Source organism: Vibrio sp. FE10, assembly GCF_030297155.1.
Classification (GTDB): domain Bacteria; phylum Pseudomonadota; class Gammaproteobacteria; order Enterobacterales; family Vibrionaceae; genus Vibrio; species Vibrio apostichopi.
On sequence record NZ_AP028068.1, the window covers coordinates 403,700 to 865,072 of the forward strand.

At 45.1% G+C, this 461,373-nt stretch carries 375 protein-coding genes and 5 pseudogenes (2 of these 380 only partly in view); 193 read left to right on the forward strand and 187 right to left on the reverse strand.

The annotated features are described in order from the left end of the window. Both QUF19_RS18965 and QUF19_RS18970 read right to left on the reverse strand, forming a co-directional pair. Nucleotides 1-606 carry the 5' portion of a sodium:solute symporter family protein gene (locus QUF19_RS18965; RefSeq protein ID WP_286302161.1) on the reverse strand. The gene continues 1,173 nt to the left of window position 1, outside the view, so the window shows 606 of its 1,779 coding nt (coding positions 1-606); the start codon lies at nucleotides 604-606; its stop codon lies beyond the left edge, outside the window. Between the two features lie 573 nt (nucleotides 607-1,179). After that, on the reverse strand, nucleotides 1,180-2,019 hold the full coding sequence (locus QUF19_RS18970) for a helix-turn-helix transcriptional regulator (protein ID WP_102436693.1): 840 nt from the start codon (nucleotides 2,017-2,019) through the stop codon (nucleotides 1,180-1,182). Nucleotides 2,020-2,397: 378 nt separating this feature from the next. Here QUF19_RS18970 and QUF19_RS18975 point away from each other — a divergent pair, with 378 nt between their 5' ends. The 4 genes from QUF19_RS18975 (at nucleotide 2,398) to QUF19_RS18990 (ending at nucleotide 7,784) form a co-directional block, all read left to right on the forward strand. Next, a complete protein-coding gene (locus QUF19_RS18975; RefSeq protein ID WP_286302164.1) occupies nucleotides 2,398-4,302 on the forward strand; it encodes a PTS fructose transporter subunit IIABC in 1,905 nt (634 codons plus the stop codon). Between the two features lie 108 nt (nucleotides 4,303-4,410). Beyond that, a complete protein-coding gene (gene manA / locus QUF19_RS18980; protein ID WP_286302166.1) occupies nucleotides 4,411-5,628 on the forward strand; it encodes a mannose-6-phosphate isomerase, class I in 1,218 nt (405 codons plus the stop codon). A 286-nt stretch (nucleotides 5,629-5,914) separates the two neighbouring features. Further along, entirely contained in the window at nucleotides 5,915-6,355 is a 441-nt protein-coding gene (locus tag QUF19_RS18985) for a PTS sugar transporter subunit IIA (RefSeq protein ID WP_286302168.1), read from the forward strand. Nucleotides 6,356-6,368: 13 nt separating this feature from the next. After that, nucleotides 6,369-7,784, forward strand: a complete 1,416-nt coding sequence (locus QUF19_RS18990; RefSeq protein ID WP_286302170.1) for a PTS fructose transporter subunit IIBC — start codon at nucleotides 6,369-6,371, stop codon at nucleotides 7,782-7,784. Nucleotides 7,785-7,917: 133 nt separating this feature from the next. On the opposite strand, the gene QUF19_RS18995 is transcribed toward QUF19_RS18990, so the two are convergent. The 8 genes from QUF19_RS18995 to QUF19_RS19030 all read right to left on the reverse strand — a co-directional run bounded on the left by QUF19_RS18995 (nucleotide 7,918) and on the right by QUF19_RS19030 (nucleotide 17,441). Next, complete coding sequence (locus QUF19_RS18995; RefSeq protein WP_286302172.1) at nucleotides 7,918-9,054, reverse strand: ABC transporter ATP-binding protein; 1,137 nt, start codon at nucleotides 9,052-9,054, stop codon at nucleotides 7,918-7,920. 57 nt (nucleotides 9,055-9,111) lie between these two features. After that, on the reverse strand, nucleotides 9,112-9,846 hold the full coding sequence (locus tag QUF19_RS19000) for an HAD family hydrolase (RefSeq protein ID WP_286303270.1): 735 nt from the start codon (nucleotides 9,844-9,846) through the stop codon (nucleotides 9,112-9,114). Continuing rightward, complete coding sequence (locus QUF19_RS19005) at nucleotides 9,836-11,344, reverse strand: CehA/McbA family metallohydrolase (RefSeq protein WP_286302174.1); 1,509 nt, start codon at nucleotides 11,342-11,344, stop codon at nucleotides 9,836-9,838. The genes QUF19_RS19000 and QUF19_RS19005 overlap by 11 nt, the downstream gene beginning before the upstream one ends. Nucleotides 11,345-11,514: 170 nt before the next feature. Beyond that, on the reverse strand, nucleotides 11,515-12,795 hold the full coding sequence (locus QUF19_RS19010; protein ID WP_286302176.1) for an extracellular solute-binding protein: 1,281 nt from the start codon (nucleotides 12,793-12,795) through the stop codon (nucleotides 11,515-11,517). Nucleotides 12,796-12,801: 6 nt separating this feature from the next. Then, the gene (locus tag QUF19_RS19015; RefSeq protein ID WP_286302178.1) at nucleotides 12,802-13,749 is read right to left on the reverse strand and encodes a carbohydrate ABC transporter permease; all 948 of its coding nucleotides are present in this window, start codon (nucleotides 13,747-13,749) and stop codon (nucleotides 12,802-12,804) included. A gap of 24 nt (nucleotides 13,750-13,773) precedes the next feature. Next, entirely contained in the window at nucleotides 13,774-14,658 is an 885-nt protein-coding gene (locus tag QUF19_RS19020; protein ID WP_286302179.1) for a carbohydrate ABC transporter permease, read from the reverse strand. A gap of 102 nt (nucleotides 14,659-14,760) precedes the next feature. After that, nucleotides 14,761-15,645 (reverse strand): LysR substrate-binding domain-containing protein, encoded by an 885-nt coding sequence (locus tag QUF19_RS19025; protein WP_286302182.1) that lies wholly within the window; start codon nucleotides 15,643-15,645, stop codon nucleotides 14,761-14,763. Between the two features lie 170 nt (nucleotides 15,646-15,815). Next, nucleotides 15,816-17,441 (reverse strand): ABC transporter substrate-binding protein, encoded by a 1,626-nt coding sequence (locus QUF19_RS19030; RefSeq protein WP_286302185.1) that lies wholly within the window; start codon nucleotides 17,439-17,441, stop codon nucleotides 15,816-15,818. A gap of 313 nt (nucleotides 17,442-17,754) precedes the next feature. Here QUF19_RS19030 and mpaA point away from each other — a divergent pair, with 313 nt between their 5' ends. Further along, nucleotides 17,755-18,462: a murein tripeptide amidase MpaA gene (gene mpaA, locus QUF19_RS19035; protein WP_286302188.1), complete on the forward strand. Its 708-nt coding sequence runs from the start codon at nucleotides 17,755-17,757 to the stop codon at nucleotides 18,460-18,462. 376 nt (nucleotides 18,463-18,838) lie between these two features. Beyond that, nucleotides 18,839-19,384, forward strand: coding sequence for a hypothetical protein (locus QUF19_RS19040; protein WP_286302189.1), 546 nt, complete (start codon nucleotides 18,839-18,841; stop codon nucleotides 19,382-19,384). A gap of 143 nt (nucleotides 19,385-19,527) precedes the next feature. On the opposite strand, the gene QUF19_RS19045 is transcribed toward QUF19_RS19040, so the two are convergent. Beyond that, complete coding sequence (locus tag QUF19_RS19045) at nucleotides 19,528-19,872, reverse strand: DMT family transporter (protein ID WP_017095108.1); 345 nt, start codon at nucleotides 19,870-19,872, stop codon at nucleotides 19,528-19,530. Between the two features lie 391 nt (nucleotides 19,873-20,263). On the opposite strand from QUF19_RS19045, the gene QUF19_RS19050 reads away from it, so the two are divergent. From QUF19_RS19050 to QUF19_RS19070, 5 genes are all read left to right on the forward strand, one after another. Continuing rightward, complete coding sequence (locus QUF19_RS19050) at nucleotides 20,264-21,412, forward strand: S-(hydroxymethyl)glutathione dehydrogenase/class III alcohol dehydrogenase (protein ID WP_286302192.1); 1,149 nt, start codon at nucleotides 20,264-20,266, stop codon at nucleotides 21,410-21,412. A gap of 155 nt (nucleotides 21,413-21,567) precedes the next feature. Beyond that, entirely contained in the window at nucleotides 21,568-22,407 is an 840-nt protein-coding gene (gene fghA, locus QUF19_RS19055; RefSeq protein WP_286302194.1) for an S-formylglutathione hydrolase, read from the forward strand. Between the two features lie 160 nt (nucleotides 22,408-22,567). Further along, on the forward strand, nucleotides 22,568-22,900 hold the full coding sequence (locus QUF19_RS19060; RefSeq protein ID WP_012601126.1) for a DMT family transporter: 333 nt from the start codon (nucleotides 22,568-22,570) through the stop codon (nucleotides 22,898-22,900). 145 nt (nucleotides 22,901-23,045) lie between these two features. Beyond that, nucleotides 23,046-23,447 carry a hypothetical protein gene (locus tag QUF19_RS19065; RefSeq protein ID WP_286302203.1) on the forward strand — a complete coding sequence of 134 codons (402 nt, stop codon included), beginning with the start codon at nucleotides 23,046-23,048 and terminating at the stop codon, nucleotides 23,445-23,447. A gap of 236 nt (nucleotides 23,448-23,683) precedes the next feature. Continuing rightward, nucleotides 23,684-24,421: an NUDIX hydrolase gene (locus QUF19_RS19070; protein ID WP_286302206.1), complete on the forward strand. Its 738-nt coding sequence runs from the start codon at nucleotides 23,684-23,686 to the stop codon at nucleotides 24,419-24,421. A 160-nt stretch (nucleotides 24,422-24,581) separates the two neighbouring features. Here the strand turns inward: QUF19_RS19070 and exaC are convergent, their stop codons facing one another. Continuing rightward, the gene (gene exaC, locus QUF19_RS19075) at nucleotides 24,582-26,102 is read right to left on the reverse strand and encodes an acetaldehyde dehydrogenase ExaC (RefSeq protein ID WP_286302208.1); all 1,521 of its coding nucleotides are present in this window, start codon (nucleotides 26,100-26,102) and stop codon (nucleotides 24,582-24,584) included. Between the two features lie 327 nt (nucleotides 26,103-26,429). On the opposite strand from exaC, the gene QUF19_RS19080 reads away from it, so the two are divergent. Then, nucleotides 26,430-28,217, forward strand: coding sequence for a sigma-54-dependent Fis family transcriptional regulator (locus QUF19_RS19080; protein WP_286302209.1), 1,788 nt, complete (start codon nucleotides 26,430-26,432; stop codon nucleotides 28,215-28,217). A gap of 407 nt (nucleotides 28,218-28,624) precedes the next feature. Then, nucleotides 28,625-30,739: a methyl-accepting chemotaxis protein gene (locus tag QUF19_RS19085; protein ID WP_286302210.1), complete on the forward strand. Its 2,115-nt coding sequence runs from the start codon at nucleotides 28,625-28,627 to the stop codon at nucleotides 30,737-30,739. A 128-nt stretch (nucleotides 30,740-30,867) separates the two neighbouring features. On the opposite strand, the gene QUF19_RS19090 is transcribed toward QUF19_RS19085, so the two are convergent. After that, on the reverse strand, nucleotides 30,868-31,701 hold the full coding sequence (locus QUF19_RS19090; protein WP_286302211.1) for a LysR family transcriptional regulator: 834 nt from the start codon (nucleotides 31,699-31,701) through the stop codon (nucleotides 30,868-30,870). Nucleotides 31,702-31,817: 116 nt separating this feature from the next. Here QUF19_RS19090 and QUF19_RS19095 point away from each other — a divergent pair, with 116 nt between their 5' ends. Further along, on the forward strand, nucleotides 31,818-32,465 hold the full coding sequence (locus QUF19_RS19095) for a glutathione S-transferase family protein (RefSeq protein ID WP_286302212.1): 648 nt from the start codon (nucleotides 31,818-31,820) through the stop codon (nucleotides 32,463-32,465). Nucleotides 32,466-32,541: 76 nt separating this feature from the next. On the opposite strand, the gene QUF19_RS19100 is transcribed toward QUF19_RS19095, so the two are convergent. Next, nucleotides 32,542-32,775 carry a helix-turn-helix domain-containing protein gene (locus tag QUF19_RS19100; protein ID WP_017054877.1) on the reverse strand — a complete coding sequence of 78 codons (234 nt, stop codon included), beginning with the start codon at nucleotides 32,773-32,775 and terminating at the stop codon, nucleotides 32,542-32,544. Nucleotides 32,776-32,785: 10 nt separating this feature from the next. Then, the gene (locus QUF19_RS19105) at nucleotides 32,786-33,334 is read right to left on the reverse strand and encodes a DUF2975 domain-containing protein (protein ID WP_286302219.1); all 549 of its coding nucleotides are present in this window, start codon (nucleotides 33,332-33,334) and stop codon (nucleotides 32,786-32,788) included. A gap of 307 nt (nucleotides 33,335-33,641) precedes the next feature. Here QUF19_RS19105 and QUF19_RS19110 point away from each other — a divergent pair, with 307 nt between their 5' ends. Then, nucleotides 33,642-35,084, forward strand: coding sequence for an AGE family epimerase/isomerase (locus tag QUF19_RS19110; RefSeq protein WP_286302220.1), 1,443 nt, complete (start codon nucleotides 33,642-33,644; stop codon nucleotides 35,082-35,084). 213 nt (nucleotides 35,085-35,297) lie between these two features. Here the strand turns inward: QUF19_RS19110 and QUF19_RS19115 are convergent, their stop codons facing one another. After that, nucleotides 35,298-35,705 (reverse strand): hypothetical protein, encoded by a 408-nt coding sequence (locus QUF19_RS19115; protein ID WP_029223609.1) that lies wholly within the window; start codon nucleotides 35,703-35,705, stop codon nucleotides 35,298-35,300. A 193-nt stretch (nucleotides 35,706-35,898) separates the two neighbouring features. Beyond that, the gene (locus tag QUF19_RS19120) at nucleotides 35,899-37,230 is read right to left on the reverse strand and encodes a ferredoxin reductase family protein (RefSeq protein WP_286302225.1); all 1,332 of its coding nucleotides are present in this window, start codon (nucleotides 37,228-37,230) and stop codon (nucleotides 35,899-35,901) included. Between the two features lie 179 nt (nucleotides 37,231-37,409). Between QUF19_RS19120 and QUF19_RS19125 the strand changes: the two genes are divergently transcribed. The 3 genes from QUF19_RS19125 (at nucleotide 37,410) to QUF19_RS19135 (ending at nucleotide 39,487) form a co-directional block, all read left to right on the forward strand. Then, a complete protein-coding gene (locus QUF19_RS19125) occupies nucleotides 37,410-38,099 on the forward strand; it encodes a flavin reductase family protein (protein WP_286302227.1) in 690 nt (229 codons plus the stop codon). A 163-nt stretch (nucleotides 38,100-38,262) separates the two neighbouring features. Continuing rightward, nucleotides 38,263-39,054 (forward strand): CLCA_X family protein, encoded by a 792-nt coding sequence (locus tag QUF19_RS19130; protein WP_286302229.1) that lies wholly within the window; start codon nucleotides 38,263-38,265, stop codon nucleotides 39,052-39,054. Nucleotides 39,055-39,163: 109 nt separating this feature from the next. Then, nucleotides 39,164-39,487: a DUF4144 domain-containing protein gene (locus QUF19_RS19135; RefSeq protein ID WP_286302231.1), complete on the forward strand. Its 324-nt coding sequence runs from the start codon at nucleotides 39,164-39,166 to the stop codon at nucleotides 39,485-39,487. A gap of 134 nt (nucleotides 39,488-39,621) precedes the next feature. Here QUF19_RS19135 and QUF19_RS19140 read toward each other — a convergent pair whose 3' ends face one another. Beyond that, on the reverse strand, nucleotides 39,622-40,950 hold the full coding sequence (locus QUF19_RS19140; RefSeq protein WP_286302233.1) for an anaerobic C4-dicarboxylate transporter: 1,329 nt from the start codon (nucleotides 40,948-40,950) through the stop codon (nucleotides 39,622-39,624). Between the two features lie 411 nt (nucleotides 40,951-41,361). Here QUF19_RS19140 and QUF19_RS19145 point away from each other — a divergent pair, with 411 nt between their 5' ends. The 10 genes from QUF19_RS19145 (at nucleotide 41,362) to QUF19_RS19190 (ending at nucleotide 52,880) form a co-directional block, all read left to right on the forward strand. Beyond that, nucleotides 41,362-42,021 (forward strand): HAD family hydrolase, encoded by a 660-nt coding sequence (locus QUF19_RS19145; protein ID WP_286302234.1) that lies wholly within the window; start codon nucleotides 41,362-41,364, stop codon nucleotides 42,019-42,021. A 211-nt stretch (nucleotides 42,022-42,232) separates the two neighbouring features. Beyond that, the gene (locus tag QUF19_RS19150; RefSeq protein ID WP_286302236.1) at nucleotides 42,233-42,859 is read left to right on the forward strand and encodes an HD domain-containing protein; all 627 of its coding nucleotides are present in this window, start codon (nucleotides 42,233-42,235) and stop codon (nucleotides 42,857-42,859) included. A 42-nt stretch (nucleotides 42,860-42,901) separates the two neighbouring features. Next, nucleotides 42,902-43,399: a GNAT family N-acetyltransferase gene (locus QUF19_RS19155; protein ID WP_286302238.1), complete on the forward strand. Its 498-nt coding sequence runs from the start codon at nucleotides 42,902-42,904 to the stop codon at nucleotides 43,397-43,399. Between the two features lie 107 nt (nucleotides 43,400-43,506). Further along, complete coding sequence (locus QUF19_RS19160; protein WP_286302240.1) at nucleotides 43,507-44,193, forward strand: DNA-3-methyladenine glycosylase I; 687 nt, start codon at nucleotides 43,507-43,509, stop codon at nucleotides 44,191-44,193. 194 nt (nucleotides 44,194-44,387) lie between these two features. Beyond that, nucleotides 44,388-45,122 carry a GntR family transcriptional regulator gene (locus QUF19_RS19165; RefSeq protein WP_102436766.1) on the forward strand — a complete coding sequence of 245 codons (735 nt, stop codon included), beginning with the start codon at nucleotides 44,388-44,390 and terminating at the stop codon, nucleotides 45,120-45,122. 438 nt (nucleotides 45,123-45,560) lie between these two features. Next, complete coding sequence (xdhA, locus tag QUF19_RS19170; protein ID WP_286302246.1) at nucleotides 45,561-47,006, forward strand: xanthine dehydrogenase small subunit; 1,446 nt, start codon at nucleotides 45,561-45,563, stop codon at nucleotides 47,004-47,006. Continuing rightward, entirely contained in the window at nucleotides 46,999-49,389 is a 2,391-nt protein-coding gene (gene xdhB / locus QUF19_RS19175; RefSeq protein WP_286302248.1) for a xanthine dehydrogenase molybdopterin binding subunit, read from the forward strand. The genes xdhA and xdhB overlap by 8 nt, the downstream gene beginning before the upstream one ends. 47 nt (nucleotides 49,390-49,436) lie before the next feature. Next, nucleotides 49,437-50,318, forward strand: a complete 882-nt coding sequence (xdhC, locus tag QUF19_RS19180) for a xanthine dehydrogenase accessory protein XdhC (protein WP_286302250.1) — start codon at nucleotides 49,437-49,439, stop codon at nucleotides 50,316-50,318. Between the two features lie 59 nt (nucleotides 50,319-50,377). After that, nucleotides 50,378-51,712 (forward strand): guanine deaminase, encoded by a 1,335-nt coding sequence (guaD, locus tag QUF19_RS19185; protein ID WP_286302252.1) that lies wholly within the window; start codon nucleotides 50,378-50,380, stop codon nucleotides 51,710-51,712. A 286-nt stretch (nucleotides 51,713-51,998) separates the two neighbouring features. Further along, on the forward strand, nucleotides 51,999-52,880 hold the full coding sequence (locus QUF19_RS19190) for an AEC family transporter (protein ID WP_286302253.1): 882 nt from the start codon (nucleotides 51,999-52,001) through the stop codon (nucleotides 52,878-52,880). Nucleotides 52,881-52,991: 111 nt separating this feature from the next. On the opposite strand, the gene QUF19_RS19195 is transcribed toward QUF19_RS19190, so the two are convergent. From QUF19_RS19195 to QUF19_RS19225, 7 genes are all read right to left on the reverse strand, one after another. Beyond that, entirely contained in the window at nucleotides 52,992-53,372 is a 381-nt protein-coding gene (locus QUF19_RS19195; RefSeq protein ID WP_286302255.1) for a carboxymuconolactone decarboxylase family protein, read from the reverse strand. A gap of 60 nt (nucleotides 53,373-53,432) precedes the next feature. Continuing rightward, a complete protein-coding gene (locus QUF19_RS19200; RefSeq protein ID WP_286302257.1) occupies nucleotides 53,433-53,789 on the reverse strand; it encodes a MerR family transcriptional regulator in 357 nt (118 codons plus the stop codon). Nucleotides 53,790-53,839: 50 nt separating this feature from the next. After that, on the reverse strand, nucleotides 53,840-54,358 hold the full coding sequence (locus tag QUF19_RS19205; RefSeq protein ID WP_123297018.1) for a hypothetical protein: 519 nt from the start codon (nucleotides 54,356-54,358) through the stop codon (nucleotides 53,840-53,842). Between the two features lie 286 nt (nucleotides 54,359-54,644). Then, nucleotides 54,645-55,148 carry an RDD family protein gene (locus QUF19_RS19210; protein WP_286302262.1) on the reverse strand — a complete coding sequence of 168 codons (504 nt, stop codon included), beginning with the start codon at nucleotides 55,146-55,148 and terminating at the stop codon, nucleotides 54,645-54,647. Between the two features lie 85 nt (nucleotides 55,149-55,233). Next, nucleotides 55,234-55,698: a DUF2846 domain-containing protein gene (locus tag QUF19_RS19215; RefSeq protein ID WP_017105042.1), complete on the reverse strand. Its 465-nt coding sequence runs from the start codon at nucleotides 55,696-55,698 to the stop codon at nucleotides 55,234-55,236. A 333-nt stretch (nucleotides 55,699-56,031) separates the two neighbouring features. Beyond that, the gene (locus QUF19_RS19220; RefSeq protein WP_286302267.1) at nucleotides 56,032-56,505 is read right to left on the reverse strand and encodes a GrpB family protein; all 474 of its coding nucleotides are present in this window, start codon (nucleotides 56,503-56,505) and stop codon (nucleotides 56,032-56,034) included. Between the two features lie 31 nt (nucleotides 56,506-56,536). Next, the gene (locus QUF19_RS19225; protein ID WP_286302269.1) at nucleotides 56,537-56,776 is read right to left on the reverse strand and encodes a hypothetical protein; all 240 of its coding nucleotides are present in this window, start codon (nucleotides 56,774-56,776) and stop codon (nucleotides 56,537-56,539) included. A gap of 1,272 nt (nucleotides 56,777-58,048) precedes the next feature. Between QUF19_RS19225 and QUF19_RS19230 the strand changes: the two genes are divergently transcribed. Beyond that, entirely contained in the window at nucleotides 58,049-58,789 is a 741-nt protein-coding gene (locus QUF19_RS19230) for a MipA/OmpV family protein (protein ID WP_286302271.1), read from the forward strand. A gap of 88 nt (nucleotides 58,790-58,877) precedes the next feature. On the opposite strand, the gene QUF19_RS19235 is transcribed toward QUF19_RS19230, so the two are convergent. Further along, nucleotides 58,878-59,096: a hypothetical protein gene (locus QUF19_RS19235; RefSeq protein WP_132970713.1), complete on the reverse strand. Its 219-nt coding sequence runs from the start codon at nucleotides 59,094-59,096 to the stop codon at nucleotides 58,878-58,880. 219 nt (nucleotides 59,097-59,315) lie between these two features. Here QUF19_RS19235 and QUF19_RS19240 point away from each other — a divergent pair, with 219 nt between their 5' ends. Further along, entirely contained in the window at nucleotides 59,316-59,762 is a 447-nt protein-coding gene (locus tag QUF19_RS19240) for a TetR/AcrR family transcriptional regulator (protein WP_048658945.1), read from the forward strand. 231 nt (nucleotides 59,763-59,993) lie between these two features. Here QUF19_RS19240 and QUF19_RS19245 read toward each other — a convergent pair whose 3' ends face one another. The 5 genes from QUF19_RS19245 to puuE form a co-directional block, all read right to left on the reverse strand. After that, the gene (locus QUF19_RS19245) at nucleotides 59,994-61,304 is read right to left on the reverse strand and encodes a urate hydroxylase PuuD (RefSeq protein ID WP_286302276.1); all 1,311 of its coding nucleotides are present in this window, start codon (nucleotides 61,302-61,304) and stop codon (nucleotides 59,994-59,996) included. 14 nt (nucleotides 61,305-61,318) lie between these two features. Continuing rightward, the gene (locus QUF19_RS19250) at nucleotides 61,319-61,879 is read right to left on the reverse strand and encodes an ureidoglycolate lyase (protein WP_286302278.1); all 561 of its coding nucleotides are present in this window, start codon (nucleotides 61,877-61,879) and stop codon (nucleotides 61,319-61,321) included. 15 nt (nucleotides 61,880-61,894) lie between these two features. Continuing rightward, the gene (alc, locus tag QUF19_RS19255; protein ID WP_136974059.1) at nucleotides 61,895-62,881 is read right to left on the reverse strand and encodes an allantoicase; all 987 of its coding nucleotides are present in this window, start codon (nucleotides 62,879-62,881) and stop codon (nucleotides 61,895-61,897) included. Nucleotides 62,882-63,064: 183 nt separating this feature from the next. Then, the gene (gene uraD, locus QUF19_RS19260; RefSeq protein WP_286302285.1) at nucleotides 63,065-63,580 is read right to left on the reverse strand and encodes a 2-oxo-4-hydroxy-4-carboxy-5-ureidoimidazoline decarboxylase; all 516 of its coding nucleotides are present in this window, start codon (nucleotides 63,578-63,580) and stop codon (nucleotides 63,065-63,067) included. Nucleotides 63,581-63,602: 22 nt separating this feature from the next. Further along, nucleotides 63,603-64,541 (reverse strand): allantoinase PuuE, encoded by a 939-nt coding sequence (puuE, locus tag QUF19_RS19265; RefSeq protein WP_061021342.1) that lies wholly within the window; start codon nucleotides 64,539-64,541, stop codon nucleotides 63,603-63,605. Nucleotides 64,542-64,939: 398 nt separating this feature from the next. On the opposite strand from puuE, the gene uraH reads away from it, so the two are divergent. From uraH to QUF19_RS19285, 4 genes are all read left to right on the forward strand, one after another. Further along, nucleotides 64,940-65,293 (forward strand): hydroxyisourate hydrolase, encoded by a 354-nt coding sequence (uraH, locus tag QUF19_RS19270; RefSeq protein ID WP_099165869.1) that lies wholly within the window; start codon nucleotides 64,940-64,942, stop codon nucleotides 65,291-65,293. A gap of 246 nt (nucleotides 65,294-65,539) precedes the next feature. Further along, nucleotides 65,540-66,883: an NCS2 family permease gene (locus tag QUF19_RS19275; protein ID WP_286302297.1), complete on the forward strand. Its 1,344-nt coding sequence runs from the start codon at nucleotides 65,540-65,542 to the stop codon at nucleotides 66,881-66,883. A gap of 225 nt (nucleotides 66,884-67,108) precedes the next feature. After that, entirely contained in the window at nucleotides 67,109-68,560 is a 1,452-nt protein-coding gene (locus QUF19_RS19280; RefSeq protein ID WP_076675051.1) for a nucleobase:cation symporter-2 family protein, read from the forward strand. Nucleotides 68,561-68,719: 159 nt separating this feature from the next. After that, a complete protein-coding gene (locus tag QUF19_RS19285; RefSeq protein WP_286302306.1) occupies nucleotides 68,720-70,084 on the forward strand; it encodes an 8-oxoguanine deaminase in 1,365 nt (454 codons plus the stop codon). Nucleotides 70,085-70,471: 387 nt separating this feature from the next. Here the strand turns inward: QUF19_RS19285 and QUF19_RS19290 are convergent, their stop codons facing one another. After that, nucleotides 70,472-71,503: an IS630 family transposase gene (locus QUF19_RS19290; RefSeq protein WP_270000015.1), complete on the reverse strand. Its 1,032-nt coding sequence runs from the start codon at nucleotides 71,501-71,503 to the stop codon at nucleotides 70,472-70,474. Between the two features lie 424 nt (nucleotides 71,504-71,927). On the opposite strand from QUF19_RS19290, the gene QUF19_RS19295 reads away from it, so the two are divergent. Next, nucleotides 71,928-73,166, forward strand: a complete 1,239-nt coding sequence (locus QUF19_RS19295) for an alpha-xenorhabdolysin family binary toxin subunit A (protein ID WP_102363767.1) — start codon at nucleotides 71,928-71,930, stop codon at nucleotides 73,164-73,166. A 200-nt stretch (nucleotides 73,167-73,366) separates the two neighbouring features. Then, on the forward strand, nucleotides 73,367-75,763 hold the full coding sequence (locus QUF19_RS19300) for a hypothetical protein (protein WP_286302314.1): 2,397 nt from the start codon (nucleotides 73,367-73,369) through the stop codon (nucleotides 75,761-75,763). 128 nt (nucleotides 75,764-75,891) lie between these two features. Here the strand turns inward: QUF19_RS19300 and QUF19_RS19305 are convergent, their stop codons facing one another. From QUF19_RS19305 to QUF19_RS19315, 3 genes are all read right to left on the reverse strand, one after another. Beyond that, entirely contained in the window at nucleotides 75,892-77,328 is a 1,437-nt protein-coding gene (locus tag QUF19_RS19305; RefSeq protein WP_286302316.1) for an amidohydrolase, read from the reverse strand. A 194-nt stretch (nucleotides 77,329-77,522) separates the two neighbouring features. Continuing rightward, nucleotides 77,523-80,591, reverse strand: coding sequence for an efflux RND transporter permease subunit (locus tag QUF19_RS19310; RefSeq protein WP_286302318.1), 3,069 nt, complete (start codon nucleotides 80,589-80,591; stop codon nucleotides 77,523-77,525). 2 nt (nucleotides 80,592-80,593) lie between these two features. Further along, nucleotides 80,594-81,427, reverse strand: a complete 834-nt coding sequence (locus tag QUF19_RS19315; protein WP_286302320.1) for an efflux RND transporter periplasmic adaptor subunit — start codon at nucleotides 81,425-81,427, stop codon at nucleotides 80,594-80,596. A 231-nt stretch (nucleotides 81,428-81,658) separates the two neighbouring features. On the opposite strand from QUF19_RS19315, the gene QUF19_RS19320 reads away from it, so the two are divergent. Both QUF19_RS19320 and QUF19_RS19325 read left to right on the forward strand, forming a co-directional pair. After that, nucleotides 81,659-82,357, forward strand: a complete 699-nt coding sequence (locus QUF19_RS19320; protein WP_286302322.1) for a response regulator transcription factor — start codon at nucleotides 81,659-81,661, stop codon at nucleotides 82,355-82,357. Between the two features lie 2 nt (nucleotides 82,358-82,359). Further along, nucleotides 82,360-83,664: a sensor histidine kinase gene (locus QUF19_RS19325; protein ID WP_286302325.1), complete on the forward strand. Its 1,305-nt coding sequence runs from the start codon at nucleotides 82,360-82,362 to the stop codon at nucleotides 83,662-83,664. Between the two features lie 85 nt (nucleotides 83,665-83,749). Here QUF19_RS19325 and QUF19_RS19330 read toward each other — a convergent pair whose 3' ends face one another. The 5 genes from QUF19_RS19330 to gcl all read right to left on the reverse strand — a co-directional run bounded on the left by QUF19_RS19330 (nucleotide 83,750) and on the right by gcl (nucleotide 89,721). Further along, a complete protein-coding gene (locus QUF19_RS19330) occupies nucleotides 83,750-84,376 on the reverse strand; it encodes a TetR/AcrR family transcriptional regulator (RefSeq protein ID WP_286302327.1) in 627 nt (208 codons plus the stop codon). Nucleotides 84,377-84,568: 192 nt separating this feature from the next. After that, a complete protein-coding gene (locus QUF19_RS19335) occupies nucleotides 84,569-85,879 on the reverse strand; it encodes a glycerate kinase type-2 family protein (protein WP_286302329.1) in 1,311 nt (436 codons plus the stop codon). Between the two features lie 242 nt (nucleotides 85,880-86,121). Continuing rightward, nucleotides 86,122-87,018, reverse strand: coding sequence for a 2-hydroxy-3-oxopropionate reductase (locus QUF19_RS19340; RefSeq protein ID WP_286302331.1), 897 nt, complete (start codon nucleotides 87,016-87,018; stop codon nucleotides 86,122-86,124). 37 nt (nucleotides 87,019-87,055) lie between these two features. After that, nucleotides 87,056-87,832, reverse strand: coding sequence for a hydroxypyruvate isomerase (hyi, locus tag QUF19_RS19345; RefSeq protein WP_286302333.1), 777 nt, complete (start codon nucleotides 87,830-87,832; stop codon nucleotides 87,056-87,058). A gap of 116 nt (nucleotides 87,833-87,948) precedes the next feature. Continuing rightward, nucleotides 87,949-89,721, reverse strand: coding sequence for a glyoxylate carboligase (gcl, locus tag QUF19_RS19350; protein WP_286302335.1), 1,773 nt, complete (start codon nucleotides 89,719-89,721; stop codon nucleotides 87,949-87,951). 314 nt (nucleotides 89,722-90,035) lie between these two features. Here gcl and aceB point away from each other — a divergent pair, with 314 nt between their 5' ends. Together aceB and QUF19_RS19360 are read left to right on the forward strand one after the other, a co-directional pair. Further along, nucleotides 90,036-91,661 (forward strand): malate synthase A, encoded by a 1,626-nt coding sequence (gene aceB, locus QUF19_RS19355; protein WP_286302337.1) that lies wholly within the window; start codon nucleotides 90,036-90,038, stop codon nucleotides 91,659-91,661. A 103-nt stretch (nucleotides 91,662-91,764) separates the two neighbouring features. Next, complete coding sequence (locus QUF19_RS19360) at nucleotides 91,765-92,205, forward strand: GlcG/HbpS family heme-binding protein (protein WP_008220964.1); 441 nt, start codon at nucleotides 91,765-91,767, stop codon at nucleotides 92,203-92,205. Between the two features lie 85 nt (nucleotides 92,206-92,290). Here QUF19_RS19360 and QUF19_RS19365 read toward each other — a convergent pair whose 3' ends face one another. Continuing rightward, nucleotides 92,291-92,773: a MarR family winged helix-turn-helix transcriptional regulator gene (locus QUF19_RS19365; protein ID WP_017054932.1), complete on the reverse strand. Its 483-nt coding sequence runs from the start codon at nucleotides 92,771-92,773 to the stop codon at nucleotides 92,291-92,293. Between the two features lie 124 nt (nucleotides 92,774-92,897). Between QUF19_RS19365 and QUF19_RS19370 the strand changes: the two genes are divergently transcribed. Continuing rightward, on the forward strand, nucleotides 92,898-93,791 hold the full coding sequence (locus QUF19_RS19370; protein WP_286302375.1) for a DMT family transporter: 894 nt from the start codon (nucleotides 92,898-92,900) through the stop codon (nucleotides 93,789-93,791). A gap of 218 nt (nucleotides 93,792-94,009) precedes the next feature. Next, complete coding sequence (locus tag QUF19_RS19375; RefSeq protein WP_286302377.1) at nucleotides 94,010-95,530, forward strand: DUF1254 domain-containing protein; 1,521 nt, start codon at nucleotides 94,010-94,012, stop codon at nucleotides 95,528-95,530. A gap of 86 nt (nucleotides 95,531-95,616) precedes the next feature. Here the strand turns inward: QUF19_RS19375 and QUF19_RS19380 are convergent, their stop codons facing one another. Then, nucleotides 95,617-96,525 (reverse strand): LysR family transcriptional regulator, encoded by a 909-nt coding sequence (locus QUF19_RS19380; RefSeq protein ID WP_286302378.1) that lies wholly within the window; start codon nucleotides 96,523-96,525, stop codon nucleotides 95,617-95,619. Between the two features lie 141 nt (nucleotides 96,526-96,666). Next, nucleotides 96,667-97,932, reverse strand: coding sequence for an MFS transporter (locus QUF19_RS19385; RefSeq protein ID WP_286302380.1), 1,266 nt, complete (start codon nucleotides 97,930-97,932; stop codon nucleotides 96,667-96,669). 91 nt (nucleotides 97,933-98,023) lie between these two features. Between QUF19_RS19385 and QUF19_RS19390 the strand changes: the two genes are divergently transcribed. Next, nucleotides 98,024-99,760 carry an ABC transporter substrate-binding protein gene (locus tag QUF19_RS19390; protein ID WP_286302384.1) on the forward strand — a complete coding sequence of 579 codons (1,737 nt, stop codon included), beginning with the start codon at nucleotides 98,024-98,026 and terminating at the stop codon, nucleotides 99,758-99,760. Nucleotides 99,761-99,865: 105 nt separating this feature from the next. On the opposite strand, the gene QUF19_RS19395 is transcribed toward QUF19_RS19390, so the two are convergent. Together QUF19_RS19395 and QUF19_RS19400 are read right to left on the reverse strand one after the other, a co-directional pair. Beyond that, the gene (locus QUF19_RS19395; RefSeq protein ID WP_102436848.1) at nucleotides 99,866-100,261 is read right to left on the reverse strand and encodes a RidA family protein; all 396 of its coding nucleotides are present in this window, start codon (nucleotides 100,259-100,261) and stop codon (nucleotides 99,866-99,868) included. Further along, the gene (locus tag QUF19_RS19400) at nucleotides 100,261-100,569 is read right to left on the reverse strand and encodes a putative quinol monooxygenase (RefSeq protein ID WP_286302390.1); all 309 of its coding nucleotides are present in this window, start codon (nucleotides 100,567-100,569) and stop codon (nucleotides 100,261-100,263) included. Before QUF19_RS19400 ends, QUF19_RS19395 begins: the two co-directional genes overlap by 1 nt. 114 nt (nucleotides 100,570-100,683) lie before the next feature. On the opposite strand from QUF19_RS19400, the gene QUF19_RS19405 reads away from it, so the two are divergent. From QUF19_RS19405 to QUF19_RS19420, 4 genes are all read left to right on the forward strand, one after another. After that, entirely contained in the window at nucleotides 100,684-101,586 is a 903-nt protein-coding gene (locus QUF19_RS19405; protein WP_286302392.1) for a LysR family transcriptional regulator, read from the forward strand. Between the two features lie 252 nt (nucleotides 101,587-101,838). Then, entirely contained in the window at nucleotides 101,839-102,756 is a 918-nt protein-coding gene (locus QUF19_RS19410) for a DMT family transporter (RefSeq protein WP_286302394.1), read from the forward strand. Nucleotides 102,757-102,994: 238 nt separating this feature from the next. Next, nucleotides 102,995-103,837 (forward strand): helix-turn-helix domain-containing protein, encoded by an 843-nt coding sequence (locus QUF19_RS19415; RefSeq protein ID WP_286302397.1) that lies wholly within the window; start codon nucleotides 102,995-102,997, stop codon nucleotides 103,835-103,837. Between the two features lie 86 nt (nucleotides 103,838-103,923). After that, the gene (locus QUF19_RS19420; protein ID WP_286302399.1) at nucleotides 103,924-105,270 is read left to right on the forward strand and encodes an MATE family efflux transporter; all 1,347 of its coding nucleotides are present in this window, start codon (nucleotides 103,924-103,926) and stop codon (nucleotides 105,268-105,270) included. 151 nt (nucleotides 105,271-105,421) lie between these two features. On the opposite strand, the gene rtxA is transcribed toward QUF19_RS19420, so the two are convergent. The 3 genes from rtxA to rtxH are packed head-to-tail and all read right to left on the reverse strand — an operon-like array spanning nucleotide 105,422 to nucleotide 121,590. Beyond that, nucleotides 105,422-120,736 carry an MARTX multifunctional-autoprocessing repeats-in-toxin holotoxin RtxA gene (gene rtxA, locus QUF19_RS19425; RefSeq protein ID WP_286302400.1) on the reverse strand — a complete coding sequence of 5,105 codons (15,315 nt, stop codon included), beginning with the start codon at nucleotides 120,734-120,736 and terminating at the stop codon, nucleotides 105,422-105,424. A 21-nt stretch (nucleotides 120,737-120,757) separates the two neighbouring features. Then, on the reverse strand, nucleotides 120,758-121,219 hold the full coding sequence (rtxC, locus tag QUF19_RS19430; protein ID WP_102436863.1) for an RTX toxin-activating lysine-acyltransferase RtxC: 462 nt from the start codon (nucleotides 121,217-121,219) through the stop codon (nucleotides 120,758-120,760). A gap of 26 nt (nucleotides 121,220-121,245) precedes the next feature. Next, entirely contained in the window at nucleotides 121,246-121,590 is a 345-nt protein-coding gene (gene rtxH, locus QUF19_RS19435) for a protein RtxH (RefSeq protein WP_004732223.1), read from the reverse strand. A gap of 354 nt (nucleotides 121,591-121,944) precedes the next feature. On the opposite strand from rtxH, the gene QUF19_RS19440 reads away from it, so the two are divergent. The 3 genes and pseudogenes from QUF19_RS19440 to QUF19_RS19450 all read left to right on the forward strand — a co-directional run. Further along, nucleotides 121,945-124,050, forward strand: a complete 2,106-nt coding sequence (locus QUF19_RS19440) for a peptidase domain-containing ABC transporter (protein ID WP_286302405.1) — start codon at nucleotides 121,945-121,947, stop codon at nucleotides 124,048-124,050. Continuing rightward, a complete protein-coding gene (locus tag QUF19_RS19445; protein ID WP_286302407.1) occupies nucleotides 124,047-125,408 on the forward strand; it encodes an HlyD family type I secretion periplasmic adaptor subunit in 1,362 nt (453 codons plus the stop codon). Before QUF19_RS19440 ends, QUF19_RS19445 begins: the two co-directional genes overlap by 4 nt. A 50-nt stretch (nucleotides 125,409-125,458) precedes the next feature. Beyond that, nucleotides 125,459-127,555, forward strand: a pseudogene (locus QUF19_RS19450) (type I secretion system permease/ATPase); the annotation flags it as partial. A gap of 229 nt (nucleotides 127,556-127,784) precedes the next feature. On the opposite strand, the gene QUF19_RS19455 reads toward QUF19_RS19450, so the two are convergent. Both QUF19_RS19455 and QUF19_RS19460 read right to left on the reverse strand, forming a co-directional pair. Then, nucleotides 127,785-128,966 (reverse strand): MFS transporter, encoded by a 1,182-nt coding sequence (locus tag QUF19_RS19455; protein WP_286302411.1) that lies wholly within the window; start codon nucleotides 128,964-128,966, stop codon nucleotides 127,785-127,787. A gap of 215 nt (nucleotides 128,967-129,181) precedes the next feature. Then, nucleotides 129,182-131,182, reverse strand: coding sequence for a hypothetical protein (locus QUF19_RS19460; protein WP_286303271.1), 2,001 nt, complete (start codon nucleotides 131,180-131,182; stop codon nucleotides 129,182-129,184). 242 nt (nucleotides 131,183-131,424) lie between these two features. Between QUF19_RS19460 and QUF19_RS19465 the strand changes: the two genes are divergently transcribed. The 18 genes from QUF19_RS19465 to dsbD all read left to right on the forward strand — a co-directional run bounded on the left by QUF19_RS19465 (nucleotide 131,425) and on the right by dsbD (nucleotide 151,724). Continuing rightward, nucleotides 131,425-136,269, forward strand: a complete 4,845-nt coding sequence (locus QUF19_RS19465) for an Lcl C-terminal domain-containing protein (protein WP_286303272.1) — start codon at nucleotides 131,425-131,427, stop codon at nucleotides 136,267-136,269. A 64-nt stretch (nucleotides 136,270-136,333) separates the two neighbouring features. Next, complete coding sequence (locus QUF19_RS19470; RefSeq protein ID WP_017075276.1) at nucleotides 136,334-136,513, forward strand: Flp family type IVb pilin; 180 nt, start codon at nucleotides 136,334-136,336, stop codon at nucleotides 136,511-136,513. A gap of 30 nt (nucleotides 136,514-136,543) precedes the next feature. Further along, entirely contained in the window at nucleotides 136,544-137,425 is an 882-nt protein-coding gene (gene cpaB, locus QUF19_RS19475; RefSeq protein WP_286302416.1) for a Flp pilus assembly protein CpaB, read from the forward strand. After that, the gene (locus QUF19_RS19480; protein ID WP_286302418.1) at nucleotides 137,418-138,803 is read left to right on the forward strand and encodes a type II and III secretion system protein family protein; all 1,386 of its coding nucleotides are present in this window, start codon (nucleotides 137,418-137,420) and stop codon (nucleotides 138,801-138,803) included. The genes cpaB and QUF19_RS19480 overlap by 8 nt, the downstream gene beginning before the upstream one ends. 7 nt (nucleotides 138,804-138,810) lie before the next feature. Next, nucleotides 138,811-139,434 carry a CpaD family pilus assembly lipoprotein gene (locus tag QUF19_RS19485; RefSeq protein WP_286302420.1) on the forward strand — a complete coding sequence of 208 codons (624 nt, stop codon included), beginning with the start codon at nucleotides 138,811-138,813 and terminating at the stop codon, nucleotides 139,432-139,434. Beyond that, a complete protein-coding gene (locus QUF19_RS19490; RefSeq protein WP_286302422.1) occupies nucleotides 139,431-140,591 on the forward strand; it encodes a CpaE/TadZ family protein in 1,161 nt (386 codons plus the stop codon). Before QUF19_RS19485 ends, QUF19_RS19490 begins: the two co-directional genes overlap by 4 nt. Continuing rightward, on the forward strand, nucleotides 140,591-141,934 hold the full coding sequence (locus QUF19_RS19495; RefSeq protein WP_286302425.1) for a TadA family conjugal transfer-associated ATPase: 1,344 nt from the start codon (nucleotides 140,591-140,593) through the stop codon (nucleotides 141,932-141,934). Before QUF19_RS19490 ends, QUF19_RS19495 begins: the two co-directional genes overlap by 1 nt. Beyond that, complete coding sequence (locus tag QUF19_RS19500) at nucleotides 141,934-142,848, forward strand: type II secretion system F family protein (RefSeq protein ID WP_286302428.1); 915 nt, start codon at nucleotides 141,934-141,936, stop codon at nucleotides 142,846-142,848. The genes QUF19_RS19495 and QUF19_RS19500 overlap by 1 nt, the downstream gene beginning before the upstream one ends. After that, nucleotides 142,845-143,696 carry a type II secretion system F family protein gene (locus QUF19_RS19505; protein ID WP_286302429.1) on the forward strand — a complete coding sequence of 284 codons (852 nt, stop codon included), beginning with the start codon at nucleotides 142,845-142,847 and terminating at the stop codon, nucleotides 143,694-143,696. Before QUF19_RS19500 ends, QUF19_RS19505 begins: the two co-directional genes overlap by 4 nt. Beyond that, nucleotides 143,693-144,433 (forward strand): tetratricopeptide repeat protein, encoded by a 741-nt coding sequence (locus tag QUF19_RS19510; protein ID WP_286302431.1) that lies wholly within the window; start codon nucleotides 143,693-143,695, stop codon nucleotides 144,431-144,433. Before QUF19_RS19505 ends, QUF19_RS19510 begins: the two co-directional genes overlap by 4 nt. Then, nucleotides 144,433-144,882: a TadE/TadG family type IV pilus assembly protein gene (locus QUF19_RS19515; RefSeq protein ID WP_286302433.1), complete on the forward strand. Its 450-nt coding sequence runs from the start codon at nucleotides 144,433-144,435 to the stop codon at nucleotides 144,880-144,882. Before QUF19_RS19510 ends, QUF19_RS19515 begins: the two co-directional genes overlap by 1 nt. Then, nucleotides 144,869-145,432 (forward strand): tight adherence pilus pseudopilin TadF, encoded by a 564-nt coding sequence (gene tadF / locus QUF19_RS19520; RefSeq protein ID WP_286302435.1) that lies wholly within the window; start codon nucleotides 144,869-144,871, stop codon nucleotides 145,430-145,432. The genes QUF19_RS19515 and tadF overlap by 14 nt, the downstream gene beginning before the upstream one ends. Next, nucleotides 145,425-146,639 (forward strand): vWA domain-containing protein, encoded by a 1,215-nt coding sequence (locus QUF19_RS19525; protein ID WP_286302437.1) that lies wholly within the window; start codon nucleotides 145,425-145,427, stop codon nucleotides 146,637-146,639. The genes tadF and QUF19_RS19525 overlap by 8 nt, the downstream gene beginning before the upstream one ends. A gap of 84 nt (nucleotides 146,640-146,723) precedes the next feature. Then, a complete protein-coding gene (locus tag QUF19_RS19530) occupies nucleotides 146,724-147,188 on the forward strand; it encodes a TlpA family protein disulfide reductase (RefSeq protein WP_108161115.1) in 465 nt (154 codons plus the stop codon). Further along, complete coding sequence (locus QUF19_RS19535; protein WP_286302444.1) at nucleotides 147,188-147,688, forward strand: DUF4266 domain-containing protein; 501 nt, start codon at nucleotides 147,188-147,190, stop codon at nucleotides 147,686-147,688. The genes QUF19_RS19530 and QUF19_RS19535 overlap by 1 nt, the downstream gene beginning before the upstream one ends. Before the next feature lie 49 nt (nucleotides 147,689-147,737). After that, on the forward strand, nucleotides 147,738-148,964 hold the full coding sequence (locus QUF19_RS19540) for a DUF3570 domain-containing protein (RefSeq protein WP_286302447.1): 1,227 nt from the start codon (nucleotides 147,738-147,740) through the stop codon (nucleotides 148,962-148,964). Then, nucleotides 148,954-149,931 (forward strand): FAD:protein FMN transferase, encoded by a 978-nt coding sequence (locus QUF19_RS19545; RefSeq protein WP_286302449.1) that lies wholly within the window; start codon nucleotides 148,954-148,956, stop codon nucleotides 149,929-149,931. The genes QUF19_RS19540 and QUF19_RS19545 overlap by 11 nt, the downstream gene beginning before the upstream one ends. Then, the gene (dsbD, locus tag QUF19_RS19550; RefSeq protein WP_286302451.1) at nucleotides 149,928-151,724 is read left to right on the forward strand and encodes a protein-disulfide reductase DsbD; all 1,797 of its coding nucleotides are present in this window, start codon (nucleotides 149,928-149,930) and stop codon (nucleotides 151,722-151,724) included. Before QUF19_RS19545 ends, dsbD begins: the two co-directional genes overlap by 4 nt. A gap of 81 nt (nucleotides 151,725-151,805) precedes the next feature. Here the strand turns inward: dsbD and QUF19_RS19555 are convergent, their stop codons facing one another. Both QUF19_RS19555 and QUF19_RS19560 read right to left on the reverse strand, forming a co-directional pair. After that, nucleotides 151,806-152,981 carry an aminoglycoside phosphotransferase family protein gene (locus QUF19_RS19555; protein WP_286302453.1) on the reverse strand — a complete coding sequence of 392 codons (1,176 nt, stop codon included), beginning with the start codon at nucleotides 152,979-152,981 and terminating at the stop codon, nucleotides 151,806-151,808. Between the two features lie 8 nt (nucleotides 152,982-152,989). Beyond that, complete coding sequence (locus tag QUF19_RS19560; protein WP_286302456.1) at nucleotides 152,990-153,277, reverse strand: GNAT family N-acetyltransferase; 288 nt, start codon at nucleotides 153,275-153,277, stop codon at nucleotides 152,990-152,992. A 273-nt stretch (nucleotides 153,278-153,550) separates the two neighbouring features. Here QUF19_RS19560 and QUF19_RS19565 point away from each other — a divergent pair, with 273 nt between their 5' ends. Beyond that, nucleotides 153,551-154,297: a flagellar brake protein gene (locus QUF19_RS19565; RefSeq protein ID WP_017111391.1), complete on the forward strand. Its 747-nt coding sequence runs from the start codon at nucleotides 153,551-153,553 to the stop codon at nucleotides 154,295-154,297. A 105-nt stretch (nucleotides 154,298-154,402) separates the two neighbouring features. On the opposite strand, the gene QUF19_RS19570 is transcribed toward QUF19_RS19565, so the two are convergent. After that, entirely contained in the window at nucleotides 154,403-156,763 is a 2,361-nt protein-coding gene (locus tag QUF19_RS19570) for a Lon protease family protein (protein ID WP_017111390.1), read from the reverse strand. 241 nt (nucleotides 156,764-157,004) lie between these two features. Here QUF19_RS19570 and QUF19_RS19575 point away from each other — a divergent pair, with 241 nt between their 5' ends. After that, nucleotides 157,005-157,499: a hypothetical protein gene (locus QUF19_RS19575; protein ID WP_286302464.1), complete on the forward strand. Its 495-nt coding sequence runs from the start codon at nucleotides 157,005-157,007 to the stop codon at nucleotides 157,497-157,499. 12 nt (nucleotides 157,500-157,511) lie between these two features. Further along, the gene (locus tag QUF19_RS19580) at nucleotides 157,512-159,140 is read left to right on the forward strand and encodes an ABC transporter ATP-binding protein (protein ID WP_286302466.1); all 1,629 of its coding nucleotides are present in this window, start codon (nucleotides 157,512-157,514) and stop codon (nucleotides 159,138-159,140) included. Between the two features lie 440 nt (nucleotides 159,141-159,580). Here the strand turns inward: QUF19_RS19580 and QUF19_RS19585 are convergent, their stop codons facing one another. Further along, entirely contained in the window at nucleotides 159,581-161,197 is a 1,617-nt protein-coding gene (locus tag QUF19_RS19585) for an endonuclease (protein ID WP_286302468.1), read from the reverse strand. A gap of 815 nt (nucleotides 161,198-162,012) precedes the next feature. Here QUF19_RS19585 and QUF19_RS19590 point away from each other — a divergent pair. After that, on the forward strand, nucleotides 162,013-163,686 hold the full coding sequence (locus tag QUF19_RS19590) for a DUF262 domain-containing protein (protein WP_286302471.1): 1,674 nt from the start codon (nucleotides 162,013-162,015) through the stop codon (nucleotides 163,684-163,686). A gap of 308 nt (nucleotides 163,687-163,994) precedes the next feature. Here QUF19_RS19590 and QUF19_RS19595 read toward each other — a convergent pair whose 3' ends face one another. The 3 genes from QUF19_RS19595 to QUF19_RS19605 form a co-directional block, all read right to left on the reverse strand. Beyond that, the gene (locus QUF19_RS19595) at nucleotides 163,995-165,074 is read right to left on the reverse strand and encodes a cytotoxin (protein ID WP_286302473.1); all 1,080 of its coding nucleotides are present in this window, start codon (nucleotides 165,072-165,074) and stop codon (nucleotides 163,995-163,997) included. 389 nt (nucleotides 165,075-165,463) lie between these two features. Continuing rightward, nucleotides 165,464-166,477 carry a LacI family DNA-binding transcriptional regulator gene (locus tag QUF19_RS19600; protein WP_102436223.1) on the reverse strand — a complete coding sequence of 338 codons (1,014 nt, stop codon included), beginning with the start codon at nucleotides 166,475-166,477 and terminating at the stop codon, nucleotides 165,464-165,466. Nucleotides 166,478-166,573: 96 nt separating this feature from the next. Next, the gene (locus QUF19_RS19605; protein WP_286302477.1) at nucleotides 166,574-169,672 is read right to left on the reverse strand and encodes a GH116 family glycosyl hydrolase; all 3,099 of its coding nucleotides are present in this window, start codon (nucleotides 169,670-169,672) and stop codon (nucleotides 166,574-166,576) included. Between the two features lie 65 nt (nucleotides 169,673-169,737). On the opposite strand from QUF19_RS19605, the gene QUF19_RS19610 reads away from it, so the two are divergent. Next, nucleotides 169,738-170,685 carry an aldose 1-epimerase gene (locus tag QUF19_RS19610; protein ID WP_286302479.1) on the forward strand — a complete coding sequence of 316 codons (948 nt, stop codon included), beginning with the start codon at nucleotides 169,738-169,740 and terminating at the stop codon, nucleotides 170,683-170,685. Nucleotides 170,686-170,819: 134 nt separating this feature from the next. Here the strand turns inward: QUF19_RS19610 and QUF19_RS19615 are convergent, their stop codons facing one another. The 11 genes from QUF19_RS19615 to QUF19_RS19665 form a co-directional block, all read right to left on the reverse strand. Continuing rightward, entirely contained in the window at nucleotides 170,820-173,234 is a 2,415-nt protein-coding gene (locus QUF19_RS19615; RefSeq protein ID WP_286302481.1) for a glycoside hydrolase family 94 protein, read from the reverse strand. Between the two features lie 93 nt (nucleotides 173,235-173,327). Next, nucleotides 173,328-174,419: an ABC transporter ATP-binding protein gene (locus QUF19_RS19620; protein ID WP_009846155.1), complete on the reverse strand. Its 1,092-nt coding sequence runs from the start codon at nucleotides 174,417-174,419 to the stop codon at nucleotides 173,328-173,330. After that, a complete protein-coding gene (locus QUF19_RS19625) occupies nucleotides 174,419-175,768 on the reverse strand; it encodes a GH1 family beta-glucosidase (RefSeq protein WP_286302488.1) in 1,350 nt (449 codons plus the stop codon). The genes QUF19_RS19620 and QUF19_RS19625 overlap by 1 nt, the downstream gene beginning before the upstream one ends. Nucleotides 175,769-175,785: 17 nt before the next feature. Then, a complete protein-coding gene (locus tag QUF19_RS19630; protein WP_017077012.1) occupies nucleotides 175,786-176,634 on the reverse strand; it encodes a carbohydrate ABC transporter permease in 849 nt (282 codons plus the stop codon). Between the two features lie 46 nt (nucleotides 176,635-176,680). Beyond that, a complete protein-coding gene (locus QUF19_RS19635; RefSeq protein ID WP_102436213.1) occupies nucleotides 176,681-177,667 on the reverse strand; it encodes a carbohydrate ABC transporter permease in 987 nt (328 codons plus the stop codon). 68 nt (nucleotides 177,668-177,735) lie between these two features. Beyond that, nucleotides 177,736-178,983, reverse strand: coding sequence for an ABC transporter substrate-binding protein (locus QUF19_RS19640; RefSeq protein ID WP_286302490.1), 1,248 nt, complete (start codon nucleotides 178,981-178,983; stop codon nucleotides 177,736-177,738). An 18-nt stretch (nucleotides 178,984-179,001) separates the two neighbouring features. Then, nucleotides 179,002-180,009 (reverse strand): LacI family DNA-binding transcriptional regulator, encoded by a 1,008-nt coding sequence (locus QUF19_RS19645; RefSeq protein ID WP_102436209.1) that lies wholly within the window; start codon nucleotides 180,007-180,009, stop codon nucleotides 179,002-179,004. 451 nt (nucleotides 180,010-180,460) lie between these two features. Beyond that, complete coding sequence (locus QUF19_RS19650; protein WP_286302493.1) at nucleotides 180,461-182,479, reverse strand: methyl-accepting chemotaxis protein; 2,019 nt, start codon at nucleotides 182,477-182,479, stop codon at nucleotides 180,461-180,463. Between the two features lie 226 nt (nucleotides 182,480-182,705). Continuing rightward, on the reverse strand, nucleotides 182,706-183,995 hold the full coding sequence (locus QUF19_RS19655; protein WP_102436205.1) for a carbohydrate porin: 1,290 nt from the start codon (nucleotides 183,993-183,995) through the stop codon (nucleotides 182,706-182,708). Nucleotides 183,996-184,369: 374 nt separating this feature from the next. After that, a complete protein-coding gene (locus QUF19_RS19660) occupies nucleotides 184,370-186,430 on the reverse strand; it encodes a prolyl oligopeptidase family serine peptidase (protein WP_286302496.1) in 2,061 nt (686 codons plus the stop codon). Between the two features lie 11 nt (nucleotides 186,431-186,441). Continuing rightward, nucleotides 186,442-187,359: a LysR family transcriptional regulator gene (locus tag QUF19_RS19665; RefSeq protein WP_192891465.1), complete on the reverse strand. Its 918-nt coding sequence runs from the start codon at nucleotides 187,357-187,359 to the stop codon at nucleotides 186,442-186,444. 234 nt (nucleotides 187,360-187,593) lie between these two features. On the opposite strand from QUF19_RS19665, the gene QUF19_RS19670 reads away from it, so the two are divergent. From QUF19_RS19670 to QUF19_RS19680, 3 genes are all read left to right on the forward strand, one after another. Continuing rightward, the gene (locus tag QUF19_RS19670; RefSeq protein WP_171307385.1) at nucleotides 187,594-189,288 is read left to right on the forward strand and encodes an L-lactate permease; all 1,695 of its coding nucleotides are present in this window, start codon (nucleotides 187,594-187,596) and stop codon (nucleotides 189,286-189,288) included. Between the two features lie 282 nt (nucleotides 189,289-189,570). Then, nucleotides 189,571-190,710, forward strand: coding sequence for an FMN-dependent L-lactate dehydrogenase LldD (gene lldD, locus QUF19_RS19675; RefSeq protein ID WP_010432610.1), 1,140 nt, complete (start codon nucleotides 189,571-189,573; stop codon nucleotides 190,708-190,710). 441 nt (nucleotides 190,711-191,151) lie between these two features. Next, on the forward strand, nucleotides 191,152-194,007 hold the full coding sequence (locus QUF19_RS19680) for an FAD-binding and (Fe-S)-binding domain-containing protein (protein ID WP_286302506.1): 2,856 nt from the start codon (nucleotides 191,152-191,154) through the stop codon (nucleotides 194,005-194,007). Nucleotides 194,008-194,135: 128 nt separating this feature from the next. Here QUF19_RS19680 and QUF19_RS19685 read toward each other — a convergent pair whose 3' ends face one another. From QUF19_RS19685 to QUF19_RS19715, 7 genes are all read right to left on the reverse strand, one after another. Continuing rightward, on the reverse strand, nucleotides 194,136-194,378 hold the full coding sequence (locus tag QUF19_RS19685) for a hypothetical protein (protein WP_286302508.1): 243 nt from the start codon (nucleotides 194,376-194,378) through the stop codon (nucleotides 194,136-194,138). 152 nt (nucleotides 194,379-194,530) lie between these two features. Then, nucleotides 194,531-196,267, reverse strand: coding sequence for an ABC transporter permease subunit (locus tag QUF19_RS19690; RefSeq protein ID WP_286302510.1), 1,737 nt, complete (start codon nucleotides 196,265-196,267; stop codon nucleotides 194,531-194,533). 4 nt (nucleotides 196,268-196,271) lie between these two features. After that, nucleotides 196,272-197,783 carry an ABC transporter substrate-binding protein gene (locus QUF19_RS19695; RefSeq protein ID WP_286302512.1) on the reverse strand — a complete coding sequence of 504 codons (1,512 nt, stop codon included), beginning with the start codon at nucleotides 197,781-197,783 and terminating at the stop codon, nucleotides 196,272-196,274. A gap of 47 nt (nucleotides 197,784-197,830) precedes the next feature. Next, nucleotides 197,831-198,682, reverse strand: a complete 852-nt coding sequence (locus QUF19_RS19700; RefSeq protein ID WP_286302514.1) for an ABC transporter ATP-binding protein — start codon at nucleotides 198,680-198,682, stop codon at nucleotides 197,831-197,833. Continuing rightward, nucleotides 198,679-199,437, reverse strand: coding sequence for an ATP-binding cassette domain-containing protein (locus QUF19_RS19705; RefSeq protein WP_286302516.1), 759 nt, complete (start codon nucleotides 199,435-199,437; stop codon nucleotides 198,679-198,681). Before QUF19_RS19705 ends, QUF19_RS19700 begins: the two co-directional genes overlap by 4 nt. A 201-nt stretch (nucleotides 199,438-199,638) precedes the next feature. Next, entirely contained in the window at nucleotides 199,639-200,973 is a 1,335-nt protein-coding gene (locus QUF19_RS19710) for an MATE family efflux transporter (RefSeq protein ID WP_286302518.1), read from the reverse strand. Nucleotides 200,974-201,181: 208 nt separating this feature from the next. Continuing rightward, the gene (locus tag QUF19_RS19715) at nucleotides 201,182-202,051 is read right to left on the reverse strand and encodes an AraC family transcriptional regulator (protein WP_286302520.1); all 870 of its coding nucleotides are present in this window, start codon (nucleotides 202,049-202,051) and stop codon (nucleotides 201,182-201,184) included. A gap of 114 nt (nucleotides 202,052-202,165) precedes the next feature. On the opposite strand from QUF19_RS19715, the gene QUF19_RS19720 reads away from it, so the two are divergent. Both QUF19_RS19720 and QUF19_RS19725 read left to right on the forward strand, forming a co-directional pair. Further along, nucleotides 202,166-203,314: an aminotransferase-like domain-containing protein gene (locus tag QUF19_RS19720; RefSeq protein WP_286302523.1), complete on the forward strand. Its 1,149-nt coding sequence runs from the start codon at nucleotides 202,166-202,168 to the stop codon at nucleotides 203,312-203,314. Between the two features lie 223 nt (nucleotides 203,315-203,537). Next, nucleotides 203,538-204,053 (forward strand): hypothetical protein, encoded by a 516-nt coding sequence (locus QUF19_RS19725; protein WP_286302525.1) that lies wholly within the window; start codon nucleotides 203,538-203,540, stop codon nucleotides 204,051-204,053. 44 nt (nucleotides 204,054-204,097) lie between these two features. On the opposite strand, the gene QUF19_RS19730 is transcribed toward QUF19_RS19725, so the two are convergent. After that, nucleotides 204,098-205,021, reverse strand: coding sequence for a LysR family transcriptional regulator (locus tag QUF19_RS19730; protein ID WP_286302526.1), 924 nt, complete (start codon nucleotides 205,019-205,021; stop codon nucleotides 204,098-204,100). A gap of 90 nt (nucleotides 205,022-205,111) precedes the next feature. Here QUF19_RS19730 and QUF19_RS19735 point away from each other — a divergent pair, with 90 nt between their 5' ends. The 4 genes from QUF19_RS19735 to QUF19_RS19750 all read left to right on the forward strand — a co-directional run bounded on the left by QUF19_RS19735 (nucleotide 205,112) and on the right by QUF19_RS19750 (nucleotide 208,124). Continuing rightward, on the forward strand, nucleotides 205,112-205,354 hold the full coding sequence (locus tag QUF19_RS19735; protein WP_286302528.1) for a DUF2798 domain-containing protein: 243 nt from the start codon (nucleotides 205,112-205,114) through the stop codon (nucleotides 205,352-205,354). A gap of 93 nt (nucleotides 205,355-205,447) precedes the next feature. Beyond that, a complete protein-coding gene (locus QUF19_RS19740) occupies nucleotides 205,448-206,362 on the forward strand; it encodes a GNAT family N-acetyltransferase (RefSeq protein ID WP_286302530.1) in 915 nt (304 codons plus the stop codon). A 312-nt stretch (nucleotides 206,363-206,674) separates the two neighbouring features. Next, on the forward strand, nucleotides 206,675-207,664 hold the full coding sequence (gene trhO, locus QUF19_RS19745) for an oxygen-dependent tRNA uridine(34) hydroxylase TrhO (RefSeq protein ID WP_286302533.1): 990 nt from the start codon (nucleotides 206,675-206,677) through the stop codon (nucleotides 207,662-207,664). Between the two features lie 202 nt (nucleotides 207,665-207,866). After that, entirely contained in the window at nucleotides 207,867-208,124 is a 258-nt protein-coding gene (locus tag QUF19_RS19750; protein ID WP_102436173.1) for an HP1242/YdcH family protein, read from the forward strand. Nucleotides 208,125-208,159: 35 nt separating this feature from the next. Here QUF19_RS19750 and QUF19_RS19755 read toward each other — a convergent pair whose 3' ends face one another. Both QUF19_RS19755 and QUF19_RS19760 read right to left on the reverse strand, forming a co-directional pair. Further along, the gene (locus tag QUF19_RS19755) at nucleotides 208,160-209,431 is read right to left on the reverse strand and encodes a sensor histidine kinase (RefSeq protein WP_286302537.1); all 1,272 of its coding nucleotides are present in this window, start codon (nucleotides 209,429-209,431) and stop codon (nucleotides 208,160-208,162) included. Further along, nucleotides 209,403-210,071 carry a response regulator transcription factor gene (locus QUF19_RS19760; protein WP_286302540.1) on the reverse strand — a complete coding sequence of 223 codons (669 nt, stop codon included), beginning with the start codon at nucleotides 210,069-210,071 and terminating at the stop codon, nucleotides 209,403-209,405. The genes QUF19_RS19755 and QUF19_RS19760 overlap by 29 nt, the downstream gene beginning before the upstream one ends. Nucleotides 210,072-210,155: 84 nt before the next feature. Here QUF19_RS19760 and QUF19_RS19765 point away from each other — a divergent pair, with 84 nt between their 5' ends. Then, nucleotides 210,156-211,328 carry a DUF5666 domain-containing protein gene (locus QUF19_RS19765; RefSeq protein ID WP_286302541.1) on the forward strand — a complete coding sequence of 391 codons (1,173 nt, stop codon included), beginning with the start codon at nucleotides 210,156-210,158 and terminating at the stop codon, nucleotides 211,326-211,328. A 145-nt stretch (nucleotides 211,329-211,473) separates the two neighbouring features. After that, entirely contained in the window at nucleotides 211,474-211,956 is a 483-nt protein-coding gene (locus QUF19_RS19770) for a GNAT family N-acetyltransferase (protein WP_434784929.1), read from the forward strand. 16 nt (nucleotides 211,957-211,972) lie between these two features. Here the strand turns inward: QUF19_RS19770 and QUF19_RS19775 are convergent, their stop codons facing one another. Then, a complete protein-coding gene (locus QUF19_RS19775) occupies nucleotides 211,973-214,888 on the reverse strand; it encodes an alkaline phosphatase family protein (protein WP_286302543.1) in 2,916 nt (971 codons plus the stop codon). A 241-nt stretch (nucleotides 214,889-215,129) separates the two neighbouring features. On the opposite strand from QUF19_RS19775, the gene QUF19_RS19780 reads away from it, so the two are divergent. Further along, complete coding sequence (locus QUF19_RS19780) at nucleotides 215,130-215,909, forward strand: YMGG-like glycine zipper-containing protein (RefSeq protein WP_286302545.1); 780 nt, start codon at nucleotides 215,130-215,132, stop codon at nucleotides 215,907-215,909. A gap of 199 nt (nucleotides 215,910-216,108) precedes the next feature. On the opposite strand, the gene QUF19_RS19785 is transcribed toward QUF19_RS19780, so the two are convergent. Continuing rightward, complete coding sequence (locus QUF19_RS19785) at nucleotides 216,109-216,447, reverse strand: DUF1840 domain-containing protein (RefSeq protein WP_286302546.1); 339 nt, start codon at nucleotides 216,445-216,447, stop codon at nucleotides 216,109-216,111. 333 nt (nucleotides 216,448-216,780) lie between these two features. Between QUF19_RS19785 and QUF19_RS19790 the strand changes: the two genes are divergently transcribed. Next, on the forward strand, nucleotides 216,781-217,971 hold the full coding sequence (locus QUF19_RS19790; RefSeq protein ID WP_286303274.1) for a GGDEF domain-containing protein: 1,191 nt from the start codon (nucleotides 216,781-216,783) through the stop codon (nucleotides 217,969-217,971). Nucleotides 217,972-218,019: 48 nt separating this feature from the next. On the opposite strand, the gene QUF19_RS19795 is transcribed toward QUF19_RS19790, so the two are convergent. Beyond that, the gene (locus QUF19_RS19795) at nucleotides 218,020-218,301 is read right to left on the reverse strand and encodes a hypothetical protein (RefSeq protein ID WP_029225699.1); all 282 of its coding nucleotides are present in this window, start codon (nucleotides 218,299-218,301) and stop codon (nucleotides 218,020-218,022) included. 158 nt (nucleotides 218,302-218,459) lie between these two features. On the opposite strand from QUF19_RS19795, the gene QUF19_RS19800 reads away from it, so the two are divergent. After that, on the forward strand, nucleotides 218,460-219,326 hold the full coding sequence (locus QUF19_RS19800; protein WP_286302552.1) for a pirin family protein: 867 nt from the start codon (nucleotides 218,460-218,462) through the stop codon (nucleotides 219,324-219,326). A 225-nt stretch (nucleotides 219,327-219,551) separates the two neighbouring features. Here QUF19_RS19800 and ppnP read toward each other — a convergent pair whose 3' ends face one another. Beyond that, entirely contained in the window at nucleotides 219,552-219,833 is a 282-nt protein-coding gene (gene ppnP / locus QUF19_RS19805) for a pyrimidine/purine nucleoside phosphorylase (RefSeq protein ID WP_017111355.1), read from the reverse strand. Between the two features lie 309 nt (nucleotides 219,834-220,142). Between ppnP and QUF19_RS19810 the strand changes: the two genes are divergently transcribed. After that, nucleotides 220,143-220,607, forward strand: a complete 465-nt coding sequence (locus QUF19_RS19810; protein WP_102437361.1) for a DUF2850 domain-containing protein — start codon at nucleotides 220,143-220,145, stop codon at nucleotides 220,605-220,607. A gap of 386 nt (nucleotides 220,608-220,993) precedes the next feature. Continuing rightward, the gene (locus QUF19_RS19815; protein WP_286302556.1) at nucleotides 220,994-223,528 is read left to right on the forward strand and encodes a glycosyl hydrolase family 18 protein; all 2,535 of its coding nucleotides are present in this window, start codon (nucleotides 220,994-220,996) and stop codon (nucleotides 223,526-223,528) included. A gap of 162 nt (nucleotides 223,529-223,690) precedes the next feature. Here QUF19_RS19815 and QUF19_RS19820 read toward each other — a convergent pair whose 3' ends face one another. Together QUF19_RS19820 and QUF19_RS19825 are read right to left on the reverse strand one after the other, a co-directional pair. Continuing rightward, nucleotides 223,691-224,539 carry an alpha/beta hydrolase gene (locus QUF19_RS19820; RefSeq protein ID WP_286302558.1) on the reverse strand — a complete coding sequence of 283 codons (849 nt, stop codon included), beginning with the start codon at nucleotides 224,537-224,539 and terminating at the stop codon, nucleotides 223,691-223,693. 213 nt (nucleotides 224,540-224,752) lie between these two features. Continuing rightward, nucleotides 224,753-225,346 (reverse strand): TetR/AcrR family transcriptional regulator, encoded by a 594-nt coding sequence (locus tag QUF19_RS19825; protein ID WP_286302560.1) that lies wholly within the window; start codon nucleotides 225,344-225,346, stop codon nucleotides 224,753-224,755. A gap of 175 nt (nucleotides 225,347-225,521) precedes the next feature. Between QUF19_RS19825 and QUF19_RS19830 the strand changes: the two genes are divergently transcribed. Next, entirely contained in the window at nucleotides 225,522-226,478 is a 957-nt protein-coding gene (locus QUF19_RS19830) for an AEC family transporter (protein ID WP_286302562.1), read from the forward strand. Between the two features lie 122 nt (nucleotides 226,479-226,600). Then, on the forward strand, nucleotides 226,601-227,641 hold the full coding sequence (locus QUF19_RS19835) for an acyltransferase (protein ID WP_286302565.1): 1,041 nt from the start codon (nucleotides 226,601-226,603) through the stop codon (nucleotides 227,639-227,641). 124 nt (nucleotides 227,642-227,765) lie between these two features. Here QUF19_RS19835 and QUF19_RS19840 read toward each other — a convergent pair whose 3' ends face one another. Further along, nucleotides 227,766-228,644, reverse strand: a complete 879-nt coding sequence (locus tag QUF19_RS19840; protein ID WP_286302567.1) for a 6-pyruvoyl trahydropterin synthase family protein — start codon at nucleotides 228,642-228,644, stop codon at nucleotides 227,766-227,768. 230 nt (nucleotides 228,645-228,874) lie between these two features. Then, nucleotides 228,875-229,699, reverse strand: coding sequence for an AraC family transcriptional regulator (locus QUF19_RS19845; RefSeq protein ID WP_286302568.1), 825 nt, complete (start codon nucleotides 229,697-229,699; stop codon nucleotides 228,875-228,877). A gap of 110 nt (nucleotides 229,700-229,809) precedes the next feature. Here QUF19_RS19845 and QUF19_RS19850 point away from each other — a divergent pair, with 110 nt between their 5' ends. Further along, nucleotides 229,810-230,286 (forward strand): YHS domain-containing (seleno)protein, encoded by a 477-nt coding sequence (locus tag QUF19_RS19850; RefSeq protein ID WP_286302571.1) that lies wholly within the window; start codon nucleotides 229,810-229,812, stop codon nucleotides 230,284-230,286. A gap of 235 nt (nucleotides 230,287-230,521) precedes the next feature. Beyond that, entirely contained in the window at nucleotides 230,522-231,157 is a 636-nt protein-coding gene (locus QUF19_RS19855) for an START domain-containing protein (protein ID WP_286302573.1), read from the forward strand. Between the two features lie 60 nt (nucleotides 231,158-231,217). Here QUF19_RS19855 and QUF19_RS19860 read toward each other — a convergent pair whose 3' ends face one another. The 4 genes from QUF19_RS19860 to QUF19_RS19875 form a co-directional block, all read right to left on the reverse strand. Continuing rightward, a complete protein-coding gene (locus QUF19_RS19860; protein WP_286302575.1) occupies nucleotides 231,218-231,748 on the reverse strand; it encodes a DNA mismatch repair protein in 531 nt (176 codons plus the stop codon). Between the two features lie 8 nt (nucleotides 231,749-231,756). After that, nucleotides 231,757-232,143 (reverse strand): MAPEG family protein, encoded by a 387-nt coding sequence (locus QUF19_RS19865; RefSeq protein WP_176679000.1) that lies wholly within the window; start codon nucleotides 232,141-232,143, stop codon nucleotides 231,757-231,759. Between the two features lie 616 nt (nucleotides 232,144-232,759). Then, complete coding sequence (locus QUF19_RS19870; RefSeq protein ID WP_004732741.1) at nucleotides 232,760-233,227, reverse strand: YjiG family protein; 468 nt, start codon at nucleotides 233,225-233,227, stop codon at nucleotides 232,760-232,762. Continuing rightward, the gene (locus tag QUF19_RS19875) at nucleotides 233,227-233,964 is read right to left on the reverse strand and encodes a nucleoside recognition domain-containing protein (protein WP_102434586.1); all 738 of its coding nucleotides are present in this window, start codon (nucleotides 233,962-233,964) and stop codon (nucleotides 233,227-233,229) included. The genes QUF19_RS19870 and QUF19_RS19875 overlap by 1 nt, the downstream gene beginning before the upstream one ends. A 533-nt stretch (nucleotides 233,965-234,497) precedes the next feature. On the opposite strand from QUF19_RS19875, the gene QUF19_RS19880 reads away from it, so the two are divergent. Then, entirely contained in the window at nucleotides 234,498-234,668 is a 171-nt protein-coding gene (locus tag QUF19_RS19880; RefSeq protein ID WP_198595829.1) for a hypothetical protein, read from the forward strand. Nucleotides 234,669-234,936: 268 nt separating this feature from the next. Further along, nucleotides 234,937-236,376 (forward strand): sodium:proton antiporter NhaD, encoded by a 1,440-nt coding sequence (nhaD, locus tag QUF19_RS19885; RefSeq protein ID WP_286302580.1) that lies wholly within the window; start codon nucleotides 234,937-234,939, stop codon nucleotides 236,374-236,376. A gap of 56 nt (nucleotides 236,377-236,432) precedes the next feature. Here the strand turns inward: nhaD and QUF19_RS19890 are convergent, their stop codons facing one another. From QUF19_RS19890 to QUF19_RS19900, 3 genes are all read right to left on the reverse strand, one after another. Then, complete coding sequence (locus QUF19_RS19890) at nucleotides 236,433-236,819, reverse strand: hypothetical protein (protein ID WP_286302582.1); 387 nt, start codon at nucleotides 236,817-236,819, stop codon at nucleotides 236,433-236,435. A 159-nt stretch (nucleotides 236,820-236,978) separates the two neighbouring features. Then, nucleotides 236,979-237,461 (reverse strand): methylated-DNA--[protein]-cysteine S-methyltransferase, encoded by a 483-nt coding sequence (locus tag QUF19_RS19895; protein ID WP_286302584.1) that lies wholly within the window; start codon nucleotides 237,459-237,461, stop codon nucleotides 236,979-236,981. A gap of 25 nt (nucleotides 237,462-237,486) precedes the next feature. Continuing rightward, nucleotides 237,487-238,863, reverse strand: coding sequence for an AlkA N-terminal domain-containing protein (locus QUF19_RS19900; RefSeq protein WP_286302586.1), 1,377 nt, complete (start codon nucleotides 238,861-238,863; stop codon nucleotides 237,487-237,489). 234 nt (nucleotides 238,864-239,097) lie between these two features. On the opposite strand from QUF19_RS19900, the gene QUF19_RS19905 reads away from it, so the two are divergent. Beyond that, nucleotides 239,098-239,301: a hypothetical protein gene (locus tag QUF19_RS19905; protein WP_286302588.1), complete on the forward strand. Its 204-nt coding sequence runs from the start codon at nucleotides 239,098-239,100 to the stop codon at nucleotides 239,299-239,301. Nucleotides 239,302-239,453: 152 nt separating this feature from the next. Here the strand turns inward: QUF19_RS19905 and QUF19_RS19910 are convergent, their stop codons facing one another. Beyond that, nucleotides 239,454-240,344, reverse strand: a complete 891-nt coding sequence (locus QUF19_RS19910; protein ID WP_004732733.1) for a LysR family transcriptional regulator — start codon at nucleotides 240,342-240,344, stop codon at nucleotides 239,454-239,456. A 154-nt stretch (nucleotides 240,345-240,498) separates the two neighbouring features. On the opposite strand from QUF19_RS19910, the gene QUF19_RS19915 reads away from it, so the two are divergent. Beyond that, nucleotides 240,499-240,852 (forward strand): MaoP family protein, encoded by a 354-nt coding sequence (locus QUF19_RS19915; RefSeq protein WP_017107062.1) that lies wholly within the window; start codon nucleotides 240,499-240,501, stop codon nucleotides 240,850-240,852. A gap of 601 nt (nucleotides 240,853-241,453) precedes the next feature. Further along, nucleotides 241,454-242,254: a glucosamine-6-phosphate deaminase gene (gene nagB, locus QUF19_RS19920; protein ID WP_017111336.1), complete on the forward strand. Its 801-nt coding sequence runs from the start codon at nucleotides 241,454-241,456 to the stop codon at nucleotides 242,252-242,254. A 361-nt stretch (nucleotides 242,255-242,615) separates the two neighbouring features. On the opposite strand, the gene QUF19_RS19925 is transcribed toward nagB, so the two are convergent. The 3 genes from QUF19_RS19925 to QUF19_RS19935 form a co-directional block, all read right to left on the reverse strand. Next, nucleotides 242,616-243,152 carry an MltR family transcriptional regulator gene (locus QUF19_RS19925; protein ID WP_198595828.1) on the reverse strand — a complete coding sequence of 179 codons (537 nt, stop codon included), beginning with the start codon at nucleotides 243,150-243,152 and terminating at the stop codon, nucleotides 242,616-242,618. A 50-nt stretch (nucleotides 243,153-243,202) separates the two neighbouring features. Continuing rightward, a complete protein-coding gene (locus tag QUF19_RS19930; protein WP_102434578.1) occupies nucleotides 243,203-244,351 on the reverse strand; it encodes a mannitol-1-phosphate 5-dehydrogenase in 1,149 nt (382 codons plus the stop codon). A 183-nt stretch (nucleotides 244,352-244,534) separates the two neighbouring features. Next, a complete protein-coding gene (locus QUF19_RS19935) occupies nucleotides 244,535-246,433 on the reverse strand; it encodes a PTS mannitol transporter subunit IICBA (protein WP_286302593.1) in 1,899 nt (632 codons plus the stop codon). Nucleotides 246,434-247,002: 569 nt separating this feature from the next. Here QUF19_RS19935 and QUF19_RS19940 point away from each other — a divergent pair. The 4 genes from QUF19_RS19940 (at nucleotide 247,003) to norW (ending at nucleotide 251,824) form a co-directional block, all read left to right on the forward strand. Continuing rightward, nucleotides 247,003-247,869, forward strand: coding sequence for a glycerol kinase (locus tag QUF19_RS19940; RefSeq protein ID WP_286302594.1), 867 nt, complete (start codon nucleotides 247,003-247,005; stop codon nucleotides 247,867-247,869). A gap of 319 nt (nucleotides 247,870-248,188) precedes the next feature. Further along, nucleotides 248,189-248,845 (forward strand): NAD(P)H-dependent oxidoreductase, encoded by a 657-nt coding sequence (locus QUF19_RS19945; RefSeq protein ID WP_286302595.1) that lies wholly within the window; start codon nucleotides 248,189-248,191, stop codon nucleotides 248,843-248,845. Nucleotides 248,846-249,147: 302 nt separating this feature from the next. Further along, on the forward strand, nucleotides 249,148-250,653 hold the full coding sequence (gene norV, locus QUF19_RS19950) for an anaerobic nitric oxide reductase flavorubredoxin (RefSeq protein ID WP_286302596.1): 1,506 nt from the start codon (nucleotides 249,148-249,150) through the stop codon (nucleotides 250,651-250,653). A gap of 1 nt (nucleotide 250,654) precedes the next feature. Beyond that, complete coding sequence (norW, locus tag QUF19_RS19955; RefSeq protein WP_286302597.1) at nucleotides 250,655-251,824, forward strand: NADH:flavorubredoxin reductase NorW; 1,170 nt, start codon at nucleotides 250,655-250,657, stop codon at nucleotides 251,822-251,824. 99 nt (nucleotides 251,825-251,923) lie between these two features. On the opposite strand, the gene gltS is transcribed toward norW, so the two are convergent. Together gltS and QUF19_RS19965 are read right to left on the reverse strand one after the other, a co-directional pair. Continuing rightward, nucleotides 251,924-253,150: a sodium/glutamate symporter gene (gene gltS / locus QUF19_RS19960; protein ID WP_286302598.1), complete on the reverse strand. Its 1,227-nt coding sequence runs from the start codon at nucleotides 253,148-253,150 to the stop codon at nucleotides 251,924-251,926. Nucleotides 253,151-253,467: 317 nt separating this feature from the next. Then, a complete protein-coding gene (locus QUF19_RS19965) occupies nucleotides 253,468-253,824 on the reverse strand; it encodes a YibL family ribosome-associated protein (protein ID WP_010432454.1) in 357 nt (118 codons plus the stop codon). Between the two features lie 210 nt (nucleotides 253,825-254,034). Between QUF19_RS19965 and QUF19_RS19970 the strand changes: the two genes are divergently transcribed. After that, a complete protein-coding gene (locus QUF19_RS19970) occupies nucleotides 254,035-254,850 on the forward strand; it encodes a DUF4344 domain-containing metallopeptidase (protein WP_286302602.1) in 816 nt (271 codons plus the stop codon). 178 nt (nucleotides 254,851-255,028) lie between these two features. Here the strand turns inward: QUF19_RS19970 and QUF19_RS19975 are convergent, their stop codons facing one another. Further along, nucleotides 255,029-255,415, reverse strand: a complete 387-nt coding sequence (locus QUF19_RS19975; RefSeq protein WP_017070218.1) for a tautomerase family protein — start codon at nucleotides 255,413-255,415, stop codon at nucleotides 255,029-255,031. Between the two features lie 311 nt (nucleotides 255,416-255,726). On the opposite strand from QUF19_RS19975, the gene QUF19_RS19980 reads away from it, so the two are divergent. From QUF19_RS19980 to QUF19_RS20055, 16 genes are all read left to right on the forward strand, one after another. Further along, the gene (locus tag QUF19_RS19980) at nucleotides 255,727-256,347 is read left to right on the forward strand and encodes an LON peptidase substrate-binding domain-containing protein (RefSeq protein ID WP_286302622.1); all 621 of its coding nucleotides are present in this window, start codon (nucleotides 255,727-255,729) and stop codon (nucleotides 256,345-256,347) included. 110 nt (nucleotides 256,348-256,457) lie between these two features. Continuing rightward, nucleotides 256,458-257,105: a sigma-70 family RNA polymerase sigma factor gene (locus QUF19_RS19985; RefSeq protein WP_102434571.1), complete on the forward strand. Its 648-nt coding sequence runs from the start codon at nucleotides 256,458-256,460 to the stop codon at nucleotides 257,103-257,105. Beyond that, nucleotides 257,098-257,787 (forward strand): ChrR family anti-sigma-E factor, encoded by a 690-nt coding sequence (locus QUF19_RS19990; protein WP_286302625.1) that lies wholly within the window; start codon nucleotides 257,098-257,100, stop codon nucleotides 257,785-257,787. Before QUF19_RS19985 ends, QUF19_RS19990 begins: the two co-directional genes overlap by 8 nt. A gap of 175 nt (nucleotides 257,788-257,962) precedes the next feature. Then, entirely contained in the window at nucleotides 257,963-258,910 is a 948-nt protein-coding gene (locus QUF19_RS19995) for a YbgA family protein (protein ID WP_286302627.1), read from the forward strand. Then, nucleotides 258,907-260,367, forward strand: coding sequence for a deoxyribodipyrimidine photo-lyase (gene phrB / locus QUF19_RS20000; protein WP_286302629.1), 1,461 nt, complete (start codon nucleotides 258,907-258,909; stop codon nucleotides 260,365-260,367). The genes QUF19_RS19995 and phrB overlap by 4 nt, the downstream gene beginning before the upstream one ends. Before the next feature lie 14 nt (nucleotides 260,368-260,381). Beyond that, nucleotides 260,382-260,813, forward strand: coding sequence for a nuclear transport factor 2 family protein (locus tag QUF19_RS20005; RefSeq protein WP_102270966.1), 432 nt, complete (start codon nucleotides 260,382-260,384; stop codon nucleotides 260,811-260,813). Then, on the forward strand, nucleotides 260,813-261,544 hold the full coding sequence (locus tag QUF19_RS20010; protein WP_286302634.1) for an SDR family NAD(P)-dependent oxidoreductase: 732 nt from the start codon (nucleotides 260,813-260,815) through the stop codon (nucleotides 261,542-261,544). The genes QUF19_RS20005 and QUF19_RS20010 overlap by 1 nt, the downstream gene beginning before the upstream one ends. Nucleotides 261,545-261,546: 2 nt before the next feature. Further along, the gene (locus QUF19_RS20015) at nucleotides 261,547-262,818 is read left to right on the forward strand and encodes an NAD(P)/FAD-dependent oxidoreductase (RefSeq protein ID WP_286302636.1); all 1,272 of its coding nucleotides are present in this window, start codon (nucleotides 261,547-261,549) and stop codon (nucleotides 262,816-262,818) included. Next, entirely contained in the window at nucleotides 262,815-263,630 is an 816-nt protein-coding gene (locus QUF19_RS20020) for a DUF1365 domain-containing protein (RefSeq protein ID WP_286302639.1), read from the forward strand. The genes QUF19_RS20015 and QUF19_RS20020 overlap by 4 nt, the downstream gene beginning before the upstream one ends. A gap of 100 nt (nucleotides 263,631-263,730) precedes the next feature. Next, entirely contained in the window at nucleotides 263,731-265,011 is a 1,281-nt protein-coding gene (locus QUF19_RS20025) for an SAM-dependent methyltransferase (RefSeq protein WP_286302641.1), read from the forward strand. After that, a complete protein-coding gene (locus QUF19_RS20030) occupies nucleotides 264,989-265,510 on the forward strand; it encodes a DUF2878 domain-containing protein (protein WP_286302643.1) in 522 nt (173 codons plus the stop codon). Before QUF19_RS20025 ends, QUF19_RS20030 begins: the two co-directional genes overlap by 23 nt. A 3-nt stretch (nucleotides 265,511-265,513) precedes the next feature. Next, a complete protein-coding gene (locus QUF19_RS20035) occupies nucleotides 265,514-266,137 on the forward strand; it encodes a chalcone isomerase family protein (protein ID WP_286302645.1) in 624 nt (207 codons plus the stop codon). Then, nucleotides 266,134-266,676: a DUF3833 domain-containing protein gene (locus tag QUF19_RS20040; protein ID WP_286302647.1), complete on the forward strand. Its 543-nt coding sequence runs from the start codon at nucleotides 266,134-266,136 to the stop codon at nucleotides 266,674-266,676. Before QUF19_RS20035 ends, QUF19_RS20040 begins: the two co-directional genes overlap by 4 nt. Nucleotides 266,677-266,986: 310 nt before the next feature. Further along, nucleotides 266,987-267,250, forward strand: coding sequence for a hypothetical protein (locus QUF19_RS20045; protein WP_017098840.1), 264 nt, complete (start codon nucleotides 266,987-266,989; stop codon nucleotides 267,248-267,250). A 200-nt stretch (nucleotides 267,251-267,450) separates the two neighbouring features. Then, complete coding sequence (locus QUF19_RS20050) at nucleotides 267,451-268,125, forward strand: SDR family NAD(P)-dependent oxidoreductase (protein ID WP_286302653.1); 675 nt, start codon at nucleotides 267,451-267,453, stop codon at nucleotides 268,123-268,125. Between the two features lie 107 nt (nucleotides 268,126-268,232). Continuing rightward, nucleotides 268,233-268,472, forward strand: coding sequence for an RNA recognition motif domain-containing protein (locus tag QUF19_RS20055; protein ID WP_009846076.1), 240 nt, complete (start codon nucleotides 268,233-268,235; stop codon nucleotides 268,470-268,472). A gap of 265 nt (nucleotides 268,473-268,737) precedes the next feature. Here QUF19_RS20055 and QUF19_RS20060 read toward each other — a convergent pair whose 3' ends face one another. The 5 genes from QUF19_RS20060 to QUF19_RS20080 form a co-directional block, all read right to left on the reverse strand. Continuing rightward, complete coding sequence (locus QUF19_RS20060; RefSeq protein ID WP_286302657.1) at nucleotides 268,738-269,082, reverse strand: ribosome recycling factor family protein; 345 nt, start codon at nucleotides 269,080-269,082, stop codon at nucleotides 268,738-268,740. A gap of 195 nt (nucleotides 269,083-269,277) precedes the next feature. Further along, nucleotides 269,278-270,510: a MalY/PatB family protein gene (locus tag QUF19_RS20065; RefSeq protein ID WP_286302659.1), complete on the reverse strand. Its 1,233-nt coding sequence runs from the start codon at nucleotides 270,508-270,510 to the stop codon at nucleotides 269,278-269,280. A gap of 120 nt (nucleotides 270,511-270,630) precedes the next feature. Next, nucleotides 270,631-271,098, reverse strand: a complete 468-nt coding sequence (locus QUF19_RS20070; protein WP_286302662.1) for an OsmC family protein — start codon at nucleotides 271,096-271,098, stop codon at nucleotides 270,631-270,633. Nucleotides 271,099-271,127: 29 nt separating this feature from the next. Continuing rightward, nucleotides 271,128-271,520: a GFA family protein gene (locus QUF19_RS20075; protein WP_286302664.1), complete on the reverse strand. Its 393-nt coding sequence runs from the start codon at nucleotides 271,518-271,520 to the stop codon at nucleotides 271,128-271,130. A 108-nt stretch (nucleotides 271,521-271,628) separates the two neighbouring features. Then, complete coding sequence (locus tag QUF19_RS20080; protein WP_286302665.1) at nucleotides 271,629-272,564, reverse strand: LysR family transcriptional regulator; 936 nt, start codon at nucleotides 272,562-272,564, stop codon at nucleotides 271,629-271,631. A gap of 125 nt (nucleotides 272,565-272,689) precedes the next feature. Between QUF19_RS20080 and QUF19_RS20085 the strand changes: the two genes are divergently transcribed. The 4 genes from QUF19_RS20085 to QUF19_RS20100 all read left to right on the forward strand — a co-directional run bounded on the left by QUF19_RS20085 (nucleotide 272,690) and on the right by QUF19_RS20100 (nucleotide 276,845). Further along, entirely contained in the window at nucleotides 272,690-273,373 is a 684-nt protein-coding gene (locus tag QUF19_RS20085; protein WP_286302667.1) for an SDR family oxidoreductase, read from the forward strand. Nucleotides 273,374-273,458: 85 nt separating this feature from the next. After that, nucleotides 273,459-274,667 carry an MFS transporter gene (locus QUF19_RS20090; RefSeq protein ID WP_286302669.1) on the forward strand — a complete coding sequence of 403 codons (1,209 nt, stop codon included), beginning with the start codon at nucleotides 273,459-273,461 and terminating at the stop codon, nucleotides 274,665-274,667. A gap of 58 nt (nucleotides 274,668-274,725) precedes the next feature. Beyond that, nucleotides 274,726-275,814: an alkene reductase gene (locus QUF19_RS20095; protein WP_286302670.1), complete on the forward strand. Its 1,089-nt coding sequence runs from the start codon at nucleotides 274,726-274,728 to the stop codon at nucleotides 275,812-275,814. A 209-nt stretch (nucleotides 275,815-276,023) separates the two neighbouring features. Beyond that, nucleotides 276,024-276,845 carry an HNH endonuclease gene (locus QUF19_RS20100; protein WP_286302672.1) on the forward strand — a complete coding sequence of 274 codons (822 nt, stop codon included), beginning with the start codon at nucleotides 276,024-276,026 and terminating at the stop codon, nucleotides 276,843-276,845. A 270-nt stretch (nucleotides 276,846-277,115) separates the two neighbouring features. Here QUF19_RS20100 and rlmJ read toward each other — a convergent pair whose 3' ends face one another. The 18 genes from rlmJ to QUF19_RS20190 all read right to left on the reverse strand — a co-directional run bounded on the left by rlmJ (nucleotide 277,116) and on the right by QUF19_RS20190 (nucleotide 298,310). Continuing rightward, the gene (rlmJ, locus tag QUF19_RS20105) at nucleotides 277,116-277,982 is read right to left on the reverse strand and encodes a 23S rRNA (adenine(2030)-N(6))-methyltransferase RlmJ (protein WP_286302674.1); all 867 of its coding nucleotides are present in this window, start codon (nucleotides 277,980-277,982) and stop codon (nucleotides 277,116-277,118) included. Nucleotides 277,983-278,183: 201 nt separating this feature from the next. Further along, a complete protein-coding gene (gene secF / locus QUF19_RS20110) occupies nucleotides 278,184-279,137 on the reverse strand; it encodes a protein translocase subunit SecF (protein WP_286302676.1) in 954 nt (317 codons plus the stop codon). Between the two features lie 2 nt (nucleotides 279,138-279,139). Further along, nucleotides 279,140-280,939 (reverse strand): protein translocase subunit SecD, encoded by a 1,800-nt coding sequence (gene secD / locus QUF19_RS20115; protein WP_132761623.1) that lies wholly within the window; start codon nucleotides 280,937-280,939, stop codon nucleotides 279,140-279,142. Nucleotides 280,940-281,211: 272 nt separating this feature from the next. Continuing rightward, nucleotides 281,212-281,676 carry a hypothetical protein gene (locus QUF19_RS20120; protein WP_102434545.1) on the reverse strand — a complete coding sequence of 155 codons (465 nt, stop codon included), beginning with the start codon at nucleotides 281,674-281,676 and terminating at the stop codon, nucleotides 281,212-281,214. Nucleotides 281,677-281,944: 268 nt separating this feature from the next. Then, nucleotides 281,945-284,713: a M16 family metallopeptidase gene (locus QUF19_RS20125; protein ID WP_286302682.1), complete on the reverse strand. Its 2,769-nt coding sequence runs from the start codon at nucleotides 284,711-284,713 to the stop codon at nucleotides 281,945-281,947. Between the two features lie 239 nt (nucleotides 284,714-284,952). Further along, entirely contained in the window at nucleotides 284,953-285,783 is an 831-nt protein-coding gene (locus tag QUF19_RS20130; protein ID WP_286302684.1) for a LytR/AlgR family response regulator transcription factor, read from the reverse strand. 72 nt (nucleotides 285,784-285,855) lie between these two features. After that, nucleotides 285,856-286,890: a sensor histidine kinase gene (locus tag QUF19_RS20135; RefSeq protein WP_286302686.1), complete on the reverse strand. Its 1,035-nt coding sequence runs from the start codon at nucleotides 286,888-286,890 to the stop codon at nucleotides 285,856-285,858. Beyond that, on the reverse strand, nucleotides 286,890-288,182 hold the full coding sequence (locus tag QUF19_RS20140) for a hypothetical protein (RefSeq protein ID WP_286302688.1): 1,293 nt from the start codon (nucleotides 288,180-288,182) through the stop codon (nucleotides 286,890-286,892). The genes QUF19_RS20135 and QUF19_RS20140 overlap by 1 nt, the downstream gene beginning before the upstream one ends. A gap of 8 nt (nucleotides 288,183-288,190) precedes the next feature. Continuing rightward, nucleotides 288,191-288,985 (reverse strand): outer membrane lipoprotein-sorting protein, encoded by a 795-nt coding sequence (locus tag QUF19_RS20145; protein ID WP_286302690.1) that lies wholly within the window; start codon nucleotides 288,983-288,985, stop codon nucleotides 288,191-288,193. Then, nucleotides 288,978-290,267, reverse strand: a complete 1,290-nt coding sequence (locus QUF19_RS20150; protein WP_286302692.1) for an ABC transporter permease — start codon at nucleotides 290,265-290,267, stop codon at nucleotides 288,978-288,980. Before QUF19_RS20150 ends, QUF19_RS20145 begins: the two co-directional genes overlap by 8 nt. Next, nucleotides 290,255-290,953 (reverse strand): ABC transporter ATP-binding protein, encoded by a 699-nt coding sequence (locus QUF19_RS20155; protein ID WP_286302694.1) that lies wholly within the window; start codon nucleotides 290,951-290,953, stop codon nucleotides 290,255-290,257. Before QUF19_RS20155 ends, QUF19_RS20150 begins: the two co-directional genes overlap by 13 nt. An 86-nt stretch (nucleotides 290,954-291,039) precedes the next feature. Further along, on the reverse strand, nucleotides 291,040-291,720 hold the full coding sequence (locus tag QUF19_RS20160; protein WP_286302696.1) for a hypothetical protein: 681 nt from the start codon (nucleotides 291,718-291,720) through the stop codon (nucleotides 291,040-291,042). Nucleotides 291,721-292,030: 310 nt separating this feature from the next. Then, nucleotides 292,031-293,194, reverse strand: coding sequence for a hypothetical protein (locus QUF19_RS20165; RefSeq protein ID WP_286302698.1), 1,164 nt, complete (start codon nucleotides 293,192-293,194; stop codon nucleotides 292,031-292,033). Nucleotides 293,195-293,558: 364 nt separating this feature from the next. Then, a complete protein-coding gene (gene sodC / locus QUF19_RS20170; protein WP_286302699.1) occupies nucleotides 293,559-294,071 on the reverse strand; it encodes a superoxide dismutase [Cu-Zn] SodC in 513 nt (170 codons plus the stop codon). A 41-nt stretch (nucleotides 294,072-294,112) separates the two neighbouring features. Next, the gene (locus QUF19_RS20175) at nucleotides 294,113-294,574 is read right to left on the reverse strand and encodes an ankyrin repeat domain-containing protein (RefSeq protein ID WP_107898582.1); all 462 of its coding nucleotides are present in this window, start codon (nucleotides 294,572-294,574) and stop codon (nucleotides 294,113-294,115) included. A gap of 113 nt (nucleotides 294,575-294,687) precedes the next feature. Next, nucleotides 294,688-296,208, reverse strand: a complete 1,521-nt coding sequence (gene katE1, locus QUF19_RS20180; RefSeq protein WP_286302706.1) for a catalase KatE1 — start codon at nucleotides 296,206-296,208, stop codon at nucleotides 294,688-294,690. Nucleotides 296,209-296,517: 309 nt separating this feature from the next. Continuing rightward, nucleotides 296,518-297,393, reverse strand: a complete 876-nt coding sequence (locus QUF19_RS20185) for an NAD(P)-dependent oxidoreductase (RefSeq protein WP_286302708.1) — start codon at nucleotides 297,391-297,393, stop codon at nucleotides 296,518-296,520. A gap of 17 nt (nucleotides 297,394-297,410) precedes the next feature. Beyond that, the gene (locus tag QUF19_RS20190; RefSeq protein ID WP_286302710.1) at nucleotides 297,411-298,310 is read right to left on the reverse strand and encodes a LysR family transcriptional regulator; all 900 of its coding nucleotides are present in this window, start codon (nucleotides 298,308-298,310) and stop codon (nucleotides 297,411-297,413) included. 83 nt (nucleotides 298,311-298,393) lie between these two features. Between QUF19_RS20190 and QUF19_RS20195 the strand changes: the two genes are divergently transcribed. After that, a complete protein-coding gene (locus QUF19_RS20195; RefSeq protein WP_286302711.1) occupies nucleotides 298,394-298,651 on the forward strand; it encodes a DUF2798 domain-containing protein in 258 nt (85 codons plus the stop codon). 126 nt (nucleotides 298,652-298,777) lie between these two features. On the opposite strand, the gene QUF19_RS20200 is transcribed toward QUF19_RS20195, so the two are convergent. The 4 genes from QUF19_RS20200 to phhA all read right to left on the reverse strand — a co-directional run bounded on the left by QUF19_RS20200 (nucleotide 298,778) and on the right by phhA (nucleotide 301,171). After that, on the reverse strand, nucleotides 298,778-299,494 hold the full coding sequence (locus QUF19_RS20200) for a YebC/PmpR family DNA-binding transcriptional regulator (protein ID WP_004732617.1): 717 nt from the start codon (nucleotides 299,492-299,494) through the stop codon (nucleotides 298,778-298,780). A 96-nt stretch (nucleotides 299,495-299,590) separates the two neighbouring features. Further along, complete coding sequence (locus QUF19_RS20205) at nucleotides 299,591-299,800, reverse strand: DUF3283 family protein (RefSeq protein ID WP_004732615.1); 210 nt, start codon at nucleotides 299,798-299,800, stop codon at nucleotides 299,591-299,593. Nucleotides 299,801-300,048: 248 nt separating this feature from the next. Next, on the reverse strand, nucleotides 300,049-300,387 hold the full coding sequence (locus tag QUF19_RS20210) for a 4a-hydroxytetrahydrobiopterin dehydratase (RefSeq protein ID WP_286302721.1): 339 nt from the start codon (nucleotides 300,385-300,387) through the stop codon (nucleotides 300,049-300,051). Then, on the reverse strand, nucleotides 300,377-301,171 hold the full coding sequence (phhA, locus tag QUF19_RS20215) for a phenylalanine 4-monooxygenase (RefSeq protein ID WP_286302723.1): 795 nt from the start codon (nucleotides 301,169-301,171) through the stop codon (nucleotides 300,377-300,379). The genes QUF19_RS20210 and phhA overlap by 11 nt, the downstream gene beginning before the upstream one ends. 199 nt (nucleotides 301,172-301,370) lie before the next feature. Here phhA and QUF19_RS20220 point away from each other — a divergent pair, with 199 nt between their 5' ends. The 3 genes from QUF19_RS20220 (at nucleotide 301,371) to QUF19_RS20230 (ending at nucleotide 308,164) form a co-directional block, all read left to right on the forward strand. Then, the gene (locus tag QUF19_RS20220; RefSeq protein WP_286302725.1) at nucleotides 301,371-303,422 is read left to right on the forward strand and encodes an acetoacetate--CoA ligase; all 2,052 of its coding nucleotides are present in this window, start codon (nucleotides 301,371-301,373) and stop codon (nucleotides 303,420-303,422) included. Between the two features lie 302 nt (nucleotides 303,423-303,724). Continuing rightward, nucleotides 303,725-307,204 carry a T6SS effector BTH_I2691 family protein gene (locus tag QUF19_RS20225; RefSeq protein WP_286302727.1) on the forward strand — a complete coding sequence of 1,160 codons (3,480 nt, stop codon included), beginning with the start codon at nucleotides 303,725-303,727 and terminating at the stop codon, nucleotides 307,202-307,204. 3 nt (nucleotides 307,205-307,207) lie between these two features. Further along, nucleotides 307,208-308,164 carry an immunity protein TsiV2 protein gene (locus QUF19_RS20230; protein WP_286302729.1) on the forward strand — a complete coding sequence of 319 codons (957 nt, stop codon included), beginning with the start codon at nucleotides 307,208-307,210 and terminating at the stop codon, nucleotides 308,162-308,164. Between the two features lie 231 nt (nucleotides 308,165-308,395). On the opposite strand, the gene maiA is transcribed toward QUF19_RS20230, so the two are convergent. The 10 genes from maiA to QUF19_RS20280 all read right to left on the reverse strand — a co-directional run bounded on the left by maiA (nucleotide 308,396) and on the right by QUF19_RS20280 (nucleotide 318,157). Continuing rightward, nucleotides 308,396-309,100 (reverse strand): maleylacetoacetate isomerase, encoded by a 705-nt coding sequence (maiA, locus tag QUF19_RS20235; protein ID WP_286302732.1) that lies wholly within the window; start codon nucleotides 309,098-309,100, stop codon nucleotides 308,396-308,398. A 21-nt stretch (nucleotides 309,101-309,121) separates the two neighbouring features. After that, the gene (locus tag QUF19_RS20240) at nucleotides 309,122-310,159 is read right to left on the reverse strand and encodes a fumarylacetoacetate hydrolase family protein (RefSeq protein ID WP_286302734.1); all 1,038 of its coding nucleotides are present in this window, start codon (nucleotides 310,157-310,159) and stop codon (nucleotides 309,122-309,124) included. 12 nt (nucleotides 310,160-310,171) lie between these two features. Further along, on the reverse strand, nucleotides 310,172-311,302 hold the full coding sequence (locus QUF19_RS20245) for a homogentisate 1,2-dioxygenase (RefSeq protein WP_286302736.1): 1,131 nt from the start codon (nucleotides 311,300-311,302) through the stop codon (nucleotides 310,172-310,174). Beyond that, a complete protein-coding gene (gene hppD / locus QUF19_RS20250; RefSeq protein WP_017100488.1) occupies nucleotides 311,295-312,368 on the reverse strand; it encodes a 4-hydroxyphenylpyruvate dioxygenase in 1,074 nt (357 codons plus the stop codon). Before hppD ends, QUF19_RS20245 begins: the two co-directional genes overlap by 8 nt. Before the next feature lie 402 nt (nucleotides 312,369-312,770). Continuing rightward, complete coding sequence (locus QUF19_RS20255; protein ID WP_286302742.1) at nucleotides 312,771-313,430, reverse strand: HAD family hydrolase; 660 nt, start codon at nucleotides 313,428-313,430, stop codon at nucleotides 312,771-312,773. A 1-nt stretch (nucleotide 313,431) separates the two neighbouring features. Then, a complete protein-coding gene (locus QUF19_RS20260; RefSeq protein ID WP_286302745.1) occupies nucleotides 313,432-314,451 on the reverse strand; it encodes an ABC transporter ATP-binding protein in 1,020 nt (339 codons plus the stop codon). After that, nucleotides 314,451-315,236 (reverse strand): ABC transporter permease, encoded by a 786-nt coding sequence (locus QUF19_RS20265; protein ID WP_004732591.1) that lies wholly within the window; start codon nucleotides 315,234-315,236, stop codon nucleotides 314,451-314,453. Before QUF19_RS20265 ends, QUF19_RS20260 begins: the two co-directional genes overlap by 1 nt. Then, nucleotides 315,236-316,129, reverse strand: coding sequence for an ABC transporter permease (locus QUF19_RS20270; RefSeq protein ID WP_286302753.1), 894 nt, complete (start codon nucleotides 316,127-316,129; stop codon nucleotides 315,236-315,238). The genes QUF19_RS20265 and QUF19_RS20270 overlap by 1 nt, the downstream gene beginning before the upstream one ends. Further along, complete coding sequence (locus QUF19_RS20275) at nucleotides 316,126-317,013, reverse strand: alkaline phosphatase family protein (RefSeq protein WP_286302755.1); 888 nt, start codon at nucleotides 317,011-317,013, stop codon at nucleotides 316,126-316,128. Before QUF19_RS20275 ends, QUF19_RS20270 begins: the two co-directional genes overlap by 4 nt. A 61-nt stretch (nucleotides 317,014-317,074) precedes the next feature. Next, the gene (locus tag QUF19_RS20280; RefSeq protein ID WP_286302757.1) at nucleotides 317,075-318,157 is read right to left on the reverse strand and encodes an ABC transporter substrate-binding protein; all 1,083 of its coding nucleotides are present in this window, start codon (nucleotides 318,155-318,157) and stop codon (nucleotides 317,075-317,077) included. Nucleotides 318,158-318,368: 211 nt separating this feature from the next. Between QUF19_RS20280 and QUF19_RS20285 the strand changes: the two genes are divergently transcribed. Further along, nucleotides 318,369-319,097 (forward strand): UTRA domain-containing protein, encoded by a 729-nt coding sequence (locus tag QUF19_RS20285; RefSeq protein ID WP_286302759.1) that lies wholly within the window; start codon nucleotides 318,369-318,371, stop codon nucleotides 319,095-319,097. Nucleotides 319,098-319,220: 123 nt separating this feature from the next. On the opposite strand, the gene QUF19_RS20290 is transcribed toward QUF19_RS20285, so the two are convergent. The 4 genes from QUF19_RS20290 to QUF19_RS20305 form a co-directional block, all read right to left on the reverse strand. Further along, nucleotides 319,221-320,024 carry an amino acid ABC transporter ATP-binding protein gene (locus QUF19_RS20290; protein WP_353505933.1) on the reverse strand — a complete coding sequence of 268 codons (804 nt, stop codon included), beginning with the start codon at nucleotides 320,022-320,024 and terminating at the stop codon, nucleotides 319,221-319,223. A 43-nt stretch (nucleotides 320,025-320,067) separates the two neighbouring features. Beyond that, the gene (locus QUF19_RS20295; RefSeq protein WP_135454075.1) at nucleotides 320,068-320,733 is read right to left on the reverse strand and encodes an amino acid ABC transporter permease; all 666 of its coding nucleotides are present in this window, start codon (nucleotides 320,731-320,733) and stop codon (nucleotides 320,068-320,070) included. A 119-nt stretch (nucleotides 320,734-320,852) separates the two neighbouring features. After that, nucleotides 320,853-321,494: an amino acid ABC transporter permease gene (locus tag QUF19_RS20300; RefSeq protein WP_286302765.1), complete on the reverse strand. Its 642-nt coding sequence runs from the start codon at nucleotides 321,492-321,494 to the stop codon at nucleotides 320,853-320,855. A gap of 132 nt (nucleotides 321,495-321,626) precedes the next feature. Beyond that, the gene (locus QUF19_RS20305; RefSeq protein WP_286302767.1) at nucleotides 321,627-322,493 is read right to left on the reverse strand and encodes a transporter substrate-binding domain-containing protein; all 867 of its coding nucleotides are present in this window, start codon (nucleotides 322,491-322,493) and stop codon (nucleotides 321,627-321,629) included. Nucleotides 322,494-322,733: 240 nt separating this feature from the next. Between QUF19_RS20305 and pdxR the strand changes: the two genes are divergently transcribed. Beyond that, nucleotides 322,734-324,248 (forward strand): MocR-like pyridoxine biosynthesis transcription factor PdxR, encoded by a 1,515-nt coding sequence (gene pdxR, locus QUF19_RS20310; protein ID WP_286302768.1) that lies wholly within the window; start codon nucleotides 322,734-322,736, stop codon nucleotides 324,246-324,248. A gap of 187 nt (nucleotides 324,249-324,435) precedes the next feature. Here pdxR and QUF19_RS20315 read toward each other — a convergent pair whose 3' ends face one another. After that, entirely contained in the window at nucleotides 324,436-325,752 is a 1,317-nt protein-coding gene (locus QUF19_RS20315) for an aspartate aminotransferase family protein (RefSeq protein WP_286302770.1), read from the reverse strand. Between the two features lie 359 nt (nucleotides 325,753-326,111). On the opposite strand from QUF19_RS20315, the gene QUF19_RS20320 reads away from it, so the two are divergent. Next, a complete protein-coding gene (locus QUF19_RS20320) occupies nucleotides 326,112-326,807 on the forward strand; it encodes a sulfite exporter TauE/SafE family protein (RefSeq protein ID WP_286303275.1) in 696 nt (231 codons plus the stop codon). Nucleotides 326,808-326,819: 12 nt separating this feature from the next. Further along, nucleotides 326,820-327,572, forward strand: coding sequence for an SDR family NAD(P)-dependent oxidoreductase (locus QUF19_RS20325; RefSeq protein WP_286302772.1), 753 nt, complete (start codon nucleotides 326,820-326,822; stop codon nucleotides 327,570-327,572). A 91-nt stretch (nucleotides 327,573-327,663) separates the two neighbouring features. Here the strand turns inward: QUF19_RS20325 and QUF19_RS20330 are convergent, their stop codons facing one another. Next, nucleotides 327,664-330,072, reverse strand: coding sequence for a response regulator (locus QUF19_RS20330; protein WP_286302775.1), 2,409 nt, complete (start codon nucleotides 330,070-330,072; stop codon nucleotides 327,664-327,666). Between the two features lie 88 nt (nucleotides 330,073-330,160). Between QUF19_RS20330 and QUF19_RS20335 the strand changes: the two genes are divergently transcribed. After that, nucleotides 330,161-330,919 carry a substrate-binding periplasmic protein gene (locus QUF19_RS20335; protein WP_286302777.1) on the forward strand — a complete coding sequence of 253 codons (759 nt, stop codon included), beginning with the start codon at nucleotides 330,161-330,163 and terminating at the stop codon, nucleotides 330,917-330,919. Nucleotides 330,920-331,093: 174 nt separating this feature from the next. Here the strand turns inward: QUF19_RS20335 and ybiA are convergent, their stop codons facing one another. Both ybiA and QUF19_RS20345 read right to left on the reverse strand, forming a co-directional pair. Continuing rightward, entirely contained in the window at nucleotides 331,094-331,654 is a 561-nt protein-coding gene (gene ybiA, locus QUF19_RS20340; protein ID WP_286302779.1) for a riboflavin biosynthesis intermediates N-glycosidase, read from the reverse strand. Between the two features lie 189 nt (nucleotides 331,655-331,843). Then, nucleotides 331,844-332,038: a hypothetical protein gene (locus tag QUF19_RS20345; protein WP_017111270.1), complete on the reverse strand. Its 195-nt coding sequence runs from the start codon at nucleotides 332,036-332,038 to the stop codon at nucleotides 331,844-331,846. Nucleotides 332,039-332,400: 362 nt separating this feature from the next. On the opposite strand from QUF19_RS20345, the gene QUF19_RS20350 reads away from it, so the two are divergent. The 3 genes from QUF19_RS20350 to QUF19_RS20360 are packed head-to-tail and all read left to right on the forward strand — an operon-like array spanning nucleotide 332,401 to nucleotide 334,645. Beyond that, the gene (locus QUF19_RS20350; RefSeq protein WP_286302783.1) at nucleotides 332,401-333,222 is read left to right on the forward strand and encodes an ABC transporter ATP-binding protein; all 822 of its coding nucleotides are present in this window, start codon (nucleotides 332,401-332,403) and stop codon (nucleotides 333,220-333,222) included. 11 nt (nucleotides 333,223-333,233) lie between these two features. Beyond that, complete coding sequence (locus QUF19_RS20355) at nucleotides 333,234-334,166, forward strand: ATP-binding cassette domain-containing protein (RefSeq protein WP_286302785.1); 933 nt, start codon at nucleotides 333,234-333,236, stop codon at nucleotides 334,164-334,166. Further along, complete coding sequence (locus tag QUF19_RS20360) at nucleotides 334,163-334,645, forward strand: transcriptional regulator (protein WP_286302787.1); 483 nt, start codon at nucleotides 334,163-334,165, stop codon at nucleotides 334,643-334,645. The genes QUF19_RS20355 and QUF19_RS20360 overlap by 4 nt, the downstream gene beginning before the upstream one ends. Nucleotides 334,646-335,021: 376 nt before the next feature. On the opposite strand, the gene QUF19_RS20365 is transcribed toward QUF19_RS20360, so the two are convergent. Further along, nucleotides 335,022-337,001, reverse strand: a complete 1,980-nt coding sequence (locus QUF19_RS20365) for a replication initiator protein RctB domain-containing protein (protein WP_017111265.1) — start codon at nucleotides 336,999-337,001, stop codon at nucleotides 335,022-335,024. Nucleotides 337,002-338,250: 1,249 nt separating this feature from the next. Here QUF19_RS20365 and QUF19_RS20370 point away from each other — a divergent pair. The 5 genes and pseudogenes from QUF19_RS20370 (at nucleotide 338,251) to QUF19_RS20385 (ending at nucleotide 345,008) form a co-directional block, all read left to right on the forward strand. Continuing rightward, entirely contained in the window at nucleotides 338,251-339,468 is a 1,218-nt protein-coding gene (locus QUF19_RS20370) for a ParA family protein (protein ID WP_286302791.1), read from the forward strand. Between the two features lie 5 nt (nucleotides 339,469-339,473). Next, on the forward strand, nucleotides 339,474-340,448 hold the full coding sequence (locus QUF19_RS20375; RefSeq protein WP_286302794.1) for a ParB/RepB/Spo0J family partition protein: 975 nt from the start codon (nucleotides 339,474-339,476) through the stop codon (nucleotides 340,446-340,448). Between the two features lie 110 nt (nucleotides 340,449-340,558). Further along, nucleotides 340,559-340,828, forward strand: a pseudogene (locus QUF19_RS26500) (tRNA(Met) cytidine acetyltransferase TmcA domain-containing protein); the annotation flags it as partial. Between the two features lie 225 nt (nucleotides 340,829-341,053). Next, nucleotides 341,054-342,730: pseudogene (locus tag QUF19_RS20380) on the forward strand (GNAT family N-acetyltransferase); the annotation flags it as partial. Nucleotides 342,731-343,337: 607 nt separating this feature from the next. Then, nucleotides 343,338-345,008 (forward strand): flagellar assembly protein A, encoded by a 1,671-nt coding sequence (locus tag QUF19_RS20385; RefSeq protein ID WP_286302797.1) that lies wholly within the window; start codon nucleotides 343,338-343,340, stop codon nucleotides 345,006-345,008. Between the two features lie 210 nt (nucleotides 345,009-345,218). Here QUF19_RS20385 and QUF19_RS20390 read toward each other — a convergent pair whose 3' ends face one another. The 8 genes and pseudogenes from QUF19_RS20390 to QUF19_RS20425 all read right to left on the reverse strand — a co-directional run. Continuing rightward, complete coding sequence (locus QUF19_RS20390; RefSeq protein WP_102434504.1) at nucleotides 345,219-347,333, reverse strand: type I secretion system permease/ATPase; 2,115 nt, start codon at nucleotides 347,331-347,333, stop codon at nucleotides 345,219-345,221. Nucleotides 347,334-347,350: 17 nt separating this feature from the next. Beyond that, the gene (locus QUF19_RS20395; protein WP_286302800.1) at nucleotides 347,351-349,261 is read right to left on the reverse strand and encodes a bifunctional diguanylate cyclase/phosphodiesterase; all 1,911 of its coding nucleotides are present in this window, start codon (nucleotides 349,259-349,261) and stop codon (nucleotides 347,351-347,353) included. Between the two features lie 5 nt (nucleotides 349,262-349,266). Next, the gene (locus QUF19_RS20400) at nucleotides 349,267-349,935 is read right to left on the reverse strand and encodes a transglutaminase-like cysteine peptidase (RefSeq protein WP_029223589.1); all 669 of its coding nucleotides are present in this window, start codon (nucleotides 349,933-349,935) and stop codon (nucleotides 349,267-349,269) included. A gap of 59 nt (nucleotides 349,936-349,994) precedes the next feature. After that, the gene (locus QUF19_RS20405) at nucleotides 349,995-351,386 is read right to left on the reverse strand and encodes an HlyD family type I secretion periplasmic adaptor subunit (RefSeq protein WP_229633459.1); all 1,392 of its coding nucleotides are present in this window, start codon (nucleotides 351,384-351,386) and stop codon (nucleotides 349,995-349,997) included. Between the two features lie 112 nt (nucleotides 351,387-351,498). Beyond that, entirely contained in the window at nucleotides 351,499-352,794 is a 1,296-nt protein-coding gene (locus QUF19_RS20410) for a sigma-54-dependent transcriptional regulator (RefSeq protein WP_286303276.1), read from the reverse strand. Between the two features lie 66 nt (nucleotides 352,795-352,860). Continuing rightward, nucleotides 352,861-354,447 (reverse strand): annotated as a pseudogene (locus QUF19_RS20415) (ATP-binding protein); the annotation flags it as partial. An 8-nt stretch (nucleotides 354,448-354,455) separates the two neighbouring features. Beyond that, a complete protein-coding gene (locus QUF19_RS20420; RefSeq protein WP_270000015.1) occupies nucleotides 354,456-355,487 on the reverse strand; it encodes an IS630 family transposase in 1,032 nt (343 codons plus the stop codon). A gap of 59 nt (nucleotides 355,488-355,546) precedes the next feature. Continuing rightward, nucleotides 355,547-355,825, reverse strand: a pseudogene (locus QUF19_RS20425) (sensor histidine kinase); the annotation flags it as partial. Between the two features lie 166 nt (nucleotides 355,826-355,991). Here QUF19_RS20425 and pdxH point away from each other — a divergent pair. Further along, entirely contained in the window at nucleotides 355,992-356,627 is a 636-nt protein-coding gene (gene pdxH / locus QUF19_RS20430; RefSeq protein ID WP_004732548.1) for a pyridoxamine 5'-phosphate oxidase, read from the forward strand. 82 nt (nucleotides 356,628-356,709) lie between these two features. On the opposite strand, the gene QUF19_RS20435 is transcribed toward pdxH, so the two are convergent. The 3 genes from QUF19_RS20435 to QUF19_RS20445 all read right to left on the reverse strand — a co-directional run bounded on the left by QUF19_RS20435 (nucleotide 356,710) and on the right by QUF19_RS20445 (nucleotide 361,001). Further along, on the reverse strand, nucleotides 356,710-357,492 hold the full coding sequence (locus QUF19_RS20435; RefSeq protein WP_434784931.1) for a helix-turn-helix transcriptional regulator: 783 nt from the start codon (nucleotides 357,490-357,492) through the stop codon (nucleotides 356,710-356,712). A 376-nt stretch (nucleotides 357,493-357,868) separates the two neighbouring features. Then, nucleotides 357,869-359,698: an SUMF1/EgtB/PvdO family nonheme iron enzyme gene (locus tag QUF19_RS20440; RefSeq protein ID WP_286302806.1), complete on the reverse strand. Its 1,830-nt coding sequence runs from the start codon at nucleotides 359,696-359,698 to the stop codon at nucleotides 357,869-357,871. A gap of 199 nt (nucleotides 359,699-359,897) precedes the next feature. Beyond that, entirely contained in the window at nucleotides 359,898-361,001 is a 1,104-nt protein-coding gene (locus tag QUF19_RS20445) for a PEGA domain-containing protein (protein ID WP_286302808.1), read from the reverse strand. 494 nt (nucleotides 361,002-361,495) lie between these two features. Here QUF19_RS20445 and QUF19_RS20450 point away from each other — a divergent pair, with 494 nt between their 5' ends. The 4 genes from QUF19_RS20450 to putP all read left to right on the forward strand — a co-directional run bounded on the left by QUF19_RS20450 (nucleotide 361,496) and on the right by putP (nucleotide 368,015). Beyond that, nucleotides 361,496-362,320: a helix-turn-helix domain-containing protein gene (locus QUF19_RS20450; protein WP_102434497.1), complete on the forward strand. Its 825-nt coding sequence runs from the start codon at nucleotides 361,496-361,498 to the stop codon at nucleotides 362,318-362,320. 181 nt (nucleotides 362,321-362,501) lie between these two features. Next, entirely contained in the window at nucleotides 362,502-365,639 is a 3,138-nt protein-coding gene (putA, locus tag QUF19_RS20455) for a bifunctional proline dehydrogenase/L-glutamate gamma-semialdehyde dehydrogenase PutA (RefSeq protein ID WP_286302810.1), read from the forward strand. An 11-nt stretch (nucleotides 365,640-365,650) separates the two neighbouring features. Then, on the forward strand, nucleotides 365,651-366,355 hold the full coding sequence (locus QUF19_RS20460; protein ID WP_286302813.1) for a 1-pyrroline-5-carboxylate dehydrogenase: 705 nt from the start codon (nucleotides 365,651-365,653) through the stop codon (nucleotides 366,353-366,355). 169 nt (nucleotides 366,356-366,524) lie between these two features. Continuing rightward, nucleotides 366,525-368,015, forward strand: a complete 1,491-nt coding sequence (gene putP / locus QUF19_RS20465; protein ID WP_286303277.1) for a sodium/proline symporter PutP — start codon at nucleotides 366,525-366,527, stop codon at nucleotides 368,013-368,015. Between the two features lie 119 nt (nucleotides 368,016-368,134). Here putP and QUF19_RS20470 read toward each other — a convergent pair whose 3' ends face one another. Further along, nucleotides 368,135-368,656 (reverse strand): MerR family transcriptional regulator, encoded by a 522-nt coding sequence (locus QUF19_RS20470; protein ID WP_102434494.1) that lies wholly within the window; start codon nucleotides 368,654-368,656, stop codon nucleotides 368,135-368,137. 224 nt (nucleotides 368,657-368,880) lie between these two features. On the opposite strand from QUF19_RS20470, the gene QUF19_RS20475 reads away from it, so the two are divergent. Further along, nucleotides 368,881-369,771, forward strand: a complete 891-nt coding sequence (locus QUF19_RS20475; RefSeq protein WP_286302818.1) for a helix-turn-helix domain-containing protein — start codon at nucleotides 368,881-368,883, stop codon at nucleotides 369,769-369,771. A 121-nt stretch (nucleotides 369,772-369,892) separates the two neighbouring features. Continuing rightward, complete coding sequence (locus QUF19_RS20480) at nucleotides 369,893-370,747, forward strand: nuclear transport factor 2 family protein (RefSeq protein WP_286302820.1); 855 nt, start codon at nucleotides 369,893-369,895, stop codon at nucleotides 370,745-370,747. Between the two features lie 614 nt (nucleotides 370,748-371,361). Here QUF19_RS20480 and QUF19_RS20490 read toward each other — a convergent pair. Then, complete coding sequence (locus tag QUF19_RS20490) at nucleotides 371,362-371,532, reverse strand: hypothetical protein (RefSeq protein WP_017106072.1); 171 nt, start codon at nucleotides 371,530-371,532, stop codon at nucleotides 371,362-371,364. 279 nt (nucleotides 371,533-371,811) lie between these two features. Between QUF19_RS20490 and QUF19_RS20495 the strand changes: the two genes are divergently transcribed. Continuing rightward, nucleotides 371,812-372,300 (forward strand): Lrp/AsnC family transcriptional regulator, encoded by a 489-nt coding sequence (locus QUF19_RS20495; protein WP_102434491.1) that lies wholly within the window; start codon nucleotides 371,812-371,814, stop codon nucleotides 372,298-372,300. A gap of 144 nt (nucleotides 372,301-372,444) precedes the next feature. On the opposite strand, the gene QUF19_RS20500 is transcribed toward QUF19_RS20495, so the two are convergent. Together QUF19_RS20500 and QUF19_RS20505 are read right to left on the reverse strand one after the other, a co-directional pair. Beyond that, nucleotides 372,445-373,149 (reverse strand): DUF445 family protein, encoded by a 705-nt coding sequence (locus tag QUF19_RS20500; protein ID WP_017100472.1) that lies wholly within the window; start codon nucleotides 373,147-373,149, stop codon nucleotides 372,445-372,447. Between the two features lie 287 nt (nucleotides 373,150-373,436). Further along, nucleotides 373,437-375,287 carry an ABC transporter ATP-binding protein gene (locus tag QUF19_RS20505; RefSeq protein ID WP_286302829.1) on the reverse strand — a complete coding sequence of 617 codons (1,851 nt, stop codon included), beginning with the start codon at nucleotides 375,285-375,287 and terminating at the stop codon, nucleotides 373,437-373,439. A 567-nt stretch (nucleotides 375,288-375,854) separates the two neighbouring features. Here QUF19_RS20505 and QUF19_RS20510 point away from each other — a divergent pair. Then, nucleotides 375,855-376,829 (forward strand): arginine deiminase-related protein, encoded by a 975-nt coding sequence (locus QUF19_RS20510; protein WP_286302830.1) that lies wholly within the window; start codon nucleotides 375,855-375,857, stop codon nucleotides 376,827-376,829. 171 nt (nucleotides 376,830-377,000) lie between these two features. Here QUF19_RS20510 and QUF19_RS20515 read toward each other — a convergent pair whose 3' ends face one another. The 6 genes from QUF19_RS20515 to QUF19_RS20540 form a co-directional block, all read right to left on the reverse strand. Continuing rightward, entirely contained in the window at nucleotides 377,001-377,633 is a 633-nt protein-coding gene (locus QUF19_RS20515) for an esterase/lipase family protein (protein ID WP_286302833.1), read from the reverse strand. A 97-nt stretch (nucleotides 377,634-377,730) separates the two neighbouring features. Next, the gene (locus QUF19_RS20520; protein WP_286302835.1) at nucleotides 377,731-378,570 is read right to left on the reverse strand and encodes a helix-turn-helix domain-containing protein; all 840 of its coding nucleotides are present in this window, start codon (nucleotides 378,568-378,570) and stop codon (nucleotides 377,731-377,733) included. A gap of 196 nt (nucleotides 378,571-378,766) precedes the next feature. Further along, complete coding sequence (locus tag QUF19_RS20525) at nucleotides 378,767-379,594, reverse strand: GNAT family N-acetyltransferase (RefSeq protein ID WP_286302836.1); 828 nt, start codon at nucleotides 379,592-379,594, stop codon at nucleotides 378,767-378,769. 220 nt (nucleotides 379,595-379,814) lie between these two features. Continuing rightward, a complete protein-coding gene (locus QUF19_RS20530) occupies nucleotides 379,815-381,437 on the reverse strand; it encodes a phosphoethanolamine transferase (RefSeq protein WP_286302840.1) in 1,623 nt (540 codons plus the stop codon). 233 nt (nucleotides 381,438-381,670) lie between these two features. Next, complete coding sequence (locus QUF19_RS20535; RefSeq protein WP_102439115.1) at nucleotides 381,671-382,240, reverse strand: porin family protein; 570 nt, start codon at nucleotides 382,238-382,240, stop codon at nucleotides 381,671-381,673. Between the two features lie 227 nt (nucleotides 382,241-382,467). Continuing rightward, on the reverse strand, nucleotides 382,468-383,043 hold the full coding sequence (locus tag QUF19_RS20540) for a porin family protein (RefSeq protein ID WP_372166717.1): 576 nt from the start codon (nucleotides 383,041-383,043) through the stop codon (nucleotides 382,468-382,470). Between the two features lie 351 nt (nucleotides 383,044-383,394). Here QUF19_RS20540 and QUF19_RS20545 point away from each other — a divergent pair, with 351 nt between their 5' ends. Next, nucleotides 383,395-383,934: a hydrolase gene (locus QUF19_RS20545; RefSeq protein WP_286302843.1), complete on the forward strand. Its 540-nt coding sequence runs from the start codon at nucleotides 383,395-383,397 to the stop codon at nucleotides 383,932-383,934. Nucleotides 383,935-383,987: 53 nt separating this feature from the next. Then, the gene (locus tag QUF19_RS20550; protein WP_286302845.1) at nucleotides 383,988-384,530 is read left to right on the forward strand and encodes an AAA family ATPase; all 543 of its coding nucleotides are present in this window, start codon (nucleotides 383,988-383,990) and stop codon (nucleotides 384,528-384,530) included. A gap of 109 nt (nucleotides 384,531-384,639) precedes the next feature. Here the strand turns inward: QUF19_RS20550 and QUF19_RS20555 are convergent, their stop codons facing one another. Both QUF19_RS20555 and QUF19_RS20560 read right to left on the reverse strand, forming a co-directional pair. Next, nucleotides 384,640-385,503: a MurR/RpiR family transcriptional regulator gene (locus QUF19_RS20555; protein WP_065206557.1), complete on the reverse strand. Its 864-nt coding sequence runs from the start codon at nucleotides 385,501-385,503 to the stop codon at nucleotides 384,640-384,642. A 130-nt stretch (nucleotides 385,504-385,633) separates the two neighbouring features. Further along, nucleotides 385,634-386,908, reverse strand: coding sequence for an amino acid deaminase (locus QUF19_RS20560; protein WP_286302849.1), 1,275 nt, complete (start codon nucleotides 386,906-386,908; stop codon nucleotides 385,634-385,636). A 176-nt stretch (nucleotides 386,909-387,084) separates the two neighbouring features. Between QUF19_RS20560 and QUF19_RS20565 the strand changes: the two genes are divergently transcribed. The 7 genes from QUF19_RS20565 to QUF19_RS20595 all read left to right on the forward strand — a co-directional run bounded on the left by QUF19_RS20565 (nucleotide 387,085) and on the right by QUF19_RS20595 (nucleotide 395,898). After that, nucleotides 387,085-388,518, forward strand: a complete 1,434-nt coding sequence (locus QUF19_RS20565; RefSeq protein WP_286302851.1) for an N-acyl-D-amino-acid deacylase family protein — start codon at nucleotides 387,085-387,087, stop codon at nucleotides 388,516-388,518. A 121-nt stretch (nucleotides 388,519-388,639) separates the two neighbouring features. Next, entirely contained in the window at nucleotides 388,640-389,032 is a 393-nt protein-coding gene (locus QUF19_RS20570; RefSeq protein WP_004732497.1) for a RidA family protein, read from the forward strand. A 205-nt stretch (nucleotides 389,033-389,237) separates the two neighbouring features. Beyond that, nucleotides 389,238-390,752 carry a sodium:solute symporter family protein gene (locus QUF19_RS20575; protein WP_065206560.1) on the forward strand — a complete coding sequence of 505 codons (1,515 nt, stop codon included), beginning with the start codon at nucleotides 389,238-389,240 and terminating at the stop codon, nucleotides 390,750-390,752. A gap of 130 nt (nucleotides 390,753-390,882) precedes the next feature. Then, entirely contained in the window at nucleotides 390,883-391,851 is a 969-nt protein-coding gene (locus QUF19_RS20580) for a sugar kinase (protein WP_286302858.1), read from the forward strand. Between the two features lie 19 nt (nucleotides 391,852-391,870). Continuing rightward, entirely contained in the window at nucleotides 391,871-392,500 is a 630-nt protein-coding gene (locus tag QUF19_RS20585; RefSeq protein ID WP_017111230.1) for a bifunctional 4-hydroxy-2-oxoglutarate aldolase/2-dehydro-3-deoxy-phosphogluconate aldolase, read from the forward strand. A 174-nt stretch (nucleotides 392,501-392,674) separates the two neighbouring features. Next, nucleotides 392,675-393,370, forward strand: coding sequence for an oligogalacturonate-specific porin KdgM family protein (locus QUF19_RS20590; RefSeq protein WP_102439099.1), 696 nt, complete (start codon nucleotides 392,675-392,677; stop codon nucleotides 393,368-393,370). Between the two features lie 77 nt (nucleotides 393,371-393,447). Continuing rightward, the gene (locus tag QUF19_RS20595) at nucleotides 393,448-395,898 is read left to right on the forward strand and encodes a family 20 glycosylhydrolase (RefSeq protein ID WP_286302863.1); all 2,451 of its coding nucleotides are present in this window, start codon (nucleotides 393,448-393,450) and stop codon (nucleotides 395,896-395,898) included. 120 nt (nucleotides 395,899-396,018) lie between these two features. On the opposite strand, the gene QUF19_RS20600 is transcribed toward QUF19_RS20595, so the two are convergent. Continuing rightward, on the reverse strand, nucleotides 396,019-398,082 hold the full coding sequence (locus QUF19_RS20600; RefSeq protein WP_286302865.1) for an ATP-binding protein: 2,064 nt from the start codon (nucleotides 398,080-398,082) through the stop codon (nucleotides 396,019-396,021). Between the two features lie 208 nt (nucleotides 398,083-398,290). Between QUF19_RS20600 and QUF19_RS20605 the strand changes: the two genes are divergently transcribed. The 4 genes from QUF19_RS20605 to lhgO all read left to right on the forward strand — a co-directional run bounded on the left by QUF19_RS20605 (nucleotide 398,291) and on the right by lhgO (nucleotide 404,552). Continuing rightward, entirely contained in the window at nucleotides 398,291-399,631 is a 1,341-nt protein-coding gene (locus QUF19_RS20605) for a sigma-54-dependent transcriptional regulator (protein ID WP_286302867.1), read from the forward strand. Nucleotides 399,632-399,952: 321 nt separating this feature from the next. Beyond that, nucleotides 399,953-400,966 carry a TAXI family TRAP transporter solute-binding subunit gene (locus QUF19_RS20610; RefSeq protein ID WP_048610053.1) on the forward strand — a complete coding sequence of 338 codons (1,014 nt, stop codon included), beginning with the start codon at nucleotides 399,953-399,955 and terminating at the stop codon, nucleotides 400,964-400,966. A 169-nt stretch (nucleotides 400,967-401,135) separates the two neighbouring features. Beyond that, a complete protein-coding gene (locus QUF19_RS20615) occupies nucleotides 401,136-403,313 on the forward strand; it encodes a TRAP transporter permease (RefSeq protein WP_286302874.1) in 2,178 nt (725 codons plus the stop codon). Nucleotides 403,314-403,337: 24 nt separating this feature from the next. Beyond that, a complete protein-coding gene (lhgO, locus tag QUF19_RS20620) occupies nucleotides 403,338-404,552 on the forward strand; it encodes an L-2-hydroxyglutarate oxidase (RefSeq protein ID WP_260811156.1) in 1,215 nt (404 codons plus the stop codon). Between the two features lie 139 nt (nucleotides 404,553-404,691). On the opposite strand, the gene QUF19_RS20625 is transcribed toward lhgO, so the two are convergent. The 5 genes from QUF19_RS20625 to QUF19_RS20645 all read right to left on the reverse strand — a co-directional run bounded on the left by QUF19_RS20625 (nucleotide 404,692) and on the right by QUF19_RS20645 (nucleotide 411,842). After that, nucleotides 404,692-406,248: a M28 family metallopeptidase gene (locus tag QUF19_RS20625; RefSeq protein WP_286302880.1), complete on the reverse strand. Its 1,557-nt coding sequence runs from the start codon at nucleotides 406,246-406,248 to the stop codon at nucleotides 404,692-404,694. 143 nt (nucleotides 406,249-406,391) lie between these two features. Continuing rightward, the gene (locus tag QUF19_RS20630; protein ID WP_286302882.1) at nucleotides 406,392-408,776 is read right to left on the reverse strand and encodes a M4 family metallopeptidase; all 2,385 of its coding nucleotides are present in this window, start codon (nucleotides 408,774-408,776) and stop codon (nucleotides 406,392-406,394) included. Nucleotides 408,777-409,370: 594 nt separating this feature from the next. Beyond that, complete coding sequence (locus QUF19_RS20635; protein ID WP_017632032.1) at nucleotides 409,371-409,646, reverse strand: hypothetical protein; 276 nt, start codon at nucleotides 409,644-409,646, stop codon at nucleotides 409,371-409,373. A gap of 135 nt (nucleotides 409,647-409,781) precedes the next feature. Beyond that, the gene (locus QUF19_RS20640; RefSeq protein WP_286302888.1) at nucleotides 409,782-411,101 is read right to left on the reverse strand and encodes a sensor histidine kinase; all 1,320 of its coding nucleotides are present in this window, start codon (nucleotides 411,099-411,101) and stop codon (nucleotides 409,782-409,784) included. A gap of 36 nt (nucleotides 411,102-411,137) precedes the next feature. Next, the gene (locus QUF19_RS20645; protein WP_017088801.1) at nucleotides 411,138-411,842 is read right to left on the reverse strand and encodes a response regulator; all 705 of its coding nucleotides are present in this window, start codon (nucleotides 411,840-411,842) and stop codon (nucleotides 411,138-411,140) included. Nucleotides 411,843-412,121: 279 nt separating this feature from the next. Here QUF19_RS20645 and QUF19_RS20650 point away from each other — a divergent pair, with 279 nt between their 5' ends. Beyond that, nucleotides 412,122-413,234, forward strand: a complete 1,113-nt coding sequence (locus QUF19_RS20650) for an alpha/beta hydrolase (protein WP_286302892.1) — start codon at nucleotides 412,122-412,124, stop codon at nucleotides 413,232-413,234. A gap of 338 nt (nucleotides 413,235-413,572) precedes the next feature. Further along, a complete protein-coding gene (locus tag QUF19_RS20655; RefSeq protein ID WP_286302894.1) occupies nucleotides 413,573-414,772 on the forward strand; it encodes a diaminopropionate ammonia-lyase in 1,200 nt (399 codons plus the stop codon). A gap of 146 nt (nucleotides 414,773-414,918) precedes the next feature. Here QUF19_RS20655 and QUF19_RS20660 read toward each other — a convergent pair whose 3' ends face one another. Next, on the reverse strand, nucleotides 414,919-415,410 hold the full coding sequence (locus QUF19_RS20660) for an Lrp/AsnC family transcriptional regulator (protein WP_065206767.1): 492 nt from the start codon (nucleotides 415,408-415,410) through the stop codon (nucleotides 414,919-414,921). Nucleotides 415,411-415,719: 309 nt separating this feature from the next. On the opposite strand from QUF19_RS20660, the gene QUF19_RS20665 reads away from it, so the two are divergent. The 21 genes from QUF19_RS20665 (at nucleotide 415,720) to QUF19_RS20765 (ending at nucleotide 440,616) form a co-directional block, all read left to right on the forward strand. After that, nucleotides 415,720-416,514, forward strand: a complete 795-nt coding sequence (locus QUF19_RS20665) for a maleate cis-trans isomerase family protein (RefSeq protein ID WP_286302900.1) — start codon at nucleotides 415,720-415,722, stop codon at nucleotides 416,512-416,514. 98 nt (nucleotides 416,515-416,612) lie between these two features. Further along, entirely contained in the window at nucleotides 416,613-417,824 is a 1,212-nt protein-coding gene (locus QUF19_RS20670; RefSeq protein WP_286302901.1) for a M20 aminoacylase family protein, read from the forward strand. A gap of 186 nt (nucleotides 417,825-418,010) precedes the next feature. Continuing rightward, nucleotides 418,011-419,054: a TRAP transporter substrate-binding protein gene (locus tag QUF19_RS20675; protein ID WP_286302903.1), complete on the forward strand. Its 1,044-nt coding sequence runs from the start codon at nucleotides 418,011-418,013 to the stop codon at nucleotides 419,052-419,054. 120 nt (nucleotides 419,055-419,174) lie between these two features. Further along, nucleotides 419,175-419,717 carry a TRAP transporter small permease gene (locus tag QUF19_RS20680; protein ID WP_017111213.1) on the forward strand — a complete coding sequence of 181 codons (543 nt, stop codon included), beginning with the start codon at nucleotides 419,175-419,177 and terminating at the stop codon, nucleotides 419,715-419,717. Beyond that, complete coding sequence (locus tag QUF19_RS20685) at nucleotides 419,714-421,057, forward strand: TRAP transporter large permease (protein WP_286302909.1); 1,344 nt, start codon at nucleotides 419,714-419,716, stop codon at nucleotides 421,055-421,057. Before QUF19_RS20680 ends, QUF19_RS20685 begins: the two co-directional genes overlap by 4 nt. A gap of 37 nt (nucleotides 421,058-421,094) precedes the next feature. Beyond that, nucleotides 421,095-422,279, forward strand: a complete 1,185-nt coding sequence (locus tag QUF19_RS20690; RefSeq protein ID WP_286302911.1) for a M24 family metallopeptidase — start codon at nucleotides 421,095-421,097, stop codon at nucleotides 422,277-422,279. A 206-nt stretch (nucleotides 422,280-422,485) separates the two neighbouring features. After that, the gene (locus tag QUF19_RS20695; RefSeq protein WP_434784930.1) at nucleotides 422,486-424,168 is read left to right on the forward strand and encodes an LruC domain-containing protein; all 1,683 of its coding nucleotides are present in this window, start codon (nucleotides 422,486-422,488) and stop codon (nucleotides 424,166-424,168) included. Nucleotides 424,169-424,177: 9 nt separating this feature from the next. Next, complete coding sequence (locus QUF19_RS20700) at nucleotides 424,178-424,687, forward strand: hypothetical protein (protein ID WP_286302913.1); 510 nt, start codon at nucleotides 424,178-424,180, stop codon at nucleotides 424,685-424,687. 427 nt (nucleotides 424,688-425,114) lie between these two features. Beyond that, a complete protein-coding gene (gene betI / locus QUF19_RS20705; protein ID WP_012600068.1) occupies nucleotides 425,115-425,717 on the forward strand; it encodes a transcriptional regulator BetI in 603 nt (200 codons plus the stop codon). A 116-nt stretch (nucleotides 425,718-425,833) separates the two neighbouring features. Further along, entirely contained in the window at nucleotides 425,834-427,294 is a 1,461-nt protein-coding gene (gene betB, locus QUF19_RS20710; protein WP_065105897.1) for a betaine-aldehyde dehydrogenase, read from the forward strand. Between the two features lie 72 nt (nucleotides 427,295-427,366). Then, on the forward strand, nucleotides 427,367-429,079 hold the full coding sequence (gene betA, locus QUF19_RS20715) for a choline dehydrogenase (RefSeq protein ID WP_286302917.1): 1,713 nt from the start codon (nucleotides 427,367-427,369) through the stop codon (nucleotides 429,077-429,079). A gap of 157 nt (nucleotides 429,080-429,236) precedes the next feature. Continuing rightward, nucleotides 429,237-430,208: a choline ABC transporter substrate-binding protein gene (locus QUF19_RS20720; RefSeq protein ID WP_286302919.1), complete on the forward strand. Its 972-nt coding sequence runs from the start codon at nucleotides 429,237-429,239 to the stop codon at nucleotides 430,206-430,208. A 108-nt stretch (nucleotides 430,209-430,316) separates the two neighbouring features. After that, nucleotides 430,317-431,159 (forward strand): choline ABC transporter permease subunit, encoded by an 843-nt coding sequence (gene choW, locus QUF19_RS20725; protein WP_102383921.1) that lies wholly within the window; start codon nucleotides 430,317-430,319, stop codon nucleotides 431,157-431,159. A gap of 2 nt (nucleotides 431,160-431,161) precedes the next feature. Continuing rightward, the gene (gene choV / locus QUF19_RS20730) at nucleotides 431,162-432,376 is read left to right on the forward strand and encodes a choline ABC transporter ATP-binding protein (protein WP_286302926.1); all 1,215 of its coding nucleotides are present in this window, start codon (nucleotides 431,162-431,164) and stop codon (nucleotides 432,374-432,376) included. Nucleotides 432,377-432,739: 363 nt separating this feature from the next. Further along, nucleotides 432,740-433,222, forward strand: a complete 483-nt coding sequence (locus QUF19_RS20735) for a MarR family winged helix-turn-helix transcriptional regulator (RefSeq protein WP_017111207.1) — start codon at nucleotides 432,740-432,742, stop codon at nucleotides 433,220-433,222. A gap of 287 nt (nucleotides 433,223-433,509) precedes the next feature. Next, nucleotides 433,510-434,925 (forward strand): coniferyl aldehyde dehydrogenase, encoded by a 1,416-nt coding sequence (locus QUF19_RS20740; protein WP_286302929.1) that lies wholly within the window; start codon nucleotides 433,510-433,512, stop codon nucleotides 434,923-434,925. Nucleotides 434,926-434,981: 56 nt separating this feature from the next. Beyond that, nucleotides 434,982-435,425 (forward strand): hypothetical protein, encoded by a 444-nt coding sequence (locus QUF19_RS20745; RefSeq protein ID WP_048660463.1) that lies wholly within the window; start codon nucleotides 434,982-434,984, stop codon nucleotides 435,423-435,425. 177 nt (nucleotides 435,426-435,602) lie between these two features. Next, a complete protein-coding gene (locus QUF19_RS20750; protein WP_286302934.1) occupies nucleotides 435,603-436,820 on the forward strand; it encodes an iron-containing alcohol dehydrogenase in 1,218 nt (405 codons plus the stop codon). Nucleotides 436,821-436,980: 160 nt separating this feature from the next. Then, on the forward strand, nucleotides 436,981-437,397 hold the full coding sequence (locus tag QUF19_RS20755) for a tetratricopeptide repeat protein (protein WP_286302936.1): 417 nt from the start codon (nucleotides 436,981-436,983) through the stop codon (nucleotides 437,395-437,397). Nucleotides 437,398-437,503: 106 nt separating this feature from the next. Continuing rightward, nucleotides 437,504-439,249, forward strand: coding sequence for an arylsulfatase (locus tag QUF19_RS20760; RefSeq protein WP_286302938.1), 1,746 nt, complete (start codon nucleotides 437,504-437,506; stop codon nucleotides 439,247-439,249). A 119-nt stretch (nucleotides 439,250-439,368) separates the two neighbouring features. Next, nucleotides 439,369-440,616: an anaerobic sulfatase maturase gene (locus QUF19_RS20765; protein WP_286302940.1), complete on the forward strand. Its 1,248-nt coding sequence runs from the start codon at nucleotides 439,369-439,371 to the stop codon at nucleotides 440,614-440,616. Between the two features lie 124 nt (nucleotides 440,617-440,740). Here the strand turns inward: QUF19_RS20765 and QUF19_RS20770 are convergent, their stop codons facing one another. Beyond that, complete coding sequence (locus QUF19_RS20770; protein WP_286302942.1) at nucleotides 440,741-441,319, reverse strand: TetR/AcrR family transcriptional regulator; 579 nt, start codon at nucleotides 441,317-441,319, stop codon at nucleotides 440,741-440,743. Between the two features lie 320 nt (nucleotides 441,320-441,639). On the opposite strand from QUF19_RS20770, the gene QUF19_RS20775 reads away from it, so the two are divergent. Both QUF19_RS20775 and QUF19_RS20780 read left to right on the forward strand, forming a co-directional pair. Then, complete coding sequence (locus tag QUF19_RS20775) at nucleotides 441,640-442,296, forward strand: QnrS family quinolone resistance pentapeptide repeat protein (protein ID WP_286302945.1); 657 nt, start codon at nucleotides 441,640-441,642, stop codon at nucleotides 442,294-442,296. A gap of 119 nt (nucleotides 442,297-442,415) precedes the next feature. Then, nucleotides 442,416-442,847, forward strand: a complete 432-nt coding sequence (locus tag QUF19_RS20780; protein WP_286302947.1) for a GNAT family N-acetyltransferase — start codon at nucleotides 442,416-442,418, stop codon at nucleotides 442,845-442,847. A 147-nt stretch (nucleotides 442,848-442,994) separates the two neighbouring features. Here QUF19_RS20780 and QUF19_RS20785 read toward each other — a convergent pair whose 3' ends face one another. Next, a complete protein-coding gene (locus tag QUF19_RS20785) occupies nucleotides 442,995-443,210 on the reverse strand; it encodes a hypothetical protein (protein WP_286302949.1) in 216 nt (71 codons plus the stop codon). 448 nt (nucleotides 443,211-443,658) lie between these two features. On the opposite strand from QUF19_RS20785, the gene QUF19_RS20790 reads away from it, so the two are divergent. Next, the gene (locus QUF19_RS20790) at nucleotides 443,659-443,919 is read left to right on the forward strand and encodes a DUF5062 family protein (RefSeq protein WP_054542576.1); all 261 of its coding nucleotides are present in this window, start codon (nucleotides 443,659-443,661) and stop codon (nucleotides 443,917-443,919) included. A gap of 103 nt (nucleotides 443,920-444,022) precedes the next feature. On the opposite strand, the gene QUF19_RS20795 is transcribed toward QUF19_RS20790, so the two are convergent. The 3 genes from QUF19_RS20795 to QUF19_RS20805 form a co-directional block, all read right to left on the reverse strand. Beyond that, nucleotides 444,023-446,233 carry an SGBP N-terminal domain-containing protein gene (locus QUF19_RS20795; RefSeq protein ID WP_286302972.1) on the reverse strand — a complete coding sequence of 737 codons (2,211 nt, stop codon included), beginning with the start codon at nucleotides 446,231-446,233 and terminating at the stop codon, nucleotides 444,023-444,025. Nucleotides 446,234-446,334: 101 nt separating this feature from the next. Beyond that, nucleotides 446,335-447,762, reverse strand: coding sequence for a melibiose:sodium transporter MelB (melB, locus tag QUF19_RS20800; protein WP_286302973.1), 1,428 nt, complete (start codon nucleotides 447,760-447,762; stop codon nucleotides 446,335-446,337). Nucleotides 447,763-447,860: 98 nt separating this feature from the next. After that, nucleotides 447,861-449,213, reverse strand: a complete 1,353-nt coding sequence (locus tag QUF19_RS20805; RefSeq protein WP_286302975.1) for an alpha-glucosidase/alpha-galactosidase — start codon at nucleotides 449,211-449,213, stop codon at nucleotides 447,861-447,863. Between the two features lie 322 nt (nucleotides 449,214-449,535). On the opposite strand from QUF19_RS20805, the gene melR reads away from it, so the two are divergent. After that, nucleotides 449,536-450,546: a transcriptional regulator MelR gene (melR, locus tag QUF19_RS20810; RefSeq protein ID WP_286302977.1), complete on the forward strand. Its 1,011-nt coding sequence runs from the start codon at nucleotides 449,536-449,538 to the stop codon at nucleotides 450,544-450,546. Nucleotides 450,547-450,672: 126 nt separating this feature from the next. On the opposite strand, the gene QUF19_RS20815 is transcribed toward melR, so the two are convergent. Further along, a complete protein-coding gene (locus tag QUF19_RS20815) occupies nucleotides 450,673-452,976 on the reverse strand; it encodes a hypothetical protein (RefSeq protein ID WP_286302979.1) in 2,304 nt (767 codons plus the stop codon). Nucleotides 452,977-453,299: 323 nt separating this feature from the next. Between QUF19_RS20815 and QUF19_RS20820 the strand changes: the two genes are divergently transcribed. Both QUF19_RS20820 and QUF19_RS20825 read left to right on the forward strand, forming a co-directional pair. Then, nucleotides 453,300-453,455: a DUF5993 family protein gene (locus QUF19_RS20820; protein ID WP_017075701.1), complete on the forward strand. Its 156-nt coding sequence runs from the start codon at nucleotides 453,300-453,302 to the stop codon at nucleotides 453,453-453,455. 9 nt (nucleotides 453,456-453,464) lie between these two features. After that, on the forward strand, nucleotides 453,465-454,019 hold the full coding sequence (locus QUF19_RS20825; protein ID WP_286302982.1) for a disulfide bond formation protein B: 555 nt from the start codon (nucleotides 453,465-453,467) through the stop codon (nucleotides 454,017-454,019). 100 nt (nucleotides 454,020-454,119) lie between these two features. Here the strand turns inward: QUF19_RS20825 and QUF19_RS20830 are convergent, their stop codons facing one another. From QUF19_RS20830 to QUF19_RS20840, 3 genes are all read right to left on the reverse strand, one after another. Continuing rightward, nucleotides 454,120-454,749 carry a bifunctional 4-hydroxy-2-oxoglutarate aldolase/2-dehydro-3-deoxy-phosphogluconate aldolase gene (locus QUF19_RS20830; RefSeq protein ID WP_286302985.1) on the reverse strand — a complete coding sequence of 210 codons (630 nt, stop codon included), beginning with the start codon at nucleotides 454,747-454,749 and terminating at the stop codon, nucleotides 454,120-454,122. Between the two features lie 3 nt (nucleotides 454,750-454,752). Then, entirely contained in the window at nucleotides 454,753-455,721 is a 969-nt protein-coding gene (locus QUF19_RS20835) for a sugar kinase (RefSeq protein WP_286302987.1), read from the reverse strand. Between the two features lie 106 nt (nucleotides 455,722-455,827). Beyond that, the gene (locus QUF19_RS20840; RefSeq protein WP_286302989.1) at nucleotides 455,828-457,261 is read right to left on the reverse strand and encodes a PTS transporter subunit EIIC; all 1,434 of its coding nucleotides are present in this window, start codon (nucleotides 457,259-457,261) and stop codon (nucleotides 455,828-455,830) included. Nucleotides 457,262-457,521: 260 nt separating this feature from the next. Between QUF19_RS20840 and QUF19_RS20845 the strand changes: the two genes are divergently transcribed. Beyond that, complete coding sequence (locus QUF19_RS20845; protein WP_286302991.1) at nucleotides 457,522-458,721, forward strand: enolase C-terminal domain-like protein; 1,200 nt, start codon at nucleotides 457,522-457,524, stop codon at nucleotides 458,719-458,721. A 29-nt stretch (nucleotides 458,722-458,750) separates the two neighbouring features. Here the strand turns inward: QUF19_RS20845 and QUF19_RS20850 are convergent, their stop codons facing one another. Further along, complete coding sequence (locus QUF19_RS20850) at nucleotides 458,751-459,464, reverse strand: GntR family transcriptional regulator (protein WP_286302993.1); 714 nt, start codon at nucleotides 459,462-459,464, stop codon at nucleotides 458,751-458,753. Between the two features lie 227 nt (nucleotides 459,465-459,691). Beyond that, a complete protein-coding gene (locus QUF19_RS20855) occupies nucleotides 459,692-460,936 on the reverse strand; it encodes a dipeptidase (RefSeq protein ID WP_286302994.1) in 1,245 nt (414 codons plus the stop codon). A 240-nt stretch (nucleotides 460,937-461,176) separates the two neighbouring features. On the opposite strand from QUF19_RS20855, the gene QUF19_RS20860 reads away from it, so the two are divergent. After that, a protein-coding gene (locus tag QUF19_RS20860) for a helix-turn-helix domain-containing protein (RefSeq protein ID WP_286302996.1) crosses the window boundary here: on the forward strand, nucleotides 461,177-461,373 show its 5' portion. It continues 772 nt past the right edge of the window; 197 of the gene's 969 nt are visible here — the first part of the coding sequence; its start codon is at nucleotides 461,177-461,179; the stop codon falls past the right edge of the window.

Below are 461,373 nucleotides of genomic sequence, written 5' to 3' on the forward strand. Positions count from 1 at the left end.
AGTAACACCGCCACCTTGCACAATAGCGACCGCAGCACACGTTACTGTTACCGCCATGATGATGACCATCTGCATGAAGTCAGATGCGATAACCGCCCATGAACCACCAGTCACCGACATAACAAGTACAACAAGACCGGTTAGAACGATGGTTGTCGTCATATCGAAGCCAAAGATGCCCGATGCGATAATCGCCAAACCGTTCAGCCAGATACCCGCAGAAACAATACTGTTCGGCATGCCAGACCAAGTAAACACTTGCTCGTTGAAGCTACCAAAACGCATACGAATCGCGTCAATTGGCGTGACTACACGCAGCTGACGGAATTTCGGAGCGAAGTACAGGTAGTTCATCAGGTAACCAAAGGCGTTCGCTAAGAAGATAACCGCGACAGCCATACCATCGGCATACGCTTTACCTGCTGCGCCAGTGAAGGTCCAAGCACTGAACTGAGTCATAAACGCAGTCGCGCCAACCATCCACCAAAGCATGTTACCGCCCCCGCGGAAATAATCACTGGTTGTACTGGTGAACGTTCTAAACATCCAACCTATTGCGATAAGGAAAAGGAAATAAATTCCTACGATCAGAGTATTGAGTTCCATGTATAAGTCTTCTTTATTATTAATATCTGAAGAGCATATTATCCGTAGAAATTTTAATTTGTAGTATTATAAGTCAAGATTGTGATAAGCCGTATAAACCTGAATATTTAATTTTTAGACCTGAATTACATGTTAGTTAACAAAGAATATAATGCTATAAACTAAACATTAAAAATCAATAGATTACAGACATTTCAATCAGTAAGTCAACCAACAACAACGGGCTTTTATCGTCTCGATAAATGAATTTGAATTTACTTTAAAACCATTTAATGCACCCATTTTATATCTAAGCCCTTAGACGTTTAATCCCATTAATAGAGAGCGAAAAATAATAAGCAACTCGCAAAACCAAACCTTGTTGTTATTAATTGGAGCTATATAGAGAGTCGCAATAAATACACAAATATCAAAGAAAGGTTTGATAATAGATAAGGAAAACAGTCGAGAAGAGAAAGCTTAAAAGAAAACAGGGAACATATTGATCACCACCACACAGAGTCAGTTGTGATGACCAAGTCATACAAAATTCGCTCGTCTAAAATCAGATCGAGAAGATAATTTGAAACAGTATCAGATAGATCCACGATATTCGGTTGGGGTTTTTCCTGTTCGGTTTTTAAATACTCGGCAGAAGTAGTTCACATCTTTGAAGCCACAACGGACTGACACTTCATTGAGCTTGAAGTTGTACTTTTTGAGCATGAACTTAGCACGATCGACCCGCACGCGGGTGATGTATTCTGCCAGCGTCATGTGGCCTTGTTGACGGAACATTCGCGACAAGTGATTGGCTGAAATACTAAAGCGCGAGGCGATACTGTCTCGGGTGATATGACGGTGGAAATTCTCTTGAATGTAGATACAAATACCCTGATAGACATCCTGCACTCGGCTGTGGGATTTCTCGACTGGCGCATCCAACATCGTCTTACTGTATTGCAGTAGCGCTTGCAGTAATAACTCGTCCATTGGCTGCTTGTTACTCTCTCTCGCGAGTGAGCTGAGCGCCTCTAGAATGTTATCAATCGCAAAACCAGAGCGAGTCTGAATACTGTGCTTTTGAATATCATAGAAGCTCTCCTCGCCTTTGCGTTTGCTCACCAAACTTAAACCCAGCTGGCGACGCCCAAATAGCATGCTCAGCACCGAGCAGTCAGTGTCCCAATTGGGTTTATTCCAACAGTTGGGTGGGATGAAAATCGCGTCTCCGGCTTTGGCAATCACGTTGGTGATCTTCCGATCATGACTCTCCATTTCATTAATATACTCTCCGTTCAGCACTAGCTCTAAACGTGGAAAGTTCACCTGATAACTGCATGCTGAAGGCGTATGAAAATCTCCAGCAAACCAGATGTTGTGAAACGGTTCTCGCTCGTTTAACACCGACGAGATTAGGTCATGAAATATCATTCTTCGAACTCTTATGGGCAGCAATAAGGCTACGGGAATAGATATACTCCTTAGTGAAACATAGTGCTATTGAGCAAAATCACAATTTGAGATCTAGGTTACAAAAATCCAGTCGTGGAAATAAATCTCCAGTCACAAATCTGGTATGGCACGTAATTTCTCTAATAACCCAACACGCTACAGCCCTTATAAATAAAAGCTTCATCACCTCAGAATCGCTGTCAACAGTGACCAAAAAACGCACCACTAACCGATCAAAATCACACTCTATTTAGAACGCATCAATCATCCAGTAAATGCATTTTTTCTTCACTACAGAAGGTAAGCCGTAGATTCCAGAATACCCCTAACAAAATAAAAACAGAGTAGGGGTTCATTATGATCACGACATTGATCAATCAAGATTTGATTAAGCTTTCGCTTAGCGCTAATTCAAAAGAAGACGTATTTAAAGAGCTGATAGACGTGCTGTACGCACAAGGTCGAATTTCAGACAAAGCACAGTTTCTTACCGACATTAAGGCGCGTGAAGAACAGGGCAATACAGGGTTTGAAGAAGGCATCGCGCTACCACACGCAAAAAGCAGCGCGGTGATCAAACCCGCGGTTGTTATCGGCATCCATAAACAGGGCATCGAGTACGGCGCCGATGACGGTCAGCCATCAAAACTATTCTTTATGATTGCCTCTCCTGATGGCGGCGATAATCACCATATCGAAGTACTAGCAGAGCTTTCTTCAAAACTGATTGAAGAAGGCTTTATCGAAAGCTTCATGAATGCTCAATCTGAACAAGCCGCATTGGAACTACTGCTTACCAAACCTGAACCTTCAGCAACCGAAACCAACATTGAGAAGCAAGGTTTCATCATTGGCGTGACTGGCTGTCCTGCTGGCGTTGCACACACTTATTTGGCAGCAGAAGCACTAGAGAAAGGCGCTGCAGCACTTGGCTACGACATCAAGGTCGAAACCAACGGTTCTATTGGTGTTAAGAACAGCCCTACTCAAGAAGAGATTGAACGCGCAGACGCGATTGTCGTGGCTTGTGACAAGCAGGTCGACATGGCTCGCTTTGCTGGAAAACGTGTCATCTGCACCAACGTAAAAGCGCCAATCAAAGACGCGCAAGGCTTAATTAAACAAGCACTCAACGCACCTAGCTACCAAGCTGAACAAACACCAACCAATCAATCTGTTGTAGAAAAAGCCTCACAAGCGCGTTCAGACCTTTATCGTTACTTGATGAATGGCGTATCTCACATGATCCCATTTGTGGTGACAGGCGGTCTTTTGATTGCCCTAGCACTAGCCATTGGCGGCGAACCAAGTGAATCCGGTATGGCAATTCCTGCTGGCAGCATGTGGAACCAAATATTAGAAGTGGGCGTGGTTGCCTTCACCCTGATGATCCCAATATTGGCTGGCTACATTGCTTACGCGATCGCTGACCGTCCTGCCCTAACTCCAGGTTTAATTGGCGGTTGGATTGCGAACAACGGCTCTTTCTACGGTGCTGACGCCGGTACAGGCTTCATTGGCGCAATCATCGCCGGTCTATTAGTGGGTTACTTCGTTAAATGGATCACCTCGTTTAACTACCACAAATTCGTTCAACCACTTGTGCCTATCATGATCGCTCCGATCACTGGTTCTCTATTCATCGCGGGTCTGTTCATCTTTGTTATTGGCGCACCTATCGCTGGGTTGATGGATGCTCTTACTGCACTACTAACGAGCATGAGCACAGGTAACGTGGTTCTGCTTGGCATCGTATTGGGTGGCATGGCCGGTTTCGATATGGGTGGCCCATTCAACAAGGTGGCGTTCCTATTCTCGGTCGGCATGATTGCCAGCGGTCAAACTCAGTTCATGGGTGCAATGGCGTGTGCAATTCCTGTCGCTCCACTGGGTATGGCTATTGCAACCAGACTTGGCCGTAAGTTCGACTTGTTTGAATCTTCTGAAATTGAAGCGGGCAAAGCAGCAGGTGCGATGGGCTTGGTGGGTATCTCTGAAGGTGCGATTCCTTTCGCAGCTCAAGACCCGATGTCAGTTATCCCTGCCAACGTGCTTGGCTCAATGACGGCCGCGGTAATGGCGTTCTCATTTGGTATCACCAACAGCGTTGCTCACGGTGGTCCGGTTGTCGCTCTACTAGGCGCAATGAACTACCCAATGCTGGCACTTCTGTGCATGGCATCTGGTGCGGGCGTGACGGCGGTTACTTGTATCGCGCTTAAAAATCTACGCAAAGCCAAGCTAACGACAGCAGCGGCTTAAGTCATTTCAACTCCAATGGCCTGAGCCCTTCTACTCTACTGTTTTAGTAGCTAATAGTTTTTACTAACGAGTAGAGCTCAAGCCATGTTTCCCTTCATGGTGATTTCGATGTCTGATTTTTCTTTAGCGAACGACTCGTTCGTACAACGCTTTTTCTACCCTATGACCAACGTGATTCAAAACTACGCATGGGGTAGCCCTTCTTCGTTTAGCCAACTGTTTGGTATTGATAACCAATCTGGTGAGCCGCAAGCGGAGATCTGGATGGGCGCTCATCCTAATGGTTGCTCAATGGTGACTGATAACGGGCAACAAACCACTCTATCGAACCTGATTTCTAAGAACCTAAACTTGTTTTTAAGCGAGAAAGTGGCGAGTCGCTTTGGTGAGCTGCCGTATCTGTTCAAGGTATTGGCGGCTGAGAAAGCGCTCTCTGTTCAGGTACATCCAAACAAACAGCAAGCCGAATCTGGCTATGCTCTTGAAGAGCAGCAAGGCATTCCGATGACAGCTGGCAATCGTAACTACAAGGATGCCAACCACAAGCCAGAACTGGTGTATGCCCTAACCGACTACACCGCGATGAATGGTTTTAGATCAATCAACGAGATCCTTGAGCACTTCCACTACCTCGATATTCCAGAGCTGCATTCGATGGTCAATGACCTAGCGGGCGATCAAACCCCTAATGGATTAGCGTGCTTTTTTGAGAGCTTACTGTCTTTAGAAGGCGAACAAAAAGGAATGGCGCTTACCATGTTGATCATGAAGGCCAAGCTTTCTGATAAGCGTGTATTCCAATTGATTTCAGAACTGGAAGATCAATACCCAGGTGATGTCGGCCTGTTCGCTCCGCTACTATTGAATGTGATTACCCTAAAGCCTGGGCAAGCGATGTATTTAGATGCGGAGACACCCCACGCTTACATCAAAGGGACGGGCTTAGAAATCATGGCGAACTCAGACAACGTGTTGCGTGCCGGGTTAACGCCTAAGTACATGGACGTGAATGAGCTGGTATCTTGTACTCGGTTTAATGAAAAGCCTGCGGATAGATTACTGCTCAGCCCGATTGAGCAAGGTGATGTAATGGAATACCAAATTCCAGTTGAGGACTTTAAGTTCTCTATCGTGCAAAACTCACAGAAACGACAGATCACAACCGAAGGCGCCGAGATCCTATTGCCGCTCGACGAATCTATGGTGCTCACTCACCAATGTGGTGAAACCTGCGTAATTGAGAAAGGCCAATCCGTATTCATTCCGGCTTATGCTGAGAGTTACAAACTGGATTGCGTTGGACGCGTAGCGCGCGCTTACAGCTAGCTCCCTCAGAACTCAGTACTCAGTACTCAGTACTCAGTACTCAGTACACACCGTACATGCCCTGCTTTTGCGGGGCATTTTTGTTTTTGACGGAGGCTATTAGCGTGTCAAAAGCATAATCAAGACGCCATCAAACATGACCCAAATCACACCGCATTAATGATGCAAATCACACTTAATTTTGCTGGATACAAATGTACAGTGAAGGGCTTTTATTTGCTATTTCGCGAATCGGGTTAATCCATTAATTTTAATTCAAGAACTTCAATAGTGAATGAGTTAATAAATGATCACACAGCTAACCAACGTCAACTTAATTAATAACAACCTTCAAGCGAATAATAAAAAAGAACTGTTTGAAGAATTGGCAGGCATGTTATTTGAGAACAACCGAATCAGTAATAAAGAAGCCTTCTTGGCAGACATTGAAATTCGTGAATCTCAAAGCATCACCTCAATGGATGGCATCGCTTACCCGCACTCAAAAAGCAAGGCTGTAACTGAGCCGGCAATTGCGGTCGGTGTTAAGCGTGAAGGCATTGAGTATGGCGATGAAGACGGCATTAACCCAACCGTATTTTTTATGATTGCCTCTCCGGATAACGGTGCTGACCATCATATTTATGTACTACAAGAACTATTTGGAAAATTCAGCGATGAATTTATTCAATATATCCATAACGCAAAAGACGAACAACAGATCCTTAATATTTTAATTAATTCATAAGGCGTAGAAAATTATGAGCACCCTAACAACTCAAGCTACGAATACCAATAATAAAAATAGTAGTAGCGACTTTAAAAAAATCCTTAGTACCATGAAAGGCCACCTGCTTTTCGGAACCTCACACATGCTGCCTTTCATCGTAGCCGGTGGTGTTCTACTGGCTTTAGCGGTCATGGCATCTGGCAAAGGTGCAGTACCAGCAGACGGTTTGCTGGCAGACATCTCTAATATCGGTATCAAAGGCCTTGTTCTTTTCCCAATCATTCTTGGCGGCTTTATTGGTTACTCAATTGCAGATAAACCAGCGCTAGCGCCAGCGATGATCTCTTCTGGCATCATGGCTGACATGGGCGGCGGCTTCCTTGGTTGTATCGTGGCAGGCTTTATCGCCGGTGGCGTGGTGTTCCAACTTAAGAAGATCCCGCTTTCTGCGAACATGACGGCGCTGGGTGCTTACTTCATCTACCCGCTTCTAGGCACGTTAATCTCTGCAGGTATCGTTCTTTGGGGCATCGGTGAGCCAATCAAACTGTTCATGTCTTCTATGAACGAGTTCTTAGCTTCAATGGCTGGCGCATCTAAGATGGTTCTGGGCACAATCCTTGGCGGTATGACTGCGTTTGATATGGGCGGCCCTATCAACAAAGTAGCGACCCTATTTGCTCAAACTCAAGTAGACACACAACCATGGCTAATGGGTGGCGTAGGCATCGCGATTTGTACACCTCCTCTAGGTATGGCTCTGGCGACTTTCCTATTCAAAAACAAGTTCTCGAAACAAGAGCAAGAGGCAGGTAAAGCGGCAGCAATCATGGGTTCTATTGGTATCTCTGAAGGTGCTATTCCGTTCGCAGCGAACGACCCAATGCGCGTACTTCCTTCAATCGTTGCCGGAGGTATCGTGGGTTGTGTGTTTGGCTTCATGACAGACGTTCTACTACACGCACCTTGGGGCGGCCTAATCACTGCGCCAGTATCAAGCAACATTCCAATGTACGTCGTCGGTATTGCGCTTGGCTCACTAACTACAGCGGTTATCGTTGGCTTCTGGAAACCAGTCGCGGTTGAAACAGAAGAAGACATGCTTGAAGCAGCGCCAGTACAAGCTCAATCGGCTCCTGAAGCAGGTGAAGGCGAGTACGACATCGTAGCAGTAACATGTTGCCCATCTGGCGTTGCACACACCTTCATGGCAGCGAAAGCACTAGAGAAAGCAGGCTTGGCAGCAGGCCTTAAGATTAAGGTAGAAACACAAGGTCAAAACGGTATTCAGAACCGCATCACCGACCTAGATGTGGCGAACGCAAGACTGGTTATCTTGGCTCACGATATTCAAGTGAAAGACGCACACCGCTTTGCTAATGCGAACGTGATTGAGTGTTCAACTAAGGAAGCAATGAAGAAAGCTGCGACTATGGTGGCTATCTAAAACCTGAAACAAGTTAGAAGATAAAATTACTACCCCCTAGTAACTAAAATCCCCATTCGTTTTGTCAGCGAATGGGGATTTGTTTATCTAGTACGAATTGGTCACAAACTTTAGCTCTGTAACGTCAGTTTGATCAGCCTTGAGGAACAAGGGTCTCTTCGGTTCCCAAATCAAACAAGTGACACTGTAGCGTATTAAAGTGAAGTGCTGTCTCTTCTCCGCTGTTTGCAATTCGGTCTGCATCGAAAGGGACACGTGCCACCAGCTTGTCTGCTCCGAGTTTGAAATAGAGATACAGTTCATTACCCATAGACTCGACAACATCTAGCCTGTGCGTTTGAGTATTCACTTCCGACAGCGGCGCATCGTGATTAGCGAGTTGAATATGTTCAGGGCGAACACCAAACCACAACCACTCTCCTACTTTTTCACGGGCGATAGCCTGCTTGTCTTGTGGCAGCGTCCAGCGTGCTCCACTTTCTGATACCACGTTCATCACACCGTCAATCTCATCCACCCTAACCTTGATAAGATTCATGGCTGGCGAACCAATAAAGCCTGCGACAAACTTATTGGCTGGGTACTGATAAAGATTCATCGGCGTATCAACTTGCATGATCTCACCTTGATTCAATACACAGATACGATCGCCAAGAGTCATCGCTTCCACCTGATCGTGTGTCACGTAGATCATGGTGGCGTTTTGCCCTTCTTGCTTCAGATTGTTGTGCAGCTGCGCAATACTGACACGAGTCGAAACACGCAGCTTTGCATCCAAGTTAGACAAAGGCTCATCAAACAAAAACACATCTGGCTTACGCACCATGGCACGACCTAGAGCCACACGCTGCCTTTGACCCCCAGACATTTCACCCGGCTTGTTATTTAGCAGATGCTCGATATCCAACGTCTTGGCTGCGTCTTCAATACGTTCATTGATTTCATGCTTTGGCAGCTTTTGTTGCTTAAGGCCAAAAGCCATATTTTCATACACCGACATGTGCGGATAAAGCGCGTAGTTCTGAAACACCATCGAGATGCCGCGATCTTTAGGTGGCAGCTCGTTCACACGCTTATCGCCAATGTAGACATCGCCTTCTGAGATATCTTCAAGGCCAGCGATCATTCGAAGCGTGGTGGATTTTGCGCAGCCAGACGGCCCAACAAACACCATAAACTCACCTTCGCGAATATTAAGATCGACACCGTGCACGGCCTTAAAACCATTTGGGTAGGTTTTTTCTACCCCTCTCAGTGTGACTTCAGCCATAACCTGTCCTTAAATCAATTCGTTAAATACTATCTTTGGAATCTGTCGTTAAACGTTTTAACCACGTTCTTGCAGTTGATTGAACTCAAAATGCGCGACCGATGCGATAACCAGATCCGCCACAGGTTCTAACTCGCTGTGTTGCGCAGTGCCAGTCAGCACGCCAACATTGCTTGCGCCTGCGTTACGGCCAAATTCCATATCTGAAACCGTGTCACCAAACATGATCACTTCGTGTGGCTCAATGCCGCACTTTTCACAGAATGCATTGAGCAGTGCGGGCGCTGGTTTAGGTTCGATATCGCCATCGGAGTAACCGACATAATCGAACATCTCGCTCAACCCCGATTGCTCTAGCGTGTAGATGGTTGAGTCTTTGGTATCAGCAGTCGCGATGCCTAAAATCATGCCTTGTTGCTTGAACAGACCGAGCTTTTCGGGCACACCCGGTAGGGCTTCAATCCAACTTGGATTCTCTTCCACTTCGTCATTGAAAGCCGCTTTGGTCACCTTAGTAAACTCAGCGAGCGAGACATCAGGTTGCAGCATGTTGAACCACGCTGTCGCGGTATCTTCCACTGGGTTTGAGGCTAATAGTCCATAGTTATCAACCACATCACCTTCCACGCCAATGGCTAAGAGTAACTCAACAGGTGTGACAGTTTGATTACCTTGATGTTGGTCAGTGAAGGATTTCACACGCTCACAAGCACCACGAGAAACGTTGAGCCACATCTTGTGGAACTCTAACAATGTGCCGTCTTTATCAAATAACATCGCCTTAAACTTCATCACGGCTCACTCGCTCCATTAGTTCTCCCCAAGTACGCACTAGGGGTTGGTTAAATTCTGGTTGTTTACCGTCGAATACGGCATTGATGCAGCCTTCAAACTCACGTTCGTCAGATGCAGGTTGAGTGCTGTTGATTAATGCTAAAGAAAGCTCTCCACGACGAATATCGACACGACACCAACGGTAGCCCTCATCAACATGGATACTTTGCAGCTCATCACTCAGAGCGATTCGTTCAACAATCTCACCATCCACCACGCACTCAGCGTAGTAAGGGTTTTCTGAATCAGAGACTGCGATTCGGTATGTTAGTGGCTGACCTTGAGAATCGTTGCCCGGTAGCAAGTCGCCTAAGTTGATGTCAAACTTCAGGCCACAGCGGCGCTCTAGGTAAACTTGCCCATTACGCAAACCAGACAAGATGCCTTCGCCGCTCAAGCCATGGCTGTAAACGAAAGTTGATGGGTCACCGTAGATAGAGGGCTCATTCGCTTTTGGATTTCGTTCATGGGGCTCAAGGTGTGAATCGCTGCCGCCAATCGCGGTAATTCTCTGGCCGCAACTCCACATTTCATTGAGAACCAATAGCGCTTCTTCGGTCGCTTTTGGCGAGGTCGACCAAGTTGGGTCACAACACACTTCGAACGTAGACACTTGGCTGAGATCCACTTGATCGTAATGCCAATGCCACGGCTTCATCATCGGGTGATTAATGCCAAGGGAACTGTGTCCGCCATTGTGTCCACTTCTAGCTAAGCTCAATCCCGCTTCCATGGTCGCTTGGCTGCTGTGTTCAACGTCTCTAAGGTCCAAAGACTTAACCGGGCCATGCACGTTGAAGTGCCCGAGATCTGTCGTGACTTCTAACGCGGGTAAGAACAAGCACTGGTTTGATACGGGCAATTTAGGTTGGCAGATGTTGTGCTCAGTGAAGAAGAAGAAATCGAGTCCTTGTGATTCCACAATGTCTTTAGCCGCTGCCAAGGTATTGTGACCATCAGAAAGCTGAGTGTGAGCGTGTAAATCGCCACGATACCAGCGGGAATCAGAACTCAGCATGTGGCTGTAATCAAACTCGATATCGTGATCAACTGTTACCGTTGGGTTCAGTTCTAGCTCACTCTCAATTCCGTCAGTGCCTAGCTCATTAGAATGATTAACTAACTCATCAGAGCAAAGCATATCGACTTGATACTGCATCGCGCGCTCGGTGCGAAACTCACCTTCAAGGTTATAAAGTTCTAAGAACCACTCGCCCGATGGAATCGCGCCATCAATCGCGCCTAGGCCAGAATTTTGCGGTTGGATAGTGAGTGACTTGTGCGCCTTTTCAAACAACACTTTGCCACGAAATGCTTGGTTGGCATCATACGCCGCCGCGTATAAGAATCCTTTTTTCACCGTTGTGCCGGTAATCGTTACGCAGTGAGAACCGGCTGGCACATCAAAGGGGATACGTACTCTGCCAAACGGCAGCTCACCTTGAAATTGGGTCATTGTCTTCACCAAATTCGTCCTAATTGAAGGACTGGGTCAAAAAGAGGCCCACCCGAATAGATGGGCCTTTGTTAGTTCATCGCTCGTTATTAATCGCTGCTGGCTATTAACAACTATTCATTGCTAATCGCTCTTCGTTACTAATAGCCAAGCGCTAATCACTTTACAGATTAAGAACGATTCGCTCGGTCTAGTGCACGTTGCGCTTTCTTCGCCGCTTGCTTCAGCGCTTTGTCAGCTGGCACGTTCTGGATTTGAATCTGATCCGCTGCCACTTTTAGAGCATCCATGATCTTACCGTTGGTAGGGTCTAGGAAATCTTTGGTTGCCGTGTTCGCTTGCTTCAACGGAATCAGAGCTTGAGGGTTATCTTTAGTGAACGCTTGATACTCTGGTACTTCAGAAACACTGTTACGCACTGGGATGTAACCTGTGAACATTGACCATGCTGCCGTGTTCTTCGCATTGGTGTAAAACTCAACAAACTCGAATGCACCTTTGGCTGCTGCTTCGTCTGTGCCTTTTGGCATCACGTAAACCAACGCACCCGCTTGTGGCGCAGAAGGGTTTGAACCCCAACCAGGCTGTGTAGTTGCTGAAAGCTTAGTGAAGTCCAAATCACCTTGGTCGCCCGATGAACCGGTGTAACCAAGTGCGTTGTCTTTCATCACGTCATCAATGGTTTTGTACCAGTATTCCCAACCTTGACCGCCGTAGTGAATGCGCATGATTTGATCATCGTGGATCCACTTACGGAAGCTGTCCCACACCTCAACCCATTCAGCCGAGTCGATGAGCACTGTTTTGCCGTCATCACTGATGATCTGCGCGCCGTTAGAGAAAGCCGCGTCAATCATGTTGTCTTGACCCCACATCGGCTCCCAGCCATAAAACGTCACTTTGCCTTTCTCATCACGCTGTGTGACTTTTTCAGCGACCTTAGCCACACCTTGCCATGTGTTTAGGTCTTGCTCGGTAAAACCGTTGTCTGCCAATACCTGCTTGTTGTAGTAGAACACTTGAGTTGTACCGTAAGCAGGTAAGCCGATGATGGTGCCATCGTCCGCAGTCACTTGGTCTTTAAACGCACCAATAAAGTCAGAGAAGTTAAACTCTTCATCCATGAAAGCCGTTAAGTCACGGCTCAAACCACGACCATGCATCGCTTCCGCACGGCCTGAATCTAGCAGCACAAGTTCAGGTGCAGTTCTAGACGCTAAACCAGCTTGTAGCTTCTGATAGGTTTCTGTGTAGTTACCTTGTAATGCAGGCTTCACCACATACTCATCTTGGCTCGCATTGAACTCTTCGATGAGCTTAGTCATCATTTGCTGTGGCTTAGTACCACCGGAATACCAAAAGTTAACTTCGGTTGCGGCAAGAACACTGCTAGAGAACATAGACGCGCTTGCTGCGCCAGCACACACTAGTGCGAGAGTTTTTAGTTTCATTTCCGTTTACTCTTTTACGCCGTTATCGGCGATACCTGAAAGAATCGTCTTTTGACAAATGACGAATAGAATTAACAAAGGCAATACTGCAATGGTGCTCGCCGCCATAATTTGCGACCAGTTCAATCCATAGTTACCTTCGGCAATAAAGTAGTGACGAATCCCGGTCGCAATCAGGTTAAGATCCTGAGTGGTGATAACCAGACTCGGCCACATGTAGCTGTTGTAATTGGTAATAAAAGTGATGAGGAACAGTGTTGCGACTGCTGCTCGGCATTGCGGTAAGATGATTGCCCATAAGATTTTGAGCTCACCTGCACCATCAATTCGTGCCGCTTCAATCAGCGACGGATGCACCTTGATAAACACTTGGCGTAGATAGAACACACCGAACACCGACGCCGCGTTCGACGCCACCAAGCCCATGTGTGAATCCAACAAACCCAGTTTTGCCAAGGTGATGTAAGACGGAATGTAAGTCACTGCGCCCGGCAGCATGTAACAGCCCATCACGACGAAATAGAGCACTGTCTTCGAGCGAAACTTCAGCTGAGTCAGCGCGTATGCAAACATCGCTGAATTCACAATCACCAACAGCGTAGTGAACAAAGCCACGCTAAAACTGTTGAAGATGTACAAGCCAAACGGCGCGCTGTGAAAGGTTTCGACAAAGGTTTCCCAGCGAAACTGCTCTGGAATCAAGTTAAGCGGACTGGCAAAAATCTCATCATTGCTTTTCAGCGAGCCAGACAGCATCCATAAGAACGGGAACACCATAATGGTTCCGCAGGTTGCCAAGAACAGGTGCTTAGCCAATGCAATAAACGAACGGCGATCCACTGAGGCTTTCTTTGACGCAACCTCTAATTTGCTCGCTTTCGTTCGTGTTGTGATTTTGGCTTTCGCGGTGCTCTGGTTTAATACTTGATTGGCATCCAATACTTGCGTGGTCATAATTCTGCCCTTTCAAAAAATCGACTAGTAGTACACCCAGCGCTTGCCGATGTAGGTATTAATAAGTGCCAGCAACCCAGTAATCAGGAATATCACTAACGATGTCGCGGCCGCAAGTCCCATTTCGTAACGCTCAAACGCTTGTTGGTAGAACAAGTACAACAAGGTACGAGTCTCACCACCCGGCCCGCCTTGCGTTAGGATCTGGAACTGATCGAACGCCTGCATTGCCGTGATAATGTTGACCACCACTAGGAAGAATGTGGTGGGTGAAATCAGTGGCAGCGTTATCTTCAAAAAGCGCGTTAAACTGCTGCAACCATCAATCAAAGAAGCCTCATACAGTGACTCTGGAATCTTGTTGAGTGCACTGATGTAGAACAGCATCGTCCAACCAATCGCCTGCCAAACCGTCACGATAATCACAGCAATCAAGGCTGTGTTCCCGTTCTCTAACCATGGAATCGCGCTAAACCCTGCCGACTCTAATAAGTGATTTGCCAAGCCCGATTTAGTTTCAAAAACCCAAGACCAAACAATCGACACCGCAACGGTTGGCGTAATCCAAGGGGAGAAGATCACTGCACGATAAAACTGGCTACCCTTGAAGTTTTTGTGTAACAACATGGCAAACACAAGACCAAGAATGATGGTTGGAATCACCACACCGACCGAGAACCAAAACGTGTTGAGCACTGCTTGAATGAACTCGTAGTCCTCAACCATGTACTCGTAATTTTCTAAACCGATAAACGAATAATCTGGCGAGATGTAATCCCAATCGGTGAAGCTGATATAAATCGAATAACCAAATGGTACGAGCCAAAAAGTAAACAGTGGCACCAACAACGGTGCGGTAAATAACAGTACCTTTAAGCGGTTTTTCATTGGTTGTGAGAAAGCACTCATGGTGACCTCGTCCTTATTTGTATGCGGTTAAACTAAGTGTTTTTTATGACAGGTTAGTAAGAGCGTCCTTCATTTTTTTTATGGCTACCCATAAGAAAATCTTTACTCCAGTTCACCGTCTTCCATCTGGTGATAGAGCCAATCGCAGAAGAAATTCACCTTGGCACTGCGACTGTGTTTGGTAATCAGGTAGTGGGCTGATTCGGCAGGCATCGACGAATCACTCGCCAGTACCAGATCGTTTTTCTTTAGCAACTCAGACACTGCGAGGGAGCGCACTAACAACATCCCAATCCCATGCTTAACCGCTTCTAAGGCGTGCAAAGAGTTACTCACTTCGAGCAGAACTTTCGGTAAAGTCATCTCGAATTGGTTATGACTGAGCCATTGCAGCCAGTTCTCTCGGTAGCCTTTTACCTGAACCGTTGGCAGCGCAGCGAAGTCGGGCTTACTAAGTAGTTCTTGATGGTCGGCTTTGAATTGAGGGCTGCACACCAACTGCCAATGTTCTTGAAACAATCGCTCACAATGGGTGTCTTCGCTTTCGACCTTGCCGTTGGTCAATTCGATATCAACATTCTGACAAGGGTTGGTTGATGGCCAGTCCACCAGCTGAATATCGAGCCTGATAAAAGGGTATTTTTGATAAAAAGATGGCAGGCGAGGTAACAGCCAGTTATGGCAAAAGGTGTGATTAACGCGCAGGCTCAACACGTCGGTTTCTTTTTCCCCGAAGAGGATTTGAGTCTGTAGTTTCAGGTGAGCGAGCGAACCCGCAACAATCGGTTGATAATGTTGGGCAGCCGACGTCAGCTTTACGCCTTTGGAGCTGCGTTCAAACAGTGTGGTATCGAGAAAGGTTTCTAAACTTTTAAGCTGCTGACTCACCGCAGCTTGCGTAACACAAAGCTCTCGCGCAGCAGCACCAATAGAACCGAGGCGGGCAACAGCTTCGAACGCAACAAGGGCACGTAGAGGGGGTAACATGGCTTCACCTGATTGAAATAAAAGTGAAAAATACTTCAATCAGGTTTCAGTTTTTTGCGCTTACCGTTACAGATTAATGACGAAGGGACGTTGATCAGATATTTATGATCAACGTCCCTTTTCTCTATTTCATATTTTTAGCGGTGTGTCGCCGCGTGAACCAAACGCAATTACTCTTTGATGTAGAGATCCTTAGAGTAGATACGTCCTTCTACATTGTTCTTCGCAAAACCACCGACACTTGGTCGTACTAGTCGAGCCTGCATATAGTAGTAAATTGGCGCGATCGGCATGTCTTCTGCCAGTAACTGTTCAGCTTGGTCATAGAAACCTTGGCGATCTTGTTCGCTGGTTGCGGCTAAGGCGCTGTCCATTGCTGCGTCATACTTGTCATTGCTGTAACGAGCAAAGTTACCCGAAGAACCAGAACGTAACAGGCTCAAGAAGGTTGATGCTTCGTTGTAATCCCCACACCAAGAGGCGCGCATTACATCAAAATCACCTTGGCGACGTGACACCAAGTAAGACTTCCATTCTTGGTTTTCAAGCTCGACTTGTGCGCCCAAGTTGCCCTTCAACATTGACGCAATCGCCACTGCAATCGACTTGTTCGACTCACTGGTGTTGTAAAGAAGTTTGAAATCCAATGGGTTAGACGCATCGTAGCCCGCTTCTTTCAACAGCTCTTTCGCCTTTTGGTCTCGCTCCTTTTGAGTCCATGTGCTGTATTCAGGCTGAGTCGCATCAAAGCCTGCCGTGTACTCATGGGCAAAGGTATAAGCCGGTAGGTTACCCACCTGAGTGACACCATTGGTGATCACATCACGCATCATGGAGTACGACACCGCTTTACGCACTCGCGCGTCATCAAACGGAGGACGCGTGGTATTGAACGCGTAGTAGTAAGTACACAGCAAAGGTACCGCGGTAAACGCATCTTGGTATTTGGTTTTAAGTTGTTGCGCCATGTGTGTCGGCACATCAGAAGTGATATCGACCTCGCCCACCGCATAACGGTTGATCGAGGCATTCTGGTTCTCGAACGGAATGTAAGTCACTTCAGTTAAGTGCGTATCTGCGTTGTCCCAATATTTCGGGTTCTTCTTCAGTTCAATGCGCTCGTTAACCACCCACTCGTCCAATACAAATGCACCATTGCCAACAAATTGCTTAGGGTCGCTCCACGGCTTGTCGCTGTTTTCTAGCGTTGCCTTGTGAACTGGCATCATTGAGGTGTGGCCTGTCATCGCCACAAAGTAAGGTACTTTGCTATCGAGTTCGAACTTCACCGTGTGCTTATCAACGGCAGAGATACCTAACTCTTCAACGGGCTTCTTGCCTTCGGCTACGTCTGCAATATTGCTGATTTGAGTAAGTTTGAGATACCAAACATTCGGCGAAGCGAGTTTCGGGTCGACCGCTCGTCTTATCGCATACACGAAATCATCGGCCGTCACTGGATCGCCATTCGACCATTGAGCATCTTTACGTAGGTGAAATACAAACGTCTGGTTGTCTTCGGTTTCCCAAGATTCCGCAACACCTGGGGTAATATTGCCATCGCGGTCTTGAATCACTAAACCTTCAAATAGGTCACGCAGAATGTGCATTTCAGGCAAGCCTTCTGCCTTCGCCGGATCGAGTGTCGCAGCTTCCGCATCATTAGCACGTACCAAATGTTGCTCTTTCGCCAGAGAAGTTCCGGCAGGCAATGTTTCAGCAACGGCAGTCACTGAGATAAAAGGGGTCAATAAAGATGAAATGATTAAAGCCGTTGAATGTTTCTTAAAATCCATGTTTTTTTGCTCTCCTAGCCTATCTTTGAAGCAAAGTAATAAAATTAACAATGCGACGGTTGACGAGTTTTGACGCTATGGTTTATTTAATAGAGGTCATCTAAATAGTAGTTATACCAATCACAGTAAGTAAGTGTTCAAAAATAGCGCAGGAAAAAAGCTTGAGAACAAGGCGGATTTTTTCGATAAGTAGTTATTCTACAATCAAAAAATCTAAAGACGTTATCGAGATTTTTAACAAGCTAGGGTGAACAGTTATTTACTACGATTGGTATTACTTATTTGATAGTACTTGATCAATCAGGAGATTAAGGTGAGTTTAATTCCAAGAACGGAAAGAGCTGCGTTTTCGATAAAACCGCTGTCATATGGAAAATCGGTGTTGGGTGCACCCTTACTTTATTTCCCCGCGCAAATAGAAAGTGAGTCTCGCGGGCTGATTTTAGCGGGCACACACGGCGATGAGACCGCATCTATCGCGGGTTTGTCTTGCGCCCTAAGAAGCTTGCCTGCCGCCAACTTACGACACGATGTGATTCTGTCGATGAACCCAGATGGCAATCAACTCGGCACTCGCGCTAACGCTAACCAAGTCGATTTAAACCGCGCCTTTCCGACTCAAAACTGGACAGAAAACGGCACCGTTTATCGCTGGAGTTCTCACACTCCGGTCAGAGATGTAAAAGTAAAAACGGGGCAAGCCGACCAGCTTGAACCTGAAGTGCAGTCGCTCATCAACCTCATTGAGCAGCGCCAACCTAAATTCGTCATCTCTTTCCACGAACCACTCGCCATGGTCGACGACCCAACCCAATCAGAACTTGCCACTTGGCTAGGCAAACAGTTCAACCTACCACTAGTCGAAGACGTCGATTACGAAACCCCAGGTTCATTCGGAACATGGTGCCAAGAAAGAAACTTACCGTGTATTACCGTAGAACTGCCACCAGTGTCTGCGGATTTGACTATCGAGAAATATTTGGATGCGTTTGTGGCGGTGTTGGAGTGTGAGGGGAGTTAGACAAACTCATTTTTGGACAGAAGTACGTTACGAAAATCGTACATTAGCAATTAATGAATAACTTTTTATAAAGCAAATATTACCAGTCAAAAGCCTTTGTACAGTACGCTTTTTGCCTCCTGATGTTTAATGGTATTTACATAGCTGACAATATGAGACCTATGGCGCACTTACACCTTTCATCCTAACGAAAAAGCTTTACAGTGTATGAAAGTCTCTAATGAACCCACGAGCATAATTATATTTAGTTGAGGAAGAGACTCATCTCAAAACTGGCTGAGAAAAAATGCAGTGAAAAATTAGCACAAGCTGATAATTAGTAATAAGAATAATGCTTAGGAGTTGCAATATCCTACGCTAATAATGGAGGCCGAACGTGGCAGCTAGTTATACATTAGATGAGATCAAATCAAAAATGCTATGGTCTCCTTTTAAACTAAACCGAATAAGAAATGAGTGCCTTGATAGCTATGTTTTGTTCATCGGCTTAAGTTTGTTTGAAAAGTTCAACCTTGTCTCCATTGAAGAAGATAAGCGTGAGAAAGCCTTAAAAGCTATCGCTACCGCATATGAAATAATCTCGAAGTACTTCAAACCTAAAAAGATTACAGATGAAGCTATTGTCAACCTATTCTGCAAATTCGTACTCAAAACCGAAATTCCTTTTAAGCATGGAATAGAACATCAAGACTCTAAAATGAAAAGTGAGATAAAAACAGCGTTAGATCATCTCATAACTTCTGAAGGCTTTAGTGAATATGACTTGAATAGCTTAGTCCAAGGTTCGTGGGCTAATTACATACAAGTCTCATTAAATGGTAACCAGTGTTTTGAAATTACTGAATGGGAAGTGATAATTTCATTCAGTGATCGTTGCACTTATGAAACTCTGACAAAAACAGATCAAGAATCAATTTGGTAACTTTGGAGAGGTAAAGTTAACGATCGGCTGAGAGTTATGTCGAATTCCTCCCCTCTCTCTTTGGCGCAACTTAAGGAGTTAAAACGAACTTCATCAGAAGAATGGATAGATAACTTTTAGTAGGGCAAAACAAGTTAGAGATCCTAATGACTCACCGACGTTGAAAACAGGTTGATAATCACCACACCAGCCAAAATCAAAGCGATGCCGATGATCGCGAAGATATCGAGCTTTTGCCCGTAGACCAACCAAGACAAAGCTGCGACTAGCACTATCCCAGCCCCACACCAAATCGCATACGCCACACCTAAAGACATGGTTTGCACTGTGAGAGACAACAGATAAAAAGCACAGCCGTAGCTAGCCAATACTGCGACAGTGGCCGGTAAAGAAGTAAACTGTTGCGTTTTAGGTAATAGAGAAGTCGCGACAACTTCAAGTACGATGGCGAGTGACAGCATCACTGGGGGTGGGAGAGATAAAAGCATGTTCGAGTCCACAACAATAAAATACGGCGCTCAGAATATTGTAGTTTTATTTCCAATTCATGCGATTTTCAGTAAGCAATTATTATGACGTACCCTAAAATGTCTTAATTAGAAACCTCTATGAATAGGTCTTTAATCATTCATCTCCGTACGAAATAACAGAGCCCGTTTGCTCATGGTTAATGGTCATTATTCAAATACTCCCCAATACCAATTATTACACATATGTAATAATCATTTTCCATTTAAGGGGATTATCAAAACTCAGACTCACACCTATACTAGCTCCAACAAAACGAGAGAGCGGAAACAATTAAGCTCAACTACTCTTAACGGGTTGAAGCTAATTGCACAGTTATCCGCTGTACTGACATATATAGGAAGCATCCAAATGACAATCGAAATTAAACCTGGTCAAACTCATATCAAATCAAAAGCAATGGTTGCTTGGGCAGCTGGCGAGCCACTAAAAATGGAAGAAGTTGATGTACAACTTCCTAAAGCTGGTGAGGTTCTAGTTCGCATCGTTGCTACTGGTGTTTGTCACACTGACGCATTCACATTATCAGGTGACGATCCAGAAGGTATCTTCCCTTCAATCCTTGGTCACGAAGGTGGCGGTATCGTTGAGATGATCGGCGAAGGCGTTACAAGTGTTGAGATTGGCGACCACGTTATCCCACTTTACACAGCTGAATGTGGCGAATGTAAGTTCTGTAAATCTGGTAAAACTAACCTATGCCAAGCGGTTCGTGAAACGCAAGGTAAAGGCCTAATGCCAGACGGTACAAGCCGCTTCTCTATCAATGGCGAAACAATTTTCCATTACATGGGTTGCTCTACTTTCTCTGAGTACACGGTACTTCCAGAAATCTCTCTAGCGAAAGTAAGCAAAGAAGCACCGCTTGAAGAAGTTTGTCTTCTAGGTTGTGGTGTAACTACGGGTATGGGCGCTGTACTGAACACAGCTAAAGTTGAAAAAGGCGACAACGTTGCTGTATTCGGCCTAGGCGGTATCGGTCTTTCTGCAATCATTGGTGCTCGCATGGCTGGTGCTGACCGCATCATCGGTGTAGATATCAACGAGAGCAAATTCGAGCTAGCAAAACAGCTTGGCGCGACTGACTGCATCAACCCAACTAAATTCGACAAGCCGATCCAAGAAGTTATCGTTGAGATGACAGACGGCGGTGTTGAGTACTCTTTCGAGTGTATCGGAAACGTAAACGTAATGCGTCAAGCACTTGAGTGTTGCCACAAAGGTTGGGGCGAATCGGTAATCATTGGTGTTGCTGGTGCAGGCCAAGAGATCGCAACTCGTCCATTCCAACTAGTAACTGGTCGTGTATGGCGTGGTTCTGCTTTCGGTGGTGTTAAAGGCCGCTCTGAGCTTCCAGAAATCGTAAACCGTTACATGGCGGGTGAGTTTGGTCTTCAAGAGTTCATCACTCACACTATGGGTCTGCAAGATGTAAACGAAGCATTCGACCTAATGCACAAAGGTGAATCTATCCGTACTGTTCTACACATGGATAAATAATTCTCCTTGGCCTCGATTCTTTCGAGCATCGAGGCCAAAGCTATAAATGAAAAGCAACAAACTGTCTTCACCACCTCCTGCCCGGTGGGTGGTGAAACTTTAAATGACATAGACAAGTTACTCCCCAAAACCATCAACCTAACGGAGCACAATAGATGACAATCGAAAACATTAGCCAAGCAAAGGTTGCTGGTGGTTGGCATAAACAATACACCCACTTTTCTGCAACGCTTGACTGCAACATGCGTTTTGCGATTTTCTTGCCGCCTAACGCAAGCAAAGAAAACCCAGTTCCTGTTTTGTATTGGTTATCAGGCTTAACCTGTACCGATGAAAACTTCATGCAAAAAGCCGGCGCGTTCAAAGCTGCGGCTGAGCAAGGCATCGCTATTGTTGCCCCAGATACAAGCCCGCGCGGCGAAGGCGTTGCCGACAATGAAAGCTACGATCTCGGCCAAGGTGCAGGCTTCTATGTGAATGCCACTCAAGCACCATGGGACAGCCATTACCACATGTACGATTACGTGGTAACAGAGCTCCCAGCTTTGATTGAATCTTTCTTCCCAGTAACGTCTGTGAAATCGATTTCAGGTCACAGCATGGGCGGACACGGTGCCCTAACGATTGGTATCAAAAACGAAGATAGCTACCGTTCTATCTCGGCATTCAGCCCAATCACCAACCCAATGCAATGCCCTTGGGGACAAAAAGCATTCAACCAATATCTAGGCTTAGATATTGAAGAGTGGAAACACTACGATGCCTCTGAGCTTCTAAAAACCAAAGGCACTAAGCTGCCAATGTTGGTTGACCAAGGCGAAGCCGATAACTTCCTGATTGAACAGCTTAAGCCTGAGCAATTAGTCGAAGCGGCTAAGGTAGCCAATGCCAATTTAGAGCTACGTATGCAGCCAGGTTACGACCATAGCTACTTCTTCATCTCTAGCTTTATTGATGAGCATATTGAGTTCCACGCTGCTTACCTAAACAAGTAGTCACACCGATTTAGCCCACACCTTGCAAAAGCGTGAGGTGTGGGCTTTTTTGCGCCTGCTATTTGGGCAAATACGCTGTTACTAAAGAGCAGCAACAACGATTCACTCTTTCAAACACCCCGCTATACCAACAAAAACAATACAACGAAAAGGTACGACTATGAGCTGGTTTTTCTTAATGATGGGCGTGATGGCGGAAGCACTTTCTCACGTAGCACTTAAAGCAACCGACGGTTTCAGCTTGTCTAAACCCATCCCTGCTCTATTGGTGATTTCAGGACACTTGGCGGCATTTCTATTTTTGAGCCAAGCAATGAAAGGGATGCCTGTAGGTGTAGTTCACTCTTTATGGGCGGGCTTGGCTATCGTAACCGTGAGCTTGATTTCTACATTTGTTTACCGCCAGCACCTCGATACTATGGTGTGGGTTGGTATGTTATTTGTGGCGGCAGGCGTTGTGATGATCAACCTATCTCAAGGTCACTCGCACTAGTGTAGTTAGTGACTTATTAACAGTGTGTCAATTCATTCAAACTTCCTAACAGACAGGTGTCGCCTTCACTTATTCATACTCTTACAATCAGCAAATCAAACCTGTTACCATAGCGCCTTCAACATCACCTATTTTGAAGGTTGCTATGAAAGCAATTAAGACTCTTTTCTTCCTGATGGTTTTACTGAGCGGTCTGTTTACCGCTTGGCTGTTTATCCCAATTCCAGCGACCATGGACAAGCAAACGCTCGACGTTCCATTAACGGAACCATTCAAGCTTGTGGCGTACCGCAGCAACCCGAATGATGCCAGTAAGCCGCTGACTTACCACTACTATGTGATTTCTGATGTGGTTGGCGTGGACGACATGGACCCGTTTCTGATTACGACAGACCAATTTGTAAAGCTTGGCGAATTCGACGAGAACACGTTCAGCCTAACGGTTAACGGCAAGATCGAGAGCTACACCAACGATTTGTGGATCAAAAAGGCCGACGGCAAACTGCAGCACTGGTACGTAAGTGTTGATGCAAACTATATTCGTTAGAGTCGAATCCAAATAGACCCGATTTAAAACTGCGCTTTGGCTTCCAAGCGCAGTTTTTTGTTTCTAGCGTAATTTTTGTTTCAAGCCGCCCGCTTTAAACTCTCCCTCACTTTTTACTCACCACTGCCGTGCTCTTAAAAATGCTACAAGCAGAGCAGGTGTCATAAGCTCTACAGATGTTATAAGCTCCACCTACACTCGACTCCCTATAAATCAAAAAAAATAAAGGATCACCCGTGGAATTTACGCTCGACAAATTTAACGGCATCATCATTGACCCAGCAACAGCCCCTCACGATGCTGCCTCATTCAATACCGAACTTAGCCAGATCACCGAATTTTCAAAGCAAAATAACAAAGGCATCATTTGGATTAGTTTGCCTATTTCACTCTCGCACCTTATTCCGGTAGCGACTGAGCTTGGCTTCGTGTTTCACAACTGCTTAGAAGACGAGATTACGCTGATTCATAAATCCGAGATGGTAGAATTTGTGCCTTTCATTCCGACCCACACCTTGGGCGCTGGCGCGTTGATCACTAACGAACACAACCAAGTGCTGATGATCAAAGAGCACGGTATGACTGGCTACAAATTACCGGGCGGCCATATTGAGTTGGGTGAAGGTATTGAGGAATCGGTTGTCCGTGAAACCTTGGAAGAAACAGGTATCGAAGCCACGTTCGTTTCGGTGGTTGGCATGGCAACAAGACACCCGTATCAGTTTGGCAAATCGAATCTCTACTTTATTTGCCACCTTATCGCTCAAACCCAAGAGATTGCAATTCAAGACACCGATGAAATTGCAGAAGCTAAATGGATTGATGTTGAAGAGTATATTAACAACCCCGAAAGCTACCCGTTTAACCGCCAATTGGTCGGTTCTCTGATAGGAAAGCAAGGATTAGAGCTTACCCAACTAGAAGGCAACTATGGCCCTGTCCACAAGCCAGAGATCTTCTTTTCGCAAAGCTAGAGTGCTTCAGATATAAAAACGCCCAACTCAAATGAATTGGGCGTTTTGGTTTTGCTTTCACTTTTTATTTTTGTTGATTAAGCCGACTGCGTTGTTAGTTACTCTTCACTCCCTCAACGATCTAACACTTAAAGCCAATCCGTCTTAGAACATATCTGTTTTAGAAAAAACCTAGTGGGTTGGTATCGTAGCTGATCAGCAGGTTCTTGGTGTTTTGGTAGTGATCGAGCATCATCTTGTGTGTCTCACGACCGATGCCTGATTTCTTGTAGCCACCAAATGCTGCGTGTGCCGGGTAAGCGTGGTAACAGTTCACCCAAATACGGCCGGCTTCGATGTTACGACCCATGCGATACGCTAGGTTTGCATCACGCGTCCACACGCCAGCACCCAAGCCATATTCGGTATCGTTGGCAATCTCTAACGCTTCTGCTTCGTCTTTAAACGTCGTTACTGCGATAACTGGGCCGAAGATCTCTTCTTGGAACACACGCATCTTATTGTGCCCTTCCAGCATGGTTGGTTGAATATAATAACCATTGCCGAGCTCATCTGGTTGCTGCGCGATTTCACCACCTGTCAGCACTTTCGCACCTTCTTGACGACCGATTTCGAGGTAGCTCAAGATCTTATCGAACTGCTCTTTAGAAGCTTGTGCGCCAACCTGCGTATCAGTATCTAACGGGTTACCTTGTTTAATGGTTTGAGCACGCTCGACCACCTTGGCGATGAACTTGTCGTACACCGATTCATGGATCAGCACACGTGATGGACAAGTACACACTTCACCTTGGTTGAAGAACGCAAGCAGCATGCCTTCGACACACTTATCTAAGTATTCATCTTCATGGTTAAAGATGTCTGGGAAGTAAATGTTTGGAGACTTACCGCCAAGCTCAACCGTTGATGGGATCAAGCTTTCAGCTGCACATTTCAGAATATGGTGGCCGACCTCTGTTGAGCCTGTGAATGCCAACTTAGCCAAACGATCGCTAGTTGCTAATGCTTGGCCTGCTTCGCTACCAAAACCATTCACGATATTAACAACGCCTGCAGGCAGAAGATCAGCGATCTTCTCCATCATCACTAAGATCGATGTCGGTGTTTGCTCGGCTGGCTTCATCACCACACAACAGCCTGCTGCCAGTGCTGGTGCCAGTTTCCAAGCCGCCATTAAAATCGGGAAGTTCCAAGGAATGATCTGCCCTACTACACCGATTGGTTCAGGGAAGTGGTAGCTCGCGGTGTTTGAATCTAGCTCGGCTGCGCTGCCTTCTTGCGCTCGAATACAGCCCGCAAAGTAACGGAAGTGATCGACAACCAAAGGAATATCTGCCGCCAGAGTTTCACGTACAGGTTTGCCGTTTTCCCATGTCTCGGCGACTGCGAGTTCTTCTAGGTTCGCTTCAATGCGGTCGGCAATTTTAAGTAGGATGTTCGAACGTTCAGTAACGCTCGTCGCAGCCCAACTTGCACGAGCTGCATGCGCGGCATCGAGTGCCAAGCTAATGTCCGCCTCGGTTGAGCGTGCCACTTGGCAATACACCTGACCATTCACTGGAGATGTGTTATCAAAATACTCGCCGCTAACAGGTTTCACCCACTCGCCACCGATAAAATTGTCGTATTGGGCTTTAAAGTTCACTACTGCGTTGTCACTACCCGGCTGTGCGTAAATCATAGTTAGATCCTTCTTTGATTTGTTCTTCGTTATTGAGTGAGAGCTGTCTTATTTTTATGGCGACTTCTCTTGAGAAAAGAACTCATGACAAGACGCCCATGTTTATGCTTTCTGTTTAAAACACTGATACTTCGTGTTTTCTTCACAACAGTAACAACGCAAATCACACGCCAGAACTTCAAAACTTGTTGTTAATAAATTGTAAAACTATGATTACCAAACGTTTACAACCCAAAGTGAGTTGGCATTGAACGGACGTATGGAAACCACTCCAGTGTTCAACTGTTCCAAATTGGTACACCCTCACTGTTACGACATGGAACAGTCATGCACCTTCAACAAGCAAACACCTCAGATTGGCTTTCGTCTTCTTGGCACCGCAGCACAGAAGCGGGTCTAAAACAGAGACGACTTCCCGAAGACATTCGCCTGCCACAATCGATCCTGAAACAGCGACGTCATCAATCGTCTGACTTGATCCACATCGTCGAACGCAATGCTCTACCTCTGTTTAATCAGATGTTTGCACGCACTGACAGTCGTTTGATTCTGACGGATATCGAGGGCGTCATTCTGGCAAGTTGGGGGCAGGAGCGGTTTAAGGAGAAACTGACGTCAATTGCACTCAGCTCAGGAGCGTGTTGGCAGGAACAACTTAAAGGCACCAATGCGATAGGCACCGCCATTGTTGAAGCCAAGCCAGTATCCATCATTGGCGAACAGCACTTCATCCACCAGCATCGATTTATCAGTTGCTCAGCCAGCCCGGTGTTCGATCATCAAGCTCAAATGGTCGGCGTATTAGACATTACTAGCGAGCAGCAACAACACGACAGTTCAGTGCAGCTACTCGTTCAAAACATGGTTCAGCTTATTGAAAATCAGCTACTGAGTCATATCCCGCAAGGCACCACTCGCATTGACCTCGCTTGTGAAAAATCGTTATTGCACAGTGGTTGGCAAGGGATAGTGATAGCCAACGAAGCTGGCGAAGTAGTGGCGCACAATCAGGTCGCCTCTCAACTGTTGGATCAAACCTCAATCGTTGGCGAATGCATCGACACTCTCTTCAATCGATCCTCATTAGACGCGCCCTTTGTGTTTGAAAAACAGCACCTCAAACGAACGACTACCAAACGTACGCGTTCACTCTCAGCATCGTGCGATTTACATCACGGTGAACAACAAATTGAACACGCTTGGCAGCAAGCCAACAAGGTAATAGACAAAGGGATCAGTTTGTTGATCTTAGGAGAAACAGGTGTAGGCAAAGGCGAGTTTGTTAAGGCGTTACACAAGCAAAGCCAACGTAAATCGTCGCCCTTAGTGGCGGTGAATTGCGGTGCGCTACCGAAAGATCTTATTGAATCTGAACTGTTTGGCTACGCGCCGGGGGCTTTTACTGGCGCAAGCCACAAAGGTTTCCAAGGCAAGATTCGCCAAGCTGATAAGGGAATTCTGTTTCTAGATGAAATCGCCGACATGCCATTGGAGGCTCAATGTCGATTGCTGCATGTTCTGCAAGACAAATCCGTAGTGCCTGTTGGCTCAAATCAGAGCTACCAAGTCGATTGTCAGATCATCGCTGCCACACATAAAAACTTAGAAAAATTGGTCGCAACTGGAGAATTTCGACAAGATCTCTTTTATCGCCTGAATGGCTTGGCGTTTACTCTGCCAAGCTTGCAACACCGACAAGATAAACATGCCTTAATCGAGCACATTCATCGTAAATACGCCGAAGATGAGCAGACAATCTGCCCGCACTTAATGAGTTTGCTGTACGCCTATTCATGGCCCGGTAATATCCGCGAATTAGACAACTTACTTAAAGTTGCTGCTCTATTGGCCAGTGATGAACCACAACTCACGCTAGAACATGTACCTAGCCATCTCGCTCAACACCTCACGTCATTAGCGCAAGATGATCATCATAAGTTCATCACAACCAATGCTATCGAAGGTAGGCCAAAGTCCGATTTAAAAAGTACCGTTGAAGATACGTTGCTGCAAACCTATCAAGCCAACCAAGGCAATATAAGCAAGACATCGCGAATACTAGGTATCAGCCGCAATACCATTTATCGAAAGCTGAAAAGCTTGGGGATTCTGTAATAAATAACATTAACAATGACTTGGTTACTCAGATTGAGCATACAAAGTATAAACACGCACTTTTCAAGTGGACACTCTGCGCTTCGGACCAAATTAAAATGTGATTAATGTCATATAATGAGTAATCCATATTCAGAGCGATCTCAAACTACAACCTCTTGATTTACCGAAAAATAAATATCATTGATAAACTTAAAAGATCAATGAATACAAATAGCTAATGAAATACTAACGCCCATTTCCTTCCGCTATATAACTCGCTGGCAAGATATAAATCTGAGCATTATGCAATCCTATTTATAATTTTGATCTCCCTATTCTTTTTGTGTTCATTATTTTGAATTTTCCATTCACTTATCTTGTTTAAAATCTCTGCAAAACTACCACTATTTGGTTACAGGGGTCTTATGTTTAACAGTATACGCACGCGAATTGCGGTGAGTGCGGGTGGGGCGATGGCTTTCACTCTATTGATCGCAATGGGGATGACGACCAACGCATTTACCGATGTGAACAAAAAAGTCACTGAAAAAGTAAAAATACAGCTAACGGATGCCACGACAACGGACCTACAAAACACGGCTCTTCAACAGGGTTTAAATATCGCTAACCAACTTGATCCTGTGCTAGCAAACCTAAAGCAAGCACGATCAATCATCGAGCTAAGTTCAGAAACCAACGCAAGCGCAGACCTTATCGTTAAACAGTTTACTGCCGCCTTGGAAGCACAAAACAAAGCTGTATTTGCAGGTTACATGGTTTGGGAAAACAAGACATGGCCTCAACAAACTGAGTTGGACAGCAAGCTCGGCTTTAACACAGAATTAGGTTTTAACAGTCAGGGCTACCTTGCGCCTTTCTTCTCTCCAAATGACCAAAATAGCTTTGATGCCGTTGCAATGGAAAGCTTTAGCAATACAAAACTAAATAGTAACGGAGAGCGCAAAGACGACTGGCACTTAATGCCTTACCAAACCGGTAAGACATTTGTTATGGAACCGTACTTCTATCCGGTTCGAGGTAAACAAGAGCTCATCACCACTATCAGCCAACCAATCAAACAAGACGGAGAAATCATTGGCTCAATTGGCTTTGATTTGTCTTTGTTCGAACTGCAAAGCCAGAGTGAATTGTTTGCACGTAACCTATTTGATGGCAAGGGTAAGATCCTTATCACTTCATGGAAAGGCATTACATTGGCCAACAGTCGTGCTGGAAATATGGTAGGTAAAAGAGTCTCTTCTGAGTTGGAATCTGAATGGTCGAAGATTCAATCTATCGCTAAACGCGAAGGCGCTGGCCTTGTTACTTTCGGCGGAGATGAGTATGCAATTACTGCAATTGATACCAGTGATGCACCTTGGGTAGTCATGGTGTCCGTTCCCAGTAGTCACCTTACAAAAAGCGTCGACGAGTACACACAATGGAGTGATGCTCAGAATTCGAAAGCGCTTGAAAAAGGTGTGTGGGCGGGGATCATCGCAGCTATTCTAGGTATTGCCTCAATGGCATTCATTGCCAACTCTCTGGGCAAGGTTCTGAACAACTTAGTAGAGCGTTTTAAAGATGCAGCACAAGGTGAAGGCGACTTAACTTATCGCATAGAGGTGAAAGGAAAAGATGAAACCGCGCAGCTTGCACACTGGTTCAACACCTTCCTATCTCGTATGCAAGAAATGCTACTTACCGTCATGGTAACGGCCGATCAAGTCGATAAAAATGCCACTGAAGGCCAGGCACGTGCAGAGGTTTCTCGTGATCAACTGAACTCTCAAGTTAACGAGGTAAACTCACTTGCCACTGCTATTAATGAAATGAGTGCGACTGCGCAAGAAGTAGCAAGTTCAGCCGTTCAAGCAGCCGCGGCAGCAAGCCAAGTACAAAGCAACAGTCTCAATGGCATGACGCGTATGGACAATGCCGCGAGTGCTGTAGACAGCTTAGCTGTTCAGGTTAATGATGCGCAGCAACAAACACAAAACCTAGTCGATTCGAGCACCGCTATTCAAGGTATCTTGAGCGAAATTGGTGGCATTGCAGAACAAACCAACTTACTTGCGCTTAATGCCGCTATTGAGGCAGCACGTGCGGGTGAAGCTGGACGAGGCTTTGCTGTGGTTGCTGATGAAGTACGTAACCTAGCAAATCGTACTCAAGGTTCGACAGAAGAGATTCGCTCGATGTTGGCTCGCCTAGAGCAAGAGACTCAATCTATCGTGATATTGATGGAGCAAAGCCAGAAGCAAGCGAATGACACCAAAGGTGAAACTCAAGCAGCACATCTCGCCTTGTCGGAAATCAACCAAGCGATTGAAGTGATTAACGACATGAACAATCAGATTGCTTCGGCTGCTGAAGAGCAAAGCTCAGTGTCAGAAGAGATTAACCGCAATGTAGTGATCATCAATGACACCGCAGTGGAAGTGATGGGTACTATGACATCGTCGGTAGAAATCAGTAACGAGTTGACGGTAAAAGCCGGAGATTTACACGGTGAGTTAAGCAAGTTCAAGCTTTCTTAATTACCAGTACCGTCTCATAATAACTAGGCCGAGAAACGTAATATTCTCGGCCTATCAATTTCCTCATATCCTCTCATCTTACAGCTCATCTATCGAAATTCACCGAACAAAGATCTCCCAACAGAAAGCTAATCAGAGTCCAACTCGACAAGTTGATTGAGCACTTCTTTGTCTAATACAGGATGATGCTTACTCGCTAAGATCAGCACAATATCGACCGAAGGTAACGGCGGCATATCTTCAAGAACGTTTAAATCCGGCGTCACGCTGAGCTTACCCATCGCACCAATCGCTAACCCTGCTTTTACTATCGCGCGCTGCGCTGAAGCGGTATTGCTGCACGCCAATAACTGATAGGGCGTTCCCTGTTTAGCTAAGCCATTGACCGCGGCTGCGTGATATTTACAATCGGTCTGAAACAGAGCCAATGGAATCGGTTTTGAATCGTCGAGCATAAAATCAGGGCTGCTTATCCAAACTCCGGTATCACTGGTGAGCCAATGCCCCTCTTCGCTGTCAGGCGCTCTGGTGACAATCGCCGCATCTAAACGGCCATCATCCAACCACTCTCTCAGCGTAATGCTTGGCAGGCTAAATATTTGGATTGAGCACGTAGGTTCTGCTTGCTGTAACAGGCGAATCACTTTAGGCAAAATGGTGTCGTTATAATCTTCAGGACAACCTAATCGCAGTGGCTGTTTGTCCTCATAACGCTTTACTTGTTTCAGCGCGGTATTGTGAAGGGCGACCAGCTGCTCTGCATGAGAACGCAGCGCCAGTCCCGCCTCAGTAAGCACTAAGTTACGACCTTCTTTCTGAAAAAGAGTGACATTAAGTTCCTCTTCTAATTTACGCATCTGCGCACTAAACGCGGATTGGGTGCGATTGATCTGTTTCGCAGCACGCGTGAAGCTACTGGTTTCCACGAACGCGAGAAAGCCTCGCAGAGCATCAATATCCATGCTGAATTAACCACCCATCGTTTTTATTAATGTAATACATCAAAATTATCCGTTAGTTCGCCGCAATACAATCCCTTAAGCTCAAAAGCATATTCACCAAACACAGGGAAGCATCTATGCAGCTTTATATTGGAAACCAAAACTACTCTACTTGGTCACTGCGCGCTTGGCTAATCTTCGATAATTACAACCTGAATGCCGAAGTCATCAAACTCAAGCTTTTCACCTCTGATTTCTACGACACTCTGGCGAAAGTGACACCAACGGCTAAGGTTCCAACTCTGGTCGATGGTGATGTCGCAGTGTGGGATTCGTTGGCGATTCTTGAATACATTAACGAAACCTATTTAGACGGTGCTGCATGGCCTGAATCACGCGAAGAACGTGCTCTAGCCAGAGCAATTGCTGCAGAAATGCATTCGGGTTTTTCTGATGTAAGAAATGAAATGCCGATGAATTGCCGAGCAAGAAGAACACTCTCACTCAGTGAAGGCGCTCTTAAAGATATCGCTCGTATCGACCAAATATGGTCCACGCAAATGGAAAAATACCCAGAGGGTTGGTTGTTTGGTGAATGGTCAATTGCAGACGCGATGTTTGCCCCTGTCGCCATCCGAGTACAAACTTATGGCATTGAGCTTTCTGAAAAAGCGGCGCTATACCAACAACGCGTGCTCAACAGCGTATCAATACAAAAATGGCAAGCAGAAGCGAGTTTAGAAACCGATGTAGTTGAAGAGGATGAGGCGGGCAAGCCTGTTTAGATAAATCAATATGAGTCTCGAAAGGGCATCGAGACTCGTTCATTATTAGATGATTAGAAAGTAATGTCCTTACAGGCTATTCTTCAGCAACGCTGTCTTGATGATCATTCGGTTCAAACTCCAAAATATCACCAGGTTGGCACTCTAAAACTTCACACAGCTTGTCGAGTGTCGATAGCCTTACCGCTTTAGCTTTACCATTTTTTAATACTGATAAGTTGGCTTCAGTAATCCCAACTTCTTTTGCCAATGTCTTCAATCGCATTTTTCGTTTGGCCATCATAATGTCTAAATTAATGCGGATAGTCATGACAAGTCCTTTAAATGGTTTGGCTATGTTCGTCAGCCAGAATATAACCTTCTTTCATCACCCATGAGATGATCAAAATAATTATACCCAATATCAGTGTTAAAAAGTCCATACCAACAAAACTAATCTCAAAGATACGTTCACCTGGTGGATTATTGAACGACAGAATCACTGACATCAATGAACCGTAGATAACTGAACCTAGTACCCAATAAAACAGGCTATATCCGAGCTTCTGGTAGGACATTGCGTTTTCTAAAGAGAAGATTTCACCTCGCTCATAGTTACGGAATAAACGTATCAGAACCATCAGTGCGTACATAAGGATGCTCGACATCAATAAGCTTGTGAACGCAGCAACGATTCTTGTTGTCATAGTAAGCGGTAACATCGTGAAATACCCGATGTCGTAAGTAAGATAAAAAATGCCCGTCGCACTAATAAAGTCATAGGGAGTCTCAATTGTTAGCCAGAAGTAACACACCATTATAGGAGTAAGTACAAAAAGGGATTGTAATAGCACACGTACACGTCGGCTTTGTTTTTGAATATTGGACATACTTAGATTCCTGTTGAATTGACGGAGAGGATATTAAGATTAAAATAAATGATGATCAACAAAAAATTATCGATAAACGATAATTTTATATCGATTTAAGTTTAATGGAATAAGGCTGATCTAGTATTTGCTCTATCAATAACATGGGATAGACAACCTCCGGGTTCTAAAAACTTCAACCCAATAATCCATTTTCATCAGACTTCCATTTACTTCCTAATAATTTGATCGATTGTGATCGCCGAATCACAATGTGCAGACCTGATTGTTTATATTCAACGAAACTCAAATCATTAAGATAAACATCATGTTACGAGCAACCATCGCATTACTCAGCGCGACCAGTTTCGCTGTATCTGCCAATGTCACCCTTCCCTCTGGAGAAGACTGGGTCAATCATGCTTCTGAAGGGCTGGCACCTTATTGGCTAATACCTAGCGCGCAGGGAGAACCAATAGGCAACTTCCCGACTTTCCGCTGTGATGATGGAACACTCCTCGATGTTTCTAACGTTTGTCCTGAGTTAGACAAAGGATGGATCACGCCGCACTTTGGCAAAGAGTTCACGCGTATGAAATCGCGTCAAACCTATGCCTATGGCGTGCTTTATCATCTTACAGGCGATAAGCAGGCATTAGAGCTAGCCAAGCAAGGGGCTTACTACCTTATAGATCAGCTAGAAGATAAGAAAAATGGCGGCTTCATAAGCTTCACCAAAGACGGCAAAGCGGGACTTGAGTGGCAACAGCGTACCTCTCAAGATCAAGCGTATGCGCTGGTCGGCCTCGCCATGTATTACTACCTGACCCAAGACAAAAAGATAGAAGAAGCGCTCATCGCCCAACAAGCTTTTATCTTTGATAAGTATCGACTTAACGACAACAGCGGCCTAGCGTGGGTACTTGCTGACGGTGAAGATGGCAAAGCCACACGACGTGAATTGGTCGCACAACTTGATCAGATTAACGGCTACATGCTGTTAGTCGCTCCCCTGTTAAAAGAGCCCACCAAGACAAAATGGCTTGATGATCTAAGTTGGTTAACCCAAACCATGGTCGACCACTATCATTCAGAAGATGAGCAGCGTTTCTACGGTGCCATTCACAGCAAAGCAGCGATGATGCCCAATGCCAATCACAATGATTTTGGACACACCATCAAGGCGTATTGGATGACTTACCTGACAGGCCAAACATTGAAGAATTCTGAATGGTCGCAGTTTGGCATCAAAGGGATGAAACACACCTTAGCCCAAGCTCAATATCAAAAAGAGTTCGTGAGCGTATCCCAATATTTTGGCGAGGAGCTTCAGAAGGCATGGAAAGGACAAGAAATTACCGGTTGGCAAAGCAGACCCAACACAAATTGGGCTTCATCATGGGAGTGGGCAGAGCTAGACCAAGCTGCGATGACGGTATCGCTGGTCGATGGTTCAATGAAAGAAGTTCTGCAATACACACTACCGACGTTTCATGATGTGTGGGTCGACCATCAATATGGCGGCGTAGGGCTTGAACCTAAACGTACCAAAGCTTTCCATTGGGGCAATGGTTATCATCAATTTGAACATGCTTTGATTGGCTATTTATATGCCCAACAGGTCGACGACAAACCTGCTGTACTTCACTATGCAAGGCCGACCAACAGCAAGATGCCAATGGAGCCTTACTACTATCAAGGCGATGTGGTGGAGCTAGAAAATAAAGACGATGGGACACAGAAGGTCAGCTTTAATAACATCCGACCTTAGCGTCTGGCACTCGCGCGTCGATACTTTTAGCAGAGGTTAACCGTTAAGACGGAACAGAGAAGTCACTAGTCGTTAGCAAAGCCTGAGAAGAAAAGACGCTTTTCAGGCTTTTTAAATACTGTTGAACGGCATTATTGGTAGGGTTTAAAACTGGTATTTGAGCGATGAAGCCTTATCACTTATCAGCTCAAAAAGCATAAGGTATTGCGAAAATCACTTCTTCTTATTCTGCTCAACCAGCTTTTCATTCCACGCTACGTTGCCGTCTCGCTTGCTGACATCATACTCAGAACAAAACTGCGATATGGTCATGTTGTTGTCGCCAGTTGCTAGCTTTAGCGCTAACTGCACTTGCTGGAGCTTGCTTTGAAGGCGAAGGTTTTGACCTGCCTTTGGGCTTTTTTCTTTGGCGAACTTTAAGGCGGCATGTTTACGCTCGGCAGCCCCCGCTCGACGATCGGCTTCTGATAATAGATATTTTAGCTGCGCGACACTTTTCCCTTTTTTGAAAGCAGGCTCAAGCAGTTCGACACACTCATCAAATGATGGATTTATAACATACGGATCAATTTTGTGCGCTTGTTGGCGCATCCACTCTAGCGCGAGCTTTTCATCTGACATTTTGCGATCTTTACCAATAAAACAGCCGTACATGGTATCGCTCAATAGCAAACCGCTGCAATAAAAAGTTGACCAAGTTTTGCCTTTTTAACGAGTACTTGTAGTCAGGTATCAATAACAACAAATCGAACTGCTGATCCAGCCTCGCAACAAAGAGCCAAACTTAACGCTATTAATAGCTCTTTCGGCCTTTTTAGCGCATCACGAACAGCTCTTCGTGATAGTTCTGATCAACGTTGAACTTGCACGCATCGAGTTCTTTTTTAAGCGATGTTGAGAACCGATCTGGCCCGCAAAAATACAGCTCATAATCGTTTAAATCACCACACTGGTTAGCAATGCGTTCAGCGTTTAATCGAGGTGAATGCAAGGTGTCTATCACGTTCAAATTCACTCCAACTTGATGTGCAAGGTGCCATAACTCATCCACTAAATGCTCATCGACACCACGAGTACAATAGAATAGCTCGATGCGAGAGTGAGTCTTCTCTGTTTTGAGCGCTTCAAGCGTTGCAAAAAACGACGCTATCCCGACACCACCCGCAATCCAAATTTGTGGCTTACTTAAGTCAAACTCAAGTCGACCATAAGGCCCTTCCACCGTAACCGTATCGCCCGCATTAACTCGTTCATAAAGACCATTCGTAAAGTCACCCAACTCTTTAATCAAGAAACGCAGTTCTGAATCTTCGCTGCCCGAAACAATGGTAAACGGGTGCGGGTCTTCATTGCCGAAGCGCAGGTACGCAAACTGCCCTGCTTTGTGGCCTCGCCAAGATGTTCCGGGCTTTAGCACCAACTCCATCACTTCGGCTTGTGGAAAGTAACGAGTGGAAGAAACAGCAGCAGAGTGACGATTACGACGCCCTACAAAACCCAACAAACTGTACATCGCCGCGATAGACCCAACCAAAGCAAAGGCCACCGTTAGGTAATAAATAGGCTGGCCCCAATAGGCATGTTTGAGCAGTAATACCGAGTGAAACGCGATCAACAGATACGCGACAGACATCAAGCGATGTGACAATTTAAACGGTTTGTATTTTACTGCTGCCCACAACGACGCCACCAGTAAAACAAGCAATAGATAGAAACCCCATTCGCCAATATTTTCAGCGAAACCGTGTAGTCCATTGACCCACGCTTCCCAACCAGACAAAGCTCTTGCAGGGCCAGAGCCGTCATGACGAACAGGTTTAGCCAACACTCCTGACGTCACTAGCCACTTAGGGATCTGGTACCACAACCAGTGTGTCACACCCAGAGCTACGCCACCGATACCTAACCATTTGTGGACGCGATACGCCTTATCCATACCGTTGAGCCAATTCTCAACCATAGGCAAACGCATCGCCAAGATCATGGTGATGGACATTAACATCAGAGACAACATACCCGAGTACTGAATCATGGCAGAGCGCCATTCAAATACATTGTTTGAAGCGAAAAGTTGCGGTTCCATCGCAAACCAAAAGGCTGACATTATGGCAATCATTGCCCAGAGGATATTGCGGACTGTTTTCATTTTTTAACACTCATAAAGACGACATCATTACTTTAGCTTGCGTGATGTAAAGCAACGTCAACATACGTAAATCTATGCAAAGGCACACGCTCACCTGATCGTTAGAGGGGGCTTTCGCGTAAATATGATTTGGTTAGTGAACAAGTCGTCGAAAACAAAAAATGAGAAGAAGAGAAGATATGAAAGACATGACCCTTTCAAGAAAAGATATCCAAACGATGGATCAGCGAGAGCGCGCTCGCTTAATTAACTCTTTATCGGGGTTCAAAAGCGCCAACTTGATTGGTACCTGTGATAAACAAGGGCTGGAAAATCTTGCGGTGGTAAGTTCTGTGGTTCATCTAGGGTCGAACCCACCTTTGTTTGGCTTCATAGTTCGGCCAGCAGAGAGTCGTCGTCACACATTAGAGAATATCCTAGAAACTCAACACTTCACCATCAACAGCATCGGCGCTGATTTTGTTCAAAAAGCGCATCAAACTTCAGCTCGTTATCCAAAGTCGGCATCCGAATTCAAAGCCGTCGGGCTCACCCCTTATTATGACGACATGTTTCCCGCGCCGTTTGTATTAGAAAGTGCACTCAAGATAGGGCTGGTTTTGAAAGAGCAGATTTCAATAGAGAGTAATCAAACCCAGATGTTGATTGGAGAGGTTATTACGATTCAAGCACCCAAGCGTGCAGTGATGCCGGATGGCTACCTTGATTTAGAAGCGCTAGATTTAGTCACGATTTCAGGACTCGATAGCTACCACGTCACGCAAAGGCTTCACCGATTGAGTTACGCCAAGCCAGACAAGTCTCTGTTTCCTCTGACTCGTGAAGGAAGCCCAACGTCATGGGAAGCACGTGAACTCAACTTAGGTTAATTTGTCCGGAAAGTTGCGGTCAAAAATGCTAACTTTCTCTCGTTGCTAAAATACAATTCACACAAGTACTGCTCATTAAGTACGATTCAAATAGATGCGCTTGAAAGAGATGCGTCCGAAATCAGTTCATCACTCAACCTAACGTCTGTTTCCAAGGAACACCTTGAAGTTAACTCACTTTAAATACAAGACTCGCAAAGGCCCAGACTATCGCCATGGTGATCAGGTGTCTTTCATGGACATCAAGCAGACCTTTGGTATGGGCAGCATTCGCGTGGGCGCTTGGGTGACGAAAGAAGAGAAGGATCTGGCTGCGAATCTGATATTCGACTCGCTAGCAGACCTAGCTTACATCTTGGCTCTGCCGCCAGAAGCCATTGGCCTGCGTGGCACATTAGGCTTAGCCTTTGGCAGTGGCGGCAGAAAAGGCGTACAAGCACATTACGCCCCGAACCAAAGAGAATTAGCGCTCGCTAAGAACGCCGGCGCAGGTGCACTCGCCCACGAGTTTTGGCATGCGTTTGACCACTACATAGCTGAAAAGGCTTTTGAAATTGGTGACACCTCAGGCCCTCGAAGACACATCTTGTTCGCCAGTGACTGTTGGTTACACAATAGAAAGGTAAGGCCTCATCCATTAAACGAGAGTTTGATGTCTCTGTTCGATGCCACATTGCTCAGCGACAACAACCTGGATAAGCACGACTACGTTGCACGCAGTGTTATTGCCGACAAGGCAACGTCTGCCCGTTACTTCTCACTACCTACAGAAATGATGGCTCGCGCCTTTGAGTCTGCAATTGAATCCTGCTCAGAGATCGAAAATTCTTACTTAGTCGATGGCACGACCAAACCGGATATGTACCCTTTGTATCCCGACCTTGAGCACAGAGAAGAAATCTACAATGCGATGCAAGGCTATTTTGCACCGTTAGGCCGCTCTTTGAGCAAGTAGCTCTTTAAGTAAGTAGCGTTTTGAGTCAGATAGGACAATAGGTGACCCAATCTTCAAAACTGTTTATAGTCGAGGCTCAAACTTCAACATCCATGATTTAGAGGCAGTAATGATCAGTTGGCCATCTTTAGTAAAACTCGACGGTGATGATGAACTTATTTACGTCGCATCCGAGAACGATTTTCAAGCAGAATGCTCAGACATGATCTTAGGCGAAGATGATTATCTAATTGATTCTGAAGGTGACAGCTACGCACTTCAATCGAGCTCAAATCAACTGTCGCTAGCGAAGCGAGCAAACCAGTATTCGGTTGAAAGCGTGACTAAACTTATTCGAAATCACGAGTTCCAGAAGGCAGAAGTGTGCCTGATGAAGATTCACTTCTTAACGATTGAAGAAGCGATTCAATCCTTGGCTTTTGAGCCACGTTAATATTGGTTATTAATCCGAAACCTAGTTTCGAATCACGCTCTCCAAACACTACAAACAAAAACAGCGCCTCAATAGGCGCTGTTTTCGTTTTTTATCTCGCTATCGTTAGTTTGATTAAGCGACCGAAAGCTAGGTTAAGCGATAAAAATCTGAGCCAGTGCGTAACCTAAACAACATGCGCCGACTACACCGATTAAACCGACCGACATGAATGAGTGGTTGAAGTACCATTTACCAATCTTAGTGGTGCCTGACACATCGAAGTTAACCGTTGCAATATCTGATGGGTAGTTCGGGATGAAGAAGTAGCCGTAAACTGCTGGCATTAAGCCGATCAACAAGGCTGGGTCTAGTCCTAAGCCAAGACCAACAGGTAGCATCATACGTGCAGTCGCAGCCTGAGAGTTCACCACAACCGATACGATGAATAGCGCTAGTGCAAACGTCCATGGGTAGTTGGTTACCATTTCCACGATGCCAGATTTGAACTGAGGCATTGCGTATTGGAAGTAAGTATCTGACATCCATGCGATACCGAAAATAGCAATCGCCGCCACCATACCGGATTTAAATACCACGCCATTTGGTACATCACGTGGGTCAGTTTTGGTTGCCAACAAGATGATACCGCCGAAACAGAGCATCATCATTTGGATGATCACCGACATCTTGATTGGTTTGCCGCCGTCTACGATAGTTCTGATCTCTGGCACCATCGCCACGATAACGATCACCACAATTGACAATAGGAAAATCAATACCGCATTACGAGCCGAAGTTGGCAGTACTTCATCCAAAGAGGTTGCCGTTGTGCTTTCAATGCGCTTTTTCCACTCAGGATCTTTTAGACGCGCTTGGTAATCAGGATCGTCGTTCAGTTCTTTACCACGTTTCAAGCTATACAGAGAAAGCAAAAGTGTGCCGAACAACGTTGCAGGAACCGTCACCATCAGAATAGAAAGCAGAGTAATAGAGTGTTGAATATCTGAAAGCTGCGCGAGGTAGTACACCACTGCTGCCGAGATTGGCGATGCAGTAATCGCCAATTGAGACGCCACCGATGCTGCCGCCATTGGGCGCTCAGGACGAATACCGTTCTTCAATGCCACATCACCGATGATAGGCATAATTGAGTAAACCGCATGGCCAGTACCCAATAGGAAAGTCATCGAATAAGTCACGAACGGTGCTATCAAGGTGACGCGTTTCGGGTTCTTTCTCAACACCCTTTCCGCGACTTGAAGCATGTATTTCAAGCCACCAGCCGCTTCGAGGATCGAAGCACAGGTAACAACAGCGAGGATGATCAGCATTACGGTGACAGGTGGAGACGTTGGTGGCATCTTGAAGACAAACACCTCGATAACCAAACCAATCCCAGAAACAACACCTAAGCCGATACCGCCATACCGAGACCCGATATAAAGCACGACCAATAAAAATAGAAACTCAAAATACAACATAAGCAACCTTGCTAAAAATGTGGACTAGGGATATTTTGTCTGTATGTTCAATACTTTACTTATTGGTAGGTCACACAATTATTGAGCGTTTTAATGGATTGCTTTTTATAAGATTAGGGTCACGATAACAGCCGAATAAGTATCGAAAATGTAATTTTTCACTCAAACGAAGCTCAAGGGTTGTTATGCATTCTGATGTTCATTGTTTCTTTTAGAACCCCTGAATATATAAAATTTACATATCATAACTAAACGCTATCACCCATTCAGGCGCCCATAACGGATTGCACCTGTTCCCTTAAAGTTTTGTAATACAATTATCGTTGTTTTACTGAACTCTGACTCGCCTATCTCCAGGCACTATGTCAAAATACTCGCCCTCACGAAGACAACACAGAAAGAACCACGTATATGAATTTTCAAGCTGCTATTTTTGATATGGATGGACTGCTGCTCGACACCGAGCGACTTTGTATGCAGGTTTTTGAAGAAGCATGTCACGCACAAGGTGTTCCGTTTTTGCAGGATGTTTACCTAGGCATTATTGGCTGTAACGCAAAAACCATCGAACAGATCTTTAGAAATGGCTACGGTGAAAACCTAGACTACCCAGCACTGAACAATGAATGGCGCACCCGCTACAGTGCGATAGTTAAGCACCAAGCTATCCCAGTTAAAGATGGCGTGATTGAGCTTCTTGAATGGCTAAAATCAAACGACATTCCAATCGCGGTAGCGACCTCAACTCAGCTTGATATCGCGAAGAAGAAACTTGAGCTCGCAGGCCTAGATTCTTACTTCACCTCATTAAGCACAGGCTGCGAAGTGACTCACGGCAAACCTCACCCAGAGATCTACTTACTAGCGGCAGAACGCCTAGGTGTTGCGCCTGAAACTTGTCTCGCGTTTGAAGATTCAAACAACGGTATTCGCGCATCTATGGCTGCGAATATGATCAGCTTCCAGATCCCTGATTTAGTAGAGCCATGCGAAGAAGTGAAAGCGCTTGGACACACCATCAGCCCTTCTCTGCATCATGTGTTAGCACAACTTCAACAAGCTGCAGCTTAAACTCTAACTGCCGTTGATAATGCTTTTATCTGTCTCGTCCTAAAATACGTAGACAAGCCTCTCTATCAAGCCGACTCACAGAGTCGGTTTTTTTGTTGGTATTCCTTTTATAAAAGATAAAAACTCGCGCTTGAAACTGTTAAAGTCGAGGTGAAATATATGCTAATTAATAAGCAAGATTGCTAACGTCTAAATATGGAGAAAGAGACGCGTGAAGGAAAAGTTTGAAGACCAACTGCTTGATTTTGCAAAACAAGAAATGACACAAGATGCTGCGCACGACATCAGCCACATCAAGCGTGTAGTCAAAACCGCCAAGACTTTGTGTGCTCAAGAACAGGCTAAGCTTGAAGTCGTTTTACCTGCCGCTTACCTTCATGATTGTTTCACCTTTCCTAAGAACCATCCAGACAGAGCCCAAAGCTCGCAAATGGCAGCAGACAAGGCGATCTCTTTCCTCAAATCTGTCGACTATCCCGCGTCCTATCTTGATGAGATCCATCATGCCATTGTCACGCACAGCTACAGCGCTAACATCACTCCTGAAACCTTAGAAGCGCAGGTTGTGCAAGATGCGGATCGACTAGATTCTCTCGGTGCGATTGGTATTGCTCGCTGCCTGTACGTAGGTCAGAGCTTTAACGCTGAACTCTATAACCACGAAGATCCATTCGCTGAACATCGTGACTTGGATGACAAGCATTACAGCGTCGACCACTTCTACGTGAAGCTGTTTAAACTCGCTGAAACCATGAATACAGAATCCGCCAAGTTTGAAGCCAACAAGCGCACCGACTACATGCGTGGTTTTCTTGAGCAGTTGGGCTCGGAAGTTTAGCGGCTTAGAAAAAGAAGCAGGCAATAAGGAAGAGAGAAGGATATGGAAATAAACCGCTTTAAAGCATCCGACGCCGAAGAGATAGTCACTTGGTTTACATCCCTAGAAGACTACGTACTGTGGGGCGGGCGAACATTTGGTTGGCCGTTAGAAGCAGCCTCCATCATCGAGAGATCTCAAGAGCCACATGTCGAGCTTTACACATTCTCCACGCCTTGCACTAATTCAAATGCCAATGACTTGCTCGGTTTTATGGAGTTTCAACATATGTCAGACAACGAACTTCGTTTCTGCCGAGTCGCGATTCACCCAAACCAACGAGGCAAAGGGCTTGGGCAATCCATGATAGAGAGTGCATTAGAAGCAGCGAAACAAATACCAGATGTCACCACCATCAGCTTGGCGGTCTTTCAACAGAATATCGGCGCAAAACGTTGCTACGACAAAGCGGGCTTTGAGGTGGTAGACAAAGAGCCGAGCGTCAAAGAATTCAATGGCAAAACCTGGCCCTTGTATCAGATGGAATTAAAGCTCGGTTAGTATGTTTTACTCGGCTCGATCGTTTTAATTAACAGAATGATTTTAATTGCCAGATTTGACCCCATATCATTAAACATTGGCTACACAGATGTAATTTGGAACCTTCAATGACCCAAGAAAAATTCGACACCATTTATCAACGTGCCGCTCACCGTAAAGGCGGCGCAGCAGAGCTCGAAAAGATTGTTCGTGCGCCTCTTTCACAAGCTGAGCTATCACAAATCACAGACGACCGTTGGTTAGCAGCCTTTACTGAAAAGGTATTCCAATGTGGTATTTCGTGGAATGTGGTGAGAAAGAAGTGGCCGCAATTTGAAGAAGTGTTCTTTGAATTCAATATCGAAAAAATGCTGATGCTGCCGAATGAAATGTGGGAACAGAAAGCACAAGACCCGCGTATTATTCGCCACCTCACCAAAGTGATGACCATCCCTGCCAATGCCACCATGATTCATAATGCTAAGCGTGAGGCGGATTCATTCTCGCAAATGATTGCCGAGTGGCCATCAGAGCGCATTACAGAACTTTGGGATTACCTGAAGAAACACGGTAAGCGACTAGGCGGTAATACTGGCGCTTACACCTTACGCCAAATGGGCAAAGACACCTTTATCCTATCTTCTGACGTTGAAGCGCATTTGCGCAGTACCGATGTAGTCGATAGCGGTCGTAACACCAAGCGAGCACAACTGGCAGCGGGTAAAGCCTTCAACGAATGGCAACAACAATCAGGCCGTAGCTTGAGCGAAATAAGCCAGATTGTTGCGTACAGTTGCGGTGATAATCGCGTCTAGTTTTGAGAAGAATGACTGAAAGCTCTAGATTGCACACAGTTCACTGCAAACTAAATGTTATAAGTCATTAACAAATAAGCGTGCATCGCACTTTCATCCGGTGGCATTGTATAGATAAATGTATACAATATAGAGTAACTCTCATGAATTATTCTCGACTTACCCAACTCGACTAAACAAGGGCCCTTATCTCTATGACAGCTCTCAAAAATTCTGTCTCCAAAGGTGTAAAAACGAAAGTAACAGGCCAGACTCAAGACGATGTTGTTTACTGCCATATCTTCGACGCGATATTAGAACAAAGGCTGCCACCAGCCACCAAATTAAGCGAAGAAGCGCTAGCAGAAATATTTAGCGTTAGCCGCACCATCATCCGTCGTGCCTTGCTGCGTCTTTCTTTAGAACAAGTTGTGGTGATCCGTCCAAACCGAGGCGCAATGATTGCAGCCCCGACAGTGGATGAAGCTAAGCAAATATTTAAAGCACGTGAAGTGATGGAAATTGCTATCACTGAGCTAGCCGTTAAAAACGCAACTAAAGCTCAAATCGAAGAGTGCAGAAAATTAGTCGCGAAAGAGAACTGCGCTTTTGACCAAGGTGATTACGGCTCTGGCCTACGTTTGTCTGGTGAGTTCCACATCAAACTGGCTGAAATGGCAGAGAACGCACCACTGCTCGCTTTCCAACGCAGTTTAGTATCGCAAACCTCACTGCTGATCGCTCAATACGAAACCGGTAACCACTCGAACTGTTCTTTAGACGAGCACTCAGGCTTACTTGATGCGATTGAGTCTGGCAACGAACAACAAGCGGTAGAATTGATGCACGAGCACCTAAGCCACATTCGCTCTAAGCTCAACCTAGACAGCAGCACTGCATCGAGCGACCTGCATGTCGTTTTCTCTGATCTGCTTAAGAGCAAGTCATAGAAGATTTAACAACTTTTTGTTAACAAATCAAGAGAGGTAAGCCTTCGCGTTTACTTCTCTTTTTTATGTCCTTACTTACCCTCTCTTGCTTAGAAAACCGACACCAACATTACTGAAACCCTTACCAAACCGAGGTTGAGCGTTAATACTTGTCGGGACAACCCAGCCTCACCTCTTGCCATAAAGCACTTCATAGCATCTCGTTATTTTGTATACATAGAACCAAAATCATTCACACCATCAAACTTAACCCACTCCAAGTAACCCTATATAAAACAAACAACTAAAATAAAATATAGATTGTATACAATGCCAACCAAAGACTCTTTGTTGCATTTTTGTAAATAAATAGTTGACCACAGGGTCAGGATGGATAATTATTGACCTAGAAGTCAAAAAGAATACACATGGAAATATGTCGATTTACAAGGAGGTCTCTTGATTACTTTTTTGCTCAATCAGGAAATAAGACGTGAAGATAATCTGTCGCCAAATATGACAGTGCTCAACTACCTTCGTACCAAGGTTAACAAGACAGGTACAAAAGAAGGTTGTGGGTCGGGTGACTGTGGTGCATGTACGGTAGTTCTCGGTGAAGTGGTTGATGGACAGCTACAATATCGCTCGGTGAACTCTTGCCTGACTTTCGTTTCAGCGCTGCATGGCAAGCAACTGATCACAGTAGAAGATCTACAAAACCGAGATCGCTCTTTGCACCCCGTGCAGAAAGCGGTGGTGGATTTTCACGGTTCACAGTGTGGTTATTGCACGCCGGGCTTCATCATGTCGATGTTTGCCCTAGGCAAGAACAAACCCGATGCGAGCAAAGAAGACGTCATGGAATCACTGGCAGGTAACCTATGTCGCTGTACTGGCTACCGACCAATTGTTGATGCTGCGATGTCACTTTCAACAGACCAACCTTTGATCGACCAATTCGCTGAGCTTGAACGCAACACCATCAAGAAGCTAGAAGGTATTCAAGACACCGAAGCCAATTTACGCCTTGGTCACCTCACCGCTTTTTCCCCGAAAAGCACTGATGAGCTGGCCAAGCTTTTTCAAGCACATCCGAACGCTAAGCTGGTTGCTGGCGGCACGGATTTAGCACTGGAAGTGACGCAATTCCATCGCGAGATTGAAACACTGATCAGCGTAAACCTTGTTGAAGATATGAAGGTATGCCAAGAGACCGACACCGACTTAATCATTGGTGCCAACCTACCTATCAGCGATTCTTACGCACTACTGAAAAAACACTACCCAGATTTTGGTGAGCTGCTACACCGCTTTGCGTCACTGCAAGTGCGTAACCAAGGCACCATTGGCGGTAATGTGGCAAATGCCTCGCCTATCGGTGATACCCCTCCTCTGCTGATTGCTCTCGACGCGAAGATCAAACTTCGCTGCGGAGACGAGTCTCGCACTATGCCGATTGAAGATTACTTCATCAGCTACAAAGTGACGGCGCAGAAAGAGAGTGAATTCATCGAACAGATCATCATTCCTAAGCCAACCAATGACAGCTTCCGAGCTTACAAAGTGTCGAAACGTTTAGACGACGACATCTCTGCGGTGTGTGGTGCGTTTGATATTCAAATTGAAGATGGCAAGGTTTCTTACGCTCGTATCGCTTTCGGCGGTATGGCAGCAACGCCTAAGCGTGCAACTCGTTGTGAAAATACGTTATTAGGCAAACCGTGGACAGACGCTAATATTAAGTTAGCGATGCAGGAACTGTATAACGACTTTGAGCCGCTATCTGATTTCCGTGCAAGCCAAGAATACCGTTCATTGTCGGCGGCCAACATGCTGCGTCGCTACTTCATTGAACGACAGAACAAAAACAACCAAATCGAAACAAGGGTAACGTCTTATGTCTAAATCACACGAGCATGCGATGACCCACGAAGAGATGGTTACCATTGCAAAACAAGACCTAAAAACTGGCGTAGGTAAAAGCGTTAAACACGACAGTGCAGCCAAGCAAGTAACGGGCGAAGCGGTATACATTGACGACCGCCTTGAGTTCCCAAATCAGCTGCATGTATACGCACGCCTGAGCACGCAAGCACACGCCAACATCACCAAGATAGATTTATCACCATGTTACGAATTCGAAGGCGTGGCGATTGCCATTCAAGCGAAAGATGTACCAGGTGAGCTAGATATCGGCGCCATCCTACCGGGTGACCCACTGCTTGCAGACGGCAAAGTAGAATACTACGGCCAACCTGTGATTGCCGTGGCAGCCAACGATTTAGAAACTGCACGCAAAGCCGCACATGCAGCCATTATTGAATACGAAGAGCTACCCGCCATTCTTGATGTAAAAGAAGCGCTAGAGAAAGAGCACTTCGTAACAGAAAGTCACACTCAACAACGTGGCGACTCGAAAGCTGCACTGGCAAAAGCAAAACACGTGATCTCTGGTGACCTAGAGATCGGCGGACAAGAGCACTTCTACCTAGAAACTCAAATCAGTAGCGTGATGCCCACTGAAGATGGCGGCATGATCGTGTACACCTCGACACAAAACCCGACCGAAGTTCAAAAACTGGTTGCGGAAGTGATTGGCGTACCGATGCACAAAGTCGTGATTGATATGCGTCGTATGGGTGGTGGTTTCGGTGGTAAAGAGACTCAAGCGGCCTCTCCAGCATGTATGGCTGCGGTTATTGCCCACCTTACAGGCCGACCGACCAAAATGCGTCTGCTGCGTAACGAAGACATGCAGCAAACCGGTAAACGCCACCCGTTCTACAATCAATATACGATCGGCTTTGACGACAATGGTGTGATTCAAGGTGCCGACATTACCGTTGCAGGTAACTGTGGTTACTCACCAGACTTATCAAGCTCAATCGTAGACCGCGCGATGTTCCACTCAGACAACGCTTATTACCTAGGCGATGCAACAGTGGTCGGTCACCGATGCAAAACCAACACAGCATCGAACACCGCATATCGTGGCTTTGGTGGCCCGCAAGGCATGATGACAATCGAGCACATCATGGACGAGATTGCGCGTTACCTGAAAAAAGATCCTTTGGAAGTACGTAAGGCGAACTACTACGGCGAAGAAGGCCGTAACGTAACCCATTACTACCAAACCGTTGAAGACAACTTTTTACCTGAGATAACCGAACAGCTTGAACGCAGCAGTGACTATCACGCACGTCGTAAAGACATCGCTGAGTTCAACAAGCAAAGCCCTATCTTGAAGAAAGGCCTTGCTATCACGCCAGTGAAATTCGGTATCTCGTTTACTGCGACTTTCTTGAACCAAGCAGGTGCGCTCATCCATATCTACACCGATGGCAGTATTCATTTGAATCACGGTGGTACGGAAATGGGGCAAGGCTTGAACATCAAAGTGGCACAAATCGTTGCACAGGAGTTCCAAGTCGATGTCGAACGTATCCAGATCACCGCTACAAACACAGACAAAGTTCCGAACACATCACCAACCGCAGCCTCATCGGGCGCCGACCTCAACGGTAAGGCCGCGCAAAACGCCGCAATAACCATTAAGCAGCGCCTGATCGACTTCGCTTCTTCGCACTTCAAAGTGTGGCCTGAAGAAGTGGTGTTTAAGAACGGCATAGTGCAGATTCGCGACGAGATCATGACCTTCAACTCATTTGTTGAGCTGGCATGGTTTAACCAAGTTTCGCTATCGAGCACCGGCTTCTACCGTACTCCAAAGATCTATTACGATCACGAGAAAGCACGCGGTCGCCCGTTCTACTACTACGCGTATGGCGCTTCTTGTTCAGAGGTCATCATCGATACCCTAACTGGCGAAAACAAGATTCTTCGAGTCGATATTCTGCATGACGTGGGCGCTTCATTGAACCCAGCAATTGATATCGGCCAAGTCGAAGGTGGTTTTGTGCAAGGTGTCGGTTGGTTAACAACGGAGGAGTTGGTTTGGAACCAACAAGGCCGCTTAATGACCAATGGCCCGGCGAGTTACAAGATCCCTGCGATTGCTGATATGCCGATTGATTTCAGAACGCACCTTTTGGAAAACCGCAGCAACCCAGAGGACACAGTATTCAACTCGAAAGCCGTGGGTGAACCCCCTTTCATGTTGGGTATGTCGGTATGGAGCGCACTGAAAGATGCGATTAGCTATGTCGCTGTCGATGGTGCGATTCCTAAGCTCAACACACCTGCAACGCCAGAACGCATTCTGATGGCGATACAGGAAGTCACTGAAACGGCTCCGACTTCGGTCGATGCACAATCAGAAACGGCTTAGGGCGTAATGAACAGCTAGGGAAGCATAAAAGGGATTTAGGAGGACATATGTTTAAGGATAATTGGATTCACGAACTGGCAAAACTGGAAGAGAACTACGAGCCATGTGTGATGGTGACAGTGCTTGAAGACAAAGGCTCAGTGCCGCGTGATGCGGGCACCAAAATGCTTGTCACTCGTGACCGAATCATCGCTACGATTGGTGGTGGTCACCTTGAACATGTGGCCACTAAAATGGCTCGCGAGATGCTGATTGCCAGCGAGAAATCACTCAAAGTGGAACGCTTCAACCTCGGTGCTCGCTTAGGCCAATGTTGTGGCGGAATGGCAACATTAAGCTTTGAACCGATTGGCACTCAACAGAACCACCTTGTGCTGTTTGGCGCAGGCCACGTTGCCAAAGCGCTGCTGCACATTGTGGCGACTCTGCCCTTCCGCGTGACCTGGATTGATGAACGTGAAGAAGTATTCCCTGAAGCGCTACCACACGGTGTGAAAAAGCTTGTCTCAGACGATCCGGTCGGCGAAGTAAAACACATGCCGCCGAACAGTTATTACCTAGTGATGACGCACAACCACCAGCTCGATTTTGACCTAACTAAAGCCATTATCGACCGTGAAGACAGCCGTTACTTTGGCATGATTGGATCACTCACTAAGCGCAAGAAGTTCGACTTCCGCTTAGAGCAACGCGGCTATAGCCAAGAACAAATTGAAACCATGCTTTGCCCGATTGGTATAAGCGCGGTGAATGGTAAACATCCTGCAGAAATTGCGGTGTCGGTTGCGGGTGAACTGATCGCACACTATCAAGGCCAAGCGCTTGAACAAAAGCGCCCAACCAAACAATATCGAAATCAGGATTTGACCGATCAACACAGTCAACCAAGCGACGTAGGCGAACCACCATTGGAAGAGAAGATCGCCTAACAAAAGTCGCAAAGCTTCAGTGGCCATCAAGTCGCTGAAGTCATTAAAAGGAAGTAAACATGACAACGCAACGCAAAGCTTATCGCGCCAGTATTTTACACAGCGTAGCCGACCCAAAAGACGTCGGTATCGATGAGTCTTACGACTATTTTGAAGACGGTGTTTTAGTGGTTGAGAACGGCCATGTCGTCGACCTAGGGCATGCCGACGAGGTATTAGCTCGCCAACCTAAAACACTCGAAGTAAAAGAATACAAAGACAAGCTGATCACCTCTGGCTTTATTGATACGCACATCCACTACCCTCAAACAGGGATGATCGCGTCTTACGGTGAGCAGCTTCTTGATTGGTTAGAAAACTACACCTTCCCAGAAGAAAAACGCTTCAAAAACCCAGTCTACGCACACAAAGTGGCGAAGCTATTCCTAGATGAATTAGCAAGCAACGGCACCACCACGGCACTGGTATTCGGTACCGTACACAAAGAGTCCGTCAACGTATTCTTTGAAGAAGCTGAGAAGCGTAACCTACGCATGATCGCGGGTAAGGTACTGATGGATCGCAATGCGCCAGACTACCTGACTGACACACCAGAATCGGGCTATGCCGACTCAAAAGAGCTGATCGAAAAGTGGCACAAACGTGGTCGTCTGCACTATGCCGTAACACCTCGCTTCGCGCCAACCAGCACACCAGAACAACTCGAAACAGTAGGTAAGCTGCTAGAAGAATATCCAGATGTGTACATGCACACGCACCTTTCTGAAAACAAGAAAGAGATCGACTGGGTATTAGAACTGTTCCCAGAACGCGACAGCTATTTGGATGTATATGACCACTACGGTCTGTTGCACAAACGTTCGGTATTCGCTCACGGTATCCACTTATCAGATTGCGAATGTAAACGCCTCGCGGATACCGATTCTGCAATTGCCTTCTGCCCAACTTCGAATCTGTTCTTAGGCTCTGGCCTGTTCAAACTACCAAAAATGGAAGAACACGGCATTCGTGTCGGTATGGGAACTGATGTGGGCGCAGGCACCAGCTTTTCAATTCTGCAAACCATGAGCGAAGCCTACAAAATCATGCAGCTTCAACAAGAGAAACTGCACCCAGTTAAATCGCTATTCTTAGCAACATTAGGTGGTGCTCGCTCGCTGCATCTAGAAGACAAGATCGGTAACTTGGAAGTAGGTAAAGAAGCAGATTTCGTGGTGCTAGATCTGCACGCCACACAACTGATGCGCTTTAGAATGGAACAAGCCACCAAGCTTGAAGAGAAGCTATTTGTATTAATGAGCTTAGGTGACGACAGAACCGTCAGCGAGACTTACATCTACGGCGAAAAAGCCTACGATGTGAACTTCAAAGATTACAAGAAGCTCGTTAGCTAGGCTTAAAACCGAGTAACAATCGCTAGACAGCGACAGCCGTCGTTAATTAAAAATCCGTCCAGATTTATCTAGCCTTTAAAGACCAGTTGCTGATGCCACTGGTCTTTTTTGTGCTTCATTCAAAGAAATATAAATTAACCGCTCACAGACAACGATCTTCGGTGACGCCAAGTCATTATATTGATAGGTTAATGTTTATACATATCGACTTCATACTTCGTTTGGCGTATCTCTAAAACATTCGTTTCGTAGCTAAATGGAAGCACTCAATCTAGAAAGGAATTCTATGTTCGAACAGGTCGTCAGCATTCTGTTTCCCGTTTTTGCTTTAGCCAGTGCTGGCTTTGCGGTCGGTCGTTGGCTCAAGCCCGATTTCAAACCGATCAATCGCATCAACATGGATGTTTGTATTCCTGCGTTGGTGTTTGCATCGCTGACCACCATGCCCCTCGACACTGAACAACTGCCACTTATCTCTGCGTCTTTGGTCGCGGTGTTGGTGCCAGCACTGTTGATGATTCCGATCTGTAAGATTTTTAAGCTCAATTTCAAAGCCTGGGCGCCGCCACACATGTTTCGCAACAGTGGCAACCTCGCGATTCCCCTATTCACCTATACCTTTGGCGAGAGCGCATTAGCCCCTGCGGTATTACTGTTTGTGGTGTCGGCGTGTGTCCATATCAGTGTCGGTTTGGCGCTACTAAGCGAAGGTAATCCGATCAAACAGATCCTCAAAATGCCGATATTCTTAGCCGCCGCATTAGCGATGACGCTCAACTTATCTGGCATTGCAGTGTGGAATCCAATCTACGAAGCCACATCGCTGCTTGGCCAAGCCGCCGTGCCTATCATGCTGTTGTCGCTGGGTTCGCAAATGGTCAACTTGAGGCTGAGCGGATTAAAGGTCGGTTTGTTGTGCACGGCTCAATCGCTGTTTACTGGCGCCATCGCCTTTACCATCATCTACTTCTTTATCCCACTGCCTACGCTGCACCTACAAATGATGGTGTTGTTCACCATGCTGCCACCCGCAGTAATGAACTACCTGTTCGCAGAAAGGTTCAATGTAGAGCCACCTAAGGTCGCGTCTATGGTGTTGTTCGGCAACTTTCTGAGCGTAGTTACCTTGCCTATTTTGCTGTCGTTCGCGCTGTCTTTGTCACCTTAAAGAATCGCGAACCCTCAGGTTTAGGGCCTTGAAAACTTAGCCAATAAATAAAAAGGGAGCGCAACTTAGCAAAGTTGACGCTCCCTTTTCAGACTATATTTTCTATTTATCTTAAGCTGTGTTTCTCTCAGCAAGCACCTCTTTAAATGCGAACATGCCATTCAGTGCCGAAGGGAATCCCGCATACACCGACATCTGCAGTATCACTTCTTTAATCTCTTCCTCGCTGCAGCCGACATTAAGCGCTGCATTCAAATGCACCTTAAGCTGAGGCGTACAATTGCCGAGCGCAGTGAGAGCTGCCACGGTCGCAATCTCTCGTGATTTCAAATCCAAACCGGGGCGCGAGTAGATGTCACCGAAGGGATATTCGATAATATATTTGGCAAGATCAGGGCAGATATCTTGCAGGCTGTCGATAACCTTTTGCCCTGTTTCTCCGTCGATGTAATTAAGTCTTTCTAAGCCAGTTTCAAAACGTGATTGATTCATGGAAATGTTCCTGTTTTTTGGGATTACAGGAACACCTTACAAGTTAGAGTAGACTCTAAGTCAACGGACTTTTCCATCTCGATACAAACTAATTTTTGCCTCTAGCGCAGCCAGATGCTTTTGTTGTTCTTCAATATGGGAACGCAAATTCTGTTGATGTTGTTCAAGCAACACTTGGCGCTGAGAAGTCGATTCTGGCCCTAACTCCCTTAGCTTTGCGTATTCCAGAATTTCATCCAGTGGCATCGCAGTGTCTTTCAACCGCTTCACAAACTCAATCCAGGTAACGTCCTTCGATGTATAGACTCGATGACCGCTACTATTCCGCTGAACATTTTTCAACAAGCCGATTTTTTCATAGTAGCGAAGCGTATGGGCAGACAAACCCACCAACCGAGAAAACTCACTCACATTCATTACTTCACCTTTTCTGTTTGGATATACGTACTAAGAACTAAGAACTCAAGTTACGCGCATTTATCTAATTTGAGCTCTGCGGTGACTTTCGTCAAACGCAACGCAATCGCAAAACACACTAAGTAAGGACTCACATACCAGAAGATGCTTTCTAGTGGCTGCTTCACCTGCGCTTCTCTGGTTTTTATATATTGGTTTTTCTGCTTCTCATACTGACTCAGCATGCCACTCACCCACACGGCATCACTTTCCACCAGCGATACGCTAGGCGCAGGAACCGTAAAATCAGCGGCGTTCGGTAGCAAGGTGAAATCAACATCTTTGAATGTGATAGCTGTATCCAAATACCACAAACACGCCTCATGGTGCTGGCCATGAGTGTCTAAAGACGGCTGACCTGTGCAGATGTCGCTTCTTAATTTATCCAAAGAGAACTGCTGAATCGACTCTAAAATAGTGACTGCTCTGGTTTGTTCCGTCTCGACCCAATCACCGGCCACCGACGCGCGAATTTCAGACACCGCACCCAGCATGCCGATACCCGCCAACAGCGGCCATAAATAATCCATAAGCTTCCATTTGCGTCGGCTCAAGTTGAACCCACACCAAATTGGAATATGTAAGATGAGCGTTAGCCCTAGTGATAGCAAAACGAAATTCAAGGAGCTAGAGAGCATGAGTTCGCTATCGAAGAAGTTCTTCATAATGAGAGACTTGCCTGTATAACAAAGAGAAATTTGATACTAGGTTCGATATTAGAAAAGAGTGTAAGGGGAAAGTAAAAACAGCACCAACAATTTGCGTTAGCGCTGTTTATTTGAGCACATAGCAACCGAGACAAAGCTTACTTTGGAATTATTCGATAGTACTGAAATCTAGATTTCTAGGGACAGCAACACTAACAACCTGAGTTCCTGCGATTAAATCATGTAGGCAACGCTTGTCTTTGCGCAAAACAAACAGACAATCTAGCGTCGTTATAAAATGACCAATTACAGGTATGTACGTAGCGATTGTCATCGGCATCATTCGTTTGCCTACTATATTTAATAACCCTATTTGTTTACCTTCCATATCAACAATCGCAATTTCCATTACATTTTTACCGATCGTTTGTCCCTTCTTATGCAGCAAATATCCGTGTAACAAAAAGAACACCAACCAACCGTAAGCTGAGACTACAAGTAGTTCTGTCATATCAATTTCCCCTGTATCGAATATTTTTTGAAAATAATCGGTATAGAGAAAGATTGGCGTCATCATAGCTATACCAATCAGGCCATCAATCAAACTTGCCCCTACTCGAGACCATCGAGACGCGAGTACAATTGTAGGGGTGTTTTCTATTACTTCAGACATGTCCTTTCCTAACGTCAAAGTACCTATAAATTAAAAAACGTCAGAAACTCGAAGCTCTGACGTCATCTTGAATTAGATTGAATCACTATATAGAAGGGCAGTTACCGCTTTCAGCCATTGCGACTTTACGTACTTCAGCTTTCCCTACTTCTTCATCGACTAACTCAACACCTGCACCACCGACAAAAACGCCCATTTTGATGTATTGGTTAACGAAGTAATTCCGACCTTCAGCAGTAAAAAGGGAGACGTGATTTTCAGAAAATTCAGATTCCGTACTGACGACATGCTCTTCGTTTCCTTTGACCTCGTGATAAAAGAACACACCAGGAGCCGTTTCACCTACGCATTCTCCATCAACATATACGTACTTTTTGAGCGCGCCACCGACAAAAGTATCTTCACGATAGATATAGATGCCTGTATTACCTTCTTTAGGAGCAGGGAACGTTTTCGCTTGATCAGAAACTGAAGAATCGACTGTTGGCACAGAAGCACACCCAGATAATGCGAGAAGAAGAGCAGAGCAAAGAAATACCTTATTTTTCATGTAATAACCTAGACTTTATAAAAATGCGAGAAACATAACATATGCAAATGATTTAATTTTAAATACCCATGCATATATGTGAGCCACATTGCATAATGAGTAGTTAAAATTCAGAAAAGTAGATGAATCGAACTAAACCATTGTTCTGTATAAACTTAATCACTCACGTGCAATTTTAATCAAATGGTTAGAGGATCTATTTTATGCAATCACTTCTAATGAACAGGAGATGTTCCGAGGTAAAAGCCTTTAGATAGTGAGAACTAGAAAACGTACGTCTAGTGGTTTAACTAGGTTTTATAGATTGGAGACAAAGGGGGTAAGGAATGCTGACTATTTCAGCCCCAACACATGCTCGATAAAAGTCGACTTCTTTTCGCGGTATTCATCTTGTAGCCAACCTTCACAAGACATTTTGAGGGCATTGTATTGCTCCACTAATGCCGGATTCGTACTTAGCTTGTCACGAAACGTTAGAAAGCATTCAAACTCAGAACCGTTGGCCACCACTTGCAACGCCACTTCGTCCCCAGATGTAGACTCCAACATACACAGCTCGGGCGTTCTTAAGGTATCGAGTTTCTCTTTAAAGCCGAGTGTTGTGAGTCTCTCTATAACATCCTCAAATTCGCCAAGCTCAACACCTACGAAGATATCCAAGTCGCCTTTAGATACTGCAGATGGAATCGAAGATGCGCCTACATGCTCAACTCTCGCATTAGGGATTAGCTTTTTGATGTCACGTTCGTATCGGATAAACAGCTCATTGCAAGCCACTTGGTATTGTTCAGCAGGGTAGAATTTCATACTTACTCACTTCTATGGCTAGCTCTGAGCATTAAAAACTATTGAACACACCGATAGCTATCAGAAATAGCGCGAGACTAATCGCACCGATATAAGAGATTCTGGTTCGCTCTTTTTCAGTTGGAGTCAATGAAGGGAAGCGTCCTGATGTGAATACTTTACAGACTATCCAGCCAGCTCCGTAACCAATGAACTCAATCAATATCGACTGAAACAGATACCTAAAGAATGAGCTCAATGCCCTAAAATACGCGACTATCAAGTCTTCCATTTTTTGTCCTAATTAAAGTCAATTTGGAACAGAAAATGCCACGGGTAGAGATTCATATCAAGTAAGTTATACAGGGTAGTATGCTTAAAACATTTCCCGAACCTTTAAGGTAAAATAATTGAAGATCATTTTTCAGTGAGGAATAACACTCGTTAAGAGCACCTCCTACAGACATTCCAGCTCACCTTGATAGGTTTTAACTATCAAAGTTCAAGCTTCAATAGACTTATCTTAAAGTTAAATGGTATTATTGATTAATAATGATAGGTAAAACCTATCAACATTGACTTGTATATTCTTAGTAAAGGTAAACATGGAATTGAGTAGCATTGTTCACATAAGTTCGATTAGTTGTGCTTGCACAGCTTGTACTCGCCTACTTTGGCTTAATGACTTCTCATTTAAAGGGTTAGAACTAGATACTCTTATTGTGCATGCTCAATCCGCAGCGATGCTACCAATGGCATTGGTACTATTAGTCGCGAGCGTAAAGCCTCAAATAACACAAGAAATACAAGGCTTGAATGCTCATTACTTAATATCTGCAATTTCATTAACTTATGTTTCGGTCAGTTCACTTCAAATTTAATCAAGGAGTTGGGCAGCGACAGATACCTGAAGTTAACCATTTACTCCAAGAAACAACTTCCCTAAACAAAAAATCCCCGGCAATAGGGGCCGGGGGGAAGATGGGAAAATGAGTCTGACGTATGCCTGCGATCAAACTCCCCCGAAACCTCATCTAAAGCTGATGTCCTAGTTGAGGGATTGGCAAATGGTTGTTGAAATGTCGTGTCTTACTTTGCTAACGATTCAGTCTGAGAAAGCCATCATCCATCCTCTATATTCCGCTTGATCATGCGATAAACCAGAAATGCAGCGACAATGCATAGAACAGTCATCACGATGCTGCTAATACCAAGAAAAACGTAAATTGGTTCCACTTCTTCTCCCATCACTCTCTCCAGAAATAAGCCTCGATGACTCTGACATCATCAGTAGCACACTAATATTTAATGACAATTTAAAGGTTAACACCCTTTATTTGGCCGTGATTTTTGTTTTATCGCTAATTATTAATTAGCCAAAGCCAACGAACTGTTGTTATACTCGCCCAAAATAAAGGGTGTCACCCTTTATTTTTTTGAAGTCTACGTTTAGTCAGACTTATCGTCAAGCTACTTCGTAACCAAAAGTCAGAATAACCGCTCAACTCTATTGGCGTTGGGTTCCTAAATTTGAACATAGGGTCACCCCTTACAAGAGCAAAACATGAAAAAAGCAGCACTCACTACCCTCATTTTAGCCATGTCTTTATCGGCACCAATTAACGCTGAAATTGGCGTAGGCCTAACCGCCAGTTACTCGCCAAATGTTTACAAGGGAGGCGATACCGAAGTTACGCCGTTCCCTCTCATTAGTTACGATAATGGCCATTTTTTCATTGAAGGTGTCCAAGCTGGCTATCGCTTGGCTCCAAAAGGCAGCGTGAACAATCTCGTTATCTTTGCGGCCTACGATCCTCGCACCTTAGACGCGAAGGAGTCCGATGATCCCGATATCAAGAAGCTGAATGATCGCGATCCTTCATTCATGGGTGGGGTCGCTTATGTATTGACGACGAATGTTGGAGAGCTCAGAGCAGGTGTGGGTACCGATATTGGTTCAGTTCACAATGGCCTTTATGCAGAAACTCGGTACAGCTACCACATCAATACGGGGCCATTTGGTTTGATCCCAGCGATAGGATATTCACTCAATAGCGATAAATTGAATGAGCATTTGTATGGTGTTTCGGCGTCTGAAGCAGCCAATACTCGCTTTGAAGAATTTAACCCAAACTGGAGTGGACGTTACTTTGTCGGTTTGACCGGGTACATGCACTTATCAAAGCAATTACGTTTAACGGGAGGGGTTAGATATGAAAACCTCGACTCTGAAATCGAGAAAAGCCCGATACTTGAAAGTACAACATCGGTTATTGGGAATGTTGGAGTAAGTTACACTTTCTAATGGCTTGAGCGCATTTAACGCGACTGAATATCAATGAAACTGGTTTAGAAAAAGGACTTTCTACAACCTTGAACGCTAGTTGAAACCGCTATACGTACAGATCTATTTTATTCATCTTCTTAACCACATCTTCACCTTGAATCCTTTTTAATACCGTTCCATTCGACGATGAGATAACAATTTGCTTGTGGCTATCTAGCTTGGCTGACAGGTCGGCCTTGTTCGCTGAAAACGTCGTGTTGATGTAATCAGTGGCGCTATTCAGTTTGTGACTGCTCAATGGGGAATGTATCAGGTTGGTCATCATTTCGAGCCTTTCAAAAAATAAAGGTTAACAACCTCTATTCTATATGCTAAATGTATAATTTCAATAGTATGAACTCGATGAGGCCTGTTTGAGCCCATTAATGTTCAGTTACTCAACGATCGATTGTATCGCAAGCTTTGTGCCTTTATTCTACGGCCTGTTACTGCTTATTATCGATGGCAATAAAATACAACCATCATCCAACGTTCGGAGGCAAGAGTGGGAAGAGCAAGCGCTGCACAAGCGATTATTACACGACAAAAGATCATCGATGCTGCATTTGATATCGCATTAAATGAAGGCTTCGACAAGGCAACCTTTGCTTATATTGCTAAAAAAGCCGGTGTGTCTAAGTCAGGGATTAATGCTCACTTCGACAGAAAAGCCGATATTGCCAAAGAGCTTGAGCCTCTGTTTGCAAAGATCATCAATGAGCACTTAAATTACGAGTCGACCGCGGCGTTTTCGAAGACGTGGCAGAAAGCCATTGATAGTGAACCGAATTTTGTGGCAGCTATTATTGCATTTGGTCCTATTATGCCAACGGAGAAAGGCATCAAAGGGCTACAATCTAAGATCCAAGGCGAAGAGCAAGAAGTGCTCGACTGTATCTATCACTGCATCGGCTATGCGGTTTGTAATATTCAATCTCGCCAATCCGCTTAATTCGCCTATCTTCATTCTGCAAATTTAACGAATAAAGCGACCTATATTCAGCTTCACATTTCCTGTTTCCTATTGCCGATTGTCCAAAAACAAAAAGCCCCGGTTATAGGAACCGGGGAAACAGGGTGGGATGAGTTTGGCGCGTGCCCGTAAACCAAACTCTCCCCAAGCCTCACCTAAGACTCATGCTCTTAGGTAAAGGATGCTGAGTAATGTTATTGCAAAGTACGGTTATTGAAGCGTAGCGCCTTGCTCTACCCAAGTGCCGATGAGTGCGCGTTCTTCATCAGTCATTTGAGTCATGTTACCGAGCGGCATCACCTTGGTTGTTACGGTTTGAGCAACAATCCTTGGGACGTTGGCTTTAATCTCTTCTGGGGTATCAAACATCACACCACCTGGCGCAGCAGCAAAAGCCGCGTGGCTCGGGGTTGATGAGTGACACACAGAACAGCGCTCTTGAATGACTTTGTTGATAGTTTCAAAGCTGACGCCTGCGCTAGCGGTTTGCGCTGCATGACCAGCTGGAACAACAGCCGTAGTTGAAGCAGTACCGTTTGCAGCAAGTTCTTCTGTCGCTGATTCGGTCGCGCTTACTTGCACTTCTTGAACCACTGGTGCTTGCACAACCGGAGTCATCTGCTTTTTCGCGTAAGGTGAGGTAACAAACGCAAGCGTGATCATACCCAATGCCGCTACTGGTATTGTCCATGCGAACTTCTGGCTACCATGACGGGTGTTGAAGTAGTGACGCACTAAGATACTGAAGATCGCTAGGCCAGCAAGGATCAACCAGTTGTATTCCGAGCCATAAGTGCTTGGGAAGTGGTTACTGATCATGATGAACAACACTGGCAGTGTCATGTAGTTGTTGTGACGAGAACGCAGTAGACCTTTCGCTGGCAGTGCCGGATCCGGTTCGCGCTTCTCTTCTATCGCTTTCACCAAGTTACGCTGCGCTGGCATGATAACGCGGAATACGTTACCCACCATGATGGTACCAATGATGGCACCCACGTGGATGTAAGCACCACGGCCACTGAACACTTGAGTTAGGCCGTACGTCGCAGCGACGAGCAATACAAACAGCACAACGCCAAGCAGTACGGGGGTTTTACCTAATGGTGAATCACACAGTAAGTCGTAGATAAACCAACCAGCAACGAATGAACCAATACCAATCGCGATTGCGGTTGTTGAATCAAGACCAGAGCCCGGTGCAATCAGGTAAATCTCAGCGTTGAGGTAGTAAACCACACCCAGTAGACACACACCGGTGATCCACGTGAAGTAAGCTTCCCATTTGAACCAGTGCAGGTGCTCTGGCATCTCTGATGGCGCAAGTTTGTACTTCTCTAGGTGATAAATACCACCACCGTGAATCGCCCATAAGTCGCCCGAAAGGCCCGTTTTTGGGTTTACTCGGTTAAGATTATTCTCTAACCAAACAAAGTAAAATGATGCGCCTATCCACGCAACACCAACAATCATGTGAGCCCAGCGTATTGCTAAGTTCAACCACTCTGTAATATGCGGATCCATAATAAACTCCTGTATCACAACGCTTTAGCTAAGCGTTGCTCTTCCTTATTGTCGTCCGTTGGCAGATCGTCCAAATGCAATGCCACTCGGTCGCTGTCGAAATAAACTTCGTCACAGTTGTGCCCTTCGCCGCCTCTATCGACGATCAAGAACTGGTCTTGATCAGTAAGCGCAAGAACTGGGTGATGCCACACCCCTTTGTGATAGTTCACTCCTTGACGGCCGTTGCTCAAGAAAGCTCGGCTATTGGCTAATGTTGGATCGTCGCCTTTTGGCGCAACAACAATTAAATAGGGTTGACCAAGTAATGGAATGAATGCCTGAGAGCCAAGTGGATGACGCTCTAACATTTTGATGGTCAGTGGGTAGCTCAACGGTGTGGCTTGGAAGATGCTGATGATCGCTTCTCCGTCTTGGTCTTGCACATCCGTTGTCGCTAGCTTGTGGTAGCGACGTGTTGATCCACTGTTGATCATGAAGAAATCACTATTATCGGACTCGATAACATCGCCAAACTCTGCAAAATCCTGCTTGGTTAACGGTTCGATGGATAAACGACGTATTCCATTACTCATATCTGATTTCCTTACCTATTTCGCCTTCGTACCAAACAGACGCAAACGGCTGATACCGCCATCTGGGAATATGTTTGCACGTACGTGGGTAATCGCACCAAGGTCGTTTACCTCAGAAATGAATTCGTGAATCTCGTGTGCTTGTAGCTTTTGTGCTGGCAACAGTTCACGCCAGAATAGGCTTTGTGTTTCTACTTGGTCGTCGGTACCACCTTTCACGTAAGCGGCTTGAATTGAGCAGCTATCTGGGTAGTTACCTTTGAAGTGAGCCGTGTCCACTACGATACGTTCAATGTTACCTGGGTGGCCTAGTGCCACGATAACCCAGTCATTACCCGGTGTACGACGACGTGCTGTTTCCCAGCCATCACCCATGTTTTCACCGCGGCCAGGGCCTAAGATGTTGGCTTTGTTGCCGTAGTGCTCATCGCTACATGCCAGTGCTCGGCCACCGTGTTCAACCGATGCTAGGTCGACTTGTTGCTGAGAATCTATTGCTTCCCAATCCACACTTGGTCGGCCATAAACACGTAAGCGTGCGACACCGCCATCTGGGTAGATGTTCAAACGTAGGTGCGTAAATACTTGGTCACTTTCGATTGCTTCAAGATGATGATGATCACCTTGCAATGCCATTGAAGGCAGAATTTCTTGCCACTCTGTTGAATCAGTTGGCTCACCTTGTGGTGAATAACACGCGTCAATTGATGCCGAAGGTGGGAAGTTACCTGTGAAGAATGAGGTATCAATATCAACGCCAGCAATGGTGCCAGCTAGGCCAAGGCGAACGACACAATAATCGTAACCTTCGCCGCGTTTACGTCTGCTTTCCCAACCGTCCATCCACTTGCCGTTGTCGTCGTATAAGTCGTCTTTCCACTCTGGTGCTGCGTGGCTGAGTAGACGGCTTTTATCCGCGAAAAAATCGTCTGTTGCGAAGATAGCTTCTGCGCCGAGTTTTTCGTCTGCAAGGTTTATGTACTGTTCAAATTTATGGGTCATGTCCGTGTAATCCTATGAAATTAATCAAGTAATAATAAAATGAGAACTTAGTGGCTTATGCTTTATTCAATAAGGCTTTGATAAACAAGCCTTCGATAAATCAAGCTCTAATAAACAGCGCTCTGATAAACAAAGCTCTTGGCTCACTAAGACTGGGCTGAGATAGCTGTTAACTCCGTTAACTTACATATCCCACAGACGAAACATCGCGATCTTGTTGATCTCTTGAATCGCCGTAGCAAACTCAGTTTCACTATCATTTCCTAATCGCATCTCGAACGACTCAAGAATTTGGTAACGATTGGCTCCCTTCACCGCCATGATAAAAGGGAAATTGAAGCGACTTTTGTAGCTGTTGTTGTAAGAAGTGAATTTTTCAAATTCTTCGGCGTTGCACTGGTCGATGCCCGCCCCCGCTTGTTCTTTGGTCGACGACTCAGTGAGTTCGCCGTTTACTGCTGCTCGACCGGCTAAATCCGGGTGAGCGTTGATCAAAGCCAACTGTTTGCCTTGGTCTGCACTTAACAAGGTCGATGCCATTTTCAGATGAAGATTCTCGATATGGTCGTCTTCGGTATTCAAACCTTGGTCATACACCGCTTCTGCAACCCACGGGCTGTGTTCGTAGACATCAGCAAAGTGAGCGACAAAGGTATCGCGGTCCATGGTTGTTGGTTGGCATGATCGAAATTCAGTCACGTTAAGCCTCCTTGCTTCACTGCTACTTTTGCTGTTGATGAATAGCGTTATTTGGTTGATATGGATGATGTTGGTGCCAGTGGTTGGCGATATCGATTCGACGACATAACCACACGCTGTCGTGCTGTTTTACGTAGTCTAAGAAACGTCTTAATGCAGCAATACGACCGGGGCGACCAATCAGACGACAATGCAGCCCAACCGACATCATTTTCGGTGCGGTTTCACCTTCCATATAAAGGGTGTCAAACGTGTCTTTTAGGTATTGGAAAAACTGCTCACCCGAGTTGAAGCCTTGCGCGGTTGAAAAGCGCATGTCGTTCACATCGAGTGTGTATGGGATCACCAATTGCGGATGACCAGTCTCGGTGTGCCAATAAGGCAGGTCATCGTCATAAGCATCAGAGTCGTAAAGAAAACCGCCCTCTTCTGCAACCAAGCGACGCGTATTTGGACCCGTTCTACCTGTGTACCAACCTTGTGGACGTTGACCCGTCACTTGTTGGATGATCTCAATCGCTTTGGTCATGTGGTCACGCTCTTCAGACTCATCAATGTATTGATAGTCTATCCAACGATAACCGTGGCTACAGATTTCATGCCCCGCTTCGACCATAGCTTTGGCAACGTCTGGATGACGCTCAATCGCCATTGCAACAGCAAATACGGTCAGTGGGATTTCATATTCATCGAACAAGCGAAGAACACGCCACACACCTACACGGCTACCATATTCATAGATGGATTCCATGCTGATGTGACGTTCGCCTTTGATCGGTTGTGCTGACGGGATCTCTGAGAGAAAGGCTTCAGACTCGTCGTCTCCATGTAACAAACAACGCTCACCGCCCTCTTCATAGTTCAATACAAAAGAAACCGCGACGCGCGCATTACCTGGCCATTGAGGGTTTGGAGGGTTAGCTCCGTAACCGATCAAATTTCTTGAATAATCCTTATTCATCCAAGTACTCCTAACATAAGTGGTTGGCTTAGCCGCTCTTTAACTGAGTCACCAAATGGATCCTCGATAAACAAAGCAACCTTACCCCTGTACATTTATTGTATACAATTATTTATCTCAATGTAAAGATTTTGTTATTCAAGTTAAATTTACGCACCATACTCATTTAAAAACAATTAGTTAATGAAACACAAGCTCACCAAAAAACGATAATCAAGATCTATAAAGTCAGAAAAAACGACACAGTGGTTAACATTTTCACAACAATTTGCTTTACTAATTGTGTACAGTTCGTACATAGTTAGTGATAACAAAGTGACCAGTTGCATTCTTTGCAAGGTCGAAGCAGACAGATAAACCACGGAACAGAGGAGCGCCAAAAGCGCTATTAAAGGACTATGGGAAGACTAACAACACACGTATTAGACACGACTCACGGCTTACCGGGTGCAGAGATCAAGGTAGAGCTTTATAAGGTCAATGAAGGCTCAACAGAAAAGCTGGCGACGGTAATCACGAACTCCGATGGCCGAACCGATGCGCCGATTCTGGCAGGGAATGAGTTCCGACCGGGGAAATATCAATTGGTGTTCTACGTTGCGGATTACTACAAAAGCAAAGGTGTGGAATTGGATGGTGTGCCTTTCTTAGACGATGTGGTTATTCGTTTCGGCTTAGATGATCCAGAAGCGCATTATCACGTTCCTCTTCTCGTCTCGCCTTACAGTTTCTCAACCTATCGGGGCAGTTAGTCCCGTGTCCTAGAACTTCGAACTAGGCTCAACCATCGAATAATAAACAGATTCGTGCGTGCATCTAAAATGATGCGCGCTCATTAAGCACGCTCATATAAAAATATTAACAACGTTAATAGTTAGAGAGTTGATAACTAAACAACAGATAACTAAAGAAATAGCGGCTAGGAAAAACCTTAAAACTTAATATTGAAATCTCGCTGTATTCAATAAATGGATCACAACATAAAAGGACTTGCTGACATGAGTGAGAGTAAAACAGAAATACTCAACCAAGATGCGAATAACGGATTTTTAGAGAAACTCTTTAAAATTAAGGCCCACGGAAGCAGCATAAAAAATGAGTTAGTCGGTGGTGTCACCACCTTCGCTACCATGGCTTACATTATCTTCGTTAACCCACAAATAATGGCTGCTTCTGGCATGGATGCAGGCGCGGTATTCGTCGCAACCTGTATTGGTGCTGCGATCGGTTGTTTGTTAATGGGACTATTTGCGAACTGGCCTGTCGGCCTTGCACCGGGCATGGGCTTGAACGCCTTCTTCTCGTTCACGGTAGTAAGCGAGATGGGTTACAGCTGGGAAGTCGCACTGGGTGCGGTGTTTATCTCAGGTATCTTGTTCGTCGGGATGAGCTTCTACAAAGTCCGCCAATGGATCATTGAAAGTATCCCAGTGAGTCTACGTTACTCCATGACAGCGGGTGTTGGTTTGTTCTTAGGTCTAATTGGCCTTAAAACAGCAGGCATCGTCGTCGAAAACCCAGCAACACTGGTATCACTAGGTGACTTCACTAAACCTGAAGCGCTACTGGCCGCTATCGCTTTCCTTATCATTGCTGTTCTGAGTGAGCGTAAAGTCTTTGGTGCGGTGTTGATCGGCATTTTGAGTGTGACTCTGGTCGGTATGATGCTTGGTTTAGTGCATTACAACGGCTTCTTCGCGGCTCCACCAAGCTTAGCGCCTACGTTCCTAAAAATGGACATTATGGGCGCGCTTGATGTTTCAATGATCAGCGTTATCTTGGCTTTCCTTTTTGTAAACATGTTCGATACCGCGGGTACTTTGATGGGCGTGGCTGAGCGTGCAAACCTAACCAACCCAGAAACGGGCAAGATCGAAGGCCTGAGCAAAGCGCTTAAAGCCGACAGTATCTCAAGTGTGGCAGGTGCGTGTGTGGGTTGTCCGCCAGTAACCAGTTATGTAGAAAGTGCAGCGGGTGTTGCAGCCGGCGCACGAACTGGCCTATCGGCAATTGTGGTTGGTGTGTTGTTCTTAGCGGCGATTTTCCTATCTCCACTTGCAGGCATGATCCCCGCTTACGCTACTTCTGGCGCGTTGATTTATGTCGCTTTCGTAATGATGAGCAGCATGCAACACGTGGACTGGAAAGACTTCACCAACGGCGCACCCGCAGCTATTACGGCGTTAATGATGCCCCTGACATTCTCTATCGCGAATGGTATCGCACTGGGTTTCATTACCTACACCGTGTTGAAACTGGCGACAGGTAAAACAAAAGACGTCTCTATTTCGATGTACTTCTTAGCCGCGATTTTTGTCGCGAAGCTCGTGTTCATCGGTTAACCCTATAGCTCCTGAGCAGTCATTTCTTGATTGCTCACAACGTTGCTTGGCTCGTTCGCAAGCCAAGCAACAACATGATTTTTAAGAAAGCTAATTGCATTGATGACGAGAGAGCAGAATCCCTATCGATTCAGTGCACCTTTTTTATGACCCTACGCAGTTTGTAGAAGTCATTATTTGACCGCCAATCGTCTGTAAACGGAAACGCAGGCAGAGGAATATCAAATGAAACTTCTGTACACCCTAAATGAAAGACCGCCTCACGGCTTAACCCTTCTACTCGCATTGCAACACATGCTCGCCTCGATTGGTGGCATCGTTGCTGTCCCCCTTATTGTTGGAGCCTCAATTGGCCTACCTAACACAGAGATCGTCTCGCTGATCAATGCGGCGCTATTGGCGTCAGGTATTGTGACTGTCGCTCAATGTCTTGGCTTTGGTCCTATTGGTATTCGACTGCCCGTTGTGATGGGGTCGAGCTTTGCCTTTTTGGGCGTCGCCATTTCAATCGGCAATGAAGGCGGTGTCGCCGCGATCATGGGCTCAGCGCTGATCGGCTCATTTGTAGTAATTGGTGCCAGCTTCTATATGGACAAGGTTCGGAAGCTGTTCCCAACCGTGGTAAGTGGTGTAGTGGTTACCCTAATAGGATTAACCATTTTACCGGTTGCCATGAATTGGGTCGGAGACTCCCCTGCCAACACGGAACAATTCGCCACACTACCAAAGCTGTTTCTAGCACTGATCTCTTTGGGGATTGTGGTTGGCGTATCGGTTTATTGTAAAGGCGCTGTTGCCGCTTCAGCCATCGTGATTGGTTTAGCGGGCGGCTACATTGTGGCGCTATCACTCGGCATGGTCGACCTTGAGCAAATCAGCTCTGCAGCTTGGATCGGTGGACCTGAGCCCTTCAAATATGGCTTTACCTTTTCTGCGAGTGCCATCATCAGTATGAGCTTGGTGTACATCGTAGTTATCGCTGAAGCAACAGGTGACTTCATGGCACTAGGCAACAACTGCCAAACCCAAGTCAGCGGTAAAGACTTAAAACGTGGTCTATTGGGCGATGGACTTGGTAGTACCTTATCTTCGATTTTAACGGCAATGCCATTAGCGTCGTTCAGCCAAAACGTCGGCATTGTAGGTATCACAGGTGTAGCAAGTCGCTATGTAGTAGCTGCAACCGGTGGCTTGTTAATTTTAGGCGGTTTATTCCCGAAATTAGCCGCTATTGCCGTCACGATTCCGAAACCTGTTCTAGGTGGTGTGGGCTTCGTGATGTTCGGTATGATTGCTTACGCGGGTATCCGCATGTTGATCAAAGCCGCAGACACCAAGCGAAATGCCTTGGTAATCTGTGTTGGTTTAGCGTCTGGCTTAGCCGTCACTTTCGAACCAAGATTACTGCAACACTTGCCGCATGACCTAGCGAACTTTCTTCACTCAGGTATCACTACCGGTACGATCATGACGGTTCTTCTAAACCTTGTGTTGCCGAAATCTTCACGAGCAGAAGAGCAAGAAGCGTTAGCCGAGAGCCAAGCGCAAGTTGAGCTAGAAATGAAAGAACAGGCTGAAGAAGAACGACACTCAGACGAGCAATTAGAGATTCAACAAGCAAGCACAGAAGCAGACGTTCAAGCGGCTTCAGAAAACCCTGAGCCCAAAGCGAACTAATTGGTTCACTGACTAACGTAAAACCGATTTTCACTGAATCAGGGAATGATTAGAACATTGAACGTTTTAACGCCCCTGATTCGAATTTGTCTATCAACAACAAATATCAACAAAGACCCTCTTCCCTGAAAAGGCTGAGATGGCTAAGGACTACTATGAATGGAAACCATCTGGATTAAGAATCCTCTCGCAATCTACACTGGCTCGCTGGCTGATGCAGAAGGCGGTATTGTCATTAAAGGTAATAAAATCATTGAGCTGGTTGGCAAACACAAAGAGCCAACTTTACCCGTAGATTACAGCGTCGACGCCTCTCGTCATGTTGTGACCCCGGGGCTTATCAATGCGCACCACCACTTCTATCAAACCCTAACGCGTGCCTACCCCGGCGCACTGAATAAAGAGCTCTTCCATTGGCTACAAAGCCTCTACCCTGTTTGGGCCAACCTCGACTCTGAGATGATGAGCCTTGCTACAGAGTTAGCTCTGGTCGAGTTAATGATGTCGGGCTGTACCACCGCTTCCGATCACCATTACTTGCTGCCAAACGGACTAGAACACGCCATCGATTTACAAGTCGAGGCCGCAGAAAAACTAGGCGTGAGAGCGATATTTACTCGCGGTTCCATGAGCCTTGGGGAAGATGAAGGTGGACTACCTCCACGACACACCATTCAAACCGAACAGACCATCATTGATGACAGCCAACGCTTGATTCGTGACTACCACCAGCGTGATGAAGGGGCGATGATCCAAATCGCACTCGCGCCTTGTTCGCCATTCTCGGTCACTACCGACCTAATGAGGGAAACCGCCAAGATCAGCGAACGTGAAAACGTAATGATGCACACGCACTTATGTGAAACGCTCGATGAGGAGGACTTCTGTATCGAGAAGTTTGGCCTGCGCCCTGTTGATTATCTGGAAGATGTGGGCTGGCTCAACGAACGCACTTGGCTCGCTCATGGTATTCACTTCAACCCAGAAGAGATCAAGCGTTTGGGTAAAGCGGGCATTGGTATCAGCCACTGCCCGACGTCCAACATGATGCTGGCTTCCGGTATTTGTAAGAACAACGACCTCGAAGCCGCTGGCGTTAAGGTCGGTCTTGGCGTAGATGGTTCCGCCTCCAATGACGGCTCAAATATGATTGCCGAAGTGCGCATGGCGATGTATCTACAACGTCTGCAATATGGCTCTGCCAATGTTTCACACTTCGACGCACTGCGCTGGGCAACGTCAGGCTCTGCACGAGCGATGGGCAGAACCGACATTGGAACACTAGAGGTCGGTAAACAAGCCGACATCGCGATGTTCAAGCTCGATGACATTCGTTTCTCTGGTAGCCACGACCCGCTTGCTGCACTGCTACTTTGTGGTGCTCAACAAGCGGATAAGGTGATGGTAGCCGGAAAATGGCGAGTTAATGATGGTGCCGTCATTGGCGTAGACATGGAACAGTTGATGCACCGCCACCATGCTGCCGCCATGAAACTCGGTAAGCTGGCGATGAATAACAACTAACTAAGATATTTGCCCGTCAAACACTGCAAGCCAAAGCGCGTGGCTTTGATGGGCAAACATCTCTAAGTATCCGAAACATTCGAAAACACGCGCAAACATGATTGCCTCTCAGTCTATGTATCAATCTATTTCCTAAAATAGTTCCAGCCTTAATAAACCAACAACATAATCCGCCAATAATTAAAGATAAACTAATTTAACGCCATCTAATATAAAGTTACCTAATAAAACATTCGCTAATAAAACCTTCAATTAATATAAATTCGCCCATACATTATTTGGCACAGATCAAATTTAAAACGTTCGTTCTATTTATATATTCATCAAATTAATCAACAGATTTAGTAATAATAGAAATAATGACAGTAATTATACTTCTATACCGAATCAACTTGAAGATGCAGGCTTGAGAATCTGAAAATTATCATTAATTCGAGATGTCAAAGAGCCTGCGATCTCTGGAAGAGTCACTGCAAAAAATTGGTCTATTGCCTCCTTGAAGTCCCGTTTTCTTTTGAAGTAAACGTTGTTCCTCGACTTCTCATTCATTACTTTCCATAGCCGCTCTATTGGGTTGAGGTTTGGGCTGTAAGGTGGAAGATAATGCAGTTCAATATTCAGGACAAACGCCGCATCTTTGACTAAGTCACTGCGGTGATACCCCGCACCATCTAAGATGATATGAAGCTTATGGGTTAACGGATAACTCTCTCTTAACTTACAGAAAAAGCGAACAATCGTTTCACTGTTAATGTTCTCATAGTCGTGAACAATGGTTGCACCGATATCCGATAGGTTCAGTGCGCCAATAATGTTCAATCGGCTACGATTACCCGTTGTTTCAATCACTTTATCCTGACCAGTTCGTATCCAGCCACGAGATATTTTTGTTGATAGTGTTGGGTGAACTGCATCAATAAAGACTATCGATTCATCCTCGCCACAGCTTGCCTTTAGCGCTTCATAAGCCTCGATGAAAGCTTGTTGTTTTGCTTCATCAAATTTGTGTGGAACGCCTTTCGGCTGCTTGTAGCTAAAACCATTGTGGTGAAGCCATTTGTTCATACCAGAAACCGTGTAATCAAGTCCAAATGTCTCTTTAACGTAGGCGACAATTTGATGCGTGTGAGAATAGGTTTTCTCAGTCAAATGCTCGATTAGGTGCATGGTTTGAGTTGCAGAAAGCTTGCTTTGGCTTCCGCCATTTTCAGGCTTAAGTTTTTCAGAGAAAACATAATCACTGAGATGACGAGCAACAGTCGATTCGTGAATACGAAGAGCTTGTGAAATCATAGTCTGACTCCAGCCTTCAGAAGCCAGCAAAACAGCCTTAATACGGTCGCAGACCCGACTATCACGTTCAATGTCGTGCATTTGTTCGAGTTGTAGTTTCTGCTGAGGAGTCAGTGTAATTTTCATGGTTCGTAGCATGATCCTGATTTTAAAGAAAATCAAGCACCTTCAATGATCACGGGTATATCACTTATCACCTTTATGAATAGAATAAAAACCTCTCGAGACCTTTTCGTGTCTAGCCTGACAAAAGAAACAAAACTAATGATTCAAATGTCATTAGATTCAATAGATCAACAAACGATCAATATGAATCCAAATATGTGATCTAAATAGAACTTTTCATTATAAATCTGCTATAGATTGGCCAAATCTTATAAAAACAAAAAACACATTAAAGGAGTCAATTTTAAAAACCATAAGATAACTACAAGAATAACAATATAAAACTATTCAATAACCCTTCATAAATATTTAAAAATACCATCTAAATGGTAGGGGGATTATTGTCTTTGCAAAAAGCTAATAACAAATCTAACAGGGCTAAACAATGAAAAAAATAACTAAAACACTCGTATTATCTACGATCTCAATTGGGCTACTTTCCTCTTTCACTTTCACTTCTCAAGCAGCGCCAGTTCAAACTAACCAAGCATCAGCTGAACAAAACATACCTCAAGTCACCTACGACACGATCATAGGTGAGAATGGTGTCTTCATTGACCTAGATACGGACAACTTTATTCTCAAGCAACAAGAGTGGTATCAGATCCAAGCTTATGTAGAAGGAGCCTTGGCTCTGCCCGTGACAGAAGCCAGTATGAAGTCGACTTTAAGTATTCCTAACGACATTCCTTTCTCTAATTTCCAAGCACTGGTCGAGCAATACTCAAATATTCACGATACTGCCTTTTATTGGAAAAAAGACCTTTACCCGAGCATTGTTGGCCTTTCATTGAGCTTGGCCAATTACGCACAAATCAAAGACTACATGCTCAACCCTTTGAGTGACGCCTTAAATGAAATGTTGGCCAAAGCATTCTCGCCCCTACCGGAAGATATTGAAGCGGTAGAACGCAACAGAAAAATGGCGATTGCTTACCTAAAAAGCCTGCAGAACTTTTCCATGAGATACCAACAAGAAGTGTCTGACGTTGGCGGCAATCTATTGGAATTCTCAGCCACACTGGACACGCAAAAATTACAGCTAGATGTGTTGGAAGGTACACATAACGGTTATCTAAGCGATGATGGCAGTGCACTTCAGCAACGAGTGAACGACATTAATGCGCGTATTACTCAACTCAACAAAGATTACACTCACTACGTTACGGTCGCCTCTACTGCAGTGACTTATGCATGGTTCCCTCTGGTTGCAGGGCCAATCATGGGCGTCTACGGCGACAAAGCTGAAAAAGCACGTAAACTTCGTAACGAATTACAAAGCGAAGTAAAAGAGCTTCAAGAGCAGTTAACTTACACGCAAAAGATATATAACTCTTATCATCGATCTTCAGAGAGTATCGAGATAATTTCTCAGCAAATTGAAAATGCGATTCCACATATTAATAAGCTGAAACTGAATTGGCAGAAAATGAATGCCGACTTCACTTCGTTACTCGTTGCACTAGAACAAGCTCAGGATAATGCCGACATCATGAAAGACGATGCCATGCTTGGTGCGATAGGCGCTCTTGCGAATACAACAGTTGCGGAAAGTAACTGGAGCAATATTAGTGAGAAAGCAAAAGCGTTCGCAAACAATGCATATATTCAAAAAATGGATTAGTCCCTATATCTCTCGAAAAATAGCGCGACAGATAAATACGACGCTATATACAGTAACTCTATACGCAGTAAAGAAACTGCTAAAAATATAACAAGATAGCCAAATTACATTCCGAATAAGAAGCCGCACCTTAAGCAAATTAAGGTGGCGGCTTCTGCTACCCAAAATTTGGCGAATACTAATTTCGACAGGACATAAACATGAGACTTCTACCTATTATTATTTCTCTTTCATTTTCTCAACAGGTTTTTTCTAGCGACTGGCTTGAACTGAACAATTTACCCAATTCAACCGAATACCCAACTTGGGTTCAATCAGCCTATTCCGACATTGATGTGTTATCGCGTTCAACATCCGATTTACACATCAACCTCAGTGATTGGGTTGCTGAGCAGAACCTTTATGTTACTAAGCCTTCAAAAATCGTCGTTTTTGCAGATACGATTGAGGTTCCAGAAAACTTCAACTTGCTCGTAAACAACCAAAACATCCTGATTTTTGCACGTAAAATCGTAGGCCAAGGTACGCCGACGTTTGTGCTCGGACAGCAAGGTTCCGCTGCCTCTATTTCTGTGATTGCGGGGGAGATAGAGACACCCATTAATGTGCTCGCTTTCCAAAGTGATGGCAGCATTACGCGAGATGCTCTGACAGGAAAAGCTGGCGATGGTGAGTCTGTAGTATTAGCAGGAGAGCACTACCGAAGAACCACCATCGACTCGAACATCACCGGGCAAATGAAACTGGCTACCGAACCTTTTACCGACATAATTAATCGCTCTTTTGATATGGCAGCCAGCTTGTTCGACACTAACCCAGAGCTTAGCCTCGACCTTATCAACTGGATTGAGCAGAGCCTACGTTACTCAGGGTCTGTGGTGGAAGACGACCCAATTCTTTCAGACCTGTACTTGCAAACGGTCGCGTTCAAGCAATTCATTAGCTTCAGCACCAAAGAGAGCCACTACGTTCCTTATCTCGACAAAGTACTTTACCAAGACAAGTACGAAGCGTACCTGAATGCGATGGTCGCGTATCAAGCTCAATGGAACATTATTCAAGACAGAAGCACCGTCATTGAAGACAAAATAGAAGCCGCTAAGTTAGCGCTCGCTAACATTGAAGACGTTCTTCGCGCTCAAAGCTCGATCATCACACAAACCCAATCCAACATAGACAAGATAGGCGATAGCCTGACCGAGGTAGATAGCCAATACAAAGCTCAGGAGTTAGTGACTCTCGATGCAAGAACGACTTATTTAGTTGGCGTCGAGAATTGGAAAACCCAGCAACAACTCAACGCAGCTTTGGCGATTTTCAAAGCTATCGCTGAGATTGGTAGCGCAGTGAGTGGCGTGTTCACAGGTAACCTTTCTGGGGTGAATGACCTAACCGAGCAGTTAGCTAAAACGCCTGAAGCATTAGAAAAAGCCAAAAACCTCGTGACCAATATCAAGTCTGTCACGGGCATTATTGATAGCGTCACCAAAACGATTTCTGGTATCTCTCAGCTCACCGCAGATATTAAATCAACCATCAAGTTCCAGAAGATTTCGGAAGCGATGGATGGCTTTAATTTCAACATCCCAACCATCAATGAAAGTAATCTAGCGTGGGATCTGATGATCACCGAGATCCGCAGTAACTTAAGATATGCTGATAGTTTGGGAATTAAAGGGACAAGGCAGTACTTGCTTGAGCTAGAAAAACAGGTACTACTCGGCAAGGCGATTAACATTACTCAGCTTAATTTCGCTCAGGAGCAAGCAAAGCTGGTCGACTTACTGCTAACCAATAACGTAACCATCAATCAACAGCAAAGACTGAATGATGCTATTGGAGGTTATCAAGTAGATACCGACAGCTTCGATTCGATTGAACGTGAACTATCAAGAGTGTTGATGCACTTCAAACGCCCGATGTTCGTTGCGTTGTCTAACTATGTTCAGGCATACGAATACTGGGCATTGAAGCCAAGCGAGATCACGCCATCTCTGAACAAAAGTTACTTGGACTACCAGTTTGACTTGGCATCCATCGAAAGTGAGTATGTGAATGCTCTGTCTTCTTTCCAACCCGCGCCACAAGATTTCACCATCGATAACTACACTATTTCTAGCCCTGAACAACTAGAGAACTTTGCAACAACCGGACAGCTGAATTTCTCTATTCCATTAGAGCAAGTCCAATTGTGTTCATTTGACCGCGTTAGGCTTTCCACGGTACGAGTGTTCTTAGAAGGTGAAAACTTACCTTATGGCAAACAACTGAATCTACGAGTCTCCAGTTCAGGCAACTATGCCGACCGATATGAAAACCAAGATTATCAGTTCAGCTCAAACCCCGTGTCACGTGCGTTCTACTACCGTCTAGATGATCCAACCACCAACGATGTCAGCATCATCACCGACGGTGCCGTAGCGAATAAGTTCGAATACGCGTATTTCCAACCTACTCCATTCACCTCATGGAATGTCACACTCAACAATTTCGATGAGACAGACCAAGCCAACAACCAATATCTAAAAGATGTCGAACAGATTCGCGTCGAATTCTTAGGCAGCGGTATCCCGAATGGCAATAGCTGCTCTAATTAGCTAAGTGCTACTTTAGCTAACCGAAGCGTTGCGTTAATCCAAAGGACCGAGGTTAAGGGGATCAACCAGCAATAAAAAAGGCCGACATGATGTCGGCCTTGTTCATTTTTCAGAAACAGGTTTACGTCCTAATCCATCAAGCTCTTAGACTTAATCGCCTTCTTAGAAAGCTCTTTGGCAAACGCTTTGATATCGGCTTCAAATTCATCGACGCTTTGGCGGATTTCATCCAACTGAACGGTTTGCATCACTCGGTTTTCCATTACGATTTGACCGTTTACGATGGTGGTGTCGATGTTGCTTGGGTTCGCTTGGTAAACCAGAGTCGCGTATGGGTCGTAATTTGGCATCATGTTCGCCGATTGTGTCTCTACAATCACGATGTCTGCTTTTTTGCCCGCTTCAAGGGAGCCGATTTGATCTTCCATGTGTAGGGCTTTTGCGCCGCCTAGAGTAGCCATCTCAATGACTTGTTCAGGAATCATAATGGTGCGATCAGAATGTTTTAGGCGTTGCATGTTTGCTGCGTAACTTAGGGTGCGCATGATATCGACTTGGTTTGAACTCATCGGGCCATCTGTGCCTAAGCCAATGCGCATGTCGGCACGATACATCTCCCAAGCAGGCGCAATGCCTGTCGCCCCTTTGGCGTTCGCCATTGGGTTGTATGAGATACCCGCGTCAGCTTGCTTGAGTAGCTTTTGATCGTTCTCTGACAGGTGGATACCGTGAGCAATCACGACACGCTCATCAAGCACACCGATTTCATCCATGTATTCAACTGGCGATGTCGCTTTGGTTTCGTCTTTGATGCGCTTTTCTTCATTCGGGAATTCAGCAACGTGAATCAACACGGGTACATCGTGTTGAGCCGACAGTTTATTGATTTCTTGCAGCTTATCTTTGCTCACGGTGTACACCGCGTGTGGTGCATAAGCAGGTGTGATTAACTCATCGTTTTTGTACTGCTCAATAAAGCCTTTGGCATACTCGATGCCGCCGTAAGGTTCTTTGGCATCAACCACTGGGAATTTAATCACGGTTTCACCCAGCACGGCGCGCAGGCCGACTTCTTTGGTCGCCTTAGCCATTTCGTCCATGTGGTAATACATGTCAGCGTAAGTCGTGACACCACTTTGTGCCAACTCGATAGAACCAAGTTTGGTTGCGTTGTAAATCAATTCACGGCTTAGCTTTTCTGCTTCAAGTGGGAAGAAGTAAGCAAACAGACGATTCGAGATGCCCTCTTCCCCCAAGCCACGAAACGCTATCATAGGCAAATGGTTGTGAGCATTGACCATGCCCGGCATAACGATTCCATCTTGAGCGTCAATCACCTTTTCAGCGCGATATTGAGTAATCAAATCCTCATTACCGACTGCGATGATCTGGTCATCTTTCACCACAACCACACCGTCTTCAATCACATCCATCTCTGAATTGATGGTGAGAACTTGCCCGTTAGTGATGATCAGATCGGCGTTGTATGTTTGAGTCGCGACCGTCGAACCACAGCCTGCCAGTAAAACTGCGCTAATGGTGCATGCCAAGCTTTTGAGCGTCATTGCTAAACCTATATGTTGTGCGTGTAATATTGTTGGAAGGTCCACTTTGGTGTTCTGAGATATTCACTTCTAAGAACAGTGAGTGTCGCTAATTTTTGCGACACTATAACCTGTTATTTAAATGAAATGGCGTACCTAATCTAACCAAATTAAAGATAAATGAGTTATTGTACAACGGGTCACAAAACCGCGCTTCATGACTCGCGGATGTTGGCGTTTAACGTGCTCTCTACGTGCAAACTGTCCTTAACTCTCGAAACCGAGCCTTTAGAAAAGAACAACGCATACATGGCAGGAATCACCAACAGTACAACGGGTAATGAGAACAACAGACCATAGCCCAGCGTGAGCGACATTGGCCCCATAAACACATCCGTTCCTCCTAACCCGTAGGCGAGAGGCAGCAAGCCAGCCACCGTGGTCAGTGATGTCATCACAATTGGACGCAGACGACTCACCGCAGCTTGAGTTACCGCGTCTATTACGTTCAAACCTTCGATTCTTAACTCGTTTATTCGATTAATCAGCACCAAGGAGTTATTAACCACAACACCCGTCATCCCAAGTACACCAATTAATCCAAACAGAGACATCGGCTGCATGTGAACCACAAGCGCCATTAGTGAAGCCATAATCGCAAACGGGATAACCGCCATAATGAGCAGTGGTTGTAACAATGAGTTAAACATTACCGCCAATACAAAGTAGATCGCTACCATAGCGGCAGGGAACACCACCATAAAGCCACTCATGGTTTCGTTGGTACTTTCCGCTTCACCTCCTACATTAATGGTCACGCTCGATGGGTATTGACCTGTAAGCTCTGTGATTAGCTCATCGGCTAATGCGACTGGGCTAATGCTTTCATCAGACAAGGCAGCGGATACCGTCACTTCACGTTCACCATTGTAGTGCTTAATAAGGCGCGGGATTTCTATCTGCTCAACCATAGCCAAGCGACTCAGCGGCACTTGCTGCCCGTCGGCCGTGTAGATTTTGGTGGTTTTCAGCTTTTCGAGGTCACGAAATTGCTCGTCCAATACCACGCGAATATCGACTTCTTGATCGCCAAGCCACGTCGATGTCACGCTGTTACCATCAAATCCAACACGCAGCGCATTCGATAGATCGCTCACCGTGAGGTTGTATTTCGCCAACCAGTGATATTGAGGAACAATGTTCAGCTGAGGATCTTTCAGTGCCTCACTGTGATTGATACTGGTCACGCCTTGGTAGTCTTCTAGCCAAGCCATCACCAAATCAACGGTTTGATTGCGTTCACTCTCCGTTCCACCCAGCACACGGACTTCGACTGGGTCACCTGGAGGCGGACCACCAGCATCAATCGAGAACTTAATGAACATGTCATTAGACAGCGCTGCCAACTCTTCATTGAGCGCCGTGATAATCTGTTCGGCTGAACGGGTGCGTTGGTCAAAGTTCGTTAGGTTGATGATGCCCTGCGATACCGGTGACGAGTAAATCAACTCATAACTAACCAGCTCCGTTTCTGATAACGATTCTATCGCTTGTTCGATAGACTGATGAGCGTTTCGCACTTTAGATAAAGGAGTACCGGCCTTCACTTCGGTGTAAACCTCAATGTATTTACCCGCTTCTGTTGGGAAGATATCCACTTTCAATGAAGACACTAAATAGCCAGATACCGCGAACCCAACGATGGCTAATGCAATCACTGATTTCTTGTAGTTCAGAGCCATATTCAGCAGAGAGTGATAGCGGTTCGAAACCCATTCAAATCGGTCTTTTTCTTGGGCTTTGTTATTGCTCTCTTTCGCAGAAGCCAAGTGCGCAGGTAGCGTGAGCGTACATTCAATGAATGAGAACACGAGCGCTGCGATAACGGTAATCGGGATCACCGAGACTGCTTTACCCATGGTGCCCGGAATGAACATCATCGGGATAAACACCAAGGCCGTTGTTACTAGGCTCGCCATCAATGGCTTGATTACTTTTAAAGTCCCCGACACCGCAGCGTCAACACCTTTTTTACCCGCTTCCTTCTCTTGGAAAATACTTTCAGCAATGATCACTGAATCGTCGACGATAATACCAATCACCAAAAGCAATGCTGCCAATGTAATGCTGTCTAAATTCAGCCCCATGATTGGCAGAACCATCATCACACCGAACACACAAAACGGGATAGAAACCGAAACCCAGAAGGCTACTCGACGTTGCAAGATCATGCTCAAAATCAGCAGAACCAACACCAAACCTATCGCACCATTGGTTGCCACGATAGAGAACTTCTCACCCATGTCTTTGCCAAGATCGAGGCTGGTCTGAAAAATAAACTGGTCGCCAATACGCTCGCTTTCTCTGTCTAACAAAGCTTTAATACTGTCGATGGTGGTAATGACATCCGCGCTACCACTATTGGTGATAAAGAAAATCACCGCTGGTTTCCCGCTCAGAACGGGGTCTTCGGTTGCTCGTGCAAAGGTATCAATTACCGTTGCTACATCTGACACGCGAACGACTTGACCAGAATCCAGCGCCTTAATCACGATGTTAGACACATCACCGGTCGACGCCACTTTGGTCATGGTGACAATCTTTTGCTCTTGACTCCATGATTCGACAAATCCGCCCGACTGTGACAGGTTATGCTGCTCGATCGCGGTACTGACATCTTCGAAAGTCACTTGATAACGGCGTGCTTTTTCGGGGTCAACTTCAACCCAAAACTCTCGCTCATTAAAGCCAGAAAGCTTGATAGAACCGACGCCACCAAGACTGTTGATTTTCTTTTCTAGCTGATACGCATAATGCTGTAACGATGCTGAATCTGTATTGCTCTCCGCGAGGCTCACACCAAAATGATACACATCCAAAGAAGAGGTTTTTTGCTGAGTCACAACCGGCGGCGAATCAATGTCTTTCGGCAGATTACCGACTCGGTCGACCGCTTGCTGTATATCTCTCAAGATCACAGCCGCGTCTTCACCGGGCAAATATTCAACTTCGATACGAGATCGCCCTTCTGAAGATTCAGACGAAAAATAGGCAATACCATCGACGGAACGAAGCTCTTTCTCTATCGGATTGGTGATGTTCAGTTCAATGTCTTGAGCCGTTGCACCCGGATAGCTGGTTTCAATTTCCGCCGTGTCCATCGCAACATCTGGGTACTCTTGTAAATTGAGCTGCATTAGCGACATAGCACCCGTTAGCAACACCATTACCGTGATGATACGGGCCAAAAACTGACGATTCGCGAAGTATGCTAAGAAGTTCATCGTTACTGCCCTTTACCTTCGTTTGATGCTGTTTGGTCCAATGCGACTTGAGCGGTTATCACCTTTTGAATCGAGAGATCTGTCGAGGCATAAACCGACATACCCGGTTTAAATTGATGACCTTGATTGGTGATCTCGACCAATACTGGGTAGGTCAAATTCTGCATCTCGACACCAATACGCTGCACGTTAGCTTCCATTTTTATCTCTGGGTTGGTTTCAGACCACACCACCACTTCTTGACCAACAGTGAAGTGCTTTAAGTCATACTCACTCGCCATAAACGACAGAGTCACTTTGTCGATGTTGACCACTTCATAGAGCAAATCACCCTCGCTCACCCAAGCCCCCGATTGCGTTGGTTTGTTGGAAATGTAACCCGAAATTAGGGACTCAATCTGAGTATTTTCAAGGTCTACTTGAGATTGTTGGTAGTCAATTTGAGCGACAGACACCGACGCTTTCGCGCTTAAAAACTCAGCACGAGCTGTGTCTAACTCACCGATTGAGAGGCTGTTCTTTTCGATAAGGGCTTGATAGCGGTTATAGGTCGCCTTTCGTAAGGCAAGATTCGCTTCGGCAAGGGCTAGATTCGCTTTAGCCTTATTAACGCTAAACTTAAAATCGTTGGCTTTAATTTGAGCAAGCACTTGTTGTTGGTTTACGGCGTCGCCCACTTCAAGGTTATTCATCTCCACGACACCGGGCACTTCTGCCACGACACTGTGTTTATTTAAGCCTTGAACATGACCGATCAGCTCCGTAGCTTGAGCTAGTGATATTTGAGTCGTTGAGACACCGAGAAGTGCTGCCAGCGCGATAATTTTAGTTTTCATAATTAAGCCCTCACCTATTGATGTGAACTATTGTTGAACTGGCTTTGTCGAATTAAAGTCGAAGTCGATTCGACATTGAAAAATAATCTTATGACGTTGAATTTTTTGATTAACGCTATCCATTAGACATAAATTCGACATAATTTTGGATAGGCTACTTTTTTGTTCAGAATGGATGCTTGCTGGGAGTAGATGTTTTGATGAGAGCAGATATTTTAATGGAGCAGATCGATGCTTGAGCGCAGTCGTATTTTAGTAGTTGAAGACAACATCGAACTACAAGGCATTATCGCTGACTTCTTAGAGGTCAAAGAAGCTATCGCGGATTTTGCTTCAGATGGCGAACAAGGCTTCAATTTAGCAATGCAAAACGACTTCGATGCGATTGTCTTAGATGTCATGCTGCCTAAACTTGATGGAATGCAGGTGGCGTCTAAGCTGCGTCAAAATGGTATAACGACACCAATTTTGATGCTAACTGCGTTGAATGGCCAAGAAGATTTGTTAAGTAGTTTTGACTCTGGTGCCGATGACTTTGTTACCAAGCCGTTCAAGTTTCCTGAATTAGAAGCTCGCTTGTCAGCACTGATAAAACGCAATAAAGGCTTAGTCGCGAAAAAGACACTGAGCTTTGGTGAAGTGACCATTGATGAAAAGACGCATACCGCTTCAAGAGAGGGACAAACGCTCACTCTGACCCCTATCTTGTTCCAAATTCTGAGAGAGTTAGTCAAAGCTCAAGGTGGGGTTGTGTCTCGTGAAAGCCTAACCTACATGCTTTGGGGCGATGACATCCCAGACAAAGATGTACTCCGCAGCCATATATATCTACTGCGAAACGTACTCGATAAACCATTCGACTTTCCTATGTTGAAGACGATTCCTAAGCACGGGTTTCAGTTGATTTTCTCTGCTAGCGAGTCTCAATAAGTATGAAAATTCGAACCAAATTAGGCAACTCAATTGAAGATGTCAGAATTCGCACTTTACGTACCTTTTCTGTCATCGCTCTGGTCTCTTCATGCGTGGTATTTTTTGTGTTCTCGCTTCGTCTAGTTTGGCAGGAAGAAGCTCAAATAGAGAATCACCTAAAATCATTCAAAGGGGTGGCAGAGCAATTCTACAAACGTCTTTCTCCCGATGGCAGCCTAAAGCTATCGGAGAACGTAACGGTTTATTATGGTGAAGAGGACTTTTCCGACCAACTCAAAAAGATCCCGCCCATGGCATTGGATACGGTGGATCGCCAACGCTTTGAACTAAGACTGTCTGAAGAACACATTCTTATACCCGGTGTGGTCGTCTATCATTTTGCCTTCGAAGACCAGGGCAAAACTATCCCTGCTTACATCGCCATCAGCTCTTTTGATATGGATTTGTGGGACGACAGTTGGGGCGTATTGATGGCAATCTCAACTCTGCTAATGCTCGGGTTGATCATCGTATTGCGGATTACCCTCAAGCGGGTGTTTGACCAGCTTATGGCACCCATTGGAGAACTCAGTACACAGCTCAGCAAGCATAAGTCTGATAACTTCCATGTTCCCACTCACACGGTTGATGAGTTGCAGATGCTTACTTCACACCTAAACAGCTACTCAAAAATGAAAGACCGACTAGCCAAGCAAGAAATGATGTTTGCGAAGTACGCGAGTCATGAATTGAAAACACCGATCGCGATTGTGATTGGCGCAGCCGAACTGCAAGCCATGAAGCCTGATGATCCTACATTCCAAACTAAGCAACGCGAGCGTATTTTAGGCGCAGCCAATGGGATGAGTAACACGGTCGAGGTACTGCTCAATATTGTAAAACAAGAGAACTCTTCAACAGAGAAAACGCTCACGACATTCAACGCTACTTCCATCGACCTATCTAAGTACCAAGGGATGTTATCCACTGGCGTTGAACTGGTCTTAAAGGTTGAACCAGACACCACGCTCAACATGCCCTTGCCACTGGTGAATATGGTATTGAAGAACTACATAGAAAACGCAATCCGATTTACCACGCAAGGTGAAATCACGGTGACCATCAACTCAAACACGATTTCAGTTTCGGATACTGGCACAGGCTTAAGTGATAATGCAAAAACAGAGCACGGCCTTGGTCTTATCATCGTTAAACGTATTGGAGACAGTTACGGCTGGAGATCCACGCTGATCGATAACGCGCATTCAGATTCGACAACAAACACTTATGGCTGCACTGCGACCTTTGCTCGAAGTGATGCATAAAAGCTGTATCTAAGCGACTCTTATAAGAAACAGCGTATACAAAAAAGGACATCGAGTGATGTCCTTTTTTAATGAATCTGATGAATCAACTATTCCGCCTTTCCTTTCCTTTCACCCCACACCCTTTAATCACTAGCTGGGTGATGAATTCAGCGGCATCTTCATAGTCTTTATCATCGAGCTGATCTTTCTGCATTACACTGCAAATCTGCCAGCCAAAATCGGCGTAGGTTTGGGTGGCAGCCCAGATGGTAAACATCAGGTGGTGTGCAGGAACATCATCCATTAAGCCTTGTGCTGACCACGTTGAGAACTTATCGAGGATCATCTGGGATTGCTTATACAGCTCATCGCCAATCTCTTTCGGCAGCACTTTCGCGCCCGACATCACTTCATTGGCAAACACTTTAGAGGCATGTGGATGGTCACGAGAAATAATCAGTTTGGTTTGAATATATTGAGATAAAGCTTCAACAGGATCGCTGAGCTCTTCAATTGGACGAGATGCTTCCAGTAATGGCTGAGTGACGGTTTCTAGAACGGCATTGTAGAGCTTATCTTTCGAGCTGAAGTAATAGAATACGTTGGGTTTTGGAATGTCGGCCGCTTTCGCGATATCGGCCATTTTTGTTGCGGCATAACCATGAGTTGCGAATTGTTCACACGCGACCTCAATGATTAAATCTTGATTCTTTTGTCTGATCCTAGACATATTGCATCCTTTACAGCTCATTACTTAAGCCATAGTAATCAACGTGCTTCATTAGTCCAGAAGATAATCTCAGAACTCGAGGTCTCCGCATTGATAGCAATAAAATGGTCGCTCTTATGTGCAGAAGAGCGACCATTCAATGCTGCTAGCTTCCCAACGTTAAGATTTTTCGGGCTATTCGCACTGTTCAGATTAAAGAATCAATATGGCGCGGAAGTCATTCACGTTGGTTAGCGTCGGCCCCGTCGTCAGTAACACACCGACTTGCTTGAAGAAGTCGTAGCTGTTGTTGGCATCTAGGTAGTCATCAGCTTTAAGCGATAAACGTGTACCGTCTTGCCAAGTTTGTGGTGTTATCCATGCGCCAGCGTTGTCTTCTACACCATCAATGCCATCAGTGTCAGCTGCTAAAGCGAATATGTTTTCCTGTCCTTTTAGCTCGTTATACAAGCTTAAAAGGAACTCACAATTACGCCCACCGCGGCCATTACCTTTCACGGTTACCGTGGTTTCGCCGCCAGACAGTATTACGCAAGGTGTCTCAAATGGGTGATTGTTATTAGCCACTTGTTTCGCCAATGCAGCATGTACCTTCGCTACTTCTCGCGCTTCACCCTCAATACAATCACTCAACACATAAGCGGGAATACCCAAACCTTCGGCCTCTGCAGCGGCAGCTTCTAACGCCGACATTGGGGTCGCGATAATATGATGCTCCGCGTTCTTCCAACAGGCGTCATCAGGCTTAACGGTCTCTGACTCTAGATTGTTTAGCCATTCAAATGCCGAGCGTGGTGTTTCTATTTGGTAACGTTCTAAAATTGCCATCGCATCAAAACGCGTAGTGGTGTCGGGCACAGTTGGGCCAGAGGCAATCACACTGATGTCATCACCCGGCACATCAGAAATCGCCAATGACACAACCCTTGCAGGATACGCCGCTTTGGCGAGTCGACCGCCTTTTATCGAAGATAGATGTTTGCGAACACAGTTCATCTCATCAATGGCGGCACCCGACTTGAGCAACGCCTTATTGATTTGTTGCTTCTCTGCCAAGCTGATGTCGCCACCGGGCAGACTTAACAAAGCAGAGCCGCCGCCAGACAGTAGGCAAATAACCGTGTCGTCACCACTCAGACCACTCACTAGTTCCAGCATACGTTGACTCACTTCTAAGCCCATCGCATCTGGGACTGGGTGCGCCGCTTCAATCACCTCAATGTGTTCGCAAGGTGCGGTGTGTTCGTAGCGGGTCACGACTAAACCTTCAAGGTCACGCAGTGCGAGATCTTGCTGTTGCTTAACTTGCCAGACGGCTTCGAGCTCAGCGGCCATCGACGCGGCTGCTTTCCCTGCTCCTATAACGACAGTTCGCCCAGCTTGGTTAGCAGAGCGATAAAAAATGTCTTGAGGAAGAAAGGGGGCGATGTGATTTTTAGGTAGCGCCTGATTAACAGCACTTGAGAAAAGGGTTTGCAGAAACTGCTTAGCATCAATGTCCATCAGCCACTCCTTAGTTGACGGAGAAAAAAAGAACCCCGATACAAGGCCAAAGGGTGCCTGCTAAGATCAAGTTGGAAAGGAACAACTTCAACCTCTGCCTCGTATCAGGAACGCGTATAAAAGGAGACGAAACTACGCGATTTATAAACAAACTGTTGGGCTACGAATCGATAGCAGCCCTAATTAATTAACGGATAATCGGTTGATTGACTAACCACTAAACGGACAAACCGTTAACTAGATTAACGAATCGAGTGGTCAGAACGTTTCTCAATCGCTTGGATAAGCGCAGAGTGGTCCCAACCTTCACCGCCCATCTCGGCACACTCACCAAACAACTCTTGAGCGTTGGCCGTATTCGGTAGTGCGACACCTAATTCTTGCGCCCCCGTTAGCGCTAAGTTGAGGTCTTTTTGGTGAAGTGAGATTCTAAAGCCAGGGTCGAATGTGCCTTCAACCATGCGCTCGCCGTGCACTTCCAAGATCTTAGAGTTAGCAAAGCCACCTAATAGCGCCTGACGTACGCGTGCTGGATCAGCACCTGCTTTCGAAGCAAAGACTAACGCCTCAGACACGGCTTCGATATTCAGCGCTACAATGATTTGGTTTGCGACCTTACAGGTTTGACCTGCGCCATTGTCACCTACTAGCGTGATGTTCTTACCCATGATTTCGAACAAAGGTCGTGCTTTATCAAAGGCGTCTTGCTCACCGCCCACCATGATAGTCAGAGCCGCGTTTATCGCGCCAACTTCACCACCTGAAACCGGAGCATCAAGGTATGAAGCACCACCTTCGTTGATTCGAGCGGCAATGGCTTTGGTTGCGATTGGCGAGATTGAACTCATATCGATAACCAGTTTCCCAGTTGCTCCGCCCGCCGTGAGGCCTTTCTCAACTCCATTGTCACCAAACAGGACATCTTCAACTTGAGGAGTGTTAGGCACCATTAAGATAATGATATCCGCTGCTTCAGTCGCTTCTGCTGGTGAGTGGCAGACCGTTGCGCCCGCTGCCACAAGATCGGCAGGTGCTGCATTAAAGTGATCCGACAGAATCAAATCGTGACCTGCTTTTTGAAGGTTACTCGCCATAGGTTTACCCATGATGCCAGTTCCGATAAATGCAATTTTAGACATGTTGTTCTCCTTAACGTTTGAGGGTTACCAGACGGAATTAACGGTACTGGTGCAGCCAACCAAGGCCTTCTGTCGTTGTCGTTTTAGGTTTGTATTCGCAGCCCACCCAGCCTTGATAACCAAGCTCATCAAGATAGTTGAGCACGAATGGGTAATTGATTTCGCCGGTACCCGGTTCGTGTCGGCCTGGATTATCCGCCAGTTGCACGTGTGCGATTTGACCAATGTTCTGTTGCATGGTCGGCGTAAGGTCGCCTTCCATAATTTGCATGTGATAAATATCGTATTGGATAGAAAGGTTATCGCTCCCTACCTCTTTAATGATCGCTTTGGCTTGCTCTGTGGTATTCAAGAAGAAGCCCGGAATATCGCGGGTATTGATCGCTTCTATCACTAAGCTGATGCCTTCTGCTGCTAGCGCGTTCGCCGCGTAATGCAGGTTAATCACAAACGCCGATTGCGCGTCATGTTGGGTCACACCTTGCGGAACAATCCCGGCCAAGCAATTCACTTGAGTACAGCCGAGTACTTTTGCGTAAGCGATGGCTTTAGGTACGCCCGCTTGAAACTCTTCAACTCGTGCAGGGTCGACCGCGATACCGCGGTCGCCGGCGTCCCAATCCCCTGCCGGCAAGTTAAATAGCACTTGCTCAAGGTTATTAGCATCAAGCTTTTGTTTAATCTCATCCGCATCAAAGGCATATGGGAAAAGATATTCCACACCTTGAAAGCCTGCTTCTGCGGCAGCTTCAAAGCGGTTCATAAAATCAACTTCCGTGAATAACATTGACAAGTTTGCTGCAAATTTTGCCATGACTCTGTCCTTATTCTTTATCTGTGAAAATCTGGTTATTTGTAATCAAGCCTCGCTCTATTGGAGACTTTCCGTAGAGCTAAACCTCAGCTCTACGGATACACATGACTTAATGATTACTTGTACGCTAGCGCCGTTGGGGCATCGCCGCGGTTTTCGGCAAGTGGTTCAAATTCGTTGATAGCGTTGATCTCTACACCCATCGCAATGTTGGTTACTCGCTCAAGAATCAGCTCAACGACCACTGGCACCTTGTGCTTGTTCATCAGCTCTTTGGCTTGCTCAAACGCCGCGGCAATTTGCTCTGGTTCACGAACTCGAATTGCCTTACAACCTAGGCCTTCAACAACGGCTACATGGTCAACCCCGTAGCCTTCAAGTTCTGGCGCATTTTGGTTATCGAACGCCAGTTGTACACAATAGTCGATATCAAATTGGCGCTGTGCTTGACGAATCAAGCCTAGGTAGGAGTTGTTCACCAACACATGAATGTATGGCAAGTTGAACTGCGCACCTACCGCCAGTTCTTCAATCATGAATTGGAAATCATAATCACCAGAGATAGCGACAATATCGCGATTTGGATCGGCTGCCCGTACACCTAATGCGGCTGGTGTTGTCCAACCCAATGGGCCAGCCTGACCACAGTTGATCCAGTTACGCGGCTTATAAACATGTAGGAATTGAGCGGCAGCAATTTGCGACAAACCAATGGTGCTCACATAACAAGTGTCACGACCAAATGCCTTGTTCATCTCTTCATAAACACGCATCGGTTTCATTGGCGCTTCATCAAAATTGGTTTTACGCAGCATGGTCGACTTACGTTCCTGACACTCACTTGCCCAAGCATTTCGGTTCGGCAGCTTGCCAGCATCACGCCACTCTTGCGCCACTTCAACCATTAGCTCTAGTGCAGCTTTCGCATCAGAGACAATGCCTAAATCAGGACAAAACACACGGCCGATTTGGGTTGGTTCAATGTCTACATGTACGAACTTTCGGCCTTCGGTGTAAACATCCACAGAGCCGGTATGACGGTTAGCCCAGCGGTTACCAACACCAAACACAAAATCAGAACTCAGCATGGTTTCGTTACCGTAACGGTGAGAAGTTTGTAGCCCCACCATACCCGCCATTAACTCATGATCATCCGGGATCGATCCCCAGCCCATTAAGGTTGGGATCACAGGAACACCAGTGATCTCGGCAAACTGTTGCAACAATTCAGATGCGCCAGCGTTAATCACGCCACCACCCGATACAATCAGCGGTTTTTCCGATTGAGACATCATGGTTAATGCTTTCTCAACCTGCGCGCGAGTTGCTTGCGGTTTGTAAGGTTCTAATGGTTCATAGGTATCGATATCAAACTCAATCTCAGCCAGCTGAACATCAATCGGTAGATCAATCAGGATGGGACCCGGACGACCCGAACGCATTAAATGAAAGGCTTTTTGGAATGCGCGTGGCACTTGTGCAGGTTCCAACACCGTGGTTGCCCATTTAGTCACTGGTTTAGCGATAGATTCAATATCAACCGCTTGGAAGTCTTCTTTATGAAGGCGAGCACGCGGAGCCTGACCTGTAATACATAGGATTGGGATTGAATCTGCAGACGCCGAATAAAGCCCCGTGATCATGTCCGTTCCCGCAGGGCCAGATGTACCAATACACACACCGATATTGTCTTGATTGGTACGTGTGTACCCTTCAGCCATATGCGATGCGCCCTCTACGTGGCGAGCTAAGACGTGGTCGATTCCTCCGAGCTTTTTCATAGCCGCATACATAGGGTTTATTGCTGCGCCGGGAACACCAAATGCGATGTATACACCTTCACGTTTAAGCACTTCTACCGCTGCTTCAATCGCTTTCATAATTGCCATTCGAACCTCCAGCTCAGATTGTATACAATTAAACTAACTTTTGTGTACTATGAATCATCCTCAGCATTTATCAAGCCCAAAATGAAACATTTTCATTACATCAGCCCATCACATTAAGTCCGCACTTACCCTGAAAAGCTTACAATTCATTACTTTACATAAAATATCTTTACGTAAAAATAAATTACAAAAAGATCAAATGATAAATAAATGTTAAATACCGTTTGCTTGTTTACAATTTCTACCATATAAATATCATTAAAAAGAGCATTTTGTATACAAAATGACATCGTATTGTGTAAAGGAGACAAGCAATGATGAATGACGTGAAAGAGAGAGAAGATGTGCTGTGTATGCAGGTACTTGGGAAGATGGACAACTCCGAGTACAAAGAGATCTTGTCTAAAGATGCATTAAAGTTCTTAGAAGCCCTTGTTAATAAGTTTGGAGATCGCCGTCATACCCTGCTAAATGACCGTGACATAAAACAAGCTCAATATGACAACGGTGAGTTACCCAATTTCAGAAAGGACACCATTTCCATTCGTCAGAATAAAGAATGGAAAGTGGCGACACCGCCGCCAGAGTTACTGGATCGACGCGTAGAGATCACCGGACCTATCGAAAGAAAGATGGTGATCAACGCGCTAAACTCAGGCGCGAAAGTCTTCATGTGTTGCTTTGAGGATGCCTCTTCCCCGACTTGGGCCAATATGGTCGAAGGGCAAATCAACCTAAGAGATGCCAATCTTGGCACCATTAGTTATTTCGATGAGAAGAAGCAGAAGCGTTACCAATTAAACGACGATCCTGCACTGCTGATCGCACGCCCACGAGGGATCCACCTTCCTGAGCAATCCATTCAATTCAATAATCAGCCTATCGGCGGTTGCTTGATGGACTTCGCTTTGTACTTTTTCCACAACTATCAATCACGAGCACAACAAGATTTAGGGGTTTACTACTACATTCCCAAGCTTGAGAGCATGGAAGAAGCACAGTGGTGGGACGATATTTTCAGCTTCACCGAAAACTATTTCCACGTACCCAAAGGCACAATTCGTGCGACGGTTTTGGTTGAGACACTTCCAGCCGTCTTCCAAATGGAAGAGATCTTGTACGCAATGCGTGATCATATCGTAGCGATGAACTGTGGCCGTTGGGATTACATCTTCAGCTACATCAAAACGCTGAAAAATCATAAAGACCGCATCCTGCCTGACCGCCACGGGATCGGCATGGATCAAGAATTCCTAAATGCCTATAGCCAACTACTGGTGCGCACTTGTCATGCTCGCGGTGCACTGGCGATGGGTGGTATGTCGGCCTTTATTCCAGCAAAAGATCCGCAAGAAATGGCGCGTGTAACCGCCAAGGTTATCGAAGATAAGCAAAGAGAATCTCAGAACGGACACGATGGCACATGGGTCGCGCACCCTGCACTGGTTGATTTGGCAATGTCGATCTTTGATAAGCACTTAGATGGCAAAGTAAACCAAATGGATTTCCAAAGCCCAGAGCATGTGATCAATGCAGACTCGTTGCTAAAACCTTGTGAGGGCAGCCGTGACGAAGCAGGAGTACGTAAAAATATACGCATTGCGCTGTATTACATCGAAGCTTGGATTCAAGGCTACGGCTGTGTACCTATCTACGGCCTTATGGAAGATGCCGCCACCGCAGAGATCTCAAGAGCCAATATTTGGCAATGGATCCACCACGGCGTCACGCTTGATGACGGCCAAACCTTTACCAAACAACTGTTCCACTCTTGGCTTTACCAGGAGTTAGACACGATAAAACATGAAGTCGGTGACTCGCGCTACGCAGCAGGTCGATTTGAAGAGACAGCTGATCTTTTCTATCAACTTTCTACAGCCGAAGAGTTCGCTGCCTTCCTAACTTTACCCAGCTATGGGCTATTACAAGAGTCCAGTTAGGACTCTTGTACCGAGCTGAATCAGTCAATGATATTCACAAACAAGAGTAATGATTGGCTGGCTGAGCTTGGTACGTATGCCCCTTGAAAAACTAGGAGATAACATGGGAAGTTTGACTCTACAACAAGCGTTAACCATCATCGATGGAACCTTAAAAGCAGGAAACAAGATCCACACAGAACCTTTGACGGTCGCCGTCTTAGACAGTGGTGGCAAACTGATTTCTCTGCAACGTCAAGATGGCTCTAGCATGATGCGACCAGATATCGCGATTGCTAAAGCGTGGGGGGCACTCGCACTGGGTTGTTCCTCTAGAAAACTCGCCCAAGATGCTGACAACCGACCAGCATTCATCTCCGCCGTAAACGTGCTCGCACACGGAAACATGGTGCCAGTTCCAGGGGGGCTACTGATTCGAGACAAGGATAAAACGGTATTGGGTGCTATCGGCGTGAGCGGTGACATTTCAGACATCGACGAAAGCTGCGCCATTAATGGCATTGGCTGCGCAGAACTGTTTAGTGACGAGATGCTCCAAGCATAATCCAGTCATTAACGGGACTTACAAAAGAAAAAACCGAAGCCTTGAGCTTCGGTTTTTTAATGAATCTAAAAAGAGAGCCGCGAAACTACTCGTATGCACTCAACCATGTTTTTAGCAATTGGTTGGTGTTCTTCTTCTGGCTCGCAGACAGAGATTTAACCAGCTTTTTCTGCATTTCAACATGCTCAGTCATCATTTGGTCAATCAGAATCAAACCATCTTTGGTTAGCTGAACACTCACACTGCGTCTGTCTTCTTTACTGTGCTCACGACTGATCAACCCTTTGGCTTCCAGTTTATCAAGGCGATTGGTCATCGCACCTGATGTCAGCATCATCGAACCTATCAGTTCTGAGGGAGTGAGTCGGTAAGGCTTTCCAGAACGTCGCAAGGTGGCTAGCACATCAAACTCACCGAGTTTCATGTCGTATTTTTTATGAAGCTCGGCAACCTGAGTCTCCATATACTTGGCAATACGCATAATCCGGCCCATCATTGCCATAGGCTCAGTTTCTAGCTCAGGCTTTTCCTTTGCCCATTGCTCTACTACGCGGTCGATAGCATCCATTTGCAATCTCGCTCCGTTATTAGTCTTGATTACTTCAAACTAGTTTAACATAAAGATACTTTACAACCACTAGCTCTCAGTATACAGTTCACACAATAGTTATCTTAACGTAAAGATATTTTAAATGAACATATTATTAGCAATGATCCCCGCGTTCTTTTGGGGAACAACCTATGCAGTGACGCAATTTACGCTACAGGAGTGGCCACCATTATTACTGGGTGCTTTGCGTGCGTTACCTGCTGGTTTGTTATTGCTAGCAGTAAAGCCGACACTGCCTAAAAAAGGTGAGTGGCAGATCATTTTCACATTAGGCCTTATCAATATTGCGACCTTCTTTGGCTTGATCTTCGTGATGGCACTAACGCTGCCTTCAGCGATTTCTGGCGTGGGTATGATCTCTGTGCCTGTGTTCGCGATGATCTTCCATTGGGTAGTGAAAAAGCAACGCCCGCATTTGATTCAAGCCCTTTCTGGCATTGGCTTGATCACCTTAGCTTGGATTCTGTTCAACCCAAGCCAAATCGCACTGAACCCTATCGGCTTGGGTGCCATGTTCGCCGCGATCATGTGTATTGTCATCGGCAGCAGCATTACCAAGTCACTGGGTAACCGCATGCATTGGTGGAAGGTATTAACATGGCAGCTGATTTTAGGCGGTACGATTTTATCTGTCGCGTCTGGCGTTCATGCCTTCATCGACCCACAACCTTATGTTAATGCTGTCACTCATTTCGATACTCGCAACGCTATGGGTCTATTGTGGGTGATTGGACTGAACACAGCACTAGGTTACGGCATGTATGTGTGGTTGCTGCAACGTATGTCTGTGGTTGATTTCACCTTCGGTGGCATCGCTAACCCGGTTGCTGGCATCGTAACAGGCATGGTGTTGATGGGTGAATCCTTCACTGCGGTACAGTACTCGTTAATGACAGGCATGATCGTGATGTCACTACTGCCGCAGCTCATCCTTGCAGTAAGGCAAACCAAAACGGTCAAACCCGTCACGCAGTAAAAAGATTTAGAGTGTTACTAATAAACCCGCCAAGTGCGGGTTTTGTTTTATCTACAATACTAACAATTACAGTACAGACACCGTATTTTGCGAGCGTCTTCTTACCCCCACCTTTTAAACCGATCTTTGAGACTCATTTTTGAGCCTGCCGCGTATCAGATATGTTTTTTCGACTAGCATAAAGTAAGTACATCGAAACGAAACTGAAAGGTGACATCATGATTACGTCGAAGCTAAAAGCAATTGTGTTAGCGAGCAGTATTTTTATCTCACACCAAGTACTGGCGACTGAAAACTACAATACTGATATTCCGTCAAGCATCATGACGCCAGATACAGTGCAAACCAGCATCGGCGAATTGAATTTTAAAGATGGTGCGCCAACGGCTGAAACCGCGCAAAAGCTTTATGACAATCTAGATACGCTTCGCTCAACAGAGGTGTTCCTCAATGCGATTCCAATGGCTTCACTTGAAGCTCTGCGTGTTGGTCATGAAGGGATCGGTTCAACATCATCAAACCAAGTGGTGGTGTTCGATAATCTGATGGATTCAAACCCTCTATTTTTAACAGGTAACACCGACACCGTTTATGCTTCAGTTTTCCTAGACCTTGAGAAAGATGGTCCAACCGTCATTGAGGTACCAGAGGGCATGGGACCAACCACGGTGAACGATGCGTTCTTTCGTTTTGTTACTGACTTAGGCATCGTAGGGCCTGATAAAGGCAAAGGCGGTAAGTACTTGATTCTACCACCAGGTTACGAAGGCGAAGTGCCTGAAGGCTATTTTGTTTCACAATCCACCAGCTACACCAACTGGTTCATTGCGCGCGGATTCCTGAAAGATGGTAAGACCGACGCAGCAGTAAAAGCTTATAAAGAGAAGCTGAAGATCTACCCATTAGCGAAGAAAGATGATCAACCAAAAATGGAGTTCATCTCTGGTAGCGGCAAATCATTCAATACCATTCATGCAAACGATGAGCACTTCTACACCGAGATTAAAACGGTGCTAGATAAAGAGCCGATTTCCTTCATCGACCCAGAGCTTCGTGGATTAATGTCGAGCATTGGTATTCAGAAGAACAAACCTTTTGCACCCGATGAGCGCATGCAAAAACTGATGAAAGATGGCGTCGCGATTGGTAATGCAACAGCGAGATCTCTGTACTTCCAACCAAGAGACAAGAAGGCTTACATCTATGAAGATCGCCTATGGAAAACGGCGTTTATCGGCAAAGATTACCAATGGTTAGTCGACCAAGGTGCAGGCGGACGCAACCTAGATGCTCGTTCTTACTTCTTCTACATCGCGACAGTGAATACACCAGCGATGGCTCTGAAGCTTATCGAAAAGGGCTCTCAATACGCATTGATTGACCAAGCAAAAGACGGTGAATACTTTGATGGTGGCAAGCACTATAGATTGAATATTCCAGCGAATGTGCCAGCTAAGAACTTCTGGTCTATCGTGGCTTACGACACGCAAACACGTTCAGAGCTACAAACCAACCAACCGCTGCCAAGTAAGAATAATCAGCGTGATGACTTCATTGAAAACAAAGATGGTTCGGTTGATTTGTACTTTGGCCCTACCGCTCCAAAAGGCAAAGAATCGAACTGGATTGAGACGGTTCCGAGCAAAGGTTGGTTTACGGTGCTGAGACTCTATGGTCCACAAGAAGCTTGGTATGACAAAACGTGGAAACCAAGCGATATTGAAGAGGTAAAGCTGTAACACCAAGCCTGAGCTGAGCCTTTAATCAAGCTGTAAACCTTAAACAAAAACGCGCCTAAATCGGCGCGTTTTCTGTTATTTCATCGTTAATGATTTTCCAAGCTTTCACTTAAAATCTGTTCGATGCGTTTCACTATGGGGTGTTGATAACAAGCACGGTGGTACTGAATACCAACATCAAAAGTCACCGTTTCTCCATTGAACAATACAGGTCGCTGACTAAGCCCGCTTGGTATGGCGGCTGAATCCATATCAAATCCAACAAATACATATTGGCTCACCTGAACACATTCCAGAGCTGAGGAGACCGACGCGACCGTCAGCTTTTGCTGTAACACTAGCCCTGTGCGTTTTTTCAGACGTTCGTAATAAGAGTTGGCATCCAATGAGCCCATCGAAACACGCACCGTATCAAAGCTTTCTAACTGAGTAAGGTCGATGGTTTCATTTTTGGCTAAAGGATGTGCATCAGCCACATAAGCGAACAAGTCTAGCGAACCGACTTTACGTTCTACAATACGATCATTCAGTTCGTTGGGGTAACCTGACACACCAATCGCTAAGGTGCCTGCTTTCGGAAACTCAACCCCATCTAGCGACCAATCCATCATTGATATTTTGGGCTTTGATTCTTCACTTGTTAACCCTTTCAATAAGGGAACGGTAAACAATGTGCTCAACGGGTTAGCAGCATGAAAAACATATTCAATATTCGAATCGGCTCCGACAAACGACTGCGATATTTGCTGTGCTTGCTCTAGCTTTTCTAGCGGATCTTTCACCACCAACATCAATTGAGTGGTGAACAAGGTCGGAGCGTAAACACCTTTGGTCGCGATGAATAATTCATTAGCAAACAGATCTCGGCAATCGGCCAAATGACGATTAAACGTCGCTCGGCTGATATCCAAAATATGACACACCTTCGCCTGAGACTGTTGCTCATAAAGCAGATCCAAAAATCGATACAAATTTAAGTCGATTGTGTTTTTCAAATGCCTTACCTCATTTCAATGTAATGCCGTTCCTTTGTTCAGTATGAACGTGAACAAAATAAACCTTCAACACTCTATGCTATAACTTTGCTGCCAGTAGCGTTTTTCATGCAAACTTGCTAAAAGAAAAACGTCAACGTACTAGGGAATACGTCGGACATTGGTCATCATGAGCCCAAGAGCCGCGAAAACTTGAGCGACAAAACAGGCAGCAAAGAGTGTCGGTATACCAAATATCGCCACCAGATAACCTGAAGCAGCCAAACCAAATGGCATCAACAGTTTAAATAACGATCCGGTAATACCTGCCACGCGGCCAAGGTGCTTTTCCTCGAAGGCTTCTTGGCGATAACTCCAGATACAGATGCTGCTGTAAACACCAATAGCACTCACCCACAAGAACGACGCCATTAATAAGCCTTTTTCAATCACAACTATGTATTCTCCGGAGACACCTTGTAGTAAATAACTTTGGCTCAATAACGCTGGAAATAAGAATCCAAACGCCTCTAATGCAACGGACAAAATTAGAAGCACGCCGAGTCCGATACGTTTTCTAACTTTATCTGCGGTAAAAGAACCTAATAAGCCGCCCACGCCTGAAGCCGCGATCAAGTACCCCACTTCCATGTGATTGAGTGCCAACTCCGCTTTGGCAAAGTAGATGGCTTGAATCCAGAAAATAGATCCAGTGGTGTTAATCACCATCACTACCAAGGTGATGTGCCACATGTTCTTGTTCGCATACAAAATAGACCAGCCTTCTTTTAGTGCGCTAAACACCGACTGATGGACAACGGGCGTAGACGATTTGAGGTCCAACTTATTGAGCTGCCAAAAAGCAAGCACGTACATAACTGCAATAAGTAGAAACACGTTATGTAACGCTGATAAGAGAAGCAATCCCCCAGACAACACCGGACCAACCGTTTCTAACAAACTGTACAAGGAACTCATTCTGGCAGTAGCTGTATTTTGTATTTGTTGAGGTAAGACATTTTTCATCATCCCGATACGTGCATTGTGATAGCCATAGTTAAACGCCATCATTAGGAATGCACACGGGAACAGCACATATAAAGGATTCGACAACCATCGCACAGCGATATACGAGATAACCAACACAACGACTTGCCCAAGCAACATGCATTGCGACCACTGCTTCTTATTAAACTTATCAACCCATACACCGATGAACAGCGCTAGAAGCAGATTTGGCAAAAACTCAACGGCTCTCATCCAGCCCATCATCTCTGAGGACTGTGTTAACTCGTACACCAACAAGGGAAGAGCAAGGTCATAAATCTTAGTTCCAAAGGCGACAAAAAACGCCGTCGAAAACAAAACAATAAAGCTCGAGTTTTTCCAAATTGAGTTGGTCGCCTTTGAAGCTTTTACACCTTCCATTTTTCATTCCTTTTAAAAACAATCGAATAACTTTATTATCGAGATTAAAAGATGAAGAAAAATAGAAAGATTGAACAAGGATTTCACCTTTATGCATTACTGGAAGGCACTGGCATTTTTACGTTCTCGGGTACTCATTAACCAACCGACTCAACTTTCGTTGACAGAAATTACTGAAGCTCTGGGGGGTACCAAACGTAACGCACAGCTAATTATAAAAAAGCTAGTAAACGAGGGCTTGATTGATTGGAAGTCAGGTATTGGCAGAGGCAACCTACCCACACTCACTCTACTCAAAAACGTGAACCATAAATTAGAACTGAGGATTGATGAATTACTATCGGAAAACAAAGTTGACCAAGCATTAGAGCTCATTGATGATTCACAACGCGATCAGTTTCTACTTGGTTATATCAGCCGTTATCAGAGCTTACCGACCACACTCGATATTCTGCAAATTCCCTTTTATCGAGGCACACATAACCTAGACCCGATTGAAGTAACACGACGCACTGAAGCGCATATCACTCGTTACCTGTGCAGTAATTTACTGTGTTTCAACACACTAACTCACTCGTTTGAGGGAGACCTTGCAATTGACTGGTACCAAGATGAAAGTCGTTGGTATTTCACTTTGCGAAAAGGTTTAGTGTTTCATGACGGCTCGCCGATTCTAGCGCAAGACATCAAAAACCATTTCCGACGCTTGCTCAATAGCTCTCACCACAATAGTCAGCAGTTTCACTGCATCTCAAATATCACGGTTGTAGACCCACTTCATCTCTATTTTGATACCAAGGCCAACGCAGGATATTTACCGTCACTGCTATCCAGTTCAGCCGCGGGTATTACGAAAAAGGTAGGAGATACGCTCCTTGGTAGTGGCAGCTTTAAATTGGTCGAACAGTCTGAATGGCTTACCAGACTGGAAGCATTCAAACACTATCATGGTCACCGCCCTTGGGTAGATGGCATAGAGATATGGAATGTCGGTGATAAAGCCAAAGACTATGAGATGCACTGCGATATTGTTCATTCGCACCCGCATTACCAACATTCCTCAATATCGTTGGAGCTTGAAGAGATGGAACAGTGGGAAAAAGGTTGCGAATACGCCTTGATTAACCCACATCGTCACCCTTGGTTTGAAAAACCAGAGCGCTGCCAATCAATAAGTGAATTACTTCGCATACTTGGTGTAGCTAAAGATATCCCTAGACAGAGCATCGGTTATGCCAATGGAATGCTTGCCACTTTTAGCCAGTCATCAAGCCCTAAACTTATTAACGCCAATGATCAAGACGTATTGAAAGCCGTTCATCATTTAGCTGACTCATTAACCAAACCTACCCAACCACTAAAGATCCTGACCTACCAGCTGTTTGACCACATCAAAATGGCTCGTCATTATTGTCATCGATTGAATGAGCTCGGTTTTGCTTGCGAATATCAAGTGCTCGAGTTTCCAGATTTTTGCCAACCGGATAACCTAAAAGATGCTGACATATTAATTAGCGGTGAAGTGTTTTCAGATAACCTCGACAGCAGCTGGATGGGGTGGTTACAAAGTTCTATCGCATTAGAAGTGTGCCTCACTGATGAGCAAAAACAGTGGCGAGATGAAAACCTTGAGCAACTTTGGACACTCAATGATTACCAACAACGACAATCAGCCTTTCTAGAACTCGAGGCACAGCTAATAAAGCTCGGTGTTTATAGGCCGATTTTCCGCGTTAAACAGCAACTCAATTATGCCAAAACAGTCAATCCCGTTGAACAGTTAGCTAATGGTTGGATTGATTTCAACCAAATCACTATACGTCGCTGAGCAGGAGTTTCTCGATTAGAAATAGCCCCTTTATCAACGATTAGATAAAGGGGCTTTTGGCTTCACATAATGATCTTTTTGCCCATTAAAAATCCAATAATCGACTTAAATCAGTTTCGCCGCTTCGGCCTCAATTTCAACTTTCCATCGCTCATCAAAGAGCCCTTGAACAAACAATAATGTCGTTGGAAGCCCACCAACATCAAAGGGCAATCGTTGCTTTGCGGCTTGGTAATCAGACATATCATTCCGATCAACTAAGTACAGTCTTACACTGATTAAATCTTCCATATCCATTTGATTTGCCTGAAGCACTCCTCTCAGATTTGTCCAAGCCAGTACAATCTGTTCTTCCGCACTTTCAGCAACCACACCTTCGCTATCAATCCCAAGTTGCCCAGCAATATGTAACCGCGTTGAACCGGCGGGGATTAACGCACATTGATGATAGTTAGCGGCCGGAGCTGGTACTGAAGAGGGACTCCATATCTTATTCATCATTACACCTCAGATGATGTGACGATTTTAGACAGGACTGTAATGGTAGGCATATCCGTAAGCATCGCACCTAAACGGTCAAAATCGCCAATATCTTTGCGCCAAGCAATGTATTCATTGAAGTGATCCGTACTTTCCCATTCTTCACATAAAACCAAGGCATTTTCAGACAAATCTTTTTGATAAAGCTCCGCAGAAAGGTTGCCGTTAAAAGTACGAGTATCTGGCAAGATTTCGTTAAAAAACTCAACGACCTCTGCCGTTTTATCTTCAGTATGGCTCAAGGTAAATTGCACTAAAATAGTCATCATTCTCTCCGTTTTCTTATCTTGTTAAGGTACGAGGAGAATCTTACTTGTTTGTAAAAATAGATAAATACAGTAAAATTTCAAACATAGTTCGATTTAATGAGACAATAAATCACCATGAAAAACGAATTGCATCGCATGCAAGTGTTCGCTCAAATTGTAGAATCGGGCTCCATAACGAAAGCGGCTGATAAGCTAGATCTATCAAAATCTGTCGTTAGCCATCACTTACAAGGGCTTGAGCAACACCTTGGTGCGAAATTACTCACTAGAACAACACGTCGCCAATCCTTAACCGACGCTGGACAACGTTTTTATCAAAGATGCTTAGAAATGCGAAAACTAATGTCGCTTGCGGAAGAAGAAGTGCGCGAGTCCTGTTCTGATTTTGCAGGCACAATCACCATCACATCTCCACACACATTGATGACACATCTTATTGGACCTGCAATGTGTGAGTTTATGAAAAGCCACCCTCGTATAGAGCCTCAACTATTGGCCAACGATATGCGCGTAGATCTTATTGATAAATACATAGACCTGTCGGTCACCGTTGGAGAACTTCCTGATTCCACATCTCGAGCTATAAGGCTAGGAGACCTTCAACAAGTACTGTGCTGTCATCCTGATTATCTTACAAAGGTACAAATTCAGCTTCCAATCACATCAAATGACCTCTCAAAATATGACTACATTGCCAATCAATGGGAAGGTATCAACAGTCAAAGAAGCTTTGCTATCAATAAAGGGAAAATAAGTACCTATCAATTCAGAGCAAACAGAGTTGGAGATAGTGTGCCAACCATACGAATGATGGCTTTATCTGGGTTAGGAATTGCGTGTCTTCCTAAACAAGCAATTGAAGTAGACCTCCAAAATGGTACATTAATTAATATACTGCCAGATGAAATAGAGCTTAAGGCTCCTTTCTATATCGTACACAATTTTGGATTGCAAATGCCGGCCAGAATTCGGGCCTTCATTGACGATCTAAAACGATATGCCGAGTCTTACTCATAAAAGTTACATCATCAGAAAACATCCATAAACAAACTCACAAATTAGACCTTACAAAGAATAATGCCTTTAACTTAATCTACTTTTATAGAAATAATTTATACAAATCAATTATATTAGAGATTTATTTTCCACAAATCATTTCAATTAGAGACAAAAAGACAAAATTTTTCTCCGACTACCTACTTATACTGTGCCACGTCATTAAGGCGCTACAAGCCTATGATTTAAAATAATTATTAATGAGTAGTCACCATGAATTCGAAGTCGCTAACTATCTTGCTTTTTGTCTCTGTTTGCTTAATTTGGGGAACCACTTGGTTCGCTATGGAAGTGGCATTGCATTCTATCCCACCTATTTTTGCCACTGCATTGCGCTTTTTATTGGCTGCACCGTTGCTCGCGGTATTGGCGAAAGTGTTCAACCAACCTTTGCTTTTCCCAAAGGGTAAACGTCAATGGCTGCTTATTGTGGCACTGATGTATTTTGCTATTCCGTTCACTTTGATGATCTATGGAGAGCAATACATCTCTTCTGGTTTGGCGTCGATCATCTTCGCCAACATGCCGGTCGCTGTGATGCTGATGTCGGGTTTATTCTTAGGTCTGCGCTTAGCGAAGCATCAAATCTTCGGCTTGATCACTGCTGTTGTGAGCCTATGTTTAATCCTTGGCAACGAAATGCAAATGGGTGGCGATGACTACCTGATTGGCACGATTTGTTTAGGCCTTGCTGTGGCGATTCATGCGGTTATGTATGTGTTGGTTCAAAAGCACTGCAAAGGAATCGAAGTACTGACTTACAACGCCGTACCGAGCTTAATTGCTTCTATATTCTTGTTCGCAGTTTCAGCGATGGGTGAAAGCGTTAACGTTGAATCCTTCACTTGGGATTCAATCTCAGCCGTGGTTTACCTTGGCTTTGTCGCGAGTGTTGGCGGCATTGTGGCTTACTTCAAATTAGGACAAGTTTCGACCCCTTTCCAAGCGTCTATCTGCTTCTTAATTTTCCCGGTAGTAGCACTGCTGATCTCTTGCTACATCAATGGTGAAGTGCTTTCTGAACAGTCATTGCTTATGATGATTCCTCTGCTTTGTGGCATCTTGCTGACCAAGGCACCAAAAGGGATCTTTAAGCTGCGTTCTTCGTTAAAAACAGCGAGCAGCAACTAAACTCTATGAATCACCCTAGAAGCTCGGAATGTGCTTCTAGGGTTCTATTTAGCTATTCAAATCAACCTTCCACCTAACTCCTCTTTGCATACTCCTGTCTGTTTCACCGCATCCATTCTTTCACTCATTGATAATGGCAAGCGAATGACTTAAAAGTCGCAATCGGCTACATTACAAATACCAATCATTGTCGGCTTTGGTCATAGCCTTCAGCGCCCTTCTCCAACAAAGGAATGCCATGAGTACTCCCATCAAACACATGCGCCTAATCAAAGGTCAGCCCTGCCGTGTGACGGAGTTGTCTAACAGCGACGATGCGTTCTTAGAACCACACAGACATGAGTATTGGGAGTTGGTGTGGTGTGTGGATGATCTCGGTAGTCAGAGTATTGATTTCGTCGACTACGACAACAAAGTCGGGCGTATTTTTACCATTGCTCCCGGTCAAGTACATCGCTCAGAATTGGTGGGAGAAAATGCTCGTTTACTGGTATTTACTCCAGGGTTTGTCAAAACCAATCATCGCAACACACAACTGGTCGACACCGTTTTTGCCATGCATCAAAGTCGCCCTCCCTATTTGGATTGCAGTGAGGAAGGCAACCGTTACCTGCTACCTATTTTCACCATGATCAAAGAAGAGTGTGAGCGAGTGGATAGCGACTGGGATTTGGTAGAATCACTAATGAATAGTTTTCTGCGCTACATATTACGTTTCGCCACCCAATCCTCATTGAAAGGTGAAGTGCGCGACAGCCGAGTCAACAAGGTTGTTGATTTGATTGAGCAACATTACGCCACGCACAAACAATGCGAATTTTATGCGCAAGCGCTGTCGATCACGAACAAGCGCATCAACGAGATTGTCAAAGCGGAACGGGGTAAAACCGTTACTCAGTTAATCCATGATCGAACCATCTTAGAAGCGAACCGTGAATTGATCTTTTCTACCAAGACAATTAAAACCATCGCTTTTGAACTCGGCTTCGAAGACCCTGCCTATTTCAGTCGTTTTTATCGTGGCCAAATGAAAGAGTCACCCGCAGAGTTTCGAACTCGATGTGCAGATCGTGCAACATAATGCGCAGATAATCCCTTTTTAGAATCCACTTAAGTTCGGATAATGCTCCCTCTTTATTTCATCCAATTTGTTGGGAGCTTTCTGGAATGGGCATTAATCTCAAAACTGATCCGATCTCAAAATCCTTTTATCAATACCTTTGGCCCGCACTAACCGGCATGGTGATCAAGTCTCTTTTTATCATGGGAGATGCTTGGTTCGTCGGACGCGGTGTTGGCCCTGATGGGCTTGGTGCTATCGCTTTAACCATCCCTGCTTTTTCAATATTCACCGCCATTGCCATGATGGTGGGCATTGGTGGCGCAGCACTTATGTCCATCGAAGTCGGTAAAGGAAATACAACGTCGGGTCAAACTCTCTTTAGCCAATCAATGCTCAGTACCGCTGTGCTTAGCACCATTTCAGTCAGCATTGCCCTGTATTTTTTAGACGACATGATTGCGTTAATGGGCGCTTCTGGTTACATGGCTGAACTGACTCACGATTACCTGTCTGTGATGCTGCCATTCTTTGTGTTGTACTCGTTAGCTTGGGTCATGTCATGCTTTGTTCGTAACGATACCAACCCAAAACTGGCGACTTACGCGATGTCGATAGGTGCTGTGGTTAACCTAGTTTTGGACTACTTCTTCGTCTTAGAATTTGGCTGGGGTATGAAAGGCGCGGCCTACGGTACAGCAATTGCTCAAGGTGTTATCGCTTGTATTCTATTAAGCCACTTTGTACGTAGACAAGGCACCTTGGAAATGAGCTTAAAAGGGATTGGTTTGGGAAAACTGCCAAGCATCCTAAAAATAGGTACGCCGACATTCTTCATTGAAGTAACTGCAGCGATGACCATCTTATTGTTCAACTACGTGTTGCTGCATCAGTTTGGTGAGAATCATATTATCGCCTATGGCTTAACGGCAAACATCGGGGTATTCGCCCTGTTTGTGATGGTCGGAATCGCTCAAGCCTGCCAACCAATCATCAGCTTTAATCATGGAGCCAACCAACCAAACCGAATCGAAGCGATTTTCCGCTTAGGTTTAAAAAGTGCAATTGGTAGCGGCTTGGTGTTTATGGTTCTGGTGTACCTGTTTGCTCCACAAATCGCAGCCCTCTATTTGGGTGATTCAAGCGATTTAATTGGACTGTCATCAACCGCATTGACGTTCTTCTTCTTTGCTGTGCCGCTGATGGGCATAAACTTAGTGATCGCCAACCTGTTTCAGGCAACGGCCAAACCTAAACAAGCAACACTGATATCTCTTGGACGCGGCTTTGTGTTCGTCGCCTTGGGCATCATGATTTTGCCAAAGCTATTCCCAGAACAAGGCATTTGGGCGAGCATCCTGTTCGCGGAAACCGTAACAGCCATATTCAGCCTGAGTATGTTACGCAGCTACAAGAAGCGCTTTTCTGACTCATTAGAAAAACAGGCTGCATAGGAAGTCATCCGTTTAGAACGCCACGCCTTTGACTACCAAATAGCACATACAAAAAAGCTCCAATATCACTATTGGAGCTTTTTGTTTACCTCATCTTCCGCAGTTAACAAGAAGACGGCCTACATCATTATCAAATAATATAGTTTATTAGCTAAGCAAATGCTTTTTTTCCGTGAGAAGTATCAGACCATGCCATTGTAATTGCAGCACGAGATTTACTATTAAGGTTATCAATGAAACCATTATCACCCGCTTGAGGCGAAAATCCACTCATGGCTTGAACCAGCGCATCAATCGAGGTATCAGATAACGTGGTGTACTCTCGTTCGCCTCCTGAATCCTTATCCCCCATACCAACAACGACTTCTGCACGGTTACCATTGAAGTAATCATTGAAAGTTACAGAACCAATGTGTTCAAACTTGGCTTGGTCACTTTCACTTTCACTTTCACTTTCACTTTCACTTTCAGGATCGCGCAGTATCGACAATTTAAGATCATAGCCACTGCGTTCTAACCACAATTTCTGCCAATCAATCCCATTGAAAACAATGTTGTCTTCGCTGCGAATGTCTTCAACGAGGTTGTCAATGACGTCACCACTTACAACAAAGCTATCTACGCCAGTGCCGCCCTTGAAGGTATTTTGGAATCCACCAAGTACCATCACGTCACTTCCTTCGCCACCATTGAACTGGCTGAACTTAGAAAGCGCAGCAGCAATTAGGTGATCATCACCTTCGCCACCGTTGAGCACCGCGTTATAACCCATTAACTTAACAACATCATTGCCGCCACTAGCATTGATACGGTTGTAATTGCCAAAGACATTGGCGAAGTCATTACCAGCCCCCAGCTCAACTTGGTTATTATTACCAATCGTAACTGAGTAGTCTTGATCGCCGCCTGTATCAACACGGTTATAGTTACCAGATGTGACGACATAATCACGGCCAGTTCCAGTGTCAATCTCGCCACCTTCACCAAAGACAAACGACTCATCATCACCTGCACCCAAGAACACGTGATTGATTCGTCCAGCAACGACGGCAGTATCATTGCCTTCGCCACCGAACATCATATTTTCACGTCCCATTAGCACACCCATATCATTGCCTTCACCGCCGGTAAAAATATTAGATGTTCCTGTTGCATAGTAGACATCATCACCTCGACCACCCCAGAAGTTATTGTTATCTCCTAGATACGCGCCGAGGTCTTTACCATCACCACCCCAATTGAAGTTGTAATTACCTAAAGAAACGTTGATGTCTCCATCGCCTTGCAAATGACCGCTATTACGAAGGAAATCAAATGTTTTCTCCTTCATATTCAGTAGATCAGCCGTCAGGTTTTCTTTTAAGTTTTCCACCAGTGACTTCATTTCTGTTTGCTTATTTTCACTGAAAATAGTCGCAAACAAATTAGGTAGATTTAGCGAATTAAAACCAAATGCACGATCTTCTTTAGCGGAGCTATCTGCCGTTATTGCATCGCCGTTATCCTGAGCTCCAGCGACGTTAGTGCCATTAACAGAAACGGATGAATCATCTTCTTCCTCTTTCGGTGCTTTTTCTTTCAAGCCGTGTGTTTCTGCGAACGTCTTAATGCCGTCAGCACCCATATTGACGCCCGACTCTAGGTTGTCTAACAACTTAGCTGGGTCAACGAAGGCTTGTAATTGATCGCCACTAAACTCACCAACAACTTCCAGCATTTCTTTTAGGATTGCGACACCATCTACTGATTCGCCAGTACGAGACACAATATGCCCTGCTGCTGTGTAATCCACACCGAAGATATCACCTAACGTCGTCTCTGCGCCTACACCGGCGAGTTGGCCTAGAAGCTTGTTTTTTAACTGGCGGGGAAGATCTTCGGGGCTGTAAGTAAACGTTGTTTTAGCTTGCCCCGTTGTGGAAAATTGTTGAGTCATAAGACCAAACAACGAACCCAAATTGGTATCAAGAATCGACTGGATATTATCACCGAACATAAAGTTCCAGTTACCCGTCGTCACTTGAATATCAGCACCTTGGCCACCAACAGCAAAGTTAAACGCTAGCTTCTCATTCGCTTGACGGAACTTATCTGCACGACTCATTTTACTTGAGTCAGAGTTATCATTTCCGCCTAACCACTGGTTGTATTGCTTGTTTAACGTCGCTTCAGCGTCATTTTTCAAGCCGCGGCTACTGCGTTCATTTTGAGAATCCAAGTCAACCAAGCTTGTGTAATCAACACTGCTACTCTGATCTAAGCCAGACATATCTTTAACGAACTTTTTAGCCCCAGATAATGTCCACTGCTGCTCTTGAGCGGCTAACCAATCTTGACCTTCACCTGAACTCGCTATGCTTTTTAACACACCAGAGATTCGAGAGGCGCCGTCAAACGGATTAACCAGAGGAGGCGTAGGAATTGATTTATCCATCATCACAATAAGATCGTTGCTTTGCCCTAAATTGAAGCTCACATTACGATTACCGATGAACATCTGTGCGCCTTCTAGAGCTTGATATCCACCAATATCAAAGCTGTGTTTACTTTCCCCATCACCAACATGAACCATCACATTGTTGTCACCAAAAGCTAGAGATTTAAAGCCACCAGTACCTACTTTAATACCTACGTTCGAAGTGCCCCAGTTAACTGCAGTAAACTCACCATCACCGACATTAACTTGGATATTGCCAGAATAGCTGAGCTTGCTCTTACTGCTACCAGATGATGAGGACTCTGTATCATTCTTGCGTTTTTCTGGTGCATTGAACACATCACTGTTTTCAGCAATTGCGCCGCGAGCTAGATCATCAACGTCGCTAGTGCCCACTCGAGAAAGATCGATGTCTCCTTCTGCGATACCATTTCTGATACGCTCATGTTTTTCTGTCACTTTGCCTTGTTCATCCCAGCTAAGTGTCACTTTGTTGCTTTTCTCTTTTTGTACCCAATGACCATTTTCGTCACGGGTATGTTTACGACCATTCGAGTCAACAGCAACTTCTGAGCTACGGACAGAAACATTGCTGCGGATATCGTTGTCACCCATCGATTGAATAAGAAGTCTTCCGAAGCCATTTTGTTTGTCATCACTGATTAACGAACAACCGACGACACTAATATGATCAGGGTTAGCCTTCACATTTTCAGCTTCACTAAACGCTTGATTGAACGCTGCTAGTTTCACGGCTAACTCATCTGCGCTGTAACCGCTTAGATGAGTATTATTGTTTTCAGATTCATCACGACCATGACCAACTAATTGCCAACGTAATTGTCCAGTTGACTTGTCTTTAGGTAACTTAGACGGGTCACCGTAAACCACACGATAATTACCGTCTGAGTCTAGCTGAACAACCACGGTACTATCTGGATGTTTGCCTGCTAAATTTTCAGCCGCTTTGGAAACCGAAGAATCATTCTCCATTTGAATAATGATTTGACCGTCAAAGCGCGTTTCACCACCGTCAGATTGAGGGGATACTATGAGGCGTTCCCAACTGTTAACGTCTTTGTTTTTAACCGTGTCATCCGAGCCATTTAAGCTTGCTCGGAAATCAATCTTAGGTTTGTTCGCCACATCATCGTAGACAGTGCGTAAAGTCTTATCATCTTGTTCGATGACAAACTGATCCGAGGCACTCACTTTAAGTGCAGGCAACCCTAAACGATGGGTAATACCTGGAACAAAGCTTTCGATGCCTTTATGTGACTGCAAGTGCGCTTTCCCGTAGATAGCGACAAACTTTTCGCCATCAGGAAGAGCTTGCAATGCATCGACGGCAACGTTGTTCGCAGCACCAGCACGGTACATCAAGCCATGCTCTGTACCTTGAACTGTAGGTCGCGCTGTACTATTTGCATCTAGAGCAAGAATACGCATCCCGTTAGTACGGGCGTTTTCAAACAACGTAATATCTAAATGCTTAGTTTTGATCATTGCACTCAACTCACTAGACATAATGCCTGTGGACAAATAGTTGTCGATCAGTGGTTGGGCAAGGTCGGAACGAAGATGCTCTAAGCCGATGACTGTCACACCTTGCTTTTTGAGCGCGTCCATTTGTTCATTAACAAAGCGCAGACCATTCACATCGCTTCCATGAACTTCCCCAATTAGGAGGCCTTTGCGCTCGTTAAGAAGTACTGACAATTGTTCTTCAACACCGCCGTTCGCACCCGCAAGCTTGTCGCTTAACTCATCATAACCAGCACCAGAATAACGGCGATCCCAGTTGTCGACGTCGGTCTCATGACTGCTGCGATATATACCCTCAATTTGGTCCATACGATCTGTCTCAAGCTGAGATATATAGCTTTGATCAGCGAATTTTTTCAGCAATATCATTTCAGCGGAGTCACTGGTCATTGGGTCAGACTTTTTAGCAGCTTCTTTCAAGAAGTAGAAAGCCATTTGTACCGACTCAACCCCCGTCAGATCCTGAAGCTCCTGATAGCTATAGCCAAGGTGAACGGTTTTTGTTGCCTCATCCAAAACAGCTTTACTAAGCAAGTCAGTGGACTGCGATTTTTCTAACCATTGTTTAAAGTCAGAATACTGTTCCCCAAGCTCGATGTGATACTTCGCGTCAAAGCCCAAGTTACTCGGAGTTTCTCCTGCATAACCTTGTTTTGGCGATAAGTATGGGTCTTCATTAGCCCAGCGCACCATCATGTCCGTTAGGCCAACATGCTCGCCATTTGCTTCTTCCATAGCAACAACATAAATACGAGCGGCCAAGTCGGTTCGCGTCTGCGCGATAGCATCAATGTTCTCTTGGGTTACTTTCATCTTGCCACTGAACAGCGCCGTGTTTACTTGCTCTTTCAATGTCGTCAACGCAAGGTTACGTCCAGAGGTTGGATGTTCGGCCAAATAATTATTGATCTGCTTGTTCAGTTCAAAACTCGCCCCCACCTGATCTCGACCAATAGAACTATGCACTAATTCAACTTGATCCAAGATGGCTTGATAAGAAGCACCAATCGGTTTAGCAAAGACTTTACCGCCATCTTTCAACTCTTGCTTCGTCATAATGGTAGACAAATCAACGACTAATTTTTTCTTGTTTCCTAACGATTCAAGGTCCGTTACTTTTACTTCTGTTGACTTCTTAATTGGTGTTGCGTCAAAGACAGGTAAATCAAGAATTCCCTGCAATGTCGTCTTGTCACCTAATGTAGGCTTGTAAGTAGCTAACGTATTGCCGTCCATCACCACAACACGGTTGAAAATAGCTTCTCCAACATCATTTTTTGTCAGTCTGTAACGTTGAGCCATATTTAAATCAGACTTACCAAAGAAGCGAGTCAAATAAGTGCTAAACTTGTCTTTTGATGAAAACTCTACAACACCTGCATTCGGATCATAGAAACCGTAAACACGATTTTCTCCATCACCTTTTGCCCAAGCAGCCATTGCATGACCAGGAGCATCTAGCTCTAATAAGACAGGCTTGTTGTCAACTGAAACGTCTGTGATCTTTTCAATTACACCCGTAACCGTTAGAGCTTTCTTACCCTCAAGCTTCTCTTGCCATACTTTCATAGAAGTATCATGCATTGGGTTTTTAGTATGGATCGCTGCAAGGCTATCCATTAGCTTACTGGCGTTTGCCCTCTCCGTTTCCGAATAAAGCGTAGGGTTACTTAAGACTGCAGCTGTTGAATACATCTTTTCTAACAGCTTTTTCGCCACGCCAACCTGACCATCGCTTTCTAGCTGTTTAGCGACAAGTATCAGCTTAGATAGCGGGTCACAACGGCCACCAAATCCATCGTTTGATAAATTCAATAACAACAATTGAGGAGCAAGTTGTTCACTGGCTTTAACGTCAGTGACTCCTGAAGACGCCACGTCACGGAATAAGCGATTATGCTTCTCCGATTTAGCTTGGAATGTTGCCTTCAAACCTCGGCTTTCGACTTCCCAAGCAAGCGCACCTTTCTGTTCTGCACTCCAATTACCTTTGACCAATAGGTCCACTAACTGCTTGATATTCATATCAGGTCTAAAACCTTCCACAATATCTTTCGCATGGTCAGTTTTGTAGCCATTCAAGAAATCTTTGGTAGTGCGAATGTCTTTTGATTTACCTGGCACCGTTGTGTCTGGTTTTAGTGCTTCACCGTAGCGAGAAAGGTCGTTTTTGATGCCTTTTAGTACTTCACTTGCATCGGCTGATACGCGGTCTGCGTCAAACAAACCAGATACGATTTGCTCAGCGTATTGGCTCATCAAGCGATTACTCGCCTCGTGGCCATAGAAGGTTTGCTCACCGGTCACATTAAAGCCAGATACCGCTAGCTTGGCACGAAGCTTCTCACCTTCGCCGCCTAAACCTTCATTATCAGTTAACAGCATGATCGGCGTATCTTTCGGTAAACCTTTCAAGTTTTTCTCTACGGAAAATTGGCCATTGACCGCTTTAGACAGAGCTCCAACAATTCCTGCCGGATTCGCCACTTCATGCGCAGTGATCGCTTTGGTCATGCTTGGCATTGGTCTATCCAATAACAAGCCAGAGACAGCTTGACCATTTTGAGCAGCGAAACGCGCGAGATCAGCCGCAATCGGACCGCCCATAGAGTACCCGTGAATAATAATGTTACTTGGGTCTATACCCTTATCATTCACGAGATACTTGAACATAGTACGGGCATCTTGATAGAGACCTTTTTCACTCGGCCCACCGTCGCTTTCGCCATAACCACGCATGTTAACAGCCAACATATCAATATTTTGCTTGTGATAATGACTGCGAATTGCGCTCGCTTGTTCTTCTGAGGATGAACCAGAACCGTGTAGGAACAGCACTACTTTACCGTTCCCTACACTCTCTTCGCCTTCAGATGCTTTAGCCCCCTTATGGAAGTATCCTGACAAACGACCAGCTTCACCTTTCAGAGTCACTTTTTGAGACTCGCCTTTTTCGACAGCAAGCCCTAGCAATGTTTGAGTGATATCACCAACCTTACGACGAGCATCTTTAGTTCCGAACAACTCATTGTTTAGGAAACGAGTTAACGGACTAATAGACTCTTTGTCGCGCGGTGGCGTACCCTCATTTTCAATCGCTATATTTTCTTTGTGCTTCTCATTGCCTGATAAGACATCACTAACTTCCGGTTTACTGATTGGCGTTGCATCAAACACAGGCAAATCAAGGATTCCCTGCATAGTCGTCTTATCACCAATTGTCGGCTTATAACTCGCTAACGTGTCGCCATCCATCACCACCACACGGTTGAAGATCGCTTCACCCGCGTCGTTTTTACCCAGCTTGTAGCTTTGAGCCATGTTCAGATCGGACTTACCGAAGAAACGCTTTAGGTAAGCACCAAATTTCTCTGCTGAAGAGAACTCAACAATGCCAGCATTTGGATCATAGAAGCCGTAAACACGGTCGTCACCTGAGCCTTTTGCCCAAGCCGCCATCGCATGCCCCGGAGCATCAAGTTCCAACAACACAGGTTTACCGTTAGCCGATACATCGGTGATCTTTTCAACCACACCGTTTACAGTAAGCGCTTGCTTCCCTTCCAGCTTTTCCTGCCATACTTTAATCGACGTATCATGCATTGGATTCTTCGCATGAATAGCTGCCAAGCTGCTGAGCAACTTGCTTGCATTGGCTTTTTCACTGTCTGAGTAAAGCGTTGGATTGCTAAGCACCGCGGCCGCAGAATACATCTTCTCCAGCAGTTGTCTTGCAACGCCGGCTTGACCATCGTTTTCTAGCTGTTTGGCGACCAGAACAAGTTTAGAAAGTGGATCACAGCGTCCACCAAAACCGTCGTTCGATAGGTTCATCAGCATTAACTGTGGTGCAAGTTGCTCGGTGGCTTTCGCATCCACCACTCCAGCAGAGGCAATCTCACGGAACAGTCGGTTGTACTTCTCAGACTTGTTCTGAAACGTCACTTTTAGCGCACGACTTTCGATTTCCCAAGCAAGCGCACCTTTTTGCTCTGCACTCCAGCTACCCTTAACAAACAGATCCACCAGTTGCTTGATGCTCATGTCTGAGTGGAAGCCGTCAACGATATCCTTCGCATGGTCGTTTTTGTAACCATTTAGGAAATCTTTGGTAGTACGAATGTCTTTCGATTTTCCTGGCACGCTAGTATCCGGTTTCAGCGCGTCGCCATAGCGTTTAAAGTCTTCCTGTAGTCCTTTAAGCACTTCGCCCGTATCAACCTTCGCTTGTGTTGACGTGCTCGTCTCATTGCTTTCGATATAAGGCGCGGTGATTTTTGTCCATTTATCAGCATGCTGCGTCATTAACCATTCGGCTTTGTGATTCGCAGAAGCACTGGATTTAGGCTTTTTAACTGGTGGTTGGCCTTTGCTTGCGCGATACTCCTGATACCAAGTATCGAAATCATCACTACCACTAACCAAAGCGTTCACTTCAGCAATAATGGCTTTACGGCTTGCAGAATCAAAATGATCGAGTGCCTTCACATCAACTTTTGCCGTGGATTCTGTTTTAGGCACAAATTCACTTAACACGTTCGGCACGCTTCGGAACTCAAACAAGATAGCGGGTTCTGGCTGCTGCACATTTCCTGTCGTAGCGTTGTTGATGCCATGTCCTGCCACTTCGCCACCATACTGGAAGTATTCAAATACACTCTTAGCAAGGCTTTCTGAATATGAACCTTTCAGCTTACCAATGATTTGTTGTCTCACGTATCGTGAATCATCTGCACTAAGAAGTTCCAGCATTTTGACCGGCTTAGTTCTTGGCAATATCTCCCAAGCATTTTTTACTTTCGGATCGGTTAACCCTTGAGCGTTTGGAGAGAAACCCTCCGATACAGGATCCCAATCATTGATGTAGATACCGTACTCTTTGGCCAGATCTGCAGTTTTTGAATAGATCGATGTAAGATAGGCAAACACGTTTTGCGCAGCCGTCGGATCATCTAGTTTGTGCTCATTAGAGTTGACTAAAAACTCATCTCTAAGTCCCGACTGGTACCAAGGTGCCGACTCTAGAAGTCTTACTTCCAATGACGAGCTTGAACCAAATTCTTTCGCACTAATGCCCATCGTGGCTTGTTGTCCACTAGGGGTCATCCCTATTGTCTGCCCTTGAGCTTCAATTGCGGTGCCGTTACCAGCCGCGATGAGATGCTTCGAATTCGAGATAACCAGCGTAAAGTGTCCATCATCACTCACCAATTGAGGTAAGCTTTGGTGGTTTGACTGGTTGATATGGCCTGTAAACTCTTTCGCTAACCAAAGCATTGCTTCTTTACGACTTTCAACCGCCGTCGTATCACTGGTTTCACTAGGATACGTAACCAATTCAATTGTGTGCGTCTGCCAGTTGTTCACCCCATTGATATCCGCAATACGAGCTGGGTTGCTATAACCGCCTTGATTCATATCTTTGGTTAACATGAACAATGGGTTACCTTGTGAATCATGCACATACCCAAACGTCTGTGCTGAATTCTTAGGTAAAACAACAACTAGACCAGATAGTTCGTTTTCTATACCAATTGATGTCGAGGAAAAATGACCCTGAAACCCAGGAACACTTTTTGAACTATGTTGACCCGTTGCTTGATTTCCTTGTCCACCACTTAACTCTTCTAAGTCCACGCCTGAAATACGGATCTCTTTTCGAGCCACATCCTGAGAGTGCGTAGTTGGCAGCACAATGCTATCTGCATTGCTCTCAGTGAACAGAGAAGTGACTGAGCTTCCGGTATTTTTAGTACGAATGCCTGCATTGATTTGTAGTCGATTTACGGCTTGTACCGCACCGTCTAACGCCTCTTGTTCTTGATCGGTTAATCCTTCACTGAATCGACCGTCGGCACTCTGTAGATTTACCGTATCGACATCGCTACTGGTTGTCTTTTCACTCGGAATAGAGTGACTTTCATTAGATAAGCCGCTGCCAGAGGCACCTTGACGATCAGGGCGGTCATTTTCGTTTTGCTTAGAACCTTTCGCGTCCGCTTGTGCTTGATTCGCTTTATTTTCAGCATTTCTGGCATCACTATTACCACGTTCTTCAGCGTCTCTAGCTGAATTATTGGCATTCGATTCAGCTTGTTTAGCTTCATTGGTTTTCGTGGCCGCTTCTGCTTTACGTGCATCAGCATCGGCTTTAGCGTCCGCAATATCTTGCTCTGCACTAGAACGATTATCTTCGCCTTTCGCAACGCCTGCTTCTGATTTAGCCACCGAATCGTTGACGTTCTTTTGGTTGTCTTTATGAGCCTGTTTCGCATCGGCGATCTGCTCGCCAGAAACATCTTTGGCATTGTCTAATTGGGTTTGTACATCCTTTAGAAGACCACCAGCAAAACGATCGCGCCAATGATCACCAGACACTCCCGTATACTCAGCTTTGTTGTCAAGTACATCAAGGCCTTGAGCCATAGCCGTTAGATCTTTAGTTACCGCTTCAGACTCTTCGTTCACAGCGTCGCGCTGCGCTTGACCATTACTCTCTAATGCTTCTTGATCGGTTGATTCTAATTGAGCCTGAGAACCTGATACAGCTTCAAGTTGTTTCTGCTTTTCTTGCTCTAAACGCTGGCGATCGGCTTCCGCTCGTTCTTTGTCAGACATTGCATTATTTGCAGCTTGATTTTGTTCCGCATTATCGGCAACAGCATTAGCTTGGTGTGACGTTTCAGATTTCGCCACCACATTATCTAAAACATAGCCCAACCCATCATTATGGCCTGTGCCTTTGAATTCTATTCGGTTGCTGCCAGAATTTGCAGTCAACTTAAGTGTTTTTTGTTGCCAAGCTGCTTCATCGCCAGAGGTTGAGAATACAACATCACCGTTCCAGAGAACCTCTATGCCTTCATTGCTTGAAATGCCTGCACGCTTTGCAAAATCAAAGCTAACCGCAATGACTTCACCTTCCGCTAAATCCGTTAAATCTTGAGAAAGACTTGTATTAGTATAAGTATCTAGCTCTGTTACACGTGAGCCATGGCCTTCGCCACTTACGCCATAAGCGCTACTTGAATATGATGCTTCTACGCCATGAGTAGATTCCCAACCGTCGCCACCTTGTTCAAAATCGCCATTAACGATCAGGTTAGGTGCTTGCGCTTGATCTGAAGACTCTTCGATGTTGAGTTCATTTTCCATGCTGCTGAGATCAGGCGTTTCAACGTTAGTCACGCTTCCACTTAGCCCATCTCCTAGATCGGAACCTACTTCTTCGATTTCATCCAGAGCGAAACCATCAAGTTTCGTGATTTCAGGCGTTGAAATAGCACCTCGCCCTTTCTGAATTCCTGATGACGAAGCTTCATCACCTTGAACTAGGTAATTAATCGCTTGGCTGCCACCCACTCCAAGAAGAGTTTGTTTAATATTATCAAACAGTGCGGAAAGCTTATTGCTGCTAGTGTTACTTGACGCGACGGCTAGGCTATAGAAATCACCGTTACCCACTTTGATAGCAACGTTATTTCTAGCATAAGAAGCGTTAATCCCTAAGCCATCACCTACGTGAATATTCACGTTTGCTTTGCCTTTCATCACCGCAACATTGAGACCGTCACCCACTTTGGTGTTGACGTTATATTTGCCCCATGCAACGTTAACTGAAATACCGTCACCAATTTTGGTGTTGATATTCGCATCACCATAGGCCGCCGTTACACTCAGGCCATTACCCACGGTTGTCGTAATGTTAGCTTTACCTTTCGCCGCCGTGACCTGCATACCATCACCGACTTTAGTGACAATATTGCCTTTGCTCCAAAGTGCGTTGAAGCTATCTCCGTCACCCACTTGAGTAATGATGTTCGCTTCACCTTTCGCTAAAACAACATTACGGCCATCACCCACTTTCGTAATGATATTCGCTTTGCCCCAAGCTCCCGTGTAATCATCGCCATTACCGACGTGAGTAATGACATTCGCCTTACCTTGAACCACAGAAACTTCTTGACCATCACCTACTTTGGTAATGATGTTCGCTTCACCTTTGGCGAAGTTGTATCGATCACCGTCACCGACGTGAGTGAAGATATTTGCTTGTCCCCAGGCCACGTTAACGCCTAATCCATCGCCCACTTTTGTGATGATGTTAGCTTTGCCTTTCGCCAAACCAATAGTCGTACCATCACCCACATGGGTCATGACATTGCCCACTTTTGATATCAGTAAACCAACGGCGGTTCCTTCGCCAACTTTGGTTAAGATATTACCTTTACCCGCCAACACAGCTGCGGTTGTTGCATCACCAACATGGGTCACTACGTTTGCTTTCGCAGCGGCGACAACACCCATGAAGTCATCACCGACTTTCGTTATGATATTCGCTTCACCAAGGGCTAGTACGCCAGTAAGACCATCTCCTACGTGAGTCATAATGTTTGCTTTACCAAACATCGCGGCTAAGGTTGTTCCATTACCCACTTTCGTCATCACGTTTAGTTCGCCAGCAAATAAACCTAAGCTTGTGCCATCACCAACGTGAGTATAGATATTCGCTTTACCGATCATTAATGCAGCAGTTAGGTCATTACCCACTTTAGTCATGATATTGGCTTGGCCAAGCATTGCAGCAAACGTGCTGCCATTACCCACCTGAGTGAATATATTTGCGTTACCTACCATCGCGGCTATCGAAGTACCATTGCCCACTTTGGTTGCGATATTACCTTTCGCCACCATTAATGCGACTGTTGTACCATCACCAATATGCGTAAAGACATTGGCTTCCGCGACCATAAGCGCTAATGCATCACCATGACCAACCTTGGTAAATACATTGCCTAGGCCACCCATTAGCGCCCACGCGTTGCCTTCACCAACGTGAGTGAAGATATTGCCTACGCCGATCATAGCTGCTATTGAAGTGCCGTCGCCTACTTTGGTGAAGATATTACCCGCAGCACCCATTACGCCAATTGTTTGGCCATCGCCGACATGAGTCAGTACGTTACCAATACCCAACATAATGCCAGTGGTATCACCATCGCCCACCTTGGTTAGAATGTTCGCCCCACCAACCATGACGCCAGTTGTCGTGCCATCACCAACATGTGTAAGTACGTTAGCGCCTCCTCCCATAACGGCAAGCGCATTGCCATTGCCTTTTTTGGTTAGGATGTTTGCACCACCAAGTGCGACTGCGGTCGTATTTGAGGCCGTATCATCACCGCTAATATGAGTAATGATATTGGCACCACCAAGCATACCTGCCGTGAGGTCACCGTCACCCACTTTAGTCATGACATTCGCGCCACCGACAAGTACAGAAGCGATGTCACCCTTACCAACCTGTGTCATGACATTAAAGCCACCGACCGCTAACCACAACCCGTTGCCAGAACCAATTTGGGTATGCGTGTTGTAGCCGCCTAGCATAGTCAAACGACTATTGCCGTTACCTTTCTGAACTGAAATATTGCCATAAGCAAGTAAGTGAGCTAAGTATTCGCCATCACCAATACGAACCAATACATTGACCGCACCGCCTGCATAGACATCCATTTTGCCTTGCTTGCTCTGATGGACTAATACGTTAGCCAAGCCAGCACCACGGAAAGTGAGATCGCCTTCATCGCCACTTTTAACAATAACGTTAGCCGCGCCACCACCAATAAATTCAGTATCACCAAACTTAGAGCTGTGAAGGATAACGTTGGCAATCCCTCCACCATTAAAATGAACATCACCGCGGGTAACATTGGACTTGATGACGTTACCACCACCAACACCATTAAAACGCACATCTCCTGAGCTTTCACCGGTATCTGTAGCAGGTTTAATCAATGCTTGTTCATTGTACTCGTCAATATCTGCGACCGTTTCGCTAGTACTTCTTACCGCATTTACACTGTACTGAAGATCACTCAGCGAATACCCACCTCGACCCATTGAGTGATAACCATTTGCTGACGAAATATCCTCATTGGCCAAATTTCCGGTGTAATTACCTTCTTTGTACCAAGAGCGGGCCTGGTACTTTAACTCGCCAGTTTCTGAATCATTTGCTAATTCAACCACCACAATTTTTGTATAAGGGCCAAGCACTTTCGCATATACATACGTGTTTGATTTACGATTTGACTTAACACCTTTAACATCAACTGTTGTGCCATTTGTAGAAATAGCATGGCCACCCATTTTTGCATCGGCCAAAACAACATCTTCAGCATCGATTAAGGCACCGTTTGCGTATGTAACCCATTCATATTCAGTCAGGTCTTTCTCAACAGCATGAACTGTTACTGACTGTTGATGTTCCACCGTGAGATCAGATAGTGTATACGCGCCATTAATGTTGACAGCATTGAATCCTCCCTGAGAAGAGATATCTAGATCTGATAGGTTATCAAGGTGATTACCCGCTTTATACCAAGCGGTAGAGTAGTACTCTAACAAGCCAGTTTGAGGATCGTTACGAAGCTGAACTTTGTTAATTTTTGTATAAGTATCGTCTGCGAATGCAAACAGGTAAGTATTAGGTTCACGAGATGAGCCGATGCCCGTCACTTGATGATTTTGACCAACCCAAGAGCCGCTCATGACAGCCTTAGTAAGCACGATTTCATCGGCATTGGCATTGGCTAACCCTTCGCCTTTGAAATCGTTACCAGACCCTTTACGGGTAATCTTGTTGTAAGCCCCGCCTCCAGAGAAATTAATATCGCCGTGTGCCACATCAGAATAGATACTGTTGTATCCACCAACGCCTTCAAAGCGAATGTTGCCACGTGTTTCCACATAGACATCATCCGATTGTCGCGTACGTTCAATACGGTTTGATGCGCCCGCACCCTGCAATGTTATATCACCGACTTTACCTTTTCGAACGAGATGGTTATCGGCACCAGCACCACGGAAAGTGATATTACCCGTTTCTACTCGTGAGCTAATACTGTTGGCAGCACCAACACCATCAAACGTCACGTTACCGCTAGAGCCCTGGTATTTATTGAACCAAGTTCGGTCAAGTTTGTTTCCGGCTCCAGCTCCAGTAAAGGATAAATTACCTTGATTTGTTTCATGCCAAAGGCTGTTATAGCCACCAGCACCACCAAACGTCACATTACCACTTAGGCCTTTACGGGTTATCCCATTATATGCAGCAACACCGCCATAATTTACGTCACCGCGATTACCTAGATGATCAATAGAAACTCCGCCAGCAGCGCCAGCGAATGAAACGTTCCCATCGCCACTTTTGTTAATGTCCGCATACCCGGCAGCACCTTTTACATTTAGGTTGCCAACAGAGTCTTCTACTCTTAGATATGCCGCACCACCTACTACCGTATCATTTCCGCTACCCGTATAAACCGTCGCCCCAATTGAACCGACAGTGACGTGATCATCACCTCCACGAGCATGTATTTCGCCGCCAAAACCGATAGCAACAATGTTGTTGTTACCTTCATCGGCGGAATAGTTCCCTGTAAAGAAGTATTCAACACTTCTCCAAAATGGTTTTCCCATAAAAAAAACTCTAAATTTGGGTTAAATAGAAAACCACTGTACTTTTCTGATACAGCGATCATTTTGAACATCGACCTTGCCGCGGACAGTGCAAACTTTCTGCCCCTTCCACGGAAGGAATACACGGCGTCGAAGGTCATTTACGACCTCTCGACCATGCCCGAATGGCGCTATCATCTCTGGAATATAAATATGCTGACCGGACCGCCAGTCAGATAAAGAGATTTCTCGATCCCCTGATAGCAGTGCATCTCGACTCTGCTCAGACAAAAACGCCCAATTACAAAATGCAATTGGGCGACCTTGTTCATCTTCGTAATAGCAAAACTGGTTTAGCTCAAACGCCGGCATAATGCGCTGCTGCCATTCAGCAACAACGTATCTGCTGTGGAGAGGAGAATGCTGACTTAACAACATCACCCCACCAATTAAATTTTTAATTTGAGCTAAGGTAAGATTTGCTGATTGATGTGTAATAGACATAGGCTCTATATCACCGAATACAGCTATTATTTAGCTTTAGAAGCTCTCTTCTTTGGCGCAGGTTTTTCTTCTGTCTGCACTTCTTCAGTCTGCTCAACATTAGGCTCGTCTGAAGGTAAAAAACCTGCTGCAACTAGCTTGTCAAATTCTGCCGACATACGAGGATCTTCGAGCATATTTTTAACCATTGAGACCATATACATAAAACCAGAAGCTGGCATATGAACGACTTGTTTAAGTTCGAGGTCACCATCATTTTCAGCCATTACGCCGCTAGCCATATTGTTTTGATCTTGACCTACGAAATAAAGAGAGAAAACACCTTTATTGTAATTAACACTAGATACTGTTTGAACAAACTTTTCTGTCATAAATTAAACCTGATTAATTATACACAACGGCTCGATTAGCCTTAAAACAACTATTATTAAAATAGACAAAAACACCAAGTAATTATTAATGATATTTTATAAATTAATTTTACACTCCAAAAAAACTTGAATCAACTTACTTTTATTTTTGTTTTAGAGTATATATTCTATTAATTTAACAACTAAAACCGCCCGTTATCACAATGAAAAAAAATAAACAATGCACTTTCTTTGAGGAATATTGCATGTTTTTTGTTGTGGTTATTAGAAATATAAATTTGAAGAGTTACGTACGTGCTGATACTATGCCGCCCTTTTTTAAACACCATAAAAATCAGCAACGAAGCTTGAATAATGACACAAAATGAAGTTCTAACCCTGAAGTGTATAAACCTCTACTTAAGTATTTTAGGCGTAAAAGAAGACATAACGAATATAAAAAACACAACTAAAGAATCAAACAACTTCAACGATGAATTAAAGAAAATACAAACAAACAACAAAGTTAATGTTGTAATTAAACGTTCAAAAACAAAAAATATTAACAATATAACAACACCTGTTATTCTATTTGATGCTCAAGGCTTACCATTTATTTTAGCTAAAGCTAATAAAGAATCTTGTTTAATACAAAACCCTAATAAAGAATCTCCTGAAGTTATTCCCTATGATAAAATAAACTCGATATGGAACAAAAGTTGGCTTGAAATAAAACAACCTCAATCACGTTTTGATATCACCTGGTTCATTCCTGAGTTTTTGCAACACAAAAGAATACTCGGGGAAATTTTTTTGTTTTCTTTTGTATTGCAAATACTCGCCTTAATCTCACCGCTATTTTTTCAGGTTGTGATGGATAAAGTGCTTGTACATCAAGCTTGGTCAACCCTTGACGTGCTTGTGATAGGGCTTGTGATCACTGGTATTGTAGAGGTTATACTTCGTGGCTTGCGCGAATATCAATATGCACACACAGCCAATAGGATTGACATTCAATTAGGGCTTAAGTTGGTAAAACACTTGTTTGGCCTTCCTCTAATGTTCTTCAAAACACGCCAAGTAGGAGCTATCGTAACTCGCGTGCGTGAGCTTGATACAGTACGAGAATTCTTAACAGGCTCGATGTTTACTTTAACGGTCGAGTTCTTGTTCATGTTTGTCTTTCTCTACGTAATGAGTTTACTTTCACCTCCCCTCACATGGCTATTTATTGCAACCATCCCTCTTTATGTATTTCTCGCTTGGTGGCTAACACCTCGAATGCAAGCTGCGGTAGAAGAGCAATTTACGCACGCCGCTACAAATACCTCTTTTCTCACAGAGACAGTGGCTGGCAGCGAAACTCTAAAAAGCTTAGCCGTAGAGCCTCGTTTTGTTCGCCGTTGGGACGATCAAACGGAAAAAATGGTCTCTACTGGGTACGTGGTTCAGCAACTCAACAACCGATCCAACCATGTCGTTCAACTCATCCAAAAAGTAACAAGTGTAGGAGTTCTGTGGTTAGGGGCAACAGAAGTACTGTCATTGGAAATGACTATCGGCCAACTGATCGCTTTTAATATGATGACAAACCATATAGCCCAACCTTTATCACGCATGGTTGAGTTATGGGGGCAATTTATTCAAACGCGCGTGGCACTAGAAAAATTGGGAGACATGCTCAATTTACCTGTGGAGCAACACACAGGGAACGATACGATTGCATTACAAGGCGCGATTTCATTCAAAAACATCCTATTTCGTTACCAACCAGATATCCCACCGACCCTTAAAAACTTGTCCCTAGATATCCAAGCAGGTGAAACATTAGGCGTTGTGGGAACATCAGGTTCAGGGAAAAGTACTCTAGCTCGATTACTGCTACGACTCTACAGCCCTGAAAAAGGGTTAATAACGGTTGATAACACACCACTGAATCAAATTAGCATCCAGCAACTGCGCCAACAAATCGGCATAGTTCTGCAAGAAAACTACCTATTTAACAACAGTGTTTGTGAAAATATTGCCCAATCGAAACCTGAAGCTAGCTTAGAAGAGGTTATCGAAGCGGCGAAACTTTCTGGAGCTCACGAATTTATCATGAAGCTCCCAATCGGCTATGACACGATCTTAGCCGAAGGTGGGCAGTCCCTTTCTGGCGGGCAGAGACAACGCCTGGCGATTGCGCGAACTCTACTTTCAGACCCCAAAATTATGATCCTGGATGAAGCCACGAGCGCACTAGATGACGAATCACAAGCGTTGATTCAATCCAATATGGCAAATATCGCGAAGGGTCGTACGGTCATCACTATCGCTCACCGGTTATCCACCGTACGAGATTGCGACCGAATTATCGTTCTACACCAAGGTAATATCGTCGAGCAAGGTAGCCACCAGCAGTTAATCACATTGGGCAAACAGTACAAACAATTGTGGCAACTTCAGCAAGAGCTCAAACAAGAGGATTCAAACGCATGAAAAGTGTCATCAAGCGATTCTTGGCCAAATTTCAAATAAACCAAGCGACTGAGAAGCATTACGAGTTTTTGCCTGCGCACCTCGCCCTATCACAACGCCCTCCTTCACCATTTGCTCGAATAACGGCCATCACTCTCAGCTTGGGAGTCATTGCTGTATTAATTTGGGCGTATTGGGGGAAATTAGATATACAAGCGACAGCTACCGGGCGTTTCGTTGTATCTGGCCGATCACAAGTGATTCAATCTTATGAACAAAGCCGAGTTCTCTCTATTCACGTCAAAGATGGGCAGCGAGTGACAGAAGGTGCGCCGCTTCTTACTCTTGATACCTTAGGCATCAATCAAGACATTACCCGTTTAATCACTCAGTCTGAATTTCAGACTAACGACCTAATTCGATACCAATCTTTAAATAGTGGCCTACCACTATCTAAGAACCTATTATTTTCAGCCTTACCACTCGAACAACAAGCGTTGATCAATGAAAACTTCTTGAGTGAGAAACGTGAATATGAGTCGACCCTTGCAAGTATCAAAGCAGAAATGCAGGTCAACAAAACATCACAAGCGGCTCGTCAAAGTGACATCAACGCATTAATCCAGTTAACCGAAAATATTAGTCAGAGACTTGCGGCACGAAAAACGTTGAATCAAATAAAAGTCATTGGACACGTAGAGTATCTAGAGCAAGAAAAAGAGCTGCTGGAAGTTAAGCGCCAAGTGTCGCAACAACGAGCTGAATTAGAGGTTCTAAAGTCGCAATATCATAGTCTTGAAGAAAGGCTGACGGGGTTCAAAGCACAAAAACACAGAGAATGGCTCGAAAAAAGAAAACAAGCGAAATTGCAACTAGGGGGTTTAGCTCAGGAGTTGTCTAAAGTTCGTGAGCGTGAACAGTTAGAAATCATCCGTTCCCCTGTCGATGGTACGGTTCAGCAACTCAGTATTTACACGCTAGGAGCAGTACTTCAACCAGCACAAAATTTGATGATTATTGTCCCTGAAAATGCAGTACAGCAGGCGGAAATACAAATTCTCAACAAAGACGTAGGTTTTGTTTACCCTGGACAGTCAGTGACAGTAAAAGTAGATGCATTTCCATACACTCGTTACGGTACTATCGAAGCAGAGCTATTGAGCATTTCTCGTGATTCTACTACAGACGAACGCTTGGGACTCGTTTTCCCAGCCCAAGTTAAGTTAATGAATAACAACATCTTAATCAACGGTAAAAGCATTGAATTGACACCGGGCATGTCTGTAGTTGCGGAAATAAAAACAGATAAACGTCGTGTTATCGACTATCTACTGAGCCCAATACGCGAATACCAAGCAGAATCGCTAAGAGAGAGATAAGTATGGATATGACCTTATCAACAACGGGAAATAGCGTTTCTATCACACAAGATAATTGCGGAATCGACGCCGTCGTTTATGCGGGTAACTATTTCCACAAAAAGTCGACCAAGACACAGCTCAAGCATGCTTTAGGCGTCAGTCATTCCAATTTAAATGACTTGGAAATAAGGGAAGCTGCAGATTATATTGGCCTAAAAAGTCAAGTGACGAGAGTAAAATCGAACGAGCTAAATACCCTCCCGCTGCCCGTTTTAATTGAAATCGACAATAGTTGGAAAGTGCTAACTAAATCAGCTGATGGCCCCTTTGTTTTATATGACCCAGCCACTCAATTGGAGCAGCAGAGTGAGCTTAGTCCGAATAGTCACTCATCAACGTACAAGGTAATGTTGGTCGCGGATGAAAGACTAAGTAGCAAAGAAGTGAAATTTGGTCTTAGCTGGTTTGCCCCCTCTATTTGGCGTCAAAAGAGCCAAATGCGAGATGTGTTTTTTTATGCCATTGCCCTTCAAATATTCGCACTTGTCAGCCCGATGTTGTTTGAAAATGTCATCGATAAAGTGCTAGTCGGCCGCAGCTTATCCAGTTTACATGTGCTCGCCATAGCGATGCTTGCTCTTGCCATTGCAGAGCCAGCATACAGTTACTTGCGTAATACCGTATTTGGCCACCTCGCAAGTCAAGTAAATGCAGAGCTATCAGGACGCCTTTATCGCCATTTAGTTGGCCTCCCCCTCAATTACTTCAAGCAGCGTCAGACGGGACAAATCATTGCTCGAGTTCGTGAAATGGCTCAAATTCGCCAGTTTTTGACCGGTTCGACGTTGATGTTATTGCTCGACCTCATTTTTGTTACCGTCTTTCTTGCTGTTATGTTCCATTATGCCAAGACTCTAACTTGGCTAGTAATCGGTTCACTTTTTATCTATTTCTTACTTTGGCTTATTGCTGGCCCAATAATAAGAAAAAAAGTGGAATCAGAATACGAATCGGATGCCGATGCCACGACCTTTCTAACGGAAGCGGTAACAGGCATTGAAACCATTAAAACCACAGCTACTGAACATAGATTTTTACATCAATGGCAACATATTCTCAGCCAACAACTAAACCGTAGCTTTGATGCTCAAAAATCAGGACTTATTGCAGGGCAAGGCATAGGGCTAATACAAAAACTGACTGCGGCACTGCTCCTGTGGTGGGGAGTCAGCGAAGTACTTAACGGTGAGCTCACTCCCGGACAATTGGTGGCCTTCAATATGTTAGCCGGCCACGTGACTCAGCCGGTACTTCGACTTGCGCAAATCTGGCAAGACTTCCAACATACTCTTATTGCACTAAAGCGAGTGGGCGATATTCTTGATGAACCAAAAGAAAATGGAAAACAAGGGTTAGCTTCTGTTCCTGAACTCAATGGAGGTATCGAATTTAGTAACATTCGCTTTCGTTATCACGAAGACTCTCCCGAAGTGTTGGCCAACTTATCGTTAGAAATAAAACCGGGCCAGTTTATCGGCATCACCGGGCCGTCAGGCTCAGGAAAAAGTACCATCACTCGGCTATTGCAACGTTTGTATGTCCCTCAACATGGTCAAGTATTGGTAGACGGTATGGATCTCGCGATAGCCGACCCAATTTCGCTACGTCGCAACATGAGTGTGGTATTGCAAGAAAGTATTCTCTTTTCTGGGAGCGTTGCTGAGAATATCCGCCTAAGTCAGCCTCAAGCTACTGATGAGGAAATGCGCAATGCTGCGCAGCTTGCTGGTGCTTTGGAATTCATTGAAGGACTTCCCCACGGGTTTAATCAGCCCGTTGGGGAAAAAGGGGGGTCTTTATCTGGCGGCCAGCGTCAACGCATTGCGTTAGCAAGAGCCCTACTCGTGAACCCTAGGATTTTACTTCTTGATGAAGCAACATCAGCACTCGACTATAACTCGGAAGCGGCCATCATGAGTAATATGGAGGAGATCTGCCAAGGACGAACCGTAATTAGCATCGCACACCGCCTTAACACCATTCGTCATGCGGATAACATTCTTGTTCTCGACAAGGGCCAGGTCTGTGAAAGTGGAACTCACAATGAATTGGTGGAGAAAGAAGGGTTGTATGCAAAACTATGGAAGCAACAAGTAGGCACATAGTCTAATACTTAGATTCTTTCCTTAAAAACAAAAAGTTACATGTGAAAGGCGAGAATTTACCAAATAAATACCATTAATGAGCTGTAGCCACTCATTGAATCATGAAATTATCAGGTAACGCTTTGCATTAAATTATCAGATAACCATTTAATGCAAAGGTTTGACTGGAATAACTTAAGCCCCTGAAAACGAGCTTCGCGGCCATTTGGTTATATCAACCATAAAAACTTTAGCGCCAGCTAAACATTCGAACTTCATTGCCCTCTTCAGGCTTCTTGGGGATGTTTAAAGACAGCGCCAAAGAAACCGCCGCCATCACTGCACCAATGTAGAAAACCGTTGCGGGAGACGATAACCAAATCACACCAAACGCGACTGGAATAACAACCGCGGCAATATGGTTAATGGTGAAAGAGACACCAGCGGTTGATGCCATGTCAGCAGGATCTGCAATTTTCTGGAAGTAGGTTTTGATCGCCAATGCCAACGCAAAGAACAGATGATCGACAACATACAGCGCGGCTGCCCACTCCGCCGTTTGTACTAAAGCATACCCAACGAACACACCAATCAAACCCACATATTCGAAGATAAGCGCCTTACGCTCACCCACGATACCAATAAATTTACCAATGCGTTTTGCGAACAAGAAGTTAAACAGGTAGTTGATCAAGAACAGCAGCGTGATGTCAGCAGCCGAGTAACCGAACTTCTCTACCATCAAGAAGCCAGCAAACACCGTGAAGATTTGTCTTCTTGCACCACTCATAAACGTTAGCGCGTAGTAGAGCCAGTAACGCTTTCTCAACACCAGTTTTTTATTTTGCTGAGTCTTGGTTTGAAATTCAGGGAAACCAAAAGTCATCACTAATACTAAAATAAAACCGATGCCTCCGGTAATGCCATACACCCATGCAAAATCAAGCTTGAGCTGTTCTAACATCACCCAAATTGATCCATAAGTGATTAATGAGGCTAACGCGCCAACGGAGATCATTTTACCTAGCATCTCGGGCGCTTCTTCTTTACTCAACCATTGCAGTGACAAAGACTGCTTCAGCGTTTCAAAATAGTGAAAACCCGTCGACATCAAAACCGTAGTCAGCAACAAGCCTGTGAGTGTAGGAAATAAACCGGTAATTGCCGTGCCCACGGTTAACATCGCCAGCGATATCAACATAAAGCGTTGCTCTCGAATGAAGGCTAAAACAAACACCACGGTAAACGCTAAGAAGCCTGGGATCTCACGAACACTTTGTAGCAAGCCTATATCGGCACCGTCAAAGTTCGCTTTCTCAATCACGAAGTTGTTAAGCAGAGCCATCCAGCTCGAAAACGCGATAGGGACAACAATTGAAATCAGTAATAAGAAGTTTTGCGGCGTTTTCCAGCTCGCTGTTGATGCACTCATGACAGCCAAATCCTAAATAGTAATCCAGTATCATACTCCGGTTTTATGGCGATTAACAAATGATTAACTTTTGTTTCCTAGTGTTCATACAGAGCATAAATACATGCATCAAAAAGAGATAAACAAGAGAAATAGGTCGTTGTGAAAAAGAGAGGGGAAATAAGAAAACAGGAATAAGAAGGGAGCAAACCTCCCTTCTTTAGCGCAAAAAACCGTTAAAGACCTTTATAGAAAGTTAGCCATTCACCTCGTTCTAAGCCGCTAACGTGCACCCCAGATATGCCACTTGATGTTGTCGCATTGGTCGGAGAAAACGAGAGGTTTACGTTTTTAAATTTATCGGAGATTTCACTTTCTGTCCCTGTTTGAGAAAGAACGTAACCCAAGTTGGTTGAATTCCAACTTGAATTGCCGCTGTCTTCCCACTTTTTGAAGAGTTCTTTGGTCACCAGTTGGCTGCCAACTTTGAGAGCCGGACCGCTGATATTTCGGAACTGATAATAGTCCGCACCCGAAGAAGTTAACGCAATCACCTTATCTTCTAACACATACAAAGACTTGATGGCATTGTTACTCAAAGACTCTGTTACAAGTAGGCTTCTCGTCATGTTATCAACGATATAAAGAGAACTTGTTGTGGTAATAGCACTGGTTTTTCCGTCTCGCGATGTCGCTATTTTGCTAATAGCAGAATCAACGGGCAGATCCCCAAGTACGGTTTGTTGTATCGAGTTAGACACCCACTCAACCTTATTGCTATCCAACCCCAACAATATCTGCTGATTCACGACAATATTGGCTGTTTTAAGGTTTAACTTATCAATCGTCATCTTAGTGGATAGGTTAGCCGTATCGATAACTTCTGTCGCTAAATTACTGTTTGAAAAGTAATTCTTATAAACAATTAATGCTTCACTTTCGTCATAAGATGACATGACTTGCGGTGAGGAAGCTTTCAATGCGTGACTCCAGCTTTTCATATCAAGCTTATTAGCACTTAGCAATTTGAGTTCTTGCTGTGAGTATATCGAGCTTCCGGTATTTTTAATCGCCAGTAACGAGCCACTTTGTAACAGAGGAACCACTGCTGCAAAATTATCATTGATGCACGACTCACTCGATTTAGGCGGAACGGCTGGATTAGGTTTGGGAATGGGTGGAAGCGTACCTCCACTACGACTGCTGTATGTATCAATCGCAAAAGCCTTCACACCAACATTGTTGTTATTCGAACCATTGAGGCTCGTGAGGAAAACACCATTAGCGCCTTGGCTATTACAAATATCACTCGACGTGGGTGAAACGTAAGCAGTCGGTTTGTAAACCTTATAGGCCTGAACACCATTTAACGCAGGAACTAACTGAATGATTTCACTCGAGTCGACCGGTATTTCTCCGCCTCCAGTACCACCTCCGTGATCGTAATCATCGTCGTCATCGTCATCATGGTCGTCGTGATCGTCATCGTCGTCGTGTGAACGGATACTAACCAGACCAGAAACCGCTTGAGATGCTGGATCACTATCGATTGTCACCGGCTTATTGCGTGAAGAGCTATCAATTTGCATAACCACATCATTCGCCGTTAAAAACACAATCTGGCTGCTCGCTGGATTCAGAGCTATCGACTTCGCACCAGACAATTGCGGTACCGATTGTGAACCGCGAACAACCAAAGAGTCTTCAATTTGGAGATGCCGAGAAACCGTACCAGCAACGTCAATATTAGATAAGTCTAAAGTCTTATGCTCTATCATCAAATCAAGAGCATGAGCAATATTGGTATAAGAAGACTGCTTACCGTCACTTTGCGCCTTTTTCAGCGATTTTAACAACAGATTTGATAGATCTTTAGACCCATGAGTTGAGTCTAGAACACCAAAATTAATGCCAACATGATCGCCTAACTTACTTTGAAGCGATGCTTTTGCTTGTTCTACATCGTTACTTACCGTTGGGTTAAACATCATCTCGCTATGAATCAAAGTAGTGAAAGGCGTCACCACTTTCATACCAGGAGAAGCAGTCAAAATTGCACCATCATATTGTCTCTGCTGTGCGTACCCTGAAACATCGGCGATCTGTTTCTCTTGATCACTGCATACGCCATTCAGATCTGCATCAGCACAGACTAATGAATCTAGAAACGCATAGCCTGAAGCCGTAGACCCAACTGGGTTTTCGCTATCAGAACTGCCTCCACATCCTGAGACTATCAAGGCACTAGAGATTGCTAGTGACAATTTGCATATTAATAATTTATTGTGCATTTTTTCGACCGATTCACCTAGTTTATTATTGGGTTAATAGTATTTAATCTGGCTATTAAATCACTTAACGAAATAAAAGATCAAATGATATTGATAATTACTATCATTTAAATTAATATCCTCCGCCTTTCTTATGGGTAATTTATAAATTATTTGGAGTTCAGGTGGTAAGAAATCCATACAAACTAATGAGTGTTTCACTCGTTTCCACAATGCTCATGGCTTGTGGTGGAGCAGAGTCAGATCCGAAGCTCAAGCAGTCACAGACTCAACCAAATTCTCAGAATATTTCGGGCATAGCTTTGGATGGTTATTTACACAATGCGAAGGTTTGTTTAGACAAAAATAGCAATGCCATGTGTGACTCTGCTGATGGGGAAATTGCCACTACGGACGCCGAAGGACGATTCCAACTAAACATCGACAATGATGTCGCCCAATACCCAATATTGGTTGAAGCGGTTGCAGGTGTAACCATCGATATGGATTCACCAAATCAACCTATTGAATCCGGATTTACGCTAGAAGTACCGAGTAGCAATTCGGACGTGATCAGCCCCATGACATCTCTTATTGCCAGTGTGTCGAGAACAAGTGGAATCAGTTTTGATGAAGCAACTCAGCTTGTGGCCAGCGACTTAGGCATAGATCAACAACTGGCTGTTGGTGATTATTCCGCATCAAACTCAACGATAAGCCGTGAAGTACACATGTTTGCGCGCGGTGTTACTCGTGCACTTCAGGAAGCACAAATGGCCTCTGTTGATGCAGGTGTCGACCAAGTCAATGCTCGAAAAGGCTCTATGTACAAGCTGGCAGAGCTTGATTTAGCAGAATTTAAAGCCAAGACCGATTTGCTGTCTCATGGCGCATCAGGAACCGATAGCGCATTGAAGCAACTTGGTAAGGAATACCGAGATCAACTCAAAGTTTCCCAAGAAGACATCGATGGCAATGAAATCATCACTAGGCCACCTGCGCCTAAGCATGGTCAAGTCAATGATGCCTCAGACACTTTCGATTGGCAGTTTGTGCGTGGCTTCAACCAGAATACAGATTACGAATACTCATTGGATTCAGGGAAAGCTTGGACAACGGTCATTCGTAAGCCGATTGTTGTAGGGAAACTGGCGTTCGACAAAGGAGTCGTTCAAGTTCGAGTTTCCGCGTCTAACGTTCGTAACACCCCTGCCGGAAAGCCCATGCTTTCAGACAAAGCGTTTACGCTAACAACAGTGCCTGCAGCTCCAGCTTGGATTACTGTGAATAACGCGATCAATCAATTTGATTGGGCATTTGTCGACTCGTTTAATGAACTGGGTTTGTATGAATATTCATTAGATAACGGCTCAAGCTGGACGCAAGCGACTGAAAAGCCTCAAGACATTCCAGATCTAGATATTCCAGTTGGACATCTAAAAGTTCGTGTAGCCAAAGATGACTCGCTAGGTCAGCCAACGGGATTAAGTTCAGCGTCAGAACAATCGATGACGGTAACCCCAATCCAGCCCGCGCAACCAGTACTAGATTTTGCTAACGACAGCACCAATCAAATAAATTGGCTTTGGGTTAACGAATACAACGATCCGTCTTACTACGAGATTAATCTAGGTAATGGCTGGCAGGACGTAACCGAACTGCCGTATCTTGTGGGCAATGTTTCACTTCCTGCAAACACGATTTCGGTTCGCGTTAAGTCAAATGCACTGGATGCTCGCCCCGCGGGAGTTCCGTTGGTTATCAGCTCTGCGTTCACTCGCTCAGAAAATCAACCTGTAGCACCAACCTCACCGATTGTTGACGATGCAGAAAACACATTCGCATGGAAGAACGTTGAAGGGTTCACGGGGAGTGACTCCTACGAATACTCTCTCGATAGAGGCATTACTTTTACCCCTGTAACTAGCAACCCACAAGCTATCCCTGATGAGATATTTTCCAAGGGGCAAGTCTGTGTGCGCGTAAAAGCAGAATCGGATCCTCTACATGATCCTGGCGAAGCGCTGTGCTCAGACAAGGGCTACTCTGTTACTCCCAATATGCCTACCGCACCGACATCACCAATCTCTCAGGATGGGTTAGACACATTTGATTGGACATTCGTTACCGGGTTTTCAGAGGTAACGGATTACGAGATCAATACGCTTAACACCGGTTGGACAGTCGTTACCACAAAGCCTTATCAGCTAAACGACCAAGCTTACGCTATCGATTCAATCCAAGTACGCGTTAAACGAGATCCAATTACGGGTCGTCCTAGCGGTTCAGAGTTAACCAACGATGTCGCGTTTACTGTTCGTCCGTCAGCACCAATTGCCCCGACAGGTCTGGTGGTTAACGACACCGACAACACGCTCGATTGGGCATACTTCGGCGATTTCACTCAGCCCGAGCACTTCGAAGTCACGCTCGACTCCGGTTTAACTTGGACAAAAGTAACCGCGAAGCCTGTTGTTATTGGTAATGTCGACAAGAACATCGCTGAAGTGCAATTACGAATAGGTGCGAACCCTACCAATGGCATGCCTCATGGCGTTGCAACTCCAACTGCACAAGCCTTTACCAAAGTGTTTGAAATCCCGGCGCCAACCTCGCCTGAAATCGTAAATACATTCACTGGTAGTAACCCAATCAATACCAATGGATTTCAATGGGATTACTTAACCGCCAACGTTGAGGGTCAATCGGTTCGTTTTGACCAAGCCGAATACTATGAGTTCACCAATGACCAAGGTGTCACTTGGCATCCTGTTGTTTCAAAACCTCAATTTATTGGCCCAGAAGCGTACGACAAGGCTAGTGTCGGAGTTCGACTAAAGAAACAAGCAAAAGAAGGCGTTTCCAATTCAGTCAGTGACACCCTTTGGGCTACAGATGCTAGTAGTCGCTTCACTGCATTAAAATTCGTACCGATGAAAACCCGCTCGCAGGCCGCTGATTTTAGTTACGGTGGCTCATGGAATTCCTACTCCCTAAATTGTATTGCTGAATACGATGACAAAGGACAAGGGGAACCGACGTTTTGGGCGGAACGATTCTCTTCAGAAATCGATACTGTATTCGATAAAGTCGCACAAGTAGATGATTGTGGTATCGCAGGTTGGAATCTTCCAGAGAGCGGTGAAGTGATCACGCTATCAACGCGAGACCCTGCAACACTGCCATCAAACTTAAGAAGTTACTTAGTATCGAACAATTCTTCAAATACGTTAGCGGATAAAAATGGCGTCGCTGTCACTATAAACAAAGGGCAAGAATATGTTGAGCAGTATTACAGTAAATACGCATACGCTAAATGGCAATTACCGTCTGGGCCGCAGCTAGTCAGTCACATTGATGCTTCAACAACTGCTGTTGAAACCCTACTCAATACACAAAGTTCAATAGTAAAGGCGGCTGAGGCTTACCTAACAACATGGCTAGCGAACAATCAGAAAAAAGCGCAAAGCTACGCGACTTTAGAAGCCCAAGCACAAGCTAAAGTTGTTGAACTGGCGGCCTTTACGAAACCATGGCTTGACGAATTGAGTGCAGTGACCACGAAGATCACTATTTACGACTTTCAGGTGTCGGTTGCTCAAAGCCGTACTGATGCGGAGAGCCTTGAGTTCATTACCAAAGTACAAGCTTACAAAGAAAAAGCAGCGAAACTACAGCAAAACTCGAACGGGTTAAATGCACTAGTTGAAGGTGCTAAGTTTGCTCAAAAAATGGCATTCATCCAGAAAAACTCAGTGATGCTAACCGATGCCACAAGTGCAATAGGCTCAGCTTCATTGGCTTCAGAGCTGCATCAAGCAAGTTTGGATCTCTACAATGCCATTTCAGTATTAGAGAGCCAATATGCGCAAGTCGCTGACTTCATTACTCAACTGAATAGCGCAACCAACGGAATTGGCTCTGAGTTTGATTCGCTCATCGCTCTATATCAAACACTCATCAAAGAGATGAGCACAACAGCCACACTCCACGATCTCGCTCAATCCAAAGTGTTAGCAAAAGATGGACTAAAACAAGCGGCAGACAATGGGTTTAGTGTTTCTCAAGCCAACGCAATGGTAAGTAATCGCTTCGCCAAGTTGGATGAGCTAGGAAACTACCTACCAAGTGACACAACCTATCAACAAGGTTGGCGCTGTGTTGAAGACACGAAAATTTCAGGAAAACGTCGAGTGTGGGCACTGCTCAAAGATGGACTACCGCATGGTGCTGACGATCTTGCCTATGATGCTTCAGCGACCGGATACGCCAGCATACTAGGCAGCAACGAACTACTCGCTAGCACGAATAACAACAAGCTGTGTGGTTTTAGTGACTGGGAAGTTCCACACTTAGCGCAGTTGCTGTCGATTAACACCAAAGCTGTCGAAGGTTCAAATTCGAAAATGACCTTGGATACAGACGTATTTCCAAATTACTTGGGACTAAAGCCAAAATACGACAAATCTTATTTCGATAATGGAACCACGTTTTATTACTGGTCTAGTTCAGCTAGCGGTGATCAACAATACATCACAAGTTACGACACTAAAGAAAGTAGCCAAACCTTAGATAAAGCTCGTACCGATGGTTCTGAAGACAAAGTCGTCTTAGCTCGATTATTCAGAGAAAAGTCTGCTAATTATCAGTATCTAAATGCGCAAGGAACGGTAGTAACCAATCGACAAAATGCAGTGTGTGCTCAAGACACAGACAGCAACTTGGTTTGGCAACTCTTCTCTCGAGGTGATAGTAGCCGTTTCAAGAAATACGTAGATATTGCCCCTCTTATCACAGCACAAAATACCAAGAGTATTTGTGGCAAAGCGAATTGGCGTTACCCGACAAAAGCTGAACTGTATAGCCTATTGCCACTTAACAACGAAGTGTTTGAGTTCAACGAAGCAACTGGTGGTAGCTATGACTATTACATCACCAGCGACCCAGCACCTTATGGCCGCTTCAAAGGGTTAAATATGACGACGATAGCGGAGACTGATGTGTCTACCGCGAGCTATTCATCAGCTTATCTATATCGATTAGTTGCAGACTAACGACACCTTTACTAATTACCACAGCAGCCTCAACTGAGGCTGCTTCTATCTAGGAAATAACAACATGTTTAACAAGAAAAAGCAGCGCGGTGCGGCCGCTATCGAATACGCAATCCTCGCAGCAGCAATGTCTGTGGTCTTGCTTAATTTTGTAGGCGGCGAGAATGGTGATCTAACCGAAGCCATTACTGACGCTTACGAAACTGTCGTCAAGCAGCTCAAAGACGCTCAAAAATCAGAATAAGCCCGTTTACCGTAAATTAAAGGAATAGTTATGACTGCCAAGCGACTCATGTTGCTGTCGTTATTTTGCTCGGTGCTCGGATTGTCCGTTTTACTGTTGAGCCAAACCAATAGCGAGTCTGTGACCACCTCTTCTAAACAAGCCGCTAAGCAAACGGTCAAAGTGCTGGTTCCAACTCGTACGATTGAGATAGGCCAAACCTACACGCCAAACTCGTTTCGATGGAAAGAAGTTCCACAGCAAGAGTTAGAGAACTACATCGACCACGTGGCACCGGAAGATATTTCTGCCGACCACACGATGTCAGGGCTAGCACGCACCAAACTCGTCAAAGACTCAATATTGTCGAAAGCGGACATTACCGAGCCGAAAGGTGGCTACTCGCTCTCATTGAAGTTGCAACCAGGCTATCGCGCGATTTCAGTCCCTGTCGATCAAGTCACGTCTAATTCAGGCTTCATTGAGCCGGGCGACCGAGTAGATATTCTCCTACTCGGTTCACAAGATGGTGAGCTACTTCGTTATGGCAATTCATCTCAAGGACTGTACGTTACAACGATAGTTCATGATGCAAGAGTCTTGGCATTTAATAATAAGCAAACGGCAGAATCTTATCAAAAGGCTCGGGAATCGAATGGTTTCGAAAATGGTATCCCTGACGACAGCAGTGTCTCTTTAGAAGTGACACCCGAGCAAGCAAACCAAGTGGTCCTTGCGAAACAATTAGGAAAGTTAACGCTTGTATTGCGTGGGCAAAACGAGGCTCAAGATCAACCTCAACACGCAAATGCAGTGACGCTGAAAGTCATTTCTCCAGACACAACTCAGGTATTACCTGACGTAGGATTGGTGGAATTTAGAGCCGACAATAAAACGGTTAAAACTAATACTGGAGCTGATAACAATGGCTAATATCTGTCGTTGGTGGGGTGTTCTCCTGCTCTCAAGCCTATGTGTCTCTTTTGCATCTGCAGCATCAACATTTGATGTGACGATCAATGAGGCAAGAATGATTCACTTACCAGAAAAAGCTAAATCCATTTTCATCTCGAGCACCCATATCGCTGATTACCAAACCTTGACCAATACCAAGGTGATGATATTCGGTAAGCGAGCGGGCAGCGCTACGATCACCGTTTTGAATGAACAAGAACGCGTGATTTATACCAATAAAATTCGCGTGACACACAACAGCCGCGAGTTCAATGAACTGGTTAAAAACAAGTTCCCAGAAGCGTCAGTCAACGCGGAATCTCTGGGCGGAAAACTCTGGCTTAAAGGACGCGTTCCCTCTCCGATGATGGCACACAATATCGTGTCGCTCGCGAAAGGCTACTTATCCCCGATTGTCGGTTCTACCGAACAACAAGAGAGCTCGAATTCAAAAGGAAACAGTAATTCAACCAATCAAAATCAGCAAACTCAATCCAATGATGATGAGCTAATCAATCAATTGGTTGTCACCATGCCAAATCAGGTCAACATTCGTGTAAAAATCGCTGAAGTCTCAAGAAATGTATCCAATAAGTTGGGCATCAAATGGGGTTCAATCGCTGGCGGTGTAGGGCAATTTTCGTTTTCAAAGCTGCCTAATGTCAGTAGTTGGGGCAAGCCGAGCATTACCGCTCTGATTGATGCTCTAGCAACCAACGGCATGATGTCTGTGCTTGCTGAACCTAACTTGACCGCGATGTCAGGCGAAGATGCGGAGTTTTTGGTTGGTGGACAAGTACCGCTACCACTGATTACGGCTGACACCACTCAAATCGAGTACAAGGATTTCGGTGTGAAACTGAACTTCACCCCAACCGTGCTCAGCCAAAACCGTATCAGCTTAAAAGTGAATCCCGAGGTCAGTAACGTCTCAATCGAGAGCCAACAAGTGATACACGGAACTAACTTCCCTTCTTTTACCACTCGTAGCGCCTCCACCACCATTGAATTGGCGAGTGGGCAGAGCTTCGCTTTAGGCGGGTTATTGAAATCGGAAGACATTGAACAGCTACAAAAAGTACCGCTTATCGGTGAAATACCGGTTCTCGGTAGCCTGTTCCGATCGACTGAATTCACTCGTAGAGAAACAGAGCTGGTCATCATTGTAACGGCTTACCTAGTTCAGCCAACTCGTTCGGACTCAATGCCACTCCCAACCGATGGCTTAATCCCGTTGAGCGATGTTGAACGTTTACTGGCATGGCCAAGAATTCAACAAAAAACATCAAATAATAAAGCGACTTACACCGACAACCAGAAGCCTCGCTTACTGGGTGACAACGGGTTCTACTACTGAGGACATCATGAACAAATTATCCTTATTACTGCCCGCTCTCTTTGCGCTTGCGGGTTGCGCGCCAACGCCTACAACCCAACAACCTTCTGTGGATGTGGTGTCCGTGACAAACAAGCTGACTTTAACACTGTCGGGTAAAACGTTATCGGCTCAAGAGAAAGATGACATCTCTGATTTTATTGCTCGCCGAGGCACGCTATCCAACTTAATGGTCAAGATTGAAAATACGACTCAGAAAGGAGAAAGCCAAAGTGAAAAAATTAGGCTTCGTCTGATCGAGTCAGGCCTCTACCCTTCGCAAATTTCAGTGTCAGACACTGCGGCGCAAGGTAAAGGCGACATCACGATTTTTCTTGAATCTTATCGAGCCAAAGTAACGGCATGTGACGCAGGGAAAACGCCAAGAACCACACTCAACGCTTATCGTACTCAGCGCAATTTTGGCTGTGCGAATGCCAATGCACTGGCGCAAATGGTCGCAAACCCAAAAGACCTGATTGTTGGTCAGCCCATCGACAGTGCACAAGGACAAAAAGCTGTGTCCAGCATCGATAACTACTTTGCGCCACCAGCACAAACCCAACAGATAAACTCTGGTTCTTCGAATACCACGCTAGGAGGTTCGCAATGAATCAAGTACATAATTTAACGGTACTCATCGCGGCATCGGAGCAACTCGATACATTAGCGCTCACATACACACTGAATGATTTCGGTATCAACAACATCAAGACCTCTTCGAATCAAGAAGATGACGTGGTGAGACAGGTACTGAAGAACGACGTTAAAACCATCTTCCTCGATGTACTGAATAGCGAATTGCCAGAGTCGAAACAAGTTGTGCAGCGCTTAATACAACGTACTGGCTGCCAAGTTATCGCGATTGGTCATTCAGCCGAAATTTTTGCTTACCGTGGAATGCTCGCATCCGGTGCCAGTGACTATTTAGTCAACCCTGTGACACCACAAGATCTTGAACACGTCTCCTTTGCTGCTTTGCAACTCAACAACGAAAAACGAAATGAAAAAATCGTTTCCATTGTCAGTTCAAAAGGTGGCTCAGGAAGCAGCACCATTATAGCGACGTTATCGCAGCAGCTTGCCGAACTCGGGAAACGAGTAACTTGTATGGACCTCGATTTTTCGATGGGTGATTTGGATTTGCTACTCAATGTAGAAGGCAACACGGCGTTGGTAGAGCTTTTACAATACCCAGAAAGATTAGAACCTCTCGTATTTGAGCGCAGTGGGATCAGTGTGTCACCCGAGCACACGCTCTTTACCGGTTATCTACCTTTAGACACCACACCATTTTGGCCACAAAAGATTGCATTCGATCAGTTTACAAAGTTCTGCCTGCAAAGTTCAGACTACTTATTGATCGACATCCCGACCTATTCATTGCGTGACCAGGTTGGCTTTGAAGCGCTTAAAAGTGCCGATATTCGAATCATTGTGGTTGAACCTACACTCAGCTCCATTCGCAATGCTGGTCAGATAATCAAACGACTTCAAAACCAAGCGACTTCACAAACCATTGTGGTGTTGAACCATTGTAAGTCCGATTCCGCATCCCTTATTTCGGTCAATGATGTGAAGAAATCACTCGGAACATCCGTAGACGTCGTGATTCCGTTTTTGCCTAACCATTTCCTGAGCAAGTCATCGCTTGGTCAGCCTGCCCATAAAGGCAATAGGAAAGTGAAGCTCGCGTTTAACTCTCTACTTGAACTAGTCACTGGTGAGCCGCAACAAGGCAGCCGCCGTTTTTGGAAGCGAGGCGCATAATGTTTGGTCAGAACACACAAGCCTTAGATTCGATTGAAGCGAATAGAGCTCGAACACATGAATCCCTAACATCAACACCTTCGGTTCGTGAGCATTATCACGTGATTCATGAAGAGGTCATCAAGGCGATCGACCCATCGGTTGTAGTGAGCTTAAGTGCACCCGATCTTGAAGCTAGAATTGCCGAAATGGTGTCAGATATCGTGGTCTCTAAGCAGTTACCGCTTGGTCACAAAGATGTCGCTCATTCGGTGGAACAATTGCTCAATGAGTTTCTAGGATTAGGTCCACTGCAGCCCTTAATCGAAGACCAAGGCATTACCGACATCATGGTCAATGGATACCGTGAAGTCTACGTAGAACGCTCAGGGAAATTGCAAAAAACGGCCGTTCAATTTCGCAATGAAGAACAACTTCTCAACCTAGCGCGACGCATCGTCAGCAAGGTTGGACGAAGAATCGATGAATCGAATCCATTAGTCGATGCTCGGTTGGATGATGGTAGCCGTGTCAATGTGATGATCCCACCGCTAGCGCTTGATGGAACCTACATTTCCATCCGGAAATTCAATGAGAATAAGCTAACACTCAGCCAATTGGCTCAGTTTGGCGCAATGTCGAAATCGATGGTTAAGCTTATCGATATTATTGTTCGCTCACGCCTTAATGTGCTTGTTGCGGGAGGCACTGGTGCAGGTAAAACCACCCTGCTCAATGCGATGTCTTTTAGCATTTCACCTCAAGAACGCATCATTACCATTGAAGACACCGCAGAACTGCGTCTACAACAGCCTCATGTTGTGCGCGCTGAAACTCGCCCAGCCAATGCCGAAGGCTTAACGCCAATTACCCAGCGAGAGTTGGTGCGAAATGCTCTACGTATGCGACCAGATCGCATCATTTTAGGCGAAGTTCGTGGCGATGAAGCCTTTGAAATGATGCAGGCAATGAACACCGGCCATGATGGTTCACTGTGTACATTGCATGCAAACTCGGCGACTGACGCACTCGTTCGCATGGAAAACATGTTGATGATGAGCCAAGCGACTCTGCCTCTGTTCTCATTGCGCCGCCAAATCGCAGACACCATCGATGTCGTTATACAAGTCGAAAGAATGCGTGATGGCAAACGACGCATTGTTTCGATAACCGAGGTGCAAGGGTTAGAAGGAGAACAATACATCACTCAAGACTTGTTCAAATTCAAGCCTTTATCGGAGGATCAACAAGGCAACCTAATTGGCGAATACAAGAGTGCTAAGTGCGTACCAAGCTTCAATGAAAAAGCCAAATACCACCAACTCGATGCTCAACTCAGAGTAGCGATGGAGCTTGAAGCCTGATGATCCTAGTTCTCACTGTTTTTGTTTTGTTTGTCGCGATTGGGTTAATCAGATTGAGCTCTAAGCAAGCCATCGTCAATAAACGGCTGTTATTAGTATGCGGCAGTCAACGCTCGCTTTCAGCTGACGTTTCAATCAAAAAAACCAACCACCAGCGTAGCAACAAACTGCATGCTTTCTTTTTACGAATGAATGCATTGCTACCAGTTTGGGATAAGTACTTTATTGCCTTGTCAGCTATCGGCTTCCCTGCATCTGGCCACATGTTATTTCCCCAACTGGCAATGCATCATCAACTTTTCGCCGCTGTTGGACTTTGGTTTGTATGCACATGTGCCTTGGTGATGTACCGCCGAAAAATGCAGGTAGAAGAGTTCGAACAAGGCATCATCAATGTACTTGGCTTAATTTCTAGAGCGGTGGCTGCAGGGCTCTCAGTCCCACAAGCAATTGAACAAGTGTCAGAAACCCAACCTGGACTGCTAGGACGTGAGTTCTCGTATATTCGCGATAATTTAACACTCGGTTTAAGCCTTCGCCAAAGCCTCGATGATGCATGCGTTCGCCTTCCTTACAGCAGTTTCCGCTACTTCTCGGTCGCGTTGATCCTCAATCAATCGAATGGTGGCCAACTGCGCGACATTCTTCAAAGCTTGAGCAGAACCATGCATGATAATCGAGCGATGAGAAAAAAGGTCAAAAGCTTAACCTCGGAGCCTCGTATGACAGCCCTCTTTCTCTCTATCTTACCCTTGGGGTTATTGGGTGGTATCTATTTGATGGAACCCACCATGATCGTCCAATTGTTCAACACAGAATCGGGACAGCGGGTACTAACCTACGCCGTCATTAGCATCAGCTCAGGTACACTCATTTTGAACGCTCTGACTCGTAACAAAAGGTTCTCATCATGATGTATGTTGCCTTGCTTCTGTTGGGATGTGCATTACTACTGACAGTTGTCGCACACTTGTCTTCTTTCAAACGAGATGTTGTCGCTGAGCGACTGACTCGCGTATCGAGCTACTCCTCTAAGTACACCACCGCTTCAAGTAAATGGCGCTTCCAAGGTGCAAAACCGCGACGCCAGAAGTTAACCCTCATTGGCTGGTTGAGTCCTAATGCAGAGACCTATTTTCTTGGCTTAAGACTACTGACGATGGCGACTGGATCTATTGCTTGGTATGTCACTCGAATCCAAGTGCTTAACATGAACTCTGTGGCCGAATGTATCGCAATCGCCATTGTGGTCGGCATCCTGTTCGACCGCATTCTAGATTGGCGCGTGAACCAAATCCGAATGCAAATTAGCCGCGTTATTCCTGATGCAGTCGATCTGATGGTGGTATGTGTCGCATCAGGTCTAACACTCGAAGCGGTATTTCGCTGTGTCGGTGAAGAGATGCGTGCGATCTCTCCAGCATTGTCACGCGAATGGCTCCTCACTGCGACTGAGATATCGGTTCTTGATTCACCACAAACGGCACTTTCAAACCTAGACAAACGAGTCCAGCTTCCTGACATCAACAATATTGTGACCACCATGAATCAAGCACTTCAATACGGCACGCCTCTCGCTGAAGCATTAAAGCTGATTGCCTCTGATAGCCGCCAATATCACTTCTTAGAGCTTGAAGAGTGGGTAGGAAAAATACCCGCTAAGATGTCGTTCCCTTTAGTGGTCTTCATCATGCTACCTGTCGTGGGCATTATTGTCGTGCCAATCATGTTATCCCTTAAACAAACTCTGGGGGGCTTATGAACAAGATCATTCTCTTGGGTTTAGCGCTGATTTTAGTCGGCTGCCAATCAACGAATAACATTGAAAAAGAGACCTCTGAAGACATGAAAGTTGCAGAGGTTGCACTGATGAATGGCAAACCAGAAAGTGCCATGGAACTGTATCGAAAGATGCTGATATCGAAGCCTGATGACCCGCAGCTACTCTTGCTAATGGGGTCCGCTGCGAATCAAGCGAGTCGTTATGATGAGGCGTTGCATTACCTAAAACGTGGTATCGAGCTTAATCAATCGAGCGCGATTTACAGAGAACTTGGCCGTGCGTGGTTGGCGCTCGGTGAGCTTGAACAAGCAACAATAGCTCTCGAGGAATCTGTCAGGTTAGTAACAACTGATGACGTTGCCCAAAACAGTTTAGGCGTGAGTTACTCGCTCAATAAGCAGTATTCAAAAGCGCGTGAATCTTACTCTCATGCCCTCAGCTTGATGCCATCCAGTAATGAGTATCGCAACAACTTAGCCATGGCTTGGATACTCGATGGAAAACCAGAGCAAGGGATCCGAATTCTGCACCCGATCTTTGTCCGAGGAGAAGCGAGCGTAAAGCTGCAACTTAATCTAGCACTGGCTTATGCGCTTTCTGGAGACAGTGCGTCCGCGAAAAGTATCGCTCGTGCACATCTATCTCAACCTGAGTTCGCCAACAATAGTCTTTATTACCAAGAGCTTGCTGCTAAAAATGAGCAGGGAGAACTGTGATGCTCTCTCGTCAAAAAGGGGCGCAGACCGTCGAGTTTGCAATGTTGGTGGTACCGTTCCTGATACTGATCATCGGTTTCTTTGAGATCTGCCGCCTGCTGTTGGTCAACATCATCCTTGATGTAGCCGTTAATGCGGGTGTTCGTGAGGCCAAGACACGGCCGATTAGTCCTATTTCAGACCAAGCTTTTGCCGAGACTATCGCAAAGTTCCCACTGATAGATAAGAGCAAGCTCGTCTTGGATCCATCGCCGCTATACGCCGAAAACTTCTCAGATTTAGTTAATGAGAAACCGGTATCCAAAAGCAGAGCAGTGTTAGGCGAGTACAAGGTGTCTTACTCATTTTCATTTGCCTTATTGCCTAATCTATCAACTCAGTTTTCTGAGTCTATCGGCGACATGACAACCTTGAAAAGAAAGGTACTGGTTAGTTATGACAACAAATAAAACACCTCGAAAAAAACAAGCGGGTTCAGCAGCGATTGAATTCCCCTTCGTTGTACTCGCACTCATGATCATTTTGTGGGGGCTTGTTGCTACCTACCGCTTATTCAACCTACAGACTCAGCTCGACAACGTGACATATAACCTAGTCAACGCCGTTTCACTAACGCACCTGAAACCAGAGCAAGGCCCAAACGGATGGCCTAATACGTTAAAGGATCAGCTTCTCGATCTCGCCGAACGTTATCTTCCGCAAAACATTAAGCGCAGCAATATTGGGCTGGTACTTGAAAGCCGTGTATTTGATACCACCGCTTCGAACTGGGAATACAAGCCCATCATCCATGCCGGAATCACCTGTCAAAAGTACACACCCATCGATCAACTAGAGACACTTATCGTTGAGGGAAGCGGCGACCCTGCGTTAGTTGGAAGACAATCCACCTTGGTTCAACTCACTTTATGTGTGAATACACCGTTTGACTACAAGCGGCTCGATCTTCCTAAAACACTCTCAAGTTCATCAGTTGTGATAGGAAAGCATTATGGTTAAACCAATATTCGGCAGCATTGCGCTTAAAAAACAGCAAGGCTCCATGACCATTTCATTCTTGGCGTTACTGTTTCCAGCGCTTTTCATCGCTGTTGGCACCCTGATGATCTCCGCACAAGTGATGGTTTCAAACCGAGCAGCGCAAGCCGCCGATTCGGCCGCATTAGCGTGTGCTTTTGCTGATACAGCCACACACCCAATGATGTTGGCTTACCAAGATTACTATAAGCCAACCCTAAAAGGCGTGAGTGGCTTAAAACCAGAAATCATAGGCTCTGAATGCCGTATTAGCCTAGGCTATTCATTATCACCCTTACTGCCCAACTTCAAATATGAGAGCTATGCAAACAAGGTAACGGCGACAGGTGGTGGTTATAAAGGTGTGGTTGAAAGCAAGCACTCTTCGATTCCAACGGAGCTAGTACTGGTACTTGATGTGTCTGGATCGATGGGTTCAAACATCCAGTCATTGAAATCCATTTTATCCAATGCTTTGAATACGATTCAATCTCAGAGTAAGAACGCTAACGATTTAGATTCAATTAGAATTTCAATCGTTCCTTTCGACTCTGGCGTTGCAGCGCAGCGCCCACCTTGGTTATCCAAAGAAGCAGCCGGAATCTACTGTATCGATGGGCTTAGCTATCGTAGTGGCAATTTCTCTGCGGCACTGACCGTCGATAACCTAGCGACGCTTCACTCAGAGCGACCGGTGAAATTTACACCGCCAAGTCAATGGTTAAGCGACTGTAATCAAGATTCACCAATGCTGCCATTGACCAACGTATTTTCCCGCGTCCAAAACTCGATAAACAGCCTAACAGCAAATGGCGGTACTCGCTCTTATCACGGTTTGGTATGGGGAGTGAGGCAGCTTATCCCACGCTGGCAACAAGCATGGGGATTGAACGCCAGCACAGTACCCGAAACCAGAAGAAAATTGGTGCTTTTTACCGACGGAGATGACAGTGGAGACGCGTTCACCCAACTGGTTAACGCCGGGTTCTGTACTACCGCAATCAATCAATATGGCATCGAAATGAATTTCATCGGCTATGGCGTCAACCCTTCTCGAATCGCTCAATTCGAGAACTGTGCAGGGGATACACAACGCGTGTTTAGCGCCACGAATACCACCCAACTCAACGAGTATTTTTCCGACATTTTAGCCGTTGAATACTCGGCAACCATCAAACTCACTCGCTAATCAAAACAAAGCGTTTGATTCGAAACACCTGAATTTAAGCATTGAATTAAAAACAAACAAGTTAAAAACAATATGGAGAAAAACATGTTTACACGAGCCTTAGCGCTATTGGCGCTGTGCCTTTCTTTGCCAACATTGGCTTATCAAGAAGGGGATTCGCTGTCGCCAGACGTCATCGAAAAACTTCAACTCAACAAGGATGAACTGACCATTGTCGACTTCTTTGCAGAGTGGTGCGTCTCTTGCCGCGAAGAGCTACCAGAAGTTAATCAACTCTACACCGAACTCAAAGGCACAGGCGTCACGTTTAAAGGCGTTGATGTGGATGAAGATGTCGAGGTTGGCTTGGCGTTTCAAAAGCAGCTCGGATTGGAGTTCCCTGTTGTTAACGACCCTGAACAAGCGTTGATCGCAGAGTTTAAACCTATCGGTATGCCTGCGCTTTACTACATCTATCAGGGCAAGGTTATCAAGATTCGTTTTGGTGCCATTAACCACATTAGTGACGTGATAACTGACGACCTCACCCAAATGGGAGTGCAACTGTAATGCTAATCAAAGCCACCCTTGTTGGGCTATTAGCTATTCCAATGACTGTTAATGCGGCTCTTGAACTCGATCTTAGTGGTTTAGGAAAGAAGCCCGCAGAACAGCAAACAAGTAATAGCAGCACAAATAGCGATGGTCCTATCGTTGAAGAAGAGATCATCTCCAGCACCGTTTATTCAAGTGGCGGTGATTATTCAAACCCAGAAGCGAAACGTGCAACCAGACGAAACATTGAGATGGTTAAACCCAAGGCAAAGCAACTGGTTATCGAACAGAAAGCACCTGAAGTGAGCAACAAACCTTCTGCTCTGGCTTTTGTTGATGAGTTTCTTGGTATTGAACCCGTAAAGCCTTGGGAAAAAGGCACATTGGCTCAAAAAGAGATGAAGCCCGGCGGCACAGTACCTGAATTCGACGTCTTTTCTGAAAAGGTATTCGCTTACAAACAAGGTTCCGTCGGCGGCAGTGGCGTTGGTGGCGGAGGCTGTGGTTGTAACTAACCGCTCCTTCAACGAATAAATCAGTACTTCAAAACAAAATAAGAAAAAAATGAAAAAACTACCAATTACGCTGCTTAGTGCAGCGGCAGTGGCTAACGTTGCATTAGCTGAAGATCATATCTCTGTTCATTACCTTAGCTATGAGGAATACGATGACAGAGTATCAGCCAATGACACTATGGTTTCGATTGAGAAAAGTATCGGCTTAGATTGGACATTAAACGCAGAGATAAGCTACGACAGTATTTCTGGCGCCTCACCAGCGTGGGGACCAACGACACCTCTTGCTTCGAATGCCGATCAGATAAGTCGCGCCCTAAAAACTCAACAAGCACAGAATAAAACCGACGAGGTTATTCGTGCAGGCTACGACCCTCATCGCAGTGGCTATGAAATCCAAAAAGTAGGCCTTGAAGACACCAGAAAATCCATCAGTTTAAGCGCGACCTATCGCGACACCTTACGTAATGAATGGACCTTAGGTGGCAACGCATCTCAAGAAGAAGATTATGAAAGCCTTGGCATTAACGCCAAAGGTTTGGTCTATGCCGATAGCACTAAAAACCGCTCTTACAGTCTAGGGGGCTCTGCCCTTTTCGATCAGACTCAAGCATTCGGCAAATACTCGCTGGCTTCATCAAACAGCCAGAGCTGGGAAGACATTTTCACGGGCAGTTTAGAAGCCGGATTATCACAAACCTTCACGCCGAATCTATACAGCATTTTTACCGCTTACACGGGTTACCGCAGTGGCTATTTGAGCAATCACTATTTAACGGTTCTGCGTGAAGTTGATATCAATGACGACGGTAAAATCGATGACGATGAAGTGTTCTTGGGGCAAGATTCTCGACCGGATACGCGACTCTCTGGCGGTATTAATATCCAAGCCTTTTACTCATTGTCCGACAGTTTAAAAATCCGACCAAGATACAAATGGTTTATGGATGATTGGGGTGTAATGTCTCACCAGTTAGGCGGTAAATTATCTTGGCGAGTGAGTGAATGGTTAACGTTAGCACCGGGTTATTTCTGGTACACGCAAGATGCGGCCGATTTCTATCGCGACCCAAGTAGTGCCGATCCTTCATTTGCTTCATCAGGCTACGCAACTTCAGATCTGCGCTTGGGTAACTTCACCGCCAATGCCTATGAGCTAGGTGCGAGTATCAAGGTGCATAAGAAATTACGCTTAAATGCGCTTGCTGCATATTACGAACAGAGCAACGGTTTTGAAGCGCAATGGTGGGCGGTTGGAGCAACCTATGAGTTCTAATCTACCCTTTGTGCACCGCTTTCATGCGATGACAGTGCCGTGTGAAGTGCAAATTTTGTCGATTGATTTGGCTACCTTTCCAGAGACAAGTGCAACAGCAATCGCGACTGAGATAGAGCAAAACACACGCCGATTAGAAGACAAATATAACTTCTACTGCGACGACTCGTGGCTAACACAATGCATTAATCAACGATCATCATGTGATGTCGAACTCGATTCTGAATCTGCCGAGGTTTTCCAACACCTCGACCGATTAAGTCAACTGACCTTCGATACCTTTGATACTACGGTCGGCAGCATCAAACATCTTTTAAAACAGAAACCGAAGATGCTCCACAGTCATGCTTTCCAAGCCTTGTCTTCTGCTTTGGGTAAGCAAGCTTGGGAATTGAAAGGGACAATGGATCAAAAAGGGGCTGTCGATCTACAAGGGGCTGTCGATCTACAAAGGGCTGTCGATCTGCAAAGGACAAGGCTACACGTCCCTGACTCACGCACTCGTTTCGATTTTGGTGGCGTCATCAAAGAGTACGCCGTTGACCAAGCCGTAGAGATCGGCAAACAACTCGGCGCGACGTCAATGTTAGTGAACTTTGGCGGTGACATCTATGCGTTAGGCACCAAACCGGATGGCTCGACATTTAACATTGCTGTCTTAGACCCAAGAGACAATAAGACTCCATTTTTCGCAGTGCCCCTAACCAATGCAGCTCTGACGACTTCGGCTCACAGTGAACGCCAAATACAATTTGGTGACAAGACCACTTCTCATATCTTGTCGAAGCAGGATGTTGAGCAGAAGATCCTTTCTGTTACCGCTATCTCGTCATCCACATTGGAAGCCGGCGTGCTCAGCACTTCTCTGACACTAAACCCCAATATTTCGGTGCCGGAAGACAGCGCTGTTATCTACATCGACGATCAATTACACATTCACCAAAACACGGAGTTCCTTCATCCATGAAGTGCTACCTACTTACGTTAATTCTATTGTTTAGCAGCTTTTTGCATGCTCAAGAAAACGAGTTTCTTCCGGTTGAAGAGGCCTTCCCCGTTTCATGGGAAGCCACAGACCAAGGCGCGGTCATCAGCTTTGATACACACAAAGGCTACTACCTGTATCAATCTCGATTTTCGTTCAAAGGGGAGTCTTCATTATCAACGTTAGAACCGATCTATTCGCTACCAGGTGAAGAGAAAGAGGACCCTAACTTTGGCAACGTCGTCGTGTTTCACGAGCCCGTTACCGTTACTGTTCCTTATTCGGGAAGTGGCAAACTCACCGTGCGTTATCAAGGCTGCGCAGACAAAGGACTTTGCTACCTGCCGCAAAAGCTAGTGCTCGATTTGCCGATGCTCGAAACCGTATCTAAAGCGCTGGTTGAGGAGCCATCAAACTCTCTGGTTCAAACCTTAGGTGAGATCCGTGAGGACACGAATGGCTTGTCTTCGTTCCTATCCCAAGCCGGTAAGTTACAAGCACTGCTTGTGTTCTTCTTGCTTGGCCTAGGCTTGTCCCTAACGCCATGTGTACTGCCGATGATTCCGATTTTGGCTAGCATCATCGGTGGCGAAAAAGCGATGACAGGCAAGAAAGGCGCGGCACTCTCTAGTTCCTATGTTCTGGGTATGGCGACCAGCTATGCAATGACGGGGATCTTAGTCACTACATTAGCAAAAGGGGTCAACCTGCAAGCCGCGATGCAACAGCCTTGGTTGTTAACTAGCTTTGCGGCGGTTTTTGTTCTGCTTGCATTGGCGATGTTCGGATTCTATGAACTCCAATTGCCTGTTGCCCTACAGCAAAAACTCAACAGCGGTTCAGACAAGCTTGGCGGCGGTAAGATCGCCAGTGTCTTTGCCATGGGCGCAATATCAGCCTTGGTCGTGTCACCTTGTGTCAGTGCTCCATTGGCTGGCGCGTTGCTTTACGTCTCAACCACTCAAGATTGGATGTTTGGCGGAGCGACTCTGTTCGTTATGGCTCTCGGTATGGGCGTACCGCTTATCGCTATCGGAGCTAGTGGTGGACGTCTATTATTAAGAAGTGGCGCATGGATGGTATACGTTAAGCAGGTATTTGGCGTGCTGCTATTGGCAGTTGCTATCGTGCTATTAAGCCGCTTTGTCGCTCCATCGATCATTATGATCTTATGGGCGCTGCTTGCTATCGGTACTGGTGTACATTTTGGGGCTTTAGAAGCTGCACAACCGGGTTGGGCGCGTACTCGTAAGCTCTCTGCTTTGCTACCACTGAGCTACGGTTTAATCTTGTTTGTCGGATTTTTCTTAGGTAATACCGATCCTCTAAACCCACTTGCAAACAGGGAGTCAGTCCAATCCGTTGCGAGCACTCCCTTTGAAAAAACAGACTCAATTGATCAGCTAGAACAACAGTTACAAGCCGCTGCCAATGCCGATAAAAAGGTGCTGGTCGATCTTTATGCGGATTGGTGTGTCTCTTGTAAAGTGATTGAGACCAACGTGTTCAATGACCAACAAGTGAGCCAACAGCTTAAAGAGTGGAAGACGATAAAACTTGATGTGACAGAAAGCTCTCCCGAGCAAATGGCGTGGCTCAATGATAAGAATGTATTTGGCCCACCAGCGATTTTCTTTTACTCACCCGCCAGCGGTGAAATAGAGCCTGCGCGAGTGATGGGAGATATTGATAAAGAGGGGTTCAATAAAAAACTCAAACTTGCCAATAAGCTCGCTTACACACGAACAACAGAAGCTGATAGCCAAACGAACTAAGGCCTACGCTAGATAAAATCAAAATCGCCCAATCATAAATTGGGCGATTTTTTCTTATTTGGTTAGCAGATTCGAGGTAACTTATTCTGGGCTTTCTAGCTGCTCAATAACCCTTTGAGTCAGTTGCTCAGTATACGGGTTGATCTTCCAGTGCTCTGGGCTCCAACCTTTTACGAAACGTTGGAAATCAGCCCACGCCACGTAAAACATGGGGCGCCATGCTTGTTCAACATCACCAAACGAAAGCTGTGGTTGATAATATGCTAATGCCTCTTTCAAGTGTTGGAAATAAGCCTCCAATACCTGTGACTCAAGCTCTGCACAATCTTGCGGCCTAACCGCGCTACTCATAAACAAAGCGACGTCTTTCATCGCACAACCATGACCCACATATTGGAAATCGACCGCAGCAGCGTTTTGGCTTTCTGAATCAAAACAGAAATTAGCGAGCTTGGCGTCGCCATGCACCAAGGTTTGATACGGACACTCTTTGAGCAAACGATCGATGTGTTGCGCTTGATTCTTCAATGGTAAATCAGCCAACGCATTTAACTCGTCAGGGCGTGTGTCTAAATGCCAGTAAGTACCTATTTTCCACAATGATGCAGACTGTTCTTGGTCGATATGAATGTACTTCGCATGAAAATTAGCGAGCCACTTTAGGCAGGAATCACGTTGTTTTTGTTCTTCTACAGTGTAACCAAACGCCAGTTCAGACTGAGTGTCTTTGGTTGCCAGATCTTCAGAAACAGCAAGCACATCAAATTGAGAGATTAACGGAAAACCGATATCCACTAAGTCTTGCATCACAATCAGCCATTCGTTCTCTTGCAACTCACATTGCAGCCCAACAGGCACAGGACAACGATCATCCCATCGCTGAGTGAACGACTGATACCATGCGGTCTCAACTTGGTAAGAGTGCACCTTTCGCTGATGAGATAATTTGGTGTTCCAGCCTTTGGGGTGTTCGGCTTTATCTGGCAATGCGACATGTTTGACGATGACGCTATCCATCGAGGTATCATTCATCGAAATATTGTTCATCAAAGCACTATTTTCGCGAGCAAAAACCAAGCGTACTAACTCGCCGTATCCGCCCCATAAGCGTTGAATTACTTGAACACCGAACCCTTCATGGCAACCCAACGAGGTCGCTATTTTTTGATAAAGCTCATTTTGATAAAGCTCAGGTTGGTTTTGACTCTTACTCACTTGTGATTGAGCAAAATTATTTGACGATATTGATTGAGACATATAACTCGTTACTGTGCTTTATCGGATAGAAGATGCGACCATTGCTTTTGTCTATTCATGTAATGCACTACGTAACTGCATACCGGAACAATTTTAAACCCCGCCTGTTCAATTTCAGGTAATACTGATTCCATCATCACCTTGCCAAAGCCTTTGCCTTGCAGTTCATCAGGGATACGAGTCGAAGTAATATGTAGCACGTCTCCATCCTTTTGATACTTAACAACAGCGAACTGATTTGGCTCTAGCTCAACCGTGATCTGGTTATCTTTTTGATCCCATTTTATGGCCTTCATTCTCAACTCCTGCAAATAATTGGTACGCCAAACAATAAAAGTTTGAAGTATCAGTTCCTTGTAATAGACTAACGCAAGTGCATATAAATAAAACTAAGTACTTACAAACACAGAAAATAATTTAGAGTTAACTGCTTCATATAAAAACAGCAAATAAAAACACCACTCTATAAATTAATATAAAGTACTCCTGTTAAACCTAGCACGTAATAACACCTTGTTAGCAAGTTACCAAATAACTAACAGACGCATGTTGGCGCATGGAGAAACATAATGAACGCACCACTGAAGAAGCCTTTGGAGCATAATCAGGCTCTTCAAGATCCTCGAAATCGCACTATTTCCACGATTAATAGTACCGATGCCCTGGCCATGATTGAGCACGGCAGTGAACTGACGTTAAACGTCTCGACTCCGGTTGGCACTAAATTTTTGGCAACCACGAAGTTTATCGGCACACACAGTGAGAACTGTATCTTGGTTGAAGTCCCTGAGGTTTCAAGCGATGACCTACGCTTTTTCTTCCAAGAAGGATTTTGGATGACAGCGAGAGCTTACTCCTTAAGAGGAGAAGGCGCGCTGATCCACTTCAGATGTCAGATTCATCATAACATTGGCGAACCGTTCCCAATCTTGGTGTTATCGACGCCAAGTACGATGCAGGTGACTCAACTTCGTAAAGAAACGCGTTATGAAGTGAATTTAGACTCCAGAATCATCTTTAATGATCAGCGAATGAATTGTGAGATACGAGATCTTTCGAAAAGTGGTTGTCGCTTTGTCACATCACCTACATCACGACCGATTCAAATCGCCGATAGAGTGTCTATCGAGATCACGCCTGGAAACTACAACGGTCCGTTTATTCCTCCGCTACGAGGCATAGTGTGTAATTTGCAAAAATCGACACACTACGCACGCTACGGCGTCGAATTTGATGATATTGGCCGTGCCAATGCGAAGAATTTACTGGGTAAACTCAAATTCGATGGTACCAAGCTTCGTTTACGGAATGCTTAAACACTAGAAATTGTAAGAATCAAAAAAAAACAGCCATCGATAATATCGATGGCTGTTTCGTTTTACGGTTAACTGTTATTTAGCTAATTGACGTAAAGCGTTAAGCTATTTACGCAGAGCATTGAGCTTAGCTTGAGCGATACCAAAGATAGTATCGATAGGATAGCTCCCTTCATCGCTCGCTTCACCTGCTGCTTTGCCCGTGAACAGCTCAATCGCTTCTGTCACATGGTCAATCGCCCAGATGTTGAACTCGCCCTTTTCAACCGCTTTAACGATGTCACTGCGCAGCATCAGATTGTGAACGTTAGAGCGCGGAATAATCACCCCTTGCTCATTTGAACGTCCTTTGATTTCACACACATCAAAGAAACCTTCAATTTTCTCGTTCACACCACCAATTGGTTGAGATTCACCAAATTGGTTCATCGAGCCAGTAATTGCGATGTCTTGACGGTTCGGCTGCTTAGAAAAAGCAGACACTACCGCACAGAACTCGGCCATACTCGCACTGTCCCCGTCCACGCCACCATACGATTGCTCGAAGGTGATATTAGTCGTAAGTGGTACTTTCGCTGTCTTACCAAATACCGAAGAAAGATAAGCCGATAAGATCATCACCCCTTTAGAGTGAATGCTGCCACCTAGGTCTACGTTTCTTTCGATATCAATCACTTCACCATCACCGTAAGCTGTAGTGGCAGTAATTCGGTTCGGTGCACCAAACATATGATCGGTTGTGCTGAGTACCGACAGAGCATTCACTTGCCCAACCGCCTGACCATCAACATGGATTAGCGTTGTTCCGTTAGTGAAGGTTTCCATTACGCTGTCTTGCAGTCGTCCGACACGCATCTGTTGATTAGACAATGCTTGGTCAACGTGAGTAGAACGAATCAGATTCGATTTCGCCCCTCTCGCGACGTAGTTAGACTCACGAAGCAGGTTCGCAATGTGTGCCGAATGCAACGATAGCTTGCCTTGGTCACCGGCCTGACGTGAGCTGTGCTCAATGATGCGAGCAATCGCTTTGCGATCACAATGCAGCATATTGTTGTCGTGCACGATACTCGAAATGAAGCGTGCGTAATGCATTTCAGAATCCGCAGTACGCTTCATCTCATCTTCAAAATCGGCCGTCACACGGAACAGTTCACCAAACTCCGCATCGTAATGCTGCAGCAATTGGTAAGTGCGGTAATCACCAAACAGAATGATTTTCACATCCAATGGAATCGGTTCTGGATCAAGCGATACTGCGCCCGTTAGGGTCACCTCTTTTTCCAATGAAGCAAAGCTCAATTGACGTGAACGTAGCGCACGTTTAAGCCCTTCCCATACATACGGTTGTTCTAACACTTTCACCGCATCCATCAGCAATACGCCGCCATTAGCTCTGTGTAAGCTGCCTGCACGAATCAAAGAAAAATCGGTAAATACCGTGCCTTTGAATGTCGCCGTTTCGACATAACCAAACAGCGAGTGATAGTTCGGATTCTCTTCGACAACAATCGGCAGAGACTGCTCTTTTTGGCTAACAATCACGTTCACTTTGTAACGACGTGGCATTTTCTTATCCAGAGAAGCCGTCGCGATTTCAGCTTGCTCAGTGCTCTCTTCTAAGAAGATATCAGCGTTTTCGACAATATCCTTACGCAATGCCGTGAGGTATTTTTTGATCTCTGGATATTGGCTGTAATCTTGCTTCAACTGCTTAACAAAGTGGGTAATCACATCCCTTGCCGTATCATCATTCAGCTTTTGAATTTTCTCTGTGTACGTCTCTTCAAGCTCGGTCAGTTCACGAGAAATGGTTCGTAACCCCACTTCCAATCCATCGATGGTTTTGTCGAATTGATCTTGTTCTTCCGGCGAAAGCAAATCAAAGCTCTCTTCGGTATGAAGCTCCTCGCCGTTCATTGCAACAAACTGGTAATCGCCCTGAGTGGTAATCGTTAAGTTAATACCCTTTTCTTTCGCTTCTTGGCTAATGCTTTCTAGCGCTGCTTGCTGTTTGGCTGCCAGCTGGTTTTTAAGCCTATCAGCACGGCTAAAGTACATCTCGTTATCAAACGCAAGAGGCATACCTTTAAGCAATTTACGCATCAATTTTTCGATATCTTGCTTTAAATTGCTGCCAACGCCGCTCGGTAACTTGAGCACTTTAGGTGTACGAATGTCTTCAAAATTCGCGATGTAACACCAATCAAAAAGCTCCTCGACTTCTTGAGGGTGACGGTTGAGATAACGCAAGATCATAGTGCGTTTACCTAAACCATTGCGTCCTATCGCGTAAATGTTGTAACCCTTTTCCTTAATTGACATCGCGAACTCAACGGCTTTTTGCGCCCGTTCTTGCCCGACGATCTCGTCAATTGGAGCCAGTTCTTTGGTCGACTTGCAGGGTAGCTTCTCTAGCTCTGCTACCTGATACAGCTGTTCTGTATTGAGTCTTTGAATCGCCATGGCCGCCTCCTTAGTCCTTTATTACTTGGGTGTAGATAAAATCAGTGTAGATGTAATTTCCTATAAATTTAGTGACTTACGCAACATCGCTGTTCAACTGAACAAATAACACACAATTTGAGCCGATTATTAAGAATAAAGGGTTATTTTATTTACCAACCTAACATGTAAATGATTTTAATTTGCAATTGATAATAAATATCATTAACATTTCCTGATATTATAAATTGAGGATGTGGATATGGAAATTGAACGATGCTGGATGCACTACCTAAAAGCTGAACAGTTAATGGAACAAGGTCACTGGCCTGAAGCACAACGCCTTTATGGTGATGTTCTCAATTCTCTTCCTCACCACATCCAAGACGCGGCGTACCAAAGCGACATCAAACCCTGTCAGTTTGCTTGTCTATTGGCAGGGCTTAGGGACGCAAGCGTAGCTCAATCCGAAATTCTTAACCGTCAGGGGCTACAACAACAAGCCTTCGACACATTGAATCAGTCATACGCGCTGATGCAGTTTATCTCTTTAGAAAATACTGAACTGATTCAACGGACTTATTCACTACTGGAAAAGCAAAGTGAAGACCTACTCAATCACTTGATCGCTTTTTGCAGTGCTCAGCGCAGCTCACATTGGATGCTCGAGCTAGAACAAATTCAGCGTGCTCATCACCATTTTGGGCAGCTTAAAACAACGTCAGAAGTTCAATCTTCACCTAATGTCTTAAATTGATAAGGATATATCATGTCGGACCGGGCCATTCTCAAAGTCAATAACCTCTCCGTTAGCTTCACAACCAATGATGGAATCATTGATGCGGTAAAAAAGGTTAACTTTACCCTTAACTCCAGCGAAACCTTGGCCATTGTTGGTGAATCGGGTTCAGGTAAATCAGTCTCTTCCAACGCACTGATGCGTTTGCTTCCTGATAACGCCATTATTGACCCTCAATCTCAAATAGAGTTTGAAGGACAATCGATACTCGAAAAAACAGAACGCCAAATGCAGTCAATTCGGGGCGATAGAATCGGCATGATCTTTCAAGAGCCGATGACCTCTTTGAACCCATATCTGCGTGTAGGTATTCAAGTAGCTGAGGCCATCATGTGCCACCGTAAGGTATCGAAGTCAAAGGCCAAACAGCGCGTACTTGAGCTGTTTGAGCTTGTTCATCTGCCAATGCCAGAGCAAGCCTACACTAAGTATCCTCACGAGTTTTCTGGTGGTCAGCTGCAACGCATCATGATCGCAATGGCCTTGATTAATGAGCCCGATATTTTGATTGCCGACGAACCGACTACGGCATTAGATGTGACGGTTCAGGCGGAAGTGCTCTCTTTGATCAAAGAGATTCAAAGCAAGATGGGCATGGCGATTTTGTTTATCACCCATGACCTTGGCGTAGTAAAACACTTTGCAGACCGTGTTCTGGTGATGTGTAAAGGTGAACTGGTTGAAGAAGGGGTAACTCAAGCCTTATTCGAAAACCCAAGACACGACTACACCCGCATGCTGATCAACTCGATTCCGAAAGGTGCTAAGGCTCCTGTTGAGGCATCAGCTCCAGAACTATTATGTGCTGACGACATCCGAGTTCAATTCTTGGTTAAATCACACTTCATCAAGAGCAAAAACCAGTACTTCGAAGCCGTAAAAGGCATTTCGTTGAACCTTAAACAGGGCGAAACCTTGGGTATTGTTGGTGAATCTGGATCAGGAAAATCAACACTGGGACGAGCGTTAATCGGCTTGCTGCCAAGTACCGGACGTATTGTTTATAAAGGCCAAGATGTCAGTTTATTAACCGACAAAGAACGCCATAAACTCAAGAAAGATGTACAAATGGTATTCCAAGACCCTTATGGCTCTTTGTCACCACGTATGACAGTTGGGGAGATCATCACCGAAGGCTTAACGGTGCATCAACCTCAACTCTCTAAGAAAGAACGATTGGAACGAGCACGCAAAGCGCTGATTGAAGTACGTCTAGAACCGAATTCAATTAACCGTTATCCGCATGAATTTTCTGGCGGACAAAGACAACGTATCGCGATTGCTCGCGCGCTGATTCTTGAACCTTCTTTTATCTTGCTGGATGAACCAACCTCAGCGCTCGATCGCTCAGTGCAACTGACCGTGATTGACCTGTTGAAAGACATTCAAACCAAGCACAACATCGGTTTCCTTTTCATCAGCCATGACCTCTCGGTAGTGAAAGCACTTTCGGATCGTGTTTTAGTGATGCAGAAAGGAGAAGTGATGGAAGAAGGCTCTGCGGAAGATATTTTCAACAACCCGAAAAATGACTACACCAAGAAATTGATTGAGGCGTCATTCGACTTAGAAAATAAATCGAAAAAAAATGCCGCTTAAATTGAACTAATTAACATTAACAGCGTCTTATAAGTACATTCTGAATAATCTCCTAATGGATTGAAATCTAGAATGGATATAGCAAAACTGGTTTGGCCGCCAAAAGAGAAATGTCGCATGGATGCGACATTTTTCGTTTCTGGCGTATATGAAAAATCAACTCAGTGATTCGAACCAATGATTATGAAGGTTTGCTAAAATTGACTGGCTTTAAACAGGGTTAGCTGGTCGTCGGATCATAGTCGCAGAACGGCTTCGTTAAACTCGTTATTGGACAGGAAGGTGTCAACGATTCCCCTAAATTAGCAATTCATAGATAACTATGCTTTTTCAAATATTGAAAATCATGCTCTCTAATGCCTTTCAATAAAAAAGCCCAAACAAAGGCTTGGGCTCAATTCAATAATCATGAAGCCATTGTAATGTTGGTTATATTCCGTTTAATTTCCCCAGATCTGGCTGACAAACTCTGGATGGTCAATAAACGGGTTACGATTTCCTTGGAAATCATGTACCGCTTGGTTTCGGTTGATTTCTTTTTGGTTTACTGGGTCTTCAGAATGCCAGCGTTTGAGCATAGTCAGTAGCCAAGGTTCAAACACGGTTGTGTTGGTTCCATCCAGAACGGCATCAGAGCTTGTAGAGTTACCTTCCCAGCTCGCGATTTCATTTTCATAGCGTGTTGCCATGTAAAAATATGCTCTTGCGAAATCACCTTTAAACTCATCAATTGGCTCAAATACCGTACCCACATAACCAAGAGAGCTCGCTGCACTGCCTAGTTTAGAGCCATTGCTTGATGTGTATGTTGCACTGCTCACTTCACCAAATGGCCAGTTACTGCGTTTCGAGTTAACGTAGCCGTCAGTGGCAAATAAATGGTGACCGTCAGAGTTCATTGGCTCAACTTTCCCACCAAACCAGCTTTTCGGGAAAGAGTGCTCACGGTTGTAACAATCACCTTCTTTGCTGTACTGACCGCATTGATCAGTCACCTTAGTGAATTGGATTGAATCTGAGCCAGAAGGCTTCTCTGAATACATATCGAGAATCGATCCATCTGTCTCATAGTATGCGTCTAGATCAGCCTCAGATACCAATGTCCAAATAGCGGTGTAACCCTGACTACTATGGTTATCAATAATTTGATACAAGGCCGTTTTTAACGTAAAGCCCGTTTTTCCTTCTGCGTCTTTGTAATAATCGCCTAACACTGGTGGTTCAGTTGGTGGTGTAGTTGAGCCACCAATCGTAAATTCTGTACTCTGACTTGCTTGGAAATCACCACCAGATGCCACAACGGTTCCGTTTACCGACAAACTGTATGAACCATTCCCCACACTGCAGCACATTCCATCTCCATAAGAATCTGAGACTTCTAGGATGTAGCTACCATCCGCTAAACACATTTCCACTTCATTGATGGTGTTATTTTGATAGTCTGAACCAGAATAAAGAGTTTGAGAAACTGAGTTTTTGAGAGACCAACTGGTTTCAGAACCATAGTTATCCGTCACTAGCGTGAGTGCGGCACTTGTGTTATTGCAGCTTTGTGTTGGTGGAGTCTCCGTAGGCTGAAAGTTATCTAAATACACCACTTCCGAACCATCAAAACCTGCATCATCATAAAATCGTACGCCCACAACGATATCTTTAGTGCTAGTAGCGCTGTACGAGTGAGTCAATGCTTGCCACTGATTCGTTAGACCATTATTCGAGTAGCCTAAATAGCCATCAACAAAAAGGCGAGCTTTCACGTTGCCTTCCGTGTGGTAAACATCGACAGAGAAATCGTAAATTTTCCCTTGTTCAACACTTATCGTTTGCAGAAAATCGGTATTACTTTGAGTGCCTGTATTCACTGTTACTTGCGCAGAGAAACTGCCGTTATTAACAGGAACGTTAGAGGGTGAAACTGCAATGCCGGAGTCAATCACACTCCATCCAGATGGTACGTTTCCTTCCCAGTTTTCGAAACTTCCATTTTGCATTTGCGCATGCGCACTCGCTGAACAAAGTAATACAACACCACTTAGTGTTATTATTCTATTTATCATATAACCTTCTGTTTAATTAGATAAAAAATCAACTAAGCTTAGAAAGTAATCAAAAGATGAGTGGAGACATACATCACATTTAAAAATGTAAGTGTCATCATTTTTATTAATATATGTGATGTAAAATGATGTTGCATCGACCTGTTAAATACTTTCACACGCTAGATTATTGAAAAAAGGCTCATCTCGGCTTTGAGGGGAAAGCCACGATGAACCAAAAATCAGCACTTATCCACAAGCCTTGCCTATAGTAAATGTAACCTCAACTAAAGTTCGATCTCGCCCTTACCTAGCCAACTGAAAATTATGCATATAATTCAGTTTGGTTCTAATTTCTAGTTGAAAACCGTGCAAGCACATATTGCTTCCGTCCCAAGGCTCGTCATCAATCAAAAATTCCTTTTATTTCTATTTTATTCAATGAATTAGAAGTGGTTGAACAACATATTCGTGCGTAAGTGTGATTAAAGGTTAGTCTGTTGTGGATTAAAATATCTAGCTACATTGTTGGAATTCTAGACATGAGGAAAAATAAGGCAAGTTGCAGGGTTTGAAACTGAGTTCAATCCATCTCTGGCTCACTTTGGGGCAATTATGAGTTACGAATGCCATTAGTGTCTGCCTTGTTCGCATAAATAAAAATATGGGAAAACTCTATATCAGTGGCCAGTTTTAGTGAACCACTACAAGCCCAAATATGGGTTCTAATGTAATGAATCAAAAATACTGCATTATTCACTGTTTCCTTTTACTGCATCTGCTATGATTAACCTATTGATATTAAACACTTTGTGATGTTTAGTGATGGGAGTAAAATGAACTTTAATCAAACCACAGTATTGGCTTTCTTTGAGCCCTCCAAGGTTAGTTACGAGATCCCTGTATACCAGCGGGCTTATGCTTGGGGAGAGAACAACTGGCATGAATTCTTGTCAGATCTTTATGAGCAAGTAGATGGGGAAAACAACTATTTTTTCGGGAATATTCTTCTTGAATGCGTTGAAAAGAACAAGTTATACGAAATCATTGACGGCCAGCAAAGGGTCACGACCATTACTATATTTGTTCGCTCTCTACTCAATGTATTAAAGACACGAAATGACCTGTCAGAGCATGATTTTGACATTGATGACACTGAAGAAGCTTTCATCAGAGATAAAAATATTAAACTCCGCCCAGTTGAATATGATCGAAGTTGTTATGACTGCCTAATTGTTGAAAATCACGATCAGTTTGATGCCTATTCTCCATCACAAAAGAAACTACTTGAAGCGAAAGCATACTTCACTAAACAACTCTCTAAGCTTGATACCGCACGCCTTGTCAGTATCCAAGAGAAGCTTGAAAACACCGACCTTACCATCATCGAGTTGGAGGGTAAGAAGGATGCGGCTTTGATGTTTGAACTGGAAAATAATCGAGGCAAAGAATTGACCAATATGGAAAAGGTCAAATCGTATTTCATGTATCAGATGTATGTAAATAGCCCTGCTGACGATGTTGATAACAATATCGAATTTGTATCGAACATATTTAAACGCATTTATCAGGTAATCAACAACATAGAGCGGATCAATGAAGATAGTGTGCTGATTTACCACAACAATGCGTATATCAAGGGGTACGCCTACCGCACTTTGGATGACTTGAAGGAAGCTTTCCGTAACAAAGATGACAAAGTTACCTGGATAAAAGAGTACGTTCGAAGTTTAAACGATTCATTCGTGGCCATAGATAAGTTACAACATGAAGAGAGTCTGTATGCGAAAAGGCTGTTTAAACTTGGGATCCCCGCATACATTTACCCATTCATTATTAAGGGCTACCGTTATAACTCTTCAGATCTCCCAACTCTTTTCCGCATTCTTGAAGTGATAACCTTTAGGGCTAAGCTCATCAATAGTCGGGCAAATATCCAAGAGCGTCTCAATGAAATTCTGCTCTCCTACGATGGTAACAATGTTGTCTTATCAGAAAAAATAACAAGTAAGCTCAACGATACATGGTATTGGAGTGATACAAATACGAAGAACTATCTACATGGCGGGATGTACGGAAATAATGTACTAAGCTACCTGCTTTGGAGCTACGAGAGTTATCTTCAGAGAGCGGGATATTCAGTCGAAGGGTTCAAGATTACTAACCAACAAATTGAACATATAGCACCACGTACGCCTACTGATGGAAGTCCTCTCGAAACAGGATATGAACTCAATGAGCAGGGTGAATATTCCGAAGATTTTAGCTCTGAATACCTCAATTGTCTTGGTAACCTAATGCTCATATCAGGGTCGCACAATGCGTCCATCGGAAACAAACCATTTGCCGATAAGTTAATGTCTTACAGAAAGAACCCCATTCTCAACCAACAGGCTGAGATTGCTTCTTTCGTTAAAGATAGCGAGAACCCAGTGTGGGATTGTGAAGCAATAGATAAACGGCATAACAAAATCATGGACTTTGCGATCACTGAGTGGTCATTTCGGTAAAGGGTAACCAGCCACTATCCAGAATCTATTGAGACTGGATAGTGGCAACAGACGGTTCATATATGTCACAAAGTTATGAAGAAATACAAGCGAACTGATTTTCAGATATTCACTCTGTGATTTTGTACCCAATGATTTGCAAAAATCGATAGCAGATTAAACCCCATAGAAATGTAGTGGCACACTGAGTTTGGTCACGCAGTTAGATTAGAAAAAATAAGTCAAATGAGGCTTTGGTGATATCTGTGTGTTAAATCGGTCGAAACAAGGAATGGGGCAACAACCACTTATGTTCTATTACTTCAGCCTCAGCGTTTTATTGCGATGGTTCCAGTTTCAATCACGCAAGATTCCTTCGAAACCATGACTTTTACAGAATGTTTTTCTGAAGAGAATAGTGTTTTAGCCGAAGTAGTTGGTCGCCCAAGTGCAGGTGCATGCTCTTGCTTTTGATAATGAATTTCCCAATGACGAGCTTGAATGTTGTAGCGCATAAACGCAAAGCCATTCACACTCTTGATGGTGGTGTTCCCTTTTTGGTAGAAGCCGTAGTCGCGAAAACTCATGTAATTGATTAATCCGTTGCGATGGTCTTTCACGTCATTGTATTGCTTATCTTCTTTGCTGCCTTCCACGTGATACACCCTGATTAGATCATCACTCCAATCATCAACAACGAAAGAGCAACCGCTGAAGTTTGGTGTGAAAACATACAAATGATCGCGATGAGGGTCAGGGTGTTTAGGTATATCGAGATATTTGCCTTGCGCGACCCAGTAGGCCATCTGTGATGTTTTTTTATCGGGTTGTTGACCCGCGAATGTATCAATGACTTCAATAGTGCCTACTGTTCCATGAGCGTGTTTGTATTGCATGCCACTGAAAACAAGCTCACCACTTTCTTCTACTTCTCTCTTAGTCGCAGGGCTGAGAGATATCATCTGATGAGCAACGAGCTCTGCGCTGACACATTGGTTATTAAAGCTAGAACCTAGCAGGTCTGACGGCAACATACGTGTTCCGGTCGCCTCGATCAGCTCCTTTCTTGATGCAGGCATCGGTGAAAGAATTGCATCAGGAAACTCACGTTCTTCGCCCACGTGAATATGGTTTCTCTGTTCTGTCGTGGCTTCCGTGGCATTGGTTTCCTGTTTTTCTCGGCTACGACCATCAATAGTTTTATTTTTGTTCCAATCATCTGTTAGGTCATAAGCTTGTTGGGCAGCCTTGCGTTCAGCAAGAACACGCTCTCTATTTTCAGCCCATCGTTTCTCATCGCTCGCGGTAGATCTCAGCTCTTCCTGACGTTCTCGGTGCTGACGTACTGCACGTTCTGTTGTGGTTTCTTGTCTTTCTTCTGGAGCTACAGGAGCGGATTCATATCTCATGGGAGTCGACTTCACTGATAAATAAAAAGGATATTAACAATATTTTCAGTGGTTTATTATCCTCAACAAGAGGATCTTATGATTTAACCAGTTAAATAGGCAACCTGACATGTCAAATAATCATAATGAAGGCCAAATCGCGTTGAGTTGCATTATATTGGATAACTTTTTGTAGAGTAAAATGAACGACACAGATCTTGTAGAGTATTTGGTCTAGCTGATTCTGGGGCAGAAATGTTTTAGCTTACCTGCCCCATATTGAACAATGTGAACGCGCAAATATAAGCAGTTAGATCGATAGCTTTACTCAGCGGCATTCCAGCACCATGGTTCGCATTGACATCAATACGAATCATCATGGGCGCACCACCTTGATGCTTGTCTTGAAATTAACGGTACAGGGACTTGGTTGACTCTCTCACTATCAAGTCAATCGGAGGCAACCTTGCTTCATGCCTTTCACCCGTTAAAAGGTTCAAGATAGACTGAGCACACACCTCACCAATCTCTTCAATCGGCTGTCTTAAGGTCGTTAATGCTGGCGTAAAATACTTAGACGTTGGCAAGTCATCAAAGCCAATCACCGACACGTCTTCTGGTACTTTATAACCATGGTCATGCAACGCCTTAATCGCGCCGTAAGCGGTTTGGTCATTAGCAGCAAACAAAGCAGAGAAGTGAACCTTAGATTCAATCAACTCGACCGTTTTCTCGTAACCAGATTCACTACTGAAATCACCCTGCTTGACGAGTTTTGGCATCACTTTAATACCCGCCTCTTGAAGTGCTTTCTTGTAGCCCTCAAAGCGATTACCCGCATCAGGTTGGCTTGATAGCCCTTTAATATGAGCAATGTTCACATGTCCTTGTTGCAGTAAATGTAGGGTTGCCATGTAACCACCCAACACGTTATCAATATTGATGGCGCGGACGTTATTCTCAACAAAATCGTAGCCAACCATCACGATAGGAATGTCTTGTGCATACTTTGCAATCTCTTCCTGAGTAATGCTTCCTGTCACGATGATCATGCCATCCACGTTACTTTTTGCTAGATACTCCAACGCGTGCATTTCTAACTTTTTCTGCCAATGCCCTGTCGCGATCACTAACGAATAGCCTTGCGCGATCAGAGTTTTCTCCATGTCGTTGAGAATACGACTGGTGTAAGGGCTGTCAGGGTGTTGCACCAAGACACCAATAGTTAGCGAGCGTCGGTTGGTGTTTTCTTGCATTTGGAAGTTAGGTTTGTAGCCCGTGTCTTTAATAGCTTGCTCAATGTTTTGGCTTTTATCGTCCGACACATAAGTGGTTCGATTAAGGAAGCGAGACACGGTACTGGGAGAAACACCAGCCAATCTTGCTACATCGTATACTGTTGTTTTTTTTGTTTTAGTGCGCATCTCGATACCCTAATCAAGTGACATTCGGGGAGCTTTAAGCTCCCCGTCAATTTCAACCTGCATACCACTGCTTTCGTTGAAAATCGTGTCATTAAGTTAATACAAGTAGGCGAAGATCATCCCCGGTCTAAAGTAGCGGCCAGCCGTATATTTCAAGCCAGTACTCAATAGCCATTTGTGTAAGCCTGCCAGCTTTTCTAGCGGAATTTCACCGCCCATCATTTTAACAAAATTGTCAGTATCTTTCGTTAATGTTGGGTTGATACGACCGTCAGACAGCACACACTTTTGACATTTAAGTACACTTAGCCAGTTTTTCGCATCATTTTGCGACACTTTAAATACTTCTATAAGATCTTTCTCATTGACAGACACAGAGCAATTGAACCCCTCTGGTGCTGCAAATGGAATTTTCGAATAGTCATAGAGCGCGGTATACACGGTATCCATCAATGTTTCTGCTTGTTGCGATTTCCCCGCTAAGTTCAACGCCGTCGCCACACTAAACTGAACACCAATCCACACATCTTGAGCCTGGAATGCTTCATGTGGTGAACCGTCGGCTAGCGTCATATTCGCAACACCCAACTTGGGACTATTAATTTCAAAGTTGTGCTTATAAACATAGTCCAGTGCGCGCTGGATGTTCTGTTGTGGGAAGATACCATCCAAGCCGATAAGCTTTAAGTAGCTGTCGGCCAGCAAGGCATCACCAAAACTGTTATCGGAATCAGGCACTAAGTCTAAGTATTCTTGTGTAAAGGCTTGAGGCGCAGTCTCACTCAGCAAGCGTTTCTTAGAGACTCTTTGAGATGCCTTACTGATGTTGATAGAGGTATCCGTTTCATTTAAATAGGCATTGAGCGTGTTCTTGTCAGCAATCGCATCACCCGTCAAAGTCAGGCCTAAGGTTTCCAGTGCTTGGTAGCCCGCACCGGTTAGATGCTTGGCTTGAACTGGCGTCACGAAGAAGTGGTAGTAACCCTCTTTGTCATCCCACAAACTTTGTTCAACCGTTGCCAACGCCTTTTTAGAACGCGTTAAGTAACCGGTAGCTCGCTCGCTTTCACCCATCAATTGTGCAAGTTCACTCGCCGCTTGCAGGCCAGCAACCCAAAGGCTCGCACAGTAAATTGAGATGCCATGAGAAGCGAGGTTATCAAAGGTATCGTCTGTACCTCGGGTTAGTGGTAAATCGTCACCTTCAGCGATCAAATTCGATAAGAAATCGATGCTTTCAGTTACTGCTTGCCAGCACTCTTTAACCACAGAGATATCTTGGGTGTTTTGGTAGTGGCGGTACACCATCAGAATGTATTTCGGCGCTAAGTCCTTCCACTCTTTCACGTTGTGCCAGCTATAAGCATCGGGCTGGATGTCGAATGGGCTGCCTAAGTCGTGGATTACCGCACCTCGAATGGCACGCACACCTTGGTACTTGTCATCAATCAATTCGGCATTAGGCGTCGCTTCGTATTCCCAGTATCGGCGCTCGGTAAAGTCTTCCGCCAAAATGGCTTTCGAGAATTCTTTCATCACGCAGCCATCAAGCTCAGGCAGCAAATAAAGCAGCGAGAATGAGCCGTAGAAGTACACATCAAGAGAGTTAAAGAATGGGTAGTCGACACACTCTTTCACCAAAAACTTATCTTCCTTATCCCATACCGTTGATTCGGCTAAGAACGACAATGAATTCATCGCCATCGTCGCATAGCGCAGTGCAGAATCAGGCTGGGATATCTTGCTTTGAGCTTGCTCTAGGAAAGCCGTTTGTTGCTTCACGATCTGATGCTCAATCGCTTCTAGCTGTGGCAATACCTCTTCTAACATCGGCAAAGCCGGTTTCGTTTGCGGGTAGAATTGCGTGTACGCTTTATCTGAATGCCAGCCATTAAGCATGACTTTGCTGTGCGCCATCACCTGTGCAAAACGCAGATCAACAGACTCACCCGCTTCCAATTCAACCTGAACCACCACCAATGCGCTCAGTGCTTCACGTCCTGTATAGATACCGGTTTGGAACTCAGTGTTAGTACGGCCTGTTTTGAGTGCGAATTCTGTTTGCTGAGCTGTCTTAGATGTATAAAGCGTTGGCTTGACAGAAATCGAGACCTTACCAGATTCAGTCAAATGGTTATCCGCTTGAACACCAAATGCCACTTCGCCTTCAATGTCGCTTTGATAAGGCGACTGGCTAGAGAGCTGAACACCCGTAAAACTGTGACTTTCACCTTTTAAGTTGACCACTTCATGCTGCTGAGCGATTGGATTTTGAGACAAGGTACAAGCCGAATCTTGAATGCCATCGCGACCTTTTTGGTAGGTTGAGCCAATTAAGTTTTGTAGAGGCTGAGCAAGCGTAATCACGCGTGTGTGCGATGAATTATTGGTTAATTCGAAGTGATTCCAGTGCATCGGTAAAGAACAAAGACGTTTGTTCTCTTTAACGATCGGAGAGACGACCTTACGCTTTATATTAATATCTTCGAAGCTACTATATTTATATTCAGCCAATGGATACAAAGCTTGATATTCTATATCACTGCCATTAACACTATCTATATCACGGCCATTGATATTATCCATATCATTATTATCACCCGCAGTAAGTGATAATAATCTCGTTGTGTCATTTATTAATAAACCATTAAAGAAATCTAAGGCTACATATAATTGACAAATAGTTGAACCTGAATCTTCTTCAATCAATAATTGAGTCTTATTTGAAAATTCAACGTTCCATTTTGTAAAGTTAGATTTATTTTCTTGGTAGAAGCGACCATTTGTTAACGCAGCTCGAATCAGGTTGATCGCATTCGATACGTTTTTGCTTTCAATCTTGTTGCCATCAAACAAAGCAGGATAAAAATTCAGGTGAACACTCAACTCTTCTTCGCTAAGAACTTGCAGCGTATCGATAGTTGGCACATTCATCACAGATGCATAAAAATCATTAAAATTAATAACTTGCTCTGAACAATCGACGAATATTCCCGGAATAAAGCTGAAGTTTGGTGTATTGCCGTTTGGCGTCAGTGTAAATGTGTTGCCAATTCCGCCCACCGCCATACCGGTATTTTCTGGTGTGGTAGAAATTGGCGTGTACCAAGGTTGAATAAATTCAACTGCATCACCTTTTTTACACAGATGTTCTGAATTTCCTGAGTAACTCGTATATGGAATTTTATTATTCATTTTAAAACCGCCATTGAATATTTTTTTCTTCTTGTTAATATCTTTTTTAAAATGGAGACATCAACATGTTTAAAATTATAAATGAAAAATTTGGAAATATTGACTCTGTCACATTAATAAACCACCAACATGGTATAGAACTTCAAATAATCAATGGATTTGGTGCTGTTATTAATAAATATACCGTAAATAACAGTCCATTCTCTTTTATTTGTGGCTATCAGAATTATGATGAACTGATCAACCAACATCCGTTCTTTTCCCGCAGTGCTAAATTATTCCCTTTTCCAAACCGTTTAAACTTAGGTCGTTACAGTTTCGAAAACCAAAACCATCAACTCCCAGCTAATTTTCCTTGGTCTGATCACGCCGTACATGGCCTGCTCTACAACCAACCTTTTTCAATCACAAACAGCGTAGCCACTGAAGAATCCGCCAATGTGACGTTGCAGTATCAAACGTCGTCTTTGCATCCTGCTTTCCCGTTTGCGTTCAACCTTGAAGTGACCTTCACTATCGATATCACGGGTAGACTCACTTCCTCTACGACCGTCTCTAACCTGGGTGATTCAGCCTTCCCCTTCGGTGATGCTTGGCACCCTTATTTTTCACTCGGTACTGAGCTAGCACAATGTGGACTCGCTATGTCGCCTTGCTCTGAGGTCATACACGAAAACGACCTACCCAATGGTGAAAAGCACGCTTTTGACCGTTTGTCTTTGGACGATTCACTCACCAATCAAAGCTTAAATCATTGCTTTGAATTTGATTCCAAGACAACCAATCAACTTACGTTTACGCGCTCAGATTCGTCTGCCGCTATTCGCTATCAACAAGATGAAAGCTACCCATTCGTTCAGCTGTACACGCCGACTAGCGAGCAAAGTATTGCAATAGAACCAATGACTTGCCCAGCTGATGCATTCAATAACCAGATTGGCTTATTGACGCTTAGTCCGAACCAATCTCAAACCTTTACTTGGCAATGCCAAGCCACCTATCAACCAAAATAACTAAACCAAATCAAGGCAAGGCAACTGCTGAATGCGAAATCAGCCCCCCAGAGAACGCATTGCTAACGAAACAACTACAACGAAAGAATCAAACTAAAGAAGCAATAAAGGGCGCATAAAGCGCCCTTCTCTTGTTAACCTAAAATCACCTCGATGGTGTGCTCACCCGATGTAAATACCGGTGCTTTGTTGCCTGAAATTAGGTCACCATTCACCTTCATTTCAACCACACCTTTACACACGTTATTCGGGTTAGTGACATGAATATGATAAGTCGCACCACGGAACTGACGACGTACTTTGAACTCAGGCCATTCAGCCGGAATGCATGGGTCCACCAGCAAGCCATCCACTTCAGGGCGAACACCTAGAATCCATTGCGTACCCGCCACATATGTCCAAGATGATGTACCAGAAAGCCACGCATTACGTCCTAAACCGAACTGTTTGTGCTCGTCACCCAGAATGTTTTGTGGGTAGCAGTAAGGTTCAGATTCAAAGGTATCAATGTCATCGTTCTTAGAAGCCGGGTTGATTTGACGGTAGTACTCGTAAGCACGCTCGCCGTTGCCCATTTTAGCTTCTGCGATCATCACCCATGGGTTTGAATGCAAGAAGATGCCGCCGTTCTCTTTCGCACCTGGTGGGTACGTCGATACGCCACCTAACTGAGGATCAAAGCCGTTATAACCCGGAGTTGAAAGCTTGATGCCATTGGTGGTGTTCAGTTTGTTGTAAACCGAATCTAGTGCTTGCGTTGCACGTTCTTGAGTCGCGAAACCAGAAATTACAGGCCAACTTTGACCGTTGGTGTAGATCTGCCCTTGCTCGTTCTTGTGAGAACCAATCGGCAAGCCCTGCTCATCAAAGTAACGAACAAACCATTCGCCATCCCAGCCGCATTCATTGACGGTGCTCTGCATCTGTTGGTACTGATCTTTAAACTTAGCCGTCAGTTGCGCTTCACCACGCAGCTCACACAAGTCCAACATGTCGAGCAATGCTTTGCCGTACATGTTCGCCACCATCATCGATTCAGCACCCGTTGGCAGGTTCACCGTGTCATTCCAGTCAGCGAAACCCAATAACGGTAGACCGTGCTCACCAGTATTGGTGTAAGTAAACTCAATCGCGCGGCACAGGTGGTTCCAAACCGTTCCAGTTTCAACTGGGTTACCAGCTTTATCTTTTTGATAGAACGGGATCTCTTTATTCAAGAAGTCTGCATTGCCCGTTTCTTTCACATATTGAGTCACCGCATAGATGATCCACAGGTGATCATCGCCGTAGTAATCAGGGCGATCTTCTTCTTCACGCGAGTCACCCGCGTTCGCTTCCATTGTTGATGGGAAGAACTGATGCATCGCAGAACCGTTAGTGTTCTGAACAGACAACAGACGCTCAATGAACTCGCGCGCTTCTTCTGGCATGTGAGTAATCACGCCTAAAGTATCTTGCGAAGAATCACGGAAACCGATGCCACGAGCGCCATAGCCAAGCTGATACAGAGACAAGTAACGAGACCAGTTTTTGGTTGTGTGACACTGACGTGGGTTATGTACGTTAAGCATCGAGTTCATTGCTGGATCTGGCGTTTCAACCTGAACCGCTTGTAGGTAACCATCCCAATGTTCAGCCAGTTCAGCGAAAGCCGAATCGACCACTTGATGGTCACGATATTTAGCCAATAGAGGCAATGCTGCTTCTAGGCTCTCTTCCTGTGCGATTTGTACAATCGTACGTTCGGTCTGCTCTGGAGATAACCAACCTAGGCGTAGGTTAAGCGCACCAATATTGTCGCCACGCAAACACTCGGTGTTGCCTAGCTCATCATTATTTAGTGCTTCTGGCGCTGCCCATGTACCGTAGCCCAAATTACCTAAGAACGATTGGCGGTCACCATCAAAAGACGTCGCAGGGCGATCCGCTGTCATCAGGTTCACCGCATAATCGCGCTTCATAAAGGCGTACTGCTCAAGCACGGTATGACCCGACTCTTGCTGATGCGCTTTAAGCGTCATGGTTTGTGGCACCCAGTCCGCATTCAGTAGCTGTTTGAGCGCATCGAAGTGCGTGAATTCGTAAACAGGCACCACATCAACGTGCAGTGCTTTGTCTGAAATGTTGGTGACTTTGATGTCTTGTAGCAGTACTTGGTCAGCTTTTGGCACGAAGAAAGTCGCTTCACAACGCACACCAAAGGCTTCTGCAATGATGGTGGTGTAAGACAAACCTGTGTGGTTTTCAAACTTATCCAACGGCTTCAAGGTTGGGGTGTAGAAAGGTGAGAATATTTCTACGTTGCCCGCTTCATCACGTACCTTGAGGTACATGGTCGAGCCTTTGAAGTCTGAATTTGGCAGTTGAGCAATGTACTTGGTAATGCGGTTGAGTGCCGGATCGCCTTTACACAACAACACGCCGCCGTTGCTATCTACAATGCCACCGAAATCTAATGTGCCCACGTAGTTACACCATTTGATCGGTGTGCACGGCGTGGTTGCTACGTATTCTTTGTTTTTATCGTCAAAATATCCGAATTTCATCATCACTATCCCTAGCCCCTCCCAAATCAGGAGGAGCCAAAACAATTTGTCGTAAGTTGGTTGGTGTCAGCTCAATGGCAGATTTGCATTGACTGACTAGCTCGCTAGCGAGTTCTCACTCAGTGCATCGAACAAGTGGAAAGCATCCAAATCCAAGTAAAGCGTCAGATCTTTTACATCCACTTCAGCCGCTTGGGTTTCAACCATCAGCGGTTGACCGCCAATTTCTGTTTTCAGAAGAATGCTTGCGCCAAGCAGTTCCTTGTCTTTGATTTTCACAGGAAATGGCAGTACGCGGTCATGGTCAACTTGCTCGGCACGTAGGTGAATGTCTGTTGGACGAACACCAAAATGCAGCGCTAGGTTCTTAGACGCCAGAGACTTAAAACGCTCAGGCAGTGGGATATGAACATCGCCGATTTCAACGAAGTACTCGCCTTCTTTTTCAATCAGTTTTGCTTCCAACATGTTCATTGATGGGTTACCAATGAATTGCGCGACAAACTTGTTTGCAGGACGTTGGAACACCTCGGTTGGCGTGCCGACTTGAGCAACATATCCGTCTTTCAAGATCACAATACGATCCGCTAATGTCATCGCTTCGATCTGATCGTGGGTTACGTAGATCGTGGTGGTTTTTAGTTCGCGATGTAGATGTTTGATCTCTTCACGCATCACGCCACGAAGTTTTGCATCTAGGTTAGATAACGGCTCATCAAACAAGAAAACCTTAGGCGTACGAACCATCGCACGGCCCATTGCCACACGCTGACGCTGACCACCAGAAAGCTCTTTCGGCTTACGGTTCAGTAAAGGATCAAGCTCTAGCATTTTCGCCGCTTTTAACACTTCTACGTCGATTTCTGCTTTTGGCATGCCCTTCAGTTTTAGCGCAAAGGCGATGTTCTCGTACACCGTCATGTGCGGGTACAGTGCGTAGCTTTGGAATACCATCGCCAAGTCACGATCTTTAGCATCGACTTTATTCATCAGCTTGCCGCCAACCACGATGTCACCAGAGCTGATGCTTTCAAGGCCAGCAAGCATACGTAGCGTTGTCGATTTACCACAGCCAGATGGGCCAAGGAAAACCACGAACTCACCGTCTTCAACCGTAAAATCAAACTCTTTGACGACTTCAACATCACCGAATGATTTTTTGATGTTCTTAAATTCTACTTTAGCCATTATCTGTTCTCCTCAGCGCGCTCTTGAAGCATGTTTCGGTACGCAATTGCGCTCTGTTTCAATGTTCTTTCTTGGGTGGTGTAGTCAACATGGACAATGCCGAAACGCTGGCAGTAACCGAATGCCCACTCAAAGTTATCCATCAGGCTCCAAGCGAAGTAACCGTCGACTTTCACACCCGCTTCAACCGCGTTGTGAACCGCTTCGATATGACCTTGGAAATAGCGAACTCGTTGCTCGTCCATCACCTGTCCGTTAACACGCTCGTCGTTACCTGCAGCACCGTTCTCTGTGATGTAGATAGGTGGCATATTTTCGTAACGAGCATCCAGTCTTACTAATAAATCGGTTAAACCTTGCGGGTTGATCTCCCAGCCGATGTAAGTGTGTTCAGCGTCAGTTTGTTTCACCGATTCAATATCGCCGTTCTCATTAAAGCGAGCGACATTGCGTGTGTAGTAGTTGATACCGATGTAGTCGACTGGAGCACTGATGATGTCTAAGTCACCTTCAAGGATCATCGGCATGTTCATCGCTTGGCGTTCCACCACTAACTGTGGGTACTCGCCTTTTAATACTGGGTCAATGAACCAGTGGTAGTTCTCGGCTTCGCAGTAGTCTGCTGCCGCTTGGTCTTGTGGCGTCAGCGGGTAAGCTGGCGTCGCGTTGAATACCACACCATGCTTAGCATGAGGCGCATTGTTACGAAGAATCGGCATTGCCAAACCGTGTGCCAACATTAGGTGGTGAGACGCTAGGTAGCCCTCTTTTTCACCCTTGATACCTGGTGCATGTTCGCCCCAGCGGTAGCCTAGGAATGCAGACACAAATGGTTCATTGAGCGTGGTGTACACGTCGATGTTGTCACCAAAGTATTTGCTCACCACTTCTGCGTATTCTGCGAATTTGTAAGACGTTTCACGGTTTAGCCAGCCGCCTTTATCTTCAAGGTATTGCGGTAGATCCCAGTGATACAGCGTCACATACACCTTCATGCCACGAGCATGACACTCATCGATGATCTGACCGTAAAACTCTAGGCCTTGCTGATTCACTACACCGTCTTGCGGCAGGATACGTGGCCATGCAATAGAGAGACGGTAAGCATCAACGCCTAAGCCTTGAATCATCTCGATATCTTGTTGCCATAAATGGTAGTGATCACACGCCACATCACCATTGTCGCCGTTATCGACCTTGCCCGGCTTCTTACAGAAAGTGTCCCAGATAGACGGTGTACGACCGCCCTCTTCAACGCCGCCTTCAATTTGGTATGAAGATGTCGCGACACCGAATACAAATTCCTTACTGCGTAACTTTGAATCACTTGGAAGTTGATATTTATTCATTGTTATAACCCTTAAACCTAACCTTTAACTGCGCCGGACGTTAAACCACTGATCATCTGTTTCGATGCGAACAAGTAAGTAATCACGAGCGGTAAAATAGAAATTGTGGTGCCTAGCATTACCGCGCCCCATGGCGTATTCGGAATGCCTTGAACACTTCGTAGTGCTTGTGTAATCACATAGTTATCTGGATTGTTTAGCACCACGAGAGGCTGCATAAACATGTTCCAGAAGAAAACGAACTGAACGATAGCCAGTGTTGCGAGTGCAGGCTTCATAAGTGGCAGTACCACACTCCAGTACGTTCTGAACTCACCCGCACCATCCAATTTCGCTGCTTCAAGTAGCTCTTTTGGAATCGATGCAATCACGTGCTGACGCATCAAAAAGATACCAAACGGTGTGGTGGTGAATGGTAGCCATACCGCCATGTGGTTATCCAGCAAGCCTAGGAATTTCACGATCATGAAGTAAGGGATCAAGCTAAGCACAGGCGGAATCGCCATTGAACCAACCAGCATGCCGAACAACACGTTCTTACCGCGGAACTTAAACACAGCAAACGCGTAACCACCCATGCTACAAAACAGCAGCGAGATGGTGGTGCCTAAGAAAGCCACGTAAATCGAGTTAAACATCGCTTTCCAAAACGGCATGATTTCAAGCAGTTTTGCGTAGTTAATCGCCAAGCTATCGCCAATTGCGAAGCTAATGCCCGTACCGAAAATTTCAGAACGGTCACGAGTTGATAGCAGTGCCGACCATACAAATGGAAAGACTGTAATTAGCGCTGAAACAACCAGTAAGATACCTAGCATGACCATCAAGATCTTAGTCAGAATGTACATGCTGCGTTCGCTTGGCATCAGTCCACTTAGTGGTGAGGTATTTGTCTTAATTGATGTCGACATCTTAATGTTCCCCTAAGCCTTTCTTACCGAAGAGTAAAAATTGAACCAATGTACAAGTCGCGATGAGTGCAAACAGTAACCATGAGATAGCTGACGCTGTGCCCATTTCTAGCCATTCCCAACCCACTTTGTAGAGGTACATCGAGATAGTTAAACCAGACTGGCCAGTACCACCAGTACCGCGCGTGAGTACAAACGGTTCTTCAAACATCTGCAGGTTACCGATGATGGTCATCGTGATAGCAAAGAAGATGAATGGACGAATCATTGGTAGTGAAATGTTCCAGAAGCGGCGGAAGGCATTCGCACCATCCATACGTGCAGCTTCTAAAATGTCTTTAGGAATCGTCATTAAACCTGTGGTGTAAAGAACGATGTTAAAGCCGGTGTATTTCCAGAAAACCATGATTGCGATAGACGGCTTCACCATAGTGGCATCGTCTAACCAACGGATTGGTTGAAAATCATTTACCCAAGCGAATGCCCAACCAAACAACGTGCTATCAGCCAGTGCCATCAACGTTTGGTTAATAATTCCTGAGTTAGGAGAATACATATTGAAGAAAATCAGTGACGCTGCGACCGTTGAAGTAATAAACGGTAAGAAGTAAGCCGATGTTAGCCAGTGACGCATACGGTCACCCATTGATACCAACATGTAAGCCACTGGAATAGCGACTAGGTGTTGAGCCACACCCGATGTAACAGCTAGCCAAAGCGTGTTCTTCAACGAACGCCATAGCCATGGGTCAGTCAAGGCAATGTGATAGTTCTCAAAACCAACGAACTGCATTGCATCCATGCCCTTTACCGGGTTCCACTCATGGAACGACAGGTAAACAGAGAACAACAGCGGGAAGACCCCAAATACAGAGAAAATGATCAGAAACGGTAGAAGAAATCCATACGGTGTAAGCGCTTTCAAATTTAGACGAGAAAAAAGGCTTGGTTCCGAAGGTTCTATCGTTGTGCTCGCTGCATGATTCATAGTAACGACCTCTTAGAAAAAGGAAGCGCGGTCTCCACGCTTCCTCACTTACTTAAAGTAATAACAAATTAAAGATTACGCGTACGACGCTTGATTAGACGCTCTGCCTCTTCAAGCGCAATCTTGATGTCTTTGCCTTCATCAAGTACTTCCATCAATGCGTTCTCTAGAATAATAGAACGTGCAACGTGGTCGCCTTGAGCCGGAGAGACTGGCTTGATGTTTTGCGCAACTTCAGCAAATAGAAGACGGGCTTTCTGTCCACCTAGGAACTCCATCTCTTCTTGGAACAACTCATCGTCATACGTGGTTACGTTCGCAGGGAAAGCGGCAATCGTTTCGAAGTGCTTAAGCTGTACGTCACGGTCAGTCGTCATGTATTCGATAAGAGCCCAAGCTTCATCTGGGTTGTCTGATTGAGTTGGGATAGATAGGAATGAACCGCCCCAGCTGCCGTAGATACCATCAGGTAGGTTTTCTACTGCCCACTTACCTTTGGTTTCAGGAGCAATCCAGTTGTTTAGGTGACCAAGTAGCCAAGCGCCAGAAAGTTGAGTTGCAAATGTGCCGTTGCGGAAGCCTTCGTACCATTCGTTAGACCAAGCCAGAATACGACCGTCTAAGCCTTTGTCGCGGATCTCTTTTGCTACTTCAAAAGCGTGAACAAAACGCTCTGATGTCACAACTGGGTTGCCATCATTATCGAAGTAAAGACCTTCACCTTCAGGAACAGTGGTGAAGATAATCGCTTGTGCAACGTCAGCTGCTGAAGCGATAAGTTGGACGTTTTGCTCTTTCAGTTTTTCACCAGCGGCGATGTATGAATCCCAATCTTTGATTGCTTCTTCTACATCAATGCCCGCTTTTTCAAATACATCAGTGCGGTAGTACATAACACCAGGACCTAGATCCACAGGAATACCGTACATGTTGCCATCAGCGCCTTTGCCTTGTGCCCACGCGTAAGGTGCAAATCGTTCTTCGTACTTATCTGCACCGTAGTTTTCAGACAGGTTAACTAGGCCGCCAGAACCCACGAATGGACCAATTTTCTCGACATCCACAACAATCACATCACCCGCACCAGAGCCCGTTGCAAGGTTCGTCGTCAGTTTCGTGTGGTGGTCACCATGGTTGTTCATTAGGTAGTCAACTTTGATACCCGTTTCCTTTTCGAAATCAGGCAGTAATACCTTCAGGCTGCTATCGAAATCAGGGAAACCGTCGAAACGAATTTCTTTGTCGGCTGCGTTCGCAGCTGTTGTACCTAATCCTAAAGCAACCGCGCATGAAAGCGCTAAGGTCTTAAATTTCATGTTCTATCCTTAATATTTTTATAGGGTAACTGGTAAATCCGATACCGAGTTTCTAGTGACCAACGTCGGCAGCAATTTAAAGTTCACGTCATGTTTTATTTTTTTTAGCTTTTGTAGAGTGAGCTGCACTGCTTCAATGCTCATCTCTTCAATTGGGAAATTAATGGTGGTCAAACTAGGGGTCAGATAACGCGCGAAGATGGTGTTATCGAAGCCCACCAACGAAACGTCTCTCGGTACAGAGAGTCCTTCTTCGTGTAACACTTCGAAAGCGCCAAATGCCATGTGATCGTTCGAAGCAAACACCGCCGTAAATCGACACTTACGGTTAATGAGCTTTTTCATGGCACTCACTCCAGTCTCTTCAGTAAACCCTGCTTCTGAGACCAAAGCTTCATCGTACGGCACACCCGCTTCTTCCAACGCCTTTCGATAACCTTGCAAACGCCCCCTCGCATCTGCTTTATCTAATGGCCCGGTAATGCACGCGATATCTGTATGTCCCTTTTGCAATAGATATTGAGTAGCGAGTAGCCCCCCGACTTCGTTATCAATATCAATGCAACTCATCGCCATTTCTGGGATGAAGCGGTTAATCAAAACCACAGGGGTCCCCTGTTCTTCCAATTCAATTAAGTAATCATCACTGAGCAGTTGGGTATGAAGAATTAAGGCATCGACTCGACGACCTAATAAAAACTCCACGGACTCGCGCTGCCCTTGTTCCGTATTTGAACCTGCTGTTACCACTGCGTGATAACCAAAGCGGCGTAGGTTCTCTTCTAGACAATGAAGGATGCCGGAGTAAAACGAGCCACCCAATTCCGGTACAACAATCCCAATGCTGCCAGTTCGACTCGAAGCCAAGGCCTGAGCAATCGAATTCGGGCGATACCCCAACTCCTTGATCGCTTTTTCTACTTTTAGCTTCTTGTCATGACTGACTCGGCTAGTGCCATTAATGACCCTAGACACCGTCGCCTGAGATACACCTGCGTGTTCTGATACGTGTTTAATTGTTGCCACTCAAACCTCGATACTTCATTAGCTTGTAACCGCTTACAAAACGATTATTAAAGAAAGGCGTCTTGGTTGGAGTGAGTGTCATCACACTAAACTTGGAGGCAAAAATGCTGAATATGGAAATCTTGAAAGCGCTTACAGATTCGCTTCACGCCATGAAACTATTTCATGAGATTATTGTGTCTGTTATCAAGATGGCGCTCGGTTACTTGCACGTCAGATCAAACAAGCCTGTCTAAATTCATTTTTTGAAAGCATCATTTGATGATGAACCCGTAGCTGACGGCAATATACACGGGGAAAGTGACCTTGTTATTTCAATGGCCTTTCTAAATTGTATGAGAACATTTCATCTCATGCTCACTCGCATTTGTCATTTGTGCACAGTTAACCCGATACAAAAACGCCCAGCAAAAAGCTGGGCGTGAAATTATTTGAAAACTCAAATAGATGTCTAATTCTTATTTTCAGATGAGTTCGGTAACTTAAACTCCTGAGTGAGTGAGAATTGCTGTTGCGACATGATTTCTAATTGCTGACCATGAGAAAAGAGTACCTGTGAACGCTGGGAGTTTTCTTCCGCCAGTTCATGTATCTGGCTGATGCTTTGCGTCACTTGGGATGCAACAACTTGATGCTCAGTGGTCGCCGTTGCGATCTGATGGCTTCTTTGCTCGACTTCATTGAGCAGGCCGTACACGGTCGATATGGACTGATTAACCTCGCCCGTTTGCTCAACGCACTGCGCCATATCAGTAACGCACTGATTGATTTGTTCAACGGCCAATTTAGAGCTGTTTTGCAGCCGTTCAATTTTATGGTGAATCTCTTGCGTGGATGCATTGGTTTTCGCGGCTAACACTCGAACTTCGTCAGCAACCACAGAGAACCCTCGGCCTTGCTCACCAGCGCGAGCAGCTTCAATAGCCGCGTTCAATGCCAACAGGTTAGTTTGTTCTGAGATACCGGAGATCACATCAAGAATCGACCCAATACTGGCACTCTCTTTCTCGAGTTTATCGATTGTGGTGGTTGATTCTGCCAACTTACTTTCCAAAACGCCCATTAGGTCCACATTCTTGCCCATGGTTTGTTGTCCGGCGCTTGAACTGGTGACAGCCGATGTCACTAGAGTCAGTGTTTGGTTGGCGGCTTGAGTTATTTCAGTCACGGAACATTCGATCTGTTCCATCGCCGTTGCTACCATCACGGTTTGATTGGTTTGGTCCAACATCGCCTCACGTAACGAGCCACTGATGCTTTGGTTCTCTAGAGACGCTTCCTTCAAATGCAGCGATGATTGACGCATATTTTCAATCATGAGGGTGAGATGACTGATCATCAAATTGACCTTAGCACTGACTGAACCAAACTCATTATTGGCTTGATATTGAACCGTCGAACTCAGGTCTTTATTGGCCACTTGGTCTAGCGTACTTTGCACAAGTTGACTTGGCTTGCGGATGCCTTTTGCGATGTTAACGCCAATCAAAAGCGCAATCAGAACCGATGCAGCAGAAATGATAGCTTGCATTACAAGGGACTGATTCGATGATTCGATCGACTCTTGATACAGAGCTGTTGCGGTATTTTCGGCGTACATAGAAAGTTGGTCGAAGTACCCCAACTGCACATCAATCGCCTGTTCAATCTCAGCTCTCTGTTCAGCTATCGACTCATGCAACTTAACGGTTTTCATGTGCGTAGACACTGAGCCTTGCGCTGAAAAGGCATGGGCCGCGAGTAGCGACAGAGATTGCTTGCTGCGTCTCACCAAAGCCGGAGCCTGTGCCTCCAAATTGGTAATGGCGTCTTCAAATCGCTCGTGACGACTTTGCAGACGTCGCTCTACCCCGCGAACTTCCGATGATGTCTGCAGCGAGAAAGCTTCATTCGCTTCTGCAGCAATCAAACTCAATTGAACCAATAATGCTTCTACCGCTTTTTGCGTTGCATCTGAGCTCGCACTCGCCAATTGATTCACCAAGGTATTATTGAGTTGACCCACTACCGATTGAAATTGTGCCTGCTCCATCGAACCGAGATCTTTCGTATCCAAATAAGAAACGTATAAGTTTAAGGTCTGGTCAATCTTATCGATGGTGGCAACGCCCGTTTCATCAATATTCTGGAGTATGGATTCAAGTGGAGAACCTGCCGTCCCTTTGCCTTCAAACCAATTCAATTGTTGCTGATAATGCTCGATGTTATTCACAACGACTTGTTTTAGTGGTTCTAGCTCATCAACATAATCCGCTGATAAATAAGGAATTGAACTTCGATTGATATCCAAAAAACGAATGGTAAGCGTGGAAGATTGGAGCATTAAAGGAGCTGCTTGTTGAGTTATGGTTTCGATGTGTGAGGTTATGTTCTTGTTGCTGCTAATACTCAACCATGCGCTACCCAGCATAATCACAATCAGCGTAAAGAAACCTAAATAAACTCGAGACACGATGGAAGAAAGTCTCATAGTTATTCCTTGATCTAGTGGCGAAAAAAAGGGCACATAAAATGTGCCCAAGAATGGAGTTATTTAACGTGCCCTAATCAATCTGCCTTTAGGGCTAAAATGGACAGTATTTACTAACTATTTGAACGTACGACTATCTCAACATGTGTTCTTTGGAAATATACCAGTTTCAACATGTGCTCTTTGAAATAGCCGATTTCAAAGCGTTGCTCTTGCTATCTTGTGATTACCACCAAGCTTCAAACATTGCGCCGAACGACAATGTATCAACGTTGGTTGTCTTCACTGTGTTGCCTTTGGTTTCTACATCACCCACTGTTGTGTAGAAGCGAAGCATTGGACGGCTCCAAGGTAAACCACCTAGAGAAACGTTTTGAGAAAGCGTTACTTTCCATGCGTTCTCTTCACCGTCATCATCGTAATCAACCATGCCGTAGCCCGCTTCTAACCAAGTAGAATGAACATCATCCCATTGGTATTGTGGACGAACGATACCCGCGTATTCCGTGTTCTCGCGGTCTAGATCTGAGCCTGAGTTATCTTTGTACGACACTAAGTAATCGATGATGAAGTTGTCTGTCGCTGCATAGCTACCTTCAACACTTGCGTACAAAGTTTGGTAGTCACCCTTAAGGTCGTATACTGATGAATCCGCACCGTCACCGTATTTAACAACCAACTTGTTAGAGTCGCCTAGCCCAAGGGTCGCACCCACAAGGTATGCCGTTTCATCACTGACTTTTGGATCACCCGCTACGTCTGAGTCTGCTTCATCTGAAGCAAAACCATAGTTCGCATATAGGTCTAGTTGACCGATACCCGCGTTAATTGAATGAAGCTTAGAAGTAATTGCGTATCGACCGTTGTCATTTACGAGGCCGCCTTTCACTTGGCCTACAAAGCCCATATCTAGCTTCGCGCCGCCGAAATCTAAGTTGTTAAAGCCCGCGCCTTGACCATCGTGTGTCATCCAAAAGTAATCGTTCAAACCTTGTTGCGGACGTTGATGGAAGTCGCGACCAGCCCACATGTAAAGTTCTGGTTGGCTTTCAAATACATTAGTTACACCTGCGTACATTTTCTTCATGCTCAGGCCGCCGTCGTCAGCCCAAGCGTCAGCTTCCCAGTGGTCAGCCATGAATACGATGTCCCAGATAGCGCCATTGTCAGCTTCGAAAAGCTTCGCTAGCTGAACCTCACCACCGTTAGCTTCGTTACCTAAACGACCGACAGAACGACCTGTTGTACCAATGTCTACGTAACGTTCATCACCACTTTTGTAGTGAGCGCCGTAACGAGCGTAACCAGAGAAGACAATGCCATCTGGCACATTTGTTTCTGCAGTTAGAACCGCCTGTTGTTGGTCATCAACATACTTGATGTCACCAACTTGAGATTCTAACTCTAAGATTCGTTGCTCTAGAGCGGCAAGATCCGTTTCTGCAGCAAAAGAAGAGAGTGAAGCAAGCGAAGCCGCCACTGCGACCGTTATTGGCAAAAGCTTAAATTTTTGCATTGTAATTCCCTATTATTTTTTTGAGTTTTCATCGAACAGGGAAATATTAAGCAATGAAAGACTTGAAAAGTTAGTTGCTGTTCACACTGATAAATCAGCCTCAAAGCCATGAAACTTTTAGAGTTATCACCAGATATGGTTATTTATTTATAATCAGATAGATAGACGTGAAAATTCGTAATAATACGGCTTGAAATCGCTTTCATTTCATCAGTAATGGCGGGGTCTATCACGGAAAAGAGTGTGGTGGAGCGAGGTAAATATGGTGCAATTTTGATTGGTTTTCATAAATATGAAAAACCTCAAAATCTAAGGGCGATTTTGAGGTTAGTTATTCAGCTTCAAGTATCAATTTTATGGAATCAATCCATTATTTAAAATGAATCTAGAGAGACTATCCCCATATTGAACAGGGTAAACGCATAGATATCGGCAGTGAGATCGATCGCTTTACTCAATGGCATTCCAGCACCATGCCCTGCATTTACGTCAATACGAATCATCACAGGCGCGCCACCTTCATGCTTGTCTTGCAGCTCTGCAATGAACTTATAAGAGTGCGCAGGCACCACACGGTCGTCGTGATCAGCTGTCGTAACCAATGTTGCTGGGTAATCGACGCCTCGCACCACATTATGAACCGGAGAATAACCAAGCAGGTATTCAAACATCTCTTTGTTTTGCGCTGATGTACCGTAGTCGTATGCCCAGCCTTCGCCAGACGTGAATGTGTGGTAACGCAACATGTCCAACACTCCAACCGCAGGTAAAGCCACTTGGAACAGCTCAGGCCTTTGTGTCATGCAAGCGCCAACCAACAAACCGCCATTAGAACCGCCGCGGATCGCTAACTTATCGCTGTTGGTGTAGTTTTCTTCGATTAAGAACTCGGCTGCGGCAATGAAGTCATCAAATACGTTTTGTTTCTGTTGTTGTGTACCCGCTTTGTGCCACGCTTTGCCATATTCGCCACCACCACGCAGGTTCGGCACTGCATATACGCCTCCCAGCTCTAGCCAGCTGCCAACCGTGCCCGAGAAAGAAGGCGTTAGGCTGACATTGAAACCACCATAGGCGTACAACATGGTTGGATTATTACCATCTAACACTAATCCCTTCTTATAAGAGATAAGCATCGGAACCTGAGTGCCATCCTTCGAGGTATAGAAGACTTGTTTAGACTCAAATTGCTCCGATTCAAACGGCGCTTCAGAGCGTTGGTAGATTTCAGAATTGCCTGATTCGACATCGAAATAGAAAATCGTTGGTGGCGTAACATAGTTGGTAAAGGTGTAATAAAGCTCGGCTTGCTCATTTTTTCCACCTAAGCCACTGGCCGTTCCGAGACCAGGTAAGTGGATTTCACGAACGAGGTTACCTTGGTAATCCAACTGCTCAATCTTAGACACCACATCCACCATATAGTGGGCAAACAAGTAACCGCCACCAGTGCTGATGTCCAAAGGCTGTGGCTTTTCGGGAATGATATCGAGCCACTGTTGATTGCGAGTATCAAAGCTCACCACCTTGCCGTTTAGCGCATCGAGATTGGTGTATAAGATGAAGACTTCGTCTTGGTTATCGATGAGATACGTATCGCTATCCACATGATCAATCAGCGTATTGAGCTGTTGTTCTGCTGAGTTTAAATCGATATAGAACAGTCTGTTACCCGATGTCGACTCTTGGCCTAAGATGATCAAGTAACGGTCGTCTTCGGTGGTGTAACCCGATACATAGCGGTGCTGCTCGGCGTTGTTTTCACCAAAGATCACCTTGTCGCTGGCTTGTTCTGTTCCCAACTGATGGAAGTACAGCTTGTGTTGTTCAGTACGAGCCGAAAGCTGACTGCCGTCTGGCTTATCGTAGCTGGAGTAATAGAAACCGCGATTGCCTAACCAAGAGATGCCGGTAAATTTAGCGTCAGTGATTTCGGCTTCGAGCTGTTGTTTGGTCTCGGTATCGATAACAAAAATCTTGCGCCAATCACTACCACCCTCAGAAATGCTGTACGCCACCAAGCTGTAATCTTTCGAAAACGACACCGAACCTAGTGATGTCGTGCCATCTTCCGAGAAGGTATTCGGGTCTAAGAATACTTCAACCTGCGAGCCTTCTTTCTGACGATAGAGAATACTGTGATTCTGCAGTCCATCATTCTTATAGAAATAGGTGTAATCACCTCGCACAAACGGCTGCGAGCTCTTTTTGTAGTCTTGCGCTTTCGCCAATCGCTCTCGCAGTTCTGCGCGATACGGGATTTGAGCAAGGTAATCAAACGTCACTTCATTCTGGCTCGCCACCCATTGCGCGGTTTCGTCGCTTCTGTCGTCTTCTAACCAGCGATATGGGTCTTCGATTATTTGACCAAAATAGTCATCGCTGACGATCTGTTTGTTGGTGATTGGATATTGATACTCTTTTAAATAGCTCATCGTGATCCTTATTAAAAATAATGTGAAATCGTCAGGTAACGCGTTCTGATGTGTTCAATCAATAACTTAATCTTGTTTGGCGGCTGGCGAGTAAAGGGGTACACCGCATAAATACCGAGCTTTTTACCCACCAAATCTGGAAAGATGTCCACCAGCTGGCCGTTACGGATATCGTGATACACCAGACAACGTGGTACGTACGCGACCCCATGACCGCCCAGCGCCGCTTTTCTTAATGCCGTCGCGTTGTCGGTAGAAAATGAACCCGAGACACGCACGATGTATTTATCGTTGTCGGTACAGCCGTCTTTACTGTGCAGGAACTGCCACTCGCTGGCACCCGTTGTTTGATAGGCGTATTGCAAGCAGTTGTGCTTCACCAAGTCTTTAGGCAGCATCGGCTTACCATTCTTGGCGATATAAGACGGCGAGGCACACACTACCCATTGTGAATCCAATATATGACGAGCAATAAGGCTTGAGTCTTCCAAGTAACCGGTACGAATTACCAAGTCCAACCCATCCTCAACCAAATCAACAAAACGATTGTTCAAAGACATATCGACCGTTAAACCTGGGTGCATATTACAAAACTCGGCAACGGCGTCTGCCAGAATCAAATCTCCGGAGATAGTAGGCACTGACATTTTGATATGACCACTAACATTTTCCCCAAAGCCTGAAACTGCGTCCATAGCCTCTTGGGCCGCCTGCTTCACATTTTTGGCTCCGTGTAACATTGCCTTGCCCGCCTCGGTCAGGGTCAATTTACGCGTAGTTCGATATAATAATTGCACGCCTATTTCTTCCTCTAATCGCGCAATTCTTTTACTAACTACCGAATTTGTAAGGTTATTTTGCTCTGCCACCTTACTAAAACTGCCCAACTCTACTACCTGTGAAAACAGGATCAAATCGTCTGCTCGCATTTGATTATGCCAATTTTGGAATTAATTATTTTCATTATTTCCCTATATCAATAAAAAATAAAGGGGTAAATTCACGCCAAATTAACAAAACAATTACAAAAACAGTCATTCCAATTACAAGAGTCGCCCAAATAAGGTATCCGTTTAGAGGCCAGAGCGATTCAAATGACGACAAACCATAACGTGATCTTTACTTCAAACATGAACGTTTGAAAACAGTACGAGGAAGTACCCATGAGTGAAACTCTACTAGCTTTATTGGCCTTTTCGCCAATAGTTGTTGCAGCGATTCTGCTGGTTGGCCTTAACTGGCCAGCGAAAAAAGCGATGCCAGTGGCATTTGCATTAACCGTTGCTATTGCCCTATTTGCTTGGGATATGTCTGGCACTCGCGTGTTAGCTTCTGTATTCCAAGGCTTCGGCATTACCGTATCGGTTCTCTGGATTGTGTTTGGCGCCATCTTCTTATTAAACACTTTGAAACACACCGGAGCTATCACCACAATCCGTAACGGCTTCACTGACATCTCAGCAGACCGTCGTGTACAAGCGATCATCATCGCTTGGTGTTTTGGTTCATTCATTGAAGGTGCATCTGGCTTCGGCACACCCGCTGCAATCGCCGCTCCATTGTTGGTTGCCATAGGCTTCCCTGCATTAGCTGCGGTACTGATGGGCATGATGATTCAATCTACGCCGGTATCGTTCGGCGCAGTTGGTACGCCTATCATTGTTGGCGTAAACAAAGGTTTGGATACGCACAACATTGGTGAAAGCCTGATTGCCAATGGTTCAACATGGGATGCTTACCTACAACAGATCACATCAAGTGTTGCGATCATCCACGCCTGCGTTGGTGTGATGATTCCTGTATTGATGGCGATGATGCTGACTCGCTTCTTCGGTAAGAACAAAAGCTGGACTGAAGGTCTTGATATCCTGCCATTCGCACTGTTCGCAGGTGCTGCTTTCACTATTCCTTACGCGCTAACGGGTGTTTTCCTAGGTGCTGAGTTCCCATCACTGATTGGTGGTTTGGTTGGCCTTGCGATTGTTGTAACAGCAGCAAAACGCGGCTTCCTAGTACCTAAATCAAAATGGGACTTTGAAAGCGAAGACAAGTGGCCAGCAGAATGGCTAGGTTCTTTGAAGATCGATCTTGATGACACTAAGCAAGGTCATAAGAAAATGAGCATGGCGATGGCATGGGCACCTTACGTGCTGCTCGCTGTCACTCTAGTTGCTAGCCGTGTGAGCCCTGAGTTCAAAGGCCTACTTAAGAGCGTTAGCCTTTCTTTCAGCAACATCCTTGGCGAGACCGGCGTAAGCACAGCAATTCAACCTCTGTATCTACCTGGTGGTATCTTGGTATTCGTCGCACTGGTTGCGGTTCTAATGCAATCACGCAGCGCAGCTCCACTATCTAAAGCGTTTGGGGAATCGAGCAAGACTCTGATTGGCGCAGGCTTTGTACTGGTGTTCACCATCCCAATGGTTCGTATCTTCATTAACTCTGGTGTTAACGGGGCTGATTTAGCAAGTATGCCAGTAACCACTGCAAACTTTGCAGCTGACCTAGTCGGCGGCGCATTCCCAGCGTTAAGTGCAACAGTTGGTGCGTTAGGTGCCTTCATTGCAGGCTCTAACACCGTTTCAAACATGATGTTCAGCCAATTCCAATTCGAAGTAGCACAAACACTGTCTATCTCTAGTGCTGTGGTTGTTGCTCTGCAAGCCGTTGGTGCTGCAGCAGGTAACATGATTGCGATTCACAATGTGGTAGCCGCATCGGCGACCGTAGGCTTGTTAGGACGCGAAGGCGCAACACTGCGTAAGACAATCATCCCAACGTTCTACTACTTGGTGATGACAGGAATCATCGGCCTAGTAGTTATCTACGGCTTCAAAATGACAGACGCACTTATGTAAACCATAAGTCGTTACAAAAGCACTTGGCGTTAATACTCAATTCCCCGACTGCAACACCGTCTAATAAGACAGTTGATGAGTTTCGGAATGGATACTAAAACACATCAACACCCTCGGGTATTAACGCCATTTTATTGCTTATCTGTTTCACTGTTTATTTGCTTCATAGATTAGTTGCTTCACCGTTTAAGAAAGAACAAACGCTTACTTTTTCAAGAATTAAAGCAGCCCAAGCCAAGCTCTCATAGAAGGGCAACATCCCAAGAATTTAGGACTGAAATTATGATCATATCCGCATCGACTGATTACCGCGCCGCAGCAAAAGCAAAATTGCCACCGTTTCTTTTTCACTACATTGACGGCGGTTCTTACGGAGAACATACCCTACGCCGCAACACGGCCGATCTTGCAGAGATCGCACTCAAGCAGCGTGTACTTAATGACATGTCGGACCTAAATTTGGAAACCGAATTGTTTGGCGAAAAGCTGGCGATGCCGATTGCCTTAGCGCCAGTTGGCCTAACAGGCATGTACGCACGACGTGGCGAAGTACAAGCGGCTAAAGCCGCAGACAACAAAGGCATCCCTTTTACGATGTCGACGGTGTCAGTTTGCCCAATTGAAGAAGTCGCACCTAAGATTGAGCGCCCAATGTGGTTCCAACTTTACGTGCTAAAAGATCGTGGCTTCATGAAGAACGTATTGGAACGTGCAAAAGCGGCTGGCGTCACAACACTGGTCTTTACGGTAGACATGCCTGTACCCGGCGCTCGTTACCGTGACATGCACTCAGGAATGAGCGGTCCAAATGCAGCAATACGTCGTGTATTTCAATCTATGCGTCATCCTAGCTGGGCAGTTGATGTTGGCTTATTAGGCAAACCACACGATCTTGGCAATATCTCTACTTACCGCGGCTCGCCAACCAAACTGGAAGACTACATCGGTTGGTTGGGTGACAACTTCGACCCGTCGATTTCATGGAAAGACCTAGAGTGGATCCGTGACTTCTGGGATGGCCCAATGGTCATCAAAGGCATTCTTGATGAAGAAGATGCAAAAGACGCAGTGAGATTTGGTGCAGACGGTATCGTAGTTTCAAACCACGGTGGTCGTCAGCTAGATGGTGTTTTATCAAGTGCAAAAGCACTGCCTGCAATTGCAGATGCAGTAAAAGGCGACACTAAGATTCTGGTCGACTCTGGTATTCGTACTGGCTTAGATGTAGTACGCATGATGGCAATGGGCGCAGACTGCACCTTGCTTGGCCGCTCATTCGTCTACGCGTTAGCGGCGCAAGGACAAGCAGGCGTTGAGAATCTACTCGACCTGTATGACAAAGAGATGCGCGTTGCGATGACTCTAACTGGCGCTAAGACAATCAAAGACTTAACTCGTGAATCTCTGGTAGGGCTAGATTAATCGCTACGACTCAGGTTCAGATTCGGACTAACGCTTTGGTCTACTTAGACTGAAGTTCAATCGGTGTCACAGCAATTCCACTGCCGTTGTGACACCGTTTAAGCACTGGAAAATAAAATAAAAAGCTAGGGCGTGTTGATCTTTCGAGCTGATTTTTGCAGCGAGTTGCTGGGTATTTATACAAGGCAGAGGCGTCGATGTGTAGCTAGCCTACATAAGAAGCCGATAACGTAGTAGAAATGGCCAGCAAACGCTGCCCGAAGGGTTCAGCTAAAAGCGTTTTACTCTTTGTTGAGGGGGATTTGCTTAGAGTGACTAGGCTACTTCCCCCTCGCCGCGATTAAAACGCTTTTGACTAGGCGCCCCCATTCGAACAAAATTTAATCACGAAAGGTCAACACGCCCTGAACAGTGCCAAATAAGAAGCACAAGGAAGCAAAGATGGAGACAAACACATCCCATGAGCGAGTAATAGACGCACAAGCTTATCAGCAGCTTGAAGCGATACTGGCTCAAAAAATAGAAACGGAACGCATTGTCACTCAAGAGGCAAAGCGCTTGGCTTACGGCACCGATGCGAGTTTTTATCGCTTGGTGCCGAAAATGGTTCTAAGGCTTAAGAACTTAGACGAAGTCATATTCACCATTCAAAGCTGTCGCGAACTGGGCATTCATTTTACCTTTCGCGCCGCTGGCACTAGCCTTTCAGGGCAAGCCGTTTCAGACTCGGTACTCATCACTCTAACCGACGACTGGCGTGGACACGAGATCGTCGATAACGGCAATCAAATCATCCTGCAACCCGGTGTGATTGGTGCCGATGCCAACAAATACCTCGCCCCTTTCCAACGTAAAATCGGCCCAGATCCGGCCTCAATCAATACTTGTAAGATCGGTGGTATCGCGGCGAATAACGCCAGCGGCATGTGTTGTGGTACTGCACAAAACTCTTATCGCACCGTCGAGAGCATGAAAATCGTATTGAGTGATGGTTCCCTACTTGATACAGCAGATAACGCCAGCGTTGAGGCTTTCAAGCAATCACACAAAGCGCTGTTTGAAGGTATTGTTGATTTACACAGACAGACTAGCTCGAATCAAGAGCTGGCAGACAGAATCCGCCATAAGTACCGCCTCAAAAATACCACTGGCTACGCGCTTAATGCATTGGTCGATTACCACGACCCAATTGAGATCATCAAACACCTGATGATTGGCTCTGAAGGTACACTAGGCTTCATCGCAGAGATCACCTACAACACGGTGATCGAACACCCAAACAAAGCTTCGGCGCTGTTGGTGTTTGCCGACATCGAACAAGCAAGCAAAGCCGTGACTACGCTATCAAAAACACCGGTTGCTGCGGTTGAATTGATGGATGGCAGAGCACTGCGTTCAGTGGCTGATAAACCGGGTATGCCTGCATTTATGCCAAGCTTGGATTTAGAAGCTGCGGCTATTTTGGTTGAATCACACGCCAGCTCCCAGCAGGACTTAGATTTACAATGTAAATCAATTTTGGACGCATTAACTGAATACACGATTGTTGAATCGGTTCCTTTCACTTCCGATCCAAAGACAGTCGCGACCCTATGGGGCATCCGAAAAGGCATGTTCCCTGCCGTTGGAGCCGTTCGTGAAGTCGGTACGACCGTTATCATTGAAGACGTGGCGTTCCCTGTCGAAAACCTAGCTAATGGTATTCGAGAGCTGCAAGAGTTGTTCGATAAATACGAATACAGTGAAGCGATCATTTTTGGTCACGCCCTCGAAGGCAACCTGCACTTTGTATTTACTCAAGGCTTCGACAGCCAAACAGAAATCGATCGCTACGGCGGTTTCATGGACGACGTTGCCGAACTGGTTGCGGTGAAATACCAAGGTTCTCTGAAAGCAGAGCATGGTACTGGCCGCAACATGGCGCCTTATGTGGAGTTGGAATGGGGAAAAGATGGCTACGCCTTGATGCAACAGATCAAAGCGCTGTTTGACCCAGAAAGACTGCTCAACCCCGGCGTTATTATTAACGACAATCCGAATTCACACATAACAAACCTGAAGCCAATGCCTGCTGCCGATGACCTTGTCGACCGCTGCATTGAGTGTGGCTTCTGTGAGCCTGTTTGTCCGTCTCGCACTTTAACCCTATCGCCACGTCAACGCATTGTTCTCTACCGAGAACTGCAACGCCGCCGAGCTGCGGGTGAAGAAATAGAAGCAAGCGAACTAGAGAAAACCTTCGAATACCAAGGCATAGATACCTGCGCTGCAACTGGCCTGTGTGCCGAGCGTTGCCCTGTGGGTATCAACACTGGTGACTTGATTAAGAAGCTTCGTATTGCCAAGTACGAGAAATTTACGCCAATCGCAAAGTGGACAGCGGATCATTTCTCGACCACTACAAAACTCACCAAGGCTGGCCTCAAAACCAATCAAGTGGCGAGCAAAGTATTAGGCGCAAACACAGTCGGCAAGCTAACCAACGGCCTGCGCTCGATGACGAAAGGCGCGACACCCGTTTGGATGCCAGAAATGCCACAGTCCAACAGTCACTCACTAACAGCTTCACCAGTGACGGCAGAAAACTCAAGTAATCATAAGAAGGTGGTTTACCTGCCTTCGTGTGCGAGTCGAACTATGGGACAACAAAGCGATGCGGGCGATCAACGCCCTCTGACTGAAGTGACCATGTCTTTACTCAACAAGGCAGGATTCGAGGTTATTCTTCCGAAGAAATTAGATGACCAATGTTGTGGTATGCCTTACGACAGTAAAGGCATGACCGACTTAGCTCAATCGAAAGCACAACAGCTCGAAGAAGTGTTGTGGCAAGCGAGTCGTCAGGGTGAATACCCAGTTTTGATGGACACAAGCCCATGTGCTAAACGCAGTATTGAACAATTCACCAAACCGTTAGAGGTATTAGAGCCGACAGGGTTTGTGAATCAATATTTGCTTGAACATCTGACGCTTGAGCCGCTACAAGAAACCGTGATGCTGCATGTCACTTGTAGCTCTCGTCGAATGGGCTTAGAAGGTGCAATGTTAAACCTTGCTAAAGCCTGTACCGAAGAGGTCATCGTTCCTGAACATATTCAGTGTTGTGGTTGGGCGGGTGATAAAGGTTTTACTACGCCAGAGCTAAACGAGGCTGCGGTACACCCACTAAAAGAGCAAGTACCAAGCAACTGCACTCGTGGATTTAGCAACAGCCGAACCTGTGAGATCGGTTTATCACACCACAGCGGCATTCCGTATCAGTCAATCTTGTACTTGGTTGACGAAGTGGCGCAATAGCCCCAATTTCACTACTTAAGGTGTCGAGCAAATAGCTTAAACCTAAAACGAAAAATGGCAGCCCAATCAGGCTGCCATTTCTTTATTCGATTTAAACGTTACTTAGCTAGTTGTTACTGAGCTGACAGTTATAGAGATAAGCTCATCAACTCTTCTGGTGAGTAGTGTTCTGCTTCTGCACCTTTGGCGATTAAGTCGATCACTTTGAATTCGCTCATGTCACCAAACTCTTTAGTTAAGTAGTCACGAAACGCTTTCTCGTTCGGCCATTTACCTCGCACGATATAGCCCTCTTCTTTGTCAAAATCTTCTGTTTCAAAGAATGAAAAATCGGTCATACCAATATTGTGGCAATACAAAACAAGATACATGTTGAATCCTTAACACTTAACTAGGGTCGGTTTAGCTTTTGAGCCGATCAAAAAATTTCTCTACAAAGCAGGGCTAAGGTTACAACATAAATGCTAAATCGAGTACCCAATCGAATAGCACGTCGAAAACTTAAGCTGCCTGTTCTTTTTCGTTAGTCATCAAACATCATGTTAATGGCCGCGCCTAACAGAATCAGCCCAATGATTGGCCCCATTACTGCCAATGGTGCGCGCTCGATGTAAGGCAGATTCTCTGCAATCATCAAACCCCACTCAGGTTCAGGTGGCTTAGCCCCTAAACCGATGAAGCTCAGTGAGGTCAGGCTCAATGTAATCACCGGCAGCCTCAACATCGCGTGTCTTAGTAGCGGTGGCAATACGTAAGGCAGCAGATAGAAACGGAAGATTCTAAGCTTGCTCGTTCCCCACAACGGTGCGAGATGAGTATAAGGCTGAGCCTTCGCTTCCACTATCAAGCTTGAGCAATGCGCCGCTAATGGCGCCCAAGATACCAATACAATCGCGATTAATGCGCTGTTCGGGTTCATGCCCGTTAAGCCAGCAACCAACAGGCCTGCAATGATGTAAGGGATACCCTTAGTTATCTCGATAAGGCCTTGGCTAAAACGAGTGTTGAAGCCCATGATAATGCCTGTCACCAAGCTCAAGAACGTTGCCAGAATACCAGCTTGGAAGGTCGAAACCATACCTGAACCGATTCTCGCTAACAGATCTCGGCCAATACCATCCGCACCCAATGGCGCTTGCCAACTTGGATCGGCTAAACGAGCAAATTGACTGGTGTATGGGTCTCGAAATGCCGCCCAAACCACAATCGCAAACAGGAATGAGAATATTGAGAAGGCAACAGCACGCTTGGTGCGGCTTTGCGTAAAGCGAAACGAAGAGTGACTACTAATCAGCTTACCGCTTTTCAGGCTGTGACCAAGAATCAGCTGCTGAACAAACAAGCTCATGCTGCTCACGGCAATTGAAAACAGCAGCAATACCAACAGGCCGCCTTGCAGCATCGGCAAGTCTTGCGCCTTCGCAGCACCAAGTATCATGCGCCCGATACCCGGAATCGAGAAGATAAGCTCAACCGCAACCGCGCCACCGGTTAAACCAATCACGATCATCGCAATTTGCGGGATCAGACTGCTCAGCGCTCTTTTCAGCGCAAAGCGAATAATTTGATTGGAGTGAACGTTGGCACTGAGCCAAGTGATCACCCAAGGTTCATTAAGAACGCGTTGTAAACTGTCTCTGAGTAGACGACTAAACAGACCGCTAGCAGGCAGTGCGAGCGCCAAACTCGGTAGCCAAATATCTTGCCAGCCTTGCCAACCATACGGTGGTAGCCAACCTAACCAGATTGAGAATACCAGTATTAATACCGAGGCCACCACGTACTCTGGCAACGATATTAATACGGTGCTTAAACTGCTGTAACTCTGCCCTAATTTGCCCTTCTTCCAACTGCGTAAAGTAGCAAGTAAGCCTGCACCGCACAGTACGAAAGTCATCACAAGCGCGCTAGACATCAAAAACAGAGATGTAGACGCTGTTTTTTGAATGCCTAATGCAACCGAAGAGCCGTCAATCCAGGATTTACCTAGGTCTCCCGAAAAGGCACTTCCTACCCAGTCGATCAGGCGCTCGCTTGCCGAACGGTCAAGCTGAAGATCAGCACCTACCGCCGCTAAAGCTTCAGGCGTAAGCAGGTGTTGTTGCCCCGCTCTCGCACGCAGGATGGATTGGCTTGGGTCGATGCCTGCAATGTCAGGCATCAAGCCAACAAGAATCACCACCACGATCAGTGAGGCGATTCTTGATAGCCAAGGCGTCAAGATAAATAAGGTTCGACGCAGAGTCTCAGCAGATAGCATTTATTTAGTTAACCTGTGTTGCCGCGTTAACTTGTGTCGTTTGATCAACCAAGCGACGTTCACTTGGGTCACGAACTACATTGCTTACACGCTCGCTCTCACCTTGAATCACACGTTCGTGAAGCAGTGGAATAGCAGCGAAGTCGTTCAGGATTTTTTGCTCAGCTTCGATGATCGCTTGCTGACGCAGTGCACCTAATGGTTGCAGATCAGCGTGAGTCAGTGCTTGGTCTACTTCTTGAGAACAGAATTGACCAAGGTTGAATGAACCCTTACAGCCAAAGTCACTCATCATGTAAGCCACTGGGTCACCCGAATCTAGAACGGTTGCACGAGAAAGAATGAACGCATCAAACTTACCTGATAGCGCATCGTTTTCGATCTGAGCGTATTCACGGATATCCAGCTCAACTTTGAAACCAGCCGCTTCAAGTTGCTGTTTAAGTAGTGCTGCCACTTCTGGAAGCTCAGCACGGTCGGTAAAGGTACCGATAACAATGCTTTCACCGTTTGCTTTTAGCGTTTTGTCGATTGCTTGACCTTCAGGTCGAATCGGCTCAGCCCAAGCAAGTGCTGGACCTAGTAGGCCTTGCGCGATGTCCGCGTGGTTTTCATAAACGGTATTCACGATTTGCTCACGGTCTACTGCAGCCGCCGCTACTTTACGTAGTTCAATATCGCTAAATACGCCTGACTTATTGTTCAGGTAAAGCGTGTTGGTACGAGGCATTGCTACTTCGTAAAGCAGGTTCGAATCAATGGTCGCGATTTGTGAAACTGGCACAGCTTCAACAATGTCAGCCGTACCTGTTCTTAGAGCTGCAGCACGAGCAAAGCCATTAGGAACGTATTCTGCAATTACAGATTCAACTTGCGCTTTTTCACCCCAGTAACCATCAAAACGTTTTAGTTTCGCGCTGGTTGTACCGTTAATTTCAGTCAATTCAAACGGACCAGTACCTGCGCCAATTGGGCTAACACGGCCATCTTCTTGGTACGCGCTTGCTGCTAGGATCGCTAATTGAGGGCTTGATAAACGGCTTGGTAGAAGAGGGTCATCAAAGCTGGTTTTGATCTCTACACGGTAGTTGTCCATTGCTCTCACTTCTAGCTCTACGCCATCTAGGATGCGTGGCTTAGGTGCCGCTTCCAGCGCTTTCTGTAGTGAGTTAACAACAGACTCTGCTGTTAATGTCGAGCCATCGTGGAATTTAACACCTTGGCGAACCGTGAATTGCCAAGTCAGTGGATCAACGTGTTTCCAATCCGTTGCCAGCATTGGCTCAGCTTCTGAAGTTGGGCTTAGGTTAACTAGCGTTTCAGCCGTGCTCCAACGCGATAGTTTGAACGCGTCATCAGAAAGTGGCGATAGGCCCGTTCTTGGTGGCTGCATCATCGCAACACGAATTTCAGATTTGACCGAAGCTTCGCTCGACTCTGGTTGAGAGTCAAAACAGCCCGTCAAAGGCAGAGCCAGCGCTAGAGCGCAAGCCAGTTTGATTGAATTAAAACGCATAGTTATTGTTCTCTGTAAGCTGTATTTCGTAATTAATAAGGTTGTGTTTAACAAGTAGATTTCGAAAGAGGCTGAGATTCGATCAGCATCTGAGTCGCTGGATGAGCAGGTTCGCTCATCACTTGAAGTGTCGGTCCATGCTCCACCATCTCGCCATGGTCAAGAACCAGAATTTCTTCACAAAGTGCTTTTGCTGCGCCGAGATCGTGTGTCACCAAAACGATGCGCATGTCGCGCTTTTTTTTCAGTGAATTGAGTAAATCTAACAGCCTTTGACGATTCACAGGGTCAAGACTGGCAGTCGGTTCATCGGCCACCAACACTGCGGGTCTAACGACAAGCGCCCGAGCAATAGCCACACGTTGAGCTTGGCCTGTAGAAAGCTGATTGGGTTTTAGTGATAGCAAAGTGGCAGGTAAGCCAACGTCCAACAGCGTCTCTTCAATGATGCTTTCATGACTACCAGAAACATCTAGGTTACTTAGCGGCTCGGCTAAGATCTGTCGAACGGTGTAGTAAGGGTTAAGACTCGTGTGTGGTTCTTGTGGCACCAATTGGATCAAACGACACACAGCTGCTTGCGCTTTGCTATTGCGAATAGGCAGCGAATGACCAAACAAGCTGATGCTACCGAGAGTTGGCGCTTTCAAACCAAACAGCAGTTCAATCAGCGTAGATTTACCGGCACCAGAACGTCCAACAATAGCCAGGCTTTTGTCTTCAACATTGAGGTCGATGTTCTGTAGCGCTTTGAACGCCTTACCACCCAACCAACTCGGCACTGAGTAATAATGAACCCCGACATTCTCAAACTTAATCTCAATCGGTGTTTGTGTTTCTGAATCAATCACAGGCATTGACGGTGAGACTTCTGAATTTAGTGATAAGGTCGAGCTCATTCGATTAGGTCTCTCAATGAACAGCAGAAAGCGTGAGAGCTCGATTCAAGCGCGTGTTTCGGTGCACCATAAGCCACCACACCGCCATCATCGATCACCAATAACTTGTCACACGCTAAGGCACTGTGCAGGTCATGGGTAATAAGCAAACCACCAATTTGGCGTTGCTTAACATTGTCGCGAATCAGCTTAAGTATCTCTTGCTCTGTTACCGGATCTAACGCACTGGTTGGTTCATCTGCAATGATGATATCGGCGTTACTCAACAAGCCAATCGCAATACACACTCGTTGACGTTGTCCTCCGGAGATTTGGCTCGGATACAACGGCAAGATGGTTTCTGGATTTGGGAAACCGAGTTGTACTAGCAATTCGGTGAGCTTGAGTTTGTCTTGCGATTTAAGCTTAGTGCGAGTGCCCGTGAATGCCAGACTGAGTTGGCCTTCAATGGAAACGAGAGGGTTCAATGCTTGAAGGGCGTCTTGGAAGATAACCGCCGGTCGTTGTGCTGCGGTTCTTTGCAACATAGGCAAACCACACACCGCTTCACCAGACAGGGAAATATAACCTTCAACCTCCACTGTTTCTGGCATAAAGCCCGCAATCGCACGTGAAAGCATCGACTTACCAATGCCTGAAGGGCCCATGATCGCCAACAGCTCACCTCGATACACATCGAAGTGGATATCTTGGAAAAGTGTTCTCGAAGAGGTTTTGATCGTTAATCGGTCAACAGACAAAAGTGGGGCGTTCACGCAGGTACTCATAGATGGATGTTATAACATAACAACTCTATCATTTAGCCGACATGATGAAAAGAGAACATTGAACCGTATCGCATTTTATTTGCTATTTAATTGACCGATTATCATTAGTCATTAGATACAAAAAAGCGCCCTCTAAATTTATCGTATAACGATAGTCAGGCGCTTTCATAATGAATCAATACGAATTCGCTAGTGATTAGGCACCGATGCACCTTCTATTGGAAGGCACTTCTGTTTAATCTGAGAAATGAACGGATATAGGAATGCAATACGCCCAAGATAGAACAAGGTAAACGCCAACCACAGACCATGATTGCCCCAAATATCGATGGTGAACGCCTGTACCGCTAAGAATACCAACAAAGTCGCGATGCTAGAATCTCGAACCGGACGTGTGGTTCCTGTTCCAGTAAAGATACCGTAAACCGTCAAGCCAAAGCCTGCCACCAGCGGGAACACAATCAGCCACGGAGCCATATCTTGGTATAGAGCAACAAGCGTTGGAATATCGGTAAACAAGAAAACAATGCTGTCTTTAAATACCAAGGTCAATAGCGTTAGCGCAGCAATAAAACCGGCCGTCCACTGGAAGTTGAGCCTTACCACACGGTCAAGCATTGAAGGATTTTTCTGGCCGACAGCTTTGCCAGCAAACACACTTGATGCGTTAGCAATGCCATCAAACATGTAACTAACAATAAAAGTCACTTGCATCAAGATTGCGTTAGCAGCCAGAACATCAGTCCCCAGCTTTGAGCCTGTACGCGCCATCATGTTGAAGAACACTAAGATACATATCGTGCGTAACAGCAGGTCAGTATTCGATGAGATGATTGTCGAAAGGTCTTTCTTGGTCATCTTCGAGCCTTGCAGGAACTCAGAGATCGAGATGTTGCTGGTCTTCATCACCAGCGTCATACCAATCGCAAAGGTGGTGATTTGTGCAATCAAACTTGCGTAAGCAACACCAGCCACACCCAAGTCGAAATAGAGCACGAATACCGCATCTAAAACAATGTTCAACACATTACCAAACACTTGTGTGTAAAGGACTTCTTTGGCTTTCGCCTGTCCCATTAACCAACCAATAATGGTGTAGTTGAGCAGAACAAAAGGTGCGCCATAAATCAAAACACTAAAATAGATGTGCGCGTGCTCGGCCACGTTCGCTTCAGGCTCTATCACCCACATTGCACCTTGCCAGATGAGCGGTTGTATCAAGATAAAGATCAAACCCACCAAGCCAGACAACACAAATGGACGCATCAAACTGCCCGCTAACTCAGAGCGTTGACCTCTACCCAATGCCATCGCACTTTGCCCTGTCGTACTGACACGGAAAAAGCCAAACAACCAATACATGGTGTTCATAATGATGGTGCCGATCGCTACGCCACCGATCAGTTCAGCGATGCCAAGCTGACCAATCACGGCGGTATCCACGGCGCCAAGCAGAGGCTGAGTCACCGTTGAGATGATGAAAGGGAAAGCGATTTTCAGATAATCTTTGTGGGTAATGGTCATATTCTAACGAGTGATATTAAGAACTATTTGCAATTAGAAAGGGATGCTATCGTTTAATCCGTACGTTGTCATCATCTACTGGGGTAAATTATCAACAAAGCGCTTTTCTCTTAATTCATCTACATAGAAATGCCTGTTGTCATTGGCAGTGCTAATTCGTCTCAACAAAAGAGCAATGTCTGGTTCAACAAAACAGCACAACCATCAATTAGTAAAAACTCACGGGAAGGTAGAAATCGAGTTCGAACACTTCATCGATGTTGAGAAAGTGATTCTGATGATAATGCACATAAGCGGGTGTTGAACGCTGCTTGAAACCCGAAGTAGGTAACCACTTTTCTAAAACCATACTGATCTGTGGTAGCAACTCACCATAGCGACCATTGAGTCGAAACACAGCATGTAAACCGCCCGGAATCACCATCTGGTTCACGACACTGCGGTACTTAATCGGCTCATCAATCGCGATACACGCCACATAGCGGCACTGGTCCATTTCTACCCAAGCAGGGTTTGAGTGATGCAAACCAAACTGACTCGAAAAGTCGCGCTGTTCTGAGTTCGCCCACGCTTTCAATATCAGCCACGCGTTACGAATGGAGCGGTTATAACCCGTATGTCGGACATAAGCCGCCATGCGCTCAGGTGTTTCAACGATCTTAGGTTCGGGTAACACTCGTTGCGCCACGTTCAAATAGCCCGCCGCGACTTCGGGATCTTTCAAGTAGGGTTTTTCTGCTATTTGTAAATCATGTTTACGCCATTCGCCCGGCGACATGCTAAAGGTCGCTTTGAATGCTCGGCTGAAAGATGACACCGAACTAAAACCACACTTACTGGCAATTTCCACCACTGATGACGTGGTATCGAACATCAATTGGTTGGCCGCATACTCCATTCGAGTGCGTCGAATGTACTGATGTAACGACTCCCCAACCACGCTTTTAAAGGTGCGATGGAAGTGTTGCTCTGAATAAGCCGCGATCTCGGAGAGCGCTTTTGCCGACAAAGGCTGGCTGATGTCTTGGTGAATATGGAACAGAACATCATTGATTCGGGATATGTGTTGTCGTGACATTTTTCAAATAGCATAAATGGACATGTTTATGAGCATAAACGGACACGCTTGTTTTTACAATTGCCGTGTAATATCAAGCGATAGAATAAAAACGAAAACGACGAGACACAACACATGGAAATCGCACAGTCATTACAACAGATTCAATCTTCATACATTCGAGAGATCCTCGCAGCCGCAAGCGATCCAAATGTCATCTCATTGGCCGGTGGTTTACCGGACGAGAAAACATTCCCTATCGATTTAATGAAGCCAACGCTAGAAAACCTAGCGAACATGCCTGAAGTTTTCCAATACGGTTCGACTGCGGGTTACGGCCCGTTGCTTGAGCACCTTACGCAAAGCTACCAATTGCCAGAGACTCACACAGCAATGATCTGTACTGGTTCTCAGCAAGGTTTGGATTTGATTGCACGTGCGTATGTTGATCCGAATGATGTGGTTGTGATGGAAGCGCCAAGCTACCTAGGTGCGATGCAGGTGTTTGGTTTGGTTCAAGCGAACATTGTGACTGTGTCTCAAACAGAATTTGGCCCGAACCTAGATGAACTAGAAACGTGCTTTGCACAGCAATCGCCAAAAATGTTCTATGCCGTGCCAGATTTTCACAACCCAACGGGCGTGTGCTGGACAGCAGAAACTCGTCAAAAAGTGGCTGAGCTTTGTATCAAATACAACGTGGCATTCATTGAAGATGCGCCTTACCGCGAGCTGCGCTTTACCGGCACTGAACTGCCAATGGTTTCTTCGTTCTGCCCTGACAACTCTATCGTTCTTCGTTCATTCTCTAAGATTGCATCGCCAGGTTTACGCATTGGCGCAGTAACCGGCAAACGCAGCTACCTTGAGCCACTGATTAAAGTGAAGCAAGGGGCAGATTTACACTCAAGCGTACCCATGCAAGCATTGCTGGTTGGCCTTCTGAAGCATGAAGATTTCAATCTGCACATGGAAAACATTCGCACCCTGTACAAGTCTCGTTATGAAGTGCTGTTTTCAGAACTAGAAAAACAATTGCCTGCTGACTGTATATTAAAATCCGTAGATGGCGGAATGTTCATTTGGGTTGAAATTCCAGAGTGTGACACCTTTGAACTAGCTAAAACTCTACTCTCTAATGGTGTGGCGGTTGTACCAAGCCCAGTATTCTATCCAAAGGCTGATGAAGCAAAAGCTGCACTGCGCTTAAACTTCACTAACGCCAACCCAGAAGAATTAACGGAAGCGGTGAAACGCTTAGCGGAAGTACTTAACCAAGCGTAATCGCTGATTAAGTCAGACAGATTAATACCAAGGCCCTGCTGTATTTTTACAGCAGGGCCTTTTTGTTTGGCACTTTCACAGCTTAATCTTTCAATCTTTCAATCTTTCAATCTTTCAAATATGCACTCATCACGTTCAACATTGTCTATTTTTGAATGCTAACTTCCTGCATAAGATAAGCACATCAAACGACGACACCACTTATCACTGAAAGGTTATGACTATGAGTACACAACAGTTAATTCTTGAGCTTACGTTAATCGGATCGATGTTTTTAATTACCGGCTTTTTCCTATTTCGCTCGTACAACTCAAGTGATGCGCTGTCTCTGAAAGCACAAAAAATTCTGACGGGCTTGCTAGGCGCATTCCTTTTGATGGCAGGCACAGTAAAATTCTTTGACCCGTTCACCACCATGTTTGCAAAGCAGATTGCGTTGAGCGAACTGCCCTTCCCAACACTTTCTCGTTGGGCAGGTCAGTTAGGTGAAATGACGGCAGGTGTGTTGCTGTTGGTGGTTATGATTGGCGGACGCAAACTGAACACCGAATTACGTAACAAGGCGATGCTCGCTTCAACACTGCTGACTACCTCTATCATGGTGGTTGCGGTATACGTTCACCTTTTACCAAGCGTGCCTGCAGAGGTGTTGCCACTGCAATCTAAACCACCGGTAATGACGCTGATCATCCTTGGTTTAGCTTGGCTTAATGCTTATCTGTACCACAAGAACAAATAGAGCTCTCAGAATAGTTCAAACCTCAATGCCAGCTTAGTCTGGCGTTATTCGTTTCTATCTTCATTAATCGAAGCCAAAAATTCAGCAGAATTCTCAAACCTCTCAAAGATCATATCCCTAAACGCCACTACTCGGCTTGCTATCAGCTTTCTATCCGCCCACAGCATAAAGGCTTTGCCTGTTGGGCATCCTACGTCTGGCAACACCTGAACCAATTTGTCTTGCGCCGCAAAGCGCTCAAATGACGATTTCGGCATCAAGCATATACCAGCCCCCAACAAGGTCGCCTCAATATTGAGCCTTAAACTACTGATCGAGTACTTAGGTTGGTAAGGCACGCGAATGGTTTTGCCTTGCTGCTTCAAATCCCAGTAAGGCATGTTATTTCCAGACAATAAGCGATGTGAAATCAGCTCTTCAGCACAGCTCGGCATACCATGCTTTTCGATATAACTAGGAGAAGCCGCTATCACTAGTGGCGATTCAAACAGCTGACGTTGTATAAGGTGTGTGGCATGCGGAGGACTGGTCACCAAGGCTAAGTCGATCTGCTCATCAAAAAATCGCTCTGTCCCAGCACTGAAATGAATCGAGATATTCACCTCTGGGTGTATCTCCATAAACTCAATCGCGAGCTTCTGTAGAAAATAATCCGCGAACGGTTCTGGGCAAGACACACGAATCTCACCGGTTAATACTGGCTGGCTATTGGATAGCTGAGTCCACTCATGATCTAGCTGAGAGAAAAGCGAAGCAAAGCGTTGATAATACTCATCACCCGCCGTCGTCAGTTGGAATTGCTTAGCATTACGATGCACCAGCTTTTCACCCAGTTTATCTTCAAGATGAGCCACAGCCCTTGATAAGGTTGGTGCAGACACATGGGTTTGCAGGCTTGCCGCGGCAAAACCACCACACTCAACAGACTGACAAAACAGGTATAGATTGGAGATGTCTTTAGCTTTCATATATGCACGATTCAGATTCAAAACTGTCTATTTTTGATTGTTACTACCGAGATTAGAATAGTGCCATCAATGAGTCAATCGGAGCACATCATGAAAAAACTTCCACGTAAATTCCAATACCCACTAATGGTTTCTATGGTACTGCCAACCATGTTACTGAGTATGCCTGCCATTATGGTCGCAAAGAGCCTGCCACAAGGCGGTGTGTTTTTTGATGCTTGGGTAACGGCTGTCGGCCAAATGCTTCCATCAGCATTATTATTGTTAGCTGTGGTTGCTCCAACGGTGCGACTGTTCGTGACTAAGGTGTTGTTGGAGCCGGTGAGCAAGTAGCCAACACATTCATTGATAGTATCAACATTATTGACATTGAATGGTCCTATGATTATTGTTGATACTATCAACGTATATTTCTATGGAGTGAGTATGTCATCGGTTATGCAGATCAGAAGCGAGTTACGTTATCTCGTTCGCGAGCTTGGGCTATTGGATAAGAACTGCCTCAATTCAGGCTTATCACTGACACAGGTCCACCTTCTTACCTACCTGCGTAAGAATGGAGTCACGCCCTTTTCTGAGCTCAGCGTACAGCTCAGCGTCGAGAAAGCCTCCCTTAGCCGAACCCTCAACTCTCTGGTTGAAAAACAATATATCGAACCATCTTTGAGTGAAGCGGATAAACGTCAGAAGTACTTTTCACTCAAAGCTGAAGGATTGAAAAGGTTAGAAGAAGCCGATGAGTCGGCCAACAATGAACTGTCTCAATTGCTGAACCTAATGAGCCCAGAAGATACCCAGAATGTGATTGATGGGTTAAGAACATTGCGACTCAGCGCTTTTCAGAAAAACGCCACGCACAACAAAGCCAGAATTCAGCTCGAAGCCTGCACCTCGGTATACCGCACTGAGATCGACAGTTTGATCAGAGATACCTTTTCGGGTGAACAAAGTATCCCACAACATCTCATTCCATTATCTCCTGACATTCCTCAGAAATGGTGGTTAGCACGTTCAGGAGAATATGTTTTAGGCGCCGTAGCGGCATGGGAGAGCGATGGAGAATGGCACTGGGGGCGATTTGTTGTCGACAACCGATTCCGCGGCCTTGGCATAGGAAAAGCATTGGCTCGTTACTCATTGGTTCAGGCGTCGAAAGACATCAACGAAATCCATATCGAAGCGCGTGACACAACCGTCAATATCGTAAAAGGACTCGGTGGAGAGGTTTTAGGTGACAAGTTCGACTTCTATGGGATGCCCGTAACGCCGATGCGATTAACGAGAGATCGACTCAATGAAGCCACTGAAACTCAAGAGTTTACGCTACCTACTCACCTGTAATTGAGCCGCAAAAGATTAAGTGACTCACTACATTACTCGCCTGCCAATCACACAGCTTTGGCAGGCCTACATGTAAAATTCTCTTACCTATTTATCCCACTCCATGAGCATGGATCTTTGCAAGCCTAAAACCACACAAACCAAAGTGATAAATAGCCCTACTTTTGGTTGGTTTTTGTCCTACATTGGCTTGGTTATACTGCGGCGGATTTTAATAAGCCAATATGGGCAAACCTGAGTGAATCAAACTCAGTCTGTACCATAAAAGGCAACGCTCTGGATTTACGTTCCAGCTCGCAGAAAGGAAAAACCATGTCTCAATATGTTGTATGTGCTCTGTATAAATTCGTAGCACTTGATGATTACCAAGAAATTCGCCAGCCACTAACTGACGTTTTAGAAACTAACCAAATCCGCGGTACTTTGCTACTTGCGAGCGAAGGCATCAACGGCACTGTTGCAGGTAAGCGCGAATCTATCGACGCTCTTCTTCAATGGTTCAAGCAAGACCCACGCCTGGCTGATGTTGTTTACAAAGAGTCGTTCAACGAAGAACAGCCATTCAACCGCACCAAGGTGAAACTCAAGAAAGAGATCGTAACCATGGGCGTTGAAGGTATCGACCCTCGCCACGTTGTTGGTACTTACGTTAAACCAAACGAATGGAACGACCTCATCTCTGATCCAGATGTGATTTTGGTTGATACTCGTAACGACTACGAAGTCGATATCGGCACGTTCAAAAACGCAGTAAACCCGAACACAGAAACCTTCCGTGAATTCCCTCAATACGTGGCAGATAACCTCGACCCTAAGAAACACAAAAAAGTCGCGATGTTCTGTACGGGTGGTATTCGCTGTGAAAAATCAACAGCCTACATGAAAGAGCAAGGCTTTGATGAGGTATACCACCTTGAAGGCGGCATTCTTAAGTACTTAGAAGAAGTACCAGAAGAAGAGAGCATGTGGGAAGGCGACTGCTACGTATTTGATGGCCGTGTTGCGGTAAACCACCAGCTAGAAAAGAGCGATTACGATGTATGTAATGCTTGTCGCTTGCCAATTACTGACGAAGACAAAGCCTCTGAGCACTTCGAAAAAGGCGTAAGCTGCCCTAAGTGTATTGATAAGCACAGCGACGAGCAAAAATCCCGTTTCCGTGAACGTGAAAAGCAAGTTCAACTGTCGAATGCTCGTGGCGAAACTCACGTAGGCGGCGATGCAGCTCACCTTATCGATCAACGTAAGAAAGAAAAGCTAGCGCACAAAGAGCAGCAACGCTCTGGTAAGAAAGCGAAGTAAGCTTTCTGCTTTCAACACGTATAGTTCTAAACATATAACGATAAATAGTTAAGCTATATACATACAAAAGGGCGCAAGTTCGAGGATTATCCCACGAGTTTGCGCCCTTTTTTGATCGCTTTACGGCTTTGTGTTTTGAACCACATTTCTTTCGAAAAATTGCTTCTATACTGTTAATAATTCGACTAGAGAGGAAGTGCCAATGCTCAATGAAAACCATGCCTTTATCTTAGATTTCCCAGATCTTAAATTAGACATTGTTCAGCTCAACCACGACGACGAAAAATTCAAAGCAGACATGCAGAAATACCACCAACTTGACTACGACATCCGTCAGCTAGAAATCTCTGGCAGCCCTATCGATGACGACAGCATGCACAATCTCAAAGTAGAGCGAATGGCGCTAAAAGACTCGCTACACAAACAACTCACTCGCCATCATGCGCTTAAATTGGTTTAAGCTATCATTATGCTAGTGTGGCTAACTTAGCCACACTACCCCACTTGTTTATTCGTCGAGAAATCTAAGTAAGTACTGAATTGAAGCCCATCATCTTGAGCTTCAAAACTCCAACCCATTCGCTCACAAATTCGTTGCACAATCACTAGACCACAACCATAGCCAGCATTGTAAGTCTCATTACCATCATGACGGTTAGTTATCACTAATTGATAACCTGTCACCTCAATTCCAACATCGCCAATACTGTAGCTAAACGCATTTTTAATTAAGTTATTCAATACAATAGTAATAAAACTCTCTGGTGCGTAGACAGTGACAGTCTCCTTGACGTCCAGATCATAACTAGCATCCTGCTTGGCAAACAAAGGCGCCATTTCAAGTAGCTGATTCTGAACTTCGATCTCCAAGTCATAGTGACCGAAATAATGCTCATCGATATTCTCTTTACCAAGCAGCAAAAACATTTCAGTCAGCACTCGCATCTGTTCGCTCGCTTCTTGCAGACGATTAATTGCTTTTAGCGCAATAGGAGGTTGATTGGGTACTTTAGTCAGCAAATCTGCCGACCCTTTGATCACCATAATAGGGGTTCGTAGCTCGTGAGATGCAAATCGGTTGAACTCCTCTTCCCGCTGAAAAAATCCTGAAATATGATTCTTTGAATCCAAAAGAGTTTGCTCAATATGTCGTGTTTCAGCGTAGGATGTTTCGACTTCAAAACTTGGCTGTTCAGGGTGCATTTGCCCAATTTTCTTTTCTATCTGATTGAGCGGCCTTGACAGCGAACGCACAACATAAATCCCATACAGAACCATAAAAATGGAAGTGAACCCACCAAGGATCATTGTGTAATGATGAAGGCTCCATTCATATTCATCGAGATAGTCATCAGCATCATCTTGGAACACGATATACATCAATCCTTTACCTGAAGGGTGTTCGAACAAATAAAAGTGCTTATCTTCCGTACCTAGCAAATGCTCATAGAATCCGGGCTTCTTATATCGAGTCAACCAATTAGGAAGTTCACCCTCACTCCAATAGGTTGAAAACTCATTTTCATTTGGCAACAATGCTGCTTCACCAAGTAGCTCATATTCAGATGTATAACGATTAGCTTCAGTATCTAACCAGTGGTGAAGGCTAATCACTTCCATCTGATTTTCAGCGACATAAATGGCCGTCCAAAAAAGACTGAACATCACCAAGGTCATCACACCAAAACTACGGCGGATTTTACGGTAGATGCTCGGATAATCGCCGTGGCTTGAGTTGTTATGCTTTGAGTCGATAACCTTGTCCATGAATAGTCTCTAATCGTGAATGTTCAAACCCTTTGTCTAGCGCGTTACGCAGGCCATATATATGACTTCGAAGCGCATCACTACTTGGTGCTTCATCACCCCAAACGGAATCAATCACTTCAGTTCTTGAAACAATTGCTGGCGCTTGTCTCATAAGGGCTTTTAATATTTTGAGCTGAATCCGACTTAACTTAATAAGCCTCCCTGCCCGGTATACCTCGTCGGTCTGCGAGTTGAGAGTAATATCGGCATAACTCTGCTTTCCAATATCTTGGCGTGGCCCTCGACTCGCCAAAGCGTTGAGCCTTAAACTGAGCTCTTGCATAGCGAAAGGCTTAACCAAGTAATCATCTCCACCCGCTTGAAAGGCAGCGATTTTGTCGTCCAACCTATCTTTAGCGGTTAAAAAAAGAATTGGCGTAGGACATTGCACCTCTTCTCTTAACTTTCTAACTGCGGAGATACCGTCTAATTTAGGCATCATAATGTCCATGATAATCACGTCATAATGATTCTCAGACGCTAACCTCAACGCCGCTTCACCATGATAAGCACAATCTATAACCATCCCTTCTAACTCTAGGTAATCGGCAATGGTTTCCGCAACATTGTGGCTATCGTCAACGATCAAAACTTTCATCGATTTATTTCACCTTTCTTCACGAGTTCTTCACGTTTGAGTTTATAAGATACACCCTCAATAAACCAAATAAAGAGTATATAGATGAAAAAGTTAGCGCTGATTTCGGTTGTCGGTTTAATTCTAACTGGCTGTGGTGGTAGTGACAGCAATAGCAATGGAAGCAACGATAACAACACGCAAGCTCCATCAGCAGTTCAAGGTACCATTGACTCTGTTTCTGGCAACACTATTGTTGTGAATGGCTATAGCTATCAAGTAGACAGTGCGAACTATGCAGGCGAAGACGTGGCAATTGCAGACCTAGAAAAAAACATGATGGTCTCTATTTCATCTATTGCTCGCAGCGCTTCAACTCACACTGGCGGGACTCAAGTTGGTCTTGAGCCGACCATCGTTGGTCTTATTTCAGACACCAACCACAATAATGGCACATTTAAAGTCAATGGCATCGAATTGACCTTTACAGATCTGTCACGTGAAATTGAAAATGGCGATTGGGTTATGGTTTCTTCTTTACCGACAGCGAATGCAGGTTACAAAGTACTTTCTGTTGTTAAGTTTGAGCACTCTAACTTAACTGAATCCGTTGAAGTTGAAGGGCTAATAAGCGATTTAAATGAATCGACTTTCAAACTTGGTGCTAATCTAAGTGTTGATTATTCAATTGCCCACATCGACAACGATGAAAGCAGCAAAGGGTTATCCAACGGTCTTTGGGTCGAAGTGACAGGCTCAATGGCAGGCTCTGTATTGAACGCAGATGAAGTGGAAGTCGAAGGTTTTGATGAGATCGATAATGATACAGAAATTGAAGGCATTATTACTTGGGTAGCTAACGACAAATCATCATTTGATTTAAGCTACAAAGGTCGCTTTCTTGTCAATGACAATACTCGTTACGAAGACGGCAACAAGTCAAATTTAACTGTAGGTACAGAAATTGAAGTAACAACGAAACAAGCTAACGGCGAAAATGTTGCTACCGAAATCGAATTTGAACACGACGATGATTCACAAGATTGGAATGACAGTGACATCGATTTTGAAGGTGTGGTTCAAAGTATCGACGAGCAAGCATTGAGCTTTGTTATTCAGACAACTTCTGGTAATCAAACCGTCTACGTTAACCAAAACACTCGCTATGAAGATGGCCTAAGTTTCGATACTTTATATGGTCAACGTATTGAGACTGAAGCCTACAAAGTTAATAACCAGTACATCGCGAGCGAAATCGAAGCAGAAGACAACGACTAACGCATAGAACACCCTTGCTATTAAGTTCAGAAGCCACGCACATCGCGTGGCTTTTTCGTTTAATATAATCAAGCACATAGATAAACGACTTCACCAAATATGTTACTGTTTGCTTAATCGAATAGATTGATAAGGAGCGAGCACCGTGATAACTAAAGACGGAAACATACAATTCAAACTCGTTCCAAGCTCTGAATTTGAAGCTCTATTTAATTGCGTTAAACAGGGCATTTTCACACATGTTGATAAGATTTTCGGCTGGGACGATGACTTTCAACGTCAACGCCTAATCAATGATTATCATCCCTCTTGGTTTCATTGGATATACCATAAAAACGAAAGAGTAGGACTCGTCTGCTTCAAGCCTTACGACAACGCATACCATGTGCACCTTCTGATCATTTCCCCTCAATACCAAGATCAGTCTCTTGGTAAAAAAGTCATGTCACTCATCCAAGAAAAAGCCCATCAAGAGCAACGAAACCAAGTCACTCTGTCGAGCTTTAGAAGTAACACTCGCGCCATCAGTTTTTATCAATCGCTTGGCTATCAAATTATTGATGACAGCGATGAGGATTTTGTAGGGATGACTCTCAATCTAAATGACCACGCATACACAGATAATTAGGTAGAGAGCTAAATCACTAACGCTCGGCTGACACATCCAACTTATTCAGCAACGACGGAAAACCCCAACCATTCTCACCTGCGACCACAGGTTCTCCGGTCAAATATTCAAACAGCGTAGGCGCTAACGAACCGTTGGCTTCGATTTTCAGTGGTTGAGAGTTTTCGCCAATTGGCGATCCCCAGAACCCTAGAAATGCATCTTTCTCTAAATAGTCTTCACCAGCATGACGGCCCGGTACCTTGGTGTTGTAACCAATTCCGGCTTTCGGGAACAAGTTAATCGTGCCTGCTCTATCTTCAAGGTAGATATTGGCCAATTGATTAACGGAGTCTGGTCGTGGAGTTAGTTGGGTTAACGTTGTCCACTCCACACTGCTACACCAGGTTGTGACATCTTCCTTGATCGCACGGTTGATGCACTTTTCCACCAATCGAGAGTAGATTGAAAAATCAGCTTTGCTTGGTGATGCCAAATACGGATTGAGCGTTTGTGTATTGAGCAAAATTGGAGGTCGATTGGCATCCAAAGACTCATAGAAAAGCTTGTCGCCCTTGCGTGTGATCAATTCATCGACTCGCTTTAAATCACGATTACCAATTACGCGAACCGCACAATTTTGTTGGTCACAAGCACTCTCTCTTACCACCATATAATCAAGGCTTTCCGGTAAGCGTTGCACGATTTGAGCAATCGCATCAATGCTCTCACCTTCAGGCGAAGCAAGTGGTGTCCATTGTTTGAGTTCTTGATAGATGGGTTGCACCTGCCAACCTTGGCTTGAGTTAAAGAAATCCATCATAAAGTTGCCACCAGCAGTCGAGGCAACAACCACATCAATCTCCTTCGAGCTTGGGTAGCTTAGGGCATTGGTGATTTTAGGCCCCTCACCTTCGTCTGATGATATTTTCTTAACGACTATTGGGTAGTCTAGTTCTGTTTGTAAGCCTTCAAATACTTGCTTCTCAGGGTTAAGCGCGTAGAACACTGGTGTTAACCCGTGATCGCCTGCCATACCCCACAGGGTTTTATCGTAGACACCTGCACTGCGGTAAGTGGCTTCAATTTGACGAATCCAGTAATCCAATCGGTTTAGCTCTCCGGTTGGCATTAAAATCTCGTCACTAAAAGGTCCAGTGAAATGCGCAAAGTGATCCGGCCATGGGTTGTAAACCAAGGTGTAGTCCGGCATCCCTTTTCCATCGAGTTCAGCGAACTGAGTGATTGCCTGCTTCACCTGAACCTTCTTGGAATACTTGGTGAAGAAATCAAAACCAGAAATAGTCTGATACGCCTCAATATCTTCAATCAAGGCTGCACGCTTATCTCGCAGTGTCACCTCGACTTCAGCACGTTCTTGAAGCTCTTTAACGCAGCGTTTCTCACCATAATCACGTAATGACTCTCCCAAACCTAGGTTCACGAGGCCGTCGTAAGTCGTGTGTGCATTCCAGTCATATTGAGCGTTGCAGTTCAGCGTTTTAAGATAATCAAGGCGATCAAACATGGTTTGTACCTTGTTGTCTGCCATCAACACATCCAACTGCAGCGCATCATTACCAAAGAAGTAATACGCACGATCGATCTCTCGATCAACAAAGTGAAAATTAGGAATGCCAGTACCACCTTGACCCGACACTTTTGCGCCAGTCTTAATTATTGGTAGGTTACGAACGCTGATTGTCGGAGTTGAAGAGATGCCAACTCGGCTAATATTGTCTCGATGATCTTGATAGAGATTTTTGAAGAAAGGCAAATAATGCGGATCGCGGTAAGTTTGTTCAGATAGAACTTCCATGAACCGCACCTGTTGTTGATGCTCAGGTTCAATCACCTCTTCAGCTTGAGGTTTGTATTGCGCTCGATTTTTATGATTTTGGTAAGCCACCGAAATGAAAGGTGCATTCTCATCGACTAAACCTTCAATTAAGCCTTGCTGTAAACCATCGACCGTCACTTGAACCGCAAAGCGCTTGTGCTGTTGGGATTCTAAGAACTGAATGAGTGCATCAGGCTGGTCACTGAACGCTTGTTGCATCCACTCATCGAGCGCTTCTACTCGTTCTTCTTTAAACACAAATTGGCGGTAGGCTTTAAGCAAGTTTAAGCGTACAAAATCGATGAGCGTAATGGTAAGGGCTTGCGCTTTATTGTTCGGCTTGTCGGCGTTTTCTGGCTTGCCATCTTCAGCGATCGCAAGCATTGCTGACTTCATATCACCGTCATCCATCCCAGAGGCTGCTTTATCGATTAACTCGACAATGATCGGTTGAATCTGAGCGATGATTGCCAAATCTTCAGGGCTGTTCGTTAAATAGGTGTAGTTATCAGGGAGGGTGTCCATATCTTGCCAAACACCGATTTCAAACAGCGCATCGTAAATAACGACCATGTTGGCAATGAAATGTTCATCAATGCGAATCCCTTCATGGTGGCCTGTCGCTTCAGTCGATGTATCTGGCTCTTTGTGCTCTGAAACCGGCTCATCACCGACATAATAGAGGCTATGTTCAAAGCCTTTTAACGCCTCATCATCATAAACAGTCGACAAGTACCCTTTGAATACATCTTCACTCCCCAAACCTGAGTAACGGTCGTAGTAACTATAGAGAAAGTAACCCAAAGGAATTGAATAAGTCGGGTTGGATAGCTGAGCGATCACTCGCGCTTTCGTCTTAGCATCTAAAGGCAGCGCGAGAATGTACGCATCTAATGTTACGCCGCCAATCGTGAAAAGTGCCGCGTCGCGAGTAAGCGTGGCCGAGTAACTTAAACTTGAAAGCACCTGTTTTTTCAGAACTTCACTAGAACTGAATACACCACCAATGACAGGCGTTGCCGAAATATCGGCAATGCTCGGCGCTGAAATAACCGCCAACGAAAGAGAGCTAACTAGACTCGTGTAGCTACGAGCTCGGAAATATAGGCTCATCAAATACCCTTTAGTTCGATGTATTTTTATAAATATAACTTATTGTTCCAGTTTACTTTAATTATCAAAAATATGTGTATTTGTGCTTATAAAAACATTGAGTATTTCATCGCACGGTATGATTCTTCTCGTAACATTTGAAACACCTCGCAACAAATAAAACACTGTTCATAATTATCTCCTGACATTGTATTGATAAAGTCTTCTGCTCTTTATTTGTACACATTTTAAGGCCAAACTTATGAACTCGTTTACTAAAGCTTCGCTGACCGCAGCTATCAGTCTTCCATTACTTGCAGGGTGTGTGACACCTGGTGAGGACGATCCCAACGCAAGTACTAAGCAAGGCGCTGTGGGTGGTGCGTTACTTGGTTTAACGCTTGGCGCACTGACTGGTGAAGCGGATTTAGCGGTTCAAGGAGCGATGGTTGGCGGGTTAGCAGGAGGCGTAGCAGGTGCGAGTAATGACCTTCAGAACAACCGTGAAAACATCCGTCATGACAGCCGCAACGATGCGATTGCACAAACCGGTGACACGCAAGTGGTGAGCCCTGCTAATACAGAAACAACACAGCAAAACTGGCAAGAGCTTAATAACTTCATTGGCGAATGGAACGTGACCATTCGTAACCATGTTGATACCAACAGCAATATTGATAGCCTTCAAGCAACGGGCAATCTGGCGAGTATCAGCCAAGCCAACATCAATATTGAAAACCAGCAAGGCGTTGAGCTCTCTGCACAGTTCTCTTATACCGTGGAACAAGGTTACCAACTGGATGTGATGAATGATGCAACAGACGTGACGGTTAACTTCGCAGGTGAACATCAGCCACAAGCGAATCGTTACAACTTCTACCCAACCAACATTCAAGACATCATTTACCAAGACGTGAACAGTGCTGATGTTCGCCTAGAATTGGCGATGGTGAGTGATAAGTTATGGATTATCGACAGCTACGCGTACATCGATGGTTCTGAGAAGAAACTACAATCTATACGCTTCAATAAAGCCAGCTAGAAGATAGAAACAACAAAGCCAGTCTCGAACCATTGCTATCACATTTGATCAGCATGACCGGTACTGGCTTTAACAAACAGGCTCCATCAAACAGAGCCCGAACAGTTCATCTTGAATAATGGAGCTTAGGTAATTCGTCTTAGATAATTGAACTAAGAAAATGGAGCTTAAGTAACGAAACTTAAGCCATTAAATCAGCCTACAAACGCTTGCCGCTGCCATCTTCCCACATCACTTCGCACTCATCTTTGATGGCTGCTTTCAATAGTTCAACCAACGGGAAAGCTCGGCTGCCTATATTGACAGGCGCTTCAACGACCTCTTCATCATTATCGTCATCCGTATTCTCCTGCTCTACGGGTTTGCTCTGCTCTGAAGCGATCGCAGTACGTAAATTATCCAGAGCTTGAGGAACGTCAGGGGCGTCAATTGCTCCTGGGATCGTGCCACTATGTCCAAGCATCTTAATAAACTGAAGACCGACCTCACCAAACATCGTGACGCTAGCATGAGCCTTGCAACTAAAAGTAATTAACATAATGAGCCTCTATCGAATTTAGGTATCTACAAACATTTAGCTATCTACAAACTATGTTGAGTAAATCATTGGAAAGCAAGTACATAATAATCAAATCGCCTCTACCCACCTGATCTTTGAATACCATGCTCTAGAGACACCCTGCACCGTCGGTGATGTACATCACTATTTATAATGATTTGATTATTCTTTCATATGAAACATTGATTACAGTCACACTAAATAGTTATCTAAGTCTCTGCGTAGCTTATTATTTAATCTACTATTAATACCATTATCAAAATCTTTGGCACAAATCACATGAAAAGGCTCGTCGGCAGACACCTAGAAGAAATGGCGGACATACGATCCACCCGCAAGCAAAAAATTGTTCACTCCTTTTCACTGACTGCCGCGGCGCTATTCATTTTTTACACTTGGGCTTATTTCCAAGGCCAACATTACACGCTGTCGGTTTTCGAACTGTGTTTTGCACTTATCGCTATCTCTAATGCATTTTATGTAAGGAAAGTCGTTAACCCTGAGTATTCAGAATTAATCCTGAGTGGTGTGCTGTTGGTTCAAGGGGTCATCCTATTTTTGTACAGTCACGCCATTCCCGACCGAATCCTTTGGCTCTACCCTATTCTGGCAGCGGTGATTTTTATCAACGACTTCAGAATTGGAATCATCTTTAGCACCTCATTTTGTTTGTTTATCAGCACCCTGATTACGGCAATGCCCAATAACTTTTCTTTGCCATTTAACAGTACACACCGATTTATTCTTAGTCTGTTTACCATGAGTTTGGTGTGTCACACATCGGCCTATTACTACACAAAAGCCGTTAGCTATATCCAACGCCTCTATAAAGAAGGCATTGAAGATCTGGCCTATCGAGACCAACTCACCGGCTTGGCCAATCGTTGGAGCTTTGAGCGCTGGGCGGTCGAGAAGTTAGCAACAGTGGATAGCAAACGATCCCTCACCGCCTTGGTGTTTCTGGATATCGATGATTTTAAAAGTATCAACGACAGCTATGGGCACGATGTGGGCGACAGCGTCTTGCAACATTTTGCCAATCGCTTGAGCAACAATATTCGAACACGAGATCGAAAGAATCACGAATACGATTATTCCATCGCACGCTTTGCTGGGGATGAGTTCGTTCTGATGCTCTATGACATTCCAACTCGAAAAGACCTCGACGGTATTCTCGATAGAATATGTGGTTTGTTTGAGAGCGGCTGCCAGACTAACGAAAGAATCAAAGAACTGACACTCAGTGTTGGGGTTTCTTTGTATCCGCAAGATGCGACGGAATTACATGAGTTAACAAGATGCGCCGATAAAGCGATGTATGTGGCGAAACACTCAGGGAAAAACCGATACGCTTATTATCACGACAACCCAGTATCAACCTTGATAGAAGAATTACCAACGAACCTCACCTGCTCAGAGTCTGATGCATCTGAACTTGAAGGCTGTCTTGAAGCGAAGGTGGAAGGAAACAATGTTACGCTGCTAAAAACGCGTCAACGCTAGCTAGCCATTAATATCGCTTACACCTAATATCGCTTACAATTAAGCGTACTAACCAGCCATATACATAAGCCAAAGGCTCACTAACCCGATCACAATGATCCATACGACTTGTCGTGTTCGGTTTGGGTTATTGCCTCTAGGTCTCACTACCGTTTTAAAAGCGGCTTGCTTAGCCGACTGGAGAAACGGGGCTTCAATCTCACGTTTTTTCACGCGACGTTTAACAGCGCTATTCGCAACCTCGGTAAAACGTTGGCTTTGCTCCGTTGTAAAGTCGTTATCAAAGCCCATCCGACCGTGCCTTTCGCCATGTTTTTGCTGAACTGCCATAGCGGCCTCCTTGGCGGTCTATTCTATATTCAAGTATAGACATAATTTCATTTTCTTACCTGTTCAAGATTTTCGAATAAGTCACTCAACACTATGCCATCTTCTTTTGAAATCAAATTACATAAACTACAGCTATTCAAGTTTATGAGGGTTTCAAAATGACGAATGTAAGAGCAGTAGATCATGTGATTGCAGCACATGCCACCTCCGATGGTGATGGCGTCAAAATCCAGAGACTCGCTGGTTTCAATAACACGCGTTTCTCTCCATTTTTGATGGTCGACGAACTTAAATCGGATGAAAGCAAAGACTACGTTGGTGGCTTTCCTCCTCACCCTCACCGTGGGATAGAAACGCTCACTTACATGCTTAAAGGTCACTTCCAACACAAGGACCACATGGGTAATGTCGGTGAACTTCGTAGCGGTGGCGCACAGTGGATGGCCGCGGGTCGTGGTGTGATTCACAGTGAAATGCCGATGATGGAAGAAGGCGCATTGCACGGTTTTCAGATTTGGATAAACCAGCCTGCAACACACAAAATGCAGCCAGAGCAATACCATGACTTCCAAAGTGAAAGCATTGCAGAACATCAAAACGAACAAATCGGTTTACTGAGAGTGATTTCCGGTGGGCTTGAACTGCATAGCCAAGCTGACGCAGACGCTATACAAGCACAAGGTCCATTACAAACGACAGGTGTGCCATTAAGTGTTGCGGATTGGCGAGCAAGTTCAGGGCAAAAAGTGACGTTAGGGACTGATGTTAACCATAATGCTATGGCTTATGTTTACCGAGGCACGATTCAGATCGGCGACAAAGTCATCAACCAAGGTCAACTGGCCCTACTAACAAAAGCTGAATTATTGTCTTTGGAAAGCCTAGAAGATTCAGGTGTGCTGATTTTTTCTGGTCAACCGATTAATGAACCGGTTGTGCACTATGGTCCGTTTGTCATGAACTCGATGGAAGAGATTGAACAGACTATACAGGATTACAACAACGGTGTTTTTGAGACTTACTGATTTACGATGTCTCGATTTTGAGCTTTGAGCTTTGAGCTTTGAGCTTTGAGCTTTGAGCTTTGAGCAAGATATTGAAGAGATTTTGCAACGAACAACGAATTTTGGTCGTCCATTTGATGACTGTAAAACAAGTGACACTATCCACTGCCGGGTTACCTATCACTTATTTAACCACGCTCCTAGAGCGTGGTTTTTTCTTATTAATCGAAACTAAAATCCAGTTTCTTATAAGTACTCACACAAGTAAGCCGTTGCTTCTTTTACTTGTAGGTCGAAAGAAGAATCGCCCGCAACGTCAAAAGACTCACCAGATTGGTATGTTGTCCAATCATCATCGCCAACACGCTTTACAATCAGAGCGCCTTTTACAACGGTCATCTTTTCCGGAGCTGCGGTACCGAATGTGTATTCGCCAGCAGCCATCACACCAACACTCACATCTGCACCAGACTGGTTAAACGCTAACGACTTAACGCCACCATCAAAGTATGTATTCTCTTTAATCATTGTACTTCCTTGTTATCTTCAAATTGCAATTATTGGGCTTCAATGAATCAGCCTATGCGTAAATTCACGTGATAATTGTTTTAACCAATTCACGACATTCCTACAAGAAATAAATACGCATAGCTTAAGTCTTTTCTACAATAGAGATGCATTGACTGAACGAATGCCATCAGAAAAACTTAAAATTAGCCAAAGCAACCCATTTATCTAGAACATTCGATCCTGCTTCTAACTCTCGCAACTACCTTTGCAAACTAAGGTTTTAATTTATAGTATTTAAGGCAGTATGAGTGAGGAAATGACGAGAACATGGCGAAAAAGAGCACTAAAATAGCAGATCTATTTGCCAACTCGTTACGTTACCTTTTTCTATTGGTTGCCGCTATCATTGCTCTCACTGCAGGGTATTTAGCCTATCAAACTCACCAACAATCCGTCAGCCCAAGTAATGTCCACGGCACATGGATAGAGATTGGCGCTCCACCTTACAAAACTGACATCCTGACTCTTTCCGACAATGGCGTGATGATGAACCATCGCTTCATCAGTACTTCGTTTGATTTTGATGGCAAAGTTGTCACGATCAATACAGGATCTGGGGCAACGGTTTATACGATAAGCGGCACCTACGACTCCCCTCGTTTAAAACGACTCGTTCCAAGCGTCCCTTCACAACAGTTCATTAAAGAGGGCTATGAAGACACCGCCGCGGGTGATACCCACAGTGTTATGCAGCAACGACGCGCTTCATTAGCGGAACAATTCAAACGATAAACCCCTTCATTTTTAGAACAAGCACTGTCTTTCACGTAAAACCTATTCCAGTTCGATACATCCAACTCTGTGACTCTCCTTCAAATGACGATATTTTCTTATCGTTTGTCGCATCTTTTCATAACTTCATGTCGCGTAATTTCACTTATGAGATTTTCATTCTGAAGACGGTTTTATTTTATAAAACATGGACTCAGCCTCTCATTCATTAAGCAACAGAATTGTAACAAGATACAATTTTTTAGCTGTCCATCGAAAACGGATTTATTTTCAGTTATGAAATTAAAACTCTCTCGAATACTGACAGGGAAGCTCCTTCAAAACTGATTGGAGCCGTTTATGGGGCCATTTGGTTCTCGTAACCTTCAAGGAATGAGAGAAATAGTATGATTCGTATTAATACCTGTGCGGCAAGCATTGCTCTAGCGCTATCAGGTACAGCATTAGCTGCACCAACAGCACCTAGCATCGACATGTACGGTTCCAACAACCTGCAGTTTTCTAAAATTGAACTCGCGATGGAAACCACCTCTGGCTACAACCAGATGGTTAAATATCACGACAAAGCAAAGGTCGACGTTAAATTCAACCAATGGAGCGGAACGTCAGGAAACACTTACAACATCTACTTTGATGGCGTTAAAGTGGCCACAGGCCCAATCACTGGCAGCCAAACCACGGCTTCATTCGAATACGGTCAAGGCGGCTTGTTCGAAATGAAAATCGAAGCGTGTGATGAAACAGGCTGTAGCATAAGTGCACCCGCTCAGATCACCATCGCCGATACCGATGGCTCACACTTAGCACCACTTGCGATGAACGTGGATCCAAACAACAAGTCATACAACACAGACCCAAACACGGTAGTAGGTACTTACTTTGTTGAGTGGGGTATTTACGGTCGTGATTACACAGTTGATAACCTACCCGCTGACAACTTGACCCATATCCTTTATGGCTTCATCCCAATTTGTGGTCCTAATGAATCAGTAAAATCAGTAGGCGGCAACAGCTACAACGCACTCATGACAGCTTGTCAGGGTGTTAACGATTACGAAGTAGTGATTCATGACCCTTGGGCAGCTTTCCAGAAGAGTTTCCCTCAAGCTGGTCACGAATACAGCTCACCTATCAAGGGTAATTATGCAATGATGATGGCGCTAAAACAGCGCAATCCAGACCTAAAAATCATCCCATCGATTGGTGGTTGGACACTGTCTGACCCGTTCTTCGATTTCACTACAAAAGCGAACCGCGACACGTTCGTTGCATCGGTTAAGAAATTCCTCAACACATGGAAATTCTACGACGGTGTGGATATCGATTGGGAATTCCCTGGTGGAGGCGGTGCTGCTCCCGATCTTGGTGACCCTGTGAACGATGGCCCTGCTTACATTGCATTGATGGCAGAACTACGCGTGATGCTAGATGAGCTAGAAGCTGAGAACGGCCGTACTTACGAGCTAACATCAGCGATCGGTGTTGGTCACGATAAGATTGAAGACGTGAACTACGGCGATGCTATCCAATACATGGATTACATCTTCGCAATGACTTACGACTTCTACGGCGGTTGGAACAACGTGTTAGGTCACCAAACAGCACTAAACTGCGGTAACTTCATGCGCCCTGGTCAATGTGATGGCACAGGCCTTGATGAAAATGGCGAACAGTACACTGGCCCTGCTTACACCACAGACAACGGCATCCAATTGCTGCTTGAGCAAGGTGTTCCAGCGAACAAACTTGTTGTTGGTACAGCGATGTATGGTCGTGGTTGGGAAGGCGTATTACCATCATCACTTTCAGATCCAAGCGATCCAATGACAGGCGTGGGTAATGGCAAACTGACCGGTAGCTCTGCACAAGGTGTATGGGAAGATGGCGTTATCGATTACAAAGGCATTAAGGCGAACATGCTTGGTGCAAACAACCAAGGTATCAACGGCTTTGAATATGGCTACGACGAAATGGCAGAAGCGCCTTACGTTTGGAACCGCACTTCAGGCAAGTTGATTACATTTGATGATGACCGCTCAGTAAAAGCAAAAGGCGCATACGTTCGTAGCCTTGGCCTTGCGGGTCTATTCTCTTGGGAAATTGATGCAGATAACGGCGATATCCTGAATGCAATGCATGAAGGTCTAGCAGGTGGTACGACCGATCCTGTAAACCGTAAACCAACGGCAGCTGCGGGTGCCGACCAATCGGTTGAAGGCCCAGCTTCTGTTTCTCTAGACGGCAGCGCTTCAAAAGACAGCGACGGCACCATTGCTAGCTACGCTTGGTCACAAGTAAGCGGAACAGCAGTAACGCTGGCCAACGCGAATGCGGCTGTTGCGAGTTTCGATGTTGTTGAAGTGGCACAGCAAGAGACACTGACCTTTAGCCTAACCGTGACTGACAACGAAGGCGCTACATCCGCTGACACCGTTGTGGTAACGGTAAACCCTAAAGACACAGGTCCAGTTAATACCGCTCCAGTAGCAGTAGTTACCGCGCCTTCTGAAGTGAATGCGGGTGATGTAGTAGTGGTTGACGCTTCGGCTTCTAGTGATGCAGACCAAGACACACTCACCTTCACATGGGATGTACCAGCAGGTATTAACGCAACAGTACAAGGCGCTTCAGTAAGCTTTGTCGCGGCGGAATACACGCAAGACACGGTACTGAACTTCTCAGTAACAGTGAGTGATGGTACAGATACATCAGTCGCTGCTGCATCAGTGAAAGTTCTTAAGAAAACCACAGGCGGCGGTACATGTACTAACGCTTGGGATTCAAGTACGGTCTACACTGGCGGCGACCAAGTGACTCAAGGCGGTAAGGTTTGGGAAGCGAAATGGTGGACAACAGGTGAAGATCCAACAACGACAGGCCAATGGGGTGTGTGGAAAGAGATCGGTCCTGCAAGCTGCTAACAAAAATAGTGCTTAGTTAAATACTGACTAAGCATCAACTAATTCCCTAAAACAAAGGCCAACCAGAGAATGTCTGGTTGGCCTTTTTATTTACGCTTTCTGGTCTGTTAACTTACGACCTTTTTACTGGCGATCTTTTTAAGTCCGCTCGTTGGGTTGGGTTTAGCCAATTAAGTTATCAAAGCTCTCGAATACTTGTGGGCACTTCATCACTCGCCCGTGGCCTTGGCCTTGAGTCGCAATCAAGGTAACTCGACCCATTTCATTAGCTGCACGCTGAGACACATCAAACTTAGTAAACTTGTCTTGCTCATCATGAACAATGATCGTTTGAGCCTCACGAAGCGCTAGCTTTCCATAAGGATCGACAGACTGAATTGGGTAGTTGAACTGCTCTTCCACTTCACCAACCACAGCCTCAAACAACTTCATGGAGTAACCAGAACGAGCAACGCTACCGAACAAGTTTTCTAAATAATCCAACACAGGTGCAATCAGCAACAAAGGTTTGTTTTCTAATTTAACGTGCTTACATTCCAACGCAGAAGCGGTACCCATGCTGTGACCCACCAAGCCTGCCACTTCACCAACTGAATCTAGAATCGCTTCCAAGCCGTTCACAAATGCAGGGATATGACCATGCACGCCATCACTGCCACCATGAGCTGGGTGATCATAAGCCATTGCAGTAAAGCCTTTAGCGGCAATATGTTCCATTAAAGGAAAGAACTGACTCGCGGTGCCTGACCAACCGTGGGTAAGCACCCAAACTGGACCTGTACCCAAAGAATACGTTTTTATAACGCCATCACGACCTTCGATTTCACTCTTGATCAGCCCTTGTGGGTCGGCGTTTTTTTGCTCGGTGCGCATAGGAGTGAGCAGCAGTTTACGTGCCGTTTTCTTTGCATGGCTCGGTGCTAGGATGTAATGCAAATTCGTCGTCGCGCCAATTAGGCTGCGCTTGAAGCTAAACTTGTTCGATGTATTAAAATAGATTTTGTCACTCATGACCGTTCCTTGTATCGCCATCTTTATTGGCGGATCGAGCTCGGCCCTAAAAATCGAACGACCGTGCTATTTGTTGATATAAAAAATGGCGCTACTGCTTATAAAAGTTTATCGCAACCTACCGCCACTTCTCTAAAATTTGTATCAGCCTGCCTAAAGCAAAGTTCACATACTTTACAAATACAATGCCTTGCGAACTAATTGGTTTACGAGTTAAACCACTTTCCAGCTAGCGACCAAGCGCTCAACACCACTCCAAAAATGAGTGTGGCTCGCTTGCTGCCCTCGCAATGAGTAAAACAAGTTCGCACTTAAATACAGACCATATAACTCAAAAGTGGCCTGTTTAGGGTCTAAATCGGCCCTGAACTGTTTGCTCTCAACCGCTTTTGCTACTTGAATCGTCAAGTAATCAATCCATACTGAAATGGTTTTCTGCAGTGCCTTCTGAATCACAGACGTTTCGCTGCCTGCATCTTTCCAAGCATCAATAAACATGCAGCTGCCTTGGAATGAATGATTCCAGCCCAGCCAATTATCAAGCAGCTGTTTCAATTTCGCTTCAATATCACCATCACCCAACTCTCTCGCAGGAATGATGACTCTTTCAGTGAATATGGCGTTGGAATACTCGAGTACTGAGAGTTGCAGGTTCTCTTTAGAGTTGAAGTGCGCGAACAAACCACTCTTAGACATGCCACACTGCTTGGCTAATTCGCCAATCGTTAAACTCTCAAGACCATTCTCACTCGCAAGTGCAAATGCATGGCTCAAAATATACTCTTTGGTTATCTTTCCTTTGCTCATTATTCACCAATAATAAATCTGATGCTTTATTTTTAGCACGTTCGTACTTTTTTTCAAGTTTTTTACTTAACCCTTGGTATTCATTTTGTATTATCAAAGAATTGTGGAAAAATGCGACAGTATTCAAAGGAATTTGAGTTAACCGATTATTGAGTTTAATAACTAGGGAAAGAGAATGAACACACTTTGGGAACAGTTTGCGTTTTCGGCTTCGGTGACAGGTCCCATCTGTTTAATGCTGTTTCTTGGTGTCATGCTCAAGCGAATCGGCTTAATCAATGACAACTTCATTGATGTCGCATCCAAGGTCGTGTTTCAAGTCACCCTGCCTGCAATGCTGTTTTTGAGCATTGTTCAGTCTAACCACGACTTTGCCGCAAGTGGAAAGCTCGTCATTTTTGGTTTAGTCGCCAACCTTGCCTTCTTCGTATTCACCACAGCAAGCACCAAAATAGCCTTTAAAAAGCCTCAAGACCAAGGCGTAATCGTACAAGGTGGCTTTCGTGCCAACACTGCTATTATCGGGCTTGCTTATGTTGCCAATATATACGGCAACGATGGTGTCGCGCTCGCTGCTCTTTATGTCGCATCGCTGACTGTTCTCTATAACATTCAGGCAGTTATCGCGCTCACCCCAAAAGGTCAAGAGTCGGGTGAAAAAGCCATTCAAGTGATTGTTAAAACGCTCACCAAAAACCCTCTTATTATCTCGATCGCTATGGGTGTCTTGTTCTACTTACTATCGATTCCAGTACCGAAAATGGTGACAGATGCAGGGCAGTATTTTGCCAATATGACGTTACCATTAGCCCTGCTATGTACTGGAGGGTCGCTTGATATACGCTCTCTGAAAAAAGATAAAGGCCCAACTTGGTTCTCTACGGGATACAAACTGGTTTTGGCTCCGCTACTGATCACTCTGGCTGCCCTGTTCTTCGGTTTTAGAGGCTTAGATCTTGGTCTTATTTTCTTGATGAGCGCAGCGCCAACCGCAGCTGCAAGCTATGTTATGGCGCGTGCGATGGGTGGGAACTCCACATTGGCCGCCAATATTATCGCGCTAACCACTGTCGTTTCGCTTATCACTTGTACGCTTGGCATATTTGCATTAACTGCAATGGATTTAATATAGCTGCGACAGGCTTCAAAAAATCAATATAAGCCTTAAATCAAAGGCCTCCAGCTTTGATTTAGGACTAACTGATTCCACATAAAGACTGTTAGATTTTACGAAATTTTTCTTAGAGATCTGATATGTCTTCCGTTCAACATACGCCTTCACAGCGCATCGCCAGTATCGAGTTAGGTCGAGTGGTTGCTATCTTGGCGATCATTGGCTTACACGGCCAGATGGCACTTACTTATTGGCAAATCGATGAAGTGCCATGGATTGGTTATGTGCTTAACCAAGCCGCTCGCTTCGCTGTGCCTCTGTTCTTCCTTATTTCCGGCTATCTGATCCAACCTAAGCTCACAGCGTCGCCTTGGACAACCTTCATCAACTACTCCAAACCACTACTCAAAGTTTGGTTGGTATGGAGCGTCATCTGCCTAGTCATGCCATTTAATCTCGCTAAGGTTGAAGAATTGGGTTACTTAGGCGAACGCCAAGGCTACTGGGGCTTTTTAATGAACACCCCGCTCAACTCTTTCTTAGAGGGTGGGCTGGTTCACTTATGGTTTATTCCTGCCCTTGTGTGTGCAGTTTTGATCATCGCCTTAATGGTTGAGATGAAACTCGACAAACTGCTATTGCCAACGGCTATTCTGCTTTACGTGTATGGTGTGTTGGCGGGCAGCTATGCGAGCTTAACCGACCTCAGCGCGCCATTCTTCACCCGTAACGGCCCGTTCTTTAGTACGTTAATGGTGACCTTGGGCTTCCTGATTCGTCAGCATCAATGGAAAGTATCATCAGCCAAGGCATTGGGATTATTAGCACTAGGCATGTTCATTCACTTTGCTGAGGCAGCATGGCTAACCACGTTTGACATCGCATTCAACATGAATGATTTCTTGTTCGGTACTGCTCTATGGGGAATGGGCGTGTTTATGTGGCTTCTGGCTAATCCAAACATCGGTGATTACGCGTGGGTTCGTTCTATCTCGAATCGCATGCTAGGTATCTACGTTTGCCATCTGCTGATCATTATCGTGCTGTTCAATGTTTGCGGAGTCTTGGGTATCACGGAGCTCGGTAAAGATATCACCGTCTTCTTCGGCACCTTTATCCTGAGCTTTATGTTGGTCACTGGTATCGAAAAAACGCCACTACGACACGCGCTGCTTCGTTAGTGTTTGTGCCTAACATCATCAGCTAAATCAATTTTAACCAGCCACAAAAAAGAAAGGCAAGATAACTTAATATCTTGCCTTTCTTTCATCATATTGGAACCGAGATTATCTCACTCGTGAGGTGCTATAGGAACGCCATCGCGCCTTTACCTACCCCTTCATAAGCGACGATCTGTAGTGACTGGTTTTCTGCCAAGCTTGGGGCAACTTGATCCGCAATATAGCCTGCCAGTAATTCAACCGTGGTATCTGTTGGTAAGATTTCCGTTTCACTCTTAGCAATCGCTAGCTCAAATTCGCCTTGTGGCGCCGTGTAGCAGAAACCATAGTGACTTTCATCATTAACACTGTTCGCGTGTTCACTCAGGTTCAATGAAGAGACCGAAACTTGGTCTTCTTTAGAACCTAAATAAATATCTTCCCAACGCTGAGCAAACGCCTGCTCGCGTTGTTCGTCACGTTGACCATCAACCAAGATTTCGACTGGAGAACGATGGCCATGTGCGATGCGCTGACAGTTACCATCGTGCTTTTTCAAGCCGTGAGTATAGTGGTAGAACGCACCATTAATGTTTTCATGGCGAAGGGTAATCTCTAACCCTGTGACGTTACTTGGAAGGTTGTCGCGAAGAATATTATAAACGTGTGCGGTCACACTCTCGATGGTGATCGCCTCAGCATCAATCAGGCAGTATGCTTCATCAGGGCAATGCAGGTGCAAGCTCTTGTTACCACGCAGCACATCTACCTTAGAGTAACCGGCTTTGCTTGCTTGATGCACGATTGCAGCGTTTTTCATTGGCAGCAGTAAGCGGTGATCAACATGTTGATCAACCAGCTGTTTGATCTGCTTTTTGACTCTGCTAAAGTCCAGAACCATGCTCATTTCGTTCAGTTCACCAGACATGGTGACATCTAAAATCCAACTATCTCCTACGACCCCTCTGTGTTCACAGATATATGAAGAATCGATAACGGTAAGGTCTCTTACAAATAGGTTCAAGTTAAACTCCTTAGTGCTTTAATGAGATACGGGAGGCTGAATAATGTTCAGCAGGCACTTCGTCTCATTGATGTCTGATAAAATAGGACGGGCAGAATGTTACAACGAGCTTATAAAGTCCACCTTTTTACACCGTCATTCGAGAAATGAACAAACTACGCTCAATTTCCGCTAAAACATAGACTCGCCGCATGCTAATAGCCACATTTCAACTAGGGTTGCCAAGCGATTCACGACAGGTTTTGCTTTAGCCACAAACGCGGCGACATTCCCGCAACGTGCTGAAAAGCTCGAGCGAAGCCAGAATAGCTGTTGTACCCCACTTCGTCCGCCACCCAATTGATGGGCTTGTTCTGTAACAGCAACGACTGAGCCACAGACACCCGCCACTTTTGTACATAGTCACCTGGGGTTTCACCGACTTCACGCTTGAACGCTTCTATAAACTGAGTTCGCGACATCGCTGCCAATGAAGCCATTTGCTCGATCGAAAAGTGGCGAGCAGGCATTAGATGAATCGCAGTAACGACCGGAGCAAGCCGCGGATGAGCAAGCGCAGAAAATACACCTTGATCGATCTGCTGTTGTTCAATGAGATGGCGGAAAATCAAAGCCATTAACGCATCACTCAACTTATCCATTAAGTATTGCTGCCCTGATGACTCTTGGCTCGATTCTCGAAATAACACCTCTATCACAGGCATTAAGTTAGGTGCGTCCTCAAACGGAATCACGATCACATCAGGAAGCGCAGACAACAATGGATTCATCTGCCCTGCTCGATATTCCACACTCGCACACACGATTTCCGCGCCACCTCCGAAACCTTCAATTGCGTGTGGTGTGCTATTGGGTAAATAGACGATACAAGGTTGGGAGAGCTTCCTGTGTTCCGTATTAGCACTCGACAGAGTCAACTCACCGGCACTCAATACGTGAAGATGCCCCTCTTTGCCTTGTTGCGCGTTAAACGACGACACTCCACACAGGTTCCCAGAATAGAAAACGCCAGTGCGTATCGAGAAGTGTTCCATTAGTTGTGACAGCAGATCCATGCATCCTCCGAACGATTCGCTTACTTTTTAGTTCTTTTGTCCCTTTATAGACCGGACGAGTGGGCTAAATTACTTCAAACAAGATAACTAACACTGACAAGGAACTTGATATGTCACACATGAAATCGACCAGTCAAAAAATCACGCTATTGGCCGCGCTACTTGGAACCAGCTTTTCTTTAATGGCCGCAGATCTTGATATGAGCGTCGACAACAATGACCTCGCCATTAAAGGTTATGACCCTGTCGCTTACTTTGCCAATGAAGGGCCAGTTAAAGGCACATCTGAGTTCACAGCGACTTATAAGAATGCGATTTATAACTTTGTGAGCAGTGAAAACCGAGATGAATTCCGAGCTAACCCACAAGCTTATGCACCTCAATATGGCGGCTATTGTGCCTTTGGTGTGGCAATGGGTAAGAAATTTGAAACAGACCCACTAGCTTGGAAAGTAGAAGATGGGAAGCTGTACTTGAACTTAGATAAGTCAGTTCAAAAACGTTGGTTGGAGAACACACAAGAATTCATCCAAGACGCCAACAGCAATTGGACCACTATAAAAACCGTCGAAGCCTATAAGCTTTAAGTTCTAGCATTCAACGTTTATCCATTGCCCAGTAACAAAAACGGAAGCGACCGAACGCTTCCGTTTTCATTTTGACCGTCCAAAAATATAGGAAAACCGCCAACCATTGTTAACACCACAATAAACAACGATATGTCGCTCAAGCTTATGAAAAATCAATAAACCCTCAGTACGAATCAAATCCATTTTTATTCTATACTCCTAAAAGATAAGCTTTTCTTTTCATGGAAGAATAATGATATTACCTAGGATTTTGGTACTCGGGCTCTGTGCCTTCTCAACACTCACCTGCGCCACCCCATGGCAGTTCGTAAAAAGTGAAGATGGCATCATCATTGATAAGAGACCTCATAGCGAAGGCTTGGTAGAAATACGAGCACAAATGCAAACGCCCACCACCTATTCTGGTTTTTTACTGTTATTAGAAGACAGCGAAAACGTACCAAACTGGATAGATAATGTGTCGAAAAGTCGTGTCTTGATGCAGATATCTAAGTCTGAAAACATCGTCTATACCCAATTCAAAGCGCCATGGCCTGCCAGAGATAGAGATATGGTGACCTACTCAAAATACAGCATTGAAGATGGGCAGTTTGTCTTGTCGATTAAGGATGCGTCTAACTATTTAGCGAAAGAGTCAGGGTACATTCGAATTTATGATGTGGATGCGCTTTGGACATTGCAACCGCTCACCAATGGCAACAGTTACATCACCTATACCGCTTATGCGAACGCAGGTGGCATACTGCCAAATTGGCTAATGAACAAGTTATCGATTGGCAGTGCGCTGAGCACGTTTAAAGGATTGAAAGAACAGCTACCAAAGTACCAAGGCCAACAGCACCCTAATCTGCCAAGCGAGTCTCGCTAGCGATACATGTACAAGTTGTGGGAAGCTCACCTCTAAGGTTTTCTTGTTAGGGTCTTCTCGTTAAGGTCTTCTTGCTAGGTCTCGAGCTAAAATAAGTGCCAAACCAAATACCTGAAGAAACAAGGCGATGTTCTTATAGAAAGCCATTTTCTCGTCGAGTCTTTGGATTAATTCAACCAAAGTCAGGTTATCCAAATAGTAGTTATCGATTCGAGTTCGCTGCGATTCTTGGGCACTGTTTATCAGCATCATAAGCTTAGATAAATTAGCCAACGAGATGGTGGGAACTTCATCATCAACCCAGCGCCTTAACTGACCTCGCAACGCTTCGTCTAAAGCGGTAGCGGGTTGAGCCCTTTCTGCTGATGATTTATCTAGGTGAATCAGAATCGCTTCACGCTTGCGCTCTAAGGTTTCGATCGTGTTCCAGGCCAGTTGTATTGAGTACACATTGCCGTATTTACGATCGTTGTATTCTGCTTTCTCCGCTTCAATTTTGTCTAACACTAAACTCGACATGACAATCGCCATGACGTTAAGTATAAGACCTGCGAGGACAATCGCCCAAGCAGGAGGAAGGCGCAATGCCATAGTCGTCCCTAGAACATTTTATCAAAAGGTAGATAAACTAAGTTTAGGACAATCAAAGAGATCATGCAGATAAGCGTTAACACCATACCCACTTTTCGACCTTTGAAGTTCTTCGCTAAAATGCCTTTTGCATGAATAACTCGTCCCAGAATAAACGCTACGCCAAGTACGTGAATAAGCCAAACATCAGCACCATTCATCTCTAACAATCCCATCAAGATAACCGTGATTGGGATGTAATCCATTGCGTTACTTTGTGCCGATCGAGCTATCTGCAACGACTCAACACCGCCATCGGCATGAGCAACAAGATTGATTCGCCTCTGCTTAATAACTTCAATCGCTAACCAAATCATTACGACCGTCAGCAAGGCTGCGTAAAGTGCTGTTACCATCATATTTCCCTATTACTTGGAGTTTGTTGGGGGTGTTTCACCTGCCTATTAACGGATGAGGTCAACATAGAAGGATATTCGCGCCCGAACATTTGTAAGAGATCTCTCACATCGAACGTAAGAGATCACAATCAAGCTTCGCAGAAAATTCCTAAAATACAAACCCAACCCCTTGTTTTGTATGAATCCACGCATATTTATTTTAATGAGCGAGGATATTTATTTCCCAAGGTCAATTGCGAGCAAAGCCTCCACAGTGTTTAATACACATGTCGACAGGGAGTTGGCAGGAACAGGAAAAAGCCTAATGGATTAGGTATCTTCAGGATGAAGATTTGATGGCTTAGGATGAGTTATCAGCAAGGAAGTTATGCTCTAGGATAGAGTCACTTGTCAGGATGATGAGTTAGCAAGGACACCGCTAGGAAGGCGATGAATTGGATAGGTTAAAGGATTTAGCCAGATCAAGGAACGATGCAGGAAGCATACGTTACCTTATTTAAAAGAATAAGTAACAACGTCGGTAGCAGGATGGCTACAAAAAGAATAGACCCCGTTTGGTGAAAGCCAAACGGGGTTTCCTTTTTTGTGACGTTTGAAATCAAGCTGATTAACGTTACAAAATAATGTTCATCAGGAACATCGCACCAAAGGCATTCAATACCGAAATCGCGATCATCACTGGAATGTAGCGACCTTCTGTACCGATTGGCCCCATGATACGACCCATGTATTGCACCTGAGAGCCCATCAAGTAGATAGCTGGCGCCAAGATAGCAATATGAGTTCCGTTCAAGATACCTTGGTCAAACAGCGTAATAACCACACCAACCGCACCACCCATCGACATCCACGCGCCAATCAATACTGCTGCCGCTTCGCCCGGTAAACCAAATACCGCCATGATAGGTGCAAACACACTGCCCATCAGGTCAAGCGCACCTGTGATTTGTAATGCTTTGATGATGACGAATGCCATTAGAACATTAGGTACTGTAGAGGTTGTCGCAATGACCCAGCCTTTCTTAGCACCTTCAACGAAAATATCAGTAACCATTGGTTTCTTTGCTTTAACTTCGCTCATTATGCTACTTCCTCTTCCAGTTTTTGTTCTTTATCTGCTTTTGGTTTGTCTTCTTTGCCTTCAGTAATATTGAGGTAGATACGGAATAGGTTCGCACCAACAAATTTGAAAACAAACATCACAGCAACCGCTAAACCAATAGACGAAGTCACAGCAAGCGAACCATCCATCGCCGTCAGCGTGAACAACACCGCACCAGAAGAGAAGAAGTTAACGATAGCTGCACCCGCGGTGAACTGGAACATAGTGAAGACATCGGTTTCACGCTTAGTCAGGTGCCCTTCATCTTTGAGCTGCCTTGTCATCGCCGCGCCCGCATCGGTACTTTGCAGAGAAGCGATCAGTGCCAAGCCTGAGTTACCCGGAATGCCCATCAAAGGACGAAGTAAAGGGGTAAGCAGTTTACGAGCTGCATCTAGCGCGCCGTAATGCTCAAGAACGTTGATCATGCCTAGTGCAAACATCACGGTCGGAATAAGTGTCAAAGCAAAAATGAAACCGTCACGAGCACCACTACCACCTTTACCACGTAAAGAAGTAGTTGCTGCTTGAACACCATCGGCTGTCTCACTGACATCGTAAGCGACTTGGCCAAACGAACCGTTGAGCGTCGTAAAATCTAATACGCCATACCATTCGTTGGACTGCATTAAGCCTGAAAAAAACACAATCGCGAAAGCGAGTGCGATGTAACTGCCGATCGTGACTTTACGATCGGTTTTGGTTGGATTAGTCATAAGGACCTCTATACATCTCGTTTATGTGGAACAGAACACGTATAGATAGTGCAAACTAATGAGCAAAAGGTTACTGACCAAAATCAAATAGCGTATCGGTTTGAATAAAAGAACAACAGCAACATATAAAACTGTGATTTGGATTGAAAACTAGAAGCTATTGCTAGAAAGTTTAGAATATTTCACATACAAAACTAATCCAAATTCGCCTCAACAACGCAACCGAAAACATACAGAATCGCCACACAAATCAAGCATCAAGAAAGAATCACTCACGCAAGCCGATCTCTGATAATCACGTGAGAGATATCTCACAAGGGTTTATGCGCTCCATTTTAATTCGATTATAATACAAATACTTAAAAGGTGATTTCGCTTCCAAAGTGCAACCGTTTGCTTCTCGTTGATTAAGTTTTAAGCCGAGCGGAAACGATGAGCCATTTTATAAAGGATTTGAGCTTAATTCGAAATTCCAGCAAATGGAGGTGCTATAGACTTCGCGCTGCCAATATTGAAGGAGAGCAGTGGTTAATATGGAAATGAAAACACTTAAGTATCAAGTAATGGGTAAAGGTATGTGGATCACAGCAACGGTTTCTCGCGCAGTTGCGGACCAACTTGCGATGGAATACCAATCCTACGGCTGGCCTGTTGAGGTATGTGCTGTAGAGCAAACAATGACGTTCGCTCAAAATGCAGCATAGTGTTGGCGATTTAGAGGGAGCTCTATCGACATAGTGTTCGATAGGGCTTTTTCACTTCATCTCTATTTTCCAATGATTTACGCTTGTCACCATAATCTACGCGTTTCACTTTAGTTTACGGCTTTCGCCCTTATCTAAGCTTTCCATCATAGTTTCTGGTATTCAACATAATCTATTGAATTATTAAGATATCTATCACGCTCCACATGGTTATTTAGGTCTACGCTTTTACCCGTGTTAATGACTTATTAACTTCGGAGCGTAATCCATGCTAGGTATCCAGCTTTCAGTTGTTCTCTCTTTCTTGTTTTTTTCTACTGTGGCGGGCGCTGCTACTGCTCAGTTGGGAGAACCTCTCAAGCTCACCAATTCATTTGTTGGATATCTATCCCTCACCATTTTCGTTGTCGCCTACATCGTCGTGATGATGGAAGAATACCTAAAGCTCCGAAAATCCAAGCCGGTTTTACTTGCTGCTGGTCTCATTTGGATCATCATCGGCTTCACCTACCAAGAATACAACCTCACTGAGGTAGCGAAACAAGCACTCGAACACAACCTACTCGAATACGCTGAATTACTGCTTTTCCTATTGGTCGCGATGACGTACATCAGCGCTATGGAAGAAAGAAGACTATTTGATGCGCTTCAAGCTTGGATGGTAGGTAAAGGCTTTAACTTCCGATCTCTTTTTTGGTTAACCGGTATTCTGGCCTTCTTTATCTCGCCGATCGCCGACAACCTCACCACCGCTTTATTAATGTGTGCCGTGGTTCTCAAGGTAGCAGGCTCCAATCCAAAATTCGTAAACCTTGCCTGTGTGAATATAGTGATTGCGGCCAATGCTGGCGGCGCATTCAGTCCATTCGGGGACATCACAACGCTGATGGTATGGCAGGCAGGCTACGTCAGTTTTAGCGAGTTTCTTCCCCTATTTATCCCCTCAGTCATGAACTACGTTGTTCCAGCCTTGATCATGTCTTACTTTGTTCCGACATCTCAACCCGATACGGTTCACCAACATATCGAGCTAAAACGTGGGGCGAGAAGGATCGTATTTTTGTTCATCATGACGATTGCCACAGCGGTTGCTTTCCACGCCGTGATTCACTTCCCTCCGGTGATGGGCATGATGATGGGGCTCGCCTATCTGCAGTTCTTTGGATACTACTTACGTAAGACCTTGCCCAATTCACTCGCTAAGAAAAAAGCGGTGGCGATTGCTAATAACGACGAGGGGGCACTTAAGCGATTAGGCTCGGTGGTGCCATTTGATGTATTTCGAAGAGTGTCGCATGCCGAATGGGACACGTTATTGTTCTTCTACGGGGTTGTAATGTGTGTGGGTGGTTTAAGTCTGCTTGGGTATTTGGAACTCGCTTCTGGGGTGATGTACAGCCAATGGGATCCAATTTGGGCCAACATCATGGTGGGGATCTTGTCTGCGATTGTCGATAACATTCCTGTTATGTTTGCGGTGTTATCAATGGAGCCTCAAATGTCGATAGGTAACTGGTTGTTAATTACCTTAACGGCAGGTGTGGGCGGTAGCTTATTGTCGATTGGTAGCGCAGCGGGCGTGGCATTAATGGGGGCGGCACACGGCAAATACACCTTCTTTGGTCACCTAAAATGGATGCCAGTGATCATGATTGGTTACGTTGTGAGTATTGCGGCACACCTTTGGTTGAACGGTGATCTTTTTTAAGAAAAGTCTGTTTAAGGAGAGTTTGTTTAAAGAAAGTAACTAGTTAAGGTAAGTATCTAGAAGGCCGTATCATCCCGCGGCTTCTCAACTCGTGTCCAGATATTGCTTAACTGCATGGCTGGAAACTGATTGCACGTGAGCATCGCACCTTCTTGATGGATTCGCATGACTAACCCTGGCCCCTTACGACTATTGCCTGAATTAAGCTCAATGCTGATCAAGTCATCTTCGACATGATAACTGCGGGTAACACTGTTGTTTACCGATTGATAAATGACTTGTCCCGACTCAAATTCGAGATAACTGTCATTGTCCGCGTTCTCGTACATGCCACTGAATAAAACAAGCCGTGGGACTTCGAAGGGACGTGTGGTATCGGTTAAGCAACCCGTCAACAATAGTGCGCTGCTGCAACCGATTATCAGAGAATGATGGCGATTCATTTGGGCATCCTTGCCTAGAGAGCATGGTTAAAGGATATGCAACCAAATAAGTATTTTCCAGAAAGCGGCCGTTTTATTGCAAAGTCACACTTTAAGAACCGTTAACGTTGACCAGCCATTAATACGTAATCATCAACAAACATTCCGACAAAAGACTCTTTAATCTTCTTCTCTTCCCTCAATAACCAACAAGCGTTGTTTGCGTTCTACGCCGCCCGCATATCCAGTCAATTTGCCATTTTTACCAATAACTCGATGGCACGGCACAATCACTGATACCGGATTTTTACCATTGGCTAAACCAACGGCACGAACGGCCTTTGGATTACCAATCGCGTCCGCCAATTGCGCATAGCTCCATGTTTCTCCATAAGGAATCGTCATGAGCGCTTGCCAAACCGAGTGCTGAAATGGCGTGCCCTTTGCGGCGATCGGCACAGAAAATTGGATAGCCTCACCAGAAAAATAGCGATTGAGCTGGTCGGCAACCAATTCAAAGATCGGAAAGCTATCATCTCGAACACCTAATTCATCAGGCTTGGTGGTATATATTTCAAACCAAAGACCTAGCAACCCTTCATCGTTCGCCTGTAAAGTCACCGTGCCCAATGGGCTCTCATAATAAGTAAAACGGTTAGCCATGATATCTCCTAGCTTAGTATTCCGATTAAGATTGATTCCAACAATGGAACGTTGCGTAGCTTCCCCAAGGTGAAACGCTCTCCGCATTAATGGCAGGGCGATGCTCAATGAACTTCTTCACCACCAAATCACCAACCAATAAGTGGTTAGGCTCGCTTAACCCTCGAAGCAGCGCATATTGAATCGTCCAAGGTCCAATGCCCTTTAGGTCAATCCACTTAGAAGGATGCTCTGATTCGTTATCGACCATGTACTCAGCAAAACGCTTCAAGGTTTCCTTTCGGCTTCCCGGCATTCTTAAAAAACTCACATCAGCATCGGCTATTTGCTTGGGTGTCGGAAAGTAAGTTTTCTCATCTGAACCAGAAAGCTCTCTTACCAACAAGTTAAGCTGGCCAATCGCCGCCGTTACAGAGACTTGCTGCCCGAGAATCGCTCTGACTCCAGCCTCCCAAGCACTCCACACACCCGGAATGCGAATGCCGCTTTTAGCGACCAAGTTAGGGTCAATGGTGGTAAAGAAAGCTTCAACCTTGCTGATGTCGACATCAAGGTCGAACATCCGTCGAATATTAGCGATCAAGCTTCTTAATTGGCTCATATCATCTAACTCAAACTCAATATCTAGGCAGTTTTCTTTGACTAAAGTGGCCTTGAACCAGCCTTTTGAACCGTTCACGTTCACTGTGCGCTGGTAATAGTCTTCACCCACCTCTTCTAAGCCTTCAATCATTCGTCGTCGATAAAAACCCAACAAATGACTCCAATCCAACGGGCCATGAAAACTTAACTGGATATGATTACTTAGGTTGTTATTTGGCTTAGCTCTTCGGATTTGGCTTGGCGAAAGCTGCAATTCTTTTTGGAAAGCATCATTGAAGCGGCGCGTGCTGTTAAACCCACTCGCAAAACCCACATCGGTAATACTCATGCTGCTGGTATGCAGTAACTGCTTGGCAAACATCAATTGGCTATAAAGACTATATTGCTTCGGTGACACCCCGATGTAATTGTCGAATAGGGTTCGTAGATAACGATCTGAAATGCCTAATCGAGTAGCAAGGTCGACAATCGATCCTGAATTCAGTGCGCCATTATCGATTAACTGCAAAGCTCGCAGAAAGGTAGTCTCAACCCCTTTCCATGCTGGAGAGAAAGGTGCGCTGTCTGGGCGACAACGTAAGCAAGGACGATAACCCGCTTTCAAAGCCTGAGCTTGATGAGAAAAATATTCGACATTTTCTTCTTTGGGTGGGCTTGCTGGGCAAATAGGTCGACAAAAAATGCCCGTGGTTTTCACCGCAGTAAAAAACATCCCATCAAAACGAGCGTCTCGTGCATAACGAGCTAGATGGCACTGTTCACTCGTTAATGTACTGTTGTGATGAATGTTTTTCGACATGTTGTGCTCTTCCCTTTGCTCATAACCTTCACTCTGATAACTAAAAGTTTACCGTGAACTTCCATTGTCGCTAGCCATTTTCGGAAGCGAAGGTCAGATAAATCACAAAAAAGGTTTTAATTTTATTCAATTCGACTAAATTTAACCTAGAGAAGGTACTCTTCTCACAACGTCAACGATAGGTACTTAGCACGCCAAGATGCAGAGACCTATTGAATAATAAGGAAAAAGGCTATGGTTTTACACACGTGTCGTATTGTTTTATCAAATCAACAAGTTCTCACCAGTCAATCGGTCGAACAATCTCTCAGCTTTCTTGAAGATAAAGCGAGCAACGGGATTTCTAAGATTGAAATAGACGCAACCGATGGACATCAGATCCATTCCTATCTATATCACTCTCTTGAAGAGTCCATTGAGAACTTAATGAACCTATAGCTTGTTGAAAGCATAACGCTTTAAAATAGCTTACGGATAACAGGCTTAAACTGGTTTAAAAACAAAAATGGCTCCCGACTATATAGATAGTTGGGAGCCATTTTTTATCGAATCAACTTTTTATTTCATCAACATACTGACAACGAATACCGCTACTCAGGTGCCTGTTCAGCGGCTTGTTGTAACGTGTAAGCGGTAGATGGGTCAATCTCATTAACCAACTTCTCAACCTGCATGATAGCGTCAACTGAGGTGCTGCTTTTACGGTAGCTTAAGTAGATAGGACGATACCAATCCTCGACCCCTTTCACCTTGTGCAGCTGACCAGAGTCGATAAAAGGCTCAACCATCGAAACAGGTAAATAAGCACTGCCCCCTTTCTCTAAGATAAAGTCTAAAGCGATACGAGCTGTTGAGGTACGTAGATACGGCGCAGGCACTTTCGGGTGGCGCTCGGCGTGTTCAGAACCAAAACGTGTTCCCCAGTCGACATAAACGTATTTATGTTGGAATACAGATTCCAAGTCATCTTGCTGGGTTGATACCAACACCAAAACCAAGTCAGCGACTTTTTTACAGTTCAGTTCTTCCGCTTTGATCTGATCGAAAGCAAAAGCCATGTCTAAGGTTCGTTCTAGCAAATTACGGTTGAGTTGCTCGCGCCCCATCACCTCTGCCATGAAGCCGTAGCCGCCGAAAGAATCGGTCACCACACTCAAACAGTTTTGCAGATACGCATCCCAAATATTGGGAGTGCCGCCCAGTGTTAACTGCAAGGCTTTGCCACTCTCTAACGACAGCTCAAATTTGGCCTGTTGTAGGGTAGACACCATCACTTCCGCATAACCGATCAAACGTTCACCGGAAGAGGTGAGCTTGATGTTATTGCGGTCACGAATGAAGAGCTGAGTATCAAAATAGCCTTCAAGCTGTTTGATTCGCGCACTCACCGCCGCTTGCGTTAAATACAAGTTTTCAGCTGCACGCCCAAAATGGCGCACCCTTGCAACCTCAAGAAAGGTTCTAAATACTTTCACATCCATCAAATACATCTCTGTAATAAATCTGCTAACTAGCCGATCTAGGATTGTTTATCGTAAAGGCAAAAACGTTTTGTTTCCTATTTTAGCCTTTTAACAATATTTTCGCGTGAGCAACAAACACTAATTTCTATCTAACCACATTATTGAGGCTGATATGTCTGAGACCGAATTCCGACACGGAAAAAAACGTTTTTATGACACCATTAAATTCCCACGAGGGTTCGCTAAATCAGGTAATTTTACTCTGTCAGAAGAGGAAATCCTAACCTTGTTTGGTGACACTATGCTTGCACTTGAGACTGGTGAACTAACGCCAATCAATGCAGAAGAAAAACACTTCATCAAAGTGTTGTCTCACCCTCATAAGGCAAAGTCCAAGTTAGACCTTGTTTGGTTGAAGTACATTCAACTAGCTCGTGGACGCCGTCGCTTTCATACCCTAAACGGCTGCAAACGCGGTGAAGTGCCAAGGGAAGAATACGAAAGCGAGTTAGTGTTAGAAGATTAGTAAAATAGCTCAAAGTGATACATCATCGCTTTGGGCTTTTTTTTGCTGCAAACACACTTTACTTCGCCAGTTATAAGTCTAGCTAAAGTACACCTTTTTACCAATATGTATATAAAATTCATAACGATAGAATGTACGGCAATGACTAAAATGTGATTGCCTTGCTCTGCATCGACTCGCTGACACCGCTTCACGTAATATTAATAGCTTAAGCCATCTCATCCTCTTTCCCTTCAGCTACACTTATTTAGCTCTAAATGCACAGCCGAACCAGAACCACCTAAACATAACGCCCTTTCGATAAACATCTCGTGATAACTCCAGTTCTCGACGCGTATAAGAGAACGCAAACCAGCAGGTTAGATTGTTGTTTTCAGCGGCTGTATTGGATTGACCTTAGGGTATATGACAAACGTATTAATCTTGTTTAACGACACCAAATATCCATACAAAAAATGTGCAATTTTGAGAGTTATAGTCACAGATATCATTAAAAAAGTAAAAACTTGACCTAAAACAATAGCGGAAGTGGATAACTTATTTTATAATGCGAATTAATGTTTCAGAACACTATAAAATTTAATTTCTAGGGGCAAAATCAATGAGACTTATTCCTTTAAGCAACAAAGCAAAAGTAGGTAAATGGGCTGCTCGTCACATCGCAGATTCTATCAAAAAATTCGCTCCAACGGCTGAGCGTCCATTTGTTCTAGGCCTTCCTACTGGTAGCACACCTCTAACTACTTATGCTGAGCTGATTGAACTTTACAAAGCGGGCGAAGTAAGCTTCAAGCACGTTGTAACATTCAACATGGATGAGTACGTTGGTATCGACCCTAACCACCCAGAGTCTTACCGCACATTCATGCACGAGAACTTCTTCAACCACGTTGATATTCAAGCAGAAAACATCAACCTGCTAGACGGCAAAGCTGAAGACATCGATGCTCATTGTGCAGCATACGAAGAGAAAATCCGTTCATACGGCAAAATCAACCTGTTCATGGGCGGCGTAGGCATCGACGGTCACATCGCATTCAATGAGCCAGGTTCTTCTCTATCTTCACGCACTCGTATCAAAACGTTGACTGAAGACACTCGTATCGCGAACTCTCGTTTCTTCGATGGCGACATCAACCAAGTTCCTAAATACGCACTAACTATCGGTGTTGCTACTCTTCTAGATTCTGAAGAAGTAATGATCCTTTCTCTAGGCCACAACAAAGCACAAGCGCTTCAAATGGCTATCGAAGGTTCTGTAAACCACATGTGGACTGTTACTGCTCTACAGATGCACCGTAAAGCTATCATCGTTGCTGATGAGCCAGCTCAACAAGAGCTTAAAGTTAAGACTCTACGCTACTTCCAAGAGCTAGAAGCTGAAAACATCCAAGACCTATAATCTCAGGTTTTGCTGAAACAAAGAGCCACTTTATGTGGCTTTTTTTGTGCCTGAAATTCACGATTTAAATACAAAATGAACAAATAGTTAAAGCGAGAAGAACAGGCAGCAATCAGCAGAGAGGTAATGAAGTGTTTGACACTTAGATAAGAAGACATTGGGACTGAAGCGAATACAAAAAAGCGATTCCTCTAATAAGAGAAACCGCAATAACTGTAAATTCTAGGATGGGTAAAACAGATTAAAACGAGATAGTTCGGGAGAAGTATTTAAGTAAATGCGCTTCACGTAAACTTTAAGCTCAACAGCGGTCGCTTTCACAAAAACTGAGAAGTAAGAACTCAGGCCTAAGAACTAAAAACTAAGAACTGAGTGCGTTATCTCGGCACAAGGTGTTGATGATGTCTGTGATAGCCAAAACGATCGTCGACTTCACTTTCTGATTGTGTCGCCCCAAGAACATTTGAAGCATTGGGCCCGACATGGTTTCCACCATCTCCGCATCATATTCGATAGGCATAATACGCTGAACCGCGTGCACCTTGTTAAGCTCAAATATAACGTCGACTTCAGTGAAGCTGGTGTCTTCACCCTGTATTTTCGCCCACTCTTTCAAGGTCACGAAAACCTCTAAATCGTCATAGAGCTCTTTGCTGATCACACCAAGCCCCAATAGAAGCTTACCGCGAACCATAATCTCGCCTAAAGGCCCGCCACTGTTGAGAAGTGGCTCTACAACGAATTTAATCGCCGTATCATCTTTCTTGAAAATGTTTTTTAAAACCGCATCCACCGTGTCATCCAAAGCATCATAAGCAGCCATTAAGCAGGCGCTAGCACTCTCAGCTTCTGATAAGGCTTCGAGTAGTTCAGTTTCGTGACTAGGATGTATTGGCATAACGGCTCGGTAATAAGAAAGTGCCACAGGTGTGGCACTTTGATGGTTTATCATTTCAATGCTAGATAAGCTTGTTCCGCTAGTTTAACAACTTCTGAGTTACTATTCAGCTCAGAATAATGCGCTAATGTCTCAGCAAAACCTTTTTCTGCGAACATTGCCTGAAGTTCAACCGCTTGAGGGTCATCTTCATTCTTGTAATGGAACGCAGCTGCGATCGCTTTTACTAGGTGAGCATTTGGAAGACCGTATTCTAGCGTACCGTTCAATGGCTTGACTAGGCGATCTTGTGGGCTCAGCTTACGAATAGGCTGACGACCAACACGGTCTACTTCATCACGTAGGAACGGGTTAGCAAAACGACCAAGAATTTTTTGGATGTAAGCCGCGTGAGCTTCTGGATCAAAGCCGTAACGCTTAATCAAAACCGCACCACTCTCTTCCATCGTTGCGGTTACTTCAGCGCGGATTACGTCATCCTCGATAGAGTCTTTGATTGTCTCGTGACCCGCAAGTACACCAAGGTATGCCGTTACCAAGTGACCCGTGTTTAGCGTGAACAGTTTACGCTCAACGAAAGCCATTAGGTTGTCAGTACATTCCATACCTGGGATGTTTGGAATCTCACCCTTAAATTGTGTTTGGTCTACGATCCACTCGCTGAACGTTTCAACCGTTACCGCTAGAGGGTCTGTTTCGCCCGCTTCTGCCGGTGGAACAATACGGTCAACCGCTGAATCAACAAAACCAATGTGCTCTTCAGTGAACGCTTTCATTTCATCAGAAAGGTGCTCTAAAACCGCTGCTTTCAATTGGCTAGTACCGCGAACCATGTTCTCTGCCGCGATAATGTTCATTGGCGCTGTGTTGTTTGCTGCAGCGCGCTTTTCAATACCTTGAGCAATCGACTTAGAGATGATTTTAAGAACAGTCGGGCCTACCGCTGTGGTCACAATATCAGACTCAGCAATGCAATCTACCACAGCGCTTGTTGCTGAGTTTACCGCTGTCACGTTCTTAACAACTTCAACAACACACTCTTCGCCAACAATCTTAACTGGGTACTCTTGGCGTTCAATTAACGCATTTACAACCGTTTCATTTACGTCAGCAAACGTAACCTTCATACCAGCATCAGAAAGAAGCTTACCAATGAAACCACGACCGATATTACCTGCACCAAAATGTAACGCTTTCATAATTTTGACCTTATAAATATTTAAATCTAGATAGCTAACCACTCAACAACATGCCTTGACGATATGCCCTAGGCATTAAGCAGTAAGCTATTCAGACTGAATCTTCTTAAAGAGATTAAGACCGAAAATGAGGCCAGTAGGGGGATACCGGCCTCCTTCACTCAGGAGCTTGACTAGAGCTTTTTAGTTTCCGTTGAGAATACGTAGAACATCAGCAGGGTTTGTTGTGTTCTGTAGGCATTCCACAGCTTCTTCATCATCGAGTGAATTGGTAATTGCCATCAGCACCATGTTGTGCTCATCGCCTTGTGCGGCAATACCGATAACCATCTTAGCGATGTCATCTTCATCTTCGCCCCACTGAATACCTTCAGGGTACTGACAGAAAACGATGCCGGTTTTTTGTACGTATTGTTTCGCTTCGATTGTGCCGTGTGGTACTGCGATAGACTCACCTAGGTAGGTAGACACAAGCTCTTCACGAGCAAACATGCCAGCTACGTATTCAGGCGATACGTTGCCAAGTTTTACCAATTGGTCGCCAGCGAACTTGATTGCGTCTTCTTTTTGAGTCGCTTTTAGGCCAAGGAAGATGCTGTCGTCAGTCAGTGCAAGCTTGTTGCCTTCTTGTACTGGAGCTGGCGTTGCTGCAGGAGCCGGAGCTTCTACTTTCGCTTCACCACTTTGAGCTTCTGTAAGCTCTGCAACTAGCTGGTCATATACGCCGCCGTCTAGGAAGTTGCTTAAAGACATGTGCATTGCACCTGGTACGGTGTTACGAGCACGGTCTGTTAAGTCTTTATGCGTGATAACAATTTGCGAATCAGCTGGTAGGTTGTTGATTGCGTAGTTGGTTACCTCGATGTCTAGGCCTGCTGCTGCTACCTTTTTGCGAAGTAAACCAGCACCCATTGCACTCGAACCCATACCTGCATCACAAGCTACATAGACAGCTTTAACATCCGCTAGGTTTACGCCAGCTTCTGATGCTGCACCTTTAGAAGACGCTTTCATGTCTTTCATCTGTGCAGACGCTTTTTCTAGTGAGTCTTCGTCATCACCTTGAGCTGAAGTCTTAAGTAGGATTGAAGCGACGATGAAAGACACAGCCGTTGCAGCGATTACAGAAAGTACAACACCGATGTAAGAGCCTTTAGGTGTCATCAACAAGATAGCGAAGATAGAACCTGGTGATGCTGGAGAGATAAGGCCAGAATCGAACACTACGTTAGTGAATACACCCGCCATACCACCTGCAATTACAGCAAGGATTAGACGTGGGTTCATTAGAACGTAAGGGAAGTAAATTTCGTGGATACCACCTAGGAAATGGATGATAGATGCACCAGCAGCAGACTGCTTCGCGCTACCTTTACCAAACACCATGTAAGCAAGCAGAAGACCAAGACCCGGACCTGGGTTTGCTTCGATTAAGAAGAAGATTGAACGACCAATCTCTTCAGATTGCTGGATACCTAGTGGAGAGAAGATACCGTGGTTGATTGCGTTATTTAGGAATAGAATTTTCGCAGGTTCAACAAAAATAGATGCTAGAGGTAATGCACCTGCTTCTACCATTGCGTTTACGCCAGCAGCAAGTCCGCCAGATAGAATCTTAACCGCAGGACCAATCACGATGAACGCGATGATCGCACAGATCATGCCGATGATACCCGCAGAGAAGTTGTTCACTAGCATTTCGAAACCACTCTTCACTTTACCGTGAACAGCTTCATCGAATTTCTTAATTGCGATACCACCTAGTGGACCCACAATCATTGCACCCATGAACATTGGGATATCAGTACCAACGATAACACCCATTGTCGTGATGGCACCCACTACCGCACCGCGGTCACCACCAACCATTTTACCACCGGTGTAACCAATCAATAGTGGCAATAGGTATGTAATCATAGGGCCAACCATTGATGCTAACGTTTCGTTAGGCCACCAACCGGTTGGGATGAATAGTGCAGTAATGAAACCCCACGCAATAAATGCGCCGATGTTTGGCATTACCATATTGGATAAGAAACGACCAAAGTTTTGAACCTTAATCTTTGCTTCTGGTGATAACATAGGTAGAACCCCGTAATGTATTGGTTGGTCAAATGACCGAAAGTGTGTACTCAAAAGTCGATTAAAATGTATCACAACATTTCCAAAATGCACCTTAGCCCAACTTTCGTGACAACCATCACACACAAAAAACACTTTAGGGTTAACAAGAGCACCTTAGATCACAAAAACACCATGAATTTAAATTACAAAGCCAAATTGATGAGAACAAATACCATTAACACAAGACACAGATCACACTTTATTTTGTAATACTTAAAAATAAATAGTGACCAAAATCACACTTAATAAAATATAGCATCTAAGATCTATATAAGCCGTATAAAAGAACATCGTGTCACGTATAGAAAATATGCACCAAGATGAGCAAAACCACTAATTGTGTAATTTAATTACAAAAATAACCACATTTCCCACAAAATCAAAATCAGACATGGCTTTCTACTAAAAACATAGACCAGTGAACTGCAGTTGGCATTGGTAGATGTGATATGGTGTTCACCAGTGCTACCACATCATGTATCTCTCCAACCCCATCAGCGGATCACTCTGCTATTTGAGAAAAGACTATGTCAGACAAAATTTCCACCTCAGCCCTCGCGAAACAAAAAGGTATAGAAGCCAAAGCGCTATTTAGCGATCTAAAGACCGCTGGCTATATTGTGCGTTCACAAGAGCGCTGGGTGCTGACAGAGCGAGGAGAAAGCTTTGGTGGAGAGTATGTAGAACACAAAAAGTTTGGTGTCTTTATAGTATGGCCAGAGAAACTGCTCATCGACTTAGACTCATTTTCAGGAAAAACGCTAACCGCGACTCAGCTGGGTAGCGCCTTTGAGCTCAGTGCAAAGAAAATCAATTTATTGCTCAATGAGCTTGGCTGGATAAAAAAAGAAGAAGACGGCTGGCACGTCACCTCAACAGGCTTAAAAGCAGGAGGTGAGCAAAGAGAAGATAAAGCGACTCAGAACTTATTCGTGGTATGGCACGATTCGTTAGTCCGCAATAAACGATTAAAGCAATCTGTTGTCGAGTTTTTAGGCCACGACGCAGAAAGCCACTCGACAGATGTGTCGTTTTCTAGCTTCCGTCAGAAATTTGAGGCCAAACACCGAACCTTAGATGGGCACTATGTTCGCTCAAAGGGAGAGCTGATCATCGATAACTGGCTTTATATGGCGGGAGTCGTTCATGCCTACGAACGTCCACTGCCAATATCCAAACAAGTGATCAGTGATTTTTATCTGCCAAGTGGCAAGGTGTACATCCAGTTTTGGGGAACCGATTTAGCCCCCGTCGCTGAAGATAAACGCATTGAAACGAGAGAAGCATACGACGAGCATGGCTTTAGCTTAATCGAACTGACTCCGGAAGATATCCCGAACCTAGACAGCGTACTTCCACCATTATTGCGACAATATGGCATCAAGGCGTACTAAGCTGCTGATCTTAGCGCGCCATAACACATCAAGATCACATTTAATTAATCATTATGGACATTAAATACCATAGTGATTTGATGTGTTCGCTATTTTTCCCAAGCTAATCTTCTATTATCTTACACCCATCGACTTGAGCTACCGCAGATACTCGATTTATTGGGGCATGTTCGATAACCATTTAAGCGTTCAGTCTTTTAGAGACTTACTGGTCTTCTATAGATATAGATATACAGCCTAAATGCGTTATCCGTTTATTGTTGACGTTACCGAACATAAAACCCTACAACATTTATATTGATAGATATTAGGATTCAACATGACTCATCCAATCATTTCAGATCTAAACACTCGTTACACAGCTAAAAAATACGATGCAGAAAAACGCATCTCTGCGGAAGACATGGAAGTAATCAAAGAAGCACTTCGTTTGTCTGCTTCTTCAATTAACTCTCAGCCTTGGAAATTCATCATCATTGAGAGCGACGCAGCTAAACAGCGCTTCCACAACACTTTCGAGAACATGTTCCAGTTTAACCAACCACATGCGAAAGAAGCGTCACACACGATCCTATTTGCTCATGATCCTAAGTACACTAAAGAGAAATTCGCTAAGCGTGCTGATACAGAAGTAAGCTCTGGTCACCTACCCGCTGAAATGTACGAGCAATTCTTAGGTGCTTACGCATTCGCAGACATGAACACAGACGAAACAGGTTTCAACGGTAACTGGACTAAGTCTCAAGTTTACATTGCACTAGGTAACACACTGCACACACTAGCTCGTCTAGGCATCGCTTCAACTCCTATGGAAGGTGTAGACGCAGCTATGATCGGCGAAGAATTTGCTGACGAACTAGAAGGTCACGTTGTTGATGTAGCACTGGCTATCGGCTACCACAAAGACGGCGAAGACTACAACCACGGTAAACCAAAAGCGCGTCTAGCTCTTGATGAAGTGGTTACTACGTTATAACTGCTACTAAGCTATAACAGTCACTACGCTGTAATAGCTAAAACGAACAAATCGCACTGCTTTATTTGGCCAGACTCTCGTCTGGCCTTTTTTATTCCTGCTATTTAACAGCCTTAAGTCGCCTTAACACCAACAAAAGTCAAAAAGACTCTTAAAAATCATTTTGATTACACAATCAAGATAGTCATAAAGACATAATAAAGAGATTAAAAACCAAACAAAGCCATGTAATACAATCAGTTAAAAACATGGCACAACTAGTGCAATGATGACCTTAGATATTTAAATAAGGTATTATCATTATGACTATTCACGTTAAATCAAATGTTCATTGGGTTGGTGTCCACGACTGGGAAACCGAGCACTTCCATGGTAAGGAATACCACATGAACAAAGGTACCAGCTATAACTCGTACCTGATCCGTGAAGAGAAAACGGTGCTTGTCGATACCGTTGATCATCGCTTTACTGAGCAATTCCTTGCAAACCTTGAGATGGAAATCGACATCAACGAGATCGACTACATCATTTGTCAGCATGCTGAGGAAGACCACTCTGGTGCCCTTTCTGCGCTATTAGCCAAAATTCCAAACACACCTGTTTACTGCACAGAAGCTGGTGTTAACTCGATTGTTGGCCATCACCATCAACCAGATTGGAACTTCAGAACCGTTAAAACTGGCGATACGCTCGATGTGGGTAACGGCAAGCAACTTATCTTTGTTGAGATGAAGATGCTGCACTGGCCAGACTCAATGGCGACCTACCTAACTGGCGACGAAATCCTGTTCAGTAATGATGCATTCGGCCAACACTACTGTGACGAGAACCTGTTCAACGACCAACTAGACCAAGTTGAACTGCACGATCAATGTCTGCGTTATTTCTCTAATATCCTGACGCCTTTCGCGCCTTTGGTGAAAGCGAAGATAGAAGAAGTCCTGAGCTTAGGTGTGCCGATCGATGTGATTGCAACTTCTCACGGTTGTATTTGGCGCGACAACGCGACTCAGATCGTTGAGCAGTACTACGAGTGGTCGAAAGCCTACAAAGAAGATCGCATCACCATTGTCTACGACACCATGTCCAACAACACTCGCATGATGGCCGATGCTATCGCTAAAGGAATCCGTAAAGGCAGCCCAGAAACTGCAATCAAGGTCTTCAATATCTCTAAGCACGACAAGAATGACATCCTTGCCAATATCTTCCGATCAAAGGGTGTGCTCGTTGGTTCATCGACCATGAACAATGTGATGATGCCGCAGATCGCAGCTTTGCTTGAAGAAATACATGGCCTACGTTTCGCAGAAAAAAGAGCCGCAGCCTTCGGGTCTTCAGGTTGGACCGGTGGCGCAGTTAAACGCATCGATGCTCGCCTACGTGAAGCCAATTTCGAAGTCAGCGCACCACAACACATCCACTGGAAACCAGACACAGACGCCCTTCGCCAATGTATCGATTACGGTATGACACTGGCTGAGGTGTGGCGTGCAGAAGCCGATGAAGTGAGCACACCAAAACAAGTATCACGCAATGTAACACCGCTTGAAGCCACACCAGCACCGGAGAACACCACTACCGAGCTCAAAGAGACGACAGAGCACAAGGCAGAAGAAGCGCAAGACAAGTCAGTACACAGCGCAGACTGCACGTGCTGGCGTTGCACAGTATGCGAATGGGTGTACGACCCACAATTGGGCGAACCTTACCAAGGTGTTGAACCAGGAACACCTTGGGCGCAAGTACCTGATGATTTCCTTTGCCCTGAATGTCATTTAGGCAAAGAAGTGTTTGTGGAGAAGTAGCATGTCGAACATTGTTATTGTGGGTGGCGGTTTCGCTGCCCTACAAACCATCAAGATGGTACGTAAGCTTGACCAAGATATCGCAATTACCATGATCACCGCCGATGCCGGGGTTGAGTACAGTAAGCCGAATCTTTCGCACGCGTTCAGTCAGGCGCAAACACCAGAAGCATTGTCGATACATAATGCTCAACAGTTGGCTGAGCAATACAACGTGGTCATCAGAACCAAAGCTATTGTGAGCGAGATAGATACTGAGCAGCAATGTATTCATGTTGATGGCCAAATCATCCACTATTCAAAGTTGGTATTAGCGACGGGCGCAACGCCCTTCATACCACCAGCGGAAGGGTTAAAACGCAGCGCGACCATTACTCTCAATAGCTTGGAAGAGTTCGAGAAACACAAGGCTCAGGTTGATGACGCACAACGAATCACCGTGGTTGGCGGAGGCTTGATCGGCGTTGAGCTCGCCTTCGACCTTCAAACCGCAGGCAAAGATGTCACCATCATTGAGCCTGCGAGTTACTTGCTAAATAGCCTAGTGCCACCTTTCGTGTCCCTAGAGTTAGAAAGAGAGTTAAGAAAAGCAGGCGTCACCGTTGAAACTGATTCTGCAGTGTGTCGTGCAACTTATCTGCCTGATGGCGTGAGGTTGCAAACTACTTCTTCTCGATTAATACGAACAGATATAGTGATCGCCGCAGCAGGGCTAAGACCAAACACGCAGTTAGCCACACAAGCGGGAATAGAAGTAAACAAAGGGATTGTGGTCGATAACACCATGAGAACCAGTGCCGAGAATGTGTATGCGATTGGTGACTGCGCCGAAATCGAAGGTCGTGTGATGGCCTATCTGCAGCCCGCTATTTTGTCTGCCAACGTGTTGGCTAAGCAGCTGGCTATGGGTAAAGGAGAGCTAAAAGTGGGCGAAGGAAAGCTCAGCTTGCCCCACATCATCACTAAGGTGAAAACACTGAACTACCCAATTCAACTCGCAGGGCGTGATATTCAAACCGCTCAGAGTTGGGAAACGCGATTCGACCCGAAAGGCATTATCGCGAAAGGCTTCAATGAAGATGATCAGTTGGTTGGATTCATTGTCACGGGAGAACACACGAAAGCCGCGTTCCCTCTGCTTAAAGAGCTACAAGCAAGCTCACCCACATAAGTTCTAGATACGTTAAAACAAAGAAAGCCAGTCAATTGACTGGCTTTCTTGTATTCATCTTAGTGCGATTAGCTTATCGCATTTAAGCATAGACGAACATTAACCGATAAACGAGATGTACCCTTGCAGGATAATCAGGTTAACAATATCGATAAAGAACGCACCCACGATTGGCACAACCATGAAGGCTTGTGGTGACGGACCGAATCGGTTCACCAAAGAACCCATGTTCATTACCGCTGTTGGTGTTGCACCTAGGCCGAAACCACAGTGACCACCCGCCATAACCGCTGCGTCGTAGTTAGAACCCATTACTTTGAACGTCACAAAGTAAGAGAAGATACCTAACACCACCGCTTGAACGCCAAGGATGACCAAGAATGGAATCGCAAGGTCAAAGATATTCCACAGTTTTAGGCTCATTAGCGCCATCGCTAGGAACAGTGACAATGACACCGTACCAAGAATATCGACCGTTTCGCTGTCGGTTTTATGCAGCTTAGTCACTTCAAAAACGTTGGTGATAAACACACCAATAAACAACGCGTAAACGAAGTCAGGAATCATCAACCAAGAAATTTCAAAGGTCGCAACCCACTGCTCTAGGTATCTCGCTCCCGTGATACAAAGAAGAAGAATGAACAACACTTCAATCACTTTCTTTGCCGTCACCTTGTCTTCTTCGTACTCGTTATAAGTAACGAGTTCAGGAAAACGTTCATGCGTTTGCGTGCCAGTACCGTATTCAGATTCGAGCTTGTTCTTATCAATCAGCTTTTGCGCCACAGGGCTACCGATGATACCGCCAATAATCAAACCAAACGTGGCAGAAGCCATCGCGATTTCTAGGGTATTAGCAATGCCGAACGTGTCTGCGAAGGTTTGCGACCAAGCTGCACCCGTACCGTGACCGCCAGATAGCGTGATAGAACCAGCAATTAGACCCATCAAAGGCTCAAGGCCAAGGGCGGTAGCCAGTGTCACACCCACACCATTTTGAATAATGATGTAAACCGAAGCGACGCCTAAGAACAGAAATACCTTTGCGCCACCCTTGATAAGCTGAGTGTAATTGGCAGCAAGGCCAACCGTCGCAAAGAACATCAACATGAATGTGTTCTGTAAGGGCAACGAGAACTCAAGATCAACGCCGTTAAAGTGTAGGGCTGTAATAGCAAAAGCGACGATCAAGCCGCCGACGATGGGCTCTGGGATGTTGTACTTTTTGAGAACCGGTAGCTTTGCATTTACAAAATGCCCTAGAAACAAAACACTAATCGCGATTAGGAAGGATTCTAGTGGCCCTATTGAAATTAATTGATTCATATAACCTCTATTTTTTTACGTTCTCATCTTCCTTAATGAGTCTAGTTTTATCTGTAATTGTGTGTGCTGCTCTACCTGTGTTTATACAAATTGGTAAGAAATTGTGGATTAGAAAGCCGAACACATTACTGCGTCAACCTAGCGCCATGTTAGTGGCACGTTAACTTTTATAGGAGATAGAAGGTTTTGTGACAACAATCACCAACAAAAAAAGTTAAAGCTGACGTAAATATTATGGCCTTTCGCTCTCTTTTTGAATGCCTAAAAAAGCAAAAAGGAGCTATTGCTAGCTCCTCTTTTATCACCATCGCTGGCAATTAGAATTTTTTCGGGGCATACCCTGTCATAACCTCAATGCGAAGCTCTTTACCAATCTTCGTCATTGGGTGAACAATCACTAATCCTTTTACAGACTTTTTCAGTTTACCCATATCCGCTTGCTCAGCTTTTGTGATTTCACGGCTAAATGGCATATCAATCAGCGATTTACGCTCTTGATTCACATCAAAGCTTTCTTTGTGTTTAAGCTGGGCAATTTTCTTAGTAAGCTTCTTAATCTCGTCTTCAAATTGACGAACAACAGGACGATCATTACGAGTTTTAGCAGCCGCTAACTTGTTGCGACACTTGTCTAGACGGTTGTTAATTTGTTGAAGTTCGTTTTTAACACTCATAATAATTTCCTAAGATTTAACAAGCCAATTCGGATTGGGGCGCGGAGTATAGCATAAGGCTTTACCTGAACCGAAATTTATCTGACAAATAGCCCATCGAATGAAATATGGCCTAAACTGACTATCAATCACTCACCGCTCGAGTGTTATTCATTCTAAGCGACATGGTTGACCATGAGATAGCTATTCACTCAATCATAAGGACATATGATGACATTATTGAAACAAGCACTGACTTACAGCCTAGTGATCGGCTCGGTGTTTGCCGCACCTTATGTATCCGCCGATGGAAACATTAATGAAATTGAGAACAATCTCATTATCGAGTTCTCCATACCTCAAACTGAACAAGAAAAACAGCTAAAGCAAGAGATTGAACTCAGCGGTATCAATGACACAGTCGTCGACCTATCCAATCAGCTATTTCTGTTCAGGCAACCATTGGTCATTCAATACGGCGGTGATGAAGGCCCACTCTACGATCCACAAACGCATCACGTACTCATCCCATACAGTTTTTACGCTGAATCACTCAATTACTTTGAGAAGAACCAATACGAAAAAGAGTACGGGAAATCGGCACAAACTGGGGCTATCGATACCTTGCTGCATACGTTGTTACACGAGGCAGGACACGCCTATATCGAAGACCAAAAGATCGCAATATTGGGCAAAGAAGAAGATGCCGTTGATAACCTAGCAACAATATTGCTGCTCAATTACGTAGAACATGGCGGAGATGCCGCAATCAGTGCTGCCGACATGTTTGCCTTCGAGTCAGAAGACCGCCCTGAATATTACGATTTGGGCGAATACATTGATGAACATAGCTTCGATCTCCAACGCTACTTCTCAACGCTATGTCTCGTGTATGGCAGCGATCCTGAAGCCTATAAAAACTTACTTGATGAAGTGGAAAACGACTATTTAAAAGATAGGAAAGAGTTCTGTATTGAGCATTTTGATGCCATCAATAGCAATTGGCACCTATACCTCAAAGACAACGAAGAGAATCAAGAAAGCTAACCGTCGTTATCGACTCGAATCAGAAATAGAGGCAGAGGCAGAGGCAGAGGCAGGAGTAGAAACAACGATCTGCACGATGGTACATAAGTTTCGAGTTTAGGGCTAAAAGCAGCGGCTCAGATAACATTCACTGCAGCCGCCATTAGGTAAAGCAAATCTTCAGTCCTGAAGCTAAAATCTAGACCTTAACTTTGTACTTGAGGTCTTGGGCTTCATCACCGGTCATGCCTCGAAAGCCCCAGCAGTGCGATGGCTGTTCCTTGATGGTGATCTCGATATCAATGGGAGAGATAGCCAGCTGCTTCTCTATTTCAGAAAATATCTTCTTAATCAGGCGCTTTTTGGTGTTCACCGCTCGCCCTTCCATCATATTGATTTCTATGACGGTATAAGCTTCTGTTCGCCCTTCGGGATAAAAGAAATCATCTCTTTCTAATGGCACAAACCGATGTGCTCGTTTGTCATCGGGTAACCCCATCTCACTGTTCAAACATTGCTGTAAGACATTAGAAAGCTGTAACTTAATCGGATTTAAGCACTCTTTGATACCATAAATAACGATCATGACCATTCCTTTGATGTGATGTCAGATAAAGCAGAACTAAGAGATAAGCAACGTAAGATAAGCATGTCGCTCGTTATCTATCCATTGAATAATTCTTAACCCATATTACCTAATGACGTAAGTTAAAAAAGGTTAAACCGATTAAATTGCGAATAAACGCCACAAAAAACCATGCCTCTCCCTCTCTAACTTCCTGTTCAATAACATCACCCCAAATTGATCGAACTTCAACAAGCCCGCGTATACATCTCTGAATTACGTACGAACCAAATCCGTACAGACTCAACCACGTATGAACTAAGGAGCGCTATGTGCCGAATTCAGCTGAGAAGATCACACGGATAGAAACCGAATCAGAAACACCCGTAGAGACTTCTCACGAGCTTGCGGTGTTTCCTCTACCGTTATTCATTTTGCCAAGGGGCAGACAAAGACTGCGTATTTTTGAGCCCAAGTATTTGAAAATGGTTGCTCACGCGGCGCAGGGAGAAGGCTTCATCATTGCGACTCAAGACGACACCAACTCCGAACGACTGAGTTCTTGGGGGACCAAGGTGTCTATTGTCGATTTCAATATGTCAGATGATCAAATTCTGGAAATTGATGTTGAAGGCGAACAATTGGTGCAACTTCACTCGTCCTTCCGCGACACTGATGACCTGATCAAAAGTGATTTCCGCCCACTGCCGCACTGGCCACAACACCGCTATAAGGTGCCGAACGTGGTTACCGCGTTTCTCGTCGAGTTGTTTCGAGAACACGATTCGATCAGAACACTCTACCCATCTCCTGACTTTGAAAGCCCTCAATGGATATGTGCTCGACTACTCGAAATGATGCCTATCCCATTGGAAAAGAAAACCAAATTCACAGAACCCGCTAGTTTTCCTTCGTTAGTTCCCTTTTTGAATCAAATCATTACAGGGCAATAAGCACTTTTATTCACTATAATTTTGTATAGTAGAAATTAATTTAAAATAAAGTGATCCCCACCTTCACTCTCCACGTAATGTCTATCAAATTCGCATAATGGTTAATTACTATGCAAGTGGAAAGCAGAAGAACAGGGAACGGCAAGGAGCATGTCATTATCCCAGACAACAAACTACCTACTGAAAGTAAGGTACCTACAGAGCTCTCAAGCTGGCTGATTTTGGTTGGTTCAGATAGAGATAAGCAAGCATTTACTTGTTTGTTTAAGTTCTTTGCTCCCAAAATTAAGCGTTTTGGCATCAGCAAGTTGGGCGGTGAAGCCGCTGCCAACGAGTTAGTCCAAGACACAATGACTAATGTTTGGAAGAAAGCGCATCTCTACAATGAAGAGAAAGGCGCTGCGACCACTTGGGTATATACCGTGATGCGAAATGCTGCTTTCGACATGCTAAGAAAGGTGAAAGCTAAAGCAGAGCAAACCATCGCTGACGATATTTGGCCGATTGACGCCATGGTAGCCGAATCACAAAGCGAGCAGCTTCCATTTGGCGATCATCTAATGAGCCGTCACGTCATGACTCAAATAGAGAAGTTACCTCTCGCTCAGAAAACCATTGTGAAAGGTGTCTATTTCCAAGAGTTATCGCAAGAACAGCTCGCCCAACAACTCGATGTCCCGCTTGGAACTGTTAAATCACGTCTAAGACTCGCACTCGCCAAACTAAAAGTTCACATGGGGGAACAAGACCATGATTAAACATCACCCAAATGCGGCAATCTTGAAAGATTTTGTTGATGGCAATCTAGCGGATTCGGTTTCTCTGATTGTTTCTAGCCACGTAGAGCTATGTGAACACTGCCAAAAACAAGTAAGTATGCTGACGGCACAAGCTGCTGACTCAGCCTTTGAAAGCGATGCATCAGGGCTAAAACTGTCTGACAGCGAAATGGACGCATTCCTAGCTGACGACGTAGAGTTTGATTTTGACGCGATTAATCAGATCACGGCGGATTTATCACAGGCTGTCGAAGTCGTTGTTGAAGCGCAACAAGAAACCGTATCTAACACCACTTTCACGATTCCTCGCGCGCTCAACTCAGTGGTAAGAAAAGACTGGATGAACTTGGGCAAGATTTCTCGCGCAAGACTCGATTTCGATGACGAATCACACCACACCAGCTTGTTACACATAGACAAAGACGGACAAGTGCCTTGCCACACTCATAAAGGCTTCGAGATCACGCTTCTTTTAGAAGGCAGCTTCGAAGATGAAATGGGTGTCTATAACAAAGGTGACTTCATCTGGTTAGATGGAGAACACACCCACCAACCTGCGACTAAAGAAGGCTGTGTGTGTTTAACCGTTTCAAGTGATGCGCTTTACTTCACAAAAGGGGTGAGCCAGTTATTTAATCCACTAGGTAGATATATCTATTAACTTAGTTGCACGCTATAAATATACAGGATGGCATGAAGCTATCCTGTATATCGTCAATACATCTGGCTTAAAACATCAATGGTGTTGAGATTTCAAACGCACCCGGCTCTGTAAGTACGATTAGCAATGTTGAAATAAAATAAATAGCTCAAAGCAAGAGCAAAGGAGTTGGCCAATGGAAAAGAAAATTAAAATCGGCATTAGTGCATGTGTCGCCGGTCATAAAGTTCGGTTCGATACTGGCCATAAGCGTTCTCGTTTTTGCACAGAGGATCTTGCAGACTACGTAGAACTTGAGCCAGTTTGCCCAGAGATGGGCGTTGGACTTCCAACGCCTCGTCCTACGATCCGTCAAACAAGAATGTTAGACGACATTATTCATGTTTCCCGACCTGATGGTTCTGGTGATGTTACCAACGAACTGATCGAGTTTGGGCAAAACTATTCAAAGAATAACCAACACATCGCTGGGTTCATTGTGTGTCAGAAGAGCCCAACCTGTGGCATGGAGCGAGTAAAGGTTTATCACCACCATGGGCGCGGTTCTGAATCGACAGGCGTTGGCTTGTTCACTCAGCAGGTTATGCAAGGCAACCCCCTACTTCCTGTAGAAGAGAATGGTCGACTCAACGATCCGATTCTGCGTGAAAACTTTATGACTCGTGTTTTCACTTATCAAAAGTGGCTCGACCTTGTCGATGAAGGCGCCACCAAACACAAATTGATTCAATTCCACAGTGCTCACAAGTATCTAGTGATGTGTCACCATGTTGAAGGCTACAAGAGCCTAGGCAAACTTCTAGCGAGTAACGATTTAGAGATCGATGAGCTGGCTGAAAAGTACATCGAAGGTCTGATGACGGCGCTAATGCATCATGCCAATCGCGGCAGTCATGCTAATACTCTGCATCACTTGCAAGGCTACTTTAAGAAACAACTGAGCAGCGCTCACAAACAAGAGCTCACCAATCAGATTTCATCATTCAGAGAAGGGCTAGTTCCTTTGTTAGTTCCACTAACACTGATCAACCACTACCTGATGGAATACCCAAACGAGTACCTAGAATCACAAGTTTACCTAAACCCGCACCCCCAAGAACTTAAGCTGAGATACGGATATTGAGCGACATTCTATGGATAAGACGAGATCTGCGGGTTCACGATAACCCAGCGCTCGTCTCTGCGGTTGAAAACGGCGTCTCTCTCGCCGTTTTTATTTCAACCCCGCAGCAATGGCAACAACATCACCTTGCACCGATAAAAGCGGACTTCATCTATCGCCACCTAAAACAGTTCGAATCACAACTCGCTGAATTCGGTATCACTCTTCTGCATCTCAAAGCCACGGATTTTAACGATCAAGCCACCCAGCTCATCGACTTATGCAAACAGAGCGATGCGACATGTGTGTACGCCAATTCAGAGCCGGAAGTGGATGAGCAGTTAAGAGACAAACGCTTAATCGCAAGCGGCATCAAACTGAAGATAACCGACTGCGATACGATTCTGCCATTAGGTAGCGTGCTGAATAAACAAGGCGAGATGTTCAAGGTTTTCACGCCTTTCAAAAACGCATGGTTAAAAGAAGTTCAAGCGAAAGGCATTATTTGCAGCCACGCTCCGGAGCATTCAACAGGATCAGCGCAAGCAGGTTCATCTGAAACAGATTCGCCTCAGAACCTATCACCTCAGAATCCATCACCACTGAATCAATCGTTAAGTGGTTTTTCTGGCGAGTACGATTTCGACTTTCCGCGTACCGATTCAGAGCGTTGGCCACTAAGCCAAGACGTCCTTGAGAGCGTGATCCCCAATTTCTTAGCCAATAAAGTTAACGACTATTCTCGCCTTAGAGATATTCCATCGGTGAAGGGGACTTCTGGTCTTTCGCCGTACTTGGCTATTGGTGCAGTCAGCCCTCGTTGGTTAGCGATTCAATTGATTCAGCAACAGCCTGACTTGTTATTTGATACTCAGTTGCCAGCCTTTTCTTGGCTTAATGAATTGATTTGGCGAGATTTTTATAAGCATTTGATGTTCCATCATCCTAAACTGGTTAAAGGTGCTAACTTTCAACAAAAGTACAATGGCTTAGATTGGTATCACGACAACCCTAGCTTCAAGGCGTGGTGCGAAGGCAAAACAGGTTACCCTTTGGTTGATGCAGCCATGCGTCAATTGGTTGAGACAGGCTGGATGCACAACAGGCTCAGAATGGTGGTGGCAAGCTTCCTGACCAAACACCTGTTGATTGAATGGCGCTGGGGCGAACGCTTCTTTATGTCGCACCTTATCGATGGTGATTTCAGCGCGAATAATGGCGGTTGGCAGTGGGCTTCGAGTACGGGTTGTGACGCTCAACCTTACTTCCGAATTTTCAATCCAATCACCCAGAGTGAAAAGTTTGATCCGAAAGGAATTTTTATTCGTAAGTACATTCCAGAGCTGCAAAATATTCCTGACAAGCATGTGCATTTTCCACATGATTACATTGCAAAAAATGGAATTAACAGCGAATACTGGCAACCCATCGTTGAACACAAAGAAGCACGATTGAGAGCCTTAGCCTTTTTCAAATAATTAGAGTGAATATTATGGATAACTCTCTATGGCTTGATAACTTTCTCAACATGTATCGAGAGCTCGGAACCGACAATTTCGACGTGCTAAAGACGGTTTATCACCCTGATATCGAATTCCAAGACCCACTGCATCATGTCAGTGGGATTGTCGCGTTAACGCATTACTTCGAGAACATCTACACACAAGTCACTAGCTGTTACTTCCACATCGAACACACCTTTGAAGTGAAAGATGAAGCATCCGTTTATTGGACAATGCAATTCGCTCACAAGCAACTCAACGGACAAAAGCCGATTGAAGTTCAAGGGCACAGTCATATTAAAATGTTGGACAACCAAGTGGTTTATCATCGCGATTATCTGGATGTGGGTTCGATGTTGTACGAGCACATTCCAGTATTAGGTTGCGCGATCAAATCCATTAAAAAAAGAGCGAGCCGATAATGCGTATTATGATCACAGGCGCGACCTCAGGTATCGGCCAATCACTCACTATAGATTATGCTCAACAAGGACATCAAGTGATTGCTTGCGGCCGTAACCAAGACAAGCTACAAGCCTTAGTTGATTCTCACGAGACAGACTTATCGCACTCGTCAATTGACCCACTCTGTTTTGATTTGACCGATTACCACAATTTCCCCGAGCTTGACGAAGATAAGCCGCTCGACCTCCTGATCTTGAACGCAGGTGATTGTGAATACATTGATGATCCTGTCAATTTCGATGCAGAGTTGTTCGAGCGCGTCATCAACATCAATCTCATTTCAATTGGCTACGCCCTTAAAGCTTGGTTAAAAAACATCAAGCCCGGCGGACGCTTGGTTTTGGTAAGTTCAAGCGCGAGCTTTTTACCACTGCCAAGAGCTGAAGCTTACGGCGCTTCAAAAGCCGCTCTCACCTACTTGGGTAGAACACTGTCAGTGGATCTCGCCGAGCACAACATTCATGTCTCAATTGTGCACCCGGGCTTTGTTGAAACACCATTAACCGAGCGAAACTCCTTCGCTATGCCTATGATTATTAGTAGCGAGGCAGCCACTCAACGAATCGTAAATGGTATTGCTCAAGGAAAGAGCGAGATCGATTTCCCAAGACGATTCATATTAATAATGAAATTACTAAGAATGCTACCGACTCCAGTTTGGCAAAAACTCGCTTCAAGGATGGTATAACAATGAAAAAAATCGCCATTATAGGTTCAGGCATCTCTGGACTGACTTGCGCACATGTATTAGATAAGCACCACGACGTTACGGTATTCGAGAAAAATGACTACGTCGGCGGGCACACTGCTACGGTTGATATAGAACACCGAGGCACGGCGTTTTCAATTGATACTGGCTTCATCGTTTTCAACGACAGAACCTACCCAAACTTCAACAAACTGCTTGAGCAACTCGGTGTAGAAAGGCAACCCACCGAAATGAGCTTCAGCGTACACAACACCACGACTAAATTCGAATACAACGGCCACAGCATTAATTCTCTGTTTGCTCAACGAAGCAATATCTTCAAACCCCAGTTCTGGTCTTTGGTTTCTGACATTCTTAAGTTCAACAAATTGTGTAAAGCACAATTCGAAAGCAATGTGTTTACACCTGACGTTACCCTTGGCAGTTTCTTGCGTGATAACCAGTTTTCTGACTTCTTTAGCCAGCACTACATTCTGCCGATGGGTGCCGCTATTTGGTCGACAAGCTTAGAAGAGATGGAAGAGTTCGAACTTAAATTCTTTATTCAGTTTTTCTACAATCACGGCCTGTTAGACATTGCCAATCGTCCCCAGTGGTATGTGATTCCTAAGGGTTCGCGCTCGTACGTTGAGATCATCCTTTCATGCTTAAATAAACCAGTCGCGTTAAACACCTCGATTAAACAAGTCATTCGTCAAGAGTCAGGCATTACCATTGAATTCGAAGACGGCGCTACACAAAGCTTCGACGAAGTGATTTTTGCGTGTCACTCAGACCAAGCCCTGCGTTTGCTGGGCGACGCGACAGAGCAAGAACAACAAGTGTTAGGGGAGATCCCTTACAGCCGAAATGAGGTGGTTCTGCACACGGATACCAACCTGTTACCCGACCGTAAACTGGCGTGGGCAAGCTGGAACTACATGTTAGATGGCAATAGCCAAAGACCAGCCTGTGTCACTTACAACATGAACATTCTGCAGGGCATTGAAAGCCAAGACACCTTCTGCGTAACCCTAAACCAAAGTGACGCGATAGCGCCTGAGAAAATCATTCGCAGCTTCGTTTATCATCACCCGGTACTTAACTCGAACACGGTAGAAGCCCAGCATAAGCGCGAGCAAATCTGCGGCAAAAACAACACCCACTTTGCAGGTGCTTATTGGTACAACGGATTTCATGAAGACGGTGTTCACAGTGCACTCGATGTCACGAAGCGCTTTGGCTTAGATTTGAGCACGAGTTCAGTACGATGAACACTCACACCATGACATCCGACATGGAGATCGCATCAGAAAAGAGTGAAGAACTCAGCGGCATTTACTGGGGCAACGTACGCCACCGCCGCTTTGGCGATATTACTCATGAATTCAGCTACCAGTTATACATGATGGGGTTGGATCTCGATGAAATCCCTCAAACAACAACTCGCAGCCGTTTGTTCGGTACTCAATGGTATAACCCGATTCGCTTTGTCGAATCGGATTATCTCGCTGAAAAAAAAGAAAATGTCACAACTGATGAACCTAAAACACTAAAGCAACGTATAGCTTCCAAAGTACAACAACTTGGTGGCGATTGGGCGGTAGAAAACCGCGTCACAATGTTGGCTCAGTGTCGTTGTTTAGGGATTTATTTCAGCCCAATCAACTGTTTTTTCTGTTACGACGAGACTGGTGATTGTCGCTACATGTTGGCCGAAGTGAGTAACACGCCATGGCGAGAAAGACACTATTATCTCATCGACATGCAAAAAGAATTGAAAGTAAAAAAAGAGTTTCACGTTTCGCCGTTCATGGATTTAGACATGAACTACTTGTGGAAAATAAAACCACCAACGAAACGGACGTTAGTACACATCGAGAGTCATCGTAGCGACAAGATTTTTGATGCCACACTAGCACTCTCAAAGCAGTCGGTAACAAAAGCAAACATTAGGAAAACGGTACTGCGGATCCCAGCAATGACAATCAAGGTTGTAATGGGTATCTACTTTCAGGCTCTCAAATTATTTCTGAAAAAAGTACCGTTTGTGGCGCATCCAGATTCAGCGTCTAAAACGCCTTAAAGATGTCTAAATTGAAGGCTTGGGTAAGCTTAACGAGATAAGCAGTTCTAGCCCTAAGTCAGTAAAACTAAATTTAAAACAATTTCTCAGCGAGGTTTCCATGGAACAGCTTGCCAAACAAAACAACAACGTAGAACAACAAGCTAAAGCCGTTGCTGTTTCAAGCAACTGCAAATATCGAGCTCTGATTTTCAAGGTTCTAGAACGTCTGCAATTCGCAAAACTCGAAGTGATAGAACGAGACCAACATTCGGTGTTTGGAGACAGAGAAGCGACCTTAAGCGCTCAAATCGTTATCCATGACGCGAGCTTTTACCGAGATGTGGTGATGAGCGGCAGTATTGGGGCATCTGAAGCCTACATTGATGGTAAATGGACCAGCCCCGACCTCACTCGCGTCATTCAAATCATGGCGCGAAACCAAGCTCAACTGGATGAATTGGACGACAAAACACAGTGGATTTCTAAATTCAAAAACCTACTTCTTCGTCGTAAAAATTCCAACACCGAACAAGGCTCTAAAAGAAACATTCTTGCCCATTACGACATCGGTAACGAGTTGTATGAACGCTTTCTTGATTGCTCAATGCTGTACTCATCGGCTATCTACAGTGAAGACGCATTGACTCTGTCGAAAGCACAGCAGAACAAGATGAAAACCATCTGTGAACGCTTAGAGCTTTCAGAATCGGACAGCGTAGTTGAAATCGGTACTGGTTGGGGCGGTTTAGCGATATTCATGGCACAGCACTACGGGTGCCACGTTACTACCACGACCATTTCAGATGCCCAGCACGAACTGGCAGAACAGCGAGTCAAAGCGCTTGGTTTAACCGACAAGATCACTCTGCTTAAAGAAGATTACCGAAACCTGTCAGGCCAATACGACAAGTTGGTGTCTATCGAGATGATAGAAGCGGTTGGGCATGAATATCTGCAAACTTTCTTCGAGAAGTGCTCTTCTCTGTTGAAGCCTTCAGGAAAAATGCTGATTCAAGCGATTACCATTGCCGACAGCCGTTATGATAAATACCGTAAAGGCGTCGACTTTATTCAGAAGTACATCTTCCCCGGTGGTTGTTTACCTTCGGTAGCCGTGATGACTCAACACCTCGCCACCAGCACAGACCTTGTGGTTCAAGAAATCGATGACATTGGGCTGCACTATGCTCGCACACTTAACGACTGGAACGTTGCCTTTGAAAACAGTTGGGAAGAGCTCGAAGCATTGGGCTATTCAGAAGAGTTTAAACGCCTTTGGGTCTTCTACTTCTGTTACTGCGAAGGGGCATTCCTAGAGCGCGTGATCAGCACTCATCACCTTGTCGCAAGAAAACCTCGTTACTTTGGAGCAAAAGATGAAACGGTTTTGGATTATTAATCTCGTTCTGTTTCAAGCGACCTGGGTTTGCAGCGCGTTCTTTACCGCGCAAGCCCCGTTCGTTACTCCACTGTTCGTGATTATCCATTTCCTTCTTTCTCCGACTCGCAATAGCGATCTCAAAATCCTCTGTTTGTTACCTTTGGGTCTACTGCTCGATAGCTTGATGCTGCATTTTGGCGTGTTCGCTGTTGATCCTGATATCGCCAATCAAACCATATTCCCAGTGTGGCTTGTCTGCCTGTGGATCATGTTTTTAATCAGCTTCAATCACAGCCTAAATTGGCTTTTAAAATGCTCGAAAGTGATCTTGTTTGTCATAGGGTTCGTAGCAGGTACTAGTAGTTATTGGGGAGGCATCAAAGCAGGCGCCCTTCTTACTACTTGGCCAGATGCATCGGTGTTAGCTGCCCTTGCAATAAGTTGGGGGATTTTGTTGCCCTTACTGGTGGCCGCCTACTCCAACTTAGTACAACCTAAAATGGCAACAACGAGGTGACTTATGGCTTTTCCACGCAACCCGGCGCAAGCGTTCAAACCTGAGAGCGACAGCAGTCGCGCACGCACGCATTCAAACGATCGTACGCAAACAAGCTTTCATATCCAAGCTAGCAAGCAAAGAACGAACAAACTTTTCAGCTTTATCACCCTATCCCTAATTTTTGCTGCACTCCTGTTCACCGGCAATGCGAAAGCTTCTGCCGTCGATGATCTCAACAAGCGCGGTCAAGGCGAAATGAGTTACCTATTTTGGACTCTCTACTCTGCGGAGTTCTACACCACGCCAACCAACTCTGAGCGCGCACTCAAGCTTGAGTATTACCGTTCTATCGATAGCAAAGACTTGGTGGATGCGACCAAAGATCAATGGAACAAGCTTGGTTATTCTAAAAACAACATCCAACGTTGGTTGAAACCTTTGTATGCGATGTGGCCTAACGTTGAAGAGGGAAGCACTCTCACTATTCGTGTTGCTGAAGACAACGTGAGCCGTTTTTATTTCGACGAACAACCCATCGGCATCATTCAAGACAAACAGTTTGGTGAAGCCTTTTTAGCCATTTGGTTATCGGAAAACACATCCGAGCCCGGCCTACGCAAACAACTACTAGGTTTAAATAAATGAGTTCAAAAACAACAATAATAAAAGTCGCTCTAGCACTGCTTTCTCTCACTTGGCTGGCGGGTTGTGGCTCTGCCAATTTAGAGAACCACGTAGACACCACCCCAGAGCTGAAATTGGAAAGCTTTTTTGATGGTGAACTGATGGCCTACGGCATGGTGCTTGACCGCTCTGGTAACCTATTGCGCCGCTTTGACGCCAAGCTTATTGCCACTTGGGACGGTAACAAGGGAGAAATCAAAGAGTGGTTTACGTTTGCAGATGGTGAGCGGTCCACTCGGGTTTGGAACCTGATAAAAACCGGTGACAACACCTACACAGGAACGGCCAACGATGTGATTGGTACCGCTTATGGTGAAACTCAAGGCTCGGCTCTGTATTGGAAATACGACCTAGAAATCGAAGTGGATGGCAGCACTTATGAAGTGGTGTTGGATGACTGGATGTTCTTGATGGACGACAAACGCTTGTTCAACAAAACCGAGATGTCGAAGTTCGGCTTTAAAGTCGGTGAAGTGATCTTATACATCGAGAAAATCTGATTGAGAGAGTCTTAGTTTGACCTTGTCTTGTTGGCGCTTCTTTTCATCCCACACCAGCTCTAGGTTCACAAGACAACCGCAGTTCGCAACAATACAGCCCACAACGTGAAATTGTGGGCTGTTTTGTTTAATCCCTCGAATAGCGTATCTGCAAGCTCACCCCTCTGTGCTAAGATGCGCCACCAGCATACAAATGGGCTAAACTCAGTTGAGCGAACGAGATACACAGTTCCACCAATTAAGAGCACTTCCCCATTGGTTTCGCTAAGCGTAGATTCCCTACCATGATTAATTGAAAAGGCTTTAAAGCATGAGCAAGTTGACCTCAGCGGAGCGTAAAGCTCGCGACAATGAACGTTTCTCACAACGTGTAAACGACCGCAGAGAAAAAGGCGAAGACGTAGTTGCTTACGCACTGACCAACAAGAAAGCTGTAAAATTCCTGACTAAGTCGGAAAAGAAACGCTTCAATGAAGCAAAAGTCATTCGCCAAGAAGAACAGCGAGTGAAAGATCAAGAAGAGCTCAACAGAATCGAAGACTCATTCACGACCAAACAGTTCGACGACGAGTAATCTGATTTCAAAATCGCTGGCCCTGTGCCGGCGTTTTTACTTTTTAGCTCTCCTTCTTTTTCCCTCCCTACTTACGTCACGTTCTCAATCCTCTGTTCTATCGTTCTAACTCATGGATCTTTGCATCTTGGTCTTAGATCTCAGCAAACAGGCATTCAAAGCCTTACTATCTCGATTCAATTCAACAATTCCGAGTCCCCATGATTTTAATTACCGGATCAAGCAGCGGTTTAGGCGCAGCTTTGGCTAAGCAATATGCGAACACATCGAACAACAGCCAGCGCTTGATGATCACTGGTCGTAACTCACAACGTTTAGCTGAATTAGCGAAAGACCTGCCAGCGAATACCGTTAGCCAAGCCTGTGACTTGTGTGACCCACAATCAGTGAGCGAGTTATTAAATACGTTGCCAGAAACACCTAAGCTGGTGATTCACAGCGCGGGCAGTGGATACTTTGGTAAGATAGAACAGCAAGACCCTGCAGCGATCAGCGACATGCTGAAAAACAACATAGAATCATCCATCTTTTTGATTCGTGAACTTGTTCAACGCTACAAAGACCAACCCGTCACCATTGCAGTAGTAATGTCGACTGCAGCCCAAGGCGCTAAAGCGGAAGAGTCCACCTACTGCGCAGCAAAATGGGCAGTAAAAGGCTTTATCGAATCGGTCAGATTGGAGTTAAAAGGTCACCCGATGAAAATCGTTGCCGTTTATCCTGGCGGAATGGCGACCGAGTTTTGGGGAACCAGCGGCAAAGACATGGATACCTCAAGATTTATGACAGCGACAGAGGCAGCTCAGATGTTGAAACAGGCGTTAACCAGTACAGAGCATGGCTTCGTATCAGACATCACGATAAACCGCGGCTAGCGCTTAGACAGAGCCACAAGGAAATAGAGTCGTGAGACAATTATTTGTGAGGGTGAGCATGAAAGTGTGCGACAATGCTCGGCGTAAATTCATATTCAAGGTTTATTATGAAACTTCTAGTTCGTAACCTATCGCGCTCTACTGCTGAGCAAGACATCCGTGTTCTATTTTCTGAGTTCGGCTCAGTAAAAGAGTGCAGCCTAGTCTTAGACCAAAACACTGGCGAATCTAAAGGCTTTGCTTTTGTTGAAATGCCAGAGCACGAAGAAGCTAAAGCGGCACTAAACAAGCTGAACATGTCAAAGCTTGGCAGCAACACGATTCGTGTAAAAGTAGCTAACTCTTAATTAGAGCAAGCACTTCGCAAAGGCTGGTTGTTAGCTTATAGCTTAAGATTGGTTGTTAACATCAGATTGGTCGTTGGTAGCAGATTGATAGTTAATAGCAATCGTCAAATGACTGGCCTCTTTATCTAGCTTCACCGTAAGCTCAGATAATAAAGCCCGTAACGATATTCCGCTGAAAAAGCATAATATCGTTACGGGCTTTTTGCTGCTCGCGATTCCTTTTTACAATATTTCATAACACAACCTATTCCCTTATAGTTTGCGCTTACAACCCTTCATGCTCATCAATAGCGCGCCTTGCTTCTGCCATTGAACACCCTGATTCCATCACTAACTGCGCGACCGTCATCGAGGGCGTAGCGGCTAACAACGATGCCAAACACACCACAGGCTTAGGCAGTACTTTGTCTATTGCGGTTGCTATCCAATCGTCTTTTTCATGAGTTAACATGGTTTTAAATTCAATGAGTTGATGATCTTGAGCCACCAACAACCAGTTGCGTGAACGACGCACTCGCTTCAACTGGCATCCACACTCAGTCGCATTCGCCTTCACTTGGCTTTTATCACTCACACGATGTACAAAACTATTCAGTGGGACGCTAAACATAACTCTCTACCAATCATTCAAGTGTTCTCGAACTACCACTCAACACTTCAACCACACCTCAATAAAATCATGCTTAGGATTACACAGACACAAAAAAACCGCCAGTCATGCGCTAAGCAGCCTCGCGGTTTTTCGCTCTTTTAGAGTCTACTGCTCAGTATCGCCTACTAAGCATTTTCAGATAAGTCGGGATAATCAGCAACAGCTTTTTGAAGTGCCGTTATCGCAGCAGTTTGAACTCACCTCAGCTCCTCGCTCAAAACCATCAATCGCGTCGGCTAAAGCAGTAAACGACTTCTCGATATTGTCACGTGATGTGGCGATGTTCATTCGCATAAAATTAGGACTTTCAGCACCAAACCAGCCGCCTGGCGTTAACCCCATTTTAGCCTGTTCAAACACCACGTTCTTTAGCTCTTCTTCCGAGAAACCTAATTCAGAAAAATCAAACCACACTTGGTAAGTCCCTTGTGGCTGGAAGACTTTCAATTGAGGAATGCGCTGCGCAGCAAACTCAGTGATCCACTTAACCGTGTCTTGCAGATAAACCAACATTCCGTCTAGCCATTCTTCACCTTTTTCAAAGGCGGCAACCGTCGCAAAGGTCGTCAAGGCATTGCCATGATCAAGATACATCGCCGCGACATTGGTTTTGAACGCTTCAAATAGTTCATCATTGTTCGTGTACACATAGCCGTTTGAAATGCTGTGCATACCGAAGGTTTTCGCCGGAGAGCCAATAAGAGTGATGACCTTGTCATAATCAAAGCTGGTTAAGCTCGTGAAAGCGTGACCTTCAAAGATAATGTCTGAATGGATTTCATCACTGATGATCAACACATCATGGCGCTTGGCAATCTCGATAACCTGTGTCACTTCTTGCTGTGTCCACACGCGACCTGTTGGGTTGTGTGGATTACAGAAAATCATCGTCTTCACTTTTTGTTCGATGATCTGCTTTTCCATACCGTCGAAATCAATGCGGTAACCTTGCTCATCATTGATAAGTGGGCTCTTCACAACCTGACGATTTGCTTTATTCACCAAGTTAGAAAACTGGTGATACGCCGGCGTATGGATAAGCACACCATCACCTTCGTTAGTGAATTGGCGCAGTAACAATGCGATGCCAGAAAGTACACCCGGTACCTGCACAAACTTATCAGCCGAAAGGTTTAAACCATGACGCTTTGAGTACCACTGTGAAAGGGCTTCAAACACCGCTTGCTCATGAAACTCATAAGAGTACACACCGCGCTCAACCAAACGATTCAGCTCTTGAGTGATCGGTTCTGCTACCTGAAAATCCATATCGGCAACCCAATATGGGAATACATCTGTGGTGTTATAAATGTTCTGTAGCATCTGCGGTTTGCTTTTGATAAACGCATTCTCACCGTAGTTAGATGTACTCTTAAACGCTGTCATGGAGGAGCCCTCAAATAGGTTGTTCGGTCTTTTTGCAATCCACTTGATTGCATAAATACCCTTAAGACGATGGCATAATCAAAAAGACGAAGCTTTTAGAAAATAATCTGAAAGTACAAACTAATTTCGTGTTTCTACCTTTATCTCAGTCTTGACCGAATTAGCGATGAAGCAGTTTTTATGCGCTAAATGATGAAGCTTGTCGAGTTGTTTGGCGGTGGGTTGTTTAGTACCTGAAAAAACAATCTCAGGTCGAAGAGTCACCGTGGTAACCGATGAGCGGCCTGATTCATCTTCCTCAAGCACACCAATTGCGTCATCCACATAAGAGTCGATCACGTACTTCTGCTTCGCGGCAATGCCCAAGAAAGTCAGCATATGGCAGCTAGAAAGTGCCGCGATAAAGGCTTCTTCAGGGTCAACATTCGCTTCTACAGAAAACGGCAGTGGCACCACATGAGGAGAAGACGAAGCAGGTACAGTGACACCACCATCGAACTCCCACGTATGACCGCGACTGTATTGATTATCGCTAAAGGTTTCATTTTCCGCTTTTTTCCAACGAATGACCGCACCATATTCAGACATAATTCCTTCCCTTTTTAATGCTCAATAAATTATCGATCAGCTGGGTGATTGACACCATCGTTGGTCACTACATCTCCAATATCAAAAGGGTTTACCCCTTCCAAACAACCGATATTAAAACCGTATTCATTTGGGCTTGATCGTCGTTGATGATGCGTATAGATACCGCAGTTTGAGCAGAAGTAATGCTTAGCGGTATTGGTATTGAATTGATAAAGCTTGAGATACTCAGCACCTTTGATGATCTTGATGCCATCAAGCGCCACAGAGCCAACAATCGCACCTCTACGACGACAGATAGAACAATCACATCGGCGCGGCTTTTCTATTCCGCTAGGTAAGCTGAGCTCTAGTTCGACTGCACCGCAGTGGCAGGTGGCTTTGTGAAAAGGTTGGATAATAGTACTTCCTACTTGTTTCATTTCTCTCTCCAATCACGTCCTTATGTTGCAGGTATCATAACCAGATCGATGATCTCTGTCCGTAAGCTGTCGCTGAGTTCTAGAGATCCGTCATACGTAGGTGAGCGTCTATTCTTTGTCTGACCTCTCGACTAAGCCACTGAAGCTCTCGAGAAGATAATCCAAAAACAGTCGAATACGCTTCGGCTGGTACTTCTTGCTGATGTACACCACATTCAAGTCAGCACTTGATACGGAAGTCGAGGTATTGAAGTTCTTCATGTAACCATTAAGCAGAGTCACAAGGCGTTGGTTATTGATGTCGTCTTGTACATCCAGTACCGATTTAAGAGCAATGCCCTCTCCTTTTAATGCCCAGTATCGAATGACTTCACCATCGTCTGAGAATCGCTTTGGCACAACGGTAATCGACTTCTTCATGTCGTGATCTTGGAAGTGCCATGTCTTAAGTTCTTCATTACTGCGCAGCATCGCCAAACAATCGTGCTCGACCAAATCTTGTGGCGTCAACGGCGTTCCATGCTTGGCAAGATATTCAGGCGAGGCACACAGCACACGTCGGCTCGGCGATAAGCGTCGAGAAATTAAACTGCTGTCGACCAATTCCCCATAGCGGATCACGATATCCATACCTGACTCGGCAATATTCGACAGGTTGTCGTTCAAATACAGATAAGGAATCACATCAGGGTACTGCTGACAAAACTCCGACAAGATTGGCAGGATGTACTGCTTGCCGATATCTTTTGGTGCGGCGACCTTTAATGGGCCTTTGACCTCTTTAACGCCATTTTGAATCAGGTTTTCAGCCTCGCTGACATTATCCAATATCTCCAGACACGCCTTGTGATACAGCTCGCCTGAGTCAGTCAAAGACACATGTCTTGTGCTTCGATTCAACAACTTCACACCATAACGCTCTTCCAACGCCTGAAGCCTTGCTGTCATGGTCGCAGGAGAAAGCCCTAACTCTCGTCCCGCCGCCGCCAACCCTTGATGCTTCACAATACTGACGAACATCGCCATGTCTGAAAACTTATCCATGCTATTCGTGCTCTCGCCCTATTGTTCATTTAAACCGAATAATGAATTTATATATTAGCCAATTATCAAATTTAGTCGAACAAATATAATGACAACCATCAGCAGAACACGCAGGAATTCAGACCATGAGCAACACACTAACTAACCAAGAAAAGAGCAGTTTCGTCATCATTGGTGGCACATCAGGTATCGGCAAAGCATTAGCTATGCAATTGAGAAACGACAACAACATAGTCCACATTGCTAGCCGCCACACAGGTGTTGATATCAGCGATGAAAAGTCGATTTGCGAATACTTTGAATCCATTGGTCCATTCGATCATTTGGTGGTGACGGCAGGCTCATCCGCTCCAGCGGGAAAAGTGACAGACGTTGCTATTGAAGACGCGAAAACGGCATTTGATACCAAATTTTGGGGAAGCCTAAACGTTGCTAAGCATGCTGCACGTTACATGAAGCCCAACGGTTCTATCACGCTCACGACGGGCATGTTGTCACGCAAAGTAGTCGCAGGCACTTACGTAAAAACAGCCATCAACGCCGCACTTGAAAGCGTAACTAAAGTGCTTGCGAAAGAGCTCGCACCAGTTCGAGTGAACGCCGTAAGTCCGGGTTTAACCATGACAACAGCCTACAAAAACATGGACGACACAGCTCGTTCAGCCATGTACGACAACGCCAAAAACAACTTACCCGCAGGCAAGGTTGGCGAAGCTTCAGAGATCGCAATGGGTTACCTGTTCGCGATTAATAACCCATACGTCACTGGCTCAATCATCGACATCGATGGCGGTGCGCTGCTCAGCTAAAACACCTCGCAAAGACACAAAGAACAATCGTTAGGGCGTGTATCTAAACGTCCTAACAAACAAAAATTTACATAGGTAACTCATCATGAAACAAGAAGCCATCCATAAAGAAAAGATTCCATTCCAAGTTTGGATACTCACACTCGCGGCTTTTGCGATTGGCACCGCTGAGTTTGTTATCGCAGGCATTCTTCCACAAATTGCTACATCACTTTCGATCACAGAAGGCCAAGCGGGCTACCTAATAAGTGCGTATGCGCTAGCTATCGTTATCGGTGGGCCAATCTTAACCATCTACCTTGCACGCTTTAACAAGAAGATTGTGCTGATTGGGCTAATGGCGTTGTTCATCATCGGCAATGTCTTGTCTGCACTCGCACCAAGCTATCCTCTACTCCTCGCGAGCCGTGTTATCGCAGGCTTAGTGCAAGGTCCTTTCTATGGTATCGGAGCGGTAGTAGCGACTAATTTAGTGTCTGAGAAAATGGCAGGTCGCGCGGTTGGCCAAATGTTCGCAGGCTTAACGCTCGCCAACGTTCTTGGAGTTCCAGCCGGTACTTGGGTGAGCTTGCAATTCGGTTGGCACACCACCTTCTTTACCGTGGCTGCACTTGGCACAGTTGCGATGATCTCTATCCTAACCTCAATCAAATCAAGCGGTCACAGCGAAGCGAAAGACATCAAAACTCAGCTTATGGCGTTCAAAAATCCAATACTGCTTATCAGCTTGGGGATCACCGCTTTTGCTTGGTCTGGCTTTATGACGCTTTACGGCTACCTTGCGCCAATCGCCATGCACATCACGGGTTACGGCCAAGAGTCTGTTACTTGGATCTTCGTGATTGTGGGTGTTGGTTTAATCATAGGTAACACCTTGGGTGGACGCTCTTCAGATAAAAACCTCGGTAAAGCTTCAATGTTTTGGGCAGTCGCAATGATCGTTTCATTGGTTGTGGTTGGCCTTGTGGTAGACAACAAAATCCTCTTCGTTGTCGCTGCATTTGTCTTTGGTATTGCATCATTTGCGAACGTTCCAGCCATGCAACTTCGAGTGATGAACCACGGTGGCGAAGGCCAAGAGCTAGCAGCAACAGCCAATATCTCAGCGTTTAACTTGGCCAATGCCTTTGGTGGATTCCTTGGTGGCATGGTCCTCGACAGCCAACTAGGCGCAGGCATGATTCCATTCGCAGCCGTTGTTGTCCCTGTAATTGGCTTACTGCTTATCGCCAAAGCCAACCGAGCTGACAAGCCTCAAAGCAACTCTATTTTCAGCCCAGCAGAAAGCAAATAACGCGACTTATAACCCGAACACAAAACTAAAAACACTGAATTAAAACAAGGTAGATACCATGAACAAATTATTCGAGACATCAGAACTCAAAGGCCTAGAACTGCAAAACCGTGTTGTTATGGCACCCATGACTCGCGCTCGCACTAGCCAACCTGGAAACGTGCCAAACGACATGATGGCGACTTATTACCAACAACGAGCAAGTGCTGGGCTGATCATCACTGAAGCAACACAGATTTCAGATGATTCCCAAGGTTACTCATTCACACCCGGCGTTTATACCGATGCACAAATCGAAGGTTGGAAATCAGTAACCACAGCCGCAAAAGAACAAGGCGCCGCGATATTCTGCCAGCTATGGCATGTCGGCCGCGTGTCGCACCCTACCTTTCAAAGGGGCGAACTGCCGATTGCACCATCAGCTTTGGCTCCAATAGAAACTCAGGTTTGGATTTCTGATGAGAATGGTAATGGCAACATGGTCGATTGCATCCAGCCAAGAGAAATGACCCAAGCAGACATCGATCGTGTCGTTCAAGATTTTGCTAACTCAGCGAAAAAAGCGGTCGAAGCAGGGTTCAACGGAGTAGAAATCCACGGTGGCAATGGCTACCTAATTGACCAGTTCCTAAGAACCAATTCAAATAAGCGCACCGACAACTATGGTGGAAGCCGTGAGAACCGACTTCGCTTTTTGATTGAAGTAGTAGATGCAGTCATTGATGCGATTGGTGCGGATAAAGTGGGTGTGCGTTTAGCCCCATTCATCACCTTCAAAGACATGAACTGCCCAGACATCGTGCCAACGATTTTAGAAGCTTCGAAGGCATTGCAAGCGCGTGATATCGCTTACCTACATCTATCAGAAGCAGACTGGGATGACGCACCAGTTATCCCTGAAAGCTTCCGTGTCGAGTTAAGAGCCTTGTTCTCCAACACCATCATCGTCGCTGGCAGTTACACACCAGAGCGCGCCGAAGAAGTACTAAGCAAAGGCTATGCGGATCTCGTCGCATTTGGTCGCCCATTCGTCTCTAACCCAGATCTAGTATCACGCCTACAAAACGGCAATGAACTATCAGCTCTCGACGACGCCACCCTATTCGGCGGCAACGAAAAAGGCTACATCGATTATCCAGCGTTGTAGCGAGTAAGCACCAAAACAAACACCAAGCCTGCATGAGTCCTGCAGGCTTGCCTCCTTAGAAACGTGACCGAACCGATACCTTTTTACACCCAAGAATCCACTTGCATATTTTAACTTAAACCACTGTTATATTTGAACTTTACATAAAATATAAACTACAAAAATATCAATAATAATTCCGATTTAAACGGATAAATGAGGACTCTCCATTGTTCAATGTAGGACAGGTTTACAATCGACGTTCAGATATACACGGTCATTACAAAGGTCAACAATATGGTGGTATCGCTACGCCGGCTGCTCACCCGTATGTCTTTATCTTCACTAGCGATGCAGGCGAAGAGTTTGGCTACTCTGATGGTTTTAGTGCAGACGGCACTTTCCGATATACAGGAGAAGGGCAAGAAGGTGATATGAAAATGGTTAAAGGAAACTTGGCCATCTTTGAACACCAAAACAACCTCAAAGAGATTCTCTTATTTGAATCTGTCTCAACTGGTTTTGTTAGATTCGTCGGTGTTTGCAACTACATCTGTCATCACATCGAGCAACGCCCCGACAAGAACGACCAACTCCGTGATGCGATAGTTTTCCATTTAGATATCGTCCCGCAAAGTATTGGAGATACAATTCAAACTCCAAAAATGTCATACCTTACTAAGCCAACTAAAAGTAAATCATTAAAGCAATTACGAGACATCGCTTTAGCTTCAACGCCACTTCAAACTGACACGAAAGAACAACTCACACATGTAAAATATCGTAGTGAAGCCATTAAGCTTTACGCGAAAAAGAGGGCAAATGGGCTTTGTGAAGGCTGTGGAGATCCCTCGCCTTTTGAGACCAAGTCAGGTCCTTACCTAGAAGTACATCACCTGACACGGTTAGCTGATGGTGGCGCTGATTGCCCTGAAAATGTAATTGCACTCTGTCCGACTTGCCATCGTAAAGCGCACTACTCAGTGGAAGCTGCAGATTTCAATGCGAAACTCATCGAGAAAGCACTAAAGATTGAAGAGCAACTGTTGTAAACATTTCCTTCAGGCAAAAGAAAGGCTCGCATGACTAGTGCGAGCCTTATGCAGTTTAGGGGGTAAACCACAATCTGATATTAATTTGGGACTAATTATTTAACTTATGAGCCAGTATGCACTTGTGCGCATTGATATTCTATTTTTAAATGATTCACTGCAATTAATCAATCGATAAAAGTTAGCGTTTGGTCAATTTAAACCACATAAATAACAGTGATTTAGTGAGCGCTGTCTAGAAAACCATCATAATCCCCATATAAATCAGATTTATAGGCTTCTCATTTGCCAATAACCTTCACCATTGGTTGCGAGCTGACTATGTAAGTAATCAAGCGTGTCAGCAACCTGTCCGGCAATGCCTTGTGGCGGATTAAACAGCAACAAACCGCTGCCGATGAGGCGATCATCACCCTTAGGATCGCGCAGTCGTAATTCCGATTTAATCGGGCTTGGTAACAAGCCTTCTTTCACTGCAGTCACACAGTGATTCAAAATCAGTGAGCTTTTGTCATCGGTGTAGAGCGGATACCAGATCAGAGCAGACACTTTCTCAGATTGCTGATAAGCCTTAACTAAGGCATCAATCACTGCGAGATATTCAGAATCGGTTTCGTAAGGTGGATCGATAACAATCAGATGGTGGTTATCGTGCTTGGCCACATCATCAGGTAACGCTTTAAGCCCGTCGCCTGCGGTAATGATGAGCTTGCTTGAGACATCTAGATCGCGTTGTAGCTTCTCAATATTGGTTTGCAGTAAGTCGGCTTCGTCTTGCTGAATATCTGAAAAATAGAAGCTGTCTTGGCTGCGACCTTGTTGATATGCGATGGCAGCAGAGCCGGGATACAAAGAGATAAGCCGATCCGGATTATAGTATTCCAGTACCGACATAAAAGAAGCGAATGACTCTGGAAGGTAAGCCTTATTTTGCCAAAGATACCCGACCCCTTCAGCAAACTCGCCCGCATGATTACTTGGCGCGGTGGTTAGGTCGTAGCACCCTGTTCCTGAGTGCGTGTCGATAACATTGAGGCGTGAGTGTTGCTGCATTAATGATTTAACCAGTGCACTCAATACCGGATGCTTGAGAGCATCCCCATGATCGCCTACATGACATTGATGTCGATATTCCATTCCCTTGCCTCATTTCTACTGACGTCATCTAAACATACTTCATATCACACGCAGTTGCCTATTCAATCCATCGTTTTTTGAAATAGCTTCTCTTTTCGCTAACTGTCTGACTCTTATAAAAAATAAAGCCCTTCGTTTTATTACAAACGAAGGGCTTTATTGAAGTTACTTGCTAACTTGTGCTGCTAACGAATAGACAACCTAAGGGTACTCGCCCTCAACTTCTACTGGAGCTTTTACTTTGTAGTGACAAGGCTGTAGGCCAAGTAACTTAGGCAGGGTGATGCCGACTGAAACGGAAGACCACGTACCGCTGACAATGCCGACAACCAATGCAATCGCAAAACCTTGCAGCGCAGCGCCACCCAGTAGCCAAAGCGCCGATACGGTGATCAACGTAGTGCCTGACGTCACCATGGTGCGCGAGAAAGTCGCTTTCACCGATTCGTTAAGCAAGTTATCAGTATCACCGTTTGGATTGCCACGCAGCATTTCACGGACACGGTCGGCGATGATGATCGAGTCATTAAGTGAGTAACCGAGAATCGCTAGCACGGCCGCCAATACGGTCAGGTTGAACTCGAATTGAGTGAAGGCGAACAAGCCCAAGATAAGCGTGACGTCATAGATGATCGCGGCAAGTGCACCAAGAGCCAAACGCCATTCAAATCGTACACTCAGGTACAACATGATCATTAGGAAACACACCAATACCGCCAAGCCGCCTTGGTCAACCATGTCTTGACCCACTTGAGGGCCAACCACACTGCTGTTAAGCACTTGAACTTGATCGCTCACCGATGACAAAGCATCCACTAAGTTTGGTTGTGGAGCATCAGTCAGCTGGCTGTAACGAATCGTCCAGCGATCTTGTTCTGCCATCCCAACCACTTGAACATCTTGTTGGAAAGCCGTATCAAGCTTGGTTTTTAACGCGTCTTTTGTTACTTGGTCAGAGAGCTGAACCTCGGCAACCACACCGCCAGTAAAGTCCAAGCCCCAGTTAAAACCTTTCACTGCCACCAGCATCACAGAGCTCATGAACAGCACAATAGAAATCACAGACATCACCTTACGAAGGCGAGTCATGTTGCTGTCTGTAATATAGCGGTCTGAAACATAGCTGTTTGAATTAGTCATATTTGAAGTACTCATGCTTAAATCCTTACGTCGTGGCGTTGGTCACGCCCCCAAACCAAATTGATGATCGCTCGTGAAGCAAAAATGCCCGTAAACATACTGGTTAGAAGACCTAAGCCCAGAGTCAAAGCGAAGCCCTGAATCGGGCCATTACCAATGGTGTATAGAGCCACAGCAACAATCATGGTGGTGACGTTGGCATCGAAAATAGAAGAGAACGCGCTATCAAAGCCACGGTCGATGGAGCTCGCAAAGCTGCGCCCCTCTTTCATCTTGTCTCGAATACGTTCGAAGATAAGCACGTTGGTATCTACCGCCATACCAACGGTTAGTACCAAGCCCGCAATACCTGGCAGAGTTAAGACTGCACCCGGTAGCAAGGCAATCAGACCAAACAATGTGGTCATGTTGACGACCAATGCAGCGTTCGCAACCCAACCAAGACGGCGATACCATAGCGCCATAAACGTTAGAGTAAGACCCAGGCCAAGCGCCAAAGCAGCAAAGCCGTTAGTGACGTTTTCCGCACCCAAAGATGGGCCAATAGTGCGTTCTTCAATAATGGTCACTGGCGCAGTCAATGAACCCGCACGCAGTAATAACGCAAGCTCTTGCGCTTCAGCCAAGCTGCCAGCGCCAGTGATTCTGAAACGGCTACCCAGTTGAGACTGAATGTTTGCCACACTGATCACTTCACTGTCTTGCTTGCTGTTGCCCGCTCTATCACGACTGTATTCGCTGTACACGGTTGCCATTGGCTTACCGATGTTATGACGTGAGAACTCAGACATTTTCTTACCACCAGAAGAATCTAGGGTAATGTTTACTTCTGCGCTGCCCATCTCACCAATGCCACTACGAGCATCGATAATGTGTTCTCCGCTCAGTACCGCTTTACGGTCTACAACCACACGGTTGCCATCGGAATCTTTCAGCGTTTGAGTGCTGCGCGTTGGGTTGTCGTAAACAGAGTAGAACGCCAAAGATGCGGTTGCACCAATCACGTCTTTCGCAGCTGCAGGGTCTTGTACACCCGGCAATTCAATACGAATACGGCTTTCACCTTGACGTTGAATCGATGCTTCCGTGATGCCTAATTCTTCAATACGGCTGCGCATGATTTGCAGGTTTTGTTGAACGGTGAGGTTACGCAGCGTTCTTTGTTCTTCTTCAGACTGAGTTAACGTCAGTGATTTATCTGAACGATCACGTAGCCAATGTGGGAACTCTTCACGAATCAGCTTCTGAGCTTTTTCAAAATCAGCGTCGGTACGGAAATCAAACTGAACTTGGTTGTTCACCACTTTACCGCGGGCATAACGCACTTCGCTGGTGATCTCGTCGACCATCGCTTGTGCTTGCGCGTGATAAACCGGCTCCATATCCACTTCTAATAAGAACTGCACACCACCACGTAAATCAAGGCCTAGCTGAATCGGTGCAAAGCCCATATCAGTTAGCCATTTTGGCGCTGCAGGCTCCATAGCAAGAGCAACCGTCGCGTTGTCGAGGAAGCGCTCATTAAGCACTTCTTTGGCTTTCGCTTGTTGCTCTGCATCTTCTAAGATCACCACTAAACGTTTGTCTTTTTGAAAGGCTGATTTGGCTTGAATGCCTTCGCTAGCAAGGTATTGCGTCACCTGAGTGGCGTCGATCGTCTGCTCAGAACGGTTACTGATTTGAACCGAGGCGTCCTCACCAAACCAAGAAGGTAAGGCGCTTAGAATCATGATGATGATGGTGGCGATAAGCACCACGTATTTCCACTTTGAGTAGTGGTTAATTTGTTTTCTTGGAATGCGTTTTTTCACAGTCAAGATCTCTTCTTTGTACCAATCACCGTAAATACGTGCTCAAAAATAGAGCCGGAAAAAAGCAGTGATCGAGCATTTTAACCAGCTATGGAGACCAGTTACTTACTACGATTGGTATAACTAATGTTTTGCGAACACGAGCGATGACTAATCACAACCAGAACAAGCTGATTGAGTAATAGTGAGGCTAATAATTGTGTGTCGCTATATTGGGTTAATTGGCGAGTTCAACGGGCACAAGTGACCATCGATACGACCAATTTAAGGTCAAACGATTAGCTAAGAAGATCTCGGAAATGCGAGTATTGAATATTGCCCTCTTTCCACCCCGAAAGCCGGGAGGACGGGGAACTCACAATACTGGTCCAATGCTGTTTGGAATCCAACAGAGGTGTGTTGACCAACAGGGAGGCCAGCAAAGAAGGAGGTGCGAAGTCAATCAGCAGATGATAAGCCGGCTCAAGATCGGCCGAATTTTCTTGCTCATTGGTTAATATACGTCGAAAAGTGGCAGCTTGAAGGCTCGATTCAGAATCATGGTAGTTGGAGCTGTCACCTACAGACGAGGTGTCCAACTGAACCTTATCGCACTCTAAATAGGCTGATGGATTATCCGCAGTTGCCTGTTTACAAAGATTAGTTTGCGAAGACTGCTCTTGAGCCGAATGAATTTGAAATGGCTTAGAAGGAAACGAATAGCCGTTAGAATTCACTAAGCCAAAGCTCAGTAAAAATAACATTAAGACTAATCGAGTACCTAGTTTAAGCAATTAACAAGAATCCTGAATGGTAGAAACAGCGACAATATATAACAGCTATGAAAGTTACAATTGATTTAAAATCACAACCACGCATATTTGACATTGCGCTGACAATAGCTCACCTCATCGCGCTGTGTTCATGCATCCACAATCGTCAGAAAACAAAAAGCCAAGCAATGACTGTTTGGCTTTGATTTGGTCTCGTGAACAGCGATTTAAGCTATCGTTTTCACGTTCTACACTGAGCCTAGGCTTTAGGACGCATGATGTTCTTAACCTTGCGGCTATTTTTACCAAAGATGCGTTGCACTAGCGCATTCATATCTTCCGCAGAGATCGATCTCGCCACTCGCTCAACTTGAGACAAAGCGTCGATATCGTAACCATGAAGTAGATAACGAGACACATACCACGCTTGGTCGATAGAACTCATCTCGAGCGGCGTGAAGTCAGCTTCGAACTGTTTTACAACCGCTCGTATTTCCTCTTCAGAGACACCTTGTAGGAGATCTGTAATCACCTTATCGATCGCCACTTCCACTTTATCCACGTTCTCTGGCGCTATCATCGCACCAATAACCCACTCACCACTCAGTTCACTATCTGCGGATGCTGAATACGTATAAGGCGAGTAATCTAAGCTCAACTCTTCACGAATATAGGTATCTAAACGAGTCGCCAACAGACGTTCCAGTAACCCTTCCATGAAGATCTCTTTTGCCGTAAAGCCTTCTTCAGTTTCAGACTCTGAGATGACTCGTAAAACGTACTCTGCGCTATCCACATTGTTGATAGCTAAATCAATGCGTGGTTCTGATGGCTGTTTGAAAGCCACCTTAAAGTCAGGCACAACTGCTTTTTCCAATGGAATCGAAGCCAAATATTGCTGAACCAAAGGCTTCAATACGCTTGGATCAATATCACCCACGATCACGAGTTGGTTATGTCTCATTTGACCAAACAGCTGCTGATGAAGGTTAGCGATGTCTTCCACAGAAACCGCTTCAACACGCTCTTTATCTACAAAGTGGTGACGACTCTCCTGACGATAGATATTCTGATTTATTGCGCGTTCAAACTGGCCAACTGGGCTGCTCAAGAAAGATTCTTGACCCTGTACAAACTCCTGCTTCACCGCAGCTAATTGCTCGGGATTAATTTTAGGCGCAGTGATGAAGGTATAAAGCGCAGCAAACGTATCTTTAAGCCCATCTTTTTTGATATTAAATTCAATACCATGACGAGTATTGCCAATGAAACTGTCGGCACGAATATCTTCACGGTCAAAATACGCGAGAAGTTCAGAACCCGTAAACTCACCAACACCACTTCGAGCGAAAGTTGGTAACGCAACCTCAACGGCGGGGTACAAGCTCGGATCCAACGCGGCTTTTCCGCCGAGGCTCATGTACATCACGCCAACATCATCACCTGCAACATAGTCACGCAAGTACCACATGTCGATACCATTGCTTAACGTCCACTTTTGGATGTATGGATCGATAGACATTTGTTCAGCCAGTACAACCTCGCCCGTCGAACTCGGTACAGCAAAGGCACTCGCTGTTGCAATCGTGAGTGACTGTGTTCCAGCCTCACCGTACGTCGCTTTTAAGCTATCGAGGGAGTTAATAACAGCTGCTCTGTCTTCAGAATCGTCCAGCCCAATAACAAAGAAGTAATCATCAGAGAGCAGATTTGTGATGTTGTCGTTTATCGCTTCCAGGCTTAGGTTAGCAATAAAGGCTTCCAAACTGGCTTGATAGTCTTTCTGTGATTGGACGATTTGATCAGTCACTAACGAACTTGCTTTGTAGTTCGCGTGTTCAACGCTGTCCATTTTATCCCAGTCATGCTCGATGTTATCTAGCAAGTCTTGGTAGTAGTGCTGCTCGCCGACGATATCCGTTTCCGAAACACCAAAATCACGCAGTGATGCCAAGGTAGAAAGCAGCTCTTGTTGGATGACTTCACGACCACCAGCGGGGAAACCAACGCTTGTTGATGAGTAATTCAGAGAACCCATTCGATAGTTATCGGACGCTACCCATTGCGTCGGCAGCGCTGCATCATTGAATACTGCTTCGAGTCGCTGTTGAATGATTTGTTGCGCGGTTTCATCTAACCAACGTTGATGCTGTTGAGCATGAGTTTCAACTCTATCTAAACCGCGGTTGAACGTCAGAGTGATGCTCGGCGCTTCTCTTCCTGCGTATTCAACATAATCACCTTCATTGAACGAGGTCATTTTCTGCTTTTCTGGTCTTGGGGTGTCACCACGCTCCCAGCTTGAAAACTTCTCTTCAATCAATGGAATCAAGGTTTTGATGTCTACATCACCTGAAATCACTAACTCGGCGATTTGAGGTTGGTACCAAGTTTGGTAGAAATTAGATAGGCCTTGAGAGGTTGCATCGACAACCGATGTTTTGGTGCCCAATGCGTCTTGAGATTCGTACGGACCGCCTTCAATAAAGTGGTCATAAAATACCTCTCCGAATGACTTGTCATCAAGGCGAGCCATTCGAAACTCACCAAGAATCACACCTTTCTCTTTTTCAACTTCTGAGCTTGCAATGTCCAGTCCATCACCCACATCACGCATCCACGTCAGGGCAGACTGCAATTGAACGTTATCTGGCAAATCTAACTGGTATACCGTCTCTTCATAAGAGGTGTAAGCATTAATATCAGCACCAAAGCTAGCGCCTGCATCTTCAAACAGACGAATCACATCGTTCTGAGAAAAGTTTTTACTGCCATTGAATGCCATGTGCTCGACAAAGTGAGCATAACCTTCCTGTTGAGGAGTCTCCTGAATCGAACCCGCGTGAACGACTAAACGTACAGAGACAGACTCTTCATGATCAGGATAAACATGATAGGTAAGGCCGTTTTCCAGTTGACCTGAAGTCCACGCAGGATCCGGTTGGATTAAGTTTTCGGTGGTTTTTGATGTTGAGCTACAGCCAACCAAAGTTAGGCATAATGCCGTCGCTAAATAATATGTTTTCATAACAACCTCTTAATGTCATTCATCGACAATATACAGATTGAGTTAATGATTATTATTTAATATTTAACCCGATGAATATCTTTGTGATCCAGATCTTCATTTTATAAATCACCATTCTCTATGTAAGATCGGCGGTGTTCATTTAAAGTGGCGTTTTAATAAGAGCCTATTACATCCATTTAAACTCGCTAACTACATCCAATCTAAAATCAATAGCTACATACCTTTAAGCTAGTTATCTACATACCTTTAAACAAGGCTTGCGAGGCGCGGCTGATGGGTAACTTCTCGCCTGACACATACGCCGACATCTGGCCGGAGAGGCCTTTCTTTACCTTATCTATTGCGGAGACTTTCACCACCACTGAACGGTGGATCTGCCAAAACTCATCCGGATTGAGCTGAGCGATCAGTTCTTTTAGAGACACGCGAAGAATAAACTCTTCTAGCACACCCCCTTGGCTCTTTTTAAATATAGACACGTACTTATCTTCTGCTTTGAAGTAAGCCACATCATCGACGGCGATAAGATGAATGTCTTCACCGACACTGGCTTTGAGCCATGTGAGATATTGAGGTTGAGCTTGCTGTGAGGTTGACTGAGATAGCTGTTGAAGCTGATTCATTAATGCCGCGATGTCAGGCTGTTCCGGCGTGCTACCTGATTGCGTTTGATTGCTCGACAAGCGTGCTTGAACTTTCTGACATGTGGCCAGTAAGCGCTCTTCATTGATTGGCTTGAGCAGGTAATCCATCGCATTGTGCTCAAAGGCTTTAACCGCATATTCGTCATAAGCAGTAATGAAAACCACCAATGGCGGCGAAGTTAACTTGTTCAGTTTTTCCGCCAATGAAATACCATCGAGCTCTGGCATTCGAATATCAAGAAAGACCACATCAGGCTCAAGTTGCTGAATACTCTGCATCGCCTCTAGCCCGTTTTGTGCCTTACCAACGATCTCTAGCTCCGGCCAAACCTCGGCCAAACTCTTGTCGAGATGGTGCCTTAACAGTGCTTCATCGTCTGCGATAATCGCCGTAACGTTCGGCTGTATTGCTGAGTTGCTCATGGCTAGTCCTTTAAATTCACACTGTAAATCGTCTGTTTTTCGTCACTGTTCTGTACTTTTGGGTCTGTAATTCTAAGCGGCTACGTCAGTCAGCGGTAACAAGATCGTCGAGACTACCCCGCCTTCAGCTTCTTCAGTAATCGTTAGGCTCGCCTTATCACCATAAAGAGTTTCGATTCTTTGACGAATATTACTTAACCCAACACCGTGACCCGTATTCGCAGAAGGCGTTTTCAGCCCCGCGCCATTATCTGAAACTTCAATTTTTAGCTGTTGTGCCTGTTGACCAATGCGGATATTCACTTGGCCACCCGCGGCTTTAGGCTCAATACCGTGAGTTAATGCGTTCTCGACTAGAGGTTGAATCAAGAATGGCGGAATCACTTGCTGATCGCTAATGTCGTTCGTTTCAATCGAGAACGCTAGACGCTCACCCAAACGTATCTTTTGAATATTAAGATAAGCGTCCAACAAGTCGACCTCTTGTGCGATGGTCGATTGCTCAGTGCGACTGTTTTTCAGAGTTACACGCAACAAGTCAGTCAATTTTTCGAGCATCAGTTTGGCTTTAGCGCTATCACTCTCAATCAACACATTGATGGTCGCCAGAGTGTTAAACAGGAAGTGCGGTTCAATTTGGCTTTGCAGTTGCTTAAGCTGACTTAGCACCACAACCTTTTCTTGGTCTGCCTGACGGCGCTTGGCCACTTCTAATTCATTGTCGGCACGCAGCTGCTTCTCTCTTGAGTAGAAATAGTAATAGCAAACCGAGCAGAAGATAACGCCCAACAGCACCACTGATTTAAGGTCCGAGATATTGGCTCCGAAATGTCCATTCAACCAATAGTGCGCGTTCAAGGTACCAAAGGTCATCGCGATCACCATTGAGATGCCCACATCAAACACCTTTGATTTCCTCTTAAACACCTCAACCAAGATAAAAGAGGACCCCACCGCGCTGTAACCAAAACCAAAGCTTATCGCGAGATTGACCACAAGGTCTCCACCCCAAATTGTCTGTGTGGTGATGGCGATAACGAAACAAAACAGTGTGGTCAGCGTGAAGCTCTTAATCCATGGAAACTGACTGTTTGAAAAAGTGTTCATTAAAATCGTCCTTTGATATTTAAAAGAATCATATGACTATCGGGTAAGTTGGCGTAAGCAGAATCACTTTTACCGCCTAGAAAGCGTGCAGCAAGTTCCAAATCCAACGATGAGTCGCCATTATCTAACGCCTGATAGTTGAGCCACTGGGTAGCAATAAAACCGCTATCTTGGGGAGACAACATGACGTCGAATGTCGGCGTGATATATTCAAGCCAGCCATGTGTCGAATCCAAAGACCAATGAAACATGATGTTGTGTTGAACCAAATTAGCGTGTTGATAACCTTGCGCGTAAGAACCTGCCAATGATGCGGTCATCGGATTAACCGACAAAGACTCAGCACTTTCTATTGCGCTTTGCCACTCAGAGTTGCTCCAAGCTCGGCTATCAAACCAGTATTCCAATACCACACTGTGGCCTGTGTCATTTGCCCATGTTATTCCAGCTAACGCTTGATAGGCCTCACCCTGCTCTTCAAGATAAACCGGTTTAAGCATTGAGTTGGGCTGACTGTAGCCAAGGCTTTGTCGTTGATAGACCACCGAACCATGAAATTCCCACGCGAGGTTTAACACCGATACTAAACTCGCTCCAAGCAAGCCGTGACGCACATCGTCATAATAGGCGACCCATTGATACTCATGATCGCCCACTAAATTGTAACGACGTACCCCAAAGCCTTGCTGCTGATTCTGCTTTTCAAATTCATTTACGTCTTGGGAAGTCCATGACGAGTCACTGTAAAGCAGTGTCCACTCGCCCGTCATATCGAACAGTGACGCCGACGCAACACCCGCGCCCTCTTCCGCCACAATACCCACAGGGTTTTGTCGGTAAGGCTTGATGATGTCTAACGGTCGGTAGCCATAGCCCACGCCCCAATCTAGGCGAACCTTACCGAGCGTGACATCGAGGTAGTGGTCACCGAACGCTGAATTAGACAGGTCAAAACCACCTTGCCAAAACAACTCACGCACGATGAATTCCGATTCAAAACTCGCGTCTTGTTGTTGAGGGTTATTGCTTAGAATATCGTTGGCTTTCACTGCGAACAGGCCAAGCCAATTGTTGTATCCAACTTCAAGATCCAGCAAACCATTGAGCGACTGACGATTATCGGATGCTAAAGGGCTAAAAGGCGACTCTCTCGATTCAACCGACTCAGCGCTCAGTTGCCAGTCCCACGCTAAGCTCAACTCATCCGCTTGAATCGTGTAACTCATGCAAGACAAGGCAAGAAAAGTAGCCATTGAGTACTTGATGTAGAATCGGCGATTGGGCACTCTCATAAGCTCACCTATAGCCCAGACACACTGTTACGCGACAGGTAAGCAGGGTTGTAGTATTTATCCGCCAAGCTTTGTTCGCTCACTTCACTGTACTCAATCACGGTTTTCTTACTCGGTTGAATCTTATCGAGCAAGGTCATCGATACTACTGTTGGCAAGCCATCTCGCACGCCTTCAGTAAACCACGCTTGCTTGGCTAGCTTTCCTGAACGCAGATACAGATCCGCTTTAACTGGAAATGCACGGTCTGCCGTTAACCACAGGTCAATCGATTGATAACTCGCACCCTTGGTTTTTGCGGTGAGTTTTAAGTGATGAGCATCAAGCTGTTCACCACTAGGCATCTCAACCGATTGTTCTGCAACCCACTCGCCTTGATAATCTTCACTCCAAGTCAGCGTTGAGATATCCCCAACCGAAGCTTCACCAAGCAGTTTTTGCATCGGGGTGATACGAATTGGACGGCGCGACTTCGGCATCAGTAGCCAATAATTATCTTCAATCATCAACATCTTTTGACCTGCTTCAACAGCCGATTTGAACACCACTAGCGACTCTCGGTTTGGTCTTGTATAGACGTTGTATTCTCGGGTTTTATCGAGTTGTTCGTCTTGATATAGCGCGACTAAAGAGACCACCTTGGACGCTTGTGCACTGTTCAAGCGGTAGCTATCGGCCTTGGCAATCATCTCTGTAACTTGCTGTGAATCGACTGCCCAGCTTGGTGTCGAGACTAGAGCCAAAGCTAAAACAGAGCCCAACGCGAAAGCCAAGGTATTGAATGAACGAGTTAATTTACACATAAACCAGCGCCTCCGTGATTGGCTTATTCACGCCTTTACGAGCAGAGAAATAAGCAGCCAGCAAACATATCGTCAGCACACCGAGGGTGGCGTAACCAACCAATTCCAATGAGAAATAAATGTTGAATGGGTAACCTTCGGTTCGACCCGGGGGTGGTGGCATTTGTATATCAACCACTAGCAATAACACCGACACTAAGCCACTCACTAGCGCCCCTATCGCACTGCCAATCACCGCCAGTAATCCCGCCTCTTTTAAAAAGCCCGCCACAATTTCAGAAGGGTAACTGCCGAGTGCCGATAAGGTGCCGATTTCACGAGTGCGTTCCGTCACCGACATGGTCATGGTGTTGAACAGCGATACGAAAACCACCAATGCCATCACCGCGCCCATGATGCCGAAGATACGGTCGTAAAGGTCTTTAACCTTGGTGTAGAAAAAAGCACGATCTTGCCATGGGGTAATCTCTATTTCGGGAGCTTGTGGATCGCTTTGTCTATTCAGTAACACCTCAATACGTTGCTGCAAGGTCGATGTCTTGCTGGTTTCAAAAAGAAATACCGATAAGGTGCTGACTTTATCTGATGCTAAAAGATCTTGTGCGGTGGTGATGTGCACGTACAACTGACGCTTGTCCAACTCAGGAACGCCTGTCGAGTAGATGCCCTGCACCTTAAAATCAAAGGCATTCAAAGCGCCATCACTAGTGGTCGCGAGCAGTGTTACCCAATCTCCAACCGCAACTTTAAGGTTACGAGCAAGGTCGGTTCCCAGCATCACTTGTGGTTCTTGGCTGTCGTATCTTGGTGATTTCACATCTGAGAGAGTCTGACCACTGCGCACATCAAGGAACGGCCCTTTCATGTCGAACTCACGCTCATTCACGCCCGTTCCCATAAAAATGGTCGACTTACTGCCGTTAGACACCAAGCCGCTGAAGTAGACTCGCGGCTGCACACCACGCACATCACTGTCGCCAATGATGCTCTTGGTGAGCGCTTGAACGTTATCCAGACCATTACTCAGCGGCATGTCTTCATCTTGTTCAAAATAGCCGGGCGTGCTCAAGGTGAGATGACCAGTATCGCGCGCGGTCGATTCTCTCAAAGATTCATAAGTGTAAAGTCCGTAACCACCGGCACTGGTGAGTGCAAATACGGCAATGGCGATGATCAACACCGAAAGCAGGCTGCGTCGACCGTTTCTTAGTAAATTGAGCCACGCCAAACGCACCGAAGTAGGAAGTAAAAACGTGCTCATCCTTTGTGTTAACTTGCCCATGAGATCGCCTCCTTTGCTGTGGCTTGTGGTGCCAGTTGGCCGTCGATAAGTTCAATTACTCGGTCACAACGCTGCGCCATTCTTGGGTCGTGCGTTGCCACAATAAAAGTCGTACCCATTTCGTGGCCAAGCTCTTTCATAATGTCGATTACCAGGTTGGCAGTGTGACTGTCTAGGCTCGCGGTCGGCTCATCGGCAATCACTAGGCTTGGGTTATGGATTAACGCTCTCGCAATCGCGACACGTTGTTGCTGACCACCTGAAAGGTTGTCTGGTCGGTGATGAACGTAATCTCCTAGCCCAACACGCTCTAACATGTCTTGCGCTCTGGCCTGCTGTTCTTGTTTCGAACATTGGTTCAACATCAATGGGTAAGCGACATTCTCAAGCGCTGTCATCACAGGAACCAAGTTGAAGCGCTGAAATACAAAACCCAACGACTGACGACGAAAACGCGCAGCGGCGATTTGCTCTGTCGGATACGGTTGGCCATCAATGTTGATCTCACCTCGATAGTCCATATCCAACAAACCAAGAACATTCAAAAGTGTACTTTTTCCAGACCCAGACGGCCCACACAAGGCCACCATTTCACCGCGTTGGATGTGTCCATCAACCCCGTTTAATGCATCAACACGTTGACCGCCAGTCACATACGCTTTGCCGATACCTTTAAATTCAATCATTCCGTTGTCCTCCAATTACCAATCCATTCTTAAGCGTTCGCAGCTACTATTTAGCTTTCGCGTCCATTATTTAGCATTCGCAACTATTACTTGGCTTTCCCTATTAGGGCCTTCGCAGTCATAGTTTCGATACTGCCAGCATCGGCCGTTTCCATTTGTTCTAGCCACGCTTGTGCTTGCTTAAGATCTTCAGCACGAATCGATGCCTCAATCGCATAACGGTAAATCCAAGATGTCGCAGCGAAATGCTGTTGCTGGAAATCATCTTCCGCGAGTAACGAGAGGAACAGGTCATAACCACGATCGAAATGGTTAAACATGTCTGGCAAAGAAGTGTAAGTCACCGCTGCCATAGCACGAGTTAGGTAAGAATCTGGCAGCCCTTGAACACGAGGTTGCTCATGAATCGGTTGGTCTTCGTCTTTCAGCAGCACCAGTGATTTATCGATGGTTGATAAACCCTTCTCCACATACTTCATCTTGTTCCAAGGTAAGAACGCATCACGCCCCATCAGGGTTTCTGTGCTTCCTAGATAAACCAAAGTCAGTGGCGTCGCGCCATCTTGTTGCAGCGTGTCGTTCAGGCGTTCGTAAGCCACCTCAACCAAATCTTCATTGCCTTGCGCTGCTTGATTGTAGATATCAAGAACGTCTGAACTTGGGTTAGCTAAAGCTAACGACGGTGCAAACGAAACAAGCGCAATCAGTAATGAACGCTTAAGCAGAGAAGTGGTAGAGCTTGAATTAAATGAGTGTGAAGTAGTCATGATTTCTAATCCCTTTCAAATGTTGACGTTGAAAGGTTAACTAGAATTTGTCATGCAGTTTTATCAATGCGACGAATGGTAATTACAAGGAGTGAATTGTTTGGAGAGGGTGTGAGTGGAAAACGAAAAGCAAAGTAGCGAACTTTCTCCCATCCCAACCTGAAGCTGTTATTACGGTTTAAAATACAATAGGCTGCAGCACGAGAGGAACATATTCACCATTCAAAAAGAGACTCCAATGAGTCCCTTTTCTTTTTCAATTAATCTGAGATATTCGTTAGCTTTTTATAACTCTATTTTGTTCTCTTTATCAAACTGGAACATGATGTTCTTCCACTTTGACTTTATGAAGATGGCTCATCTTATGATTGTTAACGAAGTCTTTTTCGTCCACAAATTTCGTTTTCGTACCATTAGTAATTGTTGCAATGGTATTCCCAAAGACGGCGTCAGTATGACGAGCATATTCACTCATCGTGGTCTTAACGCCGCGCTCAGCAAACTTTTTCTCCATCATTCGAGAATACGTAACGAATTCAGCAGGTGTAATTTTCTCGTTCAGTTTCGCGTTGCTTACAACCTCGTTCACAACATCTGTTCCCACTAACGATTCATCAAGGTTGTTTAAGATCTCCACTGCTTTCTTGGGATGTACCGTCGGTGCCCTTTCACAGGTATACAACCCATAAAGGAACTCGACAATCATCTCAATACTTTCTTTCTCGTGTCCCCCCATCAAATAACTGCCGTTTCCTACTGAGCCTCCCTGATATTTGCTCTCGCCATTGAGGTGCTTAGCTAAGTTGCCATCGGGCTTTATTCCAACACCTATGTCGAAGAAGTAATCCCCTTTATTTAAAGCCAATAAAGAGACCATGTTCTTTGCAAAAGCTGGACTACCGTGATTGATACTCGCCTCATACAACTCAGTCATCTTCTGAGCAATTTCTGGCGTTGACATATTTTTCTTAGTTAGCAACTCATCAACGGAAACGAACTTAACATTCTCAGGAATCTCGACGCGTGAGTCGTAACATGTTCGCCCTTCAGTGCGTCTATCAACATAAATGATGTGTTTTACCTTCGGGGTGATTTTTGCATTACTAATCACATTTAACAGACCATGTTCCTTTTCAACACTCGGAATAATATTGTCTTCGCCACTTTCGGCTTTAGTATTTACCCAACAATAAGCAATGGTTTTGGTTGGAAGTTTAGAAAAGGTCGGTTTCGCGCACAACAAGGAACTGAATCCACGCTTTTTCTTGTCTTCTTTTAATTGAGTTAATGTTATGTCGGTATTTTCGTTGTTGCGTTCAGCAATGACTCTTTCTCGATTTTCTGCCCAACGCTGATTATCGGCTTTAGTAACTGTAAGCTCTTCCTTTCGAGCCAAACGCTGTTGATTAGCTCTCTCTTGGGGTGATTGTTGTGTTTGTTCAGTGTGGGGACTTGGTGAAGATTGATATCGCATTAAATTGCCTCTAACCATCAAAATGTAAGCAATTGTAACAATATGACAAATCTATCAACCAAATAAAGAGTGGCGATAAAATAACCATTGATATGGATATTTTTACTAACAAAAAGCTCATCATGAAGGATTAGTATGCGTACGTAAGTTAGTGAGTTAGTGAGTTAGTGAGTTAGTGAGTTCCTCATTCTTACAATGAAACAAGTAAATCAAGATTAGGTGACTTTTTAGTCTCTTCTGCTTCATCCAAACTGAAGCCGGATCCATTGATACCTATTCCGCGTCAATGAACAAGCCCCATCCCTACCTATAAAAAACGCTCCAATATAGTTGGAGCGCTTTGAACGACTTTTAGAAAGGGAGACTATTTAATCACGCCACATACAATGCGAGCACCACCGCCGCCAAGTTTAGTCGGATGGTCAGAATGGTTGTCACCGCCAGCATGGAGCATCAACGCTCTGCCTTTCACGTCATCTAATGTCACTCTTGGCGCCATAACTGGTTGGTCGGCTACGCCATGAGCATTAACGTAAAGCGACGGTAAATCACCAAGATGATTATCATCAGTCCAAGGGAAACCATGCGTGCCCGTTTTCTCTGGATCATAATGTCCGCCAGCGGCTCCACCGAGTATGATTTTGCCATCTTTGGTGAGGCTGTCGCATGAACCATTGGCGTGTACATGGAAGCCATGTGTACCAGCAGGTAAACCTTTCAATTCCGGCGTAAAAACAGCCCCGTAATCACTTGAGCTTATCATTACAGTTCCGGTTGACTCACCAGTCTCAAGATCGATCATTTCAACATTCACTACTTCAGCAAAAACAGGAGAAGAGATAAGAGCAAGTGCAGCAAGCCATGTTGTTTTATTCATTTCGTTACGTCCTTTTTATTGTTATTCGCACACTTTGTTTATTACTGAAGGGATTTCAGCACATTGGATTGACCATAGATCTCGGCAAATTCTTTCAAATTAAGTCCTGCTTTATTACGCAATTCTGGGGAGCACTCCGCTTGGTACAAATCTTTCGCAATACTGATTTCGCGTTTAATCAATGCTCCCATCAAAGCGGTGTTTCCACGTTTGTCTTGCAGGCATGCATTGGCACCCGAATCGAGTAAAAGCCCCACGGTTTCTCTGTTTCCTTGATAAGCGGCCACCATGAGTGCGGTGTAACTTTGGTTATTGCGTTGATCAACGGGGAAGCCTTGAGAAACAAATGCATCGACCACTTCATTGTTACCAATACGAGCGGCATCAAAGAACAACCCAACCAGAGATTGGTATTCCTCTTCCAGTTTGTCGTCAGCAGCCAATAAGCTGAGCGAGAAGATCAAAGAGAAAAAAACGGAGCTGAGTAAAAATACGATTTTCATTTATTCCCCCTAACTAACTTGATTAGAGAATGGCCTACAGGAGCCCTGATTTTCGGGCAGAAAAGAGCAGATAAATCTCCTGCAGGCCAAAACTTTACGTCTTACATTGTTGCTTAATTGTTCGCTTGTGAGAGTTTTTCCACTCGTGACATACTGGTGCCAGTGGCTTTAGCCAAACGCGTTCCATATTGTTTGTCTGCACGATAGAAGTAGCTCACCATCGTCGTTTTGATGTCTTTGTCCGTCACCTTATTCAAGTCACCAGCGAGGTTAGCAATCAAATCATTTTTGTCTTGTTCATTCATGCTGCGGTACTGCACACCCGCTTGATAGAAATTTCGTGGATTACTGATCGCTTTTTGTTGAACCGTGCCAACAAGCTTGGTTTCTACGGCTTTAAATTGAGCATCTTCTGCTAACTCTAGTTTTCGGCTTGGTTCATAGTTCACTGCACCATTAGTTAGCGATGCATTGTTGCTCAACCCATTTTGGTTATGGGTGCTCACTGGCGCTAACGGTCGGTTAACGGGTAGTTGGAATAAGTTTGCTCCCAAGCGGTAAAGCTGTGTATCGGCGTACGCAAACAAACGGCCTTGTAGCAAACGGTCTTCAGACGGCTCGATACCAGGAATTAGATTCGAAGGCGAAAATGCCGACTGTTCAGTGTCTAGAAAAAAGTTTTCAGGTAGACGGTTCAACGTCATAGTGCCGACTTTTTGGTCTTTCACATTCAGCCATACTTTGGTTGCATCCAGCCCGTTGTAGTCAAGCTTGCTCAACGCCTCCGGAGACAAGACCTTCACGTAAAGATCCCACTTAGGGTAGTTACGTCGGCCAATTTCAGCATAAAGGTCGTTAGTAAGGTGGTTAAAATCTTTACCTTGCATCTCAGTGACTTGATCAGGGCGAAGGCTTTTAATGCCTTGCTGGCTCTTCCATTGGAACTTCACATAGTTCACGTCACCTTGCTTATTGATCCACTTATAGGCATGAACCCCGAAGCCATCCATGGTGCGATAGCTCGCAGGCGTACCTAAATTGCTGTACACCCAAGTCAACATGTTGGTCGAACCCGGCTCACTACTAAAGAAGTCGAAGAATCTGTTTGGATCCTGAACATTGGTGACTGGAGACGGTTTTAGAGAGTGCACCATATCCGGAAACTTAATCGAATCACGAATAAAGAACACAGGCAGATTATTCCCTACCAGATCCCAGTTACCCTGTTCAGTATAAAATTTGGTGGCGAAACCACGCGGGTCGCGAAGTGTTTCTGGTGATCCTTTAGAGTGAATAACGGTCGAAAAACGAACGAAAACTGGAGTCACCTTACCTTTATTAGTAAAAGGGTCGGAAACCGTTAAATCACTAAAATTACCAGAAGCGACGAATTCACCATGTGCGCCCGTACCACGAGCATGAACAACACGCTCAGGAATACGTTCTCTGGCAAAACGCTGCAATTTTTGGATCAGATGGACGTCTTGCAGTAATACACTGCCATTCTCACCTGCTGTTATGGAGTTTTGGTTATCACCTACTGGTGCACCGTTGTCTCTGGTCAGGGTTTGAGCCTGTAGAGATGTGCTGGCTAAGCCAACTGTAATTAATAAAAAGCTTTTTGACATCTGCATGGTTGCTCTCCAATGCGTGCTAACCATTAAACCAGTCGAGTGGTTAATGGATATTCAAAAGCTCTTTTCTGCCCACCAAGAATATAACTTCAATGTTTACATTTGTTTAATGGGAAATAACGATAGATTCAATAGGTGAAAACGATGGAACGATGACATTTGATTAGGATGAGTGTAAACCACTGGCCAATTATGAATTTAAAAACCCATGCTTCGCCTGTACTTCTATACAAACCAAACAAAAATAGCCGCTAATCAGCGGCTATTTTTAATTATCTAAGCGAAGCTTTTACTACTTCGTCGCTGAGATTACTTCTTAGTTTCTTCAACGACAGCTTTCATCAATACCGAGGTATCCATGCGGCCTTGTCCTTCAGCAGACAATGCCTTGTATGCGTTGTTGGTCTTTTCAGTCAACGGAAGCTGGATGCCTTGGCGCTCTGCTTCATCTAGGCAGAAGCCTAAATCTTTGATCATCCAATCAATAGCGAAACCGAAATCGAACTTGTCTTGCGCCATTGTGGTTGCGCGGTTTTCCATCTGCCATGAGCCAGCAGCGCCGTTTTTAAGGCAATCTACCAGAGTTGGGATATCCAAACCTGATTTTTCAGCCAATACCAAGCCTTCAGATAAGCCGTTCAATACACCTGCGATACAGATCTGGTTAACCATTTTCGCGCGTTGGCCTTGGCCTACTTTACCCATTAGAACTGACGACTTACCGTAAGCTTCGAACACAGGTTGAAGGTCGTTGAAAAGCGCTTGTTCACCACCACACATGATGGTTAACACGCCGTTTTCTGCGCCTGCTTGGCCACCAGACACTGGTGCATCCATAAAGCGAACACCCGCTTGCTTCGCTGCCACTTCAAGCTCTTCAGACAGAACCGCAGACGTTGTGGTGTGGTCGACAAGAATCGCGTTTGGCTTCATTGCGGCCAGTGCGCCTGTTTCGCTGGTTGTCATGCTGCGTACGTCGTCGTCGTTGCCGACACAAATTAATACTACGTCAGCTTCGGCTACACATTCAGCCACGCTCTCAGCAGCTTTACCTTGGTGTTTATCAGCCCAGTCTAATGCTTTGCTGTGAGTGCGGTTAAATACCGTCACTTCAAAACCGGCTTTGACTAGGTGGCCTGCCATTGGGAAACCCATTACGCCTAGCCCGATAAAACTTACTTTCATTTCTTACTCCTTTTTATTTAACTCAGCTCATCGTGATGGAATGACTGAACGCTCTCAATCAACGTGTCGATAAGCAAAGTCAAAGCCTTCGGCTGATATTTTCTTTCTTTGTACACTAAATACGCTTGGCGATCACCCCGATGATACTCAGGGAGCACTTGAATCAGATTCATTTCCGGAGAAACATGGCGAAAAGGCAGTGAGGCGATACCCAACCCCTTTTGCGCTGCGGCCGCAACGGCATAAATATCATTAACGATGAACTTAGGTTTAATCGTCACCATCTGCTCTAAGCGATCGGATTTGTAGAGCGGTATATCAAACACATCATCGACATTAATCCACTCTTGATGCTCGAGATCGTCCGGATTTTTAATCTCTTCACGAGAATCTAAATATTCTTGGCTCGCAAAAAAGCCATGCTTGGCCTTAAACAGTGGTCGAGCAATCATGCCGTCCATGTCGGAAATTTGAAACGTGATCAACAAGTCACGATCGGTTTCAGGCACCACTTGCTGCTGACTCAGAATGAGATTGAGCTGCACGTTCGGATACTGAGTGAGGTATTGCTCAACCGTTGGCCGAAGAAAACCACTATAGAAGTTATGAGGCACCGCGAGCTTTATCTTGCCTTGAATCGCATCGCGCTCTTCAAGCAGGCTACTAAACCCTTGATGCAAAGATTCCATACCACTGCTCAGCGCTGCAAAGGCCGCCTCACCGTCTTTGGTGGCCACCAGCTCTCGTCCTTTCTTTTCTAAAAGGCGGATGCTCAAGCGCTCTTCCAAGGCGGTTAACCGACGCGACATGGTCGACACAGGCAATTGAAGTCGCTTCGATGCCGACAACAAAGAGCCCTCTTCAACCACAGTGCAAAACAGGAATAGATCATCAATGTTTCCAAATATGGAATTCATACTTCTATATGTGCCTATTTTTCTCATTTATGGATAAGAGTAACCTTAATGCATTCCAATAATAAAATCACTAAGGAGAACGGATGAACAACAAACTTCATTGGGTTACAGCGATACTGTCTTCACTGGTCATGGCTATCATGATGTCGGGGATCATATCGGGGTATAAGATGGGTTTCAGCCAAGCATGGCCACCAATTTGGTTAAACAGCTTTTTAATTGCTTGGCCGTGTGCACTCACACTGAGCCTAACCCTATTACCACAAGTTAGAAAAGTCGCGGAGTGGCTATGTCGCCCGAGATCAAAAACGATAACTAAAGTTAACTTATGCGAAGATTAAGAGCATGAATTCAAAGGTTATTAATAAAATCACTGGAACAATGATCAAGGTATTTAATCATTGTTACCGACATAAAAAAACCGAGCACTAGGCTCGGTTTTTTAATAACTGTTGTTACTGTAAAGATTACAGCTCAGCGTTGTGATAAACCTGCTGAACATCATCACAGTCGTCAAGCATGTCTAAGAATTTCTGGAACTTCTCAGAATCTTCTTCAGCTACTGGCGTAGTTGTTTGAGGAACGAAAGTGATTTCCTCAACGTCTAGAGTTAACTCAGGGAACGCAGTGTGTAGTGCAGTCTTCGTTTTGAAGAACTCAGTCGTTGGAGCGAATACAGTGATAACACCGTCTTCTAGCTCAACGTCAGTCACGTCTACGTCTTCCATCATTAGCGTTTCTAGGATGATCTCGTCATCTTCGCCTGCAAACTGGAATACAGCTTGGTGAGCGAACATGTGAGAAACAGTACCTTCAACACCGATTTTCGCGCCAGTTTTAACGAAACATTGGCGAACGTCTTGGAAAGTACGGTTGCCGTTGTCAGTTAGACAGTCAACGATTACGCTTGTGCCACCTGGGCCAAAACCTTCGTAACGAGCTGGTTGGAAGTCTTCACCGCCGCCGCCGTTCGCTTTATCGATCGCTTTGTCGATAACGTGAGCGGGTACTTGGTCTTTCTTCGCTTTAGCAATCAGGTGCTTAAGAGGTAAGTTCATGTCTGGGTCAGAGCTGCCGTTCTTAGCCAGTACGTAAATCTCTTTACCGTATTTAGAATAAACTTTAATTTTTGCGCCTGCAGTTTTCGCCATTGAGGCCTTGCGCACTTCAAAACTTCTTCCCATCGGGATCTTCTCTCTGATTCAATTAACGGTGCAAATTCTAGCAAATTACTGTGTCATTTCAATTCAACAGCTTTGCTGGGTAAGGTTTATCTGCGTTTATGCGACACCCATTACCCGTTTGTATTTTTCAACAGACTGATCAAACCAAGCCTTTTCTTCTGGATCACCTAGCTTCATTGCTTCTTCAACAATGGCTTCAGGGCCACATTTCGCTTGCTTCAGTTTCCATACAAGAAACGATGCTTGCTTATCCAGTTCGATTTTATTTTTCTCACTGGGTGGAAGGAGTGAAAGGTTGATAGACATTATTAGCCTTCGTCTGTAATACGCTTGGCCGAGAAATATATCATAGAGCAGCCTCATAAAACCAATACTATGAGCAATAGTGGGGGTTGTAGGGCGAGAAACCAGCAAGTCGCTGATGCACATCAAGCTAGTTTGAGAGAAGTTTTGCCCTTGATGAGAAAGTATCGAGTATTCGACTCACCTAATGAGCCGAATAATGAGGTATTCGAATCCTGAGGCTGGAGAAGTACCTCTCCAGCCATGAAAAACTATTCACTCTCCGCGAACACATCGCAGCGTGAGGCGCAGATGAAATCATTCTTGTGTAGGCCTTTGATTGAATGGCTCCACCAGGTGACGGTGACTTTGCCCCACTCCAATAAAATCGAAGGGTGATGGAATTCTTCTTCTGCCAACTCTGACACTTTGTTGCTGAATGCCCATGCTTGTTTGTAATTCTTAAACTTGAACACCTTCTCAAGCTGCGGGATGCCGTCTCTTTCGATGATCTGCCAATCAGACAACTCCAACAATAAAGATTGTTGCTCATCTTTACTCAGGGCAATCGCGTCGATACTGCAGGCTTCGCATTTTTGTTCATTCAACATGTGTTGGTTCCTTAGGTTCAAAAAGTGGTGGTAGTAACCCCTCGCCTATCGCGAGATCAGCTTGCTGCAATAGGTTTTCCTGACTGATTTTGAAGAGCTCAGACAGCTCATCAATCACATAATATTTCGGTTGTATAATATCGATACGATAAGGCGTTCTTAGCACGGTTTGCAGATCGAACCGCTCACGAACGGCCAAATCCCCTCCCAACGCATACATGGTTTCAGCGGGAGACGAAAGAATGCCGCCGCCATATATTTTCAGCCTATGACCCTCTTTTACTAAACCGAACTCAACCGTAAACCAATACAAACGGGCAAGATACGCGCGTTGTTTGGCTGTCGCTGCTTGGCCTAATTTTCCGTAATGCTCAGTGAATTTCGCAAAATCGGCATTAGTCAGCATGGCACAATGGCCAAAAATTTCATGAAAGAAATCAGGTTCTTGTAAGTAATCGAACTCGTCTCGCGTTCTCAGAAATGTCGCGACTGGGAATTTCTTATTGGCGAGCAAATCAAAGAAACGGTCGAAATCGATCAACGCAGGCACAGGCTGAACCTGCCAACCTGTTGTTTCCTTTAGCACTTTGTTTATCTCTGGAAGCTGGGGAACTCTGTCTAATGGCAGATCCAGCAGGGTCAAACCGTGTAAATAGGCATCGCATGCACGGTCATTAATGACGTCCAGTTGCCTTTTCACTAAGTCGTGCCAAATGGCGTCTTCTTCGAGGCTCCACTCAACCCATCCCTCTTGGCTCACGGGCTTAGAATGATATTGAGTCATTACACACCTCCTTTCGAATGTCTCCCTTTAAGCCTATCTCCACTACTTATATCCGCCAATTTGCACGATTTTTCGAAACAAGCGATCGTGTAACATTTTATTTACACACTTCCGACAATCCCTTATTTTGCTGATCTTTTGACTTTGTAAAACCTAAATACCAGACTGAAAACGTTAACTTTTTGTTAAAGGTAAAGGAATGCACGAAAACAATAAGCCAGCTTGGCAGCCCAGCGAGCAGCGCGTCGCAGACGCCAACTTAACCCAATTCATGGATCGCCTTGATCAGCAGGGCGTACTCGGGTGGGAATTACAAAACTACACGGATCTCCATCAATGGTCTGTGGAACATCCAGAATCGTTTTGGCGGAACGTATGGCAGTTTTGTGGAATGGTCGGCTCGCAAGACCGTATGAATAAAGCACAAGGCGAGCGCATCAAAGTTCAAGGTGAGAGCCGCTGGCAGCAGCCTAAATCGAATCGCGATGCGGCGTGGTTTCCGAATGCTCAAGTTAACTACGCCGAGAACTTACTGCGTTTAGCGCAAACAATGCCTGACGAGCGTGCAATTTGGTTTGAGAATGAGCGTGGTGAACAAAAGAGTTATACATGGAAAAGCCTGTGTGAAGCGGTCTCTAGCGTTCAGCAATGGCTTGTCGATAGCGGTGTTCAACAAGGTGATGTGGTTGCTGCTTATACACCTTATCTACCGCAAACCGTGATAGCGATGCTGGCGACCACCAGCTTAGGCGCGATTTGGACATCGACCTCTCCCGACTTTGGCGTAGAGAGTGTGATTGAGCGATTTGGCCAAGTGAAACCTAAGGTGCTATTCACCTGTGATGGCTACACCTTCAATGGCAAAACGTTCGATATGATGGGCAAGAACCGTGAAATCATCGAAAACTTAACCGAATTAAAACAGGTGTGTGAGATCGGTTATTTGAAACCGACTCGTGATTTAGAGAAGAGTGATTTAGAGAAGAACGATTTAAAGAAAAACAAAGCTGAACATGATGTATCGCCCAAAAGCTGGCACAGCGTCATCAATCATTATCAGCCACAACCTATACGATTTGTGCGTGTCGGCTTCAATGAACCACTGTTTGTACTCTACTCTTCCGGCACCACAGGCAAGCCAAAGTGCATTGTTCACTCTGTCGGTGGCACCACCATCAACCACCTAAAAGAGCAGCAACTTCACTGCGATATCAAACCGAAAGATCGCGTGTTCTACTACACCACTTGTGGTTGGATGATGTGGAACTGGCACGTCTCTGCGCTCGCCAGTGGGGCTTGTTTAGTTATCTTCGATGGCAGCCCAGTTTACCCACAACCCGATGTACTTTGGGACTTAGCACAGCGCGCCGATGTGTCTCTGTTTGGCACCTCAGCCAAGTATCTAGAAGCGATTGAGAAGGCAGAACTCTCACCTATCGACAGCCACTCTCTCCCTCACTTAAGAACACTGTGCTCGACGGGGTCGGTGCTTTACCCTGAACAGTTTGATTACGTTTACAAACACATCAAACAAGATCTGCATTTAGCATCTATTTCCGGCGGAACGGATATTTGTGGCTGCTTCGTTTTGGGTAACCCAATCTCGCCGGTGTATCGCGGTGAGTGCCAACAGGCAGGGCTTGGAGTTGACATCAAGGTATTCAATTCGTCGGGCCACAAGGTCAATTACGAACGTGGCGAACTGGTGTGTACCAACTCCCTACCCAACTTCCCTGTTGGCTTCTGGAATGACACCGGAGAGCGCTATCACAGCACTTATTGGGATAGGTTCGATAATGTGTGGCATCACGGTGATGAAGTCGCACAGAGCGCGCATGGCGGCTATCTGTTCTACGGGCGAGGCGACACCACACTCAACCCTGGAGGTGTGCGTATTGGTACCGCCGAGATCTACCAACAAGTGAACACCATTGAGGGCATCATAGACTCCATCGCTGTGGGTAAAGATGTCGACCGCAATGAGCAGATCTGGTTGTTCGTTCAACTACAGCAAGGTGTGGATCTAGATGAAGGGCTACTGACAGCCATAAAAAGCAAACTCAAATCCTCTTGTTCACCAAGGCATGTGCCAAGCCAGATATTTGCGATCAGCGATGTGCCAAAAACACGCTCAGGAAAACTGGTGGAGTTGGCAGTGAAGCAGGTGGTGAATGGCAAACCCGTCGAGAACATCGGCGCGATCGCCAATGCTGATGTATTAGATGAAATAAAGCGCGTGATTTCGTTTTAATAGTTAGAACAGAACTATTAGATAAAGGGCCTGTTAAAGGTGCAAGTTCAAAAGCATTCAGCCCTTTGCTGTTCTTTCTAATATTTGCGTTTACTGCAAGTTACCCATCACCATGACAGAAAGTCAGTAGCAATTTTCTATTCCCCACTAAACCCAAAAGTTAGAAACTCAGTACAAGTTATTGGATAATCGTACAATTTTTCGTTTATGAAACAACCGTAACAGCGCTTTATAAGGGCTAGACGTTGGTCTAAAACTTGCTTTAAAGCAGGTAATATTAACCTTATCGATTTCGTGAGCTTATGAGCACCCCTCTTCCTCCCAAAACATCCATGCTGTGGAATGACCATCCTTACACGCTCGAAGAAGCCGTTGCTGCGTATGAAAGCGATGGTTCCTTATCTTCATTGACTGAAACTTCAACAGCGCCCTCAAATGATATTGCAGGCTCACCTCCTGAGCGCAGTATGTTCTGGGAAGGAGAAACCAAGAAAATAGACCCGCCCTCAAAATCTGAGCCAAGAACGATTGATATGACGCAGAGGAATGAGCCCAAAGAAGTAGGGTCTGCCCATATCATTCCCGTCCGCTACGCCATTGACCAGCTCGATAGTGAAGACGCTTCACCATTTGGTTTACCAACTAAATGGCAAGGCAAAGGGCCAGCAAAGCTCAACACTATTGGCTATACACTCCGTCAGGTGCGCGATGGTTGGCTTTACGTTTATGATTCGGTTAGGAAGGTCCTTGATGAATATGAAGTGAAAGGGACACAATTCACGCTTCATAAACTCGGGGCAGCAGAAAGCCCAGAATCCGAGGCGAGGGGAGTACCAGAGTCCCCAAGTACATTCCTTACTTACACTGAAGGAAGCCTTCTATCCCTCTGCTTTTCAGAGCACCGGTGGACATGGAAAATGTTTCTGGCTGTAGTGAACAATCCAGGCAGTCATATTGACCGCATGCAAACCGTGGTACTAACAGCGAACTCGCAACAGCATCACATTGCGCCTATCGCTCATCTCTCTGAAGTGGCAGACATCGAAGCCTCTGCTGTCGATGATGGTCGCTTTGCTGATTCAGGAGTGAGTACACAAGCCGATGAAGCAGCCTCCCCATTCAAACCCGTTGCCTCTGAAAGTGATTTAACGGCAACGCTTCCTGAAGAGGAAGCCGCCTATTTTGTAGCCATAAAAGATTACGCTGCAGACATTCAAGATATATCACTGCATTTTGTAGGAGCCGCCAGCCCCTACCGCCTTTTCGTTGACCAGTTCTCGAATCAATGGCATTTAATGCAAACCGCCATGCAGTTATCCATGTTTGGGGCGAGTGATGAAATAGACATGCCATGGAGAGTAAAACGCAATCACCAAGAGCTAGCCTTCTATGGTGACATGGCAGAATATTATGATTCATCGACCCACCTTAATTTAGCTGAAAAAAACAAAGGGGCGATTCAGTCAGGCTATCCTGCCCAATTTTCTGCGGGCGCTATTGAGTCCAGTCAAAATACACAGTCTGCTGTTGCTCAGTCTATCCAAGAGAAATACGGTATATCCGCCAGTCGTTTTGGCTACTACGAACAGTGGATTGCCAGCGACCGCTGGCGCAAGCAGCTCAATTGGAAACAAATGTTGAGTGAAATGCAGGCGCTATCAGAGCAAAAAGAAACCATACTTGCTCAAGTGACTTCCGTAAAGCGTGACTTTATTTCGGTATTAGAAACGCTCACTCCTCATCATCTCGAACGAGTCTTCGACCTTTACAGCGAAGAAACGCAATATAGCCTCTATCAGCTTCATCTAGCGGCGGTAGAAGCATTTAGCCTTGTGATTGGAGAAGAAGACCGTGTTTGGGCAGAAAGCCAGTGGGAAAAGCCGACCAGCTTGTTACCACTCTATACCTCTGGCTTCAGTCGAAGTGTCTATAATGAGTTGAAAAAATCAATTCCCGAGCCCCTATCAACATCGCCAAGCGATGAAGATAAATGGTTAGAGCATGTCTCTTCGGTAAGCAATAAAACGGGGATGTATGCGAAGGTCATGGACTTTGTCACAAACCCGAATACCTCCGAAACCGACATTTTGAAAGACTTGGCAAAAGGCTTTAAAGAGCTCGATATCCTATTCAAAGCCTCCATCAGCGCTGCTTTAAAGGGGACGTTAGAGCTGGGTGTGAGTTTTACCTCTCAAGCTTCCATTCTATTGATGCCAACGCTGGCTAAGCCATTGTCACGAAATGGTTTCGTATGGCGAGCGACGATAGCCGAGCGTATGGCACAAACTATGCCAGTGAGTATTAATGACAATTATGCTCAAGGATTTAAGGATTGGAAAACGCGCATTGAAGATAATCTTGCTGAGCTAAAGAAAAACAAAAACATCATTGCACAGGAGAATCAAAATCAGCGAAAGGCGACGGCTAAGTATAAAAATGCATTAAAGAGCCAGAAGCGGCTTAAAAAACGATTAGCAGTGGCGACTTTAGAGTATCCACAACGCATTATACTCCCGGACGACCTAGCGAAGGCAACGGTAGAATTTAGGACAAAGGTAATCAGCGAGGTCGCAGGTGATTTACACGAACTGTTCGAAAACGCAGGTGGATTGGGGTTTTTAGCTCTTCTGTTTAACAGCATTGCCTTGACCGATGCCATGAGCAGTATTGCCGATACAGGCTTGATGAATTCTGATGAATTCTTAGACATACAACAAAAGCTGTTTTACACCGCCAGTGCGTGGACGGGTATTCGGACGGGAAAATTATGGGATAAGGTTAAGGGGAGTGACGAACTCAGAGAGCACTCGCTGAAAACTCTTAAAAAGTTAGTAGATCGAAATACAAAAGGCTTTGAAAACCTGATCCTTGATGACTTAAAGGTCTTCAATAAATGGCTCGCGATCACAGGAGCTTTGGGGGCGCTGGCTTCGGGTATTGAGGCGTACCGTTCTTGGCAACGAGAAGATGAGTTGTATGGTCGAGAGTTAGTGTTTCAAAGGTTGAGTACAGCTAGTTTGGGCGTAACAAGTGCTATCGCCGCGTGGCAATTTGGTGGCGCATTAACAGGGTGGCTCTCACCTAACATAACATTTGGAGCTCCAGTTATGGCTGCTTTAGTTGTAGTAACGATTATTACTTTAGTTGCTAATCACGTCTTGAGTAAAGTAAAACAAGATGATTACCAAAAGTGGTTAGATAAACTGCCTTGGGGTTATCACCCTGCTCGAACTCAGTGGAGCCAATCTGCAAGCTTGCCTGAACGAGAGAAGCATAATTCAGCCTTAGTACGTCAAGCGCTGTTTGACTTACAATCTATTATTCAGCAGCCTACGGTATACCATCAGCCTATTGAAAAAGTCCAAGCCTATCCGGGTTACACTCATCGTGAATTAATTGGTTTGGACGTGCATATTCAACTGCCACGCCATGCTGCAACGAATGGTATTACCGTGAGTACCAATACCAAGGCAACAGAAGATGAGTTGACGTCCGGCTCGTGGCATCAAAACGCTGATTTAGCCACGTTACAAACTCAGAGCCAAGCTAGCAAAGAATTGCTAGTGTATAAGGTAACGTTACCGATTAAAGGAGCCGATCAATACCTTGCCATGAAAGTATCGTATGATGTTGAAGATGGTGCCCCCGCTAAGCGTGAGTATTGGTTCCAAAACGGCATAAAACAGAGTGCAACTTATGGCGTGATTTCAGACAATATCAAACAAGACATCATTAAAAAAACACTCACCCCCGTTGTTGGCACATTAGGTTTTCAGGAGTAACCCTTGGCATATTCACCATTTTATATCACCCCAGAAGAGTTGGCGGTTTATCAAGAGGCGCAAGAGCAAGAAATTCTCACAGGGGATAATTTAACAACGTGGCGTAAGTACGATATTGAAGAACCAAGTCGTTACCTTTATTTGTTCATTTCGATTGTGGCAATGTTGCCGATAATTGTATTTTTCTACTTCCTTGGCTTTTGGTCTGGAGGGTGGGTTAATGATGCCATATCGGTACTTGTCACATTTTTTGTGTACTCGTTAAGCTACTACATGTATGGACGAGATTATCGCTATGACTACATTTTTTCTGACAAGGGCTTTGTGATGAAAAAGCGTCGTAATATGCCTAAGTGGGTAAATACCGCCACGCAAGCTGTTGGCTGGATAGGCGCAGTGGTGTGTGTGACGATGGTAGCGGTGGTTGGCCCAATGGCATTAGCGGGAGCTGGCGCCCTTATTTTACTCTCATTTGGTATGTTAAAACGTCAGCCCGATGAGAGAACCGAAATTAAAGTGGGTGAACGAGAAGATTTACTGTTTGCTGACTACCACAAGAAAAGAAAAGTGATCCAGTTTTATTTTAAGCATGACATATGCAGATATCGAGATACTGCTCATAAGACTATCTTTCGCTCACAAGACCGATTTGATTGTTATGTTTTCTTTAAAACTGAAGCGGATTTAGAATCCTTGGTCGCGCAAATGTCAAAGGTCTACAAACTGAATTGTACAGAGGTCGATGACCATAAAAAGCTGTTTGAAGCAAAGCCAGAATCAAGGCTCTTTAGTATCCCGGTTTGTAGTAGAGAATATCAAACCGATGAGGTGTTTGATTTTAGGGCTGCAAACACCCCACTTCCAGAGCGTGAATACCTTTACAATGGCAAGTGGCAAACAGAGTCTGAGATTGAACAATCTAAGGCAGAAGGTACAAATAACCTGAGTGGCAATATCTGATATCACCTTTGTCACTCCCGCTAGTTGTTAAAATGTAGAAACCAAGAAGCCTCCAACATTGGAGGCTTCTTTTTATCCAGATAGTATTAAGATACTAAGCTTATGAGTAAAGACAAAAGCATGCGTTCGAACTCTTATTAGAACAGGTTAAATATCTGGATACTCAGTCCAGATTTCTCCCCTCTTTTCAAAAAACATCCTCAATTTAGCAAAATAAATCTTTGTTTCCGTTCACATCGGTGCATTCGCATCCGCTTGGTTCTCTGGCATCGCATCAATAAAAGCGGGCAACTGGTTACACGCTTCGACAATCGAGTTAATTAGCGGATAAGGCGACATATCAAGATCAAAGCGCAGCGCGTTGTAGACTTGCGGCACTAAGCAAATATCTACGATACAAGGGGAGTCAGTGAGGCTATACACCGAGTTGCCATGTGCTTTTCTGTGCTTCGACAGATTCTCTTCTAAAGCATGGAAACCTTGGCTCATCCAATGATGGAGCCAGTCCATTTTCGCCTCTTGTTCGCACGACAATTCTCTCTCCAAATACTGCAACACGCGCAGGTTATTGAGAGGGTGAATTTCCATCGCAATATCCTGAGCCATCGCCAACGCTTGATAGCGCAATGGCGTTTGCTCTGGAATCAACAAGGTGTCTGGACTGCTCTCACACAAATAGCTTTCGTCCAAATATTGCAAAATCGCCAGCGACTGATTGAGTTGAGCGTCACCATCCACCAGCACCGGCACTAATTCACTGGCATTGAGATCGCTATATTGTGGATCATGTTGCTCGCCGCCATTACGCACCAAATGCACCGATTTAGACTCATAGTTGAGCTGTTTTAGGTTCAATCCGATACGCACTCGATAGGCTGCGGACGAGCGCCAGTAACCGTAAAGTATAATGTTCTTGTTCACGATGCTCTCGCTCATACAGAAATCCTATTACGTGGACTATAGCGCCCGATACTGGCTCACTTTTTGGTCTATCTCGCCAAAAATAGAATCACCTGCCGCATCGAACATCTCAAGCTTGATCGAGTCACCAAACGACATGAATTGAGTCGAAGGCTTACCATCGCGAATCGTCTCTATCATGCGTACTTCAGCAATGCATGAATAGCCTACGCCGCCCTCGGCGATTGAGGTGCCGTGGTCAGTGCCTTGTTTATTCGATACCGTGCCTGAACCTATGATAGCGCCTGCTGACAATGGGCGAGTTTTCGCGGCATGCACAACTAACTCGGCAAAGTTGAAAGTCATATCGACGCCCGCATTCGGACAACCAAAAGGCGTGTCGTTGTAGGTCGATATTAGTGGTAAATGTACCTTACTGCCTTTCCACTGTTCGCCAAGTTCATCAGGTGTGACGGCGACAGGAGAGAACGCTGAAGAGGGTTTAGACTGGAAGAAGCCAAAACCCTTGGCGAGCTCTGCCGGAATCAAGCCACGCAGCGACACATCGTTCACCAACATCAGCAGACGAATCGAATCATGCGCTTGCTTAGCGCTGGCACCCATTGGCACATCTCCGGTCACAACCGCGACTTCGCCCTCGAAATCAATGCCCCATTCGTCGCTGGCAAATTCGATGTTGTCACGCGGGCCGATAAACGCATCTGAGCCGCCTTGATACATTAAGGGATCGACCCAGAAGCTCTCTGGCATTTCAGCACCACGCGCCTTACGCACCAGTTCAACGTGGTTTACATACGCGCTGCCATCCGCCCATTGATAAGCGCGTGGCAGAGGTGATTCACAATACTGAGGTGCAAAGACTTCACTGCCAGTCACATGCCCGTTGTTTAACGAGGTGTATAACTCTTCTAACTGAGAAGCCACGCTATCCCAGTTATCCAAAGCCACCTGCATGGTTGGCGCCAGATGCATCGCATGGAAGATTTCAGTGGCAGCCACACACTGTTTGAGATCTTTACTCACGACCATCAACAGCCCATCACGAGTACCATTTTTCTTGGTTGCTAATTTCATCTTTGCTGTCCCTTACTTCTCTTGCCAACTGTAGACATATTCTTTGTTCTCAACGCTATCGAGTTCCTCAGAGAACTGCAGCGCATGGCGAGTATCGATCATCACCGCGACTTCATCGGTGAACTTCTTCTTGTGCGCCTGACCCGCTTTGAAAGCCTTAGGATGAGGCCCATGCGCAAACCCAGCCGGATGGAAAGTCACCATGCCCGCTTCAATATTGTCGCGACTGAAAAAGTCTCCAGCGTGATAAAAAAGCACTTCATCATAATCATCATTGTTGTGATAGAACGGCACTTTCAGCGCACCAGGATCGCTCTCAATCGGACGCGGTACAAAGGTACACACCACAAAGCCATCACCCACAAACGTTGTATGCGCAGAGGGTGGCAAGTGGTAGCGATGCGACATCAGCGGTCTGATATCTCGCCAATTCACTTTCACCACCGCTAAGTCGCCATGCCAGCCAATTGCATCCAAAGGATTGAACGGATAAGTGATCACGCTAACTTTGTCGTGGCGTTTCACCTGAACCTGAGTCTGGTTTTCTGAATACTGAGCGCGGAATTGATCGTTGATTGAAGGGATGTCGAGTACCGCCGGATCAAACACCGCGTGATTACCGACCATACCTTTCTCTGGTAGGGTGTAAGCCGCGTCAGTGTTCTCTATCATCAAGATGAACATCGGTTCACTTGGCTCTAAGCGCCAGTTGGTCGAGCGCGGGATCATCACGTAATCCCCTTCACTCACGGCTAGATGACCATAGTCACAATAGAGATCGGCGCTGCCTTGGTGAATGAACAGCAGCTCATCACCATCGGAGTTACGTACCAAGAAATCCATCTTCTCGTCCATGCGCCACACACGGATTTTGCAGTCCGCATTGTGCAAAAGATGAGGCACAGCCCAAGGAGTTATCTGGCTGGCTTTTTCCACCAGCGTAAAATCAAAAGCACGAGGACGTAAATCGCCCTCCCACTCCGACCAACCTGTTGGGGCATGTTGGTGATGAAAATGAGCGGCAGGGCCGAAGAAACCACTCCGGCCTGCTTCCCGCTCATAAATTGCCTCTTCGGGGAAGTCGGCATGCGCTTGTTTAGAACACACCCCCTCCCGATGAGGAAACGAGATCCATTTATGCATCGTCTAATACTCCTCGACGAATCTGGTCCTCTTCAATCGATTCAAACAGCGCCTTGAAGTTGCCTTCGCCAAAGCCTTCGTTGCCTTTACGCTGAATGATTTCAAAGAACACAGGCCCGATTACTGTCTGCGTGAAAATTTGCAGCAAGATGCCGTCTTTGGTCGGCGCGCCATCAATCAGCACACGTAAGTCGCGCAGCAGATCGGTGTCTTCACCGTGTCCTTTCACACGATCGTCAACTTTCTCGTAGTAGGTATCAGGGGTTGGCATAAAGTCCATACCGCGATCACGCAGAGTTTTCACGGTTTTGTAGATGTCATCGGTGGCGAGTGCGATGTGTTGGATACCTTCACCGTTATATTCGCGAATAAACTCTTCGATTTGTGATTTATCGTCGGAAGATTCATTGATAGGGATGCGGATTTTGCCACACGGTGAGGTCATGGCGCGGCTCACAAGGCCTGTCAGCTTACCTTCGATGTCGAAGTAACGAATCTCACGGAAGTTGCCAAGACGCTCATAGAACCCAGACCATACATCCATATTGCCTTGCTTAACGTTGTGCGTGAGGTGGTCGATTTCATACAAACCAACATTAGCTTCGGCCATGCGTTGTTCAGCATCATCATAGAATCGGAAGTCGACGTCGTAGATGCTCTGCTTGCCATAACGATCCACAAAATAGAGCAGGCTTTCACCGATGCCATAAATGGCAGGAATGCTCAGCTCCATCGGCCCTATTTCTGTTTTGTACTCTTCACCACCGCCCTTAAACGCTTGTTCCATTGCAGCGGTTGCTTCGTTGACACGAAAAGCCATGCCGCACACCGATGGCCCATGCACCTTAGCGAACGCTTCCGCTTGGCTGTGTGGCTGTTCATTGACGATAAAGTTGATGTCACCTTGTCGATACAGCCAAGCCTCTTTTGAGCGGTGCTTGGCGATCTCAGCAAAACCAAGTGACACAAACAGCGCTTTAAGTTGCTCAATTCCCTTGTGGTCAACGGCCGTGTATTCAACAAACTCGAATCCATCCGTGCCAAGCGGGTTGTATGTATCCACCATGAACTTTCTCCTTGTACCTATTGGTTTTGTATTACTGGTTTTATTACGTGACTTCTTATTACATGAAGAAGTGTTGTGTGTTTTTTGTCCTTAATTAAATTTGGCCCACAAGCCGAGATAATGGAATGGATGGAGGAAAATGGGCAATTTCGATAAAAACCCGTCAACTTGTAAAATATTTGTTACACACAGACAGCTAAGGCAGGAAAGTGAGTGCTATCAAGGGATTGAAAGGTGGTGGTTTGATTTACAACTGAGGAATGGATGTTATCGAATTGTTACAGGCATGCTTTTGCCAGTTAAGGTAATAAATCGAACATTAGACTGATGATGCAAAAAAGCCGCTGTAGTCAGCGGCTTGATGAGTTCTAGAACGAAGCTAATTCGAATATAAGATTCGCGTTAATCCCAGTTGAGAATCGACCAATTCGGTTGATCAGCCAGTGCTTTCAAACGCGGACATGGGTTCACCAGATAGGCAAAATCGGCGTGTTCACACAAAGGTAAGTCGTTGATTGAATCCGTATAAAAGTGAATATCTGAGTAGTTGGTTTCTTGATTGTCTAACCACTCTTTTAAACGTGTCACTTTACCTTCTCGATAGCTTGGCACACCTGATATTTGAGATGTGAAACGACCTTGGTTTTCGACTAAATCGATACCGAGTGCGTTCTCGATACCAATCTTGCGACCGACCGCTTCTACTAGGAAAGTGACGCTAGCGGAGATGATCAACATGTCGATGTCATCATTCTCTAGCTGCTCAATCAAAGGTTTCGACTGCTTGAACTGCTTAGGCAGAATATGCTGTTCAACACACTCTTCCACCAATGCACTGACTTGTTCTGTCGGCATGTAGGCGAGTGGTTGCATAGCGAACGTGAGGTAATCTTCCATGTTCAGCTTACCTTCCGAGTATAAGCCCATTAAGCGCTTATCTTCTTCGATAAAGTTGGGGGCTGTGGCAATGCCCTTTTCAACCAAGAACTCATTCCAGAGCATCGCTGCATCGGCATTGATTAGCGTTTCGTCCATATCAAATACATACAAAGGTTTGAACATCTTAGGCTCTCACAGGTTGAATTTCGTTAAGATTAAACAGGAGTTCAAGTTGGCTGCCATTTGCCAACAGTCGTTCAGAGGAACGGTTAAGCAGGTCGACCGTTAATTCACACTCATCAACGTCCACTTGGTAGCGAATCACGTTGCCCAAAAGCTGGTGGTTACGAATGGTGCCCGTTTTCGGCGCAGAGATATGTTCGCCATATTGTCGACCTTGCTCTTTAACGTAGATAGATTCAGGTCGAATCGCCACCTTCCACTCGGTTTCAATATCGAACAATTGCTTGGCTTTGTTGGCTTGTACCAAGTTGTAGTGCCCCATGAACCCAGCCACAAATTCATTGGCAGGTTGAGTGTAGATCTCTTCAGGTGTGCCGGCTTGCACGATCTCACCTTTATTCATCAAGAAGATACGGTCAGACATGATCATCGCTTCTTCTTGATCGTGGGTCACGAAGATCGTGGTCAGGTTCATCTCTTTTTGAATATCTCGGATCTGCTGGCGCAGGTGTTTACGGATCTTCGCATCCAACGCCGAAAGTGGCTCATCAAGCAGCAGAATACGCGGCTTCACCACCAATGCTCTTGCCAAAGCCACACGCTGGCGCTGACCGCCTGATAGCTGATGCGGGTAGAACTTCTCTTTGCCCGTTAAGTCTACCAACCCAATCACTTTCGCGACTTCGCGCTTAATCTCATCAGCAGCAAGCTTTTTCATCTTAAGACCAAACGCAATGTTGCCTTCAACCGTCATATTCGGGAACAACGCATAAGATTGAAACACCATACCGATGCCACGCTGTTGCGGTACTTGATGAGTAATCTCCTCACCATTAACCCAGATTTCGCCACCATCGACCGGATTTAAACCAGCCAAGCTACGTAGCAAGGTCGATTTACCGCAGCCACTTGGGCCAAGCAACGTGATGAACTCTCCCTTCTCGATGGAAAATTCAATGTCTTCAAACACCGTATTGTCACCAAAGCTCTTGGTGAGGTTTTTCGCATTTACATAGCTCATTATTTTGTTCCCTGGCTGAAACGACTTGCCAACCAAGTCAGTAAGAAAATAAACAGGAAGTACGTCATCACTAGGGCTGACGTGAAGTGGCCGCTGGTTTGACGCATGTTGTATAGGTAGATTTGCAGCGTCTCGTAGCGAGTGCCAACCAAGATATTGGCAAACACGAACTCGCCCAATAGGAACGAGAACGACAAGAACAGCGACGCCATTAAGCCTTTCTTAAGGTTTGGCAGAATAATCAATAAAAACGCTTTGGTAGTGCTTGCGCCAAGCAGGTGAGCAGCGTCCATCAAATCGTGCAGGTTAATTGCTTCAAAGCTGTTGGCAATCGCGCGATACATGAATGGCAGCGCGATGGTGAAGTAAGTACCAATCAGAATCCATGGCGTGCCTATCAGTGAGATTTCGCTATCGGCATACAGCTGAAGTAAGCCAACCGACGACACCACTGGCGGCACAGCGAACGGCAATAAGATCAGGATATTCATCACCTTGTCGAGTTTCGGAAAATAGTAAAACACCACGAAAATCGCAGGCAGAACCAACACCACACTCAGTGACAACGCCGCCACACAGATAAACAGTGAACGACCAAAGGCTTGTAAGAAGCGAGGATCGGTCAGCAGGTTGATGTACCAATCCAGAGTAAAACCATCAGGCAAGATCGTGGCGCCCCAACGCGAAGAGATCGAGTAGATGAAGGTCGCTAAGATCGGGATCATCATGATGCCAACGATCGAATAGACCACTGTTTTATGAAAGCGAGTATTTACGGTGTTCATTACTTTCTCTTCCCTGCGTAGCTTTTGCTGATCAGCCATTGGTTAATCACAGTGATAAAGGCCAGCATCGCCATCAGAATCACGGAAATTGCTGCAGCTAGGTTTGGCTCTAAGAACAAGTCGCCCGATACCAAGCTCGCGATTCGAATCGTAATCACGTTGTAGTTGCCCGAGGTCAACGCATACACGCTCGCATACGCACCAATCGCATTGGCAATCAAGATGATGAAGGTGCCAAACAAGGCAGGAGACAGCACAGGCAGCGCGATTTTGGTCCAGTATTGCCAAGTTTTCGCACCAAGCAGTGCTGAGGCTGCTTGCCAGTCATCACTCAAGGCATCGAACGCTGGATAGAGTAACAACACCGCCAATGGGATCTGGAAGTAGATATAAATCGCCAGCAAGCCCCACTTGCCATACAGGTCGAAATCACCCAATATCCCGTACTGCTTAAGCAGCAAGGTGATAGCACCGTTGGTGCCAAGGATGATGATGAAGGCGAACGACAGAGGCACGCCAGAGAAGTTACTGCTCATATTGGTGAAGGCAATCACCGCATCGCGGATTTTAGAATCAACGCGACGCAACGAAGAAACGAGCAGAGTCGCAATCGCCAAGCCAACAATACTCGACCAAATCGACAACCATAAACTGTTGCCAAAAGCCTGCATCATGAAAGCAGAATCGAATATTTCAGAGTAGTTTTCGAGAGAAAGCTCATCGTCGTAAAAGAAGCTGTTGATCAGCACCCAAACCATAGGTGCTAGTTGGAACAAATAGAAAAACAGTGCGAAAGGCGCAAGCCACAAAGCGGGCTTGAAGCGTTTGAACCAAGATTTGGTTTGAGGTTTAAGCGCAGAGCCATTGCTCTGCGTGATTACAGAACTGCTCATAGGGCCAACAATTCCTGAGTGTAAGATTTGTCGTGTTCAAGGTTGAGTAGCTGACAGACGCTGCCGCAGATATCGGTCTGTTTCACTGAACATTCTTGGTGTGTGAACTTATCGCCAATCACAAAGAAAGGTACTTCGCGCTCTTCAGGCAAAATGCCACCGTGAGACAAGTCATTGTTCATGCCGTGGTCACTGGTGATGATCACTTGATAACCATCATCTACCCACTTCTCAAGGTAGTTCGACAGGTAGATATCCGCGCCACGTGCACTGTTGCGGTACTGGCGAGAATCCAACCCATGCTTATGTCCAATATCATCAATGTTCATTGGGTGAATCAACAAGAAATCAGGCTGATGAGTGACACGCAGGTGCTCTGCATCCAAGAACAAGGCTTCATCTGGGTAGTGATCCCAGTGGTAGAAACAGCCGTGTTGAATGTTCATGGTTTCATCGTTTGTAAAACGGTCACGCACAGCGTCAAACGGTGCTCGGTTATACAACTCACTCACCCAATGATAGGCCGCGGCAGCCGTCACTTTGCCCTGCGATTTAGCCAAGCTAAAGATCGACTCGTGATTCGACAAACGCACTATTTGATTATTAACGATGCCGCTCTCAACAGGGCGAACCCCAGTTAAGATGCACTCATACAAAGGGCGTGACATGGACGGCAGTTCACACTGCATTGGGTAAAGTGTGGCGCGCATCTTGTTTTTTTGCGTGCTCTGTTTATCGTACGAATCGCCCTGTTTATTGTGCAAATCGCCCTGCTTTTCATACATATCACCTTGCTCTAGAAGACCGTTCAGGTAGCCCATGCAATCACGGGCTACCTGATAATTCAGTCCATCTAGAACAACAAGGATAACCTTATTGCTCATGGTCTATTCTCTATTGCTTGTTTCTATAAGCCACCCGTTACAGGTGGCGTGTTAAGCGGGGTTATTGCTGGTGAATCAATACGCTTTCTTGCCATTGACGTGGCAGGCGACGTGCTGACTTTTCCCATGCTGAGAAGTCAGTTACTGGGTGAACGTTGCTGTATTGCTCGTTCGAGATCAGCTTGTCTTGTACTGATTGAGGTAGCGTAACGCTGCTACGGATTGGACGCGCGTAACCTTCTGCTAGGTTGATTTGGCCTTGGTCGCTGAAGATGTATTCACGAGCCAACTTCGCCGCGTTCGGGTTTTTCGCGTATTTGTTGATGATAGTGGTGTAACCAGAGATCACTGAGCCATCTTGTGGGATGCTTACCGTAAAGCGCTCACGGTCGATCTTGTCGCGGTAGTTCAGTGCGTTGAAATCCCACATGATCGCCACTTCCACTTCACCTTTTTCAAGGTTCGCAATGCTTGGATCGGTATAAGACAGACGGCCTTGCTTCGCTAACTCGCCAAAGAATTTAATCGCTGGTTTTAGGTTCGACTCGTCACCGCCGTTAGCAAATGCAGCCGCTAGAATCGCGTTGTTTGCTTGTGCTGCTACGCCAACATCACCGACTGTTACTTTGTAGTTGCCTTCTAGTAGGTCACTCCAAGATTTTGGTGCGTCGTCAACAAGGTTGTTGTTGGAAATGAACGAGATAGTACCGGTGTAAGCCAAAGCCCAGTGACCATCTTTGTCTTTCGCCCAATCTGGAATATCATTCCAAGTGGTTGGCTTGTATGGCTGCGTTACGTCTTTCTGCACAGCGACACGTGCAAAGGCGAAACCAACGTCACCGATATCTGCGGTTGCGTTTCTTTTCTCTGCTTCAAATTTAGAGATCTCTTGCGCCGAGCTCATGTCTGTATCCTGATGCTTCAAACCGTAGTTTGCTTTCAGATCAGCCCATGTGCCTTTCCAGTTTGCCCAACTGTCTGGCATACCCACACTGTAAACCGCACCCTCTTTTTGAGCGGCTTCAATCAGTGACTCAAGATCAGCATCCTTCGCCATCGCTGGCATTGAAAGTGTTGCCGTTATTAGCGTTGCGCCTATCAATTTTCTTGGCGATACAGTTGAACGGCTAAGCAAAGTTTTCATTGTCTCTATCCCTCTGGACTAGGTCAGTAAGTTCGTTTTGTATGCTATCGCCGGAGTGTGACGCTTTCGCGCAACTTATTTGACAGTTAGGATGCATTTACGTGGCAGTTATATTTCACTCACATGACAGTAAGCCTTTGTTTACTGTCACATTCCTGTTAACTCCATGGTTTATCTTATTAAGTACACGAACTTATGGACTAGATCAGTAATGAGAACATTGGCAACAGGGCAATCAGGGACACAGCTAGGCAGAATTAAGGCAAGCATCAGAGAACAGCTTCAATCTGGCATCTTTATCGAGGGGCAAAAACTGCCATCTGAAAGAGAACTCAGTGAGCTGTTTTCCACCACACGAATCACGCTCAAAGATGCACTGGTGTCGTTAGAAACTGAAGGCCTGATATACAGAGAAGAGCGCCGAGGTTGGTATGTGTCACCCGAACGGATTCGCTACAACCCATTATCACGTTCTCACTTTCACCAAATGATTCGCGAACAAGATCGCATCGCAGAAACAAGGCTGCTGAGCACCCGTACAGAGATGGCCGCAGGCGATTACGCCAAAGCATTGGAGATAGAACAGATCACGCCGATACACGTGATTGAGCGACTACGCTTTATTGATGGCAGAGCAGTACTGTTCGTTGAAAACGTCTTGAAAGCACCCTTGTTTGAAAAGGTATTATCGGAAAACCTCACCATGTCACTGACGGGAATTTATCGAGAAAAATACGGCTACGAGACCCAACGATCGCGCTTTGACGTGGTTCCTACCTCAGCCCCTGCACATGTCGCCAAGGCACTGAATTTGGCAGAGGGCCAGCCCGTTCTTAAGATCTGCCGAGTGAACTACAAACAAGATGGCGAGTTGATGGATTGCGAACTGGAATACTGGCGACCTGATTCTGTGGTGATCCATATTGATAGTATTGGTTAGCGTCACATGACTATTTGCCTAGGTTTAGGCTTAGGAAGAAAAAAACGAGCACATACAAAAACTCCGACTGGTTCTGTCGGAGTTTTTAACTGTCGAACCTTGAAGTTGTGCAAGCCATCTAGCTCATGAATCGAGCTTAAGGAACTGTCTTACCCTTGCTGAGTCTGGGTTGGTGAAAAACTTCTCTGGGTTGGATTTTTCAATCAAGATGCCCTTCTCTAGAAACACCACCTGATCCGACACCTGACGCGCAAACTCCATTTCATGAGTCACCACAACCATGGTGTAACCCTCTTGCGACAGCTTCTTCATCACCAATAACACCTCTTCGACCAATTCAGGGTCGAGCGCCGAGGTTGGCTCATCAAACAGCAGCACATCTGGTTCCATAGCAAGTGCTCTGGCAATCGCGACGCGTTGCTTTTGCCCGCCCGATAACATGCTTGGGTAACTATCTAGCTTGTGAGACATCCCAACCTTATCGAGTTGCTTGCGAGCCATCTCTTCAGCGTCTGATTTCGCTATCTTCTTAACATGTACTAGCGCTTCCATGACGTTTTGTAAAACGGTGAGATGCGGCCATAAGTTGAAGCTTTGGAAGACCATTCCAAGACGCTCTCTGAGTTTAGCCAGCTCTTTGTATTTGAGCGGTTTACCTGTTTCTGAGTTGATACCAATTCGTTCATCGCCCATGAAGATCGTGCCGCGTTCTGGTTGTTCTAACCAGTTCATACAACGCAATAGCGTCGACTTACCTGAGCCTGACGAACCGAGAATGCTGACCACATCGCCTTTGTTGATGGTTAGGTTGATGTCTCGCAGCACCTCAATTCCGTCGAACTGTTTGGACAAGTTTTCAACATTGATGATCGTCTCTAGTGCTTCCGATTTTGGCTCACACTCAATCACTTCCAAACTCACTCCCATAGAAGGGCTAATCGGAGCTTCCGTTTCAATAATTTTCGATGGTTTAAGCATGGCTTAGTCCTCTAAGTTCAACTTTGGTTTGGATTCGTTTGGTGATGGTTTCGAGTGCAATACTTACCGCCCAATAGAGTGCGATCGCAATGATGAACGCGTTCAATGGGATAAAATATGTGGATTGAATACTGTTGGCTGCCGCGGTAATTTCAGCGACCGTAATAATGCTGAGAAATGCGGTGTCTTTTAAGCAGATGATGAGTTGGTTGGTAATAAGAGGCACCGACTTGAACAAGACATTAGGAGCAATAACTCGCGTAAAGGTTTTCAATTTGGAAAAGCCATAAGCATGTGCCGCTTCAATGTAGCCAGGTTCCAACCCTTTACGCACACCGCGGAAAATCTCACAGAAATACGTACCATGATAGAGGCTGAGCGCGATGATTCCCGCTGTCACTGCATCTAGTCGGATGCCAACCTGAGGCAAACCGTAATAGAGCAGGTAGGCTAAGATCAGAAACGGTAAGGTACGCATCATGCCTATCAAACTGTTGATGGTGTACTTAACACCGAGTCTCGAGTTTTCGAGACAGTACAACAAACCAATACCTATGACGAAACTCAAGATTGAAGACGAGACAAAAAGATAAAACGTGGTCACAAAACCAGAAGCAAACAGCTCTTTTTGTTGCCAGATAATATTCCATTCTTCCATATTTACTCCTTATATTTACCCACGAGATAGCACTTCAATACGCAGATAAATCGTGTTTCTGACCAAGTAGTCATAACGGCTAAACTGCGACTACTGCTGCTGTTAACAGATGTATGCACTTATTGCTGCAGATAAGTAGCTCGGTTCTCAGCCACAGATTGCAATTTCACCAATACCCCGATGATCAACATGTACAAGACACCGGCACACAAAATGGGTCCCAAAGGCTCATAGGTCACAGCTGAAATCCGATTCGTTACTCGGGTTAAATCAACAATACCAATCACCGCGATCGCAGGGCTGCCTTTGATTAAGAACGACATTTCATTGACCAGTGCAGGTAGGCTCATGATCACCATTTGTGGGAACATGATTCGGCGAAAATAAGTCAGCCGCCTCATGCCAATAGCCTCGGCTGCTTCCATTTGCCCTTTTGAAAAGTTGAGAAAGGCATTGCGCCAAATTTCCGCATTAAATGCTGAGGTGTTGAGTGTGAGCGCTAAAATGGCAGAAACGTGTTTGTCTAAATTGATGCCAAATGAGGGAAACGAAAGAAAGATAAACAGAGCCAGAGTCACCAGAGGTGTTGCTCTTGCCCAACTGACATAGATGCCCAACATTTGATCGACAAATGGGATTTTCATCATTCGAATTAAGGCAATCGCTAACCCAATCACCACACCCAATACAATCGAGACTGCCGATATCCATGCTGTAGCCCACGCGCCCTGTAGCAGCTGCTCCCAAGCGTAATAATCCATAAACGACCTCTTTAAAAAGCGACTTCTTGCAATAGGCTTTTGCGCGAATGACAAATGGGTTAAATCGCTCTGACCCTTTTGTCATCGGCACAAACAGCGGTTAACTGTTTGTGCCAGCGCGTGCTTACTGATCTACTGGACCGCTGTTAGCTTGTGATACTGCTCTACTGAAGTGATGGCTTCCGAAGGAAGATGCTCGAACGATTCACCGAACCACTTCTTCTGCAACTCTGCCATTTTTCCTGTTTGCTCTAGGTGAATGAAAAACTCAGTGAGATAAGCCAATAGCTCAGGGCTATCTTTTGGAACAGGCCAGCTTACGAAACCAGGGCCAGATACCGCCTCACCTTTTTTAAAGACATTAGACTTAGATTTCACTACCTCGTTAACCGAAACCACACTGTTGATGACGTAGTCGATTCGGCCAATAGCTAAATCTGAATACGCTTCTGGGTACGATTGGTACTGAACGACCTTACCTAAAGATTTACCCTGTGCTTCGAGCATTTCTTCGAGCTCTGGCAGTCGCTCTAACAAAGCACTACCCGCTTGTAAGCCAACAGTTTTGCCGTCTAGATCCGACACCGTATTGATGTCGTCAGCATCCGCTCTGGTTAAGAAATAATGCTGTGCTGAGGCAATAGGCGGCGTAAAGTCAAACACCTTCAATCGAGCGTCTGTCACGATAGCGCCCGTTAGCGCCACATCGTATTGACCCGAAGATACTGAGGCGAGCAACCCTGTCCAAGGTAAGATCTCTTGTTCAATATCGAACTTTGAATATTCACGCAGCTCATCAAGCAAATCTTTATTGATCCCCGCAGGCTTGCCTCGGTCAATGTAGTTGAATGGTGAATAGTTATCTTCTGTCGCCACTTTCATAAAGCCTTGCTTTTCAATGGCTGAAAGTTCTGATGCTTGTGCAACACCAAAACAACCCAGCACGACGGTTGCTGCCGCTGTTGAAACCCATGCCTTCATCGTCATTCCCTGTCTCATGTGCTTTCCTTATCGAGATTATTTGCCTGCCTTTACTTTATGAACGGAATGCATCTAAGACGTAGAGCCAATTTAATTTTCAGGTTGGGACAGAGCCATTTTCATATAAAAGACAGATCAACTTTCGGGTTCGAGACAGAGTAAAAAAATCACCGTTGAGAATTGATATGAACTCTGGCTCATTTCTTGCTGTTTTATACAAATTGGACTGAGGTTCACTGAGAATAAGGACTGTATCTCATGGCGATAAATCACAATTGTTTCATCGAGTTTGATTCCAAAAGAAGCCTGCAAGAACAAGTACGTAGCTATTTGGTGACGGCGATATTGAATGGTATTTTTCCGGCTGAACAAGCGCTCCCATCTTGTCGTAAGCTCTCTAGCCAATTAGGTGTTTCACGCAATACTGTGTCCTTGGTGTACGACAGTTTGCTCGACGATGGCTACCTGATAAGTAAACCTCGCAGTGGGTATTACTTATCAGAAAAGTATCAAAATCCGAGCGATGAAATGGACTCTAGCTTGGATCATTTTGAATCAACAGACAGCAACAACGCACCGGATTGGAGCAAACGAGTGAAGCTGCAATTGAATCAATACCCACGAATCGTCAAACCGTCGCACTGGAGTTGCTATCAATACCCGTTTATTTTTGGCCAGCCTTCAATCAATGACTTTCCATTGGCTCAATGGCGAGAAGCAACAAGAAAAGTGACCTCAGATCCTCATGACCACCGCTGGTTGTGCGACAAAGTTGATAAAGACGTCGATATGCTGGTGGAACAAATACGCACAAGAGTGCTTCCGCAGCGCGGTATTCACGCTCAAAGTGATGAGATCTTAATAACCTTAGGCTCACAAAATGCGCTCTATCTGCTTTCTACTTTACTGATGAATGATCAAAGCCGAGTTGGCGTCGAGAACCCTGGCTATAAAGAGGCAAACCATATTTTTAATCTCTCAGGTGCGCAGTTACACCCTCATCAAGTAGATGAGCAAGGGTTAAAGCTCAATGAGCACTCATCGCTATGTGACCACTTCTACGTCACTCCGAGCCATCAAGCGCCAACTGGGGTTACCATGAGTGACGAACGTCGAACTCAGTTGCTTGAGATGGCAAAGGCCAATGATGCCATCATTATCGAAGATGACTACGATGCCGAGTGCAACGTTGAGTGGAATCCAAAACCGGCACTTAAAGCCAATGATAAAGATGGCCGAGTCATTTACGTCAGCAGCTTTTCCAAACTATTGGCACCCGGCTTGAGATTAGGCTACATCGTGGCACCTGAAGAACTGATTTATGACTTAAGAATCTTGCGCCGGTTAATGTATCGACACGCACCAAGCCGTATTCAAATGGAAGTCGCACATTTTATTGAACAAGGCTATTACGACAGCTTTGTGAGGCGCTTCAGAGAGAACACGCGTCAGCGTTGGAAGCTGCTCAATGATGCCGTCTTAAAGTATTTACCTGATTGCAAACGACTCGCACAAAGCGAGCAAGCCAACTCATTATGGCTACAAACACCGAGCCACATTAACAGCCAGCGACTGGCTTCACGAGCCGCACAGAAAGGGATACTGATTGAAACCGGGTATTCACACTTTATGACTAATACCGAAACGGAATCGGGTTATGAATCATTGTCAGAATATGATCCCAACTCTTATTTTCGATTAGGATTTCATGCCATCGATAAAGATCTAATCGCTCCCGGCATCAAAGAACTGTCTGAGGTAATGAAGATTTAGCATCACTTAGGGCTGTTTTATCGACGCTCTCCATGAGCATGAATTAAAAAGAAAATGACGTAAAAAGAGCATCAATTGATGCTCTTTTTAGGATCGAAATAACAAGCTAAAAGTCAGACACTTAAACAAGAATGGGGAGTTCTTATCAAAGTGCCTTGGTTTCTTTACTGGTTATCTGATTGAAGAATTAAGATGCAAGCTCACACAAAACGTCATCAATGATCTTAACGCCTTTCTTTATTTCGCTTGGTTGGATAACCAAAGGAGGAGCAACATGAATACGATTATTAACAATAAAGGTCAGCAGGCCTCGTTTCGTTAGCTCCGCTTTCAATTGACCCATTTTCTCATTGCTCAATGGCGTTTTACTTTCTCGATCTTCGACCAATTCAACCGCCCAGAACATCCCTTTACCGCGCACATCACCAATCATAGGATGCAGCTCTTTAAGACTGAGCAGAAGCGGCCCAAGAACGCTATTCCCGACATTATCAGCATGCGTGATAATACCCTCTTGCTCCATCACATCGAGCGTTGCAACGATTGAAGCCATCGCTAGAGGATGACCCGAATACGTTAAGCCACCCATAAAAAAATTCGACTTAAAGTACTCAACGATCGGTTCGCTGACCACCACGCCACCAGCCGGAACATAACCCGAGTTAACCCCTTTCGCGAAAGTAATAAGATCCGGCACGACATTAAAGTGCTCAAACGCAAACCACTTACCCGTTCGACCAAAACCGACCATGACTTCATCAAAGATCAATTGAATTCCGTATTTAGTTGCAAGCTCACGCACACCAATAAGGTAGCCTTTCGGTGGAATTAGGAAGCCCGCAGTTCCCGGAATCGTCTCTAAGATAATCGCCGCAATCGCCGCTGGCCCTTCGCATTCAATCACTCGTTCTAAATGCTGCAAGGCACGCTCACTCTCTTCTGCCTCAGTCGCCGCATTGAATTCGCTTCGATAGAGAAATGGATTGAAGAAGTGAACGTGCCCACGGCTATACTCGTTTGGAATACGACGAAAATCGCCCGTCGCCGCTATCGCTGTTCCGGTATTGCCATGATAAGAACGGTAAGCCGATAACACCTTATCGCGCCCTGTAAACTGTCTCGCCATACGAATTGCATTTTCGTTGGCGTCTGCCCCTGCGTTGGTAAAGAACACCTTCTTAAACTTGCTTGGTGCTTTAGACAAAATACGTTTAGCGGCCAAACCACGAGTGAGGTTTGCTGTCGCGGGTGCAACGGTCACCAATGAATCAGCCTGATCTTTAATGGCTTTAATCACTTGTGGATGCTGATGACCAATGTTGGTGTTAACCAGCTGGCTACTAAAATCGAGGTATTCCTTACCTTCGTAGTCCCACATATTGCATCCTTGCCCACCAGCGATAGCGATAGGTTCTGCCGCTTCTTGAATCGACCAAGAATGAAATACGCTCTTGTCGAGGTCGATAATATCTTGGTTTACAAGCTGTTCTGTTGATACTTCCATTTGATCGTCTCCATAAACAAAACTAGATTCACAACCCTCTCCTTCTGTCTTTCTCGTCTATCAAAGTGCGAAATACGAGATTGAAAAGGCTGCGCTATCGGATGGAATAATCTTCGTCCCAAACAGGGCCCAACTCATAGTGTCAGTTTCAACAAAATCTTGGGCCAGTGAATCAGCTCAAACCTCGTTCCCGACCCAACCAACAGCCTGACCCAATCCAATCGTCGATCTGGCTCTATTCAAAATTCTTAGGTGTGAATAGATTGAAAGGCAGACGAGACAAGTCTCATAGGACGCTAATTAACGCAGCAGCAATATCAAAAGCAAAGAGGTGAGCAAGAGTGGAAATAGGATTGGCGATGATATTGATTCTGTTTGCAGGTGTGGTTCGAGGTTATTCGGGATTTGGGTTTGCGATCATTGCAGCACTATCTCTCAGCTTTATAGTTCCACCATTACAAGCGGTAACCATCGCTATCCTGTTGGATTTTTTAAGTACCTTTCCTCTACTCAAGCGAAGTAAAACCACCATCAATATCCGGCTTATTGCGCCGCTGTGTATAGGCATGTTGGTTGCGGTGCCTTTCTCGCTGTATTTCATTAGCGCGATATCGGAATCAGGCTTGAAGGCCTTTATCGCGATGATGTCTTTAGTGGCTGGTGCACTGATTATTTTGGATTTTCGCCTGACATGGTTACACCATCGGCACGCATTTTGGGCAGGAGCTATATCCGGTTTCAGTATGACCGCGGCCTCTTCTGGCGGGCCTCCGTTAGTGACGTATTTAATGAATCTCACTATTGAAGCCAAAGAGCAGAGAGCGACCGCCATCGTGTTTTTCTTATTGAGTTCTGCAGTTTCATTAATCGGCTTTATTTGGATTGGTGCATTCAACCAAGACACGTTTACCACAGGCTTATGGTTACTTCCGACGGCTGTGATTGGCAATTTATTAGGGCAGAAACTGTATATCTCAGTACCTAACTTGCCTGCAAAAACAACGACCGCGCCGATCCTTATCGGCATGGCACTACTTATGTTAATTTCAAATTAGAAGGATTTACTTATGGATAAGATAGCGTTCATTACAGGGGCAACCTCAGGCTTCGGCAAAGCGGCAGCAAAGCGTTTTGCAGAAGATAACTGGTCATTAGTGTTGTCTGGTCGTCGTATCGAAAGGTTACTCGACCTAAAGGAAGAATTAACGGTGCCTGTGCATGTGATTCAACTCGACGTTCGAGACGCAGACGCCGTAAAACAAGCAATTGATTCACTACCCGCTGAATTTTCATCGATTACCGCATTGGTTAATAATGCAGGCCTCGCCTTAGCACCAGAAGGCGCACCTGATGTGGACTTAAAAGACTGGCACACCATGATCGACACCAATGTCACAGGCTTAGTCAATGTCACTCATGCACTGCTGCCGACGTTAATTAAAAAAGGCGCAGGAAGCTCTATCATCAATGTTGGCTCAATTGCAGGACAGTGGCCTTACCCAGGGAGTCATGTGTATGGCGCGAGCAAGGCGTTCGTAAAGCAGTTTAGTTACAACCTTCGCTGCGATCTACAAGGTACAGGAGTACGCGTGACTGACCTGTCCCCTGGCATCGCAGAAACAGAATTTACTCTAGTGAGAACCAAGGGTAACCAATTGGCATCAGACAATCTTTACCAAGGCACAACGCCATTGTCAGCAGAAGATATCGCCGAGCAGATGTTTCATATTGCGACCTTACCAGAGCACATCAACATAAACCGAGTCGAGGTGATGCCGACTCGCCAAGCATGGTCTCCATTCGCCATCGATAGAGACTAGTTTCAAACAATCTAGATCAAAAAAGGTGATCTATGCAGACCACCTTTTTTATTGCCTTTTGCCCCATACTCAATCTTCACAAGCATCCAACCTAAACAATCTTTTGCTCATCTTCTTCTTTGGCCGAGTCGGTTTCTTTAGATAAAAAACTCTCAACGATCTCTCTCAGCTTCCCTTGATTAACCGGTTTTGGTAAAAACTCATCCATACCTACATCGAAGCACAAATGCTTGTCTCTCTGTACAACGTTGGCCGTGAGTGCGACGATAGGAATGTGTTGTGAAGAGCCTTCTTCTAACGCTCTGATCTGTTTAGTGGCTTCGAAGCCATCAAGAACTGGCATCTGGCAATCCATAAAGATCATCACATAGTCATTGGCCTTAAACTTCTCGACGCCAATTTCCCCGTTGTCCGCGATATCCACCTCAAGACCAAGCTTCTTAAGCATCATCTTAGCCACTTGTTGATTCACTCTTGAATCTTCAACCACCAACACTTTGCCACTAAAGGATGCAGTGATCGCCGCAGGTTTTGGTTCTTCTTTTAAAGACGTTTTCTCAGGTTGTGCTGGTTTAGCAACAGCTGCAGGTTTGGTTGTTGGCACAGGCTCATTATCTTTGAACGCCACCTCGCCTCGATTTGGGTAAGTGAAGGTCGAAGTATCCGCCGCTCTCGCTAACACCTCACTGATGGTCCATTTAAGCTGATTATCTTGATATGGACGAGCAATGTAGGCGACAAAGCCAACTTGCTTGGCTCGGACTTCATCCTGCTTTCTTGGGTCGGCAGAGATCATCACCAGCTTAGGACAATCTTTCTCAAAGCGTTCAAGCAAACTTCTGGCTAGCTGGAAACCATCAATCGCTGGCATCACCTTGTCTATCAGCACTAAATCATAAGGCGTCGATTGAGCAATGGAGTCAGCCACCAGCTCTAATGCTCTAGATCCTGTCTCACAGCATTCCGATGTCACTCCAAAGGACTGCAGTTGCGTCGACGTAATCCGCATATTAAGTTGGCTATCATCCACCAGCAGCACTGAGATCTTGTTGAAATCGATACGGCTCTCTTCCACTTCCAAACACGGATCAAAGTCTGCGGTGAAATAGAATGTACTGCCCTGCCCTTGCACACTGGTGAGCTCAAGCTTGCTGCCCATTAAGGTAACGATTTTGTCGCATATCGTTAAACCAAGCCCTGTGCCGCCATAGATACGAGTAGTGCTGCCGTCGGCTTGTTGGAACTTATCAAACACCGATTGTTGTTTGTCTTCCGCAATACCAATGCCGCTATCTTTTACCTTGAATCTGACTCTCAGCTTTTGCTCAGGTTCTGTGATTTCTTCCAAGCGAAGTGAAAGAGTGACATGGCCATGCTCAGTAAACTTGATAGCGTTGCCCACTAGGTTATTCAGAACCTGTCTTAACTGGGTGCCATCGCCGATGACCATGGTTGGAATCTTAGGATCAATGGCCAGTTGGAATCTGAGCCCTTTTTGTTCAGCTTTCACCCTAAAGGTCGACTCAACATCGGCTGCAATGCCCATCATTTTCATCGGTTCTTGCTGAAGCTCAAGCCTGCCCGCTTCAATCTTCGAGTAATCGAGAATGTCATTAATCAGATCAAGCAGCGTCAGCGAAGAGGTGTTAAGCATGTCGACATACTCTTTTTGCTCTTTCGGCATGTCCATTTCAGAAAGCAAAGACGATAACCCGATGATGCCATTCATTGGAGTCCGGATCTCGTGACTCATATTGGCAAGGAATTCACTCTTGTTGCGGTTGGCTATCTCTGCGGTGTCTTTGGCTTTTTCCAATTCTTGGTATTGTTGACGAATGCGTTCAATAGACTGGTTATAGCTCGACTCTAGCGTCGAAATCTCATCTTGATAGGTACATTCAGTTGGGGTGAGAAAACGTGGCTTATTGTCTTCCACTTGTTGCTGGTTAATTTGAGAAGACATGATCATCAAGCGTTTAACGACTAAACGATAGACAATAGTCAGACATACCAGAGAAAGTAAGAAGATTTTCACGGCTTCGAAGGCGAGTAACAACAGAACCCGTTCTTCGAAATCATCGAGGATAATACTTAAATCAGCTTGTACCGTTAATGTGGCGAGGGGGTAATCTTTACCTCCCATTTGGTGCACCATTTCCCAAGACTGAGAGTAAGACTGGCCGGAGGTTGCTTGACCCAGTTCTAGAATTTTTTCACCAGGGCTTTCTATTTTAAGATAACTCACAGAGGGTAAACGAGAGATGCCCTCAGCTTGCACGAACAGTTGAGTCCGGTCTTCCACCCACAAGCTCGCCGTTAAACCGGAGAGGTATCCCGCTTTAACCTGTTCGATCTGAGAACTGATAAAAGAAACTCGATTTTGGTACTCCACATATAATCCCAGACCTGTCACTATGACTGTGAATAAGGTGCTGATTGCGATTATTGTCCCGATCAACTGTCGAGAGAGTCCAATATAGCGTTTTCCTTTTTTCACCATACACAAATTACCATTATTGTTATCCTAGCAAACTACAATTACTCAACTAGTATAATAGTAGTCATTCATCAAATAACTAGGGAAGGTTATGAAAAAACATCTTATCGTTGCATCCATAGTCAGTTTGTTTTCAAGCAGTTATGCTTCTGCAAGCGAACCTCTTCACTACTACATTATTGCGAGCCAAGCGCAACCTTTTCAGATCGAAACTGACGGGTCATCTCACAGAGGAATGGTTTCAGATATTGTGGAAGCGGTATTCGATGACAGCCAATATGAGATCAACTACCACACCTACCCTTTTAACCGAATGATCGACAAGCTTGATGCAAGAGAAAACCCAAACTGGGTAACCTACGGTAGCCCGAGCTGGGGAAATATCCAGTCGGTTAACCTGTCTAAAGATCCGATTTACAATGTAAAACACGTGTTACTCAGCAGCGGAAAAAAGCCGTTTGAGTTTAATACTATCGATGATCTGGACGGAAAAGCCGTGGTATTGCTGGTGGGGTTTGAGTATCCGAACCTAGAGCCATACATTCAGCAAGGCAAGCTTAACGAGATTCGAGTGAAAGATTACACGGCTGCGTTTCGTGTCCTCAACCGAGCACCTGGCGACACTGTGTTTGTTGAGATGGAGTCTCGCATCAAATACAACCTAAACGAGCAGAAGCTAAGTATTGATGACTACCAGATGCAAGAGTTTGGTTCAGTAATCAATAACTACCCTATCCATTTGGCATTTGACCCTGAGATGGATCCTAAACTGCAAACCTTCATTAACCAACGTCTCGACCAAATGAAAGACGATGGACAGCTCAACGACATCGTACAGAGTTACTTATAACGACAGAGTCACGTATGGCTTGATAACGTAGTTAGGCTCTCTTCGATAACCAAACTAGCTCTAAAACCTCAAAGGCCGCCCTGCTTAGCTTAATACTAAATAGCAGGGCGGCCTTTTTAATGCGAATAACCTAACGCTGATTTATTCGCGTTCTAATAACCGAACGCGAATAAATCAGTGCGAAGCGATCAAATGCAGCTGTTGAGTACGAAGCTGTTGTCGCACCGTCATCAGAATCTCACCCAGCCGATTCTCCCCAGTTCCATCACCACCATCTCCCCAAAAGTGATCTTTGTGAGAGTGTTCTTTGATAACGCAATCTCCGGTGTTGGTAAGAAACAACGCAAACTGTGGATTCTGTCTAAACTTCTCCGTCACAATGAACTGCATCACTTCAACACGGATGTCATACCAATCTTCACGTACTTGGTCTTCATAATGACGACTCAACGAAAATGCTTCAGCAGGCGAACAGGCTTCCAAAATAGTATTGCGCAGTTCTTGAGAGGCGAACTTCATCGCTTGATAATAGTGTTCGCTGGTAGCCCAGACTTGGTCATCGACCTTGATGGGACAAGCCGCAAAATTTGAAAGGTATCCGTTTGGATCTTCAGGTTCATAAAACAGCACTTCTTTGGCTTGAGCCACAGAATTAGACATAGCCTTCTCCTTACCAACGACATCGCATATTTTTGCTTTAACTTTAAAATTAGTGGCGTTGCATATTGCTGTCAAACAACTTAGTTCAAGAGTAAGCCATCAGCGCGTTTTTAGCTGGAAAGGGAAGTGAGTTGAGGAGTTAAGTGAAATATTATTTACTAAGAAAAGAACGGTATGTGGTTAGTTTAAATTGCAGTTAACGAAATAAAATCTATATAAATCAAAGGGTGGTATGTAACCACCCTTGAAATACAGTTGGAAATTTTAGTGAATCAAACCGAGATCTCTCGCTTCTTCCAGACTAAAACCGCTTTCTCTAATTTCTCTTAGAGTCTCGATACGACGACGAGCTTCAGCAGACTTCATTTTCTTTTCTGGTTTGAAAGATACTTCTTCTTCAGCATCCCACTTGTTTGCAATATTTGTCATTTCGTCATGGTTGATAGAATTAATGGACATGTTTTCCTCCGAAAAGCACCATGTAATGGACAGCTAATCTGTAGCAAAAGCTAAATCACTTGTTAAGAAATTCTGTACTGAAATGTGATGATTCCGACGCTTCACAAAGCTAATTAATAAATGCCTCATTTAAACTTTGCCAAAGCCAATTTCTGCAATTACATTTACAAGATTCCCCACTAGAAATGTGGTTTGATCTAACTCTCATTTTCTCTTTTCTCAATCTTACTTTCCCACTGAAATCTCATGAAATAACCCTAGATTAATTTCGAGGCACTTCATTCTTTTTGTGCTCACTGCTTTCACTAAATTTACTTCATGTTAATGATAATAGTTATCAATATCATAACTGAGTATTTAGTATGTCTAGTGAACATTCAGAGACACCGCTTCTCCAAGTGAAGAATTTATGTGTCGATTACATTACCGATAACGGCGACTTTAATGCCGTCAAATCGGTAAGCTTTAACATCAATCAAGGAGAGATTTTCGGTTTGGCTGGCGAATCAGGGTGCGGGAAAAGTACTATCGCGTTTGCCATTAACCGTTTACACAAGCCGCCCGCTTTTATCTCTGGTGGGAAGATAATATTCAACGGACAAGATCTGCTCGGTTTATCTGACGACCACTTGAACACCTTGCGTTGGAGCGAAATCGCTATGGTTTTCCAAAGTGCGATGAACTCACTCAACCCCGTACTCCCTATTCAAGAGCAATTCGCTGATGTTTTACGTCATCACAAAGGGATGACAGACGAACAAGCTAAAGACCGCGCAGAGAAGCTCCTCGACCTTGTAAACATCCCTCGCAATCGTCTCACCGAATATCCGCATCAATTCAGTGGCGGCATGCGTCAACGCTTGGTGATAGCCATCGCGCTCGCCCTCAATCCCAAGCTGATCATCATGGACGAGCCGACAACGGCGCTGGACGTGGTTGTACAACGTGAGATTCTGCAGCAGATACACCAGCTCAGAGAAGAGTTTGGTTTCTCAATATTGTTCATCACCCACGACCTCGCCCTAATGAGCCAATTGTGTGATCGCATTGCCATCATGCGTCACGGCGAGATAGTTGAAGTTAATCAAGCCCATGAGATCCGTAACAACCCTCAGCACTCCTACACTCAAAAGCTTTGGAGTTCTTTCCCTAATATTCACCAACAAGCTCACGCAATAGCGTAATCGGAGGCTCCATGACACAACCCATTATCCAAGTAAAAAATCTGGTCAAAGAGTTCACCGTGGGTGGCGGCTTTGGTAAAGAAGAAATATTTAGAGCACTGCATGGCGTGAGTTTCGATATCTATGCTGGAAAAACTTTGGCTCTGGTTGGGGAATCTGGCTGCGGCAAAAGCACTTGTGCTCGATTGATGACTAAGGTCTACCCTGCTACCGAAGGAGAAATACTGTTCGACGGCAGAGACATCTCAACGCTCAACAGCCGTAAAGATATCTTGGATTACCGCAGCCGCGTACAAATGATATTTCAAGACCCATTTGGTTCGCTCAATCCAACTCATACCATAGAGCACCACTTAACGCGCCCGCTTAAAATCCATAAACAAGTCGCCAATAAAGAGGCGCTAGTCGCTCGTCTTAAAAAGTTATTGGCGCTGGTGGAGTTACCCCTAGATACACTCGCTAAATACCCTCACGAGCTCAGTGGTGGCCAAAGACAGCGAGTTAACCTAGCAAGAGCGCTCGCCGTTGGCGCTGAAGTCATCCTAGCTGATGAACCGACCTCAATGTTGGATGTGTCTATAAGGCTCGGGGTGCTTAATCTCATGCAGAGAATGAAGAAAGAACTTGGAATCGGTTTTTTGTACATTACTCATGATCTTGCGACAGCCCATTACATCGCCGAAGAGACAGCTGTGATGTACAAAGGCCAGATCGTCGAGTGGGGATCAACCCAATCGATCTTAACCAATCCGCAGCACCCATATACGAAACTGTTGATCTCAGCGGTACCGGATCCTGATCTGCCATTTGGCGAACTTGTCAAAAATGAACCAAACTATTCAGTGAACGCTGATCGAATTCGAGAGCAGAGCTGTGAAATACAGCATGAGGTTAAGCAAGTTGCTGATAATCACTTTGTAAAACAGTGGGATAACGTTGCATGAATGAAATAGACATTTGGTTAGAGCGGATCGGAGATTGGTACAAAGACCGAAAGCATGATCAAGTGGAACGGTTAGAACCTTTGATCTTAATGCCTCCAGATGCACTCTGGGGGCCCTTGATCACGGATGAACAGAGCAAAGGTATCGCATGTTGGTTAGACGGGTGCTTGAGAATCTATACCTTCTATCGAAACTCAATCGAAAACCCAGAGCACCAAGAAAAAGCTTATCAATACCTGATGTTTGCTTACGGTAAGCTTCAGGCAGTGTCTTGTGATCCAGAAGCAGAGCCCGGCTTACAAGAGTGGTGTACCAAGCGGGTACAGCACTTGTGTGTACTGGCTTTGGAGTTTGCCAACCAACAACAAGAACCACGCTGGCAACAAGAATCGGAGAAATTGATCGAATCACATGTGCGCTTTATGGCGAGCCAACCCCAGAACGATGATCAAGGTAGCGTTAAGCACCAACTTCATTGATCAACCCTTTCTCGATCAAACATCAACGCATCGAAACGACTTTCCCTCAAAAAAACACGATCCATAGAAAGCATGATCTCACCTTGATCATGCTTCGGAGTTTGTTAAGGTAAACTATTGAATTTTAATGGTTCGATGAATTTCAGGCAAAAAAAAGCGAGTCCCTTGGGAACTCGCGAAAATCTATTCAGTATGATGTAACAAAATATGAGCCAATCTATTAATCATAAGAAAGGACAAAGGTTGTCTATTCGGGATAAATAATAATCAACTAGGTGCTCTATATTGTCATCACATTGTCAGCATTAGGTGCGGTTATTATCAGCACCTAATGATGTTCAGATCATCCATTCAGCAACGATTATAGGACTCACGATTAGTGACCGATCGCCATTTCATCGAGCGCTAAGAACACATTCTCGTCCAAGTGGCCTTCATGAACTTGTTTGCATACCTTACGGCGCACGGCCAAGCCAGAAATAAGACGCTCAATTGAAAGGTGTCGATTACTGGTGCTATCGCGGTCGTTGTAGAGTTCGATCAACTTACTCAATGTTTCGTAAGGAATCACATCCTCTCCAACTCTTAACCAATCAAGCTTCTCAATGAGCTCTGAGCACTCTTCTTTGATTGAGGCATGAGAGTGCCCGGTCATTGCAGATAAAGCCGTTATACTGCGTTCTAGGGCCTCTGAAGAGGTATATTTAGATAAGGTTATCATGATCTCGTCTGCATTGATCTCAACAGAGTGCTTACGTTGTTTAACTCTGCGCCCTAGCTTGCCTCTAGGTGAAGGGGCTTTGCGCTGAATAGGCTCAAATTCGCCATCAATGATTTCAGATAACTCTTCCAGCTTTTGCTTAGACACCATTTCATTGCGCAGTGGGTTCGGCAATGTTGGCGCCATGTTTCGCTTACCTGCGTTGGTGGTGCGCGCTCTTGAGTAACGCAGTACTTCTTCAACGTTACATTTGATATCGACCTGATAATCGGTGGTCTTGCCTTTTTCGATCAACGCGGTGATCGTCAGATGGTAGCCCCACAAGTTAACGAGGAAGGTATCTTCTTGCTCCCCTACTTCACCCAGCTTTCGCAGTTCGCGGATCAGATCCATCGAAAAACGACGCCAATCAATGTTACGCGCCAGTTTTTGATTCAATTCGCTCAATAGCATGCAATCAGAATGACGACGCGCCATACGGCTTCTGAAGTAAGAATACATTTGGAAGACCAAGGTATGCTGCTTCAGGATCTCTGGTGGGAACAGGAAGAAATAATCGCGCGTGAGCAGCTCTTCATAGAACGATGGCTCCCATACCAAGATGTATAGGTTCGGTTTAATGCGAATTTCGCCGTCAGAGCCCTCTGTAGGCGCTTCTTCCGATGCAGTGATGGTTCTAGCTAAGAATCGGAAACGGTCGCTCTTAAAGCCTTCTGGCATGTTCTCACTAAGCCAACGGCCAGTAAGCTCATGCAACTGAAAATCGGTAAACTCAATGCGGTCAATGCTGTCTCGGATAGAGTCACGAGCCGGGCCACTGTCTTTTTTGCCACGTAATGAAAGAATATCCGTGATGTAGAGCGGTGTTTTGTTCGGAGTGTGCTTCGCATCCAGATGGTAATCGTCTTGATGATGATCATGGTATTGAACCGTTAACGTGAATAACGCGAATAACGTCATCAGATCATCAACGGTCATAATGTTTTTTGAAGATCGTGTTTCGATCACCGCTCGAGTTCCTGAGATCGAAACCATCGATTTCTGGTAGCTCTTACGGGTTCTAGGTGGCGCTAACGCTTGATCAATAATACCAGCCCAATTAGTTGGCGAAACAATGAATTGATCCGCTTCATCTTTCATCGTTGGTGGAGTATTAAGACCGTGTTCATTCAATAAACGTTTGTTTACTTTGGTTTGAGCGAGGGCTTTAGAACGCTTTTGCTTTTCGTTTTGTTTCACACTTTCAGTCACTAAGCTGGTGGCACCGAGCACTGATATCAACTGATTGGGATTAACAAAGCGATGTAGCATGGTTTTACCCGCCAGGCCTTCTTCAAAGCGAACTGGGATTTGCTTGAAAAGTCCGATGTTTACAGCGGCTCTGAGTCTTTGTTGCAAGGCAGCACGTGTAACTTGTCCATCGGTTGATTCGATAATTTCAGTCGTTGAAACGTATCCATCTTTGCTGCTAAACCCGCGAAGTGAAATTAGGTTGAGAAGCTCAACGATGCTTTTCGTGACCCCTTTGAAGTGTTGATATTGTTCTATCCATTCAACGGCTGTTTCAGATACCTCAAATAAATGACCATCTTTGTGGCTTCGTGCCTTAATTAACAATTTCTCTTCTGGTTTCATTTTTGATCCGTATCACACTAACCGTAATTTCACTATAGTTCCTGAATGATAAAGAAAGAATGATCATAAATAAAGAGAATTTATTGGCTTTTAAATAACTGATCTTTCTGATTAATATGATCTTAAATGATTAAGTGATCTAATGATCCGGGCTATCATTTGCTTTTAAGTTGCTGAATTTAAAGTGTTAAAAAAAATCTGCTTGGAAAGCATGATCATAAAGATAACGAAACGATGATCATAAAAGATAAGAAAGCATGATCACAGAACATCAGAACGATGATCATTAAGTAATTGTAAGCATGATCATTATTGGTTCGAAAGCATGATCATTATACTTATACAGCTTATCCACAGTCCAGAATTGATCGACGAGTTTTAAATCACCAATGTGGATATTTTCGTTAGGTATTTTATCGGAACAATGATCAAGTAAAGGGGCTTTTATATCGTTCCTCCCCTTTTATGTTTAAAAATTGGTCGAGATTGGTCACACAGTCAGTGGTTGGGGACTTTTAGCTCGCAAGACAATAAATCAGGAAGCATGATCATGAAATTGTCATGTTTCTGCATTTCCATTCTGTGTCGATTGAATTTCCAACCAATCAGGCCTTATAGAGCTTGAATCCCCATTACAAAAGCATTTGTCCGTAAGTTAGGTCTAAATTTATATGCTTCCGGAACGATATTTACTTGATCATTTTTCCGGAGGTTGATCATTTCGAACAGGCATTCATACGGATCAATATTGATGAGTTTACACCTTGATCATGCTTCATAATATGGAGTTATCAATTTTCTTACGAGTTATGTATCCCATGATCATTCTTCCGGTTGAGGCTCAATTCTCTTTTGTTTAGTGACGTCTCATCTTCGCTTTGTTTTTTATTTACCAAGCGATTTTTTAGGTTTTATTCTTTGTTGGTTGAAAATCTATCAATTTCGAATGCAAATCACACGAACCGTAATCTATGCTTGTGTTTCAATCGTTCCGAAGGTTTTTCGCTGAAATTCTATTTACATTGTAAATAAGTGATGCTGTAACATTTTAAATGTAAGGCATAAATAGCACGGTTATACATGACAAAAAAGGTCATTTTTGTGTTCGTATTAGCCGTTGTTTCATCAAACTGTAAAAATACAGTCTATTTTATGTGATTTTACTCATAAATGTATGTTCATGTTTTTGTTGTGTTTGTTGTTAATCGCTGTACAATTTGTACTTAGTTAATCATTACGGAAACTGGCAATGAAAAGAGAACAAACGATTGATAAGCTCTATCAGCTGGCCGAACAAACTCAACAAGTTCAGGCTGACCGAATTGAGATTATTCTGGAAGAGCGAAGTGATGAGCATTTCCCTCCAATGTCTAAAGCTATGATGGAGACACGTTCAGGCTTAACTCGTCGAAAATTGGATGAGGCAATCAACAAGCTTGAAGCGGATGATCATCAGTTTACAAAGAACAACGCCAATCATTACTCGATTTCATTGACCGAAGCTCACATGCTGATGGACGCGGCTGAAGTGCCAAAGTTCCACCAACGTAAGCAGCATGTCGATAACAAACCATGGGTTATCAACGTACAGAACCAAAAGGGTGGTACGGGTAAATCAATGACAGCGGTTCATCTAGCGGCTTGCTTGTCTCTGAATTTAGATAAGCGCTACCGTATCTGCTTGATTGACTTGGATCCACAAGGCTCTTTGCGTCTGTTCTTAAACCCACAAATCAGTGGTGCAGAGCACGACAGCATCTATTCTGCAGTCGATATCATGTTGGACAACGTGCCCGAAGGCCAAGATGTTGATCTTGAATTCCTTCGTAAGAACGTACTATTGCCAACACAATATCCGAATCTAAAGACGATTTCGGCGTTCCCAGAAGATGCGATGTTTAACGCTGAAGCGTGGCAAAGCCTGTCTCAAGATCAGTCACTTGATATCGTTCGTCTTCTTAAAGAGAAGCTTATCGATAAAATCGCCGATGATTTTGATGTGATTATGATCGATACCGGCCCGCACGTTGACCCGCTAGTGTGGAACGCGATGTACGCATCGAATGCACTTCTAATCCCATGTGCAGCAAAGCGTTTGGACTGGGCTTCAACGGTTAACTTCTTCCAACATTTACCAACCGTGTACGAGATGTTCCCTGATGATTGGAAAGGGCTTGAGTTTGTTCGCCTAATGCCAACCATGTTTGAAGACGATAACAAGAAGCAGGTATCAGTATTAACTGAGATGAACTACCTGTTGAATGACCAAGTAATGATGGCAACCATTCCAAGAAGCCGTGCCTTTGAAACTTGTGCAGATACTTACAGCACGGTTTTCGACCTGACGGTAAGCGACTTTGAGGGCGGTAAGAAAACCCTAGCGGTCGCTCAAGACGCGGTACAAAAAAGTGCTCTAGAATTAGAGCGAGTATTACATAGCAACTGGCCTTCACTTAATCAGGGATAACAAAAATGGCAATTAAAACATCTGACTTAAATGCAAAGCTATTTGGTAAAGCAAACAAACGCCGCGTAGCAACACCACAAGAAGCGCAAACGGCAGCAAAAGAACAGGCTCAAGTGATTGAGCTTTCTGTTGCGGGCGAAGAGCTGGTTTCATTTGAATTGGTTCGAATTCCTGCGGCTGATGTTGCGACTCGAACGGTTGTTTTTGAAGACAATGCTCGTGAGCAATCTTTCTTAAACGAACATGCTCTTTCTGATGTTCTGACTACGTTAAAAGAACGCGGCCAGCAATATCCAGCGGTTGGTCGTAAGAATAAAGACGGTAAGATTGAAGTTCTTGATGGTAGCCGTCGTCGTATGTCATGTATTTTAGCGGACAAAGAGTTCCTAATTTACGTAGCGGAAAACATTAACGGCGAACACGCTAAGTTCTTATCAGACGTTGCTAACGCTCATAAACCACTTTCTCTTTATGAGAAGGGCAAAGAGATGCAAGCGAAACTGGATAAAGGCGAAGCTGAAGACCAAAAAGCACTCGCGAAAATGTTCCAGTGCAGTGAAGCTTTAGTGAGTGGCGCATTAAAAGCGGCGGCTTTACCACTTGAATTACTTCAAGCTTACCCAAATGTGAGCGATCTTGGCCGTCCGACGATTGTTAAACTGCACAAACAATTTGGTGGCTTAACGCGTGAACAGCAACAAACATTACTGACCAAGTGTGATGCTTCTGAAGGTTTTGTTTGGCAGCGTAGCGAAGCACAAGGTGTTACGCGTTTAACGAAAGACGTGACCGAAACATTGGAAGGTTGGATTCTTGAATTGGCTCCTGCGCCAGCGAAGAAAGTCTCTCCAAAAGTTGAGCTTATCAAAGGTCGCGCTTCTTATAGCCGAAAAGGTTCAAATCTAGCTTTGAATCTTAAGAAAGTGGATGATGCGACGATGCAAGAAATCTTAAGCTTCGTTCAATCAAAACTCGATTAAGTTTACAAACTATCTTAATCTTACAAGCTATCGAATGACTCTAAAGCCGCTTTATGCGGCTTTTTATTTGGCTGTGATAAACTGTGTTTAGATGAATCTGGACGCTAATTATGACGAACTCTACAAATACTTTTCTATATACTCTTTCCCAAATCGCCGAGCATAATCAGCACCGTTACGGTGTTGTCTTTTCTGGTGATAGTGATTGGCAAGACGCTACGATTCAAAGCTTTCTTAATACCTCTTCAGCACAAACAATTTTCCAGATCGGTGGTTCGCCTTTTCTATCGGTAACGCATGTTCCTGTTAAAAAGGGGCAACAACTCCTAGGTCGAGAATGCCAACTTCTTGTTTGTGATTTTAGAGAGCAGTTTGATGCCAACAGTTTTAGTGCAGCACTGGGTGCGTTAGTCGGTGGCGGCTTGTTGTTGGTTATCCCGCACAAATCAGATGAATCTGAAGAGGGTTTGAATTCTACTTTTGGAAAACGTTGGTTAGCGTCCAACTTTGCCAAACTGTTTTCTGTTTCACAAGACGATGAACAGCTGACACAACTCTATGCTCGTAACCCTTTGCCTGAAGAATTAACCCAACCGAATTGTTTCGATAGATTTGAACAACAAAAGACAGCAATAGAGTTAGTTAAGAAAGTCGTCTCTGGACATCGAAAGCGTCCTTTGATTCTCACTGCAGACAGAGGTCGTGGCAAAAGTTCGACATTAGGTATCGCATCAGCGGAGCTTTTGGTTGAACGCCACGGGCTAAATATCATTGTTACGGCACCTTCTGTTAAAGCGGTTGAGCCGGTATTTACTCACGCAAGCCAACGTCTAGAACCTTGTGAAGTTATCAATGCTACTCACATTTGCCATCAAGGCGGCAGCCTAAGATTTGTCGCACCAGATGAATTACTCCAATCTAAGCCCGATTGCGATTTGTTATTAGTTGATGAAGCGGCTGCCATTCCAATCCCGATGCTTAAATCTTTGGTTGGCAGTTATCACCGTATGGTTTTTTCAACCACGGTTCACGGATACGAAGGAAGTGGGCGAGGGTTTGGAATTAAATTTGAGGCTTGGCTTTCTGAGCGTCGTCCCGGATGGAAAGGCTATAAGCTTGAGCAACCAATCCGTTGGAATAATCACGACCCTCTAGAGCGTTGGTTGTTTGATTGCTTCCTTCTGAGTGGCGAGTTTTTATCGAGTAGTTCTGTTGTTCATAAGGCTGGTGATTTTTCTGACGAGGTGCTCAGCCAACTTAACCTAGTCGAGCTATCTAAAACCGAGTGTCTAGCGAATCCTGAAAAGCTTCAGCAGTGTTTCTCTCTTTTAGTCGACGCTCATTATCAGACATCGCCCAATGACTTAATGCAGTTTCTCAATAACCCAGCAATTCATTTGTATGCGGCTTGGCATCAAGATGAATGTCTTGGTTGTATGTTGGTGACGGAGGAGGGCGGTTTAGATAAAAATCTAATTGCTCAGATCCAAACAGGAAAGCGCAGACCTCAAGGACATCTCGCGCCAGTGTTGTTAGCGAATCAGCTCGGTTCTATTGAAGCGGCAACAAGCCGTTGTATGCGCGTTATGAGAATTGCGGTTTCAATTGATCATCAAGGTTTAGGCTTAGGAAGTTGGATGCTTGATCAGCTATCGATGCAAGTCTCAGATATCGATTATCTGGCGACAAGTTTTGGGGCGACCAGCGAGTTGGTTTCTTTCTGGCGACGTAGCCAATTTGCTCCCGTGCATATTGGGCATCAAAGAGATCAGGCGAGTGGCTGTCATTCTTTGTTGATGGTCAAGCCACTCGGTATTAGTACTAACAATTGGATCGTTCCAGTGCAGTCTCAGTTTGAGCAAGGCTTTTGTTTTCTCGTCTCTGGCTCTTTAACTTCTCTTGAGGTTGATATGGTTCGCGCTCTATTACCAAGCCAGTCACTGTCAGTTAGTGAGTTAGAAAAAAAGTTGCTTTGCAACTATGTAGAAGGCGGAAACAGTTACGACAGTATCGGCTTCATTACGTTGAAACTAATTCTAGCGAGTAACATTCAACTGTCGCGCGAGTCTTCATCGTCATCAACAGAGCAGCCAATTAAGTTTGAACGCCAACATCGTAATACTGATTGTTCGGCTATCTCTGATTTGTTGATTGCTAAAGTGGTGCAACAAAAAGGATGGGGGACTTGTGTTGAACAGTTCAATCTTGTTGGGCGTAAGCAAGCAGAAGTTCAACTTCGACAAGATATCTCGTTCTTGTTGTCCAATTTACAGTGTAAATAGACAGAGATATTTTCTAGATTAATTTACAGTGTAAATCCGAAATGGCGATTTACACTGTAAACTGAGGCCTGTTGCGTGCCTTCTTCTTCTTCTTCTTCTTCGGTCACACCCTTCTAAAATCTTTCCCAAGCTCTTTCGCTTTCCCACAATATTTAAAGCGCTCTAGAAACCCCAAAACTGAAAACTCTAATCCAAGTGTTCTCAGCTTGTTGGTTTGAACGCAGGTCTATTAGATTTAAACTAGCCCGATTGAATCTAATGCCGATCTACTCATTTTGGTTTCATTGATGACTTTCATCATCACTCTGTCGAGTGCCTGTTTGGTGTCTTGATCTCAGGCTTTCATAACGTATAAATTAAACGGCAGTTATGTTCTGTTTCCCATTGTCCGCTTCTAGAGCTCTATTCCAAAATTTCTCTAAAAATTCGCTGATTATGATTGTAAAGGTGAGCCCGCTCATAAAATGCGTGTGTCTTATTTCTGAGTCATGTTTGCACAATCGAAAGTAAGTGATGTGACGCTGATTATTCTAATGTGGTGATTCTAAGCTCAGAACGAATTATATAGACTGAATAACAACTGAGTCATTAGGGATACTCGATTCGAATGTGGGATAACATTGTTACATTGTCAGAAGATAAGCTGCAGGTGGTCGCGCGTTTGCCATCTGGATTTGTGGTCGACGCAAGCTTTGATAACAAGACATTGCCACCAGCCTTGGAAGCTTTGAATGCATCTAACTATTTTCTTTTCGAAGAAGAGGTACTGCGCTTTGTCACTCTGGCTAAAGAAGGTAAGGGTGAAGCTTATGAGGGAATCTTGATTGCTGAAGTTCGCAATGCAAGTGTCGCGGTCGAACTGTCTGATGATGAGATGCTGGCGAGTCTAGTTGTTACTGGCCCGTACAATGGACACCCGCTGCGCGGTAGCGACATCATTCACTGTTTAGCTCAAGCTCACATTACTAAGGGCATTAATAAGTTAGCGCTCAGAAAAGTACTGGTGATGAGTGGCAAGCTCAAACCTGGTGAAAAGTTTACTCAGCCCGTCGCGCAAGGTACACAACCCGTAAAGGGCAAGGACGCGAAGTTTGCCGCCTTGGTTGAAGACATTACTCGTCAAGTATTGAAGCCGCGCAGCAAAGACGCTGGCAAGATTGATATGCGAGATTTGGGTGAAACCATTACCGTCGGTCAAAATGATCACTTGATGAAGCGTACTCCCGCCACTAAAGGCATTGCTGGTTTTACCGTGCAAGGTAGAATCATCCCACCGCTTCCTGGACAAGACAGTTTAATCAAGCCTGGCAAGGGCACCTACATTTCTCCTGACGATCCTAATTTACTTCTCGCTTCATGCCCCGGCTTGCCGATCATTAAAGAACGCAGTATCGAAGTTGATGATGCTTTATGTGTGAGCAACGTTGATGTGTCTACTGGCCACGTTAAATTTAAAGGCAATGTGTTCGTCTCTGGAAACATTGAACCGGGGATGATTGTTAAGGCGACAGGATGCATTACGGTTGGCGGTTTTATTGAATCGGCCGAGGTTCAAGCGCAAGGAGATATCAAAGTAGCGAAAGGAATTATTGGTCACACCACAAAAGAGGGTGAGCCCAAGAGTTGCAAGGTATTCACTAAAGGCTCTATTACTGCCGGCTATGCTCAAAATGCAGAGTTGCAAACGGGGACCGATCTTCGTCTTGGTGTCCACAGCATGGGTAACGAGATTCGATGTGGGCATGACCTTATCGTGATGGACACGATGAAGAAGCATGGCACGCTCAGTGGCGGAGAAGCTAAAGTAGGTGGCAAAGTAGAATGTGTCTTCTTAGGTGTTGAAGGGGATACTGCTACTAAGGTTCACGGTTTTGCGCGTTACGATGGTTACCGACAAAAGATTGCTGAGCTGAAAGAAACCTATAAACAAACTCAAGAAAAGACGATGGATGTGATTCGTCAGGAATTAGAATTTAAAAAGCAGCCCAAGGCTCAAAGAAGTGAAGAACAAGCCTTGTTGATTGAACAGCAAAGAGAAAAGAACAATCTAGCAATCGAGAACACCAAATCGCAGTTGGACATGTTAGAGAGTGAATTTGAAACGCACCTTGCTGAGTGCACGGTAGAGGCCCATGAGAAAGTCTATACTCGAGTCACGATTCAATTTGGTGATGAAACAGTGACGACCAAGCGAACTCATGGCGGCAGTGTTTTCTCGTTCAATCAATATGAGATTCAATGTTCGTTCAAGATGGAACAAGAAGATATTGCTTTGTAGGTTGCCCGTTGAAGTCGGCTTACTATCGATCGCTTATTACAAATAGCTTATTGAAGACCAGCGATGCGAAGGTACGGATAGATACCAATATTTGAAGATAAAAAAAGGGGAGCTGATGCTCCCCTTTCGGTTTTTATAGTTCTAGATGTTTTGGTCTGACGGTTTTGATTTAACCGCTCAGATTTAATAACTTAGCTTCAACGGTTTGTGCTAGCTTGCTGCTCTTACTCGACCTTGTTTGAGATCTGACAGCACTTGCGCTTTCGGACCGTCGGCAATAATGCTGCCTTTCTCCATCACAATCACTCGATCAACAATGTCTAACATCGAAGTCTTGTGCGTGATCAGAATTAAAGTCTCGCTAGGTAACAGTTGGCTAAGCTGATGCTTGATGTGCATTTCAGAACGGTTATCCATGGCACTGGTTGGTTCATCCATCAAGAGTACTGGTGGGCGACCGAGGAAGGCTCTAGCAATCGCGATAGCCTGACGTTGACCACCAGATAGCAATCCACCACCTTCACCGACTTGGCGCTCTAAGCCCGCAGGATCTTGCTGAGTGAAAGCAGTAACGCCTGCGCGGTTAGCGGCATCCATAACATCGCGGTCATCAACCAGTGGACGACCTAATGTGATGTTGTCTCTCACTGAACCGTAGAACAAATTACTGTCTTGCGGTACACAGCCTATATTGCGTCGTACGTCGACATGGTGAAGTTGCTCCATGTCGGTGTCATCAATACGTACATGACCCTCTGTGGGCTTATAGAGACCCATTATCAAGCGTTCTAATGTTGTTTTACCTGAACCAATACGGCCGATAATCGCTACTTTCTCACCCGGTGTAATGGTTAGGCTCAAATCTCTCACTGACGCGACAGGAGAATCAGGGTAATGGAAGGTTACTTTATCCAGTGCAATACGACCTTGAATGATAGGGCGGTGAATATAACGCTTTCCTTCTTCCTGCTCGTCAGGCATCGACATCACTTGTTCGATTAAGGTCATCGAAGATTTCGCCTGATTGTAACGAGTCGAAAGCAATGACAGTTGAACAAGAGGCCCAATCGCACGACCACTCAACATGGTTGCAGCAATCAAGCCACCCATCGTAAGTTCGCCTTCAGCAATCAGATAAACACCAAAAATGATCATACCGACGTTGGTACTTTGCTGAACAAAGCCTGCGGTGTTTTGGATGCTGTCAGTAATGCGGCGACTTTTGATGTTCCAATTCGCCATGTGCGCTACTGCTTCTTCCCAACGGAATTGGAATTGGCTCTGAGCGCTAAAAAGTTTAACGGTTTCTAAACCCGCCAGACTCTCGATTAAGTTTGCGTATTTCTGAGAAGCAAGGCGTGAACCTTCTTCAATGGTTCGACGCAGCGGGCCTTGGATTAATAACGCATAGATGATCAGAACGACAACTCCAACCACAGGAACAAACACCAGATTTCCGGCCATTAACCAAATTAGAGCGAGGAACATCAGAGCGAATGGTAAATCGATTAGCGAGCCAATCGTCGCAGACGTAAAGAATTCACGAATCGATTCGAACTCTTGGAGGTTTTTCGCAAAAGCACCGACCGAAGCCGGTTTTGCTTCCATACGAATGCCGAGAACTTTACTGAATAGCTTGGATGAGATCAGAATGTCTGACTTCTTACCCGCAACATCAATAAAGTAACTTCTCATCAATTTCAAAAGCAGATCGAAAAGGAAGACAACAAAGATCCCGCTCGCCAACACCCATAAGGTTTCAAAGGCGAGGTTGGGTACCACTTTGTCGTACACCAATCGAGTGAACATCGGTGCCGCGATGGCGAAGACATTGATCAAGATGGATGCGATCAGAACGTCTCGGTAGATGTTTTTCGATTCCCAAATGGTGCTCCAGAACCAGTGACCTTGACGTGTTTTTAGAATTTCTGGTGAGCGCTCATCGTAACGAAACTGTTTTTTGACCAAGAAATAGCGGCCAATAAACTGTTCTTTCAATTCCTCAACTGGAATGACGATCGGTACCATCCCGCTTTCCGCGGTGATGATCTCTGCTTCTTGTTTTTCTAAATCGATACTATTAAGAACACATGCCTCGCCCTGCTTGAGAAGTAAAACAGCAGGCAAAATAAGATGAGGAATGCTTTCTAGGTCGGAACGGTTTTCTTTCGCCACTAATCCCGCACGCTCAGCAGAGCGAGGGAATAGGAAAGGGGTGAGCTTTCCATCGGATAGTGGCAGCCCATTGATCAATGCTTCGGGCGAGTTAGCTAACCCGTAATATCGGCTAACGTAGATCAGTGAGTTCAATAGTGGATCTTGCATGCGATATAACCTTACTACTATTTATCAACAATGAAGCCTTGGAACACTTCTACGTAGTTATCAGACAAAATATCAAGCTGAGTCTGAGTTTCAATTCGTGACGCAATGGTCGTCACGCCAAGGTTATGAGCCGTTCTTGAGATCGACGTTAATGTGAATTTCTGTTTTTCATCATCAAGGTTATGAGTAAACAGGTAATCCAGCTTCACATAGCTCGGGCGGTACTCGTTAATGTAATCCAATGATTGGAAGTTACGTCCGTAGTTATCGACACCAAACACCGCGTCTGCGTTGCGAATGGTGTTACACAGCAGCGCGGTGTAATGCGGAACGTTGATGAAACAGTTTTCTGGAATCTCAAAGTGGAGTAGGTGAGCGATTGAGGCATTTTGCTCAAGGGTTTTACCAATCCAACGGATGAAGCTTGGTTGAGAAATACTGCTTGGTGAGATATTGATAGCAACAGGGCTTGTGACTTCTTTCGCATTAAGCTTTTCGATCATCTTCTCGATAACGTATTGGTCGAGAATATGGCTCATTTCAAGCTGCTCTAGTGCGTACAAGTATTGGTTAGCACCGTAACGAACACCGTCTTTCTCAATCGCAGAGAACACCTCTTGGTGATACGTTTTGCCAAAGGCATTGTTTGCAGCCTGAAGACGGAAGGTGATTAGGTCGTTGATGATCGCTTCTTCAACCAACATACGCCATTGTTGTTTACCCATCACAGCGCCATGATCGTCGGCTGTTACGTAGCCATAATTAAGTTCACGGTTCGCTTTGGCACTTGAGAGCGCGTTATCCACCAGCGACATGATTTCGGTACTGGTTTTACGTTTGTTGCTGTATGTCACACCAAGCGCAATGTGTGGGTTCGCCATACCGGTTGGATCTGAACCTAGGTTTTGAATGCAGTTTACAATGCTGCTCGCGACGAGTTTAAGTTCGCTCTCGTCGATGTTTGGCATAATGAAGCCAAACTCGTCACTCGAAATACGAGCGATGGTGATATCTGGCGATGAAATTGACGCTTGTAACTGTTCAGCCAGTTGGTGAACTAAGGCATCGCCTTCTTGATAGCCTTTTTCATCGTACTCTTCACTAATAAACTCGGCTTTTAGTACCGCCAAACCACCCAAACTTGACTCTTCTAACCACTGAGTTAACTGAGACATGTAGTAAGCGCGGTTACCCAGTTGAGATACAGGGTCGATATACGCGCGTTCACGTAGCTTCTGTGCTTCTTTGGCTTGGTTTTTAAACGCCAATTCAACTTGAGTAGACATGTGGTTAATACCATCAACCACTAAGATCAAATCTTTTGTTTTCGGACGAACCAATGGTTCACCAAACTGATTCTTGGCGATCTGATCCATTTTGGTAATGATCAATGAGAGAGGGCGCAGCGCACGTTTAAGGATCCAAGAGATAGAGATCAAACCCAGTAAGAAGATCGATCCAAAGATGGTCAGTAAGCGAGTGAATGCTTGCCAGAGTTGATCATAAGCAGGACCAGGGTGACTCACGATCTCGACTTCTGCCAGTTGCATCCAGCCACTGGTGATCACGCGGCGGTCATGCACGGGTTCAAATAGGTTTAAACTCGTAAACCATTCCGGCACTCCTGTTGATTTCACAGGATAAGAGCGAAGAATATCGTCTCCGGTGTCTAGAAAAATCAACCGAACGACGGAGTAAGAACTGCCATCAAACAGGGCGTTGATAACAGACTCCACTGCCACCTTGTCCTTTTCTTCTAGGTAAGGGGCGAGAGCCAGTCCAACAGTATTAATGGTATTACTTACCTCAGAGCGTTGCTGCTCCTCTAAGTATCCACGGGTGGTATTGAATTCGATCATAAAAACTGACGTCATCAGCAGTATGAACACTGCAACCATCCCGACCACAAGCTGTTTATATAAAGTCATTGTACCTACTCATCGTAATTGATAATGGGTTTGTTTAATTTTAGAGAGCGCTCACGAGAACGTAAGTCGTTCCATAAGCTCAATCTTGAAGATTTCCCTGCTAACTTACCGCTGCCTGCTGCCGACTTGATCAACCAAAGGTTTTTACCATTGAAACTGTAAATTGGTCGTAGGTCGCCGCGCTTGGAACCGCGTTTTATCTCAGGGTTTAAGTTGTCCAAAATTAGTGGCTCTGCACTTGGTTTCGAGTAGTACGCCAATACCATATGGAATTGGTTTAACTCGAGTGCTTTTACGTACACTAATCTTAATTTTTTGTCTGGCACGCCCAGTTCGAGCAAAGAGAAGTATTTCGCGATGGTGAAATCTTCACAGTCACCCGCGTTACTGCCTAAGAACTCCAGTGGCGTTGCCCAGTAATCGTTCTTTCCCCAAAGTATGCTGTCATCGACAAAGTACATTTGGTTGAAGAATTGATTAATGGATTCGAGTTTTTCCCTTTCGCTCAATCCACCATAGGCCGCAATATTTGAGCGCCATGTGGTGACTCGCTTAGCGGCTCTCTCTCCATAAGTTTCAGAGACAGCATCAATCCAACGTTGGTCACTCTTATTGAGTGCCGCAGAGGTAAAAGAGGTGAGGACCAACAGCAAAAGCGAGAGCCGAGACTTCATAGCCTTCGCTCTTGGGGTTGGGTTGCGCATTGAATAGCAGTGTTAAGCATCAAGCGTCCTTACTCTTTTAGTGCATTGTTCTGAGCGCTAAGTATTGGTTTCAACATGTACTCAAGAACGGTTCTCTTACCTGTGATGATATCCACTGAAGCTGTCATACCTGGAATGATCGGCAGCTCTTCGTTTTGTCCAAAATTGTGCTTTTCGGTGCGTACACGCACGATGTAGAAGCTGTTGCCTTCTTCATCTTGAGTGGTATCGGCACTGATGTGCTCTAACACGCCTTCCAGACCACCGTATTTAGTGAAGTCATAGGCGCTGAATTTAACGATGGCAGTCAATTCTGGACGTAGGAAAGCTATGTCTTGCGGGGCGATTTTCGCTTCAACCAATAGAGAGTCTTCTGTCGGTACAATCTCAACAATGTCCATACCCGGTTGGATAACACCACCGACGGTATTAATGCCAAGGGTTTTGACTGTGCCTGTTACCGGAGATACCACGACAGTACGGTTTACTCTGTCTTCAAGCCCGACTGCGGATTCTGTTAATGCAGAGAGTTTGTCTTGTGCTTGGTTAAGCTTTTCTTGCTGCTCTGAGCGGAAGTTCAGCGCAGCATCGATACGACTGAGCATGGATTCTTTAATGGCAGAACGTAGAAGGGGAACTTTGAGCTCACTTGAGGTCATTTCTCGGCGAGTGTCGTTCACTTGTCTTTGCAGCTTGAGTAATTCAATTCTTGGTACCACGCCTTCGTCCGCAAGCGGTTTGGTGATATCCAGTTCTTGGCGAGCAAATTGGTAACTCTGTTTTAGGTTACGAACACGCGCTTTAATCTCAATTAGGTCTTGTTGTTTCTGTTCAACCTGTTGATCAAAAACAGAAAGTTGGTTTTTAAGGTTATTCAGATCTTGACGATATTCGGCTTTCTGGCGATTCACCAGTTTTGGTTGAAGCTCGTAAAATTTTGGAGGGAAGGCCAGTTTACCGTAGTCGAGTAAGACACTTTTTTTCCACTCTGCTACAGAGAAATCTTCGTCGATAACAACACTGGTTAATGAGGCTGAAAGCATTAAGACGTTGGCGGTTAAGTTGGCAACTTGCTGTTCGCGTTCACGGAAGTCGGAACGAAAACGAGTGTCATCGATCAACAGTAGTTGTTGACCTTTTTGAACTCGTTGGCCTTCTCTAACCAATATCTCTTTGACTAAGCCACCCTCAAGGTTTTGAACCACTTGGATTTGAGAGGAAGGGATGACCTTGCCTTGGCCAACGGTGACTTTGTCTATTTCAGCCCAATTCGCCCACGCAATAGCAGCAACAAAAAACAGAATGATTACCCACAACATTATACGCGCGCTGGTTGGCGTATTGAGTAGCAATGCCGCTGTTTTATCATCGACGTACTCAAGTTCGGTATCGTTCAATTTGCTGAAATTTTTCTGACTCATAACAGTCCTTGTGTGCTGAATAAAGGTGCAAGCCTATTGAGTGTATTCTTAGTTCTAAGAAATGTTAAGAATTTGTTCGTTTAAATCTTTGAATTTATATAATTTTTAAGAGTTATCGATTTTTGAAATCCGTCTTATCAAGCTGGTGTTTCCTAAGCTTGTCATACAGCGTTTTTCGAGAGACTTGGAGTTCTTGTTGCACCTCTTTCAATCGTCCTTGATGGCGATGTAACGCCTCGATTAAGATTATTTGTTCAAAGCTATCAGTACGTTGGCTTAATGACTGTTGCTGCTCTTCAGGGCTGATATCAAGCTGGTTTTCGTCGTTTTGCTCATTATCATCACTGTCGAGAGCAGGTTGCTTTACTTGTGTCAGCACTCTGAGCTCAGCGTGTTGGCGAAGCTGTCGAATGTTTTCGCTCCAATGGGTTGCGATCAACCGTTGAATCTCTTTTTCTGTGATAACGGGCGGCGGTAACTGGTATCGACTGGCTGCACCGCGAGCAAAATGCTTGAATAAAGAGCCAATATCTTCCGTTCTTTGCGCCAAGGGTAGTAAATTAAATCGGCGCAGTTCACTTGTAATTGTAGTAGGAACTACTGTAGTTGCGATAATGATACAAGTTGCATTGGTCTTGCATGAGTTTTCACGAAGTAAAGTGGGTTTTAGAGCGGCTAACCATAGCCATTGCTGCGAAGTTAATGCTTCTGTTTCATGGATATAAAGTGTTCCGCCCTGATGTTTTAGGAATAATTGCAGAACAAACTGATCAAACGTAGCTTGGTCATTGCGCGGTAAATTGAATGCGGCGACAGGGCAAAGCTCAGCAGTTTGATGGCTGTGCAAATCGTGCGTGTACTGTGCTGTGATTCTTTTTCCTGTTCCTAAATCCCCAACAAACAACAATAGCGGGTTGGCTTTGGTATCTAAGGTGATTAATTCCCGACGTAGGGTCTGCATCGAAGCAGATTGCCCAATCAGTTTTGGCCCCACCTGATTTTGCATCGCAAGTTCTTTTCTCAGCAGGTTGTTCTCTTCAACTAAGGCCAGTTTGTCTGCTGCCTTTTTTACTGCGGTGAGCAGAGCATCGACAACAAATGGCTTCTCTAAAAAGTCATAAGCGCCAGATTTCATTGCTGATACGGCGGTCTGCACATCACCATGTCCGGTGAGCACAATCACTTGAAAGTGGGGATTATGGCTGAGTAACTGTTGCGTAAATTGAATACCGTCCATCACTGGCATGTGAATATCGGTGATCACAATTCCGGCTTGAGCAATGTTGATCTTCTTCATTGCCTCAATGGCATTGGGAAAGCAGACAATATCGATGCCTTCAATAAGCATGGCTTGTTCTACTGAGTCTCGAATTGCTGGCTCATCGTCAACAAAATAGAGTTTGGGCATAGATTGCAAAAGCGGTGTCCTTAGCATTTACAGTTAAATAAAATGATTCATAACAGGGGATTAGCCCTAATTTCGATAAAGTGGAATATCGAGCGTGAACATCATTCCCGATGGCTGGTGTAGGGTCGCAGTAATGGTGCCGTTATACGCTTCAATAATGCGTTTCGATATCGACAGCCCCAACCCTAAGCCTTCTGGCTTTGTGGTAAAAAATGGGTCGAACAGTTGATTCAGCTTGTCGTCAGCCATTCCTATCCCGTTATCCCAAACCGTGATTTTGCAGGTGTCATTGTGCAATTGCCATTCGATTCCAATCTGCGGGCTCGCTTGTTGTAGATGGTCTTGAAGTGCCTGCTGCTGAAGCGCTTGAGTCGCGTTGTGAATCAGATTCACCAACACTTGTTCGAGCTCGGTTGGGTGAATGGCGATATTGAGATCATCCGGTATGGTACTTAATCGGAGCGTGATGCCTTGCTTGATCATCACTGCGCTCAGAATACTGGTCGAGTTATTGACTGCTTGATGCAGGTTGGCGACGTGATGTTCTTGTTTGGTGACCTTGCGAGTAAACACTTTGAGCCGCGCGATGATGTCGGTAATGGTGCTGTTGAGGCCAATCATTTTCTCAAGGTTGCTTTTAACTAAGTCTGTGCGTTCCATCTCAAGCAGTTTAAGGCTGTTTTCGCTGTAGGTTCTTAGCGCCGCAAGCGGTTGATTGATTTCGTGGTTGATGCTGGCTGACAACTCCCCAAGCACGGCGAGCTTGGCGGTTTGCGTCAGCTCTTGCTCTGTCTGCTTAAGCTTTAGTTGAGATTCTTGATATTGGTAGATGGTCTGCTGAAGTTGGTCGTTAGACTGCTTTAAATAGTGAGTTCGTTTATCAACGGTTTGCTCTAAATTTTGGTTCAATTGGGTTAACGCGACCTTAGCTAAGTAAGTTTGACGCCAAGACCAAGCAATGAGAAGGACTAAGCTGTAAATAACCAGAAAGATGGCATCTATCTGCAAGACTTTACGTAACTCGGCCTTGGTTTCTTTTAAGGCAACCACTTGGTATTGATTATTGCTGGTTGAGGCAGGGTAAAGCTTAAAGCTGCCTAACCTGCTGAGCTGATTAGTCATCAGTTGTGTTTGATTGCTTGTCGACGGGTTGCTGCTGTTGCCATTAATCTCTGATGAAGCTTGAAAGGCGTCAATGATTGATATTTGGCTTTGACCGTATTGGCGGTTGCGAGCAATTTCTTGTTGTTGTGCTTGAGTTAAAGGCAGCAATGATTGGTAAAGCCAATCGTGTTGGCTAGAAAGAAACACCACTTGATTCGAATCGAGTACCACGATCTCAAAGTCATCGCTGGTGAGGATATTTTCAAGATTCTCTAAACTTACTTTAACGGTAATGACCCCCACGATGTTGTCGGAGACATACAGCGGTGAAGATAAAAAGTAGCCCCTGACATTTGAGCGCGCGCCAAGGGCCACATAGTGGGTTTTATCGCCTTCGATAGCCGACGCAAAGTAGGGACGAAACGAGAAGTTTTCACCTACAAAGGTACGCGGTTTTTGGTAGTTGCTTGATGCGACGACTGTGCCACTTTGGTCATGAATGTAGATGGTGTCAGCTTGGCTCTGATTCGACCAATCAAACAGCAACCTATACCGAATCAACTTGAAGATGCAGGCTTGAGAATCTGAAAATTATCATTAATTCGAGATGTCAAAGAGCCTGCGATCTCTGGAAGAGTCACTGCAAAAAATTGGTCTATTGCCTCCTTGAAGTCCCGTTTTCTTTTGAAGTAAACGTTGTTCCTCGACTTCTCATTCATTACTTTCCATAGCCGCTCTATTGGGTTGAGGTTTGGGCTGTAAGGTGGAAGATAATGCAGTTCAATATTCAGGACAAACGCCGCATCTTTGACTAAGTCACTGCGGTGATACCCCGCACCATCTAAGATGATATGAAGCTTATGGGTTAACGGATAACTCTCTCTTAACTTACAGAAAAAGCGAACAATCGTTTCACTGTTAATGTTCTCATAGTCGTGAACAATGGTTGCACCGATATCCGATAGGTTCAGTGCGCCAATAATGTTCAATCGGCTACGATTACCCGTTGTTTCAATCACTTTATCCTGACCAGTTCGTATCCAGCCACGAGATATTTTTGTTGATAGTGTTGGGTGAACTGCATCAATAAAGACTATCGATTCATCCTCGCCACAGCTTGCCTTTAGCGCTTCATAAGCCTCGATGAAAGCTTGTTGTTTTGCTTCATCAAATTTGTGTGGAACGCCTTTCGGCTGCTTGTAGCTAAAACCATTGTGGTGAAGCCATTTGTTCATACCAGAAACCGTGTAATCAAGTCCAAATGTCTCTTTAACGTAGGCGACAATTTGATGCGTGTGAGAATAGGTTTTCTCAGTCAAATGCTCGATTAGGTGCATGGTTTGAGTTGCAGAAAGCTTGCTTTGGCTTCCGCCATTTTCAGGCTTAAGTTTTTCAGAGAAAACATAATCACTGAGATGACGAGCAACAGTCGATTCGTGAATACGAAGAGCTTGTGAAATCATAGTCTGACTCCAGCCTTCAGAAGCCAGCAAAACAGCCTTAATACGGTCGCAGACCCGACTATCACGTTCAATGTCGTGCATTTGTTCGAGTTGTAGTTTCTGCTGAGGAGTCAGTGTAATTTTCATGGTTCGTAGCATGATCCTGATTTTAAAGAAAATCAAGCACCTTCAATGATCACGGGTATATTGAGTTCCATGGTCGTGATTTTGCTTGCTTGAGCATTCTCATCAAAATAAGAGAGCAAGCGTGGATCGTGGCTAAGTAAGTCAGGAATTTGTTTGAATTTTTCGAGTTCAGAATCGATTTGCAGGTTGGCCTTGTTGGCCGCTTCATTCAACTGCTGCGCGACGATTTTTTCTTGGTACTGCACGGCCACAAAGTGGGTTGCACTCAGCCCTGCTATGCCTAACAACAATGAGAATAAAACAAAGGGTGTTAGAAGGTTAGGCCGTTTTTTAGTCACTGGTATCTCAGCTTATGATCCGTTTATATATAGACTATCAATATGATAGTTTGAGTACCGAGATCTTGTTAACACCGAACGCTTTCTGTAAGACAAAACCACGGCTTAGACTTGTGTTTCAAAGGATTACAGCGCAGAATCACAAAAAATTAAAAGGAGCAACGAAATGGAACTGACAGATATTCGTCGTGAATACGCTAAGGGTGGACTGAGACGTAAAGACTTAGCCGCAGACCCTATTGAGCAATTCAATCTATGGTTAGAGCAAGCCATCGAAGCTAAGATGACTGATCCTACTGCCATGACAGTTGCCACGGTTGATGAAAATGGTCAGCCATTCCAACGAATTGTTTTGCTGAAGAATGTTGATAAAGACGGTTTCGTTTTTTACACCAACTTGGGTAGCCGTAAAGCGCACCAACTTGAGCACAACAGTAAGATCAGCCTGCATTTTCCTTGGCATCCTCTTGAACGACAAGTTCATATTACGGGTACCGCTGAAAAGCTGACCGCGATGGAAAACATGAAGTACTTCTCATCTCGCCCGAAAGAGAGCCAGTTGGCTGCCATCGCGAGTAAGCAAAGTAGCCGTATCTCTGCGCGTGGGATCTTGGAAGGTAAGTATTTAGAGCTTAAACAGAAGTTCGCTAAGGGAGAGATCCCGGTGCCTTCTTTCTGGGGTGGCTTCCGAGTACGTGTTGATAGCATTGAGTTTTGGCAAGGTGGTGAACACCGTCTGCATGACCGCTTCTTGTTCTCACGCCAAGACAACAGCTGGGATATCGATCGCCTAGCGCCATAGTTCGAACCTGTTGTACCAATCAAAAGATACCGTTGATTTTGTGTTTATTCACATCAACGGTATTTTTTTGTCTCATTTTTACTTAGTCACTGTGCAGAACAACCGAGATCTGTTTTTTGAGCAGGGTTTCTGGGATCACTGAACCTAGCCCTGAATCCAACGCAAACTCAATCAACTGACTTTTACTGCGAGCATCGAACTTCTGCTTCAATCTCGCGACGTGGCCTTCGACGGTCTTGATTGAGATATTTAACGTCAGTGCGATGTATTGGGGTTTCTTACCGAACAGTAATAAGAACAGTACTTCTGATTCTCGTGCCGTCAGCTTCTTTTGCAGCTTAGAGACTCGCGGTTTTGAGCCCGCTATCGATGCCTGATTTCCTTTCTCACACGTCGCCTGACACACCCAATGACCAACCTCTAAGATGGCCGTATCAGTGAGCTCTTGACCATAGAAGATCGTGCCTTGGACATTGTTATTGTCATCAAGCCAAGGGGTCTTGGTAAAGATATGTGCGTGCCAACGCCCGTCTGGATAAGGATGAATATCGAGGATCTTTAGCGTGCAGCGCGTGTCCATCACATGTTTGTCTTGAGCCCTAAAGTCTTGCGCACATTCGGTTGTTTGGCTCGGCATATCGAAATCGGTTAAGCCTGTACAACTTTCACCTGGCATCAATCCGATCAATTGGTTGTAAGCGAGATTGGCGTAGACAAAAACGGACTCAGTATCTTTACAGCCCCAGCAGCCTGGAAGTTGTTCAAATAAAGAGCGATGTATGGAGTTGAGAGGTTCTGACAAGGTTTTATCTCGTAAGCTGCGACACAATGATGATATCAGTTTCTTATTGAGCTGCAATGCCAATTCGGAGCTGATCAACGAGGGCGTTGGAGAGGCTGAACAGCTATTAAACGGATCGTTGATTAAGTGTCTGCCTTGAGGGGAATAGCTGAACGGAAGGGAGGATAAATAGGCAAAAAAAAGCCAGCCTGAAGAAGGGCTGGCTAAAGACAAGATATGCCTTGTCGACATGTAGAAGATTTTCAGGTCAATTCGCGAGGGTCGTGCAAATTAACCTGAGGCATCAGTTAGATACCCAGAGTGACTTACTACTCTATCGATGAATCTACTCCTAGGAGTGCTTATGCATAAGGGGGGAATTCCCCTATAAACGCCGCTCAATGTGAGAATTGAGAACCTAGAGTAAATATTTTAAAACCTTGAGTAAGTAATCGAGCGCTTATAGCTCTCGTACTACTCGGAATCCTAGGTAATTGGCTGCGGTTGAAGGCGCGACATACAATTCATTAAAGACCTTAGCTTCTTCAGGTGAGAAGCTCCACGCTCCGCCTTTTGCTATACCTTTCTGAGTGGTTGTCCATTCCCATACGTTGCCAACCATGTCGTAGAAGCCCGTTGGCGTTGGTAAGAACGACTTAACCGGTGAAGTGCTGACGTTTGACCAAGGTGTGCCAGCCCAGCCTGTATTTGCTTTGCCAGACTTAAATTCGTTGCCCCACCAGAAGTTGGTATCTTGGCCTGCTCTTGCTGCCGCTTCCCACTCTTGTGGTGTTGGTAGACGATAAGTGAAGCCGGTGTTTTTAGACAACCAACGCGTATAAGCTTTGGCATCATTCTGGCTAACACAAACAACGGGAGAATCGTCCTGTTGTTTAAAGCCTGGGTTTTGCCAATGCTTGTCTGATACTGAGGTTATTTCTGCGTTTGTAAAGGTGTCGCAGGTATTCATTAACTCTGCGTCTGTCTCGTAGCCAGTACTTTCTGCAAACGCTTTAAAGTCTCGTACTCGTATTGGTGTCGCTGCAAGAGCGAAAGGCTTCTTAATGGTGACTTGCTGTGCGTTGTTTTCACCTAACAAGTAACGACCTGAACCAACCACGATCATTTCTGGGCTTTGAGCGTTGGCTTTCATTGGGTCAGCGAACTTGGTGCCAACACTCAATGAGTTTTGTTTCGCTCGCAGAACCGCTCTGAGGTTGTGATCGCGAGCGATTTTCAATTCTTGATGGAAAGAAAGGTAGCCTTCTTTCTCGATAGTGATCATGTGCTGACCAGTAGGTAACATCACCTCAACGGGTGTGCTGCCATATTTCACGCCGTTGATAGAAACCTTGTCGTTGTACTGGTTTGAACGAACCACCAAGTTAACCCAAGCGACTTCTTTTTGCTGATCGTTGGCTTGTTGCTCGCTTTGCGTGAAACAGTTAGATGATTGAATACCCAGCAGACGGCAAGGTGTGTTCTTGTCTGGGCGAGTTTCTAGATTCGCTGCAATTACCGCTCGGTAACGGTTATCTTCGGAGAAGCCTGAGGATTTCACTTTGTGTTGCAAGACATGAATATTCAATGAAGCAGACGCTAGGTGCTCTTTCACGGCTTTCGATTCAGTCGCGTTGTCTACGAGGCTATGTTGGAATTGCTTTACGGCTTTTTGAAGTGCCAAGGTTACGGTTTGGTCTGAACACTGCGCCAGTGTCATGTCGCTGCTACAACGATTGGTAAAGCTGACTGTTTGCTCTTGTGTTTGAGTGATCTCGTTTCTTAGTCGCTCGGCTCTTGCTCTTAGCTTGTCTTGATTGAGATTTGCGATTGAAGCTTCTGCTGCCGTTTTCTCTGCTTGAATAGCCTCGAGTTCCATCACCAAGCCTTGCTGTTTCTGTTCAGAATCAGACATCGCAAGCTTGTTCTCTTTTACGGTTTTCCAAGCCCCTTGGAAAGCGTTTTGAGCGAGTGAAATATCAAAGTCAGGTTCATCAATCATACGAGCGTAATCTTGCTCTAGGTTTGCTTTCGCTTTTGCTAGGTCTTGTTCTGCTTTAGCGGTCAGCTTTGCTACACGCGCAGATTGCTGTGCATGGTTATCGACTTGATTTTGTTTGTCTGCGAGCTTTTTCTCGACAGCCGTTAAGTCGGCATGCTTTTCGAAAAGCGAGCTTTCAATGTCGGTGACCGATGACGTGATCGCTGGTGGTGTTGCTTCAGCGAAAACAGCCGGTGTTATTAAGCAGGGAGCAAGTGCAAATAGTAGAGCTGGAAAACCTTGGCGCATGATGGGCTACTTCAATCGTAATTTAGGTTAATCAAATATTCTAAACGAAAACGCCATTTCGTCTGAAGCTACTGTTTATAAAGATCATACAGTTTATAACTATCAACAAAATGGCGAGTATTCATTCAGCTTTGTGAAACAGGCACGGCTATTTCAATCTCAACGGGCTTAGCTGTTTATATCGGATTTAATACCCGACTTAGCTTTGCTTACTAGGAAGAAGCTTAACCCAGATGGTATCGCTACCATTGATGGTGACAGAGCGGTTGTAAGATTCGTAACCCTGTTTTGAAATGGTTACTTGGTGACGTCCGCTTGGTAGTGCAACCTCAATTGGTGTGCTGCCATACTTGATGCCGTTGATGGTGACTGAATCATTGTACTGATCAGAACGAACGGTCACATTTGCCCACTGCTTGTCATTTTTCTTAACGACAGCGGCTTGGCTGCCTGTTAAACAGTAACGCGTAGACACGTTCAACAAGTTACAAGCGGCAATGGCTTCAGGTTTCGCTTGAAGCTGAGCTTGTATCTGCATGAAGTATGCGTTGTTGCCAGAGAAACCACTCTTGATTGCTTGGCTGTCTTGAACATGAATGTTCAGTTGAACACCCTGCAAGTTTTGCTTCGCGAGTGTGCTTTCTGTGAGCTGCTCAAGTAATTGGCTCTTGAACGTTTGAACGGCTTTTTGGTTCGTTAGGTGTTTACCTTGAGATGTACATTCACCGAGTGTCATTGTTGATGCACAAGTCGTGGTGTAGCTGGTTTCAAGAACCGCACTTTCACGAAGTTCTGTTGCGATACGCTTAACGCGAGCTTCAACCTTTGATTCTCTCAAGTTAGCCAGCTCATTATTAAGACGCGCTTGCTTTTGCTTGATTTGAGAAAGGTGAATTTCACCCTCGTTCATCGCTTGTTGGTTATCTAGCTGAGACGATTGATTCTCTTTAACGGCCGCCCAAGCATCTTGGTAGCTTTTCTGGAAAGAGGCCAAATCAGTTTCTGGATCTTCAAGTAAGCGACTGTACTGTTTGTCGAGTACAGACTTAGCTCTGTTACGTTTTGCCTTAAGTTCTTCACCTTCGCGCAACAACTTACTATTTTTATTTTGTAGTTGTTTTAGGTTTTCAGTCGCCGATACTTTGGTTGCTGAAATACGCTCAATATCTGAGTTTTTCTCTGTTAGCTTTGCATCGATAGCTGAAACGGGATCGACTTGATTCAGTTCTTCAGCGGATACCGATGCAGATACCCAAAGTGGGGATAGCGCAAGTAAAAGCGCTGAAATTCGAAAGTTAGTCATAGGTCCCTGCAACTTGTAGATTGAAAATTGGCTCGTTAATAAAGTGTCTACTTCCTAGTTGTGAGTCACTAGTTATTAGCAATTAACACAGTACCCGTCTTTATACCGTTTTATTGCTATCCAATCTACTCAAAAGCCAAGTTTCGGTACTTCGGATACACTTTTTGCAGGTTTATCGCCAATTATTTGAGCTATATAAGAAAATTTATTCATTATGCTGAGGCGACAAAGTATTTATTGGGGACATGGTTTTACTTGTTGGTGTGCCTGCTTGTATGAGGTGCTTGTAAGCCCCTAAACTCACCGGAACGATTGGTTTTACAATGGCCGTAGTTTGTACACTCTTGATCATCTTTCCGGAGGCATGATCAAGAGGATCGTAACGATGATCATGCATCTAAGGTCGGAAATAGCTCTGATGATCATTTACAAATTCATCTTATGAAGATTTCAGAGTATTATTCTTAGTATGTCGACCTGAATATTTTGCTGTCATGCCAAAACCTTTACCTTTTCCAAATCTAGATTTGTCCCCGCTAGGCCTTACTGGCCCTCGCCCCGCAGAGATCATTACACTGCCATCGCATATGGATTGTCATGAACACCACTATTCTCAGGTGGTGATAGGTTTAAAAGGTCAGGCGGAATTTGAAGTCAGTGGTAAAGGCAATCTGGTTGGGCCCGGACAGGGTTGTGTGGTTACCGCTAGCTCTGATCATGCTTTCGGTGGAGTCGTCGGTCAGTCGGATATCTTGGTGCTTAATATGCCAATGCCGAGCGATGATGACCCTTTGATGTTAGAGAAGATAAACCAACTGGCATCATCCAACATCTATTTTCAATTAGATGCGCAAATTCAAAAACTTATTCACATGTTGGTGCAAGAGATGCAGGCGAGCCCTGATGATTTGTTATTGAGCCGCGCGTGCAATGACACGGTGGTTGCGCTGTTACAGAGACACATCTCGGCATTTGAAACCTCGATTAAAGACTCTCGTTTTGATCTAGAAGCGTTGGATCGCTATATCGAGCAACATTTAGCAAACAAAATCTCTGTGGCGCAATTGGCGGGCAGTGTGTTCTTGGGTGAAAGCCAGTTCCACATGCTCTTCAAAGATCAAATGGGCATTACCCCACACCAATATGTTTTAGGTAAGCGTATCGACCGCTCTCGACGCCTTATTGAGCAAGGGAATCTTAGCCTTGGTCAGGTCGCTGAACTGGCTGGTTTCTCCGGTCAATCTTCCTTTACTCACACCTTTTCTCGCCTTCAAGGCATGTCACCATCTCAATACAAAAAGCAAATTTCTGTTAAATAAAAAAACAAAACGGCATATTATATTAAAGTTTCATATGTGACCTTGTGTTTGTTTTGTTAATAAAGCGAGTTTTTAGCAAAAAACTCGGAGTTTTTGACAAGTAATCCTTATATACTCTAAATACACTGCAGCCATTGTAGAGATCCCGAACTCTTTTCGGGTGTGAGATTAAGGAAAACGCATGTTTACAGCTACTGATGTGTTAAAGCCAGAATTCAACGAGCAGTCGCTTGATGATCTTTGGACGCTTATCTCACCATTATATATGGTGGATGAAACCCAATGGCTAGAGCAACTTCTGCCGCTAGCTACCCCTTCTGAGTCTGAAAAGCAGCAAATTGCAGACAAAACGACGTCGTTGATTGAGTCTATCCGTGCGGATAAAACATCCATTCAGATGATCGACGCCTTGTTGCTTGAATACAGTTTAGATACTCAAGAAGGCATCTTGCTAATGTGTCTGGCGGAAGCCTTGATGCGTATTCCTGATTCGGCAACGGCTGATGCACTGATTCGCGACAAACTTAGCGTTGCGGATTGGAAATCTCACCTGAAGAATTCTGACTCAGTTTTTGTTAACGCATCAACTTGGGGCCTAATGCTAACAGGCAAGGTGGTTGGACTTTCATCTAACGAGCAGAGTGCAGGTCAAGCAGTAAACCGTTTAGTGAACAAGCTTTCTGAGCCGGTGATTCGTAAAGCGATGCACCAAGCGATGAAGGTAATGGGTCACCAATTCGTTCTTGGCCGCAGCATTGCTGAAGCGCAAAAGAACGGTAAGTCTATGCGTGACAAAGGTTTTACCTACTCATACGACATGCTAGGTGAAGCGGCACTGACCACTGCAGACGCAAACAAATACTTCAAAGATTACCTCATGGCGATTGAAGCCGTAGGTCGAGACACCTATGTCTCTTCAAAATCGAGCCCAGCTCCATCTGTATCTATCAAGCTTTCTGCGCTTCATCCACGTTACGAAGTAGCGAATGAAGAACGTGTATTGACGGAACTTTGCGACACGCTAGAGCAGCTATTGCGCCGAGCAGTAGAGCTCGATGTTGCAATTACGATTGATGCTGAAGAAGCGGATCGCCTAGAGCTTTCTCTTAAATTATTCGAAAAACTGTACCGCACTGACCTTGTAAAAGGTTGGGGTAAATTTGGTCTGGTTATTCAAGCTTACTCAAAGCGTGCACTACCGGTTCTAGTATGGCTAAACCGCTTAGCGAAAGAGCAGGGTGATTTAATCCCGCTTCGTTTAGTGAAAGGCGCTTACTGGGATAGTGAAATCAAATGGTCACAACAAGCTGGCTTTACTGATTATCCCGTTTACACGCGTAAAGAAGCGACAGACGTAGCTTACCTTGCATGTGCGCGTTACCTACTGAGCCCAAGTGTTCGTGGCAATATCTTCCCGCAGTTTGCGAGCCACAATGCTCACACGGTTTCTGCTATCGCAGTGATGACTGAGCACAAAGACTTTGAATTCCAACGCTTACACGGCATGGGTGATTCTCTTTACAACCATGCGATGGAAGCTTACCAACAGTCGGTACGTATCTACGCACCGGTTGGCAGCCATAAAGACCTACTGCCATACCTAGTACGTCGCTTGCTAGAAAACGGTGCAAACAGCTCGTTTGTACACCGTCTTGTGGATGCGCGTTGCCCTGTGGCAGAGCTGACTCAACACCCTGTCGATATGCTTCTGGCATTCGATACATTGCACAACACCAAGATTCCATTGCCACCGGCCGTATTCCCTGAGCGTAAAAACTCCTACGGTGTGAACATTGATATCGAGAGTGAAGCGCATCAGTTTGAAGCACAGGTAAAAACATTCCTTAACAATCAATGGACTGCTGGCCCTGTGATCAACGGTGAATCTCTTGCCGAAAGCATGATCAAGGCTGATCAGAACGTTGAGCAAGTAACCGCACCTTACGATCGTCGTATTAATGTGGGTCAGGTGGCTTTCGCTAACCTTGATCATGTTTCCGCAGCGATCACTGGCGCAGACGCGGCATTCGTTGATTGGAACGCGACTTCGGTTGAAACCAAAGCGGCTGCACTTGATAAGCTGGCTGACCTGATGGAAGACAACCTGGCTGAGCTGGTGGCGATTTGTCATCAAGAAGCGGGTAAGACAATTCACGATAGTGTTGATGAAGTACGTGAAGCGGTCGACTTCTGTCGTTACTACGCAAAGCAAGCTGACAACCTACAAGGTTTCGAACTAAAAGGTTTTGACGGCCAAACACGAATCGCTTCTCGACAAGGTCGTGGTGTGTTCGTTTGTATCAGCCCTTGGAACTTCCCTCTCGCCATCTTCCTTGGCCAAATTACAGCGGCACTAGTGGCGGGTAACACGGTTGTGGCGAAGCCTGCCGAGCAAACAAGCTTGATTGCAGCTCGCGCAGTTGAACTGATGAATGAAGCAGGCTTCCCTGCTGGCACGATTCAGTTACTACCAGGTCGCGGTGCTGAGATCGGTAGCGCACTTACAAGCCATGATGCGATTGCTGGCGTTGCCTTTACGGGTTCAACACCAACAGCGCAACGTATCAACGTGTCACTGGCAAGTCGCAATGCTAAACCTGTTCCGTTTATCGCGGAAACAGGTGGTCAGAACGCAATGATCGTCGACAGTACCGCACTGCCTGAACAAGTGGTTCGTGATGTGATTCGTTCTGCGTTTGCTTCTGCAGGCCAACGTTGTTCTGCACTGCGTGTGCTTTACATCCAAGAAGATATTGCAGACCGCGTGGTTGGATTGATTCACGGTGCAATGGACGAGCTGAGTGTTGGTATCCCACATCTTCATAAAACGGATGTTGGTCCTGTTATCGATCAAAATGCGAAACAGAAGTTGTTGGCTCACTTAGAAAACATGACCAATACCCAGAAGAAAGTAGCTCAACTTTCTTTAGGTTCTGATTGTGAACATGGTGACTTTGTTCCACCAAGTGCATTTGAAATCGATGACATCAGCTGTTTGAAAGAAGAACAGTTTGGCCCTGTGCTGCACATCGTTCGCTTCAAAGCGAGTGAGTTAACGCAAGTGGTAGAGCAAATTAACCAAACGGGCTTTGGCTTAACCATGGGTATTCACAGCCGTAACGAGACAACTTACCGTTGGATCGAAAAGCACGTGCGCGTGGGTAACTGCTACATCAACCGTGACCAAGTAGGCGCTGTTGTTGGTGTTCAACCATTTGGCGGTCAAGGTTTGTCGGGTACAGGCCCTAAAGCGGGTGGTCCTCACTACCTATATCGCTTTACTGATGTTCATTTTTCTCAATCACAAGACAAGGCATAAGGAGCAGTATCATGGTTCATCAAGTGACAGGTTTTTCTGATGCTTTGTTAGCGTGGGAACAATGGAATCTTACCGACTTTGATCATAAGAGTGCTCAGGTACTTTCATTTAAATCAGAGATCGAGAGTCAATCTAAGCCTTTGGCGGCGGTGGCGACTTATCATCTAGAGCAAGCGTCTGCGCTGCTTTCTGAACATCATCTAATGGCTGGTCCTACGGGCGAAACCAATGAGCTGTATGCCGCTGGTCGCGGTGTGGCTTTGGTGATTGTTGATGATTGCGAAGAGAAAGTGCCTGCACTGCAAACCGCAATGGCGATGATTACTGCTGCGCTATTGGCTGGTAACAGCGTTCAGTTGTGCAGTGATGATGTGCAGTTCAACACATTAATTGCAGATGCCGCGAAACAAGCGAATCTGCCAACGAACTTGGTACAAGTTGCCTCGTATGACGCTGCTCAACAGCTGCTGTCTTGCGATGTACGAAGTGCAGGTTACGTCGGTAATTCACAAACGGCTCAAGCTATCAATTTACAACTTGCTAAGCGTGACGGTGCAATCGTCGGTTTAGTAGCTGAAACGGATCTGACCGCAATGAATGTTGCTAATGATCCACACCTATCGCTGCGCTTCATTACCGAGCGTACGCGAACTATAAATATAACAGCCGTGGGCGGTAACGCGACCTTGCTCGAACTTGGAAGCGAAGCTCACTAACCTTCAGTAAATCTGGCTCTAAAGACTTTTGGTTTTTTCCATTTTGGGAGTTATCCATTGGTATTTGGAGCCATAATCCCTAATTCAATGTATTCGCTTACCTTTACGGTGAGTGCATTGCATCGAATTAGGCATGGAAGGCTTTCTACAAAATGAGGACTATCAAATGATAGAAAACAGTTTTGCAATAACGACGACGTTCATTGCGTATCTAATTATGATGCTAGCGATCGGTGTTATTGCTTACAAACGTACATCTAACTCAACTGACTACTTCCTAGGTGGTCGTTCGTTAGGTCCATGGCCTGCTGCACTTTCTGCTGGTGCATCAGACATGAGTGGTTGGTTGCTACTTGGCTTACCAGGTTACGCTTACGCTGCTGGCTTTGAAGCATTCTGGCTTGCTGGTGGCCTACTTGTGGGTACTTGGGCAAACTGGTTAATTAGTGCTAAACGTCTACGTACTTACAGTATTACGACTGAATCACTGACGCTGCCGGAGTTCTTATCTCGCCGCTTCAATGATAACTCTAAGCTGATTCAAACAATTTCTGCTTTCTTTATCCTTTTATTCTTCCTTTTCTACACAAGTTCAGGCTTGGTAGCAGGTGGTAAATTGTTTGAAACAGTATTCGGCCTAGATTACACAACAGCGGTAATCATCGGTACTGTATGTGTGGTTTCTTACACCTTGTTTGGTGGCTTCCTAGCGGTATCTTGGACGGATTTGGTTCAAGGTCTACTGATGTCTGCAGCACTATTGATTGTACCAATTGCTGCAATGGACGGTGGCCTAGGTCAGCTTTCTAGCGACCTACACAACATCAACCCAGAGCTATTAACGCTATGGAATGATGCGAAGGGTGAGCCTCTTTCTGCAATCGCGATCATCTCGCTAGCGGCATGGGGTCTAGGTTACTTCGGTCAACCACACATCTTGGCTCGTTTTAAAGCAACTCGTTCAAACAAAGATCTTGTGACAGCACGCCGCATTGCGGTTATCTGGACTGCTCTTTCTATGATTGGTGCAATGCTAGTGGGTCTTGTTGGTCTAATTTACGTGACTAACTCTGGCGCACCTAAGCTAGACGATGGCGAGAAGATCTTCATGCTTCTTGTTAACGCGATGTTCCACCCAGTAATCGCAGGTATCCTACTTGCTGCAATCCTAGCGGCAATCATGAGTACTGCGGATTCACAACTTCTTGTTTCTTCATCTGCAATGGCAGAAGATCTGTACAAGCAAGTTCTGAAGAAAGACGCAACGTCAGAAGAGATTGTTCGTGTGGGTCGCTTTGCGGTAATCCTAATCTCTCTTATCGCGCTATTCTTAGCGATGACACCAGACAGCTCAGTACTTGGCCTTGTATCTTACGCATGGGCTGGTTTTGGTGCTGCATTTGGTCCAGCTATCGTGTTGAGCCTTTACTGGTCTCGTATGAACCGTAACGGCGCTCTAGCGGGTATCGTGGTTGGTGGTGTTACGATTGTACTTTGGAAGCAGTTCACGGGCGGTTGGTTCGATGTGTACGAAATCGTACCAGGAATCATCTTATCGACTCTTTCTATCGTTATCGTGAGCCTAATTACGGGTGAGCCAGAAGACGAAGTGAAGAAGCAACACGCTGAATTCGAGAAGAATCTGGTAGAACTAGACTAGTTTTATTGTCATTCGTCTAGGTGAAAAACTAGGCGAATTTACATTGTAAAACTCTGATGAATTAGCAAAGAACATCAGTAAAAATAATTGCAAAAAGTAATAGAGTCACTTCGGTGGCTCTATTTTTTTGACCATTCCCTAATGCTTTCGACCTCTTTCTGGTCGATATTCAATGACTCCAAGAACTCTTGGTGGGCCGTCGGCTCCATCTTCTCAAACTGCTTGTGCCAGTTCTTCATATCTTCTTCGTTGAACCCTGCGTTCTCCATCACACGTACCCAACGGTCTTTTGTTAGCAGTTTCTGTTCTAACAATTCTGGTTGTTCCAACAGCATCACAATCGCTTTCTGTTGTTGGCGAAGGTTCTGAATTTCTTTCTCTAGTGCATTGAACTGGTTTACTAAGGTTTGCTCTTGCTTGACGTCATCTTTGCGATCAAGCAGCGCGGTGATTTCTTGGATAGATAGACCAAAAGAGCGGTACGAAATGATGCTCTCCAAACGAGCCTGTTCCTTTTCACCATACCAGCGGTAGCCATTGTCGGAACGACAGTGAGGTAGAAGCAGTCCTGCACGCTCGTAGTAAAGAATGGTGGTGCGAGAGATGTTATAAGCCTTAGCAATTTGAGTAACAGTGAGCATCTTCGGCCTCTTTGGTCGTCTTAGATGAATAGAAACATCAAGGAGTGGCGTATTCTAATCGCGTCTAGTTAAGGTGTATAGCAAGTAATTTGGTTGAGGTTGATACCACCCTCTAACTCCTGACCATGCTTGAGTCGTGTTTCTGGAACTGAGAACATTTTAGTTTTCGTTGAGATACATTACAGTGATAAATGGCGATGTAGGAAGCGAAAAGGAATATCGAAGTGCCACAAGCGATCCCCAATGTTGGATTTAATCATGAAAAAACGGCACAGGCTGAGTTAGAGCTGATTCCGCTGTCTCGACTTTATTCTGCTAGCAACATCGACCACGATCCTCAATTGCCACATCGTGTCAGCTTCTTCTTAATTCTGTTTATTGAGCAAGGCTCAGGCACGCATATGGTCGACTTTGAAGACTACCCGTTTAGCCAAGGAAGCGTTGTATTCATTCAAAGGGAACAAGTACACGCCTTTGATTTTAGTCACCAGCCTCAAGGTACTGCGGTTTTGTTTACTCAGGCTTTCCTCGACAGTGTGCACGCTAATATGCGCTTACCTAACTACACACCAACTCACTTGAACAAGGCACATTCTGCGCTGTTGTCACTGGACGAACCTCATCAAGATCGAACGCAGAGCCTGTTACAGCAAATTACGATGGAACTGAATCAACCCGAATCTGATCCCTTGATCGTGATGTATCTGTTCTCGGCATTGGCGTTAATTCTTCATCGTCTGCGACCTGAAGTGAAGCAAGACGCCTTGAGTTTGAAGCAGAATATCAAGTTTGCTCGTTACTTCGAGTTGCTTCAAGACAACTACCTACGCGTTCGTGATGCTAACTGGTACGCCAATCAAATCAACACCACCTACAAGACGCTGAATCAAGTGTGTAAGGTCGCGACCGGATTAACCGCAAAGCAGATCATCGATTCATTTACCGTGTTAGAGATGAAGCGTCAACTGGTGGTTAGCAACATTACCTCACAAAAGATGGCATTGGATTTTGGGTTTGAAGACGCGAGTAATTTCGTCAAATACTTTAAAAATCATACCCAAATGACACCGAGTGAGTTTCAAAAGAAATATTCAAAGCCGTCACTCTCTGAGTAGTGAATGAGTCGACACCAATCATCTAGAGTTCGATATCTACCATTTTTCAGCCTAAATACACTCTGCCGTGAGTCGCTCTCGTTGACTAATATAGTTTCCAAGCCAACGAGAGGACTTAAAAATGAAAACAATAACTAAATCTACATTACTAGCAGCAAGCGTACTTAGCGCTGCTACTTTCGCAACTACTGCGACTGCTCAAGAGCTTTCTATTCAAGAGAAAGGCGTTGCGGTGATTTCAAGCATTGAAACAGGTGATGCGAAAGCAGTGAGTTACATCAACCCTGAAAAATACATTCAACATAATCTGGCGGTCGGCGATGGCTTAGCGGGATTTGGTGAAGTGCTACACATGCTGCCAGAAGGCTCTGCAAAAGCACAAGTTAAGCGCTCATTTCAAGACGGTGATTTCGTCGTAACGCATACTGAATATAACTTCTTCGGCCCTAAAGTCGGCTTCGATGTGTTCCGTTTTGAAGATGGATTGATTGTCGAACACTGGGATAACCTACAAGACATTGCCAAGCCAAACGCAAGTGGACGCACTCAATTGGATGGCACGACTAAAGTCGTAGACCTTGAGAAAACGGATCAAAATAAACAGCTAGTCGGTGGTTTCGTCAAAGACATTTTGATTAGCGGCGATATGTCGAAGATTAATCAATATATCGACAACGAAGACAGTGCTTACTTACAGCACAATCCAGGTGTTGCCGATGGTCTAAGCGGTTTGGGTGAGGCATTGGGCGCGTTAGCTGAAGCAGGAATGCCAATGGTTTATACCGCCAACCACAAGATCTTAGGCCAAGGTAACTTTGTGTTATCGATCAGTGAAGGCCAGTTCATGAATAATCACGTTGCTTTTTATGATCTATTCCGTATTGATAACGGAAAAATCGTAGAGCACTGGGACACCATCGAAACCATTCCTGCACGTTCAGAGTGGAAAAATGACAATGGTAAATTTGGCTTTTAAGTTTGAGTTAAATTGAACCTAAAATAACGATTTAAAGCGGTGCTTTCTTAGATGAGGTGCCGCTTTTTTATGTGTGAATTTGATGACAGTTTCGGTCGAAGTACTGTTGTTAAGGGGTTTTACAATGTAAATCGAAACCGAGTGTTAGAGGGCAATAAAGGAAAATGGAGTGAGATTGATGACGTTTGATGTCAAAAAATAGAAGAGAAAAATGGCTATTTTTTGAACTTGGCGCTCACTTTTGTGATTAGCTCGGTGAATTGTGGAACCGAATTGGACATGATGTGTCAATTGTCAGTAACCACTAAAGACCTATAGGACAAAGGTATGCCAGATCTCTATTGCAAAGGATGTAAAAAAACAACACTACATAAGTCTATAATGAAACGTTGTGAATCAGAGCCTGAAACGACTTCTGGCCGCATGTTGCAATGGACATCTAAGCTTTTTAGTGGCAACCAGTACTACGATATGGAAACACAACATTTTTGCCGAACGTGTAATTGCCGTTGCGAATCTGGAAGTATCGTTCCACAAGTTGGCTTAGCTTAGCCAATAGTAAGTACTTACTCATTTAGAACAAAAAAACCTCCGTCTTGGAGGTTTTTTCGTTTCTAGGCGGCTTGTAACGCTAGCTCTGCTTCAATGGAGTTGCCATCAATTTTTACGTCCCACCCGTAGTTGGAGTACTCACTTGCCAGTGCTTGAGCGACGTCTTTTGATACGGTTACGTGTGTCCATGAGCCAATGCCATACGGCTTGTATGCGAGTTCCTGCGTTTTCATAATAGAGTCATCCTTTCTCTTTGATAATTATATTATTCACTCTGGTCTATATCCTTTCTTTCGTTTCTGGCTCAACTTATTTGTTATTTGGGTCATTTTTATAATAATTTGTTAATAACCAGAAGATGATTTATAAGGCTTGTTATCAGTTTGTGTTGATTTATAGTCCTTGTGAATATTGCCTGCGCATTTAGTTTTTTAAATGTGTGAGCGGGGTTTTGCTCCATTTTGATCACTATGGAATATACTGAGCCGAATTTAGAATGTTTAAGGAATGTTATGTCTCAGCACCAACTCGATCGTATCGATAAAGAGATACTAAGAATTCTGCATATGAAAGGACGTTTGCCTGTGGTTGAGTTGGCGAAACAAGTCAACCTAACCACTTCGCCATGTTCTGATAGACTCAAACGATTGGAAAAAGATGGCTACATCACCGGCTATCACGCTGAGCTGTGTTCAGAGAAGTTAGGGCTCGATGTTCAAGTCTTTATCCATATTCGACTCGACCAAACGAGCTTCTCTATTTTTGATAAGTTTGCACAGGCGGTTGAAATGATGCCCGAAGTGGAGGAGTGCTATTCCCTCTCAGGTGATTTTGACACCATGATCAAGGTTCGAGTGAAAGACATGAAGGCATACCAAGCGTTTATGGCCACCAAGCTGGGTACGCTGCCTGGCGTGATCCAGACTCGCAGCGAAGTGGTGATTGAAGAGCATAAGAAGGGCTTTGGTGTTAACCCTGAGCTATTAGCAACCCTAAAATAGCGGCCTGCTTTCGTTTTACCAAGGTTATTTAGATATAAAAAATGGAAGCTAATGAGCTTCCATTTTTTGTTGAGTGCCTGAGAAAAGGGCAATCAGATTAAGTTAGAGCAGCTAGAGCAGCTAGAGTGAGAACAGATAAACCGCTTACAGCGTAATTGCCGCAGAGATTAAGCCAATCACACCGCCGAATACACCGCCCCAAACCACTAGCCAGCCAAGGTGCTTCTTGATCATGGTCTGAACCATTTCCTTCACAAGTTTTGGTGTTAGTTCATTCAAACGTTGGTCGATGATCGCTTCAATGTTCTCTTTGATTTCATCCATCATTGCAGGTGATTCAAGTTCATCCTTGATGGCATTTTTTACCGAATCACTCTTGCTGATTTCAATCACAGACTCTTGCATCTTCTCTACAAATGGCGCTTTCATCGGCTGCAGGGCTTCTGTGCCGCCAACCATCGCCAACATGCCACCGAACTGTGAGTTCTCGATAACATGAACCAGTGAATCGAATGCAGGGTTAAAGTCAATCTTCTTAATCACGGGCTCTAGATTGAGCGATTTTCCGGTCATCTCACTGCTAAGGAAGCGGTCGATGTTACTTTCAGTGAAGAACTGTTCCATCATTAGTTGCTTAATAGCGGCCTTGAACTCTTCAAAACGAGCTGGAATAACGCCAGAACCGTATAAACCGGGTACTTTTTCGAACAACATGTGAATCGCAAGCCAGTTGGTGATGGCACCTGAAAAGGCGAATAGGCCTGCATAAAGTAAGTATTGGTTTGCTGTTGCGTAGCCGCCAGCAAGCAGTGCTAACGCAATAACGTTAGTTAAGACACTTTTGTTCATGGTTGATCTCTAGAAAGAATACTGCGCGCATTTTAAGAAAAAAACGCCAAGAAAAAAACAAAAGGATCGATGAAGTTTATGGGACAGGTAGGAAAGAGTGCCAAATAACAGGCATAAAAAAGGCTAGCCTCCCCCCGAAGTCTAGCCTTATTCCAGAACGCGCAAGCGAAGCGTCTTGATCTGTTATCGCTATTATATAATTACGACATAACATTCTGCCACGTGTAATTTACCAGTATTTAACATTTTGGTGTGAAACACGCCGCACTTTTAAAATAGCACATAAATTAAGCACTCGTTGCTTGCTGTAGGTCGTCAGCGATGAAGCCACCGGTTTGATGATTCCACAATTGAGCGTAGATACCGTTTTGGCTAATGAGCTCTTGGTGCGTGCCTTCTTCGACGATATTACCTTGGTCGAGAACGATCAAACGGTCCATTGCGGCAATGGTCGATAGACGGTGTGCAATCGCAATCACTGTCTTGCCTTCCATCAACTCAATCAAACTCTCTTGAATCGCAGCTTCAACCTCTGAATCGAGTGCTGATGTTGCTTCATCCAGAACCAACAGCGGCGCATTCTTCAGAAGTACGCGTGAGATAGCGACACGTTGGCGCTGACCGCCAGAAAGCTTAACGCCTCTCTCACCCACTTGAGCATCGTAACCAATGTTGCCAAACGGGTCGGTTAGCGTTTCGATAAACTCATGAGCGTGTGCCTGTTTGGTTGCGGCATACACTTCTTCATCTGATGCATCAGGACGACCGTAAAGAATGTTTTCTTTGATCGAACGGTGCAGCAGTGAGGTATCTTGAGTCACCATGCCGATATTGCTGCGTAGCGAGTCTTGTGTCACCGATGAGATCTCTTGGCCATCAATCAAAATTCGACCATCTTCTACATCGTGGAAGCGCAGTAGTAAGTTAACTAATGTCGATTTACCTGCCCCTGAACGGCCAACTAAGCCGACTTTTTCGCCCGGCTTAATGTTGAGGTTTAGGTTGTTAATCACGCCCTTATTCTCACCGTAGTTGAAGCTCACGTTGTCGAAGTTGATGCCGCCTTGTGGCACTTTTAGCGGTTCAGCGTCTTTCTTGTCTTCGATAGCGATGGGCTTAGACAACGTTTTAATGCCATCAATCACAGTACCTAGGTTTTCAAACAGACCGCCGATTTCCCACATGATCCACTTAGACATGCCGTTAATACGCAGAGCCAAGCTGACTGCAATGGCAATCGCACCGACCGTGATCGCGTTATCTAGCCACAGGTAGATAGAGATACCAGCAATGCTGAACACCAATAAGTAGTTCGCGAATTCAACACAGATGTTGAAGCCAGTTACCAAGCGCATTTGACGGTGCACAGTATCTAGGAAGCCTTCCATGCCTTCTTCGGCGTATTCGGTTTCTCTTTTACTGTGTGAGAACAGTTTGACCGTTGCGATGTTGGTGTAGCTATCAACAATACGTCCTGTCATCAGTGAGCGTGCATCGGCTTGTTCAGAAGACACGTCTTTCAGCTTTGGCACGAAGTGCAGTTGAATACCGACGTAAATGAACAACCAAATCAACATTGGAGCCATTAAGCGCCAATCCGATTCAGCGAGCATGAACAACATCGCTGTGAAGTAAACCGTCACATAAACAAACACATCGACCATTTTGGTTACGGTTTCACGCACTGCGAGCGATGTTTGCATCACTTTGGTGGCGACACGCCCAGCAAAATCATCTTGATAGAACGACAAGCTTTGCTTCAAAAGATAGCGGTGCGCTAACCAACGAATCGACATTGGATAGTTACCTAGCAAAGTTTGGTGAAGCAATAGCGAGTAAACACTGATCAAGATTGGCATCACGACCAGTAACAGGATACCAAGCCCCATCAGAGTGGATTGGTTGTCTGCCAAAAAGGTGTCTGGGTTGCTTGTTGATAGCCAGTCAACCAGTTGTCCCATATAACCGAACAATGCGACTTCGATGATCGCGATGGTCATGCTCATCAAGCCGAGCAAGATCAACGGCTTTTCAAAACCTCGTGTGTAATGGCGGCAGAATGCCAGTATTCCAGTAGGAGGTTGTATCGGCTCTCCTTTTGGAAAGGCTTCAGTGAAGCCTTCAAATTTCTTGTACATAGTTTTCCCTTTATAAGCTACTGCATCTTTGAGTTAGAGCATCGTGATGTGCAGCTTTGTTTTTATAGTCTTGATTTGAATTTTTCAGTCTTAGTTTGAAATTATATAAGTGCCAATGCGTTCTTATAAGCATTAAGTAATTCAATGGATTTTGTTTTTTTAGCTTTATTTTTAACTTTGGTTTAAGCGACGCAGGAAAGGTCCAAAGAGTGTCTTTCATGACGCTTATTTTAGATTGAAGTAGACAGGAAAAGTTAAGCTTATTTCAAACGTAATTGATGGTTATGCAACGATGATAATCCTAACGTTAAATGGATTAAATTGTAACCTAAACTCGCGGCGAGCTAGAGAATGAGTTTCGGATATTTATTCAGCAAGTTCTTAAACGGATATGCAAACTGTTGGTTCTTTCTGATGTGCTGTTATCTTGCAGTGAAAATTACCGAATAAACTGAGTTTTGCAGTAATTGTTTGGGATAAATATTCAAATCATTATTATTTTCAGTGAATATTGTCGTAACAACTTGTTTACAATTCTGAGGTAAATAAAAGATAGGGACGGTTGAGATGTTAAACCTACACAAAAAATCACTTCATATTACTAATGTTCAAAACGCCAATTGCGTTGTTATGGTGCCGCCAAAAGAATTTAAATTTAACGAAGAAACTGCACGTGATAACGAGTTTCAAAACAGAGTTAATCTGACCGAAGCTGAAGTTAAGTTAGAAACGATGGCCGAGTTTAAGACGATGGTCGCTTCGTTGCGTAAAGAAGGTGTGCAAGTTGTAGAGTTTGATTACCCTGAATTAGGCGTAGAAACGCCCGATGCCGTATTCCCAAACAACTGGTTCAGCACTTGTGGTGATGGAAGCTTATTCACTTTCCCTATGGCCTGTGAAAACCGTCAACACGAAGTTAAGCCACATGCTCTTATTGAAGCGCTAGAAGCATCTGGTCGCATTGTTAACCATAGCGAGTCTATGGAGTCGTACGTTGCTCAAGGTTCTTATTTAGAGAGCACGGGTGTGATGGTTATCGATCATATCAATAAGATGATCTATGCAGCGCTTTCTCAGCGTTGCGACCGTGAAGTATTAGAAGATTATGCGAAGCGTATTGGTTATTCACGCGTGGTTTCCTTCCAAACGGCATTACCGTCGGGTCAGCCGATTTACCACACCAATGTGATGATGGCAATTGGTGACAACTTCTGCGTGATCTGTGATGAAGTGATTCCAGAATTTGAGCGTCGCTTTGTGGTGAAGTCACTGGCTAAAGACAAGCAGGTTATCTCTATCTCAATCGATCAGATGAACCGATTCTGTGGCAACATTCTGCAGTTGGAAACAGTGAATGGCGACAAGGTGATCGCGATGTCTCAATCGGCATACGATGCATTCTCTCCAGCCCAGTTAGCTCAGCTTTCGACACATGGAAAGTTACTCCCGTTTAATGTGAAAACGATCGAAGACATCGGCGGTGGTTCGGTGCGATGCATGTTAGGTGAGGTGTTCTTGCCAACGCGAGTTAATCTCCTGTAGCGAGTATTATAGAAAGTAAAGCAAGCGACTGACTTCAGTCATGAATTTTTGAATACCACTCTCATCGCAGAGTGGTATTTTTGTTTTGGTCTATCTTTGTATCGGTCTACCAGAAGTAAGAAAATAGAAATAGGAGAACCAGAGCTAGAGAAAAGGGCTAATACACAAAAGCTATGAAGCGTCCTTAAAAGCCCTGTTTTGGATGAACTGAGTTGAGAGTGCGACCACTTCTTTGGAGTACACAAGCGCGGTGTGATTGAGCTTGAGGGCGCAGGTGTCTGTCGCGCCTCTTAGGTTGGCGTCTTCGAGTGTGACCGTGCCATCCCCTGGGTTTCTTCCCAATACGATACGCCCTACACCAGCGTCGTAAGTGCCCGTAATGACGCCAATTGGCACATCAATGTCGTAGTCACCCAAGCCATCGCTTAAGATCATTTTGCTCGAACCAAATATAAAGCCAAGACCATGATTCGACAGTGTTTTGGCGATAGTCGCGCCATTGTGCGGTGTGCCTGCGGTAATGATGCAGGTGTCTGCAAAGTTGGGTTGGTAAAACTTAAAGTAGTGACGAATGAGCAAGCCACCCAGTGAGTGACCAAAGAAATAGACTTCATCGTATTCATCAAAACGAGCATTAATAAAGCGATTGAGGCGCTTAGCGGCCGAAGGGAAACGCAGTGAGTTGTAGGCAAACTTGTGCGTAGTAAAACCACGCTTTTTGAAGTTTCTATCCAGATACTGCATGATCAACGCAGGCATATATAGACCATGAATTAAAACTATATGTTTGTTTTTATTATTCATTTTTGTCCTCCGTCTGATGGTGTCTCCAGTATATTTAGTCGCAAATCTAAACTCAATAAAACTTGCAGCTAATGGGACACAAAAGACAGAGCGTTCGTTAATCCGATCGCACTCCACCATACACATCAATGGTTAAGCCACCTTCTTTGGCGTAGGTATTCGGTGTTAATCCGATGGTTTTCTTAAGGTAGCGAATCAGGTGTGGTTGGTCGCTAAATCCAAACTGGTAGGCGACGTCTATCCAATCAATGTCATCAAAATCTCGTTTGTACAAGTATTCGAGCATCGCCTCGAGTTTGTTCATTGATTGGCATTGTTTCAATGTCAGTCCTGTCACCTTGTTAAAGCTTCTTTCTAAGGTGCGTTGCGAGCAAAACAGTTTGTCGCCGAGCTCTGCAATCGGTGTTGTACCAAGCACTTCTAACACCTTGCGGGTGAGCTCGCTGTGTCTGTCGGTTTTACCTGTCGATAGCCAAGGCAGCAGCAAATTATCCAACTGCTGACAACAAGCTTCAAAGTCGGTTTGAGCAAGCTGAATCAACGACATGGCATCGGCATTAGGATTACCTAACAAATTCGCGAGATCGATAGGGTTAACACTGTCTAGGCTGGGGTGCGGACAGTCTGGAATATTTAACGAGTACAGGGCGCCAACATGGAACTTGATACCCAAATGAATAAACGGCTTTGAGTGATCCAGTTCAATCGCTTTATGGTGTGGCAGCAGTAAATGGCTGCCAACGCCTTGATCGACTTGTTGCTCTATCGTGTAGTGATAAGGCTGCTCGCTTGGAGACAGAATCAAGTGTGCTGAAGGATCAGGGTTGAGCTTGGGAAATTGATGAGTTTCGGCGTCAGGCGTCTTCTCGATCAGCCAATAACAATCAATGTATTGAGCAACAACAGAGGATTTCGGAGACTGTAACCAATTGATCATTCGACATTCTATTTGAGGTTAGCGTTGTAATAACTATATGTGTCTATCGTTGAGGAAGATAGTTTTCTCTTTGCAGAACGCGTAATGACTAACCACAAACAATAAAGCCCATAACCGTTGGATGTATAGAGTCACAGTTATGGGCTTAATTTAGTTGGCTTCGCTCGGGCTGCGAGTAAGTCGTTAAAGTCGAATCCTAATTAAAATCGAACTGTAGGATTCGGTTTTTCGATGACAAACCAGCGCGAGCGATCGCTTTCTGCGCCCCAATGTTGCTGCTTTCTGTAGAACATATCGCTTCCAAACCTTGGCTGTTGGCGTACTGTGTTAGAAAGTTCAGCACACGTGTTGCTAAGCCTTTTCCACGCTCTGCTTGCGCGACAATCATCCCCAGGTCTGCAAACTGCGTTTGGTGTTCATCGAACTTACGGCACTCTCCCGTAGCGAGAACACTGTCGTTTTCCCAGTAGCCCCATAGCTCTTGGCGGGCAATCAAATTACCGTAGTAACCAGTGAGCCACTCTTTTGGAGCGCCAATCGCCGATGAAGCAAATTCCACGAGCTTATCGAGTTGTTCTTCCTTCGCGAGAGTCATCTCGATGTCTTCAATGCGATCCGAATTACGACTAGAGTTTGTTTCTTGGTCTTGGCGATACATCAATGAGTTCACCTTAAATGAACCGGTGTTATCCATGCACAATGACAAGTATTGCGGTTCTGCCGTGCTTACGAATGCGCCTTTCACTTCACCAATCACAGAGCTGTTGTTTTCGATGATTAAGATAAACAAGTCGGCAATATTCGCGCTGGCTGTTGGTGCTAGGAAGAACTGAAGTAAGTAGCCGTCACCATTCAACACGCAGTAACCCACAAGCTTGTCATTTTCGTAAAAGCCGTAATGGTCAGACATTGGCACAAAACCGAAGTGCCACATGCCATCAAGTGGTGCTGTTGAATCAGCAAAGTAAGCCGTTTTTAGTTCGCTTAAGTCGCTCAGTGTTGTGATTTTTTTGATGTCTAACATCGCTTTAATTCCTGTTGTTTCGATTCGGTAGGGTGCGTGGCTGCTCTCAGGTACGTCGATTGACGATGATATACATTTATTAGCTGAGCCACGTTTCAATGACAGCAAGTGTAGGCGAGTAACTGAGATAGGTATTGAACAAAAACGACAGTTTTAGATTAGATAGAAAACCAAAAGGGGCTCATACAATGAGCCCCTTTAAATCAGCGTTTGAAGAGAACTAACGACACGGAGCGAAGATGTCTTGGTTCTCGCGGTATTCGTTGGTTTGCACGTCCATCAGGCCAAGCAAGGAGTCGAACAGGTTATCGTGAGAAAAGCTCTGCTCCTTTCCTGCTTTACGTAAACACGTGTCACTGATCCCTTTCTCGGCCGCAAAGCCATCAGACATCCACATGATCATAGGCACATGGGTTTGTTCTTTTGGTGCTAGCGAATAAGGCATGCCGTGTAAGTAGACGCCATTTTCTCCCAAGGACTCGCCGTGATCGGACACATACATCAACGCCACATTGTATTTGTCGGTCAGTTTCTCAAGCTTTTGCATCGCTTGTGAGAGAAAGAAATCCGTGTACAGGATGGTGTTGTCGTAGGTGTTAACCACTTCTTCTTTGGTACAGTTTTCAATGTCGGCGCGAGCGCAGTCTGGTGTGAACTTCTTATGATCGTCAGGGTAACGTTCAAAGTAAGTCGGCCCGTGAGACCCCGAAATATGATAGAAAATGATGCTATTTTGCGTTAGAACTTGAGTATCTTGCTCGAAGTTCTCTAGCATCGCTGTGTCGTAGCACACATCGTTATTACACAGAGGGTCACTGTCTTTGGCGACGAGAGTCATCTCTTTGATTCGATGTGCGACCGCCTTGTCTCCACCATCGTGTTCTCGCCAGATAGAGTGAATGCCTGCACGGTTCATAATGTCGACCACGTTATCTTGGTTGTAAGCTTTGTCGCGGTCGTAGTTGCTGCGATTCATGTTCGAAAACATACATGGTACAGAAACGGCGGTGGCGGTTCCGCACGACTGAACATCGGAGAAAAATATCGGGTTGTAAGGTTTGGTATGAGCATTGGTTTCACGCTCATAGCCATGATATTGGTAGTTGTACACTCGAGCTGTTTCGCCAAGCACAAACACCAGTAAGGTCGGTTTGGTTGCCGCTTTGGCTTGTGCTGTTTGCTGTGCATCTAACCCTAACTCTTGATAAGGGATACGCTCTTTTATGTAGGTGTTATTGATGTATTTGACCGTTGATGCCACGTATTCAGTTGGGATGATCATTTTTTTGATGTGCGAGTTATTGCGACCAATCGAGACATAATCTTTGTAAAAAAGTCCTGCAATAATCGCGATGACAATCAAAGAGGAGAGCAGCCCAATTGACTTCCAGGCAAAGAAATCTTTCCATGACTCTCTCTTAAGTTTGGTTACCAAGAGGATGAGTGACGGAATACCGCCCATCGCGAGTAACCATAAGACGGAGTGGGTACTTATATAGCTTGCCGCTTCACCACTATTGGTCTCGAATACGTTTTCTATCATCCCGTAGTCTACATAGATGCCGTAATTGAACATGCTGTAACTGACGAGTGTCGAGGTGATCAGCAACAAAATAAAAAACGGCTTGGAGAATATCGGCCAGTTAAAAACTTGGAAGATAAAATTGAAGGCAGCAAGGAAGAAGATCGGGATGGATATAAGAAACGCGACACTTTCAGACTTTGATGCCTGAACAATACTAAACAGTTCGAGGGAGAGAGGGATATTGATGACAAGCAGATAATACACAGCCAACACAAAGGGCAGCTTGTTTATCGACATGTTTAAGCTTGGAAGGTTCATAGGTTTTGTTTTCCTGCGTCTCTTATTCCTTTATTTTAGTCTCGCTACCAAGAAAGCTCTAATATCAACGCACAAAGCTCAAATAGGTAAGGGTGAGCGATAAACTGGCTAAGGTGAGATGACGCGATAGGTTGTGTAGAAACAAAAATTCACTTTACTGAGTAACCTTCATGACAAGGTGGGACAGCAAAGTGAATTAGTATGTTCAGCTTATTCTATGTGGTTCAATCACATTAGAAGTTGTATGAACCACCGAAGCTAATGCTGCTGAATGCTAGTGTTTTGTCTTCTTTCTTAAAGCCGTAGTCGTTTTCAACACTCACGGCGTCTGCTTGTGAAATTAGACGTAGTGTTAGATGCTCGATTGGCGTGTATTCAACACCAACACCAAAGTGGAAACCCGTACCGCTATCATCATCATACAGAGCTGCTTTATTTGCGTTTAGGTCAACAGAGCTTAAACCAGCCAATACGAATGGGCGGATTGTGTTGTCGAATGTGTAACCAAGATTTGCTGACAAAGAAACAGACGTCGGAGACAGTTTTGCAGTCCCTTTTTTGTAGTCTGCGTAATTGTTGTAACCAAGTTCAACACCAACGATACGGTTGAATTGGTAGCCGCCATATAGGTTGTAGCCCATACCGTCTGAATCTAAACTACCTTGACCATCGGTATCAGAATCTTGGTATATGCCAAGACCGCCACCAATGTAAGCACCGCCGTCAGTACCTGCTGCTAAAGCTGGAAGAGAAACTGCGCTGATTAAACCCAGTGCTAATGCTGATTTTGTTATCTTGTTCATCTTTCTTACTCACTCTTAAATGTCATGCCAGTATCAATAATTTTTATTTTGCGACCTTTCGACCGTTGGTGAGCATTATTCCGTAGTCTTGTATGTATTACTGTATGGCTTTGTAAGCTGAATCGTTACATAAAGATAAACATTCACTTTACTGAGTTACCTTTAAGGCAAGGTGGTACAACAAAGTGAATGAGTATGTTTAGCTTATTCTATGTGGTTCAATCGCATTAGAAGTCGTATGAACCACCGAAGCTAACACTGTTGAATGCAAGCGTGTGATCATCGCTTTTGAATGAGCCGTTACTTCCAATAGAGTAGTCATCTACACTTACCGCGTCAGCTTGAGAAATCAGGCGAAGTGTTAGGTGTTCAACTGGCGTGTATTCAACACCAACACCAAAGTGGAAGCCTGTACCACTATCATCATCGTATCCTGCAGCGCTATTCGCATTGAGGTCAACAGAACTTAAACCAGCAAGTACAAATGGACGTATGGTGTTGTCGAACGTATAACCGAGATTTGCTGACACAGAAATAGATGTTGGTGAAAGCTTGTCTGTGCTGTTCTTATAGTCTGCATAATCGTTGTAGCCAAGTTCCACGCCAACGATACGGTTGAATTGGTAACCGCCGTATAGGTTGTAACCCATACCGCTAGAATCTAAGCTTGGCGCGCCGTCTGTATCCGAACCTTGATAGACACTAAGTCCGCCACCTACATACGCACCGCCATCTGTGCCTGCTGCAAAAGTTGGAAGTGAAACTAAACCGATTAAGCCGAGTGCTAATGCTGATTTTTTCATGATAATACCTTGTTTACTCATCCTGTGATGTAAATCACGGTATCGGTGATTAATAATTTATAAAACCCTCACAAATGAAACCTATCTTTTCATTGATAGTGCGATTGTATGTACTCCTAGAGTTTTCAAGCGGTAACGGAGTTTTTGTTGGTTATATCGTTTATAAATAAAATTCATATATTGACAAATGGTTAAATTTGCTAAATAAAACGATGTTTTTTAAGTTTTTGGTTGGGTTGCCTTTATCTAAGTGATTGAAAAATAAAGCCTAGCCAACAGTATTAATGTCATATTATAGTATTTATTTCTTGAGGTCAGAGAGTTGATTCTAGTGATAACAAGGAGAGTTGAATGTTAAACCGAGCAAACACAGGTTTGGTGGTTGTGGACGTACAAGGCAAGCTCGCACGCCTTGTTGATGAGAGCGATACGTTGATTTCTAACTGTGGAAAATTGATTAAGGGTGCGCAGGTTCTGGGGCTGCCAATTGTTAGCTTGGAGCAGAATCCTGAGAAGTTAGGTGCTACGGTCGACGAGCTGAATGACCTATTGAGTGATGCTAATCCGATACCAAAATTTACGTTTAACGCGTGTAACGAGCCTAAGTTTGTTGAGGCGGTGCAAGCCAAAGATGTGGATACGTGGTTGGTGTGTGGCATTGAGGCTCATATCTGTGTTTATCAAACCGCCATTGGTTTGTTGGATCTTGGGTACAAGGTTCAGGTAGTTGGTGATTGTATTAGCTCACGAACAGCATTGAATAAGAAGTTGGCTATCAGCCGATTGCAGGACGCTGGTGTCCAAATTACGGGATTAGAAATGAGCTTATACGAACTGGTGAAAGATTGTCGCGCACCAGAATTTAAGTCCATTCTGTCCTTGATTCGTTAACTTGGGTTTCGTTAAGGTTCGATTCGTGAACTTTCCCCTTTGAAGAGGTCTATTTGAATAACCTAATTGTATTTACCGGTGGTCCGGGCTCCGGCAAAACCTCGGTCATCGACGCTTTGAAAAGTCAGGGCTATCGCTGCGCACCAGAAGTCGGCCGTAAAGTGATTCAGCATCAAGTCGAGCAACAAGGGAGCGCCTTACCATGGTTAGACAAAGTGGCATTTCGCGATGAAATGGTGCGAGAAGAGTTAGCCAATTATCAAGCGTTCGAATCGAGTGAGCAGCCGGTTTTCTTTGATAGAAGCATCGTAGATTCATACGGTTACAGTTTGTTAGAAACGCTGCCTATTCCTCAATCCTTGCTGAATAGCTGTAATGAACTCGAATACAACAGTAAGGTATTTATCTTCCCGCCTTGGGAGGCGATTTTCATCAATGACCAAGAGCGTAAGCAAGATTTCGATGAAGCGATCGCCACTTACGAAAAAATGGTGTCTGCCTATAATCAGTTTGGTTATCAGCTGGTGGAAGTACCCAAGTTATCTGTTGAGGAACGAGTCGAGTTTATCTTAGCTTCAATTGACGCAGGCGAGTGATTTCTAGAAAAACCACAACTAAAAAGCCCCGCAGTATCGACTCGATTGAGTGAATACTGTGGGGCTTTTTATTGAAATCGTCTAGTTGATGACTGAGTCGTTTTAAACCTTAGTCACCGAGAGGCTGTCGGTCGCCACCGCCTCGGTAGGAATCGAGGGCAACTTTCAAGCGACGCAGTTTGTCGCGCGAACGGTTCTTGTGATTGACCGCCATGCCCATCGAAAGCACATCTACTAACGCCAACATAGCGTAGCGAGAAGCCGATGGCTTGTAGATGAAGTCGGTTTCCATATGCTTGATTGGCAACAAGATATCCGCAATTTTTGCCAGCGGTGTGTCTTGTGGGGTAATCGCTATGATCTTAAGTCCATACTGCTTGGCCAGCTCTGCCGTTTCAGTGATCACTGGTGTAAAACCGGTTGCGGAAATCATCACCATCACGTCATTGGCATCGGCCGTGGCAGCAACCATGCGTGACATTAAGCCATCGTTATACGACACCACTGGGTAGCCTAAACGAAACAGTCGATGTTGCAGCTCTTGAGAAGCAATGGTTGAACCACCACCCATACCAATAGCAATGATCTGTCTGGCGTTATGCAGCCAGCTGACTGCGGTTTCAACGTCTTGCTCTTTGAACAGAGTGCGGTTGATGTCTAGGCTCTGCTTGATCGATTCGTAGATACCTTGATAACCCGTTTGGTCAACAGGTTCGAGGATAAAGCGCTGGCCAACGGTTAGTGTCTGAGCCAACTTAATCTTCATATCACGCACGTTGTTACAGCCGATCGCCTTAGCAAAACGTGTGATGGTGGCTTCACTGACTTGAGCACCCTCAGCAAGTTCTGTAATGCTGGCATTGGCAGCAAAATCAATGTCGTCCATGATCAACTTGGCGACTTTCTTTTCTGCATCACGAAGAACAGGGAAACGCTCTGTTATCTGTGAAATGATATCTACTTCTAAACTCAAGAATCCTGATCCTTTGTTGATGGGGCTAATCGTATCACTTAGTTTTTAAGAACCTAGCTCTTAAAGCTAAGCCTTAGCCCCGTTAGTATATCTTATTGCTTCGCTGATTCTAGCTTATTGAAAAATCGAACTAGAAGCAGGTTTCTACCCATTTGGTCACCTGATGTTCGTCATCGCTGATGGCAATGTAGCGCCATTTGTCGAAGGTTAAACACGGGTGTGAGGTCGAGAAAGCAATCATGTCGCCCACTTCAATCTCAGAAGAGCCGTCAGTTTCAACAAAAGTATGTTGATCCATCACGGCTGTTGAGGTTAAGCCTTTCACTGAGATAGCTTCACCATTGCGATAGCCGCGCTCGGCAATCGGTAAACCTGCATCAAAGGCCACATCACGCTTGCCTAGCCCAACCACTAACTTGGTCGGTTCAGGACGAGAGATAACATAAGCCCACACCTCAAGTGCCGATTCTAAATCACCCCCCAATTCGCACGCGTAACCTTGGTTTACTTGGGCGCGTTGCAACACCTTGCTTTGTGCGTCTAGGTAAATACCTGTGTCGTGAATGGCATAGCAGCCCGGGCGGATGATCGCCAAGTAATCGGTTAGGTTCGCCAAACATTCTGCCACCACGTCATACCAAGCAGAGCCAGCGCCAGTGATAATAGGTTGCCCTGCAATTAGGCCATCTGATGCAAGGCTTTCGACCGAAGTGAGCGCCTGATTTAAGAAGGTACGAATGTCTTGTTCGGCATTGTCACCGTGAATTACACCCTCGTACACCTCAATACCAGCCAGCGAAAGGGCTGGTGTGTCTTGGATAGTCTGAGCCAGTTCTAGAACTTCTTGTGGTGAACGACATCCACAACGACCGCCCGGTACACCAAACTCGATTAGAACTTTTAGCGTCTGCTTTTTGTTGGAGAAATATTGGTTGAGTTGCTGCACGTTTATCGATGAATCCACACAGCAATAGAAATCAACGTCGAACTCACTAATAAGCTGTTCGATGATCGCCATGTTGGTTTTGCCCACCAATTGGTTAGCCATGATGATGCGTTTTGCACCTGCCATTGCTGCAATTTCTGCTTGTGCAGGTGTCGCAACGGTAATTCCCCAAGCGCCATTTTCTAGCTGTTGACGAAAGAAATCAGGTGTCATTGAAGTTTTGCCATGTGGCGACAATTTAACCTGATGGTGATCGGCGAATGATTGCATCCAATTTAGGTTATTGGTTAAGGCTGATTGCTTGATAACCGCAACCGGGAGCGAAACATCTTCATCAATCAGTCGATAAACACCGTTCTCAGATTGTGATACCGCTCTCCCTTTTTGGCCTTTTTCAGTCAAGATAAAACCTTCTTTTTGATACTTTCTAACATTTTCGAGTGCAGGGTTATTTTTCATTGCTGATTCCTAACATGATGTAAGTCATTGTTTTGTTATGTCTAAATCTATCATTCTTATTGTTTGTGATAGAAACTATCACACAATTTAAAATATTATGTGTGTTTTGTCACTGAAAACAATCGGCCAAATTTTTAAGATAGCTCCATCAACACAGTGGATTGAGAGAGTGAAAAATGTTGTTCGATACGATAATTAAAAATGTAGAGGTGTTTGATGGCACCGGCGAACAATCGTTTTGTGCCGATGTAGCAATCCGAGATGGAAAAATCGCCGAAATTGGTCAAATCGATCATGAAGATTGTGGCCAATTGGTTGAGGGCGCAGGCTTAGCATTGGCTCCTGGTTTTATCGATGTACACACACATGACGATACCAATGTAATTCGTTACCCAGACTGTCTGCCTAAGATCAGCCAAGGTGTCACAACCGTGATTGTTGGTAACTGTGGTATCAGCGCATCACCAACCGTTTTGGCTGGCGATCCACCTGACCCAATGAATCTTTTAGGTGCACAAGCTGACTTTAAATACCCAACTTTCACCGCGTATGCACAGGCGGTAGAGCAAGCTCAACCCGCAGTAAACGTTGCAGCATTAGTCGGCCACACCACATTGCGTAACCAAGTGATGGACGACTTGCAACGCACTGCAAGCGAAGACGAAATCGCAGCGATGCAAACCAACCTTGATTTGGCGATGGCGCAAGGCGCATTAGGTTTGAGCTCGGGTTTGGCTTACGCAAGCGCTAAACAAGCGAATGCCAACGAAGTGATGCAGTTAGCGAAAGTGCTTTCTGGTCACGGCGGCATCTATACCACGCATATGCGTACCGAATTTGAAGAGATCTTAAGCGCGATGGAAGAGGCGTTTGAGACAGGACAATACGCGAAAGTGCCTGTTGTTATCTCCCACCTTAAATGTGCAGGTGCGGGGAACTGGGGTAGAACCGTTGAAGTACTCGACTTAATGGACAAGGTTTCTGAGCACCAAGATGTATCTTGCGACTGCTACCCATACTCAGCGAGCTCTTCAACATTAGATTTGAAACAAGTGACCGACGATTTCGATATCTTCATCACTTGGTCTGAAGCAAAACCAGAACATGCAGGCAAAACGCTTAAGCAGATTGCTGATGAAATGAATCTCCCCCTGATGGACGCAGCAAAAGCGCTTCAACCAGCGGGCGCGGTTTATCACTGCATGGATGAGAACGACGTAAAGCGCGTATTGAAATACAAACTGACCATGGTCGGTTCAGACGGTTTACCTAATGACCCGCATCCACATCCAAGATTGTGGGGCACCTTCCCGAAAGTGTTAGGTCACTACTGCCGAGACGAAAAATTGTTCTCGTTGCCAGAAGCGATTCACAAGATGACCGGAATGTCGGCTCAGCGTTACAACTTAGCGGGTCGAGGCGAAGTTCGCTGCGGTGCCTTTGCCGATTTAGTTTTATTTGATCCAAAGAATATTAAAGACACAGCAACATTTGAAAATCCTATTTCAGTTGCTGAAGGAATAGAAAGTGTATTTGTAAATGGTGAGTTAACTTACCAGCAAGGAAAAGTAAGAAATAATCGTTCAGGCGTTTTTATTTACCGAAACTAGAGTTTAAATTATTTATTAAATTCAGATGGATGTAAAAACGGCGAATTAATTTAAATATATTGGAATAGAAATTGTTTTATCTATAAAGCCAATATTATCTATAAATAAGTGGAGTTAAAAAATGACTATTAAACGTTACGGTGTTGAAGGCGGTACAGGTACAGGCGGACAACATTTACCATTTGCACGTGCAACTGAAGCAGGTGGTTTCCTATACGTTTCTGGCCAGACACCGATGACAGATGGTGAAGTGGTTGAGGGTGGTATTGTTGACCAGTCTCGCCTAGCGATCCAAAACTGTGTCGATATCATGACTGAAGCGGGCTACGGCCTAGAAGACGTAATGCACGTAAAGGTTGTGCTAACGGATTCTCGTTACTTCCAATCTTTTAATAAGGTATTCAAAGAGTTCTTCGGTGCTAACCCACCGGCTCGTATCTGTATGGTTTGCGACTTAGTTGTAGACGTGAAGGTTGAAGTAGATGTGACTTGCTACCGCGCCGATCGCGGATAGTAATAACCTAATCACAATTACCTACTTAGAGAGTATTAGGGGTTAGTCATCCCTGTTATTATCCTTTAATACTCTCACCCTACATTTATAAAAATTACTTTAATTAAAAAAGATAAAATCAATAAAGTAATTATATGAAATATAAAATGAATGAATCATAAATAAAGTTCAAGAATGAACTTAATATTTCACTGAGAGGTGTCAAATGAACAGCACACTTTTTCTTACAGGCTTCGGCGTGTACGTATTATTTTTAATTTGGTTAGGCTGGTTTGTCTCGCGTAATCAAAAATCTGGCGAAGATTTCTTATTAGGTGGCCGTGGCCTACCTATGTTCTTAGTACTTGGTACAACAGTAGCGACGATGGTTGGTACGGGTTCAAGTATGGGTGCGGTTGGCTTCGGTTACGCAAATGGCTGGGCAGGTGCACTGTACGGCATTGGTGGTGCGATAGGCATCCTATTACTTGCACTTTGGTTTGCTCCAGTTCGTAAACTGAACTTCATGACCATGAGTGAAGAACTGGCTTACTATGTTGGCGCTAACCGCATCGTGAAAAACGTTGTAGGTGTACTGATCTTTGTCGCTTCAATTGGTTGGTTAGGCGCACACATTCTAGGTGGCGGCATGTACTTAGCGTGGATTGCAGACATTGACCTCAACCTAGCGAAAATCATTATTGCTGCAGCATTCACTATTTACGTGGTGATCGGTGGTTACACAGCGGTTGTTTGGACCGATACCATTCAAGCTATCATTCTTTTTGCTGGCTTCATCTTGATGGCGGTAATGTCAGTCGATTACATCGGCGGCATGGATAACCTTTACGCTGCGATGGACCCTGCTGCTACAAGCTTTTTAGCAATCGATAAACTGGGCCTTCTGCCTGCTGTGTCTCTGGCTGTGGTTATAGGTGTGGGTGTACTGGCGACGCCTTCATTCCGTCAACGTATCTACTCGGGTAAAGACGTATCAACCGTTCGTCGCTCATTTGTTGCATCGGGTGTGTTGTACCTTTTCTTCTCAATCATCCCTGCAATCATCGGTATGGCAGCACATGCCATTGACCCATCATTGGATAACGCGAACTACTCGTTCCCTTATGTTGCTGCAACGGTTCTTCCGGTTGGCGTTGGTATGATTGTTCTTATCGCGGGTCTTTCTGCAACGATGTCGAGCGCAAGTTCAGATGCGATAGCTGGTGTTTCTATCCTACTGCGTGATGTTTACGTGATGTTCACAGGCCGCGTACCAAACAAAGAATCAATGGTGAACTACTCTCGCTTGGCACTGATTGTGGTGATTGGTTTTGCACTGTTGTTCGCACTAACGTCAAACGACATCATTGGCTACATCACGAAAATGATTTCAACCGTGATGTCGGGCATGTTTGTGTGCGGTATGTTGGGTCGATTCTGGAAGCGTTACAACTGGCAGGGTGCGCTTGCTACGCTAGCGGGTGCATCTGTGGCTTCATTTGTTGTAATGCTAAATGCAGACTACACGGCTTTCTGGGGCAACCCTGTGATTCCTTCTTGTCTAGTGGCTCTAACGGCTGGTGTGCTGGTAAGCCTATGTACTCCGGCTAATCAAGTGACACCGGAAATGGCAAAAGCAATTCTTGATGACGAGCGTGCTCTGATGGAAATGGAACTGTCAGACTCAGGTGTGCTTGAAGAAGAAGCGTCTTCTCAACGTCCTGCAAATCAAACAAGCTAATCTAAAACGCTCCACAGCTAGTTAGTACAACAAATTCAGTACAACAAATTGTGGAGTGGTTTAGCTAGCTCAGGCTCTGCTTCTCTGTAGGGCCTTCTTCCCCATTTATCTCTCTATTTTAGGATCTGCTATGCCTGCATCTTCTAACTTCAATATTGCTTTCTTTGGCGAGTGCATGGTCGAAATCAGCGGCTCTCCATTAACCAAAAAATTCGGCGGTGACACGCTCAATACCGCGCTTTACCTGTCTCGCTTAACTCAACATCAAAACCTCTCTGTGCACTACGCGACGGGCCTTGGTTGCGATGAACTGTCTCAAAATATGATTGATAGCTGGCAGTTAGAAGATATTCAAACCAATTTCGTTGAACGCATCCCAAACAAGCTACCCGGCTTGTACATGGTCGAAACCGACGAGACAGGCGAGCGACACTTTCATTACTGGCGCAACGACGCGGCAGTAAAATCTTACTTTCAAATTGATAACTTAAACAAGCAAACCGACAACCTGAATAAGCTTGAAATCGCCCTGACAGAGAAGCAAGTCGATGCGATTTACATCAGCGGTATCAGCATCGCGATTTTGGATGATGCCTCTCGTGAGTGCCTATTCAAAGCCATTAGCGTGTTCTCAAACCAAGGTGGCAAGGTGATTTTTGATAACAACTATCGCCCGCAGCTTTGGAGTACTGAGCAAGCTCAACATTGGTACGCCAAGTTACTGCCGCTGGTGGACATCGCCTTGATTACCGAAGACGACGATCTACTTGTCTGGGGGAACTCAGAGAGCGTTCAACAACGCTGCCTCCGTTTGGGGTGCCAAGAGATCGTCATCAAACGTGGCTGCGAGCCATGCAAGATTGTTCAAGTTGAACAGGGCAACATTATTGAGAATTATGTCTCAGCGACTCGTGTTTCTAACGTGGTCGACACCTGCGCGGCGGGCGACTCATTCGCTGCGGGTTATTTAGCTGCGCGTCTTACTGGCGAGAGCGCCACTGACGCAGCCGAACTTGGCCACCAACTGGCTTCCATCGTTATTCAAAACTCTGGCGCAATCATCCCCGTGAGCGCTATGAGCCAACTGATTAAAAAATAAAATAAAAAGCGGAATTATTATGTCTCAAGAAATGATCAACAAACTTAAGCAATTCAAAGTTATCCCTGTTATCCAAATCAACAAGGTTGAGCACGCGATTCCATTGGCAAAAGTGTTGGTAGAAAACGGCCTGCCCGTTGCTGAAGTAACATTTCGTACTGAAGCGGCAGCTGACGCGATTCGTGCGATGCGCGATGCGTACCCAGAGATGTGTATCGGTGCCGGCACAGTATTAACGCCAGCGCAGATCGACCTTGCGAAAGAGTCGGGCAGCGAATTCATCGTGGCTCCGGGCCTAAATCCAAATACTGTAAAACGTTGCCAAGAGATCGGCATGCCAATCGTTCCGGGCGTAAACAATCCAAGCCAAGTAGAGCAAGCGCTAGAGCTTGGCCTTAACTTCTTAAAGTTCTTCCCAGCAGAAGCGTCTGGTGGCATCAACATGGTGAAGTCTCTGCTAGCGCCATACGTTGATGTGTCTTTAATGCCAACAGGCGGTATCGGTAAACACAACGTGAATGACTACCTAGCCGTGGATCGCGTGGTGTGCTGTGGTGGTACTTGGATGGTGTCGCCAAAAATGATCGAGAACGAGCAGTGGGATGAGATTGCAGTATTGGTTCGTGAAGCCGTTGAATTGGTGAAATAGTTAAATTTAGCTTTTATTAAAATAAATAATAGCTACTGAATATGAGCAGTAGCTATAAATACACTTCATACAATCAAAATAATTAATAAGAAATAAAAAGGTAGTCTCCGAATTTACATCTTTCTGCATATATCAATGTGCGGTGGGTTTTTATAATCATAATATCGGTGAACTATGAAAAAGTTACTTCCTTTAACACTACTAGCATTATTACCAATGACCTCAACTGCCGGGGGTTATGTCGATTTAAGGGCAGAGTATCGAAGTACGACAGATCAGTATCGAAGTCGTTTTATTGTTGGTCACCATTTTGATAATGGGTACGGTTTAGAAACACTGACGAATGTTCGACATGCAGCGGGAGCGTATGACGAAACGAAGGTGATTAATACCGAGTTTACCCATTATTACACCTATGCCATCAATGACAATTTTATGCTGAACCCTGGCGTAGTGATGAATTTTCAAGGCTCAAATACCTTCTTGATGCCTTATCTAAAGCTCAATTACAACTTTGACAATGGGCTCTTTGTACATGGCCGTTATCGTTATGACTTTTCGACCGAAGCTTTAGTGAATGACTATGGTAATGAAGAGACAGCAAAGCGAAACCGTTATGATATTTGGACGGGATACAATACAGATAAATACATGATTTCGTATGCGTTTACGTATTTCGATCAGATTACGCATCATACGACAGAGCTCGCAACTGGTGACCTACATGCCCGCGAGCATACCGTCAAAGCAGTCTACAAATGGAAACCAACAGTGAGGCCATACGCTGAAGTGGTTGATGCGGATACGGTGCAATCTGAAAACGATAAAACGGATTGGCGTTTCCGAGTCGGTGTGAATTTCTCATTCTAAAACAACATAGCCTAGTTATTTTTGTGAATAGGCTCTGATAAATAAAATACAATGAAAGTTATATAGGAAAATTAATAATGAAAAAAACTATATTGTCACTATTGATATCCGGTTCAGTAGTTTCTCCAATGGCTTTAGCAATGGCTCCAAATACAGACTTGAATTTAATGCCTTATCCACAAACTGTGGAATTAAAATCAGGCCAAGTGAAAGTAGATGGTAATTTTAAAGTTTACATCAAAGGCTTTAATTCTGATCGCGTTGAATACACGGCGAAACGCTTTATTGATCGCCTTGAGCGTCAGGCGGGTGTGCCGATTTTAAATTGGCAGGTTGATAGTGCAGATCAAGCGAACCTGATCATAGATATCGACGCAGCACCAAAGTCTGAAATACAAAATATCGACTCTGTAGAGTCCTACAAAATTACCACTCAGGGTGAACAAATCACGCTGAGCTCTCCAAGCCCATACGGCACGATTCACGGCATCGAAACCCTTTTACAGCTCGTTGAAACAACAGCGACTGGCTACCATATTCCTGCCGTTACGATTGTCGATGAGCCTCGCTTCCGCTGGCGTGGTGTCTCTTACGATACGTCGCGTCACTTTATTGAATTCGATGTGCTGATTCGTCAGTTAGACGCGATGGCGTCGGCGAAGATGAACGTGTTCCATTGGCACTTCTGGGACGACCAAGGCATTCGCATTCAAACTGAATCATGGCCGCGTCTGTGGTCTGAAACCGCCGATGGTAATTACTACACTAAAGACCAAGTTCGTTACTTAGTGGAATACGCCCGTAACCTTGGTATTCGTGTGATTCCAGAGGTGTCTCTTCCGGGTCACTCTTCTGCGGTTGCTCACGCTTACCCACGTTTGATGTCTGGCGGTGAAGGGCAAAACTACGAGCAAGAAAGAGGGTGGGGCGTATTTGAACCTCTCATGGATCCGCTGAACCCAGAAGTCTACGATATGCTAGGTGATGTGTTTGACGAAGTGACCGAGCTGTTCCCTGATGAGTATTTCCATATTGGCGGCGATGAGCCGAATTACGCGCAGTGGAAAAACAGCGCAAAGCACCAACAGTTCATTGAAGAGAACAATATCGATGGCGAGCGTGGTCTGCAGTCTTACCTCAATGTAAAAGTTGAGAAGATGCTCGAAGAGCGCGGTAAGAAGATGACGGGTTGGGATGAGATTTGGCATAAAGATCTGCCGACTTCAATCGTGATTCAAAGCTGGCAAGGGCACGACAGTATTGGTCGTGCGGCGAAAGAGGGCTACCCAGGTATTCTTTCTACGGGTTATTACCTCGATCAACCTCAGCCGACTAGCTACCACTATCGCAATGACCCAATGCCAAGTGGCATCACGGTTGACGATAAGCTGCACAGTGGCGAAAAGTTCGTGACCTATCAATGGCAGAAGCCACGTTCAAAAGGCGGCCCACGTAAGGGAACACTGACTATCATTGAAGCTAAAGATGGCACTTTCCGCGCATTCAGTGATTACAACGGCAAGTCTCGCGAAGAGATCTTCATCCTTGATTATGTGCCGGGTGAAATCTTTGTTGGTCACTTCGATAACTTCATGTCGTACACCGAATTTAACCTAAACCTGAATCCAAAGGGTTTTGCCGAAGGCAGTTACCAACTGGTGGGTAACGTGCGTTGGCCAACCACAGGTGAAGTGATTGCGAGCAGTGATGTTGAAGGCAGCGTGATTCCTGAGCCAAACGGTGGCTACCCTGCGGAGCTAACCGACAAGGAAAAAGAGCTGATTTTAGGTGGTGAGATCACCATGTGGCTAGAGAACAAAGACAGCCTCACGGTCGAAAACTACCTATGGCCACGCAGCTATGCAATTGCTGAGCGCTTCTGGTCTGATGCGGAACTGACAGATGAGCGCAGCATGTACAAGCGCATGAAAGCGATGGATACATGGTCTGAAGTGTCGGTTGGGCTACGTCACCATGCAGATGCTGACATGTTGTTGAAGCGTATTGCAAAAGGCCAAGATATCCACGACCTGCGTGTGCTTGCCAAGTACACTGAGCCAGCACAGTACTATGCACGTAACTGGGAAAAGTGGAATTCTACTGAACCTAAGGGCACTTTATATAGCCAATACGAGCGTCTAAACCGCTTTGTTGATGCGCTGCCAGTAGAAAGCTACGCTGTGTATGAGATGCAAGACTTGGTCAATGACGTTTCGACGGGTAATCAACAAGCGCTTGAGCAACTTGCAGAGCATTATCAACAAGCAAAATCGGCTGCACTCGCGGCTAAAACTGTCTTCGCAGGTAATGTGTCTTCGGTGGAGACTGTGGTTGTGGCAGAGAAAACTGCGGAAGTCGCAGACTTGGCGTTAACCTTGATTGCTAAAGCACAAGCGGGTGAAAAAGTTCGAGCATCAGACGCGAAAGCCTACCAAGCGATACTGTCTGAATCAGCGAAAATCTACGATGAATCGATCATCGCGATTGTTCGCCCGACAGAGCTCTTGTTGAAGCAGTTAGCTGAGTAAGCCGTTAACGGATTAACGAAGTAAGTCACACGCCAATCAGTGAATCAAAACCGCCCTCCGTGGGCGGTTTTTTAGTTTTAGCTTCTCAATCGGGTGCGATTCCCCGGCCAATGTAAGCGATTACTCACTATCAATATTCTGTAGTGTTAACGTGAATGTCATGCCTTGATCTGGGTTGTTCTTGGCTATCAAGGCACCTTGCATATCCCGCACATTGTTTGCTGTGATGGCCAAGCCGAGACCCAAACCTTCGCCCATTTTTTTATTGGTGTGGAAGGGTTCAAAAATGGTTTCGAGTTGGTCTTCTGACACGCCACAGCCATTATCTTGCACCTTGATGATCACACGTTGTTGATCGGTATGTGCGCTGATAACAATGGTCGCGGGTGTTTGATTCTGCGTAGCGTCCACAGCGTTTCTAAGTAAGTTGCCAAGCACTTGGCGAAGTCGTGCTTCTTCTCCCATCACCATCGAAATATTAGAGGCGACACGCACGCGAATATCGACGCTGTCTAATTCGGCTTGGTGAATTCGTAGGGTTTCTTGCAGCGCTTCGGTCAGTGAAACCGGGTAGGGGCTTTCTAACCTTTTATAGGCGAACGACTTCAATTGACTGGTCATGTTGGCCATTCTGTCGATGAGGCTCATGACTAAGTCCATGTTCGCTTTCAACATCTTGGTCTCACCTCTTTCCATCAGCAACTGATTACTTGAAAGTAAAGTTTTTAGACCAGTAAGCGGTTGATTTAACTCATGAGTAATCGCACTCGACATCCGCCCTAATGCGGCAAGTTTGCTTGATTCCACCAGTTCTTGCTGCGCGTCTTTGAGATCTTGTGTTCGCTCTTCTACTCGCAGTTGCAGTGTTTTATTGGCGTTTTGAACCGCAATTTCTGCTTTCTTACGCTTACTGATATCAATCACCGTACATAGGTAATAAGGCGTTGAATGCCAAGGGAATGAGCTAATAGAAAATAGCACTGGGAAGTAGCTGCCATCGCTGCGTCTTGCCATGGTTTCGACGCTGGTGATCTCAGCCAGTTCTTGGTGTTGCTCCAGGTTCTTGAGTAGCTGTAACGTGGTTGAATTTGGGTTGCCTGCTTCAAATAACTGCCACGCCTTGATGTTGCTGATCATCGAATCAGAAAGGCAAAAGTAGTTCTTCGCCATCAGGTTAATATCGTGGATATGACCATGTTTATCGATCAGCACCAGCCCAACGTGGGTTTTATTGATCATTCCAGACAGTCGTTTTTCTGACTCTTCGATGAGCTTTTGGATTCGCAGATTACTGAGTTTTTTCTGACGCCTTTGATAAAGAATAACCAGCAACAGTAGAATGAAAAGACAGCCAACCGCCACACTCCAGCTGATCCAGTTCGTGGTCTGATTGAGGCTGGTTAATGGTGTTAGGTAGGTTAAACGCCAATTGAGGTCGTCTAACTTGATGGATTGGATAAGGTAGTCTTTATCTTGCAGTCGCCACACGCGAATATGGGTTTGGTCATACAGCTCACGTTTTGTCGCTGTGGGCTGAGAATTGAACGTGTCATTGAACCAGTCAGCGCTCAGTCGTTTATCACTCGACAGAAAGAACTGATCGCGAGGGTTCTGGAACAGTATCGCTTCACCATCGGCAAACCATTGATCGGTCAGCAACGATAGGTCGATTTGTACTGCGACAATACCGACCACATCGGACGCCCGATAAACCGGCGCGGCAATAAAGTAATCGGGTGTCACGCCTTTATTTTTGGTCACTACAGAGATAGCACCACCTTGCTGGTGGATTTTAGACACAATCGTGCTGGCGTTCTTTTTGCTCAGCTTGCTTCTTTCTACACTCGATACTAACAACTCGCCTTTGCCTGAAAGCAGATACCAGCCCTTGGTGTTGGCCGCTTTATCCAGTTGAATCAGCTGTTTCTTAATGCGTTTTTCAAGGCGGGCTTCACCATCAATGAAACGTACACTGGTTTCATCGTTCGTCACTAGGTAGGGCAGATAATAGAAGCGTTTCAGGGTACGTCTGGCTTCGGCAATGTATCCGAGGAAGCGCTGTTCTGCATAGCGTTGGGCTTGTTCGAGCTTCCATTGGCTTATACCACTTTTGGTGGTTACCTGAACCAAACCAATTAATAAACAGGCACATAGGAATAACCAATATCGATTGTTATTCATCATTGCTGATCAAATCCTTTTAAAACTAGTGACTTGAGAAGGTTTTCTGTTTGCTTTTTAAGCGAATGGAGAGTGAGACAAGTTGAAGCTAGCAAACATTATAAAACTGTTAAAGGAGTGTTATTCAAAGTGGGAGCTAGCTCCTTTTCGTCTGCGGACTTTTTACATACCTTAGGCGACATTATTCAGAGGTAAGTGGCGGAACCAAACCATGCAGCGTATAGCTTTGATTGAAGATGATGCAATTGTGCGTCAAGCAACCAGCCAATGGTTACAATTAGCGGGCTTCGATGTCACCGCATTTGAGGTTGGGCAAGATGCGTTAAACGCGGTAGAGCAGGGTGATTTCCAAACCATCATTAGTGACGTTCGTTTACCTGATATAGACGGCGTTGAGTTGCTTGCGCGATTTAAGCAGTTAGTACCTGAGGTGCCTGTCATCTTGATTACGGGGCATGGCGATGTCGATATGGCCGTGAAAGCGTTACAGCAAGGCGCGTATGATTTCATTGAAAAGCCATTCGACCCTGAGCGTCTGTCTCAAACGGTTTCGGAAGCGGTCGACAAACATCAAAGTGGCCAAGACAGAAACAGTCGTCAGAACTATCTGGATAACCTGAAGGGTATCGAACAGGTGCTGATTGGTCGCAGTAAAGTGATGTGTGAATTGCGAGAGCAAATACAAAAAGTCGCCTCGATTGATACCAATGTGATCATTTATGGCGAAACCGGCTGCGGTAAAGAACTAGTCGCTTCTTGTCTGCATGAGTTTAGCCAGCGTAAAACCCATCCGTTTGTGCCGCTAAACTGTGGCGCGATTCCAGAAAACCTCTTTGAAAGCGAGCTATTTGGACACGAAGCCGGTGCGTTTACTGGTGCCGCCAAGCGACGTATTGGTAAGCTTGAATTTGCCGACAAAGGCACGGTGTTCCTTGATGAAATAGAAAGTATGCCGCTGTCGATGCAGGTCAAAGTGCTGCGCACCTTGCAAGATAATGTTGTAGAACGCGTGGGTGGTAATCAGCAACAACATGTTGATCTACGAGTGGTCTCTGCCTCGAAAAGCGATCTACTGAATCATCCTGATTTTCGCCAAGACCTTTTCTATCGTTTGAACGTTGCCCAACTGCATTTACCTCCCCTTAGTGAACGAGAAGACGATGCTTTGATCCTTTTCGAACACTTCACTCAAGAAGCGAACAGTGAAACCCGAGTTGCCAGTGAGGCCGATCGCTATGCCTTGTTGTCGTATTCGTGGCCGGGCAATGTGCGTGAACTGCGTAATGTTGCGATTCGTTTCGCACTGGATGAAAGCCTGACTGTTGGCGATATCTTGGCGTGTCGCCCCAATTCTGTCACAGAGTCCACAACGGCAGGCATCCCGTTGGCGGTTCAAGTGCAGAGCTTTGAGCGAAAAGTGATTCATGATGCACTAGTGCGTTATCAGGGGCGCATCAATGATGTGATGCAAGACTTGGATTTACCCCGTCGAACATTGAACCAAAAGATGGTGCGTTATGCGTTGAACCGAAGCGATTATGTCGATTCGTAATTGATGATGAGATTAGAAGTGTTGTCTGGAATCAATGAGCAAAAAATGGCTCATCAGATATTTATCATTTTATAAACATTGATCACGCAAATGTAACACAGTGTGACTTGGCTACCTTTAAACTGATGTTATTCGTGGTTTGGGATAAGCAAAAAATAGCTCATTGATTCGTAGTCAAATAAGCAAGAAATGGCTTACTTTAGGTGGTTTTTGAAATAAATATCAATAAAAACAGTAATTTATAAATTGGCATTGTGCTTGCTATCTAGCAATTGTTGTTAACAAAAATATAACGTGAATAACTCTACATGGAGAGTAATAATGAAATACAACAAGCTAGTTAAAACTTTAGCAATCGCAATGGCCTCTATCGGCCTTATCAGCAATGCCTCAGCTCAAGAAGATCGCAGCTACATTTTAGCGACGGCCTCAACGGGTGGTACTTACTATCCAGTGGGTGTGGCTTTAGCGACATTGAGTAAAGTTAAGCTTGCGCCAAAGCAGCACTTTTCTTTGGCAGCTATCAGCTCAGCGGGATCGGGCGAAAACGTGAAACTTCTCAATGAGAACGAAGCACAGTTTGCCATTCTGCAAGGTTTGTATGGCGCATGGGCATGGCAAGGGCTTGGTCCATATGAGAAGTCAGGCAGTCAAAAACAACTGCGTTCAGTCTCTATGCTATGGCAAAACGTTGAGCACTTTATTGTGCGTTCTGATCTGACAGAAACGGGCACCATGAGTGATTTAGAAAATCTAAACGGCAAAAAATTCTCTATCGGTAAGAAGAACTCAGGTACAGAGAATTCAGGACGCCAAATCATGCAAGGCCTGTCGGTTAACCCAGAACAATTTAAACTCGCCTTTATGGGTTACGGCGGCAGTGCCAGCGCACTACAAAATGGCACCATCGATGGTATGAATACGCCTGCTGGCGTGCCTGTTGGCGCGGTAACTCAAGCGTTTGCAGCCTTGGGTGAAGACATTCAAATCCTGTCATTTACCGATGCGCAAATCAAACAAGCGAACGGTGATTACAATATCTGGACTAAATATGAGATCCCTGCAAACACTTATCCAGGTGTTGATAAGCCGATCACCACTATCGCTCAACCCAACTTCCTAGCGGTTCGTGAAGACATTTCTGAAGAAGACGTGTACCAGCTGACCAAAGCTATTTATGAAAACCTACCTTTCCTACAAGGTATCCACAAAGCAACCAAAGCAATGGCACTCGAGAAAGGGATCGCAGGTCTGCCTGTTCCACTTCACCCGGGCGCTGCACGTTACTACCAAGAAGTGGGCATCGATGTTCCTTCTGAGTTGATCGTTAACTAGCTTATCTGTTGTCAGGTAACTTTTGGTTCGTGAGCTAACTGTTTGTTGCCATCAACTAACCCCTTCGTGACTTAATTGCTTGGTGCACGTTCGCTCAAGAATGTGTTCGTGCACCTCCTCACTTTATGGATTTTCTCTTCGTGTTTGCTGCGGAGAGCAGGAGTTTTCTATGAGCGATTCGCTGCAGCAGGAACTGAAAAAATTTGAACTGCCGACCCGAACGGATTTTCCGTGGGTGGGCAAAGCGATAACGACAATGGGAGTGATCCTCTCGCTGTTACACATTTGGTTTAACACCTTATCTACTTTGCCAGAGCTTTGGATCTCAGCGACCCACTTTGCTGGCTTTGCGATCATTTGTGCACTTTGGTATCCCGCCCATATCTCACTGAAAAAAAGCAAAATTGCTTTGGCAGTGGATATCGGAATCGCTTTGGCGGCTCTGGCTTGCCTTATCTACATTCCCTTTGCGGAAGACGCATTGTATGAGCGAGGCGTGAAGTTTATCGCCAGTGATTGGTTCTTCTCTATCTTGGCGATTGCTATCGTTATTGAGCTGATTCGTCGCACCATGGGATGGTTTATTCCGGTTCTTATCTTGGTGTGTTTGAGCTATGTAGTGCTTTGGGGACAATGGACCAGCGGCATCTTCCATTTCCCGGGTTTGAGCCTTGAAACACTGCTTTACCGAAGCTTTTACTCATCCGAAGGAATGTTCGGTTCGATCTCAAGAATCAGCTGGACCTTCGTGTTTATGTTCATCCTATTTGGTGCTTTCTTAGTACGCTCGGGTGTCGGTGATTACATCATTGATGTGTCTCGCGCAGCGGCGGGCAAAGTGATTGGTGGCCCCGGTTTCATTGCTGTGATTGGTTCTGGCTTGATGGGTTCAGTGTCTGGTTCGAGCGTAGCAAACACGGTATCGACGGGCGTTATCAGTATTCCCTTAATGCAAAAGGCAGGCTTCCCTTCGCGTTTCGCGGCAGGTGTTGAAGCGGCTGCATCGACGGGCGGGCAGTTGATGCCACCAGTGATGGGTGCGGGTGCGTTTATCATGGCGTCTTACACGCAGATTCCTTATGTCGACATCATTGCGGTTTCCTTCTTACCTGCGCTTATCTACTTTTTGTCTGTGGCATTTTTCGTGCGTATAGAAGCAAAACGCAGTGGCGTGCAAAAAGTCACTTCTGGTTGTGAACCTCTATTGAAGGTATTGCTGTCGGGCTGGCACAACCTGATCCCATTAGCGGTGTTGGTGACTCTGTTGGTGAAGGGCTTCACGCCGACTTACGCAGCGGGTATCTCGATTCTGTCTGTCGTCGTGGCTTCATGGTTCTCTAAAAATCACAAAATGGGACCAAAGGCGATCATCGAAGCACTTTCTCAAGGCGCAAAAAACATGGCGACCACAGCGGTGTTGTTGGTGGGCATTGGCCTAGTTATCAACGTGATCAGCACGACCGGAATTGGTAACACCTTCTCGTTGATGATCAACAGCTGGGCGAACGGCGACTTGTTGGTGATGATAGCCTTAATCGCACTGGCATCTTTGATTCTGGGTATGGGCTTGCCAGTAACCGCGGCTTACATCGTGTTGGGTACTCTGTCTGCTCCAGCCTTATACAAACTGATTGCTGAAAGCCAGTTGCTCGATCTGCTGGTTTCGGGTCAGTTACCTGAACAGGCGAAAGCCATCTTCATGTTGGCGGCGCCAGAAAAATTAGACTTACTGAATGCGCCAATGGCACTCGAAACAGCCAAAGAGATGATTGCGTTAGTCCCTGCTGATTTCGTGGAAACCCTACTTGAGCAAAGCTTAGGCTTGGAAGCGATCAGTCTTGCACTGCTTTCTGCACACTTGATCATCTTCTGGTTATCGCAAGACAGCAACGTGACACCACCTGTTTGTTTAACCGCATTTGCCGCCGCGACTATTGCTAAAACGCCACCAATGAGAACCGGATTAATGGCATGGAAGATCGCAAAAGGCTTGTACTTAGTGCCATTGTTGATTGCCTACACTAACTTGGTAAGTTGGGATGTGACCTCCGTTTTGGTCACGGGTGCTTTTGCTATTATTGGTACTTACGCGTTTGTTGCTGCGATTGAAGGCTATCTAGAAAGTAAAATTAATCTGCTGACTCGTGTTGTGTTAATCGTGCTGGGTGTGGCATTGGTTTGGCCTGATATTTCCGTCGTGATTCGCCTAGTGTGCGTAGCACTTTTCGTTGGTCTTTTTATTCACACGGCTCGTCAATATGATGCTAATCAAGTGAAAAAGGAATCGGAAGAAGAGCAAGAATCGTTGCCTCAAACGGAACCTGACACTGTCGCGTCTTCCCTATAATTAAAGGATGAATGTAGGAATATTATGAACTCAACATACGACTATATTATCGTTGGTGGTGGCATTGTTGGTGTGTCGACGGCATGGCAATTACAGCAAGCTCACCCTGATAAAAGTATCCTTTTAGTCGAAAAGGAGCGTGGCTTCGCGCAGCACCAAACTGGCCATAATAGTGGTGTGATTCACGCTGGCGTTTACTACGCTCCGGGCAGTTTAAAGGCGGATTTCTGTAAGCGTGGCGTAGAGCGAACCATCGCTTTTTGCAGCCAACACGATATCCCTGTCGAAAACTGTGGCAAGCTGTTGGTCGCGACCAATGAGCAGGAAGTCGAGCGAATGAACGCGCTCTATCAGCGTTGCCATGATAACGACATTGATGTCGATTTGTTGGACCAAGCGCAGCTCAAACTAGCCGAGCCAAACATCACGGGCTTGGGCGCGATTTATGTCAAAACCACCAGTATCGTCGACTACAAAAAAGTCACCGAAGTAATGGCTCAAGAGTTTGTTGAAGCGGGTGGTAAGCTCAGCCTTGGCACTGAAGTGATTTTAGCCGATGAGCAAGAAGATGAGGTGCAGTTAACGTGCAAAGTCGATGGTCAGACTCTACAACTGAACAGCCGATTCTTGATCACTTGCTCTGGTTTGATGGCCGACAGAATGACCAGCATGCTTGGCATTGAAACCGACTTCCAAATCGTCCCATATCGCGGTGAATATTATCAGTTGGACGCCAAACACAACCAAGTGGTGAATCATCTTATCTATCCGATCCCTGACCCAGAACTGCCATTCTTGGGCGTGCATTTAACACGCATGATTGATGGCTCCGTAACAGTAGGGCCAAATGCAGTTCAAGGCTGGAAGCGAGAAGGTTATGGCAAGCTTAACTTTAGTTTCAAGGACACTTGGCAGATGCTGAGTTTTGCGGGCTTTTGGAAAGTGACTGCGAATAATCTAAAAACCGGTTTGGTCGAGTTTAAAAACTCGTGGTGGAAGCCGGGCTATCTAAAGCTAGTGAACAAATATTGCCCGAGCATTACGGTGTCAGATTTCAAACCATACCCAGCAGGCATTCGTGCCCAAGCGGTCCTCAAAGATGGCACCTTGGTTCATGATTTCCTGTTTGCCGAAAGCCCAAGAAGCTTGCATGTATGTAACGCGCCATCGCCGGCAGCGACATCAGCAATGCCGATTGGTGAGTATATTTGTACTAAGGTGATGAAAAAGACGGCGTGATGATAACGGAAGATCATTGATCGAATATTTCTCCTAAGACAATAAAAAATCCGCGAGCTCAATTCTATTTAGGATCGAACTCGCGGATTTTTAGTTTTTGCCGTTTTTGCCCGGATTAATTGTTAGTAAATAACCAACCTTACAGCCAATCCGGCACAAAGTTAGCGACGATGGTGACATCGTTAAAGTTACGGTAGCCGCGCACCATGATGTTGAATTCCCCCGCAGGCATGTCTAATACACACTGTTCGTTGCTGCTGTTCTGATATGGACGACAATCGTAGCTTGCTTTCGATACGGTGCCATTGTGTTTCACGTAAAGGTCGGCATCGCCACTACGAGGGCCTGTCATGGTTACGGTTAACTGACCAGAGTACTCCGTTGTTACGGTAAAGAATTGCTCTTCACCGTAACCAGCGGATAGCCCTTCTACAGGGACGTCATATTGAAGCTCTGTTGGCCCTGCAACGGGCGAATCAAGGCTGGTTTCGACAAGGTAAGCAATGGCCAGTTTGGCGAACTTGGTCGCGTGTGTCGCCGTAGGATCTGAGTTCTCAAGCGTGTCGTGCTGGGTATGAATACTTGGGTTGTAATCATTGAACATGCTCTCGAATGGCATGGCAGCTGGGTAGCCAACATTGTGCCAAGAGGCGTGGTCAGAACAGGCATAGCCACAATCATCGAAACCGTAACTGATCTCACTAGCGTAAGTGTCGATCAGCTCGCTCAAGTAGGCGGTTAAGTTACTGTCGGTATAGTCTGTGATGAAGGTGATATCGTGCGCTGAACCGTTGTAGTTGGTCATGTCTAATTGCAATACTGACACAACGCTTGCTTGCTCATCTCTTAAAGCGTTGGCGACATCTTGTGAGCCGCGCAGCCCTACTTCTTCTGCAGCATAGCCATAGAACTTGATGGTTTTGTCTGGCTGAATGCCGCTCGCTATCATCAGGCGAAGCGACTCTGTTACCGTTGCAATGCCAGACGCATCATCATCGGCTCCCGGTGAGATGGTGCCTTCGCTTGTCCAAGATCCAACGGTCGAATCAAGGTGTCCACCAACAACGACGATCTCTTCAGGATATTTAGCGCCAAGTAGTGTCACTTCAACGGATTTTTGTGGATATTCGGCATGCGTGATCTGGCGTGCAGATGCGTACGGTACATCTTTAATCTCGGTTTCCCAACGCTCTAAAAGCCAATCTGAAGCAGCGACACCAGTAGAAGTAGTATAAAAACGGTTGGTGAAGTTGGTTAGATTTTCAATGGTCGTGACCATGTTGTTCGGCTCGACCTGAGCGAGTAGGTCATTCACTGTGTCTTGATGGCTGATCACCGGCTTTTCGAAGGTGTTCATTGTCAGTGGCATTGCTGCGGCTTTGAATGCACTCGCTTTGTCTTCGTGCACCATGTAGCCACCACAACGGTGAGTTTCTTCATGCATGTGGCTGGATAGTTTCGCCAGCTCTTTCTGGTTGATTTTCGCGACGATGGAGTGCTTGTTTCCAGTCACGCTTGGATAAACCGTTGCGCCATGCTGAGTCATTATATGCTGTGCGTCAGCATCGGTGGTGATCCAAACTTCTTGGTTCGCTGGTGGTGTGATGCCTAGGGATGCGTAAGCCGAAGTACTGTTGATTAAGGCTAAAGAACCTCCGAGTACAGCCAAAGCTAGCATGCTTTTTTGAATAGCCATTTGTCGTCCTTTTTATGGTGAGTATTGTTATGTTGATGGGGGTGATTTTTGTGTAATGCGTGGATGTTTTTGTGTAGATGTTTCATTTTCTGAACAGTTAACCGCGAAAAGGGCCCCTTTCGGAGCCCTGAATTTGCTATTGATTACTGTGCTTTAATGAAACGGTAGTGCTTGGTTTCTGAACAGATATCGCTTGAGGTACACACTTGGTACTCCACATCCACTGTGCCATTGTGACGGAACTTGTCGACGTATGAGTTGAAGTCTGTAGCACCAACATTCTTGCCATTACGCTTAATCACGAAGTAGTCGTTGGTGTCGTAATCCCATGCCAGCTTAACGCGAGCTTTGCCATTCGGGTTTTTGTTACCAAACTTCAGCTTTAGTGGGAAGCCTTCCGCTGAGTCACCTTCAATCGTGATCGACTTGTTTGTTGATGTTGCAACGCCTGCATCGTCAGTTACGGTTAGAGTCACCACGTAGTCGCCAGCTTCAGCGTAGGTATAACGAGTCACTTCACCGGTTTGTGTGTTGCCATCGCCAAGGTTCCATTGGTAAGAGACGATCTGACCATCGCTGTCCGAACTTGTGCTGCGCAGTTCTACTTCTTTGCCGACAATGGTGTGTTCGAAAGAAGAAACTGGCGGTACGTTAGCATTGCCTGATTCGTATGATGCTTTCAGATTTGCACCTGCGTAATCTGAGTAACCCAGAATGTTCACCGTGTAGCGACCAGCTGTTGGGTTTTCAATCACACATACTTCATCGGTTACGCTTTCACTCTTACAGATATTCTCTTGAGAGCTTGGCGCATAATCTAGACCGACATACATATCCGGATCACCAGTAGACACAGCAAGATCAATCGTTAGCTTGTCTTGGCCTTCTGGTACTTCGATATCGAAGTAAGTTTTTGAGCCTGTTTCACCAGCAACTGCGGCTTCAACACCATTCTCAAGGCGTTGGTATTCCGGTTCTGGCGGCAGTGGTGGCTCTGCACATGGGGTAACACCTACAAGAGCGAACGCAGAAACAACGTCATCGGCATTGTAGCCAAGGTCGTTTGCTGAGTTTTTCACGCCACAAGCACCCTGCCAGAAGTCACTGTTTTCCGACCAGTAGATTTGGTTGGATAGCACGAAAAGCTCGAACGCTTTTTTAGTATCCCAGCCTTGTGTGGTTGCAAGGTGGTAGAAGGCCTTGTTGAACACACCAGAGCTGTAGTGCACGTTCAAACCATCGTAATACTCAGATGCGTTGTTGATTGAAGAACCATCTCGTGATGGATCGTCCATGTAACGCAGAGCGCCATCGCCTTTAAAGATATTACGGCCGACCATCCAGTCGTTGGTGCCTTTCATGTAGTATTCTGCCGCTTCACCTGCCATATCAGAGAAAGCTTCGTTCATACCACCGGATTGGTTCGCGTAAATCAAACCTGAGTTTTGTTCTGTGAAACCGTGGCTCACTTCATGCGCTGACACATCTAGGCTAACAAGTGGATAGAAGAAGCTTTCACCATCTCCGAATGTCATTGCCTTGCCATCCCAGAATGCGTTCTCGTAGTTGTTACCATAGTGAACACGCATCATGAGTTTGAAAGAGAGTGGTGCAGTGTCGAACCAGTTCTTATACATGTCGAACACGATGTTACCGAAGTAGTGCGCATCGTTGAGTGGAGAGAAGGCTCCGTTCACTTCTTTATGTTCGTTACGAGGACATTCGTAGCTGTAAGTGGTGTCGCCGTCTGTCGCGCCATTTAGGTCAACGGTGACAACATTTTCCGATTCCATCACACACTCTGTGCCATTTTCTACCACATCAAGATAGTGGTAGTCGGTACCGTACTCGTACATGCCTGTTTTTTCATTACCACCGGGACCTGTACCGATCTGTGCGTGAGCAATACCTTCCCAACGGTCGATAACTTCGCCGGTATGCGCGTCTAGCATGGTGAATGGTCGAGTCGGCTGTTCGCTGCCTTCAACGAGATAAGAGATAACGTAGACTAGGCGTGTTTTATCTGCCCCTTGTGTACCAATGCCTTGTTTATCGGCTCCTTGGTTAGATGTGCCCTGATAAATAAACAGCTCATGTTGTACGTTGTCTAAAGATTTGCTGGTTAAGCCCTGAACCTTGAGATCTTTACTCGCAAGCTCAACGGCTTGGGAGCTGTTGATTGATGGCTTAACAAACGATCGCTCTAGGGTCGTCGTTTTAAGGTAGCTGCCTTGAACTGATTTAAGCGCGCCACCTTGTACACTTTGAGTGGCGTTTAGGTAATGCCCCCAAACGGGTGTTCCCCAGATGTTCTGTTGGATCTTAACTTTGTAGATACCACGCTTTTTGAGGTTAACTTCCTTCACCATCTTAAAGCTAGAGGCGTTACTGACACCTAACTGCGTGTTCAACCCAGAAAAGCTAGTAAAGTTGATCGGTTGATCGATGTTAACGGATTCACTTGCATGCACTGATAAAGACATAGCACTCGCTATAGCAACGGCAACTAAACGCTTTTTCATTTTCATTGTTATTTTCTCTTTCCATGTAAAATCCATGAAAACGTAACAAAATTATCACAACGAATTTACATCATTCGATCTGATTAATTAGTAGCATGGCAATGATCTCTTTTATTCATGAAACTTATATTTCTCGTATTTACAGATAGTTATCGTTTCTGTTTATTTTTGAACGCACTCATAGGTTTTATTTATAAAATCATGACACTTTTATTAAGTGTTATTTTTTTATGGAAATTAAGATTTCTGGGTAAATTGATCTGTGCCTCAATTAACGGATTTTGGGCTGATAGAAGGATCAACGATTTGGGCGTGTCAGTTTAAGCGGAAGGTAATTAAGCGAATTTAAGGGCCATTTTGATAAGAAATTGAAGGTTTTTGGGCTTATTTTTAGAATTGTTACTTATATGAGGGCAGGGTAATTAGGAATTTATTTGGCACAGAGCACAAAAACGGCTGGATGAAAAAAGCCAGTGACGAGGTCACTGGCTTAGATGAACTTAGTTTGTACAGGCTAGCGTTTAAAGGCATGCAAGCTTTAGCAAATTACTGCTTTTTAACGAGCTATTACTTTCTAACGAACTATTGTTTTTTAACGAATTACTGCTTCTTACCGCCAACTTGAACGTAGTCGATACCGATAATACGGTTGATGATACCCAGAACAGAGCTTGTGTCAGAGTTTGTAGAGCGAATAGTCTCAACCGTAGCGCCTTCAGGTACTAATTCCATTGCACGATCTTGTGTGTTACCAGGAACTTGGAAACCGACGATGTTGAAGCTCTCAGCGTGCGCTGTGTAAACTTCTTCGTTGTGGCTGATACCTGAACAACCTGCTAGAGAAACAATGCCTAAAACAACTAATAACTTTTTCATAAAAATACCTTAAGAATGATTGGAATCGAGATGGCAAGCCCCAAAGGCAGTGTCATGATTATCTAGATTCAATAAGTTCATGGGAGACAGTATCTCCCGACCGATGTTGAACATTATTCCAGAGGTGTTTTGTAGTTACTGTATGGGTTTGTCAGTTGAATCATTACATAGCTGAATGGTTATGGTGAATACCGCACCCTTTAAGGCTTGGCTTTGACCCACTTCCACGGTTGCGTTGTGTTGAGCACAGATCTTCTCGACGATAGAAAGCCCTAAACCATGGCCGCTCTTGGCTTTGTTACGCGCTTTGTCGCCAACGTAAAACGGTTCAAACAGGCGAGCCTGATGCTCTTGAGCCACACCATCACCATCATCATGTACCGCAATCTGTAGCTGTTCTTGATGAACGCTGGCTTCAATCAACACTTGAGAGCGTGCGAATTTCATGGCGTTACGGACGAGGTTATCTAGGGCGCGGTTGAGCAGTATTTCATCCGCCAGTATCGAGCTAGGTTGCTCTGGCAGTGATAGGTCGATGTTGAGCTGAGTATCCTTGTTCCAACGCGTCATCGCGTGTTCGAGAAGGTCTCTTATCTCTAATGGTTGTTGTAGATTTTCGAGGTCACAGCTATCCAGTTTGGCGTAACACAATAGCTCATCGACCATCTTCTCCATCTCTTCCGTATCTTCCACAATGCTCTCTACAGTCTCTTGCTGAGACTCGTTGAGTGGCGTGTCTTTGAGCATTTCAGCTTGCCATTGGATACGAAATATTGGCGTGCGCAGTTCATGAGCGACGGCATTGGTGAGTGAGCGATTACTCTCAATCAAGCGGTGAATGCGGTCGGCCATTAGGTTGAAGGATTTGTTGAGTGAGCCGATTGCAATGCCGCTTGAGGTCTCGGCTCGTGAAGAGAGATCCCCTTCTGCAAAGGCGAGAGTCGCCGATTCAAGCTTCTTAACTCGGCGGAAGATGATAAATAGGTGGCATAAGCCATATAAGATAAAGCTGGCTAGGAAGAACAGCCAAATGAGGTCATCTTCCAACTCTATTTTTTGCCTAACGAACGCTTCACTGTTGGGGAGGTAATGATAGGTATTTTCACTGCTTGCTAAGCGAAACCATAGATCACGTTCATCATCATGAAAGATAAAGGTATTTGGGTTGGTACTGAAGAACTCTGAAACTGAGTCTGGTATTTCATCTTTTGGGTTGAACGTCACCAGTTTATTGCGAGTGGTTTCGACAAACTGGTTCATTGCTTGTTGAGCCGCTTCAAGCCCCTGATTTTTTGCGATGTTTTCTATGAGTTGCTGGTGGGCTGTCGCTTCATAATCTTGCAGAACATATTCGTAGTCGGTATTGAGCTGATAGACACAGATTTCGTAGGCGACAAGGCCGCCCATAAAGCAAACTAACAGCCCTAATAGGGACTCCAAAAAGATACGTCGCATAATCGCTCTCTTTCATTACGCTCGTATTGAGCGAGGTTAATGCCAGGCGGTTGAAACAAACAAGTAGCCTTTACCGCGAATGGTCTGAATTTTCTCTGCTGGTGTGTGGTCGTCGCCCAGTATCTTTCTTAGACGCACGACTTTGTTATCTATTGTGCGGTCTATTCCGTCGTACTCAATGCCGCGCAATGTTTGCGTCAAGTAGTCACGAGATAACGGCGTATCTGGGTTGCTTGCCAATAACCAAAGTAGGTCAAATTCACTGTCAGTGAGTGATAAAACGGCACCTGAAAGTTCACACTTCTTATAGGTGTTTTTCAGAACGAGTTGATCAAACTGAAGGTTGTCTGAGTCATCGACTGAAGCCGTATTGGCGTCTTGGCGGCGTAATAGCGAACGAACTCTGGCCAGCAGAACTCTTGGTTTGATTGGCTTGGTGACATAATCATCAGCCCCTGTCTCTAAACCAGCGACGTGATCAAAGTCGTCATCGCTAGCGGTGAGCATCAAGATTTTACCTTTATAGTGCGTACGCGTCTGTCGGCAGATTGTAAGTCCATCAGTTACAGGAAGCATCAAATCTAGCAATACGATGTCAGGTTGCTCTGCGAGGATAGTCTGTGCGGCATCACTGCCATCGTCCAATACCGTGACATCAAAATCTTGCGCGACAAAGTAGTCCTGCAACATTTTCTGAAGTTTCAAATCGTCTTCCACGATGATCATTTTAGGTTTTGTCATTCCATTATCAGCCTTGTCGTGCGTTTCAATCATTGAGATTACGTGAGGGAGCCTTATCTAGTGGTTAGCTATTGTGGCATCTCCAATTTGCATGCTTTACGTAAAATACCTGACATGAATGATTAAACACTTTCCACGCCAGTTCAATGATGATTTTGAATTTGTGCGAAAATAAAAAACAATGTTCAAAAAGACATACATTCTCATACATTCGCACGACAGATGTTTTCTTCTTTAAATAATAGAATTTTCCCATCAAACATTTTTGGGAATTATCACATGAATAGTTATAGAAAAACGCTACTGGCATTACCTTTGGTTCTTTTAGCTGGCTGTAATTCAAGCTCTAACTCAGGCTCTAGTTCTGGTAACGCGGCGACTAAAGCGCAAGCAAAACCTCAGGCGGATTACGTATTCTCATCAGTGAAATTAGGCAAGTTGTATCAAGAGCGAGAAGAGCTCCAAGAGGCAATGAAGCTGACTTACGATGGTGTGCAGTATGAAACCATTCAGTTTGCTGAAGACATCAGTGATGAGCAAAAAGTGGTTAGGCTAGCAAGTCGCTTAGGTCAGAGCGTTGACCTGTATTTTCCTGATGTAGGCTTTGATAACTGCGGCATTTACAGTGAAGGCCATTACTATGATTCGTTTGATTGTGGTACGGCTCAACGTTCAATTGGTAATGATACGACGTTAATCCAAACGACAACGAGCGATAGAAAGCTTGCTGTTAAGCTTGAATACCAAAACGAGTTGTCGCAATACGTGACGAGCCTGGGCTCTACGATTCTGAGTAAAACCAAAAACGGCAATAAGGTCACCATCACCACATCGTTTGCTTTCAACGCTTTTTACCGCGATGTGCTCAACGAGACTGGCGCTGTTGAGCGCATTACTTCCACTCTAGGCGCATCAACCTATTCTCAGCTTTTTGATATCGTGAAGCTATACCGAGGCAGTGAGATGACGTTGAAGTTCACCAACCATATTGGCGGTAGTGCTGATGATGATATCAACATGTACACCGGGCGCATGATCAATAACAACAAGATGACGACGGTTGTGACTCCAACGGGGTCGGTTTTCTCGGGAGGCACGGATTTATTTGCAGCGGGTAACCCACGTATTTTGCAACGCGCCGATACTACCAAGGCTATTGAGCTGAATAAGCAGGTGGGTGTGCATAGTTGGGCTGAAGGGGATAAAACGGCTAAAGAATTCCCATACACCAATGAAAGTCATCGTCAGCAAGCGACCTATTTTAAAAAGGTGATGGGCGAAAAAGGGATCGACTTCTATATCTTCACTTTAGATTCTGCCCCAGCTTCCGGTGAGTACTGGATGACCAAAGCCGACTCTGATAAGTACGGTTTCATTACACGTATTGAGTAGTCAAAGAACGCAGCAATAACGACTCCGCAAAGGTTGGTCTTGACTCTGTCATTACCAGCCTTTTTTTGTGTCTGATGTTTTTAGTTTTACCTTTGCAGTGGTTGAGCAAAGGTTTTTACCTGTTCTAACAACGAATGCTTGACACAATGTCATAAGATGAACAAATACTGCATTTAACCGTGGTGTAACAATTAATTCCCGCAGATCGAGTGATAAGAATGTGTAATCACGGCACTTTTTTGTCGATAGAATTTATTATCCGCAGCCTTACTGGCCGATAGGTTTCTATAATCTAACGATGTAAGGAGCATGTGAATGACTAATAAGGACGATCATTTATGCAGTTACTGGCAGGCACTCTGACACACTACGCTAACCCTCAAGCACGCCCTGAATTGGAATACTCGAGTGAGCAGCGTGACATTTTAAGTGTCGCGAACTCACAACAGGCGATTAAAGATATTTCTCAATGGCCAGGCTACTCTGTTACTCCTTTGCATGAGCTGAATGCTATATCTGCTGAGATCGGTGTAAACAAGTTTTGGTACAAAGATGAATCGCAGCGTTTTGGCCTAAAAAGTTTTAAAGCACTGGGCGGCGCTTATGCCGTTGCTCGTCAGCTTCAGATTGAGATCGCCAATCGCTACGGGAAGAACCCGACCATCAGTGAGTTGCTCAACGGGGAGTGGACATCAGAAGTTGCTGAGATCGTTGTCAGCTGTGCGACAGACGGAAACCATGGCCGCTCGGTCGCATGGGGCGCACAAATGTTTGGCTGTGGTTGTGTTATCTACATTCATCGCGATGTGTCGGAAGGCCGTAAGCAAGCGATGGAAGCATTTGGTGCAGAAGTGGTTCGTATTACAGGTAACTACGATGAATCGGTTCGTTTGGCTGATACAGAAGCGCGAGCGAAAAATCGCGTGATTGTATCGGATACTTCTTACGAAGGTTACATGGAAATCCCGAAAGACGTTGCTCTGGGCTACACCGTGATGCTGGCTGAAATTGTCGAGCAACTGGACGGTGAAATCCCAACCCATGTTTTCGTACAGGGTGGAGTAGGTGGTTTGGCATCTGCCGTCTGTGGTTACTTTTGGGATCTGTGGGGCGCCGAGCGTCCCCGCTTTGTAATCGTCGAACCTGAGCAGGCTAACTGCTTACAGAAGAGTGCTCAAGCGGGTAAACCTGTCGTGGTTACGGGCGACTTAGAGACGCTGATGGCAGGCCTTGCTTGTGGTGAGGTTTCAAGCTTGGCATGGACGATTCTACAAAATGGTGCGGATGACTTTATGACGCTGAGCGAAGAGGCTATTCCGCAATCGATGCGTATGTTGGCAAGTGGCGAACAAACGGAAGTGTCGATAGAAGGAGGAGAATCTGCAGTCCCAGGTTTTGCTGCAGCGATCATCGCTAAGCAAGACCCAAACTTCGCTGAAAAATTGAATTTAACTCAAGACAGCCGAGTGCTAGTGATTGGTACTGAAGGGGCAACCGACCCCGATCTCTACCAACAAATCATCGACAACAAAATCTAATAGCGAAAAGTACATAGCTAGCAGTTAATCGCTAATCGCGAACAACAAATAATAAAGTAAGCCCCAAGGTTGGCGGTATGTAAGGTTTCTTCATACCGTCTTTTTTTCCTCTCATTTTTGACTTCATTCACGACACGCCTTGTTTGCTAATCGCGCTGATCATCAATTGGAATTGTCAGCCCTACCTTAACGTTATCCATCACCACATTGGTTTGAAAGCTCTTGATATTGGCATTATCGAAGAAGGCTTCACGAGTAAAATTGTCGTATCCCTCCATGTCTGCTGCTGTGACAATCATGATGAAATCTGAACTGCCAGTCACGTAATAGCACTGCTGTACTGAGCGGTTTGAACTCATCTCTTTTTTGAAATTGTGCATCAAATCCACACGCTCACGCTCTAGTGTTACCTGAACGATAAACGTCATTCCGTGGCCGACTGCTTTTGGGTTGATCACGGAAACATCAGCTTGAATGACACCTTGCGCTCTCATACGTTTTAAACGGCGCTGAACAGCAGCAGGGGAGAGCCCTACCTTTTCTGCAATCTTGTCTGAAGTAGCTCTGTTTGAGTCTTGTACGATGTTGAGGATCTTCTTGTCGAAACTGTCGACCACCAATGCCGGTTGCTGTGTCATACCCATACTTCCCAATATCTGTTTGTAAATTAATTGTTTCTTTTGAACCAGTGTGTGATCGAGTTAAAGGTATTTAGCCTTAACAATTAGCCCTCGATGAATGAGAGCAAAAAACCACTATAACGCAGAAAAAATGCGGAATTTCTGCACAGCAAGGTCATCATTTAATGATAATCCTTAAAGTTATCGGTGCATTATTAATCTTGTGAACGAAATGTAAAGATCAAATCAACAGAGTTTTAAATTTATATGAAACATGTTGTTAACATCGTTTGGCGGTGTTAACTCTCGCTCAAGGAGTTGGAAAGTATGAAATCTGCAACCGCTACTTTACAGTTTGAATTAGAACAATTGGCACCAGCAGGACGCGTCGGTGTGATTGCGTTGGCGACAGATTTCAATATTGAGCGTGATTTAAACGCGCTGTATCCAAACGATGTGCAATCGTTCACCAGCCGCCTGAGAAACTACAACCCGTTGACGATAGAGAACCTACGTAGAATGGAGCCGGGAATCGCTGCTTGTGCCGATACCATCTTACCGGGCACCGAATTGGATGTGGTGATTTACGCTTGTACCTCCGGCACCATAGCGATTGGCAGCGAGCGAATTACCCAGCTCATTCATCAGTCTCGCCCAAACGCTGCGGTAACGAATCCGGTGACCGCTGCCTTAGCGGCTTTCGACAGCTTTAAAGCGAAGCGTATCTCGGTATTAACGCCTTATACCGAAGCCGTGAATCAAGACGTGGCCGCATTTTTTGAGTCGCAAGGCATTGAGGTGCTGAGCATCGCTGGCTTTGGCTTTGAAGATGACACCGCGATGACGTTCATTGATCCAATGGACATCAAACACGCCGCACTGCAAGTTTGCGACCCTGACGCTGATCTTCTGTTTATCTCTTGCACGGCATTGCGTGCTGCATCGGTGGTTGAATCCATTGAAGCGCAATTAGATAAGCCTGTTGTTAGCAGTAATCAGGTGTTGGCTTGGCACTCGCTTCAGTTGATGAACTACCCCATACCCATTAAAGGTTTTGGTGCACTGCTAGCGCACCATCTCCAACCATCCTCAGATAATTGCCGAAGGTCGCAGTCGTTGTAACGACCTTTGACTGAGGCTGCTCGCTTTGCGTTTACATTCAGCAGCCAAGCTAACTCCATATTTAATAAGACAAAGAATTACACTTTGGGATCACTACTATGCCGTCTACTTTCTCGATCAAACCAGACCAACTGTCTTCGCAGCTTATTCAAAGCATGACGGAATGGCGTCAACACTTACACCGCTTTCCTGAGTGTGGCTTTGACGTCAATCTCACCTCTGATTTCATCGCCAGTAAGCTTGAGAGCTTTGGCATCGAAGTGGTGCGTAACATCGGTAAAACGGGGTTAGTAGGGATACTTCGTTCTGGATCAAGTGAAGCGAGCATCGGTCTTAGAGCTGATATGGATGCTCTGCATATTCATGAGCAAAACAGCTTCGCACACTGTTCACAACACGACGGAAAGATGCACGCTTGTGGTCACGATGGACACTCTGCAATGCTGCTCGGCGCGGCAAGCTATCTAGCCCAAAACCTATTATCAGGGAACCCAACCTTCGATGGCACTGTGTATTTCATTTTTCAACCCGATGAAGAGCACGGATGTGGCGCGCAAGCGATGATTGATGATGGCTTGTTTGAACGATTCTCGATTGATGAAGTGTATGGCGTGCATAACTTTCCCGGCTTAGCGGAAGGTGAATTGATGGTTCGCCCCGGATCATTAATGGCCAGTGAGAGTAGCTTTGAGATCACCATCAATGGTGTGGGTGGACATGCTGCTCTACCGCATCAAGGGGTCGATCCTCTCGTTGTTGGTTCGCAAGTCATTCTTGGTCTGCAAACCATCGTGTCTCGTAATCTCAGTGCGATTCACGACACCGCTGTAGTCTCTGCGACCGAATTTATTACTGATGGCACGGTTAACGTCATTCCTACTCAAGTGGTTATCAAGGGTGACTGCCGCTGCTTTACTGAATCTTCTCTTGATCGAATCAAGCAAAGCATGGAGCGAATCGTGGCGGGCATTTGTCAGGCAGCAGGCGCAACTTACGACTTCGAGTTTATCAATACCTTCTACCCAACCATCAACAGCGAGCAACAAACCCAATACTCGGTAGCTGCCGCGCAGAAGGTGCTTGGTGTCGAGAACGTTAATGACGCCTGCGACCCACTGACAATTTCGGAAGATTTCTCAAGCATGTTACGCGTTAAACCTGGCTGTTATGTGCTGCTGGGTAATGGCACGGAATCGGTCGGCGGCTGCGCATTGCATAACCCTGAATATGACTTTAACGACGGCATCTTAAAGCTCGGTGCGAGTTACTGGATTCAGTTGGTGAACGACCGTTTAGCGCGATCAATTTAGAAACACTTAATTAGAAGCTACTCAATGAGAAGCAATCAGTACAGAAACAGATTCAGCAGTGACGTATTTGGCGCTGCAAGATGGCTGACTTTAAACGGAGTTTATTGTCGACACAGCCAAAACTGAAGCGCGTGAAGTGACCAAGGTCATCAGCGTGTAATTAGGATAATAAAAAGGAAAGACAGGATGAAACGATTAGGCGTAGCACTGCTAAGTTTGAGCATGGTTTTTGGCGTTCATGCCGAAACATGGAAGTTTGCTTCAGAAGAGGACAAAACAGACGTTCAAGACATCTATGCGCAAAAATTTGCGGAAGTGATTAAGAAGGAATCTGATGGCGACATCCGTGTTCGCATCTATTACTACGGTCAACTGGGTACAGAAAACGACATAGTAGAACTGGCTGCTAAAGGCACGATTCAATTTGTGTCTGTTGGCGCGGGTCACTTAGGGTCTTATGTTCCTGAAGTACAAGCGGTGAGCTTGCCGTATGTACTGGGTACCAATGAAGCGATCACGCATAAGGTCTTAACGGAAAGCCCAACCATCTACAATAAGCTGGCACCTAAGTTTGAGAGCGTAAACCTCAAGCTGTTGTCGATGATGTCTGAAGGCGAAATGGTATGGGGTGGCAACAAACCAATCCGTACACCTGAAGATTTTGCTAACCAGAAAATCCGTACTTTCACCTCAACCATCCCTGTTGAAACCTACAAAGCGTTTGGTGCAACACCTACCCCTCTTTCTTGGGGTGAAGTGTACGGTTCACTGCAACTTAAGACCATCGATAGCATGGTTAACCCTATCTACTTCATCTACAACGCGAAGTGGCATGAGGTTCAAGATTACCTAATGTTCCCAGGTCAGCAACCTTATGTGAGCACCGTTTCGACCAACAGCAAGTGGTACAACGGCCTGTCAGAAGAGAAGCAAGCGATGGTCGACAAAGCGATCACCGCGGCAGACCAAGCGGCGTATGACTACCAAATCCGCATCAACAAAGAGAACATGGACAAGATCTTGAAAGAGCGTCCAAACATGCAAGTGGTTGTGTTAACCGAGGAAGAGCGTGAACGCTTCAAGGTCCTCAGTCAAAAGCTGCACACGACTTACTATGACGTGGTAGCAAATGCTTATCCTTCTGGTAAGCAAAGTGAAGCGCGTGAGGGTGCGAAAACCATTCTTGAAGAAATCCTAGATGAAGTGAAGGCTGCTTCAGCGACGCAATAGAAAGCGTTGTTAGGATGAATACTATCCGTTGTTTATTGGCAGCGGATAGCTTATCCACACCTTCTCCAAATTGTGGCAATGGACCCCTGTCACTGAACGAAGTATGGAGCACTGCCTGTTATGAAAGAACTGCTACATAAAATAAGCGTCGCGACAGAAAAGCTAGAACGCTTTTTAATCATGACCGCCATTCTCGCGATGATGATCAATTCCACGGCCAATGCGATTGGTCGCTATGCCTTTAACAAAAGCCTGTTTTTCTCAGAAGAACTCAATCAGTTTCTGATCGTCTCAGTCACCTTTATTGGCTTCGCTTATGCGGTGCGCCAAGGTCGAAATATTCGCATGACCGCGGTCTACGATTCATTGAGTACTAAAGCTCAAAAAGTTCTCACAACCATCATTGCGCTACTCACCGCCATGTTGATGTTTTACCTCACCTACCATGCGTTCTTCTACGTCAAAGAGCTGAAAGATATCAATCGATTAAGTCCAGCCTTACAGTTCCCAGTTTATTGGGTGTACGCGATCATTCCGATTGGTTTTTTCATTGCCGGGTTGCAATACAGCATGAGTTTCTTGATGAACTTACTGCACAAAGAGATCTACGTGTCATTTGACGTGATTGAAAATAGAAACACAAAAGTAGGTGAGTTCGAATGAGCGATGTAGCACAGTTTTTCTCAGACATTATTGCCGGTGAATTAGATATCTATGTCATCACATTTACTCTTGTTTCTGTGATGGTGATTCTGCTGTTTTTGAGCTTCCCAATGATTGTGCCGCTAGCGGTTGGGGCTCTAATTGGCTTGATTCATTTCTCTCAGGTTGAGCCGGGAGTGCTTATTCAGCAGATGGTCACGGGCATCTCACCCAACGCATTGATTGCGGTTCCCATGTTTATCTTGGCGGCTGATATCATGACGCGCGGCCACACAGCCTATAACCTACTTGGCCTGATTCAAGCGTTTGTTGGACATCTGCGTGGTGGCTTGCCGATTACGACGTGTATCAGTTGTACCTTGTTTGGTTCTGTTTCCGGTTCGACCCAAGCGACCGTGGTGTCGGTTGGCCAAATCATGCGTCCGAAGTTGCTGCAAGCAGGCTACAAAGACAGCTTTGTGATGGCGCTGATCATCAATGCCAGTGACATTGCGTTTCTTATCCCACCGAGTATCGGTTTGATTCTTTACGGCACCTTAGCTAACGCCAGTGTGGGTGAATTATTCATTGCCGGTATTGGCCCAGGTTTAGTGCTCGCGAGCCTGTTCTCGTTATACAGCTATGCCTATAGCGTAAAACACAGCGACACCATCACTTTGGTTGAAAAAGCCAACACCGCAGAACGCATTGAAGCGATCAAGAAAGCGATTCTTCCTCTTGGTTTTCCTGCTTTGATTATCGGTGGTATCTATTCGGGCATTGTCACGCCAACCGAAGCGGCTTCATTTGCAGTGTTGTATGCGATCATCGTTGAGTGCATTTTTTATCGCAAACTTGGCGTAAAAGACATCTGTGATGCGGCGTTAAATACCGGATTGATTACGGCGGTTGTTTTTGTGCTGGTGGGTGTTGGTCAGGCGTTCTCTTGGTACATCTCGTTTGAACAAATCCCTCAAGAGTTGTTGGCTCCCCTCAATCTAGAAGACGCTTCGCCTGAATTCATACTGTTTGTTATCGCACTGACTTTCTTTGTCGGTTGTATGTTTGTGGATTCATTGGTGGTTCTGCTTATCTTGACGCCGATTTTCATGCCGATTGTGGATGCAGCGAGCATTGACCCAATCTTGGTCGGCGTGATGGTGACGCTACAAATGGCGATTGGGTCGGCCACGCCGCCATTTGGTTGTGACATCTTTACCGCGATAGCGATTTTCGAGCGTCCTTATATGGAAGTTATCCGCGGAACACTGCCGTTTTTCCTTATCTTGATATTGATGTCTGCGTTGCTGATTTTCTTCCCAAGTATCGCTCTGTTACCAAGAGACATTTTATTCAATTAATCCGTCGAGTTACCCTTATTCAATCAAGGATAGAGATATGAGTATATTGCCATTAACACCTCCGCAGAGAGGGTTTGAATCAGCAGAACTAGAGCAACGTACTGTCGAGTTGCAGCAACGGCTTCGCGCGCAAAACATCGATGCTGCGTTTTTCACTACCGAGCCTGAATTCCGCTATTTTAGTGGCTTCAAATCGCAGTTCTGGGAAAGCCCAACTCGACCTTGGTTTTTGGTGGTGCCAGCGGTTGGTAAGTCGATCGCTGTTGTACCAGAGATCGGTGTGGCTGGTTTTGACGATACATGGATTGAAGATGTGCGCAGTTGGCCGTCACCAAGACCAGAAGATGACGGTATCTCTTTGTTAGCTTCTACTTTATCTGAAGTCTCCAAGGGTTCTCGCAGAATCGGTTCGATGATTGGTCCTGAAACACATCTGCGTATGCCAGCCACTAACTATACGTTGTTACAGCAGAAGCTGAGCCAACACAGTGTGGTTGATGTGTCACTGATGGTTCGCGATCTTCGCAGTGTTAAGTCTCAAGCGGAGATCGATAAAGTACGCTTTGCTTGCCAAGTCACGGCGGCGGGCTTTGAGTATCTTCGTCATCATCTCGCGATAGGGATGACAGAACGACAGGCGTGTAAAGCCATGCATTTGGAGATGCTGCGTTTGGGTGCCGATGCTTGTCCTTACTTGATTTCGGCATCTGGCCAAGGTGGCTATGACAATATCATCATGGGGCCAACGGATCGTGTGCTCTCTGAAGGAGATGTACTGATCATCGACACGGGGGCTAACTTTGATGGCTACTTCAGCGACTTTGACCGCAATTATGCGTTTGGGCATGCGCAGACAGATACGATAGCGGCTTATGACGCCGTTTATCAATCGACAGAAGCCGGGCTCGCTATTGCAGAGCCGGGACGAACAACCGGAGACGTGTGGCAAGCCATGTGGTCGGTGCTCGAAAAGAACGGTGCTCTCGGCAACGATGTGGGTCGCATGGGTCACGGCTTAGGCATGCAGTTAACCGAGTGGCCATCACATGTGCCAAATGGTGACGTGATATTAAAACCCGGTATGGTGCTCACCCTTGAGCCGGGCATGGCGTTTGCGAAAAACCGTATGATGGTACACGAAGAAAACATCGTCATCACAGAGTCTGGCTGCGAGATGCTGCATAAAAGAACCTGGCAATCTATGCCGATTATTACTCAATAATTGGGTACTCGTTGCTTTCTAGTCACATCCCCCACTCAAATAAAGGTCGCGAATAAATCTGCGGCCTTTTTCAAATCAACTTCATTCTCAAAATGAGAAAAACGGAAGATTAAACTCTAACGTACTGTTAAATAATAAATTAATTTCCGGCATCATCTTTGCTCCATATCTCTTTACACGTTTAAGGCTAGTGAAGAGGGAACATAATGAGAAATTGGAATTCAGTCATACTGCCTAGTTGCTTGATGCCATGTGTTGCGTTGGCGTTGACCACTGCGGACTTAACGTTTGAGTCTGGAGCGGATGCGTCCAACTATTCGGCAAAAGGTAAACCCAATAATACTTATTCGATCGCGGAGTCACTTCCTCAAGATGTTTTAACTAACGTCTATTCGATGTTGCCAGAAGGCACTACCGTGAACAGTGCCTTTATTGCACCGGAGCGTTATTCGAGTATTGATATTGACGATGAACTCAATGGCGCAGAATACGCAACCGCCAAAATCACATTTCTCAACGAAGGGGCTGGTTATCGCAACACTCTTGGTTACTTCGTTTTTGATACCAACAACCCTCCAGCAACTAAAGACGATATCAACGCACACATAGTGGTGTTTCCAAATACGTCCGTTGCTGACGTAGGGGAAATGCAAGAAGGTGACTCCATTGACCTAAGTGTCCAACTTACGGCGGGTCAAACATTAGCCTTTTTCATCATTTCTAATGGCTGGGGTTGGGAGGGTTCTTATAACAACATTCCGTGGCTTGGAGGTTGGGGAACGCCTTTTTACAGCTATCCTGCGATCAACCCAGAAGCGACCATTGAAAATAGAAGACACAATGTCGCTTTCCTTGATACAGAAAATGAATTCTTGGTACTGGGCTTCGAGGATATCTATCGACCAACTGGGGACAACGACTTTAATGATCTGATTTTCACGGTCGAAGTGACGCCATTTACCGCCGTTGATGGGGTTAATGAAGATGGTACGACAGATTCTAAATACGAAGTGCTTGTTCAAGAGAATAATGATGATGTGACAGTAACGTCGGTTTATCCAAGTTCGAACAGCTATGCAACGATCGCATTTGAAGATAACTGGCCCTTAAAAGGGGATTACGACTTTAATGATGTGGTATGGCGTTACAAAGTGACAGAACAACTCAACGGACAACGAGCGCTAGAAAACCTGACGATAGACTATACACTCCAAGCCATGGGAGCAGGCTACTCTAATGGCTATGCCGTTAAGCTACCGAACGTCTTGCCTGCCAATGTGGCATCTACAACCCTGACTCGAAATGGTGTGGCGGTTGCTCATACCATTCTCAAGGAAGGGGACAGTGAGACGATTCTGATGGTATCTGAGGATCTAAGGGCCGACCTCGATAACCTAGGAGAACTTTCAGAAAGTTGCGTTTTCTATCGAACCCAAAGTGCGTGTTCTGATCAGCAAAATGCTGATGTTCTCAATTATCAGTTGTATGTGGAGTTTACGACTCCTGTGTCTCGTGATGACATCGGTTATCCGCCTTATGATTCATTCATTTTTGCCGCTGACGGAATTTATCACGGTGACTTTGTTGGAACGCCACCGGGCATGACTTGGCAAACACACCTTAAAGCATTTTCTGGTACCAGTGACATGAACAACACCTTGTTCAACAGCCACGATGATAGCTCTTCAGGTTCTGAGTCCTTCAAAACCAGCAACAACATGCCTTGGGTGATTAATATTCGTGATGAGTGGGACCACCCAGTGGAGTTGGTTGATATTAGTGAAGCTTACACATCATTTCCAACTTGGGTAACCAGTAACGGCGAAACAGACAGAGAATGGTACAAGGCATCAACCACCAATAAAGTTATTTCAGCGACCGATGAATAGGAGAGAACCATGAACAATACGAACAAATTAATCGCTATGACATCTCTCTCGTTGTTGGTTAGCGCCTGTGGCGGTGGAGGAGGCGGTGGTGGCAACTCAAGTGCATCACCAGCGCAGATGCCAGCTGTTACCCCAACGCCGGTTCAATCACCCGCAACGCCCTCTCAACCTGTTGCGGCTGCGGCAATCAACACCTCGGATATCGTGGCTCCCGTGGGCTTCTCGTTTGATATCGGTGAGAAAATCAGTTTGTCGATGGACTACACTGGTGTGACGCCCGGTGCCTTGCACTTGTACTCTGAATCAGCATTCGTCATGAGTAATGGCGATGTGGTGGCAGAACCCACTTCCAGAATTACCACGGTTTACCCAACTCATACCGATGTCGTGGAGTTGGAGGTCAATGGTAATTGGGAACAAATCTATGCCCGTTGGGTACCGATGAGCAGCAAAGTACAAGAGCAGAGTTGGGCAATTAAACTGGACCAAGCGAGCAACAGTTACCACCTAGCGTTTTAGATGTTTTGAGTCAGTCAATCATTGCCTATTGATGGTCCGCTTAGAGCTAGTGCATCCGAATAAATGAGGGTGCTCTAGTTCTTTTTATTCTACTTCTCTTATCTGTTCTCATTCTTGTTGTTTAGTCTTCAATTCCTACCCTAAAAGCCAGTTGTACATCACTCCCCCCAAATTTCTCGGGAGTAGGTGTGGTTGAATTTTGTGCTTATTGAGCAAAAACATTTGACCAATAACTATCATACCTCAAATCTTTAATTGATTTCATTAGTGCCCTAAATGATATTTAACCGATTGTTTTTAAATGATTTATCGTGCTTTGAATGCTGTATTGTTACGAGTTTGTTTTAAATAATCATTTGAACCCTAACTACTTTTCTGGCATTTTATAATTAATTGAACGTTCAATGAAAAATAAAAGGACTAAGAAATGCCCAAGGTAGGGATGCCTGATATACGTAAACCACAGCTCGTCCAAGCTACGATGACCGTGATTGATCGAGTGGGTTTACATGCTGCGAGTATTGCTTTGATCAGCAAAGAGGCGGGTGTGTCGACAGGGATCATTAATCACTATTTTGGTGGGAAACATGGCCTGCTTGAAGAGACTATGCGAGAAATACTGCGTCAACTTTCGAATACCGTAACAACAGAATTAAAAGCGCTCCCTGCTGATGCTCACCAGCAAAGGATCAACGCTATCATCAACGGTAATTTCGAAGGCTATCAAGCGGAAAATAAAGTGTCGAAAACATGGCTCGCATTCTGGTCTTATTCGATGCATGACGCTCAACTCAAACGCCTTCAACGCGTAAATGAAAAGCGTTTGATTTCACACTTACTTATTGAATTAAAATCGATTTTTCAACCTGATCAAGCAGAATTGATCGCACACGGCATTGCATCATTAATTGATGGGATCTGGCTGAGAGGGACGCTCAACCCTGAAGGCATTAACGCCGATAAAGCTCGTGCAATCATCAATGACTACTTAGACAAGCAGCTTACGTTTTACTCGTGTCAGCGCGATTAATGATTCATCAAAAATTCTAGTGAGTGAGCTCAAAAGGCTCGCTCTCAACAACGATATGCATTCGCAAATACATAGACCGATAGAGTCTAACAACAATAATTAAGTCAGAAGATCAAATGGAAATGAACTCGTTATACATCGATGGTAAAGCGGTTGACGCTACCTCAGGCGAAACTTTCGTCAGCATTAACCCTGCAAACGGCGAACCTATCGCAACGCTTGGCCAAGCTTCTTCAGCTGACGTTGAAAATGCGATTGAATCGGCGAAGCGCGGATTTGCGGTATGGTCAGCAATGACAGCCGTAGAACGCAGCCGCATTCTTTTAAAGGCGGTAGAGATACTTAGAGCTCGAAATAATGACCTTGCGAACCTTGAGGTTGTCGATACGGGCAAGCCGTTACAAGAAGCGATCGAAGTCGATGTGGCTTCTGGCGCTGATGTTATTGAGTATTTCGCAGGGCTAGCACCTACGCTGCAAGGCGATCAACAACCTCTTAGTGACACCCAATTTTTCTACACACGCCGTGAACCGCTAGGTATTTGTGCGGGCATTGGCGCGTGGAACTACCCTATCCAAATCGCAATGTGGAAATCGGCTCCAGCACTCGCTGCGGGTAACGCGATGATTTTCAAGCCTTCAGAAGAAACGCCGCTAACGGCACTGAAACTTGCTGAGATCTTCACAGAAGCTGGCCTTCCTGATGGTGTATTCAACGTAGTTCAAGGTGACTACCGAGTGGGTCAAATGCTAACGGCTCACCCAGACATCGCTAAAGTCTCGTTCACGGGTGAAACCGGTACGGGCAAAGCGGTAATGTCAGACAGTGCAAAAACACTCAAGTCTGTAACGATGGAGCTCGGTGGTAAATCACCCATGATCATCTTTGATGACGCTAAATTGGACGATGCGGTGTCAGCTTCAATGGTCGCTAACTTTTACACTCAAGGCGAAGTGTGCACTAACGGTACTCGCGTTTACGTTCATGAAAATATCTACAACGATTTTATCGACCAACTTAAAACACGCACTGAAAAGCTCATCATTGGTAACCCGATGGATATGGAGACTCAGATCGGTGCGTTGATTTCTAAAGAACATCTTTCAAAAGTCCTTGAAGCGATTGAGCTGGCTAAACAGTCTGGCGCTACATTGCTGACTGGCGGTTACCAAGTGACGGACAACGGCTTAGCAAACGGCAACTTTGTTATTCCTACGGTATTCACAGATTGCCATGACGACATGCCTCACGTTCAGCAAGAAATTTTCGGCCCTGTTATGTCGGTGTTGAAGTTCACTGATGAAGACGATGTGATTCGCCGTGCTAACGATACTCAATACGGCCTTGCTGCTGGAGTATTCACGCAAAACCTTTCTCGCGCTCACCGTGTTATTCATCAAATGCAGGCGGGCATTTGTTGGGTTAATACATGGGGTGACTCACCTGCAGAAATGCCTGTTGGTGGCTACAAACTTTCAGGGGTTGGCCGTGAAAACGGACCAGAGACTCTACTCCACTATACGCAGACTAAGAGCATTCTTATTGAACTTGGCGACTACGCCAGCCCTTATGCCTAACGCGTAACACTCAATTTTATGGGCTAGCTTAACAGAGCTAGCTCCACTGACTCATCTCAGGGAAATCAAAACATGGAACAACGCTACGATTATATTATCGTCGGCGCGGGTTCGGCCGGCTGTGTGTTAGCGGATAGGCTAACGGAAAGCGGTGAACATAGCGTTTTATTACTGGAAGCGGGTGGTACGGATAAGAGTATTTTTATCCAAATGCCGACTGCGCTTTCTTACCCGATGAATACTGAAAAGTACGCTTGGCAATTCGAGACTAAACAAGAACCGGGCCTTGATGGACGTGAACTGCATTGCCCACGTGGCAAGGTGTTGGGTGGCAGCTCATCGATCAATGGCATGGTTTACGTTCGTGGCCACGCTTGTGACTTCGACCAATGGGAAGAAGAGGGTGCCGCCGGTTGGAATTACCAAGCTTGCTTGCCTTACTTCCGCCGTGCTGAATCGTGGAACAAGGGTGGTGACGAATACCGTGGCGACAACGGCCCTGTCGGCACTTGTAACGGTAACGATATGGAGCTCAACCCACTTTACCAAGCGTTCATCGATGCAGGTAAAGACGCCGGTTACCCAGAAACGCAAGATTATAACGGTTACCAGCAAGAAGGCTTCGGCACCATGCACATGACGGTAGACAAAGGTGTTAGAGCCTCAACCTCTAATGCTTATCTACGTCGTGCATTGAAGCGTTCAAACCTTACCTTGAAAAAAGGCATCGTGGCACGTCGTTTCTTACTTGAGACACAAGACTCAACAGGCCAATCAGGCTTGAAAGCGGTTGGTGTCGAGTTTGAAAAGTCAGGCAATACCCAAGTGGCGGTAGCGAATAAAGAAGTAATCTCTTCTGCGGGCTCTATCGGCTCGGTTCAACTGCTGCAACTGTCTGGTATCGGCCCGAAAGCGGTACTTGAAAAGGCGGGTGTTGAGCTTAAACACGAGCTGAGTGGTGTCGGTGAAAACCTACAAGACCACTTAGAAGTGTACTTCCAATACCACTGTAACGAACCCATCACGCTCAACAGCAAGCTTGGTTTAGTTAGTAAGGGCATGATTGGCGCAGAGTGGATTCTGACTCGTAAGGGCTTAGGTGCTACTAACCACTTTGAATCGTGTGCGTTTATTCGTTCTCGCAAAGGATTGAAGTGGCCAAATATCCAATATCACTTCCTGCCAGCAGCGATGCGTTACGACGGACAAGCGGCCTTTGATGGTCACGGCTTTCAAGTTCACGTTGGGCCTAACAAACCAGAAAGTCGCGGTACGGTGGCGATCACTTCGGCTGATCCACATGCCAAGCCTGAGATCATTTTCAATTACATCTCGACTGAGCAAGACCGCCAAGATTGGCGTGATTGCATTCGCTTAACTCGTGAAATTTTGTCGCAACCTGCGATGGATGTTTACCGTGGCGAAGAGATTCAGCCAGGTCTGAGCGTAACTTCTGATGAAGCGATTGATGAATGGGTTAAGCAGAACGTTGAAAGTGCGTATCACCCTTCTTGCGGCTGCAAAATGGGCGCTGATGATGACCCAATGGCGGTACTTGATGAAGAGTGTCGTGTTCGTGGTATTGATAATCTGCGCGTTGTCGACTCGTCTGTTTTCCCTGTTATTCCAAACGGCAATCTTAACGCACCTACCATCATGGTGGCTGAGCGTGCCTCGGATCTGATTCTGGGCAAGCCCGTTCTAAAAGAGCAAAACGTTCCGGTATGGATAGCACCGGAATGGGAAGAGACACAAAGAATCAATAAGCCAGTACGAGAAGCGTAAGCCTCTGTTATTGGCTAAAAAATAGCAAAAGTAGCAAAGAATAAAAACAACAAGTAACAAGCAAAAAATAACAAAACTAATTAGTCAAAAGTCAGAAGAACTGCTCTCTATCAGTGTTGATGTCGAGCAGAAAAAGGAAAGATAAAAAGGAACCATTATGACGACTCTAAATATTCAGAACGTGACAACAAAAACGTTAACAGCACTAGCCATCAGTTCATTTGCATTTGGTGCTAACGCTTCTATCGAACCACAACAATGTGAAAACGTACGCTTCGCTGATGTTGGTTGGACAGACATTACCGCGACAACGGCTGTCACTTCAGAGCTACTGAAAGGTCTAGGCTACAAAACCAAAACCGACCTACTTTCAGTTCCGGTCACTTACTCTTCGATGGCCAATGGCGACATTGATGTCTTCCTAGGTAACTGGATGCCAACAATGGAAGGCGATATCGCGAAGTACCGCGAAGCAGGAACGGTTGACACTGTGCGTGCCAACCTTGAAGGCGCAAAATACACGCTTGCTGTTCCTAAATACGTGTATGACGCAGGCGTAAAAACCTTCGCTGACCTTGCAAAAAATGCCGACAAATTTAAAGACCGCATCTACGGTATTGAGCCGGGCAACGATGGCAACCGTCTAATCCAGTCAATGATCGACTCAGACGCTTTTGGTTTGAAAGATTTCAGCTTAGTTGAATCAAGTGAAGCGGGCATGGTATCGCAAGTATCTCGCGCTGCTCGTCGTAGCCAGTGGATCGTTTATCTAGGCTGGGCACCGCACCCAATGAACAGCAACGTTGAGATGGAATACCTATCAGGTGGTGACGACTTCTTCGGCCCGAACTACGGCGGAGCAAATGTTTACACCAATGTTCGTTCAAACTACGTGTCTGAGTGTGCAAACGTCGGTCAACTTCTGCAAAACCTAGAGTTCACTCTAGAGATGGAAAACCATCTAATGGAAGAGATTCTTAACCAAAAAGTGAAGCCAGAAAAAGCGGCGCAACAGTGGTTAAACGCTAACCCACAACAAGTTGAAGCTTGGTTAGACAACGTAAAAACGCATAAAGGTGAATCAGCGACGCAAGCGGTTACTGAATACCTAAAACAAGTTAAAGCTTAGTTTTACCTAGCTATCGATCTATTTATCAAAGCTCTATAAATAAAAAAGGTGGGCTTACCAATTGTTCGATTGGTTTGAAGTAGCCCACCCATAATAAAAGGCAATACTGTGAATTTTATTACGGAAAACAAAATCCCTGTTGGTCAATGGATGGAAGCGGGTGTTGATTGGTTAACGATCAATGCAGCAGGATTCTTTGACGCTATTTCGATTTTTTTAGAAACTATCATTATGTTTTTAGTCGATGTATTTAAGTGGATGCCACCGGCTTTACCAATCGTGATTACTGCTGCGATTGCATGGTATTTACACCGTAAACCCTCGCTTGTGATTTTCGTGGTTGCAGCCTTGCTGACCATTTTAAACCTTGGCTACTGGCAAGAAATGCTGGAAACCTTTGTCCTCGTGTTTGCAGCGACAACGATTTCCGTATTAATTGGCGTTCCAGTTGGCATTATGGCCGCGCATCGCCCTTGGTTGTATACGGTGCTTAGACCCATCCTTGATTTAATGCAGACGGTTCCGACGTTTGTGTATCTGATTCCGACTTTGGTTCTATTCGGCTTGGGCATCGTTCCTGGCTTAATCTCGACCATCATCTTCGCTATTGCCGCGCCAATTCGTTTGACTTATTTAGGCGTCACCAAAGTGCCTGAAGAGTTGATTGAAGCGGGTAAAGCGTTTGGTGCGAGCCGCATGAAATTGCTGATGAAGGTCGAATTGCCGGCTGCCTTACCAAGCATTATGGCGGGTGTCACCCAATGTATTATGTTGTCGCTTTCGATGGTGGTTATCGCCGCTCTTGTCGGTGCTGACGGACTTGGTAAACCTGTTGTTCGTGCATTGAACACAGTGAACATCTCACAAGGTTTTGAAGCCGGACTGGCGATCGTATTAGTCGCTATCATTCTTGATCGCTTGTGCAAAACACCAAACCAGAAGGAAGCTTAATCATGTCTATCTCTCAGGAACAAAAGACTATGGATGCGATTACCATTAAAAACCTTGATGTTGTGTTTGGTGATAAGCCGAAGCAAGCGCTTGAGCTGCTCGACCAAGGTAAAACTCGTCAAGAGATCATCGATGAGACTGGCCAAGTCGTTGGCGTAGATAATGTGTCGCTGACCGTTGAAGAAGGTGAGATTTGTGTGCTGATGGGTTTGTCTGGTTCTGGTAAATCATCTTTGCTTCGCGCAGTTAACGGCTTGAATGAGATCAGCCGTGGTTCATTGGCGATCAAAGATGGCGATAAGCTGGTTGATTTAGGTGAACAGTGTGACGAAGCGACCTTACGTCACCTTCGTACTCACCGCGTCTCCATGGTATTCCAAAAATTTGCCCTAATGCCTTGGTTAAACGTGTTAGATAACGTGGCGTTTGGTCTTGAAATGCAAGGTGTAGCCAAAGATGTTCGTCGTGCTAAAGCGCGTGAACAACTTGAAATGGTGGGTTTGGCAGAGTGGGAAACCAAATATCCGCATGAGCTTTCTGGCGGTATGCAGCAACGTGTTGGCCTAGCGCGTGCATTTGCGATGGATACTGACATTCTTCTTATGGATGAACCGTTTTCAGCGCTTGATCCGCTGATTCGCGCGCAGTTACAAGATGAGCTAATCCTATTGCAAAACAAGCTTAACAAAACGATTCTGTTCGTGAGCCATGATTTAGATGAAGCACTGAAGATTGGTAATAACATTGCGATCATGGAGTCAGGCAAATTGATTCAACACGGTAAGCCTGAAGAGATCGTACTTACGCCAAAAACGGAATACGTGAAAGATTTTGTCGCACACACTAACCCGCTGAACGTACTCAAAGGTCGTTCGTTGATGCAGCCTCTGGATTCTTTGAAACAAGAAGATGAAAGCTGGAAGATCTGTGATGCTAAAGACTTATGGATTGAGCAGAGTGAAGGTACTTTGTCTGTAAAAGGTGAATCGACGTTGGCACTTGTTGAGTGGAACGAATCTGACGATTTGACGGCAATCAGCGCGTCGAGTGTTGTAGTGGCAAGCCCAGAGATCGGTATGCGTGATGCGATTAAACTGAAACAGCTAAGTAATCACCCGATTTTGCTGGTAGAAGACAATAAACTGGTCGGTATTTTGGATAACAGTGAATTTTATAATGCGCTTACTGGTAACTTTCAGATGAATACCGCCGCGTAAAATTTCGTTTTTCAGCTTAGCTATTGGGGCTGGTTTTTTATTGGGTGGAGAGGGTTAAGTCTCTCTACCTCTATGATTATTAAACTATATTATTCTTAGAGTTTGTATTCTCTGACTCATTATTTTTGTCTTCATTGAAGCTTTGATTTCCCCTTCATTAGGCAAAAGTGCCGTACCACGCAAGTTTAGTGGTATAGAAAAGATTGAGAATAGTATTAACATCAGTACAATGCGGAAAAATCAATGAAGTAAATTATCAATTTACAGTGTAATTCGAGCGAACCTAAGCTGTTCAGTTTGGAAAATCTCATCGCCATGGCACTGTAAAGTCACTCACAGTATATTAGTACAAAGGTCTGCATCTTGGATAAACATGACGAAATCTTGGTCGCTATTCGCCAAATTATTCGCGCTATCGATTTACACTCGAAAAAGCTGAGTAAAGAGTATGGTTTGACGGGCCCTCAATTGATTTTAATGCGCGCAATCCAAGAGATGGGTAATGTGACGATCAAAGAATTGTCTAATCAAACTAATGTGAGTCAAGCGACGACAACGACGATCATCGATCGTCTAGAGCTTAATGGTTATGTGCAGCGTATCCGTAGTGTTGCTGATCGACGTAAAGTTCATGCGAATTTGACAGAGAAAGGCCAAGAGCTACTTAACAATGCGCCACCACCGCTACAAGATAACTTCGTTAAAAAATTCCAAAACCTAGAAGCGTGGGAGCAAAGCCTGCTGCTTTCTTCGATGCAACGAGTGTCTGCAATGATGAACGCAGAAGACATCGACGCTGCTCCAGTTCTACAGCTTGAAGGCATTGCCAACGTTGCTAAAAGCTAATTAGCTAGCTGAGTTAATTGTTTAAAAACAATGTATTAGAATAATATTTAATGGTCGCTTTGAGCGGCCATTTTTGATCTTGCAGCCCCATTCCTTCGCCTGTATCAATCCAGACCGTCTTCTAATTATCCCTTTCGATTATAAATTCCTCAGCTTTCCTATTTTTAATTTCTTCAACATCCATTCAGTTGTTTCACAAAAGCATTGACGATTCTCTGACAAAATAACACTAGACCGACCGGTTTGTTGTGTATTATTGTGTGCCTCTCTTAACCACGAGGTGATGTATGAAACATGAATTGACGGCTACACAAATGACAGCGACGTTGAAGAGTATGCAGGAAGCTTTTGCAGATGATCCGATGCCCACTGTGCCGGTGAGAATAGAACAGTTGCTTGCGCTGAAATCTGCTCTTATCGATTACACAGACCGTTTGTGTACAGCAGTAAGTGAGGATTATGGTCACCGCAGCCGACAAGATACTTTGATGGCCGACATACTTCCTTGTTTAGGAAATATCGATCACACCATCGAGTGTTTGCCTCATTGGTCGACATCTTCAATTCGCCACTCAGGGCCTTTGCTTTCCACTTCTCGCGTTGAAGTGGTTTATCAGCCGAAAGGTGTCGTGGGGATCATTGCCCCATGGAATTTCCCTATCATGTTATCCATCGGCCCGCTCGTTTCAGCCTTGGCTGCGGGTAATCGCGCCATGATCAAAATGAGTGAATTTACGCCAACAACGAATAACGTTTTAAGACAGTTATTGGATGAAGTCTTCAATGCCGGTGAGGTGTGCTTGGTTGAAGGCGAGGTTGAAATTGCCGCGGCGTTTTCTGCGTTGCCGTTCGATCATCTTCTATTTACGGGTTCAACCCAAGTGGGTCGTCAAGTGATGAAGTCAGCGGCTGACACGCTAACCCCCGTGACTCTTGAGCTTGGTGGCAAGTCTCCGGTTATCGTGGCCGAAGACATGCCGATCGATATTGCGGTCGAGCGAATCATTTACGGTAAAAGCCTCAATAATGGCCAAGTATGCGTTGCTCCAGATTACGTGCTACTTCCTGAAGATAAGCTCGAAGCTTTCATTCTGGAATATAAAAAACAATACCAACTGCTGTTTGATGAAGGGGTCTATTCCGAGAATTTGACGTCCCTCATCAACCCTCGCCAATGCGACCGCATAGTGGGTTTGTTGAATGAAGAACAACAAGTGGGAACTCGAATCGTGGCCTGCCATGACGACGCGATGGACCTAGATTGTCAACGATTGGTGACGCATCTGGTTGTTGAACCAAGCTTGTCATCCAAGGTGATGAACGAAGAGATTTTCGGCCCGCTATTACCGTTGATTACGTATCGCAATATTGAAGAGGCGTTCCAAGTCATCAATAGCAAACCAAGGCCTTTGGCGCTGTATCTGATGAGCTTTGATTTGAGTTTACAGGCTCAGGTTAAGCACCAAGTTCATTCCGGTGGAATGTGTATCAATGACTGTGTTTTCCATTTAGCCGTTGATGACGCGCCGTTTGGTGGCATTGGCGAATCAGGGCAGGGCAATTATCACGGTAAAGAAGGTTTTCTCACTTTCTCCCATGCCAAAACAGTCTTGGAAACGGGCTTAGATCATCGAGTTAAGCAGCTGTTTGCAAAAGAAGACAACGAATTAAAAACAGCAGTGATGAGCATGCTTGGTAAGTAAATCATTGCTGTCATTACGCTATTCATTATTAAGAAGTTATTTTTAGAGGTTATTTTATGTTGGAACGCTTTTTTGAACGAACCATGAAATCGTATTTGATGATTACTGGATTCCTAACTGCCACTGCTTTTTCCACCTTCTTGGCACCGGATTGGAGTATGCAGACGCTGTTCTCCTACAACGATACGATGATGGAAAATAAAGAGTATCTATTGGGTACTTATCAGCACTGGGGTGTGATGGTTGGTTGTATTGGTGTGTTGTTGATGTTCTCGGCCAAGTACAAATCGCTGCGTACTTCGACCATGATTTACAGCGCATTTGAGAAGTCAATGTTTGTTGGCATCTTCTTATACAACGTCTGTATCAACGATTATGAGTGGTTCTATGGTTGGAGTGGCGTGTTTGCGCTCGATGGATTTGTGACCGTCTACTCTTTGGTTTATCTCTACTACTATCTCAATCGAGACAAAACAAAGGTACCCGCTCACTTGCGTTAACCTCTGTCGTTCAGCACGTTGAATCTAATATTCCTAAGCCCGCATTTGCGGGCTTTTTTCGTTTTAGGCAAATGATCCTCAGTGATCTTAATTGACATATCTTTGACATTAACACTCTAGACCGACCGGTTTGTATTGGTTATTGTTTAGTCATCAAACATAAACGAGGTAAACACCATGACTACCAATAACTTTAACTTTCAACTGAAAACCATTGTTCATGCTCAAGAGAACGGCATCGAAAATATCCCTTCTTTATTTGCTCGCTTAGGCGCGAAAAGAGTCGTGCTTTTTTCTGACAAAGGTTTGGAGTCTTTGGGCTTTGTTGAGCAATTCTCAGCGTTGTTTGTAAATCAGACGGCGAATCAAGAAACAAACCAACAAACAAGTCAACAAACAACTCAGCTCGTTGGTGTGTACACCGATATTGCACCAGACGCGACTTGCGACAACATCAACGCTGCGATTGAGTTTGCCAATAGCCTAAATGCCGACGCTATTTTGTCTGTCGGTGGCGGCAGTGTGATTGATGCTTCTAAAGGCGTGAAATACGCACTTCATAAGCAGATTGATGATATCCGTACTGTGATTGCTGGCGGTGGCTTTATGGAAGTTTGGCCAAACAATGAAGACATTCGAGTGCCTCATATTGCCGTACCAACAACGGCTGGCACGGGCGCTGAAGCTTCTCCGATTGCGGTTTTTTACAACGAGCATGAAAACATCAAGGCAAGCTTAGTAGCGTCTGGTTTAGAGGCTGACATTGCGATTCTTGATCCGACCGTCACCACCAAGCTGCCTGCTCATCTGACTCGCTCAACCGCGATGGATGCACTAACGCACGCCGTTGAGGCTATTGTGTCTCCAATGAGCAATGCCTTTACCGATGCTTATGGCATTCAGGCTGCAAAACTGATTGTAGAAAACTTACCCGTGGCACTTAGAGAGCCAGAAAACCTAACGGCACGTGGCAATCTTCTTCAGGCAAGCACGATGGCGATATCTGCATTTTATTCATCGCTAGGTGGCATTCCTATCCATAACTGCGCCCATGCCTTTGGTGCGATTAGTCATATCCCACATGGCGACGCTAACACGGTACTGATGCCGGTTGTGATTGAGGCGCTGCCGGAATTCTATATGCCGAACGCAATTAAATTGGCTCAAGCATTCTCGCTCGATAGCACAGGAACAGACGAGATGATTTACCAACGAGTTTTGGATTTCTTACACAACTTCCAAACTCAAGTTGGTGCGATGAAGCGTTTCAGCAGCTGGGAATTCGATGACCAAGAGAAGCGAAATATTGCTCAAGCGATTGAGAAAGACATCTGCTTCCAGTTCTACCCAATCTCAAAACAAACGATTGAACAGATTATAGAAAAAGCGATTTAGTCGTCTCATTAAGCATTCAAAAACTCACTGTAAATCGAGGACAAATTATGAAGATTGAAAACGTATTGCTATCGAGCTTGTGCATCATCGCGCCATTTCTACTTTTCACCTAATTCACTCGACAGGGACGTTGTGACCTTTATTCCTGAGGAGGAAATAAATGTTCAATAAACGTTTAACTACCGTGATTCTGACTGGTGCTTTGGCTGTCCTGCTTTTCGCCAAGGCAAGCGTTGGAAGCGAAAGCTCCACGGCTTTATCTGAACAGCATCAAGATGTCGTGCAGCAGTTAGATGAAGCCTATGAAGGACAGTCTGAAGCACAACTTGCGCTCGCTTATCGGTATTTGAGCGGTGATGGTGTTGAGCAGAATGACGAGAAAGCGGCGGAATGGTTTGAAACCGCAGCCAGTGCCGGTAGCCCTGAAGCTCAAACACAGCTTGGCTTAATGTACTTCTCTGGAAGTGGCGTTCAGGTTAGCCAAGCGGACGCTGTCACCTGGATCGGTTTGGCAGCTGCTCAAGATTATGACCCTGCGCTCGACTTATTACATTGGATGTCCCAAGCCGCGCACTAATTCAGATTCTAACCAAAGTTAGTCACAGAAAAGGTTTATCACAGAAAGGTTAGCCGCAGAAAAAGCTAGTCACAGAAAAATTATTCACAGCTATTGGAGACGTCTTATGCAGACATTCAAGAAATCCCTACTATTCACCGCGATGGCCGCCGCAAGTAGCGCCGCTTTCGCCGCCGAATCAGACAAGCCGAACATCGTTGTTATTGTTGGTGATGATGTTGGCTTTGCTGATACCCAGCCTTATGGTTCAGAAGTCGAAACACCGAACTTGATGGCGCTTGCTGAAGAGGGGGTTAAGTTTACTAACTTCCATGCGTCACCAACCTCATCGGTTACGCGCTCTATGATGTTAACCGGAGCGAACAGCCACGAGGTTGGGCTAGGTACCTTTGATTATGCTGTCTATCCGGGGGCGATTGGTAAGCCGGGTTATGAAGGTTACCTGACCAAGAAGGGCGTAACAGTGGCTACGCTGCTCAAAGAAAATGGCTACAACACGTATTTATCGGGTAAATGGCATTTAGGTCATGATGATGGGTTCCTGCCCGATGACCGAGGTTTTTCGGAGAGTTACGGCATTTTAGCGGGCGGTTCGAATCACTTTAACCGCGACATGATGTTCCCAGCTAAAAATGCGGCTACCGTTGAAGCGCTTCAAAAAGGCGATATTCCCGGCGTTGAAGTTGAACCAATCTACAGAAATGGTGAAGTCGTTGAGGACAAATACAAAGGCGAGTACTCCGACCAAGTCTACACCAACGAACTCATCAAGATGATCGATGGTAAGAAAGACGACGGTAAGCCTTTCTTCGCTTATCTTCCTTTCACAGCGATACACCTTCCGTTGCAAGCGCCAGAGTCGGCATATCAAGATAAGGTTGATTACTACGTTGAGCATGGTTGGGATTCGATTCGTGAAGACCGCTTTGAGCGCATGAAAGAGATGGGCGTCATTCCTAAAGATGCCGATATCTCAAGTCGTAATGCATTAAGTCGCCCTTGGGACTCTTTGTCTGAGAAAGAACAAGAGTGGTATGGCAAGAAGATGGCGGTGGCGATGGGAATGATGGAGATGCAAGACCAACAAGTCGGTCAGGTTGTCGATTACCTAAAAGAGATTGGCGAATACGACAATACCTACATCATGTATCTGGCAGACAACGGCCCTGAAGCCGCGGACATTACCGGTGAAAACATCAGTGATTTGATCCGCACATGGACGGCGCATCACTTTGATAATTCAACTGAAAATTTGGGCAAGGCGAACTCCAGTGTGTCACTTGGTCCTGAGTGGGCAAGCGCATCAACCGGTGGTTTGTCTTGGTATAAAGCGTACACGGCAGAAGGGGGTATTCGAGTGCCCTTCATTGTTAAGCCTGCGAAAGCGCTCTTAGAGGGCGATCAAGCGCTGCAACCCGGCACCCAAACCGGTGACTTGTCACAAGTAAAAGACATCGCAGCCACAATTCTTGAAATCGCCGATGTACAACACCCAGGAACTAAGTATCAAGGTCGAGAAGTGGCCCCGATGAGTGGTGTGAGTTTGTTGCCTTACTTTAAAGGTGAAACGGCAGAGGTACACAGTGCTGATAATGCGATTCCATTTGAGTTGTTTGGTAGTGGCATTTTGCTCAAAGGGGATTACAAGATCATCCGAATTTCTACAGGCATGGGCGGTGACAGTGAATGGCACCTGTACAACACCAAACAGGATCCGGCTGAGCAGCATGACTTAAGAAACCAAATGCCAGACTTGTTCCTAGAGATGGTTGCTGAGTATCAAGAGTACGAAAAAGCGCAAAACATTGTGCCAGTTGATGAAGCGTGGAACCCGTTTGAGAACGTGAAATAGAGGAAACAAACCACTCGGCCAACCTAGTGCTATCAAGCTTGGTTGGCCGATGAACACCGTGTAAAGGAATTACGAATTGTTTTGGCTAATACAATAACTTTTACATCGAGGAATTCTTTATGACGACCTTATCACTATCAAACCTGAGTTCGGTTCCGCAATTTAACGGCAAGGCACACAGCAAGCTTCAAGCGTTGGCAAAACCCATTGGTGCGGTATGCAATATCAGCTGCACTTACTGTTATTACTTAGAGAAACAGCAGTTGCTTGAATACCCAAAAGGGTCTCAATATGTGATGGATGAAGCGCTGCTAGAGTTGTATATCAAGCAGTATATAGAGGGGCAGAATACGCCGGAGATTATCTTTTCTTGGCATGGCGGAGAGCCAACTCTGCTCGGCATTGAGTATTTTGAAAGGGTCGTGGCATTACAGAAAAAGTACTGCCCTAGCCACAGTAAGATCAGCAATGACCTGCAAACCAATGGCACTTTGTTGAATGATGATTGGTGCGAGTTCTTCAAGAACAATGACTTTATCATCGGTGTGAGCATTGATGGCCCCGAGCATCTACATAATCATTACCGCACAAATCGCGCAGGCAAAGGCACTTTTTCCCAAACCATGCGCGGAATCTGCTATCTAAACAAACATAACGTTGAGTTTGCGACCTTAACTTGTGTGAACGATGTGACGGGCAAATACCCGTTAGAGGTTTATCGTTTTCTGCGAGATGAAGTAGGTTCAAAGCAGCTGCAGTTCATCCCTGTGGTGGATAAGCGCGAGGCTCACTCCAACAATAAATGGTTGAGCAACCAACAAGCGATCATTCCGGTCTCTGGCGAAGTTGAATCGTGGAGTGTTGGTTCAGCGCAATGGGGAGAGTTTCTTTCGACGGTTTTTGATGAGTGGTTCGAACACGATTTTGGCCGAGTGCTTGTGCCTTACTTTGAAAATTTCGTCGGTGTGTGGATGGGAAGAGACAGTACCATGTGCACCTTGAGTGAAATCTGCGGCAAAGGGTTAGCGGTTGAACCTAATGGCGATGTGTATTCGTGCGACCATTATGTTTATCCAGAATTTAAGTTGGGCAATATTCATGAGAAGCCGCTATCGACGCTAGCGTTTTCAAACGCTCAGCAAACCTTTGGATTCGCGAAGCAAAAGTCGTTGCCCAAACAGTGCCAAACTTGTGAGTTTAAATTTGCTTGTCATGGTGAGTGCCCCAAGAACCGAATTATCAACAGTCGTGATGGTGAAGCCGGGCTAAATTACCTGTGTGAAGGGTGGCTCAAATTCTTTCAACATATCGACCCGGTGCTCAATGCTTTGCTAAAAGCCAATAACATAGTGCCGCGGATGGGATAAGCGAACCAATGACGTAATAAGCAAAAACCTAGGTAGAAAAAGAATAAGCCTAGGTAGAAAACGAACAAGCCTGAAAACAATAGAGGCTCGCTATATAGCGAGCCTCTTCGTGTGTAGGAGCTGGTTAATCTTTTGAACTCATGGCAAGCAATGTCTCTTCCATGGCATTGTTCAGAATCGAACGGTTGCGCTGCATCGCTGCCATTAGCGTAGAGCCTAGCCATAAGCCATAAAGCGTGCGAGATAGTGATTCAGGATCTGCGATGTTGAAATCACCCGCTTCATTGCCTTCTTCAAAGAGCTTCGACATACGCAGTATGATCTTTTCTGCGCCTTCTGCCATGGTTGATTGTAACGGGTTAGCAGAACCAGACACTTCACCTGCTAGCTTAACCACAAGGCATTGAATACTGAACTCTTCCGTCAGTTTCGACGCACACCAAAACTCGAAGTACGTTTTAACGCGGTTACGACGGGACAGAGTTTCATCACTCAGAAAGTCATCAAGCTTAACTAGGTGCTCATCAAAATAGTCGGCTAGAAGGATCTCGCCAAAGTGCTCTTTGGATTTGAAGTAATGGTAAAAAGAACCTTTAGTCCCTTCGGCTTGGTTGATGATTTTCATCAGGCCAACACCAGCAAATCCGTGTTCATTAATAAGGCTAAACCCTGCATCGAGCATAGCTTGTCGCATGTCTTTCATTGATCTTACTCTTTATGCCGAGAATGATGATTAGTGTAGCGATATGCATACCAACCGTCCAGTCTAGGGCGTCAGGATGTCGTCGATAATTAACTCGTTTCGCCAAAGTGGCTTTATCTTCTATTTACGCTTGTAAGCAACAAAACTTTTTTCACGATAAGCGCATCCTATAAACTGAAAACAATGACCTTAAAGAGCCTGTTTGATGCCTTAAAATGGCTAAATTGGGGTGTTTTAAGTGGCTGTTTTTGTTGGTTTTTAATTTGATGTTTTCTGAAGATCACAATGGTAGTCTTAGCTTAATTTCTTTAGGGGGCTAAATGGACACCAATAACAGCACTTATCATCAACACAGTTTTGCTCATCAAGATCTATCAGAGCTAACATTTACAGCCTGTACGTTTATCTGTTGTGATTTCAGACGTTCGAATTTACGCGATGCAACGTTTATCAATTGTAAGTTCATCGAGCAAGGTGATATCGAGGGCTGCCACTTCGATGTTGCAGATTTACGTGATGCAAGTTTTCAGAACTGTCAGCTCGCCATGGCCAATTTTAGTAACGCCAATTGCTACGGTATTGAGCTGCGTGAGTGTGATTTAAAAGGGGCTAACTTTACTCGCACTAACTTTGCCAATCAGGTAAGTAACCGGATGTATTTTTGCTCGGCGTATATCACGGGCTGTAATCTGTCTTACGCCAACTTGGAGCAAGCTTGCTTAGAGAAGTGCGAGCTATTTGAAAATCGCTGGATAGGCACTTATTTAGGTGGCGCGTCGCTAAAAGAGTCAGATCTCAGCCGAGGTGTATTCTCGGAAGATGTGTGGGGACAGTTCAGCATGCAAGGGGCTAATTTGTGCCATGCTGAATTAGACGGTTTAGACCCACGTAAGGTCGATACCTCTGGAATTAAAATTGTGGCTTGGCAGCAAGAGCAACTGCTTGAAAGCATGGGTATTGTTGTGATGCCCGATTAATAGAGTGGGTGGCGCTAGGAAAGCAAATAGTGAACAGCGTTGTTTTGTATGACTAATGCCTGTTAAACTATAGGCTCGCGGCTGCACATGTTTATATTCAGTTCAATCTAGAGAAAATTATGACTATAGAAAATGTGCTTCCTGAAGATTACGCAGAAATGCTTAAGGTTTGGGAAAATTCAGTCCGAGCAACTCATGACTTTATTACAGAAGAAGATATTGAGTTTTTTAAACCTATCATCATGGAACATGCGCTCCCTGCGGTTTCTTTGAAATGCGTTAAAAATGAAAGTGGTTCGATTGTTGGCTTTGTGGGTGTCCATGATGCAAAAGTCGAGATGCTTTTCGTTTTGAATGAAGTTCGAGGACAAGGAGTAGGTACGGTGTTGTTGCAACATGCGATTGAGCAGTTAGCAGCCACCAAAGTTGACGTTAATGAGCAAAACCCACAAGCGGTAGGTTTCTATCAGCACATGGGGTTCAAAATTGAATCACGCTCTCCACTTGATGATATGGGAAAACCATTTCCAATTCTGCATATGACGCTGTAAGCCTCGGTTGTCGTATCCCTCGGTTGTAATCAACCACAGTCGCTAGAAGAAAAGCCCAAAGCTAATAACTTTGGGCTTTTCCGTATTTGGTCGCATGCATTTTATAATGAAGTTTAGAAAAGAGAATGCTGGCGAATATAGGGCTGATTAATGCATACCTGAACGCATTTTGTCGGCTAGCGCAAAGAACACAAACAGTACAAAACATACAAGCGCGACACACAGTGAGGCGATGATGGTTGTGGCATCTTTGGAAATTAGTGGCAAGACGATAGAAGCTAACGCTATCAACATAATAAGGATATGAACGATTCGTCCGGGAACAGGGTTTTTATGACAGAATGAAGCCCATAGGTAACGCATTTTTAACACCAGTATAAAATTAGTGGATTTATTCTATTTTCTTAATGAGTATTTTGTAAATAAGTTTTGGTTACAGGTGCCCGTAAATATGATCTAAGTCGTTCTAGTATAAAACTGGTTAAATAACATAAAGTTATTACTTGTTGATAGAATGCTTAGCACCTATATGAGAGGCATAGTATTCCGTATCCTTGAAAATGATAAGTCAAAAATTGTTCGATTTTTGGTTTCTTGACTGAAGATCTCATTTACTGAGTGTTCTATTAAGAGACCGTTTGCTTATCATTATTTGTCTCGTCAATGTCTATGTAATTAGAATGAGTTTTTAGTCTGTGATGCGTTTTATGTTATTTATCAAAGAGATTTTTTGATTTGAGATCGCGGTAATCTCGTTCGCAATTCTGTTTGATATACTCAGTATTCATTCGATAAAGATGATGGAGATGATATGTCGAAAACCGCGAAGATCATTAATGAAGATAAGTTGGTCAAGAAGGCGTTGGAAGTCGGTTTTAAAATGGCAAAATTACAAGGTTTTGATTTGCCGCACTCATCTCAACCTATAAAAATTAAATCAGTGTACTTATTTCTAGTCGAAGTGAATCAGATTACGCCTCTTCCAGAAAGTAAGCTCGATGGGGCTAACATTAAAAAACGTTTGGCGTTATGGATACACAAGGCATTGCCTGATAATGACCCATTAAAATAACCTTAGCTAAACAAGTATGCCTAAGCTTCTTTTTAGGCTGTTACTCAGTCAGGCATTTGAACTAAGAAGCCTAGCGGTTATTCGCTAGGCTTTGTTTTAAGCGCTACTTTTCAATAACTCGAGTTGAGTTTTTCGCTATGGGTACAATCACATAGCTGACTTGTTGCCCGTTCACCTGTTTCTTTTGACTACGGATGGCTTGGCCATCTACGATTAACGTTGGGTAATCGCCATAGAACCATGCCTCCCATTCAAGTGCATACTCAGAACGGTTGGTCAGCGTTGACTTCGTGAGCCCATCATGACGTAGGGTTAGCTCATGTTCACCCATTGGTAACTGATCCACACTTAACCATTCTATGTCACTGGTGAGATGAGAAGCTGTCGTCACTCGGTGCTCTGCGGCGTTTGGTTTTATGCCCATTAAGCCTTCAATCGTATTCGAAATGAATGTAAAGGATATTTCTGGGTAGTCACCATTGGTTCCTTGAGTTGGACGTTCGTGTGGCTCATCTTTAGTGTCCATTATGTATTGCATCCACTTCCATGCTTCGGCATTGCGATTATATGGAAAGTAGGTTTCAGGAATGTAGGTGTAGGCTTCAATATTGTTGGGTGCCTCTGGCGTGCTACCAATGCCATTACCTAAATTGTTAGCAATGAAATCAAGATACCTGTTGTTTCTTTCTCCAGGTTCAGTGATGAGTTTCATCGGCATGAACCAACTATTTTCTTTACCAAAATCGTTTAGGCGCAGCCCATCTTTTTGAACAATGTTAACGTAGTTCTCTAGTGGTTTATTTGGATCTACGATGCTCCAGTCTTCATTAAAGTAACGCTTAAGCTCTTGGGCTTTTTCTCGCCATAGTGTTGCCTCACTGTATTCCTCACGTGCTTCTAGCATTGCTGAGTAAGCGAGCGTAGCTTGGTATTGAGAACCAATTCCGTCGCCAGCTTCAATTGGAAACTCGCCTCGTTCGTTGTACGTGGCCGATCCTTCAAAAATACCGCCATAACCTTCAGCGATTCCGTTAGGATCTTGGTCATCATGTAGCTCAATGTAATCGGTGAGTACTTTGGTGTAAAACTGCCAGAGATCATCATCTTCTATATAGCGTTTGTCCCCTGTCCATTGATATTGCTTCCATGCCTTTTCAACAAATTCGAACTGTGCTGGCACTTCACGAACAAACCAATTGTCGTCATCATAATCAATAGTATGTGGCGTCCCATCGAAATTAATGGCCCATAGTGTGTACCACTTTCTTGATTCCGTTGAATGCTTGGCGAATGTTTTGAACATTGAGAAGTTTTCTGGTTCAAGCCCTGCGATTTTTGCGCCACTTGCTTGGTGTAAGAAGTCTCTCGAGTAAAAAGCGGTTCGGTCAAAATAGCCCGCCCAATAAGATGGAATGTAATCTGCGCTGCCATCACCATCATTATTGTATTCATCCCGATTCACGAGGTCATGTTGACCTGTCATTACGAAGCGTTGAGTTTTCTCTATCGCCCATTCGAAAGAGTCTTGGAGCTTAGTATTCGAAGAGGTGACCACCACTTGCTTTTCTTTTTCGATAGCGGTGAGCGTCCACAGCTGTTCTTTATTGTTGTCATCTATCACTGCGACTTGTACAGGGTGACGGAAATCGATCACATCGCCTGTGTTGATAGACGAGTAGCTGTTTTCAGATATTAGGATGTTCTCAATCGTTAATGCGGTTAGATCTGTGCCGAATGGGACCTGGAACTTTATATCCCTAGAAATTTTATTGACGCTAGTGACTCCGACTTGTTCTTGAGCTGAGAACTGAATGATTTGGTTGAAATTTAGGGGTTTGTTTTTATTACTTTTTATTAATGCAACGTTGTCTACACTGACGCCACCTTGAGCAGAACCTGAGAACCAGACTTTTAGCTGTTCGCCTTTTTCTAACGGGATGTGTTTCAAATTTTTTCGCTTGTACTTGGTACTCGGCTTAATGTGTTCACTCACCAATACTTGATCGGTGAGGTTAGTCATCGCAAGTGTGGCATCGTTAGAAGGGCTCACAAAGTAAGCGGATAAATCGTAATAGCCCGTCTCAGGAATCGTCACTATTTGACTAATGTGGTGATTCTTACCTTGAGCGATACGACCTCGGTACTCACCTTTATGAGTGACGTCGTCTTTGATATTAGAAAACCAATAATTCCACCCTAATCCTTTGTTTTCAAAGATAGGGTTAGTAAGAATGTTGTCGTTTTTTTGTGCGTTTGCTCCAGCAGATAACATAAGGGAGAAAGTGACGGCAGAAGCAAGGACTTTGAGTTTCATACTGTTCTCTTTTATTGGAAGTTGAAAGGCTAGTGAGGTTGGAGAGTTGTGGGTATGAACGTCAATGAGGGTTAATACCAACATTGACGTTGCTCTACGACTTATGTTGCTTGTACCGGTTCTGCTGGCTTGTGGTTTTCGTCTTTGCTTGAGCCATCATTGGTGATGTGGTCATACTTTTCAGTGAGGTGATCTTGAATCTGTTGGTGATACGCCCCGTTCAGTTTATAGAAGCGGAAGTAGATGATTAAAGCGATAGCGAAAAAGAACGCGGGTAATCCCACCATGATGCATTGCATGCCAAATACGGTTTCGGGGCTTTGCACTACATTAGGTACATAGTCGACGGCAGTGAGCGAGATTCCGATAAAAAATGCTGCAAATGCAGAGCCTGCTTTCACAACTAAGGTTTGCACAGAGTAGGCGATGCTTTCACAACGAGAGCCCAGTTTAAATTCACCATAGTCGACGGTGTCTGCCACCATAATGACGTTAAGAACCCAGAACAGAGCGGTACCGATTTGTAGGAACACACCTGCCGTTGAAATAAGTAAAATACTTTGCTTGTCGTACATGCCAACATAGATAAGAACAGCACTGCCTAAAATAGGGAAAGTGGAAGCGCAAGCCCATAGAGTACGGCGTGAGAACATTTTTGCGAGTTTAGGGAATAGCACCAGTGTGATGAGGTTTGCGATGCCTGCATAAGCCATGTAGTAAGGGAATAATTCTTCGTTACCTACAACATAGGTGAAGTAATAAACCGCGAAAGCTGTAATGATGTTGGTCGCCAAATTGTAAGACAGTGCCATGCATAGAACGCTGGTCAGTTGGTCGTTTTTGTAAATAAGTGATAAAAGCTTTTTCAGAGATACCTTCTCTTCAGGCTGTGTGGCGTCGAGGTTCGCGGTTGAATAGCGTTCTTTAACATTACGCAGCGTGATAAACGTCGACACTAAGAAACAGGCAATCAACAGTAGCGTGAATATTTGGAATCCAAACCCTTTGTCGTCACCACCGACATAGTTGACGAACGGCATTGCAATAGCGGCGGTTACTATCCAGGCAAGGCTCGCAAAAAAACGAGGGTATGGCACAAGCTCCTCACGTTCACGTTTGTCTAGGGTGAGTGTGGGAACCAGTGACCAAAAAGGAATATCCATTAACGTGTAAGTCATGCCCCAAAGGATGTAAGTTACAGCGGCGTATGCGATGAGCCACGGCCCTTCAATATAGTGAGCGCTAAACACCATCAATAAGACGACAGAGTTAGCGAGCGTGCCGATTAAAATCCAAGGTTTGAATTTCCCCCAACGGGTACGCGTATTGTTGACCAGCCAGCCCATGATGGGGTCATTGACCGCGTCCCAAATTCGAGCGACGAGGAAGATAGTACCGACGGTAGCGGCAGAAATACCGACGACATCAGTGTAGTAAAACATCAGATACATGTAGACGATGGTGATTGCGAAGTCTTTACCAAATGCGCCAAAGCCATAGCTTAATTTGGTGTTCATAGAGATACTCATTGCCACTCCTTACGCCTCCTCGGTGAGAAGGCGTTGATATTCACGTTATTGTTCGCACTGTTGTTGCTATATGCGTTATTGTTTTTATTCGTATGAGATTATTGGTTGACCCACTCCGGTAACCAACCTTCATGTGCTTCAATTAAGTCATCGACCAGTGCATAAATTTCTTCCAGTCCGAGTACCGCGGCAGTATGTGGGTCTAGCATTGCTGCGTGGTAAATACGGTCGCGATTTTCGGTCAGAATGGCTTCAGTCAATAGAGTTTGTACGTTGATGTTGGTCTGCATTAACGCGGCTAAGTGGTTAGGTAGACGCCCTGCCTTGATAGGTTGAACACCATTCGCATCCACCAAGCAAGCAACCTCAACACAGCAGCCTTGCGGTAAATTGTCGATCAATGCTTCATTCTTTACGTTACCGTAGATAACGCTCGGCGTACCTGTCCAGATAGAATTCATGATGGTACTGGCGTACTCATGAGACTCATCAACGGTAATTTTGTCGGCGGTTTTAAATTCTTGAAGGTCGCGCTTCCAGTCTGCAATTTGCTCGACACAGCGCTTAGGGTACTCATCAAGTGGCACTTTATAACGTTCAATTAAATCTGGGCGATTTGGTTTGATAAAGTAGGGGGTGTATTCCGAAAAATGTTCAGAAGACTCAGTCACAAAGTAGCCCAACTTTTTGAACATCTCGTAGCGAACTAAATTTGTGCAGCGGCCATTGTGATGGATGCCAGGCTTCGGGGCTTTCCCACTCTCAAATGCTTCTAGTAGGTCTGGGTAGATATCGACATATTCACCTTGCTCGGTTTTCTTCTCTAGAGTGAGGTAATAAGCCATATGGTTAATGCCGGCGCAGGTGTAACGAAGGTCTGAATACTCTAAGTCTAGGTCTCGTGCTAACTCTTCTGCGGTACCTTGTACTGAGTGGCATAAACCGACTTGTTTAATGTGCGGATACTTTTCGTACATTGCCCATGTGTTCATTGCCATTGGGTTGACGTAGTTAAGCATGGTGGCGTTCGGACAAACCTCGGTCATATCTTCACAGACACTCCACAGGTGCGGTATGGTGCGAAGCGAACGCATAATACCGCCAGGGCCTAATGTATCTGCGATGGTTTGCTCAAGGCCATGTTGTTTACATACCTCAAAGTCAGTCACTGTACATGGCTCATAGCCACCAATTTGAAAGGCAATCACAACGAAGTCGGCATCTTGCAAAGCTTCTTTTTGGTTTAGGTGACACGATATAGACCCTGTCGCGCCTGATGATTCCATCAATTTGCTCACCACAAGGTGGGATTCTTCCAATCGAAGTTCATCAATATCCATCAAAGCCACATGAGCGTTCTTTAATGCGGAGCGGTAGAAAACATCCCCAAGGATATTTTTGACAAAAATGGTGGAGCCTGCACCGATGAATGTGATTTTAGGGTTTTTCATAGTTGAATCCTTTACCTTCTTTAATTCGTTGAAGATAACTTACACCTTGAATGAGGGAGGATTCGTCTCAGATAAATCAATAGCAGTTCTGTTTCCTAATATTTATAACTCGAAGAAAGGAAATCTTAGGAAACAGGATAACTTAGTCAGTTTTGGGGATAGTCTTCCTAAAGCGGAACGAGATTTGAAGTTAAGATGTTGATTTTAATCCCACCTTATCGATCTTACTAAATGGGGTATTCCGTCTTTATGATCTTCTTCTGAGTTTTCTGTACGGTGAACTGTTAGAAAGTCAGTTATACGATTTCCTAAGGAGTGATAGATGTCTCAATCTGACCCAGATACGCTGAAAATTGTCGCGCAAGACAAGTATTCCTCCGCAACGGTATCAGTGAGTCCGCTATCACTCTACTCTTCCTACGAGAAAATTGATGTTGAACTCAGACCTCCACACTCCATGCCGGGTTATCACTGGCATGGTCAAATTGAGGTAAACATTCCATTTGGTGGCGACGTTGAATACATCATCAATGGCAGCCCGTTAGTGGTAAAAAATGGTGCGATTGGATTGTTTTGGGCATCGGTACCTCATCGACTGACAAATCCAGGGAAAAGCCACAATATGGGAATCATCAATATACCCATTCACCATTTTATGTCTTGGCCACTCAGTCGAGAACTTGTCAATCAGATTACTCACGGGTGTGTGCTTCAATCCAACTCTTGTTCGTTGATTAGTGAGTTTGAAATTGCACGTTGGGAGCAAGAGATGAAGCATTCGTCTGAGAGTCGGCAGCAATTGGCGGTCGATGAAATTGGCTCGATGCTTAAGCGGATCTGTCTTGACGGTTGGCAACAACTGCTGGTGAATCGACAAGATAGATCGACAACAAAAGGAGTGTCCAAGCATTCTCAATTCTATGTGAGTCAAATGCTGGAATACATCGCGACTCATCACAACCAACCGCTAACGATTAAAGATATTGCAGAGCATATTGGCTTACACACCAATTATGCGATGAATGTGTTCCAGCGGACTATGCAGATGACCATTAAACAGTACATCACTGCTATGCGAATCAATCATGCTAGAGCTTTGTTGAGTGACACGGATAGAACGATTCTTGATATCTCGTTGACTGCGGGTTTCAATTCTAGCAGTCGATTCTATGAAACCTTCCAGACATACATTGGCGTCACTCCTACCCAATACCGGAAATTGGCAAGAGACGACCATCGCTGGTCCAGCCACGGCGCCAGTCCGTTGTATGATCTTGAGAAAGGGGCATGTGACGGTAAAAGGCCATTAACAGTGGCTGACAGCTTAAAGTGATGGTGACTGAGTGAGTGACTGAGCGTCTAGGCACTGGCCTAACCTTGAGGAATAACACAACCAGTGTTTGCGTATGACTCAAGATGGGACGGTGTCATGCCGAAGGTTTCAAACCAGTCCATACGATCAGTAAAGCAAAAATAGACCTTGGTAGCCGCCGATTTGTACTTCATCGACATACTCACCAACCTTGCCATTAGCATCGACAGGCTTCATCGGTTTTTCTAACTGAATATTGATTTTGGGTGCCGCGTAAAAATCAACATTCTTCCCGTAAAAGTCCGTGCGATAGAGCACTCGACCGTGTTCAAACTCTCTCGCGAGTACCATGTCTTTTGGACCGTTTTCTACGATGTTTTCATCTGATTGATAAAGAAAGTAGGTGTAGGTTGGCAATAATGAAACCTCGCCATTGGGTAGGTCGGCATGAGTGACTTGATCTTGGGAAGAGTCGCCCACAATCGTGTAGTCAGCTGGCTTTGGTGTGCTTGTTGAGAGCATGAACGGGATAGGTTGAAAGCCTTTTGGTATATGATTTGAAGGTGGTCCAAGATCGACTTTGAGCAACCCTGTCGGCTGATAGGCGATGTTTTTCGGTATACCCGCTTTCCAAAAATTATCTGCAGTCGTGTTGTTACTCCCGTACACATAGCTGTTGTTCCATTGATTAAAGTAACTGTGTGTTGGATGGTCATTGAGATAATAGATGGCGAGTGTTGAGTACTTATCTTGTTGCCAATTTTCTTCGCTGTTATCTAGATATTGGACTCGGCCAAATCTCGTGGTGGCTTGATATATTACGCTTGAATCCGCATAGGCGAGTGCTGAGTTATCCCAAAACTTAGACACCCCGGCATAACCACTAAAGCCAGTCGAGGGGAATAAGTAGTGCTCCCTAAAGTACAGGTTTCCTGAGTCCATTAAGTGTGATTGCCCGTTTCGACCATAAAGATTGGCCGTTCCAATATTAAGACCAATTGAAAGAGTATCGTCGTTAGCTGATAACTGTTTGAGAAAGTCTGCGAATTGTTCTTTGTATCGCTTCTCCGCTTCATCAGACCCTACGACAAGACCAAGCTCTTGGATTGTTCCTCCTGAGTAAACCTCAAATTGATTGCTGCCTAAAAGCTTATTGGTATCGTCGTTGTATGCGCCATTGAGCCCTTGTTGTACCCAGTGCTTTGTATAATAGCTTCGTATAGATCTTAATAAATCGGGATTGGCAAGATTGGTCAATGCCCATGATGAGTTTGGCCCCCACATTCGCCCAAAAGGAATGACGCGTGATTCCCAACGAAATCGAGCGGTGGCTGATTTGTTGTTCCTGTTTTCATATTCATTAAGGGATAAATAATTGTCTTGGTTGAGATCGGCCGATTGGTCAAAACCACGGACCTTGCGCCATTGACCTGTTTCATTATAAGGTTTGGTTTTATGCTGAGATTTGGTTTCAAGGTGGGATTGAGTTTCACTGGGTGATTTTGAATTCGATTTTGTGGCCAAAGTGGGGAGATCTTTGGCATCGATTTTTTGGAAACTGTCTTTTAATTGAATGCGATTTAGGCGAGGTCGAACATCACCTTGACTACCTTGCCAGCGTACCCTGACAACATACAAACGCCCACCATCACGGACAAACGTTGACCCAAAGTATTGGCCTCCACCGTAACTCTGGCCGCTGCCATCGTGAGTGTTCGCTCGCATCCAATCAGAAGGTACTCGCCAGTTTACCGATTGGTTTTGGGTCATGTTGAGTGTGTTGTCTTTGGTTATTGCTACATTAGACCAACAAGTGACTCTCCCTTGACCATCTATCGATGAAGGGTATTCAATTCTAAATTTTCCGCCTTGTGCGTAGCGTGAGAATTCAAACGCTAAGCTGTTGAATTGCTCTGAGTGGTAAACATAGAGCGCCCCACCTTGCTCAAAATGTTCAAACACATCGGCATCCCAAGACGGTCGCTGATAAAGCGAAAATCCCGCATGCATTTCATCTACTGTATAGCCAACGAGCATAGGCTTGCGGTTTAAAATTGTATTCTCACCGTGTGTAGTGTCTAGCTCTGCAAGAATGGTGTCTTCCGCGAAGTGTAAGAAGAAGTCTTCATAATCGAAGCCATTTTGCTCTGCGATGTTTCTTATTTCGTTTTCCAACTCCCCTGAATTGAGCTCTAATTTTTGGTTGTACATATAGCCGGTGGTATTGGCTTTCTCATTAGTACTTTTATCTGCATAAGCCCCAAACACCAAGTCGCTATTGCTGATCTCCCAATCAACCACATCGTTGGCTGAAACTGATGCTCCCTGCAAGTTGAACCCTTGTTCATGCTGACTTGGTAACACAATCGTATAGTTGGCCGAACTGGCATTTGGAAGTGCAAGGAGGGTAAAAGAGAGAGCTGATATCAATAGATTGAAGTGTTTTTTCATGAAGCTACCTAGCCACAATGGGAGTCACTTTGTCGTGGTCAACAAATTCCGGAGACTCGCTAAAGCAAAAATAACAAAACGTTTTCAGAGCGATATAAGTGTAGCAAACCCTATTTATGAGCTTATCTGACGATAAAGTTGTATGACCATGAACTTTTGGCTTCCAACTTGACAGTTTAGAGGTTACTAACAACTATTAAGTTGATGATTTTAAATCCGTAATCCATAGATTTACCGAAGTTGCATGATTAAGGGCGTAGGTGTGGATATTTTTATGACGTTCACCATGAGTGGACTCGATAAATAAGGAGAGGATGCCTCTTATGATGTCTTTACTATTTTTATTGTTACTTGTGGCGATGGTGTGCGGGTTTTTCGGTAAGAAGACTGCCGCGTATGGCTTTTTCGCTGGCTCAGTGATCTTAGGTTTGTATTGGTTTAACCACCATGCGACTGATCCACTATCGATCTTATTGTAAGGAGCTAACATGAATCGAAATCAGTTAACTCTCCTGAATACGCTTGGTTTACTGGGTATGACAGCCGTTTTGTTGATCGGCTTTATTCTTCAGTTTGTCCTCAATGAACTTCCTTGCCCACTGTGTCTATTACAACGGATTGGTTTTGTGATGGTCGCGTTTGGCTTCATGCTGAATGTGGTTTACGGGCCTCAACCTCGTCACTATGGGATTGTGCTAATTGGTGCATTGTATGGTGTGGCGACATCGTTAAGACAAGTCTCTCTGCACGTTATTCCAGGCACTCCTGGCTATGGCAGTCCGATATTTGGGATGCATTATTACACTTGGGCCTTTGTGTTGTTCGCTGCGACCATATTGGGTGTTGCCGTGATCTTGATACTAACCAATAAAGCGGAGTCTCACGAACCCTACAAAATGACCAACTTTGGGCGCATCGCGTGTCTACTGGCGATTGTCGTCGTGGCATTAAATGCGATTGCCACATTTGTAGAGTGCGGGCCTTATCAGTGTCCTGATAATCCAGTGAGCTATTGGTTACTTAATCAAGGGGCTGGTGGATAATTTCTGGGTTGGAACAAAAAGAGCGAGAGGCCACCCCTCGCTCTTTTGTACGTAACGCATTTCCAAATCTGCGAACAGTTTAGATCAGCTACTTATGTGCTTAGCGATTAACCTGCTCAACAATCTCTCGTGTTAGGCGAGCGATCTCATCCCACTCTTTGTTTTCGACTAACTTCTTATCCACCATCCAAGTGCCACCACATGCTAATACTTGAGGAACGGCTAGGTAGTTACCAATGTTTGATGGCGTGATACCGCCAGTAGGCATGAGTCGAATATCGCTGTATGGCCCAACGAGCGATTTCACCATGCTGAGTCCACCAGAGGCTTCTGCAGGGAAGAATTTGAGAGTCGTTAGTCCCATCTCTAATGCCGCTTCAACCGTGCTTGGGTTGTTCACACCAGGAACAATATCGATGCCGATTTCTTGGCACGTTCTTACTGTATTTGGATTAAAACCAGGGGAAACCACGAATGTTGCGCCCGCTTCTTTAGCAGCGAGTGCTTGCTCACCGTTTAAAATCGTTCCAGCACCAATCAGCATGTCAGGTTGGGCTTCTCGCAGCAGTCGAATCGCTTCAACAGCGGCATCTGAACGGAACGTAATTTCTGATGCTGGCAGCCCATTTTCAGCCAAGACTTTACCGAGTGGAATAATATCTTCTGCGTTATCAATCGCGATAACTGGGATAACTTTAAGTGCTTTTAATTGGTCATTAATTGTAGGCATGGTTTACTTCTTAATAGGGTTTGAAAGAGTGTCTGTGATGGTTTTTGGAATAATCGCACCGTGGTGCTGAATCACTAGTCTCGCTAGTGCATTACCTTGTTGGCAGGCTTCTACAACAGAACCTCCAGCCAGATAACAAGATAAGAAACCACCGTTAAAAGAGTCTCCTGCTGAAGTGCTATCAACCACAGTTTCAACTGGTGTGGTTTCAATTAGGTTTGGTGTTTGAGCTGGAGATTCACTCACCAAACAGCCTTCAGCACCGAGTTTAACAATGATGGTTTTGACACCCAGTTTATGCAGTCGGTCGATTGTGTCTTGAGGTGTTTGGTCGTCCCAGAGTTGCTGTTCATCATCAAAGGTAACCAAGGCGATATCAGTGGTTTGATAACCTAATCTATAACACTCTTTGGTCGTGCTTTCTGAATCCCATAACTTTGGTCGGTAATTACTATCAAAGGCGATGGTTACGCCACGTTCACGCAGGTCTTGGATGATAGTGAGTAACTTGAGTTGATCGTCATGTGGCAATATTGCGAGAGAAATACCGCTCAAAAACACCATATCAACATCTTCAAGCTGGGCGGTTATTTTGTCGAAATATGGGTGCTGTACGATGTAGCGAGCCGCGGAGTCATTACGCCAATACAGAAATGTGCGTTCGCCTACATCGTCGAGCTGAATCAAATACAGGCCTGGCGAGCGCTGCTCGTCGATAAGCACAAGATCTGTTGATAGTCCTTCATCTTGCCAACGCTCTCGCATCTGTTGGCTAATGGAATCAGCCCCAAGAGCCGTGACGTAACTGGTACGAATCATAGAAGCACCTGTTGAGCTTGAATAGCTGGTGGCACTTCGGTTCAAGTAAATAGCGGCGTTGAGCGTATCTCCACCATAGGTTTGTTGCATGGCACCGAATGGAGCGCCGTTCAGTTCAATCATGCACTCGCCGATAATCGCGATGTGGCTCATAGTGTGCCCTTACAGAAAGATTGGTATTACTAGGTATAAATGATGGAACGTGGCTATAAGGAAGGTAGCCACGTTGATTCTGTTCCCATTAGGTTGGGAAGAAGTGTTACTTGTTGTCTAGCTTTACGAATAACAGTGTTAATACGTAAGACAGTACAAACACACCAACCACACCCATAATCGCTTGGATAAAGTTCTGTGTGCCGCCTGCAAGGTAAGCTGGAAGGCTGAATACAGAAGAAAGAATATAGCTGGTTAAATGGGTATCGATCGTTACCGAGATAGCACCGAACACACCTGCCGCCAAACTCGCGGTCATCATGGCTTTGGTGTATTTGGTTAGGACGCCAAATAGAGCCGGTTCCGTGATGCCTAAGATAGCCGTAACACTTGAGCCCATCGTAATTGAAGATTGCTCTTTCGAAACCGTTTTGCGTTGCTTGTGCCAGATTGCCATTGTCGCACCAGCAATTGCCATGTTACCTAAACACATGATTGGCATCAGTAAATCCTTACCATACAGTGCAAAGTTGTTCAGGCTGATTGGTGTCATGCTGTGGTGGATACCAAACACAATCGTGATCGGGCGAGTCAGACCAAAAACAAAACCTGTTAACGTTGGAGAGATCTCCAGTAGTGAGCTCATTACCCAACCTGCGCCATTACTCAGCCAGATACCAGCAGGGCCAACAAATGATAGCGTGATGGTAGAAGTCACCGTAAACGCTAGCAGTGGCGTAAATACTGGTTTAGCAGAAGAGGGTACTAGACGATCAACTAACGGAGTCACTTTAGACAATAACCAGATTGCTAAAATAGCAGGAACAATCGCACCGCCGTAGTTAAGCAATTCAATAGGGACAACGCCTAACACCGTCAGCTCTGGAGCCGCGCCAGCATCTTTGAGTAGCACTGCTTTATCGACTAGTTTGGGTGCCAACATCGCTGAAGAGACCGCCAGCGCAATGTACTCGTTTACTTTAAAGACCTTGGCTGCTGAGAAAGAGACCAACATAGGTAAGAAGAAGAACACAGCAACAGAGATTGAGCGGAAGAAATAAACCGTGTCTGAGCTTTCAGAGATAACGTTGGTTGCGATAAGCCCTGAGAGCAGGCCCATCAACATACCAGCGCCCGCAATGGCAGGAACGACAGGGCCAAAGATGCCTGCGACAATGCGCATCACGCCTTGGAATAGTTTTCCTTTCTCTAGCTCATCACCAACTGTTGATTCTGCCTGTTGCTTGTTAGACAGTGCGTTGAACCATTGTTCGACTTCGACGCCAATAATGACTTGGGTTTGGCCTTGTTGTAGTACCACACCTTTCACGCCAGCGATCTGTTTAATAGCGTCTTCGTTTGCTTGAGCCTCGTCTGCCAGTTTGAATCGTAAACGAGTCATGCAGTGAGTAATGCTCACAATATTGTCTTCACCACCAAGAGCAGAGACTAATAACTGTATATTTTCTTTGAAATTTTTCTTTTTAGACGATGACTTAGAGTTATTCATAACAGCATCATTATTTTCAACAATTTGCATACTACACCTGTTACTGGGATATATTTAACTCCAGTAATCATATCGATAACTTATTTAAAGCCAATGGGATAAAAAGAGACTTCAATCACACTTAAAATTCGAATAAATTATTTTTGACGATTTTCGGCCAATTGGTATGTTTTGTTTATCAAAAAAAAACACTAAACGTACCAATTATTTTTCATGAAATTTAACGCTTGAAATGTGCTTTTTAACACGGTTAGATAATAAGAGTTGAAGTTAGTTTAGGTTATTTAATTGTGAAAGAAACTATTATATCCGATATCCATTGTATTATTACCAAGCCAGATAGGCATAACCTCATCACGGTTGTTGTTGAAACCAATGAAGGTGTGACAGGCTTTGGTTGCGCTACGTTCCAACAAAGACCCTTAGCCGTAAAAACCATGGTCGATGAGTATCTAAAGCCTCTTCTCGTTGGTAAAAATGCCAATAATATTGAAGACTTATGGCAAATGATGATGGTCAACGCTTATTGGCGAAATGGCCCTGTTATTAATAATGCCATATCAGGTGTTGATATGGCTCTGTGGGATATAAAGGCTAAATTAGCAGGTATGCCGCTTCATCAATTATTTGGTGGTAAGTCTCGTGATGCGATCCCGGTATACACACATGCGACTAGCGACACGATGGAAGGTATTTATGATCTGGTGGAATCTTTCTTAGACAAAGGCTACAAGCATATTCGTTGTCAGCTTGGTTTCTATGGCGGTGTTCCAACCGATTTACATACCACTCAAAATCCGACTGAAGGTTCGTACTACGACCAAGATCAGTACATGGACAATACACTAACGATGTTTAAGTCGCTGAGAGAAAAATACGGTAACCAATTCCATATTCTTCACGATGTTCATGAGCGCCTTTTCCCAAATCAAGCAATACAATTTGCCAAAGAAGTCGAGCAATATAAGCCTTACTTCATTGAAGATATTCTGCCGCCAAATCAAACAGAATGGTTGGATAATATTCGCAGCCAAAGCTCGGTTTCATTAGGTTTAGGGGAGTTGTTTAACAACCCTGAAGAGTGGAAATCTCTGATTGCCAACCGCCGTATCGACTTCATTCGTTGCCATGTTTCGCAAATTGGCGGCATTACGCCAGCTCTGAAACTTGGTCACTTATGTCAGAACTTTGGTGTTCGTATTGCATGGCACTGTCCGCCAGACATGACGCCAATTGGTGCTGCGGTCAACACGCATTTGAACGTGCACTTACACAATGCTGCAATTCAAGAGCATGTTGAATACAATGAAAACACACACAAAGTATTCCCGAATGCCGCAGAGCCGATCAACGGTTACTTATACGCTTCAGAAATTGCAGGTATTGGTGTAGAGATGGATCGAGAGGTTGCTGCAGAGTTTCCTGTGATGTATCGCCCTCATGAGTGGACTCAAAGTCGACTACCAGATGGCTCAATTCACACGCCATAGTCTGTTGTTTCAATAAACATTTAGCCGCACTAGCGGCTATTTTTATCTCTGAAATTCATGCTCTCGTTGTTAAACGGCGTGTGATAAGTGCATTGATAGTTGATATCGATAATGTCGCTGACAATGAACAATTCGCCAGAGGTAAGGAAGCCACGGTTGGTGATGTTCATTGCCGCCACATTCTTCTTACAGCCCAGTAAATCGGCATCATCTTTGGATACGTTGATGGCTTGATAAGTCGTTAGGTAACTGTCGATCTCTAAGCCTTGAGCGAGTGCGTGTTTTTGAATCGAGCTCTCGATGATGTCTGTATTCATTTCGTGGAATATACTGACAGGTATTTTTGTTTCTTCAATTTGAACGACTTTATTATTAATTAACCTAAGACGTTTGATCTTCCAAATATATTCATCGTCACGTAGAGAAAATATTTGTTGTTCGTGATTGTTTGGTAACGCCTTATTTAATTGAATCTTTTTATAAGATATTTCTTCAAAGCTGTTTTCAGTGATCGAGTTATAAACCAAAGGTGTTCCAACCAAAGATGTATTAACGAAGTACCCTGAACCCACCTTAGATGTCACCATACCAATCGCTTCAAGTTTCGCTAGCGCTTTTCGAATAGTAAATCGAGATAACCCATATATTTCAGAGAGTTCTCTTTCCGCGGGAAGCTTATGGCTGATACTGTTTTGACAGATCTTACTCACAATATCTTGGACAACTAACTCGTATTTTTTCATAAAACAATCACTTTAAAGTGTATTCACTGTGACTAAAGAATAGTGAGCTAAATCAGGGGTTCAGCACGCTTTGAATGATTGATAATTATAACATAGAAGGCTAAGTGGGGGATGATAATTGAGGGGGCGCGAAGTACGTTATTGAAGCTATACAGGGATGAAAAAGCGCGCCATTATCGGCGCGCTTCAGTCAGTTGTGCTAGCTAGAAATTGACTCGGCTAACCAACTACATCGTCAAGTTTTCATTTCTCAACTTGGTTAGCGCTTTAAGGCGTTTTGCATACTCTTTCTGGAACTCGTCAGGGTCTGCGCCTTCTGATACTTGAGCGTAAACTCGCATCTTGTTACCGCCGTAGATCTTAGCGAGATCATCGTTGCTGTAACCGCGTTTCCAAAGTTCATCGGTGATTGCAGCGAGGATCTTCGCCAGTTCGCCATTACCGGTCGCACCTTTGTTGAATGCTTCAATCATGTAGCCGCCGTCGTCATACATTTTTGCGTTCTTGGTAGCGAAATCAACCACCATGTCAGTGGAGAACATGTCATCTGTTGCGATGCCCACGTGGTCGACGCCAACCAATTTAACGTAGTAATCGATCATATCCGCGGCTTGAACAGGCGAAATATCCTCAGGCCACACGCCATCCATCATCCACTCGGTAAAGGTGGGTGCAACGTAGCCACCAGATTTAGCCGCACGCAGCGCTTCATCATCTGGAATTGCACGGTAACAACCCGTTGGTGTCGCATCCGGTTCGCTTTTGTATAACCCTGCCGGCACTGAGTGTGTGTACACAAACGGTACGTCCGGGTGGTTTTTCTCCATATAAGTCATCGCATCATTGGCGGTTTTCGAACCTGTGTGGCTCAGGTCGAGGATCACCTCGTACTTAACCATAGAGTCAATGACCGATTCGCCCCACGGTGTTAAGCCGATGTCTCTGCCGTTAAATGCCGCTAACTGACCGGAACCTGTTCTAAAAATATCGTTATACGCCAAGATCATGCTTTTCAGGCCCATGTCCTTGAGTATCGCCATCTTCGTCACATCTTCTTCTAAGATAGTCGCGGTTTGGCTATTCCATAGCACGGCAGTTTTGCCTTCAGTATGTGCTTTCTCAATGTCGTGATTAGAGTGAGCAACGATAAACTTGTCCGGTTGTTTTGCCATCGCAGAGCGGTGTTTATGATGGTGAAAAATGAAATCATCAAAGTTATGATCAGCAGCGGTGATGGTGTATTCATGCCCTGTAATACCAGCATCGCGTGCACCTTGGAAGTAGTCCAATAGCTGTTGGTCATCCTTCCAACCTGCGCCGTATGGGCTCGCCAGCATACCAATCACGATCGTGTCTTGAACGAATGTCTTGGCTTTGTCTGAAGCTGGCCAAGTTTTGCTCTCAACACTGGCATGGGCAACACCACAAGTCAGGGTGATACTCGCCGCTACTAACGTAATCTTTTTCAACATGAAAACCTCTCAATTATTGGCTTAAATCCATTTATTCTTATGCCTAGATTTAATAGTAGTCCCTGACGGTATAACGACATGATTAAAAATCGATAACCTTGTCATACTTTGCGATCAAAACTGCTCTTGCTGGCTATGTGATTCACTTTATTAGTGAAAACCTTAAGTAAGCCTTGTTAACTTGAGATAATTGTAGCTAAGCTCTGAAATGAAAATGTGCATTTCACGTCACAGGCTAATATGAAAAAGGATAGAGTGATGGGGCTTGATATTCCGCTGATTGATAAGCGTGTGGTGAACCACTTCCAACAGTGTTTGCGAGAAGATAACTCGCTTGTTCTCCACCAAGCGTTGCTTGCTGATCTGGCGCTAGAAGTGAAACTTCCGTTTAGTATGGATACGTCATCGGCTAGCTATGTTCCGCATAAGGTTTTTTC

Excerpts from the sequence above, each read along its gene's own strand:
- QUF19_RS18970 (WP_102436693.1), bottom strand. The coding sequence starts at position 2,019 with ATGATATTTCATGACCTAATCTCGTCGGTGTTAAACGAGCGAGAACCG.
- QUF19_RS18975 (WP_286302164.1), top strand. The coding sequence starts at position 2,398 with ATGATCACGACATTGATCAATCAAGATTTGATTAAGCTTTCGCTTAGC.
- manA (WP_286302166.1), top strand. The coding sequence starts at position 4,411 with ATGTCTGATTTTTCTTTAGCGAACGACTCGTTCGTACAACGCTTTTTC.
- QUF19_RS18985 (WP_286302168.1), top strand. The coding sequence starts at position 5,915 with ATGATCACACAGCTAACCAACGTCAACTTAATTAATAACAACCTTCAA.
- QUF19_RS18990 (WP_286302170.1), top strand. The coding sequence starts at position 6,369 with ATGAGCACCCTAACAACTCAAGCTACGAATACCAATAATAAAAATAGT.
- QUF19_RS18995 (WP_286302172.1), bottom strand. The coding sequence starts at position 9,054 with ATGGCTGAAGTCACACTGAGAGGGGTAGAAAAAACCTACCCAAATGGT.
- QUF19_RS19000 (WP_286303270.1), bottom strand. The coding sequence starts at position 9,846 with ATGAAGTTTAAGGCGATGTTATTTGATAAAGACGGCACATTGTTAGAG.
- QUF19_RS19005 (WP_286302174.1), bottom strand. The coding sequence starts at position 11,344 with ATGACCCAATTTCAAGGTGAGCTGCCGTTTGGCAGAGTACGTATCCCC.
- QUF19_RS19010 (WP_286302176.1), bottom strand. The coding sequence starts at position 12,795 with ATGAAACTAAAAACTCTCGCACTAGTGTGTGCTGGCGCAGCAAGCGCG.
- QUF19_RS19015 (WP_286302178.1), bottom strand. The coding sequence starts at position 13,749 with ATGACCACGCAAGTATTGGATGCCAATCAAGTATTAAACCAGAGCACC.
- QUF19_RS19020 (WP_286302179.1), bottom strand. The coding sequence starts at position 14,658 with ATGAGTGCTTTCTCACAACCAATGAAAAACCGCTTAAAGGTACTGTTA.
- QUF19_RS19025 (WP_286302182.1), bottom strand. The coding sequence starts at position 15,645 with ATGTTACCCCCTCTACGTGCCCTTGTTGCGTTCGAAGCTGTTGCCCGC.
- QUF19_RS19030 (WP_286302185.1), bottom strand. The coding sequence starts at position 17,441 with ATGGATTTTAAGAAACATTCAACGGCTTTAATCATTTCATCTTTATTG.
- QUF19_RS19045 (WP_017095108.1), bottom strand. The coding sequence starts at position 19,872 with ATGCTTTTATCTCTCCCACCCCCAGTGATGCTGTCACTCGCCATCGTA.
- QUF19_RS19050 (WP_286302192.1), top strand. The coding sequence starts at position 20,264 with ATGACAATCGAAATTAAACCTGGTCAAACTCATATCAAATCAAAAGCA.
- fghA (WP_286302194.1), top strand. The coding sequence starts at position 21,568 with ATGACAATCGAAAACATTAGCCAAGCAAAGGTTGCTGGTGGTTGGCAT.
- QUF19_RS19060 (WP_012601126.1), top strand. The coding sequence starts at position 22,568 with ATGAGCTGGTTTTTCTTAATGATGGGCGTGATGGCGGAAGCACTTTCT.
- QUF19_RS19065 (WP_286302203.1), top strand. The coding sequence starts at position 23,046 with ATGAAAGCAATTAAGACTCTTTTCTTCCTGATGGTTTTACTGAGCGGT.
- exaC (WP_286302208.1), bottom strand. The coding sequence starts at position 26,102 with ATGATTTACGCACAGCCGGGTAGTGACAACGCAGTAGTGAACTTTAAA.
- QUF19_RS19080 (WP_286302209.1), top strand. The coding sequence starts at position 26,430 with ATGCACCTTCAACAAGCAAACACCTCAGATTGGCTTTCGTCTTCTTGG.
- QUF19_RS19085 (WP_286302210.1), top strand. The coding sequence starts at position 28,625 with ATGTTTAACAGTATACGCACGCGAATTGCGGTGAGTGCGGGTGGGGCG.
- QUF19_RS19090 (WP_286302211.1), bottom strand. The coding sequence starts at position 31,701 with ATGGATATTGATGCTCTGCGAGGCTTTCTCGCGTTCGTGGAAACCAGT.
- QUF19_RS19095 (WP_286302212.1), top strand. The coding sequence starts at position 31,818 with ATGCAGCTTTATATTGGAAACCAAAACTACTCTACTTGGTCACTGCGC.
- QUF19_RS19100 (WP_017054877.1), bottom strand. The coding sequence starts at position 32,775 with ATGACTATCCGCATTAATTTAGACATTATGATGGCCAAACGAAAAATG.
- QUF19_RS19105 (WP_286302219.1), bottom strand. The coding sequence starts at position 33,334 with ATGTCCAATATTCAAAAACAAAGCCGACGTGTACGTGTGCTATTACAA.
- QUF19_RS19110 (WP_286302220.1), top strand. The coding sequence starts at position 33,642 with ATGTTACGAGCAACCATCGCATTACTCAGCGCGACCAGTTTCGCTGTA.
- QUF19_RS19115 (WP_029223609.1), bottom strand. The coding sequence starts at position 35,705 with ATGTCAGATGAAAAGCTCGCGCTAGAGTGGATGCGCCAACAAGCGCAC.
- QUF19_RS19120 (WP_286302225.1), bottom strand. The coding sequence starts at position 37,230 with ATGAAAACAGTCCGCAATATCCTCTGGGCAATGATTGCCATAATGTCA.
- QUF19_RS19125 (WP_286302227.1), top strand. The coding sequence starts at position 37,410 with ATGAAAGACATGACCCTTTCAAGAAAAGATATCCAAACGATGGATCAG.
- QUF19_RS19135 (WP_286302231.1), top strand. The coding sequence starts at position 39,164 with ATGATCAGTTGGCCATCTTTAGTAAAACTCGACGGTGATGATGAACTT.
- QUF19_RS19140 (WP_286302233.1), bottom strand. The coding sequence starts at position 40,950 with ATGTTGTATTTTGAGTTTCTATTTTTATTGGTCGTGCTTTATATCGGG.
- QUF19_RS19145 (WP_286302234.1), top strand. The coding sequence starts at position 41,362 with ATGAATTTTCAAGCTGCTATTTTTGATATGGATGGACTGCTGCTCGAC.
- QUF19_RS19155 (WP_286302238.1), top strand. The coding sequence starts at position 42,902 with ATGGAAATAAACCGCTTTAAAGCATCCGACGCCGAAGAGATAGTCACT.
- QUF19_RS19160 (WP_286302240.1), top strand. The coding sequence starts at position 43,507 with ATGACCCAAGAAAAATTCGACACCATTTATCAACGTGCCGCTCACCGT.
- QUF19_RS19165 (WP_102436766.1), top strand. The coding sequence starts at position 44,388 with ATGACAGCTCTCAAAAATTCTGTCTCCAAAGGTGTAAAAACGAAAGTA.
- xdhB (WP_286302248.1), top strand. The coding sequence starts at position 46,999 with ATGTCTAAATCACACGAGCATGCGATGACCCACGAAGAGATGGTTACC.
- xdhC (WP_286302250.1), top strand. The coding sequence starts at position 49,437 with ATGTTTAAGGATAATTGGATTCACGAACTGGCAAAACTGGAAGAGAAC.
- guaD (WP_286302252.1), top strand. The coding sequence starts at position 50,378 with ATGACAACGCAACGCAAAGCTTATCGCGCCAGTATTTTACACAGCGTA.
- QUF19_RS19190 (WP_286302253.1), top strand. The coding sequence starts at position 51,999 with ATGTTCGAACAGGTCGTCAGCATTCTGTTTCCCGTTTTTGCTTTAGCC.
- QUF19_RS19195 (WP_286302255.1), bottom strand. The coding sequence starts at position 53,372 with ATGAATCAATCACGTTTTGAAACTGGCTTAGAAAGACTTAATTACATC.
- QUF19_RS19200 (WP_286302257.1), bottom strand. The coding sequence starts at position 53,789 with ATGAATGTGAGTGAGTTTTCTCGGTTGGTGGGTTTGTCTGCCCATACG.
- QUF19_RS19205 (WP_123297018.1), bottom strand. The coding sequence starts at position 54,358 with ATGGATTATTTATGGCCGCTGTTGGCGGGTATCGGCATGCTGGGTGCG.
- QUF19_RS19210 (WP_286302262.1), bottom strand. The coding sequence starts at position 55,148 with ATGTCTGAAGTAATAGAAAACACCCCTACAATTGTACTCGCGTCTCGA.
- QUF19_RS19215 (WP_017105042.1), bottom strand. The coding sequence starts at position 55,698 with ATGAAAAATAAGGTATTTCTTTGCTCTGCTCTTCTTCTCGCATTATCT.
- QUF19_RS19220 (WP_286302267.1), bottom strand. The coding sequence starts at position 56,505 with ATGAAATTCTACCCTGCTGAACAATACCAAGTGGCTTGCAATGAGCTG.
- QUF19_RS19225 (WP_286302269.1), bottom strand. The coding sequence starts at position 56,776 with ATGGAAGACTTGATAGTCGCGTATTTTAGGGCATTGAGCTCATTCTTT.
- QUF19_RS19230 (WP_286302271.1), top strand. The coding sequence starts at position 58,049 with ATGAAAAAAGCAGCACTCACTACCCTCATTTTAGCCATGTCTTTATCG.
- QUF19_RS19235 (WP_132970713.1), bottom strand. The coding sequence starts at position 59,096 with ATGATGACCAACCTGATACATTCCCCATTGAGCAGTCACAAACTGAAT.
- QUF19_RS19245 (WP_286302276.1), bottom strand. The coding sequence starts at position 61,304 with ATGGATCCGCATATTACAGAGTGGTTGAACTTAGCAATACGCTGGGCT.
- QUF19_RS19250 (WP_286302278.1), bottom strand. The coding sequence starts at position 61,879 with ATGAGTAATGGAATACGTCGTTTATCCATCGAACCGTTAACCAAGCAG.
- alc (WP_136974059.1), bottom strand. The coding sequence starts at position 62,881 with ATGACCCATAAATTTGAACAGTACATAAACCTTGCAGACGAAAAACTC.
- puuE (WP_061021342.1), bottom strand. The coding sequence starts at position 64,541 with ATGAATAAGGATTATTCAAGAAATTTGATCGGTTACGGAGCTAACCCT.
- uraH (WP_099165869.1), top strand. The coding sequence starts at position 64,940 with ATGGGAAGACTAACAACACACGTATTAGACACGACTCACGGCTTACCG.
- QUF19_RS19275 (WP_286302297.1), top strand. The coding sequence starts at position 65,540 with ATGAGTGAGAGTAAAACAGAAATACTCAACCAAGATGCGAATAACGGA.
- QUF19_RS19280 (WP_076675051.1), top strand. The coding sequence starts at position 67,109 with ATGAAACTTCTGTACACCCTAAATGAAAGACCGCCTCACGGCTTAACC.
- QUF19_RS19285 (WP_286302306.1), top strand. The coding sequence starts at position 68,720 with ATGGAAACCATCTGGATTAAGAATCCTCTCGCAATCTACACTGGCTCG.
- QUF19_RS19290 (WP_270000015.1), bottom strand. The coding sequence starts at position 71,503 with ATGAAAATTACACTGACTCCTCAGCAGAAACTACAACTCGAACAAATG.
- QUF19_RS19295 (WP_102363767.1), top strand. The coding sequence starts at position 71,928 with ATGAAAAAAATAACTAAAACACTCGTATTATCTACGATCTCAATTGGG.
- QUF19_RS19300 (WP_286302314.1), top strand. The coding sequence starts at position 73,367 with ATGAGACTTCTACCTATTATTATTTCTCTTTCATTTTCTCAACAGGTT.
- QUF19_RS19305 (WP_286302316.1), bottom strand. The coding sequence starts at position 77,328 with ATGACGCTCAAAAGCTTGGCATGCACCATTAGCGCAGTTTTACTGGCA.
- QUF19_RS19310 (WP_286302318.1), bottom strand. The coding sequence starts at position 80,591 with ATGAACTTCTTAGCATACTTCGCGAATCGTCAGTTTTTGGCCCGTATC.
- QUF19_RS19315 (WP_286302320.1), bottom strand. The coding sequence starts at position 81,427 with ATGAAAACTAAAATTATCGCGCTGGCAGCACTTCTCGGTGTCTCAACG.
- QUF19_RS19320 (WP_286302322.1), top strand. The coding sequence starts at position 81,659 with ATGCTTGAGCGCAGTCGTATTTTAGTAGTTGAAGACAACATCGAACTA.
- QUF19_RS19325 (WP_286302325.1), top strand. The coding sequence starts at position 82,360 with ATGAAAATTCGAACCAAATTAGGCAACTCAATTGAAGATGTCAGAATT.
- QUF19_RS19330 (WP_286302327.1), bottom strand. The coding sequence starts at position 84,376 with ATGTCTAGGATCAGACAAAAGAATCAAGATTTAATCATTGAGGTCGCG.
- QUF19_RS19335 (WP_286302329.1), bottom strand. The coding sequence starts at position 85,879 with ATGGACATTGATGCTAAGCAGTTTCTGCAAACCCTTTTCTCAAGTGCT.
- QUF19_RS19340 (WP_286302331.1), bottom strand. The coding sequence starts at position 87,018 with ATGTCTAAAATTGCATTTATCGGAACTGGCATCATGGGTAAACCTATG.
- hyi (WP_286302333.1), bottom strand. The coding sequence starts at position 87,832 with ATGGCAAAATTTGCAGCAAACTTGTCAATGTTATTCACGGAAGTTGAT.
- gcl (WP_286302335.1), bottom strand. The coding sequence starts at position 89,721 with ATGGCAATTATGAAAGCGATTGAAGCAGCGGTAGAAGTGCTTAAACGT.
- aceB (WP_286302337.1), top strand. The coding sequence starts at position 90,036 with ATGATGAATGACGTGAAAGAGAGAGAAGATGTGCTGTGTATGCAGGTA.
- QUF19_RS19360 (WP_008220964.1), top strand. The coding sequence starts at position 91,765 with ATGGGAAGTTTGACTCTACAACAAGCGTTAACCATCATCGATGGAACC.
- QUF19_RS19365 (WP_017054932.1), bottom strand. The coding sequence starts at position 92,773 with ATGGATGCTATCGACCGCGTAGTAGAGCAATGGGCAAAGGAAAAGCCT.
- QUF19_RS19370 (WP_286302375.1), top strand. The coding sequence starts at position 92,898 with ATGAACATATTATTAGCAATGATCCCCGCGTTCTTTTGGGGAACAACC.
- QUF19_RS19375 (WP_286302377.1), top strand. The coding sequence starts at position 94,010 with ATGATTACGTCGAAGCTAAAAGCAATTGTGTTAGCGAGCAGTATTTTT.
- QUF19_RS19385 (WP_286302380.1), bottom strand. The coding sequence starts at position 97,932 with ATGGAAGGTGTAAAAGCTTCAAAGGCGACCAACTCAATTTGGAAAAAC.
- QUF19_RS19390 (WP_286302384.1), top strand. The coding sequence starts at position 98,024 with ATGCATTACTGGAAGGCACTGGCATTTTTACGTTCTCGGGTACTCATT.
- QUF19_RS19395 (WP_102436848.1), bottom strand. The coding sequence starts at position 100,261 with ATGATGAATAAGATATGGAGTCCCTCTTCAGTACCAGCTCCGGCCGCT.
- QUF19_RS19400 (WP_286302390.1), bottom strand. The coding sequence starts at position 100,569 with ATGATGACTATTTTAGTGCAATTTACCTTGAGCCATACTGAAGATAAA.
- QUF19_RS19405 (WP_286302392.1), top strand. The coding sequence starts at position 100,684 with ATGAAAAACGAATTGCATCGCATGCAAGTGTTCGCTCAAATTGTAGAA.
- QUF19_RS19410 (WP_286302394.1), top strand. The coding sequence starts at position 101,839 with ATGAATTCGAAGTCGCTAACTATCTTGCTTTTTGTCTCTGTTTGCTTA.
- QUF19_RS19415 (WP_286302397.1), top strand. The coding sequence starts at position 102,995 with ATGAGTACTCCCATCAAACACATGCGCCTAATCAAAGGTCAGCCCTGC.
- QUF19_RS19420 (WP_286302399.1), top strand. The coding sequence starts at position 103,924 with ATGGGCATTAATCTCAAAACTGATCCGATCTCAAAATCCTTTTATCAA.
- rtxA (WP_286302400.1), bottom strand. The coding sequence starts at position 120,736 with ATGGGAAAACCATTTTGGAGAAGTGTTGAATACTTCTTTACAGGGAAC.
- rtxC (WP_102436863.1), bottom strand. The coding sequence starts at position 121,219 with ATGTCTATTACACATCAATCAGCAAATCTTACCTTAGCTCAAATTAAA.
- rtxH (WP_004732223.1), bottom strand. The coding sequence starts at position 121,590 with ATGACAGAAAAGTTTGTTCAAACAGTATCTAGTGTTAATTACAATAAA.
- QUF19_RS19440 (WP_286302405.1), top strand. The coding sequence starts at position 121,945 with ATGACACAAAATGAAGTTCTAACCCTGAAGTGTATAAACCTCTACTTA.
- QUF19_RS19445 (WP_286302407.1), top strand. The coding sequence starts at position 124,047 with ATGAAAAGTGTCATCAAGCGATTCTTGGCCAAATTTCAAATAAACCAA.
- QUF19_RS19455 (WP_286302411.1), bottom strand. The coding sequence starts at position 128,966 with ATGAGTGCATCAACAGCGAGCTGGAAAACGCCGCAAAACTTCTTATTA.
- QUF19_RS19465 (WP_286303272.1), top strand. The coding sequence starts at position 131,425 with ATGAGTGTTTCACTCGTTTCCACAATGCTCATGGCTTGTGGTGGAGCA.
- QUF19_RS19470 (WP_017075276.1), top strand. The coding sequence starts at position 136,334 with ATGTTTAACAAGAAAAAGCAGCGCGGTGCGGCCGCTATCGAATACGCA.
- cpaB (WP_286302416.1), top strand. The coding sequence starts at position 136,544 with ATGACTGCCAAGCGACTCATGTTGCTGTCGTTATTTTGCTCGGTGCTC.
- QUF19_RS19480 (WP_286302418.1), top strand. The coding sequence starts at position 137,418 with ATGGCTAATATCTGTCGTTGGTGGGGTGTTCTCCTGCTCTCAAGCCTA.
- QUF19_RS19485 (WP_286302420.1), top strand. The coding sequence starts at position 138,811 with ATGAACAAATTATCCTTATTACTGCCCGCTCTCTTTGCGCTTGCGGGT.
- QUF19_RS19490 (WP_286302422.1), top strand. The coding sequence starts at position 139,431 with ATGAATCAAGTACATAATTTAACGGTACTCATCGCGGCATCGGAGCAA.
- QUF19_RS19495 (WP_286302425.1), top strand. The coding sequence starts at position 140,591 with ATGTTTGGTCAGAACACACAAGCCTTAGATTCGATTGAAGCGAATAGA.
- QUF19_RS19500 (WP_286302428.1), top strand. The coding sequence starts at position 141,934 with ATGATCCTAGTTCTCACTGTTTTTGTTTTGTTTGTCGCGATTGGGTTA.
- QUF19_RS19505 (WP_286302429.1), top strand. The coding sequence starts at position 142,845 with ATGATGTATGTTGCCTTGCTTCTGTTGGGATGTGCATTACTACTGACA.
- QUF19_RS19510 (WP_286302431.1), top strand. The coding sequence starts at position 143,693 with ATGAACAAGATCATTCTCTTGGGTTTAGCGCTGATTTTAGTCGGCTGC.
- QUF19_RS19515 (WP_286302433.1), top strand. The coding sequence starts at position 144,433 with ATGCTCTCTCGTCAAAAAGGGGCGCAGACCGTCGAGTTTGCAATGTTG.
- tadF (WP_286302435.1), top strand. The coding sequence starts at position 144,869 with ATGACAACAAATAAAACACCTCGAAAAAAACAAGCGGGTTCAGCAGCG.
- QUF19_RS19525 (WP_286302437.1), top strand. The coding sequence starts at position 145,425 with ATGGTTAAACCAATATTCGGCAGCATTGCGCTTAAAAAACAGCAAGGC.
- QUF19_RS19530 (WP_108161115.1), top strand. The coding sequence starts at position 146,724 with ATGTTTACACGAGCCTTAGCGCTATTGGCGCTGTGCCTTTCTTTGCCA.
- QUF19_RS19535 (WP_286302444.1), top strand. The coding sequence starts at position 147,188 with ATGCTAATCAAAGCCACCCTTGTTGGGCTATTAGCTATTCCAATGACT.
- QUF19_RS19540 (WP_286302447.1), top strand. The coding sequence starts at position 147,738 with ATGAAAAAACTACCAATTACGCTGCTTAGTGCAGCGGCAGTGGCTAAC.
- QUF19_RS19545 (WP_286302449.1), top strand. The coding sequence starts at position 148,954 with ATGAGTTCTAATCTACCCTTTGTGCACCGCTTTCATGCGATGACAGTG.
- dsbD (WP_286302451.1), top strand. The coding sequence starts at position 149,928 with ATGAAGTGCTACCTACTTACGTTAATTCTATTGTTTAGCAGCTTTTTG.
- QUF19_RS19555 (WP_286302453.1), bottom strand. The coding sequence starts at position 152,981 with ATGTCTCAATCAATATCGTCAAATAATTTTGCTCAATCACAAGTGAGT.
- QUF19_RS19560 (WP_286302456.1), bottom strand. The coding sequence starts at position 153,277 with ATGAAGGCCATAAAATGGGATCAAAAAGATAACCAGATCACGGTTGAG.
- QUF19_RS19565 (WP_017111391.1), top strand. The coding sequence starts at position 153,551 with ATGAACGCACCACTGAAGAAGCCTTTGGAGCATAATCAGGCTCTTCAA.
- QUF19_RS19570 (WP_017111390.1), bottom strand. The coding sequence starts at position 156,763 with ATGGCGATTCAAAGACTCAATACAGAACAGCTGTATCAGGTAGCAGAG.
- QUF19_RS19575 (WP_286302464.1), top strand. The coding sequence starts at position 157,005 with ATGGAAATTGAACGATGCTGGATGCACTACCTAAAAGCTGAACAGTTA.
- QUF19_RS19580 (WP_286302466.1), top strand. The coding sequence starts at position 157,512 with ATGTCGGACCGGGCCATTCTCAAAGTCAATAACCTCTCCGTTAGCTTC.
- QUF19_RS19585 (WP_286302468.1), bottom strand. The coding sequence starts at position 161,197 with ATGATAAATAGAATAATAACACTAAGTGGTGTTGTATTACTTTGTTCA.
- QUF19_RS19590 (WP_286302471.1), top strand. The coding sequence starts at position 162,013 with ATGAACTTTAATCAAACCACAGTATTGGCTTTCTTTGAGCCCTCCAAG.
- QUF19_RS19595 (WP_286302473.1), bottom strand. The coding sequence starts at position 165,074 with ATGAGATATGAATCCGCTCCTGTAGCTCCAGAAGAAAGACAAGAAACC.
- QUF19_RS19600 (WP_102436223.1), bottom strand. The coding sequence starts at position 166,477 with ATGCGCACTAAAACAAAAAAAACAACAGTATACGATGTAGCAAGATTG.
- QUF19_RS19605 (WP_286302477.1), bottom strand. The coding sequence starts at position 169,672 with ATGAATAATAAAATTCCATATACGAGTTACTCAGGAAATTCAGAACAT.
- QUF19_RS19610 (WP_286302479.1), top strand. The coding sequence starts at position 169,738 with ATGTTTAAAATTATAAATGAAAAATTTGGAAATATTGACTCTGTCACA.
- QUF19_RS19615 (WP_286302481.1), bottom strand. The coding sequence starts at position 173,234 with ATGATGAAATTCGGATATTTTGACGATAAAAACAAAGAATACGTAGCA.
- QUF19_RS19620 (WP_009846155.1), bottom strand. The coding sequence starts at position 174,419 with ATGGCTAAAGTAGAATTTAAGAACATCAAAAAATCATTCGGTGATGTT.
- QUF19_RS19625 (WP_286302488.1), bottom strand. The coding sequence starts at position 175,768 with ATGAATAAATATCAACTTCCAAGTGATTCAAAGTTACGCAGTAAGGAA.
- QUF19_RS19630 (WP_017077012.1), bottom strand. The coding sequence starts at position 176,634 with ATGCCAAGCGAACGCAGCATGTACATTCTGACTAAGATCTTGATGGTC.
- QUF19_RS19635 (WP_102436213.1), bottom strand. The coding sequence starts at position 177,667 with ATGAATCATGCAGCGAGCACAACGATAGAACCTTCGGAACCAAGCCTT.
- QUF19_RS19640 (WP_286302490.1), bottom strand. The coding sequence starts at position 178,983 with ATGAAATTTAAGACCTTAGCGCTTTCATGCGCGGTTGCTTTAGGATTA.
- QUF19_RS19650 (WP_286302493.1), bottom strand. The coding sequence starts at position 182,479 with ATGAGACTTTCTTCCATCGTGTCTCGAGTTTATTTAGGTTTCTTTACG.
- QUF19_RS19655 (WP_102436205.1), bottom strand. The coding sequence starts at position 183,995 with ATGCAAAAATTTAAGCTTTTGCCAATAACGGTCGCAGTGGCGGCTTCG.
- QUF19_RS19660 (WP_286302496.1), bottom strand. The coding sequence starts at position 186,430 with ATGAGCTATTTAAAAGAGTATCAATATCCAATCACCAACAAACAGATC.
- QUF19_RS19665 (WP_192891465.1), bottom strand. The coding sequence starts at position 187,359 with ATGCGAGCAGACGATTTGATCCTGTTTTCACAGGTAGTAGAGTTGGGC.
- QUF19_RS19670 (WP_171307385.1), top strand. The coding sequence starts at position 187,594 with ATGAGTGAAACTCTACTAGCTTTATTGGCCTTTTCGCCAATAGTTGTT.
- lldD (WP_010432610.1), top strand. The coding sequence starts at position 189,571 with ATGATCATATCCGCATCGACTGATTACCGCGCCGCAGCAAAAGCAAAA.
- QUF19_RS19680 (WP_286302506.1), top strand. The coding sequence starts at position 191,152 with ATGGAGACAAACACATCCCATGAGCGAGTAATAGACGCACAAGCTTAT.
- QUF19_RS19685 (WP_286302508.1), bottom strand. The coding sequence starts at position 194,378 with ATGTATCTTGTTTTGTATTGCCACAATATTGGTATGACCGATTTTTCA.
- QUF19_RS19690 (WP_286302510.1), bottom strand. The coding sequence starts at position 196,267 with ATGCTATCTGCTGAGACTCTGCGTCGAACCTTATTTATCTTGACGCCT.
- QUF19_RS19695 (WP_286302512.1), bottom strand. The coding sequence starts at position 197,783 with ATGCGTTTTAATTCAATCAAACTGGCTTGCGCTCTAGCGCTGGCTCTG.
- QUF19_RS19700 (WP_286302514.1), bottom strand. The coding sequence starts at position 198,682 with ATGAGCTCGACCTTATCACTAAATTCAGAAGTCTCACCGTCAATGCCT.
- QUF19_RS19710 (WP_286302518.1), bottom strand. The coding sequence starts at position 200,973 with ATGACCATTACCCACAAAGATTATCTGAAAATCGCTTTCCCTTTCATC.
- QUF19_RS19715 (WP_286302520.1), bottom strand. The coding sequence starts at position 202,051 with ATGTCACGACAACACATATCCCGAATCAATGATGTTCTGTTCCATATT.
- QUF19_RS19720 (WP_286302523.1), top strand. The coding sequence starts at position 202,166 with ATGGAAATCGCACAGTCATTACAACAGATTCAATCTTCATACATTCGA.
- QUF19_RS19725 (WP_286302525.1), top strand. The coding sequence starts at position 203,538 with ATGAGTACACAACAGTTAATTCTTGAGCTTACGTTAATCGGATCGATG.
- QUF19_RS19730 (WP_286302526.1), bottom strand. The coding sequence starts at position 205,021 with ATGAAAGCTAAAGACATCTCCAATCTATACCTGTTTTGTCAGTCTGTT.
- QUF19_RS19735 (WP_286302528.1), top strand. The coding sequence starts at position 205,112 with ATGAAAAAACTTCCACGTAAATTCCAATACCCACTAATGGTTTCTATG.
- QUF19_RS19740 (WP_286302530.1), top strand. The coding sequence starts at position 205,448 with ATGTCATCGGTTATGCAGATCAGAAGCGAGTTACGTTATCTCGTTCGC.
- trhO (WP_286302533.1), top strand. The coding sequence starts at position 206,675 with ATGTCTCAATATGTTGTATGTGCTCTGTATAAATTCGTAGCACTTGAT.
- QUF19_RS19750 (WP_102436173.1), top strand. The coding sequence starts at position 207,867 with ATGCTCAATGAAAACCATGCCTTTATCTTAGATTTCCCAGATCTTAAA.
- QUF19_RS19755 (WP_286302537.1), bottom strand. The coding sequence starts at position 209,431 with ATGGACAAGGTTATCGACTCAAAGCATAACAACTCAAGCCACGGCGAT.
- QUF19_RS19760 (WP_286302540.1), bottom strand. The coding sequence starts at position 210,071 with ATGAAAGTTTTGATCGTTGACGATAGCCACAATGTTGCGGAAACCATT.
- QUF19_RS19765 (WP_286302541.1), top strand. The coding sequence starts at position 210,156 with ATGAAAAAGTTAGCGCTGATTTCGGTTGTCGGTTTAATTCTAACTGGC.
- QUF19_RS19775 (WP_286302543.1), bottom strand. The coding sequence starts at position 214,888 with ATGAGCCTATATTTCCGAGCTCGTAGCTACACGAGTCTAGTTAGCTCT.
- QUF19_RS19780 (WP_286302545.1), top strand. The coding sequence starts at position 215,130 with ATGAACTCGTTTACTAAAGCTTCGCTGACCGCAGCTATCAGTCTTCCA.
- QUF19_RS19785 (WP_286302546.1), bottom strand. The coding sequence starts at position 216,447 with ATGTTAATTACTTTTAGTTGCAAGGCTCATGCTAGCGTCACGATGTTT.
- QUF19_RS19790 (WP_286303274.1), top strand. The coding sequence starts at position 216,781 with ATGGCGGACATACGATCCACCCGCAAGCAAAAAATTGTTCACTCCTTT.
- QUF19_RS19795 (WP_029225699.1), bottom strand. The coding sequence starts at position 218,301 with ATGGCAGTTCAGCAAAAACATGGCGAAAGGCACGGTCGGATGGGCTTT.
- QUF19_RS19800 (WP_286302552.1), top strand. The coding sequence starts at position 218,460 with ATGACGAATGTAAGAGCAGTAGATCATGTGATTGCAGCACATGCCACC.
- ppnP (WP_017111355.1), bottom strand. The coding sequence starts at position 219,833 with ATGATTAAAGAGAATACATACTTTGATGGTGGCGTTAAGTCGTTAGCG.
- QUF19_RS19810 (WP_102437361.1), top strand. The coding sequence starts at position 220,143 with ATGGCGAAAAAGAGCACTAAAATAGCAGATCTATTTGCCAACTCGTTA.
- QUF19_RS19815 (WP_286302556.1), top strand. The coding sequence starts at position 220,994 with ATGATTCGTATTAATACCTGTGCGGCAAGCATTGCTCTAGCGCTATCA.
- QUF19_RS19820 (WP_286302558.1), bottom strand. The coding sequence starts at position 224,539 with ATGAGTGACAAAATCTATTTTAATACATCGAACAAGTTTAGCTTCAAG.
- QUF19_RS19825 (WP_286302560.1), bottom strand. The coding sequence starts at position 225,346 with ATGAGCAAAGGAAAGATAACCAAAGAGTATATTTTGAGCCATGCATTT.
- QUF19_RS19830 (WP_286302562.1), top strand. The coding sequence starts at position 225,522 with ATGAACACACTTTGGGAACAGTTTGCGTTTTCGGCTTCGGTGACAGGT.
- QUF19_RS19835 (WP_286302565.1), top strand. The coding sequence starts at position 226,601 with ATGTCTTCCGTTCAACATACGCCTTCACAGCGCATCGCCAGTATCGAG.
- QUF19_RS19845 (WP_286302568.1), bottom strand. The coding sequence starts at position 229,699 with ATGGATCTGCTGTCACAACTAATGGAACACTTCTCGATACGCACTGGC.
- QUF19_RS19850 (WP_286302571.1), top strand. The coding sequence starts at position 229,810 with ATGTCACACATGAAATCGACCAGTCAAAAAATCACGCTATTGGCCGCG.
- QUF19_RS19855 (WP_286302573.1), top strand. The coding sequence starts at position 230,522 with ATGATATTACCTAGGATTTTGGTACTCGGGCTCTGTGCCTTCTCAACA.
- QUF19_RS19860 (WP_286302575.1), bottom strand. The coding sequence starts at position 231,748 with ATGGCATTGCGCCTTCCTCCTGCTTGGGCGATTGTCCTCGCAGGTCTT.
- QUF19_RS19865 (WP_176679000.1), bottom strand. The coding sequence starts at position 232,143 with ATGGTAACAGCACTTTACGCAGCCTTGCTGACGGTCGTAATGATTTGG.
- QUF19_RS19870 (WP_004732741.1), bottom strand. The coding sequence starts at position 233,227 with ATGAGCGAAGTTAAAGCAAAGAAACCAATGGTTACTGATATTTTCGTT.
- QUF19_RS19875 (WP_102434586.1), bottom strand. The coding sequence starts at position 233,964 with ATGACTAATCCAACCAAAACCGATCGTAAAGTCACGATCGGCAGTTAC.
- QUF19_RS19880 (WP_198595829.1), top strand. The coding sequence starts at position 234,498 with ATGGAAATGAAAACACTTAAGTATCAAGTAATGGGTAAAGGTATGTGG.
- nhaD (WP_286302580.1), top strand. The coding sequence starts at position 234,937 with ATGCTAGGTATCCAGCTTTCAGTTGTTCTCTCTTTCTTGTTTTTTTCT.
- QUF19_RS19890 (WP_286302582.1), bottom strand. The coding sequence starts at position 236,819 with ATGAATCGCCATCATTCTCTGATAATCGGTTGCAGCAGCGCACTATTG.
- QUF19_RS19895 (WP_286302584.1), bottom strand. The coding sequence starts at position 237,461 with ATGGCTAACCGTTTTACTTATTATGAGAGCCCATTGGGCACGGTGACT.
- QUF19_RS19900 (WP_286302586.1), bottom strand. The coding sequence starts at position 238,863 with ATGTCGAAAAACATTCATCACAACAGTACATTAACGAGTGAACAGTGC.
- QUF19_RS19905 (WP_286302588.1), top strand. The coding sequence starts at position 239,098 with ATGGTTTTACACACGTGTCGTATTGTTTTATCAAATCAACAAGTTCTC.
- QUF19_RS19910 (WP_004732733.1), bottom strand. The coding sequence starts at position 240,344 with ATGGATGTGAAAGTATTTAGAACCTTTCTTGAGGTTGCAAGGGTGCGC.
- QUF19_RS19915 (WP_017107062.1), top strand. The coding sequence starts at position 240,499 with ATGTCTGAGACCGAATTCCGACACGGAAAAAAACGTTTTTATGACACC.
- nagB (WP_017111336.1), top strand. The coding sequence starts at position 241,454 with ATGAGACTTATTCCTTTAAGCAACAAAGCAAAAGTAGGTAAATGGGCT.
- QUF19_RS19925 (WP_198595828.1), bottom strand. The coding sequence starts at position 243,152 with ATGCCAATACATCCTAGTCACGAAACTGAACTACTCGAAGCCTTATCA.
- QUF19_RS19930 (WP_102434578.1), bottom strand. The coding sequence starts at position 244,351 with ATGAAAGCGTTACATTTTGGTGCAGGTAATATCGGTCGTGGTTTCATT.
- QUF19_RS19935 (WP_286302593.1), bottom strand. The coding sequence starts at position 246,433 with ATGTTATCACCAGAAGCAAAGATTAAGGTTCAAAACTTTGGTCGTTTC.
- QUF19_RS19940 (WP_286302594.1), top strand. The coding sequence starts at position 247,003 with ATGTCAGACAAAATTTCCACCTCAGCCCTCGCGAAACAAAAAGGTATA.
- QUF19_RS19945 (WP_286302595.1), top strand. The coding sequence starts at position 248,189 with ATGACTCATCCAATCATTTCAGATCTAAACACTCGTTACACAGCTAAA.
- norV (WP_286302596.1), top strand. The coding sequence starts at position 249,148 with ATGACTATTCACGTTAAATCAAATGTTCATTGGGTTGGTGTCCACGAC.
- norW (WP_286302597.1), top strand. The coding sequence starts at position 250,655 with ATGTCGAACATTGTTATTGTGGGTGGCGGTTTCGCTGCCCTACAAACC.
- gltS (WP_286302598.1), bottom strand. The coding sequence starts at position 253,150 with ATGAATCAATTAATTTCAATAGGGCCACTAGAATCCTTCCTAATCGCG.
- QUF19_RS19965 (WP_010432454.1), bottom strand. The coding sequence starts at position 253,824 with ATGAGTGTTAAAAACGAACTTCAACAAATTAACAACCGTCTAGACAAG.
- QUF19_RS19970 (WP_286302602.1), top strand. The coding sequence starts at position 254,035 with ATGACATTATTGAAACAAGCACTGACTTACAGCCTAGTGATCGGCTCG.
- QUF19_RS19975 (WP_017070218.1), bottom strand. The coding sequence starts at position 255,415 with ATGATCGTTATTTATGGTATCAAAGAGTGCTTAAATCCGATTAAGTTA.
- QUF19_RS19985 (WP_102434571.1), top strand. The coding sequence starts at position 256,458 with ATGCAAGTGGAAAGCAGAAGAACAGGGAACGGCAAGGAGCATGTCATT.
- QUF19_RS19990 (WP_286302625.1), top strand. The coding sequence starts at position 257,098 with ATGATTAAACATCACCCAAATGCGGCAATCTTGAAAGATTTTGTTGAT.
- QUF19_RS19995 (WP_286302627.1), top strand. The coding sequence starts at position 257,963 with ATGGAAAAGAAAATTAAAATCGGCATTAGTGCATGTGTCGCCGGTCAT.
- QUF19_RS20005 (WP_102270966.1), top strand. The coding sequence starts at position 260,382 with ATGGATAACTCTCTATGGCTTGATAACTTTCTCAACATGTATCGAGAG.
- QUF19_RS20010 (WP_286302634.1), top strand. The coding sequence starts at position 260,813 with ATGCGTATTATGATCACAGGCGCGACCTCAGGTATCGGCCAATCACTC.
- QUF19_RS20015 (WP_286302636.1), top strand. The coding sequence starts at position 261,547 with ATGAAAAAAATCGCCATTATAGGTTCAGGCATCTCTGGACTGACTTGC.
- QUF19_RS20020 (WP_286302639.1), top strand. The coding sequence starts at position 262,815 with ATGAACACTCACACCATGACATCCGACATGGAGATCGCATCAGAAAAG.
- QUF19_RS20025 (WP_286302641.1), top strand. The coding sequence starts at position 263,731 with ATGGAACAGCTTGCCAAACAAAACAACAACGTAGAACAACAAGCTAAA.
- QUF19_RS20030 (WP_286302643.1), top strand. The coding sequence starts at position 264,989 with ATGAAACGGTTTTGGATTATTAATCTCGTTCTGTTTCAAGCGACCTGG.
- QUF19_RS20035 (WP_286302645.1), top strand. The coding sequence starts at position 265,514 with ATGGCTTTTCCACGCAACCCGGCGCAAGCGTTCAAACCTGAGAGCGAC.
- QUF19_RS20040 (WP_286302647.1), top strand. The coding sequence starts at position 266,134 with ATGAGTTCAAAAACAACAATAATAAAAGTCGCTCTAGCACTGCTTTCT.
- QUF19_RS20045 (WP_017098840.1), top strand. The coding sequence starts at position 266,987 with ATGAGCAAGTTGACCTCAGCGGAGCGTAAAGCTCGCGACAATGAACGT.
- QUF19_RS20050 (WP_286302653.1), top strand. The coding sequence starts at position 267,451 with ATGATTTTAATTACCGGATCAAGCAGCGGTTTAGGCGCAGCTTTGGCT.
- QUF19_RS20055 (WP_009846076.1), top strand. The coding sequence starts at position 268,233 with ATGAAACTTCTAGTTCGTAACCTATCGCGCTCTACTGCTGAGCAAGAC.
- QUF19_RS20060 (WP_286302657.1), bottom strand. The coding sequence starts at position 269,082 with ATGTTTAGCGTCCCACTGAATAGTTTTGTACATCGTGTGAGTGATAAA.
- QUF19_RS20065 (WP_286302659.1), bottom strand. The coding sequence starts at position 270,510 with ATGACAGCGTTTAAGAGTACATCTAACTACGGTGAGAATGCGTTTATC.
- QUF19_RS20070 (WP_286302662.1), bottom strand. The coding sequence starts at position 271,098 with ATGTCTGAATATGGTGCGGTCATTCGTTGGAAAAAAGCGGAAAATGAA.
- QUF19_RS20075 (WP_286302664.1), bottom strand. The coding sequence starts at position 271,520 with ATGAAACAAGTAGGAAGTACTATTATCCAACCTTTTCACAAAGCCACC.
- QUF19_RS20080 (WP_286302665.1), bottom strand. The coding sequence starts at position 272,564 with ATGGATAAGTTTTCAGACATGGCGATGTTCGTCAGTATTGTGAAGCAT.
- QUF19_RS20085 (WP_286302667.1), top strand. The coding sequence starts at position 272,690 with ATGAGCAACACACTAACTAACCAAGAAAAGAGCAGTTTCGTCATCATT.
- QUF19_RS20090 (WP_286302669.1), top strand. The coding sequence starts at position 273,459 with ATGAAACAAGAAGCCATCCATAAAGAAAAGATTCCATTCCAAGTTTGG.
- QUF19_RS20095 (WP_286302670.1), top strand. The coding sequence starts at position 274,726 with ATGAACAAATTATTCGAGACATCAGAACTCAAAGGCCTAGAACTGCAA.
- rlmJ (WP_286302674.1), bottom strand. The coding sequence starts at position 277,982 with ATGGAATATCGACATCAATGTCATGTAGGCGATCATGGGGATGCTCTC.
- secF (WP_286302676.1), bottom strand. The coding sequence starts at position 279,137 with ATGAGTACTTCAAATATGACTAATTCAAACAGCTATGTTTCAGACCGC.
- QUF19_RS20120 (WP_102434545.1), bottom strand. The coding sequence starts at position 281,676 with ATGTTATTTTTACTGAGCTTTGGCTTAGTGAATTCTAACGGCTATTCG.
- QUF19_RS20125 (WP_286302682.1), bottom strand. The coding sequence starts at position 284,713 with ATGAAAACATATTATTTAGCGACGGCATTATGCCTAACTTTGGTTGGC.
- QUF19_RS20130 (WP_286302684.1), bottom strand. The coding sequence starts at position 285,783 with ATGAGCAACTCAGCAATACAGCCGAACGTTACGGCGATTATCGCAGAC.
- QUF19_RS20135 (WP_286302686.1), bottom strand. The coding sequence starts at position 286,890 with ATGAACACTTTTTCAAACAGTCAGTTTCCATGGATTAAGAGCTTCACG.
- QUF19_RS20140 (WP_286302688.1), bottom strand. The coding sequence starts at position 288,182 with ATGAGAGTGCCCAATCGCCGATTCTACATCAAGTACTCAATGGCTACT.
- QUF19_RS20145 (WP_286302690.1), bottom strand. The coding sequence starts at position 288,985 with ATGTGTAAATTAACTCGTTCATTCAATACCTTGGCTTTCGCGTTGGGC.
- QUF19_RS20150 (WP_286302692.1), bottom strand. The coding sequence starts at position 290,267 with ATGGGCAAGTTAACACAAAGGATGAGCACGTTTTTACTTCCTACTTCG.
- QUF19_RS20155 (WP_286302694.1), bottom strand. The coding sequence starts at position 290,953 with ATGATTGAATTTAAAGGTATCGGCAAAGCGTATGTGACTGGCGGTCAA.
- QUF19_RS20160 (WP_286302696.1), bottom strand. The coding sequence starts at position 291,720 with ATGACTACTTCACACTCATTTAATTCAAGCTCTACCACTTCTCTGCTT.
- QUF19_RS20165 (WP_286302698.1), bottom strand. The coding sequence starts at position 293,194 with ATGCGATATCAATCTTCACCAAGTCCCCACACTGAACAAACACAACAA.
- sodC (WP_286302699.1), bottom strand. The coding sequence starts at position 294,071 with ATGAATAAAACAACATGGCTTGCTGCACTTGCTCTTATCTCTTCTCCT.
- QUF19_RS20175 (WP_107898582.1), bottom strand. The coding sequence starts at position 294,574 with ATGAAAATCGTATTTTTACTCAGCTCCGTTTTTTTCTCTTTGATCTTC.
- katE1 (WP_286302706.1), bottom strand. The coding sequence starts at position 296,208 with ATGCAGATGTCAAAAAGCTTTTTATTAATTACAGTTGGCTTAGCCAGC.
- QUF19_RS20185 (WP_286302708.1), bottom strand. The coding sequence starts at position 297,393 with ATGAAAGTAAGTTTTATCGGGCTAGGCGTAATGGGTTTCCCAATGGCA.
- QUF19_RS20190 (WP_286302710.1), bottom strand. The coding sequence starts at position 298,310 with ATGAATTCCATATTTGGAAACATTGATGATCTATTCCTGTTTTGCACT.
- QUF19_RS20195 (WP_286302711.1), top strand. The coding sequence starts at position 298,394 with ATGAACAACAAACTTCATTGGGTTACAGCGATACTGTCTTCACTGGTC.
- QUF19_RS20200 (WP_004732617.1), bottom strand. The coding sequence starts at position 299,494 with ATGGGAAGAAGTTTTGAAGTGCGCAAGGCCTCAATGGCGAAAACTGCA.
- QUF19_RS20205 (WP_004732615.1), bottom strand. The coding sequence starts at position 299,800 with ATGTCTATCAACCTTTCACTCCTTCCACCCAGTGAGAAAAATAAAATC.
- QUF19_RS20210 (WP_286302721.1), bottom strand. The coding sequence starts at position 300,387 with ATGTTGAATGAACAAAAATGCGAAGCCTGCAGTATCGACGCGATTGCC.
- phhA (WP_286302723.1), bottom strand. The coding sequence starts at position 301,171 with ATGACTCAATATCATTCTAAGCCCGTGAGCCAAGAGGGATGGGTTGAG.
- QUF19_RS20220 (WP_286302725.1), top strand. The coding sequence starts at position 301,371 with ATGCACGAAAACAATAAGCCAGCTTGGCAGCCCAGCGAGCAGCGCGTC.
- QUF19_RS20225 (WP_286302727.1), top strand. The coding sequence starts at position 303,725 with ATGAGCACCCCTCTTCCTCCCAAAACATCCATGCTGTGGAATGACCAT.
- maiA (WP_286302732.1), bottom strand. The coding sequence starts at position 309,100 with ATGAGCGAGAGCATCGTGAACAAGAACATTATACTTTACGGTTACTGG.
- QUF19_RS20240 (WP_286302734.1), bottom strand. The coding sequence starts at position 310,159 with ATGAAATTAGCAACCAAGAAAAATGGTACTCGTGATGGGCTGTTGATG.
- QUF19_RS20245 (WP_286302736.1), bottom strand. The coding sequence starts at position 311,302 with ATGCATAAATGGATCTCGTTTCCTCATCGGGAGGGGGTGTGTTCTAAA.
- hppD (WP_017100488.1), bottom strand. The coding sequence starts at position 312,368 with ATGGTGGATACATACAACCCGCTTGGCACGGATGGATTCGAGTTTGTT.
- QUF19_RS20255 (WP_286302742.1), bottom strand. The coding sequence starts at position 313,430 with ATGTTCAAACCTTTGTATGTATTTGATATGGACGAAACGCTAATCAAT.
- QUF19_RS20260 (WP_286302745.1), bottom strand. The coding sequence starts at position 314,451 with ATGAGCTATGTAAATGCGAAAAACCTCACCAAGAGCTTTGGTGACAAT.
- QUF19_RS20265 (WP_004732591.1), bottom strand. The coding sequence starts at position 315,236 with ATGAACACCGTAAATACTCGCTTTCATAAAACAGTGGTCTATTCGATC.
- QUF19_RS20270 (WP_286302753.1), bottom strand. The coding sequence starts at position 316,129 with ATGAGCAGTTCTGTAATCACGCAGAGCAATGGCTCTGCGCTTAAACCT.
- QUF19_RS20275 (WP_286302755.1), bottom strand. The coding sequence starts at position 317,013 with ATGAGCAATAAGGTTATCCTTGTTGTTCTAGATGGACTGAATTATCAG.
- QUF19_RS20280 (WP_286302757.1), bottom strand. The coding sequence starts at position 318,157 with ATGAAAACTTTGCTTAGCCGTTCAACTGTATCGCCAAGAAAATTGATA.
- QUF19_RS20285 (WP_286302759.1), top strand. The coding sequence starts at position 318,369 with ATGAGAACATTGGCAACAGGGCAATCAGGGACACAGCTAGGCAGAATT.
- QUF19_RS20290 (WP_353505933.1), bottom strand. The coding sequence starts at position 320,024 with ATGGGAGTGAGTTTGGAAGTGATTGAGTGTGAGCCAAAATCGGAAGCA.
- QUF19_RS20295 (WP_135454075.1), bottom strand. The coding sequence starts at position 320,733 with ATGGAAGAATGGAATATTATCTGGCAACAAAAAGAGCTGTTTGCTTCT.
- QUF19_RS20300 (WP_286302765.1), bottom strand. The coding sequence starts at position 321,494 with ATGGATTATTACGCTTGGGAGCAGCTGCTACAGGGCGCGTGGGCTACA.
- QUF19_RS20305 (WP_286302767.1), bottom strand. The coding sequence starts at position 322,493 with ATGAGACAGGGAATGACGATGAAGGCATGGGTTTCAACAGCGGCAGCA.
- pdxR (WP_286302768.1), top strand. The coding sequence starts at position 322,734 with ATGGCGATAAATCACAATTGTTTCATCGAGTTTGATTCCAAAAGAAGC.
- QUF19_RS20315 (WP_286302770.1), bottom strand. The coding sequence starts at position 325,752 with ATGGAAGTATCAACAGAACAGCTTGTAAACCAAGATATTATCGACCTC.
- QUF19_RS20320 (WP_286303275.1), top strand. The coding sequence starts at position 326,112 with ATGATATTGATTCTGTTTGCAGGTGTGGTTCGAGGTTATTCGGGATTT.
- QUF19_RS20325 (WP_286302772.1), top strand. The coding sequence starts at position 326,820 with ATGGATAAGATAGCGTTCATTACAGGGGCAACCTCAGGCTTCGGCAAA.
- QUF19_RS20330 (WP_286302775.1), bottom strand. The coding sequence starts at position 330,072 with ATGGTGAAAAAAGGAAAACGCTATATTGGACTCTCTCGACAGTTGATC.
- QUF19_RS20335 (WP_286302777.1), top strand. The coding sequence starts at position 330,161 with ATGAAAAAACATCTTATCGTTGCATCCATAGTCAGTTTGTTTTCAAGC.
- QUF19_RS20345 (WP_017111270.1), bottom strand. The coding sequence starts at position 332,038 with ATGTCCATTAATTCTATCAACCATGACGAAATGACAAATATTGCAAAC.
- QUF19_RS20350 (WP_286302783.1), top strand. The coding sequence starts at position 332,401 with ATGTCTAGTGAACATTCAGAGACACCGCTTCTCCAAGTGAAGAATTTA.
- QUF19_RS20355 (WP_286302785.1), top strand. The coding sequence starts at position 333,234 with ATGACACAACCCATTATCCAAGTAAAAAATCTGGTCAAAGAGTTCACC.
- QUF19_RS20360 (WP_286302787.1), top strand. The coding sequence starts at position 334,163 with ATGAATGAAATAGACATTTGGTTAGAGCGGATCGGAGATTGGTACAAA.
- QUF19_RS20365 (WP_017111265.1), bottom strand. The coding sequence starts at position 337,001 with ATGAAACCAGAAGAGAAATTGTTAATTAAGGCACGAAGCCACAAAGAT.
- QUF19_RS20370 (WP_286302791.1), top strand. The coding sequence starts at position 338,251 with ATGAAAAGAGAACAAACGATTGATAAGCTCTATCAGCTGGCCGAACAA.
- QUF19_RS20375 (WP_286302794.1), top strand. The coding sequence starts at position 339,474 with ATGGCAATTAAAACATCTGACTTAAATGCAAAGCTATTTGGTAAAGCA.
- QUF19_RS20385 (WP_286302797.1), top strand. The coding sequence starts at position 343,338 with ATGTGGGATAACATTGTTACATTGTCAGAAGATAAGCTGCAGGTGGTC.
- QUF19_RS20390 (WP_102434504.1), bottom strand. The coding sequence starts at position 347,333 with ATGCAAGATCCACTATTGAACTCACTGATCTACGTTAGCCGATATTAC.
- QUF19_RS20395 (WP_286302800.1), bottom strand. The coding sequence starts at position 349,261 with ATGACTTTATATAAACAGCTTGTGGTCGGGATGGTTGCAGTGTTCATA.
- QUF19_RS20400 (WP_029223589.1), bottom strand. The coding sequence starts at position 349,935 with ATGAAGTCTCGGCTCTCGCTTTTGCTGTTGGTCCTCACCTCTTTTACC.
- QUF19_RS20405 (WP_229633459.1), bottom strand. The coding sequence starts at position 351,386 with ATGAGTCAGAAAAATTTCAGCAAATTGAACGATACCGAACTTGAGTAC.
- QUF19_RS20410 (WP_286303276.1), bottom strand. The coding sequence starts at position 352,794 with ATGCCCAAACTCTATTTTGTTGACGATGAGCCAGCAATTCGAGACTCA.
- QUF19_RS20420 (WP_270000015.1), bottom strand. The coding sequence starts at position 355,487 with ATGAAAATTACACTGACTCCTCAGCAGAAACTACAACTCGAACAAATG.
- pdxH (WP_004732548.1), top strand. The coding sequence starts at position 355,992 with ATGGAACTGACAGATATTCGTCGTGAATACGCTAAGGGTGGACTGAGA.
- QUF19_RS20440 (WP_286302806.1), bottom strand. The coding sequence starts at position 359,698 with ATGCGCCAAGGTTTTCCAGCTCTACTATTTGCACTTGCTCCCTGCTTA.
- QUF19_RS20445 (WP_286302808.1), bottom strand. The coding sequence starts at position 361,001 with ATGACTAACTTTCGAATTTCAGCGCTTTTACTTGCGCTATCCCCACTT.
- QUF19_RS20450 (WP_102434497.1), top strand. The coding sequence starts at position 361,496 with ATGCCAAAACCTTTACCTTTTCCAAATCTAGATTTGTCCCCGCTAGGC.
- putA (WP_286302810.1), top strand. The coding sequence starts at position 362,502 with ATGTTTACAGCTACTGATGTGTTAAAGCCAGAATTCAACGAGCAGTCG.
- QUF19_RS20460 (WP_286302813.1), top strand. The coding sequence starts at position 365,651 with ATGGTTCATCAAGTGACAGGTTTTTCTGATGCTTTGTTAGCGTGGGAA.
- QUF19_RS20470 (WP_102434494.1), bottom strand. The coding sequence starts at position 368,656 with ATGCTCACTGTTACTCAAATTGCTAAGGCTTATAACATCTCTCGCACC.
- QUF19_RS20480 (WP_286302820.1), top strand. The coding sequence starts at position 369,893 with ATGAAAACAATAACTAAATCTACATTACTAGCAGCAAGCGTACTTAGC.
- QUF19_RS20490 (WP_017106072.1), bottom strand. The coding sequence starts at position 371,532 with ATGAAAACGCAGGAACTCGCATACAAGCCGTATGGCATTGGCTCATGG.
- QUF19_RS20495 (WP_102434491.1), top strand. The coding sequence starts at position 371,812 with ATGTCTCAGCACCAACTCGATCGTATCGATAAAGAGATACTAAGAATT.
- QUF19_RS20500 (WP_017100472.1), bottom strand. The coding sequence starts at position 373,149 with ATGAACAAAAGTGTCTTAACTAACGTTATTGCGTTAGCACTGCTTGCT.
- QUF19_RS20505 (WP_286302829.1), bottom strand. The coding sequence starts at position 375,287 with ATGTACAAGAAATTTGAAGGCTTCACTGAAGCCTTTCCAAAAGGAGAG.
- QUF19_RS20510 (WP_286302830.1), top strand. The coding sequence starts at position 375,855 with ATGTTAAACCTACACAAAAAATCACTTCATATTACTAATGTTCAAAAC.
- QUF19_RS20515 (WP_286302833.1), bottom strand. The coding sequence starts at position 377,633 with ATGAATAATAAAAACAAACATATAGTTTTAATTCATGGTCTATATATG.
- QUF19_RS20520 (WP_286302835.1), bottom strand. The coding sequence starts at position 378,570 with ATGATCAATTGGTTACAGTCTCCGAAATCCTCTGTTGTTGCTCAATAC.
- QUF19_RS20525 (WP_286302836.1), bottom strand. The coding sequence starts at position 379,594 with ATGTTAGACATCAAAAAAATCACAACACTGAGCGACTTAAGCGAACTA.
- QUF19_RS20530 (WP_286302840.1), bottom strand. The coding sequence starts at position 381,437 with ATGAACCTTCCAAGCTTAAACATGTCGATAAACAAGCTGCCCTTTGTG.
- QUF19_RS20535 (WP_102439115.1), bottom strand. The coding sequence starts at position 382,240 with ATGAACAAGATAACAAAATCAGCATTAGCACTGGGTTTAATCAGCGCA.
- QUF19_RS20540 (WP_372166717.1), bottom strand. The coding sequence starts at position 383,043 with ATGAAAAAATCAGCATTAGCACTCGGCTTAATCGGTTTAGTTTCACTT.
- QUF19_RS20545 (WP_286302843.1), top strand. The coding sequence starts at position 383,395 with ATGTTAAACCGAGCAAACACAGGTTTGGTGGTTGTGGACGTACAAGGC.
- QUF19_RS20560 (WP_286302849.1), bottom strand. The coding sequence starts at position 386,908 with ATGAAAAATAACCCTGCACTCGAAAATGTTAGAAAGTATCAAAAAGAA.
- QUF19_RS20565 (WP_286302851.1), top strand. The coding sequence starts at position 387,085 with ATGTTGTTCGATACGATAATTAAAAATGTAGAGGTGTTTGATGGCACC.
- QUF19_RS20570 (WP_004732497.1), top strand. The coding sequence starts at position 388,640 with ATGACTATTAAACGTTACGGTGTTGAAGGCGGTACAGGTACAGGCGGA.
- QUF19_RS20575 (WP_065206560.1), top strand. The coding sequence starts at position 389,238 with ATGAACAGCACACTTTTTCTTACAGGCTTCGGCGTGTACGTATTATTT.
- QUF19_RS20580 (WP_286302858.1), top strand. The coding sequence starts at position 390,883 with ATGCCTGCATCTTCTAACTTCAATATTGCTTTCTTTGGCGAGTGCATG.
- QUF19_RS20585 (WP_017111230.1), top strand. The coding sequence starts at position 391,871 with ATGTCTCAAGAAATGATCAACAAACTTAAGCAATTCAAAGTTATCCCT.
- QUF19_RS20590 (WP_102439099.1), top strand. The coding sequence starts at position 392,675 with ATGAAAAAGTTACTTCCTTTAACACTACTAGCATTATTACCAATGACC.
- QUF19_RS20595 (WP_286302863.1), top strand. The coding sequence starts at position 393,448 with ATGAAAAAAACTATATTGTCACTATTGATATCCGGTTCAGTAGTTTCT.
- QUF19_RS20600 (WP_286302865.1), bottom strand. The coding sequence starts at position 398,082 with ATGATGAATAACAATCGATATTGGTTATTCCTATGTGCCTGTTTATTA.
- QUF19_RS20605 (WP_286302867.1), top strand. The coding sequence starts at position 398,291 with ATGCAGCGTATAGCTTTGATTGAAGATGATGCAATTGTGCGTCAAGCA.
- QUF19_RS20610 (WP_048610053.1), top strand. The coding sequence starts at position 399,953 with ATGAAATACAACAAGCTAGTTAAAACTTTAGCAATCGCAATGGCCTCT.
- QUF19_RS20615 (WP_286302874.1), top strand. The coding sequence starts at position 401,136 with ATGAGCGATTCGCTGCAGCAGGAACTGAAAAAATTTGAACTGCCGACC.
- lhgO (WP_260811156.1), top strand. The coding sequence starts at position 403,338 with ATGAACTCAACATACGACTATATTATCGTTGGTGGTGGCATTGTTGGT.
- QUF19_RS20625 (WP_286302880.1), bottom strand. The coding sequence starts at position 406,248 with ATGGCTATTCAAAAAAGCATGCTAGCTTTGGCTGTACTCGGAGGTTCT.
- QUF19_RS20630 (WP_286302882.1), bottom strand. The coding sequence starts at position 408,776 with ATGAAAATGAAAAAGCGTTTAGTTGCCGTTGCTATAGCGAGTGCTATG.
- QUF19_RS20635 (WP_017632032.1), bottom strand. The coding sequence starts at position 409,646 with ATGAAAAAGTTATTAGTTGTTTTAGGCATTGTTTCTCTAGCAGGTTGT.
- QUF19_RS20640 (WP_286302888.1), bottom strand. The coding sequence starts at position 411,101 with ATGCGACGTATCTTTTTGGAGTCCCTATTAGGGCTGTTAGTTTGCTTT.
- QUF19_RS20645 (WP_017088801.1), bottom strand. The coding sequence starts at position 411,842 with ATGACAAAACCTAAAATGATCATCGTGGAAGACGATTTGAAACTTCAG.
- QUF19_RS20650 (WP_286302892.1), top strand. The coding sequence starts at position 412,122 with ATGAATAGTTATAGAAAAACGCTACTGGCATTACCTTTGGTTCTTTTA.
- QUF19_RS20655 (WP_286302894.1), top strand. The coding sequence starts at position 413,573 with ATGCAGTTACTGGCAGGCACTCTGACACACTACGCTAACCCTCAAGCA.
- QUF19_RS20660 (WP_065206767.1), bottom strand. The coding sequence starts at position 415,410 with ATGACACAGCAACCGGCATTGGTGGTCGACAGTTTCGACAAGAAGATC.
- QUF19_RS20665 (WP_286302900.1), top strand. The coding sequence starts at position 415,720 with ATGAAATCTGCAACCGCTACTTTACAGTTTGAATTAGAACAATTGGCA.
- QUF19_RS20670 (WP_286302901.1), top strand. The coding sequence starts at position 416,613 with ATGCCGTCTACTTTCTCGATCAAACCAGACCAACTGTCTTCGCAGCTT.
- QUF19_RS20675 (WP_286302903.1), top strand. The coding sequence starts at position 418,011 with ATGAAACGATTAGGCGTAGCACTGCTAAGTTTGAGCATGGTTTTTGGC.
- QUF19_RS20680 (WP_017111213.1), top strand. The coding sequence starts at position 419,175 with ATGAAAGAACTGCTACATAAAATAAGCGTCGCGACAGAAAAGCTAGAA.
- QUF19_RS20685 (WP_286302909.1), top strand. The coding sequence starts at position 419,714 with ATGAGCGATGTAGCACAGTTTTTCTCAGACATTATTGCCGGTGAATTA.
- QUF19_RS20690 (WP_286302911.1), top strand. The coding sequence starts at position 421,095 with ATGAGTATATTGCCATTAACACCTCCGCAGAGAGGGTTTGAATCAGCA.
- QUF19_RS20695 (WP_434784930.1), top strand. The coding sequence starts at position 422,486 with ATGAGAAATTGGAATTCAGTCATACTGCCTAGTTGCTTGATGCCATGT.
- QUF19_RS20700 (WP_286302913.1), top strand. The coding sequence starts at position 424,178 with ATGAACAATACGAACAAATTAATCGCTATGACATCTCTCTCGTTGTTG.
- betI (WP_012600068.1), top strand. The coding sequence starts at position 425,115 with ATGCCCAAGGTAGGGATGCCTGATATACGTAAACCACAGCTCGTCCAA.
- betB (WP_065105897.1), top strand. The coding sequence starts at position 425,834 with ATGGAAATGAACTCGTTATACATCGATGGTAAAGCGGTTGACGCTACC.
- betA (WP_286302917.1), top strand. The coding sequence starts at position 427,367 with ATGGAACAACGCTACGATTATATTATCGTCGGCGCGGGTTCGGCCGGC.
- QUF19_RS20720 (WP_286302919.1), top strand. The coding sequence starts at position 429,237 with ATGACGACTCTAAATATTCAGAACGTGACAACAAAAACGTTAACAGCA.
- choV (WP_286302926.1), top strand. The coding sequence starts at position 431,162 with ATGTCTATCTCTCAGGAACAAAAGACTATGGATGCGATTACCATTAAA.
- QUF19_RS20740 (WP_286302929.1), top strand. The coding sequence starts at position 433,510 with ATGAAACATGAATTGACGGCTACACAAATGACAGCGACGTTGAAGAGT.
- QUF19_RS20745 (WP_048660463.1), top strand. The coding sequence starts at position 434,982 with ATGTTGGAACGCTTTTTTGAACGAACCATGAAATCGTATTTGATGATT.
- QUF19_RS20750 (WP_286302934.1), top strand. The coding sequence starts at position 435,603 with ATGACTACCAATAACTTTAACTTTCAACTGAAAACCATTGTTCATGCT.
- QUF19_RS20755 (WP_286302936.1), top strand. The coding sequence starts at position 436,981 with ATGTTCAATAAACGTTTAACTACCGTGATTCTGACTGGTGCTTTGGCT.
- QUF19_RS20760 (WP_286302938.1), top strand. The coding sequence starts at position 437,504 with ATGCAGACATTCAAGAAATCCCTACTATTCACCGCGATGGCCGCCGCA.
- QUF19_RS20765 (WP_286302940.1), top strand. The coding sequence starts at position 439,369 with ATGACGACCTTATCACTATCAAACCTGAGTTCGGTTCCGCAATTTAAC.
- QUF19_RS20770 (WP_286302942.1), bottom strand. The coding sequence starts at position 441,319 with ATGAAAGACATGCGACAAGCTATGCTCGATGCAGGGTTTAGCCTTATT.
- QUF19_RS20775 (WP_286302945.1), top strand. The coding sequence starts at position 441,640 with ATGGACACCAATAACAGCACTTATCATCAACACAGTTTTGCTCATCAA.
- QUF19_RS20780 (WP_286302947.1), top strand. The coding sequence starts at position 442,416 with ATGACTATAGAAAATGTGCTTCCTGAAGATTACGCAGAAATGCTTAAG.
- QUF19_RS20785 (WP_286302949.1), bottom strand. The coding sequence starts at position 443,210 with ATGCGTTACCTATGGGCTTCATTCTGTCATAAAAACCCTGTTCCCGGA.
- QUF19_RS20790 (WP_054542576.1), top strand. The coding sequence starts at position 443,659 with ATGTCGAAAACCGCGAAGATCATTAATGAAGATAAGTTGGTCAAGAAG.
- QUF19_RS20795 (WP_286302972.1), bottom strand. The coding sequence starts at position 446,233 with ATGAAACTCAAAGTCCTTGCTTCTGCCGTCACTTTCTCCCTTATGTTA.
- melB (WP_286302973.1), bottom strand. The coding sequence starts at position 447,762 with ATGAGTATCTCTATGAACACCAAATTAAGCTATGGCTTTGGCGCATTT.
- QUF19_RS20805 (WP_286302975.1), bottom strand. The coding sequence starts at position 449,213 with ATGAAAAACCCTAAAATCACATTCATCGGTGCAGGCTCCACCATTTTT.
- melR (WP_286302977.1), top strand. The coding sequence starts at position 449,536 with ATGTCTCAATCTGACCCAGATACGCTGAAAATTGTCGCGCAAGACAAG.
- QUF19_RS20815 (WP_286302979.1), bottom strand. The coding sequence starts at position 452,976 with ATGAAAAAACACTTCAATCTATTGATATCAGCTCTCTCTTTTACCCTC.
- QUF19_RS20820 (WP_017075701.1), top strand. The coding sequence starts at position 453,300 with ATGATGTCTTTACTATTTTTATTGTTACTTGTGGCGATGGTGTGCGGG.
- QUF19_RS20825 (WP_286302982.1), top strand. The coding sequence starts at position 453,465 with ATGAATCGAAATCAGTTAACTCTCCTGAATACGCTTGGTTTACTGGGT.
- QUF19_RS20830 (WP_286302985.1), bottom strand. The coding sequence starts at position 454,749 with ATGCCTACAATTAATGACCAATTAAAAGCACTTAAAGTTATCCCAGTT.
- QUF19_RS20835 (WP_286302987.1), bottom strand. The coding sequence starts at position 455,721 with ATGAGCCACATCGCGATTATCGGCGAGTGCATGATTGAACTGAACGGC.
- QUF19_RS20840 (WP_286302989.1), bottom strand. The coding sequence starts at position 457,261 with ATGCAAATTGTTGAAAATAATGATGCTGTTATGAATAACTCTAAGTCA.
- QUF19_RS20850 (WP_286302993.1), bottom strand. The coding sequence starts at position 459,464 with ATGAAAAAATACGAGTTAGTTGTCCAAGATATTGTGAGTAAGATCTGT.
- QUF19_RS20855 (WP_286302994.1), bottom strand. The coding sequence starts at position 460,936 with ATGTTGAAAAAGATTACGTTAGTAGCGGCGAGTATCACCCTGACTTGT.